Consider the following 445,002-nt stretch of genomic DNA (forward strand, 5'->3'; position numbering starts at 1 on the left):
CGGACGTGTCGGAACTGGGCGGGGTGAAGTCGGGCGGGGCGAAGCCGAGCGCGGCGAAGCCGAGCGGGGTGAAGCCGGACGGGGCGAAGCCGGACGTGTCGGAACTGGGCGGGGTGAAGTCGGGCGGGGCGAAGCCGAGCGCGGCGAAGCCGAGCGGGGTGAAGCCGGACGGGGCGAAGCCGGACGGGGCGAACCAGGGCGCGGCGAAGCCGAACGGGGCGAAGCCGGACGCGTCGGGACTGGGAGGGGTGAAGTCGGGCGGGGCGAAGCCGAGCGGGGCGAAGCCGAACGGGGCGAAGCCGGACCCGGCGAACCCGGGCAGGGCGAAGTCGGACGGCGTGAAGTCAAACGCACCGAAACCGGACGGGCCGGGCGCGTGGCCTGAGGTCGGCACCGGTCGGGCGGCGGACCGGCAACCGGCCGAGGCGGAGCCCGACTTGGTGGAGCCGCAGCCGGTGGGGTGACCGTGGCCGAACCGCGGTCCATCGACCCCCGCGCGCTGGCGATTTGTCGATATGCCCAGCCAGGAAACGGTGTTGGCGATAACGATTGCGATTCGGATCGGTTGCCGGAAGGCGGCTCCAGGGATCGTTGAAGATCATTTCCCTAGGATGCCGAGCGTGACTCCTGGGCTCGTCGGGACCTCTGCGCATCAGGTGCAGCGACGGGTCGGGAGTGCAAGGGCCAGCCGAATCACTGTGGTTGGCGTTGATTCTGCCGGCGGGACACCACCCCCCATGTGACCACCCGTCCCGCCTGAAGGGGAATTACGTGTTTTCTGTGTGCTCACGGACCGCTCGGCGTGGACGAGGCGCAGCCCGTCTCACCGCGGCGGCCCTGATGTCGGGACTCATGGCGACAGGAGCGATATCCGGCGCGGGCGTCGCGCAGGCCGACGACGGGGCGACGGAGCAGAGAGGTGCGAGCGCCACTCTGGCCGGCCTGGAGACGTACGACACGGCCGTGATCCACGAGGCCGGGAAGGACGAGAAGGTGTCGGCGGGCCTGTTCCGGATGGCCGTTGACGACGGCGGGACGCTCCAGACGTACTGCGTCGACATCCACAACCCAACGCAGCCGGACGCCAAGTACCAGGAAACCTCCTGGGCCGGCACGTCGTTGCACGACAACGCGAACGCGGGGCGCATCCGCTGGATCCTGCAGAACTCGTATCCGCAGGTCAACGATCTCGCCGCGCTCGCCCGCAAGGCGCACGCGGGGAGCCTCACCGAGCAGGAGGCCGCGGCCGGCACCCAGGTCGCGATCTGGCGATACTCCGACGAGGCCGGCAAGGTCGATGTGGACGCGGCCAGCCCCGACGCGGAGAAGCTCGCCGACTATCTGCAGCGCAGCGCGCGTGACCTCGCGGAGCCGCAGGCCTCGCTGACGCTGACGCCGCAGGCCGTCTCCGCGCGGCCGGACGACGAGGCGTCCGCCGCTCGTACGGACGCGGAAGCCAGGGACGCGAAAGCCAGGGACGCGAAAGCCGGGAACGCGAAGGCCAGGGACGCGAAAGCCGGGAACGCGAAGGCCAGGGACAGGGTCGGCCCGGTCACGGTGCACACGAACGCCGACAGCGTCACGGTGATGCCGCCCGCGGAAGCGGCCGCGGGCGGGGTGAAGCTCGTCGACGAGAAGGGCGAGCCCGTCACCACCGCGAAGGACGGCAGCCGGCTCTACTTCGCCGTGCCCAAGGGGGCGAAGGCGGGTTCGGCGGAGCTGACCGTGCAGGCATCGACGACGGTTCCGGTCGGCCGGGCCTTCGCCTCCGACACCAGAAGCCAGACGCAGATCCTCGCGGGCTCCAGCGAGTCCACGGTCTCCGCGACCGCGACGGCGACCTGGGCGAGCGAGGGCGCCGTGCCCGCGTTGTCCGCGCGGGAGAACTGCGCGAAGGGCGGAGTCGACATCACGGCCGCCAACAGCGGGGACGCGCCGTACACGTTCACGCTCATGGGCACCCGGCACACGATCCCGGCCGGGCAGACGCGGACGGTGACGATACCGCTGCAGGAGGACCAGGCGTACGACTTCACCATCAAGGGGCCGCACGGCTTCGAGAAGCGGATACGGGGCGTGCTCGACTGCGCGACGACCTCGGCGGCGGGTTCCACGGCGGGCGGCGGTCTGAGAACCCAGGCGACGACGCAGCCGAGCCCCGCATCCGTCGGCGGCACGGGCTCCGACCCGGACACGGACCTGGCCGAGACGGGGAGTTCGAACGCGACGCCGATCATCGCGGGCATCGCGGTGCTGCTGGTCCTGGTCGGCGGGGCGTCGATCGTCCTGGGCCGCAAGAAGAAGTCGCCGGGCGCCGACGACAGCGCACACGAAGGCGGCAGCGGCAGCAGCGGCGCGTAACAACGGGAGCCGTGAGCCGGGGCGCCCCCTGCCACCTGCGCTGTCATCCACATGTCAGCGGGATGTGATCACCGGTCTCTAGCGTCAAGAGCGTTGGTTGACCGGTACGTCCACAACCCAAGGGGGATCGCGCATGTCGACATCGCGCATGTCGAAGAAGAGCAGGGCGGCGAAGGGCAGGGCGGCGAAGAGCGGGGCGACGGGGGCTGTTCGCGCCGTTGCCGTGGCGGCGGTGCTGACCGCCGGTAGCGCCGTCGCGTTCGCGCCGGCCGCGCACGCGGACGGCGCGGAGCACTACTACATCGAGATCGGCGGCACCGGTAAGACGGAGAACAAGGACGGCTGCCCCAACACCAACTCCTCCTACGACGCGGCGAACAACGCGTTCGGCCTCGGCGCCTCCGCGATCAAGGTCTGCTACCCGGCCTCCGCGGGCCCGGTCATCGGCGCCTCCGGCTCACTCATCGAGCCGTCCGGGAAGGTCAACCCGGACGCCCTCACCGCGCCGACCTACGACGCCAGCGTGCAACTGGGCATCGAGAGGGGGCTGAAGGCGGCGCAGGACACCCACAACGCGCACCCCGACGCCCAGCTCACGATCACCGGCTACTCCCAGGGCGCCCAGGCGGCGGACGTGGTGCTCCAGAAGATCGCGAAGGGCGACACCGGTATTCCGCGCTCGCAGGTCGACGGCATGCTCTACGCCGACCCGATGCAGCCCGACACCGGTTTCGGGGCCCGCGTCCCCAAGGGCCTCGGCATCCCCGGCGTGGCCACCGCGCCCGGCGCGGGGCCGGTGAACTTCGACGGGATTCCGGTCAAGCGGTTCTGCATCGTCGGCGACCCGGTGTGCGACTTGAGGGCCGTCACCAACGCGATCGGGTACTTCACCCTGCACGACAAGTACCCGCAGGTCGCCATCCCCAAGAGCCTCACCCAGACCGGCCAGAACGGCGTTCAGTGGCTGAACGCCAACGGGGACCCCGTGTAGGACTTCAAGGCTTCAGGGGCTGAAGGGCTCCTGAGGGAACGGGGGAACGGGGGAGCAGGGACGGGGGAGCAGGGGCGGGGGAGTGGAGACGGGGGAAGTGGTCCGGCCGGTTACCGGCCGGCCGGACCATCCTCGCCCCGCCCCTGTGGCTCGTCCCGCCCCTGTGCCTCGCCCCGCCCCGGTCTTCGCTCGCCGAGGTCGTCCAGTACGCGGGAGATCCGCGCCCGGTTGACGTCGGTGTCGGGGAGGGCGGTGCCGCGTTCGAAGAAGTCGCGGGATCCGGACAGGCCCTCGCCCACGGCCTCGTGCCAGAGCAGCCGGTGCCGTGCCGCGATCTCCGGGGCGGTGTCGGTCGCCTCGTCCAGGACGGTGCGCGCCCGGCGCCGGAGATCGGCGGCCGCCTCCGGGTTGCCCAGGTCCGCCTCGGCCGTGGACAGCCTGTCCAGCGCGGCGGCGTACAGGGGAACGTCCCCGAGACGCCGGGCCAGGCTCTCGGCCTTCCCGAGGGTGCCGACGGCCTCCGTGGGCCGCCCGAGGTCGAGTTGGAGCGCGCCGAGACGGAGCAGGGTCTTGCCGAGGAGCCGGGGACTGCCCGCCTTCTCGGCCAGGGCGATCGCCTTCAGATACCGGTCGTACGCCTTGTCGTGCTCGCCGAGCTGATGGTGCATGTCGCCGGCCCGCGTCATGATCGAGCCCGTGAGCCAGTCATCGTGCGTCAACTCGCCCGCCAGCCGCAGGACTTCGGCGAAGTGCTCCATGGACTCGGCGATCCGGCCCTCCAGATTGGCGAAGGTCCCGAGGCCGGCCGAGGCGCGGGCCTGCTCATGGCGGTCGTCGGCGCGGCGGCTGATGTCCAGCGCTTCGGTGAACCAGGCGCGGGCCTCTCCGTACCGGCCCTGAACCCCGTACAGGATGCCGAAGCCGATACGCAGCGCGGAGTCCATGCGCCGGTCGGTGGCCTGGTCGAGCAGCGGGAGGAGCATCTCCAGCGCCGTGCGGCACTCGTGGAACCGGCCCTGTCTGGTGAGGTAGTCGACCAGGCCCTCGGCGATCCAGCAGGCCTCGTTTATCCGGCCGAAGGACACGGCCTGACCGACCACGTCGACCAGTTCGCCGCCCGCCTCGTCCAGCCAGGCCGTGGCCTCCTCCCAGCCGCTGAAGGGGCCGGTGCCCTGCGGTCCTGTCGGGGTGGACGACGTTCCCCAGTCGCTGGCGCAGCGGGCGGCGGCGACGTACAGCCGGAGGACTCTCTCGCGTGCTGCCGAGGCCTCGTCGGGCGACGCGGCGGCGACGCGCCGGGCGTAGACGGCCACTAGGTCGTGCAGGCGATAGCGGTCGACGGTCACCCGCTGCGCCAGACTCGCGTCGGCCAGGTTCTCCAGAGCGCGCTCGGCGTCGGGCGGCGTCCGGTCGAGCAGGGCGGCCAGCGTCAGCCGGTCGAGACGCACGGTGGGCGAAAGGCCCAGGACGCGGAAGGCGCGCTGCTCGGCGGCCGGAAGCTGGCCGTAGGAGACTCCGAACGCGGCTTCTACGCTGCGGTCCTCCACCGCGAGTTCGTCGAGGCGGCGCTCGTCGTCGGTCAACCGGGCCGCCAGGGCCTCCACCGCCCAGGGCGGGCGGTCCTGGATCCGCGCGCCGACGATCCGCAACGCCAACGGAAGCCGCCCGCACAAGGTGGCCAGCTCGCGCACGGCGGCCCGCTCACGACCGAAGCCACCGCCGCCCTCCCCGTCCTTCTCACCCTCCCTCTCCTCCCCCTCCTTCCCGTCCTTCTCTTCCTCCTCCGCCCCTTCCCCGCGGCCGACGATGCGGGTCAGCAGTTCGGCCGCCTCGTCGATACCGAGTGGGGTCAGCGAGACCCTGCGGTCCACGTCGAGGCCAGTGAGCCGTCGACGGCTCGTCACCATCACCAGCGTGCCGGGGCCCGCGGGCAGCAGGGGGCGCACCTGTTCGGCGCGGGCGGCGTCGTCGAGTACGAGGAGCAGCCGGAGGGAAGCGGTGGCCGTCCGCCATGACGCGGCCAGCTCGTCCAGGTCCTCGGAGTCCTGCCCCTCGCCGGCCCCCACCGCCCGCAAGAGCCGACGCAGAACGTGTTGCCGCCCCACCGTCCCGCGGTCCTCGCGGTGCCCGTGCAGCTCCACGAACAGGCAGCCGTCGGGGTACCGGTGGCGCAGGGCCCGTGCCGCGCGCACGACCAGGGCGGTCTTCCCGACGCCTGCCATGCCGTCGACCGCCCGGACGGTGACCTCCTGGGCGTCGGCGGGCGCGACGAGCAACTGATGCTGGCGCTCCCGGCCGGTGAAGTTGCTTGTGTCGACGGGCAGTTCGTATCGGGCGCGGTACTTGCGGGGCGAGTCGTCGGGGCGCGGCTGCGGCACGGTCGGCGGTCTCGACGCCGACCGTTCCCGTACTGCTGCCACTGCTGTCCCTGCTGCCATTGATGTCATTGCTACCGCGGCCACGTCGCCACGGAGTACCGCCGCGTGCACCCGTCGAAGTTCGGCGCCGGGCTCCACGCCTTGCTCGTCGACCAGGCGGCGGCGCACGGTCGCGTAGACATCCAGCGCGTCGGCCTGCCGGTTGGCGGCGTGCAGGGCCCGCATGAGCAGGGTGGCCAGCGCTTCGTTGTACGGATGGGCCGTGGTCAGCGAGAACAGTTCGGCCAGGGCCTCGGCGTGCCGCCCGGAACGGAGCTGACAGTCGACCTTCTCCTGCACGGCCAGGAGCCGCTGCTCCGCGAGCCGCAGCCGCTCGCCCTCCGCGAAGGGCCCGGGTATCCCGGCCAATGGCTCACCGCGGAACAGTTCCAACGCGCGGGACCACGCGTCCACCGCGCCGTCCGGGTCCCCGGAGTTCTTCGCGGCGTGCCCCTCGGCGACGGACTCCTCCCACCGCGCCACATCCACACACGCGCTGCCGGGAGCGAAGCGGTATCCGCCGCGTACGGTCTCGATCACGGAGCGTGTCTCTGCGTGTACGTCCAGGCGCCTGCGTAACCGATGCACGTACACGGGAATCACCCTGGTCCCCGTCCCGGGCGGCTCCGTCCCCCACACCCCGTCGAGCAACTGCTGCCGGCTGACCGTCCTCCCGGGCCGCGACAGCAGCGCGACCAGGAGCGCTTGCTCCCGCACCGGCCCGAGCTCCAGGCCGTCGTCGCCGCGCCAGGCCTGGGGCGGCCCGAGCAGAGCGAAGTGAAGGCGCGGGTTCTGCGGGTTCACTTCCGTGGACAACTCGCTCGGAATCGGCACGCGGCGAGACTACCCACGCCTTGATCGCCCCTATCCCGTTCCTCCACCGACCCCCACAAGACCTGCACGCCGCCGTCGCGACGCACAGTGACCGATTTGCTACCAGGGCGTGGAGAGAAAGCGCAGTTCAGGGAGAGTCGGCGTCAGGCGGCTTGGGCCGGGCCTGGGCCGCATCCGTGCTCGAGGTCAGGGCTGGCACCTAGCCGCCAGCAGCGTCGTCTCATACAGTGCCGAAGGTATGACGGCACTTTCATCCTTCACCTTCGTGCGCCACACAGACGGGCTTCGCTACCACTTCGAACGCGACGGCGAGCGCAACGGCCGCCCTGCCTACCGCCGAACCGACGGGAACGTGCGGTGCGTCTGGTCGCCGATCGACGGCTGGCGCTGCGAGATTGCTGACGGCCTCGTCACCGCACATCCCCTCACTAGTCACGCTGACGAACCCGAACCCCCGGCCACCGTCTGGCGCAGCTTCAAAGGCGACCGCACCTACCTCTACGACCTCCGGATCCTCGACCCCGAAGCGTGATCCGCCGGACAGTGCCTAGGCCGATCCCCCGCAGACCAGGGGGCCAATACCCCCCAAGACCACCCGAGCTTCCCAAGCTGAGGGCTCGCATTCCCACTGAATGGGAGCGTCAGCCGGTCACCGGCAAAGCCCTTCTACATCGGTGCTGATTGCTTATTCCCTGGGCCCTGTGCAGGACCGATCATGGGGTTCATGGTGTCAAGCATTGTCGTTCAGTACACCGATCTCCTGCGGACCAGCGACTACGACCTGTGGAGCCGGTTGCGGGTGCTCCTGAAGGACCAGGGACTCGATCCGGACCGGACGATCGTCGTCGACCTCTTGCAGGAGGGTCCCGATCACGAGGACGGTCAAGTCATCTCCGCAGACCACAGGGTCTACAGATTCACCCTCTTCTATGACCAAGCAGCAGAACACGGCGCGCGCAGCGCCTACATTAAAGGCTGGACCGACATTACCGATTCTTGGCAGATCGGGTCGCTGGCTACCCGAACAGCAGACGCCTTCGCCTGGATGTCATCGCCCACCGAGTCGAGTTGACCGATGGCGCAAGGGTGGTCAGCTGCTGGCCCGGCTGAGTGTCTAAGACGTCGCGGCAGGCCACGAGGGGGACTGATCGCGTTCAGGGCGAGGAGGTCGCAGTGTCTCCGCCTGCGGTGATTATTCGGCCGACCGTCGCACGCCCGTACAAGCAACCAGAGATTCGCCGTCCGAGGCGAGGAGGAGCATGAAAGTCCACGACCTATCGGCGGCGGTGACCTGCGCGAGACCCACCGGCCGGTCATGCTGGCGAAGGAGTTGCACCGCTCGTTCCAGGCCCAGAGTTTCAGTTCCCTGTCGCCGCGTATGCCGGAGGCGGCGGGCATAGGTGTGGGCCAATGACTCGGATGACGAAGCCCCGTTCCACGCAACGTAGGTAGCGCCGTTACGGAGGGCCGTCAGAGCGGCCACAGACGCTTCGTCGTCACCGGCCAGCAGCCGCATCAAGGTATCCCGTCCCATAGCCCCTCCGGTCGGGATCCTGCTGCACAGCAGTGATGCACTGCAACCGCACCAACCGTTCTTGCCCGTTGAGTACCCCTGGGCTGTGGAGCGACCGGGATGCCCCTCGATGGCCGTGAGTCGACGCCCCGCTGGCCACCGATCCTTGGCCTGCCGTACTCGGCAGCGGAGGAGCCCACATGGATTGTGGACTCCTCTTGGGCAGGCTGGCTGGTGCCGGGCCCGGGACGTACGTCGCCGAACCTCGTCAGCGTGTTCGCGTTGTGCGGTCATCGGCGCGCGAGCGGCCCGACGGGTCTCCGTTCCGTGCGGACATGCGGGCCGTCGGTAAGCAGGGGGACTGGGAGAGTTGCACCGAGGCCAAGGTGTCGGCGCCCGCCGAGATTTCCGGGCGGCTGGGCGTCGCCGAGGGCGATCTGTGCGTTCGGACCGACTACGAGTTCCTCGCCGATGGCAGGCCCGTGCAGCTGTCGACGAGCTGGGAGCCGTACGACCTCACCGGTGGCACGCTCGTCATCCTCCCGGAAGGCGGGCCGCATGCCGGTGCGGGCGTCGTGAACCGTATGGCCGCGATCGGGGTCGTCGTCAGTCACGCCGTGGAGCAGCCCGAGCCGCGACAGGCCACTGCCGACGAGGCGTCTCTGTTGGGTATCCAGAAGAGCGCGCTCGTGACACACATCCGGCGGACGTACTACAGCGACCAGGGGCGGCCCGTGGAGACGGCCGACATCGTCGTGCCCGCTGCCCTCTGCGAGATCGTCTACGAGATCCCCATCAACCGGTAGGGCTGCGGGTGGGCCGAACGGCCGAGCGCGTCAGACCTGTGGATGCGTCGAGGTCCACCAGGCGGTGAGGCGGGCGGCCACGTCATCCGCATCGTGGGGTGCGGGTAGGCCGAAGTGGTCTGTGAGCTCGTGGTGGAGGAAATCCCTCAGCTCTGCCCGGTCAGCTCCGCGCTTCAGGCGGGTCAGGATCGGCGTCAGCATGCAGTCGTACTCGTCCTGGACGAGCTCGGCCACGCCGATCGGGTCCCATTCGTTGAGCAGATCTCGGAGGTCGTCCCGTACGTCCGGTGGTGCCATGGCGCCAGGATGGCATGCCGCCAAGTGATCATCCGGTGACGGTTTCTGGGCCGTCCCTGGGCCGTGCGAGGCCGCCCGACGGCGACAATCGGCGACCGACAGTGACAGCTCGCTACGACGGGGCTCGCAGAACCCCCAGCTCAGGCCCACCCACCGATACCCGTTTCCGCCCAGCGGTGGCCGTACGGCAAGATGGGGTGTATCTGCCCTCACGCGGTGGAGCCGCAGCACGCGGGCCCCTTACTGCGATACACACTTCGACTGCCGGACGGTTTCTCTTGGCTGAGTTCATCTACACCATGCGCAAGGCGCGCAAGGCGCACGGCGACAAGGTGATCCTCGACGACGTCACCCTGAGCATGTACCCCGGGGCGAAGATCGGCGTCGTCGGTCCGAACGGTGCCGGTAAGTCGACCGTGCTGAAGATCATGGCGGGGCTCGAGCAGCCGTCGAACGGTGACGCGTTCATCTCGCCCGGCTACAGCGTCAACATCCTCATGCAGGAGCCGAAGCTCGACGAGTCCAAGACCGTTCTGGAGAACGTGCAGGACGGCGCCGCCGAGGTCATGGGCAAGCTCAAGCGCTTCAACGAGGTGGCCGAGCTCATGGCCACCGATTACAGCGACGCGCTGATGGAGGAGATGGGCAAGCTCCAGGAGGACCTCGACCACGCCGACGCGTGGGACCTCGACGGTCAGCTGGAGCAGGCCATGGACGCCCTGGGCTGCCCGCCCGGCGACTGGCCCGTCAACAACCTCTCCGGTGGTGAGAAGCGCCGCGTCGCGCTCTGCAAGCTGCTCATCGAGGCGCCCGACCTGCTGCTCCTCGACGAGCCCACCAACCACCTCGACGCCGAGTCCGTGAACTGGCTGGAGCAGCACCTCGCCCAGTACAAGGGCACCGTCGTGGCCATTACTCACGACCGGTACTTCCTGGACAACGTCGCCGAGTGGATCCTCGAGCTCGACCGCGGCCGCGCGATTCCGTACGAGGGCAACTACTCCACGTACCTGCAGAAGAAGTCCGAGCGCCTCAAGGTCGAGGGCAAGAAGGACGAGAAGCGGCAGAAGCGGCTCAAGGAAGAGCTGGAGTGGGTGCGGTCCAACGCCAAGGGGCGGCAGACCAAGTCCAAGTCGCGTCTCGCTCGCTACGAGGAGATGGCCGCCGAGGCCGACAAGATGCGGAAGCTGGACTTCGAGGAGATCCAGATCCCGCCGGGCCCGCGTCTGGGCAATGTCGTCGTCGAGGTCGAGAACCTCGGCAAGGCGTTCGGCGACAAGGTGCTCATCGACGATCTGAGCTTCACGCTGCCGCGCAACGGCATCGTCGGTGTCATCGGTCCGAACGGTGCCGGTAAGACCACCCTGTTCAAGATGCTTCAGGGCTTCGAGGAGCCGGACTCCGGTTCCATCAAGGTCGGCGACACCGTCAAGATCAGCTACGTCGACCAGAACCGCGCCAACATCGACCCGAAGAAGACCCTTTGGGCCGTGGTGAGCGACGAGCTCGACTACATCAACGTCGGTCAGGTCGAGATGCCGTCGCGTGCGTACGTGTCGGCGTTCGGGTTCAAGGGGCCTGACCAGCAGAAGCCGGCCGGTGTGCTCTCCGGTGGTGAGCGCAACCGGCTGAACCTCGCGCTCACCCTCAAGCAGGGCGGCAACCTGCTGCTCCTTGACGAGCCGACGAACGACCTGGACGTTGAGACCCTGAGCTCGCTGGAGAACGCGCTTCTTGAGTTCCCGGGCTGCGCTGTGGTCGTGTCTCACGACCGGTGGTTCCTGGACCGAGTGGCCACGCACATCCTCGCTTACGAGGGTGAGTCCAAGTGGTTCTGGTTCGAGGGCAACTTCGAGTCCTACGAGAAGAACAAGATCGAGCGGCTCGGTGCCGACGCGACCCGTCCGCACCGCGCCACCTACAAGAAGCTGACCCGCGGCTGATGGCTCGCCACGTATACGCCTGCCCCCTGCGCTGGGCGGACATGGACGCGTACGGGCACGTCAACAATGTCGTGTTCCTCCGGTACTTGGAGGAGGCCCGTATCGACTTCCTGTTCCGGCCGGACAAGGACTTCCAGCAGGGGTCCGTCGTGGCGCGCCATGAGATCGACTACAAGCGGCAGTTGGTGCACCGGCACCGGCCCGTGGACATCGAGCTGTGGGTGAGCGAGATAAAGGCGGCTTCGTTCACGCTCGCGTATGAGGTGAAGGACGAGGACGTCGTGTACGTGCGCGCCTCGACGGTCGTCGTGCCGTTCGACTTCGAGGCGCAGCGGCCGCGGCGGATCACCGCCGAGGAGCGGGAGTTCCTGGGCGAGTACCGGGACGACGACGCGGACCGTGCGGAGGCGCTCGTCGCATGAGCGCGCCCGTGCTGTTCCTGGCCGACCAGGGGGAGGCGGCGGATCTCGCCGCCTTCCTCGGCCGGCTGCTGCACTACGACAAGGCGGCCGCCGTACGGCTGCGGGCGCAGGCCGGTGGCCAGGCGCTCGCGGTGTTCGGGCGGCCGCCCTCGTTCGAGGTGCTGGCCGTGCGTACGGCGCGGCTGCTCAAGCCGTACGAGCACGGGGTCGAGGACACCCTCGATGTGACCGTGTCCGCGGGGGAGTTGCTCGACTCCTTCGACGAGGGGACCGTCACCGCCACGGTCCCCGCCGCCGTCACAGGGCCGCCCTGGGCCGGGGTGCTGCCGCCGCTCGGCGGGTGGGAGCGGGTGGCCGACTTCCCGGACGCCGACGCGCTGCGTGGACTCGTGAAGGCGGCCGTGGCCGAATTCCGGGCACGCGTCGAGGAGTTGGCGCCCGAGGCGCGCACCCGCGGTGAGCTCGACCGGATCGGCGGCGAGGTCTGGTCGCGGGAGATCGGTTCGAGTGGGGCGCCGGTGCGGATCGTGCACGCGGCGGCCTCCCTCGGTTTCCTGCGGGGGGCCGAGGCGGATCTGTTGGTGGCGGGGGCGTGGGTGCGGTTGCGTACCGCGTACGGGTCCGTGGCTGTGCGGAGGGCGTCCGCCACGTTGGGTGGGCTCTCCGTCAGCCCCTTGTGAGCGGGGGCCGAGGCGGGGTTGACGGCTCGGGGCTCTGCCCCGGACCCCGCGCCTCAATCGCTGGCGGGGCTTGAAAGATCGGGGCTCTGCCCCGGACCCCGCTGCTCAATCGCCGCAGGGGCTTAATAGGGGCTTAATAAGCTGCGTCAGCCCTCCGTGTTCACCATGGAAGCCGCCGCGTACGTCAGGTAGTTCCACAGCGTGCGCTCGTGTTCCTCGGAGAGGGCGAGCTCCTCCACCGCCACCTGCATGTGCTTCAGCCACGCGTCGTGCGCAGCGCGGTCCACCTGGTACGGGGCGTGCCGCATCCGCAGGCGCGGGTGGCCGCGGTTGTCGCTGTACGTGCGGGGGCCGCCCCAGTACTGGATGAGGAACAGCGCGAGGCGCTCCTCGGCCGGGCCCAGGTCCTCCTCCGGGTACATGGGGCGCAGCAGCGGGTCCTGTGCGACGCCCTCATAGAAGCGGTGCACGAGGCGGCGGAACGTCTCCTCGCCACCCACCTGCTCGTAGAACGTCTGCTCCTGAAGCGTGTCGCGCGGGATCTCAGTCACCCCTCCATGGTCTCAGACGCACCGGCCGGGGACCGGAGTCCTAGGACCCCCACGGTCGCGGAGCGGGGGTCGCCGTTTCCCGGTTGGCGCAGGACAGTGGACATATGGGCGCAGAGCACACCCGAGACCTTGAGCAGCTCGCCGTACGGGCGCGGGCCGGGCTCGTGCGCGAGATCGATCACAGTGGTGCCTGGGACGCCGACCCGGTCTGGCGGGAGGCGTTCGCACAGGTGCCGCGCCACCTCTTCGTGCCGTACTACTTCGTCGGTGTGCCCGGAGGCCACGAGCGGCTGTGGGGCGAACACCCCGACCCCGAGCGGCGCGAGCGCTGGCTGCGCGGTGCCTACGCCGACGAGCCGCTGGCCACCCGGCTGCGCGACGGTGAGCTGGTCTCGTCCAGCAGCCAGCCGTCCCTGATGGCGCGGATGCTCGCGGAGCTGCGGGTACGGGACGGGGACCGGGTCCTGGAGATCGGCGCGGGTACCGGATACAACGCGGCGCTGCTGGCGCACCGGGTCGGTGCGGGGAACGTCACGTCCGTCGACCTCGATCCGGAGATCGCCGAGTCCGCCCGGACCCATCTGGCGGCCGCCGGTTACCGGCCGACCGTCGTCGCGGGCGACGGGGCGCGCGGCTGTCCTGAGCGGGCGCCGTACGACCGGGTCATGGCGACGTGTGCGCTGCGTTCGGTGCCGGTGGGGTGGCTCGGCCAGTGCGCGGCCGGCGCGCGGATCATCGCGCCGCTGTCGACCGGGCTCGTGGCCCTCGATGTGCGGGACGGCGCGGAGGGACGGTACGCGGAAGGGCGGTTCCTGCACACCTCCGCGTACTTCATGGCGCTGCGTGGTGGCGCGGACCGGGTACCGGAGCCGCAGCCCGTGCTGCGCGACGAGTTGTTCCGGTTCCTGCTGACGCTGACGTCGGGCCGCATCGACCCGCAGGAGGCGCTCACGCTGTGGGAGCGGGAGGGGCGGCCCGAGCGCGAGCGGTTCGGGGTGACCGTGCGGGGCGGGCGCCAGTGGGGCTGGCTGGATGATCCGGACGGGCCCCACACATGGGAGTTGCCGGGCACCTAGGCGGTACCCGGCAACGTCCTGCGACCGCGTGTGCTCAGCCGCGTCGGATCGTGATCGTCGTCCACGCTCCGACGTGCACCCGGTCACCGTCCTGAAGCGGCACGGGGACGAACGGCTGGATCGGCTCGTCGCCGTTGTTGACGGTCGTGCCGTTCGTCGAGTTCTGGTCGACGACCGCCCACGTGCCGTCCGGCTGCTGCACGAGCACCGCGTGCTGGTGCGAGACGCCCGGGTCCTCCGGCGGCACCGACAGGTCGATGTCGGGGGACTCCCCGGTGGAGTGCCGGCGGCGGCCGATCGACAGCTGGTTCCCGGTGAGCGGACGCTGCTGCTCCGGCGAGTACGCGGGCAGGTTGAGTCCCGAGGCCTCGGGGCCGCTGCGCTGCATCATCGCCATGAAGTAGTCGCGGTCGGGACCGATCGTCACCGACCACGTCAGCGGGGCGTGCTGCTGGTACGGCGGCGGGGTCGTGGAAGGGCCCGCGGGCGCCGAGGGGTCCGACGACGGAGGCGGCAGCATCCAGTCGTCGCCGTTCGTGCCACCGGGACCGCCGTGACCGCCGAACGACGGGTTGGGCGGCGGAGGCGGCGGGCCCTGCGGGTCGTGGGGCTGCTGCGGGAAGCCGGGCGGCGGGGGCTGCATGGGCCCCGGCTGCACGGGCTGCGCCGGTCCCGGCGGCGGACCCGGCTGCGCGGGCGGAGCCGGGGCGGGGGCCGGAGCCTGCTGCTGGAAGCCCTGCGGGGCGCCGCCACCGGTCTCGTACGGGCCGGGGTCGCCGAAGGACGGCGGGGGAGGCGGCGGGGCCTGGCCCGACGGGTCGGTCCCGAACGGGGACGGCGGGATCGGCTCCGCGGGCCGGTTCATCTGCGAGGGCCGCGAGCCCTGGTACTCGTACGAGTCGGGTCCTGGCGGCGGCTGCTGCTGGAAGTGCAGCGCCGGGTTCGGGCCCTGCGGCTCATGGGGCTGCGGGAAGCCGGGCGCACCGGGGCCGCCCTGGCCGCCCGACGTGGGCAGCGGCGGGTTCGGGGCCGCGGGCGTGTACGACGTCGCCGTGTTCGTGAGGAAGTTCCAGCGGCACTCCTCGCAGAACGGCGCGCCGCCCTCACGCGGCGTGCGGCACTGCGGGCACAGCTCGGGCGCGGCGGCCCCGCCCTGCGGCGCGGCCGGCTGCGGGTAGCCGTAACCGGCCGCCGGGGGCGGCGGCGGAGGCGGCGGGGGCACGGCACCGGCCATGCGGTGACCGCAGACCTCGCACCAGTCTTCGGAACCCGACTGGTGTCCGTTCGGGCAGGTCGGCATGTCGGCGCTTCCCCCTCTCCTTCATGTGCAAGCAGGGCTTGCCGTAGTGCGTGGGTGGTTATTTTTTGACGCGAACCGTCTTGGTCGACCGGGTTTCGAGAGTCATCTCGTCGGCCTCCGCGACCTTCGCTTTCAATCGAACAGTACCTTCCGCGGCGTCCACCACGTCCACCACCTTGGAAAGCAGCTTGGCCGTATCCGCGTTCCCCGAGAGGGCGGCGAGCTGCACCGCACGGCCCAGCTTCGCGGTCGCCCCGTCCGCATCGCCCGATTTTCGGGCGTCGAGTCCCTGCTGGATGACTTGTGCCAGTTCGGCCTGCCCTGTGTAGTGGGCGACCTGCGGATTGATCGACGTAGAGGCTGTCATGTCGTCCGTCCACACCGCACGTACGAGCCCTTGCGAGAGGGTCTGCGCCGAGCCGTCCGGCTGCGGGATCACCAGGGAGACACGGGCGGCGAGCATCTCCTGGCCGAGATCGGCGTCCGGGACCCGCACGCACACGTGGTAGTCGCGGGACTCGTCGCCCCAGGAGCCGGTGGGATAGTCGCCGGCCCGCGGGCCCACCTCGGTGCGACGATCCGTCAACTCCTCGACGGTGGGCGCGACTTGCTTCACGAACGTGACCTCGGAGCCGAGCGGGGTCCACAGACGCAGGGCGACGTCCGCGATCTCCTTGCCCATCGCCGTCTCCATCATCTGCGTGAAGTCCTCGGCGAGATGGGCCGGGTCGGCAACGATGTCGGCGGTGCCGAGGAGCGCGGAGGCGATGCCCGTGATCTCTTTCACCTCCCAGTCCGTGCCGACGCCGCGGGCATCACACGTGAAACGGCCCGCGCACGCGTCCAGCGCGGCGCGCAGATCCTCCGGCGACTCGTGCTCGTTGCGCCCGTCGGTGAGCAGGATGCCGTGCCTGATCGACACGTCCGCCGAGGCCAGGAGCCGGTCGGCCAGCTTCAGCCAGGTGCCGATCGCGGTGCCACCGCCCGCGGAGAGCTTGCGCAGCGCCTGCTTGGCCTGCCCGCGGGTGGTCCGGTCCGCGACGGCGAGCCGGCCCGCGCCCGGGTAGATCTCCTTGGCCACATGAGTGCCGGCGATCACCGCGAAGTGCACGCCGTCGCGCAGTGCGTCGATCGCGGCGGCCGAGGCCTCGCGTCCACCGCGCATCTTGGTGGGCGGATAGTCCATCGAGCCGGAGCAGTCCACCATCAGTGCGACCGCGGCGTCCGTGCCCTCGCCCGGGACGCTGTACAGGTGGGGAGCGCTGACCGCGCCGCCCACCGTGCCGCCCCCGGTCGAGGTAACCGTGACGATCGCGTTGACGTCGCGGCCGCCCTCCGGCAGATACTCGTTCTGGTAGACCTCTACGGCGAACTGCGGCCGCCCTGATTTCGAGAAATTTGCCATGGTGTCATGTCCCCCCTGAACAAGACCATTTGTGCGGCTTCCCGCGCTACGCCGATCCTGCCCCCGACTGCGGCACAGGGAACGGCAGCACCGCCACTGTTACGTTGTCGTGGCCCCCGCCGTCGAGGGCGTGGCCGACCAGGACCTGAGCGCTGTGCAGCGGGCTGCGGGCCGCGTCCGTAGGCAGGACGCGGGCCATCTCGTCGGCGGACTCCGCGTAGTTCCACAGCCCGTCGCTGCAGATCACGACCACTCCCGGGCGGTCCGGCTTGAACGACGCGGTGTGCGGCTCCAGTTCGTACGCGTCCGCGCCGAGCCAGCCCGTGATCGCGTGCGCCCGCTCGTCCGCGTACGCCTCCGCCTCGCTCATCAGGCCCGCCGACACCATCTGCGCGGCCCACGAGTCGTCCTCGGTGAGCCGGGCCGCCGGTGCCTCGCGGTCGTCGGGCACCCAGTAGGCGCGCGAGTCGCCGATCCAGCCGACGATGAGCAGCTCCTTGGTGACGACCGAGGCGACGAAGGTGCACGCCGGCGCGTTCTGGTGCGGCTTGTGCTCGCGGGCCGTCTCCGGTTCGTCCGCGAGGGCGTTGACCGCCTCCGCGGCCGCGACGATCGACTCGTGCATGGCCTGCTGCGGGTGGGTGCCGCGCGGCAGCGCCTCGTGCAGCGCCTCGGTGGCGGCGCGGGTCGCGGCGAGCGAGGCGTCGTCGGGCCGGGTCGCCGATGACACCCCGTCGCAGACCACGGCGACGACGGCCGCGGAGCCGTCGGGCAGCGCGGCCGAGGAGATCGCGAAGGAGTCCTCGTTCCTGTGGTGGCGCAGCCCCCGGTCGCTGACCGCGGCGACCGCGTCCAACTCCTGCTCCATGTGGTCGCGTTCGCGGGGCTGGGCGTGGCCGCAGTTCTCGCAGTAGCCGTCCGGGTCGACATGCCCGGCGCGGCAGGCCACGCACAGCTTGGTGCCGGCCGGGGGCGTCTGGGCCCCCAGCTCCTCGGGCGTCGCGGTGCGCGGGTCGGGTGCGGCGATCCTGAACTCCTCATCGGACGGCGGACCGTCGAAGCGAACGGCGGCGGGGAGCTCGGAGCCGCCCGAGTCCGTGCCCTGCAGATCGGTCGGCAGGTGCACCGGGGCGGGCAGGTCCGAACTGTCCAGGTCGGGGGCGGTCGGCCACTCGACGGAAGCGGGTTCTTCGGTGGCGTCCCGGCCGGTGTCCGGCTCGCCCGACCGCGGCGGAAGCCCGGTCGAGGAAAGGTCGTATCCGCATGCCCCGCAGAAGCGATCGGCCTCCTCCAGAGGCTCCTCGCAGCTGGGACACACTGACATAGCGGCCGCCTTGTGCGTCTGCGACATCCTCACACCCACGTCCGGGGGCGGTAGCGGTTGGCCCGCTCCACCAGTTCGATCCTCTCCTCGCCGCGCTGAGCGAGCCTGGCCAGAGTCCGGTACGAGCGTTCAAGACCGAGGCGGAGGCCGCGCTCGTCCAGATCGCTGCCGAGCACCACCGTGCGCACGGGATCCTGCGGCGGACCGGAACCCTGCCTACCGGAGAGTACCCAGTCCAGCGCCGTGCCGAGCACTTCGGTGGACAACTGCTCGCGGCGCACCGCGTCGAGACCGAACGCGTCGAGCGCCTCGACCTGTCCAGCGGCGGCCGTCAGGTCGTGCAGCAACGGGTCCCCGTTCGCCCCCTGCGCCGTCCGGCCCCGCAGCCGCGAGCGCACCGCGGCGACCCGCGCCGCCGTGTAGTGGATCGACGACTCGGGCACCGACTCCAGGGTGCGCACCGCGCCGCCCCGGTCACCGGCGGCGAGCTGCACGCGCGCGAGGCCGAACGCCGCGCTGACGTAGCTCGGGTCGGTCGACCACACCAGGCGGTAGTACTCCGACGCGTTGTCCAGCTGGCCGAGCACCTCCGCGCAGACGCCGAGCGCCAGCTTCGGGGCGGGCTCGCCGGGGAACGCGTCGTAGATCGCGTCGAAGGACAGCGCCGCGTTCGTGTGGTCACCGGTCGCGAGCGCCGCGACGCCCCGGTACCAGACGACCCGCCAGTCGTCGGGATGGTCGGCCTCAAGGGCCGTCAGGCCGCGCGTGGCGGAGTCGAGTTCGGCCATCTCCAGGCGGGCGCGCAGCTCCCGCAGGCGCAGTTCCAGGGAGTCGGCGGGCGCCGCGTGCAGCGCCGCGATCAACTCGGCGGGGGCCGAGGCCATGAGGCCCGCGAGGAACCCCGCGTTCGGATCGCCCGGATCGACGCGCGGCACCGGCAGCGCGAGCGCGGTGCCCTGCGTCTGGAGCGGCTTGACGATCTCGGCGGACGACGGCGGAAGTGCGGGCGCCGCGGGGGGCGGGGGCAGCGAGGCCGCCGCCTTCCGCGAGCCGCGGCCGCCCCGTACGCGCACGGGGGTCTCGCGCGCCCCGAGCGGCGACACCTCGCCTTGGAGCAGGCCGAACAGCTCCGTGTCCGTGACCTTCACCTCGGGCCCGAACAGCGTGGAGAGGGCGGGCCTCGGCCGGTTCGTCTGGAGTGCGACGACCTCGCGCAGGACGCCCGTCAGCTGCTCGGCCATCTCCTGCGCGGAGGCGAAGCGGCGGGCCGGGTCCGGGTCGGTGGCGCGCACGAGGAGCCGGTAGAACGACTCGTACCTGCGGAACACCTCGATGTTGTCGGGGTCGGGCAGGGAGTCCACGAACACGTTCGTATAGCCCTGGAAGTCGAAGGTGAGCAGGGCGAGCGTGCGGGCCACGGTGTAGAGGTCCGAGGCGATGGAGGGCCCCAGCTCGGCGACCTCGGGCGCCTGGAAGCCGACGGTCCCGTAGATCGCGCTCTCGTCGTCGTCCATCCTGCGGACCGCGCCCATGTCGATGAGCTTGAGCTGGTCCTCGGTCTGGATCGCGTTGTCGACCTTGAAGTCGCAGTAGAGCAGATTGCGGCTGTGCAGATGGCCGAGCGCCTCAAGGGCCTCGATGCCGTACGCGCACGCCTGCTCCACCGGCAGCGGGTCCCGCCTGCCCTCGGGGGTGCGCCGCTCGTTGGCGATCTCCTTGAGGGACTTGCCGCCCACGTACTCCATGACGATGTAGCCGTCCAGGGAGCCGGTGCGCTGGTCGAGGTGCTCGACGAAGTTGTAGATGCGGACGATGTTGGAGTGCTCGATCTCCGCGAGGAAGCGGCGCTCCGAGATCGCGGCGGCCATCGCGTCCTGGTCGCCCGTGTCGAGGAGGCCCTTGAGGACCACCCAGCGGTCGGACACGGCGCGGTCGACGGCGAGGTAGACCCAGCCGAGGCCGCCGTGCGCCAGACAGCCCACGACCTCGTACTGACCGTGCACGACGTCGCCCGTGTCGAGCTTCGGCACGAAGGAGTACGGGTGGCCGCACTTGGTGCAGAACCCTTCCGTGCGGCCCGGCCGCTCGCCCCGCGAACGGCCCACCGGGGCCCCGCAGTCGGAGCGCGAACAGAACCGCTTCCGCTCGGGGACCTCGGGGTGCTCCTGCACCATCGCGCGCGGGTCGGGCCGCGGCACGTCCGGCACGTCGACCAGGCCGACGCCGAGCCGCGCCCGCCCCGAACCGCTCGCGCCCGCCCCGGAGCTGCGCACCGACACCGAACGCGAGGTCGAACTCCCCGAGAGGGAGCGGGAGAGCCGGCCCGAGACCGACCTGCGGGACTGCGAGGAGCGCGCCGACGTCCTGGCGGAGGCCCGCGAACTGGAGCCGGAGCTCTGCGAACCCCGATGCCCGCCACCGGCGATCCCCGTCGGCGGCGACGTCACCATCCCGCTCGACGACACGACCGGGGCGAGCCCGCACGTGTCGCAGTACAGCTCGCCGCCGCCCATGTCCTCGTAGGAACCGGTACAGCCGGGCCGCTGGCAGGAGGACGCCGCGGCCGGCGCGGCCACGGGGGAGGCCCCCGGGCGGGCGGCGGGCCGGTGGGTGGGGGCGCTGCCCCCGTAGGCGCCGTTGGCCGCCTGCGGTTTCAGGCCGCACGTGTTGCAGTACAGCTCCCCGCCCATGTCCTCGTACGAGCCCGTGCAACCCGCTCTGCCGCACTTCTGTGCCGCCACGCTCACGACTCCCCCCTGCCCGTTCTGTCGGCGGGCGCGGACAGCGCGTCCGCCGCCGCCCGTTGATACCGCAGCACCGCCGCCTCCGCGGCGCGCAGATTGCACGGCGCGCTCCACAGCATGCGCCGCGCCGCGTCGTACCGCTCCACCAGGAACGGATCCTCGGCGAACCCGAGCCTGGCCACCTTCGCCTTGTACGCGTCGAGCCGTCCGCGCAGCTCCGCGCGGACCGCCAGCGGGGCCGTCACCGCCGTCAACGACTCACGCGCGCGCAGCAGTTCGTCCTCCGCCTTCGTCTCCAGGGACTCCAGGAGCGGCGAGAGCCGGTTCCACTGGCCGTGCCTGCGGTACTCGGCCGCCGTCGCCAACTGCTCCTGCAACACCGTCGGCGGACCCGACACCGCGGGCACGTCCGACCCGGCTATCTTCGCGAGCACCTCGATGCGCGCCGATCTCGCCTCGGCGAGCGTGCGGTCCGCGCGCGAGAGCACGTCCCGCAGCCGGCCGAGCCGCACCTCCGCGTCCTGCCGCACACCGAGCACGGCCTCGATCTCCCGGCGTACGTCCTCCAGGGCGCGGGCCGCACGGTCATACGCCGTCGTGTCGGGGCGTCCGCCGCCCGGAGCCGAACTCCCGGCGGCCTTCCGCCAGTACGTGAGCGGGTCCGACACCACTTCCTCGCGCATCCGGGTCAGCGAGCCGGTGATCCGCTCCAGGTCGTCGCCCGCCGGATGCTCACCCGGACGCACTCCCACGGAGTGCGCGAGCTGCCGGGTGCGGGACAGCTCGGCGGCGAGCATGTCGATGCGGGCGGGCAGCGCCGACCACACCGCGTCGGCGGCCACCACCATGTCGAGGGACGACGCGTACAGCGTGTTCATCCGGTCGACGAGCGCCGCGAGCGTGAACTGCTCGGACAGCTTCGCGGGCCCGGTGATCGAGGGCGAGGTGCCGCCCGCACCCGGACCCGGTGCGATGGTGACGGACTCGCCGCGCAGCAGTTCCGTCAGCTCCGTCAGGTCGCCACGGCTGGGCAGCCTGCGCCGCGAGCGGACCTCCCGCGCCGTGTGCAGCGCGGCCGCGTACGCGTCGAAGTACGCCCACAGCAGCGTGATCTCCTGGTCGGCCGCGGCCCAGCGCTCCTGCGTCGTCCCGGTCAGCCGGGCGCCCTCCAGGAGCCGGCGCCCGGCGTGGTCCTGGAGAGAGAGCAGGGACGTCTCGATCGCTTCGTGCTCCGCGCCGAGCCGGGCCAGGGCACGGTCCACCTCGTCCCGGTCCATCACTGGACCAGCGGGACCCGCGACGCCCATCGATCACCTCTCGCTTTCCCGAATCCTCGTCAAGTCCCTGCCGCGCTGCGCTGCGTGTCCTGCCGGGTGCTACTGGTACTTCGGTGCGGGCGGCCCCGAGGAGGAGCCGAGCGCCGGCTTCAGCCAGTGGTCGTACGACTTCTGCCAGCCGTCCGACTTGCGGTAGTCCACCAGCACCTGGTTGACCCGGCGCACCAGGTCGTCCGCGCCCTTCTTCATGGCGACGCCGTAGAACTCCTTGGTGTACGGCTCGCCCTTGAGCTCCACCGTCGGGTCCTGCGCGGCCTGGCTCGCGGCGAGCGCGCCGTCGGTCACCACCGCGTCGACCTCGCCGAGCTGCAACCGCACCAGGCAGTCCAACTGGTTCGGCACGGTCGTGGAGATGTCGGCGCTCTGCGGGAGGCCGCCGTCGTCCACCGGCTTCTTCTTGCCGTCCTCCAGCGAGGACGCGGCCGTCGAACCGGTCGCCGCGCAGATCCGCTTGCCCGCGAGCGAGGCCCCGTACCCCTTGATGTCCGAGGTCTTCGGGGCGAGCACCTGCTGGCCGGTCTGGAAGTACCCGGTGGAGAACGCGACGTCCTTCAGGCGGTCGCAGCTGATGGTCATCGTGCGGACCACCATGTCGACGTCGCCGCGCTGTATCGCCGGGATGCGTTCGTTGGTGGGGATGGCGCGGAAGCGGACCGCGTCCCGGTCGCCGAGGATCTCGCCCGCGATCTCGTGCGCGAGATCGATGTCGAAGCCCTCCAACTCGCTTGTCCTCGCCGAGCTGTTGGGGTCGCGGTAACCCCAGCGGTAGCTGTTCTGGTCGACGCCGACCGAGAGGTAGCCGCGGTCCTTGACGGCCTGCACCGCGCTGCCGCTCTCGCTGCCCGAGGGGGAGAGGCTGCGCTCCGGCTCCTTGCCCTTCACCGAGGGGTCGCAGTCCTCCGCCCTGGCCTGCGTGCCCTCGGCGACGCCACCGGAGGCGTAGCTCGTCGCGCCGTCGCCCGAGGGGCGCTGTTGCTGGGTCAGCGGGAGCAGCAGCGCGAACACCGCCGTCAGGGCGCAGGCCACCGCCATGGCGGCCACGCCGCCCCAGCCGCGCAGAGTCACCTGCCGCACGGTCCTTCGCTCGTCCATCGCCGCACCCCCTCTCACCGGTACTCCGAAAGCCTGCGTCCGATGCCGAACACCGCGCCACCCGCGGCGAGCACCGCCAACAGGGCGGCGCCCATGGGCAGTCCGGTCATCGCGTCGCGCCCGCCGCCCGCGTCGGCGCTGAACTGACGCTGCTCGTGAACGAGGGCCGTGTCCAGATTCTTGTCCACCAGATCGAAGCATTCACCTGTCGGCTTGTCCTTCTTCGAACCAATGATCTTGTCGAGCGCGCCCTGGTAGTTGCCGGAGTCGTCCTGCTCGCGCGCGTCCTTGTGGCGCGCCAGCCACTCCTTCATGCTGTCGTTCGCCTTGGTCACGGGCCTGCGGCCGACGTCGTCGCCCTCGTCGTCGGCGAGCGCGTACGCGGCGTTCAGCTTGCCGGCGAGCGCGGTCATCTCCTGCTGGAAGTCGACGTCGTACTTGTCCTTGGACTCGCCCTTCACGGACACCGTCTCGGCGCCACGGCTGACCAGCGTCAGGTTCTCGCTGCCCCGCGCCTTCAGGGAGGCGATGCTCGCGTCGTGCAACACGTTCAAGGACCGTACGCCATGGTCATAGGACGAACTGAGCCCGCTGCGCGCCACGGTGTGACCGACGACGAGCCACAACAGCACCACGGTGGACGCCGCGGTGGCGGCGAGCAGCCCCTGGTTGAACACCCGGTTCGTCCGCTGGTAGTTGCGCCGCTGGGCCCACGCGAGGCCCGCGAGGGCGAGCACGCCGAGGGCGATGGCGATCCACGGGTAGGGCGTCGCCGAGTCGTAGTCGTCCCGCAGCCGCTGGTTCTCCGTCTTGTAGAGATCCTCGGCGGCCGGGAGCATCTCGGTCTGCATCTTCTCGTTCGCGTACCGAAGATAGGCGCCGCCCAGCGGGAAGCCCTGCCGGTTGTTGGCCCGGGCCCGCTCGATGAGGCCCTTGTACTGCGGCAGCAGCTTGTTCAGCTCCGCGATCGTCCCCGCCGACCGGGTGCCCGGGTCGGTGCTGGTCGCCGCGGTCACCAGCTTGTCCGCGGCGTTCCTGATGTCCCGCTCGTACCGGTCGCGCGCCGCCGCCGGTTCCTGGCCCCCCGCCAGGAAGCCGCTGGACGCCGCCGTGTTGGCGTCGGCGAGCGAGCGGTAGATGTCGGCGGCGTCGGCGCTCAGCGGCTGGCTGGAGTGCAGTACGTCGTCCGCGGCCGCCGAGCGGTCCGTCATCTGCCAGGCCGTCGTCGCGCCGAACGCCACGACGAGCAGCGCGAGTACGGCCCCGATGATGCGCAGTCGGCCCGGCTCGGTCGTGGCCCCCGCCTTCAGCCGGTCCACACCCTCCGCCCAGGCGGTACGCCGCCGGGGCGCGGGCCCGCCGGGCTGACCGCCGCCCCGCTGCGCCTGCGGTGGCACGCCCGGCATCGACGGCGCGGCGGCGGGACGCTCCGGCGGCGCCACGCTCCCGTTCGACGGGTATGTCACTTCGACCCTCCCCCATGGTCGTACGTCGGTCGCAAGTATCGCTCCCGCGACTGACATCCGCACAGGCATTCCCTGGATCTTGTGCGGATGCGCTCCGCTGGGGAACACGTGGGGGTGGGGGGTTCGGTTCCCTGTTTGTGTGCGCGGCGGCGGGGTTGCGGTCGCGGGGCGCTGCCCCGGACCCCGCGCCTCAATCGCCGGCGGGGCTTGATCAGTAGTGCGACCGTACCCGTGCGTGCACCTCGGGTGGGGCTCCCGTCGCGTCAAGACCCAGTAGCGCCGCTCCCAGAACGGGGCGTTCCGTCACCACGCGGGGGATCGCGTGCGGTGCCTGGGCGGACAGCAATGTGCGTACGCGGTCGTTCAGTTGTGGGTGTTGTGCTGCCAGGACGCTGCCGCCCAGGAGGACCGGGGTCGGCTCCTCCAGGAGGTCGAGGCGGCGCAGGGCCACCGTTGCCATCGCCACCACCTCGTCGGCCATCCGCTCGACCAGGGAGCGGGCCACCGGGTCGCCGTCCGCGGCCGTGGCGAAGAGGACCGGGGTGAGTTCGTGGCGGCGGGCCGCGGGGATGTGGCCCAGGTGCACCGCCTCGATCAGGGCGTACATGGAGTCGAGGCCGAAGTGGGCGGGCAGCGCGCGCATCAGGGCCGTCGGGTCGCCGCGGCCGTCCTCCGCGCGTACGGCGAACCAGATGGCCTCCTCCGCGAGGCCGCCACCGCCGCCCCAGTCACCGGAGAGCCGGCCGATCGCGGGGAACCGGGCCGTGCGGCCGTCGGGCAGCATCCCCGCGCAGTTGACGCCCGCCCCGCACACGACGGCGACGCCGCGCGGCTCGGCGTCCTCCAGGAGCCCGGCGCGCAGCACGGCGAAGGTGTCGTTGCGCACGTCGACCCGCGATCCCCAGCGGCGCGCGGTCAGGGCGTGCGCCAACTCCCGCTCCTCCACCGGGAGATCGGCGTTGGCCAGGCACGCCGACACGTGGTCGACGCAGTCCACGCCCGCCTGCGCGAACGCCCGGCCGACGGCCTCGGCCAGGACGTCCACGGCCGGTTGTACGTTCGCCCGGTGCGGCTGGAACCCGCCCCCGCGGGCCGCGCCGACGACGGTGCCGTCGGCCGCGACCACCGCGACGTCGGTCTTGCTGTTCCCCGCGTCGATGGCGAGGACGGTCATGCCCACGCGAGGTGCTCCCGGTTGTGCGCGATCAGCTGGTCGGTGAGCTGCTCGGCGTACTCGATCTGGCCGATGAGCGGGTGCGCGAGCAGCGCGTTGAAGACGCGGTCCCTGCCGCCCTTCACGGCCGCCTCCAGGGCGAGGTCCTCGTAGGCGGTGACGTTCGCGATGAGGCCCGCGTACAGGGGGTCGAGCTTGCCGACCGGCAGTGGCTTCGCGCCCTTCGCGTCCACCGACGCCTGCACCTCGATGACGGCGTCGTCGGGGAGGAAGGGGAGCGTGCCGTTGTTGTACGTGTTCACCACCTGGTGCGGGGAGCCCCCGCCGCCCAGCAGCGAGGCGGCCAGGTCGACCGCTGCCTCGCTGTAGAAGGCGCCGCCCCGCTTGGCGAGCAGCTCCGGCTTCTCGTCGAGCGTCGGGTCGCCGTACATCTTCAGCAACTCGCGTTCCATTTCCGCCACTTGCGCGGCGCGGGACGGCTTGGTGCGCAGCTCTCGTACGACCGCGTCGTGCTGGTAGTAGTAGCGCAGGTAGTACGACGGGACGACGCCGAGGCGGTCGACGACCGCGCGCGGCATGTGCAGGTCCTCGGCGATCGCGTCGCCCTGCTCGGCGATCAGCCGCGGCAGCAGGTTCTCGCCGTCGGGGCCGCCGAGACGTACGCCCAGCTCCCACGTCAGGTGGTTGAGGCCGACGTGGTCCAGGTGCACCTCCTGCGGCGCCACGTCCAGGAGCCGGGCGAACTTCCGCTGGAAGCCGATCGCGACGTTGCACAGGCCGACGGCCTTGTGGCCGGCCTGGAGCAGCGCGCGGGTCACGATGCCCACCGGGTTGGTGAAGTCGATGATCCAGGCGTTCGGATTGGCGCGGCGCACCCGTTCGGCGATGTCGAGGACGACGGGGACCGTGCGCAGGGCCTTCGCGAGGCCGCCCGCGCCGGTCGTCTCCTGGCCGACGCAGCCGCAGTCCAGCGGCCACGTCTCGTCCTGGTTGCGGGCTGCCTGTCCGCCGACGCGCAGCTGGAGGAGGACGGCGTCGGCGTCAGCGACACCCGCGTCCACGTCCGACGTTGTACGTATGACGCCCGGGTGTCCCTGCTTGGCGAAGATGCGGCGGGCGAGGCCGCCGACCAGTTCGAGGCGGTCCGCGGCCGGGTCGACGAGCACGAGCTCCTCGATCGGCAGCGTGTCCCTCAACCGGGCGAAGCCGTCGATGAGTTCGGGTGTGTAGGTCGATCCTCCGCCGACCACAGCGAGCTTCATAACCGAATAACCGTCCTTAGCCCTTGACTCCGGTGAGGGTGACGCCTTCGACGAAGGCCTTCTGTGCGAAGAAGAAGACGAGGCAGACCGGCGCCATCACCAGGAGCGTGGCCGCCATCGTCAGGTTCCAGTTGACGCTGTGCGCGGACTTGAAGGATTCGAGTCCGTAACTCAGCGTCCAGGAAGCCGGGTTCTGGGCCGCGTAGATCTGCGGCCCGAAGTAGTCGTTCCAGCAGTAGAAGAACTGGAAGAGGGCCACGGCGGCGATGCCCGGCTTCGCCATCGGCACCACGATCTTCAGCAGCGTGCGCAGCTCGCCGCAGCCGTCGACCTTCGCCGACTCGATGTACTCCTTCGGGATCGTCAGCAGGAACTGACGGAGCAGGAAGATCGAGTACGCGTCGCCGAACGCCATCGGGATGATCAGCGGCCACAGCGTCCCCGAGAGGTGGAACTGCTGTGCCCACACCAGGTACATCGGGATCACGATGACCTGCGGCGGCAGCATCATCGTCGAGATGACGAGCATCATCGCCGTGCGCCGCCCGCGGAAGCGGAACTTGGCGAGCGCGTACGCGACGGGTATCGCCGAGCACACCGTGAACAGCGTGCCAAGCCCCGCGTACAGCAGCGAGTTCTTCCACCAGTCGAGAAAGCCGTCGGTCTCCAGGACGGCCTTGTAGTTCTCCCAGTGCCAGGAGTCCGGCCACAGGTCGCCGCTCATCGCCTGCCCGTCGCTCATCACGGACGTCAGGAAGACGAACACGAAGGGGAGGACGAAGAGCAGCGCGACCGCGATCGCGATGCTGTGCACGGCGATCCAGTGCAGCACCCGCTGCCGCCGGGCGCGCCGCGCGGCGGGGCCGCGTTCCGGTTCCGGCCCGGCGGTGACGGCGGGGCCCGGCCTGAGTGTCGTAGTGATGGTCATGTCGATCAGTCCTCCGCCGCGAGCAGACCCGAGCGCTTGCGCATGAGCAGCGTGGTCACGGCCATGGCAATGGCGAACAGGACGAGCGAGAGCACGCACGCCGCGCCGGTGTTGAAGTTCTGGAAGCCCATCGAGTAGACGAGCTGCGGGACGGTGAGCGTCGAGTGGTCCGGGTATCCCGGCTGGATCACGGTCCCCGGCCCGATCGATACACCGGACGCGATCTTTCCGGCGACGAGGGCCTGCGTGTAGTACTGCATGGTCTGCACGACGCCCGTCACCACGGCGAACATGACGATCGGCGTGATCGAGGGCCACGTCACGTAGCGGAACTTGGCGAAGGGCCCCGCGCCGTCCAGCTCGGCGGCCTCGTACTGCTCCTTCGGTACGTCGAGCAGCGCGGCCATGAAGATGACCATGAGGTCGCCGATGCCCCACAGCGAGAGCACCACGAGCGAGGGCTTGGCCCAGGTCGGATCGTTGAACCAGTTGGGCCCGTCGATGCCGACCTTGGCGAGGATGCCGTTGACCGGCCCCGAGCCGGGGTTGAGGAGAAAGACGAAGGCGACGGTCGCGGCGACGGGCGGCGCCAGGTACGGCAGATAGAACGCGGTCCGGAAGAACCCGACCCCGCTCTTGATCTTCGTGACGAGCAGCCCGAGCGAGAGCCCGAACACCACGCGCAGCGCCACCATGACCACGACGAGCCACAGCGTGTTCCACAGGGCGGGCCCGAACAGCGGCATGTCCCGGAACACGTACACCCAGTTCCGCAGTCCCACGAAGGTGGGCGCCTTGATCTGGTTGTAGTGCATGAACGAGAAATAGACGGTGGCGAGCAGGGGATAGGCGAAGAAGGCGCTGAAGCCGATCAGCCAGGGGGAGAGAAACCCCAGGGTGCGCAGTCTGCGGCGCGCGGGGTTGGAAAGGGTGAGTGCCATACGAGAATGTCCCGTTCCTCAGTTCTGCGACTGCAGGGTGTCGGCGTCGATGAGTTTGTCGAGGCGCCGCAGGCCGCCCCTCAGGTCGTGGACCTCGCCGGCCTCCTCGCCGTAACTGAAGTCCTGCAGCTGCACGACGTACATTCCGCCGTTCGTCGAGGGCGGCATCACCTGGCTGTACTTGTTCTTCGCGATTCCGAGGAAGGTGCGGAACGTCGGATCGGCGTCCAGCTTCGATGACTTGAGAGCGGCGAACGTGGACGGCACGTTGTGAATGGCGTTGGCGAAGCTGACGACCTGATCGGTGTCGGAGGTCAGGAACTTCACCAGCTCCCAGGACGCGTTCTGGTGCTTGCTGCTGTGCGAGATGCCGGTGACGGTGCCGGTCAGATAGCCGCGCCCGTACGTCTCGGCCTGGTCGTCCGGGACGGGCAGTGGCGCGACGCCCCAGTCGAACTTCGCCTTCGCGTCCTTCAGCATGAGCCCGCGCCACTCACCGTCGAGGTGCATGCCCAACTTCCCACTGAGAAAGGCGTTCTGGTTCGACATCTCGTCACCGAACGAGGTCCGGAACCTCTCCAGCGCCTTGTATCCGCCCTGCGCGTCCCGCAATTCCCTGGCCGTCTTGAGGAATTCGTACGAGGCGGGTTCCTTGCTGAGCCGCGCATTGCCCTTGGCATCGAAATACTGGGGACCCCACTGGGCGAACAGCCGGTCCGGGCTGTTCTGGTAGAGCCGGAAGTTCGGCATGAAACCGACGCGCTTGTACGAGGAGCCGTCCTTGACGGTGAGCTTCTTGGAGTCGGCGACGAACTCGGACATGGTCCGCGGCGGCCGCTCGATGCCGGCCTCCTTGAAGGCGTCCTTGTTGTAGTACATGCCGAAGGCGTCCGCGAGAAGCGGCAGGGCGCACTGATTGCCGCGATAACTCGTGTAATCGAGCAGCGACTTGGGGAACACCTTGCTCTTGTCGAGCCCGGTCTTCTTCATGAACGGATCGAGGTCGACCCACATACCGGAGTCGCAGTACTGGCCGACGTTGTTCGTGGTGAAGGAGGAGACGACATCGGGGGCCTCGTCGCCACCGGCCCGCAGGGCCTGATTGGTGGTGGCGTCCGAGACGTTGCCGGTGGCCTGCACCTTGATGTTCGGGTGCAGCTTCTCGAAGCGGGCGATCGAGTCGTTGATCGCCTTCACCTCGCCGGGCGCCGACCAGCCGTGCCAGAACTTCAGCGTCACGGGCTTCGTCGGGTCGTCGGCGGCGCTGCCGGTACTCGGATTGGCGCAGCCGGCGAGCAGCAGTCCGGCCGCGGCGAGCCCTACGGGCGCGCGCAGGGGTATGCGCCATCGCGGCATGGCGAACGTCCTTTACGTATAAGGGGTTGGGCTTGGGGGATGTGCTACGCGGGGGTGCTGGTGTCGAAGACGGTGGCGCGGGCCTGGGTGAGGGCGGTGCGCAGGGCGCCGGTGAGGATGGGGTCGCCGGCCAGGTCGCTGATCCGCAACTGGGGGCGGGGCAGGGCGAGTCCGGTGAGCTGTTCCTCGACCCGCTCACGCAGGGCGTCGCCGCCGGCCCGGGCCACCTGCCCCGACAGGACGACGAGTTCGGGGTCGACGACGGCGACGACGGCGGCGAGCCCGGTGGCGAGCCGCCGGGCGACCTCGTCGAGAACGTCCCGCTCGCCGAGCGCCTCACCCAAGTCCTTGACGCCACCGGCGAGTTCGCGGACCGCGGCGGCGGCGACGAGGCTCTGCAACCCGCCACCCCCGTCCGACCGGGCCACGGCGCCGGACCCGCCGCGCGCCAGGGGAGCCCCCGGCAGCGGCATGTACCCGATCTCACCGGCACCACCGGTGGCCCCACGCAACAGTCGGCCCCCGAGCACGATCGCGGCGCCCACGCCCTCGTCGACGTACGCGAGCACGAAGTCGTCGTGGTCCTGGGCGGCGCCCTCGTACTGCTCGGCGATCGCGGCGAGGTTGACGTCGTTCTCGATGGAGACGGGGGTGCCGAGGACCTTGGCGAGGTCGTCGCGCAGGGTGCGGGAGTGCCAGCCCGGCAGGTGCGGGGCGTAGCGGAGCTGCCCGGTGTGCGGGTCGATGGCGCCGGGGGTGCCGATGACGGTGGCGGTCAGGTCGCCGTGCCCGAGCCCCGCCTGGCGCAGCGCCCCTTCGGTGGCCTCGGCGACGAGCTGGGCGGTGCGGTGCCGCACGTCCTCGCTCACGGCGTCGGCCTCGATGCGGCGGCGGCCGCGTTCGGCGCCGGTGATGTCGGCGACGACGGCGGTGATGCCGGTCGGGTCGGCGGAGAGGGCGGCGACGTGCGCGGCGCCGGGATCGATCTCGTACAGCAGGGCGTTGGGCCCCGGGCGGCCGGTCTGGCTGCCGGTGGTCCGTACGAGCCCGGCGGTTTCGAGCCGGCCGAGCAGCTGTGAGGTCGTGGGCTTGGAGAGCCCGGTCAGCTCACCGATCCGGGTGCGGGTGAGCGGGCCGTGGGCGACGAGGAGGTCGAGCGCGGCGCGGTCGTTCATGGCGCGCAGGACGCTGGGGGTGCCGGGGGTGGCAGCCATCGCGGGGACCCGCCTCCTCGTCCTCGTACTGTTAGGAAACTTTCCTATCGGGGTGCGAGGAACGTAAGACGGTGGGGAAGGGGTCGTCAATAGGGGGCGGCTGGCGGGCTACCAAGTTGTTATCTGGCCAACGGGTGCGCGGGGCTGGTCAGTCGGCCTGCTCGGTGGGCTCGCCCGGCTTGGCCAGTCGGTCGAGTCGTGCGCGCTGGTCCGGGGTCAACCGCAAGCGCTCCGCCGCGACGTTCTCCTCAAGGTGACCGATCCGGGCGGTGCCCGGGATCGGGAGGACGACCGGCGAGTGGCCGAGGAGCCAGGCGAGTGCGACCTGGGTCGGCGTGCCGCCGGTCTCGGCCGCCACGGCGGCGACCTCCGCACGCGCCCCCGACTCGCCCCACGCGACCGTGCGCCACGGCAGAAAAGCGATCCCGGCCGCCTCGCACGCGGCGAGCACGGGCTCATGCTCGCGGTCCAGCAGGTTGTAGCGGTTCTGCACACTCGCCACGGCGACAACCTCCCGCGCCTGCGCGAGTTCGGTCACGGTGACCTCGGACAGCCCGATCCGCCCGATCTTCCCCTCGTCCCGGAGGTCCCGCAGCGTCCCGAGCTGCTCGACGAGCGGTGTCCCCGGGTCGATCCGGTGCAGCTGAAGCAGCTCGATCCGCTCGACGCGGAGCCGGCGCAGGGCGTGGTGAACCTGGTCGCGCAGCACTTCCGGCCGCCCGTTGAGCTCCCACTCACCCGACTCGACCGACCGGGCGACGCCGACCTTCGTCGTGACGACCAGCCCGTGCGGGTACGGGTGGAGCGCCTCGGCGAGCAGTTCCTCGTTGGCCCCGCCGCCGTACAGATGGGCGGTGTCGATCAGGGTGACGCCCAGCTCGACGGCGCGCCGGGCCACGGCGACGGCGCCCTCCCGCGCCGAACCGGTCTCGGTCGGCAGATGCATGGCCCCGAACCCGAGCCGCCGCACCTCCAGATCCCCACCGATCCTGAAGCGCCCCACCGCCACCTCCGCCACCTCCGTCACTTGGAGCAGCATCGGGACTGTGACGGCAAACGCCAAGAATGTCGGAGTTGGCCGGCACAGTCCCGATACCGCACACACAAAAACCCGGATCGAAGGTCAGGCTGAGATGCCTTCGATCCGGGCCAGGGCCTCGTCCGCGCCGAACGGCTGCAAGTACGGCAGCCAGCGCGGATCCCTATGCCCGGTCCCGATGATGCGCCAGGCCAGGCCCGACGGCGGAGCCGGCTTGTGGCGCAGGCGCCAGCCGATCTCCACCAGGTGCCGGTCGGCCTTGGTGTGGTTGCAGCGGCGGCACGACGCCACCACGTTCTCCCAGGCGTGCTGACCCCCGCGGCTCTTCGGAATCACGTGGTCGACGCTGGTTGCGACGCCACCGCAGTACATGCACCGGCCGCCGTCACGGGCGAACAGTGCGCGTCGGGTCAGAGGAACGGGCCCCCGGTAGGGAACCCGGACGAACCGCTTGAGCCGGACGACGCTGGGGGCGGCGACAGTACGTTTCGCGCTGTGCATGAAGGCGCCGGACTCCTCGAGGCACGTGGCCTTGTTCTCGAGGACGAGTACGAGCGCGCGGCGGAGCGGTACGACGCCGAGGGGCTCGTACGACGCGTTGAGGACCAGGACATGCGGCACGGATGCCTCCTTGTACGCCGGCGGCGCGTGGCTCGCGCCGGGACGATCTCCTAGCCAGTCTCCCCTCACGGCTGGTCATGGCGCCACCATGTCCGCGTAACGGCCTTGGAGTGTTTTCGACCACACACTCCTTCATTCCCCGCCCGGACCCGGTGGAGACCCATGGCGCGCCGCGCGGCTTCGAGTGAGCACTGTCTCTCCCTCGAACATGACGATGATCCACACACAATGCCCCGTTAGTGTGGTGGTTCTGCCCGCTCCTGTCCCCGAGCATCGCCGCGAGGCGGGCGGATGGCTACGCCTGGAGGTACCTGCCGTGATCTTGTCCGTCCTGTCGGATGCGGGGGCGAGCGACGCCTCGTCCGACCCCGACAAACACACCCTCAAGGACGCCCAGGAGCAGGCTGGACAGGCCGCCAGCTGGGTCGAGCAGAACTGGTCGGCCTGGCTGAGCATCGGCCTGCGGATCCTGCTGATCGTCGTCATCGCCTTCGTGCTGCGCGCCGTGATACGCCGCACGATCACGAAGTTCGTCGACCGGATGAACCGCCGCGGCGAGAGCGGCGCCACGTCCGCGCTCGGTGGTCTTCTTGTGAACACCGAGCGACGCCGCCAGCGTTCGGAGGCCATCGGCAGCGTGCTGCGCTCCGTGGCCTCGTTCGTGATCCTGGGCACCGCGGCCCTCATGGTGCTCGGCGCCTTCAAGATCAACCTCGCACCGCTGCTCGCCTCCGCGGGTGTGGCCGGTGTGGCCATCGGTTTCGGTGCGCGCAACCTGGTCACCGACTTCCTCTCCGGCGTCTTCATGATCCTGGAGGACCAGTACGGCGTCGGGGACACGATCGACGCGGGCGTCGCCTCCGGCGAGGTCATCGAGGTCGGCCTGCGCGTGACGAAGCTGCGGGGCGACGAGGGTGAGATCTGGTACGTGCGCAACGGCGAGGTCAAGCGGATCGGCAACCTCTCCCAGGGCTGGTCGACCGCGACCGTCGACGTCACCGTCCGCGCCGACGAGGACCTCGACAAGGTCAAGGCGACGCTGACCGAGGTCGCCGAGTCCATGAGCAAGGCCGAGCCGTGGAACGAGATGCTGTGGGGCCCGATCGAGGTGCTCGGCCTGGACAGCGTGCTGCTCGACTCCATGGTGGTGGGCGTCTCCGCCAAGACCATGCCCGGCAAGTCCCTGACCATCTCGCGCGAACTGCGCTGGCGCATCAAACGCGCCTTCGACGAGGCGGGCATCCGCATCGTCGGCGGAGTCCCCGTCCAGGTGGCGGGCGAGGCCGCGGACCCGTCGGCCGGAGTATCCGCCCCGTCGGCCTACGCGTCGGCCACGTCACCCCAGTCCCTCGCGGCGTCGCCGATCCCGCCGGCGAATCTTTCGAAGTAGGCGTCGCCGCTACGGGAAGGCGTCAGCCCCGCCCGTCCCCCGCCACCCCGTACGCCCCCACGCTCCACAGCGAGAACCCGTACTGCGTGGCCCTCTTGTCGCCCACGACCCGTACGAAACGCACGTCCTTCGCGTCCATGCGGACCGACTCGTGGCCGCCCTGGCCGTCCCGGACGGTTGCCGCGGTGCGCCAGGTGCGGCCGTCGGGGGAGGTCTGGACGCGGTAGTGCTTGGCGTAGGCGTCCTGCCAGTGGAGGGTGACCAGGCCGAGGCGGGTGGGCTTGGTGAGTTCCACCTGCCACCATTCGCCGTTCTTCACGGGGGAGGACCAACGGGTCGACGGCTTGCCGTCGTTGGCGGCCTTCGCCGGGAAGTCCGGGGTCTCGTCCGCCGAGGAGGAGGCCTTGCCGGAGCGGGCCAGGTCGGGGCCCGACGTGCGGGGGTAGGCGCGCACCGAGAAGGTGCGGGTCTCGTCGCCGAACCGCAAGGCGACCTCGTACGTGCCCGCGGGCGTGTTCGCCGGGACCGTCACCTCGATCGGCACGTCCACCTTTGTGCCGCGCGGGAGTTCGGACTGGTGCGGGAGGTCGACCTTGATGCCGTGCGGGGCCTTCGTCGTCAGGCGGCCGCGTACGTCGCCGGGGCGCTGCGCCGTCAGGTGGGCCGTGAGCCGCTGGGGCGGGCCGCCGATCTCCGCGTCGGTCTCGGTGCGGGACAGGGAGACGGAGGCCGCGGGGGAGTCCGCGTACCAGGGGACCATGTGGGCCACCGTGGCGTGCGGCGCGCCTGTGACGCGTACCGCGTTCGCGTGGGTGTTGTGCGCGTCCAGTTCCGTGAAGCCGCCGGCCGCGAGCGCGCCGATTCGCTTCCAGCCCTCGCCGGGGACGTGCGCCTCGACCGTGCCCGAGGTGCCGGGGTCCGCGAGGACCGTGACGGTGGACAGGGCGCGGGGGCGCGGGAGTTCGGCCTTCGCGCCCTTCGAGGCGTCCGCGCGGTCCGTGCCCGACCAGGAGGCGAACTCCTTCTCGGCGCGCGCCAGGAACGGGGCGAGGACTCCCTTGCCGACCGTGACGCTCGACGTGTCCAGGTCCTCGCGGAGGCCGGCCAGGCGGCGCGCCGCCTTCCACGCCGCCGCCTTGTCGCCCTTGCTCGCCGCCTCCAGCATGTCGACCGCGGCCTCGCCCGCCTGTCCGTAGCGGCCCAACTTGTCGGCCCAGGGCCGGACTTCGGAGCCAAGTTCCGTGTCGTCGAGGGCCGAAGGCGTGCGGCGCATCTGAGTGAACGCCTCGCGCAGAGCCGCCGCCGCCTTCTTGGTGCTGTCCGCGTCCGTCGTCGTGCGCGCCTTCCGGAGCGCCGAGACCAGCGGCTTCAGATACGCCGACTCGTCCGCACCGAGCACCGACGACGCGTCGTTGCCCGCGAGGGCGGCGAGCGCCTCCTCGGTCCGCCTGTCGCCGTCCGCCAGATCGTCGATCGCCGCCCGCCAGGACTCCTGCGCCCGGTAGTCGCGCGGGTTCCAGGCGTAGTCCGCGGTCGTGAACAGCGGGATGCGGGAGGCCGCGGGCTGCTCCATGGCCGTCGCGAGGACCGCCGCCGAGCCGGAGGCGACCGCCGGTTCGCGGCCCATGTACGGGCCCAGGAATATCCGGTCCTGCGCGTAGTCGTTGACCGGGTAGTTGTCCATCGTGAGCAGCTTGTGCCCGCCGCCGAACGCGCTCTGCACGCCCGCCAGTTCACCGCCGGTGATCGTGCGCGGCACCACGCCGACGCCCGTCCACGCGACCTCCACCGCGTCGTCCAGATCGCGGGCGAGCGCCGTCCGGTACTCCGTCGTGCCGTCCTGGTAGAACTCGGTCGGCATCAGGGACAGCGGCCCGCCGCCCGGGTGCCGGGCCGCCAGGTGCTTCGCCACCGCGTTCGCGACCTTCGCCTGCGCCTTCGCCGCGGAATCCGGCCCCGAGCCGAACTCCCGCGCGTCCGACTCGCAGTGCCACTCGCTGTACGACACGTCCTGGAACTGGAGCTGGAAGGCCCGCACCCCGAGCGCCCACATCGCGTCGAGCTTGCGGGTGAGCGTCCTGATGTCGTCCGGCGACGACATGCACATCGCCTGGCCCGGAGCCACCGCCCAGCCGAGTGTCACGTGGTTGGCGCGGGCCCGCTCCGCGAGCCTGCGGAAGTCGGCGCGCTGGGCGGCCGGGTACGTCTCGCGCCAGCGGGCCTGGCGGTACAGGTCGTCGCCGGGCGCGTACAGATAGCGGTTCTGCTTCGTGCGGCCCATGAAGTCGAGCTGCTCCAGGCGCTGCTCCGTCGTCCACGGCGTGCCGTAGAACCCCTCGGTCAGCCCGCGGACCGCCGTGCCCGGCCAGTCCCGTACGACGACGCCCGCGATGCTTCGCCCGTCGATCAGCTGCCGGAACGTCTGCGCCGCGTGGAACAGGCCGTCGTCGCCCACGCCCTCGATGGCGACGGTCGGCGTCCCCGCCGCGCGGCCCACGGCGAGCCGGTAGCCGCCGGACGGCAGATCGCCACGGGCGCTCGCGCCGAGGTCGCGCAGGGTCGCGTCGAGCGGGCCCGCCCTCCCCTTGCTCCTGCCGGAGTCGGGCCGGTAGTCGCCCGCGCCCGACCTGGTCTGCGGGGACTCGGAGGCGAGCCGCACCACGAGCCGCGCGTCGCCGGGCACGTCGTCCTCGGTGTGGACCTGCCGGATGTCCCGCGCCCCCGCGTCCCCGAGCGTCTTGCGCAGCGCGTCCACGGCGTACGGGTCGGAGCCCGGCGGCACCAGGAGCGTCACCTGGTCCGGGATCGTGATCCCGTCCGCTTCGTCCGAAGCCTTGAGGGACTGCGGCCGCGGCCACACCGCGGGCAGCTTCGCGTCCGGCTTCAGGTCGCCCGTGGTCGTCCCCGGCCTCGGGGGAGCGGCCGCGGCCCCCGTGGCCCCGCCCAGCGTCCCGGCGATGACGGCGACCGCGAGGGCGGCCGCCCTCTTCCTGCGCCGGAGCTGCACGGCGTACTCCTCGATGGTTCGAACCTGACTCAAGAGGCACAAGGATAGAAGGGAGACAGCCGTCAAGGGGCGCGAACCGGCCCTACCGACGAGTTGCCTGGTCGGGCGGGACTTTTTTCGGCTGTTCAGGTCTCCTGGAGGAGTTCCTTTCGTTGTACATGCTGTGACCAGTAACACGTTGTTCCGTGAAAAAGGTCTGCGGCTGTAGCTTCTGGGTAGGGCTTTCGACTCCCGACGCCTTACGACGAAGGAGGCCCCCGTGGCCGCATCAGCTCAGCTCCTGCTCTCGGCCCTCTCCAAACAGGCGGACCTCAGCATGATCGACGACGCCGACGTCACCAGCACCTGTTCCTTCGAAGCGCCCCTCACCAGCGAGCCCGCCTTCGCGGACTACGCCCCCCTGACTTCCGAGCCGCCCATGAACGACGAGGCGCCGCTCACCTCCGAGCCCACCGCGAACGGCCTCGCCGCGGGCTGCCCGAGCGGCCTCGCCTGAGCCCATGACCCTGGCCCGGCTCGCCGCGCAGCACGGAGTGGCCACGTCCTACTCCCCGGCGCCGGGCCGCACCGTCCACGCCTCGGAGACGGCGGTGACGGCTGCCCTCACCGCGCTCGGCGTGGACGTGACCACCGACCAGGCAGACCCGCCCGAGCGGCTGCTGCCGCCGACGGTTGTGGTGTGGGCCGACGGAAGCGTCCCGCGCTGGGTGGCGGGCCTGCCCCAAGGGGCCGAGCTGCGGCTGCGGCCGGAGGGCGGGGACCGCTTCGACCCCTGGGACCCGGGCACCGCGCCGCCGCCCGGCGCGCACCGGCTGCGCGTCGCCATGCCCGACGGGCGGGCCGCCGAGGCCCATCTGATCGCCGCGCCGCCCACCGCCCCGGCCCCGCCGCGCACCCACGGCCTGCTGGTCCAGCTCTACTCGCTGCTCTCCACCCGCTCCTGGGGCATGGGCGACCTCGCCGACCTGGCCGACCTGGCGTCCTGGTCGGCCCGCACCCACGGCACCGGGTTCCTCCAGGTCAACCCGCTGCACGCGGCGGTCCCCGCCGGGCCCGACGGCGGCACCGACCCCTCCCCGTACCGCCCCTCATCGCGCCGCTTCCCCGACCCCGTCCATCTGCGGGTCGAGGACATCCCCGAGTACGCGTACGTCCCTCAGCACGCCAGGGAGGCCGCCCGGCTGCGCGAGGGGGTGCTCGCCAAGGGCGAGTTGATCGACCGGGACGCGGTGTGGGCGCTGAAGCGGTCGGCGCTCGAAGCGATCCACGAGGTGCCGCTCACGCCCGGCCGCCGCGCCTCCTACTGCGATTTCCTCGCCGCACAGGGCGCCGCCCTTGAGGACCACGCCACGTACTGCGCGCTCGCCGAGGTGCACGGCCCCGACTGGCACACCTGGCCGGCCGCCCTCCAGGACCCGCGCTCGGCGGCCACCGAGCGCGCCCGCCGGGAGCTGATGGACCGCGTCGACCTCCACTCACACCTCGCCTGGCTCACGGACGGGCAGCTCGCCGCCGCGCAGCGTGCGGCGCGCGAGGCCGGCATGCCGATCGGGCTCGTGCACGACCTCGCCGTCGGCGTGCATCCCGGCGGCGCCGACGCGTGGGCGCAGCGCGACATCTTCGCGCAGGGCATCAGCGTGGGCGCGCCCCCGGACGCGTTCAACGCGCGCGGCCAGGACTGGGGCCTGCCGCCCTGGCGCCCCGACCGCCTCGCCGAGACCGGCTACGCCGCCTTCCGCGACCTGCTCCGCAATCTGATGCGGCACGCGGGTGCCGTCCGCATCGACCACGTGATGGGCCTGTTCCGGCTCTGGTGGATCCCGGAGGGCGAGCCCCCGACCGAGGGCACCTACGTCCACTACGACGCCGAGGCCATGCTCGCCGTGCTGCTCCTGGAGGCGTCGCGCTCGGGCACGTACGTCATCGGGGAGGACCTCGGCACCGTCGAGCCGGGGGTGCGCGGGACGCTGCACGCGCGCGGGGTGCTCGGCACGTCCGTGCTGTGGTTCGAGCGCGACTGGGAGGGCGACGGGCGGCCCGTCCCCGCCGAGGCGTGGCGCACGGACTGTGTCGCCACCGCCACCACCCACGACCTGCCGTCCACCGCCGCCCGCCTGAGCGGCGACGACGTACGGCTGCGCGAGCGGCTCGGTCTGTCGACGGCGAGCGGGGCGGAGGCGGCGGCCGAGATGGCGGAGTGGCTCGCCCTGTTCGCCCGGATGGGCCTGCTCGCGCACGGGACGAACGACGAGGAGGAGGCGGTGCGGGCCGTCCACCGGTTCCTGTTGCGCACGCCCGCCCGGATGACCGGGGTGTGGCTGCCCGACCTGGTGGGTGACAGACGCCCGCAGAACCTGCCGGGCACCTGGACCGAGTACCCGAACTGGCGGCTGCCCGTCGCCGACGCCGGGGGCCGGCCCGTCACCCTGGAGGAACTGGCCGCGTCGCCCCGCGCGCACGCCGTGTTGAGCGTGTTCGGGGAAGCGGATGCGCAAGCGGATGTGCCCCTTACAGGCCCCCCGGACGCGCGGCCCGTTTAGGCGTTCGCTACGTTGGGCTCGTGGACAAGAAGAACGCCCTGCGCGCCGGCGCCCTGGCCTCCGGTACGACGCTGATGATGCTGCTGATGTCGTCCCCCGCGCTCGCGCTCACGCGCGACGACGGCGACGACCCGGGTACCGGCCTGAGCGTGATCGAGACGCTCGGCCTCTACGTGGTGACGCCGATCGTGCTGTTCCTGGTGATCGCCGGTCTGGTCGCGCTGGGCGACAAGTCCCGCAAGCAGCCGAAGCAGGGCTGACACCCGGCTTCCCCAAGGTTTCCCCGTCGAGGGCACCCGTCGCGTTCGGTCGCGGCGGGTGCCCTCGACGCGTCTGTACGGGCAGGATGGGCGGGTCGATCCGGGCGGCACCGCTTCTGGAGGCCTTATGGACAGCACTGGCTCATCGCACGGCACAAGCTCAGTGATCGTGGTCGGCGCGGGCCCGACCGGACTGCTGCTCGCGGGGGACCTCGCCGCGGCGGGTGTTCCCGTCACCCTCGTCGAGCGGCGGCCCCACCAGATCAGCAACCTCTCCCGCGCCTTCGCCGTGCACGCCCGCACGCTGGAACAACTCGACGCGCGGGGCCTCGCCGACGAGCTGGAGACCAAGGGCCAACAGCTGCAAAGGCTGCGCCTGTTCGGCAGCCTGGTCCTCGAACTGGCCGAACTGCCCTCGCGCTTCAACCACCTCCTCGTCGTCCCGCAGTACGAGGTCGAGAAGCTCCTGGAGCGGCGGGCCGTCGACGCCGGGGTCACCTTCGCGTACGAGAACGAGGTGACGGGCCTGGCGCAGGACGCGGACGGCGTCACGCTCCACGTACGCACGCAGGGGGAGTCGAAGGACCTGCGCGCGGCGTACGTCGTCGGCACCGACGGAATGCGCAGCTCCGTGCGGACGGCGGTGGGCCTTCCGTTCCCCGGCAGGTCCGTCATCCGCTCGGTCGTCCTCGCCGACGTACGGCTCGGCGAGCAGCCCGACAACGTACTCACCGTGAACACGGTCGGCGACGCCTTCGCCTTCATCGCCCCGTTCGGTGACGGCTACTACCGGGTGATCGCCTGGAACCGGGCGCACGACGTGTCCGACGACGCACCGCTCGACCTCGAAGAGATCAAGGAAACCGCCCGGCTGGCCCTCGGCCGGGACTACGGCATGCACGACGCCCGCTGGATGTCCCGCTTCCACAGCGACGAACGCCAGGCGCCGAAGTACCGCGTGGGCCGGGTGCTGCTCGCAGGGGACGCCGCCCACGTGCACACCCCGGCGGGCGGCCAGGGCATGAACACAGGACTTCAGGACGCGGCGAACCTCGGCTGGAAACTGGCGGCGGTCGCGAGCGGCCGCGCGTCCGAAGAACTCCTCGACACCTACGAGGCGGAACGCCATCCTGTCGGCAAGGCGGTGCTGCGCAGCAGCGGCGGCCTGGTCCGCCTGGCGATGGCCAAGCGCCCCTGGACGCTCGCGGCGCGCTCGGCCCTCGCCACCGCGGTGACCCGCGCACGGCCCGCCCGCGCCCGCGCCGTCGGCCAGATCACCGGCATCGGCTTCCGCTACCCGGCCCCCAGGGGCGCCCACCCGCTCGTCGGCAGGCGCGTCCCCGACGTCGCGTTGCAGGGCGGCACCCGGCTCTACGAGGCCCTGCGCGCGGGCGAGTTCGTCCTGATCCTGCCTCAGGGGTCCCCGGACAAGCTGGACGGCGTGCGGGTCGCCCACTGGGCGAGCGAGAGGCGCACCGCGCTCCTGGTGCGGCCCGACGGATACGCGGCGTGGGCCCGGGACGCGGGCGACGAGGGCGCGGAAGGGGAAGCGGATGGGGGAGTTAAGTCCACCGACGTCCCCGAGGTGTTCGCCGGATACTCATTGCGGTAACGGCAAGTAGCCGAAGGCGCGGTCGAGTCGGGGGAGCTGGGGACATGAAGCGGGTCGAGGCGGTCAGGCGGTGCCACCAGCTGTGGTGGCTGTCCATGGTGGCGCTGCACTGGTCGACGATGGTGCACATCGCGGTGTGGACACCGGTCCCGGGCCTGCTGCCCTGGGCCGCGGCGGGCACACGCCGCGTCGTGGACCGCGAGCGGGCCCTCGCGGCCGCGTGGTCGGGCATCACCGTCGAGGCGGCGCCCGCGCCGGTGACCGGGAGGGACAAGGAGCGCTTCGGGCCGCTCGCCCGCTACCGCTGGGTGTTCGGGGACGCCCAGCGGTTCCGCGAGTGGCGCTGGACCACGATGTACGCGTTCGTCGGCGGCCTCATCGCCTGCGTTCCCGGGGCGCTCGTCCTCTTCGGACTGTGGGGCCTCTTCCTCGCCGTCTTCGGCTCGTACCTGGCCCAGAACGCGGGCTGGGACGGCCTCTGGTACATGTTCCTGCACGTCCAGGACGTCCCGACGGGCCTGATGGCGGGGCTGCTCGGCCTCGTCATCGGGAAGACCGGACTGTGGCTCGCGCCCGGCACGGTCGACCGCCACGCCCGCTTCGTCCACGCCACGCTCTCCCCGAGCGAGCAGGAGCTGATGGCGGCCCGCATCGCCCACCTGTCCGCGACCCGCACCGACGCCGTGGACACCTCCGCCGCCGAGCTGCGCCGCATCGAGCGGGACCTGCACGACGGGGCGCAGGCCCGCCTCGTCGCGATGGGCATGACCCTGGACGCCGCCGAGCACCGTCTGAACGACGACCCGGAAGCCGTCAGGGCGCTGCTCGCGGAGGCCCGTGCCTCCTCGTCCGCGGCGCTCCAGGAACTGCGCGACCTGGTGCGCGGCATCCACCCGCCGGTTCTCGCCGACCGTGGACTCGCCGACGCCGTACGGTCGTTGGCGCTGCTCAGCCCGCTGGCGGCGGAGGTCACGGCAGACCTTCCGGCCCGTCTTGAGCCTCCGGTCGAATCGGCGGTCTACTTCGCGATCGCCGAGACCGTCACCAACGCGGCCAAGCACGCGGAGGCCGAGCGCCTGTGGATCGACATCGCCTACGACGGGGGGACCTGTGCCCTGCGCGTCGGCGTCACCGACGACGGCCGCGGCGGCGCCGACCCGGCCAGGGGAAGCGGTCTCGCCGGCATCGAGCGGCGGCTCGCCACCTTCGACGGCGTCCTCGCCGTCAACAGTCCGGCCGGTGGTCCGACCCAGATCTCCATGGAGGTGCCGTGCGCGTTGTCGTCGCCGAAGACCACTTCCTGCTGAGGGACGGTCTCGTGCGGCTCCTCGGCGCGTACGACCACGAGGTGGTCGCCGCCGTGGACAACGGCCAGGAGCTGCGCAAGGCCCTCGTCGCCGAGCGTCCCGACGTCGCGATCGTCGACGTACGGCTGCCGCCGGACTTCAGCGACGAGGGCCTGCGCGCGGCCCTCGAAGCCCGCGAACAGGTCCCGGGGCTCCCGGTGTTGCTGCTCTCGCAATACGTGGAACCCCTGTACGCGCGGGAGTTGCTGGCGGACGGCGCGGGGGCGGTCGGCTATGTGCTGAAGGACCGGGTCACGAACGGGTCCGAGTTCCTGCGCACCATCCACCAGGTGGCGGGCGGCGGCACGGTCATGGACCCCGAGGTGGTGTCGAAACTGCTCGCCCGCAAGGTCCGTGACCAGCGGCTCGGCTCCCTGACGGGCCGGGAGCGCGAGGTGCTGGCGCTGCTCGCGCAGGGCAGGTCGAACGCGGGGGTGGCGGAGTCCCTGGTCGTCACGGAGAAGGCCGTCACCAAGCACATCGGCAACATCTTCACGAAGCTCGGCCTGTATCCGGGGGAGAGCGACAACCGGCGGGTGCTGGCGGTACTGGCGTACCTGGAGGGCTAGCCAAACGTTCAGTGGTTCTGAATGTAAGTGGCGAAACTTTTCGATGGACGTGATGGGTGGGGCGCTGCGACGGTGACGGGGCAACCGAACCCGATCGTGCATCGTGAGAGGCCCCCACCCTGATGGCAGTCCTGGACCGTACCCGCAGCCGCACCCGAACCCCGGTGGAGCCGAAAGTGATCGGTGGGCTCGGTGTCGGCCTCGCGCTCGCCGCGCTCGCCACGGTCGTCTGGTCCGGCAGCTTCGTCACCGCGCGCGGACTGCACGACAGTGTGCCGCCGATCCAGCACGCGTTCTGGCGCTGGGTGGTGGCGATCGTGGCGGTGGCGCCGTTCGGGGCGCGGGCGGCGTGGCGCGAACGGGCCGCGCTGCGAAGGCACTTGGGGTTCGTGGCGCTGGCCTCGCTGCTCGGCATCGCGACGTACAACACCCTCGTCAACCAGGCCGGCATGACGACCTCCGCAGGCAACATGGGCATGATCATGGCCGCGTCGCCGGTGCTCATGGCGGTGTACGAGCGGCTCGGCGGGGCGCGGCTCGGGGTGCGCCGGGTGACCGGAACTCTCGTTGCCTGTACGGGAGTTGCCCTCCTGGTGAGCAAGGGCTCCCTCACACCCGACTTCGCGCCCGGCGATCTGTGGGTGGTCGCGGCGGCCTGCTGCTTCGGCTCGTACAGCGCGCTGCTGCGCCGCAAGCCGCGCGAACTCGGCGGCGTCGCCTTTCTGTTCGCGACCTTCGTGCTCGGCGCGCTGATGCTGCTGCCCGTGTACGCGGCGAGCGTGGCGGTGCAGGGCGGCTTCGAGGTGCGGGCCGGCACGGCGCTGCCGCTGCTGTACGTGGGCGTGGTGTCGTCGGCGGTCGCCTTCTTCGCGTGGAACAAGGCGATCGCGCTGGTGGGTGCGGCGCGGGCGGGGGTCGTGTACTACCTGCAGCCGGTGTGCGTGGCGGGGCTGTCGTACGTCGTCCTCGGGGAGTCGATGGGGTGGGCGCAGGTGGGGTGCATGGCGCTGATTCTCGGTGGGGTGGTGCTGGCGTCGGTCGCCTCGCCACGGTTTGCCGGAACGGCAACAAAGCCGGAGGGTGGGCGGTCGTAGCGGCAGGATCGAGGGTGTCGTGAGGTTCCCATGAGCTGGAGGAAGCGATGCCTGACGTGTTGCATGACCTGCCCGAACCGATCCACCGCCTCGTGCCCTCGCCGGCCGGCCGCATCCACCTCGTGGAGCAGGGGGCGGGCCCGCTGGTCCTGCTCCTGCACGGCTTCCCGGAATCCTGGTACTCGTGGCGGCGCCAGCTTCCGGCGCTCGCCGCCGCCGGGTACCGGGCGGTCGCGATCGACGTGCGCGGGTACGGGCGGTCCTCGCGGCCGGACGACATCGCCGCGTACCGGATGCTGGAGCTCGTCGAGGACAACGTCGCCGTGGTGCGGGCCCTCGGTGAGGAGTCGGCGGTCGTGATCGGCCACGACTGGGGTGCGAACATCGCGGCCACGTCGGCGCTTGTCCATCCGGACGTCTTCCGGGCGGTCGGCCTGCTCAGCGTGCCGTACGCGCCGCGGGGCGGGCCGCGGCCCAGTGAGGTGTTCGCGGGGATGGGCGGGGGTGCGGAGGAGTTCTACGTCTCGTACTTCCAGGAGCCGGGGCGCGCGGAGGCGGAGATCGAGCCGGACGTACGGGGGTGGCTGGGCGGGATCTACGCGGCGCTGTCCGGCGACGCAGTGCCGGGGGCGGGTGCTGGTGACCCGCACTTCGTCGTGCGGGGCGGGCGGATGCGGGACCGGTTCCCGGCTGGGCTTCCCGGGTGGCTGAGTGAGGCCGAACTCGACGTGTATGCGGGGGAGTTCGAGCGTACGGGGATGGGGGGTGCGCTTGCCCGGTACCGGAACATGGACCGGGACTGGGAGGACCTGGAGGCGTACGACGGGGCGGCGATCGGGCAGCCGTCGTTGTTCATCGGGGGTGGGCGGGACGCGTCTACGGTGTGGCTGGCCGAGGCGATTGAGGCGTATCCGGTGACGTTGCCGGGGCTTGTCGGGGCGCATGTCCTGGACGGGGCGGGGCATTGGCTTCAGCAGGAACGTGCGGTGGAGGTCAACGGGCTGTTGGTGGAGTGGCTGCGGCAGCTTCGGTAGCGGCCGACCGTCCCCCGGCCACGGGGCTCCGCCCCGGACCCCGCGCCTCAAACGCCGGCGGGGCTGGAAAGCTCGGGGCTCCGCCCGGACCCCGCTGCTCAATCGCCGCAGGGGCTTGAAATGCCCCCGGTGCCGGTGTGGGTAGCGTCGGGGGCGTGAATGTGACGGGTTGGATGGAGCGGCACCAGGTGCCGGTGTACCTGGGGGCCATGGTGGCCGGAGGCATCGTCGGGGGTGTCGCCCCCGGTGCCGGGGGCGGGTTCGAGAGGGCCATCAACCCCGTCCTCGCCGCCCTCCTCTACGTGACCTTTCTCCAGGTCCCCGCCGCGCAACTGCTCCGGTCCCTGCGCGCGGGCCGCTTCCTCGCCGCCGCGCTCACGGTCAACTTCCTCGTCGTCCCGCTCGTCGTCGCCGCCATGTTCACGTTCCTGCCCGACGACCGCGCCGTACGCCTCGGCGTGCTGCTCGTGCTGCTCTGCCCGTGCGTCGACTACGTGATCGTCTTCAGCGGACTCGCGGGCGCCGACAGCCGGCGGCTGCTCGCCGCGACCCCGTTGCTGCTGCTCGCGCAGATGGTGCTGCTGCCGGGGTATCTGTACCTGTTCATGGGGGCCGGTCTTGGCGATGTCGTGGCGGCGGGGCCGTTCGTCGAGGCGTTCCTCACGCTCATCGTCGTGCCGCTCGCCCTCGCCTGGCTCACCCAGGCGTGCCCGGCCGGGCGGCGCGTCTCCGACGCGGTGGGCGTCACGATGGTGCCGCTCATGGCCGCGACCCTGCTCACCGTCGTCGCCTCCCAGATCCCGAAGCTGGACGACAACGTCGGGGACGTGGCGCGCGTGGTGCCGTTCTATGTCGTGTTCCTGCTGGTGATGGCGTTCGCGGGGCGCGCCGTTGCCCGCATCTACCGGCTCGACGTGCCGTCCGGCCGGGCGGTCGTCTTCACCGGCGCCACCCGCAACTCCCTCGTCGTCCTGCCCCTGGCCCTGTCCCTGCCGGACCCGCTGGCCGTCGCCGCGGTGGTGGTCGTCACCCAGACACTGGTCGAGGTGGTCGGCATGGTGATCTACGTACGGGCGGTCCCGCGACTGCTCGCCTGACCTGACCGTCACAGCGACAGTTCCATCAAGGGAAGCGTGCGGCCCGGGATCGAGCCCGACGGGATCACCCCCGCGTGCCGCCCGCCCATCGCCTCGTAGAACGGGACCGCGTTCGGGTCCGCCGCCCAGCTCACCTTCATGAACCCGGCCTCGCGTGCCGTGTCCCGCAGGTGCGCGAAGAGGAGCCGGCCCACCCCGAGGCCGATCGCGTCGGGGTCCACGAACATCAGGCCCAGCTCGCCCACCGGCGGAGCTCCTTCGAGGGTCACCAGGCCGATGAGCCGGCCGTCCCCGTCCTCGGCGACGGTCGTGCGGCGGCGCGTGACCTCGGAAGGGCGCAGCGTCAGCTCGTCCACGCACGCGGCCATGAACGCCTCGTCGTAGCCCCAGTGCGCCTTCGAGCGCAGCGCGAGGGCCGACAGTCGCGCCGCCTCGTCGGGGCGGGCCGGGCGGAGGTGCGCGGAGTGTGCCATGAGGTGAGCGTAGAGCGGGCCCGCGAGCGGATACGTTGTGGCGTATGAGCAGCAGTGAGAAGCGAGTGCCGGGGCCCGACCGGTGGGACGTGAAGAAGCTGGTGATTCTGCGCACCCTGCGGGAGTGCGGCACCGTCACCGCCACCGCGCAGACGCTGCTCATGACGCCGTCCGCCGTCTCGCAGCAGCTCACCAACCTCGCCAAGCAGCTCGGCGTGCCGCTCCTGGAGGCGCAGGGGCGGCGGGTACGCCTTACCGACGCCGCGCAGCTCGTGCTGCGGCACGCGGAGGTCGTTTTCGCCCAACTGGAGCGCGCTGACGCCGAGTTGGCGCAGTGGGTGCACGGTGAGACGGGGACGGTGCGGGTCGCCGCGTTCTCCACCGCCGTGCCCGCTCTCGTGGTGCCCGCCGTGCGGCAGCTGCGCTCGGCGTACCCCGGCATCACCGTGCGGGTGCGGGAGGCGGAGGCCGGGGAGGCGTACGAGCTGCTCGCCTCCGGGGACGTGGATCTCGCCCTGTCGCTGGCCGCGCACGCGCCGACCCCCCGCGACCCCAAGTTCACACGCGTGCCGCTGCTCGCCGACCCGCTGGACGTCGCGCTGCCGGTGGGGCACCCGCTGGCGAACGAGCCGGGGCTCAGGCTCGCCGATCTCGCCGGTGAGCCGTGGATCTTCGGCGGCTCCGGGCCCTGGTCGGAGATCACGACGGCCGCGTGCGAGGCCGCCGGGTTCGTGCCGGAGCAGGCGCACAGCGCGGCCGGGTGGACCGCGATCCTGGCCATGGTCGAGGCCGGGATGGGGGTCGCGCTGGTGCCGCGGATGGCGGCGGCGCGCCGGGACGGCGTCGTGATGTGCCCGCTCGGCGCGGACCGTCCCGTACGGCATGTGGTGGCGGCCGTACGGAAGGGCTCGGAGGAGGGGACCGCGGTGCGGCGCGTGCTGGAAGCCCTGACCGTTCAGTAAAAGACCGTTCAGTAAAAGTGAAAGGCCACCTCGAAAACTTTCGCTGGACCTTCGGCTTGTCGCGCGCGACAGTGGGCCCATGACCCAGACGACACCCGCCCCGGACGCCCAGGACCAGGACCCGCACGCCAACGACGCCGCCCCCTACGGAGGCGGCGACCCGTACGCCGACTACCGCACCTTCGGTGACGCCGACACCTTCACCGACCTCGTCGACCTCGCCGACCGGCGGCTCGGCGGCGGAGTCATCGCCGCGAACGACGAGTTCTTCGCGATGCGCGAGAACCTGCTGCTGCGCCACCGTGCGGTGTTCGACCCGGAGCACTTCGGGCACAAGGGCAAGGTCATGGACGGCTGGGAGACCCGCAGGCGGAGGGGGACTGCGGACTCCCCGTTCCCGGCACCGGAGGAGCACGACTGGGCCATCGTGCGGCTCGGCGCGCCCGGCGTGATCCGCGGCGTGATCGTCGACACCGCCCACTTCCGCGGCAACTACCCGCAGAAGGTGAGCATCCAGGCCACGAACGTGCCGGGTGCCCCCGGCCCCGCGGAGCTGCTCGCCGACGACGTGAAGTGGGAGGAGATCGTCCCGAAGAGCCAGGTCAAGGGCCACGCGGCGAACGCCTTCACGATCACGAGCGAGCGCCGCTACACGCACCTGCGCGTCTGCCAGCACCCCGACGGCGGCATCGCCCGCCTGCGCGTGCACGGCGAGGTCGTCCCGGACCCCGAGTGGCTCGACCTGCTCGGCACGTTCGACCTGGCGTCGGTGCTCAACGGCGGTTCCTACGAGGACGCGTCCGACAAGTTCTACTCCTCGCCGACGCAGATCATCCTGCCGGGCACGTCGCAGAAGATGGACGACGGCTGGGAGAACCGCCGTCGCCGTGTCCGCGGCACCAACGACTGGGTCCGCTTCCGCCTCGCGGCGCAGGGCACGATCCGCGCCGTCGAGATCGACACGGCGTACCTGAAGGGCAACTCCGCCGGCTGGATCGCGCTGAGCGGCCGCGACGGCGAGACCGGCGAGTGGTTCGAGATCATTCCGCGCACCAAGCTGGAGCCCGACACCCTGCACCGCTTCCCGCTCCCCGAGGAGGCCGTGGCCACCCACGTACGCCTCGACGCGTTCCCCGACGGGGGCGTCGCCCGGATGCGTGTGCACGGGTCGCTGACGGAGGCGGGCCGCGAGGCGCTCCGCGACCGCTTCACGCAGTAACCACCCCCGTACGTACGGGACTTCACCGCCCGAGGCGGCGCTCCTGGTCGAACCGGCGCAGCACACGCACGATGTGTGCCACGCCGACGAGGCCGCCGAGCGCCGCCCCGGCGCGTTTCAGCACACTTCCGGTGCCGGCGGACAACTCCCAGATCCAGTACGGCGCGACGACGACGCCGAAGACGGCGCCCGCGAGGACCGCTCCGCTCACCAGCGCGAAGACGATCTCCACCGTCATCGCGTCCTTCTCCACCCGCGACTCCCGCCCGGCCCCCATGCGCCAAGTCTCACTCACAGGCCGGCATTTTGGGGGCGCGGGGAACTGCGCAATCCCCCCACGCGACTGGCAGCCGTCGCAGAGACGCATCGCCAGCGGCGAGAGACGCGCCTTCAGGGGCGCGGGGAACTGCGCAAGACGCGCGCGCAGCGCAAGCGAACGGGGGCGTCGGTCACATGTGACCGACGCCCCCGTTCCCGCCGACTACGCGTCAGCGGCTTGCGCCTTCAGCGCGCGCTCCACGCCCGCCCGCGACTCCGACACGAGCCTGCGCAGCGCCGCGCTCGGCTCCGCGGACGACAGCCACGCGTCCGTCGCGGTCAGCGTCTCCCGCGTGACCTGGATCGACGGGTAGAGGCCGATCGCGATCTGCTGCGCCATCTCGTGGGAGCGGGAGTCCCACACGGACTTCAGCGCCGCGAAGTACTTCTCCGTGTACGGCGCGAGCAGCTCACGCTGGTCGGTCTGGACGAAGCCGCCGATCACCGCTTCCTGCACCGCGTTCGGCAGCTTGTCGGTCTCGACGACCGAGGCCCACGCCTCCGCCTTGGCCTCGGGGGTCGGCCGCGCCGCGCGGGCGCTGGCCGCGTGCCGCTCACCGGCCGCCGTCCTGTCCCGCTCGTACTCCGCGGCGATCTCCGCCTCGTCGTGGCGCCCGACCGCCGCGAGCCGCTGGACGAACGCCCAGCGCAGCTCGGTGTCGACGGCAAGTCCCTCGATCGTCTGGGATCCCTCCAACAGGGCGTCGAGGAGGTCGAGCTGCTCCGGCGTACGGGCGCTGGCCGCGAACGCGCGGGCCCACGCCAGCTGGTGGTCACTGCCCGCCTCCGCCGTCCGCAGGTGGGTGAGCGCCGCCTCGGTCCAGCGGGTGAGCAGCGCGTCCCGGTGGGCGGGCGCCGCGTACAGGTCGACGGCGAGCTTCACCTGACGGTGCAGCGACTGCACGACGCCGATGTCGGACTCCTTGCCGACTCCGCTGAGCACCAGGTCCAGGTACGCGCTGGTCGACAGCTCGGCGTCGCGCGTCATGTCCCAGGCGGAGGCCCAGCACAGCGCGCGCGGCAGCGAGGCCTCGAAGTCGCCGAGGTGCTGCGTGACGAAGGCCAGGGACTCCTCGTCGAGGCGGACCTTCGCGTACGACAGGTCGTCGTCGTTGAGCAGGATCACTGAGGGGCGGCGCTTGCCGACCAGCTGCGGAACCTGCGTCGACTCCGTCGCCGTGACGTCGAGTTCGACGCGCTCGCCGCGCAGCAGCTTCCCGGTCTCCTCGTCGAGGTCGTAGAAGCCGATGGCGATGCGGTGCGGCCGCAGCGTCGCCTCGCCCTTGGCGCCCTCGGGGAGCGCCGGGGCCTCCTGCCGTACGGCGAACGAGGTGATGACGCCAGCGCCATCGGTCTCGATCTCCGGGCGCAGGATGTTGATGCCGGCCGTCTCCAGCCACGCCTTCGACCAGGACTTCAGGTCACGCCCGCTGGTCTCCTCAAGCGCGCCGAGGAGGTCGGAGAGGCGCGTGTTCCCGAACGCGTGCCGCTTGAAGTACGCCTGCACGCCCTGGAAGAACTCGTCCATGCCTACGTACGCGACGAGCTGCTTCAGGACGCTCGCGCCCTTCGCGTACGTGATCCCGTCGAAGTTGACGAGCACGTCGTCGAGGTCGCTGATGTCCGCCATGATCGGGTGCGTGGACGGCAGTTGGTCCTGCCGGTACGCCCACGTCTTCATCTGGTTGGCGAACGTCGTCCACGAGTGCGGCCACTTCGAGCCCGGCGCGTACGCCTGGCAGGCGGCCTCGGCGAACGTGGCGAACGACTCGTTCAGCCACAGGTCGTTCCACCACTCCATGGTGACCAGGTCGCCGAACCACATGTGGGCCAGCTCGTGCAGGATCGTCGCTGCCCGCACCTCGTACGCGGCGTCGGTCACCTTCGACCGGAACACGTACTGGTCGCGAATGGTGACGGCGCCCGCGTTCTCCATGGCCCCGGCGTTGAACTCGGGCACGAACAGCTGGTCGTACTTGGCGAAGGGGTACGCGTAGTCGAACTTCTCCTGGAACCAGTCGAAGCCCTGCCGCGTCACCTCGAAGATCGCGTCCGAGTCGAGGAACTCGGCGAGCGAGGGCCGGCAGTAGATGGCCAGCGGCACGCTCTGGCCGGTCTCCGCGTTCTCGTACGAGGAGTGCACCGAGTGGTACGGGCCGACGATCAGCGCCGTGATGTACGTCGAGATGCGCGGCGTCGGCTCGAAGGCCCAGACGTCGTCCTTCGGCTCCGGCGTCGGGGAGTTGGAGATCACGGTCCAGCCGCTGGGCGCCTTCACCGTGAACCGGAACGTGCCCTTGAGGTCCGGCTGCTCGAAGCTCGCGAACACGCGGCGCGCGTCCGGGACCTCGAACTGCGTGTACAGATACGCCTGTTGGTCGACGGGGTCGACGAACCGGTGCAGCCCCTCGCCCGTGTTCGTGTACGCGCAGTCGGCGACGACCCTCAGCTCGTTCGGCCCCGCCTCCAGGTGCTTCAGCGCGATCCGCGCGTCACGGAAGACGGCGGCGACGTCCAGCGAACGGCCGTTGAGCACCACCTCGTGCACGGCGTCGGCGACGAGATCGATGAACGATTCGGCGCCCGCCTCCGCGCTGTCGAAGCGCACGGTGGTCGCCGACCGGAACGTGCCGCCCTCCTGCGCGCCGGAGAGGTCGAGATCGATCTCGTACGAGTCAACGGTGAGCAGCTTGGCCCGCTGCTGCGCCTCTTCACGGGTCAGATTGGTGCCAGGCACGCGGTCATCTCCTATTAAGCGGTCTACGTTTGCGACGTTTCCGGTCATCCTTCCACGCGGGGTACGCGAAGGCGATGTCCGTTTCCCGCCGGTGAACACGCGCGCCCGGAACGACTCTGGACCCATGACCAGGTACACGGCACTCCCCATCACCCCCACGGCCCTCAAGGAACTCCGAGCCACCGACGACTCGGGCCGCGCCATGCGCCCGTTCACCGCGACGGGGGACGCGTCGGTCGGCTCGCCGCTGCGCTGTTGCCTGCGCCCCATCGCCGAGGGCGAGCGCGTCGCCCTCGTCTCGTACGCGCCGCTGCGCCGCTGGGCGGCCGAGACGGGCGCGACCCCCGGCGCGTACGACGAGCAGGGCCCGGTCTTCATCCACGCCGAGGACTGCGGCGGTTGCGCAGCGGAGGACCGCTACCCCTTCGACCGGCCCGGAGCGCGGCGCACCGTCCGGCGCTACGACGCCCGCGGGCACATCGTCGGCGGCGCGCTCCTGGAGATCCCTCAGGAGACGACGGCCGGCTTCGACGCGGCCTTCGACGAGGCGTTCAGCGACCCGCGTGTGGTGCACGTGCACGTACGGGCGCTGGAGTACGGGTGTTACCACTTCGCGGTGCGGCGGCCCTGACCGGCCGCGTCCGCGAAAGGGGGCGGTCACCTCGAACGGTGACCGCCCCCTTGGGCTGCGTACAGCGGCCTACTTGGCCGACAGCTCCTGCGCGACCAGCTCCGCGATCTGCACCGCGTTCAGCGCGGCGCCCTTGCGGAGGTTGTCGTTGGAGATGAACAGCGCCAGGCCGTTCTCCAGCGTCTCGTCGTTGCGGATGCGGCCCACGTACGACGGGTCCTTGCCGGCGGCCTGAAGCGGCGTCGGAATGTCGGAGAGCTCGACGCCGTCCGCGGCCGCGAGCAGCTCCGTGGCGCGCTCCGGGCTGATCGGGCGGGCGAAGCGGGCGTTGACCTGGAGGGAGTGGCCCGAGAAGACGGGGACACGGACGCAGGTGCCGGAGACCTTCAGCTCCGGGATCTCCAGGATCTTGCGGGACTCGTTGCGGAGCTTCTGCTCCTCGTCCGTCTCGTTCAGACCGTCGTCGACGATCGCGCCGGCCATCGGCAGCACGTTGAACGCGATGGGCCGCTTGTAGACGTCCGGCTCGGGGAAGTCGACCGCCTCGCCGTCGTGCGTCAGCTTGTCGGCCTCCGCGATCACCTTCTGCGCCTGGCCGTGCAGCTCGGCCACGCCCGCGAGACCGGAACCGGACACCGCCTGGTACGTGGCGACGGTCAGGGCCTCAAGACCCGCCTCGTCGTGCAGCGGACGGAGCACCGGCATCGCGGCCATCGTCGTGCAGTTCGGGTTCGCGATGATGCCCTTGGGGCGGTTCGCGATCGCGTGCGGGTTGACCTCGGAGACGACGAGCGGGACCTCGGGGTCCTTGCGCCAGGCCGAGGAGTTGTCGATCACGACGGGGCCCTGGGCGGCGACCTTCTCGGCGAGGGCCTTGGAGGTGGCGCCACCGGCGGAGAACAGCACGATGTCGAGACCGCTGTAGTCGGCCGTCGACGCGTCCTCGATCGTCACGCCGTCCAGCACCTTGCCGGCGCTGCGGGCCGAGGCGAACAGGCGCAGCTCGTCGATCGGGAAGTCCCGCTCGACGAGGATCTTGCGCATGACCGTGCCGACCTGACCGGTGGCTCCGACGATTCCGACCTTCACAGGGTCCTCCGTGCTTTCGTGTGTCCGCGCGACCGGCCGTCCGGCCTCGCGGGTGTGTCCATGATGCGTCTGTCCACGCCCGGCTTGTCCAATCCATTGTCCGGGTTCCGGGACGGTATGGCGCCTGCCACAGTTTCGCGTGAACGTTTCCGGCGCCCGCGGCGTCGTAGGACGTACGCGGGGAGGGGAGGCGCCGAGTGCTGCGCAGAAAACCGAGGGGTCGCCCTGACGACCCCCTGGAAGCGGCCGTCGAGGACCGGGTGCGCGCCGTGCTGTCCCTCGGCGGGGTGCCGTACGCGGATCTGCCGGACGGCGTGCAGCAGGTACGGCTCCGGTTGCTGGAGCGGGCCGCGAAGGGGCAGGAGGCACCCCGCGACGTCTCGGCGTGGGCCGCGGTCGTCGCCTCGAACCTCGCCATGGACTGGCACCGGGCGCGGCGCCGCCAGGAACGCCTCGGGGAGCGGCTCGCCGCGCTGCGCCAGGAGGACACCCGCGACGCGGCCGACACCCGTGTGCTGTCGATGGCCGTGGCCCAGGGCCTCGACCAGCTCCCGGACGAGCAGCGGCAGGTGGTCGTGCTGCGCTTCTACGCGGATCTGCCGGTGCGGGACATCGCGGCGGAACTGGGCGTCCCGGAGGGCACCGTCAAGAGCCGCCTGCACACGGCGGTGCGGATGCTGCGGGTGCGGCTGCGCGAAGGGGAGGTGGTGTGACGTGAACGACGCCGAGTCCGATGACCGGCTGCTGATGCTGGCCGTGACCGGGGAGCCACTGCCGGACGACGACCCCGACGCGGCGGCCGTCGCGTCGGATGTCGCGCTGCTGCGGGAACAGGTACGGGGCCTCGGCGACGCGCTGGCGTCCCGCCCGGAGCCGGTGCGGGTGCCACCGCCTGTGCCGGTACGCCGCCGGCGCCCGCTGCGGCTCGCGTTCGGCGGGCTCGTCGCGGCCTGCGCGGCCTCGCTCTTCGGGGGCCTTGTGTGGCTCGGGGTGAGCGCGCCGGGCGGCGACGGGGACTCCGGAGCGTCCGACAAGTCGGTGGCCGACAGCGGCAAGTCCGCCTCCTCCACCGCGACGCACATCGCGTGTTCGCGGGTCCTGGTGGAGGGCCGGGTGACCAGCGTCACCGCACGCGACGACGGCGACGTCCGCGTCGTCCTCAAGGTCAAGCGCTACTACCGCCCCGAGCGCCCGGTCCGGGACCACCCCACGATCGCGGTGACGCTGGACGGCACGGCCCGGCAGGACCTCAAGCCCGGCACGTACACACTGATCCGCACACCGGTCCACCCCGAGGACCGCCAGGACTGGGAAACCGGCTGGGGCGTCGCCGACGCACGAAAGGACATCCTGCGCGCGCTGCCGGAGGCACGGGGGCTGAAGTGCCCCCAACCAAGCCCCGCCGGCGATTGAGGCGCACGGAGGGGCGGCCACCTACGGGTGACCGCCCCCAAAGACCCGCCCAGCGCCAAACGCTAGGACGTGACCTTCTCGATCTTCACGCTACCGACCCCCGCGACAACCCCCCGCTCATTCAGCAACCGCACCTGACCGAAGAACTCCCGCCCCTCCGGCGCCGCGGCCGCCGCGACGACCTCCGCCGAGACGGAGTCCGACGCCCCGGTCGCCAGCGACACCCGCTTCGACTCGTCGACCTTCACCGTGCCCAGCGAGGGCGCGAAGAAGACGTCGACGTAGTCGTACTCGGTCGAGCCGGACGGCACCGAGTAGCCGTCGACCTGCACCGTGTACGTACCGGCGGCCGGCTTCGCGATGCTCACGGACTCCTCGGAGTCGCCGTCGGCCGAGGAGCCGACGACCTTGCCCGCCGCGTCGAGGACCGTGAGGTCGAGGTCGGCGGCCAGGTCGGAGACCTTGCCGATGCTGACGTCGAGCTTGTCGGCGCCCGCGGGGACGTCGACGGTCGACGTCTGCGAGGCCCCGACCGCGATCGTCGGCCGCGTCGTCTTCGACGAGCCGAGCGCGCCGCCCTCCAGCTTGCCGCCGTTGATGGCCGCGAGCTTGTTCGTGACCTTCCAGTCGACGGCGGCCGGGGTGCCCACCTTCGCCTCCGGCAGCGTCCGCACCGCCGGGTCGAAGTCCGCGCCGAGCACGGCGACGTCCAGCGTGTACGGGTTGTCGAGCAGCGGCGACGTACGGCGCGACTCGACCTCGATCTCCCAGACGCCGGCCTGCGGAGCGTCGTACGAGCGCAGGTCGGGACGGCAGCCGTTGCCCGAGCCGTCCCCGTAGTTCGGGTAGCAGTCCGGCGTCGACGTCGAGTCGACCGGGACGCCGTACGGGTGGATGGAGACGAAGCGGGTCTGGCTCTTCGCGGCGAGCCCGCTCATCCGCGCCTCAAGGGAGGTCGCGCCCTTCGGGACCGTCACGAAGTACGACTTCACGCTGTTGCGCTGCACCGAACCCTTCGCCTGGTACGTGTACTTGAGCGGCGAAGAGACGACGGCCGTCGCCATGATCTGCTGGTCGACGCCCTCCGTCTTCGGGTCGTCGACGCGCAGGATCGCGCTGCGCAGCCCGGCCGATGACGGCTTCGCCCGCACCTTCAGGGTGACCGGCTTGTTCAGCGGCAGGGAGACGGTGCTCGACCCGACGATCGAGAACGTGTCACCGGAGTTGTTCTTCAGCGACAGCTTGTGCGGCACGGGCTTCGACGAGCCCGACGTACGCGTGACGGTGACCTCGTACGTCTTCTTCTGCCCGGCCTTGAGGCCGCTCTCACGGTCGTAGATGCCGGTGCCGAAGCCCGGCGTCTTGAGCTGGCCGTCGAGGGCGGTGTCGACGGGCGCCTTCACCGTGTACGTGTGGGCGCTCGCCTTGTCCTCAATGGAGTCCCACGCGTCGACGATGTCGATCAGGCCCGTGCCCTCCGCGTACGCCTGCTCGCCCGGGATGTGCTTCGCGGTCGAGGTGAGCGCGGTGCGCAGCTTCGCCGGGGTCAGCGACACCTTCTGCTGCTTGGCCGCCGAGATCAGCAGCGCGCTCGCGCCCGCCGCCTGCGGGGAGGCCATCGAGGTGCCCTGGAGCATCGAGTAGCCGGCGGGAAGCGCGTAGCCCGCCTCCGGGGTCGGCGAGCCCGGCAGCCAGGTCTGGGTGGAGTTGATGGCGGCGCCGGGCGCGGTGATGAGCGGCGCGAAGCCGCCGTCCTCACGCGGGCCGCGCGAGGAGAACGGCATCATCGCGTACGACTTCTCCACCTTGGAGCCGTAGTTGGAGGCCCAGGTGTCCTTCGAGATGCTCGCGCCGACGGACAGCACCTTGTCCGCGAGGCCGGGGTCGCCGATGGTGTTCGCGCCGGGGCCCGAGTTGCCCGCCGAGATCACCAGCTGGACGCCGTACTCGTCGATGAGGCGCGTGTAGAGCAGGGCGCGGGCGTTGGCGCCGTCGTTCAGCGCGGGAAGGCCGCCGATCGACATGTTGACGATGTCGACGCCGCGCTTCGTCACGAGGTCGATCATGCCCTCGGTGAGCGCGACGTTGGTGCAGCCACCGGACCATGTGCACGCGCGCGAGGAGACCAGCTTGGCGCCCGGCGCGGCACCGTTCATGTTCTTGTTGCCGAACAGGGAGTTGGCCGCGGTGATGCCCGCGACGTGCGTGCCGTGCTCGGACTCGATGACGCCGATGTTGACGAAGTCGGCGTGTCTGCCGACCCAGTCACCGCCGTACGGGTCCATGGGGACGTCCTTGCGGACCTCGACCACGAACGGCTGCCGCTCGACGACATCGGTGGACGGGTCGTCCTTGCCGAAGTAGCCGATCTGCTTGCCGTCCTTGTACGGCTTCATCGGGGTGTCGTCGGTGAAGTCGCCGTTGTCGTTGAGGTCGACGGTCGCCGTGCCCTTGGCCGCGTCGTACAGCACGCCCCACTTGTCGGTGGTGTCGCCGTCCCGGTTCGCGTCGCCCTTCGCGTCGCCGCCGGCCGTGACGGACTCCGCGAAGGTGCTGATGCCGTACGAGCCCGAGGCCGCCTTCCAGGTGCGGCCGCTGTACGTGAACGTGGGCCCGGTCACCTTGGTGACCATCGGCCGCCACGTCGCGTCGCCGTCCACGATCGGGTCGGTCGCGGTGACCCAGTCGACGATCTTGCGCTCGCCCGTCGTGGTCTTCTGGAGCGCCGGGTGGCCGAGGTCGACACCCGAGTCGAGGATGCCGATGGTGGTGCCGCGGCCGTCCGCCTTCGGGTGCTTCTTCACGAAGTCCACGGCGCCCGTCTCGAAGGACGGGTTGTACGGGTTCTTGGCGGGGGTGTCCTTGCCGGGCCCGCTGTACGAACCGGTGGCCTTCTTGGCCGCGCTCTTCGTGGTGTCGGCGGCCGGCGTCGGGTCGTCGAGCACGATCTCCTGGCGCAGGTCGATGCCGCGCACGGAGCCGAGCTTCTCGGCGGAGCCGATCGCGGCTTCGGCGCGGCCCGTCGGCACGGTCGCCCGGACGTAGCCGAGCTTGTCGTAGGTGCGGCCCACGGAGCCGCCCTTGACGGCGTCGAGCTGGTCCGCGACCTGCTCGGTCTGCCCGGGGGTGGTCGCGACCATCATGGTCACGTTCTTCGTGCCGTCGGCCTTGGCGTCGGCGAGCAGTTCGGCGTCGTGCGCGCCGAGCTTGTCGCTCGCGGACTTGGGGGCCGGGGCCGGGTTCGGGTCCGCGTCCGCCGCGAAGGCCATGGGTATCGGCCCGGTCGCGGTGAGCGCGGCCACGAGTCCCGCGGCCGCCGCGAGCCGGGCCGCGCGTCTCGCGCCGGATATGGGTGCGCGCTGGGGATCGGTGGTCATCAGCATCCCTGTACGTAAATGGAGAAAGGAATCCGGATTTCGGTGCCGGATGACCGCTCAGCTTTACGCAAGTGACCACAGTTTGGGGAGAGTTGCCCGAGCCGGGAACTCGCCATGGCGTACTTCCGCCATGCGCCATCGCGCCCAAACCGTGACGGGTCCGGCAAGGCGCGTATCACCTGCACCGGGGCGCGGATGCCTCTAGCGTCGGGGGATGAACAAAGAGCTGAGGGTGGCGGCCTACGCCGTGTGCGTCAGAGAGGAGCAGGTGTTGCTCGCCCGCTGGGTCGCGGGGGACGGAAGTAAGCGGTGGACCCTGCCGGGCGGGGGCATGGACCACGGTGAGGACCCGTACGACACGGTGATCCGTGAGGTCGACGAGGAGACCGGGTATGTCGTCGACCCGGTCGCGCTGCTCGGCGTGCACTCGGTGCTGCGGCGCTACCCGCGCAAGCTCGGCAAGATGGCCGACTTCCATGGCTTGCGTCTCGTCTACGAAGGGGTGATCACCGGCGGCGCCCTGCGGCACGAGGAGAACGGGTCCACGGATATGGCGGCGTGGCACGATCTCGCGGCGGTCGAGGAGCTTCCTCGGGTGGAACTGGTCGATGTGGGGCTGCACCTGTGGCGCGAGCGTCCGGCCTCCGGCCACGTCTCCGTGTGACGGTCGCCCGTCCGCCGGCCACGGGGCTCCGCCCCGGACCCCGCGCCTCAATCGCCGGCGGGGCTTGATTGGGGCACCCGGGCTTGATGGTGCGCAACGAAGGGGTCCGTTCCCCGGCAGGTGAACACGGAGTGACAGCGCGGGCGCCCCGGGCCCACCCTCTTGTGACGATGCGGCGCACCCGCGACCCGGCCTAGATCCACGTACGGTGATCGGCGCTGCGCGTTGCGTCGCCGTTCACGCGCAGGTCATCCCCGCTGCCAACGATCCAGTACGGAGGGGCGGTTCGACCGGACCGGCCCGGCCGTCACTGTCGACGCGTTCGCACCCGGGGAGACCGCGCCATGCCGCGCATACGCTCTGTCACCACAGCCGCCGCAGAGATCGACCGCCGCGCATTCCTGACCGCGACCGGCGCGGTGACCCTCTCTGCCGGAATCGGATACGCCCTCGGACCCGCGGGGGAGACCCGGGCCGCCGCACACCAGGCCGCCGCCCCGGCACGGGCCGTGTCCCGCAAGGCGCCCGCCGCACCACTCGCCCCCTACACCCGCGGCACCACCCTCGCCGCCGTCGCCACCGCCGCCGCGGGCTCCGGCTACCGGCGCCTCGGCGACGGACCGGCCTGGGAACGCGTCGTCCGCACCGAACTCGGCTCCGCCCGCGGCGGCCGCGAGGCCAAGCGCACGCCACTCGCCGCGTTCGTCCAGTTCACCGACCTCCACCTGGTCGACGTACAACACCCCCTGCGCTACGAGTATCTGCGGGCGCAGACCGCGAGCGCCTGGCGGCCGCAGGAGGCGCTGAGCGTCGCCGGGGCCGTAGCCCTCGTGGAGCGGGTGAACGCACTGCGCGGCGCACCCGTCACCGCCTCGCCGCTGCACTTCGTCATGACGACCGGCGACAACACCGACAACAACGCCCGCTCCGAACTCGACTGGTTCCTCAAGACGATGAGCGGCGGCCGCATCAGCCCCAACACCGGCGACCCCCGCCACTACGAAGGTGTTCAGAACAGCGGGCTTCCCCTCTACTGGCAGCCGGACGCCGCCTTCCGGGACGGCGACAAGCGGGACCACGGCTTCCCCCGCGTCCCCGGCTTCCTGGACGCCGCGATCTCCGAACTGCGCAGCCCAGGACTGAACCTCCCCTGGTACTCCACGGTCGGCAACCACGACTCGCTGCCCGGCGGCTGCTACGCGCCCGCGGACCCGTACTTCACCGAATTCGCGGTGGGCGACCGCAAGTTGATGGACCTGGACACCGCCACCGGCAAGGCGATCTGGGACAACGTGCAGAGCGGCGGGGACCCGAAGGGCAAGGCGTTCAAGGAACTCCTCGTCTCGCACCAGCGCAAGATGCGCCGGGTGACGCCCGACGAGTCACGCGCCCCGTTCACCCCGACCGAGTACGTCGCCGCCCACCTCGACCCCGCCCACGTGGGCCCGGGACCGATCGGCCACGGCTACACCCAGGCCAACCTGGCCGACGCGACACAGCACTACGCATTCCGGATCTCCGACGACGTCCTCGGCATCAGCCTCGACACCACGGACCCGGCAGGCCACTACGAAGGCTCGATCGGCGCGTCCCAACTGGCTTGGCTCAAGCGCGAGTTGAAGGCCGCCGAGCGGCGCGGCGACCACGTGCTCGTCTTCTCCCACCACACCTCCAAGACGATGCGCAACCTCCGCGAGGCCCCGGACCGCCCCGGCGAAGAGCGCCACGGCGGCGAGGAACTGACCGCGCTGCTCGCGGCCCACCGCCCCGTCCTCGCCTGGGTGAACGGTCACAGCCACAAGAACGACATCACGCCCCACGCGGGAGCCGACGACACCACCGGCTTCTGGGAGATCTCGACCGCCTCCCACGTCGACTTCCCGCAGCTCGCCCGCATCATCGAGGTCGCCGACAACCGCGACGGCACGCTGTCCGTCTTCACGACGCTCATCGAATCCTCGGCACCGCACCGCACCGACTTCACGGACCTCACGCAGACGGGCCTGGCCGCCCTCTACCGCGAGCTCTCCTTCAACGCGCCCGGCTCGCGCGCCACCCTCTCCGGCACACCGGGCGACCGCAACACCGAACTCGTCCTGCGAAAGGGCCGGTGACCGCCACGGCGGCGACGAGGGTCTTCAGCGGGGCAGCACCACGACGTACGCCGCCGGGTCCCGGTCACCCGAAGCCATCAACGCGGTCCGCACGATCGCGGCCTGCTGCTCGATCGACTCGCGCAGCTTCTTCGGGGAGATGTGCACGACGGTGACCCCGAGCCGCTCCAGGTGCTCGCGCCTACGGGCGTACTCGCCCCAGAGCGCGTCGCCGTCCTGCGAAAGGCCGTGGCGCGGCGCCCGGGTGTCCAGCTCCAGGGCGACGGCGTGGTCGGGCCAGAAGGCGTCGACGCCGCCGAGGTGCGGGCCGCCGGGCAGCCGCAGATCCACGTTCCACACGGGGTCGGGCAGCGCGTGCTCGCGCACCATCGCGTACAGCCGGTCCTCGGCGATGGTCCGCCCCTCGGCGAGCAGCGAGTCGACGGCGTCGACGACGTGCGGCCTGGTCAGCAGCCGCGCCTGCGACAACTCCCGTACGACGGCGGCAGGTTCGCAGTGTCCGCCCCGCACGGCCTCGGTGAGCAGCCGTCGTACGGCGCCCGCGTCGGACAGCCGGGCCACCGCGTCGGCGAGGGCCCGCGGCACGGGGACGACCGGAACTCCCCGAAGCTGTACGGGAGTCGGCAGTCCAGTGGTCCGGATCAGCCGCGCGAAGGCGGTGGAGCGCAGCCGCCGGGTACGCGGTACCAGCACGTCGATGTGGTCGAGCGAGGACAGCGGGGGAGCGGCGGAGAAGCCGTGCAGCGCGAGGGCCGCGAGCCCGGTGACCATGGTGTCGGAGTACGGCGCGCGGTCGGGGGTGTGCTGCGCGGGCACGCCGTCCGGGCGGCCGCGCCGCTCGGGCGCCCGCCCCGAGTACAGCAGCACGGCGTGCAGCCGCTCCTCGTCGCTGGGCGGGCCGGGGTGCAGCAGATACACACCCGGCAGCAACTGTTGCCAGGACCCGCCGGCCCGGCACTGCTCCGATGTGGCGGCGGCGCCCACGCCGTGCGCCTTCAACTGTGCGGCGCTCATCAACTGCCGCTGGTTCTGGGCGAGGTGACGCAGGGGGCGGGGCGACAGCGGGGCGGGGATGTTGCGGTTCATGACCCGGACGTTCCCGCCCGGAACACCCCCGCTAACCCCTGTTACACCCCCGTAGGAAACTCCGGACATCGTCGCCCTAAAGCCGACACCCCAACCTGCCGAAAGGCGCTGGCGAACGCCGGGTTACGGCCCCGATTGCCAGCATTCAGTAACACCACCACAATTTAAGCCCTGCGGCGCTTGAGCAGCGGGGCCCGGGGCAGAGCCCCGAAACCACGGTGCGGCGCGAGACGACGGGGGAGCCGAGCCCCGGCTACCCGGCCGCAACCCGGTCACACGCCTGCCCCCGCAGGGCCCGCGCCAAATCATCCCTCGCCTCAAGCACAAGCCGCCGCAACGCAGGCGCTGCCTGCCCATGCTCGGAGAGCCACGCATCCGTCGCGTCCAGCGTCGCCCGCGAGTCCTGCAACCCGGGGAACAGCCCCCGCACCACATCCATCCCGATCTGGATCGACCGCTCCCCCCACACCCGCTCGATCACCGCGAAGTACTTCTCCGCGTACCCCGCGGTGAGCGCCCGCTGCGACGGCTGCTGGAACCCCGAAATGGTGGCCTCCACCAGCGCGTTGCTCAGCGCGTCCGACTCCACGACCTGCGCCCAGGCCTGCGCCTTCACGGCCTCCGAGGGACGCGCCGCGAGGCACCGCACCTGGTGCCGCTTGCCGGAGGCGGTGTCGTCCCGCGCCAGCTCCGCCGCCAGTACGCCCTCGTCCGCGGCCCCGTACGTCGCGAGTGTCTCCAGGAACGCCCACCGGAGCTCCTGGTCGACGTCGAGCCCGTCGATCTTCGCGCCACCGGATACGTCCAACAGCCCCCGCAGCAACTGCAGATCGGCCTCGCTGGAGGCGACCGCGCCGAAGAACCGCGCCCACGTCAACTGGTGCTGGCTCCCCGGCTCCGCGATCCGCAGCTCCTTGAGCGCCCCCTCGGCGAGCAGCCGCCCGCCGGTCTCGCGCCACTCGGGCACCGCGTAGTGCACGAGCGCGGAACGCGTCCACGCGTGCAGCGTCTGGAGCACCCCGATGTCGGACTCGCGCCCCGCGAACCGCAGCACGAGATCGATGAAGTCACGCGCGGGCATCAACGCGTCCCGCGTCGCGTTCCACAGCGCCGACCAGCACAGGGCCCGCGCCAGCGGGTCGGAGACGTCCCCGAGGCGCTCGCGCAGCGTCGCAAGGGAGTTCTCGTCGAAGCGGATCTTGCAGTACGTGAGGTCGTCGTCGTTGACCAGCACCAGCTCGGGAGCCTCGGCCCCGGCCAGCTCGCCCACGACCGTCCGCGGCCCGTCCACGTCCACCTCGGCGCGCGCGTACCGCTCGACCGCGCCGCCGGCCGAACGCCGGTACAGGCCCACGGCCACCCGGTGCGGCCGCAGTTCAGGGTGCGACTCGACGGCCTCCTGCACCACGGCCAGCTCGGTGATCCGCCCCTCGGCGTTCAACGTGACCTGCGGGGTGAGGGAGTTGAGGCCCGCGGTCTGCAGCCAGGACCGCGACCAGGTGGCCAGGTCGCGCCCGCTCGTCTCCTCCAGCGCGGAGAGCAGATCGGCAAGCTCGGTGTTCCCGTAGGCGTGCCGCTTGAAGTACCGCCGCGCGCCTTCGAGGAACGCGTCCCGCCCGACGTACGCGACGAGCTGCTTCAGTACGGAGGCGCCCTTCGCGTACGTGATGCCGTCGAAGTTGAGCTTCGCGTCCTCCAGGTCCCGGATGTCGGCCGTGATCGGATGCGTGCTCGGCAGCTGGTCCGCGCGGTACGCCCACGACTTCCGGTTGTTGGCGAAGGTGATCCAGCCGTCCGTGAACCGCGTCGCCTCCACCATCGAGAACGCGCCCATGAAGTCCGCGAAGGACTCCTTCAGCCACAGGTCGTCCCACCAGCGCATGGTGACGAGGTCGCCGAACCACATGTGGGCCATCTCGTGCAGGATCACGTTCGCGCGGCGCTCGTAGGACGCCTGCGTGACCTTCCCGCGGAAGATGAACTCCTCGCGGAAGGTCACCATCCCCGGGTTCTCCATGGCGCCCAGGTTGTACTCCGGCACGAAGGCCTGGTCGTACTTCCCGAATGGGTACGGGTAGTCGAAGTTGTCGTGGAAGAAGTCGAGCCCCTGCTTGGTCACTTCGAACACGTCGTCCGCGTCGAAGTACGGCGCGAGCCCCTTGCGGCACATCGCGCCGAGCGGGACGACGAGCTTCGACCCGTCGTCGAAGGTCCGCTCGTAGAGTTCCGTCACGTAGTGGTACGGCCCGGCGACGACCGCCGTGATGTACGTCGAGATCGGCTTGGTCTCCGCGAACTGCCAGACACCGTCGGCCAGTTCACCCGCGCCGTTCGACCACGCGGTCCAGCCCTCGGGGGCCCGCACGCTGAACCGGTACGGCGCCTTCAGGTCGGGCTGCTCGAAGTTCGCGAACACGCGCCGCGCGTCGGCCGGCTCGTACTGCGTGTAGAGGTAGACCTCGCCGTCCTCGGGGTCGACGAAGCGGTGCATGCCCTCGCCGGTGCGGGAGAAGGCGCACTGGGCGTCGACCACCAGCTCGTTGTCCTCGGCGAGGCTCTCCAGCTGGATGCGGCTGCCGTCGAACACGGCCGCCGGGTCGAGGTCCTCGCCGTTCAGCGACACGGCCGTCACGGACGGCGCGATCAGATCGACGAACGTACCCGCCCCCGCCTCGTTCGACCGGAAACGGATCGTGGTCACGGAGCGGAAGGTGCGGGGCCCCTCGCCGGCGAAGTCGCCGACCGCGGAGCGCAGGTCGAGCGCCACCTCGTACCCGTCGACGGACAGCAGTCCGGCCCGCTCGCGGGCCTCGTCGCGGGACAGATTCTCACCGGGCACGGCGGCACTCCTTCGTGACGTTCTCGACTGGTCGAACCTCTACGATCCTCGCACGCGGCACCGACACCGGACATCCGGGAATGTGCGCGACGCGGGTCGCGTTGCCGCAGGCGAGACCACCCGGTGACTTCTTGAGGAGAGCCATGTCAGCAACGGACGAGAAGACCCCCGTCGACTTCTGGTTCGACCCGCTGTGCCCCTGGGCCTGGATGACGTCGCGCTGGGTCCTGGAGGTCGAGAAGGTCCGCGACATCAAGGTCCGCTGGCACCTGATGAGCCTCGCGGTGCTGAACGAGGACAAGCTCGACGACCTCCCCGAGGAGTACCGCGAGCTTCTGGAGACCAAGGCCTGGGGCCCGGTCCGCGTCGTCATCGCCGCGGAGCAGGAGCACGGAGCGGAGGTCCTCGGTGACCTCTACACGGCGCTCGGCACCCGTATCCACAACCGCGGCGAGGGCCCCACGAAGGAGGCCGTCGCCGCCGCGCTCGACGAGGTAGGACTGCCCGCCTCGCTCCTCGACCACTGGGACGGCACGAAGTACGAGCCGGAACTGCGGGCCTCGCACAAGGAGGGCATCGACAAGGTCGGCCAGGACGTCGGCACGCCGGTCATCGCGGTGCCGGGAGCCGACGGCAACCAGATCGCCTTCTTCGGCCCGGTCGTCACCCCGGCCCCCAAGGGCGAGGAAGCCGCCAAACTCTGGGACGGCACGCTCCTCGTCGCCTCGGTCCCGGGCTTCTACGAGATCAAGCGCACGCGTACGCAGGGCCCGGTCTTCGACTAGCCGTCGATGTCGTCGGGGAGGCTGCCGTGCCACGGCGACAAGTGTCGCCGCAGCGACAGGCACCCGGGGGTGGCGCATCGCCAGGTCTTGTTGATGTCGGCCGAGCTGTCGCCCTTCGAGGCCAGGTGTGCCGCCTCGTGGGGCTTGAGCTGACGGAAGCCGCGCATCCCGTGGCAGGTGGGGCAGTCCCAGTCGTGGTTCTCTGCTTTCAGCATGCGGTTACATTCCACCGGAACCCCCCGTACCAACAGGCCCCCGTGAGTCACATCCTCACGGGGGCCTGTCGTTTCCTCCGCCCGCCGACGTGAAGGTTGAGAAGACGATCACGAGGCGGGACGCATCACGTGCCGGCTACGGCACCAGCAGCAGGTCGTACGCCCGCTCCTTCGCGGCCGCGTACCGCTTGGCCACGTCCTGCCAGTTGACGACCCGCCACATCGCCTCGATGAAGTCGACCTTCTGGTTCTTGTACTGCAGGTAGAACGCGTGCTCCCAGGCGTCGAAGACGAGGACCGGGGTCGAGCCCTGGCCGACGTTGCCCTGGTGGTCGTAGATCTGCTCGACGATGAGCCGCCCGCTCACCGGCTCGTACGCGAGGACGCCCCAGCCGGAGCCCTGCGTGGTGGCCGCGGCCTTCGTCAGCTGCGCCTTGAACCCGGCGAAGGAGCCGAAGGACTCGGTGAGCGCGTCCGCCAACTCGCCCACGCCGTCCGCCGCGAGCGGCTCGCCGCCGCCGTCACCGGTCATGTTGTGCCAGTAGATGCTGTGCAGGATGTGGCCGGAGAGGTGGAAGGCCAGGTTCTTCTCCAGGCCGTTGAGGGAGCCCCACTGTTCCTTGTCGCGGGCCTCGGCCAGCTGCTCCAGGGTGTCGTTCGCGCCCTTCACGTACGCCGCGTGGTGCTTGTCGTGGTGCAGCTCGATGATCTGCGGGTTGATGACCGGCTCAAGCGCCGCGTAGTCGTACGGAAGCTCAGGAAGCGTGTACGTGGCCATGTCTCTCCGTGCCCTCCGACTGCTTATTGCAACTCTATTGCAAGTGCAGGCTAACAGCAGGAGTGTCGGGCGCAACGAACGGGCACAGCGAAAGGGCCCCCGGACCAAGTGGTCCGGGGGCCCTCTGCGTTGAACTCGGTGCGGCTACTTCTTCTCGGCCCTCTTCTGCCGCGCGTACCCGACCACCGCGAGGATGACCGCCAGGCCGCCGGAGAAGTACAGCTGGATCCGCGTGTCGTGCTCGCGGGCCATCAGGACGAAGACGGCGACCATGCCGACGAGCGCGAGGATCGTCAGGTAGGGGTACGCCCACATCTTCACGACCAGCTTCTCCGGCGCCTCGCGCTCCAGCTTGCGGCGCAGCACCAGCTGGGAGACGGCGATGAAGAACCAGACGACGAGGATGATCGCGCCGATGGTGTTGAGCAGCCAGGCGAAGACGTCGTCCGGGCGCCAGTAGCTGAGCAGCACGCACACGAAGCCGAAGACCGCCGACATCATGACGGCGACGCGCGGCACCCCGTTGGTGATCCTGCCGACGGCCTTCGGGCCCATGCCGCGGGCGACCAGCGAACTGGCCATGCGCGAGGCGCCGTAGATGTTGGCGTTCATGGCGGAGAGCAGCGCGACGAGGATGACGATGTTCATGATCTGGCCGGCCGCGGGCACGCCCAGGTGGTCGAGCGTGGCGACGTACGGTCCCTTGGTCGGGATCTCCTTCGCGGTCCAGGGCAGGAGGACCACGACGACCGCCATCGAGCCGACGTAGAACAGCGCGATGCGCCACATCGCGGTGCGGACCGCCTTCGCGACGCCCTGGACCGGGTGCTCCGACTCGGCGGCGGCGATCGTCACCGTCTCCAGACCGCCGTACGCGAAGACCGATGCGAGCAGGCCGACGATCAACCCCTCCGTGCCGTTCGGCATGAAGCCGCCGTGGCCGGTGAGGTTCGACATGCCGGGGGCCTCGGCGTCGGGCAGCACGCCGAGGATGGCCAGGACGCCGATGACGAGGAAGAGCACGATCGCGCCGACCTTGAGCGCGGCGAACCAGAACTCGAACTCGCCGAAGTTCTTCACGGCCGACAGGTTCGTGACCGTGAACAGCAGCATGAACAGGGCGACCCAGGCCCACTCCGGAACCCCGGGCACCCAGCCGTGCACGATGCCGGCCGCGCCGATGCCCTCCAGGCCGACGGCCACGCAGAGCAGGAACCAGAACGACCAGCCTGCGGTGAATCCGGCCCACGGCCCGATGCCCCGCTCGGCGTGCACCGAGAACGATCCGGACGCCGGGTACGCGGCCGCCATCTCGCCCAGCATGCGCATCACGAGCATGACGAGCGCGCCGGATATCGCGTAGGCGAGGATGATCGACGGGCCGGCGGCGGCGATCGCGGTGCCGGAGCCCACGAAGAGGCCGGCGCCGATCACGCCGCCCAGCGCGATCATGGAAAGATGTCGCTGCTTGAGGCCGTGCGACAGCGACGGTTCGGCCGGTGCCTGATCGTCGCCCGGTCGCGCGTCCGCACTCTCTGCAGGGGACTGCGCTGATGTCCGAGACATGGGTGTGCCCTGTTCAGTAGCTGTGACGGTCCTGGCGTAAAGGGAAGCTAAAACTGCCACAGTCTGGGCGGGCGGCCCGCTGATAGGGAATAGCTTTCCGGTATACGGACACGACGCTCACACGCCGCAATGATCAAGTCGACGTTCGGTGAACGTGTGCGTACAGCTCAGGCACGCCGCGCGCGCAACTCCCGTACGCCCGCGACCGCGAGGACGAACAGCGTCGCCCCGGTCGACCACATCAACTGCGGTCGCGCCGCCTCGTCGGTCAGCATCAGGCCGAAGACCGCGGCCATCGCGGCGATCGCCACCCAGGTCAGCCAGGGGAACGCCCACATCTTCAGCACGAGGCGCTCCGGGGCCTCCTGCTCGATGCGCCGCCGCAGCCGCAACTGCGACACGGCGATCAGCGCCCACACGAACAGCAGCACCGCGCCGACCGAGTTGAGCATGTAGAGGAAGATCGTGTCCGGCCACTCCAGGTTGAGCAGGACCGAGATGAAGCCGAAGGCCACCGACGCCAGGACCGCGCGGCGCGGCACCCCGCCACCGCTCACCTTCAGCAGCGACTTCGGCGCCTCGTCGCGCTCGGCCAGCGAGAAGATCATGCGCGACGATCCGTAGAGGTTGGCGTTCAGCGCCGAGAGCAGCGCCACGAACACCACGATGTTCATGATCTGCGCCGCCGACGGGACGCCGATCGAGTCGAGCACGGTGACGTACGGGCTGATCCCCGCCTTCTGCGCCGTCCAGGGCAGCACCGTCACGATCACCAGCATCGACCCGACGTAGAAGAACAGGATCCGGTACACCGCGCTGCGCACCGCGCGCGCCACCGAGCGGGCCGGGTCCTCGGACTCCGCGGCCGCGATCGTGACGACCTCCAGGCCGCCGAACGCGAAGACGACCGCGAGCACTCCGGAGATGACGCCCTCCCAGCCGTGCGGCAGGAACCCGCCGTCACCGGTCAGATGGGTCAGGCCGACCGGATCCGTGTCGGGGAGCAGGCCGAAGATCGCGAGGGCGCCGAGCACCAGGAACGCGACGATCGCGAAGACCTTGAGGGCCGCGAACCAGAACTCGAACTCGCCGAAGTTCTTCACCGCCGTCAGGTTGGCGACGGTGAACACGACCATGAAGAGCAGTACCCACGCCCACTGCGGGACGCCCGGCACCCACCCGTTCGCGATCTGTGCCGCGCCCGTCGCCTCGACGGCGAGCACCACCACGAGCATGAACCAGTAGAGCCAGCCGACGCTGAACCCGGCCCAGCGGCCGAGCGCCCGCTCCGCGTGCACCGAGAAGGAACCGGACGCGGGCATCGCGGCGGACATCTCGCCGAGCATCCGCATCACCAGCATCGCGAGCGAGCCCGCGATCAGGTACGAGACGACGATGCCGGGCCCCGCGACCGCGATACCGGCCCCCGAACCGACGAACAGACCCGCGCCGATGACCCCGCCGAGGCCGAGCATCGTGAGGTGGCGCTGCTTCAGCCCGGCGGAGAGTGGTTCGTCTTGCATGGGGCTTCAGCCGATCTCGGATGTGCGGGTCGCGCGGGCGTGCGCGGTTTGGCGGGAACCTACAGTCTCCCGTTCCAGCGCCTCCACGCGCAAAACGGACTCTCCCAGTGACGAGCATCACCTTGTACGGGGTGTACGCGCCGTTGTTTGTTCAGAGCCCACCAACACGGCGTGGGCGCCTTTGTCGACCGGCGACCGTGATCGGCCCAACTCCCCTGGGATAGCGTCACAAAGTCCCTCCCTGCCCGACCGCAAGGTCCTCTGGACCTTCGACAGACACCGGAGTCCCCATGAGCACCGCCGCTGTCACGACCGCCCGTCCGGGCAAGGTCCTGGCCGACCTCCTCCCCGCCTCCCGCGCGAAGAACATCGCGCTCGTCGTGGGCGGCGCCGCCCTCACCGGCATCGCCGCGCAGATCGCGCTCCCCGTCCCGGGCTCGCCCGTGCCGGTCACCGGACAGACCTTCGCCGCGCTGCTCGTCGGCACCGCGCTCGGCGCCCGCCGCGGCTTCCTCGCGCTCGCCGTCTACGCGCTCGCGGGCATGGCCGGCATGCCGTGGTTCGCGGAGGGCGGCTCGGGCATGTCGATGCCCGCGTTCGGCTACGTCATCGGCCTGATGCTGGCCGCGGCCGCCGTCGGCGCGCTCGCCCGGCGCGGCGCGGACCGCTCGATGCTGCGCACCGCGGGCACGTTCCTGCTCGGCGAGGCCATCGTCTACGCGGTCGGCGTCCCGTACCTGGCCCTGTCCACCGGCATGAGCCTCACGGCCGCGATCGCCGCGGGCCTCACCCCGTTCCTGATCGGCGACGCCCTGAAGGCGGCCCTGGCGATGGGCGCGCTGCCCACCGCCTGGAAGTTCGCCAACAAGTAGCCGTCTAGCGCGTTTCTGACGGGTCTCCGCGGCGGGTCCACCACAGGCCCGCCCCGCCGGCGGCGATCAGCGCCGCGCCGACCGCGCCCAGCGGCAGCGCGGCATCGCCGACACCGGTCGACGGCAGGTTCTCCTGATCGTCGCCACCGTCCCCGTCCCCGCCCTTGTCGCCCGCGGGGGCGGCCGGCTTGTTCTCCGTGCCGAGCAGCAGCGGAGTGACGGGCGCGTTCGGCGAGGGGCTCGTCGTGCCGAACGGCACCGGGCCCTGCTGCCAGAACGTCTTCTTCGTGTCCCCGCTCTGCACCGGAAGACAGATCTTCCCGGTCTTTTCCAGATCGAATGTCGCGGCGACCTTGTACGACTGGGTCTTTCCCGCCCCGAGGTTGTCCATGGCGCAGGAGAATCCGCTGTTGGATCCCTTCGGCAGCTTGTTCTCCGGTATCGCGGTGCAGTTCGGAACGTCCTTCACCACGAGCCCGTCGAACCCCACCACGGCCAGGATTATCCGGCCGCTTCCCTTGCTTCCCTGATTGCTGACGCTCGCGGTCAGATTCTGCGTCCGCCCGGTCGAGTTGTCGGCCGAGATCTTCTTCGGCAGCTCCGTGGTCAACTTCACGCCCGAGGGCGCCGCGTCCACCGGCTTTCCGCCCTCACCGCTGCCGTGACCGGGCCCGTGGTCCGCGAGCGCGGCGCCCGGCAGCACCATGAACGCCGTCACGGTGGCCGCGCACAGCGACCCGGCGATTTTGATCCGACGTCGTGAACTCATGGTCGTCGTCCCCCTAGGTCTTTCAGCTTCCCCCAACCGCGGCTGAATTCGCGGTACTTGAAGAGGTACCACAAGATTTCTCCGCACTATGCTGGGGCGGCGCGAAGTGTCGGCATTGTGTTTCATTGTGTTTCGGGGGTGCAGTCGATTGCCTGGGAATACGAGCGGAGGCGTCCAGGGGTTATTGGTGGCGTCCCGCTACCGCCTGGACGAATCGATAGGCCAGGGCGGAATGGGGCGCGTGTGGCGCGCGGTGGACGAAATGCTCGACCGCCGCGTCGCCGTCAAGGAAATGCGCATCGACGGGCTCGACCCCGAGGACGCCCGCACCCGCCGCGAGCGGACGCTGCGCGAGGCCCGCGCCACCGCCCGCATCGACCACCCGGGCGTGGTGCGCGTCTACGACGTCGTCGACCAGAGCGAACGCCTGTGGATCGTCATGGAGTTGATCGACGGCCGCTCCCTGGAGCAGATCCTCGTCGAGGACGGGCCGCTGTCGGTGGACGAGGTCGCGCGGATCGGACTGAGCCTGGCCGGGGCGCTGCGCCAAGTGCACGCGGGCGGCGTGCTGCACCGGGACATCAAGCCCGGCAACGTACTGATCGAGCGCGTGGGACAGCGCCGCGTCATGCTCACCGACTTCGGCATCGCCGCGATCCAGGACGCCAAGGCGCTCACCATGGTCGGCATGCTGGTCGGCTCGCCCGACTACATGGCGCCGGAGCGGGTCTCGGGCCGCCCGCAGGGCCCGCCGTCCGACCTCTGGTCCCTCGGGGCGACGCTCTGCGCGGCCCTCGGCGGCAGCTCGCCGTTCTCCAGGGAGACGACCCTCGCGACCCTGCACGCCGTCCTCTACGAAGAGCCGCGCCTGCCGCCCGGGACCGGCAGGCTGGCCCCGCTCCTCGCGGGACTGCTGGCGAAGGAACCACAGGACCGCCCCGACGTCGACACGGTGACCGCCGCGCTGACCCCCGCCGAGACCTCCCCGGAACCACCGCAGGCACCGCGCCCCAGGACCCGCACCCTCGACATCGGCCTGCGCCGCCCGGAGCCCACGCCCGTGCGGCCCCGGCGGGCGAACCGCCGCAGGACGGCCCTCGTCGCGACCGGGGGAGCGCTGACCGTGGCCCTCGCGGTGGTCCTCGCCCTCACGCTGCCGGACGGCGACCCGCAGGCGGGCGGCTCGACACCCACGACGTCCCGCCCACCCACGGTCGAGGGCACGTCCCGGCCGCCCACCGAGAGCCTCCCGGCGGGCGCGCGCCGGGAGGCGGGGTACGCGTGGGTGCCGCCGAAGGGCTGGGAGCGGGTGGTGAAGACGGCGTCCGAGGTGCACTACACGTCACCGGACGGCACCCAGGAGCTCGTCGCCCAGTCGGCCCTCGCGAAGGACGACCTCCTGGCCACGTGGCAGAAGTCCGAACGCGCCGCCCACCAGGGCCAGGACTACAAAAAGCTCCGCCTGACCCGCACCACGTTCCGCGGCCGCCCCGCGGTGGTCTGGGAGTACCTCTTCACCCTGAAGGGCGCCCGCTGGCACGCGGAACTCCTCGGCTTCGACCGCGGCAGCCGCTCCTTCCAGGTGGGCACGTGGTACCGCCCGGAGACGGAGAAGCGGGCGAGGGCGACGTACGAAAAGGTGAAGTCAACGTTCACCCCATTCAGCCCCGCCGGCGATTGAGGCGCGGGGTCCGGGGCAGAGCCCCGAGACGTCAACCACGGACCCCGCAACAGTCACGCGTTCCGCCGCTGCACCTTCTCGCGTACGAGCGAGAACCCAACAACGAACGCCGCAACAAGCAGGGAAAGCAGAACCTGCTCCCGCCCCGCGTCATCCGTCAACATGTACACCAGCACGAACGAGATCATCGCGATCGTCGCCCACGTCAGATACGGGAACAGCCACATCTTGACGACAAGCTTCTCCGGCTGGTCCCGCAGGATCATCCCGCGCATCTTCAACTGCGTGAAACAGATGACCAGCCACACGAACAGCGCGACCGCTCCGGAGGAGTTCAGCAGGAAGTTGAAGACGGTGTCCGGCCACTGGTAGTTGAACCAGACCGCGAGGAACCCGAAGACGACGGACCCGAGGATCGCGACCCGCGGCACACCGCGCGACGTGGTCTTCGCGAACGCCTTCGGCGCGTCACCGCGCTGCCCGAGCGAGAAGGCCATACGGGAAGCGGTGTAGAGCCCGGAGTTGAGGCACGACAGCACGGCCGTCAGCACGATGACGTCCATGACCTGCCCGGCGTGCGGGATGCCGATGGCGTTCAGAGCGGCCACGTAGGACCCCTCGTCGACGATCGACGGATCGTTCCACGGCAGCAGCGTCAGGACGACGAAGATCGAGCCCAGGTAGAAGATGCCGATGCGCCAGATCACGGAGTTCGTGGCCTTGGTGACGGCCTTCTGCGGGTTCTCGGACTCACCGGCGGCGAGCGTGACGATCTCGGAGCCCATGAAGGAGAAGACGACCATCAGCACACCGGTGAGGATCGCTCCCGGCCCCTTCGGGAAGAAGCCTCCGGAATCGGTGAGGTGCGCGAGCCCGGACCCCGGGTTGTCGGCGCCCGGCAGCAGCCCGAACACGGCGAGCAGGCCCACGATCACGAACGCCGCGATCGCGACGACCTTGATCCCGGCGAACCAGAACTCGAACTCTCCGTACGAGCCGACGGCCGCCAGGTTCACGACGGTGAGCACGACCATCACGATCAGCGCCCACCCCCACTGCGGGACGCCCGGTATCCAGCCGTTGAGGATCTTCGCGCCGGCCGTCGCCTCCACGGCGAGCACCACGACCCAGAAGAACCAGTAGAGCCAGCCGATGGAGAAACCGGCCCAGCGGCCCAGCGCCTGGTCGGCGTAGGCGGAGAAGGAGCCGGAGGAGGGCCGTGCGGCGGCCATCTCGCCCAGCATCCGCATCACGAAGACGACCATCGCGCCGACGAGGGCGTACGAGACGAGGATGGCGGGTCCCGCGGCCGCGATGCCGGAGCTGGAGCCGACGAACAGACCGGCTCCGATGACACCGCCGATGGCGATCATGGACAGGTGCCGGTTCTTCAGCCCCGCCTTGAGTCCGTCACCGTCGCCGCCGGTGGGCGGCGTACCGGATGATGCCCCGGTGGTGGGGGGCGACTGCGTGGTCATGCACGGATCCTTACGTCGGTCGTAAACGTGCGTCCGCATTCAACGCACCGGGGAGCCCGATCGGAAGCTTTGAGTCCGGATCGTTGTCAAGGCCGCGACCGGCGCCCCCGGCGGGCACCCGGAGGCGGCTACCCGGCGGGCGTCGTGCCACACTCGGACCCATGCGCGTGTACCTCGGCTCGGATCATGCCGGCTACGAACTCAAGAACCACCTGGTCGAATGGCTCAAGGCCCACGGCCACGAGCCCGTCGACTGCGGGCCCCACATCTACGACGCCCAGGACGACTACCCGCCGTTCTGCCTCCGCGCCGCGGAGCGGACGGCGGCGGACCCCGACGCCCTCGGCATCGTGATCGGCGGCTCCGGCAACGGCGAGCAGATCGCCGCGAACAAGGTGAAGGGCGTCCGTGCGGCCCTCGCCTGGAGCGAGCAGACCGCTGCGCTCGGCCGTGAGCACAACAACGCGAACGTGGTCTCCATCGGTGGGCGGATGCACACGGAGGAGGAGGCGACGAAGTTCGTCGAGATCTTCCTGGCGACGCCGTACTCCAACGAGGAGCGTCACCAGCGCCGCATCGACATGCTGTCGGCCTACGAGGCGTCGGGCGTACTCCCGGCCATCCCGGCCCACCACCCGCAGCAGGACTGAACCCCTCCGGGCTTGTCCTCAATCGCCGGCCAGTCAAGCCCCGCCGGCGATTGAGGCGCGGGGTCCGGGGCGGAGCCCCGAGGCGTCAACCACGGCTGGCCGAAAGGAACTCGCGTGCCCGAGGGCCACACCATCCACCGCCTCGCGCAGGACCACGCCGAGAAGTTCGCCGGCCGCCCGGCCACCGTGACCAGCCCCCAGGGCAAGTTCTCCGACGCCGCAGCGCTCCTCGACGGGCAGCCGCTGACCGGGACCGAGGCCCACGGCAAGCACCTCTTCCTCCGGTTCGGCGCGGAGCACTGGGTCCACATCCACCTCGGTCTCTTCGGCAAGTACACCTTCGGCGACGCCCCCGCCCCACCCCCCACGGACACCGTCCGCCTCCGCCTGGCGAACGACGCCCACTACGCGGACCTCCGCGGCCCCACCACCTGCGCGCTCATCACGGACGCCGAGAAGCAGGCGATACACGACCGCCTCGGCCCGGACCCGCTGCGCCAGGGCGAGGACCCCTCCAGGGCGTACGAGCGGATCTCCCGCAGCCGCACCACGATCGCCGCGCTCCTCATGGACCAGAAAGTGATCTCGGGCGTCGGCAACGTCTACCGCGCCGAGGTCCTCTTCCGGCACGGCATCGACCCGTACACCCCCGGCAAGAACCTCCCCGCCCCCCAACTCGCCGCGATCTGGGGCGACTTGGTGGCACTCATGCACGACGGCGTCCGCGCCAACCGCATCGACACCGTCCGCCCCGAGCACACCCCCGAGGCGATGAACCGGCCCCCGCGCGTCGACGACCACGGCGGCGAGGTCTACGTCTACCGGCGCGCGCACCGGCCCTGTCACCTGTGCGGCACCGAGATCCGCACAGCGGAACTGGCCGCCCGCAACCTCTTCTGGTGCCCGACCTGCCAGCCCCCGGGTACGTACTAGAACCCGTGCGGCAGCCACGGCGCGAGCGCCGAGCCGAACGCCACCGACGCCTCCGCGAGCGCCCCCTGTCGCAGCTCCCGCACCCGCCCGGCCCCGGCCAGTTCGAGCAGTGACACGTCACCGAGATAGCCCGCGCCCAACTCCCGTACGGACAGCGCGAGATCGGCCGGCTCCTCGGTCCGCTTGCAGGACGCGCCGCCCTTCGCGTCGCCCGTGAGCCGCCAACGCCCCTCGTTCCAGGGGCAGAAGGCGTCCGCCACCTCGAACACGACGTCCACAGGCTTGAGATACGTACGCGCTTCGAGCGCCTGACCCACATCCACCAGCCGTACGTGCATCGAGTCACGCACCCGTACGTCGCACCGCCGGATGTCGGAGACCAGCGAGAACAGCGGGTCGTCCACCGGCAGGTTGTAGCAGTGCACGGTCTCCGTCAGATCCATGGCGCACAGGAACCGCCACAGCGCCGCGTACGCCGCGGGCTCCACCGCCGTCACCTCCCGCACCAGGACGGTGCTGCGATCCACCCCGTGCTCGGACTCCGGCTTCACATGGAAACGCGCGAACCCCACGGTCTCGCCGTCCAGTTCGGCCACGACGCACTGGAGCGGCGACGTCCCGCTCCGCTCCTGCTCCGGGTCGAGCAGCGGCAACCGCTCCCAGCCGGGCAGCCGGGCGAGCATCCCGGGCCGCGTCCCCACGGTCCGCAGATACACCGACTCGCACCGCTCGGCGCCCTCCGCCACCCCCACGTACCGCAGCCGCACCTGGTCCGCCTCGGCGGGCGCGTCGATCCGTACCTGCCGGGACTCGATGCGCACCGTGGCCTTGCGGGTGCCGGTGCCGTAGCCGAACCGCCCGTAGATCACGGGTTCGGACGCCGTGAGCACCGCGAGGGGCTCGCCCCACCGTCGTACGTCGTCGAGTTGACGGCGCATCATCTCGGTCAGGATGCCGCGCCTGCGGTGCGTCGCGGCGACGCTGACCATGGTCACGCCCGCCGCCGCCACGAACGCCCCGCCGGGCACCGCGACGCGGAACGGGAAGGCGCCCGCCGTGCCCACGCACTCGGCCCCGTCCCACACCCCGAGCGAGCGGTCCAGGTCGGTCAGCTCCCGGTAGAACCCGCGCTCCTCGGGTGACTCGGCCACTCCGCCGAAGGCCCGCTCCAGCTTCCCGTACCAGTCGTCCCACTCGCTGTCCCGCACCGTGCGCAGATCCGTCGCCATACGCCATCCCTACCAGGGCGGGCAGCGGCGGGCGAGGGAATTTACCGCGTGTACCGGGGCTGACGGACGTGCCCGGAAAGGGGGACAAGTGGGACCTCCCGTGCACAGGTCCCGACCCGGTGGATAGGGTCCACGAACAATGGCGGTACGACGAGAGCGGCGCGGGCGCGGACAGCGCGCGGAGGCCGACACGTTTCCGGCCCGGATGAGGATGCGTGTGCACCGGGTCCGCACAGCCGTGCGCAAATCCGGAGTGGACTACTTCCGCGGTGACGGCTCGGACTGGATCGCGCTCGTCGGGCTGCTCATCACCATCCCGGTGATCGCCTTCGCCACCATCCTCAACCCGGTGTGGTGCGCGCCCGCCGTCCTCGTCCTGCCGATCGTCGCGGGCGGCCTGCTGCTGCGCCCGGCCAGCCTGCTCGGTCTCTACGCGGCGGCGGCCGCGGCGCTGATCGTGGAATCGTTCCAGCTCGGCCCCTACACGCAGCGCTCGGCCGGGGTCACGCCCGGCACGGTGCTCACGGTCGCGGCGTGCGGGTTCTTCGGCCTGCTCATCGCCCAGTTCCGCAGCCGGGTCGGCGTGCCCTGGCGGCGTGGCGGAACGATGCTCTTCGACCTGCGCGAGCGGATCCGTACGCAGAGCCGGCTGCCCAAGCTGCCGCTGGGCTGGCACCGCGAGATGGCGCTGCGTCCGGCGGGCGGCCAGTCGTTCTCCGGGGACTTCGTGGTGGCGGCCCGTACGAACAACGGCCGCACGCTGGAGGTCGTCCTCACGGACGTGTCCGGCAAGGGGATGGACGCGGCCTCGCGGGCGCTGCTGCTGGCCGGTGCCTTCAGCGGACTGCTCGGCTCGCTGCCGCCGCACGCCTTCCTGCCCGCGGCCAACGGCTATCTGCTGCGTCAGGACTGGGACGAGGGCTTCGCGACCTCGATCCACCTCGTCCTCGATCTCGAATCAGGGGACTACGAGCTGTACTCCGCGGGCCACCCGCCGGGCCTCCAGCTCAGCGCGGGCACCGGGCGCTGGGAGGAGAAGGCGGCCGAGGGCCCGCTCCTCGGCGTCTACGACGGGGCGGAATTCGACGCCACGAAGGGCACGCTGCGCCCCGGTGACGTGCTGATGCTGTTCACGGACGGCCTCGTCGAGACCTCCGAGCGGGACATCAGCGAGGGCATCGACCGCCTCACCGGGGAAGCCGACCGGTATGTGACCGGCGGCTTCCACGGCGCGGCGTGGCACCTCATCGAGGCGGTCGCCAAGGACGTCAACGACGACCGGGCTCTGCTGCTGATCTGCCGGGACGCGTAAGAGGCAGGACCTACACCCCCGCGCTGACCCGTGGCTCGTCGAGCACCGGCGACTTCTCCTTGATCGGCAGGATCCGGGCCAGCCACTCGGAGCGGCCCGCGGCCATCGGCCCGAGCACCGCGAGCAGCAGGACGTATCCCGCGATGAACGGCGACAGGCGTTCGTCGAGCCCCGCCCCCGCGGCCATCGTGGCGAGGATCAGAGCGAACTCGCCGCGCGCCAGCAGCGTGGTCGAGATGTTCGCCGCGGGCCCGGCCCCGAACCCGTAGATCTTCGCTCCGCCGATCCCCGCGAGGACGTTCATGACGAGCGTCAGCGCGACCGCGGCGAGCACGGGCCACACCACGCTCGGCAGGTCACCGGGGTCGATGGAGAGCCCGAACCCGAAGAAGAAGATCGCTCCGAAGGCGTCCCGCAGCGGGTGCACCAGCGTGCGGATCCGCTCGCCGGAGGCGGTCGAGCCGAGCATCAGGCCGACCATGAACGCCCCGATGGCGTCGGCGACCCCGAACCACTCGGAGACCCCGGCCACGAACACGGCGGTGCCGAGGAAGGAGATGACGAGCAGCTCGTCGTCCTTGGTGTTGAAGAGCTTGCCGATGATCCGCGTCCCGAAGCGCGCCGCGAGCGCGAGCAGCAGCAGGAACCCGAAGGCCTTGCCGCCGTCGAGCACGGCGGCCGACAGGGAGTCGGCGCCGGACAGGATCGGTTGCAGTGCGGCCAGGTACAGGGCGAGGAAGATGTCCTCGACCACGATGATCCCGAGGATCGGCTTGGTCTCGGGGTTCCCGAGCCGGCCGGTGTCCACGAGGACTTTCGTGACGATCGCGGACGACGAGATGCCGAGCACCCCGGCGAGGACCAGAGCTTCGGATGTGCCCCAGCCGAGGGCGAATCCGAAACCGAGGCCGGCGCCGACGTTCAGCGCGAGGTACGTCCCTCCGGCGACGGCCATCTTGCGGCCGCCCGTCTTCAGGTCGTCCATGTGGAACTCGAGGCCGAGATAGAAGAGCAGCAGTACGAGGCCGAGGGCGGAGAGCATCTCCAGGTCGTGCGGGTCGGAGAGCAGCACGACGCCCGGCGTATGGGGGCCGAGCAGGATCCCGGCCAGGATGAACAGGGGAATGGTGGGGAGGCCTATCCGCCCTCCCAGGCGGGCGAGGACGGCTGCCGCGAGAAAGGCGCCGCCCATGGCGATCAAGGTGTCCGCGTGTCCGATGGGCCCGTTCCTCCTTGGTCTTGAAGCCCGGTGGTCAGGACCGACCAGAGGCTTTGGTCAAGAGAGCGTCAAGAAAACGTCAATACTTAGCTTACCAAAGGACCTGAGGGCCGAGCCCGGAGCTCCGTGAGAGGGCCGCCGGCATGCTCACGCCGACGGAGGTCGAGGCCCTTGCGAGGCAGGCCCACGAAGGCCAGAAGGACAAGCGGGCGACGCGATCGAGGACGACGCGCTCACGGAGGAGTGGCTGGACGCGGCCCCGCTCCCGGCAAGGGCGAAGGCGGTCGTCCGCGCGCTGACCAAGCGCGGAGGCGAGCGCCCGGAGACGTACGCGCGCACCATCCTCGCGACCCCAGGCGCCCGCCTGGTCAAGGAGGCCGACCCGGCCCACAACACAGATCCGGGCCGCCTCGCCGTTCTCGACGAGCCGACCCGGAATCGACTGATAAGGAAGAAGTACGCGTCAGGCGCGCTGCCTGGCCCGCGCCGTCTCGGTGGCGTCCCTCTTGAACGCCCACGGCATCTTCGGCTCCATGGCGAAACGGAAGGCCCGCTGCACCGGTGGCGTACACAGCGCGGTGACGACCGCGCCCGCGACGAGCGTGACGGCGACCTCGCCGTACGGCGTGTGGATCCAGTCCGCGTCGAACCAGCCCCAGAACCGCGAACCCTTCGCCAGGAACCCGTGCAGCAGATAGCCGTACAGCGTCCCGGCGCCGAGCACCGTGAACCACGTCCTACGGCCCGGCACCCACGCGAAGAAGCACGCCGTGAGCACGATCGAGCAGCCGAACAGGGCGAGCGTCATGACGACACCGACCCACCACGGAACGCCCAGCTCCTGCGCGCTGTCGCGGTGGTAGAACCACACCGACGTCATGCGCGGAGCCGCCCAGTAGGCGAGCAGGAAGGCGCACGCCGCGATCGGCACGGACAGGATCCGCACCTCACGCCGCCGCACGAGCTGGAAGTGCTCGGGCTTCAGGAACAGCCCGAGTACGAAGAACGGCAGGAACTGCAGTACGCGCTGAAGGTCCAGGTCGTCGCCGATGTCGGGGGAGACCGACGCGAGCACGGCGATCGCGATGGAGAGCGGGATCGGCCAACGGACGATCTTCCACAGCGGCGTGGTGAGCCGCCAGATGAACAGCGCGACGAGGAACCAGGTCAAGAACCACGGGTCGAGCAGGCTGACCGGATGCGTGGGGTCGTCGTCCGCGTACTTCTTGAAGATGCTGTACGCGACCTCGAAGATCACGTACGGCACGGCGACACCGGTGATGAGGCGCCGCAGCCGGTCGGGCCGCATGTCGAAGCTGCGCGAGAAATAGCCGGAGATGATGATGAACGCCGGCATGTGGAACGTGTAGACGATCTCGTACAGCGCTTCGGCGGTACGGCTGCCGCCCGTCAGGGGTTCCCAGGAGTGGCCCATCGCGACGAAGACGATGGCCAGGTATTTGGCGTTGTCGAAGAACGCGTCGCGCTGTTTGGGCTTGGGGGTGTCGGCCGGAGCGGGGGCCGGTTTCTGCTGGGGAGCGACTTCTGCCGCGGGCCGCGCGGCCTGGGGCAGCGGGGTGCGGTGCGAGCCCTGCGGGTGCAGCGAGTTGGTCACAGGCCCTCCCGCCGGGAACTCGGGAAGATCGCGGGGGGCCGCACTGCGCCAGTGGGGATGATGGCAGCGTGGAACATCTGAGGCACCTTAGTGGGGCCGCTGGGATTCCGTAAAACCCCCAACTCGATTCCTCCTTGGCGTTTCCAGGTACCCCGTTTGTGCGGAAGTCGGCATGGAGTTTGTGCGGTTGTGCCCCATCGATTTGCCCGCCCTTGGTGAAATGACCGATTCGTCCGGTAGTGCTTGGCCAGTAATTGGACATTGCATTTCCTTGATTTTCCTGTGTGCAAACCAAGGGGAAACCGAGGGAAAGCCTGCAGGCCGCGCGGGCGGCGGGCGCGCGGGGCGGCCGGGGCGATAGAAACGATCAAGCCGAAACCCGCGGGTACGTGGCCGACGATGCGTCACGCGCCGCATAGAGGTGCCGGGTTGGTGGCACGATGGTTCTGGCGGGGGGTGGGGCTGCACCCCCCGGGCCGGGAGAGCGGGACCGACCTAGGGTGTGATCAGTGTGGCCATTTCGCTGTCAGTGGTGCTGTTGTTGGCGATCGTTCTCGTCGTCCTCATGCGCGGCGGCTCGATCAAGGCGGGACCCGCCATAGTCGCGGTGCTCTTCGGCTTCTTCCTCGCATCGACCGGAATGGCGCCTGCGATCAACAACTTCCTCAACTCGGTCGCGGACAGTGTCAGCGCGATCCATTTCTGAAGCCGCGACCAGGACGCCCGGCGGAGGCCCGCGAAAATGCCTCCGGCCCGGTCCACGAGGAGTGGATCCGGGCCGGAGGCTTTTACCGAGAGCGGGCGACGGGAATCGAACCCGCGTAGCTAGTTTGGAAGACTAGGGCTCTACCATTGAGCTACGCCCGCACAGCCGCACCGCAGGTCGGTGACCGCGGTACGCAGGCATCGTAGCGGGTCGAGGGCGCCGAGTGCACACCCTCTTTCGGTGGCCCGCAGTGCGGGAGCCGCACTGCCTGCGGGCATGTACCCTACGTGTCGCACCGACGGGGTGTGGCGCAGCTTGGTAGCGCGTCCGCTTTGGGAGCGGAAGGCCGTGGGTTCAAATCCCGCCACCCCGACCAGCGTTCGGGCGCAGGTCGCGAGACCGCACCGGAGCTCTCCAAGATCGCATTGTGGGTCCGCAGCGGCGTGCCGTTACTATGCAAGCTGCATGCCCGTGTGTCTCTTTAAGCCGGGCACGATCCCAGAAGTCAGCCCCCAAGGAGACCCACCGTGAAGAGCGCCGTCGAGACCCTGAACCCGACCCGGGTTCGGCTCAGCATTGAGGTGCCCTTCGAGGAGCTCAAGGACAGCCTCGACGCGGCGTACAAGAAGATCAATCAGCAGGTCACGGTGAAGGGCTTCCGCAAGGGCAAGATCCCGGCCCGCGTCATCGACCAGCGGTTCGGTCGCGGCGCGGTGCTCGAGGAGGCCGTCAATGACGCGCTCCCGAAGTTCTACACCGAGGCCGTCAACGAGGCGGAGCTCAACGTCCTCGGCCAGCCCGAGGTCGACATCACGGACCTGAAGGACGGCGAGACGCTGAACTTCACCGCTGAGGTCGATGTGCGCCCGACGATCGAGATCCCGGACTACTCCGGCATCGAGGTCGAGGTCGACGCCACCGAGGTCACCGAAGAGGACATCGACAAGGCGGTCGAGCAGCTGCGCGACCGCTTCGCCTCCACCGCGCCGGTCGAGCGCGCCGCCGAGGACGGCGACGTCGTGACGATCGACCTGGAGGCCAAGGTCGAGGGCGAGGTCCTCGAGGACGGCGTCGCCTCCGGTGTCTCGTACACCATCGGCTCGGGCGAGCTCCTCGACGGCATCGACGACGCCGTCAAGGGCCTGGAGGCCGGTGGCAAGGCCACCTTCACCTCCGAGCTCAAGGGCGGCTCCGCCGAGGGCAAGGACGCCGAGGTCACCGTCAAGGTGAGCCAGGTCGCCAAGCGTGAACTGCCGGAGCTGGACGACGAGTTCGCGCAGCTCGCCTCCGAGTTCGACACCCTCGACGAGCTGAAGGCCGACAGCCGCAAGCGCCTCGAGAACCAGAAGCTGAACGACCAGGCCACGCAGGCCCAGGAGCGCGTCCTGGAGAAGCTGCTCGAGCTGGTCGAGGTCCCCGTCCCGGAGAAGCTGCTCGAGGACGAGGTCCAGACCCGCAAGCACAACCTCGAGAACCACCAGCTCGGCCAGATGGGCCTGAACCTCGAGAAGTTCCTCGAGATCCAGGGCAAGACGGTCGAGGAGTTCGACGCCGAGACGAGCGAGCAGGCCGTCAAGGGCATCAAGACGCAGTTCGTCCTCGACGAGCTCGTCAACAAGGAGAAGCTGAACGTCAGCCAGGAGGAGCTCACCGAGCACCTCATGCGCCGCGCCGCCTCCTCCGGCATGTCCCCCGACCAGTTCGCCCAGGCCGTCGTCGAGGGTGGCCAGGTCCCGATGCTGGTCGGCGAGGTCGCCCGCGGAAAGGCCCTTGCCGTGGTCGTCGAGGCCGCCACCGTCAAGGACACCAACGGCGAGATCGTCGACCTCTCGGACGACGAGGAGGAGACGGAGGAGGCCACCGAGGCCGCCGCCGAGTCCACCGAGGCCGCTGAGGCCGAGGACAAGTAAGCGCTCCGCTCAGGAACGTGACTGAGGCCCCCGGAACCGTGAGGTTCCGGGGGCCTGCTTTTAGGGGCGCGGGGAACTGCGCGCCCAGCCCCGGTGGGGCGCGAGACGCGTTGTCCCTGAGCTTCTGTGGCCGCCTGCGGTCATGTGCGGGGATTGCGCAGTTCCCCGCGCCGCGCCCCTGGGGAGCCGCGCCCAGCCTCCCGGAACAGGAGCGGAGCGAACCTGCGCTCACAGCGAACAGTTCCACTCGCGGGATTCCCCGGAGGGGGCCGCGCGTTAGGGTCCATGAAGAGGAGGGCAGGGGAGTCCGAACACGGCCCCCGGCCCCAGCTAAAGACGCGAGACGGCGCGTAGCCGTCAGAGACGAGCAGGTGGATCCGTGACGAATCTGATGCCTTCCGCCGCAGGCGAGCCGTCCATCGGTGGTGGCCTCGGCGACCATGTCTACAACCGGCTGCTCGGCGAGCGCATCGTCTTCCTCGGCCAGCAGGTCGACGACGACATCGCGAACAAGATCACCGCACAGATGCTGCTCCTTGCCGCCGACCCGGACAAGGACATCTTCCTGTACATCAACAGCCCCGGTGGCTCGGTGACGGCAGGTATGGCGATCTACGACACCATGCAGTACATCCCGAACGACGTCGTCACCATCGGCATGGGCATGGCCGCCTCCATGGGCCAGTTCCTGCTGACCGGCGGCTCGGAGGGCAAGCGCTTCGCGCTGCCGCACACCGACATCCTGATGCACCAGGGCTCCGCCGGTATCGGTGGTACCGCGTCGGACGTGAAGATCCAGGCCGAGTACCTGCTGCGCACGAAGAAGCGCATGGCCGAGATCACCGCGCGGCACTCGGGCCAGAGCGTCGAGACGATCATCCGTGACGGTGACCGTGACCGCTGGTTCACCACCGACGAGGCCAAGGAGTACGGCCTCATCGACGAGATCATCACTGCCGCTACGGGCGTTCCGGGCGGCGGCGGCACCGGCGCCTGATCCTCGCGATCACGCCGGCACAGCCACCCCAGCCCCCCTCACCAGGACGGAACACCGAAGATGAACAACTTCCCCGGCAGCGGCCTGTACACGGGCCCGCAGGTCGACAACCGCTACGTGGTGCCGCGCTTCGTCGAGCGCACCTCGCAGGGCGTGCGTGAGTACGACCCGTACGCGAAGCTCTTCGAGGAGCGCATCATCTTCCTCGGCGTGCAGATCGACGACGCGTCGGCCAACGACGTCATGGCGCAGCTGCTGTGCCTGGAGTCGATGGACCCGGACCGCGACATCTCCATCTACATCAACAGCCCCGGCGGCTCGTTCACGGCCCTCACGGCCATCTACGACACGATGCAGTTCGTGAAGCCGGACATCCAGACGGTCTGCATGGGCCAGGCCGCCTCCGCGGCCGCCGTCCTGCTGGCCGCCGGTACGCCCGGCAAGCGCATGGCGCTTACCAACGCGCGCGTGCTGATCCACCAGCCCTCCGGTGGCACCGGCCGTGAGCAGCTCTCCGACCTGGAGATCGCGGCCAACGAGATCATGCGTATGCGTGCCCAGCTGGAAGACATGCTGGCCAAGCACTCGACGACGCCGATCGAGAAGATCCGTGACGACATCGAGCGCGACAAGATCCTCACGGCCGAGGACGCGCTCGCGTACGGCCTGGTCGACCAGGTCGTCTCGACGCGCAAGATGAACAACGAGGCGATCGCGTAGTAGGCGCTGTATCGTCTGCCGTCCCCTTGGCGCGGTTCACGTCAAAGTGAACCGTGCCAAGGGGGGCCCGAACGGGGGGCCCGGCAAGGTACCGTCGGATACAGGCACCAGGAGCCGCTTACGCGAGCGTCTCCCAGGCGAAGGGGAAGCACCTCGTGGCACGCATCGGTGACGGCGGCGATCTGCTCAAGTGCTCGTTCTGCGGAAAGAGCCAGAAGCAGGTCAAGAAGCTCATCGCAGGCCCCGGTGTGTACATCTGCGACGAGTGCATCGACCTCTGCAACGAGATCATCGAGGAAGAGCTCGCGGAGACGAGCGAAGTGCGCTGGGAGGAACTGCCCAAGCCGCGCGAGATCTACGAGTTCCTCGAGAGCTACGTCGTAGGGCAGGAAGCCGCCAAGAAGGCCCTGTCCGTCGCGGTGTACAACCACTACAAGCGCGTCCAGGCCGGCGAGAACGGCGGGGCGAACGGGCGGGACGACGCGATCGAACTCGCGAAGTCCAACATCCTTCTCCTCGGTCCGACCGGTTCCGGAAAGACGCTCCTCGCGCAGACGCTGGCGCGCATGCTCAACGTCCCGTTCGCCATCGCCGACGCGACGGCGCTTACGGAGGCGGGGTACGTCGGCGAGGACGTCGAGAACATTCTGCTGAAGCTGATCCAGGCGGCCGACTACGACGTCAAGAAGGCCGAGACCGGGATCATCTACATCGACGAGATCGACAAGGTCGCCCGCAAGTCGGAGAACCCGTCGATCACGCGTGATGTGAGCGGTGAGGGTGTACAGCAGGCGCTCCTCAAGATCCTTGAGGGGACCAGCGCCTCGGTTCCGCCGCAGGGCGGCCGCAAGCACCCGCACCAGGAGTTCATCCAGATCGACACGACGAACGTGCTGTTCATCGTGGGCGGCGCGTTCTCCGGTCTGGAGAAGATCATCGAGTCGCGGGCCGGCGCCAAGGGCATCGGCTTCGGAGCGACCCTGCACTCCAAGCGCGAGCTGGAGGAGAAGGACCAGTTCCAGGAGGTCATGCCGGAGGACCTGGTGAAGTTCGGGATGATCCCGGAGTTCATCGGCCGGCTCCCGGTCATCACCGCGGTCCAGAACCTCGACCGTGAGGCGCTGCTCCAGATCCTCGTCGAGCCGAAGAACGCTCTGGTCAAGCAGTACGAGCGGCTCTTCGAACTCGACGGTGTGGAGCTGGACTTCGAGCGCGAGGCGCTGGAGGCCATCGCCGACCAGGCGATCCTGCGTCGCACCGGTGCGCGAGGGCTGCGCGCCATCATGGAGGAGGTCCTCCAGTCGGTGATGTACGAGGTCCCGTCCCGCAAGGACGTGGCCCGCGTCGTCATCACCGCGGAGGCCGTTCACTCGAACGTGAACCCGACGCTCATCCCGCGGGACGCCCGCGGCGGTGGCAGCGGCGAGCAGAAGTCGGCGTAGCCACACACCAGTCGGCATGAGGAGGGCCCCGGTCGGATCTCCGACCGGGGCCCTCCTCATGAAGGTTCTGACCGTCAGGACTTGACGCGCACCTCGTTGCGCAGCTTCGCCGCCGTGTCGGCCGCCTCGCTCAGCGGCTGCTCCTTCTTCGAGATGATGGCGCCGCTGTCGGAGAACACGATGTACGTGACCGTGCTGTGGTCACCCCAGATGCACATCGGCATCTTGAAGCTCGACGGCACGCCCGCGGTGGACGAACTGCCGCCGGGCATCGCGTACTTGGCGTTCTGGCACTTCATGACGCCGTTCTTGAAGCCGGCCGGCGTGAACTCCTGGGGCGAGCCCTCGAAGGAGACCTTGGCGCCGCTCGCGCCGCCTGCCTCTTCCGTGGACTTCTTCTCCATCTCGGTGAACATCGAGTCGACGACCTTCTCCGGGTCCTCGATCTTGCCGTAGACGCCACCGAAGTTGATCGCCTTGACCGAGGTGCCGGAGCCCGCCTTGTAGCTGGCGTTCACCGCCTTGGGGTCGGTCACGCCCCACTTCTTGGCTTCCTGCACGTCGTTCTCGGTGAAGGTGCCGCTGCTGGAGGTGTTCGAGCTGCTCTTCTGGTACTCACCGAGAACCGTGGCCGGCGTCGTCAGCTTGTGCGCGCCGTCGTCCGCCACGGACGAGCCACTGCCGCTGTCACCGCCACCGAAGATGAAGTAGCCCCCCACTCCGAGCGCCGCGACGACGGCGACCGCGCCGATCACGATGCCCAGCACCTTCTTGTTGCCGCCCCCGCCGGTGGGCGGCTGCTGCGGGTACTGGCCGTACGGCGCCTGCGGCGGCTGACCGTAGGGGCCCGGCTGCTGGGGCTGGCCGTAACCGCCGGGCGCCTGCTGCGGCGGCTGTCCGTACGGACCCGGCGGCTGCTGGGGCGGAACGCCCTGGGGCGCCTGCTGCGGCGGCTGCTGCGGGTAACCGTAACCGGGCTGCGGCGCCTGCGGCGGCTGACCGTACGGGCCCGGCTGCTGCGGCTGGCCGTAGGGGCCCGGCGCTTGCGGCTGCTGGCCGTACGGGCCCGGCTGCTGGGGCGGCTGGTTCCCGTACGGGCCCGGCTGGTTGTGGCTCATTACTGTGGTTCCCTCCCGTTGCTTATGTGCTGCCGACATCCTGACGTACGTGGGTGCGATCCGTTCCACCGGATTCGGTTTCAGTACGAGCTTGTAACCCCTCTAAACTGGCCCGGTGACCGAGAACTCTCAGCAGCAGACGCCAGCGCCCACCTCCGAACTGCCGACCCAGTACGCGCCGGCCGAAGTAGAGGGGCCGCTGTACGAGCGCTGGGTGGAGCGGGGTTACTTCGACGCCGATCCCAAGAGCGAGAAGCCTCCGTACACGATCGTCATCCCGCCGCCGAACGTCACGGGTTCCCTGCACCTGGGGCACGCCTTCGAGCACACGCTGATCGACGCCCTCACCCGCCGCAAGCGCATGCAGGGCTACGAGACGCTGTGGCAGCCCGGCATGGACCACGCCGGCATCGCCACGCAGAACGTGGTGGAGCGTGAGCTCGCCAAGGAGGGCCTGTCCCGGCACGACCTGGGCCGTGAGGCGTTCGTCGAGCGGGTCTGGCAGTGGAAGGACGAGTCCGGCGGCCAGATCGCCGGTCAGATGCGCCGCCTGGGCAACGGTGTGGCCTGGAGCCGCGACCGCTTCACGATGGACGAGGGCCTGTCCCGCGCCGTCCAGACCGTCTTCAAGAAGATGTTCGACGACGGCCTGATCTACCGCGCCGAGCGCATCAGCAACTGGTGCCCGCGCTGCCTGACGGCCATCTCGGACATCGAGGTGGACTACCAGGACGACGACGGCGAGCTCGTCTCCATGAAGTACGGCGAGGGCGAGGACACCATCGTCGTCGCGACCACGCGCGCCGAGACGATGCTGGGCGACACCGCGGTCGCCGTGCACCCGGACGACGAGCGGTACGCGCACCTGGTCGGCAAGCGGATCAAACTGCCGCTGACCGGGCGCACGATCCCCGTCGTCGCGGACACGCACGTCGACCCGGAGTTCGGCACGGGCGCCGTCAAGGTGACCCCCGCGCACGACCCGAACGACTTCGCGATCGGCCAGCGCCACGACCTGGAGGCGCTCCAGGTTCTGGACGAGCGCGGCATCATCACCGCCCACGGTCCCTTCGAGGGGCTCGACCGTTTCGAGGCGCGCTCCGCGATCGTCGCCGCCCTGCGGGCCGAGGGCCGTATCGTCGCCGAGAAGCGGCCGTACACGCACTCGGTCGGGCACTGCTCGCGGTGCAAGACGACGCTGGAGCCGCGGCTCTCGCTCCAGTGGTGGGTGAAGGTCGAGACGCTCGCCCAGGCCGCGGGCGACGCGGTCCGCGACGGCCGGGTGAACATCCACCCCGCCGACCTGTCGCAGCGCTACTTCGACTGGGTCGACAATCTCAACGACTGGTGCATCTCGCGCCAGCTGTGGTGGGGCCACCGCATCCCCGTCTGGCACGGTCCGAACGGCGAGACGGTGTGCGTCGGCCCCGACGAGCAGCCGCCGAGCGGCGAGGGCTGGCACCAGGACACCGACGTCCTGGACACCTGGTTCTCGTCCGGCCTGTGGCCCTTCTCCACGCTGGGCTGGCCGGAGCAGACCGAGGACCTGGCCAAGTTCTATCCGAACTCGGCCCTGGTCACCGGCTACGACCTGATGTTCTTCTGGGTCGCCCGGATGATGATGTTCGGCCTGTACGCGATGGACGGCGAGGTCCCCTTCAAGACCATCGCGTTCCACGGCATGGTCCGTGACGAGCACGGCAAGAAGATGTCGAAGTCGTTCGGCAACGCGGTCAACCCGCTGGACTGGATGGACACCTACGGCTCCGACGCCCTGCGGTTCACGCTCGCCCGCGGCGCCAACCCCGGTGTCGACGTCCCGATCGGCGAGGACTGGGTCCAGGCCTCCCGCAACTTCGCCAACAAGATCTGGAACGCGACGCGCTTCGCGCTCATGAACGGCGCGACCGTCGAGGGCCCGCTGCCGGAGCCGTCCGAGATGACGGCGACGGACCGCTGGATCCTGTCCCGGCTGAACAAGACGGTGGCCGAGGTCGACGCGCTCTACGACGACTACCAGTTCGCGAAGCTCTCCGACGCGCTCTACCACTTCGCGTGGGACGAGGTCTTCGACTGGTACGTCGAGCTGTCGAAGACGACGTTCATGGCGGGCGGCGAACCGGCCAAGGTGTCGGGCCGGGTCCTCGGCGAGGTCCTGGACGTCACGCTGCGGCTCCTGCACCCGGTCGTCCCGTTCGTCACGGAGACGCTGTGGACGACGCTCACCGGCGGCGAGTCGATCGTGATCTCCGACTGGCCGAAGGACAGCGCCTTCCGCGACGAGGCCGCCGAGCGGGAGATCGCGACGCTCCAGCAGGTCGTCACCGAGGTCCGCCGCTTCAAGGGCGACCAGGGCCTCAAGGCGGGCCAGCGCGTCCCGGCCCGCCTCACCCTGGACGGCACCACGCTCGCGGCGCACGAGCCGGCGATCCGCCAGCTGCTCAAGCTGCAGCCGGAGGGCGAGGGCTTCACGGCCACCGCCACGCTGCCGGTCGCGGGCGCCGAGGTGGCGCTCGACCTGTCCGGCGCGATCGACGTGGGCGCCGAGCGCAAGCGCCTCGCCAAGGACCTCGCCGCCGCCGAGAAGGACAAGGCGCAGTCCGAGGGCAAGCTGGGCAACGAGGCGTTCCTCGCCAAGGCCCCGGACCACGTGGTCGACAAGATCAAGGCCCGGCTCGCCAAGGCGGACGAGGACATCGCCCGTATCCAGGCCCAGTTGGACCGGCTGCCGCAGGCGTGACCGTACGTACGTGAGGGCCCCCGGAACCGCAGGGTTCCGGGGGCCTTCGTGCGTGCTGGGGCCGATGGCGCGGGCGGGGTCCGCGTGCCGCCGTGGCACCCCCTTCGCGGTGGCACAAGATGCCCGGACGTACCCGGCCAAGGTAAGAAAGGGAACGTACCGGGCGTATCCGCGGGGAGAAGGGGCTCCATGCACGACGAGGCCGACGGGGCCGACGGGGCGGCGACGGGCGGGGCCGCGACGGGCGTCGTGGGCCGTCGCCCCGGGCGCCTCTGGTCGCGCCTGGAGCGCTGGCGCGGCACCCCGCACGCCGTCGACCTCGTCACGGCCGCCGGCTGCTTCGCCCTGATGGGCCTCGACATCCCCGGCCTGGCCAGGGCGGACAACGCGCTCAACGGGACGTCCGCCACGCTCGTGCTCGCCCTCGGCGCCGCGACCCTGCTGCTGCGCCGGCGCGAGCCGTGGGGGCCCTGGCTGTCGTTCGCCGTCGGGATGGTCTTCCTCGGCTGGCTGCACGATGTGACGCTGATCCAGTTCGCCCTGTACTCCGTGGCCCGCTACCGGGGCCGGGCCTCCGGCATCCTCGCCTGTTGCGGCTACCTCGTCTGGGCCTGCGCCGCGTACGCGCTCTTCGACTGGCCCGCGTACCGGGGCGGCGAGCGAGTGAGCCAGTTCCTCGCCCTCGCCGTGCCCATAGGGGTGCTCGCCACCGGTGTCGGCATCGCCGCGCGCCGCATCGACCTCGTCCGCGCCCTGGAGGCCAAGGGCGCCGAGACGGCGCTGCTCCAGGCCGTGCAGCAGGAGCGCGCCGACGTCGCGGGCGACGTGCACGACTTCGTGGGCCGCGAGCTGACGATGCTGTCGGTGCGGGCGGAGGTGCTGTCGCGGCGGGCCCGCGGCGAACGCTGGGAGACCGATTTCGACGAGCTGTCCGAGACGGCGCGGCGGGCGCACCTGCTGCTCAACGAGATCGTCGTGCGCCGCGGCAGCGGAGGCGGCGCCCCCACCCCCGGCCTGGACGCGCTGCCCCGGCTCGCCGAGGAGAGCGCGGCGGCCGGCAACGAGGTCGCCGTCGACGTGGACACCGCCGCCCGGGCCCAGTCCCCGCTGCGCCAGGCCGCGGTCTACCGCGTCGTCCAGGAGTGCCTCACGAACGCCGCGAAGCACGCCCCGGGCCGCCCGGTGACGGTGACCGTGGCGGTGGCGGCGAACCGCCTCCGCGTCACGGTCACCAACCCGCTGCCGACGGACACGCCGACGGTCCCCCCGGTCTCGGCGGGCACCGGCACGGCGGGCATGGCGGAGCGAGTCCTGTCCTTGGGCGGCACGTTCAGCGCGGGCAGGACAGACCAGTCCACCTACGCGGTGGAAGCAACCTTCCCGGCGAGGACGTAGGGGGCTGTTCTGGGGGCGCGGGGAACTGCGCAAACCACAGCGAGACAGAACCCGCCGAACAAACCTGGCCCCAAGAACGACTTACGCCGCAAGCATCCGCTGCAACCCGTCGAAGTCGTCCACACACTTCCCGCACCCCAGCGCCACGCTGTCCAGCGGATCGTCCGCGACGAACACCGGGATCCCCGTGCCGGAGGCGATCCGCAGATCAAGACCCGGCAGCAGCGCGCCCCCGCCCGTCAGCACGATCCCGTGCTCCATGACGTCCCCCGACAGCTCCGGCGGGCACTCCTCCAACGTCGCCTTCACCGCGCTGATGACCGCCTCCACGGGCTCGTCGAGCGCGGCCCGCACCTCGCGCACCGTCAGCTCGACCGTCTTCGGCAGGCCCGCCACCTTCTCCCGTCCCCGTACGGTGAACGCCCGTATCTCGAAGGCGTCCTCGCCCGGCACCGGCCACGCGGAACCGATCGCGACCTTGACGTGCTCGGCCGTGCGCTCGCCGATCAGCAGCCCGTGCTCCTTGCGCACGTAGTCCGTGATCGCCTCGTCGAACCGGTCGCCACCGACCCGCAGCGACTGCGAAGTGACCACGCCGCCCAGCGAGATGACGGCCACCTCGCTCGTGCCGCCGCCGATGTCCACGACCATCGATCCGCGCGGGTCCGCGACCGGGAGCCCCGCCCCGATCGCCGCCGCCATCGGCTCCTCGATCAGGTGCACGGCCTTCGCCCCGGCCCGCTCCGCCGCGTGCACGATGGCCCGCCGCTCCACGGGCGTGACCCCGCTCGGTACGCACACCACCATGCGCGTACGGGGCCGCCGGCCCGGCACCGCCTTCCGTACGAAGTGCCGGATCATCGCCTCGGCCGCCTCGTAGTCGCTGATCACGCCGTCCCGCAGCGGCCGGATCGCGGTGATCGACCCAGGGGTGCGCCCGATGGTCTCCTTCGCCTCGCTGCCCACGGCGAGCACCTCACCGCGCCCGCCCGACTTCACGGCGACGACCGACGGTTCGTTCAGCACGATGCCCTGACCGCGCACGTACAGAAGGGTGTTGGCGGTGCCGAGATCGATACCTATGTCCATGATCAGCAAGTTTGCCGGGCGGAAGGCCGTTCCGGAGGGACCAAGGTCCTGAAACGGACAGGTCGAAGGTCCCGAACCGGGACGCCGGGTGGTGTCGGGCGCGCTGTCGGTGGACCTCCGTAGACTGGCGTGTGTGAGTGACCTCCCCCCGCGCGACAGCAGCGATTACGGCTCCCCCGACAACCCCGACGACGCCGACGAGTTCGAAGAGATCGTCGGCGAAGAGACCACCCGTGACCCCGACCTCGCGGTGATCGAGGCGGGCAGCCGCACCCTGCGCGCCCAGTCGGCCCCGCCGCAGGGTGACGGCATCCCGGCCCGCCCGCAGGACCCCGAGGTGGAGAAGGCGCTGCGGGCGGTGGAGACGGAGCTCGCCACGCGCTGGGGCGAGACGAAGCTCGAGCCCTCCGTCGACCGCATCGCCGCGCTGATGGACGTGCTCGGCGAGCCGCAGCGCGCGTACCCCTCGATCCACATCACGGGCACGAACGGCAAGACGTCCACGGCCCGCATGATCGAGGCCCTGCTCACGGCCTTCGACCTGCGCACCGGCCGGTACACCTCGCCGCACGTCCAGTCGATCACCGAGCGGATCAGCCTGGACGGCGCCCCGATCGACCACGAGCGCTTCATCGAGACGTACGACGACATCAAGCCGTACATCGAGATGGTCGACGCCCAGCAGGAGTACCGCCTCTCGTTCTTCGAGGTGCTGACCGGCATGGCCTACGCGGCCTTCGCCGACGCCCCGGTGGACGTGGCGGTCGTCGAGGTCGGCATGGGCGGCAGCTGGGACGCGACGAACGTGATCGACGGATCGGTCGCGGTCATCACCCCGATCGACCTCGACCACACCGACCGGCTCGGTGAGACGCCCGGCGAGATCGCCGGCGAGAAGTCCGGGATCATCAAGCAGGACGCCTCCGTGATCATGGCTCAGCAGCCGGTGGACGCGGCGCAGGTGATCCTCAAGAAGGCCGTGGAGACGGACGCGACCGTGGCCCGCGAGGGCCTGGAGTTCGGCGTCGTCCGCCGCGAGGTCGCCGTCGGCGGCCAGTTGGTGACGCTGCGCGGGCTCGGCGGCGAGTACGAGGACATCTTCCTGCCGCTGCACGGCGCGCACCAGGCGCACAACGCGGCGGTGGCGCTCACCGCCGTCGAGGCGTTCTTCGGCATCGGCTCGCAAGCCGCGCGCCTGCTCGACATCGACACCATCCGCACCGCGTTCGCCGCGGCCACGTCGCCGGGCCGCCTCGAAGTGATCCGCCGCTCGCCGACGGTCGTGCTCGACGCCGCGCACAATCCGGCGGGCGCCCGTGTCACCGCCGAGGCGATCGGTGAGGTCTTCGACTTCAGCCGCCTCATCGGTGTCGTCGGTGCCAGTGGTGACAAGAACGTACGAGGGCTCCTTGAGGCCTTCGAGCCGATCTTCGCGGAGGTCGTCGTCACGCAGAATTCCAGCCACCGGGCCATGGACGCCGACGAACTGGCGGGCATCGCGGTGGAGGTCTTCGGCGACGAGCGCGTCCAGGTCGAACCGCGCCTCGACGACGCGATCGAGGCCGCCATCACGCTCGCCGAGGAAGAAGGCGAGTACGCGGGCGGGGGAGTGCTCGTCACCGGATCCGTGATCACGGTCGGCGAGGCCCGGCTGCTCCTCGGGAAGGGCTGATCGCCGTGCGTATTCTCTGTTCCTCGACGCTGCTCGCCGAGTTCTTCGTCATCGGCTTCGCCGGGCTCGTGGCCATGAAGGACCCCGGCCTGTCGGCCACAGTGGTGTGGACGGTGAGCGGCATCGCGATGCTGCTCAGCGTGCTGCTGTGCGGCATGGTGACGCGGCCCGGCGGTGTGCAGCTCGGCTGGGCGCTGCAGATCGCCCTGATCATCAGCGGCTTCTTCGTCCCGGTCATGTTCTTCCTCGGCGCCTGCTTCGCGGGCCTGTGGTGGGCCTCGGTCCACTTCGGCCGCAAGGTCGACGAGGCGAAGGCCCGCTGGGCGGCACAGGCCGAGCAGGCCTGAGCCCCCGCCCGGCCCGCCTGCCGCGGCGGTGGTCACGCCCTGTAACCTCGGGCGTCACCGCACACCTAGGCCTACAAGGAGTCCCGCGAATGACCCAGCGCACGCTCGTCCTGCTCAAGCCCGACGCCGTCCGCCGCGGCCTGATCGGCGAGATCATCGGCCGCATCGAGCGCAAGGCCGGCTGGACGATCAGCGCGCTCGAACTGCGCAGCCTGAGCCAGGAGACGCTGGAGGCGCACTACGGCGAGCACAAGGGCAAGCCGTTCTACGAGCCGCTGGTCGACTTCATGTCCTCCGGCCCCGTGGTCGCCCTGGTGGCCGAGGGGGAGCGCGTGATCGAGGGCGTACGCCAGCTGGCCGGTCCGACCGACCCGATCGCCGCCGCACCCGGTTCGATCCGCGGCGACTTCGGCACCATTGTTCGCGAGAACCTGATCCACGCCTCCGACTCCGAGGAGTCCGCGGAGCGCGAGCTGAAGCTTTTCTTCCCCGATTTCGCGTAACAGGAGCGAATGGGCCGCTTGACCGGTGTCCGCTCCATGAGACCGGCGAGTTCGTTTTCTGATGCCGCGTCAGTCACGCAGCGCCACTGACCAGGAGCGGCCCGAGAATTCGGGCCGCTCTTTTGCATATGCGGCCCGATCGGGGGAACGCACTCCTCCGTCGGGACGTCCCCATTAGCGAGGCGGGGACTCTCATGCTGACAATGGCGAAGACCCTCGCGCCGTGATCGTGCAGGCGAGACTACGATGGAGCCTCCACGCCACGCGCGTCCAACTCTCGCCTACCTGACAAGCCATCAAACGCTCCACTTGGGAAGGCCAGACGAATCCTGATGGGGAACTCAATGTCGTTCATCGGCCGTGACATGGCTGTCGACCTCGGGACCGCCAACACGCTGGTGTACGTCAGGGGTCGAGGGATCGTGCTCAATGAGCCGTCCGTGGTCGCGATCAACACCAACACCGGCGGCATCCTCGCGGTCGGCGCCGAAGCCAAGAAGATGATCGGGCGCACGCCGGGCAACATCGTGGCGGTCCGCCCGCTGAAGGACGGCGTGATCGCCGACTTCGAGATCACCGAGCGCATGCTCCGCTACTTCATCCTGAAGGTGCACAAGCGGCGCTACCTCGCCCGGCCCCGCGTCGTCGTCTGCGTGCCGTCCGGCATCACAGGCGTCGAGCGCCGCGCGGTCATTGAGGCCTCTTCGCAGGCCGGTGCCCGCCAGGTGCACATCATCGAGGAGCCCATGGCCGCGGCCATCGGTTCCGGCCTCCCGGTCCACGAGGCCACGGGCAACATGGTGGTGGACATCGGCGGCGGCACCACCGAGGTCGCGGTGATCTCGCTCGGAGGAATCGTCACGGCGCAGTCCATCCGCGTCGCGGGCGACGAGCTGGACAACGCGATCATCCAGCACATCAAGAAGGAGTACTCGCTCCTCCTCGGTGAGCGCACCGCCGAACAGATCAAGATCACGATCGGCTCCGCGTACGACCTCGACTCCGACGAACACACCGAGATCCGCGGCCGCGACCTCGTGTCCGGCCTGCCGAAGACCGTCGTCATCTCGGCGGCGGAAGTCCGCAAGGCGATCGAGGAACCGGTCAACGCGATCGTCGACGCCGTGAAGACCACCCTCGACAAGTGCCCGCCCGAGCTGTCCGGTGACGTAATGGACCGCGGCATCGTTCTCACCGGTGGCGGCGCCCTGCTGCGCGGCCTCGACGAACGGCTGCGCCGCGAGACCGGCATGCCGATCCATATCGCCGAGGACCCGCTCGACAGCGTGGCGCTCGGTTCCGGCAAGTGCGTCGAGGAGTTCGAGGCGCTCCAGCAGGTTCTGGACGCCTCGCCGCGCAGATGATGTGAAGCGAAAACGTCCGCCGTACGAGTGCCTGCCACCTCGTGCGGCGGATCGTTGATATATAGGCAAGGCATAAGAGATCCTCCCCAGCATCGCTCGGCACGGCCGGGCACCGCTCGACGCAACCGACAGAGGAAGGCACGGCCGCCGCACGTGAGGGACACACGAGAGAGCCGGCTGCTCCTGGTGCTGCTGATCGCCATCGCGTTCGCACTGATCACGGTGGACATCCGCGGCGGCGAGGACTCGCCCGTCGACGGTGCCCGGCACGCCGCCGCCACGGTCTTCGGCCCCGTGGAGAACGGGGTAGCAGGTGCGGTCGACCCGGTCGGCAACGCCATAAGCGCGGTCCGCGACTCCGACAAGCGGCACAACCGCATCGGCGAACTGGAGCGCGAGAACGCCGCGTTGAAGGCCAAGCTCGGCAGCGGCGACCGCAACCGCAGCAAGGTCCGCCAGCTCGACGCCATGCTGAAGACGGCGGGCGCAGGACAGTACGGCATCAAGGGCGCCCAGGTCATCGCCATCGGCTCGGCGCAGGGCTTCTCCTGGACCGTGACCATCGACGCCGGCGCCAACGACGGCCTCCAGCGAGACATGACGGTGCTGAACGGCCAGGGACTCGTCGGCCGCGTCACCACCGTCGGCCCGAACACGGCGACGGTGCTGCTCGCCAACGACCCCGACTTCACCGTCGGCACCCGCATGGAGAAGTCCGACGAGCTCGGGTTCGCCTCCGGGCAGGGCGACCGCCCGCTGCGCGTCCAGCTCCTCAACGGCAAGGCCAAGGTGAGCAAGGGCGAACGGCTCGTCACCTTCGGCTCGCAGGCCGACAAGCCGTTCGTGCCCGGCGTCCCGGTCGGCCGCGTCGTCCGCGTCGACCCCTCCGGCGGCGACCTGACCCGCACCGTCTACGTGAAGCCGTACGTCGGCTTCACCAAGCTCGACGTCGTCGGAGTCGTCGTGCAGGCGCCGCGCACCGACCCGAGGGACACGGTGCTGCCGAAGAAACCCGCCAAGCCCAGGCCGACGCCGACGGTGACCGTGACGGCCACCCCGGGCGCGGACGCCGGGGGGAACGGCAACGGCAACGGCAACGGCAACGGCGAGAACGCCGCCGACAACAACGCAGACCAGCAGTAGACAGGGGAGCCAAGAAATCATGCGCTTCAACCGGATGCTGCTCTCCACGGTCCTTGTCGTCGTGGCCCTCGTCCTCCAGGTCTGCGTCCTGGCCCGGCTGCAACTGCCCGGCGCCGTCCCCGACCTGATGCTCCTGACCGTCCTCGGCCTGGCCCTCGTGTACGGGCACGTGGGCGGCGCCTTCGTCGGCTTCGGCGCGGGACTGCTCGCCGACCTCGCCCCGCCCGCCGACCACGCCGCGGGCCGCTACGCCCTCGTCCTCTGCGTCATCGGCTATCTGGCGGGCCTCGCCAAGCCGGAGAACGGGCAGCTGCGTTCGGCGGCGGGCCCGATGCTCGTGGTCGTCGGCGCGGCGATCGGCACGACCCTGCTGTACGCGGGCGTGGGCGCGCTCGTCGGCGACACCGCCGCCCGCGACGTCGGCCTCGGCAGCCTCATCTTCACCGCCGCGCTCTACGACCTGCTGCTCGCCCCGTTCGTCGTACCCGGAGTGATGGCGCTCGCCAGACGCGCGGAGAACGATCCGCTGGGCGATTCCTCCGGCGGTTCCGCCAAGGCCGCCGACGTCTCCTCCGGCTGGCTCTCCGGCGGCGGCACGGGCCTGAGCATCGGCGGTGGCAAGAGCGGCGGCCTGCGCATGCGGACGGTCAAGGCACGCGCCTCCCGGGCGGGCCGCATCAAGGGGGTCAAGCGCCTGTGAGGGCACGGCAGTTGACCGACGACACCGCAGGCACGCACAGCTTCGGCGTGTACACCTACTCGTACTCGTACGCCTACTCGTACACGTCCTCGTACTGAGAGGGGGAGCACGCCACCGTGACCAACATTCCTGAGACGGGCCGCACGCCGCGCGTCCAGATCCGCCTCATCATCCTCCAGATCCTCGTCCTCTCCCTCCTGCTCACCCTCGGCGGCCGTCTCTGGTACCTCCAGATCCGCAACGGCGACGAGTACGCCAAGGAGGCCTCCGGGAACCACGTCCAGCAGGTGGTCACGCCCGCCACCCGCGGCTCCCTCCTCGACGCCCGCGGCATCCCGCTCGCCGACAACGAGACCCGGCTCGTCGTCTCCGCCTCCCGCACCGACCTGATGAAGATGGACGACGAGGGCAAGGCCGTCCTCACCAAACTCGCCAAGGTCCTCGGGATGCAGCCCAAGACCATCCAGGAGAAGGTCCGGCTCTGCGACGCGGAGACGCCGCAGCCCTGCTGGAACGGCTCGCCGTACCAGCCGATCCCGATCACCGACGAGGCCACGCCCAAGCAGGCCCTGCAGATCCGCGAGCGCAGCGAGGACTTCCCCGGCATCACCGCGGAGCCCACCGCCGTGCGCCGCTACGCGGGCCCCGGCGGCTCCAACACCGCGCAGGTCCTCGGCTATCTCTCCCCGGTCACCGACGCGGAGATCGAGAAGGCCAAGAACTCCGACTCGCCGTACCTGCGCTCCGACCAGGTCGGCCGCAGCGGCCTGGAGCGCACGTACGACAAGGACCTGCGCGGCAAGGCCGGAGTCACCCGCTACGAGGTCGACAACCTCGGCCGCGTCATCGGCCGCGCCGAGAGCGACAAGGCCGAGCCCGGCGCGAACGTCGTCACGTCGATAGACGCACGCGTGCAGGCCGTCGCCGAGAAGGAGCTGGACGCGGCGATGAAGGCCGCCCGGCACGAGTTCGACAAGAACACCGGCGAGAACTACAAGGCCGACGCCGGCTCCGTCGTCGTGATGGAGGCCAAGACCGGCCGCGTCGTCGCCATGGCCTCCAACCCGACGTACGACCCGAACGCCTGGGTCGGCGGCATCTCCGGCAAGGACTACGCCAAGCTCACCGGCAAGAAGTCCAACTACCCGCTGCTCAACCGGGCGATCCAGGGGCAGTCGGCGCCCGGCTCGATCTTCAAGGTCATCCCGACCACCGCCGCGGTCAACGCGGGCTACGACTTCAGCAACAGGTACGAGTGCTCCAGCTCGTACTCGATCGGCAGCCAGGTCTTCAAGAACTTCGAGTCCAAGGGGTACGGCTCGATCGACCTCGGCAAGGCGCTCGAGGTCTCCTGCGACACCGTCTTCTACCGCCTCGCCCACCGGGAGTGGCAGAAGCTCGGCGGGATCAACCCGAAGGACGGTGTCAACGTCGACGACGCCTTCTACAAGACGGCGCACCAGTTCGGCCTCGGCAAGACGACCGGCATCGACCTGCCCAACGAGGTGGAGGGCCGGGTCCCCGACCGGAAGTGGAAGCAGCAGTACTGGAAGGCGAACAAGGACGCCTGGTGCAAGGCCGGCAAGAAGGGCGGCTCCTACGTCGAGCAGCTCAACTGGGAGAACTGCCGCCAGGGCAACGTGATGCGCGCCGGTGACGAGGTCAACTACTCCATCGGCCAGGGCGACACGCTCGTCACCCCGATCCAGATGGCCAGGATCTACGGCGCCATCTCCAACGGCGGCACCCTCTACCAGCCCGCCGTCGGCAAGGCCGTGATCAGCCCCGACGGCAAGCAGGTCAACGAGATCGCCCCGAAGCCGCAGGGCAAGCTGCCCATGACGAAGCAGACCCAGCGCCAGATCAACGACGCCCTCGCCGGCGTCGCCACCCGGGGCACCGCCGCCTGGCGCTTCGGCGGCTGGCCGCAGGACAAGATCCCGATGCACGCCAAGACCGGTACGGCCGAGGTCTACGGCAAGCAGACGACCTCGTGGTTCGCCACGTACACGAAGGACTATTCGGTCGTCATGACGATGTCCCAGGGTGGTACGGGTTCCGGAGCCTCGGGCCCCGCCGTCCGCAAGATCTACGACGCGCTCTACGGGGTCGACAGCAAGGGCGGCATCAACAAGAAGAAGGCCCTGCTGCCCGAGCCGGAGAAGAACCTTCCCAAGATCCAGAAGGACGGTTCGATCGACGCCCCGGAGATCAAGCCGTTCCGGCCGGCCGAGGACATGACGCCCGCCCAGCAGGAGTTGGCGGCGACGCTGCCCACCTCCTCGTACGGCAACAGCAGGAGGGACTGACCGGTGACCGGCAACGGCTTCTCCGTCTCCGGCTACGGGCCGCAGCGCTCCACCATGAACCGGCTCATGGCCCGTGACTCGGTGCTGCGCAGGCTCGACTGGCCGATCCTGCTGTCGGCGATCGCGCTGTCGCTCATCGGCGCCGCGCTCGTCTTCTCGGCGACCCGCAACAGGACCGAGCTCAACCAGGGCGACCCCTACTACTTCCTGTTCCGCCACCTGCTGAACACCGGCATCGGCGTCGCGCTGATGGCGGGCACGATCTGGCTCGGGCACCGGACACTGCGCACGGCCGTGCCGATCCTCTACGGGATCTCCGTCTTCCTCGTGCTCCTGGTGCTCACCCCGCTCGGCGCCACCGTGAACGGCGCGCACGCCTGGATCGTCATCGGCGGCGGATTCTCGCTGCAGCCCTCCGAGTTCGTGAAGATCACGATCATCCTGGGCATGGCGATGCTGCTCGCGACCCGCGTCGACGCCGGTGACCGCGAACACCCCGACCACCGCACGGTGCTGCAGGCCCTCGGCCTCGCCGCCGTCCCGATGCTGGTCGTCATGCTGATGCCGGACCTCGGGTCCGTCATGGTGATGGTGATGATCGTGCTCGGCGTGCTGCTCGCGTCGGGCGCCTCGAACCGGTGGGTGCTCGGACTCATCGGCGTCGGCGCGGCGGGCGCGGTCGCGATCTGGAAACTGGGCGTCCTGGACGACTACCAGATCGCCCGCTTCGCGGCCTTCGCCAACCCCGCGCTCGACCCGGCGGGCGTCGGCTACAACACCAACCAGGCGCGCATCGCGATCGGTTCGGGCGGCCTCTCCGGCGAGGGCCTCTTCCAGGGCTCGCAGACCACCGGCCAGTTCGTTCCGGAACAGCAGACCGACTTCGTGTTCACGGTGGCCGGCGAGGAGCTCGGCTTCCTGGGCGCGGGCCTGATCCTGCTGCTGCTCGGCGTGGTGCTGTGGCGGGCGTGCAAGATCGCGCGCGGCACGAGCGAGCTGTACGGCACGATCGTGGCGGCCGGCATCATCGCCTGGTTCGCGTTCCAGGCCTTCGAGAACGTCGGCATGACGCTCGGCATCATGCCGGTGGCGGGCCTCCCGCTCCCGTTCGTGTCGTACGGCGGTTCGTCGATGTTCGCGGTGTGGGTGGCGGTGGGACTGCTGCAATCGATCAAGGTGCAGAGGCCCATGTCGGCGTAAGCGGCCGGGGCGGAGCCCCGAGACCTTGGCCCCGTCGCCGCAGACGCCTAGATTCAGGTCATGGCGGAGACAAAGCGCGAGATCGAGCGAAAGTACGACGCCCCGACCGACCACTTCCGGCTGCCCGACCTGCGCAAGGTCCCGGGCGTATCGACCGTCGTCGACAAGGGCGTCGTCGAACTCGACGCCGTCTACTACGACACCGAGGACCAGCGCCTCGCCACGGACAGCATCACCCTGCGCCACCGCAGCGGCGGCGACGACGCCGGCTGGCACCTGAAGCTGCCGGTCTCGCTGAGCGAGGGCGTCCGCGACGAGGTGCAGGCGCCGCCCTCCGCCACCCTGCCGCGCGCCCTCGCGGGCCTCGTACGCTCCCGGGTCCGCGGCGACGAGCTCATCCCGGTCGTCCGGCTCCGCTCGTCGCGGGACGTGTCGCATCTGACCGGGGCCGACGGCTCGCTGCTCGCCGAGGTGTGCGTCGACGCCGTGCGCGCCGAGCGGGCCGACGGGGAGCGGACCACCGCCTGGACCGAGATCGAGGTCGAACTGGCGGACGGCGCCGACCCGGCCTTCCTCGGCAAGGTCGAGAAGCGGCTGCGCAAGGCCGGCGTCGAGCGGTCCGGCGCCGCGTCGAAGCTGGCCCGCGCCCTGGAGGAGACCGGGGCCGCACGGCGTACGCGGCACAAGGCGCCCGCGAGAGGGGACACCGCGGGCGACCACGTCCTCGCCCACCTGCGCGCCCAGCGCGACGCCCTCGTCGAGCTCGACCCCGCCGTGCGCCGTGATCTGCCGGACTCGGTGCACCAGATGCGCGTGGCCACCCGCCGGCTGCGCAGCGCGTTCAAGTCGTACAAGAAGGTGCTCGACCCGGCCGTCACCGAGCCCGTGGGCGCTGAACTCAAGTGGCTCGCCGCCGAGTTGGGCGTCGACCGGGACCGTGAGGTGCTCACCGAGCGGCTCACCGGGAGGATCGACGCGGTGCCGCGCACCCTGCTGCTCGGCCCCGTCCGGGCCCGGCTGCGGATCTGGGCCGTCGCCCGCCGCCAGGGCTCGCGCCGGCACACCGTCGCCGTGCTCGACGGCAAGCGGTACCTGGCCCTGCTCAACAGTCTGGACGCGCTGCTCGCCGAGCCGCCGCTGCGCCGGCCGGCGGCCGACCGCCCCGCGGCGGACGGCCTCGTCAAGGCCGCCCTCAAGGACCACGCCCGCCTCGCGACCCGCATCGAGCACGCGCTCTCCCTCGAACCGGGCACCGAGCGCGACATCGCCCTGCACGAGGCCCGCAAGGCCGCGAAGCGCGCCCGCTACGCCGGGGAGGCGGCGCGGCCCGTCCTCGGCAAGCAGGCGAAGAAGTTCGCCAAGCGCATGAAGGCCGTGCAGAGCGTGCTGGGCGATCACCAGGACTCGGTGGTCGCCCGGGAGGCCCTGCGAAACCTGGGGATCCAGGCGCACGCGGCGGGGGAGACCGCCTTCACCTGGGGCCTCTTGTACGGCCAGGAGGAGGCGTCCGCGGTGGACCGGGAGCGGGAGCTGCCGGGGGTTTGGGAGCGGGCGGCGGAACCGGGCCTCTCGGCGGGTTAGCCTTGATGGTCACCCCTGTCAGCTCACGAAGGTCAACGGTATGTCTGCCGAAGCCGCCGCCTCGACGGTGGAATCTGTCTTTCCGCAGCTCGAAGCCTTGCTGCCGCATGTGCAGAAGCCGATCCAGTACGTCGGCGGTGAGCTGAACTCCACGGTCAAGCCGTGGGAGGAGTGCGACGTCCGCTGGGCGCTCATGTACCCGGACGCGTACGAGGTCGGTCTGCCCAACCAGGGCGTCATGATCCTGTACGAGGTCCTCAACGAACGCGCGGGCGTCCTCGCCGAGCGCACCTACAGCGTGTGGCCCGACCTTGAGGAACTCATGCGCGAGCACGAGGTCCCGCAGTTCACGGTCGACAGCCACCGCCCGGTCAAGGCCTTCGACGTCTTCGGGCTCAGCTTCTCCACCGAGCTCGGCTACACGAACATGCTGACCGCGCTCGACCTGGCCGGCATCCCGCTGGAGTCCAAGGACCGCACGGTCGAGGACCCGATCGTGCTCGCCGGTGGCCACGCCGCGTTCAACCCCGAGCCGATCGCCGACTTCATCGACGCCGCGATCATCGGCGACGGTGAGCAGGCCGTGCTCGACATGACCGAGATCATCCGCCAGTGGAAGGCCGAGGGCCGACCCGGCGGTCGCGAGGAGGTCCTGCTCCGCCTCGCGAAGACCGGCAGCGTCTACATCCCGGGCTTCTACGACGTCGAGTACCTGCCGGACGGCCGCATCGGCCGCGTCGTGCCGAACAGGTCGGGCGTCCCGTGGCGGGTGTCCAAGCACACCGTCATGGACCTCGACGAGTGGCCGTACCCGAAGCAGCCCCTCGTGCCGCTCGCCGAGACCGTCCACGAGCGGATGTCCGTCGAGATCTTCCGCGGCTGCACCCGCGGCTGCCGTTTCTGCCAGGCCGGCATGATCACGCGCCCCGTGCGGGAGCGAAGCATCACCGGCATCGGCGAGATGGTCGACAAGGGTCTCAAGGCGACCGGCTTCGAAGAGGTCGGCCTCCTCTCGCTGTCCTCGGCGGACCACTCCGAGATCGGCGAGGTCGCCAAGGGCCTGGCGGACCGGTACACGGAGGACAAGATCGGTCTGTCCCTCCCCTCGACCCGCGTGGACGCCTTCAACATCGACCTCGCCAACGAGCTCACGCGCAACGGCCGCCGCTCAGGACTCACCTTCGCCCCCGAGGGCGGCAGTGAGCGCATGCGCAAGGTCATCAACAAGATGGTCTCCGAAGAGGACCTGATCCGTACGGTCGCGACCGCGTACGGCAACGGCTGGCGCCAGGTGAAGCTGTACTTCATGCTCGGCCTGCCCACCGAGACCGACGAGGACGTCCTGCAGATCGCCGACATGGCGGCGAACGTGATCGCCAAGGGCCGCGAGGTCGCGGGCAACGACATCCGCTGCACGGTGTCGATCGGCGGATTCGTCCCGAAGCCGCACACCCCGTTCCAGTGGGCGCCGCAGCTCAGCTCCACGGAGACGGACGAGCGGCTCGCCAAGCTCCGCGACAAGATCCGTGGCGACAAGAAGTACGGCCGCTCCATCGGCTTCCGCTACCACGACGGCAAGCCCGGCATCGTCGAGGGCCTGCTCTCGCGCGGCGACCGCCGCATCGGCTCCGTCATCCGCGCCGTCTACGAGGACGGCGGCCGCTTCGACGGCTGGCGCGAGTACTTCAGCTACGACCGCTGGATGGCCTGCGCCGCGAGGACGCTGCCCGCGTACGGCGTGGACGTCGACTGGTACACGACGCGTGAGCGCACGTACGAGGAGGTCCTGCCCTGGGACCACCTGGACTCCGGTCTCGACAAGGACTGGCTCTGGGAGGACTGGCAGGACTCGCTCGACGAGACCGAGGTCGAGGACTGCCGCTGGACGCCGTGCTTCGACTGCGGTGTCTGCCCGGCGATGGACACGAACATCCAGATCGGCCCGACGGGCAAGCAGCTGCTGCCGCTGACGGTCGTCAAGTAGCGGCATACGTACGCAAGAAGGGGCGGCCGGTTCTCCAACCGGCCGCCCCTTCACGTCACTTGGGCTACTTGCTGGCGGCGAACCGCATCAGGGCGCGCTCGTCACCCTGCTTGACCTTGCCCGGCGTGTTGATGACTTCCAGCTTCCAGGAGCTGCCCACGCGCATGGCCTTGGCGACCGCGCAGCCGTTGTCGCTGGTCATCAGGCTCGGCCAGATGTCGGCGACCTGCTGGGTGCTGCCGCCCGTCGCGTCGTACACCTTGAAGCTGATGTTGCGGGCCTTCTGGAACGAACTGCCCTTCTTGTACGCGGCGGCCACGAACACGACCGCCGTGATCTGCTGGGGAAGGCGCGAGAACTCGACCGTGACCGTCTCGTCGTCGCCGTCGCCCTTGCCGGTCTGGTTGTCGCCGCTGTGGACGAGCGAGCCGTTGCCCATCGGGTCCAGCGAGTCGAGGCCGGCCAGGCGCACCGGATCCCCGCCCTGCATCGCGACGGCGATCAGGTCGAGGTCCGTCCCCTGCTTGCGGCGCAGCGCGCCGAGGACGCCCCCGCTGCTGCCGGCGGTGGGGTCCCAGGACACCCCGATGGACAGATGGGTCACCCCGTCCAGGTCAGCGGGGCCGTCTTCCTTCGTCAGTGTGATCATGTGTGATTCCTCCCCCTACAGGTGGAACTGCGGTTTTGCAGACTGCCCCCGAACATACGGCGTGTGAGCTGGGCAGGCCATGCCGGGCCGCATCCGCGGAGGCGTCGTGAGCGTCTGGAGATACATGGACTTGGAAAAGCGCCCCGATCCGGCCCCCGAGGGCTGCCTTGTCACCGCGATCCGGCTGCCGCTGCGGATCGTGATGGTCGTCCTCGTGGTGCCCCTGCGGCTCCTGTGGGACGCACTCGTCGCGGCCGGGCGCTTCGTGAGCAAATGGCTGCTGCTGCCGCTCGCGCGGGCGATCGGGTGGGTGCTGTACGGGCTGCTGGTCTGGCCGTGCCAGATGCTGTGGCGCTACGTGCTCGCACCCTTCGGCCGTGGACTGCGCTGGCTCGGCCGGGTGTTGCTGGTCGTCCCCGCGGTGTGGCTGTACGTCCATGTCCTCGCGCCCGTCGGAAGGGCGCTGCGGGACTACGTGTTGGCGCCGCTCGGCCGTGGACTCGCCTGGCTGGTACGGGTGTTGGTCGTGGTCCCGCTGCTCGCGCTGTGGGCGTACGTGCTCGCGCCGGTCGGCCGGGCGCTCGCCGTCGTGGGACGGGAGATCTGGGACGCGCTGCGGGTTGCCTGGCGGGTGGCCGGGTACGTGTCCCGTGCCGTCGGCCGGGCGCTGCGGTGGCTGATCGTGGATCCGCTGCGCTGGGTGTACCGCACCGTGCTCACCCCGGTCGGGCACGTCGTGCGCGACTACGTCCTGCGGCCCGTCGGGCGCGTGGCCGCGAGCGTGCGCGCCGCGGCCCGGCAGGCACGGGCCGACGTGCGGCGCCTGCTGTTCGGCCCGGCATCGCGAGCTGAACCGCAGGTCAGCGACCGGAGGGAACCGGGCGGCCCGCGGGGACGTAGTCTTGACGGCAGTACGACCGCACCCACGAAGACCGCATTCATTAAGGACTAGGACACTGGGCAAGCGACAGCCCGTAGGCCCGCCGCCCGCACCCGCGGTGCAGCGCATCCGTCTGCGCTACACCAAGCGCGGCCGCCTCCGGTTCACCAGCCACCGTGACTTCCAGCGCGCTTTCGAGCGTGCGCTGCGCCGTGCCGAGGTGCCCATGGCGTACTCGGCGGGGTTCACGCCGCACCCGAAGGTGTCGTACGCCAATGCCGCACCCACCGGCACGGGCAGCGAGGCCGAGTACCTGGAGATCGCGCTCACCGCGCCGCGCGACCCCGAGAAGCTCAGGGAACTCCTGGACGAGTCGATGCCCACCGGCCTCGACATCGTGGACGCCGTCGAGGCCCGCACCTCGGGCCTCGCCGACCGGCTCGCCGCCTCCGTGTGGGAGCTGCGGCTCGACGGCGTGAGTGTCGATGAGGCCGCGCGCGCCGTGGACGCGTTCCGCGCGGCGGAGAGCGTCGAGGTACAGAGGAAGACAAAGAGCGGGATCCGGACGTTCGACGCCCGCGAGGCGGTCGCCGGCCTGGACGTGCTCGAGGTCTCCGACGTTTCGGCTGGTCCGGCTGATAGGCCCAGCGACACGGCCTGTGCGATACTGCGGCTGGTTGTTCGGCACGTGACGCCTGCCGTTCGACCCGACGACGTCCTGTCCGGTCTTCGCGCCGTGGCCGACCTGGCGCCGCCGGTCCCCGCAGCGGTGACCAGGCTGGCGCAGGGGCCTTTCGACGCAGAGACAGGCACGGTGACCGACCCGCTCGCGCTCGACCGCGAGGCAGACCGGGCCGCCCCACAAAAGGCGGCCGCAGGAACTGCCAACGCGACGGCGCACGCCGTGGAAGGTCCCGCGTAAGGCGGTCGTCGTAGCGCCGCCCTCGTACTCGGGAGCCATCTGGGTCGGGCAGCGCACCCACCCAAGGACTTTCGCGAGGCCGTACGTACATCGCGTACCGGAACCGGCGAGAACAGACAGAGAGCCTCCGTGCGGCGCCCGCGCCCCGGACCGGCGGCACCGCGCTCGTATCGATGCGCGTGAGCCGCAGACGTCACCGGTCACGGATCAGGCGCGGCGCCCGGAGGCCCGACGGGAGATCCACCCGCATGCCCGAGACCGAACCCACCAACTCTGAGCTGGACAGCCCCAGCGACACCCTGCCCCCGCGCCGTCGGCGCCGGGCCGCGTCGCGCCCCGCGGGCCCGCCGGTCGCGGGGACCGCCGCCACCGAGGACGCCGCTGTGGCCGTACCGGCCACTGTCACCAGGACTCCGGCCGCCGCAGAGGCGCCCGTCGAGACCCCCGGGAATTCCCCGGCCGCCGAGGCCCCGGCGCCCGCCGCCCGCCCGCGCCGCCGCGCGACCCGACGCGCCTCCGCGCCCACCGGTGCGCCCGCCGAGCAGGCCGGGACGACGACCGTGGTGGCGGAGCCCGCCGAGCCCGTCGCCGAGCCGGAGCCGGCTGCCGCCGAGGAGCCCGCGGCCCCGCGCCGCAGCCGTCGCCGCGCCACCCGCACCGTGTCGACCCCGGACGCCCAGGCCGCCCCGGCCGCCCCCGTGGAGGAGCCGCGGGCCGAGGCCGCCGCGGAGTCCGCCGTGGAGCCGGAGCCGGTCGCTGATGAGGGCTCGGGCCCGCGTCGTAACCGTCGCCGTGCCACCCGCACCGTGTCGACCCCGGAGGCTCCGGCCGCCGCCATCGTCGAGGAGCCGCAGGCCGAGGCCGCCGCCGAGCCTGAGACGGCCGCCGACGAGGACTCCGGTCCGCGCCGCGGCCGTCGCCGTGCCACCCGTGGCACCACCGCGCCCGCCGGTCCCCCCGAGATCTCCGACGCCATCGCCGCCGAGACGACCGAGGCCGAGACCACGGAGAGCGCCGAGAACGCCGAGAGCGCCGAGGACGAGTCGCCGCGCCGCCGGCGCCGCGCCACCCGTAAGGCCGCAGGCGGTTTCGCCGAGCCGAAGGCGTCCAAGGCCACCAAGGCCGCGAAGTCCGCCAGGTCCGGATCGAAGCCGGCGAGGGCCGGCCGTGACGAGCAGGACGGCGAGTCGCGCTCGAAGCGGCCCTCCATCGCCACGTTCCAGGCGCCCGTCTTCACCGAGCCGATGTTCCAGACGCCGGAGCGGGCCGCCGCCGCTGCCGCGGCCGAGGCCGTCGAGGAGGAGCAGCCCGAGCCCCAGCAGCCCGCCGCCGCTGCTGCCCCCGCGCCCGCCGCCGCCGTCGAGGAGGAGCAGGGGCCGCGCCGTCGTCGCCGCCGTCGCGCCGCCGACGAGCAGCCCGCCGCGGCCGAGGCCGCTCCGGTCACCGAGGCCCCCGCGGCCGAGGCCGAGCCCGAGGCCCAGGACCAGCGGGCCGACGAGGACAACGAGAACGACGAGCAGGACGAGCACGGGGACCGCCCGGCCCGCCGCCGTCGCCGGGGTGGCCGTCGCCGTCGCCGCGGCGAGTCCGGTGACGTCGACAACGACGCCGAGAACGACGGCGAGTCCGACGACGACGCCGAGCCCGCCGCCGGGGAGTCCGACGACGACCGGGCCGAGTCCGAGGAGTCCGCGGGCTCCGGCGGTTCGAGCAGCAGCCGTCGCCGCCGTCGCCGTCGCCGTCGCGCCGGTGACAGCGGCCCCGAGGCGGAGCAGCCGGCCGACGACCCGGAGCGCACGGTCGTCAAGGTCCGCGAGCCGCGCAAGAAGGAAGAGCGGGCCGAGCGGTCGACGTCCTCGGACGAGGTGCAGTCCATCAAGGGCTCCACGCGTCTGGAGGCCAAGAAGCAGCGCCGCCGCGAGGGCCGGGAGCAGGGGCGCCGCCGCGTCCCGATCATCACCGAGGCCGAGTTCCTGGCGCGCCGCGAGGCCGTCGAGCGCGTGATGGTGGTCCGCCAGCACGGCGAGCGCACCCAGATCGGTGTGCTCGAGGACGACATCCTCGTCGAGCACTACGTCAACAAGGAGCAGTCGACCTCGTACGTCGGCAACGTGTACCTGGGCAAGGTCCAGAACGTGCTGCCGTCGATGGAGGCCGCCTTCATCGACATCGGCAAGGGCCGCAACGCGGTGCTCTACGCCGGTGAGGTCAACTTCGAGGCGCTCGGCATGGCCAACGGGCCGCGCCGCATCGAGACCGCCCTCAAGTCCGGCCAGTCCGTGCTCGTGCAGGTCACCAAGGACCCGATCGGCCACAAGGGCGCCCGCCTGACCAGCCAGGTCTCGCTGCCCGGCCGCTACCTGGTCTACGTGCCCGAGGGCTCGATGACCGGCATCAGCCGCAAGCTGCCCGACACCGAGCGCGCGCGCCTGAAGACCATCCTCAAGAAGATCGTCCCCGAGGACGCGGGCGTCATCGTGCGCACCGCCGCCGAGGGCGCGAGCGAGGACGAGCTGCGCCGCGACGTCGAGCGTCTGCAGGAGCAGTGGGAGGACATCCAGAAGAAGTCCAAGCAGATCTCGACGTCCTCGCCGAGCCTGCTGTACGGCGAGCCGGACATGACCGTCCGCGTCGTGCGCGACATCTTCAACGAGGACTTCTCCAAGGTCATCGTCAGCGGTGACGAGGCGTGGGACACCATCCACGGCTACGTCAACCACGTGGCGCCCGACCTGTCGGACCGCCTGTCGCGGTGGACGTCCGAGGTCGACGTCTTCGCGACGTACCGGATCGACGAGCAGCTCGCCAAGGCGCTCGACCGCAAGGTGTGGCTGCCGTCCGGCGGCTCCCTCGTGATCGACAAGACCGAGGCGATGATCGTCGTCGACGTCAACACCGGGAAGTTCACCGGCCAGGGCGGCAACCTCGAAGAGACCGTGACCAGGAACAACCTGGAGGCGGCCGAGGAGATCGTGCGCCAGCTGCGGCTGCGCGACCTGGGCGGCATCGTCGTCATCGACTTCATCGACATGGTCCTGGAGTCCAACCGGGACCTGGTCCTGCGCCGCCTGCTCGAATGCCTGGGCAGGGACCGTACGAAGCACCAGGTCGCCGAGGTGACCTCGCTCGGCCTGGTCCAGATGACCCGTAAGCGTGTCGGTCAGGGCCTCCTGGAGTCCTTCTCCGAGACCTGCGTGCACTGCAACGGCCGCGGCGTCATCGTGCACATGGAGCAGCCCGCGGCAGGCGGTGGCGGCGGCAAGCGCAAGAAGCGCGGCCGTGGCGGCAACGGGGACCACCAGCACGAGACGCACGAGGCCCCGGCCGCGGAGCAGCCCGAGACCGAGGCCGAGGTCGCCGCGGAGGCGGCCGCCCCGGTGGCGCTGCCCGAGCCGCCCGCGGCGGAGCCGCTGACGGATGCCTTCGTCCCGGACGAGGAGCTGTACTCCAGCGCCGCGGAGGCGGAGTCCGCCGCGGGGCGTGGCCGCTCGCGTCGCCGCGCCACGCGCCGTGCGTCGGCCCCGGCCGGTGCCCCGCAGGCGGAGGCCGAGAAGCCGGCGAGGTCCGGCAGGAAGTCGAAGGCCGAGCGGGCCGCCAAGGCGGAGGAGCGGAGGGCCGCGGAGGCTGCGGTCGAGGCCCCGGCGCCCGAGCCGGTTGTCGAGGAGCCGAAGGCCGCAGAGCCGGTCGAGGCCCCCGCGCCCGAGCCCGTGCAGGACGAGGCCCCCGCGCCGCGCCCGCGCCGCCGTGCCACGCGCAAGGCGTCCGCTCCCGCCGGTTCCCCGAAGGCCTCGGAGGAGGCCGCCGCGGTGACCGTCACGGAGCCGGTGAAGGCCGAGCCCGTGGAGGAGCCGAAGGCCGCCGAGCCCGAGGAGCCGAAGGCGGAGGCGACCGAGGCCGCGGCCCCGGCCCGCCCGCGCCGTCGCGCCGTCCGCAAGGCGACCGCCCCGACCGCTGCCGCGGACACGGCCGTCGTGGTCGTCCCGTCCACCGCGGACGAGGCGCCCGCCCAGGACGCCGCGCCGGAGGAGGCCGAGGAGGCGCCCGCCGCCAAGAAGGCCGTCCGTAAGACGGCCAAGAAGGCGCCGGCGAAGAAGGCCGCCACCAAGAAGACGGCCGCTTCCAAGACGGCCGCGAGCAAGGCCGCCGCCGAGACTGCCGAGCCGGCTGAGCCGGCCGCCGAGGCGGACGAGCCCAAGGCGGCTGCCAAGAAGTCGGCAGCCAAGAAGACGACGGCCAAGAAGGCGGCGGCGAAGAAGACCACCGCCAAGAAGACGGCCGCCAAGAAGACGACGGCCAAGAAGACGACCGCGAAGAAGACCGCGGCCGCCGAGGCCTGAGCCTCCGCCCGGACCACCGGGCAGCTACGCCCCCGCACAGCACCGCTGTGCGGGGGCGTCGTCGTGTGCGGTGTACACGGGAGGTCTCGATGAGCACTCGATCCACCCCCGCCTCTTGGTGCTCGGGCAACTGCCTGTAAAACTCATGCAGTCATACAAGTGAAGGACGTGGGTGCGCGTTGGGGAGATGCGTACTCGTGTCAGGGGAGGGAATGCGATGGCGCACGTGCGTCTCAGAGGCACGGGCAGACACCGTGCCACGAAGCCGGTCAAGGTCGGACGGCAGATGGTGGCCCTGGCCACCGTGCTCTCGGCGGCCGGGGTGCAGGCGGGGGTCGCCGCGGGAACCGCGCAGGCGGACGAGGCACGGACCTGGACCGAGGGACCGATCTTCAACGATCCGCTGGGCGCCACCCAGGAGCAGTACGCCATCCGCACCAGGCTCGTCGAGCTGACGGACGCGGCGCTGCCCGGCTCGACCATCAAGGTCGCCGTGTTCCACGTGTGGGAGCAGACGATCGTCGACGCCCTGAAGCGCGCCAGGGACCGCGGCGTGCGCGTGCAGATCCTGCTCGACTCGACGAGCAAGACGGACCGGCCGGACAACACGGTGTACTCGCAGCTGGTCGGGCTGTTCGGCACCAGCCGCGCCAACCCGTCCTTCGTGCAGCTGTGCCCCACGAACAAGTCGTGCCTCGGCGACCCGAAGTTCGGTAAGTCGATCATGCACAACAAGTTCTGGCTGTTCTCGGCCGTCGAGGGCGCCACGAACGTCGTCGTGCAGACCACGGCGAACTCCACGCCGTCCGCGAGCACGAAGTTCTTCAACGACGCGCTCCAGCTGCCCAACAACCCGGTCCTGTACGGCGCGTACGCGGACTATTTCGACGACATGGTCGTCAAGGACTGGGCGAACTGGGACTACCGCACGGTCAGCAACGGCCGCTACAAGGCGTACTTCTTCCCGCGGGCCGGCACCACCAACTCCACGGACACCCTGCACTCGGTGCTCAACAACGTCTCGTGCACCTACAAGGACGCGGCGACCGGCACCACGAAGAAGACGATCGTGCGCGCCGCGATCTTCCAGATCACCCGGCAGGCCATCGCCGACAAGCTGGTCTCGCTGAAGAAGGCGGGCTGCACGGTCCAGATCGAGTACGCGACGTCCGACAGCGGCACCTGGAAGTCGATGCACTCCACGGGCGCACCGCCGCTGCGCTGCTACAACGACCCGCGGACCTCGCCGACGACGCCGTACATCATCCACACCAAGTACGTGGCGATCGACGGCATGTACGACGGCGCGCGCAACAAGATCACGTTCACCGGCTCGCAGAACGCCTCGAACCCGGCGCTGCGCGAGAACGACGAGGCGTACGTCAAGATCGACGACGACTCCGTGCACGACACGTACCGCACACACTTCAACAAGGTGTGGGGCGTCGCGTACCCGGGGGCCTCGGACAACACGAACCTGTGCAAGGGCGTCAAGGCGCTGCCGCAGGACGGTGAGATCAAGACCACGTGAGCCTGTCGGTCAGGGGCCGGTTTGCCCTTCTGTGGGGCGCCCCGTAACCTTGACCGTCGGCGTGTCCATCGATGCGCCGTACTCCCGTAAACCTGTTTCCTCCCGGAGTTCCTCGTGAAATCCGGGAGAGGCCGCTTCACGCGGCTGGACTGCGGGGGTCCCGTTCCGAGCGAAAAGAGAGATCCGTGTACGCCATCGTGCGCAGCGGTGGTCGTCAGCACAAGGTTGCTGTCGACGACATCGTTGAGGTTGACAAGCTTCCCACCGCCAAGGTTGGCGACACCGTAGAGCTCTCTACGCTGCTCGTTGTCGACGGCGACGCCGTGACCAGCGACCCGTGGGTGCTGGCCGGCATCAAGGTCCAGGCCGAGGTCGTGGACCACCACAAAGGCGCGAAGATCGACATCCTTCGCTACAAGAACAAGACCGGCTACCGCCGTCGCCAGGGTCACCGCCAGCAGTACACGGCGATCAAGGTCACCGGTATCCCCACGGCTGCGAAGTAAGGGACTGAGACAAGATGGCACACAAGAAGGGCGCATCGTCCACTCGGAACGGGCGCGATTCCAATGCTCAGCGGCTCGGCGTGAAGCGCTTCGGCGGTCAGGCCGTCAACGCCGGTGAGATCCTGGTCCGCCAGCGCGGCACCCACTTCCACCCGGGCAACTCGGTTGGCCGTGGCAAGGACGACACCCTCTTCGCGCTCGCCGCGGGTGCGGTGGAGTTCGGTACCCACCGTGGCCGTAAGGTCGTGAACATCGTCCCGGTCGTCTGAAACCCCTGAGGGCTTTCTGACCTGGATTTTTTCGCGAGGCGGACCTCACTTCCCGTTCGGGAAGCGGGTCCGCCTTTCGCGCGTTGAAGTAGAGACATTTCCGTACGTTTCTGGAGGCACCAAACCATGACCACCTTCGTGGACCGCGTCGAGCTGCATGTCGCCGCGGGTAGCGGGGGCCACGGCTGTGCCTCCGTTCACCGGGAGAAGTTCAAGCCGCTAGGCGGCCCGGACGGCGGCAACGGCGGCCGTGGCGGTGACGTGATCCTGGTCGTCGACCAGGACGTCACGACGCTGCTCGACTACCACCACTCGCCGCACCGCAAGGCGACCAACGGCGTGCCCGGCGCGGGCGACCACTGCACGGGCAAGGACGGCCAGGACCTGGTCCTGCCGGTGCCCGACGGCACGGTCGTCCTCGACAAGCAGGGCAACGTCCTGGCCGACATGGTCGGCCAGGGCACCACGTTCATCGCCGCGCAGGGCGGTCGCGGAGGCCTCGGCAACGCGGCCCTCGCCTCGGCCCGCCGCAAGGCGCCCGGCTTCGCGCTGCTCGGTGTGCCGGGCGACGAGGGCGATGTCGTCCTGGAGCTGAAGACCGTCGCGGACGTGGCGCTCGTCGGCTACCCCAGCGCGGGCAAGTCCTCGCTGATCTCGGTGCTCTCCGCCGCCAAGCCGAAGATCGCGGACTACCCGTTCACGACGCTGGTCCCGAACCTGGGCGTCGTGACGGCCGGCTCGACGGTCTACACGATCGCGGACGTGCCCGGCCTGATCCCCGGCGCCAGCCAGGGCAAGGGCCTCGGCCTGGAGTTCCTGCGGCACGTGGAGCGCTGCAGCGTCCTCGTGCACGTCCTGGACACGGCGACGCTGGAGTCCGACCGCGACCCGGTGTCCGACCTCGACGTCATCGAGGAGGAGCTGAAGGAGTACGGGGCGGGCCTGGAGAACCGGCCGCGCCTCGTCGTCCTCAACAAGATCGACGTGCCCGACGGTCAGGACCTCGCCGACATGGTCAGGCCCGACCTGGAGGAGCGCGGCTACCAGGTCTTCGAGGTGTCGGCCGTCGCCCACAAGGGCCTCAAGGAACTGTCGTTCGCGCTCGCCGGTCTGGTGGCCGAGGGGCGTGCCGCCAAGCCGAAGGAGGAGGCGACCCGGGTCGTCATCCGGCCCAAGGCCGTGAACGACGCGGGCTTCACCGTCACGCGCGAGGACGCCGAGGGCGAGCCGCTGTACCGCGTCCGCGGCGAGAAGCCCGAGCGCTGGGTGCGCCAGACCGACTTCAACAACGACGAGGCCGTCGGTTACCTCGCCGACCGGCTCAGCCGCCTCGGCGTCGAGGAATCGCTGATGAAGGCGGGCGCCAAGCACGGTGACGGCGTCGCGATCGGCCCCGAGGACAACGCGGTCGTCTTCGACTGGGAGCCCACGATGATGGCGGGCGCCGAGATGCTCGGACGGCGTGGCGAGGACCACCGCCTCGAAGCACCGCGACCGGCCACGCAGCGCCGCCGCGACAAGCAGGCGGAGCGCGACGAGTCGCAGCAGCAGTTCGACGACTTCGAGCCTTTCTAGCCTCTGACAACGGGCGGGCCACACCGAAAGGTGCGGCCCGCTTTTCGCTGCGCCGGGGCATTTCAAGCCCCGCCGGCGTTTGAGGCGCGGGGTCCGGGGCGGAGCCCCGTGGCCGGGGAGCGGGCGGGCGCGCACACGCAAAGGGGCCCGGGAGAACTTCTCCCGGGCCCCAAGCACATACGGCCAAACGCTACGCGGTAACCGTGTCCTCCGGCTCCGACTCGGTCGCCGCCTCCGCGGCCTCCGCCTCGGCCGCCTGCTCCGCCACGGAGTCCTCACGGGTCGGCGGCACCTCGTCGTCGCCGCGGGCCTCCATCCGGGCCCGCCGCTCGTCGGCCTTCGCGCACAGGGCGCGTACGGCGACGTTGAAGCGGTCGATGGACGGCGGGTCCGAGGGGCCGAGGAGGTGCTCCTTCAGGGCCACACGGGCCTCGGCGTGGGCGTCCTCCGCCTCGCCGCGGACGACCGCGAGCAGCTCGGGGACCTCGGTCGCCTCGGGCGAGAGGACCGTCGCGGCGCGCACCGTCGGGAAACCGGTGCGGAAGTCGTCCTCCGAAAGCCCCGACGTGTTGGCCACCGCGTACGGCTTCTCGCTGCTCAGCCAGTCGGAGACGACCGAGGAGACGTCGGAGACGAGGACGTCCGCCGCGTTGAAGCACGTGAAGATCGCGGGCCGCGCCTGGGTGATGATCAGGTGCTCCCACTCGGGGAACGAGGCCCAGTACGCCTCCTCCCACGCCGCGGTCGCCTCGGCCACCGCCGCCGCCCGGTCCCCGTCGGGCCGGCCCTGGAGCAGCATCCGCTCCATCTCGTCCGTGCCCTTGGGGAACTTGGTGGAGGTCAGCTCGTTCAGCGCCTCGAAGCGACGCTCCAGCTCGACGGCGGCCTCGGGGCCCGGACGCGCGCCGGAGCGACGCGTGTTGGCCTCCTCGATCATCGCCATGATGCGCTGGTTGGCCTCACCGGCGGCGGGTACCTGCGAACCGGTCATCGGGTGCGGCTTGTAGATCAGCCGGACCTTGGGGTCGTCGAGCAGGTTCCGGACGATGTTCTCGCCCGCGAGGATGACCGAGGTGTTGCCCGGGTTGCCGTCCCAGCCCTCCCACGTCGGGGCGTACAGCACCGTCGTGTACGCACCCGTGGCCGGGCCGTCCGCCAGCTTGATGGGCGCCAGCTGCGGGCGGCCCACCTCGACGACGTCCCGGTCGTCGACGCCGACGTCGGCGAGCTGGTAGCGGTCGCGCGCCGCGGGACCGGCCACCCACACCTCGTCGTACGCCTTCGCGTACGGGTTGCAGGAGCTCAGCTTGTCGGACTCGCCGTGGTTGGTGAACGCGTGCTTGATCGTGGGGATGCGCAGGACCTGCGAGGTCTTCGCGGCGTTCGCCGGGTGCAGCAGCATCTTCAGCGTCGAATTCTCCAGGGAGAACATCGTGGCGACCTTCGGGAAGCAGATGATCGGCACATCGGTGGCGTCGATCTTGTTCACCATGAAGCGCTCACGCAGCACGATCAGCGGCTTGCCGTCGACCGCGGCGAGCGTGGAGAGCCACATGTTCGCCTGGTACGCGGAGGTGGTGCCGCCGGAGAAGTACATGCCGACGGTCGGCCGGTAGTCGGCCAGCCACGCGTCGAGCCACTCGGTGACCTTGGCGTCGTTCAGCGGACGCTTCTTCGGCAGCAGCCACGTACCGAGGAAGACCGTGCCGAGGAGGAACAGGGCGATCGAGACGCCGATGCCGATGACGCCCCACAGGGCGTTGGTCGTCGCAGCCGTGATCACCAGTCCGAGGGTGGACGGGATCGCGAAGGTGAGCAGGCGGTGGGCCGCACGGCGGGCCAGGAGGCGCGGCGGCGACTTGGTCAGGTTCAGCGCGGACGTGTCGATGTTGCGCGTGACGATCGGCAGCGTGCGGGAACGGCGGACCAGGACCGCGGCCGCCTGGCAGGCGAAGTGCAGCAGGTACATCGCGAGCACCATCACCAGCAGCGGCGCCTGCTCGTCGAGCGGGTTGATACCGCTGATGCGCAGCAGGCCGACGAAGATCAGCATGTCGCGCAGCAGTTGCCGCACCGTGACGTCGAAGCGGATCTTGCCGAGCAGCGAGAGCAGCCCCGGCTGCTTGTACTGCAGGTACGTGTCGAGGGCGAGTCCAGCCGCGCTCGCGGCGACGAAGAGGGGAACATACGGAACGAGCGCGCTGACGAGCTGGGCCACATAGAGCGCGAACATCGTGAACAGCGCTGAAAGCTGCACGAGGCGGCGCGAGGCGCGTCCGGCGGAGGGCACGGGCTGGGCTCCTGGCAGGGGGTCTCGGAGGGTGGGGGGACCGTGGGGGAGGTCCACCTCGCGGAATGCTGACCACTGACCGTATGACTTTCAGTGGCCCCCTAGCAATCCTCCAGGCCCGCAAGCAGCGGAAACAGGGGCAAATGGCGTGAAGGAGCGGGGACCAACTCCCTCTCCTGGTTACCCGGCGTCCACGGCCCTGTCCGTACCTCGAAACCCAAGAGCGGTCGAAGCGGCAGGTCACGTACATTGCCAGGCATGTCAGGGGCAAGAACTGGGGCAGCGTCGGGGACGTCACGGCAGGGCGTGTCGGACGCCCGCCGCATCGTCGTCAAGGTCGGATCGTCGTCACTCACGACGGCGGCGGGAGGCCTCGACGCGGACCGCGTCGACGCGCTCGTCGACGTCCTGGCGAAGCAGCGCGGAGGGGGAGAGAAGGAGATCGTCCTGGTCTCCTCCGGTGCCATCGCCGCGGGACTCGCCCCGCTGGGCCTGACCCGCCGCCCCAAGGACCTCGCCCGCCAGCAGGCCGCGGCGAGCGTCGGGCAGGGCCTCCTCGTCGCCCGCTACACCGCCTCCTTCGCGCGCTACGGAGTCCGCGTCGGCCAGGTCCTTCTGACCAGCGACGACATGGCCCGCCGCGCCCACCACCGCAACGCGTCGCGCACCCTCGACCAGCTACTGGCGATGGGCTCCTTCCCGGTCGTCAACGAGAACGACACGGTGGCCACGGACGAGATCCGCTTCGGCGACAACGACCGGCTCGCGGCCCTCGTCGCCCACCTCGTGCACGCGGACCTGCTGGTGCTCCTCTCCGACATCGACGGCCTCTACGACGGCGACCCCGCCAAGCCCGGCAGCTCCCGCATCGCCGAGGTGCGCGGCCCCGCCGACATCGCGCACGTCAGGATCGGCTCCGCCGGAAAGGCGGGCGTCGGCACCGGCGGCATGGTCACCAAGGTCGAGGCCGCCTCGATCGCCGCGGCCGCCGGCATCCCGGTCGTCCTCACCTCCGCCACGCACGCCGCCGACGCCCTCGCCGCCCGCGACACCGGCACGTACTTCCACCGCACCGGCCGCCGCAGCGCCGACCGCCTGCTGTGGCTGCAGCACGCGTCGACGCCGCAGGGCGCGATCACCCTCGACGACGGCGCCGTACGAGCCGTGGTCGAGCGGCGCAAGTCGCTGCTGCCCGCCGGGATCGCGGCCGTGGAGGGCGAGTTCGGCGCGGGCGACCCGGTCGAGCTGCGCGACGAGCGGGGGCGCGCGGTCGCCCGCGGGCTCGTCAACTTCGACGCCAAGGAGATCCCGCAGCTGATCGGCCGCTCCACGCGCGAGCTGGCCCGCGACCTCGGTCCTGCCTACGAACGGGAAGTCGTACACAGGGACGACTTGGTCATCCTCCAGGCTTGAAACGGCCCGCGCGCCTTCGAAACCCCCTGTGTGAAAGGCCGAAAGCCTGCCACCCGTGGGGGACCTTCCCCAAAACCGCCCCATGAAGCTCCGTGTCCTGCTCAACTCTTGAGGCAGGGAGTTCATCCGGGGAAGGTCCGCACGACCATTGCGCAAAGGAGGCCGTCGTGAGACGAGCGCGCCCGGGGGTCGCGTCCAAGGGGTCCCGAGGGTCGGCGGAGCGGGCGCTGACGAGCGTGGCCGCGGGGGACGCGTACGACGCGTACGACGAGGAGACCGCGGGAGAGGCCGCCGAGGGGAGCGCCGAGCAGGGCCCGCGCCTGTGGCACGTCACGCTCAGCGTCTCCGGCGCCGAGGCGCCGATCGCGGAGGTGCGCCGCGGCCTCGAACAGCTCGCGCACGACCACCCCTTCCTGCTGACGAGCCGCTACGCGGTGGACCACGCCGAGATCCGCTACTGGGAAGAGGCGCGCGACCTGCATGACGCGGCGGCGGTGGCCCTGCGCCTGTGGGGCGAACACCGCCGCACGTCGCAGCTCCCGCCCTGGGAGATCGTCGGCTTGGAGGTCATCGACCGCCAGACCTACCACCAACGCATCGCGGAGGGCTACGGCCCCTTGCCGGCCACTCCGGTGGGCGTCCACCCCTTCTGACCAAGGGGCGCGGGGAACGGCGCGCAGCAGCACTGCGACGTCACGAGGCGGAAACCTCACCCCCTGTGGCCAAGGCCGCATTTCAGCCATGTCTCACCTCCCGAAACACACGGTCGACCTGGACCACACCCCCGATATCCTGCGGAGCATGACGTCGCTGCCGCTGAACCCGTACGACTCGCTGACCCCGGTCACCCAGACCGCGTACCGCGCAAGGTCCGCGGCCCACGACCTCGCCTCCCTGCCGCGCGCCCACAAGGACGACGCCCTCGGCGCCATCGCCGACGCCCTGGAAGTGCGTACCGCCGAGATCGTCGAGGCCAACGCCAGGGACATCGCCAAGGCCCGCGAGGCCGGCACCCCCGAGGCGATCATCGACCGGCTCACGCTCACCCCGGAGCGCGTCCGGGCCATCGCCTCCGACGTACGCGACGTCATCGCCCTGCCCGACCCGGTCGGCACGGTCGTCCGCGGCAACACCCTCCCCAACGGCATCGACCTGCGCCAGATCCGCGTCCCGCTCGGCGTCGTCGGCATCATCTACGAGGCCCGTCCGAACGTCACGGTCGACGCCGCCGCCCTCTGCCTCAAGTCGGGCAACGCGGTCCTGCTGCGCGGCAGTTCATCGGCCTACGAGTCGAACACCGCGCTCGTCCGCGTGCTGCGCGACGCCGTCGGCGGCGCGGGCCTGCCCGCCGACGCGATCCAGCTCGTCCCCGGCGAGAGCCGCGACTCGGTGACCGAGCTGATGCGCGCCCGCGGCCTGGTCGACGTACTGATCCCGCGTGGCGGCGCCTCGCTCATCAAGAACGTCGTCGAAAACTCGACCGTCCCCGTGATCGAGACCGGCACCGGCAACTGCCACGTCTACGTGGACGCCGACGCCGACCTCGACATGGCGGTCGACATCCTCGTCAACTCCAAGGCCCACCGCGTCTCCGTGTGCAACGCGGCCGAGACGCTCCTCGTCCACCAGGACGTCGCCGACGCGTTCGTGCCGCGCGCCCTCGACGCGCTCGCCGAGGCGGGCGTCACCGTGCACGCGGACCCCCGGATCGCGGAATACGCCAAGAGCACGGCCGGGTGCAAGGCCACCGTCGTCGAGGCGACCCCGGACGACTGGGAGACCGAGTACCTCAGCTACGACATCGCGGCCGCGGTCGTCGACGACATGGACGCGGCGGTCGAGCACATCCGCCTGTGGTCCTCCGGGCACACCGAGGCTATCGTCACGACCTCGCAAGCGGCCGCCCGCCGCTTCACGCAGCTCGTCGACTCCACGACCGTCGCGGTCAACGCCTCGACGCGGTTCACCGACGGCGGCCAGTTCGGCTTCGGCGCCGAGATCGGCATCTCCACACAGAAGCTGCACGCCCGCGGCCCCATGGGCCTGCCCGAGCTGACGAGCACGAAGTACATCGTCACAGGCGACGGCCACACCCGATGAATTCCCTTACCGTCTGCCCAAATTGACCCCTTCGGTCTACGCTGGACAGGTGCCGGAGGACGTGGGGGGCTCGCCGTTGCCGGACGGCTGGGAGCCCGACGACGACCACGACCGCGGGGGCTCGGACGAAGAGTTCGCCTCCGTGGTCTTCGACGAGGAATTCGTCAAAGCTGCCGAGGTCCATGAGCCCACCGCGGTCGAGCGGCTGCTCGCCGCCGCGCAGGCGCGCGCCGAGGCCCAGGAGGCCGAGGCCCGCAGGACCCGCATCAGGCCGGCGCCCGACGACGAGTTCTACGACGAGGCGGACGGGTACAGCCGCGGCGAAGACGGCGAATTCGGTTGCTACGGGGACGAGTCGGACGAGCTGTACGAGGAGGAGCTCGACCGCGAGGGCCGACCGGCGGGCAGCATCCGCTGGCGCAGGCCCGTCGCCTGGGCGCTCGCCCTGCTGATGGGCATCGGCATGGTCGCCCTCGCCTTCACGGCCGTCTACCGGGGCGCGTCGTCGGGCAGCCAGGACGAGGTCCCGCCGCCCGCGACGACCGAACTGGAGAAGAACGTCCCGGGCACTCCCTCCGCCTCCGCGGACTACTCCCAGCCCGCGGTTTCGGCCGTCCCGCGGACCCCGTGAGGGGGCGCTCGGGGCGCTCGCGCGGGGGCCGGGGAAGTTGACCGCGCACCAGGGCGTTCACCTGGCGTCGGCGAGACCTACCCTGAAGGTATGAGCGGGCCAGGAGACCCACCGGAGGGGACACCGGACAGCGGTCCCGGTAGTGGCGGCAGCGAGGAAGAGTACCGATCCGTCGTGTTCGACGAATCGTTCGTCAAGGCTGCCCGGCTCCAGGAGTTCTCCGCGCAGGAGCGCGTCGGCGACCACTCACCGGCCGTGCGCCGCCTGCCCGTGCTGCGCCGGGGCCTCACCCGGCAGGCCGTCATACTCGTCGTCCTGATCGTGATCGCCTTCGGCACCGCCGTCTACATGGGCGTACGAAGCCCCTACCGGACCACCCCGGTCGCCCGGAACACCGAACCCCTGCGCATGACCGTCATACCGCTCGCCCCGACGGGCCGCGTCCCCGGATCCGAGTCCGTGCAGGAGCTGTACGAGCACAGCCCCGCCGCCCGGTTCGAGCGCGCCGCCCGCGCCATCGACCTCCCGAGCGACCCCAGGGCCACCGCGCACTTCTCCGACAGCCAGGTCGTCACCGCGCTGACCACGGCCAAGGACTACCTCGTCGACTCCTCGCTCGACCCCGACGTGCTCACGCGCGGCGCCGTGCGCCCGGTGCGGATGCTGATCGACCCGCAGCAGCTCCCGCAGTTCGACCAGAGCGTCAACAGGCCGGTCACCGACGGGCGGCACGCGGCCACCGGCTGGCTCGTCCGCTTCGACCCGTCGCAGGCCGCACTCGCCGATTCGCGCATCCGGGTCCGCGGCGCGATGCATGTGGCCGAGACCGACGCGAACACCCTCGAAGTGACCTCGGACCACACGTTCGTCTACGCGCTGCGGCCCGCCGACAAGGCCGATAAGACGGACAAGGTCGATGAAAAGACGAAGGCGGCCGACGGTGAGAAGGCCAAGGCCTCCCTGTTCACCGTCCGCCGCTCCATGCACTTCCGCTTCGACCGCCAGGACCTGCGCAACCACCAGACCGAGCTGCTCGTCTCGTACGTCCAGGCCGGCCCTCTCGCCTGCTCGTCCGACGCCGCCGGGTATCTGCATCCGCTGCTCGCGGGCCAGAGCGCGAAGCAGGGCGGCCCGGCCGGCACCGACCCGTACGCGACGGACAGTGCGACCGCGCTGTGCGGCGCGCTCGCGCCGGACGCCCAGCCGCACGTGTAGTCCGCGCGGTCCGGGACGGATCAGCGCTCGCCGTTGCCGTTGCTGTCGCCCTTGCCGTCGCCGTTGTCTGTGCCGTGGTTCCCGCTGTTGCCCCCGCCGCCGAAGTTCCCGAAGCCGCGCCGCACCCGGCCGCCGATGTCGCCGGCGCCGCCCGCGATGTCGCTGACCAGCTTCATCAGCGGGTCCTTCGAGGTCTTCACGGAGTCCGTGTAGTGCGAGGCCGACTCGCGCCACGAGTCCGTCACCGAGGTGTCCTTGTCCTCGCTGCGGCGCGGGTAGTGACCGTCCATCAGGCGCTGGTAGTCGCGGCTCTCCGCCCACTTCTTCAGCTCGGCGGCGCGCACCGTGGTGAACGGGTGGGAGCGCGGCATCACGTTGAGGATCTTCAGCACGGAGTCGCGCAGATCGCCCCCGGCCTCGTACTCCTCGGCCTGCTTGAGGAACGCGTCCACGTTCATCTCGTGCAGGTGGTTGCCACCGGCGATCTTCATCAGGCCGCGCATGGACGCCTGAAGGTCCTGGCCGACCAGCAACCCGGCGCGGTCCGCGGAGAGTTCGGACTTGCGGAACCACTCGCGCAGCGCCGTCACGATCGCCATGATCGCGAGGTTGCCGAGCGGGATCCACGCGACGCGCAAGGCGAGGCTGGTCAGGAACAGCAGGATCGTCCTGTACACCGAGTGGCCGGACAGCGCGTGGCCCGCCTCGTGACCGACGACGGCCCGCATCTCCTCCTCGTCGAGGAGCTCCACGAGTCCCGTGGTGACGACGATGATCGGCTCGTCGAGGCCGATGCACATCGCGTTCGGCTGCGGGTCCTGATTGACGTACATCGGCGGGACCTTCTCCAGGTCCAGGATGTAACAGGCGTCCCGCAGCATCGTGTTGAGGTGCGCGAACTGCTCCTCGGACACCCGCACCGAGTCCGACAGGAACAGCAGGCGCAGACTGCGCTCGGGCAGCAGACCGCTCAGGGCCTTGAAGACCGTGTCGAACCCGGTGAGCTTGCGCAGCGCCACGAGCGCCGAGCGGTCCGCGGGGTGCTCGTACGCCCGCGAGGAGATCCCCGGGAAGCGCCGGCGCTGCCTGCTGGGTACGTTCTCGTGCTGCTCGTTCGGTTCGTCGGGCATCCGACTTCCCCCATGTTCCGTGAGATTCGACGTGTCTCGCCAGTGTTCCGGCCGTGCCCCCAAGGTGGGGTCCACACTAGGCGGATATACCGTGACGGGGCAGCACACCGAAGGAGCGAAACCGTCATGGGACACATCGATCACGTCATCGGCGCAGCCGCGGAACAGGGTGCGGGGAACCTGTTGCGCACCGTGCTGATTGTGGGCGTTCTGGGCGCTGCCTTCCTCGCCTGGTTCTTGTTGCGGGGCTACAAGAGCGACGACTGACCCCACCGCTTACGATGGGTCAGAAGTCTTTATCCCGATCCCACACCGGATAGGTCCTGCTGAAGATGAGCCTCCACAGCACCGCTGCCCAGCTCGCCACTCTCGCTGCCGAAGGCGAGAAAGGCGGCAACCACGAAAGCCTCAGCCCCCTCGTGACGGGCGGTGCGGCCTTCATCATCCTGATGCTGCTGCTGTGGGTCACCACCCGGTTCAACCGCGACCGCTGAACCCAGGGCCCGGCGAAACCAGTGGGAACGGGCCAGTAGGCTCTGCACGCATGGGAGCGCAGGACATGCCTACCGGCCCGGTCAACAGCCCGGCCGGCGGCCCGGATCACGAGTGGGTCTCACCGGCCAAGCGACGCCTCGGCGTCATGGGCGGGACGTTCGACCCGATCCACCACGGACACCTGGTGGCGGCCAGTGAGGTCGCCGCGCAGTTCGACCTCGACGAGGTGGTGTTCGTGCCCACCGGGCAGCCCTGGCAGAAGAGCGACAAGAACGTCTCTCCGGCCGAGGACCGCTATCTGATGACGGTCATCGCGACCGCCGAGAACCCGCAGTTCTCGGTGAGCCGCATCGACATCGACCGCGGTGGCCCGACATACACGACGGACACACTGCGCGATCTGCGTCAGCTCAACCCCGAGGCCGACCTCTTCTTCATCACGGGTGCCGACGCTCTCGGCCAGATCCTCACCTGGCGTTACACCGACGAACTCTTCTCCCTGGCACACTTCATCGGAGTCACGCGACCGGGCCACACGCTCGCCGATCCGGGTCTGCCGGAGGGCGGCGTCTCGTTCGTCGAGGTTCCCGCCCTCGCCATCTCGTCCACGGACTGCCGCGACAGGGTCGCCAAGGGTGACCCCATCTGGTACATGGTGCCGGACGGTGTGGTGCGCTATATCGACAAGCGCCAGCTGTACCGAGGCGACTGAACCCTGCACCGCCGAGAGGGGCATCGGTGAACGACCGATACGACGGTTACGACCAGCAGAATTACGAGCTGGTCGGATATGACGAGTCCGGACGGCCGGTCTACCGGCCGGTCCAGCAGGCGCCGTCGTACGAGCAGAACTCCCCGTACGCGTACGGCTACGACCCGTACGCGACCGGGCAGCAGCAGCCGACCGGGCAGCAGTACCAGCAGCCCCAGCAAACCCCTTCGTACGACCCCTACGGTGGAGCGCCGCAGCAGGCGGCCCAGCAGGCCCCGCAAGCGACCGCGTACATCCCGCAGCAGGTCCCGCAGCCCGAGCCGCCGCAGGCTCCGCAAGCTCCGCGGCCCGAGCGTGACTACCGCACCGAGCAGTTCGAGTTCGTCGAGGAGCCGGACGAGACTTCCGAAGACGTCATCGACTGGCTGAAGTTCACCGAGTCGCGCACCGAGCGGCGCGAGGAGGCGCGGCGCCGCAGCCGCAACCGGGGCGTGGCTCTCGTCGTCGTCCTCGCCCTGTGCCTGGTCGGCGGCGCCGGCTACCTCTGGTCCCAGGACAAGCTGCCGTTCCTGTCGAAGGGCGCGGCGAAGGCGGGCGCGGCGGCCGCGGCCGGTCCGCAGAACCGTGACGTCATCGTCGTCCACCTGCACAACACCAAGGGCGGCGGCACGTCCACGGCGCTGCTCGTGAACAACACCACGACGAAGCGGGCCACCAGCGTCCTGCTGCCGAACTCCCTCGCCCTGTCGGACGAGGACGGTACCAACACCTCGCTCGCCAAGTCCGTGGACGCGGACGGCTCCTCCGGCACGAGCGACGGTCTCGACACCCTGCTCGGCACCGACATCCAGGGCACCTGGCGGCTCGACACCCCGTACCTCAACAACCTCGTCGAGCTCGTCGGGAACATCGACGTCACCACGAACGCGAGCGTGCCCGACCCCGCCAAGAAGGGCACCGTGCTCGTCCACAAGGGCGCGGACCAGACCCTCAGCGGCCCGGCGGCCGTGGCGTACGCGACGTACCGGGCCAAGGGCGAGCCGCAGACGGCGCAGCTGGAGCGGTTCGGGCAGGTCATGCAGGGCGTGCTGCGCAAGCTGTCGTCCGACCCGCAGGCCGCGACGACCACGGTGCAGACGCTCGCCCAGATCCTCGACCCGTCGCTGACCGAGAGCGACCTCGGCGCCTTCCTCGCCAAGCTCGCCGACCGGGCCAAGGAGGGCGACTACAAGAGCGAGGTGCTGCCGGTGCAGCGCGGCGGCGCCATCTCCCGGTCCACAGCGGACTCGGTGGTCGAGAACGTGCTCGGCGGCACCGTTAAGTCCCCGTCCAACGGCGAGTCGCCGCGCGTCGGCATCGAGAACGCCACCGGCGACAAGGCCCGCACCGAGAAGGCCCGCGTCGCCCTGGTCAACGGCGGCTACACGTTCGTGTCCGGTGGAACCGGAACGGCGATCGCGACCTCTCGGGTCACGTACGCGGATGCCGCGCACAAGAAGGACGCCGTAGAGGTCGCCAAGACCCTGGGCCTGCCGTCCTCGTCCGTGACGAAGGGCAAGGCGGCGAGGAACGCGGACGTCTCCGTGGTGCTGGGCCAGAACTACACAGGACAGTGAGCACGGTCACGCAGTGAGGGGTGTCGGCGGGCCGTGAGACCCTTGGGTACTGCCCTGAGGGATCTCTCGGGGGATCCAGACCGCCGACGGAAAGCCACGTAGTGACCGCCACTGACCGTTCCATCGAGCTCCTCAACGTCGCCGCACAGGCGGCCGCAGACAAGCTCGCGCACGACATCATCGCCTACGACGTCAGCGATGTGCTGTCCATCACGGATGCCTTCCTGCTCGCGTCGGCGCCCAACGACCGCCAGGTCAAGTCGATCGTCGACGAGATCGAGGAGAAGCTGAACAAGGAGCTCGGCGTCAAGCCGGTGCGCCGCGAGGGCGACCGTGACGCCCGCTGGATCCTGCTCGACTACGTCGACATCGTCGTCCACGTCCAGCACAGCGAGGAGCGCGTCTTCTACGCCCTGGAGCGGCTCTGGAAGGACTGCCCCGAGATCGACCTGCCCGAGGAGGCCAAGGCCACCCGCGGCAAGGGCGAGGAGCACGCCAAGGAGCGGGAGGCCGAGGTCGCAGAGGCGGAGGAGGCGCTGTGACCAGCACCTCTCGGGGGCGGCGCGTCATCCTGTGGCGGCACGGCCAGACCGCCTGGAACCTGGAACGCCGCTTCCAGGGCACCACGGACATCGGGCTGACCGAGGCCGGTGTCGCCCAGGCCCGCCGCGCCGCCCGGCTGCTCGCCTCCCTGAGGCCGGACGCGATCGTCGCGTCCGACCTTGAGCGGGCCTCGTCCACGGCCGCCGAACTGACCGCGCTCACGGGCCTCGACGCCACGTACGACGAGAGCCTGCGCGAGACGTACGCGGGTGAGTGGCAGGGCCTCACGCACGAGGAGATCATCGCCCGCTTCGGTGATCAGTACGCGGCGTGGAAGCGCGGCGAGCCGGTGCGCCGTGGTGGTGGCGAGCTGGAGACCGAGGTGGCCGACCGGGCCGCGCCCGTCGTGCTGCGGCACGCGGACAAGCTGCCCGACGACGGCCTGCTCGTCGTGGTCAGCCACGGCGGCACCATCCGCACCACCATCGGCCGGCTGCTCGGCCTGGAGGCCCACCACTGGGAGGGGCTCGGCGGCCTGTCGAACTGCTGCTGGTCCGTCCTCGGCGAGGGCGCCCGCGGCTGGCGTCTGCTGGAGCACAACGCGGGCACGCTGCCTGAACCGGTCCTCGGCGACGACGACTAGGGCGCTGGGGCCGGATTTCACTTTCCGGCAGGTCGCAGGCTAAAGTTCTTCTTGTTCGGCCCGCCGGGGGAAAGACCGGAGGGGGAAGAACGCGAGGGGCTATAGCTCAGTTGGTAGAGCGCCTGCATGGCATGCAGGAGGTCAGGAGTTCGATTCTCCTTAGCTCCACAGGAATCAAAGATCCCGTCCCGTAAGGGGCGGGATTTTTCGTTGCCGATTTTGCGGCAGGTTTGAGCTGCCGGGGGTGCCCGGGGCGTATACCTCTGCGGACGTCGTGTCCGGACTGGTACGCAGGCGTCGCTGACCGGGCCGCTTCCGCCGTGGCAGAATCGGACGGCCGGAACGGGGCTGTGTCCGACCGACGAAGGCGGCCCGCTGGGGAGGGAGTGCGCGATGCCCTTGAGCATCAACGAGGAAGCCGATCGCTTCCTCGGCATGGCAGTGATACCCGCCGAGCCCCCGGCCGGTTCAGCCAACGGCGGGATCTCGTACGTGTGCACGGCCTGCGGCCACAGCTGGAGCTGAGCGGAACACATGGGTGCACACAGGAGGAAGTGCGACTGGTGCGGCAGCGGCACGCCCATCGTGCGGGACATGGAGCCGCTGAACCCCGACTACCAGTACTGGTGCGAGGAATGCGCGCGGGCGCTGATCATAAAAGGCGACCCGATCGAGACGTATCGGGAGCTGGAGGGCGAGCCGATCTACGGCCGGCTCCTGGACGAGCACTGCACGCTCAAGCGCTTCTATTCGTTCGCCAGAGCCTGAACGCGCAGTACGCCAGGAAGGCGCAGGCCACTCCTACGTAGAGCGCCGAAAGCATCGACTCTCCTACGTTCTGGTGGAGTTCGGGCCTCCCGCCGGTGTGCGGCACCCACCACAGCGCGTACGTGCAGAACGTCAAGGCCAGGGCGAGCGCGGCCTTTTGGCGTCCCGACTCCCACACGAGCAGCGCCAACGGCACACACCAGACCCAGTGGTGGGACCACGAGACCGGGCTGACCAGGAGCGCCGTCGTCGCGCACGCCACCACCGCCTGCGCGTGGCGCCCGCGCAGCGCCGCCGCGACCGCGACCGCGAGCCCGACGAGGACCGTCACGGCGGCGGCGAGGGCCCACCAGGCCCCGGGGTCCCCGGTGTGCAGGAGTCGGGCCAGTACGCCGCGCAGCGACTGGTTGCCGGTCTCCTCGGCGTGGCCGGGGCGGTCCGACTCGAAGATCATCCGCGTCCAGAAGTGCCGGGAGTCGCGCGGCAGGACGACGGCCGTCAGCACGGTCACGCAGACGAACGAACCCACCGCCACGCCGGCTCCGCGCACCCATGGCCGCCAGGCCCCGCCCCGCGCCAACTGCGCGAGCCCCGTGCAGAGCAGGAAGACGGCGAACAATGCGGGCGTCAGTTTGATCGCCGCCGCGATGCCGATCCCCACGCCCGCCCAGCGGTGCCCGGGCCGGCGCGTCAGGTCCCACAGGACGAGCACGGCGATCAGCAGATTGACCTGCCCGTAGCGCAGCGTCGTCCACACCGGCTCGCACCATACGGCGGCGGCCGCCACCCACAAGGCGTGCTCCACGCGCGCGTGGCGTCGCACGAGGCGCAGGGAGAGGTGCACAAGACCGAAGAGGAGGGCGAGGTTCAGGGCGGTCGCGGCGACCTTCATGGTCACCACGTCCAGGAACGTCAGCGGCAGGAACAGCAGTGCGGCGAACGGCGGGTAGGTGGTCGGCAGGTTGGCGTAGGTCGCGCGCAGTGCGTACAGGTCGCCGCCCGTGCGGACCGTCCAGCCCTCCGCCCGGTAGACCATCAGATCGATCATCGAGACGTCGGCCGCGCGTTGGGCGATCACGAAGGCCGTGAACGAGAGCAGGCAGGCTCCCAGCGCTGTTGGTGCGTGGCGGGTGCGAGGCAGGGCGAGCACAGTCACATGAGGGAACACTAGTAGTCGTCAACGGCGACTTTTCCATACAGAAGGGGGCGGAAGGGAAACGATTTGGTGGTGCACCCCGGTGACCGTGTAATGTTGGCGACGCCGCCGGGGAGACCGACAGGGAAGCCCCGGAGGACCAAAGCGCGGGGCTATAGCTCAGTTGGTAGAGCGCCTGCATGGCATGCAGGAGGTCAGGAGTTCGATTCTCCTTAGCTCCACAGGAACGTGAAGGCGGGCCATCCGATTCGGATGGCCCGCCTTCGTGTGTGTCCGGGTATGTGTCCGGCCGGGTGCCCGCTACCTCCGGGCGCGGCTGCGGCCGGGCGGCAGCGCGGGGCGCGCCGGCCTCCGGTCCAGCGGGGCCGCCGAGGCGTCCTCCTCGATCCGCAGCGCCAGCGCGGGGCAGCGGCGCACGGCACGTACCGCGTTCGCCTCCGAGTAGCCGGGCACCGCCGCCTCCGCGACTGTCGGGAAGCCGTCGGGGCCCAGTTGCAGCAGCTCCGGCACGATGTCCGCGCACAGGCCGTGGCCCTGGCACAGCGTCCAGTCGACGGCGAGTCGCCTCCCGCTGGGCGTCGAGCTCGCGGGCGCCTCCGCGTGCAGCGGCAGCACGCCGAGCACCGGGCGACCGCAGCCGGCTCCCAGGACGTGTGCGGCCAGGTCGTCGGTGAACGCCGAGATCGTCGACTCGATGAACGCCGCCGAACCATCCGGGTGTTTGCACGCGCCGCGCCGCTTCACCGCGCGCGTGACCTCGCGCAGCGCCTCCAGGGCGGCCGGGCCGCCTCCGTTCAGTACGTCCTCAAGGCCGCGCGCCGCCGCGGGCAGCCCCAGGTAGCAGGGGCCGCACTGGCCCGCGCTCTCCGAGGCCAGCCACTGCGCCACCTTCAGGGCCTCGCCGAGCGGGCAGGTGTCGGGGCCGATCGGCAGGACCGCCCCGGCGCCCAGGGCGCCGCCCGAGGCCTCCAGGGAGGCGCGGGAGACGATGGCGTCCTGCGCGCCGACCCCGTCCAGCCACTTGCCGTGATAGCCGCCCGTGAGGACGCCCTGGGGGAGCGGGGGAGCGCCCGCGAGCTGGAGTACGTAGCGCAGCGGGACGCCGGACGGCACTTCCAGGACCATCGGGCGGGCGACGGCCCCGGAGAGCGTCAGCAGGATCGTGCCGGGCTCGTCGTGCAGGCCCGTGCGGCAGTAGCGGTCGGCCCCCGTGCGGGCCGCGATGGCGAGCTGGGCGAAGGTCTCCGCGTTCGACAGGAGCGTGGGGGCGCCGCCGACGCCGGAGTCGGAGGCGCGGACCTTGCGGCCCGGCGGCATGGGCGGGCCGCCGTCGGCCGAGCGGATCAGGGCAGAGGACTCCCCGGTGACCATGCGCACCGGATTGCGCTGCACGCGCGCGCGCAACGGTGAGCTCCGACGGTTCGTCAGGCCGCGCTCGGCGAGGGCCGCCTGCATCGACGCCTCGGTGCTGTCGCGGGTCACGCCGATGACGAGCGTGCGCGCGCCGATGGCCTCCGCCACGAGCAGGGCGCCGTCCAGGATCAGGTGCGGGGCCCGGTTGATCAGCACGGTGTCCTTGCGGCAGGCCGGCTCGTCCTCGCTGCCGTTGACGACGACTACCGGGCGCACGCCGCGCCTGATCGCCGACTCCGCGACCGCGCGGAGCTTCTTGGCGAAGGGGAAGCCCGCGCCGCCCCGGCCGCGCAGGGATATCGCCTGGGCCAGCTGCGCGAGCGGTTCGCCCGCCATGGGCTCCAGCGGTCCGTGCACCTTCAGGTGCATGTCGAGGTCGAGCCGCTCCACGAGGTCGAACCCCGAAGTGAGCTGGGGAAGTCCGACGACCCGGACTTCCGGGACGTCGGGCAGTGCGGTGTTCACTGCGTGCCTCCGTAGGGCGTGGTCCAGGGCTCGCCGGAAGCGGGTGCTTGGTAGGGGCCGGGGAGCGGTTCGGTGGGATCGGGCGCCGCCTCGTAGTCGGGCGCTGCCCTGTAGAGGTCTTCGTAGGCGCCGCTGTTCGTGCCGTCTTCGTAGGAGGCGGGGTAGCCGGGCACGCCTCCGTAGGGGGTGTCGTACGTCGGGTCGTACAGGGAGGGCGGGGCTTGGGCCGGTGGTGGCGGGGAGGGGGCGGGCCAGCGCTCGGTGGGTGCGGCCGGCATGGGCTCCACGTACTGCTGCAGATACGGGACCGACTGCGTGGGCCGCTCCGAGCGGGGGACGGCGGACACCGCGCGGTAGGCGGCCGCGAAGCCGATGTCGGTCTGCGTCGGGGGATCGGGGTCGGATGAGGGTTGCGGGGTCGGCTCCATGCGGGGCTGCGGAGCGGCCGGCGCGGGCTCGGTGCGGGGCTGCGGGAGGGGCGAGCCTGCCCGCCTGGTGCCGCTCGAGCGCGGTCCCGCGTCCAGGAATTCGAGGATGCGCAACGCCACCTTGCGCCGCACGGCCTGCGGCGACGCACGAAGGGCGATCGCGCCGGCGACCGCGACCAGGGCCAGGCAGTACAGGACGGTCACGTACGCCTTCGCGGGCCGGCCCGAGTACAGGCCGTGTATGAGGGCGAAGCACCAGGACGGGTAGGCGAGCATGTGGGTCGCGCGCCAGCGGGCGGCGAGCCGGGCGGGGGAGGCCATGGAGCTGCGCAGCGCGCCCGTGACGCCGGTGGTGATCATGAGGAGTCCGGCGGTCACGCCCAGGCCGATGAGGCCCGCGCTGCCGCTGAAGCCTCCGGAGAACGGGATCAGCGCGCCGAGCAGCGTCACGTGCGAGAGCGCGAGTTTCACGCTGATGTGCAGCAGCAGGAAGAGCAGCGAGGCGACCGCGGTGATCCGGTGCACGGCCTGCGCGAGCAGCCGCTGCCGCGAGGTGAGGAAGACCCGGTCGGAGGCGACCAGGCCCCAGACGACGGACGCGGTCAGGGAGACCAGGGAGAGCACACCCGCGCCGAAGTCGAGCGTCGCCCGCACAGCGTCGCTCCCTGTGGACACGAGCACGGGTATCAGGAGGATGACTCCCGCGATGAGCAGCCCTGTTCTCCTGCGACGGCTGACGCCGGGGTTACGTGAACTCCTCGGCATGCGAAGGGAGTTCAGGGGGTGAGGGGTTCGAGGGTTCATGGGGGTGACTCCGAACGGTTCGGCACGGTGGTCCCACGGCCCGCACTCTAGATCGAGGCATACCGGGCAGTACGAGGTTTGAGTTATCTCGCTGTTATCTACGAGATGTTTGGTCTTTACGTTGTCCCGATAGTGGGCGGTACGCCGAGTAACCCCTGGGGTGCGGTGGCCCGCGGGGAAGCCCGTCGCGGGCCGAGCGAGCGCTGCGGTACCCTGACGCCATGCGTGCCGTACGCCTTCTGCTTAGCGAGCCGCGCTGATCAGTCCCGACCCGCCCCCGGGGTGAGTGGTCGGAATCGGCGCGGCGTCCCCTCCTGTGCGAGGGGCTTTTTCATTTCCTAAGCGCTGGGTTGCTGGCAGAGACGATCGATGGAGCTTTGAGGATCATGAGCGAGACGAACACCGCCGCCGCTTCCGAGGCGGCGGTCGCGCCGCACCGCTACACGGCGGGCATGGCCGCCGACATCGAGGCACGCTGGCAGGACTTCTGGGACGCCGAGGGCACGTACGAGGCGCCGAACCCGAGCGGTGACCTGGCGGGGTCCACCGAGGCGGACCGGGCGGTCGCTTCGCGGCCCAAGAAGTTCATCATGGACATGTTCCCGTACCCCTCCGGTGCGGGCCTGCACGTCGGCCACCCGCTGGGCTACATCGCCACGGACGTCTTCGCGCGCTTCCAGCGCATGACGGGCCACAACGTGCTGCACACCCTGGGCTTCGACGCGTTCGGCCTGCCGGCCGAGCAGTACGCCGTGCAGACGGGCACCCACCCGCGCGCGTCGACCGAGGCCAACATGGTCAACATGAAGGTGCAGCTGCGCCGCCTGGGCCTGGGCCACGACAAGCGCCGGTCGTTCGCCACGATCGACCCGGAGTACTACAAGTGGACGCAGTGGATCTTCCTGCAGATCTTCAACTCCTGGTACGACGACGACCTGAAGAAGGCCCGTCCGATCGCCGACCTGGTCAAGCAGTTCGAGACCGGTGAGCGCGCCGTTCCCGGCGGCGGCTCCTGGAGCGGGCTGAACGAGGCCGAGCGCGCCGACATCCTGGGCGATTACCGCCTGGCGTACGCCTCCGACGCGCCCGTGAACTGGGCGCCGGGCCTGGGCACCGTCCTGGCCAACGAGGAGGTCACCGCCGACGGCCGCTCCGAGCGCGGCAACTTCCCCGTCTTCAAGTCGAAGCTGCGCCAGTGGAACATGCGCATCACGGCCTACGCTGACCGCCTGATCGACGACCTGGACGGCCTGGACTGGCCCGAGGCGATCAAGCTGCAGCAGCGCAACTGGATCGGCCGCTCCGAGGGCGCGCGGATCGACTTCGCGGTTCCGGACGCCGATGGCTCCGGCAAGGAGAAGATCACCGTCTTCTCGACCCGCCAGGACACCCTGTTCGGCGCCACCTACATGGTGCTGGCCCCCGAGCACGACCTGGTCGAGAAGATCACCCCGGCGGCCTGGCCCGAGGGCACGCACGACGTGTGGACGGGCGGTCACGCGACCCCCGCCGAGGCCGTCGCCGCCTACCGCAAGCAGGCCGCCTCGAAGTCCGACGTCGAGCGCCAGGCCGAGGCCAAGGACAAGACCGGCGTCTTCACGGGCGCGTTCGCGACCAACCCGGTCAGCGGCGAGCAGGTCCCGGTCTTCATCGCCGACTACGTACTGATGGGCTACGGCACCGGCGCGATCATGGCCGTCCCGGCGCACGACAGCCGCGACTTCGCCTTCGCGCGCGCCTTCGAGCTGCCGATGCGCTGCGTGGTCGAGCCCTCCGACGGCCGTGGCACCGACCCGGCGACGTGGGACGACGCGTTCGTCGCGGGCGACGCGAAGCTGGTCAACTCCAGCGGCGACGACATCTCCCTGGACGGCCAGGGCGTCGCCGAAGCCAAGGCCCGCATGACCGAGTGGCTGGAGCGCAAGGGCATCGGCGCGGGCACGGTCAACTTCCGGCTGCGCGACTGGCTGTTCAGCCGCCAGCGCTACTGGGGCGAGCCCTTCCCGATCGCCTACGACGAGGACGGCATCGCCCACGCGCTGCCCGAGTCGATGCTGCCGCTGGAGCTGCCCGAGGTCGAGGACTACAGCCCGCGCACCTTCGACCCGGACGACGCCGACACGCGGCCCGAGACGCCGCTGTCGCGCAACGAGGACTGGGTCAACGTCACGCTGGACCTGGGCGACGGCCGTGGCCCGCGCAAGTTCCGCCGCGAGACCAACACCATGCCCAACTGGGCGGGTTCGTGCTGGTACGAGCTGCGCTACCTGGACCCGAACAACAGCGAGAAGCTGGTCGACCCGGAGATCGAGCAGTACTGGATGGGCCCCCGCGAGGGCATGCCCACCGGTGGTGTCGACCTGTACGTCGGCGGCGCCGAGCACGCCGTGCTGCACCTGCTGTACGCGCGCTTCTGGTCGAAGGTGCTGTTCGACCTGGGCCACATCTCGTCGGCCGAGCCGTTCCACAAGCTGTACAACCAGGGCATGATCCAGGCGTACGTCTACCGGGACGCGCGCGGGATCGCCGTACCGGCCGCCGAGGTGGAGGAGCGCGACGGCGCGTACTACTACCAGGGCGAGAAGGTCTCCCGCCTGCTGGGCAAGATGGGCAAGTCCCTGAAGAACGCCGTCACGCCGGACGAGATCTGCGCCGAGTACGGCGCGGACACGCTGCGCCTGTACGAGATGGCGATGGGCCCGCTGGACGTCTCCCGGCCGTGGGACACGCGCGCGGTGGTCGGCCAGTTCCGGCTGCTGCAGCGCCTGTGGCGCAACGTCGTCGACGAGGAGACCGGTGAGGTCACCGTCGTGGACGTGCCCGAGGCGGACATCGACGTGGCCACGCTGCGCGCCCTGCACAAGGCGATCGACGGCGTGCGCGGCGACCTGGAGGGCATGCGGTTCAACACCGCCATCGCCAAGGTCACCGAGCTGAACAACCACCTGGTCAAGTCGTACGCGGGCGGCGCCCTGCCGCGCTCCGTCGCCGAGCGCCTGGTGCTGCTGGTCGCGTCGCTGGCCCCGCACGTCGCCGAGGAGCTGTGGCGCAAGCTGGGCCACAGCGACTCCGTCGTCCACCAGGACTTCCCGGTCGCCGACCCCGAGTACGCGGTCGACGAGGCCGTGACCTGCGTCGTTCAGATCAAGGGCAAGGTCAAGGCCCGCCTGGAGGTCTCCCCGGCGATCTCCGACGAGGAGCTGGAGAAGATCGCCCTGGCCGACGAGAAGGTCGTCGCGGCGCTGGACGGCGCCGGTATCCGCAAGGTGATCGTGCGGGCGCCGAAGCTGGTGAACATCGTCCCCGCGTAGTTCGCAGGGGTTGCTCAGGGTTGTTCCCTACGGGCAGGTTGGGGGTTCTGCTGGAACCCTCGGCCTGCCCGCTCCGTTTACGGTGGAGAGAGCGGTTGGGCGGGGCGACCTGAAGGAGAGAGCGCTATGGATGTCGTGCTAGTGATCATGGCGCTGATCTTCGTCGCCTTCCTGGCATTCGGCGGGTACATGACCGTGAAGGCGGTCGGTGCGGCCAAGCGCGGGGTGGACCGCAAGGTCGAGCAGGCCCGGCGGGCGGTGGAGGACACCACGCTGCGCGCCAGGAGTTTTGTGCAGCCCGGCACGGCAGCCGAGTTGGCGCAGCTGCGGCTGCGTCTGCGCACCTCCATGCGGGCCACGCAGGACGCGCTGCACGCGCGCGTGGCGGAGGACTCCTCGCTCAAGGAGTCCCTCGGCCTCTTCGAGCGCCTGAGTGCGCACGGGCACGAGGTGGACGCCGAGCTGAAGCGCCTGGAGAGCGAGCCCGACAAGGGGCAGGTGGCGCGGGTGCTGCCCGAGCTCAGGACGCGTACGGAGCAGATCACGCGGTCCGCCGACGCACTGCGGCACGCGGCCCGCGATCGGGCCGGCCGGTTCGCGAGCGATGACCTGGACGCGCTGAGTTCGCAGATCGACCTGGAGGCCGGGGCGCTGCGGCACTGGACGACCGAGCCGGGATCCGGGGCAGGATCCGAGCCGGGGCCCGTATGGGAGGCGCCGCGGACGGACCGCGGGCAGGGGCGGGGCCGGGAGCAGGATCGGGCCGCGATCACTCCGCCAGGTGTACGCCCCGTGTATCCGTGGGAGAAGAGACCCCGTCCGGAGAGCACGACTTGATCGCCCGCCGGTCCGCGTCGGCGGATGGCCGGGAGGCAGGGGCCGGGCTGCCGCGGGGAGACCGTGGCAGGTAATCTCCGGTGCATGTCCCGCCATGTCGCGATCGTCACCGATTCAACGGCCTACTTGCCGCAGCGGACGATGGAGCGCCACGGCATCACGGCGGTGCCGTTGACCGTGGTCCTGGGTGACCGGGCGCTCGAGGAGGGTACGGAGATCTCCGCCCGCTCGGTCGCGGAGGCGCTGCAGAAGCGCCGGTCGGTGACGACGTCGAGACCCAGCCCAGAGCTGTTCGCCGAGACCTACCGCAAGGTGGCCGAGTCCGGCGCCACCGCCATCGTCTCGCTGCACCTGTCCGCCGAGATCTCCGGGACCTACGACGCCGCGGTGCTGGCCGCGCGCGATGCCCCGGTCCCGGTGCGCGTCGTGGACACCGGGATGGTGGCCATGGCCCTCGGCTTCTGCGCGCTCGCGGCGGCGGAGACGGCCGACGCGGGTGGCACGGTCGACGAGGCGGTGAACGCGGCGGAGAAGCGGGCCTCGGGCACCTCGGCGTACTTCTACGTCGACACGCTGGACTATCTGCGCAGGGGCGGCCGGATCGGCGCCGCGCAGGCGCTGTTCGGGTCCGCGCTCGCGGTCAAGCCGCTGCTCCAGCTCGACGGCGGCCGTATCGAACTCCTGGAGAAGGTCCGTACGTCGTCGAAGGCGATCGCGCGGCTGCAGGAGATCGTGGCCGAGCGGGCGGGCAGCGCGCAGGTGGACGTGGCCGTGCACCACCTGGCGGCGCCCGAGCGGGCGGAGGCGCTGGCGGAGTGGCTGCGCGAGCATGTGCCGGGCCTGGCCGAGCTGCATGTCAGCGAGGTGGGGGCGGTGATCGGGGCGCATACGGGACCGGGATTGCTCGGGGCCGTGGTCTCGCCTCGGACATAGGGCGATGGGCGCTCCGTCGTCCGCGTGGGTGACGGAGTTTTCCACAACTGCCGGGTTGTCCCCGGAAATCGAGCAAGATCCACTTGTTGGTGGGGCGGTGCCTACCGTCTCGTGACATGGAACTTCGATCACGGACACGGACAGCACACGCATCCAGCGGGCCGGGGCGCCGCCCCGCATCGGACGGCCGCGCCCGGCGGCGGCACGTGGTGCGGCGGCGCGCGCGGCGCAGGCGGATCGAGGCGGAGCGGACGAGGCTGCGGGCGGAGGCGCTGTTCGCGCCACCGGGGACGGGGGGTGGGCCTGCTTCGGCAGTGGGGGGTGGGCCCGTGCCGGGCCCGGCGGTTGGGTCTGTTCCGGGCCTGGCGGTTGGGCCTGTTCTGGCTCCGGCGGTTGGGTCTGTTCCGGGCCTGGCGGTTGAGCACGGTCCGGCTCCGGCGGTTGGGTCTGTTCCGGTCTCGGCGGTTGAGCACGGTCCGGCTCCGGCGGTTGGGCCTGCTCCGGTCTCGGCGGTTGAGCACGGTCCGGCAGCGGCGGTTGGGCCTGCTCCGGTCTCGGCGGTTGAGCACGGTCCGGCAGCGGCGGTTGGGCCTGCTCCGGCTCCGGCGGTTGGGCCCGTTCCGGCAGCGGCGGTTGGGTCTGCTCCGGCTCCGGCGATTGGGTCTGCTCCGGGCCTGGCGGTTGAGCACGGTCCGGCTCCGGCGGTTGGGTCTGTTCCGGCGCGGGCGGTTGGGCCCGTTCCGGCTCCGGCGGTTGAGCCTGCTCCGGGCCCGGCGGTTGGGTCTGTTCCGGTCTCAGCGGTTGGGCCCGTTCCGGCAGCGGCGGTTGGGCCCGTTCCGGCTCCGGCGGTCGAGCCTGCTCCAGGCCCGGCGGTTGGGTCTGCTCCAGGCCCGGCGGTTGTGCCTGCTCCAGGCCCGGCGGCCGCGCGGCGGGAGCGTGTGGCGTTTGCTTTGCGGGACCGGTTGCCGCTGTGGGTGCAGACGCGGTGCGGGGTCGAGCGGCGCGGGGCCGTGGCGTTGGCCGTCCTCGTCGGCGTGGTGGGGCTCTTCGCCGTGCAGCACTTCTGGGCGGGGCGTACGCAGCCGGTGCGGGCGCCCGAGACGGTGCGGGCGGCGGCGCCGCGAGCCGTGGAGCCGTCGCCCGGCGGCTCCACGTCCACCGCACCGGGGCCGGTGGCAAGCGGCGCCGCCGGGATCGTCGTGGACGTCAGCGGAAAGGTGCGAAGGCCGGGGATCCACCGGCTGCCCGCCGGGGCCCGCGTCGCGGACGCGTTGCGGGCGGCCGGTGGACTGCGCCCCGGTACGGACACCGCGGGGCTCAACAGGGCACGGTTCCTCGTGGACGGCGAGCAGGTCCTGGTGGGCGCGTCGGCAGCGGCAGCCCCCGCCGCGCCGTCGGGCGGGTCCGCGGGAGCATCGGCCCCGGCGGGTCCGATCGGCCTCAACACGGCCACCCTGGAACAGCTCGACACCTTGCCGGGCGTCGGCCCCGTACTGGCGCAGCACATCGTCGACTACCGCACGGAGCACGGCGGTTTCCGCTCCGTCGACGAACTGCGCGAGGTCAATGGCATCGGTGATCGCCGCTTCGAGGATCTGCAGAATGCCGTACGGCCATGAACCGGCCCGTCATGAATCGACCCGTCATGCGTCGCCCGGCCGTGAGGGGCGGTCGGGAGGCGTCGTCCACGGCGGGGCGGCTCGGCGACGCGCATCCGCGCCAAGAGGGGCCGCTGGACCTGCGGTTGGTGCCGCCCGCGTTGGCGGCGTGGGGCACGGCAGCGCTGATGGTGGCCGGTTCGCCGTGGTGGGCGGGGCTCGTCGCGGTGGTGTGTGCGGTCGGTGGGGCGGGGCTGCTGGTCGCGGGGCGCGGTGGGGCCGGGCGTGCGGTGCGGTCCTGGCGTGGTCCGTCGGCGGCGGCGCTGCTCCTGTGCACCGCAGCGGCCGCGGCCTCCGCCGGTCTGCACGGGGCCGACCTGCGCCGCGGTCCCGTGCCCGAGCTCGGGGCCCGGTTCGCCCGCGTGGACGTCGAGTTGGAGGTGACCTCCGATCCCCGGCTCACCCGGCCGAGGATCCGCGGGAACCACGCGGCGCCGACGTCGGTGCTGGTTGAGGCGGACGTGGTGCGGGTGACGGGGCCGGACGGGGCCACGGCGCGGACACGGACGCCTGTGCTGGCCGTGGTGAGCGGAGGAGGCAAGGGGGACTGGGGAGACGGAAGGGACAGGAGAGACAGAGAAGGCGGGAGGGATGGAGAAGGCGAGAGGGATAGAGGAGACACAGGCTCCGCGTCCCCGCACGCGGCCGACAAGTCGCGGCAACTGCACGGCAGTTCATGGTTGTCGGTGCTGCCGAGTACCCGGGTGCAGGTGCGGGGGAGTCTCGCGCCGCCGATGGTCGCGGGGGACCGGGTCGCGGCGGTGCTGCGGGTCGGGAGCGGGGAGCGGGCACGGGCCGTGGGGGCGCCGAGCCGACCGCAGCGGGCGGCCGGGGTGCTGCGGGCGGGGCTGCGCGAGGCCACCGGCGGGCTCGACGGGGACGCGCGCGCACTGTTGCCCGGGCTCGTCGTCGGCGACACGGCGCGCGTGACACCGGAGCTGTATGCCGCCTTCGCGGAGACGGACCTCTTGCACCTCATGGCGGTCAGTGGGGCCAACTTCACGATTCTGCTGGCCCTGTTGATCGGCCCGCCCGGCACGGCGCAACGTGTCGAGCGGCGCGGCCTGGCGCCCCGGATCGGGCTGCCGTTGCGGACGACCGCGGTGCTCGGCGGGGCCCTCACGCTCGGCTTCGTCGTGGTGTGCCGGCCCGAGCCGAGCGTGCTGCGGGCGGCGTCGTGCGGGCTGATCGCACTGCTCGCCGTGGCCACCGGGCGCCGCAGATCCCTGATCCCCACCCTGGCCACGGCGGTGCTGCTGCTCGTCCTCTACGACCCGTGGCTGGCGCGGAGTTACGGGTTCCTGCTGTCGGTGCTCGCCACGGGCGCGCTCCTGACGCTGGCCCCGCGATGGAGTGCGGCGCTGCGTGGGCGCGGGGTGCCCGCGCGGCTCGCCGAGGCGCTGGGGGCCGCCGCTGCCGCGCAGGCGGTGTGCGCTCCGGTCGTCGCGGTGCTGGCGGCGCGGGTGAGCCTGGTGGCGGTGCCGTGCAATCTGCTCGCGGAGTTCGCGGTCGCGCCCGCGACCGTGCTCGGGTTCGCGGCGCTGGCGACGGCGCCGCTCGCGATGCCGGTGGCGAAGTCCCTTGCCTGGTGCGCGGGTTGGCCCACGGGGTGGATCGCGGACATCGCCAGGACCGGAGCCGCCCTGCCGGGCAGTGGGGTGGACTGGCCGGGTGGCTGGCGCGGCGGAGCGCTGCTCGCGCTCGGCATGGTGGTCCTCGTGTTCGTGGGGCGCAGGGCACTCGCGTCGCCGTGGATCTGCGGGGTCTGCGCGCTGCTGCTCGTCCTGGTGATCACGCGGCCCGCGCCGCTCGTGCGGGGCGTCACCGGCTGGCCGCCGGCCGGTTGGCGCCTGGCCATGTGCGACGTGGGGCAGGGCGACGCACTGGTGCTCGCGGCGGGGACCGGGGCCGGGGTAGTGGTGGACGCGGGCCCGGACCCGCTGCTCGTCGACCGGTGCCTGCGCTCGCTGGGCGTCACCCGGATCCCGGCGGTGGTGCTCACGCACTTCCACGCGGACCATGTGGCCGGGCTCCCGGGGGTGTTGCGGGGGAGGGCCGTCGGGCAGATCGGGACGACCGGGTTCGAGGAGCCGCCGGGCCAGGTGGCCTTCGTGCGGAGGGAGGCCGCCCGGCGTGAGGTCCCGGTGGTGGGCGCGGTGGCGGGGGAGCGGCGCAGAGCGGGCCCGCTCGACTGGCAGGTGCTGTGGCCCCCGCCGGAGCCGGGACCGGGCCAGGCCCCGACCCCGGTCCCGGCACCGGACGGGCCGAACGACGCGAGCGTGACCCTGCTCGTCCGCGTCGCGGGGCTGACCCTGTTGCTGCTCGGGGATCTCGAACCACCGGCGCAGCGCGCCCTGTTGAGGACGCCCGCCGGGGCGCGGCTGCTCCCGGTCGACGTGCTCAAGGTCGCCCATCACGGCTCGGCGTACCAGGATCCGGAACTGTTGCGCAGGGCCGCGCCCCGCGTCGCGCTGATCTCGGTGGGCCGCGACAACCCGTACGGCCACCCGGCGCCCAGCACGCTGGCGGCGCTGCGGGCGCGCGGTTCGGCCGTGCTCAGGACGGACCGGGACGGGGCGGTCGCGGTCGTGGGAGGGGGTGGTGGGGAGCTCCGGGTGTTCCCGTAGGGCGGTCGATGCTGCTCAGGGCGGGTTCTTGCCATGTGGGCGCATGTTGCCTCGAAACTACCCACGATGATCGAATACTTGTCTAATGCCATAGTTCAGGTAGTTGTCCAGGCGTTCTGGGGTGGGTAGGACATGTTCGGCCTCTGGCGGAGAAACCGTACTAACCGGTCAGTAGATTCGAGTTCGCTCGGGAGGAGGGCGGTGCCGCCGGGCGCGGGGGTGCTCAGCGGCCGGATCATCGATGCCGTGGGCGAGCCGGTGCGCGGCGCCGGATTCTCGGTGAAGGACGCGATGGGGCGCAAGGTGGTGAGCGGGGGCGTCGACCCGTTCGGCTCGTTCGTGGCGACCGTGCCCGCGGGGGACTACCGGCTCGCCGTGTCGGCCGAGGGGTACGCGCCGTTCCGCGGCGGGGCCACCGTGGCCGAGGGCGAGCAGGCGGAGCTCGGTGACGTCACGCTCCAGGTGGCCGCGCCTCCGGCGCTGCCGACGCCGGGGGACTGGGAGGTCGAGCCGACGCACTCCTCGGTCGGGTTCACGGCGCGGCACATCGGGATGGCGCGGGTCTACGGCCGGTTCAACACGTTCGCCGGTGTGCTGCGGGTGGGTGAGCGGGTCGAGGACTCCGCGATGCACGTCGTCATCGACGCCTCGTCCATCGACACGAACGTCAAGATGCGCGACGACCACCTCAGGTCGGCCGACTTCCTCGACGTCGAGCGGTTCCCGACGCTGGAGTTCTACAGCGACCGCTTCGTGCACAAGGGCGGCAGCCGTTGGGCGATCACCGGAGCGCTCTCGCTGCACGGTGTGACCCGGACGGTCACGCTGGACGCCGAGTACCTGGGCGTGGGCACCGGCATGGAGGGCGAGACCCGGGCCGCCTGCCGCGCGAGCACGGAGCTGCACCGCGACGACTTCACCGTGAGCTGGCAGACCATGCTGTCGAAGGGCATCGCCGTCGTCGGCTCCAGCGTCCGCATCGACCTCGACATACAGGTCGTGCCCAAGGGCTGACCCGGTGCGGCGGTGCCGTCGCCGTGCCGGAAAATGGTGGGCGTGAGCGATGTGAGACACGTACTGGTGCTGCCCGACCGGGACGCCGCAGAGGAGGCCGCTGAGGCGCTCCGGGAGCGCTTCGGGTTGGCCGAGGAACCCCAGCTCGTACGGGACGCGCTGGCCGGTGAGGACGACGCGGAGGACGCGCAGTGGCTGCTGGTCGTCGAGGACGCGACGGAGCGGCTGTCCGCCGAGGAGCTGGACGGGTTCGCGGGGGAGTGGGACGGGTGGCGCGAGGAGCCGTAGGGCTGGTGCCGCGAGGCCGTCCGGGGTGAGGACGCGGGGCTCTGCCCCGGACCCCGCTGCTCAAGCGCCGCAGGGGCTTGATCGGTCTGCTGCTCAAGTGCCGTGAGGATTGAACGGCCGCTTGGGCGGGGGGCTTGTCAGTGGCGCGTGGGATGCTTGGGCGCGATGGCCAGGAAGACTGCAAACGACGAACCGCTCGCTCCTCTCACCGTCGCGGTGGGGCAGGAGGATCTGCTGCTCGACCGCGCGGTGCAGCAGATCGTGGCGGCCGCGCGCGCCGCGGACGCGGACACCGACATCAGGGACCTCACCCCTGATCAGCTTCAGCCGGGGACGCTGGCCGAGCTGACCAGTCCCTCGCTGTTCGCCGAGCGCAAGGTCGTCGTCGTACGCAATGCGCAGGACCTGTCGGCGGACACGGTCAAGGACGTCAAGGCGTACATCGGCTCGCCCGCCGAGGAGATCACGCTGGTGCTGCTGCACGCCGGTGGCGCCAAGGGGAAGGGCCTGCTGGACGCGGCGCGCAAGGCCGGGGCCAGGGAGGTCGCCTGTCCCAAGATGACGAAGCCGGCGGATCGGCTGGCCTTCGTGCGGAGCGAGTTCCGGGCGATCGGGCGGTCCGCCACCTCCGAGGCGTCCCAGGCGCTCGTCGATGCCATCGGGAGCGATCTGCGGGAGCTGGCGTCCGCGGTGTCGCAGCTCGCCGCCGACGTCGAGGGGACCATCGACGAGGCCGTCGTCGGGCGGTACTACACGGGGCGGGCCGAGGCATCCAGCTTCACCGTCGCCGATCGGGCCGTGGAGGGGCGGGTGGCCGAGGCGCTGGAGGCGCTGCGGTGGTCGCTCTCGACCGGGGTGGCGCCGGTGATGATCACCAGTGCGTTGGCCCAGGGGGTGCGGGCGATCGGGAAGCTGTCGTCCGCGCGCGGGGGCCGGCCGGCGGATCTCGCGCGGGAGCTGGGGATGCCGCCGTGGAAGATCGACCGGGTGCGGCAGCAGATGCGGGGGTGGACGCCGGACGGGGTCGCCGTCGCGCTTCGGGCGGTCGCCGAGGCGGATGCGGGGGTCAAGGGGGCCGGGGACGATCCGGAGTACGCGTTGGAGAAGGCCGTGGTGACCGTGGCCCGGGCCGCGCGGACACGTGGGCGCGGGTAGCGCGCACGTACCTCGGGCGCCGGACGGCTGGAATGCCCGAAGGACGCCGGACCGCTGGAAAGCCCCAAAGACACCGGACCGCCGGAATGCCGAAAGCCCCGCCCTTGGGAAGGGCGGGGCCTCGGGTCAAGCGCTGTGCGAGCCCACACCCGCGTGGCGAACGCAGATCGCGTGCGGGCTCTTGGGTGTCGGTCGGGGGCGGATAGAGAGGGCCCGCCCGGGTCCTACCGACGGCAGATCAGTTCAGGTTCAGGCCTGGATGGACGCGACCTTCGAAGCAAGCGCCGACTTCTTGTTGGCGGCCTGGTTCTTGTGGATGACGCCCTTGGCGACGGCCTTGTCGAGCTGACGCGCGGCAACGCGCTGCGCCTCGACGGCCTTCTGGACGTCACCGGAGGCAGCGGCCTCGCGGGCCTTGCGGATCGAGGTCTTGAGGGAGGACTTCACGGCCTTGTTGCGCAGCCGAGCCTTCTCGTTGGTCTTGATCCGCTTGATCTGGGACTTGATGTTCGCCACGAAATGAGCCTTTTCAGGTTCAGGCACGGAGCCGATCAGGGACCCGTACCGGTGATTGTCACTGAGCCTGTGCCTCCGCTTAGAGGGCATGAGACACAGCTGCCGACGATATCAGGCGCCGTCCGAACGGCCCAAACCGAGCACAGCCCCCCGCTCATGGGACGATAGAGGCTACGTATTGATCCCAACCGAGGCCGACCTGAGGCAGAAGGCCTCAAGAGACAGGACCCTGCGTGCCCGCGATCCCTAAAAATGTGCCCGAGCCGAGCCGCACCGACCCGGCTCTGATTCGCAACTTCTGCATCATCGCGCACATCGACCACGGCAAGTCCACGCTCGCCGACCGGATGCTCCAGCTGACCGGTGTGGTCGAGCAGCGGCAGATGCGTGCTCAGTACCTCGACCGGATGGACATCGAGCGAGAGCGCGGCATCACGATCAAGTCCCAGGCGGTGCGTCTGCCCTGGGCCCCGACCCAGGGGCCCGATCAGGGCAGTACCCACATCCTCAACATGATCGACACGCCGGGCCACGTGGACTTCACGTACGAGGTCTCGCGCTCGCTCGCGGCCTGTGAGGGCACGATCCTCCTCGTCGACGCGGCGCAGGGCATCGAGGCGCAGACTCTCGCCAACCTCTACCTGGCGATGGAGAACGACCTCAAGATCGTTCCGGTGCTCAACAAGATCGACCTTCCGGCCGCCCAGCCGGAGAAGTTCTCGGAGGAGCTCGCCAACCTCATCGGCTGCGACCCCGACGACGTGCTGAAGGTCTCCGCGAAGACCGGCATGGGCGTCGAGGCGCTGCTCGACAAGGTCGTCGCCGAGGTCCCGCCGCCGGTCGGCGTCGCCGACGCGCCCGCCCGCGCGATGATCTTCGACTCGGTGTACGACTCGTACCGCGGCGTCGTGACGTACGTACGAGTCGTCGACGGCCAGCTCAACAAGCGTGAGCGGATCCGGATGATGTCCACCGGGGCCACGCACGAGCTGCTCGAGATCGGTGTGTCGTCCCCCGAGATGACCCCGGCCGACGGCATCGGCGTCGGCGAGGTGGGCTACATCATCACCGGCGTGAAGGACGTGCGTCAGTCCAAGGTCGGTGACACGATCACCTCCCTGCACAAGGGCGCGACCGAGGCCCTGGGCGGCTACAAGGACCCGAAGCCGATGGTCTTCTCGGGCCTCTATCCGCTGGACGGCTCGGAGTACCCCGACCTGCGCGAGGCCCTCGACAAGCTGCAGCTCAACGACGCCGCCCTCGTCTACGAGCCGGAGACCTCGGCCGCGCTCGGCTTCGGCTTCCGCGTGGGCTTCCTGGGGCTGCTGCACCTCGACGTGATCCGTGAGCGCCTGGAGCGCGAGTTCGGGCTGGACCTGATCGCCACCGCCCCCAACGTGGTCTACCGCGTGGACATGGAGGACGGCACCGAGCACACGGTCACCAACCCGAGCGAGTTCCCCGAGGGCAAGATCGACAAGGTCCACGAGCCTGTCGTACGCGCCACGCTCCTCGCGCCGAGCGAGTTCATCGGCTCGATCATGGAGCTCTGCCAGACCCGCCGCGGCACCCTCCTCGGCATGGACTACCTCTCCGAGGACCGGGTGGAGATCCGCTACACCCTCCCCCTCGCCGAGATCGTCTTCGACTTCTTCGACCAGCTGAAGTCCAAGACGCGTGGTTACGCGTCGCTGGACTACGAGCCCACCGGCGAGCAGACCGCCGACCTGGTGAAGGTCGACATCCTGCTGCACGGCGACCGGGTCGACGCGTTCTCCGCCGTCACGCACAAGGACGCCGCGTACGCGTACGGCGTGCGTCTGGTGGCCAAGCTGCGGGAGCTCATCCCGCGGCAGGCCTTCGAGATCCCCGTCCAGGCGGCCATCGGGTCCCGGGTCATCTCCCGCGAGACCATCCGCGCCATCCGCAAGGACGTCCTCGCCAAGTGCTACGGCGGTGACATCTCCCGTAAGCGCAAGCTCCTCGAGAAGCAGAAGGAGGGCAAGAAGCGGATGAAGATGGTCGGCTCCGTCGAGGTGCCGCAGGAAGCCTTCATCGCGGTGCTCTCCAGTGACGACGGCGGCGGCGCCAAGAGCAAGAAGTAGCCGCTGCCGCACACAGGCGCCTGTCCGTTGTACGGGCAGGCGCCGTCGCTTTTGTGTGGGCCCTGTGTGAGGTGAGGACGTTGGGGGAGAGTGCCATGAAGTCGGAGGCCGGAGCCCCTTACGCGGCAGGCGGGTGACCCTTACCCTGATCACTGCCCACTGGTTACTCGCCAGTTAAACAAGCTGCGTATCAAGCCGCGCATCAAGCCGCGTATCAATAAGCCGCACTGTCTGAACAAGCCGCGCTGTCGCGGGCCCCGGAGGACGTCGTGAGCGACACACAGAACCTGATCGAGAACCGTCCGCCCTCCGTGGCGAACCTCTTCCTGGAACGCGTGGCGGCCACACCGGACGCCGAGGCCTACCGCTATCCGGTGCCCTCGGCCACCGGCACGGGCCCCGACGACTGGAAGTCGCTGAGCTGGGCGCAGGCCGCGCAGCGCGTGTACGCCATCGCCGCCGGCCTCGTCGAGCTGGGAGTGGGCCCGCAGGAGCGGGTGGCGCTCGCCTCCTCGACCCGTGTCGAGTGGATCCTGGCCGACCTCGGCATCATGTGCGCGGGCGCGGCGACCACGACCGTGTACCCGCAGACCAACGAGGACGAGTCGGCGTTCATCCTGTCCGACTCCGAGTCCAGGGTGCTGGTCGCGGAGGACGCCGCGCAGCTCGACAAGGCGCGGGCGCGCCGGGCCGAGCTGCCCGAGCTGCGGCACGTCGTCGTGATCGACGCGACCGGCGTCGAGCCCGACGCGGGCGACCCCGACGGCTGGGTGCTCACCCTGGAGGACCTGGAGGCGCGCGGCGCCGCGTACCTGGAGAAGAACCCGGACGTCGTCACCGAGCGGGTCGGGGCGATCGAGAAGGACCAGCTCGCCACGCTCATCTACACCTCCGGCACCACTGGGCGGCCCAAGGGCGTCCGGCTCCCGCACGACAACTGGTCGTACATGGCGAAGGCCATCGCGGCGACCGGCCTCGTGAGCGGCGAGGACGTGCAGTACCTGTGGCTGCCGCTCGCGCACGTCTTCGGCAAGGTGCTGACCAGTGGCCAGATCGAGGTCGGGCACGTCACCGCGGTCGACGGGCGCGTAGACAAGATCATCGAGAATCTGCCGGTCGTGCAGCCGACGTACATGGCCGCCGTGCCGCGCATCTTCGAGAAGGTCTACAACGGCGTCGCCGCGAAGGCGCGGGCCGGCGGCAACGCCAAGTACAAGATCTTCCAGTGGGCGGCAGGCGTCGCGCGCGAGTACGCGAAGGTCAGCCAGGACAACTTCCGGCGTACGGGCGTCGCCTCGGTGCCGTTCAAGCTCGCCTCGAAGCACAAGGCCGCCGACCGGCTTGTCTACGGCAAGCTGCGGGAGGCCTTCGGCGGACGGCTGCGGGCGTGTGTGTCCGGCTCTGCCGCGCTCGCTCCCGACATCGGCTACTTCTTCGCGGGCGCGGGAGTGCACATCCTGGAGGGCTACGGACTGACCGAGTCCAGCGCCGCCTCCTTCGTGAACCCCGGTGAGGCCTACCGCACCGGCACCGTCGGCAAGCCGCTGCCCGGCACCGAGGTGCGGATCGCGGACGACGGGGAGATCCTGCTGCGCGGCCCCGGCATCATGGAGGGCTACCACGGCCTGCCCGACAAGACCGCCGAGGTCCTGGAGTCGGACGGCTGGTTCCACACGGGCGACATCGGCGAGCTGTCCAACGACGGCTACCTGCGGATCACCGACCGCAAGAAGGACCTGATCAAAACCTCGGGCGGCAAGTACATCGCGCCCGCCGAGGTCGAGGGCCAGTTCAAGGCCGTGTGCCCGTACGTCTCCAACATCCTGGTGCACGGCGCGGACCGGAACTTCTGCACGGCGCTCATCTCGCTCGACGAGCCGTCGATCCTGGAGTGGGCCAAGGAGAACGGCCTCAGCGGCTCCTCGTACGCGGAGGTCGTCGCGGCGCCGCAGACGGTGCAGCTCGTCGAGGGCTACGTGAAGGAGCTCAACGAGGGCCTCCAGCGCTGGCAGACCATCAAGAAGTTCAAGCTCCTGCCGCGCGACCTCGACATCGAGCACGGCGAGCTGACGCCCAGCCTGAAGCTGAAGCGCCCGGTCGTCGAGCGCGAGTACAAGGCACTGCTCGACGAGATGTACTCCGGGAACCGCGAGGGCTGACACCCCGAGGAGGCGCCGCGGACCAGGAGCGCCCTAACCCCGGCGCATCATCCGCAGCGTCTCCTTCATCTCCCCGATGTCGTGGCTCAGTTCTCGCACATCGGGGTTCTCGTCCTCGGCCAGGCGGCGCTCCACCGTCGTCAGGCGGGCCGCGAGGCCGTCCAACTGCTGGTGTTCACGCGCCAGGAGGCGCTGCAGCTGGCGGTTCTTGCGGTGCAGGTCGAGGAAGACCGTCACCTTCGCGCGCAGCACCCACGGGTCGAAGGGCTTGGTCAGATAGTCGGCGGCGCCGGTCGCGTAGCCGCGGAAGGCGTAGCCGGTGTCGGCCTCCGTGCCCGTCAGGAAGATGATCGGGACGTCCTTCGTCTGGTCGAGACGCTTGATGTTCGTCGCCGTCTCGAAGCCGTCCATGCCGGGCATCCGGATGTCCAGGAGGACGACGGCGAACTGCCTGCGCAGCAGCGCCTTCATCGCCTCCTCGCCCGAACGGGCCCTGACCAGCGGCTCGTTGAGGGGCCCCAGTACGGCTTCGAGTGCGGTCAGGTTGTCCTCCATGTCGTCGACAAGGAGGATGCTGGCCCGATCCGCTGAAGTGGACTCTGCAGTGGTCATGTTGACGGTGCCTCACTCAGTGGTCGCCGGAGAACCGGAGACCTCGGCGGCGGGCGGTCCCGCCTCCTCGGGGGCCAGCAGCTCGCACACGACGTTCAGCAACTGGTCGACGTCCACCGGTTTCGGTACGTAATCGTTCGCGCCCTTGGCGATCGACTTCTCGCGGTCGCCGGGCATGGCCTTGGCGGTGAGCGCCACGATGGGCAGCCCGGCCCACCTCGGCGTACCGCGTATGACGGAGATCGTCTCGTAGCCGTCCATCTCGGGCATCATGATGTCCATCAGGACGAGTTCGACATCGGGGTGGCTCTCCAGCGTCTCGATGCCCTCGCGGCCGTTCTCCGCGTACAGGACCGGCATGCCGACGCGGCCCAGTACATGGGTGAGCGCGAAGACGTTGCGGATGTCGTCGTCGACGATCAGCACGCGGCGGCCCGGCAGGACCTGCCCCGGCCTGCCCGTCTTCCACTTCTCCAGCTTCGTCGGCGCCGGCCAGTTGTCCTCCTGTTCCGACGGCTGCAACGCCGCGTACGTGTCCATGGAGACGCCCTGTTCGGGCAGGTGGGCCGTCCGCGGCGAGGTGGGCTGCTCCTGCCCGGGGGCCGGCTCATGTCCCGGGCAGCGCACGGGGACGTACAGCGTGAAGGTGGAGCCCTCGCCGGGCTCGCTCTCCGCGACGATGTGGCCGCCGAGCAGCGCCGAGATCTCCCGGCTGATGGACAGGCCGAGGCCTGTGCCGCCGTACTTGCGGTTCGTCGTGCCGTCGGCCTGCTGGAACGCCTCGAAGACGACGGCGAGTTTGTCGCGCGGGATGCCGATCCCCGTGTCGGTGACGGTGAACGCGAGCAGGTCGTCGCTGTCGCCCAGCGGTGTCCCCTCGGGCGCCTTGACGCGGCGGACCCGCAGTTCGACCCGGCCCTGAGCAGTGAACTTGATCGCGTTCGACAGGAGGTTGCGCAGGATCTGCTGGAGCCGCTGCTCGTCGGAGAACATCTCGCGCGGCACGTCCTCGCCCACCGACACCTCGAAGGCGAGGCCGCGGTCGAGGGTGAGGGGCCGGAAGGTCGCGTGGACGTAGTCGAGGACCTTGATGAGGGGGAGCTTCTTGGGGCGTACGTCCATCCGCCCCGCCTCGATCTTCGACAGGTCGAGGATGTCGGTGATGAGCTGGAGCAGATCGGAGCCGGAGCGGTGGATCGTCGTCGCGAACTGGACCTCCTGGTCGTTGAGATGGCCGTCCGGGTTGTCGGAGAGCAGCCGGGCCAGGATGAGCAGGGAGTTCAACGGGGTGCGCAGCTCGTGCGACATGTTCGCCAGGAACTCCGACTTGTACTGCGAGGAGGTCGCCAACAGGGCCGCCTTCTCCTCCAGTTGGGAGTTCGAGCGTTGCAACTCGGCCTGCTGGCGCTGAAGTTCGTTCGAGCGTTCCTGGAGCTGGATGGCCAGGCGCTGGGACTCGCCGAGCAGGGACTCCGTGCGGGAGTTGGCGATGATGGTGTTGATGGCGACGCCGATGGTGTTCACGAACTGGTCGAAGAACGCCAGGTGGACATCGGAGAAGCGGGAGAAGGAGGCGAGCTCGATGACGCCCAGGAGCTTGTCCTCGAAGAGGATCGGGATGATCACGACCGACGCGGGCGCCGCCTCGCCGAGCCCGCTGTTGATGTTGATGTAGTCCGGCGGCACCTCCTCCACCAGGATCCGCTTCTTCTCGAGCGCCGCCTGCCGTACGAGGCCGTGGACCGGCATCCCGCCCGTGTTGATGACCGAGGCGGAGCCCGATCCGTACCCCGCGATGAACGCAAGTCCCTTGGTGGGGACGGTCATTGGCTGCTGCGTGCCGTCGTCGTCCTCCTCGGCGAGGAAGAAGGCGCCGTACTGGGCGTTCACCAGCGGGGTCAGCTCGCGCAGGATCAGATCGGCGACCTCCATCAGGTCGCGGTGGCCCTGCATCAGGGCGGCGAGGCGCGCCAGGTTCGACTCCAGCCAGTCCTTCGCGCGGGTCGTCTCGCGGAGGTTGGCCACCATCAGGTTGATGTTGTCCTTGAGCTCGGCTACCTCGCCCTGCGCGTCGACCGTGATCGAGCGGGACATGTCGCCCGAGGTCACCGCGGAGGCGACCTCGGCGATGGCGCGGACCTGTGTCGTCAGGTTCAGCGCCAGCTCGTTCACGTTCGTCGTCAGGCGCTTCCACGTGCCGTACACGCCCTCGACCCGCGCCTGGCCGCCCAACTGGCCCTGGGAGCCCACCTCGCGGGCCACGCGGGTCACCTCGGAGGAGAACGAGGAGAGCGTGTCGACCATCGTGTTGATCGTCGTCTTCAGTTCGAGGATCTCGCCGCGCGCGTCGACGTCGATCTTCTTGGAGAGATCGCCCTGGGCGACGGCGGTGGCGACCTGCGCGATGTTGCGCACCTGCGACGTCAGGTTGTCCGCCATGTAGTTGACGTTGTCGGTGAGGTCCTTCCAGACGCCCGACACCCCGTGCACCGTCGCCCGCCCGCCGAGCCGGCCGTCGGTGCCGACCTCGCGGGCGACGCGGGTCACCTCGTCGGCGAAGCCGCGCAGCTGCTCCACCATCGTGTTGACGGTGTCCTTCAGCTCCAGGATCTCGCCGCGGGCGTCGACCGAGATCTTCTTGCCGAGGTCGCCCTGGGCGACGGCGGTCGTGACCTGGGCGATGTTGCGGACCTGGGAGGTCAGGTTCGACGCCATGAAGTTGACGTTGTCGGTGAGGTCCTTCCAGACGCCGGATACGCCGCGGACCTGGGCCTGGCCGCCGAGGTTGCCCTCGGTGCCGACCTCGCGGGCGACGCGGGTGACCTCGTCGGCGAAGGCGGAGAGCTGGTCGACCATGGTGTTGATGGTCGACTTGAGTTCGAGGATCTCGCCCTTCGCCTCGACGGTGATCTTCTTGCCGAGGTCGCCCTGCGCCACCGCCGTCGACACGAGCGCGATGTTGCGCACCTGCGACGTCAGGTTGTCGGCCATGAAGTTGACGTTGTCGGTGAGGTCCTTCCAGACGCCGGATACGCCGCGGACCTGGGCGCGGCCGCCGAGCTGGCCCTCGGTGCCGACCTCGCGGGCGACGCGGGTGACCTCGTCGGCGAAGGCGGAGAGCTGGTCGACCATGGTGTTGATGGTCGACTTGAGCTCCAGGATCTCGCCCTGGGCGCCGACCGTGATCTTCTGGCTCAGATCGCCGTTGGCGACGGCGGTCGTGACCTGGGCGATGTTGCGGACCTGGGAGGTCAGGTTCGACGCCATGAAGTTGACGTTGTCGGTGAGGTCCTTCCAGACGCCGGATACGCCGCGGACCTGGGCGCGGCCGCCGAGCTGGCCCTCGGTGCCGACCTCGCGGGCGACGCGGGTGACCTCGTCGGCGAACGCGGAGAGCTGGTCGACCATCGTGTTCACGGTCAGCTTCAGTTCGAGCAGCTCGCCCGTCGCCTCGATCGTCACCGTGCGCGTCAGATCGCCCTGCGCCACCGCCGTCGTCACGAGTGCGATGTCGCGCACCTGCGCCGTGAGGCGTGACGCCATGGTGTTGACCGCCTCGGTCACATCACGCCAACTGCCGGACAGGCCCGTCACCTTGGCGCGCCCGCCGAGCCGGCCCTCGGTGCCCACCTCGCGGGCCACCCGGGTCACCTCGCCGGTGAACAGGGAGAGCTGGTCCACCATCTTGTTGACCGAACGCCCCAACCGCCTCAGGTCTCCCCGGAGTTGACGGGAGCCGTCGTGCAGGTCGACGCGCTGGGTCAGATCACCGCCCGCCACCGCTTCCAGTACCCGCGTGGCGTTCGCGGTCGGCGCGACCAGCGCGTCGACGATGGTGTTCACGTCGCCGACCCGGTTCACCCAGGCACCCTGACCCGGGCTCGCCTCCAGCCGCTCGTCGAGCCGGCCGTGCCGGGTGATCTCCCGGCGTACCCGCGCGAGTTCGGCATTGAAGTGCAGGCTGCGGTCCGCGAGCTGGTTGAAGATCGCGCCGAGTTCGCCGACCATCCCGTCCGCGGTGGTCGCCACATGTGCGAACGTCCCGTCCCGTGCGGCCGTCAGGGCGGCCAACAGTGGCCGCAGTTCACTCGGACGGATGGCTTCGTCACCATGACCCTTCTGAGGTGCACGCATACCACTGTTCTCACTCATAGCGGCCTACTTAGGTAACTCCGCGCTTATGGGCGGGGCCAGTCTGTCACTCTGTCGGTGTCGCCTGAGGCGTCTTTGCCACAACTACTCAGGAGCCGAAACGTGGGTTCCATTCCGATCCAGCGAGAGAGCCTCTTCGGCTCCCCTGACACGCCGGGCCGTCCGGCCGGGGAGCCCGTCGTCGCGCGCACGTCGCTGCCGGGGAACCCGCTCGCGCCCGCTGCCGCCCGCCGTTTCCTGCGGGCCGCGTTCGCCGACTGGATCGAACTGCCCGAGCTGTCGGTGTCCCTGACTCTCGACGGGCGCCTCATGGACGACGCGACCGTCGTGCTCAGCGAACTCGTCACCAACGCCGTCGTCCACGCGGGCACCGGAGTGGATCTCCTGTGCCGCCTGGAGGACGCGGCCCCGGACGGCAGCGTCACCGCCGGACTCGTCGTCGAGGTCACCGACCGGCACCCGGCCCGCGCCGTCCGCAACGACCGGGCCTTCCGCTCGCCGGAGACCCCCGAGTACGGCCGCGGGCTCCAACTCGTCGCCTCCCTCGCAGAGTTGTGGGGCATCACCTACGGGCACGGCACCAAGACCGTCTGGGCCCGCGTCCCCGCCGACGCCCCGCCGGCCGCCGCCGAGATTCCCGACACCCCGGACCGCGTGCGCAGCCTGCAGAGGGGCTTGCGCGCCGCGGAGATCCTGGCGCCCGGGGCCCGGCGCGCCCCCCAGGACCAGGACTGGATCAACCGCGGGGCGCTCTCCTTCCTCGCCGAGGCCTCCGACCTGCTCGCCGGACAGCTCGACGAGGACATGGTCGCCGCACTCGTCGGCCAGCTCCTCGTGCCGCGGCTCGCGGACTGGTGCGCCATCTGGTTCTACGAGGAGGAGGGCCGCGGTCTGCCGGGCGTCGTCGAGCACGACGTGCTGGGCGCGGGCCCGATGCAGCTGCCCCGGCTCGCCCGTGTCTGGCACACCCACGAGCACCGCACCGAGGAGCTCCGCGGGCTCCTGGAGAAGGAACCCCCGCGGCTGCCCGACCGGCTCTCCGGCGCCGTCCCCGTGCCCTGGCCCTTCGACGCGCAGGGCAGCCCGGTCAACCAGGACACGGGCGCGTCGGTCGCCTACCGGCTCTCCGCGGGCGGCCGCGCGCTGGGCATCCTGCTGATCGGGCGGGCCGGGCTGCACCGCTTCCCCGACGAGGTCACCGGGCTCGTCGAGGACTTCAGCCGGCGCGTCGCCCTCGCCGTCAGCGCCGCCCGCCGCTTCACCCGGCAGGCCACCATCAGCCGCATCCTGCAGAACGGTCTGCTGCCCACGGCCATGGCCGAGATCCCCGGCGTCAAGAGCGCCCTCGTGTACGAGCCGAAGGAGGCGGGCGGCCCCGGCGGCGACTTCTACGACGTGTTCCCGGCAGGCGCGGGACGCTGGTGCTTCGCGCTCGGCGACGTCCAGGGCAAGGGCCCCGAGGCCGCCGTCGTCATCGGGCTCGTACGGCCCTGGCTGCGGCTGCTCGCGCGGGAGGAGTACCAGGTCGCGCAGGTCCTCGACCGGCTCAACCGGCTGCTGCTCGACGACGCGACCGAGGCCTCCGACGCCGCGGCCCGCGCGCTCGCCGCGGCCGACGGCCGGGGCGTACCCCCGGAGGGCTCCAGCTCCCGCTTCCTGTCGCTCCTCTACGGCGAGCTGACCCCCACCGAGGACGGCGTGCTCTGCACCCTCGCCTCGGCCGGGCATCCGCTGCCGCTGCTCATGCGGCCCGGAGGGGAGGTCGTCGCCGCGGCCGCGCCACAGGTGCTGCTCGGCGTCGTCGACGACCCGGACTACACGAGTGAGACGTTCCTGATGCGCACCGGGGACACGCTCCTCGGCGTCACCGACGGGGTGACGGAGCGGCGCCGCGGGGCCCTCCAGTTCGACGACGGAGACGGGCTCGCGCAGGCGCTCGCCGGGTGTGCGGGCCTGACGGCGCCGCTGCTCGTGGAGCGGATCCGGCGGCTCGTGCACGCCTTCGCGGACAGCCCGCCGGACGACGACCTGGCGCTGCTGGTGCTCCAGGCGCAGTGACGGGAACGGAGCGATCCGCGGAGGCGGGACAATGGGGTCATGCCTTCCGCACTTCCCGATGGTGAGCCCGTGCCCGACGACGGTTCGCTGCCCGCGTCCGCCCTCGCCGGGGCCGCGTCCCGACCCCTCGGCTTCTATCTGCACGTCCCGTACTGCGCCACGCGCTGCGGCTACTGCGACTTCAACACGTACACGGCCACCGAGCTGCGCGGCACGGGCGGCGTGCTCGCGTCCCGTGACAACTACGCGCAGACGCTCGTCGAGGAGGTGCGGCTCGCGCGCAAGGTCCTCGGCGACGACCCGCGCCCGGTCCGCACGGTGTTCGTCGGGGGCGGTACGCCGACGCTGCTGCCGGCGGCCGACCTCGTACGGATGCTGGCCTCGATCCGCGACGAGTTCGGGCTCGCGGACGACGCGGAGGTCACGACCGAGGCGAACCCGGAGTCGGTGGACCCGGCGTACCTGGCGGAGCTGCGGGCCGGCGGCTTCAACCGGATCTCGTTCGGCATGCAGAGCGCCCGGCAGCACGTGCTGAAGGTGCTCGACCGTACGCATACGCCGGGGCGCCCCGAGGCGTGTGTGGCGGAGGCGCGGGCGGCAGGCTTCGACCACGTCAACCTCGACCTCATCTACGGCACGCCGGGCGAGAGCGACGACGACTGGCGGGCCACGCTGGACGCGGCGCTCGGGGCGGGCCCCGACCATGTGTCGGCGTACGCGCTGATCGTGGAGGAGGGCACGCAGCTCGCGCGGCGGATCCGGCGCGGCGAGGTGCCGATGACCGACGACGACGTGCACGCGGACCGCTATCTGATCGCCGACGAGGTGCTGGGCGCGGCCGGGTTCGACTGGTACGAGGTGTCGAACTGGGCGACGACCGAGGCCGGGCGCTGCCTCCACAACGAGCTGTACTGGCGCGGGGCCGACTGGTGGGGGGCCGGGCCCGGCGCGCACTCGCACGTGGGCGGGGTGCGGTGGTGGAACGTCAAGCACCCGGGGGCGTACGCGGCGGCTCTCGCGGAGGGGCGCTCGCCCGGAGCCGGGCGGGAGATCCTGGCCGACGAGGACCGCCGGGTCGAGCGGATCCTCCTTGAGCTGCGGCTCCGTGATGGCTGCCCGCTGGAGCTGCTGAAGGCGGACGGCCTCGCGGCGGCGCGGGGCGCGCTGCGGGACGGGCTGCTGGAGGCGGAGCCGTTCGCCGCCGGCCGGGCCGTGTTGACGCTGCGCGGCCGACTGCTGGCGGACGGGGTCGTGCGGGACCTGGTCGACTGACTTCACGCCCCCGTTCTTGTTGTGCGGCACCGGGGGCCCAATTGAGCCCCTGCGGCGATTGAGCAGCGGGGTCCGGGGCGGAGCCCCGAGGGCGTGGGGGACGACTACGGGGCCGTCACGAAGTCGATCAGCTCTTCCACCCGGCCCAGGAGCTCCGGCTCCAGGTCCTTGTACGTGCTCACCTGGGACAGGATGTGCTGCCAGGCCTCGCCCGTGTTCGCCACCCGCCAGCCGAGCGCCCGGCACACGCCCGTCTTCCAGTCCTGGCCGCGCGGGACGCGGGGCCACGCCTCGATGCCCACGGACGACGGCTTCACCGCCTCCCAGATGTCGATGTAGGGGTGGCCCACGACCAGCGCGTGCTCGCTCGTCACCGACTGGGCGATACGCCACTCCTTCGAGCCCTGCACCAGGTGGTCCACCAGGACCCCGAGCCGCGCGTCCGGGCCCGGGGCGAAGTCGGAGACGACCGCCGGGAGGTCGTCGACGCCCTCCAGGAACTCCACCGCCACGCCCTCGATGCGCAGGTCGTGGCCCCAGACCCGCTCGATCAGCTCCGCGTCGTGCTTGCCCTCCACGTAGATGCGGCCCGCCCGGGCCACCCGTGCGCGGGCGCCGGGGACCGCCACCGATCCTGACGCGCTCCGGGAGGGGCGAGCAGGGGCGGGACTCGAGGCGCGTACGAGGGTGACGACCTTGCCGTCGATCATGAAGCCGCGCGGCTCCATCGGGAACACCCGGAGCTTGCCGAAGCGGTCCTCCAAAGTCACCGTCGGCCCCTGCGCCGTCTTCTCGACCCGGATCACCGCTCCGCAGAAACCGGTGGTGACCTCCTCGACGACGAGGTCCGGTTCGGCCGGGACCTCGGGGGCCGGCTTGTTCCGCTTCCACGGGGGAGTCAGGTCAGAGGTGTACTGGCGCATCCGCAAGACGATAGGAGAACCGCGCAGGCCAGGACTACGACACGCCGAAACGCGTCGCCAATGTGGCACGTTGCGCGCGGACGAACTCCGCATTCACCGCCGAACCGTGCCCCGGGACGTACACCGCGTCCTCGCCGCCGAGGTCGAGGAGACGACTCAGCGCCGCGGGCCAGTGGCCGGGCGCCGCGTCCGGGCCCGCCTGCGGTTCGCCCGACTCCTCCACCAGGTCGCCGCAGAAGACGATCTCCGGGCTTCCGGGGACGAGCACCGCCATGTCGTGGCCGCTGTGCGCCGGGCCGATGTTCGCGAGCAGCACCGTCAGGCCGCCGCCCAGGTCGAGCGTCCACTCGCCGCACACCCGGTGCGGCGGAGTGACGAGGATGTCGACCGCCTCGGCCGCCGAGTCCGGATCGATCCCGTGCCGCACGGCGTCGGCGCGCAGAGCCTCGGCGCCGCGCTCGAAGAGGGCGTCGATGCCCACCGCCCCGTACACCTCGACCCCCGCGAACGCGGCCGTGCCGAGCACGTGGTCGAAGTGCGGGTGGGTCAGTGCGACATGGGTCACTCTCCGGTGCGCCCCGAGGAGCGCACGGGTGTCCGCGCGCAGCCGGGCGCCTTCATGGAGTGAGGATCCGGTGTCGATCAAGAGCGCCGCGTCTTCACCGACGACGAGGCCGCTCGTGCAGTCGAGCCCTGGCAGCCGCACGCGCCCCACATTCGGCGCGAGCCCCTCCCAACCCGCCGAGACCCAATCAATACGCTGCGCGAACTCCATACCCCGACGCTAGCGCCCTTGCCGGGCCCGTACCCACCGGCCGTACACTGAGCCGGGGACGATTGGCACTCGCCCACAGGGAGTGCCAAAGCAAGACGATCGCAGCGACTGTTTCTGGAGGTGTGTGCGCCGATGCTCAATGAACGCAGGCTCGAAGTGCTGCGCGCCATCGTCCAGGACTACGTCGGCACCGAGGAGCCCGTCGGCTCCAAGGCGCTCACCGAGCGGCACCAGCTCGGGGTCTCGCCGGCGACCGTGCGCAACGACATGGCGGCCCTGGAGGACGAGGGATTCATCGCCCAGCCGCACACCAGTGCCGGGCGCATCCCCACCGACAAGGGCTACCGCCTCTTCGTCGACAAGCTCACCGCCGTGAAGCCGATGGCCGCTCCCGAGCGGCGCGCCATCCAGAACTTCCTGGACGGCGCCGTCGATCTCGACGACGTCGTCGGACGCACCGTGCGGCTGCTCGCGCAGCTGACGCGGCAGGTGGCGATCGTCCAGTACCCGTCCCTGACCCGCTCCACCGTGCGCCATGTCGAGCTGCTGTCGCTCGCGCCCGCCCGTCTGATGCTCGTACTGATCACGGACACCGGGCGCGTGGAGCAGCGGATGATCGACTGCCCGGCGCCGTTCGGCGAGACATCCCTGGCGGATCTGCGGGCCCGGCTGAACAGCCGCGTCGCGGGCCGCAGGTTCGCCGACGTGCCGCAGCTGGTGCAGGACCTGCCGGAGGCCTTCGAGCAGGAGGACCGGGGCACGGTCACCACGGTGCTCTCCACTCTCCTCGAGACACTCGTCGAGGAGACCGAGGAGCGGCTGATGATCGGCGGAACGGCCAACATCACCCGCTTCGGACATGACTTTCCCCTCACCATCCGGCCCGTTCTGGAGGCACTTGAGGAGCAGGTCGTGCTCCTCAAGTTGCTTGGTGAGGTGGGAGATTCGGGCATGGCCGTACGTATCGGTCACGAGAATGCCCATGAGGGACTCAACTCCACATCCGTGGTGTCGGTCGGCTACGGTTCGGGCGGCGAGGCAGTGGCCAAGCTCGGCGTGGTCGGCCCGACCCGCATGGATTACCCGGGAACGATGGGAGCAGTACGCGCAGTGGCACGTTACGTCGGACAGATCCTGGCGGAGTCGTAAGTGGCCACGGACTACTACGCCGTACTAGGCGTGCGCCGAGACGCTTCCCAGGACGAAATCAAGAAGGCCTTCCGAAGGCTGGCGCGTGAGCTTCACCCGGATGTGAATCCGGACCCGAAGACTCAGGAGCGCTTCAAGGAGATCAACGCCGCATACGAGGTGCTCTCCGACCCGCAGAAGAAGCAGGTCTACGACCTGGGGGGCGACCCCCTGTCGCAGTCCGGCGGCGGTGGCGCCGGCGGCTTCGGGCAGGGCGGGTTCGGGAACTTCTCGGACATCATGGATGCCTTCTTCGGCACGGCGTCGCAGCGCGGACCCCGGTCCCGTACGCGCCGTGGCCAGGACGCCATGATCCGCCTCGAGATCGAGCTGGACGAGGCCGCCTTCGGCACCACCAAGGACATCCAGGTCGACACGGCTGTGGTCTGTACGACCTGCAGCGGTGAGGGCGCCGCGCCCGGCACCTCCGCGCAGACCTGCGACATGTGTCGCGGGCGCGGTGAGGTCTCGCAGGTGACGCGGTCCTTCCTCGGCCAGGTCATGACCTCGCGGCCGTGCCCGCAGTGCCAGGGCTTCGGGACCGTCGTCCCGACGCCGTGCCCGGAGTGTGCCGGTGACGGCCGCATCCGGTCGCGTCGCACCCTCACGGTGAAGATCCCGGCCGGTGTGGACAACGGCACGCGGATCCAGCTCGCGGGCGAGGGCGAGGTCGGCCCCGGCGGCGGCCCCGCCGGTGACCTCTACGTGGAGATCCACGAACTCCCGCACCCGACCTTCCAGCGGCGCGGCGACGATCTGCACTGCACGGTCACGATCCCGATGACGGCGGCGGCCCTCGGCACGAAGGTGCCGCTGGAGACGCTCGACGGCACGGAGGAGATCGACATCCGGCCGGGCACGCAGTCCGGCCAGTCGGTTCCGCTGCACGGGCGCGGTATCACCCATCTGCGGGGCGGCGGCCGTGGCGACCTCATCGTGCACGTCGAGGTCCTGACACCGCAGAAGCTCGACGTCGAGCAGGAGCGGGTGCTGCGCGAGCTGGCGAAGCTGCGTGGCGAGGAGCGGCCCACGGGTCAGTTCCAGCCGGGCCAGCAGGGTCTTTTCTCCCGCCTGAAGGACGCGTTCAACGGCCGTTGAGCAGCAGGTGTACGCCGCACCGGCGTTACGGCCTCGGGGCTCCGCCCCGGACCCCGCGCCTCAATCGCCGGCGGGGCTTGAAATATCAAGCCCCGCCGGCGATTGGTCTTTCCAGCCCCTGCGGCGATTGAGCAGCGGCCCGATTCGGCCGGTCGCGGGCGACATGGCACGATGCGGTCATGTCCTCCGCACTGACCGATCTCTGCCCGCTTCCGATCGTGCAGGCCCCCATGGCGGGCGGCGCTTCGCACCCCGCGTTGGTCGCCGCCGTGGCCGAGGCGGGCGGGCTCGGGTTTCTCGCCGCCGGGTACAAAACGGCCGACGGGATGTACCAGGAGATCAAACAGGTGCGGGCGCTGACCGGCAGGCCCATCGGCGTCAACCTCTTCATGCCGCAGACCGAGCACGCGGACCCGGCCACCGTCGAGGTGTACCGCAACCAGCTCGCGGGCGAGGCCGCCTGGTACCGCACGCCGCTCGGCGAGACCGACAGCTGCAGCGACGACGGCTACGAGGCCAAGCTCGCGATCCTCGTCGACGATCCCGTGTCGCTGGTCACCTTCACCTTCGGCTGCCCCCGGCGCGCGGTCGTACAGGCGCTCCAGCGCGTCGGCTCGAAGGTCGGGGTCACCGTCACGACGGTGGAGGAGGCGCAGGCCGCGCAGGAGGCCGGCGCCGACCTGGTGTGCGTACAGGGGATCGAGGCCGGCGGGCACCAGGGCACGCACCGCAACAACCCCGAGGCGGACGGGAGCGGGTTCGGGCTGCTTTCGCTGATCGTGCAGGTGCGCGAGGCCGTGCAGCTGCCGATCATCGCCGCGGGCGGGATCATGCGCGGCGCGCAGATCGCCGCGGTGCTCGCGGCCGGCGCCGACCTCGCGCAGCTCGGTACCGCGTTCCTGGTCACCCCGGAGTCCGGGGCGCCGGAGCCGCACAAGCAGGCCATGACCAGTCCGCTGTTCAACCGGACCGAACTGACGCGTGCCTTCTCCGGGCGGCCGGCGCGCGGGCTCGTCAACCGGTTCATGCGCGAGCACGGTCCTTACGCCCCCGCCGCGTACCCGCAGGTCCACCACATGACGTCGCCGCTGCGCAAGGCCGCCGCCAAGGCCGGTGACCCGCAGGGCATGGCGCTGTGGGCGGGGCAGGGGCACCGGCTCGCGCGGGAGCTCCCGGCCGGGCAGCTCGTGGAGCTCCTCGCCGCCGAACTCGACACCGCCAGGGCCGAGTTGGCGCAGCGGGGTGCCGCATGACCGCGCCGGTCTTCATCGTGGAGGGTGCCGTTCCCGGCGACCGCCCGTATGTGCTCGACGGGCCCGAGGGGCGCCATGCCGTCTCCGTGAAGCGGCTTCGGGCCGGGGAGACGGTGACCCTCACCGACGGGCTCGGCTCGTGGTGCGAGGCCGTCGTCACCGGCAGCGAGGGCAAGGACCGGCTGCTGGTCGACGCGGGGCCCGTGCGGGCGGAGCCGGACGAGCGGCCGCGGATCACCGTCGTACAGGCGCTGCCCAAGGGAGACCGGGGCGAACTCGCCGTGGAGACCATGACCGAGACGGGCGTCGACGCGATCGTGCCGTGGGCCGCCTCCCGGTGCATCACGCAGTGGCGCGGCGACCGGGGGCTCAAGGCGCTCGGCAAGTGGCGGGCCACCGCGCGGGAGGCCGGGAAGCAGTCGCGGCGGGTGCGGTTTCCGGTCGTCGGGGAGGCCGCGACGACGAAGGAGGTCGCCGCGCTGCTCGCCGGGGCGGACTTCGCGGCGGTGCTGCACGAGGACCGGGACGCCCCGAGCGGGGCGCTGGCTTCGGCCGAACTCCCGGACAGCGGCGAGATCGTGCTCGTCGTCGGCCCCGAAGGCGGCGTATCGCCCGAGGAGTTGACGGTGTTCGAGGAGGCCGGGGCGCGGCCGATGCGCCTCGGACGGAGCGTCCTGCGCACGTCGACGGCCGGAACGGCGGCGGTGGCGTTGCTGCTGGGACGTACGGGACGGTGGGGGTAGGCACCCGTCCGCCGGGTGCGCCCACAGTGGCCGCAACCGCACTACCGACGCTGTGCGTCCGCTGGCATTCTGCCGTGCATGCGGGGATCGAGGGGGTTCGGCGGACTGGTCCTCGCCGCTGCCGTCGTCGCCACGGGCGTCGCGTGTCAGCCGGTCGACGACGACCTCAACCCGTCCGCGGTCGCGGCGACCACCGACAAGCAGACCACCGTTGAACTGAACCGGCAGCGCGGCAAGGTCTCCTGGCTCAGCTGCACGGCCGCGTACAGCGGCCCCACACCCTCCCGTCAATCGGCGCCCAGCGAAGTGAAGGTCGACTGCCGGGGGAAGACCAGGGACGGCAAGAACGTCACCGTGAAGGGGTGGGTGTACGGGGTCGTCTCCGGCAAGTGCGTGCGCGGAAAGGTCATCGCGCGCATCGACGGCAAGGTGTGGTTCAGCTACGGCGTACTCGGCAACTGCGCGGCGATGGACGACACTTCGGCCCCGAACAAGCGGAAGCCGGCGCCCGCGCAGGACCCCGAGCCGAAAGAGCCGCGACCGGGCTCCACGAGCACGGTCACCGAGACCGTCACGGTGACGGCGCCCCCGCCCACGTTCCAGGGCAAGTGATCAGAGGGGCTGACGTGGGGCGCGGCCAAATTTAGGCTGGGCCGGGTGACGACTCCTGCATACCTCCGGTTCCCGCACCCGCACGGCGAGTTGGTGGTCTTCACCGCCGAGGACGACGTGTGGGCCGCGCCCCTCGACGGCGGCCGCGCCTGGCGGGTCAGCGCCGACAACATGCCCGTCGGAAACCCCCGGCTCTCCCCGGACGGTGAGACGGTCGCCTGGACCTCGCGCCGCGACGGAGCGCCGGAGGTGCACATCGCCCCGATCGCCGGCGGGCCCGCCAAGCGCCTGACGCACTGGGGGAGTTGGACGACCTCCGTGCGCGGCTGGACGCCCGACGGCCGGGTTCTCGCCACCACCACGCACGGCCAGGCCTCACTGCGCCGCAGCTGGGCGCGGGCCGTACCGCTGGACGGCGGACCCGCCGAGACGCTGCCGTACGGGCCCGTGGGCGGCGTCGCGTTCGGGCCCGAGGGCCGGACCCTGCTGCTGTCCGCGCCGATGGGGCGGGAGGCCGCCTGGTGGAAGCGGTACCGGGGCGGCACGGCGGGCAAGCTGTGGATCGACGCGGGCGGCGAGAACGAGTTCGGGCGCCTGCACGCCGGGCTCGACGGGAACATCGAGTGCCCGATGTGGGTGGGGGACCGGGTCGCCTTCCTCTCCGACCACGAGGGCGTCGGCGCGCTCTACTCCTCCCTCCCCGACGGGACGGAGCTGCGGCGGCACAGCGCCGTGGACGGCTTCTACGCGCGGCACGCCGCCACCGACGGCGAGCGGGTCGTGTACGCGAGCGCCGGTGAACTGTGGGTCGTGGACGGGCTCGACGAGGGCGTGGAGGCGCGGCGGCTCGACATCCGCCTCGGCGGCCAGCGCGTCGATCTGCAGCCGCGGCCCGTCGACGCCGCGAACTGGTTCGGCGCCGCGTCCCCCGACCACACCGGACGCGGCAGCGCCGTCAACGTGCGCGGCGCCGTGCACTGGGTGACCCACCGCGCGGGCCCCGCCCGCGCCCTCGCCTCCGAACCGGGCGTCCGCGCCCGGCTCCCGCACACCTTCCGTGTCGACGGCGAGGAACACGTCGTGTGGGTGACGGACGCCGAGGGCGACGACGCCCTGGAGTTCGCGCCCGCCACCGGAGCCGCGCCGGGCGCCACACCACGCAGGCTCGGGGCGGGACGGCTCGGCCGGGTGCTCGCCCTGACGGTGGCGCCGGACGGCGGCCGGGTCGCCGTGGCCTCGCACGACGGCCGGGTCCTGCTCGTCGAGCGGGACAGCGGCGACGTACGGGAAGTGGACCGCAGCGAAGACGGAAATGCCACCGGCCTCGCGTTCTCCCCGGACTCGGCGTGGCTCGCCTGGTCGCACCCCGGCCCGCACGAGCTGCGCCAGCTCAAGCTCGCCAACGCCACCGACCTGTCCGTCAGCGAGGCGACGCCGCTGCGGTTCCGGGACTACGCGCCCGCGTTCACGCTCGACGGCAAGCACCTGGCGTTCCTGTCGGCGCGCTCCTTCGACCCGGTCTACGACGAGCACGCCTTCGACCTCGCGTTCGTCAGCGGCTCGCGGCCGCACCTGATCACGCTCGCCGCGACGACGCCCTCGCCGTTCGGGCCGCAGCGGCACGGCCGGCCCTTCGAGGCCCCCGACAAGGACGAGACGCCCGACAGCGAGGGCACGCCCGCGACCCGCGTCGACCTGGAGGGCCTCCTCGACCGGATCGTGCCGTTCCCGGTGGAGGCCGCGAGCTACTCCAGGCTGCGCACGGCCAAGGACGGTGTGCTGTGGCTGCGGCACCCGATACGCGGCGTGCTCGGCGACTCCCGTGCCGGTCTCGACGCGCCGGAGCCCAAGACCCGCCTGGAACGGTACGACCTGGCCCAGCAACGTATCGAGGAGATCGGCGCCGACGCCGACCACTTCGAGGTCACGGGCGACGGAAAGCGGGTGCTGCTGTGGACCGGTGAGGTCCTGAAGGTGGTCCCCAGCGACCGGCGGCCCGCGCACGACGACGACAGCGACACGAACATCACCGTCGACCTGTCCCGGATCAGCCAGACCGTCGACCCGGCGGCCGAGTGGCGCCAGATGTACGACGAGGCCGGGCGCCTCATGCGGGACAACTTCTGGCGCGCCGACATGAACGGCGTCGACTGGGACGGCGTGCTGGAGCGGTACCGGCCGGTGCTCGACCGGGTCGCCACGCACGACGACCTCGTCGACCTGCTGTGGGAGGTGCAGGGTGAGCTCGGCACCTCGCACGCGTACGTGACGCCGCGCGGCGGGCGGGGCTCCGGCGCGCGCCGGCAGGGGCTGCTCGGCGCCGACATCTCCCGCCACGAGGACGGCGGTTGGCGGGTCGACCGGGTGCTGCCCTCCGAGACCTCCGACCCGCGCGCCCGCTCCCCGCTGACCGCGCCCGGCGTCGCGGTGCGGGCCGGGGACGCGATCGTGGCGGTGGGCGGCCGGCCGGTCGACCCGGTGACCGGGCCCGCGCCGCTGCTGGTCGGCACCGCCGACAAGCCGGTGGAGCTGACGGTCTCGCCGGCCGGCGGCGGCGACCCGCGCCACGTCGTCGTCGTACCGCTCGACGACGAGGAACCACTGCGCTACCACGCGTGGGTCGCGGACCGGCGGGCGTACGTGCACCGGCAGTCGGAAGGGCGGCTCGGCTATCTGCACGTCCCGGACATGCAGGCGCCGGGGTGGGCCCAGATCCACCGGGACCTGAGCGTGGAGGTCGCACGCGAGGGGCTGGTCGTGGACGTCAGGGAGAACCGGGGCGGGCACACGTCGCAGCTCGTCGTGGAGAAGCTGGCGCGCCGCGTCGTGGGCTGGGACCTGCCGCGCGACAGCCGCCCCTTCACGTACCCGATGGACGCGCCGCGCGGTCCGGTCGTCGCCGTGGCCAACGAGTTCTCCGGCTCGGACGGCGACATCGTCAACGCGGCGATCAAGGCGCTCGGCATCGGTCCCGTCGTGGGCGTACGTACGTGGGGCGGCGTCATCGGCATCGACAGCCGGTACCGGCTGGTGGACGGGACGCTGGTCACGCAGCCGAAGTACGCGACCTGGATGGAGGGTTACGGCTGGGGCCTGGAGAACCATGGGGTGGATCCGGACGTGGAGGTGGTGCCTACTCCGCAGGATGCGGCGGCGGGTCGCGATCCGCAGCTCGACGAGGCGATTCGCATCGCGCTGGCGACACTCGCGGAGAACCCGGCCAAGGTTGCGCCCACGCTGCTGTGAGCTTCCACGGAGTAGTGGTCACGGCCTCGGGGCTCCGCCCCGGACCCCGCTGCTCAATCGCCGCAGGGGCTTAAAAGATCTGCTCAATCGCCGCAGGGGCTTGATTTATCAAGCCCCGCCGGCGATTGAGGCGCGGGGTCCGGGGCGGAGCCCCGTGGCGTCAACCCCGGCGGGGCTGGTCGATACGATGCCGACGTAGCCACACACCACCGCCGAGGGGACCCACATGGACGACTGCCTGTTCTGCAAGATTGTCGCGGGAGACGTCCCCGCCACCCTGGTCCGCGAGACGGAGTCCACCGTCGCGTTCCGGGACATCAACCCCCAGGCCCCCACCCACGTCCTGGTCATCCCCCGCGTCCACCACCCCGACGCCGCCTCCCTCGCTGCCGCCGAACCCGCCATCGCCGCCGACGTGCTGCGCGAGGCCGGCGAGGTCGCCAAGGACGAGAAGCTGGACAGCTACCGGATCGTGTTCAACACCGGCAGCGGCGCGGGCCAGACCGTCTTCCACGCGCACGCCCACGTGCTGGGCGGCCGTGGCATGCAGTGGCCCCCCGGATAACCCGGACAGGATCAACGACCCATGTCCGTACGTGAATTCGTCGTGCTCGGCACCGCGAGCCAGGTGCCGACCCGGCAGCGCAACCACAACGGCTACCTGCTCCGCTGGGACAGCGAAGGCATCCTCTTCGACCCCGGCGAGGGCACCCAGCGGCAGATGCTGCGCGCCGGTGTGGCCGCGCACGACCTCAACCGGATCTGCGTCACGCACTTCCACGGCGACCACTCCCTCGGCCTCGCGGGCGTCATCCAGCGGATCAACCTCGACCGCGTGCCGCACCCGGTGACCGCGCACTACCCGGCGTCCGGGCAGCGGTTCTTCGACCGGCTGCGGTACTCCACCGCGTACCGGGAGACCGTCGACATCGCGGAGGAACCGGTGAGCGGGGACGGCGCGGTGCTCGCCGACACCCCCGCGTACCGCCTTGAGGCCCGACGCCTGTCGCACCCCGTCGAGTCGTACGGATACCGTCTCGTCGAGCCCGACGGGCGCCGCATGCTGCCCGAGCGGCTCGCCGCGCACGGCATCAAGGGGCCCGACGTCGGACGGCTGCACAAGGAGGGCTCGCTGCGGGGCGTCACGCTCGACGAGGTGAGCGAGGTGCGGCACGGACAGCGCGTCGCGTTCGTGATGGACACCCGGCTGTGCGAGGGCGTGGAGGTGCTCGCCGAGGGCTGCGACCTCCTGGTCATCGAGTCGACCTTCCTGGATGATGATGCCCAACTCGCCACCGACCATGGGCACTTGACCGCCTCGCAGGCCGCCCGCGTCGCCCGGGACGCCGGTGTGCGGCACCTCGTCCTCACCCACTTCAGCCAGCGCTACACCGACCCGGGGGAGTTCGCCCGGCAGGCCCGCGCCGCCGGGTTCGACGGAGAGCTGACGGTCGCCCGCGACCTGGACCGCGTACCCGTGCCGAAGCGCCGCTGAGCCCGGCCCCTGCGTACGCTGGGCGGATGTCACTCGCACCACTCGCGCGCATCCCCAAGGCCGAGCTCCACCTGCACATCGAAGGCACCCTCGAACCCGAGCTCGCCTTCGAACTCGCCCGTCGCAACGGCATCACGCTGCCGTACGCCGACACCGAGGCGCTGCGGACGGCGTATCTCTTCGCCGACCTGCAGTCCTTCCTCGATCTCTACTACTCGCTGATGGCGGTCCTCGTCACCGAGGACGACTTCGAGGCGCTCGCCGACGCCTATCTCGCGCGCGCCGCGGAGCAGGGCGTGCGGCACGCCGAGATCTTCTTCGACCCGCAGGCGCACGCGGCGCGGGGCGTGGAGATGGGCACCGTCGTCGAGGGGCTGCACCGGGCGCTCGCCCGCAGCGAGGAGCGGCACGGGATCTCCACCAAGCTCATCATGTGCTTCCTGCGCGACCGGTCCGCCGAGTCCGCGCTGGAGACCCTGGAGGCCTCGAAGCCGTACCTCGACAAGATCGTCGGCATCGGTCTCGACTCCGCCGAGGTCGGTAACCCCGCCTCCAAGTTCCGCGAGGTGTACGAGGCCGCCGGTGCGCTCGGCCTGCGCAAGGTCGCGCACGCGGGCGAGGAAGGCGACCCCAGTTACGTATGGGAGGCCCTGGACATCCTCGGGGTCGAGCGCGTCGACCACGGTCTGCGGTCCCTGGAGGACCCGGAGCTCGTGGCCCGCCTCGTACGGGACCGGATCCCGCTCACGCTGTGCCCGCTGTCGAACGTGCGGCTGCGCGCCATCGACATGCTGGAGGACCACCCGCTGGTCAAGATGATGGACGCGGGCCTGCTGTGCACGGTCAACTCCGACGACCCGTCCTACTTCGGCGGCTACGTCGGCGACACCTTCCACGCCGTCCACGAGGCGCTGGGCCTGGACCACGACCGAGTGCGGGAGCTGGCCCGCAACTCGTTCGTGGCGTCCTTCCTCGACGACGACGAGGACCGGCGGGCGCGCTACATCGCCGAGGTCGAGGCGTACGAACTGGACGACATCTCCGGCTGACGCCGCGGCGCCGACGGCTCGGGCTCCGGCTCGATGCCGTCGGGGCCCGTCGCCGTGAACGTCGTGAACGCGGGCGTCTCGACGGTCGTCTCGATGTCGAACAGCTCGACCACCGGCTGCTCCAGCACACCCGACGGCGGCACGATCGCGCCGACCGGGGCGCCGCTGTGGCGGCGAGCCGCTCCCGCGAACAGCGGGCGGCCCCCGGTGTGCAGGGTCACCGCGGTGAGCGGCACCGCGAGCAGCAGCAGCGCGACGGCGAGCACCACGCCCATCACAGGGAACCCGGTCGCCTGGGCCAGGAGGCTGCCGGCCAGGGGGCCGCACGCGGTGCCGAGCGAGGACGCGGAGCCCATGAGGACCGCCCAGCGGCCGCGCGGGTCGAGCGAGGCCGCGAGCCCGAGAACGTAGGACAGGACCACCGGGTAGAGGGTGTTCCAGGCGATCTCGCCCGCGGCGAAGGACGCGAGGTCGTCGGCGCGGGCGCTGAGCAGGACGCAGCAGGCGATCGCCGCCGTGCCCGCGCCGATGGGCAGCGCGCGGCCCAGGCGGACGCCGACCGCGCCCGCGCCGATCACGCCGAGCAGCCCGACACCGAGCGCCACCGCGAAGACCGAGCCGACCGCGACCTCGGACAGGCCCGCCTGTTCGGTGCCGATGCGGCTGCTGACGCCCCACAGCGCGTTCTGCGCCATCGACCAGCACACCAGCGTCACCGCGAGGATCAGGCCCGAACGGGCGTGAGGGAGCGGGGACTTGGGAGCCGGGGCCGCGCAGTTGTCCGGGGTGGCCGGTTCGGCGAGGCCGCGCGTCGCGGGCCACACGGCCAGCGCGGTGACGGCGAGCGCCGCGAACGGCAGGAAGCTGCCCTCGCTGATCCGCGGAATGGTCAGATAGAGGGCGCACGCGAGCGCGGCCACACTCAGCAGGCCGAGCGTCGAGGCGCGGTGCGGGTCCTTCTGCGCGGCGATCCCGGTGGCCGCGACCGCCGTCGCCGTACCCGAACCGAAGCCGCCGACCATCGCACCCGCGACGACCAGCGGGGTGATGGTGGCGAGGGCCGCGGTGCCGTATCCCACGGCGGCGAGCAGCAGTCCCGCGCGGGCCGCGCGGCGGGCGCCGACCCGTTCGACACGGGCCGCGAGTGTGAACCCCGCGGCGGCCGAACTCAGCAGCAGCGCACTGCCGACGAGGCCGGCCTGAGTGGGGGAGAGGCGCAGGCTGTCGGCGACTCTGCCGACGATGGTGGGCAGGAGATAGGCGGCGAGATAGCCGGCCGTGAAGAGGGCGACGAGCGCGGGCCGGGAGGTGCGCGAGGACACGGGCGTTCCTGAGGACGGGCCCCTCGCCTTGGACGCTGTTTTGGGCAAGGGGGTGGTAAGGCAGGGGAGTTGGGGAGCGCGACGTCTTTGCGAACGGGACCGAACCGGGGACGTGGGCGCCGCCAATTTGTATCAAGTTCATGGGGGGTGCATGGAAGCCGGGGCCCTGTGACGCGTGACACATTCCGTTTGGGGGTGGGGCGGCCGGGTAGCCGACGCGTTTTTTTGCGGGTGGCAGTGGTGCTCAGCGCATGCGCCGATCGTCATCGGGCCGCATCGTGACAGGTTGATGTCGTCCCCGTGGTACGCGACAGGGTCGTGCACACTGACCGGACCCGTACCACCTCAGGGAGCGCGACGTGACCTCCACACGACCCAGAACGGACCCCCTCGCGGCGCTGCGCACACCCGCCGACCCGCCCTACGACGTCTATCTGACCGGCACGGTCTTCCTCGACATCATCTTCACCGGCCTCGACAGCGCGCCCGTGCGGGGGACGGAGTCGTGGGCGCGCGGCATGGGGTCGAGCCCCGGCGGGATCGCGAACATGGCGACGGCGCTCGCGCGGCTCGGCCTGCGCACCTCGCTCGCCGCGGCCTTCGGCGACGACCACTACGGCGAATACTGCTGGGACGCACTCGAACACGGTGAGGGCATCGACCTCAGCTACGCGCGGACCGTACCCGGCTGGCACTCGCCCGTCACCGTGTCCATGGCGTACGAGGGCGAACGCACGATGGTGAGCCACGGCCACGAGCCGCCGCCCGTCGAGCCCGCGCCGGACTGCCCGCCGCACGCCAGGGCCGCCGTCGCCTCGCTCGTGCCCGGCGCGGAGGAGTCGTGGGTCGCGACGGCCGCGCGCTCCGGGACGCAGATCTTCGCCGACGTGGGCTGGGACGACACCGGCCGCTGGGACCTGGCCGCGCTGCCGGGACTGCGGCACTGCGAGGCGTTCCTGCCGAACGCGCAGGAGGCGATGCGCTACACCGGCACGTCCTGCCCGCGGGCCGCCGCGCACGCGCTGACCGAGCACGTACCGGTCGCCGTGGTGACGCTCGGCGCGGAGGGCGCGTACGCGGTGGACGGGCGGACCGGCGAGACCGCGTCCGTACCGGCCATCGAGGTCGAGGCCCTCGACCCGACCGGGGCAGGGGACGTCTTCGTCGCCGGCTTCGTCACCGGAACCCTGGCGGGCTGGCCGCTCGCCGACCGCCTCGCCTTCGCCGGCCTCACGGCGGCCCTCTCGGTCCAGGAATTCGGCGGCTCGCTCTCCGCGCCGGGCTGGTGGGAGCTCGCGGCCTGGTGGAAGGAAGTCCGCTCGAACGACCAACAGAACCACTGCGCCCTGGACCGCTACGCCTTCCTGGCCCCCCTCCTCCCGGACACGTCCCGCGCGTGGCCACTGCGCCGAGCGGTCCCAACGATCGGCTTCGGAAGGTCGGCGTAGCGGCCACGTGCCCCGGCTCCGCTGTCCGGTCCGGCGCCTGCTGTCCGGCCCGGTCCTGCTGTCCGGTGTGGTGCCTGTTGTCCGGTGCGGTGCCTGCTGTCCGGCCCGGTCCTGCTGTCCGGCCCGGTCCCGCTGTCCGGTGCGGTCCTGCTGTCCGGTCCGGTCCGGTCCCGCTGTCCGGTGCGGTGCCTGCTGTCCGGCCCGGTCCCGCTGTCCGGTGCGGTCCTGCTGTCCGGTCCGGCCCGGTCCCGCTGTCCGGTGCGGTCCTGCTGTCCGGTCCGGTCCGGTCCCGCTGTCCGGTGCGGTGCCTGCTGTCCGGTCCGGTGCCTGCTGTCCGGCCCGGCCCCGCCGCCCGGTCCGGTCCCGCCGCCCGGTCCGGGCCCCTCTGCCCGGTGCCCCGCCCCTCTCCCACCCACCCGCCCCCTCCGGGGGCTTGGGCCTCCCGGGGTGCGTTCCACGCCCGACCGAGAGTTACCGCTCGGGCGTGGACCCCGAGGCGTGCGGTGCCGGAGGTCGGGCCGGGACGGTCGGCGCAGCGAGGCGTGGGCGCCCCCTCGGTCCCGGGGACTCACTCCGCGCGGGGCCCTACGCACACGCCACCTGTCAGCTGTGCGCTTCTCTTACGTGAGGGGCCGGGCCGCAAGGGCCCCGGCCGCACACGAAACCCACTCGGCGTTGTCGTACGCGCGCCGTACCCTTGGCGGTGCAGGGCAACACCGCAGGACACACCGCAGAGAAAGTCCCGTACGGGGAGGACGCAAGGGCCACAGGCCCGGCTCATGACGCAGACACCATCCAGCTCCCGCGCACAGTTCACCGTCCCGGCCAAGCACCCCATGGTGGAGGTTCTGGGATCAGGGGACGCGCTGCTGCGAGTGATCGAGCAGGCCTTCCCGGGGGCCGACATCCATGTCCGGGGAAATGAGATCAGCGCGTCGGGGGAGCCGGGGGAAGTCGCCCTCATCCAGCGCCTGTTCGACGAGATGATGCTGGTAGTGAGGACGGGGGCACCGATGACCGAGGACGCCGTTGAGCGCTCCATCGCCATGCTGAAGGCGGACGGGGGCACCGGGCAGGAGACGCCCGCCGAGGTGCTCACGCAGAACATCCTGTCGTCGCGGGGCCGCACGATCCGCCCGAAGACGCTGAACCAGAAGCGCTACGTCGACGCGATCGACAAGAACACGATCGTCTTCGGCATCGGCCCCGCGGGCACGGGCAAGACCTATCTCGCCATGGCGAAGGCGGTCCAGGCCCTCCAGGCCAAGCAGGTCGACCGGATCATCCTGACCCGGCCTGCGGTGGAGGCGGGCGAGCGGCTCGGATTCCTGCCGGGAACGCTCTACGAGAAGATCGACCCCTACCTGCGCCCCCTGTACGACGCGCTGCACGACATGCTCGACCCGGACTCGATCCCGCGTCTGATGGCGGCGGGAACCATCGAGGTGGCGCCGCTGGCGTACATGAGGGGTCGCACCATCAATTCGGCCTTCATCATCCTCGACGAGGCGCAGAACACGACGCCCGAGCAGATGAAGATGTTCCTGACCCGGCTCGGCTTCGACTCGAAAATCGTGATCACCGGTGACGTGACGCAGGTCGACCTGCCGGGCGGCACGAAGAGCGGCCTCAAGCAGGTGCAGGACATCCTGGAGGGCCTCGACGACGTGCACTTCTCGCGGCTCACATCCCAGGATGTCGTGAGGCACAAGCTCGTCGGCCGTATCGTCGACGCGTACGAGAAGTACGACACCGAGCACGGTACGGAGAACGGCACCCACAAGGGCAACGGCCGTCCCAGAGGAAAGTAGAGAACCCACAGCGCCATGTCGATCGACGTCAACAACGAGTCCGGAACCGAGGTCGACGAGCAGGCGATCCTCGACATCGCCCGCTACGCGCTCGCCAGGATGCGGATCCACCCGCTGTCGGAGCTCTCGGTGATCGTCGTCGACGGCGACGCCATGGAGCAGCTGCACGTGCAGTGGATGGACCTGCCGGGGCCGACGGATGTCATGTCGTTCCCGATGGACGAGCTGCGGCCGCCGATGAAGGACGAGGACGAGGCCCCGCAGGGCCTGCTCGGCGACATCGTGCTGTGCCCGGAGGTCGCCAGGAAGCAGGGTGAGGACGCGCCCACGCAGCACTCCATGAACGAGGAACTCCAGCTCCTCACCGTGCACGGGGTGCTGCACCTGCTCGGGTACGACCACGAGGAGGCCGACGAGAAGGCCGAGATGTTCGGCCTCCAGGCGAGCATCGTGGACGGCTGGCGTGCGGAGAAGGGGATGACGGGGCCGTCGCCGGCGCCGACCGTCTCATGAGTCTTTCGCTGATCGCCGGGGCCGTCGCGCTGGTCGTGATCGCCTGGCTCGCCGCCTGCGCCGAGGCCGGCCTCGCGCGGGTGTCGAGCTTCCGTGCCGAGGAGGCCGTGCGGTCCGGGCGGCGCGGCAGCGCCAAGCTCTCCCAGGTGGCCGCCGACCCGACGCGCTATCTGAACGTGGCGCTGCTGGTGCGCGTCGCCTGCGAGATGGCCGCCGCCGCGCTCGTCACGTACGCGTGCCTGGAGGAGTTCCGGGAGACCTGGCAGGCGCTGCTCGTCGCCATCGGCGTGATGGTGCTGTTGTCGTACGTGGCCGTGGGCGTCTCGCCGCGCACCATCGGCCGCCAGCACCCGCTGAACACCGCCACCGCGGCCGCGTACGTGCTGCTGCCGCTCGCCAGGATCATGGGGCCGATCCCGCCGCTGCTGATCCTGATCGGTAACGCGCTGACCCCCGGCAAGGGCTTCAGGCGCGGCCCCTTCGCCTCCGAGGCCGAGCTGCGGGCGCTGGTCGACCTCGCCGAGAAGGAGTCCCTCATCGAGGACGAGGAGCGCCGCATGGTGCACTCCGTCTTCGAGCTGGGCGACACCCTCGTGCGGGAGGTGATGGTGCCGCGCACCGACCTCGTCGTCATCGAGCGGTACAAGACCATCCGGCAGGCCCTCACCCTCGCCCTGCGGTCCGGTTTCTCGCGGATCCCCGTGGTCGGCGAGAGCGAGGACGACGTCGTCGGCGTGGTCTACCTGAAGGACCTCTCGCGCAAGACGCACATCAACCGGGACGCCGAGGCCGAGCTGGTGTCCACCGCCATGCGGCCCGCGACGTTCGTGCCCGACACCAAGAACGCGGGCGATCTGCTGCGCGAGATGCAGCAGTTGCGTACGCACGTCGCCGTCGTGATCGACGAGTACGGCGGCACGGCCGGCATCGTCACGATCGAGGACATCCTTGAGGAGATCGTCGGTGAGATCACCGACGAGTACGACCGCGAGGTGTCCAACGTGGAGGAGCTCGGCGAGGAGCGGTTCCGGGTGACGTCCCGCCTCGACATCGGCGACCTCGGTGAGCTGTACGGCATCGAGGAGTTCGACGACGAGGACGTGGAGACGGTGGGCGGGCTGCTGGCCAAGGCCCTCGGCCGGGTCCCGATCGCCGGGGCCTCGTCCCTGGTCACCCTGCCCGACGGGCGGGAGCTGCGGCTGACGGCGGAGGCCGCCGCGGGCCGCCGGAACAAGATCGTGACCGTGCTCTCGGAGCCGGTCGGCGTCGACCAGGAGGAGAGCGCCGGGTGACGCCTCAGGAGCTGCGTACGTTCTGCCTGTCGTTCAACGCGGCGGTGGAGGACTTCCCGTTCAACCCCGAGACCTCCGTCTTCAAGGTGCTCGGCAAGATGTTCGCGCTCTCGCACCTCGACGGACGCCCGCTCACCGTCAACCTCAAGTGCGACCCCGAGGACGCGCTGCGGCTGCGTGGGGAGCACGAGGGTGTCATCGTGCCCGGCTGGCACATGAACAAGCGGCACTGGAACACGGTGACCGTGCCCGAGCTGTCGGACCGGTTCGTCCGGGAGCTCGTCGAGGACTCGTACGACCTGGTGGTGGCGGGCCTGCCGAAGGCGGAGCGGCTGCGGCTCGACCGGGGCTGAGCGGCGGCGCCCAGCCCGCTGGGTGCTGCCAGCGCGCCCCGAAATGGCCCGACTGCCCCTCCCCAACGAGGAGACGCAGAGGCAGAATGGTGTGGCGGCGCCCTGCGACGCCACCGCTCCGGGCGAACCTGCCAGGGAACTCGGAACGGCAGCGTCTGTCTCGGGTGTCCGCCGCTTTCGGCCCCGGCCCTCGGGTCGGGGCTGACTGCTGTCACGCGTAGGGCAGAATCCACTCTTCGGCGACCTTGTGGATCGCGATGAGGAGATTGACCAGCGGGATGATCAGAGTCACCCGCTCGGCCCAGGTGCGCTTGGTCTTTCGCGGACGGACCTCTCCTTCCCCTCCTTGCATGTCGGCCATGGCGCTCGACCCCTCTCCGGTACCGCTCGGCGTCGCGTCAAGTGCGGCGAACCCCGAACGGGTGCAATCAGCGCGTACCGGGTTCCTGTCCAAGTACCGCCCGGGTGGCGGGGGTTGGGGCTGATGGGTGATCAACTCCTCTGTGGATCTTGGGTGTTGGCGGGATCGCAGTTGTCGAGTCTCCTCATACCGTATAGCCACAGTGCTGAAAGTGACAGGCCCTTACGGATCCTCCCCTATGCGGTCTTTCAATCTGCGACATAGCAGAGTGCGGGGTAAGGTTAGGGTGTGCGCATCACACCCGGTGTGCGGAGTGCGCACACCCCGCTTGAGCGGTATTGAAGTGTCGCTACTAAGAGGTCTCGATGAGTCATGTGTATAACTGCTATGTTGCACAAAGCCGGATGCGGTCGGGGGTGAAGCGTTCATGGCAGTGACAAGTGCGGCGCTGCTGCGACTTCAGCTGCGCACCGAGCTCCGCAAGGCGCGGATCGCGGCAGGTCTGACTCAGCGACAGGTTGCCGACCGGATGGAGTGGAGTCCGTCCAAGCTCATCCGGATCGAGGCGGGCGAGGTCGGCATCTCCGTCAACGACCTGCGTCCGCTCGCGGCGGCCTACGGCATCTCGGACCGGCGCAAGCTGGAGGAGCTGCTCGACATGGCCCGCGGGAGCCGGCGTATGCCGTTCACCGAGTACCGGGACCTGTACAGCAAGGACTTCATGCAGCGTCTCGCGCTGGAGTCGGCGGCGTCCGTCCACCGGCAGTTCGCGCCGCTGCTCCTGCCGGGCCTGCTGCAGACCGAGGAGTACATGCGGGCGGTGATCGGCACGTACGGCAAGGACCTGCCCGAGGACGACGTCGACCGGATCGTCGAATCGCGCCTCGCGCGCCAGGAGGTGCTGGAGGGCGAGGGAGGGCGAGAGTTCTCCTTCGTCCTGGACGAGTCGGTGGTACGCCGAGTGACCGGGGGGCGCGGGGTGATGCGGGCTCAGCTGGAGCACCTGGCCGAGCTGTCCACGCGTGCGCACGTCACGATCCAGATCCTGCCGTTCAGCATCGGTGCGCACCCCGGAATCCAGGGACCTTTCACGCTGTTCGAGTTCCAGGCCGAGGGGATGGCGGACGCTCTGTTCACCGAGGACTCCCGGGGGTTGACCACCGCCTCGACCTCGGCGGAAGAGACCCGGCAGTACCTGGAGCGTTTCTGGGAGCTGGAGGACCTGTCGCTGACGGACGGGGGCGACGTGTTGCTACGACGTCTCGCGGAGCGTGCCGCGGAGGGGGGCGACGAACTGGAGGCGATGCTGCAGCAGAACCCCGCCTGAATGAATCGCGTCGCCAACCTGCCGTTTCTGGCGGTAAGTTGGCGGGAATTGTCATGTCTGCGTGCGTGGTTTCTGCACGTACCATGGGAGTTCTGCCGTGCGACCCACGGCGTTGTACGGGGGACGCCCCCGGCTGGGCGGTCCACAACCGGGGTGGAGGTCGAGGGTGATTCAGGCATGGGCATGGCGCAAGAGCAGCAGGTCCGCGATTGAGGACTGCGTCGAGGTCGCCTGCACGGGCACCGGGATCCGCGTCCGTGACTCGAAGCGCCGACGCGGCCACGTCATCGCCGTCGCGCCTGTCGCATGGGACTCCTTCCTGGAGCTCCTCGTCGAACCCGGCCCGTCGCGGGACGGGCGCCCCGTTGCCGAGCACCCGTAGCCCTCTTCCTTATGCTCACCCCATGACTGAGAGCACCGACCTCGGCCCCGAGGACCGCAAGATCGTCACCCTGGCCCGCTCCACGCGGGCCCGCAACGGTGTGCCCGAGGGCGCGGCCGTGCGTGACGAGACCGGGCGCACCTACGTCGCGGGCACCGTCGCCCTCGACTCCCTGAAGCTGAGCGCGTTGCGGACGGCCGTCGCCATGGCGGTGGCGTCCGGCGCGCAGTCCCTGGAGGCGGCGGCCGTCGTCTCCGCCTCCGACGAGCTCCCGGCCGAGGACCTCGCGGCCGTACGCGACCTGGGCGGGGCCGGTACGCCGGTGTTCCTCGCCGGGGGCGACGGCGCGGTGAAGGAGACGTTGCGGGCGGGCTGAACTCCCTTGCCCACAACGGTTTTGTGAGCACGCTCACGCCCGCCGCCACCCGGGCCCGACGGCCCGGTGCGGCGGGCGTCGTGCGTGCGGACGCGGAGGCCGGGGGAGCGGCCGGTGGGACCGATGGCCCGGGGCGAAGGTCCCGGCGGAGCGGGGTTCGGGGCGGGGACCGAAGGGTCGCCCGGGAGGTCGGGCGGCCCATGGGCCGGGGGCTCGGCGTGGCTCACGGTGGAGTGGTCGCCCGCTGCGGCAGCCGACCGACCGGCCGCCGCACCGGGCGACCCACCACGTCCCCAAACAAAGGTTCTGCTTCGTGTTCTCCGCCGCGCTTCGTCGTCCCACCGCCCGTATGTCCCGTACCCGCCGTATCGGCACCGCCGCGGTGCTGGCGGGCGCCAGCGGGATGCTGGTGCTCGCGGGTACCGGCAGCGCCTCCGCGGCCACCGGGGCGTCGACGTCCCAGTGGCAGGCCGTCGCCCAGTGCGAAGCCAGTGGGAACTGGGCCGCGAACACGGGGAACGGGTTCTCGGGCGGTCTGCAGTTCACTCCGTCGACGTGGGCGGCGTACGGCGGTACGCAGTACGCGTCCGCTGCGAATCAGGCCACTCCGCAGGAGCAGATGGCTGTCGCCAACAAGGTTCTGGCCGAACAGGGGCCGGGGGCGTGGCCGGTCTGCGGCGCCAAGGCGGGCCTCTGACCGGCACCGTCGTTGCGGCCTCGGGGCTCTGCCCCGGACCCCGCTGCTCAATCGCCGCAGGGGCTCAAGTTGAGCCAGATCAAGCCCCGCCGGCGATTGAGGCGCGGGGGCCGGGGCAGAGCCCCGTGCGGTGCCGCGCGCTCAACGGCACGGGGCTGGGAATGGGTCAGATCGCATCCGGGCCGCGTTCGCCCGTGCGGACGCGTACCACCGACTCCACCGGCACCGCCCACACCTTGCCGTCGCCGATCTTCCCGGTCCGTGCGGCCCGCACGATCGCGTCCATCGCGGGCTCCAGGTCCGCGTCCTCGACGACGACCTCGATCCGCGCCTTCGGCACCAGATCGACCTGGTACTCCGCGCCCCGGTACACCTCCGTGTGCCCGCGCTGACGGCCGTAGCCACTGGCCTCGGTCACGGTCAGGCCGTCCACACCCAGCTCGCGCAGCGCGGTCTTCACCTCGTCGAGGCGGAACGGCTTCACGACCGCGGTGATCAACTTCATGACGCGACCTTTCGGGCGACGGGGGCGGCACTCAGGACGCCGTGATCGTACGCACTCTCCGCGTGGGCCGTCTGGTCGAGACCGGTCATCTCCTCCTCGGCCGGGGCCCGGAAGCCCATCAGCTTGTCGATGGCCTTCGCGATCCCGTACGTGACGAGGAAGGTGTAGGCCGCGACCACCAGCACCGCGAGCAGTTGCTTGCCGAGCTGGCCGAATCCGCCGCCGTAGAACAGGCCCTGCTCGGCCGGGGACCCGGTCATCGCGGACGTCGCGAACAGGCCGATGAGGACGGTGCCCACGACGCCGCCGACGAAGTGCACGCCGACCACGTCGAGGGAGTCGTCGTAGTCGAGGCGCAGCTTCCAGGCGACCGCGTACGAGCAGACGACACCGGCCGCGAGCCCGACGACGGCCGCCCCCGGCACGCCGACGACCCCGCAGGCCGGGGTGATCGCGACCAGGCCGGCCACCGCGCCCGAGACCGCGCCGAACGTCGTCGGGTGCCCGTCCCGCCGCTGCTCCACGAACAGCCAGCCCAGCAGCCCCGTGCAGCCCGCGATCAGGGTGTTGAACAGGGAGGCCGCGGCGACGCCGTTCGCGCCGAGCGCCGAGCCGCCGTTGAAGCCCAGCCAGCCGAACCACAGCAGACCCGCGCCCATGACCACCATCGGCAGGTTGTGCGGCCGCATCGCGTCCTTCTTGAAGCCGATGCGCGGGCCGAGCACGAGGCACAGGGCCAGACCCGACGCGCCCGAGGCGATCTCCACGACGAGCCCGCCCGCGAAGTCGAGGGCTCCGAGGCGGTTCGCGATCCAGCCTCCCGGGCCCCACACCCAGTGCGCCACGGGAACGTATACGAGCAGGGCCCAGACGGGCACGAAGACCAGCCACGCCCCGAATTTCGTACGGTCCGCGACCGCCCCGCTGATCAGCGCCGCGGTGAGGATCGCGAAGGTCAGCTGGAAGGTCGTGAAGAGGAAGGTGGGGACCGTGCCGGTCACGTCGGACGGGCCGATGCCGACCATGCCCGCGTGCTCCAGGTTGCCGATCAGGCCCGCGAAGGAGTCGTCGCCGAAGGCGAGCGAGTAGCCCGCGACCAGCCACACCACCGTCACCAGGGCGATCGAGACGAAGCTCATCATCAGCATGTTGAGGACGCTCTTCGTGCGGACCATGCCGCCGTAGAAAAGCGCGAGTCCCGGCGTCATGAGCAGCACGAGGGCGGTGGCGGCGAGCAGCCAGGCGGTGTCGCCGGTATCGAGAGCGGGGGCGGCGAGGGGCACGGTCGTGGCAGGCATGCGGATCAGAGTCACGGGCCCGCGTTTCCGGAACCGCACCTGTGGGTTTCCGCCGTGTTTCTTGTTGCCGGGTGGTTACCGGGGCCTCACTGTGCTGCGGCACCCCCGCCATCGGGGACAATGGGCGCCATGAGCGCTCGTACCCAGCCGTCCCAGTCGTCGAATTCCCCGGAGCCCGCGCACCGCGCCGGCTTCGCCTGCTTCGTCGGCCGCCCCAACGCGGGCAAGTCCACCCTCACGAACGCTCTGGTCGGCAAGAAGGTGGCCATCACCGCCGACCAGCCGCAGACCACGCGGCACACCGTGCGCGGCATCGTGCACCGCGCGGACGCGCAGCTGATCCTGGTGGACACCCCCGGCCTGCACAAGCCGCGTACGTTGCTGGGTGAGCGCCTCAACGACGTGGTGCGCACCACATGGGCCGAGGTCGACGTGATCGGCTTCTGCCTGCCCGCCGACCAGAAGCTCGGCCCCGGTGACAAGTTCATCGCCAAGGAACTCGCGTCGATCAAGAAGACGCCGAAGGTCGCCATCGTCACCAAGACGGACCTCGTCGACAGCAAGACACTCGCCGAGCAGCTCATCGCCATCGACCAGCTCGGCAAGGAGCTGGGCATCGAGTGGGCGCAGATCGTGCCGGTGTCGGCGGTCGGCGAGAAGCAGATCGATCTGCTGGCCGACCTCCTGATCCCGATGCTGCCCGAAGGGCCGATGCTCTACCCCGAGGGCGACCTCACCGACGAGCCCGAGCAGGTCATGGTCGCGGAGCTGATCCGCGAGGCCGCGCTCGAAGGCGTACGGGACGAGCTGCCGCACTCCATCGCCGTCGTCGTGGAGGAGATGCTGCCGCGCGAGGACCGGCCCGCGGACAAGCCGCTCCTCGACATCCACGCGTTCGTCTACATCGAGCGGCCCAGCCAGAAGGGCATCATCATCGGCCCGAAGGGCAAGCGCCTCAAGGACGTCGGCATCAAGTCCCGCAAGCAGATCGAGGCGCTCCTCGGTACGCCGGTCTACCTGGACCTGCACGTCAAGGTCGCCAAGGACTGGCAGCGCGACCCGCGCCAACTGCGCAAGCTGGGCTTCTAGGACCCGTTGCCGCTGGGGGTGAGGTCCTGAAGGCCTATCACCCGCAGCAGCTCCAGGCGCTCGTACGTCTCCGTGCCCGGCCGCGCCGAGTGCACGACGAGCTGCTGGCTGTGCCCGTCGCCGACCAGGACCTCGCAGTCCAGGTCGAGGACGCCGACGACGGGGTGCAGGAACCGCTTCGGTGACGGGCGGCGCACCACCACCTCGTGCGAGGCCCACAGCTCCTCGAACTCCTTCGACGCGGCCCGCAGCTCGGCCACGAGCGCGGCGGGGCCCGGATCCTTCGGGCGGGCCGCGCTGACCGCCCGCAGGCTCGCCACGTGGGCCCGGCTGTGCTGCTCGTGCTTCTCGGGCGGTGCCAGGCTGCGGCCCGCCGGGTCCGTGAACCAGCGGCGAATCAGGTTGGTCCCCGTGTGGTCGCCGGTCAGCGCCACCGACATCGCGTTCTGCGCGAGCATCTCGCCCCAGTCGCTCATCACGCTCGCCGGCAGATCGTGCAGCCTGTCCAGGATCAGCAGCAGCCCCGGCCGCACGTGCACGGAGGAGCCGCCCGGCCGCGGCGGTTCCTCGCCGGCCAGATGGAACAGGTGGTCGCGCTCGGCGTCGGTCAGGCGCAGCGCGCGGGCCAGTGCGGTGAGCATCTGCCGCGACGGGTGCGAGCCCCGGCGCTGTTCGAGCCGCGTGTAGTAGTCCGCGGACATCCCGGCGAGCTGCGCCACCTCCTCGCGGCGCAGTCCGGGCGTGCGGCGGCGCGGGCCCGCGGTCATCCCGACGTCGGACGGGTTCAGCCTGGTGCGGCAGCGGCGCAGGAAGTCGGCGAGCTCGGATCGGTTCACCTCTTCAGGATCGCCCGGCGCCGGGCCGGGATCCAGTGCGTATCCAGGGAGTGCCGGTCCCTGGACAACCGCGTCTCTCCCGCCGTGGCCGTCGTCGGCACAAGCTTCAGGCATGGCTACGACAACGGGCCACGGCAACAAGGAGGCGGCCATGCTGACACTGGTGACGGGTGCGACGGGACAGGTCGGGCGGCGCTTCGTGCCCCGGCTGCTTCAGGGCGCGCCGCAGGGCGACCGGGTGCGGGTGCTCGTACGGGACGAGGCGCGCGGCGAGCGCTTCGCGGAGCTCGGCGCCGAGGTGGTCGTCGGCGATCTGCGGGACGTGGACGCGCTGGGCAAGGCGACCACCGGAGTGGACTTCGTGGTGAATGTGGCCGCGGCCTTCCGCGGAGTGCCGGACGAGGAGGCGCAGGCGGTCAACCGGGACGCCGCGATCGAGCTCGGCCGCGCCGCTGTGGCCTCGGGCGTACGGCGGTTCGTGCAGGTCAGTACGGGTCTCGTGTACGGAGCGGGGCGCGGCAGGCCGCTGGTCGAGGACGACGAGACGCGGCCGGGCGGGCATCTGTGGGGCGCCTACCCGCAGTCCAAGTGGGAGGCGGAGCGGGCGCTCGGCGCCCTGGACGGCCTCGACGATCTGCGGATCGGGCGGTTGCCCTTCGTGTACGGCGACGGCGACCCGCACCTGGACAACGCGCTGGGGTGGGCGCCGTCCTGGCCCGCCATGCAGCGCCTCCACATGGGCCACCACGCCGATGTGGCGCAGGGCCTGCGGCGTCTGCTGTACGCGGCCGGGGCGTCCGGCGTCTACAACATCGCGGACGACGCCCCGGTGACCACGGTCGACCTCTTCCAGCTCGGCGGTCTTCCGGTGCCCCCGGAGGTGTACGAGAAGGAGGCCCCGGACCCGTGGCACTCCGTGATGTCGACCGGCCGCATCCGCCACGAGCTGGGCTTCCGCCCGATCCACCCGTCGGTGTGGACGGCCCGGGACGCCGGGGTGATGTAGGCGCTGCGACGGTGCGGCGTCTTACGCCACCCCCTTGATCCGCCGCACCAGCAGCGCCCCCGCGAGCCCCACCCCCGCCGCCACCAGATACAGCACCCGGTACCCGCCCAGCTGGTTCACCAGCGGAGCGGCGAGCGCGGGGGCGGCGACCTGGGGGAGGGAGTTGGCGATGTTGATGACACCGAGGTCCTTGCCGTGGTCGAGCGCCTTCGGCAGGACGTCGGTCATCAGCGCGAAGTCGACCGAGGTGAACACGCCGAAGCCGACGCCGAGGACGGCCGCCGCGACGACCGCGCCGGTCCAGGTCTGCCAGCCGGCGAGCATCCCGGTCGCCGCCGCCATCAGGACGCCCGACCACAGCACGAACGGCTTGCGCCGCCCCACCCGGTCCGACCAGGCGCCGCCCACCACGACGGTGGCGAGCAGCGTCACCCCGTTCACCGCGGTCAGCACGAGGACCCCCGAATCCGGGTCGTCGAGGTGCAGCCGGTCACGCAGGTAGTAGTAGAGGTAGAGCAGGACCAGCGCGTTGCCCAGGTTGATCAGGAAGCGGGTCAGCCACGCCCAGCCGAGGTCCGGGTAGCGCCGCGGGCTCAGCCAGAACCCCGCGGCGAACCGGCGCCACGACCACGCCGGGCGGTCGGCCGGAGCGAGCCGCAGGTCCGGGTGGCGCAGCACGTACGGGGCCACGCCGAGGAGCGTGAAGGCGGCGCACGCCGCGTACCCGACGCCCACCCCGCCCGCCACCGTCGCGAGCCCCGTGCCGACGACCACGCCCAGGATCTGCGCCGCCCCGAGCCAGCCGCCCACCGCGCCCCGCTGCCGCCGCGGCACCCGGTCGGGGACGGCCGCCGTGACCGCCGCGAACGCCGCGTTCAGGGCCAGCTGCACCAGGCACCAGCCCGCGAACAGCACCCACACGGCGCCCGCGCCCCCGAGCAGCAGCAGCGACAGCGCGCCGCCCGCCGCGCCCGCCACGATCCACGGCGTGCGCCGCCCGTACCGTGACACCGTGCGGTCCGAGAGGGCGCCGAAGAGCGGGTTCGCCGCCAGGGACACCACCGCGCCGACACCCGTCACCCAGGCGAGCAGCGACTCCTTCGACAGGCCCGTGCCCGGCGCGAAGTGCTCGGACTGCCGGGCGAGCAGGATCTGGAGCGGCCCGTACCAGCCGACCCAGATCGCCCCGTTGGCCAGCGAGAGCGCCGCCGTCCAGCCGCGCCCGACCCGCTCGGAGGGCTCCTGAAGGGCGGGGTCCGTCATGCCCGGCGGGCCCGCAGGGCGCCTTGCAGCCAGCCGTACGAGGCCTTCGGGGTGCGCTTCTGCGTCGCGTAGTCGACGTGCACGAGCCCGAAGCGCTTCGTGTAGCCCTCCGCCCATTCGAAGTTGTCGAGCAGCGACCAGACGAAGTAGCCGCGTACGTCGACGCCGGCGGTGACGGCCCGGTGCACCGCCCGGATGTGGCCGTCCAGGTACGCGATGCGCTCCTGGTCGTCGAGGCCCTCGTACGCGCAGCCGTTCTCCGTGATGACGAGCGGCGGCAGCCGGTCGCCGTAGCGCTCGCGGAAGCCCACGAGGAGCTCGGTGAGCGCGTCGGGCACCACGGGCCAGCCGAAGTCCGTCGTCGGGTAGCCCTCGATCTCCCTTACGGAGAAGGGGAGTTCGGCGGGGATGGTGATGCCGGAGAAGTCCACGTCGGCGGCGCCGGGCGCGCCCGCCTTCGTCGGCTGGTAGTAGTTGATCCCGTACCAGTCGAGGGTGTCCTCGGAGATCACCTTCAGGTCGGCGGCCACGTCGGCGCCGGGCATCAGCTCCCCGAACCCGTCCGGGTACCGGCCCAGCAGCAGCGGGTCGGAGAAGAGCCGGTTGAGGATGATGTCGTACAGGTCGGCGGCCCCGGTGTCGGCCGGGTCGGCGGAGGCGGGCCAGGTCGGGCCGTGCGAGTTGGCGATCCCGATGTCGTGGGCGCCCGCCGCGCGCAGCGCCCGCGCCGCGAGGCCGTGGGCGAGGAGCTGGTGGTGGGCCACGGGCAGCGCGTCGAAGAGCAGCTTCTTGCCGGGGGCGTGCTCGCCGAGCGCGTGCCCGAGCAGGGTGTGCTCCGCGGGTTCGTTGAGGGTGATCCACTTGGCTACGCGGTCGCCGAGCCGGGCCGCGACCGTCTCCGCGTACTCGGCGAAGCGGGACGCCGTGTCCCGCTCCAGCCAGCCGCCCGCCTCCTGGAGGGCCAGCGGCAGGTCCCAGTGGAAGAGCGTGGGGACGGGGCGCACACCCTGCGCGCACAGCTCGTCGACGAGCCGGTCGTAGAAGTCCAGGCCGCCCGGGGCGAGCACCCGGGGCCACGAGACGGAGAAGCGGTACGCGTCCACGCCCAGGTCACGGACGAGCGCCACGTCCTCCCGGTAGCGGGCCACGTGGTCGCAGGCCACCTCCGCCGTCGAGCCGTCCTTGATCCGGCCGGGTTCGGCGCCGAACGCGTCCCAGACCGAGGGTGCGCGCCCGTCGACGGCGCCCTCGATCTGGTGGGCCGATGTGGAGACGCCCCACAGGAAACCGGGCGGGAAGGCCGGGAGCGGTGCCGCGGTCGCTGTCATGGGCGCGATCATCCGTACCCGTCGGTAGGAAGTCAACGCCCGTGCGGCCAGGGCTTGTTACGCCCCTTCCTTGAGCACCCGTGAGATCAGCCTGCGCTGTTCCTCCGTCAGGCGGGGGTCCGCGCAGTACACGGTGGTGTCGCCCACCGTGATCGTGTAGCTGAAGCCGTCGGGTACGCCTATCGGCGGCGCGCTCCGGCCGGAGGTCACCGCCTTCTCGGCCAGGGCGTGCCACTCGTGGGCATCGGACCGGCCCGCCGTGTCCACCTCGGCGTGCCGGTCGATGCCGGCGAATCCGCCCGTGCGCGATACGTGAATACGCATGGGGTCCTGTCTACTGCAACGGGCGCCTACTGGGTAGGAACGCCGACCTGTTCCCAGGCCTTGAGCACCGACTGGTACTCCTCGCCCTCGTTGTAACGGGCCTTCGCGGCCTTCAGCGTCGCCTTGGCGAAGTCGACGAAGAGGCAGTCCTGTGCGAGCTCGCCGCCGGTGAGCGTGTCGTACCAGATCTGGCCCGCCCGCTCCCACGCGTGCCCGCCGAGCGCCTCGGCCAGGATGTAGAACGCGTGGTTGGGGATGCCGGAGTTGATGTGCACGCCGCCGTTGTCGCGGCCCGTCTTCACGAAGTGGTCCATGTCGGCGGGCTGCGGGTCCTTGCCGAGCACATCGTCGTCGTACGCCGTGCCGGGCGCCTTCATGGAGCGCAGGGCGACACCCGTGACGCGCGGCGCGAGCAGACCCGCGCCGATCAGCCAGTCGGCCTCGGAGGCGGTCTGGCCCAGCGTGTACTGCTTGATCAGTGAGCCGAAGACGTCGGACATCGACTCGTTGAGGGCGCCCGGCTGACCGAAGTACGTCAGGTTCGCCGTGTACTGCGTGACGCCGTGGGCCAGCTCGTGGCCGATGACGTCGACGGGGATGGTGAAGTCGAGGAAGATCTCGCCGTCACCGTCGCCGAACACCATCTGCTCGCCGTTCCAGAAGGCGTTGTTGTACTCCTCGGAGTAGTGCACCGTCGCGTTCAGCGGCAGACCGTTGCCGTCGATCGAGTGGCGGGAGAACTTCTCCAGGAACAGCTCGAACGTCGCGCCGAGCCCCGCGTACGCGCGGTTGACGGTCGCGTCCTTGCCCGGCTTGTCCCCCTCGCCGCGCACCTTGCGCCCCGGCAGCTCCGTGCGGTGCCGGGCGTCGTAGATGGTGCGGTGCGGCTTCTGGCCCGCGAGGCCCGCGGGCGGGGCGACGGAGGGCGCGCCGATGACGGTCGTCATCCGGCGGTGCGTGCGCTCGAAGGCGTCGCGCTCCAGGGAGCGGCGGGCCCTGGCGGCGATCGCGGAGTCCTCGCTCTGAGCTGCCTTGTCGAGGACGTGGGGCGGCACGATGGTGCAGAACACGGGCTCGAACCCCTGTGGGTTCCCCGTTGGGTTGTCGGTCATGCGAGGCAATGTGGCACCGGGTCATGCCGCTGTCACTACCTGCCACCATGATTAGCGAAATAGAGGTATTGATCACCTCTTACCCGTTACCTGTCCGCGGTCCCGCATACTGATACGGGTCTTCGCGTCCGGCGGTACTCGACTAAGGTGCGGTGCATCATGCGATTCGGGCTGCTTCTCCTTAGCTGCCGCGGCGAGGGCCTGTAGACAAGGCCGGCTCCCTCCCCGCGGAGTTTGGTGTTGCGCCGTCGGCCGCCTTCAAGGCCACCTCCGAGGAGCCCACGCATCATGGCAAACCGCCAGCAGCCCAGCAGCATGCCGATCCACAAGTACGGCCAGTACGACCAGGTCGACATCCCGGACCGCACCTGGCCCGGCAAGCGGATCACCACCGCCCCCCGCTGGCTCTCCACGGACCTGCGCGACGGCAACCAGGCCCTGATCGACCCGATGTCGCCGGCCCGCAAGCGCGCGATGTTCGACCTGTTGGTCAAGATGGGCTTCAAGGAGATCGAGGTCGGCTTCCCCGCGTCGGGGCAGACGGACTTCGACTTCGTACGCTCGATCATCGAGGACCCGGCCGCCATCCCGGACGACGTCACGATCTCCGTACTGACCCAGGCTCGTGAGGACCTGATCGAGCGGACCGTGGAGTCCCTGAAGGGCGCCAAGAACGCCACGGTGCACCTGTACAACGCCACGGCGCCGGTCTTCCGCCGCGTCGTATTCCGCGGCTCCAAGGAAGAGATCAAGCAGATCGCCGTCGACGGCACGCGCCTGGTCATGGAGTACGCGGAGAAGCTGCTGGGCCCGGAGACCACGTTCGGCTACCAGTACAGCCCCGAGATCTTCACGGACACCGAGCTGGACTTCGCCCTGGAGGTCTGCGAGGCCGTCATGGACGTCTACCAGCCGGGCCCGGGCCGCGAGATCATCCTCAACCTGCCCGCCACGGTGGAGCGTTCGACGCCGTCCACGCACGCGGACCGCTTCGAGTGGATGTCCCGCAACCTGTCGCGCCGCGAGTTCGTCTGCCTGTCCATCCACCCGCACAACGACCGCGGCACCGCCGTCGCCGCCGCCGAGCTGGGCGTGATGGCGGGCGGCGACCGCGTCGAGGGCTGCCTGTTCGGACAGGGCGAGCGCACCGGCAACGTCGACCTGGTCACCCTGGGCATGAACCTGTTCTCGCAGGGCGTCGACCCGCAGATCGACTTCTCCGACATCGACGAGACCCGTCGTACGTGGGAGTACTGCAACCAGATGGAGGTCCACCCGCGCCACCCGTACGTGGGCGACCTGGTCTACACGTCCTTCTCCGGCTCCCACCAGGACGCCATCAAGAAGGGCTTCGACGCCATGGAGGCCGACGCCAAGGCCAAGGGCGTCACCGTCGACGACATCGAGTGGGCCGTCCCGTACCTGCCGATCGACCCGAAGGACGTCGGCCGCTCCTACGAGGCCGTCATCCGGGTCAACTCGCAGTCCGGCAAGGGCGGTATCGCGTACGTCCTGAAGGACGGCCACAGCCTGGACCTGCCGCGCCGTATGCAGGTCGAGTTCTCCAAGGTCATCCAGCAGAAGACGGACACCGAGGGCGGCGAGGTCACGCCGAAGGACATCTGGAACGTCTTCCAGGACGAGTACCTGCCGAACCCGGCCAACCCGTGGGGCCGCATCCAGGTCAAGACGGGCCAGACCACCACCGACACGGACGGCATCGACACGCTGACCGTCGAGGCCGAGGTGGACGGCCAGGAGCAGGTCCTGGTGGGCACCGGCAACGGTCCCATCTCCGCCTTCTTCCACGCGCTGCAGGGCATCGGCATCGACGCCCGTCTCCTGGACTACCAGGAGCACACGATGAGCGAGGGCGCCTCCGCCGTCGCCGCCTCGTACATCGAGGTCGCCATCGGGGACAAGGTTCTGTGGGGCATCGGCACCGATGCGAACACGACACGTGCCTCGCTGAAGGCGGTCGTCTCCGCGGTCAACCGCGCGAGCCGCTGAGGTAGTTGAGCTGCGGTTTCCCGGCCCCGTGCACCTTTTGTGGGTGTGCGGGGCCGCGTCGTGTCCCGGCCAGGAACGACAAGTTCCGTGACCTCGGCGTGACCAAGGTACTGACGCCGCATCAACAATGTGGCTAACATCACGCCAACGCCGCGATGGTGCGGCGCCACGACGGGAGGTGTGCGACGTGCTGCCGAATCATGGACGCATGGGACTGACCGGGCTCTCGCGGGTGTTCGGGGTGCACACCATATGGACGACCGTGGGCGACGGTGAGTTCTTCTGTCCGGGCTGCGGCGGCGATCGCAACTACCAACGGCGGACCGGGAAACGCCGCCTTGTGCTGCTCGGCGTCCCCGTCGTGCCGCGCGGCCAGGCGGGCCCGGTCGTCGAATGCGCGGCCTGCGAGGGCCGGTTCGGTACGGACGCGCTCGACCACCCGACCACGCGCCGCTTCTCGGCGATGCTGCGGGACGCCGTGCACACGGTGGTGCTCGCGGTGCTCGCGGGCGGCGGCACGTCGCCTTCGGCCCTCGAATGCGCGGCGAGCACGCTGCGGGACGCCGGGTTCGAGGACACCTCCGAGGTCCAACTCGCCGCCCTCGTCGAGGCGTTGGTGACCGACGCGGGGCGGGTCGCTGAGCAGTGCGGGACCGGGGCCGGGCTCGCCATAGAGCTGCACGAGGCGCTCGATCCGCTGGCGCAGCATCTCGCTCCGGCGGGGCGGGAGTCGATCCTGTTGCAGGGGGCGCGGATCGCGCTCGCCGACGGGATGTATTCGGCGGGAGAGCGGGATGTGCTTGGCACGGTGGGGGCGGCGTTGACCTTGTGCACGGATGAGGTCGGCGAGCTTCTGGTGGTCGCTGCGCGTACGCCGAGCTGAGCCCACGTCCCGGGGCTCCGCCCCGGGCCCCGCTGCTCAATCGCCGCAGGGGCTCCAAAACAACGGGCGACGTATCGGGTCACATGGATATCCGGATGCCCGCCGAACTCCTCGATGCCATACGGACCGTGGCCGCCGGCGATTCGCTGCTGTCGCCGGGGCCCACCGCCCGGCTCATCTCCCGTGTGCTGCGCGCCCCGGTGGTGCTCGCGCTCGTCGCGCGTGGGCTCAACAGCACCGAGATCGCCGAGCCCCTCGGGCTCAGCCCGCTCACCGCGAAGACCCACGTCAGCCGGATCATGGGCCAGCCGGCCGCGCGGGACCGGGCGCAGCTGGTGATCGCCGCGTACGAGTCGGGGCTCGTGGCCCCGTCCCGTGGGGTGCCTAGGAGTGCGCCGTCGGGTGCAGCGGCTCGTACAGGCCCAGCTCGCCGCCGCCCGGCAGCCGCAGCGACGTGAGGCGGCCCCAGCCCTGGTCCTGGACGGGGGACGTGAACTCGACGCCCTTGGCCGTCAGTTCGGTGACCGTGCGGTCCACGTCGTCGCACATCAGCGTCAGCTCGTGCCTGGGCGCGCCCTCCGTCGGATGCACCGCGATCTCGGAGGGCGGCGCCGCGAAGATCAGCCAGCCGCCTCCGGCGTCGACGTGCGGGAAGCCGAGCACGTCCCGGAGGAAGGCCCGGTCGGCGTCCGCGTCGGAGGAGTAGAGGATGGTGTGCGCGCCTGTGATCATGCGGGCGAGCGTATCGACCTTCGGTCGGTTCGCCGGGGTGGCGCTGCCGTGCGCCGTCGGCCGGAAATCCCGGTGTCTGCGCCGCGCCCCGGACCCCGCCGCTCAGGTCGCCGTCCTGGCCCCAGCCACGAACGCGGTCCACGCGGCCGCGCCGATGACGACGACGTCGCCGTCGACGACCTTGGAATCCCGGACGGGCACGACACCGGGGACTCCGTCGGCGACTTCGAGGCAGCTGCCGCCCTCGCCATTGCTGTACGTCGACTTGCGCCAGTGGGCCGCGCCGGTGAAGTCGTACGCGACCTCGACGCAGTCGCCGCCCTCGCCGTTGCTGTAACTGCTCTTGAGCCAGCGGGCGTTGGTCAGGTCGTACTCGCGCATCGTCTGTGGTCCTCCGCCGCCGATTCGATCAGAGCCAGGGACGCCTCCGGCGGTAGCGTGGCGCCCCTGACCAGATCGTCGATGAGCGTTCCCGAGAACGCGGTCTCTGTATAGGCGACCGGCGGCGGGGCGTCGTCGAACTCCATCAGCTGCAGCATCCCGCCCATCAAGGCGTATGACCCCACCTCGGAGGGGGATCACCGCCACCCACACGACGCGCTGCCGCATCAACTCTGCGACATGCTCCAACTGTTCGGCCATCGCGGTTCCGCCGCCCACCGGAGTGCGCAGCACGTTCTCGTGCAGCGCCACCCAATACTCGGGCCTTGTAGCGTCCCGGAGGATGTTCGCCCGCTCCAGGCGAGCGGACACCTTCTCCTCGACGTACTCGTCCGTGACGAACGGGTTCGCCGCGATCGTGACGGCCCGCGCGTACGCGGCCGTCTGCAACAGGCCCGGCATCACCGTCGGTGCGAACTCGCAGATACGTGTGGCGACCCGCTCAAGCTCGACGACCTCCGCGAAATACTCCGCATACCGACGGTCGTCGATCAGGCCCCGCCACATCCGCTCGAAAATACCGCCGGTTTGCAGCGTCTCGTCGATCCTCCGGGCTACATCCAACTGCGGCTTGCGAATTGCCTGTTCGAATTGGCCGATGTAGCCACCGGAAACGAATACCCGTATCCCCAACTCCACTTGGGTAAGTCCCGCGTCCTCGCGGCACCGCTTCAGTTCCACCCCGAAGAACTCCCACGCCGCTTGGCGCGAACCCTTGGCCATGGCCAACCCCCAAGTGAAGCCCCGCAGTTGTAGTGCGCAGACCCCTCCCCACTGTAGGGACAGCGCGCCACCGTGGAAGCGCAAAGCGTGAAATCCAATGAGGCAGGGGAGCCACGTGACGGAACAATCGAAGCACGCCGCGCTGTGCGTGGAGGAAGCCGAGGAAATGGTGGAGACATTGCGAGCCGCACTCGCCGGAGCGGGAATTGTGCTGCCCTCGCTCGGCCTCGATCCCGGGTCAATCGCACGGAGTGCCCCGTGTCCCCTGGTGGAATTGGGGCGTTGTCCGGTTGACGCGGCGGCCCGGCTCGCCGCCGTACTCCTCGCAGGGACGGACGACAGGAGCGCTACGCCATGAAACCGCCGATCGGTTCGTACGCGGTCGACACGAGCACGGGTCAGGTGGGACGAGTGATGGGGCACGAGGGGCCGTACGTACAGTTGCGGCCCTTCGGGGGCGGGCGTGAGTGGGATTGTCCGCCGGAGGTGCTGCGCGTGGCGTCGACGACGGAGCGGGTGCGCGCGGCGACGGCGTACGAGAACAGAAGAAGCCGGGGCGAGGTGCCGTAGAGCGGGAGGTACCCCGTTCCCGCAAACGGGCTCCGCCCGTGAGGGACAATGGGGGCATGAGTCTGTTCCGTGACGACGGGGTCGTGCTGCGCACCCAGAAACTCGGCGAGGCCGACCGCATCATCACGTTGCTCACCCGCAACCACGGACGCGTGCGCGCCGTCGCCCGCGGTGTGCGGCGTACCAAGTCCAAGTTCGGCGCCCGGCTCGAACCCTTCTCCCACGTGGACGTGCAGTTCTTCGCGCGGGGCAGCGAGCTGATCGGGCGCGGTCTCCCGCTCTGTACGCAGAGTGAGACCATCGCCGCGTACGGCGGCGGCATCGTCACCGACTACGCCCGGTACACCGCGGGGACCGCCATGCTGGAGACGGCGGAACGGTTCACCGACCACGAGGGCGAGCCCGCGGTGCAGCAGTACCTGCTCCTGGTCGGCGGCCTGCGTACGCTCTCGCGCGGGGAGCACACGCCGGGCCTCGTGCTCGACGCGTTCCTGCTGCGTTCGCTCGCGGTCAACGGCTACGCGCCCAGCTTCGGCGACTGCGCGAAGTGCGGAATGCCCGGTCCCAACCGGTTCTTCTCCGTCGGGGCGGGCGGCTCGGTTTGCGTCGACTGCCGGGTACCGGGCAGCGTCGTACCCTCACCGCAGGCCCTCGACCTGCTCGGTGCGCTGCTCACCGGAGACTGGGAGGCGGCGGACACGTGCGAGGCACGGTTCGTACGGGAGGGCAACGGGCTGGTGTCGGCGTACCTGCACTGGCACCTGGAGCGCGGACTGCGCTCCCTTCGTTACGTAGAGAAAAGCTAGAGCTGAGCTAGGGGAGAGGCCGGAACATGGCACGTCGCGGAATCCTCGGACGGAACCGCCGTGAGTACACAGCGCCCGAACCGCACCCGTCGGGCGCGCGGCCGCCGAAGATCCCCGGCGAGCTGGTGCCCCAGCACGTGGCGATCGTCATGGACGGCAACGGACGCTGGGCCAAGGACCGCGGCCTGCCGCGCACCGAGGGCCACAAGGTCGGCGCGGAGCGCGTCCTCGACGTCCTCCAGGGCGCCATCGAGCAGGGCGTCGGCGCCATCTCGCTGTACGCCTTCTCCACCGAGAACTGGAAGCGCTCGCCCGACGAGGTCCGCTTCCTCATGAACTTCAACCGGGACTTCATCCGCAGGACCCGCGACCAGCTCGACGAGCTCGGTGTGCGGGTGCGGTGGGTGGGGCGCATGCCCAAGCTGTGGAAGTCGGTCGCCAAGGAGCTGGAGATCTCCCAGGAGCAGACCAAGGACAACGACAAGCTGACCTTGTACTTCTGCATGAACTACGGCGGCCGCGCCGAGATCGCCGACGCCGCGCAGGCGCTCGCCGAGGACGTGAAGGCGGGGCGGCTCGACCCGTCGAAGGTGAGCGAGAAGACCTTCGCCAAGTACCTGTACTACGCGGACATGCCCGACGTGGACCTGTTCCTGCGCCCCAGCGGCGAACAGCGCACGTCCAACTACCTTCTGTGGCAGAGCGCGTACGCCGAGATGGTCTTCCAGGACGTCCTGTGGCCGGACTTCGACCGCCGGGACCTGTGGCGCGCGTGCGTCGAGTACGCGTCGCGGGACCGACGGTTCGGCGGGGCGCTCCCGAACGAGGTGCAGAAGTAGGCACTTCGAGCCCCTGCGGCGATTGAGCAGCGGGGTCCGGGGCGGAGCCCCGAGGCTTTGAGCGCGCGGCGCCGCCGGGGGGGCGCCCCCCCCCCCCCCCCCCCCAACCCCCCCGGGGGGGGGGGGGGGCCGGCCCCCCCCCCCCCCGGGTGGGGGGGGGGGGGGGCGGGGGGGCCCCCCCCCGCACCCCGCGCCTCAATCGCCGGCGGGGCTTGAGTGGCTCAGCCCGCCGCGCATTCGGCGCAGGTGCCGAAGATCTCCACGGTGTGCGCCACATTCACGTACCCGTGCTCGGAGGCAATCGCCTCCGCCCACGTCTCCACGGCCGGACCCTCCACCTCCACGGCCTTGCCGCAGACGCGGCAGACCAGGTGGTGGTGATGGTCGCCGGTGGAGCAGCGGCGGTACACCGCCTCGCCCTCGGACGTACGCAGCACGTCGACCTCGCCGGCGTCGGCGAGGGACTGGAGCGTGCGGTAGACCGTGGTCAGGCCGACCGAGTCACCCTTGTGCTTGAGGACATCGTGCAGCTCCTGAGCGCTGCGGAACTCGTCCACCTGGTCGAGCGCCGCCGCCACGGCCGCGCGCTGGCGGGTCGACCTGCCTCGAACCGGGGCTGCCACGGGTTCCTCCTCACATCCCTGCACGTACATACCGCCGCCATTGTGCCAGGCGGCGCTGTGCGCGGGTCATCCGTGAACGGAAGGAGTCGCCGCCTGCTCCGGGATCGGGCACTCGGAGGGCGCCGCCGGGACGGATCGCGCCCTGTGGCGGGCGAGCGGCTTCGCGAGCAGCGCGAGGACGATGAAGGCCGCGATGGTCAGGAGCACGATCGTCGCTCCGGGCGGCACGTCCTGGTAGTACGACGTGACGGTGCCGCCGAGCGTCACCGCGACGCCGAGCGCCACCGAGATCACGAACGTCGCCTTGAAGCTGCGGGTCAGCTGCTGGGCGGCGGCGACCGGCACCACCATCAGGGCGGAGACCAGAAGCAGGCCCACCACGCGCATCGCCACCGTCACCGTGACCGCCGCCGTGATCGCGATCAGCAGGTTCAGGGCGCGCACCGGCAGGCCCGTGACCCGCGCGAACTCCTCGTCCTGGCTCACCGCGAACAGCTGCTTGCGCAGGCCCACCGTGACAAGCACCACGAAGGCCGCGAGCAGACAGATGGCGAGGACGTCGTCCTGCGACACCGTCGAGAGCGAGCCGAAGAGGTACGAGTTGAGGTTGGCGTTGGAGCCGCCGGGCGCCAGGTTGATGAACATGACGCCGCCCGCCATGCCTCCGTAGAAGAGCATCGCGAGCGCGATGTCGCCGCGCGTCTTCCCGTACCAGCGGATCAACTCCATGATCACGGCGCCGAGTACGGAGACCAGGGTCGCCATCCACACGGGGGAGGTGGAGAGCAGGAAGCCGAGGCCGACGCCCGTCATCGCCACGTGTCCGATGCCGTCGCCCATCAGGGCCTGGCGGCGCTGCACGAGGTAGATGCCGACGGCCGGGGCGGTGATGCCGACGAGGACGGCGGCGAGCAGCGCCCGCTGCATGAAGTCGTAGGAGAGGAGTTCCATGTCAGCTCAGCAGTCCTGTGCGGATCGGTTCGGCGCCCGCGTGCGTGTGCGGGTGTACGTGGTCGTGGCCGGGCAGGGCGTGCTGGCCGAGGGCCTTCGGGGGCGGGCCGTCGTGCAGCACGCAGCCGTCGCGCAGGACGACCGCGCGGTCGATCAGCGGCTCCAGCGGGCCCAGTTCGTGCAGCACGAGGAGGACGGAGGCACCGGCGGCGACCTGGGTGCGCAGCGTCGCCGCGAGGATCTCCTGGCTGGCCAGGTCGACGCCCGCCATCGGCTCGTCCATGATCAGCAGCTCGGGTTCGGCGGCCAGGGCGCGCGCGATGAGCACGCGCTGGTGCTGGCCGCCGGAGAGCGCGTCCACGGAGTCCTTGGCGCGGTCCGCCATCCCGACGAGTTCGAGGGCGCGGGTCACGGCGTCCCGGTCGGCCTTGCGCATCAGCCCGAACCGCGCGCGCGAGAGGCGGCCCGAGGAGACGACCTCGGTCACCGTCGCGGGCACGCCGCCCGCGGCCGTCGTGCGCTGCGGTACGTAGCCCACGCGCGCCCAGTCCTTGAAGCGCCGCCGCGGCGTGCCGAAGATCTCGATGCCGCCGCCGGTGGTCGGGACCTGCCCGATGACGCTGCGGATGGCGGTGGACTTGCCCGACCCGTTCGCCCCGAGCAGGGCGACGACCTCGCCGCGGTGCACGGTGAGGTCGATGCCGCGCAGCACGGGCCGGCCGCCGAGCTCGGCCGTCACCTTGCTCAGCGAGATGACTGCTTCCCGTTCGCCCATGTCGCCCTCCTCCGGGGTCACTTGGCGCCCAGTGCCTTCTGCAGCGCCGCCAGGTTCGACTCCATGACCGCGATGTAGTCGTCGCCCTTGGACTTCTTCGTGATGCCCTCGATCGGGTCGAGCACATCGGTCTTGAGCTTCGCGTCGCCCGCGAGGGTCTTGGCCGTCTTGTCGCTGACGAGCGTCTCGTAGAAGACGGTGTTGACCCCGTCGTGCTTCGCCAGCTTCTGGAGCTGCTTGACGCGGGCGGCGCTGGGCTCGCTCTCCGGGTCCAGGCCGTTGATGGCCTCCTCGGTGAGGCCGTAGCGTTCGGCGAGGTAGCCGAAGGCGGCGTGCGTGGTGATGAAGGTCGAGGACTTGGTGTCCTTGAGGCCCTTCTCGAACTCGGTGTTCAGCTGGTCGAGGTCCCCGACGACGGCCTTGGTGTTCTTCTTGTAGTCGGCCGCGTGGTCCGGGTCGGCCTTCTGGAGTGCCTTGCCGACGCCCTCGGCGACCTCGGCGTACTTCACCGGGTCGAGCCAGATGTGGGGGTCGGCCGCTTCCTCGTCGTGGGTTTCCTCGCCGTGCCCGTGGTCGTGGCCGTCGACCTCGGTGCCGTGCTTCTCGAGGGCGGTCAGGGAGCCCGCGTCGATCTTCGTCTTGATGTCCGACTGGTCGATGGCCTCGTCCACGGAGGGCTGCAGGCCCTTCAGGGAGACGGCGACGTCGGACTCCTCCAGCTGGGCGCGCTGCTGGGCGCTGACCTCCAGGTCGTGCGGCTCCTGGCCGGGCTCCGTCAGGTTCGTGACGTCGACGTGGTCACCGCCGATCCGCTCGGCGAGGTACTGCATCGGATAGAACGACGCGACGACGCTCAGCTTGTCGCCGCTCCCCTTGTCCTCCGCGGCAGAGCTGCCGCACGCGGTCAGGGCGCCGAGACCGAGGGCGGTGGCGGCGGCGACGGGTATCAGGCGGCGGGATCGTCGTACGTTCATGACAGTCATTTTCAACAAAACTGGAAACGGTTGTCAACAAAGCGTCCGTCGAGGTCTTCCGAGGTCTTCGTCACACTCGGTCCCGCTCTGTCCAGAGAACCGATTTGGTTCGGGGGGTGGGCCCGCCGGTAACCTAAAAGCTTCGCTCCCGGAGCGCGTATCCAGCGCGCTCACCGTCGTCGTAATGAAGAGAGCACCGTGGCCGCCGACAAGATCGACACCATCGTCAGCCTCAGCAAGCGCCGTGGCTTCGTCTACCCCTGCAGCGAGATCTACGGTGGTCAGCGCGCCGCCTGGGACTACGGGCCGCTGGGCGTGGAACTGAAGGAGAACCTCAAGCGCCAGTGGTGGCGCTACATGGTCACTTCGCGCGAGGACGTCGTCGGTATCGACTCGTCCGTGATCCTGGCGACCGAGGTCTGGCAGGCCTCCGGCCACGTCGCCACGTTCACCGACCCGCTCACCGAGTGCACCTCCTGCCACAAGCGGTTCCGCGCGGACCACCTGGAAGAGGCGTACGAGGCGAAGAAGGGCCGGCTCCCCGAGAACGGCCTCGCCGACCTCTCCTGCCCCAACTGCGGCAACAAGGGCACGTTCACCGAGCCCAAGCAGTTCTCCGGCCTGCTCTCCACGCACCTCGGCCCGACGCAGGACAGCGGCTCCGTCGCCTACCTGCGCCCCGAGACCGCGCAGGGCATCTTCACCAACTTCAGCCAGGTGCAGACGACTTCGCGCCGCAAGCCGCCCTTCGGCATCGCGCAGACGGGCAAGTCGTTCCGCAACGAGATCACGCCCGGCAACTTCATCTTCCGCACCCGCGAGTTCGAGCAGATGGAGATGGAGTTCTTCGTCAAGCCGGGCGAGGACGAGGCGTGGCAGGAGTACTGGATGGAGCAGCGCTGGAACTGGTACACGGGCCTCGGCATGCGCGAGGAGAACATGCGCTGGTTCGAGCACCCGAAGGAGAAGCTCTCCCACTACTCGAAGCGCACCGCTGACATCGAGTACCGCTTCAGCTTCGGCGGCAGCGAGTGGGGCGAGCTCGAGGGCGTCGCCAACCGCACCGACTACGACCTGTCCGCGCACTCCAAGGCCTCCGGCCAGGACCTCTCCTACTTCGACCAGGAGAAGGGCGAGCGCTACACGCCGTACGTCATCGAGCCCGCGGCCGGTCTCGGCCGCGCGATGCTCGCCTTCATGCTGGACGCGTACGTCGAGGACGAGGCGCCCAACGCCAAGGGCAAGATGGAGAAGCGCACGGTCATGCGCTTCGACCACCGCCTCGCCCCGGTGAAGGTCGCGGTCCTCCCGCTGTCCCGCAACCCGGAGCTCTCGCCGAAGGCGAAGGGCCTCGCGCAGGCGCTGCGGCAGAACTGGAACATCGACTTCGACGACGCCGGCGCGATCGGCCGTCGTTACCGTCGTCAGGACGAGATCGGTACGCCGTTCTGCGTCACGGTCGACTTCGACACGCTCGACGACAACGCGGTGACCGTGCGCGAGCGCGACACCATGAAGCAGGAGCGGGTGTCGCTCGACCAGATCGAGGGGTACCTCGCGGCGCGGCTCGTCGGCTGCTGACCCGAGCGTTTCCGGCCCGGTCCACCTGTGGGTGGGCCGGGCTTTCGCGTTCCGCGGGCGCCGCGGAGCTCACGACCGGGTGGCGGCCTCCGTGATCGCGGCGTCCTCCGCGTCCTCAAGGCGCTCCGCCGTCCGGCGTGCCGTCTCCCGGGCCCAGTGGCCGCTGGTCAGCGCGCCGAGGACGAGGACCGCGAGGCCGCAGCCCGCGATGATCCACCAGCAGGCCCGGCCGGCCTCGACGAAGGACTTCGCGTACGAGGATTCCGCGACGCCCGAGGCGAGTACCGCGCCGATCACCGCGACGCCCAGGGTCTGGCCGATCTGGCGGCTGGTGGAGGCCACCGCCGCCGCGACGCCCGCCTGGGCGCGCGGCATCCCGGAGACCGCGGTGTTGGTGATCGGGGCGTTCACGAAGCCGAAGCCGATGCCGAACAGGACGTAGCCGATGAAGAGCGTGACGTTCGAGGTCTCCGCGTCGAACACCGCGAAGAGGACGCCGCTCGCCGTCATCGTCACGCCCGCGACGAGGAGCGGGAGACGCGGGCCGCGGCTGCCGACGAGCCGCCCGGACAGCGGGGCGCACACCAGCGTCATCGCCGCCATCGGCAGCATCCACAGGCCCGCGTGCAGCGCGTCCAGGCCGCGTACGTCCTGGAGGTAGAGGGTGGAGAGGAACAGGAATCCGCCGAGCGCCGCGAAGCCGCAGATCGCGATCACGGTGGCGCCGCTGAACGGGGCCGAGCGGAAGAACCGCAGGTCGATGAGGGGTTCCTCGCGGCGCGGCTCGTAGAGCAGGATGCCGATCAGGGACGCCGCCGCGATCGCCGCGAAGAGCAGGATCCGCACCGAGGTCCAGCCCGCGTCGGGCGCCTCGATGATCGCGTACGTGAGCGATCCGAGCAGCGCGATGATCAGGACCTGGCCGACCGGGTCGGGGCGGCGGGCCTTCGGGGCGCGGGACTCGGGGACGTAGCGGATGGTGAGCAGGAGCGCGGCGAGGCCGACCGGCAGGTTGATCCAGAAGATCGAGCGCCAGCCGACCGAGTCCACGAGCACCCCGCCGACCAGCGGGCCCGCGGCCATCGAGATGCCGACGACGCCGCCCCACACGCCGATGGCGCGGGCGCGTTCGCGCGGGTCCGTGAAGGTGTTCGTGATGATCGACATCGCGACGGGGTTGAGCATCGAGCCGCCGACGGCCTGCAGCATCCGGAACGCGACCAGGGCCTCCAGGCTCGGCGCGAGCGAGCAGGCCACGGACGCGACCGTGAAGACGGTCAGGCCGATCGTGAAGACCTTGCGCCGCCCGATCCGGTCGGCGGTCGAACCGGCCAGCATCAGCAGCGCCGCGAGGACCAGCGTGTAGGCGTCGATCGTCCACTGCATGCCCGAGAGCGTGGCGTCGAAGTCCTTCGCCATGGAGGGGAGGGCGACGTTCAGGACGGTGTTGTCGAGGCTGACGATCAGCAGGCTCATGCAGCAGATCGCCAGGACGAGCATCCGCCTGCGGTGGGTCAGGTTTTGTCGTGCATCGGGCATGTGTCCGACGGTAGCCGGATCCGCTGTGAGCGGGAACGTGCGGTGGGCCGGGCACATCAAGCCCCGCCGTCGGACGAGAGCCGGCGGGGTCCGGGGCGGAGCCCCGTGCGGTCGGGGCGAGAGGCCTCGGGCGACCTCAGCCAAGCCCCCGCGGCAACCGCAACGCCAGCACCGCCAACCCGGCCAACCCCACCGCCTGCACCGCGAACACCACCACGAGCGCCACCCGCATCCCCGCCCCCGGCACCAACGCCAGGAACAGAGACCCCAGCGTGGCCACGCCCACCGCAAGGCACGCCTGCTGCACCGTCGCCGCAAGCCCACTGCCCGCCCCCGCACGCGCCGCAGGCACCGCGCCGAGGACGATCCGGTAGTAGAGCGGGAGCTGGAGGCCGGTGCCGATGCCGGTGAGGGCGAGCGCCGGCGCGAGCAGCAGCGGAGTGATCCGGTCCCATGGCACCCACAGCGCGGTGAGGGCGAACGCGGCGAGCCCCGCGATATGCGCCACGGCGCTCACCACCAGCGTCCGCGAGCCGAGCCTCGCCGCGAGCCGGGGCGCGAGCGTCGACGCCGCGAACTGCGTCACGCCCATCGGAACCAGCGTCAGCCCCGCCTTCAACGGGCCGTAGCGCAGGCCCTGTTGGAGGGTGACGGCGGTGACGAACATCCAGCTCGCGAACCCGATGAAGACCGGCAGCCCGAGCACGATGCCGCGCCGCACCGCAGGCGCCGCCACCAGCGAGGGCGGCAGCAGCGGGCTCCCGCCGGAGCGCTCGGCGCGCCGCTCCACCGCCACGAACGCCAGGACCAGGAACGGCGTCGCGGCCAGCGAGAGGACCGACCACACCGGCCAGCCCGTCGCCCGCCCCTCCGTCAGCGGCAGCAGCAGCGCGATCAGCGACGCGGCGAGCAGGGCCGTGCCCGCGAGGTCGCCGCGTGCGGGCCGCTCGGCGCGGCTGTCCGGCACGGCGCGTACGGCGAGCAGGAGGGCGAGGACGACGACCGGCACGTTCACGAGGAACACCGCGCGCCAGCCGGTGCCGAACACGTCGGCGGCCACCAGGAGACCGCCCGCCACCTGCCCGAGCACGATGCTGACGCCGCCCACGGACCCGTACAGGGACACCGCCCGGTTCCTGCGCTCCCCGCTCGTCGTGGCGTGGATGGTGGCGAGGACCTGCGGCAGCATCAGCGCGGACGCGGCGCCCTGTGCGACCCGGGCGCCGACCAGGGCCCAGACGTCCGGCGCGAGCCCGCAGGCCAGGGAGGTGAGCCCGAAGGCGGCGACCCCGGCGAGGAACAGCCGCCTGCGCCCGAACGTGTCGCCGAGCCGGCCGCCGAGCACGAGCAGCACGGCGTACGAGACCGCGTAGCCGGCGACGACCATCTCCAGGCCGGCGGCGGAGGCGTTCAGGTCCCGCTCGATGCTGGGGAGGGCGACGTTCACGATGAAGAAGTCGATCATCGGCAGGGCGGCGCCGAGGAGGACGGTGAGCAGGCCGACGCGGCCGAGGTGGGGTGCGGCCGGTACGGGTGGTGCGGTGGGGGTTTCGAGGACGGTCATGGGGCGAGCATCGCCGGGCGCTCAGCCTGGTACCAGAGTCTCTTCATCCTGTTACAGGCTGTACCTGGCAACCGGATGGGCGCCGGGGCATCCTGGTGGCATGTCGACCCGTCCCGTCTCCGACGATCCTCGCCGCACCGAACTCGCCGCGTTCCTGCGCAGCCGCCGCGAGCGGATCCAGCCGGAGCGGGCCGGACTGCCGCGCACCGCGCGCCGCCGCACCCCGGGCCTGCGCCGCGAGGAGGTCGCGCACCTCTCCGCGGTCGGTGTCACCTGGTACACGTGGCTGGAGCAGGGCCGCGCGATCAACGTGTCGCCCGGCGTCCTCGACGCGATCGCCCGCGCCCTCCAGATGGACCCGACCGAGCGCGCCCACGCCTTCGCGCTCGCGGGCACCACCGACCCGCACGCGGAGACCGTCTGCCCGGCCGTCACACCGACGATGCTGCGCCTCATGGAGACCCTGGCCCCCTTCCCGGCGTCCCTGCAGAACGCCCGCTACGACGTGATCGCCGCCAACCGCCACTACGCCGACGTCTTCGGCGACCCCGCCGAACTCGCCCCCGACGAGCGCAACTGCATGTGGCTGCTCGCCATGAGCGACCGGTGGCGCGAGCAGTTCCTCGACCGCGACGAGATGCTGCGCGACCTGGCCGCCAAGTACCGCACGTCGATGGCCGAGCACGTCGCCGAACCCGCCTGGAAGGCGCGGGTGGCCCGGCTCCTGGAGGCGTCGGCGGAGTTCCGCGCCATCTGGGAGCGGCACGAGGTCGCGCCGACGGCCCCGCACGTCAAGCGGTACCGGCACCCCGAGGTGGGGCTGCTGCGCCTGGAGCACCGCAACCTGTGGCTGTCGCCGGAGAACAGCGGGTACCGCCTGGTCGCGTACGTTCCCGCGGACGAGGAGACAGCGGAACGCCTGGAGAAACTGGCGGCCTCGGCAGCCGTGCCGGGCTGAGCGGTCAGTGAGGGGCATCAGTGAGGGACAATGGACGCTTGCCCCCACCCCTCGTCCGTCCCGGAGAGCCCTGAGATGTCCGCTCTGACCATCGGCCCCCACCAGGTGCAGCCCCCCGTGGTGCTCGCACCCATGGCAGGCATCACGAACGCGCCGTTCCGCACCCTGTGCAGGGAGTTCTCCGGCGGCAAGGGCCTGTTCGTGAGCGAGATGATCACGACGCGGGCGCTGGTCGAGCGCAACGAGAAGACCATGCAGCTCATTCACTTCGACGAGAGTGAGAAGCCGCGGTCCATCCAGCTCTACGGGGTCGACCCGGCCACCGTCGGCAAGGCCGTCCGCATGATCGCGGAGGAGGACCTGGCCGACCACATCGACCTGAACTTCGGCTGCCCGGTCCCGAAGGTGACGCGCAAGGGCGGCGGGTCCGCTCTTCCGTACAAGCGTCCTCTGCTGCGCGCGATCCTGAAGGAAGCCGTGTCCGGGGCGGGCGACCTCCCGGTCACGATGAAGATGCGCAAGGGCATCGACGACGACCACATCACGTTCCTCGACGCGGGCCGGATCGCGGTCGAGGAGGGCGTCACGGCGATCGCGCTGCACGGGCGTACGGCGGCCGAGCACTACGGCGGCACGGCGGACTGGGACGCGATCGCGCGCCTGAAGGAGCACGTCCCGGAGATCCCCGTGCTCGGCAACGGCGACATCTGGTCGGCGGACGACGCGCTGCGCATGGTCCGCGAGACCGGGGTCGACGGGGTGGTCGTGGGACGCGGCTGCCTGGGGCGGCCGTGGCTGTTCGCGGACCTGGTGGCGGCGTTCGAGGGCCGCGAGGAGCGGGTCCGGCCGACGCTGCGGGTGGTGGCCGACGCGATGGTGCGGCACGCGTCGCTGCTCGGTGAGTGGATCGGTGACGAGTCGCGCGGCGTCATCGACTTCCGTAAGCACGTGGCCTGGTACCTGAAGGGCTTCGCGGTCGGCTCCGAGATGCGCAAGCGTCTTGCCATCACGTCGTCGCTGGAGGAACTCCGTTCCGGGCTCGACGAGCTGGACCTCGACCAGGGGTGGCCCGCGGGCGCCGACGGGCCGCGCGGGCGTACGTCGGGCAATGGCCGCGTGGTCCTGCCGGACGGGTGGCTGAAGGATCCGTACGACTGCGCGGGTGTCTCGGCGGACGCGGAACTGGACACGTCTGGGGGCTGACCGGTCTCTGTCGACCGGCGCCGTCGTCACGGCCGCGGGGCTCTGCCCCGGACCCCGCTGCTCAATCGCCGCAGGGGCTCAATAGCCCCTGCGGCATGTCCGCATGTTGGTACGGGGGCGTCCGGGAGCCGTTCTGAGCGGCGTGATTCTCGCCACCTCTGATCGGGGTTGCGCTCAGATGAGCAATTGAAGCCTGTCTGCACTTCTCCAAGCCCTGGCACTCAGTGCCACCGTTCGATCATTTACGACCTGAACGCACAAACGAGCAGAGTCCGCTCATGTGAGCGTTGAGCGGGGTCTACGGGGGTAGTGCTTTCAAGTAGTGAATGAGTGGGTGAGAGGGTCTCACCCCCGCCATCGCTTTCGATCTCCTGGCGGACGGGTGGTTACGCCCATATGACAGCTGAGTGGACGTACCCATGGGCCTTGGATCTGGGTATGTTCCTCGCCGTCAGGGCAGCCACCCGAGCCTCGAGGAGTCGAGACCCGTGTCGGAAAACAAAGATCCTCAGGTAGCGAAGTTCGTTTACGACTTCACCGAGGGGAACAAGAACCTCAAGGACCTCCTCGGCGGCAAGGGTGCGAACCTCGCCGAGATGACCAACCTGGGCCTTCCCGTTCCTCCGGGCTTCACGATCACCACCGAGGCCTGCAAGGTCTACCTCGACAGCGGCGAGGAGCCGGTGGCACTCCGTGACGAGGTCAGTTCGCACCTCGACGCGCTCGAGAAGAAGATGGGGAAGAAGCTCGGCCAGGCCGACAACCCCCTTCTGGTGTCGGTCCGTTCGGGCGCGAAGTTCTCCATGCCCGGCATGATGGACACCGTCCTCAACATCGGTCTCTCCGACAAGTCGGTGCAGGGCCTCGCCAAGCAGGCGGGCGACGACCGCTTCGCGTGGGACTCGTACCGCCGCCTCATCCAGATGTTCGGCAAGACCGTCCTGGACGTCGACGGCGAGCTCTTCGAGGACGCGCTGGAGAAGGCCAAGGAGGCGAAGAAGGTCACGGTCGACACCGACCTGGACGCCGCCGACCTCAAGAAGCTCGTCACGCGCTTCAAGAAGATCGTCAAGACCGAGGCCGGGCGCGACTTCCCGCAGGACCCGCGCGAGCAGATGGACCTGGCCATAAACGCGGTCTTCGAGTCGTGGAACACCGACCGCGCCAAGCTGTACCGCCGCCAGGAGCGCATCCCCGGCGACCTCGGCACGGCGGTCAACGTGTGCTCGATGGTCTTCGGCAACCTCGGCCCCGACTCCGGCACGGGCGTCGCGTTCACCCGCGACCCGGCCTCGGGACACCAGGGCGTCTACGGCGACTACCTGCAGAACGCCCAGGGCGAGGACGTCGTCGCCGGCATCCGCAACACCGTGCCGCTCGCCGAGCTGGAGCAGATCGACAAGAAGTCGTACGACCAGCTCATGCAGATCATGGAGACCCTTGAGAACCACTACAAGGATCTCTGTGACATCGAATTCACCATCGAGCGCGGCCAGTTGTGGATGCTCCAGACCCGCGTCGGCAAGCGGACGGCGGGCGCTGCCTTCCGGATCGCGACCCAGCTCGTGGACCAGGGACTCATCGACGAGGCCGAGGCCCTCCAGCGGGTCACCGGCGCGCAGCTCGCGCAGCTGATGTTCCCGCGCTTCGACGACGAGGCGAAGGTGGAGCTGCTCGGCCGCGGCATCGCCGCCTCCCCGGGCGCGGCGGTCGGCAAGGCGGTCTTCGACTCGTACACCGCCATCAAGTGGTCGCGCTCCGGCGAGAAGGTCATCCTGATCCGCCGCGAGACCAACCCCGACGACCTCGACGGCATGATCGCCTGCGAGGGCATCCTCACGTCGCGCGGCGGCAAGACCTCGCACGCGGCCGTCGTCGCCCGCGGCATGGGCAAGACCTGTGTCTGCGGCGCCGAGGACCTCGAAGTCGACACCAAGCGCCGCCGGATGACCATCGGCGAGACCGTCGTCGAGGAGGGCGACGTCGTCTCCATCGACGGCTCCACCGGCAAGGTCTACCTCGGTGAGGTGCCGGTCGTGCCCTCCCCGGTCGTCGAGTACTTCGAGGGCCGGATGCACGCCGGCGCCGACGACGCCGACGAACTCGTGGGCGCCGTGCACCGGATCATGGCCTACGCGGACCGAGTACGCCGCCTGCGCGTACGCGCCAACGCCGACAACGCCGAGGACGCGCTGCGTGCTCGCCGTTTCGGCGCGCAGGGCATCGGCCTGTGCCGCACCGAGCACATGTTCCTCGGCGACCGGCGCGAGCTGGTCGAGAAGCTGATCCTCGCCGACACGGACAGCGAGCGCGAGGAGTCCCTGAAGCTGCTCCTGCCGCTCCAGAAGCAGGACTTCGTCGAGCTGTTCGAGGCGATGGACGGCCTCCCGGTCACCGTCCGCCTGCTCGACCCGCCGCTGCACGAGTTCCTGCCGGACATCACCGAGCTCTCGGTCCGTGTCGCGCTCGCCGAGTCCCGCAAGGACAACAACGAGAACGACCTGCGGCTGCTCCAGGCCGTGCACCGGCTGCACGAGCAGAACCCGATGCTGGGTCTGCGCGGTGTCCGTCTCGGCCTGGTCATCCCCGGCCTGTTCACCATGCAGGTGCGGGCCATCGCCGAGGCCGCCGCCGAGCGCAAGAACGCCAAGGGCGACCCGCGCGCCGAGATCATGATCCCGCTCGTCGGCACCGTCCAGGAGCTGGAGATCGTCCGCGAGGAGGCCGACCAGGTCATCGCGGAGGTCGAGGAGCAGACCGGCGTCAAGCTGAAGCTCGCCATCGGCACCATGATCGAGCTGCCCCGCGCCGCCCTCACGGCCGGGCAGATCGCCGAGGCGGCGCAGTTCTTCTCCTTCGGCACCAACGACCTCACGCAGACGGTCTGGGGCTTCTCCCGGGACGATGTGGAGGCTTCGTTCTTCACCGCGTACCTGGAGAAGGGGATCTTCGGCGTCAGCCCGTTCGAGACGATCGACAAGGACGGCGTCGGCTCGCTCGTGAAGTCCGCCGTCGAGGCGGGACGCGCCACGCGGCCCGACCTCAAGCTCGGCGTCTGCGGCGAGCACGGCGGCGACCCGGAGTCGGTCCACTTCTTCCACGAGGTCGGGCTCGACTACGTCTCCTGCTCCCCGTTCCGCATCCCGGTCGCCCGCCTGGAGGCCGGCCGCGCGGCCAGCACCTCGCAGGGCAGCGACCACCGCTGACCGGGAGCTGATCTCCGGGGCCGCCGCGAGTCCCCGACCTCACCGATTCGCGGCGGCCCCGGTTTCCACCAAAGGGCGGCACCCCTGTGCGGGGGGTGCCGCCCTTTTCCGTGCGTGCGTACCCTCGGTAACCCCCCCCGTAGGCGACACCCCCCGAAGGAGAGCCGATCCATGAGCGGCTGGAGCGCCACCGACATCCCCGATCAGCAGGGCCGCACGGCCGTGGTCACCGGAGCCAATACCGGCATCGGCTACGTCACCGCACGCGAACTGGCCCGCGCGGGCGCCCACGTGGTCCTGGCCTGCCGCAGCGAGCAGCGGGGTACCGCGGCCCTGGACCGGCTGACGACCGAAGTGCCGGGCGCGGACGCCGAGTTCGCCCCGCTCGACCTCGGTGATCTCGCCTCGGTGCGGGCCTTCGCCGAGGCCCGCCAGGACCGCCCGCTCGACCTCCTCGTCAACAACGCGGGCGTGATGGCCCTCCCGTACGGCCGCACCAACGACGGCTTCGAGACCCAGTTCGGCGTCAACCACCTCGGGCACTTCGCGCTGACCGGGCTGCTGCTGCCGGGGCTGCTCGCGGCGCCCGCGCCCCGCGTCGTCACCGTCTCCAGCGGGCTGCACGCCCTGTCCAACATCGACATCGCCGACCTCAACAGCGAGAAGAAGTACGGAAGGTGGGTCGCCTACGGGAGGTCCAAGACGGCCAACCTGCTGTTCGTGCACGAGCTGGCGCGCCGGGCGCGGGCGGCGGGCGCGAGCCTGGTGGCGGCCGCCGCGCACCCCGGCTACGCGGCCACGGAACTCCAGGCGCGCAGCGCGCAGATGGAGGGCCGCAAGGGCATGGAGCGGTTCTTCGAGGTCGGGAACCGGTTCTTCGGGCAGCCCGCCGCGGACGGGGCGCTGCCGACCCTGCGCGCGGCCACGGCCCCGGATGTGCGGCCCGACGACTTCTACGGACCGCGCGTGGCGATGTGGCGGGGCGCTCCGGTCAAGTCCTGGCGCGCGTCGTGGACGGTCAACGACGCGGCGGGGGAGCGGCTTTGGGCCGCGTCGGAGCAGCTGACGGGCGTGGACTTCAAGGCGCTGGACCGGTAAATGGCGCTGGACCGCCAAAGACGCCGGGCCGGCGCCCCCTCCAGCAGGGGCGCCGGCCCGACGTCGGTCAGCGGTGCGAACCTCAGCTGTTGGCGTCGGCCTTGCGGCGGCGCACCACGTACACCGCACCGGCGCCGAGCACGACGGCCGCGCCGCCCGCGAGGCCGAGCGTCGGCAGGGCGGAGGAGGAGCCGGTGGAGGCGAGGGAGCCGTCCGTGTCGGCGGAGCCGTTGCCCGAGCCGGAGTTCGCCACCGGGGAGGAGCTGCCCTGCGGCTTGGGCTTGTTGTCCTTGTCGGCGGGGGTGTCGGAGTTGCCGGCGCCGACCGGGTTGATCGTGAACTCGTAGACGGCGTAGTCGCTTACGCCGCAGCTGGCGTCCCGGTTGAAGTACGCGCCGACGGCGGCGCTGGCGCCGAAGCCGGCCGGTGCCGAGCGGTCGATCGTCAGGCGCAGCGGAAGGTCGACGTGCGCGCTCGCCTTCACGTTGGTGAACTCGCCCGCGTAGCTCTCCTGGTCGACGGTCTTCCAGGTGCCGCCCTGCTTGGACTTGAGGTGCAGCTTGCCGGAGATGTCCTTCCCGTTGGCCTTGTCGTCGGCGCCCACGCTCACGAACGGCAGCACCTCGTCGAGGGTCCGCCCGGTGCCGTTGGTCAGCCGCAGCCGGAAGTCCACCGTGGAGCCGGCGGCGATCTTCGACGGCAGGCCCGAGAGGGCGGCGTCGAGCGCGGCGCCTTCCTTGCACTGGGGGTCCGTAGGCTCGTCAGGGCCGGGCTGCTCGTCCTTCGCGTCGGCGAGGGCCTTCTCGGCGGCCTCCTTGGCGGCGCGGGTGGCCTTGACGTCCTTCTGGGCCTTGTCGAGCTGTCGCAGGAGGTCGATCCGGTTGTCGTCGACGGCCGTCCTGGCCGCGGTGACCTTGTCGTCGGCGGCGGTCTTGGCGGTGGCGGCGGTCGCGGCGGCGTCCTTGGCGGCGGCCAGTTCCTGCTCGGCCGCAGCCTTGTCCGCCTCGGCGGCGTCGGCCAGCTTCTGCTCCGCGGCGACGACGGCCGCGTCGGCGTCATCCTTCGCCTTGGTGGCGGCCTCGGCCGCCTTCTTGGCGTCGGCCACCGCGACCATGAGCGGGTGCTCCGGCGCCGTCGTGGCGTCGACCTTCTCCTCCAGGGCCTGCTCGGCGGCGACAGCCGCTCTGTACGCCTTCCGCGCCTCCTTCGCCGCCTGCCTCAACTCGGCTATGGAGGACTGCTCCTGGGTCTGCACGGCGGAGTTGGTCCCGGCGTACGCCGGAGAGACGGACAGCAGCGCCACCGGAGCGGTCACGGCGGCGACTGCGGCTGTCGCGAGAATCTGACGGATCTGCACGGGACGCCCTCTGTTCGGATCGGAGTAAGGCGCGTGTAAGCGCTGAGGAGCGAGATCCTAGAGCGGTTCGAGGGCGCCCGTGCGGGGCTTTCTGTCCTGGTGTGAGCGGTGTTCAGTGCTTACTGGAGTTGAAATATGGACAGAGTGTGAAAGTTGCTCTCTATCTCTGTGTTTTCGATGTGAGTGATATCACTGCGCCGTGTAGGTCGTGACCGTGACCCCGTCGTCGTCCAGGCACCGCCCCGTCTCCAGGTCGAACCGCTGCTTCAGCAGGGGCGACGCCACGAACGGCCGCCCCTCCGCCGAGCCCAGCAGCCCCCGCGAGAGTACGGACGCCCCGGTGAACGGGTCGGTGTTGTCGATCGCGTACACGCGGCCCGCGCGGTCCATGAAGACCGCGGCCTGCCGGCCGTCCGGCAGCAGGACGGCGACCCCGCGCCCCGCGCTCAGGCGGGACGGTTCGCACACGGCCAACAGCTCGCCGTCCACGTCGAGTCGTACGAGGGCGGTCGTCAGTTCAGGGGCGATGGTCATCGGGCGACCAGTCCTTCCAGGGGGATCAGTGGCAGCTCGGGCTTGATCTGGTCGCGCTCGGGCATGAAGCGGACCGTCGGGTCCGGGGTGTCGGGGGCGTTGACGAAGGACACGAAGCGGGAGAGGCGTTCGGGGTCGTCGATGGTCTCGGCCCACTCGTCGCGGTAGTGCGCGACGTGCGCCCGCATCAGGGCTTCGAGCTCGTCGCAGATGCCGAGCGAATCGTGCACGACGACGTCCCGTACGTGGTCGAGCCCGCCGTCGATCCGCTCCAGCCAGGCCGCCGTGCGCTCCAGGCGGTCGGCGGTGCGGACGTAGAACATCAGGAACCGGTCGATGAGCCGGATCAGTTCGGCGTCGCTCAGGTCCTGGGCGAGGAGGTCGGCGTGGCGCGGTGTCATGCCGCCGTTGCCGCCCACGTACAGGTTCCAGCCGTTCGCCGTGGCGATGACGCCGAAGTCCTTCGACTGGGCCTCCGCGCACTCGCGGGCACACCCGGAGACCGCCGACTTCAGCTTGTGCGGCGCTCGCAGGCCCCGGTAGCGCAGCTCCAGGTCGATCGCCATCTTCACCGAGTCCTGCACCCCGTAGCGGCACCAGGTCTGCCCCACGCACGACTTCACGGTCCGCAGCGCCTTGCCGTACGCGTGCCCGGACTCGAAGCCCGCGTCCACCAACCTGGCCCAGATCATGGGCAGTTGGTCGACACGCGCGCCGAACAGGTCGATGCGCTGGCCGCCCGTGATCTTCGTGTAGAGACCGAAGTCCCGCGCGACCTCCCCGATCACGATCAGCTTCTCCGGCGTGATCTCGCCGCCGGGGATCCGGGGGACGACCGAGTACGAGCCGTTCTTCTGGAGGTTGGCGAGGAAGTGGTCGTTGGTGTCCTGGAGGGCGGCCTGCTCGCCGTCCAGGACATAGCCGTCCGCGCCGATCGACGGGGCGAGCGAGGCGATGATCGAGCCGACGGTCGGTTTGCAGATCTCGCAGCCCTCGCTGCCGCGCGCCCCCTCCCGGCCGTGCTCGTCGAGGAGCTGCGCGTACGTCGTGATCCGCTTGACGCGCACGATCTCGTACAGCTGCTCGCGGGTGTGCTTGAAGCAGCCGCACAGCCCGTCGTCACCGCTCTTCGGCAGCAGCTGGCCGATGAGCTTGACGCAACTCCCGCATCCTGTACCGGCCTTGGTGCACTTCTTCACCTCGGGCAGCGAGGTGTGCTCGCAGATCGCGCCCTTGGTGACGTTGTGGCAGGAGCAGATGACGGCGTCGTCGGGCAGCGCGTCGGGGCCGAGCTGCGCGGGTGCGCCGGCGCCCGCCGGGAGGACCAGCTGCTCCGGAGCGATCGGCGGCACCGAACCGGTGAGCGCGCGCAGCGTCCCGTACGCCTCCGCGTCGCCGACGAGGATGCCGCCGAGCAGCTCGCCCTCGCCGCCGATCACGAGCTTCTTGTACGTGCCCGAGCGCGAGTCCGAGTAGACGACGTCGAGGCAGCCGTCGGTGGCGCCGTGCGCGTCGCCGAACGAGGCGACGTCGACGCCGAGCAACTTGAGCTTGGTGGAGAGGTCGGCGCCGGTGAAGGACGCCCCGGCGGACTCGTCCGCGACGGTGTCGGCGACCGTGAGCGCCATCTCGTAGCCGGGGGCCACAAGGCCGTACACCCGCCCGTCGCAGGCCTGCGCGCACTCGCCGATCGCGAAGACGTCCGGGTCGCTGGTGCGGCACCGCTCGTCGACGGTGATGCCGCCGCGCTCGCCGACGGCAAGGCCCATGTCGCGGGCCAGCTGGTCGCGGGGGCGGACGCCGGCGGAGAAGACGACGAGGTCGGTGGCCAGTTCGCTGCCGTCCGACAGCTTCATGCCGCGCACTGCTCCGGAGTCGCCGTCCGTGACGATCTCCTGGGTGCCGACGCCCGTGTGCACGTCGAGCCCCATGTCCGAGATGGTCCGCAGCAGGGCCGCGCCACCGCCCTCGTCGACCTGCACCGGCATCAGGCGAGGCGCGAACTCGACGATGTGCGTGGCCAGTCCGAGCCCTTGCAGCGCGCCCGCGGCTTCGAGCCCGAGCAGGCCGCCGCCGACCACGGCGCCGACCGTCGCGTTGCTCTTCGCGTACTCCTCGATCGCGTACAGATCCTCGATGGTCCGGTACACGAAACAGCCGGTCGCGTCCTTGCCGGGCACCGGCGGGACGAACGGGTACGAGCCGGTGGCCAGCACGAGCGTGTCGTAGGGGACCTTCAGGCCGGAGCGCGCGTGCACGGTGCGCGCCTCGCGGTCGACGACGACCGCGGGATCGCCGACGTACAGCTCGATGCCGTGCTTCTCGATGAACTCCGGGTCCGTCATGGAGAGTTCCTCGGGGGAGGTGCCCGAGAAGTACGAGGTGAGATGCACGCGGTCGTAGGCGGGGCGCGGCTCCTCGCACAGGACGACCACACGGTGCGACTCCGTGAGCCCGCGCTCGGCGGCGGCCTCCAGGAATCGCTGGCCGACCATGCCGTGGCCGATGAGAACGATGGTGGGCATGTCAGAGGCCTCCGTCGTGAGTGAGCAGGTGCAGCAGAGGCGCGCCAACAGCGTCGTCGGCGGGCAGTGATTCGTCGGACTCCCAGGCGTGCGCCAGCGCGCCGACCGTGGCCAGCTCCCCGACCAGCACCCCGCCGACAAGACGGTCGCCGCGCACGACGACCTTCCGGTACGTGCCGCGGGTGGCGTCGGCGAGCTGTACGACGTCGTCGCCCGGCAGCGCCTCGGTCTCGCCGAACGCGGCGAGGTCCAGCGGCCCTGCCTCGTGCGGGAGGGTGAGACGGGTGAGCGTGCGGGTGCCGGTGTACCCGGGGTGCGAGGCGTCGGCGCCGGTCAGCAGGTCGGCGAGCGCGTCGGCCTGTTCCAGGGCCGGGGTCGCGAGGCCGTAGACGGTGTCGGCGTGCTGGGCGCAGTCGCCGACCGCGCGGATGCGGGGATCGCTGGTGCGCAGCGCGTCGTCGACGACGATCCCCTTGCGGACGTCGAGCCCCGCGGCCTGCGCGAGACCGATGCGCGGGCGAACGCCGCAGGCGAGGACGGTGACGTCGGTGCCGAGCACGTACCCGTCGTGCAGTTCGACGCGGCGTACGTGGCCGTCCGCAACGCCGACACCGCGCACCCGGCACTCGGTGTGGATCTCCACGCCGAGCGCCGTGAGGTGGCGGCGGACGAGCTCGGAGGAGCGCGGGTCGAGCTGGCGCTCCATCAGTCGCTCGGACTGCTGCGTGAGCACCACCTGCGCGCCGCGCCGGGCGAGCGCGCGGGCCGCCGAGACACCGAGGAGGCCGCCGCCGATGACGACGGCGCGGGTGCCTTCGGTGACGGCCTCGGTCAGCGCCAGGCAGTCGTCCATCGTGCGGAACGCGTGGACGCCGCCGGGCAGTTCGGTGGCGCCGGGCGCGAACAGGCCGCGCAGCGGGGGCAGTACAGGATTCGATCCTGTGGCGAGGACGAGGGTGTCGTATCCGACCTCGTCCCCGTTCTCGCACTGCACGAGCCGCCGCTCGCGGTCGATCCGGACGGCGCGGGTGCGCAGGTGCGGCCCGGTGGCGCGGGGCAGCTCGATGACCTCGGGCGCGTACGTCCCGGCCAGCACCTCGGCGAGCAGCACGCGGTTGTACGGGGCGTGCGGTTCCTCGCCGATCAGCGTGGCGCGCTCGCCCAGGCGGTGGGCGACGCGGGTGCCGGCGAGGCCGGTGCCGATCACGACGACGCGGCCGGGGCCGGTCGTGGCGTCGTCGTGCTCGTACGGTGCGGTCATGCTTCGCAGCGTGCGGGGCGGGTGTTACCCGGTGGCGTCCCGATGGTTTCCCGGGGGGAACGGTGCGCTCAGCGGGCCCTCCGGGTGGGTGTGAGGCCGCGCGTCCGTAGAGTCCTGATCATGCCTGACATATCCATGACCACCATCGTCGTCCTGTGCGTCGCCGCGCTCGCCGCGGGCTGGGTCGACGCGGTGGTGGGCGGCGGCGGACTGCTCCTGCTCCCGGCCCTTCTCCTCGGTCTGCCGAACTCCGCCGCGGCGGGCCACGCCCTCGGCACCAACAAGGCCGTCGCCATCGTCGGCACCACGGGCGCCGCCGTCACCTACGCCCGCAAGGCCCCCGTCGACGTACGCCTGGCGACACGCATCGGCGTCGCGGCACTCGCCGGGTCGACGGGCGGGGCGCTGCTCGCGACGGGGATGAGCACGGCGGTCCTCAAACCGGTCGTGATGGTGGTGCTGGTGGCGGTGGGCGCGTTCGTCATCTTCCGCCCGTCGTTCGGCACGGCGCCCGCCGCGGCCCCGGCCTCACCCCGCCGGATCCTCGCGGCCATCGGCTTCGCGGGCCTCGGCATCGGCTTCTACGACGGCCTGATCGGCCCGGGCACCGGCACCTTCCTGGTCCTGGCCCTGACCGCGATCCTCCACCTCGACCTGGTCACCGCCTCCGCCACCGCGAAGATCGTCAACTGCTGCACCAACGCGGGTGCGTTGGCGATGTTCGCCTGGAAGGGCCAGGTGTACTGGCAGCTCGCGGCGCTGATGGCGGTGTTCAACCTGGCGGGCGGCATGGTGGGCGCACACACCGCGCTGAAGCGCGGCGCGGGCTTCGTGCGGGTGGTGCTGCTGACGGTGGTGTGCGCGCTGGTGGTGAAGATGGCGTACGAGCAGTGGGTGGCGTGACGCGATTTCCTACGGAAGGGCCTAGGGCCCTTCTGACGGATCAGGCTGGATCCGGGTGGCCGCCATGTGCGGTGCCGACAAGCGGGGTCTGGTGGGTGCAGCTGCAAGGCGGAGGAGGGCGTCAACGCGGAGCGTTGGCAACCGACGACAACGCCGCAGATGCGCGTGCCAGGGCCCGCGACTCCAGCAAGATCCGTCAGAAGGGCCCTAGCGGCTTCCTGTGAGGTGCGCGAAGACGACGACGTTCCCCTGGTAGCCCGTCTTGCGTGAGTACGGTCCGCCGCAGGTGATCACCCGGAGTTCGGGGCGGCGGGCCGCGCCGTACACCTTCGCGTCGGGGAAGTGCTTCGCGTCGTACACCTCGACCGCGTCCACCGTGAACACCGCGGCCGAACCGTCCCGCCGCTCCACCTCGATCGTGCGGCCGCGCTTCAGCGAGCCCAGGGCGTAGAAGACGGAGGGGCCGCGCGCGTTGTCGACGTGGCCCGCGACCACCGCCGTACCCGTCTCACCGGGCTTGGTGCCCGCCTCGTACCAGCCCGCGAGGTTCTTGCTGTCGGCCGGAGGCACGTCGAGGCTGCCGGAGCGGGTCAGGTCCAGGCCCATCAGCGGGGCGTCGACCTCGATCGACGGGATGCGGACGCGGTCCGGCGGGGACGGGGCCAGGGGAGCGGCGGCGGGCGGTTCGCGGCCGGTGTCGACGTGGGCCTGCGCGGCGGACGGCTGGGGCGGCGGCTGCCGCTCCGCCCCGCCGGCCAGGAGCCAGGCGCCTGCGGCGAGGGCGAGGGCGGTGGCCGCTCCTATGGCGGTGTTGACACGGTTCGTGGCGCGCGGACGCGTGCGCATGGGTGGTGGGTTCCTCGCAGTTCTTCACGGGCCGGGGAGGGAAGGGATGGGACTGACCCGGACTCAGAAACGGTCGCCGCGCGCCCTGCGGTGCAGCAGCCACGTACCGCCCGCGGCGGCCAGCGCCAGCGCCGCCACGCCCGCGGCGGTCCGCGTGGGTTCGGGGCCGAGCGCGCCGCCGACGCCCGTGTTCACGTGGCCCTTGGGAAGCTGGGCCACGGAGGCGCCGGAGCCGGTCACGGAGACGATGAGGTCACCCGTCACCTCGGGACCGCTCGCGCAGCGCGCGACGACCTCGTACGTTCCCGGCTGCGCGGACACCGGGACCCGGAAGTGCCCGGTGGCGTTCGAGGCGGTCGGGGCGCCCGTGTCCGGCGCGAGTGTGAACGTGCCCGCGCCGACCGAGCTGGCGTCACCGGTCGCCGTGTCGCTCGCGCCGCACGCGGTGGTGTCCACCGTGACCCGGTCGCCCGGGGACGCCGTCGCCGGGTAGACCTCCAGGCCGCCCTGGGCGGCGGTCGCGGGGGCGCCGACGGCGAGCACTGCCGTCGTGACCGCGGTGGTGAGGAACGCCGCCGCGGTCAGCGGTCGGCCCATGCCCCTGCGCACGCGCATCGTCCAGCTCCTTCGCGGGCGTCGGACGCGCCCTGCCAAGGACGACGTAAGTGCCAGTCGGGGCGGCCCGCCTCCTGATATGACGTCAGGAGACCTGTCACGGCCGTGCTTCTGACGGCCCGACGGGTACGTTCCAGCAGGTCACCGGCGTGTCTGCCGGAAAGTACCCGTAGCGGGCGGGGAGGCGTGCGACCGGGTGACAGGGGATGGCGCGCGAGTGATGCCCGGTCAGTTCACCGACACCGCGGACCAGGTGGCCGCCACCGCCGCGTACTCCTTGCCGTCCGCCCCGTACAGGTCCTTCGCCGCCTTCAGTGTCGCCGTGCGCGCGCCCTTGTAGTCCGTCGAGGACGTCATGTAGACGGTCAGCGCGCGGTACCAGATCTTGCCGAGCTTCTCCTTGCCGATGCCGGGGAGCTTGGAGTTGTCGCACGTGGGGCCGGTGCTCCGGACGCCGCCGATCGTCTTCGTGCCGCTGCCCTCCGCGAGCAGATACGCGAAGTGGTTCGCGACGCCCGAGGAGTAGTGCACGTCGAGGCTGCGGACATCGGCGTTCCAGCAGTCCGCCGACTTCCCGTCCCGGCTCGGCCTGTCCATGTAGCGCAGGGCCGATGTCTTCGCCCCGGGCTTGACGATCTTCTCGCCGATGAGCCAGTCGCCGGGGTCGGAGGCGTTGTCCGCGTGGAACTCCACCAGCGTGCCGAAGATGTCGGAGGTGGCCTCGTTCAGGCCGCCGGACTCGCCGGAGTAGGTGAGGGCCGCGGTGGAGGAGGTGACGCCGTGGGACATCTCGTGGCCGGTGACGTCGAGGGAGACCAGCGGGCCGAGCGTCTTGCCGTCGCCGTCCCCGTACGTCATGCAGAAGCAGTTGTCGTCCCAGAAGGCGTTGTTGTAGTCCTTGCCGTAGTGGACGCGGTTGTACGAGCCCTTGCCGTCGTCGGCTATGCCGATCCGGCCGTGCGTTTCCTTGTAGTAGTCCCACGTCTGGTCCGTGCCGTACTGGGCGTCGACGGCGGCCGTGCTCCGGTCGGTGGTCTGTCCGGTGCCCCAGTGGTTGTCGGCGTCCGTGTAGACCTTGGCGGGGGCGCGTTCCAGACAGATGCCGAGGACGCAGGTGTCGGTCTTGTCGCCGGCGTCGCCGGTGTAGGTGTTGCCGCGGGTCGAGTCGCTCAGCTGGTAGCCGCCGGAGGAGGCGCGGCTGGTGGTGAGGGGGACGGTGCCGGAGTAGAGGGACCGGCCGTCGCCCGTGGCCGCGCCGGAGGCGGCGGTTTCGAGGCTGTCCCAGGCGTCGATCCCGGCGCCGGTGGTCGCGTCGGTGAGGACCGTACGGGCCATGGGGTTGCCGAGCGAGTCCTTCGCGGCGGCCGTCGTCCGCCAGGCCAGCCGGGGACTGCCGTGCAGCGCGTCCACGACGAGCCGCGGCCTGGCCACGAGGCCGCGGAGCACCGTGCCGGGGTTGGCCTCCCGCAGGAGCGTCGTGGCGAGGTCCGCGGCCTTGGGGGCGGAGAGGCGGGGAGTGGTGGTGGGGACGGAGACGCTGCCGGAGACGGCTCGGTCGGTGCCCTTGTACGTGCCGTCCGCGGCCTGGTGGACGACGAAGTCTCCGCCAAGGACCGGGAGTTGGCCGTACGTGCGGTCGTAGCGGGTGTGCCGGGTCCCGTCGGGGTCGGTGATCACGTCCCGTACGGAGGTGGCCTCGGCGGAGGGGGCGGCGGTCGCCGTGGGGGCGAGGGCGAGGGTGGCGGCGAGGAGGGTGGCCAGGGTGGTGATGCCGGTGCTGATGCCGATGGTGAGGCGCGGTGTGGTCCGTATGTGTCTCATCAGGCGACTCCGGGGGGACGGTGAGATGAGCGGCGGCTTCCTGACGCTGATTCAGTTTTAGGGGTCCATGACAAATGGAGTCCAGGGGTCCGCGGTGTCGGACCTGTGAAGGGAGAGCGGCCGCCGTCCCCACCTACGCCTCGGGGCTCCGCCCCGGACCCCGCGCCTCAAACGCCGGCGGGGCTTGAACCGCCCACCCGTTCCACCCGCGCCGCGCACACCTTGAATTCCGGCATTCGTGACGTGGGATCGAGCGCCGGGTTGGTCAGCGTGTTGGCCCGTCCCGCCCCCGGCCAGTGGAACGGCATGAAGAGTGTGTCCGGGCGGATCGTCGAGGTGACGCGGGCCGGGGCCTCGGCCCGGCCTCGGCGCGACGTCACCGCGACCGCGTCGCCCTGCGCGATCCCAAGCCGCCCCGCCAGCCGCGGATGCAGCTCCACGAACACCCCGGGAGCCGCCTTGTTGAGCTCCGGCACGCGCCGCGTCTGGGCCCCCGACTGGTACTGGGCCACGACCCGCCCCGTCGTCAGATACAGCGGATACTCCGCATCCGGCTCCTCCGCCGAGGGCCGATGCGCCACAGGCACGAACCGCGCCCGCCCGTCCTCCGTGGCGAACCGTTCGAGAAAGAGCCGCGGCGTACCGGGCGTGTCCATACCGGACGCGTCCGCGGGGCACGGCCAGAAGACACCCTCCGCCTTCCCCTCGGCCAACCTGTCGTAACTGATCCCGGAGTAGTCCGCGGGCCCGCCCGCGGACGCCCGCCGCAACTCGTCGAACACCTCCCGCGCGTCCGTCGGAAACCCCTTCTCCAGGTCGGGCGCGAGCCGGGCCGCGAGCTCCCGCAGCACGTACAGATCCGTACGCACCCCCGAAGGGGGTGTCAGTGCGCGCCGCCGCAGCAGCACCCGCCCCTCCAGGTTCGTCACCGTGCCGGTCTCCTCGGCCCACTGCGCCACCGGCAGGACCACGTCGGCCAGTTCCGCGGTCTCGGAGAGGACGACATCGGCGACGGCCAGGAAGTCCAGCGAGCGGATCCGGGACTCGACATGCGCCGCCCGCGGAGCGGAGACCACCGGGTTCGAACCCATGAGCAACAGCGCCCGGATGTCACCGCCCAGCGCGTCCAGCAGCTCGTACGCCGACCGCCCCGGACCGGGCAGCGCCTCCGGTTCCACGCCCCAGACCTCCGCCACATGCGCCCGCGCCGCCGGATCCGTGAGCTTGCGGTAGCCGGGCAACTGGTCCGCCTTCTGGCCGTGTTCGCGACCGCCCTGACCGTTGCCCTGGCCGGTCAGACACCCGTAACCGGAGAACGGGCGACCCGGCCGCCCCGTCGCGAGCGCCAGGTTGATCCACGCGCCCACCGTGTCCGTGCCCTTGGACTGCTGCTCGGGCCCGCGTGCGGTGAGGATCATCGCCCGCTCGGCCGCCGTGAACAGGCCGACCGCCTCGCGCAGTTGGGGCACCGGCACACCCGTGACCCGCTCCACGTGCTCCGGCCAGTGCGCCATCACCGCCGACCGGGCCTCCTCCCAGCCCCGCGTACGGCCCTGTACGTACTCCTCGTCGACCCGGCCGTCCGCCACCACCAGGTGCAGCATCCCGAGCGCGAGCGCCAGGTCCGTGCCGGGGCGGGGTGCCAGGTGCAGGTCCGCCTGGTCCGCGGTGCGGGTGCGGCGGGGGTCTATCACGATCAACGTGCCGCCGTTGGCCTTGAGTTCGGAGAGGTAGCGCAGCGCGGGCGGCATGGTCTCGGCGAGGTTCGAGCCGACCAGGATCAGGCACCCGGTGCGCGGAATGTCCTCCAGGGGGAATGGCAGCCCGCGGTCAAGGCCGAAGGCCTTCTGCCCGGCGGCCGCCGCCGACGACATGCAGAACCGGCCGTTGTAGTCGATCTGCGACGTGCCGAGCACGACGCGGGCGAACTTGCCCAGCGCGTACGCCTTCTCGTTCGTCAGTCCGCCACCGCCGAACACACCGCACGCGTCCGCTCCGTGCCCGGCACGCGCGCGTGCGAGACCGTCCGCGACCCTGTCGAGGGCCTCCTCCCAGGTGGCGGGCGTGAGCCGGCCGGTGGCGGGGCTGCGGACCAGCGGTTCCGTGAGCCGAACCTGGGAGGAGAGCACGGCCGCGGCGCTCTGCCCCTTGCCGCACAGCGCGCCCTGGTTGACCGGGAACTCCGCGCGGCCCTCGACCGCGGGCCCCGGTAGCACGTTCATGCCGCACTGCAGGGCGCAGTACGGGCAGTGGGTGGGCGTCGCCGTGGTGTTGAGCATGCCCTTGAGGGTGCATCGGGTGTGTTGCCGGTCGGCTCGTGCCCGGTTACGTACCCGGTACGGGCACCTCCCGGCCGCCCTATGGACGGCGTGAGGTCTCACCGAGCGCCCGGCGCACCGAGCGTCTCCCGCGGCCTCGCACAGTGCCACCGCGCGCCGCCGTGCGGTACAGCTCGGCCGCCGCGTCGAGCCGGTGCGCCTCGCCGGGGCCGGGCCTGCCGAACCGGCGTTACGCCCTCGGGGCTCCGCCCCGGACCCCGCGACTCAATCGCCGGCGGGGCTTGATTCTGCCCACCCGCCGGAGCGCATCAGTGACGAGGGGCCCGCCACGGTGACCGCTCACCGCACCCCCGTCCGCCAGGTGAACGACCGGCAACCACCCGTCACCGCCCCGCAACAGCCCGGCAACCCCGGACCGGCACGATCTGTCCATGACGGACGAGTCGTACGGCCCCATGGACCACGGCACGACCTACCTGGATCACACAGTCGGCACGGCGGGACTCCTCAGCATGATCAGCGACCAGCTCGGCAGCAGACTCAGCCACGTGTCCCCACTGCGCGGGCACCGGCAGCCGCCCGCCCTGGTGCTCGTGGCGCACGGCAGCCGCGACCCACGGGCCCTGACCACCGTCACCGAACTCGTCGAGCGGATACGTGAGCGGCGCCCCGGACTCACCGTCCGTCTCGGCCACATCGAGCTCAACGAGCCGCTGCTGGACGACACCCTCGCCGACCTGCCCGCGGGCCGCGCCGTCCTCGTGCCGCTGCTCCTCTCCCGCGGCCACCACGTCACGCACGACCTGCCGCGCGCCGCCGACGCCGCCGAACACCTGCGCACCCGCGTCGCGGACCCCCTCGGCCCGCACCCGCTGCTCGTCGAGGCCCTGCACGACCGGCTCGTCGAGGCCGGCCGGCCCGAGCGGCCCACCGACAGGGACCGCCGCCGCGGCGGAGTCGTCCTCGCCGCCGCCGGATCCCGCGATCCGCACGCCGCCGACGACGTCTGCCGCACGGCCGCGCTCCTCGCCCGCCGCCTCGGCGTCCCCGTCGTCCCCGGATACGCCTCCGGCACCGGCCCCGACGTCGCCACGGCCGCCCGGACCCTCGCCGCACGCGGCCGCGACCGGATCGCCGTCGCCTCGTACTTCACCGCCCCCGGCCGCTTCGCCACGGAGGCCGCCGCGGCCGCGCCCGGCATCGCCGCCGCCCCGCTCGGCACCCACCCGGCCCTGGCCCGCCTCGTCCTGCACCGCTACGACCGGGCCCCGGCCACGGCCGCGCACGCCACGGTGGCCAGGACCGCGTCCGTCTGAGCCGTCGTAGGCCCCGGTTGTCAGTACGTGCCCTTACTGTCAGGACATGGAAGGCAGCGACACATACGACGAGGCGGCGGTCGAGCGCTGGGCCCCCGAGCCCGACAAGCGCCCGGGGCGCACGGCGTTCCAGCGCGACCGGGCCAGAGTGCTGCACTCGTCGGCACTGCGCCGCCTCGCGGGCAAGACCCAGGTCGTCACACCCGGCACCCTCGGCCATCACTGGGACGCGAGCCCGCGCACGCGGCTCACGCACTCCCTCGAATGCGCCCAAGTGGGGCGGGAGTTGGGCGCCGCGCTCGGCTGCGACCCCGACCTCGTCGAGACGGCCTGCCTGTCGCACGACATGGGCCACCCGCCCTTCGGGCACAACGGCGAGCAGGCGCTCAACGAGGTGGCGCAGGACTGCGGCGGCTTCGAGGGGAACGCCCAATCGCTGCGCCTGCTCACCCGCATCGAGCCCAAGCGCTTCGCGCGCAGCGAGAGTTCCGGCGAGCTGACCAGCGTGGGACTCAACCTGACGCGGGCCGCGCTGGACGCCGCGACGAAGTACCCGTGGCCGCGCGGCGAGCACCCCAGTGACCCCGAGTCCCTGAAATTCGGGGTCTACGAGGACGACCGGCCGGTCTTCGACTGGATCAGAAAGACGGCACCCGGCCGCCGCACCTGCTTCGAGGCGCAGGTCATGGACTGGTCGGACGACGTGGCGTACTCCGTGCACGACCTCGAAGACGGCCTGCACGCGGGGCACTTGGACCCGAACATGCTGCACGCCGAGCCCGAGCGCGCCGACATCTTCGCGGTCGCCGTCGGACGCTACGTACCCGAGGGCACGGATCCCGCCGAGCTCTCCGCCGCCCTCGACCGCCTCCTCGACCAGGAGTGGTGGCCGCACGGCTACGACGGCACGGCGGTCGCCCAGGCCCGGCTCAAGGACGCGACCAGCCAGTTGATCGGCCGCTTCTGCCTCGCCGCCGAGGGCGCGACACGCGCGAGACACGGCACGGGCCGTTTGACACGCTACGCCGCGGAGCTGGTGGTGCCGCGCGCCGCCCGGTACGAGTGCGCGGTGCTCAAGGCGGTCGCCGACCGGTACGTGATGCAGCGCCCCCAGCAGGAGCGGCTCCGGGCCGACCAGCGCATCGTGGTCGCCGAGTTGGCGCAGGCGCTGACCTCCCGCGCGCCCGACGGCCTGGACCCGCAGTTCCGCGCCCTGTTCGACGCCGCGCCCGACGACCGCGCGAAGAAGCGGGTGATCGTCGACCAGATCGCCTCGCTGACCGACCCCTCGGCCCGTTCCCTGCACGCGCGGCTTACCGTCGGCGGGCATCATCGGGAAGGGGACGCGACCACTGGGCGTGACGAAAAGATGCCCTGATCGGGCCACGCCCCCTTCCCGCATTACGCTGCGTGCGGGACGCTCGCATATGACGGCATGGCAATGAGGAGGCATCAAGTGGTCGACGCGGACCAGACGTTCGTCATCGTCGGGGGAGGGCTCGCCGGAGCCAAGACCGCCGAGACACTTCGCTCGGAGGGCTTCACCGGCCGGGTGATCCTCATCGGTGACGAACGAGACCACCCGTACGAACGACCGCCCTTGTCGAAGGGCTACCTCCAGGGCAAGGAGGAGCGCGACAGCGTCTTCGTCCACGAACCGGCTTGGTACGCGAGCAACGACATCGAGCTGCACCTCGGCCAGACGGTCACCACGATCGACCGCGCGGAGAAGACGGTGCAGCTCGGCGAGGGCACCGTCCTGCGCTACGACAAGCTGCTGCTCGCCACCGGCGCGGAGCCGCGCCGACTCGACGTTCCCGGCACGCACCTCGCGGGCGTCCACCACCTGCGCCGCCTGGCGCACGCCGAGCGCCTGAAGAACGTGCTGGCCTCGCTCGGCAGGGACAACGGGCACCTGGTGATCGCCGGCGCGGGCTGGATCGGCCTGGAGGTCGCGGCGGCCGCCCGTGAGTACGGCGCCGAGGTCACCATCGTCGAACCCGAGGCCACACCGCTGCACTCCGTGCTCGGCCCCGAACTCGGCCAGATCTTCGCCGAGCTGCACGGCGACCACGGCGTCCGCTTCCACTTCGGCGCCCGGCTCACCGAGATCACAGGACAGGACGGCATGGTCCTCGCCGCCCTCACCGACGACGGCGAGGAGCACCCGGCGCACGACGTGCTGGCCGCGATCGGCGCCGCCCCGCGCACCGCGCTCGCCGAGGCCGCGGGCCTCGACCTCGCCGACCGGGCGCACGGCGGCGGCATCGCCGTGGACGCGACGCTGCGCACCTCCGACCCCGACATCTACGCGGCGGGCGACGTGGCGGCGGTCCAGCACCCGCTCTTCGACGACCGGCTGCGCGTCGAGCACTGGGCGAACGCGCTGAACGGCGGACCGGCCGCCGCCCGCGCCATGCTCGGCAAGGACGTCAGTTACGACCGCGTGCCGTACTTCTTCTCCGACCAGTACGACCTGGGCCTGGAGTACTCGGGCTGGGCGCCCCCGGGGTCGTACGACCAGGTGGTGCTGCGCGGGGACGCGGGCAAGCGCGAGTTCATCGCGTTCTGGCTGAAGGACGGACAGGTCCTCGCGGGGATGAACGTGAATGTGTGGGACGTCACGGAGCAGATCCAGCGGCTGATCAGGTCCGGCGCCAGGCCCGGGGTCGAGCGGTTGTCCGACCCGTCGGTCCCGCTCGGTGATCTTCTGGAGCAATGACAGAAGTGTCAGTGGCGACCCGTGCTGTGTCTTCTGGGGGGCAACCCCCAGACCCCCGGCCGGAAGAACCCGCGGGGCGCGGGAGTGTCAGATGTGCACCGTAGACTTGCCGCGTGGCAGGCAGGATCAATGACGAGGACGTGAAGGCGGTTCGGGACGCGGTCCCGATCGACGCCGTGGTGTCCGAGTACCTGCAACTGCGCAACGCGGGCGGCGGAAACCTCAAGGGCCTCTGCCCGTTCCACGACGAGAAGTCACCGTCCTTCCAGGTCAGCCCCAGTAAGGGCCTGTTCCACTGCTTCGGCTGCCAGGAGGGCGGCGACACCATCACCTTCGTGATGAAGGTCGACCACCTCTCCTTCTCCGAGGTGGTGGAGCGCCTCGCCGGTCAGGCGGGCATCACGCTGCGCTACGAGGAGGGCGGGTACAACCCCACCCACCAGCGCGGCGAGCGCATCCGCCTGGTCGAGGCGCACAAGGTCGCCGCGCAGTTCTACGTCGACCAGCTGGAGTCACCGGAAGCCGAGATCGGCCGCAAGTTCCTCGCGGAGCGCGGCTTCGACCAGGCCGCGGCCCAGCACTTCGGCGTCGGCTACAGCCCGGCGGGCTGGGACCACCTCACGCGCTTCCTGCGCGGCAAGGGCTTCAGCGACAAGGAGATCCTGCTCTCCGGCCTCTCCCAGGAAGGCCGCCGCGGCCCCATCGACCGGTTCCGCGGCCGCCTGATGTGGCCGATCCGCGACATCGGCGGCGAGGTCGTCGGCTTCGGCGCCCGCCGCCTGCGCGAGGACGACAACGGACCGAAGTACCTGAACACGCCGGAGACGCCGATCTACCGGAAGTCCCAGGTCCTGTACGGCATCGACCTCGCGAAGAAGGACATCGCCAAGTCCTCCCGCGCCGTCGTCGTCGAGGGGTACACGGACGTGATGGCCTGCCACCTGGCGGGCGTCACCACCGCCATCGCCACGTGCGGCACGGCCTTCGGCGGCGACCACATCAAGATCCTCCGCCGACTCCTCATGGACAACGGCTCGGCCCGCGTGATCTTCACCTTCGACGGCGACGCGGCGGGCCAGAAGGCCGCCCTGCGCGCCTTCGAGGACGACCAGAAGTTCGCCGCGGAGACGTACATCGCGATCGCCCCGGACAATATGGACCCGTGCGACCTGCGCCTCGCCAAGGGCGACGAGGCGGTCGCCGACCTGGTCGAACCCCGCACACCGCTCTTCGAGTTCGCGCTCCGCCAGATCGTGAGCCGCTACGACCTGGAGACCCCGGCGGGCCGCGCCTCCGCGCTCGACGAGGCGGCGCCGGTCGTCGCCCGCATCAAGAACAGCGCCTCGCAGCACGAGGTCGCGGTCCAGCTCGCCGGCATGCTCGGCATCCTGGACACCCAGTTCGTGGTCAAGCGGGTCGGGCAGCTCGCCCGCTGGGCCCGCGAGCGCGGTGGCCGTGGGCCCGCGCCCGCGTCCGGGCGCGGCGGCCCGCAGGCCGCCCCCGCCACCGCTTCCGCCCGCCCCTTCGGCGGACCGGCGCTCACCTTGCGCAACCCCGTGTTCACGACCGAACGCGAACTGCTCAAACTCGCCCTTCAGCACCCGCAGTTGGTCTCCCCGGCCTTCGACGCGTACGGCGTCGACGAGTTCACGGCCGACCCGTACGCAGCGGTCCGCCAGGCCGTCATGGACGCGGGCGGCGCCGAGCAGGGCGTCCACGACCCGCAGCAGTACCTGGTCGCGGTGCGCGAGGCGGCGCCCGACGACGCGGTGCGGGCGATGGTGACCGAGCTGGCCGTCGAGGCCATCCGCCGCAAGACCGTCGACGAGGCGTACGCGGGAGAGCAGCTGGTGACCGTGCGCAAGCGCGCGGTCGACCGCCGCATCCGCGACGTACAAGGCACGCTCACCCGCCTCGGCGCGGGCGACGACCCGCACCGACTGGCAGCGGTGCAGGGCGAGTTGTGGGTGCTTCAGCAGTACGGCCAGGCGCTCCGTGAATGGGGAGCGGAAGCGCTGTAGCTCCCTGTGCGGCTGCGCCCACCCGCTCCCACGCCTCGGGGCTCCGCCCCGGCCCCCGCGCCTCAATCGCCGGCGGGGCTGGAAAGGTCGCGCCGTTTGCCCCCGTTCGGACCGGGGGAAGGCGGGTAACCGTCCAACACGGTAACCGCGCGGTCACGCACCGGACTCAAAAAGTCAACGCACGCCCCTCGTGGCGGCACTGTGTCGTACTCCACACTGGGTGCGGTGCCTGAGTCCTCGGAGCGCGGCCGGAGCCCGGACAACGGGTCCGACACCCCCGCGGTTCCGCTCATCGCGTACGGGACGGACAGCGGCGAGGCCGTCGTTCCCGCCCACCTGCCGCACGCCTCAGATGCGATCACTTTGGAGGTCGCCCCCGTGCAGACCCAGACCCTCACCCAGAGCGACAGCACAGCGCAGGCCCTCGCCGACCCCGAAGCCGCGCCCAAAGGTGCCGTGCCGCAGGGCGACGTACTGGCCTCGGTGCCCGCGCAGAGCCGCGTCGCGCACCATCCCGAGGCCGAGCCGGAGGAACCGGCCGGCCCGCAGGAGTCCGTGGACCCGCCCGAACCGGTGCGCCGCGCCCGTACCGAGAGCGCCAGCCCGTCCTCCGACCTGTTCCGCCAGTATCTGCGCGAGATCGGCCGGATCCCGCTGCTCACCGCGGCCGAGGAAGTGGATCTCGCGCGGCGCGTCGAGGCAGGCCTGTTCGCCGAGGAGAAGCTCGCCCACGCCCCCGACCTCGACTCCCAACTCGCCCTCGACCTCGACAAGTTGGTGGTCATGGGCCGAATGGCCAAGCGTCGCCTCATCGAGGCGAACCTGCGCCTGGTCGTCTCCGTCGCCAAGCGTTACGTGGGCCGCGGGCTGACCATGCTCGACCTGGTCCAGGAGGGCAATCTCGGCCTGATCCGGGCGGTCGAGAAGTTCGACTACGCCCGCGGCTACAAGTTCTCGACGTACGCGACCTGGTGGATCCGCCAGGCCATGAGCCGCGCCCTCGCCGACCAGGCGCGCACCATCCGGGTCCCGGTCCACGTCGTCGAGCTGATCAACCGGGTCGTCCGCGTGCAGCGCCGCATGCTGCAGGAGCGCGGCTACGAGCCGACCCCCGAGGAGGTCGCCGCCCACCTCGACCTGCCGCACGAGCGGGTCAGCGAAGTGCTGCGCCTCGCCCAGGAGCCGGTGTCCCTGCACGCCCCCGTCGGCGAGGAGGACGATGTGGCGCTCGGCGACCTCATCGAGGACGGCGACGCGACGAGTCCCGTGGAATCGGCGGCCTTCCTCCTCCTGCGCGAGCACCTGGAGGCGGTGCTCTCCACGCTCGGCGAGCGCGAGCGCAAGGTCGTCCAGCTCCGCTACGGGCTCGCTGACGGCCGCCCCCGCACGCTGGAGGAGATCGGCCGCATCTTCGGCGTCACGCGCGAGCGCATCCGCCAGATCGAGTCGAAAACCCTCAACAAGCTCCGCGACCACGCGTTCGCGGATCAGCTGCGGGGTTACCTGGACTAGATCAAGCCCCGCCGGCGATTGAGGCGCGGGGCCCGGGGCAGAGCCCCGCGACCCCAACCCCGACGGGGCAACAGAATCAGTCGACCTCGGCGACCGCCTGCGCGAACTGCGCCTCGTACAACCGCTGATACGCCCCACCCGCGGCGACCAGCGCGTCGTGAGACCCCTGCTCCACGATCGCCCCGTCCTCCATCACGAGAATCGTGTCCGCATCACGGATCGTCGACAGCCGATGCGCGATCACGAACGACGTACGGCCGGAGGCCAACCGCGCCATCGCCTTCTGGATCAGCACCTCGGTCCGGGTGTCGACGGAGGAGGTCGCCTCGTCGAGCACGAGGATCACCGGGTCGGACAGGAACGCCCGCGCGATGGTGATCAGCTGCTTCTCACCGGCGCTGACGCCGGTGCCCTCGTCGTCGAGCACGGTGTCGTAGCCGTCGGGCAGCGTCCGGATGAACCGGTCGGCGTGCGCGGCCCTCGCCGCCTCCTCGATCTCCTCGCGGGTGACCTCCTTCGGAGCCCCGTACGCGATGTTCTCCGCGATGGTCCCGCCGAACAGCCAGGTGTCCTGGAGCACCATGCCGATCCCGGCGCGCAGTTCGTCCCGCGACATCTTCGCGATGTCGACGCCGTCGAGCGTGATGCGCCCGCCCGTGACCTCGTAGAACCGCAGGAGCAGATTGACGAGGGTGGTCTTGCCCGCGCCCGTGGGGCCGACGATCGCCACCGTGTGACCGGGGTCCGCCGTCAGCGACAGGTCCTCGATGAGCGGCTTGTCCTTCTCGTAGCGGAAGGCCACGTGCTCGAACTCGACGTGCCCACGCAGGTGATCGGGCTTCTCGCCGGGGACCGGCTCCGCCGACTGCTCGTCCGCGTCGAGCAGTTCGAAGACCCGCTCGGCCGTGGCGACACCCGACTGCACCAGGTTCGCCATCGACGCGACCTGCGTCAGCGGCATCGAGAACTGGCGCGAGTACTGGATGAAGGCCTGGACGTCGCCGATCGACAGGGAGCCGGAGGCCACCCGCAGACCGCCGACCACAGCCACGAGTACGTAGTTCAGGTTCGAGATGAAGAACATCAGCGGCTGCATGATGCCGCTGTTGAACTGCGCCTTGAACGACGCGTCGTACAGGGCGTCGTTCTGCTCGGCGAACAGGTCCGCCGACTCCTTCTGCCGCCCGAACACCTTCACCAGGTTGTGGCCGGTGTACATCTCCTCGATGTGCGCGTTCAGCGCGCCGGTCGCCCGCCACTGCTGCACGAACTGCGGCTGCGACCGCTTGCCGACCTTCGCCGCGACGAACACCGACAGCGGCACCGTCACCAGCGCGACCAGCGCGAGCAGCCAGGAGATCCAGAACATCATCGCGAGCACACCGATGACGGTCAGCAGCGAGTTGAGCATCTGCCCCATCGTCTGCTGAAGCGTCTGCCCGAGGTTGTCCATGTCGTTGGTCGCCCGGCTCAGCACCTCGCCGCGCTTCTGCTTGTCGTAGTACGACAGCGGCAGCCGCGACAGCTTGTCCTGGAGCTCGGCGCGGAGCTGCCCCACGGCCAGGTTGATCGTCCGGTTGGCGAGCCGGGTGCCGACCAGCATCGTCAGTCCGGCGACCGCGAACACGGCGAGCCCGAGCAGCAGCACCTCGCCGATCGCGCCGAAGTCGACGCCCTGGCCCGGAGTGAAGTCGACGCTGCCGAGCATGTCGGCCGTGCCGCCGTCACCCTTGGCGCGCAGGCCCTCGATGACCTGCTCCTTGGTCTGCCCGGCCGGCATCTGCCCGCCGATGACCCCGCCGAACAGCAGGTCGGTGGCGCGACCGAGGATCTTCGGCCCGACCACCGAGAGCCCGACGCTGATCACGACGGAGACGAGCACCCCGGCCACCGCGGCGCGGTGCGCGGTGAGCCGCTTCAGGAGCCGCTTGCCGGACCCCTTGAAGTCCATCGAACGCGAACCGGGCGCACCGGCCGCGACCCGCCCCATGGGCCCACTCATCAGGCGGCCTCCGCTTCCGTCAGCTGGGAGAGAACGATCTCCCGGTATGTCTCGTTGTCGGCCATCAGCTCGTGATGGCGTCCGGTGCCGACGACACGGCCCTCGTCGAGCACGATGATCGTGTCGGCGTCGCGGATCGTCGCGACCCGCTGGGCCACGATCACCACCGTCGCCTCGGCCGTCTCCTCGCCGAGCGCCCGGCGCAGCGCGGCGTCGGTCGCGTAGTCGAGCGCGGAGAACGAGTCGTCGAAGAGGTAGATCTCCGGCCGCTGCACGAGCGTGCGCGCGATGGCGAGGCGCTGGCGCTGACCACCGGATACGTTGGTGCCGCCCTGCGTGATGGGCGCGTCGAGCCCGTTTTCCAGCTCGCCGACGAAGCCCTTGGCCTGGGCCACTTCCAGCGCGTGCCACAGCTCCTCGTCGGTGGCGTCCGGATTGCCGTAGCGAAGGTTCGTGGCGATGGTGCCGGAGAACAGGTACGGCTTCTGCGGCACGAGCCCGACCGTCTTCGCCATCAGCGCCGGATCGATCTCGCGGACGTCCTCGCCGTCCACGTGGACCGTGCCGCCCGTGGTGTCGTACAGCCGCGGTACGAGGCCCAGCAGCGTCGACTTGCCGCTGCCGGTCGAACCGATGATCGCCGTGGTCTCGCCGGGGCGGGCCACGATGTCGATGCCGCGCAGGACGGGCTCCTCGGCGCCCGGGTAGCCGAAGTCGGCGCCCCTCAGCTCCAGATGGCCGTGGCGGCGCAGTTCACGCACCGACGCCTCGGGCCGCGGCGGGACGACACTCGAATCGGTGCCGAGCACTTCCTGGATGCGCTCGGCGCACACCTCGGCGCGCGGCATCATCATGAACATGAACGTGGCCATCATCACGCTCATCACGATCTGCATCAGATACGCGAGGAACGCGGTCAGGTCCCCGATCTGCATGCCGCCGCTGTCGATGCGGTGGGCGCCGAACCAGACGACCGCGATCGACGCGACGTTCACGATCGTCATCACGAACGGGAACATCAGCGCCATGATCCGGCCGGTGGCGACCGACACATCGGTCAGGTCCTGGTTCGCGGCTCCGAACCGGCCCTTCTCGAAGTCGTCGCGGACGAAGGCGCGGATGACGCGGTTGCCGGTGATCTGCTCGCGCAGCACCCGGTTCACCGTGTCCAGCTTGTCCTGCATGGACCGGAACAGCGGCCGCATCTTACGGATGATCAGCGACAGCACGATCGCCATCACGGGCAGCACGGCGAGCAGCACGCCCGACAGCGGCACGTCCAGGCCGAGGGCCATGACGACGCCGCCGACACACATGATCGGCGCCGAGGCCACCAGCGTGAACGTCATCAGGGCCAGCATCTGGACCTGCTGCACGTCGTTCGTGGTCCGGGTGATCAGCGAGGGGGCGCCGAACTGGCCGACCTCGCGGGCCGAGAAGGACTGCACGCGGTCGAAGATCCCCGCCCGCAGGTCCCGGCCGACCGCGGCGGCGGTCCGCGCGCCGAAGTAGACGGCGCCGGTGTTGCAGACGACCTGGACGACGGTGACGCCCAGCATCAGGGCGCCGAACTCCAGGATGTAGCCGGTGTCGCCGTTCACGACACCGTTGTCAATGATGTCGGCGTTCAGGGTGGGCAGATACAGCGAGGCGCAGGTCTGCAGGAACTGAAGCAGCAACAGCAGCCCGATGGGTTTCTTGTACGGGCCGAGATGGGTCCGCAGAAGTCTTATGAGCACGCTCGGTCTCTCGGTGGTCGGCGGTAGTGGGAGGAGCGGTGTTCGGGGAGGGGGATCGATCCGCGCCGTCGTCGGAACGGCGACGCATGGACCCCTATCGTCGAACACTCCACCCGCGTTACCTCAACCGAATTAACCAAGAGCGCCCAAAAATTGGGGGCTCAGGAGAACGCGCCGGGGTGGATCTGGTCCCGAACGGCCCGGTACTGCTGCCGAATCGCCTGGCCCACCGGCAGCTCGTCGCCCGCCTCGAAGACCTGCGCGGCCGCGCCCTGCCACTGCGGCAGCTGCCCGTTCAGCGCCCAAGCGGCCTGTCGCGCCGCGCCGATCGCCGCGTAGTCCGCGGCCTGCGGCACCACGACCTGCGCCCCGAACAGGGCCGGCGCCACGCTCTGTACCGCATGCAGCTCGGAGGCGGCGCCCAGCAGGAACACCCGCCGGATCTCCACGCCCCGGCCACGCAGCACGTCCATGGCGTCGGCGAGCCCGCACAGCATGCCCTCGAAGGCCGCCCGCGCCAGGTGCTCGGGCTTCATGGACTCTCTTCGCAACCCGCTCAGCGTCCCCGCGGTGTGCGGCAGATTCGGCGTCTTCTCACCCTCCAAGTAGGGCAGGAGTACGAGTCCGTGGGCGCCCGGCGTCGACTTCATGGCCAGCTCGGACAGCTCCTCCAGGCCTCCGCCGAGCCCCAGCATGTCGACCGTGCCCCGCAGCGCCCGTACGGCGTTCGACGTATGGACCACGGGCAGGTGCATCCCGGTCGCGTCGGCGAGCGCGGTGATGGAACCGCTGGAGTCCACGAGCGCCTCATGGTGCACGGCCATCACGGAACCCGAGGCCCCGAGCGAGACCACGGCGTCCCCCGCCTGCACGCCGAGCCCGAACGCGGCGGCCATCGTCTCCCCGGTCCCGGCCGAGATGACCAGGCCCTCCGGGGTCCGCCCGGCCGCCTCGCCGGGGCCGATCACCTCCGGCAGCGCCACCTGGTGCCCGAGCGCCAGCTCCACCAGATCGGGCCGCCACGCGGAACTCGCCGTCGACCAGTACCCGGTGCTGGAGGCCCCGCCGCGGTCGGTGGTCCGGCGCGCGGGCCGGCCGAGGAGCTGCCACACCAGCCAGTCGTGCGCCTGCATCAGGGCGGCCACCTGCTCCGCGTTCTCCGGCTCGCTGCGCGCGAGCCAGCGCAGCTTGGTCACCGGCAGCGCCGCCTGCGGCACGCTCCCCACGGCCTCGGCCCACGCCTCGCGCGAGCCGAGCCGGTCGACGAGATCCGCGGCCGCGACCTGCGCCCGCTTGTCCCCGCCGACCAGGGCAGGACGCACGGTGTTGCCCTGCGCGTCCAGCGGCACCACGGTGTTCTGCTGCGCGGAGACCCCGATGGCCTGCACGCCTTCCAGCAGCCCCCCGCCGGCGGCCTCGCCGAGTGAGAGCAGCCACGCCTGGGGATCCACGTCGGACGGCCGGCCGCCGCCTTCCGGTGCCTCCAGCGGGTGCGGGGCATACCCCTGCCGCAGCACGGCCCCGGTATCGGCGTCACAAACGACTATGCGCGTAAATTCGGGCGAACTGTCCAGCCCGGCGACTATCCCCATGACTGAAATACTGCCGTACCGCCGGACGCTTCTGTGCCGTCAGGTGTTGCTGGTGCCCCAGTCGTCGGTCACCGCGTCGTCGGCGGGGCCGCCGCGCTCGCGCAGGTTGCGCACCCGGTCGGCGACCGAGTCCGGCACCTTGCTCTCGACCTTCTCGCTCACCGAGTGGAAGGCCTTGCCCGCGACAGTCCGCGTCTGCTGCGCCGCCGACTCCGCCGTGTTGCGCACGGCCGGGTTCTGGGCGATCTCGCGCGCGGACTTCTTCAGCTTCTCGTAGCGCTCCCGACCGGCCCTGGTGCCCAGTACGTATCCCAGGGCGAGACCGGCGATGAATGTGAGCCGATAGCGCATGCTCGGCCACCTTTCCGTAGCGAGGCTTCGTGGTCGGTGAGGTCGTCGTGGAGCTTGTTGATCACTTGGGGGGTACCGATTGGCGGAGCACCCCCCTCCTTGCGCTAATGTATGTGTCGCAGCGAGCGCGCGCCGCCTGGCAAGTACCCAGGTGGGTTCGTTCGAAGCAACGAGGTCATTCCCCTGTAGCTCAATTGGCAGAGCAGTCGGCTGTTAACCGGCAGGTTACTGGTTCGAGTCCAGTCGGGGGAGCTCGATCTCCCGTAGCTCAATTGGCAGAGCAGCCGACTGTTAATCGGCAGGTTACTGGTTCGAGTCCAGTCGGGAGAGCTGTGAACAAGTCCCTCCGGAGTCCGCTCCGGAGGGCTTTTTCTTGCCTGGTGGAACCGTCCGCGCATGCGGGGAGTCCTCATGGTCGTGCAGAGCCGGACCATCCGAGGCAGGAGATCGTATGAGCGGCTATGCTGCGGCAGACGGCGCGCACAAATGTGCGCGACGCGCCGTTAGGGGCGGTAGCTCAGCCGGTTAGAGCAGCGGACTCATAATCCGTCGGCCGTGGGTTCGAGTCCCACCCGCCCCACCTAGAGCCCCAGCGCAGAAACGATCTGAGCTGGGATTTCCTGTCCCCGCCCTGACGGGCCGACAAAACTGGCCGGGGCTGAACCGGGCATAACGTCCACTCGGATGGCTCCGTTGCCCGAGCGTTGCCCGAGGCGTCAGGGCGTTGCCCGGACCCCTGGCTTGAGGTCCTTCGCCTTCGTCACACGCGGTGACTTCTGGGGGTTGGCGGCGCGAGGGACGACTGCCACCACGGCCTCCGCCTCGGCTGCCAGCAACTGCGGCAGCACATGCGTATAGGTGTCCGAGGTGATCTGCAGCGAGGAGTGGCCCAACCGCTTCGAGACGACCTTCATCTCCACGCCGCCGGCGAGAGCGAGCGTGGCTGACCCGTGCCGCAGGTCGTGCAGACGGATAGGCGGCAGGTCGGCGGCCTCGATCAGCTGCAGGAACCGGCGCGTGATCCATTCCGGCGTCACCGGCTGACCGACCTCGTCGACGAAGACGTGGCCGGAATCCGCCCAGGGCACCCCCAGTTCGGCCAGGTCGTTCTTGGCGGACTCCTGGCGTATCTTCTCGGCCGTCAGGAGCCTGTGCAGTTCCTCGTCCATCGACATGGTGCGCGTGGAGTCGGCCTTGGGCTTGCCCAGGATGACCGTCTTTCCGACGCGCAGGAACTGCTGCACGATGTGGATCTCCCGCGTCTGCAGGTTCACGCCGGTGTCCCATCGCAGTCCGGCGGCTTCGCCGCGGCGCGGTCCCCGGAAGACCAGCAGGTGCCACAGCGGGTAGTGCGGGTCGTCGATGACCGAGTCGAGGAAGCGCCCCGTCAGCTCCGGCGTCCACACCATGACCGGGACGGGCCGTACGCCGGTCTCGCGCCATTTCGCCATCAGGGCCGGTGTCCATACTTCGGCTTTGGGGCGTTCCTGGTCGGGCAGTTCGATCATTGAGGCCCAGTTGCGGGTCACTCCCTCGCCGCGCTTGACGGCCGTGTTCAGTGCGGAGGAGAGGGTGTCGCGGATGCGTCGCATTGTGGCGGGGCCGGTCTTGCGTAGCCGCAGTCCGCGAGCTTCGACGAGGGCGGCCCACGCCTCACTCACGGCCTGGCGTGCTTCGGCGCGGGCGATGCGCTGGGCGTCCCTTTCTTCTCGGCTGCCGGTGAGGGCTTCCGAGGTGCCGAAGCGGTCGACGTGCTCCTGCCAGGCCGCCTTCGCTGCGTCTGCCTTCTCCGCCAGGGCATGGACCTGACCGGTGTTCGCGCCGGCTTTGCGGCCCTGGGTCAGTTCGTCGGTTGCCGTGCGCCAGGCCTTGCGCAGGGTGCGCCGCTCCTCGTCGAGGACGGCGCGGTCCGCACGGCTGCGCCGCTGGGCAGGGGAGGCGTCCAGGAGGGTGCGTCGGTGTGCCTTGGCGGCCTCGTGCGCGGCGCGCAGGCCGGCGACCAATTCCTGGTTTTCGGCGACTTCCTCGTTGCGGGCGATGATCGCGTCAAACATCTGCTCGATGTGCCGCGGGCGCAGGGTCGGCAGCTGGTAGGCGCCGAGGTACGGCTTGAGGTAGTCCTCTATGTGCTCGGAGTAGGCGTGCGCCGTGCTGGGGGCGAGCTTGCGCTTACGCTCCAGCCACTCGTCCAGGTAGTCCGCGACGGTCACACGGGTTTCCACGATGACGCCCTGCTGGGCCCGGTCGTAGACCTTGCGGGCCTCGGTCGCGGCGTCGCCCTTGGTGGCGAAGCCGGAGCGGCGCACCCGCTGCCGCTCGCCCTGGCCGTCTTCCTCCAGCTCCAGGTTGAAGGACCACTTCCCGTGGCGAGGGCTCTTGAGGTCGGGGCACTGCGCGTACAGGCGGCGCTGCTTGGGGCTGCCCTCGTTGTCCAGGACCGGCTGTCCCTTGTCGTCGAGAACTGGAGCCACGCAGCCGCACTGCTTCTTGTAGGTCGGCTCGAACACATTCCCCCCTGGGTGTGTGTACCGGCATTTTGTGATTGATCAGGTGATCCCCTGATATGAGGGGATGTTGGCTAGCTACATCTTCGTGCCGTAGGACGGCTGTGGCTAGGGGTTTCGGCGGTCCGCTGGAGTTCACGTCTGTTCACCGCGGGGGCCGTGTGGCGTAGCATCGCCGGGAGTTGATCGCGCGCGGGGGAGAAGCGTGAGAGCAACCAATGCCCGCCAAGCAGTACGAGATGAGCCGTGACGACCTGTTGGCGCTTCCGCCTCTGCTGAGCGTCGAGGCCGCAGGCCGCGCTCTGGGGCTGGGAAAGACCAAGGCGTACGCCCTCATCCGCAGCGGAGACTTTCCCACCCCGGTGTTGAAGCTGGGGGAGACCACCAAGGTCCCCACGGAACCGCTGCTGCGCCTTTTGGGGCTGGCCCGGGCGTAGCGGCCTGGGGCGGCGGCAGTTCCTGAATTCAGGAAGTGGCCGGGCGGCCGAAGGGCCCCGCCCGGCCGCCGCATCGCGTACCAAGCCAGCGACGTGACGTGCGCTCCCGGCCGGGGTTCTGCTGCTATGCCGGACCGTTTCACCGTGCTTCCCTGACGGCCCTTCCCCCTCCTCAACAACCCCTTTCTGAGCTGCTTGTTAGAAGGCCTTCCGTGTAAGGTGACGCACGTTGGCGTGGGGGAGAAACGCGACAACGAGATGGTTATGAAGAACATGACGGTGACCGAGCAGCGTGGGATGAGCCTGGAGGAAGTCTTGGCGCTTCCTGCGACGGTCAACGTGGTGACCGCGGCCCGTGCTCTGGGCATCGGCCACAACAAGGCATACGAGCTCATCAAGGCCGGACAGTTCCCTGTACGTACGCTGTCGATGGGTAGCACGGTGCGCGTCCCTACAGCAGCTCTGTGGGAGGCGCTGGGGGTTGGCTCGCTGCGAGGGCACCTGTCACCAGCGGCCACTGAGTGAAGTGGGATCGGTGGAATGCCGCGCTTGTTCGGCTTCGATAATCAGGCCCTGACCCGGGTGCGTGCTGACGAGCGTCAGGCCGTGCGCGGGGCTGTCAGCCGTATGCGGGAGGGAAGCAGTCAGGCTGCTGCGGCTGCCTGGATGGCCTCGGAAGGCTTCACGGGCACCATGGGCGGCGCATGGAACTCCATGACGCTGGGCCGCCTCCTGGACAATCCGGCCATCGCCGGTCTAGAGCGTGACCCGGATACGGGGGAACTGGTCGAGACCGGCCGCGAGGCCCTGATCACCCCGGAAGAGTTCCGGTGGCTGCAGCAGCGCCCCGGCAGGGGCGGCAGCGTCCGTACCGGTGAGGTGCGCGAAGACGACTACGACTACCTGTTCACCGGTGGCATGGCCGAGTGCGGCCGTTGTTCGGTCGCTATGACAGGTGGCCGCACCACCGCCGGGTCCCCCTCCTACCGGTGCCAGACCAGTTCCGGCGGCTGCGGAAAGATCCGCATTTCCGCCGGGCCGTTGGAAGATCATGTGGGGGAGAGCGTGCTGGGCGAGCTGGCCCGCCCCGGTGCGCAGGCCGCGCTGGAAAAGGCCCGCGACGAGGCAGAGGCAAACGTCACTGTGCTGCGCGCCGAGATCGCCAAGACGGAGGGCGCTCGCGTCGAGCTGGCCGAGCCGTACGCGAAGGGCGAGCTGTCGCGTGCCGCGTACGTCGCCGCCGACAAGGCCACCAAGCGGCAGTTGAAGGATCTGCGCGCGCAGGTGCGGTGGGCCGAGCAGTTGGCCGCTGTCCCGCTCAGTGGCGTCGAGGACCTGGCGCGCTGGTGGGAGCATGCCCCGGCCCGCTCCAAGCAGAGGCTGACGGCCCTGCTCATCGACAAGATCGTTGTGCTTCCGGCGCGAGCCCGCGGGGTGCGCGACGCCAGTGAGCGGATCCAGCTCGACTGGCGTACGCCGTCCGACGCCTCGTGACAGGCGTGGGCTAGGGCCGCACGTTGTGGTCGGGCGAGTTGGCCCACCAGTAGATCAGGGCGTCTCTGGACTCGGCCCCGACCTTCTTTCTCAGGACGCGGACCTGCTCGTCGAGCCAGGTCTCGCTGATGCCGCATTCCTTGGCCGCGACGCGCCTGGGCCTGCCCAGACACAGCTGGCGCAGGATGGCCCGCTGGGTGGGATTGGTGACCAGGTTCGCCCGCTCGGCGCCGCCGCGGCTGCTCGCCCGGCCGCCGAGCCAGGGGTCGGCGCTCTCCCAGTACAGGTCGAAGATGGAGGCGACGAAGTCGCAGGCCAGTGCGTGGCGGATCATCAGCGACTGGTCGGGGACCGTGGAGCCTGCCTTGTCGCGGACCGCCACGAATGCGGCCTGCATGTCGAACATGATGATGCGGGGGAAGGGGATGCTCAGGGTGCGTATCTCGCCCCCGAGTTCGGCCATCTCGCGCGCCCACCCGCCGACGGTGGACAGCCGGCGCACCGACGAGTGGTACAGCGTGCGCATCGTCAGCCCGCGGCCGAGTGCCTGGGGGTCGCGGGTGCGGGAGCGTTCGAGGTCTTCGGCGGTGCGCGGTCCGGGCTGGGCGGTACGGATGATGCGCTGCGCAGCAAACTGCTGCTCGGCGATCCGCGCGTTGACGAGCTTCTTCCCGACGAGCAATTCCACCGAGTCGGAGGAGCGGGAGTGCGCGTAGTGGTCACGTAGGTGCGCCATGAACTGAGGCAGTTCGCCGAGGTAGTTGGTGGCGGCATTCAGCTGCTGGTACGCGAAGTCGACAAGCTGTCGTTGGCTGTGCTCGGGGTCGACCGCCACGTAGTGGTCGCGATCGTAAGGGTGAGGAACGGCCAGGCCCGCCCGCAGGAGATCTTCCAGCCCAGGGGTGTCGGGCGTGACGCTTTCTCCGCCGAGGACGCTCAGGTACACGCCGATTGTCTGCGGCGACAGATTTGGCAGCTGGGGTAGCTCGGGCAAGTAAACCCCCGGATAAGGCCAGGTGAGCAAAGCATCAGGTTCCAACTGCGACAGGATCGCATAACGTCACTTGCAGTTGATCTCTGGGGGCTACGCGAGTAACTCCCCCCGGATGCCGGGTGTTTCACAAGTCGGCCCGGCGTCTCTTCTCTCATCTGTCGTGTTGAAGGAACCCGTCCATGTCTTTCTTTTCCAAGTCCTTTGCTGTAGCTGCCTCGTGCGCCGCCTTGACGGTCCTCGCTCTCGGTGGTTCAGCCGCAGCGGCGACGGCAACTGTCGCGGCAGACGCCGCAGGTGACGGCGTATCGATCGTGCAGGTCACGCCCGTTGAGTCGGCGCCCGCGCCGACGGCGGACGGGCAGCCCGTCTCCAGTGGTGCCGATGAGGCGCCTGTCCCGTCCGATGGGAGCGGTACCACCTCCGACGGAACCGGTGCGGCCTCGGACGCCTCGTTCGTCACTCCGATGGACACCTCCTGGTAACTCCCAACTCATGAGCACCGGATGCGAAGGCGGGGGCCCTCGCGTCCGGTGCTGAACGCCTGGGGAGGCGTTCGATGCAGGCGCCTGGGGAGGCGCCAGCTGGGGGGAGTGGAGCCAGTGGTGGCAGACGTGCTTTTGCGCGCGAGCCGGTGTGAGGAGTGAGAACAGGGCGCAGGCCGCCCGGGGGAGGAACCACGTGGCAGTCGATCCGGCGCGCATTCGCCGGAACATGCAGGAGGCCGAGCGGTCGCAGCGCGTCGGACTCGGGGAGCAGGACGCGGAGGCCGTATTGAAGGTGCTGGCCGTCGTGATGGATGAAGGGCTGCGCGAGGACGAGCGGAGGGGTGCTGTGGCGCTGCGGGCCGCGGGCTGAACATTGCTCTGTGCGGGGGCGGGCGCCGAGGCGCCCGCCCCTCTTCACGGCTCTGACCTGGGAAAATGCTCAGAAAATTCTTGCCCCCCACCCCAAATGCAGCTAGAATAAGAGCATGAAAGGGAGGGGGATCGGCCCCCTCCCGGACCAGCCTCTTGGGAGATGCTGTGGCCATCCGCACCCTGTCCGTCGAGAAGATCCACCGCAACGAGACCCAGCCCCGCGAGCACTTCGACCAGGAGCGCCTGCAGGAGCTCGCCGCCTCCATCGAGCGGTTCGGCCTGATGCAGCCCATCGAGGTGCGCCGCGACCGCGAGGCGGGCGGCTATCAGATCGTCTCCGGCGAGCGCCGCTGGCGGGCCCACGGCATCGCCGGCCTCACCGAGATCAAGGCGACCATCATCGACGACGACGAGTCCGGTGACGACCTGGAGATGTACAAGCGGTCCATCTCCGAGAACATCAACCGCGCCGACATGACCCCGCTGGAGGAGGCCAAGGCCTTCAAGCGGCTCCTCGATGACGAGGAGGACGCCACCCCGGCCTCCGTCGCCAAGGAGTTCGGCAAGTCCGTCCAGTTCGTGAACCTGCGCCTGGCCCTGCTCAACCTCACCGACGAGATCCGCGAGCACGTCAACTCCGGCGCGATCGGCACCCAGGCCGCCGTCCAGATCGCCGCTTTGACCCCCGGCAATCAGCGGGCCGTCCTCGCCAAGTGGGCTAAGGGCGCCTTCGCGGGGGACAACGAGCTCGTTCACTTCGCGTATGCCCTGCGTCAGCAGCAGGACCAGGTCGTGGCGATGATCGTCGAGGACATGAGCCCCGAGGAGAAGGAGGAGCGCAAGCGCGAGCGGGAGGCCACGCGCAAGCAGCTCGACAAGGTCGAGCAGCTGGCGAACCTGCTCGACGAGCTGACCAGGGCTGACCCGGCCAAGCTCGCCGTCGCGCTGGAGGGTGAGGTCGGCGCCCGCCTGGACCAGGTGGACCGGGTCGCCGAGCTCGTCGGCAAGGCCCGCTTCGTCCTGCGGCAGGCAAAGGCGCACGCCGAGGCCCGCGAGATCGCCGTCAACCCCGAGGCGAACGCCCCCGTCCGGGGCGGCCAGCCGCAGGCCCCCGCCGACCAGGAGCCGCAGGCCGACGCCGAGCAGGCGCCCGCCGACGCCGACCAGGAGCCGCAGGCCGACGCCGGGCCCGAGCGCGACCGCGACGCCGAGGAGGCCTGACCCGCACCACGGCCCGCCCCGACCGGGGCGGGCCCCGCCGCACACGAAGGAGACGCAGTGAACGACCGTGACGAGCGCCCCGACTGGGGGCAGATGAAGCCCGACGAGTTCGGCCGCCCCGTCGCCGCACGCCAGGACGCCCTGTTCCTGGTTGACGCCGCCGACGCGTGCGGCACCGAGGCGCTGGACGGGCTCGGCTTCGGCGCCATCCTGTGGGCCTCCCCGTCGACCCCGACCGGTGCACCCCCCGCACAATAAATGTGCCACAACACTCGTACGTGGTACGTTCGGCGCGTTGATCGGGAACGGCCAGCAGCCGCGGTCCCGGCCCGATCAACGCGCCGTGGCATACGGCATCCCCACGGTGTCTGGCGGGTGGCAACCCCCCCGCGCCCTGCCCGCCAGACGCCGGCCCCGCCCCATGCGGGACCACCGCGGGATGCCCACCACGACTTGCGACCGGACCCGCCCCGCCGACAGGTGAGGCGGGTCCCCGCATCCCCCGGAGGATCAATGGCCCTGCAGTACAAGGCCGATGAGGCCGCCGACCCGCAGCTGTTCGAGCGCCTGATGGTCGAACGCTACGGACCACTCGCCAAGCTCCTGTCCGAACGCCGAGCCAGGCCCCGAACGAGCCGGAACGATCCGATGCCCAGCAACCCTGACCCCGACGCCGAGCGCCACTGCGCCGACCTGCTCGCCGCACTCGACGGCATCGGAGTCGAAGCCGCCATCGCCAAACAGGCCGAGCGGACCCCGCCCTACCCCGGCGCCGTGTGGTGTGAACCGTGCGAAAGCTGGTGCACCCCGCAGGGCATCTGCGGCTGCAACAACCGCTGAGGACCGCACAGTTGCCCAACCAGCCCACCCTTGAGCAGATCCGGCACCTCATCGGCCACGCCGAATACCGGGTGCTCACCCCGGACGAATCCGCCCGCCTGCGCAAGGGGGTTGAGGCCCTGGCGGCCAGCCGCAGCGGACTGGCCGCCAGGGTCGACCAACTCACCAGCATGCTCGCCGCAGGCACCAGCCCCACCCGCGCCACATGCCCCACCTGCCGGGCCGAACCAGGCACGAACTGCCGGGCCCGCGACGAGCGGCCCCTGCGCGGATGGCACCGCTCCCGCATCAAAGCCACCCAGGAGACCGACCCCCAGTGAGAACCGCCACCGCCCTCGCCCTGGCGTTCCTGCTCGCCTCGGGCATGCCGCTCGGCCGGATCGCCTGCCGCCGAGACCCCGGACCGCTGCGCGCCCGCGACGCCGACACCTGTACTTGTCGCGGCGACACCCCGCTCGTCACCGAGGACACGCACTGATGGCCGATCGCACGATCCTGCTGGCCGTCCAGGTCACCGCCGACACCGGCACCTACGCCGACGCCGACGACCTGGCCGCCCACGTCACCGGATGGATCGACACCGCGCTCGACGACCGTGACGGCCTACGCGCCCGCACCCTCACCCGCCTCGACCCCGGCGACCGTGAACCCGCCCAGTACGCCACCGACGAGTACGGGACCCCCTGCTACCGGCACACCGACCCCGATGGCGACCGGCTCCTCGTCGCAGCATCCGACATTCCCCAGCAGGGGCCAGGCATCTACTTCCGCACCACCACCGCCGGGGTGTCCATCCCGCTCGACCAGCTCGGCCCCTTCACCGCCCGGCTGCCCGTCATCGCCGACGTCGCCCGCACCGAGCACGCCCGCAACAGCAGCGGCCAGCAGTAACCAGCAGCAGCCGCAGCACAAGCGAAAGCCAGACAGCAGGAGCGGCAGTGGCACGAGCGCGGCAACAGCAGTTCCCAGCAGCGCAGTTGATGGGGGCGCAGCAGCACACCAGCACTACGGTGAGCGGCACACCCACAACGAAACGGCCCCCGACGGTGCGGACACACCGGCCGGGGGCCTGAGCAGCAGGAGGCGTAACTCCCGTGCCTGTTCCGTACCGTACCGCGCACGCCGGCAGCAGCCCCGGCCCGGTGATCAGACGACTCGTCACCCCCGCCTTCCTGCTGGCGGTCGTGCTATTCGAGTCGGTCGGCTTCCGCCTGTCCTACGAGGCCCTGCACCACATCGCCGTCGAGAACGGCGTCAGCCAGGACTCCGCCTGGATGTTCCCCTTCCTCGTCGACGGCGGAATCGTCCTGGGATCCCTGGGCGTGGTGCGGGCCGTGGTCGGCCGCCGCTCCTCGACCGGTTACTGGGCGGTCGTGGCCATCTTCACGCTCACCAGCTGGGCCTTCAACGTCTCCAACGCCCCCGCAACGCCAGGCGGTTGGGCAGTAGCCACCGTCGCCCCCTTCGCGCAGATGATCGCGCTGGAGCTCGGCATGCAGGAGCTTCGCACCTTGCTGGCACCTCGCTCACCCGCCCCGCCCGCGGCCGCCGCTACGGGCCCGCTGCAGGGCGACGAGCAGCAGCGTCGCGAGCCTGCACAGCAGCAGCACGACGGTGGGCATCAGGACCAGCAGCAGCACGACGGACAGCACCGCGGCGAACAGCAGGACCAGCAGCAGCCCGACGGCGAACAGCAGGACCAGCAGCAGCCCGACGGCGAACAGCAGGAGCAGCAGGAGCAGCAGGAGCAGCAGGAGCAGCAGGAGCAGCAGGAGCAGCAGGGGGACGAGCAAGAGGACGACCAGCAGCAGGACGAGCAACACAAGCCGCCCCGGCAGCAGCCCGCCCCGCTCCCCGACACCAGCAAGCCGTGGCCGGTGCTGTACGCCCAGTGCGCTACCGAAGAAGACCGCCTCGTGCTGACCGCCGAAGCACTCGCTGGCCGCCCCAAGCTGACGGCCCCTCAATGGTCGCTCGACATAGGGAAGTCGGAGACCCGCTGCCGTGATCTCCTGCGCGCCGCCCGCAAGCTGCAGAAGGATCTCGTCCCCGCCAAGTGATCCTCTAAGGTGGCGGGCGTAGGGCGCGGGGGAACGCCTCCTACACGAAGGACGCCCACGTGAGTGCTGCGCCCGCCAACATCCCGCCCTCGCTGGTCGACCTGACGGTGCCGGTCGACGACCTCAACCCGTACCACCGCAACCCGCGCACCGGCGACGTCGCCGCTATCGCGGAATCGCTGCGCGTCAACGGCCAGTACAAGGCCATCGTCGTCAACCGCGGTACCCACACCGGCCGCCCCAACGAGATCTTGGCGGGCAACCACACCTTCACCGCCGCCAAGGAACTCGGCTGGGACGGCATCGCCGCCACCTGGGTCGACGTCGACGACGAAGCCGCGGCCCGCATCGTCATCGTCGACAACCGCACCTCCGACCTTGCCGGATACGACTCGGCGCTGCTCGCCGACATCCTCGCCGACCTGCCCCACCTCGACGGCACGGGCTATGACCAGGACGCCCTGGACGAACTCCTCGACGACGACTCCCTGCCCGAGCCGATCACCCTGCCCTCCGACGGGCAGGGCAGCGGCGAGGTCGCCCAGGTTGAGTACCTGCAGTGGGGCTACCTGCAGTGGTCCACCACCCGCGTACGCATCACCGCCGAAGAGGTCGAAGCCCTCAACGGCATCTACCAGCGGTACGTCGACGAGTCGAACTCCGACCTCGGCTTTGGCTGGCACGTGCTGCAGCAGGAGCACAAGGAGACGCCGGCATGAGCGTGAGCATCCCCACCACCACCTTCCACGAGTCGTATCCGCTCAAGGACCTGCGTCCGGCCGACTACAACCCGCGCCGCCTGTCCCAGGCCGCGTTCGAACGCCTCAAGGTGTCCATCGGGCGTCACGGCATCGTCAAGCCGGTCATCCTCAACGCCAACGGGACACTGGTCGCAGGTCACCAGCGAACCAAGGGCATGACCGCGCTCGGCCTCACCCACACCCCGGCCGTCATGCTCGGCAAGACGGTCCGCCTGCAGGACGAGATCCAGTTCAACCTCCTGCACAACCGCGTGGAGACCGAAGCGTCCGTCGTCTACGCCGAGCCCGGCGAGATCGGCACCTGGTCGTGGGTGCCGTGGCAGTCCATCCGCGTCGAGGAGCGCAAGAACCTCTCCTTCATCAACGCCATCGCGCAGATGGCGGCCGCGCACGGCCCGTGGGGCTCGGTGGTCATGGACGACCAGGGCCGCATCTTCCTCAACGCCGAATACGCGGTCGTCGCCGCCGCCCACCGCTTCGACGTCCTGGCCTGGACGGTGCCCTCCTCGGACGCAGGCCAGCTGTACGGCGACCTCACCGGCGAGTACGGCGTCTACGACTGGTCCGCCATCGAGGAGCAGGCCCCCGTCTACAACCAGCACATCGTGCAACCCAAACGGCTGCGCAAGTTCTCCTCCAAGGCCAAGGCCGGGAAACTCGCCTACGGCTCCGAGACCTGGGACCGCCTCGTCACCCCCTGGCTCACCCCCGAACACCGGGTCGTCGACTTCGGCGCCGGGTACGGCGACTACGCCAAGATGCTGCGCTCCAAGGACTTCCAGGTGTGGGACTACGAGCCCTACCGGTGCGTGCAGGGCTCCTACGCCGTTGACATCAAGGCAGTCGTCGCAGCGATCCGGGGCATCGAGAAGGAGCTGAACGGCCGCGGCCTGTTCGACACCGTCGTCCTGGACTCCGTCATCAACGCCACCACCTCCCTGGACTACCAGCACTGGGTGATGGTCACCGTGAACGCCCTGTGCGCGGCCGACGGCGGCCTCTACCTGGGCACCCGCAACCTGGCCCGCGAAAAGAGCGTCGAACAGCAAAAGCGCGTCACCTCCACCGCCGGCGTCACCCACATGAGCTTCCTCGACGACGACAACGTCGAGATGAACTTCGTGAAGGGCAAGTGGCAGAAGCTGCGCTTCCACACCCCGGACTCGCTGGAGCCGCTGCTGCGCGGCTACTTCGCCGACGTGCGGATCTCCGACCGGTCCGGCGCCAACCTCAAGGCCGTCTGCAAGGGGCCGCTGCCGCTCCCCGAACAGGAATACCGGAAAGCCTTCGACGAAGAATTCAATATGCCGTACCCGAATGGATACCGGCACGACCGACATAGGGAATTGGTCGAAATTTTGATAAAATTGGTAAAGGAAAGGAACTCATCCTTCAAGTATTCCTGAGAATTCCGAGGGGGGAATTACCGAATGCCGCCCAAGCCCGTGCGCATCTACGTCGAGCAGCGCCAGAGACACGCCATCCTCTGGCTCGCAGGCGTCCGCCACATCGACCTCACCCAGCACTGCCTGCGCACCTTCGGCCAGCCCGACCGGCCCCGCATCGACCTCGACCGCCGAGGCCAAACCCTGCACCTGCCCACCGACAACCCGCCACTCGCCTGGTACCTGTGCGCCCTCCCGCACCCCTGGAACTGGCACAAGAACGCCCACCTCGCGTTCGAGCACGTCCCCGGCTACCACTGGGAAGGCGACGCCCTCGTGCCCGGCCTCCATGTCAGCATCCAAGAGGCCCGTCCCATCACCGGCTGGGGCGAACACAACATCCCCGCCGAAGCGCCGCTGCGCTCCTCCACCCGCTACCGAACCTGCCGCAACTGGCAGTTCGCGTGGTGGCTCCGCCACAACCGCAACGCCCCGGACGCGCCACCCATGCCGCCCGACCCGCCCCAAGGAAACCCCGACCAGCTGTCGCTGATCTGAACGCACGTGGGGGCGCGGCCTACGCTGCGCCCCCACGCTCGTCTACCGCTCGCGAGGCGGGAAGACGCGACGCCAGGCGTCCCTCAACTTCCCCAACGCCTCCACCATCGTGGTGGCCTCTCTGGCCAACCGGCCCACCAGCAACACCACCAGCGCCAGGCTCTCTACGAAGAGCAGCACCATCACCATTGGGCTATCCACAGCCGCATCCGTCCTTGTACGGGCAGGATGCACGCTCAGGCCGCGCGGTCGCCTCCCGCAGGCGCCAACGCCGCAGCCTCCACGTCATCCCTGGTCGTCAACTGGCACACGGGAGCCAGCAATCCAGGTGCTCGAGGAACGACGGGCACGGTGAGGCGCCGGATGCCGCAGACCATCGCCAGAGGCGGAGGCGCCTCACGCCGAGATCCGGACAGGTCCACGTCGCCCTGCAGATGACGACGATGCTCTGCGAGCCACTGCTCCAGAGCCGTCGCCGACTCGAACAGGGTGATGGCCTGCCGGAGTGCGGCAGCATCAATGAGGAGGGGTGTCCCCGGGGGCGGATCGCCCCGCAGCGGGGCCGACCCCGGCCGCCTGAGGTGATGGGCCTCGTCGACGATCACGAGAGCAGAGACGAGCGTCTTGCCCCCGCCGGTGATATACAACTCCGTCGTTAAGCGGCGCCCAGTGTCGAGCCAGTCTCCCCAGTCAAGACCGAGTTGAGTCGGAGGCAGCTTGCGGCAATCAGTCCAGCTGACCAGTTGATCGAAGAGTGCAGTCAGGACGTCGGACTCGTACGTCTCCTCCGCAGTCGGCGGAGTGATCTTCAGTGCCGCGTCGAGCGACAAGGCGACGGAATGCGGAGGTACCTGCACCGCATCCGTTGCACCCTGTGCCCAACTGCCGCTCATACGGACAAAGTAGCGGCGCACTGGTGAGCGTGAGGCCGTTTCGCCAACACTGCCAGCGACCATCGCCGGGGCGGGGTCAGACCGATACGGGATCATGGGCGTGGGCGCGGGGGCGCTACGAGGAGGACAGCCCCCGTGGGACGCCCCGACAAGGCCGCCCGCGCCGCGATCGCGCAGCGGCGCGCCGACGCGATCGAACTACGCCTGGCCGGTGTGGACTGGCTCACCGTCGCCCGCAAGCTCGCCGCCGACCCAGCCGTCAACTCCGACCGCATCGCCTACCCGCACGGCTACGGCGTCGACCGCTACCGCAAGGGCCAGGAACCCCCTGCCGACGAGCAGTTGATCAACGCGGCGTGCAAGGACGTCCGCCTTGCCCTCAAGGAGCGCGCCGCCGACCAGGAGGACAAGGCCGACGAGCTGCGCGCCATCGAGAACGCCCGCCTCGACAAGCTGTTCTTCGTCGCCTACCGGCAGGCCGTCAAGGACAACCACCTCCCGGCCATCGACCGAGCCCTGCGGATCATGGAGCGGCGTGCGCGTCTCCTCGGCCTCGACCAGCCCGGCCGCACCGAGCTGACCGGCGCCGGCGGCGCCCCCATCGAGATCGCCACGACCGCCCTCGATGAGCTCGAAGCTCTCATCGCCATCAGCGAGGAGGCCGCTCGTGGCAGCGAATGACCGCGAGCAGCGCCTCCTCGACCTCTACCGCGCCCAACCGCCGGACCAGCGCCGCGACATGGCCGCCCAGGCGTCCCCGCGGCTGCGCGGCCTCCTCGCCCGCATCGAGCGCGACATCGCAATGGACGCGTCGCCGGGCGCACTCGCCGCTGTCCTCACGGAACGCCGCGAGATGCAGGCCCGCCACCTCCACCTCATCGACCAGGCGTGGATCGACATGGCCGAGGGCCGCGCCGACCGCGTCATGCTCACCATGCCGCCCCGACACGGCAAGTCGCGGCGCGCCTCCAGGTGGGCGCCCTTGTGGTTCCTGCGCCGCTTCCCCCACCGCCGCGTCATGATCGCCTCTTACACCGCCTCGCTCGCTGACGAGCACGGCCGGTGGATCCGCGACGCCATCGACACGTGGGGCGACCAGCTCGGCATCCAGCTGCGGCCCGGCTCCAAGGCGGCCAACCGCTTCGATCTCCTCGGTCACGACGGCGGCCTGGCCGCATCCGGCATCGGTGGGTCCCTCACCGGTAAGGGCGCCGACATCGCCCTCGTCGACGACCCCGTCAAGGACATGGCCGACGCCGACTCCCCGACGATGCGCCGCAAGACGTGGGAGTGGTGGCAGTCCGTCCTGCAGACCCGCCTCGAACCCGACGGCGCGATCTGCGTCATCCAGACCCGGTGGAACGAGGACGACCTCGCCGGGCGCATCATCGCCGACGCCGAGGCCAACGAGTGGCGCGTCCTGAACCTGCCCGCCCTCGCTGACTCGCCCGACGACCCGCTCGGCCGCCCCATCGGGCAACCCCTGTGGCCCGAACGCTTCGATGCCGACCACCACGCCAAGACCCGCCGCCGCGTCGGCGAACGCGTCTGGGCCGCCCTCTACCAGCAGCAGCCCCGCCCGCCGGAGGGAGGCGTCTGGTCCCGCGCCTGGATCACCGACAACCGGTGCACCGTCGTCGAGTTCGGCGGCCTCGACATGGCCCGCATCATTGTCTCCGTCGACCCCGCCGGCGGAGAGTCCGCCGTCGGCGACGAAACCGGCATCGTCGCCGCGGCCCGCTCCTACGACGGCCACCTGTACGTCCTCGAAGACCGCTCCGCGTCCATGGGCGCCAACGACTGGGGTCTTGCCGCCTGCCGCCTCGCCCTCTCCCTCAAGGCCGATGCCATCGCCGTGGAGAAGAACTACGGCGGAGACATGGCCCGGCAGGTCATCCACCAGGCGTGGGAGCAGCTGCGCCGCCAGGGCGTCACCGCGGGCCTCCTCATGCCGATGGTCCTCGAAGTCACCGCGAAGCACGGCAAACGCCTCAGAGCGGAACCCATCGCCCAGCTCTACGAACAGGGCCTCGTTCACCACGTCGGCCAATTCCCGCAGTTGGAGGAGCAGATGGTCACCTGGGTCACCGGCATGGACAGCCCCGACCGCATGGACGCAGCGGTCCACGCACTCACCGAACTCGCCGACCCCGACCAGCTCGCCACCGGCCGCAGCCCGCTCGCCGACAACCGCCTCGAAGGGCGCCGATGACCCCGGAAACGGCCTGATAAAGACAACAGCCGCAACGGGCCCACCGCTGCTAACGTCACCGGCCATGACGATCAGGGGGAGATCCACCGGCGTGCTCGCCTGCATAGCTGCCGCCGTGCTGCTGTCCGGCTGCACCGACAGCAGCCCGAAGCCACCCACCAACAAGGAGATCAAAGCGTCGGCGCAGGCCCGCATCGACCGCTCGCTCCTGGACGGCCGCAAGGCCCAACTGGCCATAGTCCAGAACGACATCACACCCTCCGGCGGCTTCTGCCAGAAGCTGTGGGACAAGAAGCCCAAGGCCGACCAGAAGAAGTTCACCAAGGCGGCGTGGCTCTCTGGCTGCGTGGACAGCCCCGAGAGCCCCTAAAGGCCTGTCCCGTAACTGCTGGTCACGGCATATTCTGTGTCCCTTCACCGTGATTGAGGGGCATGCATGAAGCAGCGTCTGACCGCTATGGTCCTCTTCTGTCTCGGTACAGGACTCCTCGCCGGATGCTCCTCGGAGGGGGCGCCCCACGCAGTGAGCCGCTTCGATCTGGTGGGACGCTGGCATGCTGGCGGTTCGTGCGGTTCATCTCTCGAACTGGGAGAGGACGGTTCGGCTGGGTGGAAGCGGTGGGCCACTGGCTACAGCGTGGACAAGGGCCATATCACCGGCAGACAAAGCGGGAACGGGACCTGGACGCTGGAGAGCTATCAAGGTCAGCAGGAGCTCGACGTGAAAAGAGGCGACACTTCTGAGTCGCTGACGATGCTGCAGGATGAGGGCCGACTGACCCTCCTGCAGATACCGGGAGAGGACCCGGACAACAGCATCGGCTGCCGTTTCACGCGGATCGACGATCACAAGGCCAACTGACGGCTCGGCCCGTTCTTCTCGCGCTGCCGTAGCTCGTCCTACTCGTGCGCTTCGGCCGTGACACCCGGTTCACCGGCACACAGAGCGCGTACATCTCGCGGGCGACGACCACGGACGTGTCATGGCCGCGCCGCGCGCCCGCCGAACTGTGCCCCACTGGGGCACGGCTTGAGCCCTCCGCCTCGCAGGGCCGCCCCTGGGCGAGTGCGTATCCTGAACGCGCGGGCGCGGGGCCTGACATTGCCGGAGGGCAACTGTGGGCCTGCGCACCCTCGTTGTGGACGCCTGGAGCTGGTTGAACTACAAGCCGGTCATGGTCGAACCGGACCGGCCGGTCAACCGCCGAGTGTTTCCGGAGCTGGCCAACCAGTGGGTGCCCGACGACGAACTGCGCCGCCTGGCCGCCTACAAGCTGCTCGCCGCCTACGACTCGAACCAGGCCGGGCAGCTCGCCGCCGTCGCCGGTGACGACAAGGCCGCGCAGCGCCGCGAACTCGGCGACCCGGCCAAGCTCATCGACACCGCCCTCGGCTACCTGCTGGGCTCCGAGCAGTCCATCGTCGTTCCCGGCGCCGAGCACGCCGAAGACGACGATCCGACACCGGACGTCCTGCAGGCCGCCGATCTGCAGGAGCGGCTGCGCGAGTGGGCTGACAAGGAGCTGCTGCCGCTGCGCGTGCAGCAAGCCGAACGCTGCGCCGTCCGGGCCGGTGACGGCGTCTACACACTGGCCTGGGACCCGGCCAAGCAGCGGGCTCTGCTGCGCACCTTCGACCCCGGCTTCTACTTCCCCGAGTGGGACGAAGGCGAGCAGGACGCGCAGGAGTACCCGACCCGCGTGCACTTTGCGTGGGAGCTTCCCGAGGACACTCGCCGCGGCCTCAAGCCGCGTGTACGGCGCATCACCTACGAGCTGGCGCCCATCCGGCCGGCCACCACGCCCGCCACCGCACCGGACGGGGCCCCCTACCGCGACATCCTCATCGCCGAGGATGGTTCGTGGCTGCTGACCACGGGCGACAGCATCGACCCGTACAGCGGGCACATCACCCGCACCTACCCGTGGGCGCCCGGCAAACCGTCCACCGTCGCCTGCTACCTCACCGACGGCGAATGGCTCCTCGACGACCTCAAGGGCAGTCACGACGTTTACAACCTGCCCGCCGACAAGGCCCGATACCGGGTTCGCTCCGACGGCGAGGTCCTGCACGGCCTGGACCTCATGGTCGACTTCATCCCCGTCGTCCACGTCCCGAACTCCATCCCGGACGGCGGGGAGCACTGGGGCAAGTCGACGCTGGCGACCGTGCTGCAGCTCCTCGACGAACTCGCCGCCACCGACACCGACTCCGCGTCCGCGTCCGCGACCACCGGCACCCCGATCATCGGCCTCGCCGGTGCCCGCCTGCCCGTCGACCGGGCCACCGGCCAGCCGCTCCCCGTCGCCGTCGAAGCCGGAACGGTGTGGCAGCTCGCCGACGGCGGCAGCATGTCCACCCTCAACACCGCCCCCCAGCTCGCCGAACTCCGCTCCCGAGTCGACCACTTGATCGACCGCATCGCCGGGAACTCCCGCCTCACCACAGCCGGACTCGGCACCCTCGACCCGTCCGCCGTGCCCTCCGGGTACGCGCTGCAGCTCGCCCTCGGCCCCCTCGACGCGCTCGTCGCCTCCATGCGCCTGGCCCGCGACCACAAGTACAAGCTGCTGCTGCGCATGGTGCAGCGAATCCACCAGGCCGGGCAGGTATGGCCCGCCGGCGAGACCCTTCCCGCCCAGCTGGCGTGGGGCCCGCACACCCCTACCGACCGCACCGCCATCCTCGACGAAGCCACCAAGGGCTACACGGCGAACGTGTTCACCCCTGGAGACCGTCGTACGGATGCTGCAGGACGCCGGATACCCCATCGAGGACGTCAACGCCGAGATCGAGGCCATCCAGTCCCGCGCCTTCGACGCCGCAGCCCGCCTCGCCGACGCCACCGGCGACAACGCGGCCGTACGCGACTACCTCGGACTGCCCGCAGCGGACCCCGAGCTCCCGGAAGTACCGCTCGTGCCGACGCCCGGCACCCCGGAGGAGCCCGACGGGGACGACTGAACAGGCAGCGGCCGGTCCTCCTGCAGGGCGTCCATCACCCGCACGAGATGGTTCAGCGAGCGGACACGATTCGGGCGCCGCCACCACGCGGCGAAGTACAGGTTCTGGGCGGCCCCGGCGAGTTCGAGCAGCGCCTTCAGCTTGTCGGCCTCACTCCGCTCGGAGATCCACACCCAGCGGGATGTGACCGCGAACCGGATCGCCACGTCGCGCAGCCTGAACACGAAGGACAGGGGCGCAGTACTGTCGGCCAGCTCCTTGGTGGCCTCGGCCAACTGCTGCCGCCACCGTTCACCCTCACGTTCGAAGCCTTCCCGTACGGGAGCGGTCGCATCCTGCGGGATCACCAGGCTGCTCAGGCGCGAACCGGCAACAAGGAGCGTGAGGATGGCGGTCCCGAACCGCTCGCGGGCCTGATGGCCAGCCTGAATCCGCCGGTTGCGGGCTTCGAGCCGCGGTACCACGGTCAGGCTGGCCACGGTCGTCGTGAGGATGGCGGTGACGACGGCGATGAGGAGAGTGCTGAACCAGTTGGGCATGGGCGGCAGTGTGGCCGCCTCTCCGATGCTGCCGGTCACTTTCGTGAAGCTGCCCCGATCAGCCCGCCCACCCGATCTCACGCACCTCGATCGCGCCCGCGTGCGGCATGTACTGCACCCAGCAGCGCGCGCCGAACGCCTCCCGGATCTCCTCGACCGACCCCGGATCGCGGACGTCCGGGAAGCCGTACGGCGACCGTCGTACGCGCTCGATCAGTGCCAACACTTCGCGCCGCGCCTCCGCTGTCGGCAGCTCCGCCATCACCTCGACGGCCAGATCCTCAAACACCATCCCGTGGCTGTGCATAACGCCCCCTTGTGATCCACAGGGGCGCCACGGTAGGGCCTGCGACACGGGAACGTGTGTGCCTGTGGATAACCTGCCTTCCGGCATCAAGGAGGGGCGCACCTATGCGTGACGAAGGGCCGATCAGTGACCGGGAGCTGCACGACGCACTCTCCCGGTGGGAGTCCATAGTTGAGGCGGAGGCAAAGGTCATCGATGATCTGATCGACGAGCCGCCCTCCGGGGCCCCGCTCCCGGAGGGGCCCATGGGGGAGCAGGTCGCGCTCGGCCGCTTGTTGAAGGAAGTGCTGGGGCCCTCCCCGGTCACCTCGGAGGAGATACAGGCCAGAGATCCCGCACGCATAGAGCGGACCAGGGAAGCCATGCTGCAAGAGGTGCGGCGCCTCCAGGCGGAGCGCGAGCAGGACGTGGACGGTCAGGCCGCCTCGTAGTCGTGGGCACGGCCGCCGCGCCAGGTCACGAACGACGGATCGTCGAGCAGCATCTCCGCATCGGGCAGGCCCGCCCGGCGCAGGAACTCCAGCACGTCCGCGTCGCTGTGGGCCAGGCCCAGGATCTCGCCGCGCACCGTCACCCGCCGGCCGCCCGTACCGAGCGGCGGGTGCACGACGATCGCGGCATCCTGCGCCATGACTCCAGGGTGCGACGGGCCAAGCACTCCAGCCACCCGAGCCGGGTACCGCGCGCGGTGGCCTGTGCTGAGGAGTGCAGGAACGATTAGCCCTGCGGGGTGCCCTTATCCGGCTGCGGATGGCGCACAGCCTGCCGGAGCTGCTTCTCCACCTGGTAGCGGCTCAGGCCTTGCTCCTCGGCGTACGCGGTAACTGAGGCCTGTGCAATGGCCGCCGCGTCGAACCACTTCGTACGCTGCGCGGCGCGCCCTTCGTCGTCGAGGCCCGCTATCTTGCGGCCCTCCTCGTCAGCCTCGCGCTGCAGCCGGATCAGGTCCTCGGGAAGGTCATTCGCCACGAGCGGATCCTAAGCGGCCGACGTAGCCGGCGCGCGGCAAGGAAGCGAGGCGAGCGCGCGGTCAGAGCATGTCCTCGAACGTCAGCTGCGTTCCTTGGGCGTCTGACTTCGTGCAGTCGGCGCACTGGCACGCCTTGCACTGGTCGGGTATTGGCTCCCACTTCCCGTAGGGGCGCAATCGCCCCCCGACGGTGGGAAGGATCCGCGCTGCCTTGGCGGCGTCCATGAGGAATCTCGCACACCCATTGACGGGTAGTCGCACATCAAGGTCAGCGAACGGCCCCAAATCGATTGGTTCTCTGGCCAGGGGTACGAAGGCGGTGTACTTCAGGAACAGCGGGTGGTGCCTGTACCTGAAGGCACCTACCGGATCTCTCAGTAAGGCCCAGCGGGGGCGACTTTGGATGATTTGGAGGTGCAGCTGAGTGATCGTGATGGGCGTCTCGCCCTGGTTCCTCAGGTGCACAGCAACCATGTTTGTCGAGGGGGACGAAAGGGAGGTGCTGAGCTTGTGACGGCACTTCAGTTTGGGCTTCTTGCGGCGATAGGTCGCATACGAGACGGACATGTTGATAGCAGTGAACAACGCACTGCCTGCAGCGATCATCCGTGCGACGTTGTCTGGCTGGGCCACCGTGGTCCCCCTTCCTATCTCAAGTAGCCGTGCCCAAGGCATCGCCAGATGGAATCACAGCTACACCTGACCTGAGGAAACCTTGAGCATCAGATAACGACTGTTGTCCGGCACAGAGTTGGCGATCTGCCGTGTCGTGGCCACAGCTACACTGGTCGTCGGCGCGGGGGCGCTGTGTTGGAGGACACCACCGACATGCCCCGCCCGCTGCCTGACCCGAAGACGCCGCTCGGTTACCGGCGTGACGGCCGCCCGGTCTTTCCAATCCTGGGCGCGGACCCGACCGATCCGTCCAACGCCCAGCTTCCCGCCGCCGGCGAGCCTCCGGTGACGGCCGTCGACCAGGAAACCCTGTCGCGGCTGCTGGCCCGCGAGAAGGACCAGGGCGGGCGTACGGCCGTCAAGAAGCTTTTGGAGACTCTGGGCTTCGACAAGCCCGACGACCTGTCGGCGTTTGTGACGGCGCAGCGGCAGGCCGAGCAGGCCAAGCTGAGCGAGGCCGAGCGGCGCGAGCAGGATGCCGCGCAAGCCATCCTGGTCGCCGAGGCCCGCGAGCGTGCCGCTGCGGCCCGTGAGCGTCAGGCCTCGCGCCGTGCCGCGCTGGTTGCTTTGGGTGCCAGCGGCGACGACCTGGCCGACGCGGAACGCCTCCTGGCCGTCGACGACGAAGCCGACGAGCGGACGGTCTCGGATGCGGCCGCCGCCCTCAAGACCCGCCGCCCCGAGCTGTTCGCGGCCGTGCAGCCGGCCGCTGCGCCGCCCGCGCCGGGAGGCTCCCCGGCCGGCGGCCCGCCGCCGCGCGGCACCAGCCAGCCCAAGCCGGGATCGGCCGGTCTGGACATGGCGCGCAGGCGCGGCCACATCGCCGCCGACTAGCGGCCCCCTCGTGCTTCCCACCGGCGGGACAAGGCCGGATCCAGGGACCACGCCCTGCCCCGCTCGTGGACGACGCCACCTGGTGAGCGTGCGCCGCCATCCGCTGACCCTTGTGGAGCAGGAGCTATGTCCATTCAGCCTGTCTCTCGGTCGAGCACGTACACCGCGAACCGTGACTGGCTCGCGTCGCTGCACGGCACCGACCAGACCGAGACGATCACTCTCGACCTGACCAAGTTCACGTCCGGCACCCACTACGCGCCGTCGACGGATTCCACGCAGCCCTACTCGCGGTTCCTGTCCGGGGTGCCGGTCGGGCGTATCACCGCGTCCGGCCTGTACGGGCTGTGGAACAAGGCGAACACCGACGGCACGCAGGTCCTCGCGGGCTTCGTGTTCGCCGAGACGTTCTTCGCGCCCGGCCAGACGAAGGTTCCGGCCGCCCTGCTGTGGCACGGCTCCGTGTTCGCGGCCAAGGTCACCGGCGGCGCCATCGTCCCGGCCGACGTGGTCCCGTCGTCCTCGTCCGCCCAGATCCGCTTCGTCTAAGGAGGCACCCCATGACCGTTCAGGACCTCCTCAAGGACATCTCCGTCCGGGACCTGACGACGTTCGCCCGCGCCATCCCCACCCCCGAAGACTTCCTGCTGCAGCGCCTGGTGTTCCCGGCGCTGAAGGTCAACGAGGTGAAGTGGCGGATCCGGGACAACGGCCGCTACGTGAACACGGCGAAGTACCGGGCGTACGACGCCAGCGTGCCGATCGCGTCCCGTGAGGCGTGGTCGAACGTGAAGGAAGGCGCGCTCATCGAGATGGGCCAGAAGCTCATCGTCGGAGAGCAGGAGCAGCTGCTCCTCGATGCGGAGCGCGGCGCCGACCAGGACCGGCTGATCGAGCTGCTGTACGACGATGTCGAGCGGCACGTGGAGTCGGTGCAGTCGCGTGTCGAGCTCGCGGCGGGCGACGTCCTCCTCGACGGGAAGCTGTCCATCAACGAGAACCGTCTGATCACCGAGGCCGACTTCGGGATGCCTGCCGGGAACCGGGTCACCGCGGCGGTGCCGTGGACGGACTCGGAGAACTCGGATCCGATCGCGGATGAGCTGGGCTGGCTGCAGTACCTCGACGACCTCGGGGTGCCGGAGCCGGAGTTCGTGATCACGTCGAAGAAGGCGTACGCGACGCTCGCCAACAACGCGGCCTACCGGGCGGCGTTCTACGGGTCGGTGAGCCCGTCGACGACGCCGACGGCCACGCTGAACCCGGCGCAGGTGGAGTCGGTGCGCGCCACCTACAACCTGCCGCCCATCCAGTTCTACAAGGCGCAGGTCCGTGTGGACGGGGTGGCGCAGAAGGTGCTGCCGGACACGGTATGGATCTACGTGCCGCCGCAGCGGGAGAAGTGGGCGCAGATCCAGTGGGGCCGCACCTGGGACTCGCTGAACCTGACGCGGGGCACGAACCCGGAGATCGTGCGGGAGGATGCGCCGGGCCTGATCGTCACCCGCGGAGTGCAGACCGACCCGGGCCAGATCTGGACGAAGGTCGCCGCCGCGGCGATGCCGGTGATGCACACGCCGGACGCGCACCTGGTTGCGACGGTGATCTGACATGCGTCGACTGGCCACCACGGTGCACGTGTACGACCCCGAGAGCCACCAGCGGGTCATCCTCCTGGCAGGCGAGGAGCCGTCTGCCGAGCTGGCGAAGCTGATCACGGCTCCGTTGGTGTGGGAGGACGACAGCGACGACGCCGACGATCTGGTGGAGGAGGCCCCGGCCCCCGAGCCTGCGCCTTCCGCCCCGGAGCCCGCCCCAGAACCGGAGCCGACCCCGGACCCGATGGTGAAGAAGGAGCTGGCGGCCCCAGCGAAGCCCGCCCGCCGCCGCAAGACCGGCGACGAGTAGAACCCCTGGCCCGGCCCGCCCCAGCGGGCCGGGCCAGCCCGTGAACAGGAGACGCCGTGACGCCTGCCGTCCTGGCCTGGCTGCAGTCCACCCTCGGTCCCGGCACCGCCGACGCCGCCGACCTGGAGACCCGCTACACGCGGCTCGGCTCCGCCAAGCAGGTCGCGCTCGAAGTGCTGTCCGAGCGGCGGGCCCGCCTGCTCGCCGACCCGCTGCGCCTGACCGTCGACGGCGTGGTCACCCTCGACAACAGCAATAACCTCACCGGCCTGGAACGGCAGATCGCCGACGTGCAGGACGCGACCGCACCCGACCAGACGGCAGACGATGACGCGCTGCCCGAGCTCGTGGTCGCCCCGCTCGCCCGTGACGACCGCAGGTGCCGGTAGTGGCCCGCGACTTCGGTCCGCTCACCCCCGGTGACGCCGGCGTGGTCGCGGCCCGTGTCTCCGCCGTCCTGGACGACGCCTGGCGGAGGCTCGCCGCCCGGCAGCGGGCCGTGCTCGCCGCGGTCGCCGACCCGCGCCAGGCCCGGCAGATCACCGGCCGTCTCGCCCAATTCCAGGCGGCAATCGACGACTTCCGGCAGCGGGTCGACACGGAGGCCCGCGCGTTCGTCACCGGGCAGCTGCCGCACCTGTACGAGCAGGGCGCACAGAACGCCGCGCATGCGACCGGTGGCCGGTTCACATGGACGCTGCTGCACGCCCAGGCCCTGCAGTCCCTTGCCTCCGACACCTACGCCGATTTCCTGGCCCGCTCGCAGGAGGAGCAGCGGATGGCGTCCGCGTTCTACCGCGCCGTCAGGGCGGCGGCACGCCGCGAGATACCACTGCTGGCGGCGGGGAACATGACGGCACGGCAGGCCGCCCGGCAGCTCGCCCAGCGGCTGGCCGCCGAACACCAACTCAGGCACGTGGTCTACCGGAACGGGACGCGGATGCCCGTGCAGGAGTGGGCGGAGATGGCGACGCTCACCAAGAGCGCCGTGGCCTACAACACGGGCACCCTCAACCGCAGCCGTGAGGCGGGCGTCGAGTGGGTAGAGGTGTTCGACGGGCTGGGCTGCGGGTGGACCACTCACACCGACCCCGACAAGGCGACGGGGACGCTACGGACAGTGGAGGAGGCCGCGTCGTGGCCGATCTCCCACCCTCGATGCCGTCGTGGTTTCGGGCCGAGGCCAGATGTGGACGTTGTTGAGGTGCGCGACCAGTTCAGCCGGTCAAGGACTGCTCGACTTCCATGATTCCGCGCCATGCTCGCAGCGCATGCAGCATGGACTCCAGCTCCTCTTCCAGCTGCTGGACAGCGTGCGGGGCCGTGATGTTGTAGTGGGACTGGTCAATAACGATCTCAACCCGCCCCTGGCCAGGGACCCCGTCCTCATTGCTGCTGGTGCAGAGGGTGGCTGTGAAACCGTCCCACGATGGGGCGCCCAGAGCGAACTCGCGGTCCGGTAGCACATCTGCAGTCTTCGCCATGTGGACGATGTTGCCGATCGTGTCTCCGGTGCTCCGTTCCTCGTCGTCGTGCCAGTCGCACCAGTTCGGGCAGCTGAAGGAGATCTTCTTGAAACGTGCCTTATCTGACATAGATGCAGTATCTGGTGGTAGATCGCTGCAAACACTGATGTGGCCTGGAAGCGTTGTCCGCGTCCCACCGTCGGCGTAACTCGGTTGGGAGGGGGCCTGCCTACAGCGGGCTTGCTACCCTCCGACAGGCTCGGCGCCGTGAGCCTCGGCGATGGCGTCGATGCGGTGCGCCAAGTCGAAGTCGGCGGCGGTGAGTTTGTGTCCGGCGTCGTGGGTGGTGATGCCGAACCGCACGCGTCCCCATCGGAGGTCGATGTCGGCATGATGCCCGATCAGCCGCTCGACGTCGGCAACGTGCACGATCATCGCGACACCGCCGTGATACCGGATCCCGTAGGTGCGTGTGATCTCGTCACCGTCGCGGCGCCAGCCCGGAGCGCCGTCGAGTGCGATCACGATTTCGTCCTCGGTCAGCGGGATCGGGTTGTCTGCCACGCCTTAGCTCTCCTCGGTCACGGTTGCCAGGACGTCGTTGAGTTCCTGGCCGATCGGGGCATCCTGCCACGGGCGCATGGCCCGCTGAAGAGTGCTCAGTTCCCGGCGCATACGTGCGGACCTGGTTTCTACCGCGATGTCGGCGACGTCGCGCGCGATGTGGACGGCTTGATCGGGGTCCTTGGCGACAGCTGCGGCGGTAGCCTGCCGCGCCATGTAGACACCACGGTCCCGGCGGGCTGTCTCCGGCACGATGTCCAGAACCTGCGACCACAGAGCGCCTGCCTCACGGCCGAGGCCGAGCCGCCCGTAGCAGGTGGCCCGCTGCACTTCCAGGTAACCGGGAGTACGTCGGCAGGCGTTTCCCCAGGGCAGGTCGTCATCAACTCGCGAGAGCAGACTGTCCGCGCCATCGATCAACTCGTCGACCGTGTCGCGGTCGTTGGTGAGGCTGGCGCCGTGGGCTTGCTGCTGCATCGCCATGATGCGCACCTTGGGGACCAGGAGCCGCTCGTCTTCGCGCGCGGCCTCGCACAGGTCTATGACCGCGGCGCCGTCTCCGAGATCTGTCCTGACTTGCGCCTGGTTGACGAGGCTGTAGCCGATGAGGTGCGGATCTCTTGACCGCATGGCGATCTCTTGGGTGACGCCACGCCAGAAGCTTGCGCCCTGCATGTCGCCGGCGTCCTGGTAGAGCCAGCCGACGAGTGCCGCGTAGGCCGCGCCTACACGGAGTAGACCGCGCCGGGTCTCGCCTTTGGCGGAGCGCACCAGCTTGTCGATCAACTGGTATTGCGCTGACACGGTGCCGATGAGGTCGTGAGGTCCGAGGAGCATGTCGGCCCGGTAGTGCCCCTCCAACTGCTCTTGGAAGTAGCCGATCAGGGCGGGGTCGACGTGTTGCGGCCTGACGGGCCCGGCCACCAGCGCGGCGGCTGTGACGGACACGAAGGACCTGCGTTTCATGTCTGCCTCTTCGTGGTGCTCGGGACGGATCCAGCCCGGCGGGGTGGTGAATCCGAGATCTTCAGGCCAACTACCGAGGGCGTCGTGGATGACCAACGCCGTGTCTTCGGAGGGCCATCCCGGTCGCTCGCCTTCCCACCGGCGCCAGGTACGTGGCGACACGTTGAAATGGCGGTCGTCGAGGAGCTGTTGGCCGTGCTCGGACAGAGCGGCGGCGGCTCGCTCGACGCTTCGCCAGCCAGCTCGAAGCCGGGCTGCTTTCAGCGCATCGTTGCGGCCCACACGTCCAGTCTGAGGTGTCATGGCGCCCACTCCCGGCCATGGCCGCAACGTGGCCACGCATGGCCACGGCATGGCCTAGTTCCGCTTCACCGTGCGTAGACATCATCCAACTGTGAGCAGTGGACATGTAGCGAACCCGAGAGATTTCCCTGTCAGCCGTGGGACGCGCCTTCTTGCACCGCTCGATGAAGAAGGTGACGCGTCCGTGGCTACCTGCAAACCGACCGCGATGCCCCCGGAGGTGGCCGAGTGGTCCATGCGCTACACGATGGCGCATCAAGTGGTGCCGCTGGTGCGGCTCCACGCTCGACGCCAGCTGGTGATGTGGCGGTGGCCTGGTGACCAGCAGGAGGCCACGCTCATCGTGTCCGAACTCGTCACCAACGCCATCAACCACGGTCGCGTGGTTGGCCACATGATGACCGTCCGTCTCGCGATCCTGGAGGACGGCGGGCTGCTCATCGACGTGTCGGATCCGGTTCCGGGCCTGTCTCCTTCCCGCGAACACCGGGGAGCTGCCGACGAGCGCGAATGCGGAAGAGGACTCGACGTTATCCGTGCCCTGGGCGGCGCCGTGTCCTGGTTCTTGCGTGACGGCGGCGGCAAGACGGTCCGCGTGCACCTGTCCGCGTAGGGCGCTCGCGGTGCGGTGCTCGCGCACCCGGCTGCCCCGCCCCCCGTGGAGGGGCAGCCGGTCGCGGGAGTCCCGCGCTCTCCGCCCGCCGACCGTGCGGGTGTCCATGATCGACCCACGTTGGAGGCACCAGCATGCCTGCACAGACCAGCACGGCACCCCAGGCCGCCCCGGCTCAGCCCCCGGCCGCGAAGGACCTGGCGGAACTCGCGGATGAGTGGCAGCTGTCCGTGACCATCACGGGCGCTCCGCGCATCGTCATCAGCGACTGCGACACCAGCGACGGCTGCAAGTCGACGTGCGCGTCGTCCTGCGCCAGCTGACCGATCCGTACAGCGGTGCGGGGGACAGGGCGCACGTCACCCTGTCCCCCGCACCGGGCGTTGAGCCTGGAGGGCGAGGGGATGGAAAGCACGTACCAACTGCACGATGCCGGGGCGCTTCTGCTGCGGGCGGCCGCACTGCCAGCCGCTGGCAACACCCGGTGGCCCGACCCAGCCGACACCGCGGAGTGCCGCAACTGGCTGACGCAGGTGTGGGCCGACGACCGGTTCGCGCATCCGGTGCAGGCGGCGTCCCCAGAGCTGGCCCGCACCGTCGAGGCGATCCTCGCCGACGAGCACGCGGAGGCGAAACCGGTCCGCAAGGCCACTTTGGCCGTGGCCCGCTACCTGCTGCGCGCCACCGGACGGCCCACCCCGTTCGGCTTGTTCGCCGGCGTCGCCCGCGCCCACCTGGGCGCCGCCCAGGCGTGGGTCGACTCCGCGCATCAGGCGGTCGCCCGCCCCGACATGCTGTGGCTCGACTACGTGCGCCGCGACCTGGAGCAGCGGGCCGACATCCTGCCGTTGCTGAGAGTGCAGGCCAGCAGCCTTGCCGTGCGGCGCGGCGAGATGGTGGAGGTGCCGCGCGAGGGCGGCCGTACGGCCCGCATCACCGTGGTCGCGCCCCTGGAGGCGGTGCTGGCGGCGTCCGAGCACCCGACGCCGTGCACTGCGCTCATCGACATGCTTGCCCGGCTGGGCGGTACCCGCGAGCAGGCCATGCAGCTGATCGGGGCGGCTTTGCGGGAGGACGTCCTGGTCTCCGACCTGTCGGCGCCCATGACCGAGCCCGACCCGCTCAGCCACATCCTGAACCTGCTGCACGCCCACCGTGCCCGTCTCGACGCCGACACCGTGCGTGTCCTCGACGAACTCGCAGAGGCTCACCGGCTGATCGGCGAGCACAACCGGGTGGACCGGCCGGGAGCCGCACGGCTGCTGCGAGGGGACGCCGAGGAGCGCCTGCGCGCCGTCTCGCCACGCGGCCGGTCCCGCCTCAGCATCGACCTGTGCGTGGACGCGGTGGTGAGCGTGCCACCAGCGGTCGTGGACGAGACGGCGCGGGCCGCGACCGCCCTGCTGCGCCTGACCCGCAACCAGGGCCAGCAGCCGGAGTGGGCGGCCTTCCACACCGTGTTCTGGGAGCGGTACGGGGCGGGCAGCCTGGTGCCCGTGCGGGAGGCCGTCGACCTGGCCGCCGGGGTCGGCTGGCCCGCCGACTACCCCGACTCGGTGTGGCCGCTGCCGCACGCCCAGGTGATGGCCCGCGACGAGGCTCTGGCGGCGCGCGCCTGGCAGGCGACCGCTGATGGCAGCAATGAGGTGCGGCTCAGTCACGCCGACCTGGACGCCCTGGCCGGTACCGAGCCGCTGGCTCCGTACGCGCCGCACGTCGACATGGCGGTACGGGTCGCCGCCCCCAGCACGGATGCGGTCAGCGCGGGGGACTTCACACTGCATGTGAGGCCCGCCTGGACGGCCGGAGTCCTCGCCGGCCGGTTCACCCGCCTGCCCGGCGGCGGCCCGGCCGCCACGTACAGGACGCTGCCGACACTGGTGGAGGGTGCGCTTCCCGCCCAGCTGTCGTTCACGCCCCGATACCCGCACGCCCAGAACTTGGCCCGCCTGGCGCCCGCCCTGCAGCACGTGATTTCCGTGGGCGAGCACCGCACCCGCGCCGAGACGGCCGCCCACGTCATCCCCGTCAGCGACCTCGCGGTCATGTCGACGAGCCGCCGTCTGCTGCTGGTGAGCATGTCGCGCCGCCAGGTCGTCGAACCGGTCGTCCTGCATGCGCTCGCGCTGGAGAAGCAGGCTCCGCCGCTGGCCCGATTCATCGCCAACCTGGGGCGCGGCTTCGCGACCGCGTGGACCCGCTTCGACTGGGGGCCGCTCGCCTCCGCGCTGCCCTGCCTGCCCCGCGTCGTCCACGGTCGGAGCGTGCTGTCCCCGGCACGCTGGCGCCTGACGAAGGACGATCTGCCCGGCGGCGTGTTCAGCGCCGACTGGTGTGCCCGGTTGGAGGAGTGGCGGACGCGGTGGCGGTGCCCGCAGGTGGTCGAACTCCACGACGGAGACCGCACGCTGCGACTCGACCTGGGCGCGCCGCTGCACGCCCGGCTACTGCACGCCCACCTCGCCAAGCAAGCCGCCGCCGACCTCACGGAGACGCCGGAGCCTGACGCGTGGGGGTGGCTGGGGCACGCGCACGAGATCGTGATGCCGCTCGCCGCCACGCAAGAGCGGCTGCCGCACCCCGATGTGGACGGCGCCCCGCTCGTCACCAACCGGATGCTGCCTCAACCGGCTGGTGACGGGCAGCCGTGGGTGCAGGCCAAGCTGTTCACCCATCCGGTGGCGATGGACGAGATCCTGACCCGGCACCTTCCACAGCTGACCGACGAACTCGGGCTGCGCGATGTGTGGTTCGTGCGCTACCGCACCGCGCAGGAGGAAGACCACCTGCGGCTGCGCCTCGCCTGCGCGGGGGCGGCAGAGCACGACCGGACGGCACGCGCCCTGTCCGTGTGGGCGGCCCGCCTGCAGCGCCAGGCCCTCGCCTCCCGCCTCGTGTTCGACGGCTACCGGCCCGAGTACGGGCGCTACGGCACCGGGCCCGCGCTGGAGGCTGCCGAGCGGGTGTTCGTCGCCGACAGCGAGGCAGTCACCGCGCTGCTCGGCCAACTCGATGGCCTCGACCGACGGTTGTGGTGTGCGCTCGGCATGATCGATGTGGCGTGCGGGCTCCTCGGCGACCAGGACGGCATCGAGTGGATGGCGACCGCCCGCGCGGGCGGGCAGGGCGTCATGGAGGTGACCAGGGCAGCCCTCCACCATGTGCGGCACGGAGACGCGTGGCCGGTCGCCCTGGACGCGGTACGCAAGGAACGCGCCGCCGCGCTGCGCGCCTACGCCACGATGGTCGCCGACAGCGAGAGGGAGACCGTGCTGGAGTCGCTGCTGCACATGCACCACAACCGGCTGATGGGTCCCGACCGAACCAGTGAGGCCGAGGCCCGGCATGCGGCCCGGCAGGCCTGCCGCTCGATGAGAGTGAGGCGACAGCCGTGAGCGATCTGCACGACCTGGGGCGCGGCAGGACGGGCACCCTCGTCCACGAGGCGATGACGGCCCGCGCGAGCGGACAGTGGGAGGCCGTCCACCAGCTGGCGGTGACGCTGACCGGGCAGGCCGTCGACGCGAACCCGGTGACCGCCAGCCTGTACCGGGGCGCCCCGGCGCTCGCCTACGCCCTGCACAGCGCCCACCACAAGTCCTACAGCACCGCCCTGTCCCGCCTGGATGACGAACTGGCTGCCCTGGTGGGCCGCCGCCTGGCCTCCGCACGGCAGCGCATGGACTTTGGTGTCCCGCCGAGGATGCGCGAGTACGACCTGATCTCCGGGCTGACCGGGCTCGGTGCGCTGCTCCTGTACCGGCGGAACCAACGCCGCGTGCTCCGCGATGTTCTGCACTACACGGTGCGGCTGTTGCGCCGCCCGGTCCGGGTGGGCGGGCGCTCGGTGCCCGGCTGGTGGTGCAGCGACGCCCCGTCGGGACGCCCCGACGCCGGCGAGTGGCCGTACGGACACGGCAACTTCGGGATGGCGCACGGCGTCGCCGGGCCCATCGCCCTGCTCGCCCTGGCGCTGCGGGCCGGTATCGAGGTGCCGGGGCAGAAGGAGGCCCTGCTGTCCGGGATCAACCTGCTGGAACGGTGGGCGCGCCCACTGCCCGGCGGCGGCGCCGTGTGGCCCGAGACGCTGCCCCTGCACGCCTGGGAGGAAGGACCGACGACGACAGGACGCACGGGCCGCCCTTCGTGGTGCTACGGCACTCCGGGCATCGCCCGAGCCCTGCAACTCGCGGCGCTCACCACGCACCAGCTCCGCTCCCAGCTGACCGCCGAGAAGATCGTCGCCTCCTGCCTGGCCGACCCGAGCCAGCTCGCCAAGGTCCAGGAAGCAAGCGTCTGCCACGGCTGGGCGGGCCTGCTGCTGGCCGCCGAACTCACCGCCGCCGACGCCGACCCCGACAGCCGCATCAACCGTCATCTGCACAAGATCCGGGCCCAGTTCGGGCTGCTCCTCGCCCGCGGCCAGATACCCGGCGGCGCCGGACTGCTGACCGGCGCCGACGGCGTACGCCTCGTCGGGCGAACCTTCGACCCGATCCAGCCGGTTGATCCCGGCTGGGCAACCTGCCTCCTCCTGATCTGAAAGGCCCCCGCGTGAACCAGACGCCGACCGCCGACGACCTGCGCCGCGAACTCGTCGACGCGATCGTGACCGCGCAACCCGTGCCCGCCCCCGTGGAAGAAGCCCTGCGCACCGTGCACCGCGAAGCGCACCTGCCGGGCGCGGACCTCGCCGACGCCTACAAGGACCAGGCCGTCGTCATCAAGGACAACCCGGACGGGCCGCTCGCCCTGTCGTGCGCCTCGGTGCCCTCCGTGGTCGCGATGATGCTGGCCCAGCTCGACGTGCAGCCCGGCGACCGCATCCTGGAAGTGGGAGCGGGCACCGGCTACAACGCGGCGCTGCTCGCCGAACTGACCGGCCCCAAAGGGCAAGTGACCACCATCGACGTCGACGACGAGGTGGCGCTTCACGCGCGCACCACCCTCAACAACAGCGGCTACAGCCACGTGCAGGTCATGGCCCGTGACGGGCTGATCGGCGCCCCCGAGTACGCCCCCTACGACCGGATCACCGCGACCGTCGGCGTGTGGGATGTGCCCTCGCCCTGGTGGGACCAGCTCGTCGACGGCGGTCGGCTCGTCCTGCCGCTGCGCTGGCGCGGACAGACCCGCTCGGTAGCCCTCGACCGCGACGGCGATGCGCTGGTCTGCGACGGCATGGAGCTGTGCGGGTTCGTGCCGATGGTCGGGCAGGACGGAGAGCGCACGACCGCCATCGGCGACGGCACCGTGCTCCTCCACCACGACCAGGACCAGCAGGTCGACGCGGCCCGCCTGGACGGCGTGTTCACCGGCGAGCCCGCCGAAGAGTGGTCGCAGACCCGCGTGGGCGGCGAGGAGTCGTTCGACGGAGTGTGGCTGCGGGCCTCCGCCTACGACGACGCGGTGTGCCGCATCGAGGTCACCAAGGAGGCCCTGGAGGCGGGGGTGCGGCGGCCCAGCGTGCCGGTGCGTACCGTCGCGCTCGTCGTCGGCAGCTCGCTCGCCTACCTGATCCACCAGCGTGACGGCGAGGACGCCGACAAGCCGATCCTGCTGGGTGCGGCCGGGTACGGGCGTGACGGCGCCGCGCTGGCCCGCAGCCTCGTCCGGTTCGCGGACGCGTGGGGGCGTGAACGGGATGCCGTGCCGCACCTGTCGATCTATCCGGCGGGCACCGCGGGCGAGGACATGCCCGCTGGCCACATCATCGACAAGACGGACAGCCGTCTCGTGTTGCGGTACGCGCCCAGGGGGTAGCCGGAATCGAAGGACGGGCCGACGTGCACAGGCGTAGCGTGAGCCGCCCCGGCCGCGAGGCCGCCGTCGCCCCATTCGAGGTCTGACCTCGCAACATGCTGCTGCGCCTCCCGGTCCCCCGTCCGGGAGGCGCAGCCCTTTTCGGGCCCAGGAGCAGTCCGAGCACCGCCCTACGCTCGAACGTATGACCACTCCTGTTGAGGGGCTGTCGCTTGACGCCGTTGCCCCCATCGTCGAATCGCGCATCCTCGTGGACACCATCGAGATTTTCCGCCCCGGCCCGGAAGTCCTGGACCCCGACACGGGCGAGTACAAGCCCGGCCCCGACTTCATCGTCTACCGCGGTTCGGGTGCGGTGTTCGGCGCCGGCGGGCCCGGTCTGGTCCTGTCCCTGGAGGGGCAGGCGTACGCGGACGACACCCGCAACCGCTACCGGCTGCTGACCCCGCTGGATGTTCCGCTGGCATCGCGCGACGACCAGGTGCGGGTGGTGGTGGCCAGCCAGGACGGCGGTCTCCTCAACCGGATCTGGCGGGTTCTGGACATCTCCGACGCCAACAGCCTTGCTGTGGTGCGCACTACGTGGATGTCCGAGGTCACGCAGACGACCAGCGGGGCGTGAGGCGTGGCCCTTGATCTGGAGCAGGCGCGCGCCGCCCTCGAAGCCGAACTCGTCGACACCGTCCGCATCACGCGGACGGCTGGGCAGGCCGCCCTCGACCCGGACACCGGGGAGCCCGGCAAGACGCCGACCACCGTGGTGTACGAGGGGCCGGGCGCGGTGCTGTCCACGCACGGGCAGATCGTGATGGCTCAACTCCTGGGCACGGACTGGCTGTCGGAGGGCTCCTCCTGGTACCGGCTCGTCGCCCCGGTGAGTGCATCCGTCGCCCTGCCCGGCGACCTCGTTGAGGTCGTCACCGGCACGGCCGGTCTGACCGGGCGGGAGTGGGTGGCCGAGGATGCCACCGAGGCTTCCACGGTCGAGATCTGCCGCACCACCCGCCTCACCGAGCGGATCACCGCCGCCCCCGTCGGCGTGTGACGGCCGTCGGCGGCCCCGATCGGGGCCGCCGACGCTGTCCGTGGCCCTTCGTACGCTGAAACGCATGGATGATCAGCTCCGCCGTGTGCGGATCGCCGCCCAGCCCCTCGGGGCCACCATCACCCTCGGAGACCACGACATTTCCGGCCTGGTGAGCGGCTACCAGCTCACACAGAGCGCGAAACAGCCGGCGGAACTCGTGCTGCAGCTCGCGCAGTCGGCACGCATCGAGTTCGACGGCCTGGCCCGCGTAGCGGTGGGTGTCGCCCCGGACCCAGGGCCCGCCGCTGCCGCGTTCTTGTCCGCGATCGACGCGGGTGAACTGGAGCGGTCCGCGCTGGCACGCCACGACCTGCTCGACGGCGGCGCGCACGAGTTCACCCGGGCCATGCTCAAGCTGCTCGTCGAATGGGCCAGCGGCCTCTACGACGGTGACAGCCGCATCAAGGAGCTGACGTGAGCGGCCCGCGAGGCAACGCCTCCTCCAACGGGGCCCAGATCGCAGCCCAGTTGGAGGAGCGGGCCGCCGCCCTGCTGCCGCAGGCCATCAACGTGGTGCGCCATCACGCGATGCTGCTGGAGACGCGCATCAAGGCGAACGCGTCCGGGCGGCCCGGCCCGAACGCTCCGACCGGCGACTACCGCAGGTCGTGGACGCACGAGGTGCACAGCACCGGAGACGGGGCGCTCGCCGTCGTCGGCACGAACAAGCCGCAGGCCCGGCGCCTTGAATACGGCTACGTCGGCCCCGACAGTCTGGGACGCGTCTTCAACCAGCCTCCGAACGCGCACGTCGGCCCGGCCGTGCAGACCATTCAGCCGCTGTTCGTGGCCGCTCTGGGGCGGCTGGCCGACGAGGGGAGCGCCCTGTGAGCGGTGTCGCCGACGAGCTGCACCAGGCGGTCGCCGGAGTCCTGCAGGAGCACGGCTACGGCATGACGTCGCGGCTCGTGTTCGTCGTCGAACTCGTCGACGACGACGGCGAGCTGGGACTGATGCGCGGCTCCAGCCCGTGGGACATGCCCACCTGGTCCGAGCTGGGCCTGCACCAGTACGCGATCGCCGACATTCAGGCGGCAGTCACCGCCGCCCGCCAGGTGGGCGGCGACGACGAGGGGAGCGAATAGATGACTGTGTCCGGGCGCCAAGTCGCCTACGGGGTGCAGACGATGCTCGTCGCGGCCACCGGCCGATCCTGCGGGTACGGCACCGCGCCGGCGACGTCCGCGCAGCCGACCGGCACCACGATGCCCTACAGCGTCATCTACGAGCTGGGGCAGACCACCGGGTTCGGGCCGCCGCTGGGAGATCCCAACGCTGATGCCCGTGTGTTGATCCAGGTGTCCTCGGTGGGCACCCAGGCCGAGCAGGCGAGCCTGCAGGCCGACAAGGTGCGCCAAGGGTTCCTGCAACGCGGCGCGGACGGGCGCCAGTTCAAGTGGCCCATCACGATCGATGGCGCCGTGGTGATCGGCCGCGAGCTGGACCGTGAGGACGGAACCACTGTCGTCAACTCGATCTACACTTACGTCCAGCGTTTCGTGCTGACGGTGTCCACACCGAACAGCTGACGGACGCGCACCTCACCGCGGAGGCCCTTTACGCGGACGCCCGGCCGACCCCGGCACGGGCCGACCCCAAGATCGCCATTTGGCGAACTGATGGGGACGGGTCTCCGTGCGTGCTCGCTCGGGGGCAGGGGTCCCCGGAGAGTGAGCACCCACCTTGGGCACCACCCAGCAGCGGTTCATGCGCCGCGGCGTCACCAAGATCTACTTCCTGGACGAGATCGCCGCGGCGACGAACGTCCCGACCCGGCCCGAGATCGTCGGGGGCACCGAACTGTCGGGCGCGGTCTCCGACATCGCGGGCTGGTCGCTCGGCAACAGCCCCATCGACACCCCCGACCTCGGTTCGACGCTGACCACGTCGATCCCCGGTGAGGACAAGGCCGACGCGTCCACCCTCACGTTCTACGAGGACCAGCTCACCGACACCATCGAGGCGCTGCTGTCGAAGGGCGTCGTCGGCTACATCGTGATCCTGCGCAAGGGCGACGTCCCCGCCTCCAAGAGCATGGACATCTTCCCGATCCGGGTCGCCTCCCGCGCCCCGGCCTACTCGACGGGTTCCGACCCGGCGAAGTTCACCGTCACGTTCGCGGTGTCCGACGAACCGGTCCTGGACGCTGCCGTCCCGGCGACCACGTGATCTGGGGGGGGATGCCGTATGACCACAACCACTGACATCACGCCGCCGCCGGCGGCGGTCGCCAAGGACGCCCACTGGGCGGCGAAGATGGCGAAGCTGCGCTCGCGCAAGCTGCCCGAACGGACCCTGTCGATCTGCGACGACCAGGCCGCCAAGACCGCGGTCACCGATGCGGCCATGGTGCTGGCGAAGGCGCGGGCGGCAGCTGTCGCCGAGTGCGCCGAGCAGGGCATCCGCGAGGACCAGCGGGACGCGTGGGTGGCCTCCAACCCGCAGGTGGTGGCCGCCGATTCGGCGCTGACGGCCGCGCAGGACACACTCGCGGACGCCACACTCACCCTGACGTTCAGGGCGCTGCCCCGGCCCGCATGGGAGCAGCTGCTGCGCGAGCACGCGCCGAGCGAGGACCAGGCCGACCAGGGCATGGACTACAACCCGGAGACGTTCCCCGCCGCAGTGATCGCCGCGTGCTCCGTCGACGGGATGAGCGAGGCGGAGGCGCAGGAGCTGCTGGATGCCTGGCCGGACGGTGAGGCGAAGGCACTGTTCACCTCGGCCCTGGTCATCAACCAGACGATCCGCGCGGACCTGGGAAAAGGCTGATCTCCGACCCGCAGCTGCGGGCGGAGCTCGAACTGTGCCACCACTTTGGAATGCCACACAGTCAGTTCCTGGGTGCGGGGGACGGGCGGTGGACGGCCCTGGACCGGGCCAAGGCGCTGGCGTGGCTGGCCTACACGCGGGCGGTGTGCGACGGCTGCGGCACCCGAGCCGACGAGTGGCGGCCCGAGCTGGGAGGCGACCGCTTCGCGTACGTCGCCGACAGCCACACCTGCCCCGGCTGTGAGCTCGTCGAGATGGAGCGGGCGCAGGTCCCCGAAGGACCGGATGGGCGTGGGGTCAAGATCGGGCTCAAGCCCAGACGGGAGCCGTAGGTGAGCACTGGCGCCTACAACCTGTACGTCAACCTGCAGGCGCAGACCGGCGGACTGGCCAGCGGGCTGCGCTCGGGCGCCGCACAGCTGCGCCAGTTCGACGGGCAGCTGCAGCAGACCAACCGGACGCTGAACGAGACCGGGACCGCCACCCAGCGGCTGGCCCGCCTGCAGGCGTCCGCGTCCGCCGACGCGGTCCTCGGCCAGCAGCGGGTGGCCGCCGCAGCCGAGCGCACGCGGGCCGCCCAGAACGCGGCCGGGCGGGCCGGTGAACGCAGCGCCCGAGCCCAGGCCGTGGCCGCGAACACGGCGGCGGCGGCCGAACGCGAGCGGGCCGCAGCGGTCGCCGCAGGCGAGCGGACCCTGCGCTCCCAAGCCCTCGCCCAGAGCATGGCCGCACGCGCGGCGGCCACCACCGGGCGGGGTGCCGCCGCAGCCCAGAACACGGCGAACGCTGCGGCGGCGGCCGCCACCCGAGCTGCCCGCGCCCAAGCCCTGCAGGAGGAACGTGCCGCCTCCCTGCAGGCCGCATCCGCGCGCGCATCCCAGCTGGCCGCACGCGCCTCCACTGCCCGGCAGGCCGCCGACGCGCAGGCGCTGCGGCAGGTCACCGCGCTCACGGACGCGGAAGCGGCGGCAGCGCAGCGGGCCGCCGCGAACTCGGGTGCGGTGCGGCGCGCGCAGGCCGCCGCCGACGCCGAGACCCGCGCGGCCACGCAGGCCCGCATCGACGGCTACCTGCGCACCGGCGCCGTGCTGGGCGCGGTGCTCGGTGTCGGCGTCATGCAGGCCATCGACCTGGAAAAGCGCATGGCGAACGTCCTGACGATCAGCCAGGACTTCACGCAGGCGACCATCGGCGCGGCCACCGACCAGATCGTGGAACTGTCCACCGAGGTCACGCAGTCGGCCAGCGACCTCGCCGACGGCCTGTACCAGATCGTGTCCTCCGGGTTCGACGGCCAGGCCGCCATGAACATCCTGCAGGTGGCCGCAAAGGGCGCCAGCGCGGGCCTGACCACCACGGAGGTGTCCGCCCGCGCCCTGCTCGGTGTCCTCAACGCCTACGGCATCCCCGCCAGCAAGGCCTCCGACGTCATGGACGTCATGTTCCAGACGGTCAACAAGGGTGTCGTCTCCTTCGAGGAACTGGCGCAGCAGCTCGGCGACGTCGTCCCGATGGCCGCCGCCGCCGGCGTCGACTTCGACGACATGTCGGCCGCGTTCGCCGCGATCACCGTGTCCGGCATTCCCGCCGCCGAGTCGGCGACCGCGCTGAACATGATGCTCACGCGGATGATGCAGCCCACCCAAGAGCTGACCGACGCCATGCACGAGCTGGGCTACGAGTCGGCCGCGTCCGCGCTGGAGCAGGACGGCCTGTACGTGGTCGTGCAGAAGCTGACCAACGCCACCCACGGCTCTGCCGAGGAGATCACCAGCCTGTTCCACGACGTGCGGGCCTCCCGCGCGGCGCTGGCGCTCGCGGCGAACGACGGCGAGAACTACGCCGACGCCTACCAGGCGATCACCTTCGAGGTGGAGCGGGCCGGGGCCACGCAGAAGGCGTTCGCCCTGCAGATGGACACCACCTCGGGCCAGTGGCAGATGTTCGTCAACCGGTCCAAGGCCCTGGGCATCGACCTGGGGCGGGCTCTGCTGCCGGTGGTGCAGGCCCTCGGCAACGCCCTGTCGATCTTCGCGGGGGCCCTGCAGGACGCTCCGGGCCCCCTCAAGGACGTCGGTGCGGGCCTGCTCGCCATCACCGCGACCGGCGCCATCACCCTCGCCCTGATCACGAAGCTGACGCAGCAGTGGACGGCGTTCCGTCTCGCGCAGGCCACGGCCCGTGCGGGCGGCTCCGCCATGCCCGCCGTCCTCAAGGGCGCCGGAGTGGCCGTGTCCGGGCTGACCGGGCTGCTCGCCATCGGTGTCCTCGCCTACACCGCTTACTCGGCGTCCAAGCAGAAGGCGAAGCAGGCCACCGATGACCTGGTCGAGGCCCTGCAGCGGGAACGCGAGGGCGAGTCGGGGGCCGGTGTGAAGGCGCTCACGGAGCAGCTGGTCTCCAGTGACTTCGCCGACAAGATGAAGGCCGCCGGTGTCGACATCAACGACGCCATCGACGCGGTCCTCTCCGGCGGGACCAAGCTGGAGGCCCTGCAGGTCCAGCTCGACGCCCGGTACGCGGAGTACGCGCAGAAGGTGAAGGCGGGCAAGGCGCCCGGCAACAGCGACTACACGCGCAAGTGGGACGACGCCGGGGACGCCCTGGACGACGCCCGCTCCCGCTGGTCGAAGGCGTTGAAGAAGGACGCCGAGCTCGCCAACGAGATGGACATCGTCAACGCCAAGGTGGCCAAGGCGAAGGCGGGCCTGGGGGACACCTTCACCCTGGATGCGCTCGTCCCGGTCGGCAAGGACGGGCTGCCCGCCTACACCGACGAGATGAAGGCGATGGCGCAGGCCCTCGGCTCGATCGTCGACCCGGCCAAGGCGTGGCAGGCCGCCCAGGACAAGGTCGCCAAGGCGAACAAGAACGCCAAGGCGTCCCTGTCCGACTACCTCAAGGAGCTGAAGTCCCAACTCAAGGCGCAGCGCAGCTTTCAGGGCAACCTGTCCAAGCTGGCGCTGGCCGGTTACGGGGGCCTCACCGACCACTTCTCGAAGCTGGGCGTCAGTTCGGCGCCGATCCTCGACGAGCTGGTCACGCAGCTCTCCAAGGGCAAGACGAAGGTTGCCGACGAGCTGCAGGACATCATGGGCGAGTCCTCGGCCCGCTCGAAGGAATCGTTCCGTGCCGGGCTGGCGCAACTGCCCGCCATCGCGGCCAAGTACGGCAAGAAGATCGGCAAGGAGTTCGCGAAGGCCGCGGAGACCAACGACGCCGGCAAGTTCGCCAAGGTCCTGCAGGAGATGGCGGTCGTCGACCTGTCGCGGGCCGTCAAGAAGTCCACCGGTTCCGCCAAGAAGGAACTGGAGCGCGGCATGGGCCTGCTCGCCCAGGTCACCGCGAAGAAGGGCAAGGCCGCCGGCGACGTCCTGCAGCAGGCCTTCTTGTCGGGCGACGTGACCTCAGCGATGGACCAGCTGCGCGTGATCTGGGGCGCCAAGCTGCCCATCAGCGAGGCCGATCTGCGCGGCGTGGTCGGGGCGTTCAAGAAGGCGGGCGCGGACTCCACGACCGAGTGGACGGCCATGCTCGACCTGATCGAAACCGTCTCCAAGACCAAGGGCACCGCGGCCGCGCAGGCACTCACGTCCGCCCTGCTGTCCGGGGACATGGCCGCCGTGCAAACCCAGCTCGACGGCATCGGCGCGAGCGTGCGCGCCATCCCCGGCAACAAGGGCATCACCTTCACCGTCGACGCCCCGCCGTCGGTGACGATCCCCGTCTACTTCCGGCAGATGAACAACGCGACCGGGCCGCGCCCGTGGGGCCTGGCGAAGGCCAACGGCGGCATCGTCGACTTCTACGCTGACGGCGGGATCCGCCGCGAAGACCACACGGCGCAGATCGCACCCGCCGGTGCGTGGCGCGTGTGGGCGGAGGACGAGTCCGGCGGGGAGGCTTACCTGCCTTTGGCGCCCTCGAAGCGGGCCCGTTCCAAGCAGATCCTCGACGAGGTCGCCCACCGGTTCGGTGCCTCCGTCGACTACCACGCCGACGGCGGACTGTCGGGATGGTCGTACGAGCCTTTGGGGTCACGGGAGTTGCTGTCGGTGTCGTCGATCCGCTCGGACTCGATGCGCACCGTGACCACGGGCAAGGGCAAGAACAAGAAGGAGACCGACGTCTTCTCCCTGTCCCTGTTCGAGAGGAACCTCGACAGGGCCGTGGCGAAGGCCGTCAAGTGGCGCAAGGACTTGGCGACGGTCGCCCGCAGGGCCGGGCAGGACGTCGCCGACGCGCTTGCCGACATGGGCGAGGACGGCGTCGAGCTCACCCACAAGATGGCCACGGGCAGCTCGAAGTACCTGAGTTCCATGGTCAAGGATCTGGAGAAGCTGGGCGCCGTCGCCAAAGCGTCCCTGTCGGACTACACCTCGCAGCTCAAGAACGTCACCAAGGACACCGCCACGTTCCAGGCGAACCTGGTGAAGCTGGCCTCCTCCGGCTACGGGGCCCTCGCGTCCCGGCTCGCCGACCAGGGCGACGAGGCCGCACAGCAGCTCGCTGCGCAGGCCGTCAAGAGCAAGAAGTCCGCTGCCGCGGCGAACACGGCGTCCAAGGCGGCCGGCGCAACCCTCTCCGATGACGACCTGGCCGACCTGCTGACGGTGATCGGCGCGGTGAAGAACAGCAAGACGGGCCTTCACGACGTCGCCGAGGCCACCGAGATGGACGAGGACCGCATCATCGAGGTCGCCAACGCGGGCCTGACCCAGATGAAGAAGGCGCTCGGCTCGCGAGCCACCCGCTTCCTGGCCGACCTGACCAAGGCCAACAAGGGCGTGGCCTACGAGAACGGCGGCGTGCTCACGCCCGGCCTGTATGCGACGTCGAACGGGCTGGTGCGGTTCGCCGAACCGGCCACCCAGGGCGAGGCGTTCATCCCGCTCGGCGCCGCGAAGCGCAGCCAGGCGACACAAGTTCTGGAGGACGTTGCCCGCCGCTTCGGCTACCAGCTCACCGCGTCCGGCGTCACCGGCCCCATGCCGGTGGTCGCCGCACAGCCGTCGCAGGCGGTGCAGGTCGTAGTCGTCCGCGACGAACGGCCTTCCGCGCTCGTGGGCTCCATGCCCATCACCGTCAACGGCGGCGCGAGCAAGGACGCCGCCCAGACGGTGGCCACTGCGATCAACCGCAAGCTCCGCAATGCCCAGAGAGGAGGCCGGATCTGATGGCTTCACTCACGGACTGGCAGCTCGACTTCGCGGGGGTCGTCATCGGCTCCGGCACCCCGTACAAGGTGGCCGACATCGCGGGCCTCATGGGAACGCCCGAACAGCGCAGCCAGGATATGGACCTGCCGACCGAGGACGGCGCGTTCCCCGGAGTCGACCTCTACTCGCCGCGGACCGTCTCCATCGACGTCGGAGTCCGCACGCCGGGCGATCCGGCGGCGGCCACCGACGCCGTGGCCGCGCTGGAGCGGGCGGTCGACACCCCGGCCATCCGCAAGGACGCCGGAGACCTGGCCGTGCTCCGAGTCCGCTGGCCCGGCCGGAACACTGTCCGCCGCCTCTTCGGGCGGGCCCGCATGGTCGAAACGGCGAGCCTGAGCCAGATCAGATACGGGTGGGTGCCCCTCACCTTGACGTTCGTCGCGACCGACCCCGGATGGTTCGAGGACGTGGAGCAGACGCTGCGGCTGCCCCTGTCGCTGTCGTCGACGGAACTCGGCTTCAAGGCGCCGATCACTCCACCGATCACGACCGGGGTTGTGGACCCTGAGCTGCGCTCGGGCTGGCTGACGAACGGCGGCGACCGGCCCACGTGGCCGACGCTCACCATCCAGGGGCCCGTGGTCAACCCCCGGATCGTGTGCGCGCAGACCGGCCGCGCCCTGGCCCTCAACTACGCGATCAAGAGCGGCGAAAAGCTGGTCATCGAGACGCGGCCCGGCACGCGCTGGGTCCTGCACGACGGCCGCAACGCCTCGACCGCGCTGACCTCCTCCTCCCGCCTGGACCTCTTTCAGCTGCCTGTCGGGCAGTCCGAGATCACGTGGACCGGCTCCGACTACTCCAACTCCACCCGCCTGACGGTCGCCTGGCGCGACGCCTACACCGCCCTGTAAGGAGCCACCCCCGCATGGCACTGATCCAGCCGCCCCTCATGGTCAACGGGGCCACCCACTCCGCCCGCATCATGCGGATGATGGCCCGCAACCTGGCCCGCGCCTCGCAGGGCGTCATCGAGGGCGACGACCTGAAGGTGGCCCAGATGGCCACCCCCGGCGCCGGTATCCGCGTCGTCGACGGCGCCGCCATCATCACCGGCGCCACCTCGAAGTCGCAGGGCTCCTACACCCTGTTCAACGTCGGTGACACCAACGTGCCGGTGTCGGCGACCGGGGCGAACGCTCGTACCGACATGGTGGTGTTGCGTGTCTCCGATCCCGAGTACGAAGGCACCTTGGACCCGGCGAAGGACGCCATCGGGTTCTTCGAGGTGGTCTCCGGGGTGTCCGCGACGGCGACGGCGCCTCCCTCCGGGTACTCGGCGATCCCGCTGGCCCGCCTCCAGATACCGGCGAACACGGCCACGATCACGTCCAGCATGATCACCGACCTGCGGAAGATCGCGAACCCGAGACGCGAACGCGTCCTCTACACGTCGTTTCCGTCGTCGCAGTCGCTGATCGGCTACAGCGACAACAAGTGGCACGCCTGGCCGGCCGCCGCCTCCTGGAACATTCCGATCCCCGCGTGGGCTACCAACTGCAAGGTCATCGTCACGATCGCCGGACTGCGCTACTCCGACGCCGATGTGTGGGCGCGCATGCAGACCGTGTTCGGCTCCGACCTCGGGCAGGACACCTGGATCGACGACGACCAAGGGTCGACGGCGCGCCGCGGCACCGTCGTCATCGCCGACAACATCAGCATCTCCGCCGGGCAGCGCGGCACCACACAGAAGCTGTCGATGCAGACGTACATGTACAAGGCGGCCAGCGGAAACCTGTCGGTGAACACCGGCACGTCGATCATCGCCGACGTGGAGTTCACCGAGGGCCTGCGCTGATGCAGCCCTACCGGTACATCACCGCCCGCGCGCTCACCGGCGACGTCCTCGCCTGGGACCTGCCCATGTCCGATGTCGAGTTCGGGCCCGCACTGAGCGCAGCGGGCGAGTTCACGGGGGCGGTCGCCCCGCGCCTGGCCACCCTCGTACGCACGCAGGTGGATGCCGGGGACACGTGGCTGCTGGTCGAGCGGGCCGGGAAGCTCATGTGGGGCGGCCTGATCTGGCGGGCCACTCCGCAGGGCTCCGCGCTCCAGGTCGAGGCCGCGGGCCCCGGCTCCTACCTGACGCGCCGCCACGACCTGCACGGAAACTTCAACGGCCGCGGCCCCTACGTGTACGCGGACCCGTGCAAGGTGATCCGCGACGTGTGGGCGTACGCACAGGAGCAGCCCGACGGCGACCTCGGCGTGATCGTGGACGGCACCACGTCCAAGGCACAGGTCGGCACCCCCGCCGACCCGTACAAGTCGGACTGGTGGGAAGCTCCCGCGCTCGGCGACGTCATCGACGACATGGTGGCGGTCGCGGGCGGCCCGGAGTGGACCGAGGCCATCGCCTGGAGCGACGACAAACCGCGGCACACGATCCGGGTCGGCTGGCCGCGCCTGGGCACCAGGCGCACGGACATCAGCTTCCAGACCGGCGTCAACATCATCGAGTCCGTGCCGGTCGAGTACGACGCCGACCAGGCAGCCCAGACCGTCATCGCCCTCGGCGCCGGCGACGGCCGCAACCGCCGCCGCGCCATCGACACGGTGCGCGACGGACGACTCCGCCTTGAGTACATCGTGGACGTGGACGGCGAGAAGGCCAACGACCGGCTCGCCGCGCGGGCCCGCACCGAGCGCATCGCCCGCCAAGTCACCGGCGAGGTCACCGAGATCGTCGTCCGCGACCATCCATCCGCCCCGCTCGGGTCGTGGGCAGTCGGCGACGACGTGCGGGTGGTCGTCCACGATCAGTGGACGGACTACGACGCCTGGTCGCGGATTGTCTCCTGGCAGATCCGGCCGGGCTCGGGCGACGAGAGCGAACGCGCCGTCATCCAGGTCCAGCGCGCCGACCGCTTCACGTACGGGGCCGCCACCTGACGTAGCCGCCCCGGCTTCACGAGCACCACCCCATCCATCAGGCGCGGGGGAGCAAGGACGCGCTGATGGCGCACCACTGCGGTCTTCCCCCGGCCGCGCCATGCCTCGCGGATGACCTGCCGCCGTTGGGCGGTGGCGCCCGATGAGCAGCGAGATAGCCCTGCTCGCCGCCAGGGTCGCCGCCCTGGAAAAGCAGCTCGCCCGGACCTCCCGCACCGCCTCCCTCGCCTACTCGTCCATCGACGACGGCGCCCTTGAGGTGTATCAGGACGGTTCGCTGTCCGCCGTCGTCGGCGTCCAGCCCGACGGCACCACCGGGGTCGTCGCCGTCAACGGGGCCCCGCCGCCCACGCCCACGGCGCCCACCGTCACGGCCGGCCTGGGCAGCATCACCGCCACCTGGGACGGAGCGTTCACCGACGCCGACGCGGCACCGCTGGACCTGGCGCGCGTCCAGGTCCATGTTCTGACGGCCGCCGACGCCATTCCGGACGTCCGCAACCCGACCGCGACCATCGAGTCCCCTGCGGGGGCGGCGGTCAGCGTGCTGGTGGACGACTACGCGGCCCGCTGGGTGCGGCTGATCGCTGTGAACACGTCGGGCACCCCGTCGGCTGCCTCCGCCGCGGTGTCCGTGGCGGCCCGGCAGGCGGTGCCCGCCGACGTCGCGGACGGCATCGTCACCGAGCAGAAGTTGGCCGCGCAGGCCGTCACCGAGGCCAAGATCGCACTCGGGGCCGTCACCGACACCCGGCTCGCCGAGGACGCGGTCACCGCACAGAAGATCGCCGACCAGGCCGTCACCGGCGCCAAGCTCGCCGCCAAGGCCGTCACGTCCACAGCCCTCGCCGACGGAGCGGTCCTCGCCGAGAAGCTGGCCGCGCAGGCCGTGACCGGCGCGAAGCTCGCCGACCAGGTCGTCACCGACACCAAGCTGGCGGCGGCCGCGGTCACCGCCGCGAAGGTCGCAGTCGGCGCGATCAACTCGCAGGCCATCGCCGACGGGGCGGTCGGTGCCGCCGAGCTGGCCGCCGGGTCGGTCATCGCCGGGAAGCTGGCCGCCGGAGCGGTCACAGCGGGAACCTTGGCCGCCGGATCCGTCCAGACCGCGGCGCTGGCCGCCGACGCCGTCGCCGCCGGGAAGATCGCCGCCGACGCGATCAGCGGGCGGGAGATCGCCGCAGCTGCGGTTACCGCATCGGAGATCGCGGCAGGTGCGGTCACCACGAGCGCCCTTGCGGCCGGAACGGTCACCACCGACAAGCTCACCGTCGCCTCCGGCGCCAACCTCATCAACGACCCTTCGTTCGAGGGCCCCTACAGCGCCACGATCGCCGCGAAGTTCTCGTCGTACGCGAGCCAGGACCTCACCTTCGGCAACGGCTCCGCCGCCTCGTTCAAGTTCTCCACCGACGGCACGGTGGCGTGGCGGGCCGTGGAACTGGCCCTGCTGACGATCACGGCCGGGGACCAACTGCACATCGGTGTCGACTACTTCGCGTCGGCCACCCTCGCCGGATCCGTCGAGATCAACATCCAGGTCCGGTGGGAGGTCGAGGGCGGCACGATCCTGTCGTACGGCAAGACCGACTCCCGCACGACCGCTCCCGTGCTCGGAGCCTGGACCCGCCTGCAGGGCACGTATACGGCGCCCGCCGGTGCCACCCGCGCCCGCATCCGCCTGGAGACCGGCGGCGTGACCGCCGGCACGGTGTGGTTCGACAACTCGGTGTGCCGCCCGGTCCTGGCCGGGGTGCAGATCGCGGACGGCGCGATCACCACACCGAAGGTCGTCGTCGGGTCGATCCAGGGCGACCGGCTCGCGGCTGGATCGGTGGCCGCCGACCGGCTCGCCGCCAAGTCCATCACCACCGAGCAGCTGTCGGTGACCACCGCATCCTCGATCGTGCAGAAGCTGTACGACGACGGCGGTGAAGCAGCGGCCTGGCGCAGCGGAGGGTCCTCGGTGGCCACCGCCTCGCAGATCGCCAATCTGTCGACGGCCAGCGTGAGCGACGCGCAATCGGGCACGCAGATCATGCGGGCCGTCGGCGCCGTGTCCGGAGCGTGGCGGCCCGACGTTCAAATCCCCTTCGACCCGAATGTCCTCTACCGGGTCTCCGTGACGGTCCGGCAAACCGTGGCCGGAGCGAACACCGCCCAACAGCGCCTGTACGTCGGCGTCGCGGGCATCGCCGCCGACGGGAAGCTCGTCAACACCGACGGCGCCGCCGCGGCTTCTTCGCAGCACTACGTGGCGGCCGCCAGCCTCAACCTGACCGCCGGCGCGGGTTACCAGCGCGTCACCGGCTACCTCAAGGGCTACGCCGCGGCCGGCGCGAAAGGCACGGGGTCCGCCTGCCCGCTGCCTACCGCCCCCGGTTCGCTGCACGCCGCGGCCCGCTTCATCAGCCCCTGCTTCTACGCGAACTACGAGTTCGGTACCGGCACCACCGAAATCGACATGATCACGGTGGAGGTTGTGGAGTCCGGCGCCGTGCAGTCGGTCAACATCGTCGACGGCGCGGTCACTGCCCCCAAGATCGTGGCGGGAGCGGTCACCACCGGGGCCCTGGCCGCACTCGCCGTCACCTCCGACAAGATCGCCGCCGCGTCGGTGATCGCCGGGAAGATCGGCGCGAGTGCCATCACGGCGAACGAGCTCGCCGCCAACGCGGTGACCGCCACGAAGATCGCGGCCGGTTCGGTGGACGCCACCCACATCAAGGCCGGGGCGATCACTGCCGACAAGCTCGACGCCACGGCGATCAACGGCAAGACGATCACAGGCGCCACGATCCGGGCTGTGCGCAGCAACGGCAGCGTGGCGGCGCTCATGGCGCCCGACCTCGGCAGCGGGCAGGCCGGTTTCCAGACGACGTCCCCGGACGGCGGCGCGTACGCACGGCTGGAGTCGGCAATGGTGCGCTTCGGGTCGGGGTCCGTCGCCCAGATCGAGCCGACGGCCATCACCGGATCGGCGCAGGGAGGCACCCTGCAGATCGCATCTGGTCTGATCAGCGGCGGCGCCCAAGCCCACATCATCCTGGGAAGCGGCGACAGCTTCTGGTCCTGGACGGACGGCGCCCCCGTGATCGAACTCGGGGCGGACGGCAACGGCCCCGACATGGTTGTCGACGTGTCCGGCATCCTCAAGCCCCGCAACATGGTGTGGGGTTCGGTCAGCATCACCCCTGTCGCGGACAAGCCGACATCCGTCACCGTCACCGGCCTGTTCGTGCGCGGCGACAAGTTCACCGGCTTCGCGTCGCTGGAGACCACGGTGCCCGGCACGAGCGTGACGGGATGCGGTGTCTCTTCGGTGACGAGGGACTCCCTCACTGTCTGGGTCACACGCACCAACACCGTTAAAACCACCGTCAACTGGGCTGTGTTCGGAGACAAGGCATGAACGGCGAGGAAGAGCAGCCGACCGTCATGAAGGCCGTCTGTCACAGCGAGGGCTGCCCCGTTGCAGAGGTGGAGTTCGTCGCCAACATGTACGCCAACGCCGAGGAGCCGATCTACCGCGCCCAGTGCGGCCAGTGCGGGCAGCCGATCACGGACCTGGCGCCCGCAGGCTGAGGGGTAGGCGGCCCCGCACCGTAGACTCATCTGCGGTGCGGGGGCACCCAGTTGAGGAGCGTCCTCGTGTCCGTGCCGCCGAGCGCAGACCCCACACAGTGGGAGCTGTACCGGGCCCTGGAGCAGCTGCGGCAAGACCAGCACGCGGGCATGGAACAGCTCCGCGACGATCTGCGCGCTGACATCGCCAAGCTGATGGACCGCATCGAGCAAGCCGTCACCAAGGACGTGTACGCGGCCGACCAGCGCGCACTCCAGCTCCAGATCACCACTCTGGCGAACGACTTGGACGAGCTGGCCCGCCAGCGTGAGAACGACGCGGCGAAGGCGGCGGCCACCAGACGCCTGGTGATCTCCTCCTTCGCGGCGCCGCTCCTGCTGTTTGTCCTCGAATTGTGGACGGGTGCCCGCCCGTAGGGCGGCCACCCGTTCGGCACCAACCGTCTGGCGCGGGGGAGAAACGGCACCAGACGTGCCCGTTGAACACGGCACCCTCATCCACCTTTACGACCACCACACCAAGCTGGGCCGCCACCAGGTCCTCGATGCCCGCTCCCTGCCGTGGCTGCACCGCCACGACGGGGCACCCCTCAAGCCCGTCGAGCACAGCCCGCGCATCCCCGTCCTCGACCAGGAGGACCTGCTCGCGCAGGGCATCCGCGTCTCCCGGCTCGTGGCCGGCGCCGAGGACGTCGACGCGCTGGGCAGCTGTACCGGCAACGCGGGCACCGCCGCGGTGTCGCTGCTGCTCGACGACGGCCAAGCCCGCAGCGCAGGCCTCGACCTGAGTAGCGCCAAGGCCGCCGAGGAGTGGGCGATCGGCCTGTACGCGCAGGCCACCGGTGTCGACGAGTTCGCGGGCACGTTCCCGCCGGACGATGCCGGATCGTCCGGGCTGGGCATCGCCAAGACCCTCAAGCGGCGCGGCCTCATCGGCTCCTACCGGCACGCCGCCACCGCCACCGACATCGCCTCCCTGCTGCAGTCCGGGCCGCTGCTGCTGGGCGTGCCCTGGTTCCAGGCCTGGTTCGAGCCCGACGCGTACGGCTTCGTCGACTCCGGCAACTGGGCGTCCTCCGCCCTGGCCGGAGGCCACGAGATCTGTGTGACCGGCCTGGAGCGGGTCGTCCAGGACCACGCGGGCCGCATCGAGCCCGAGTCCACCGTCATCCGCTTCCGCAACTCATGGTCGGCGAGCTGGGGGGATCACGGCGACGGCCTGATGACCCTGGCCACCTACCAGCGGCTGCGCTCCCGCATCGACGCCATCCAGCTCAACAGTGAAGGAGACCGCTCGTGATCAAGGCCATCGACGTCAGCAGCCTGCAGCCCAACCCGGACCTGTCCGGCACCGACATCGTCATCATCAAGGCGTCCGAGGGGCGCACCTACGCCAACCCGAAGCGGTCCAGCCAGGCCAAGGCGGCCCGCGCGGCGGGCAAGCCGGTCGGCTGGTACCACTTCCTGTGGCCGGGCAACATCCAGGCGCAGGCCGAGTACTTCCTGCGCTGTGCCGCGCCGAAGGCGGGCGACATCCTCGCCTGCGACTGGGAGACCACCACCGACCGCACCTGGGCGACGTGCGCGGAGAAGGACGCGTTCCTGCGCGCCGTCAAGAGGCTGCGCCCCGACCTGCGGCTCCTCCTGTACTGCAACGTCGACTTCTGGAAGAACCGGGACGACAGCAGCGGTTGCGCGGACGGCCTGTGGATCGCCGACCCGAGCGCGCCGGCCGGGCATCCGCGCGTCACCCACTCCTGGGTCATCCACCAGTACGGCATCAAGAACCACACCGACGTCAACGTGATCAACATGTCGTCCGTGGCCGCCTGGAAGAAGTGGGCCGGAGCCCCCGAGGACACCGAAGCGCCGTACACACCGCCGGCGTTCCCCGCGGGCCTGGCCCCCGGCAAGTCCCGGCCGTCCGCGAAGAGGCTGCAGAAGGCGCTGCGCGCCGCCGGGTTCATGACGATCAGCGACAAGGACCTGTCCGACCACTACGGGAAGCGCACCGAGTCCGGCGTCGCCGCGTTCCACGACGCGCACCCGCAGTTCAAGGCCGAGGGCAAGACCCGCGATGTGGCGATCGGGCCGCGCGGCTGGGCTTACCTGTTCACCCGCGCCTACGGCGGCTCGCAGTGAGCGCCGCCGACGTCATCCGCCGGTTCACCTTCCACCCCGCCGACACCACCGCCCGCCGCCAGGAGCACGAGGACGTTCGCACCATGTGCCTCGACCTCGGCCTGTACCTGGACGAACAGCTTCCCGCCGGCGCGGAGAAGCAGGCGGCGATGTGCCGTCTCGAAGAGGTCATGTTCTGGGCGAACGCCGCGATCGCCCGCCAGCCGAAGGAGTCATGAGCGTGCTCTACAACTACTTGCTGTCCCTGGTGCGTACCCTCGCCTCGATCGCCGCGGGCTGGCTGGTCACGCAGGCCGTGCGCCTGGGCATCCAGGTCGACAGTGCCCTCGTCGTGTCCGCGCTGACGTCGGCATTCGCCGCCGTCTACTACGCCGTGTTCCGTTTCGCCGAGCTCCACATCAGCTCGCGGTTCGGCTGGCTGCTGGGCTACGCCGAGCCGCCGCAGTACCAGGACGCCCTGGGCTGAGAAAGACCAAGGCCCCCATCGCAGGGATGGGGGCCTCGACCTCTTGGATGGCCCACCCTAATGCCTCGTGGCCTGGGCATCCAAGAGGAGGCCGCCGCCGGCTGCCGGGCCTCACGTGAGACGGTCTGCGACACCCCCGCTGGTTAGAATCTAGTGGCAATCATCGGCGTGGGAGAGGGGTCTGACAGTGGCGAGGAAGCCGTTCCTGGCGGGCAGGCAGGAATTCGGGGCCGCGTACGGGGTGAACCCGACGCAGGTCACCCAGTGGGTGGCGCGCGGTGCGCTCGACTACGAGCGGGCGGTGATCGTGTCCGGATCGCCGTACTGGCTGCTGTCGTTCGTGAAGGACTACGGGCAGAGCAGGCCCCGCCCCAAGCAGGTCGACGAGGGCGTCCTGGATCGGCTGGCCGCTGAGCAGGAGCCCGGCTGGTGGGCGAAGGACGTCGACGAACTGCCGCCGGTGGTGGGCCTGCAGGAGGTCACGCAGCTGTTCGGGATGACCAGCCAGCAGAACATGTCGGCGTTCGTGCGCCAGGACAAGTTCCTGCAGGCGGACTACCAGTTGTCCGGCTCGCCGCTGTGGCTGCTCGACACGGTCGTGGAGGGGGCGCCGCAGCTGCAGGCGAAGGCCCGCACGCTGTCGTGGGCGGTGGACCCGCAGGTCGAGGCGGCGCTGCGCCAGCGCCGCTACGACGGCCCCGGATCCCGCATCGTCGCCCGTGGTCTCGCCGCAAAGAAGGCCGTCTGACCTGCACAAACAGTGGGGCACCCCACGCAAAAGCTAGTAGAATAAGAGCAGTGCTCCCGCCGGGGGTGCTGCTCTTTTCGCGTTGGGAGGTGTGTATGCGCTCGGTCCGAGCTCGTCCGGATTGGCGGAGGTGGCTGTTGATCGTCCGTCACCTATCCGTAAAGATGTGCCACAACATTCGTGAGTGCTTCTTTGCGGGGGTGTGCGTGTCCGCTCAACAGCAACGGCTGCCGGGCCTGGACGACATCGGCCCGGTCCTCCAGCCCGCCCTTGTCCCCGGTCAGTCCATCCAGCAGCGGTTCGAGGAGTTCAACGCCCTCAACCCGTGGGTGCTTCGGCACCTGGAGGCGCTGATCGAGGACTGCGTCGCCCAGGGCTTTCGCCGTGTCGGCATCGGGATGCTCTTCGAGCTCCTGCGCTGGCGCTACGGCCAGGCCACCCACGGCGATGCCTTCCGCCTCAACAACAACTTCCGCAGCCGCTACGTCCGGCTCCTGATCGACCGGCACCCCCAGTGGGCGCCCCTGTTCGAGACCAGGACGCTGCGCGCCGCATGAGACCACGGACCTCTTGGAGAAGCCTCAGTGGCCATCAAGCTCAAGACCCGCAAACCGACTGGCATCGTCCCCTGGCCGCTCATCCTCATCGAAGGTGAGGAGGGCGCCGGAAAGACGTACGCGGCAGCCGAGTTCTCCGCCTCGCCGTGCATCGGCCAGATGTACTGGATCGACCTGGCCGAAGGCAGCGCCGACGAGTACGCGGCGATCCCCGGCGCCGACTACGAGATCATCGACCACGACGGCACCTACCGCGACATCCTCGAACAGACCCGCGCCGTCTACGAGGTGGCCCGGCAGGCCGCCGCGGCCGGGCGGCCGCCCGTCGTCCTGTCCGTCGACTCGGGCACCTCGCTGTGGCGGATGCTCAAGACCTGGACGCACGAGCGGGCCCGGCGCGGACGCAAGAACGCCGACGCGCTGGCCGAGGACCCCGACGCCGCGATCGACGTCGGCATGAACCTGTGGAACGACGCCACCGAACGCTGGCTCGACGTCATCCACCTGCTGCAGACGTTCCCCGGCATCGCCATCATCACCGCACGCGGCAAGCAGATCACCGCCATCGACGACAACGGCCGACCCGTCACCGACAACCGCAACCGCGCACTCAAGGAGTGGAAGGTCCAGGCACAGAAGGACCTGGCGTTCGACTGCTCGGTGTGGGTGCGCATGCGGCGCGGGCGGTCCCCGCAGGTCATCAAGGCCCGCTCTCTGCGGCTGCGCGTGGAGGACCGCAAACCGCTGGAGCTGGCCGACTTCACGATCGAGGACCTGGTCTTCAACCGGCTCGGCTGCTCGGTGGAGTCCCAACCCCGCCAGATGCCTGCGCTCGTCGGAGACCGCGTACAGGCCTGGCTGGACGAGCACGACGTCGGCGAGCTGGAGGACGTCGCCAAGCTACGGCAGCTGTGGTGGGACGCCGCCGAGGACGACGCCGGGCTCACGCGCGGCGAGTGCGTCGCCGTGCGCGCCGCCATCGAACGCAAGGTCTCGGCGATCGAGAACCCGCCCACCGAGATGGGCCAGCACCGCGCCAGCGATGCCGACCGGCTGCGCGCCGCCGCCGAGCGCCGCACCCAGGCCAGCGCCGGCGACAGCGACGACGAGGAGGGGGACGGCGGCCAGGACGCGGAGAAGCCGCCCGCCAAGCCCGCCGCCCGCCCGGCTGCCAAGCCAGCCGCGAAGCGCACGGCCAAGCGCACTGCCAAGCGAACGGCCGCCGCCCGCCGCTGACTTCCGGCGGGGCGGGCACGGCCCGCCCCGCTCTTCGACTTGGAGCATCCATGACCGCACAACCTGTGGAAGCCGTCCCGAGCCTGTGGACGGCTGCGCACGTAGTTGACGCCAGACGCCCGCGCTCGATACAGACGCAGCTCGGCGCCTCCGACACCGTGTGCGAGCGCCGCGCCGCCTACATCCTCACCCAGACCCCGCCCACCGACGACAGCGACAAGCGGGCCGCGATCCTGGGCACCTACATCCACGAAGGGCTGCTGGGTGCCGCCCGCACCGAGTACGGCTGGCTGGTGGAGAAGGCTGTCGCCGACCCCTCGATCCGTGGCCACGTCGACGCCGTACAGCTCGACGCGGACACCGCCCGCCGAGTCCCGGCCCGCCACCGGCCGTTGGTGGCTGCCCCCGACGGGGTGACCGTCGAGGACGTCAAGACGAAGTCGACGTGGCTGTGGGACAAGGTGCGCCGCTACGGGCCCACCGCCGCCGAGCTGCGCCAGGTCTACCTGTACGCCGACCTACTGCGCACGGTCGGCTTCGAGGACAGGCCCGGACAGCGGTACCTGGCCCGGCTGGGCCCGCTCGAGGTGGCCCGCATCCGCTTCCGGTTCGTCAACCGCGACAACGGTGAGGAGCACGTCGAGGAGTTCGACTTCGATCCGGCAGAGGCCACCAGGGCGCGCTGGTGGGTGCAGGGCGTGCGTGAGCTGACCTCGCCCGAGCAGGCCCGCCGCGACTTCGACGGGCCGGGCCTGGACGCGATCTGCGACTACTGCCCGTTCAGGACCGCGTGTTGGGGTCTGCCCGAGCGTCCCGGCGCCCCCGTGCAGACGATCCTCGTCCACGACGACGCCGACCGGGCGCACGCGCTGCAGGAGTACGTGCGTGGCCACGAGCTGGAGACCGAGGGCAAGAAGGTCAAGGCCAAGGCCCGCAAGATGATCGACGGTTCTCCCGCAGGCATCTACGGGCCCAACGAACTGGCGTGGACGGGCGGCAACCCCAAGAGGGTCGCCGACGTGGAGGCCATGGTCGACCTGCACGAGGAAGCCGACCTGGTGGTGCCGATGGTGCCCAACGAGAAGGCGATGGTCGCCAACCTCAAGGCGGCCGGGCTGCCCATCCCGGAGAAGACCACCACGGCGAAGACGCCCACGACCATCAACATCAAGCCCGTGCGGGCCTGAACCGGATCGCGGCCGCCCGCCCGCCAGCAGTGCGGGCGGGCGGCCGTGTGCCCGCAGGAGGGGAATCCGTTGTCCATACACCTGATGGTGGTGGCGGCCTATCTCGGCGACGACGTCGTGAACCAGGGGCAGAAGCTGGCCCTGATGAAGATCTGCGACTCCGCCGACGATGAGACGCGCCTCGCCCGTCCCGGTATCCGTCGGCTGCGCGCGTGGGTCGGGGTGAGCGAGAAGCGGGTCATGACCATCGTCACCGAGCTGGTCGGCAAGGGCTTGGTGGAGCGTGTGGAGGTGGGCCGCTCCGGCCGCCGTGCCACCTACCGGGTCTTCCCGATGGGAGTGCCCGCGATCCCCAGCAACGACGACCTGGACGCTCGTTGCGCGATGACAGCGGCACTGCCGAAGAACCCGCGCAAGGCCCGCCGTGTGCAGCGTGCCGCCCCGTCGAAACCGGCCATGACACATGCCGACGTCGACGCGCGCCAGCGTGCGGCGGGGGAGGGGGGACGCGAGTACGAGACGGAAGGGGAGCCCGCACCCGAACCGGAGGAGGCGCCGGAGCCGGAGGAGGCACCGGCCGATCCGGGAGGGTTTCACGGGTGGAACCCTCCCGAGGCCGAAGACAGGGTTTCACCGGTGGAACCCAGTGGGTTTCACGAGTGGAACCCCGGAGGTTTCACCGGTGAAACCCCTTCTCTTCCTTCTCCTTCCTCTGTCCTTCCTTCCCCCCCCTCCCCCCACGGCTGACGCCACAGGGGAGACACGTGGGGGATGCGCCAAGCACGCTCGTCCCGCTGCGAACTGCCGTGGCTGCGGGACGAGTGCCCGTGCCGTCCAGCAGGCCGCTGCGCGGGCGCAGACGGCGGCCGAGAGGGAGCACGACCGGGAGAAGCTGCTCGCGCACCAGGCCGACCTTGCTGCTGCCGCCCAGGCGGTGCGGGAGCGTCCGGACGAGGTGCAGGCCGCCCGCTCCGAGGTCCGGCAGTTGCTGCGCGAGGGGCGGGCGCGGCTGCGGGAGAGCAGCCAGGCGCCGCAAAAAAGATCCGGCCCTGGTGAGAAAAAAGTGGACCCACCCACTGAATGCAAGTAGAATAAGAATAAGAGAGGGAGGGGCGCCGCCCCTTCCGTCACGCGAAAGGTGAGAACACATGCCCAAGGTGCGCGAGGTAGACGAGTGCGCGATCGTCCTCCTGACCGGCCTGGCCCGCGCTTACCAGCGGGATGCCGGTCAGGTCACGCAGCGGCTGCAGGAGCTCGGCGTGATGATCGAAGCGCGCGAGAAGCACCCGGAGCTCGCCGCCGACGGGCTCGCCCTGGCTATCGGCATCGTGATCGACGAGCTCGCGGGCATCGGTGACCGCAACGCGTGAACCCCGCCGGGAATGGGTGGCGGGACGCCCTGCCACCCATTCCCAGATGTGCCACAACTCTGTACTGTTCCGACCACTTGACCTCTTGGAGATCCACATGAAGCTCGCGCCGCGCCCCGACCACGGCCGCACCAGCCGCCCCGAATGGCAGTCGCTGTGGGCCGAGTTCGAGTCCGTGACCACCCCGTTGCGTGCCGCCGGCCTGGTCTGCGACATCGAGACCTGCGGCGGCAACACCGTCATCACCGTCGACCTGCCGGACGGCTCGCACCTGCTCCTGCACGACGAGGACGGGCTGCCCGACCGCCTCAACGACGTCACCGGTTGGATGGCCAGCCGCGGCCACGGCGACAACCCGACCTTCGACGAGGCGTTCTACGACTCCACCGAGTCCGGCGAGCAGGCCCGCTTCGGCGGCGACGTCGCCCCGCTGCTCGAAGCGATCGCCGCCTACCTGACGGTCAGGCCCGACGACGGCACCAGGGACGCGGGCCGCACCCTGAGCGCCGTCCTGAAGGCGACGGAGCGGGTCCGCCGGGTCACCAGCTTCACCGTCACCCCCCAGCACACGCCGCTGCGGCGGGGGTTGGGCGACTCCATCGACGGCCACACCGAGGCGGTCAAGGAGTACGGCTGGCAGACCTACCTGCTCGGCGAGGCGGGCTGGGAGTGCGTGCACCAGCAGGGCGGCGACCAGTGGCCGATCAGCGTCTGGAAGCGCCGCGAAGCCCTGCAGGTCGTCTTCCTGCAGCGCGCCCGCACCGTCTGACCCCACTCCCCCCGTTCCGTCCTGCCCGGCCGCCGCACCCGGCGGCCGGGCCCCCGACCTCTTGGAGCAACACATGGGCTACGACCTGACCTTCGCCGAGCCCCGCGAGGACGAGCCGCACAACTTCCGCATCGGCTACTTCACGATGCCGTCCCTCATCGACGCCATGACCGAGCTGGGCATGGCCGTGGAGCTGCCCCACCCGGCCTGGCCCAACCCCGACGACATGGGCGTCAGCGTCGAGGAGGCCCGCGCGCTGGTTGCCTCCGGCGCCGAACTGCCGTCCGGCGTGCAACGCCAGGTGGACGGCGAGCGGGCCGCGCGCACCGGAGAGGCCGACGACCCGCAGGGCATCCCCGCCTACAAGCTGCGCACCAACGACGCCTGGCAGGTGACCCCGAACGAGATCACGGCGGCGCTCGCCGCCCTCGGCCGGGCGCCCGAACAGCCGCAGGACGGCCTGTGGCCGCACTGGGTGGACTACCTGCGCCGCGCCCGCGAGCGCGGCGGCTTCCTCGTCCACTGACCCCGCCGCCGGGCCCTGACCGGCCACCCGCAGAACCCTGCTGCCCCCGCCCCGTCCGGCGGGGGCAGCGACCTTGACCTCTTGGAGAACCACTCGTGCTCATCACTCTTCCCCGCATCGAATCGCCGACGTTCAACGACCTGCTCGCCGGAGCGGGCGGCTCCTCCTCCGGCCTGGTGGAGTCCGGCTGGATCGGCAAGCTCGCCATGAACCACTGGCAGAGAGCCATCGACAGCCACACCGCCAACCACCCCGGCATCGAGCACCTGGTCGCCGACGTCACCGGCTACCCGATGCGGTTCCTGCCCAAGGCTCTGCTGCTGTGGGCGTCGATCATCTGCACCGAGATCAGCCCCGCCGGCGGACGCCAGCGCCAGAGCGACCAAATCGACCTGCTCGAACTCCTCAGCGAGGACGAGGCCGAGGACTTCCAGGCACTCACACCCGAGGCCTTCGAGCGCACCCGTGCCACCGCCTGGTGCGTGGTGCGAGCCTGCGAGGCCAAGCGGTTCCCGTACGTCGTCATCGAGAACGTCGTCGAATTCGCCCTGGACTGGATCCTGTTCGCCACCTGGATCAAGGCGATGATGGCGCTCGGCTACGAGAAGCCGCAGGTCCTGTGCACCACCTCCGCGCACGTCGGCGACGACGACAACCTGCGTGCCCCGCAGTGGCGCGACCGCATCTACCTCGAATTCCGTCTCAAGGGGATGCCCAAGCCCGACCTGGAGCCGCGCCCGCAGGCCTACTGCTTCGAGTGCGACAGCGTCGTCGCCGCGAAGAAGTCGTGGTTCGACACCGCGCCGAAGGCGTCGTTCGACGCGCGGGTGCGCATCGGCAAGTACGGCCGCGACTACGAGTTCCGCTGCCCCAACCGGCGCTGCCGTCACGCGGTCGTCGAGCCCTACGTCCGCCCGGCTGCCTCCGTCATCGACTGGCGTGACATCGGCCAGCGGATCGGCGACCGCAAGAAGCCGCTCGTGGACACCACGATGGACCGCATCCGCGCGGGCCTGGCCAAGTTTCCCCACCAGCCCAGCTCCATCTCCATCAACCACGGCAAGGACGGCACCGACCGCGCGTACGCGGTCGCCGAACGCCCCTTCCCGACCCGCACCATCAAGCAGGGCGACGCGCTGCTCGTGCCGACGGGCGGGAGCTGGAACACGGCCTGCAGCGACACCGCCGAGCCGATGCGCACCCGCCTCACCCGCGAGAGCGAGGCCCTGGTCACGGTCGACCCCGAACCGTTCGTCATCACCTACCGCAACCACGCGAAGCCCGCGCTCGCCCGCGACCCGCTGTCCGGGCTCACCGCGCAGGGCAACCACCACGGCCTGGTCGTCCCCGGCGGCCCTGTGCCCGACGAGCTGCGCAACACGCTCGTCATCCCCTACCGCAAGACGGCGGTGAAGACGGCCGCCGAACCGGTGCACACCCTGTCCACCCGCGACTCGGCCGCCGTGCTGCGCAGCGCCCCCGCGGTGGAGGACTGCTACTTCCGGATGCTCAAGCCCCGCGAGCAGCTGCTCGCCCAACGCTTCCACCGGCGCTACATCGTGCTCGGCACCCAGGCCGAACAGACCATGCAGGCCGGTAATGCGGTGTCGGTGAACGTCGCCCGGCACATCGGCGAGCGCATCAAGGCCGTCCTCTAACCCCTCGGTTCACGGCGGGCCGGACCCCCGGCCCGCCCAACATCCCTGCCCCACAGACCTCCTGGAGAGCTGATGAGCACAGACAGCCAAGCCATAGCCGCGCTCCTGCACCACAGCGCCGACACGCTCCAGTACGTCCGCGCCGGCGCGCCGACCGACGCTCATGCACCCGACCCCGCCGGCCCCGTGGCGCTGGCCGATGCCGTGTGGATCGCCTCCTACGTCGGCATCCACCTCGGCTACTACACCAACCCCGACGCCGCCCGCGATCACTGCAACGACGAGGCGCGCACCGTGCAAGGTCTGCCCGACACCCTCACCTGGCGGCCGGACGAGGACGAGCCGGAGAGCCGACAGCACCAGTTCGTCGACCTTGGCGACGTTCCCCCCGTGGACACCGGCTTCCGTATCACCGCCATCGTCCCTGTCCCCTCCTACACGGCCGGGGAGGAGGCGTGAGCGACACCGCGTGGACGCGTCGCGCACCGTGCCGCCTCATGTCCGGCTTCGCGCCCAGCGAGAACGAGTGGCGCAACTCCACGGCGCTCAAGCGGATGTGCCGCCCTCACCTGCAGGTGTGCCGCTTCTGCGACTTCCGCGCCGAGTGCATCGCCCTGGTCAAGCCCCACCAGGCCAAGTTCGACGGCGTCGCCGGCGGACGCCTGTGGTGCGGCGGCGAGGTCATCGCCGTGGTGTCCGGGGCGCGCGACGAGGAGCTGTCCGAGCCGAAGCTGCGCGCCTCGTGCGGCACCAGCGGCGGAGAGCGCGACCACCGACGCAACGGCGAACGGGTCTGCCCCGAATGCGCGTCGGCCGAGCGCGAGGCCACCAAGCGGCGCCGCGAGGAGAAGGCACGCGACGACGGACGGCTCGACCTCGACTTCACCCCCGCGTGACCCCGACGGCCCGCCGCACCCGGCGGCGGGCCCGCCCGCCCCCGCTGGAAGGGAACCGAGTGATCCGCACGAAGAACCGGGCCTGCGCCGGGAAGATCCGCCACCCCACCAGGCCGGACGCCGAGGAGCACAAAGCCCGCCTCATCGAGCAGGGCGCCGTCCGCCTCAACGTCTACCGCTGCCGCCGCCGCTCCTGCCACGGCTGGCACGTGGGCCACCTGCCCAGAAACCGCACCACCCAATGACCTGCGACCTCTTGGAGAACACCGTGGACGAGTACCGCGACCTGATAGCCCGCCTGACCGCCGAGCCCGCCACCACCCGGCAGGAAGACGCCGCCGTGTGGCTGCTGGACACCCACGGGCACTGGCTGCCCCGGCTGGTTGCTGCCGGATTCCTCACCGACAGCGCCGACGGTCCCGGCATCCACTGGCGCAACACCGCCGCCGCATGCCTGGGCGCCTTCGAGGGCCGCATGGACGGCAGCGAGGCCGACTGGCAGATCCTGCGCCTGGCCCTCGCCCTGACCGGACGTCACGTCATGTCGCTGTCCGACCTGGCGCTGCTGGAAGGCACCGCGCGCAAGCAGGCCGTCATCGCGTTCGCGTGGGCCGCCGGAGGCCGCGCCTACGCCGACAACCTGCTGTTCGCCTGAACCGCCCACCGCGGCCGCACCCACCGGGGCGCGGCCGCCCGCACCGCTTCGACACCGAGACGAGGAACCTTCCGATGGACCACTCCCAGCGCGCCGCGGCCACCATGCAGGTGCTGCGGCACACCGTCGACCGTGACGCGGACGCCGCCATGGACCTGATGGCAGAGATCTTCGCGTTCAGCGACCACACGCAGATGTACGGGGTGTGCGTCGGCCTGGCCGAGGCCGCCCACACCGCGCTCAAGAACGTGTACGGGCAGCCGGGCCCCGAGACGGTGTGGGCGCTGGCCGCGCCGGACCCGGGCAGCGGCCCGCAGCACCCCGCGCACGTGTTCTCGCTACGGTTCCTGGCCGCCTACGCCAACGGCGACACGGCCATGTGTCGCGCCCTGTTCGGTACGACGCTGTCCGCCGCACCGCACGACTTCCAGCACTCGGTCATCGCGCTGCTGGGAGACGCCGCCCGCCTCGTGCGCTGGTCGCTGGAGGAGAGGGCCGCCGGGCAGGACGAGCCCGCCCCGCACCCCCACTGACCCGCCCGCACCACCGAACCCCTGGAGGCCGCAGCCGTGACGTCGGCACCTCAACTCGCCCCCGTCTCACCGATGTTCGAGCCCGGCGGACCGCCGCCGCTCGTCATCGGCATCGACCCGTCGCTGACCTGCACGGGCATCGCAGGCGACGGCTGGGCCGACGCGCTGCGCTGCAAGGGGCGCGGCCACCACCGGCTGCGCTGGCTGCGCAGCGAGGTCCGCCAGCGCACCCGCATGGCCGACCTGGTCGTCATCGAGGGCGCCGCGTACGGGCGCGGCGCCCAGGCCGGCCACCACGAACTGGCCGGACTGTGGTGGCAGATCACGCAGGACCTGTGGGAGCGGCGGATCCCGTACGCGGTCGCCAACCCGCACGCGCGCACCATCTACGCGACCGGGCACGCCTACCCGGCCAAGGACGCGCCGAAGGAGAAGCGGGCGCGCATCGCCAAGGGCATGGTGCGCGACGCGGTCGCCGAGCGGTACGGCATCGAGTGCGAGGGGCCGGGCCGCTACGACAAGGCGGACGCGTTCATCCTCGCGGCGATGGGCCTGCACTGGGCGGGATGGCCGCTGACGGTCGTGCCGGACAGCCACCGCCGTGCGCTGGGCGCAGTCGCCTGGCCCGACCTCCCCGGCACCCCGATACCCGCTCTGACCTGGGAAAACTTCGAGAAGAATCTTGCCCCCATCCCTTTGTGCAACTAGAATAAGAACATAAGGGAGGGGGGAGTGGCCCCCCTCCATCCCGACCTCTTGGGGTACGACATGGCCTGGCTTCCTCTCATGGGGCACTTCCAGAGTGAACTGGACGAACACCTCTTTAACGTGGCGCGCGTCGGCGACGTCCGCTACGCCCGCGCCGACGAGAACGACCGGCGCGTGCTGCGCGTCTCGGCGGAGCTCGCCCACCACCAGGTGCGTGTCACACTCGCTGTCGTTCACGACGAGCGCGGCCTCGTCGACTCCGTCACCTGCGCCCACTCCAGCCACGGCGCGATGACCGAGCCGTTCTGCCAGCTCCAGGCCTATCGCGACTTCTGGTTCTGACCCGCACATCCGCCGCCCGCCCCACGCCGGGGCGGGCGGCGGATGTGCCACAACGTTCGACCACTTCCCGACCTCTTGGAGAACGTCATGGGAACGACCCCGAACGGCGACCTGGCCGCCGTCATCAGTGAACACTTCGACCTCGACGCCGAGTCGGCGTCCAGCGCCGCCGCCACCGTCGCCTCCGCCCTCCACCAGGCCTGGCGCCAGACCGGCTACGGCGACCCGTACGCCAGCTGGATGGCCAAGCTGCCCGAGCCGATGCTCGCCTGCCTGCTCGCGATGGCCGCCCGCGCCGAGCTCGACGAGTACAGCGTCCTGCACGAACTGCGCATCGCCCGCATCGCCTTCACCGAGATGGCCCTCGGACTGCGCACCGCCTGACTGCCTTCGGGGCCGCCCGGCCGGGCGGCCCCGCCAACTTGCTGGGGGAGAAACCCATGACCACCTTCCACGCCGTCCGCCTCGACGTCGACGGCACGCTCACCTGCCTCGACCTGCCCACCGACCGCGATGCCCGGCGCACCGCCCTGATGGAGCACGTCGACGGCTTGGCCGAGATCGCCCGCTACGCCGGCCCGACCGGGCTGCGCCTGGGCGTTGTCGTCAACGAGAACGGCATCGCGCTGGAGTTGACCCCGAACCTGTACGCCACCGCGCTGGTCAGCTCGGTACGCCGCGCTCTGCTGCCGTACCCGCTGTGCGGCCCGGTCGTCCTGACCGGCCTGTGCGGCGAGGGCGAGAGCGCGGGCGAGATCACCGCAGTGCCCCACGACATCCACAACGAGCTGCCCGGCTTCGTCGTCGCACTCGCCACCCGCTACAGCCTCGCGGGCTGAACGCCCGCACCGGGCGGCCAGGGACCCACACCCCGGCCGCCCGGCGCAGCCGACCGCACGACCTCTTGGAGACACCCGTGATGGACACCGCCAACGCCCTGTACGTGCTGCCCAACGGCACCCTGCGCCCCCTGGACATCGGCACCAGCGCCGACCGGCAGGCCGCGCACCTGGACGACCTGCTCACCGGCCCCGCGCAGGCGTGGCCGCTGGGCCTGCACCTGATCGCCCACACCGGCACCGCCGCTGCACCCCGCGCCGTCAACGAGCCCGCCCGCATCGCCTGGACCCGCCTGGCGGGCGGTGCCCCCGCCCCCGACCTGCGCGGCCCCGTCGTCATCACCGGCCCCGCCGACCTGGACGACGTGCTGCGCTCCCCGTCGCAGGACGCCGTCACCGAGGTGACCCGCATGGCCGGACTGCTCGCCCAGGCCACCATCCTGACCGGCCCTCAGGTCTCGGCCGTCCAGCTGCAGGGCACCCGTCAGGAGCAGTGCGACATGCACGCCGTCTCCCGCGACCGCGCCAGCGGCCGGTGGGCGTTCGCCCTCCTCGACGGCATCGGTGACAGCGACGACGTGCGCGTTCACGTCCGGCGCTGGGCGCCCGAACTGGCCCGCACCGCCGCCCGCATGGGCCGCCCCGGCAACGCCATCGCCGAGATACGCCACCTCATCAACACCGCGCCGCACCGCTGGGGCGGAATGCAGGCCGAGGCCGTTGCCGTCGTGGCCGTCTTCGAGCCGGGCGCGCCCACGCTGCAGGTGGCGTGGTCGGGGGACGCCCGCGCCTACGCGCTCTCCCCCCGCGGGCGGCTGACCCGGCTGACGCGCGATCACAGCGAGGCGCAGGACAAGCTGAACGTCGGCCTGGTCCCCGATGAGTGGGACCACCGCACCGTCCTGGCCAACCTGGAGTACGGGCGGGTGGGGCAGGTCGAGGTCGAGGCCCGGCAGGTGTCGCGGCTGCTGCTGTGCTCGGACGGCGTCCATCACCCGCTGGAGAGCCGCGCGCCCGGCCTGATCCGGGACCTGATGGCAGTCGCGACCACCGAGCGGGACGCGGCGGCCACGCTGGTGGCCGAGGCCGTGAGCGCGGCGATGGCCCGCGAGGGCGAGGCGGGCAACGCGACGGTGCTCGTGGCCGCGCTGCCGGGCGCCCGCACCCCCTGAAAATCTCCTGTCCAAAATATGAGATTCCCCCAGGGATCTGGACATACACCTCCAATGCACGTAGAATAAGAACAAGAGAGGGAGGGGGACGCCCACCCCCTCCCGGCCATCGGGAGGGACACACCATGCAGCAGCCGGCCACCATCCTGGACAACCTGTTCGCCCAGCTCACCGCCTACGGGCTCTCCGACCAGGAGATCCGCGCCACCGACAACCTCATCTCCGACGTCCTCCACGACGCTCACGAGGCCTCGAACACGGATCACGACTTCACCACCTGGCAGGAACTGCTCCCGGCCGCGCTCGGCCAGGTCCTCGTCGACCTGCTCGCGCCCGTCGCGGACCACCCGCACCGGGCCGCGGACATGGACTTCAGCGCGAACGTCCTCGTGGCTCTGCTCAAGCGCCTGAGCTGAACGCTCAGGCACCAGCGCCCCGCCCCCGCACCAGCCGGGGGCGGGGCGCCGTCCTTCCCCGACCGACGACCTCTTGGAGACACCCATGGACAACACCGAACCCAGACCCCTCGGCCACTACATCGTCGTCTTCCGCGACGAGCCGATCTCGATGCGCATCGTTGCCGTGGAGCCCGCCCCCACCGACTACGACGACGACGCGACCCTGCGCGCCGAGATGTGGGTCGCCGGCCTGGGCGTCTACGACGTCCGCGCCACCGGCGAGCGCCACGCCTGCAACCTCGCCCGCCTGATCCACGACGTCGAGCGCATCCGAGAAGTACGGGCCCGCGCCCGCCGCCCCCGCCGTACACCCCCCTGCACGCCGCTCCCCACCGGCGCCAACAGCGAGCGGGTGCGCACCCTCGTACGCGCCATGCTGCTTGCCGCCTGGCATCACCGGCCCCTCGGCTACGCGGCGCTGACGTTCGATCAGTACCTCCAGGTGCTGCGCCCCCGCACCATCACCGTCCTGACCGAACACGCTGCCCTCTGCGAGGCGGGCCGCCGCCAGCAGGCCGTCGCCCTGGTGGTCCACGCCCTCGACAACGCCGCCTGACCCCTGTCCGCACCCGGGGCCGGGGGACCCGCACCCGCCGGTGTACCGGCCCCCTCATCACCCGGAGCCAGCATGACCACCCGATCCCTCGTCGCCCGGCCCACCACCGACGCCGGGTTCGCCGGACGCTACGTCCACCGCGACGGCGACCCCGACACGCAACTGCAGGCCCTGCGCCACTACGTCACCCACCGCCACGCCGGCGACGTCGACGCCGCCCTCACCGTCCTGATCGACGACCACCCCTTCGGCTGGGTCAGCCTCCCCGACGCCGAAGACGACGGCCAGTGCTTCTGCCACGGCGACAGCACCCTCGACACCGGCACACACACCGAACGCGGCAGCGCCGGAGGCGACTTGGAGTACGCCTACGTCCTGCGCCCGGACGGCATCAGCGTCCTGGTCCCCGGCCCCGGTGACGCCTGGCGGCCGCTCCTGTTCGCCGCCTGGACCGACTGACCCCCTTTCAGCTCACGGCGCCCCGCCGCCCGGCCGCACCCGGCCAGGGCCGCGGGGCGCCCCCACACCCACACACCCGAGGAGCCCTCCGTGGAACAGCTCGACCTGTTCGGCGCCGCCGAAGAAGAGACCGTCCCCGCCACGTTCACCGCCCGGCCCGCCGCCCGCCCGCCCGCGCCGCCTGCCCGCCCTGCACCGGCTCCGGCACGGCCGGTACCCGCGCCGCTGCCGGACCCCGGCGGCCTGTTCGAGCAGCCCGGCCCCGCCCTGCCCGCCCAGCGCACCGCCGTACCCGCACACATCCGCTCGATCGCCGCCCTCGCCCGCAACCCCCGCGACGCCGGACAGAAGCTCGGCGAAGCCGTCGCCGACACCTGGCACGCCACCTCCCTCAGCGGCCACCACATCGACATCCCCGTCAGCATCGTCGCCGCGCTCGCCTTGTTCCCCATCAAGGGCCACACCGCCGACATCACCCGCATCATCACCACCTGCACCGACTGGGAACTCATCCAGGGCTTCCGCGAGGTCTACGCCCACACCTGGGCCCAACGCCCCGACCTGGCCGCCCGCATGGCACCCCTCATGCGATGGCTCACCGAGGACACCGACAAGGACACCGTCTACGCGGCGCGCCGCGTCACCGAGACCGCCATCCGCTACGGCGTACTGGAACTGACCGGCGACCCCGACCCGTGGCACCGCGCCGACACCGACCTCATGTCGTGGACCATCACCTCGCTGCGCTCGCACGGCGCCCGCCAGGGCCTGGGCGAGTATCACACCCCGCCCGAGGTCTGCGACTTCATGGCCGCCATGACCTGCGACGACCCGCAGCCGGGACAGTGGTTCCACGAACCGGCCGGAGGCACCGGAGGCATGTTCCGCTCCCTCGCCCAGCACCTGCGCCACATGGATCGGGACCCGGCCGACTTCGGATGGGCGCTCAACGAGCTCGACCCGATCGCCGCGGCGGGCGCCGCCGTCAACGCGATCGTGTGGGGGTTGGGCACCAGCGTCCTCATCTCGTGCGGTGACACCCTCGCGCACGCGGACTTGCCCGAGCGCACCGCGCGTGAGCGGGTCAAGCTCATCGAGGAGCGCGACGAGCTCGTGGGGCGCCTGACCGTGGCGAGCGCCTACATGGAGGCGATCGCACTCGCTGACCGGCTCATACGCGGAGACGAAAAGGCGGCCTGACCTGCACGAACGCGAAAAATTTGGTTGACCCCTGCCCTTTATGCGCGTAGAATAAGAACAGAAGGGGGGCCCTCCACAGGACAAGGCGACCACGGAACCGTCGTCGCCTACACGCCCGACATCAGCCACCTCGACATCGACTGGGACAGCGGCTCCACCCTCTCGATGCTCCTCAAAGACGGAGACAGCGTCCGCTCCATCTGACCCGTCCCCTCGCGCCGGCCCCGCCCAACCGGGCGGGGCCGACGCGTACCCGCACCCACCAACTCGACCGCACCACGACCTCTTGGAGTCACCGTGCAACTGACCAACAGCGCCCTGTACCAGTGCGCCCGCGGCGTCGCCGAACTGCTCAGAGCCCCCTGGCACACCGACGACACCCTCTCCGCCGTCGGCATCATCGAACTCGTCGGCCCGCACAAGCGCACCATCGGCATGACGATGATCCGCAACGGCAGGACCGTGCAGACCTGGGCCACCGGCGGCACCACCCCGACCCCCACCCCCGACGCCGAGATCCAGCCCCTGCCGAAGGGGCACCGCTGGCACCACGCCGTCAACATCGACAGCCTCGACTCGGACCAAGACCCCACCGCCGCCCTGTACTACGCCATCCACGGCAACCTCGTCCCGGCCTTCGACGCCAAGCCCCTCTTCGTCGGCCACCGCCCCTGGGAGCCCGACCCCGCAGACGACGCCGACCCCCTCGACGTCGAAGCCACCGTCCGCGCGGCCATCGACGAAGGCGTCGACCTGGACGACGAACCCGAGCCGGAGCCGGAGCCGGAGCCGGAGGCGCAGCCCGAGCCGGAGCCGGAGCCGGAGCCGGAGGCGCAGCCCGAGCCGGAGGTGCAGCCCGAGCCGGAGTCGGAGCCCGAGCCGGAGCCGGAGCCCGAGGTGGAGCCCGAGCCCACGACCGAGCCCGAGCCGCAGCCCGACGTAGAGCCCGCGACCGAGCCCGAGCCGCAGCCGAAGGCCAAGGCGCGCCCCGCAGCCAAGCGCACCGCACGGAAGCCGCGCGCCGCCGCCAGCGCCGACAAGGGCGCGTCCAAGTCCCGGCCCGCCCGCAAGCGCGCCACCACCTGAACCCACTAGGCCGCCCGCCCCGCCAGGGCGGGCGGCCCCACACAGAGAGAGGGACAACCCATGCCCAGGCTCGGAGGCCTCACCATCGACCAACTGCTCGACGAGGCAGACAAGGACACGGCGTACCTGGCCAACCGCCTCACCACGCAGGCACGAGACCGCGGCGTCGACCCCGACGACATCGAGGAGGTCATCACCCGCGCACTCACCACGAGCATCCGCAGCCACGTCCTCGTCGCCCGCAACCGCGCCGCCAAACTCCCCAGCAGCCCGGAACCCGCCCGGACCGCCACCGACACCTCCGCCCCGGAGCGCAGCGAACTCCAGGCATGCGATGCGCTCACCGCCGCACTCGTCGCGCTCGGCGTCAACGCCACAACCATCAACACGGGCGGCAACTGCTGGGCCTCCTCGATCCAGCTCACGGAGACCGCCCACCTGCTACTCAACGACTTCTCCGGCAGCTGGTCCTACACCCTCGACGACCGCGGCGACACCATCCTCACCGGCCACTGGGGACCGACCGAGGACCGCACCACCGCGGCCAACATCAAGGCCCTCATCACCGCCATGGGCACCATCACCGGCTGACCGCACCCGACCGAACAGCGGCCCGGCCCCCAGCCGGGCCGCCCCACCCTGGAGACCGCATGTCCGCAATCCCGCTCAACGGCATCCCCTTCGACCGCATCCCCATCGTCACGACCGGCACCAAGCAGGAGCTGTTCGACCTCCTCGCCTCCGGACAGCTCTCCGAAGGACTCGCCGGCGCCCAGCGCCCCAACATCACCCAACTCGCCGAGGCCCACCACACCTTCCACGGCCGCCTGTGGGTCATCGCGCGCCAAGCAGGCATCAAACGCAACACCCGACACCTCCTCACCACCCACCCCACACAGCCCTGGTGGTCGATCCCCATACGGCCCGGAGAGCGCGCCTACCAGTTCAACCCCGACAACGGCGAACCTGCCGACGGCAGCGGACGCCCCTACCCGCACCCCGTACTGCCGCCCGAGATCGCCGACATCGAAGCCGAACGCTGCGGCCCCTACCGCGACGCCTTCGGCCTGTGCAGCGGCTGCGGCCTACGCGGCCACATCCAGCGCCGCTGCAAAGCCGACGACCCTGACCGTGCACCCGAGTCCACGCGCAGACCGCGCGTGCAGCCGTGGAAGTGGGTGCCCTGCCCGCACGGCTGCGGCTACATCGACACTCCGGAGGTGCGACCGAGCAAGTTGTACGGTCTGTTCCCGCTGTTGAGCATCACCCGGTAGCCTTATGGGGAACGGTCGCTGAGCAGGCCGTACGTACGTTCAGGCTCTACCCCGTCAAGGGGTAGGGCCTTTTGTCGTTCGGTAAGACACTCCGACGCGCGAACGGGTTGATCTCGCAAACGGGGCTGATCAGGCTGGTGATTGCTCTACGTGATGGCCCTGTCTGCGGCGATAGGTGCCTCGCCGTTGCCCAGATGTTGCCCGGACCGTCAGGGAACGCACCGGACTGGTGCGGACTGGTGAGGATGAACCAGCATGCTGACCTGCACGATTAGGCATCCGTGGGGACGGGTGGAGACCTGTGCGGAATGAGTTGAGCGGACTCATAATCCGTCGGCCGTGGGTTCGAGTCCCACCCGCCCCACCGTCGGCCCCAGGAAGAATCGTTCTGGCCTGGGGGACGCGGGTATCGCGGGACCGTCAAGCGCGGATCTCGCCAAGGCGGGGGAAGTACCAGCGCAGGATGGAGCGGAGGTTGTCCGCTCCGGCGCGGCCCCAGTCCCGCTGCAGTTCCGCGGTGAGGGAGATGGCGGTGACGGGCTGTGCGCCGGCCTGGACCATGCGCTGCATCGCGTGGTCATGGGCGGCCGGGCTGACCCCGCCGATGGCATCGGCCACCGGGTAGATCTCGTAGCCCTCCCGGAGCATGTCCAGGGTGGGGAAGGCGACGCAGACCTCGGTCCACAGGCCGGTCATGATGACCTTTCTGCGGCCCGTCGCTTCCACCGCGAAACGGAAGTCCGGGTCTTCCCAGGAGTTCAGTGTCGTCCTGTCGATCTCTTCCGTATCCGGAAGAGCCTCGCGGAGTTCCTCGACGGTGCCGCTGTTGGCGCCGAGTCGTACGCCGACGGTCGAGAGCACGACCGGCAGCCGGTAGGCGGTGGCGGCACGGGCGACGGCCGTCACGTTGAGCATCAGTTCGGCGTGCCCGATGGAGGCGACGGTGCCGACCTGCTCCGGCTGGTAGTCGATCAGCACGAGCACGGCGTTGTCCGGTGTCAGCAGATGGTCGTCTTCGCGGACCGGTGTCTCACCCGCCATGGCGTCCTCCGTTTCGTCTGGGCCCGTTTCAGTTCTGTCCGGCGGGCGGGTCGGCCAGGATGCCGTCGAGCAGTCCCGTGGACTGGCCGACCTCGATGAGGTAGCCGTCCGGGTCGCGCATGTAGCAGCGGATCTCCGCCTTCCGGTCGATCGGCGGGGTGAGGAACTCGGCCCCCTTCGCGCTCCATTCGCGGCAGGCGCTCTCGATGTCGGCCACGCGGATGTTCAGGAAGCTTGTCGCCGTGTCGGGATCGGTCGGCGGGTGGAGGGTGACATCGGGCTTGTCCGGGGTCGGGCCGCCGCCCGGGTTCATGATCAGCCAGCTGTTCGCGAGTTTGACGATGCACGGATTCTCGTCGAGGACGACTTCGCCGCCGAGGACATCCGCGTAGAAGGCGCGCGAGCGTGGGACGTCCGCGACGGTGAGGAAGTGAGTGAGGAGCAGCCCCGACGCCGGGGCCGGAAGGTCTTCGCGGCGCATGGTGTGACGCCTCCAGACGCTTGTGGAGTGTCTTCCATGGTGGGCCACGGAGTCGATCCCCGAAAGCCGATCATGACCGGGCTGTGCGGTGGCGTCGGCGGGCGAGGCGGGGGAAGAGTGCTTCGGCGCTGCCGCGGTTGATCGCCTCGGCCTGGCCGGGGGCGAAGTCGGGGTAGGTCTCCAGGAAGTGGTTGTAGTAGCTGCCGGCGTTCTGCGGGGCGAAGGGCCAGTCGCTGCCGTAGAGGACGTGGCCGGGCTCGGCGAAGGCGAGCAGTGAGGGCAGCGCGCTGGGGCTGGCGGCCAGGGCGGTGTCGAAGTAGAACCGCTTGAGGTCGCGCAGGACGTCCTCGTCCGTACGGCCGGTGTCGATGACGGTCGAGGTCAGACCGGAGAACCGGTAGGCGGCGTACGGGAGGAAGCCGCCGCCGTGGGACAGCACGACCTTCACCTTCGGGTGCCGGCTCATGACGCCGTTGAGCACCATGTTCAGGGCGGTGCGGGTGGTGTCGAAGATGTAGTCGGCCAGCGGGGCCGGGGTGCCGGGAAGCAGCGTCATCGGGGGCTGTGCCGGGTGGATGAACACGACCGCCTCGCGCCGGTCCAGCTCGGCCCAGAGCGGCTCGAAGTCCGGGTCGCCGAGGTAGCGGCCCTGGGCGTTGGACATGAGCACCACACCGTCGGCGCCCAGGGTGTCCAGTGCGTACGCGGTCTCCTCCAGTGCGCCGTCCACGTCCGGCAGCGGGATGGAGGCGAAGGAGCCGAAGCGGTCCGGGTGGTCCTTGACCGTCTCGGCCCCGTACTCGTTGACGGCGCGGGCCAGGGCGCGGGCCCCCACCGTGTCGTCGTCGAGGCGGACACCGGGCGCGGTGACGGAGAGGACGCCGGTGGCGATGCCCTGCTCGTCCATCATCGTGATCGCGTCGGCCGCGCTCCAGGCCGGGATGGCCCAGCCGCCGGAGTCGAGGCCGCGGGTGTCCAGGGCCTTCGCCCAGACCGGCGGGACGATGTGCTGGTGGACGTCTATGCGTGCCGGGAAGCTCATTTTTAGCTGCCTTCCTAAATCTTAGCCTGCTAGTGAATTCATTTAGTAGGCTAACAGTCATGGATGGAGCCAACAAGCGAACCCCGAGCGACAGCGCCGAACTGGGCACACGCGCCACGGCGGACGACGAAGTGGAGGAGCTGGCGCAGGCCGCGGACGCGCTCTTCTACGCGATGCGCCGCGCCAGGTCGGTGGCAAGCCAGGCGAGCTCGGGCCTGACCCCCGCTCAACTGGCCCTCCTTGACCCGCTCGCGAAGGAGGGGGAGCTCCCGGTCGGGCGGCTGGCCGCCGCGGCCGAAGTCAGCGTCCCCACCGCGACCCGGATGCTCCAGCAGCTGGAGAACAAGGGCAGCGTGACCCGTCGGCGCTCGCCCACCGACGAGCGCCGGGTCCTGGTCGGTCTCACCGAGGACGGCGTCCACCAGGTCAGCGCCGTACGCGCGGGGCTGCGCGAGCGTCAGACCCGGATCCTCACCCGGATCCCGCCCGCCGAACGCGCCGACCTCACCCGCCATCTGCACCGGCTGGCCGACGTCATCGCGACCCTGGACGACTGAGCAGCACTTGGGCGGCGGGGGCGGTTTCCGTCGATGGGTCGTCGTTCTCGTCGTTCTCCAGCCCGGCAAGGCTCGCGTCCAGTGCGTGCCGGAGCGCGAGGGCGTCGTCGGCGAGGGCCGTGAGGAGCACCGCGGTGTCGGACAGGGGCAGGAGAGCGGCGTCCGTTCGCGCCTCGACGGGCGGGCGCGCGTACCGGCCGGTGCCCCACTCGGGATCGAGGACCAGTACGTTGCCCAGCGCCGGTCGGCCGCCGGTGACGGCGGAACCCTGCCAGCCGGGCGCGCCGGGGCCGACCGCGATCTCCTGGTCGTGCACGGGCCGCCCCTCCACGCAGACGCGCAGCCGCTGGCGCACCGTGCCGGGGGAGCGCGCCTCGCCGTACCGGCCGAGCAGCAGTTCCTCGCGCACGACGAGGCGGGCGCCCCGGCCCAGGTCGATGCGGGTGCTGACGCGGTGGTCGCAGCCGCGTGCCGCGATGACCGGCTCGGGGAGCCAGACCAGGGTGGCGCCGCGCCCCACCCGTACCGTCGTGTCCGCACGGGACATGTCGCCGTGCGGCCCCGGCAGCGCGACGGTCGCCGACACGTCCCGAAGGACGAGGGCCGCCCCGGGGCCGACGTCGACCCGCAGCCGCAGGTCGTCGCCGCCGAGCGGGCCGCCCGCGCCCGCCACCCGCGCCACCCGGGCCGTGCCAGGGCCGTCCAGGGCCCAACGCCGCAGCGGCTCCGCGCCGGTCGCGATGGACGGCCGCAGCAGTACGGGGCCGTCCGACCGCAGCCGTGACACCCGGCTGCGGGTCCGGCCGTCGGCGGCCGGTGCCAGGGCGACGGCGAGTTCGGCGCGGGCGCGCATCAGCGGACGCGCACCGCGAGGAGGTCCCGGATCCAGGCGGCGACCGTCGTGGCGCCAGGGTCCCCGGTCAGCGAGGTGAACAGCACCGGCAGCTCGCCGCGTTGGGCGCGGGCGTCGCGGTCCATCACCCCGAGGTCGGCCCGCACCTGCTCCGCGAGGTCGGTCTTGTTGATGACGAGCAGATCCGCGCGGGTCACTCCGGGGCCGCCCTTGCGCGGGACCTTGTCGCCGCCCGCGACATCGACGACGAAGATCTGCCGGTCGATGAGGCCGCTGCTGAAGGTGGCGGTGAGGTTGTCGCCGCCGCTCTCCACCAGGACGAGGTCCAGCGGGGGCAGGCTGCCCTCCAGGTCCTCGATGGCCTCCAGATTGGCCGAGATGTCGTCGCGGATCGCGGTGTGCGGGCAGCATCCGGTCTCGACCGCCCTGACCCGCTCCGCGGGCAGCACGCCGTGGCGCAGCAGGAAGTCGGCGTCCTCCGTCGTGTAGATGTCGTTGGTCACGACGGCCAGCTCGTACTCGCTGCTCAGCGCACGGCACAGGGCGGCGACGAGCGCGGTCTTGCCGGAGCCGACCGGGCCCCCGATCCCGATCCGCAGCGCCCCGCCGGACCGCTCCGGGGCGCCCGGCGTGTACGGCGTACCCGTGGTGTCCGGGGTGCCGTCCGTGTGGACAGCGACGCTTACGTGGTCATGAGGCAAAGAGACGCACCTCCCAGGTGGCATGGCGTTCGGTGGACACGTCCAGCAACGGCGCTCCCCAGGCGGGCAGTTCACCGGGCGGGACGTGTGTCTGTGCGGCCGCGTCCGCGGCCACCTCGTCGAGCTGTCCGCCGAGGCGGGCCAGCAGCGCGTACACGAGGAACGGGTCGAGGCCGAGCAGCCGGACGGCGGCGGTCGCGGGCCCCACGACCGCGTCGTGCGCCGCCGCCCGTGCGGCGGCCGCCGGTTCGAGCCCGGCGACCGAGGCGACGGCGCCGAGCGCGACCGGCTGATGGGGTCCTTTCGGCAGGGCCGCGGCGAGCTCCTCCAGCGTGCTGTGCGGCCACACCTTGCGTCCCGAGCGCAGGAGTTGACGGCCGAGCCGTCGTGACGCGAGGCGCAGGGCCGGGGACGGGGTGCGCGCCTCCAGCTCGTCGTCGAGCGTGCGCAGCGCCTCCATGCCCGCACCTGCCGCGCAGGCCGCGGCGGTGAAGGCGGCGGCGACGGTCCCGACGGTCGCCAACCGGCCGCGCAGGAAGGCCTCAAGACCGGCGATGTCCCGCACGCCCTCCAGGACGACGGCTGCCTCCAGGCCGCCGGAATGCGCGTGCGATCCGGCGGGGAAGCGTCCGTCGGTGAGCAGGAGCAGCGCGGAGAGCGAGCCGAGGGCGGGCGGCACGCCGGTCATCAGAAGAGGAAGTAGCGCTGCGTGAGCGGCAGCTCGTCGGCGGGTTCGTGCTCGATCAGGTCACCGTCGACGTGCACGGCGTACGTGTCGGGGTCGACCTCGATGCGGGGCAGTGCCGTGTTCTCCGGCAGGTCGGTCTTGCCGCGTCCTCGTACGTTCTCCACGGCCACCAGGGGGCGTGTGACCCGCGTGAGGCGTTCGCTCAGGCCCTCCTCGATCGCGATGGGCGAGACGAACGCGACGCTGGTCGACGCGGCCGACGGGCTCTTCGCGTTGAACCCGAGGCGGGGCAACACCGGATGCGGCGTCGGAACGGACGCGTTGGGGTCGCCGAGCGCGGCGACGGCCGCCATGCCGCCCTTGAACACGATGTTCGGCCGCACCCCGAACAGGGCGGGCTGCCACAGCACCAGGTCCGCCATCTTGCCCGGCTCGACCGAACCGACCTCGCGCTCCAGACCGTGCGCGACGGCCGGGCAGATCGTGTACTTCGCGATGTAGCGGCGGGCCCGGTGGTTGTCCGCCCGGCCGTCGCCGGGCAGGGCGCCGCGCAGCTCCTTCATGCGGTGCGCGGTCTGCCAGGTACGGGGTACGACCTCGGCGATCCGGCCCATCGCCTGCGCGTCCGAGGACATGATCGACAACGCGCCGATGTCCTGGAGCACGTCCTCCGCCGCGATGGTCCCGGCCCGCACGCGGCTCTCCGCGAACGCCAGGTCGTTGGGGACCTGCGGGTTGAGATGGTGGGCGACCATCACCATGTCGAGGTGTTCCGCGATGGTGTTCCGCGTGAACGGCCGCGTCGGGTTGGTGGAGGCGGGCAGGACGTACGGCTCCCCGGCGATACGGATGATGTCAGGCGCGTGACCACCGCCCGCGCCCTCGGTGTGGAACGCGTGGAACGTACGGCCCTTCACTGCGGCCAGCAGGTCCTCGACGAACCCGGCCTCGTTCAGGGTGTCGCTGTGGATGGCGACCTGTACGCCCGCCTCGTCCGCGACGCTCAGCGCCGAGTCGACCGCCGCCGGGGTCGCGCCCCAGTCCTCGTGGACCTTGAACCCGGCCGCTCCGCCCCGCAGTTGCTCCCACAGGGCCTCGCGGGAGACGGTGTTGCCGCGGGCCAGGAACAGGACGTTGACCGGCCACGGCTCGAAGGACTCCAGCATCCGCTCCAGCCACCACGCGCCGGGCGTCGCCAGGGTCGCGAGGGATCCCTGGGTCGGTCCCGTGCCGCCGCCGACGACGGTCGTCGTGCCCGCGGCCAGGGCCTCCTCGAACATGTCGGGGCCCACGAAGTGCACGTGCGTGTCGATGGTTCCGGCGGTCAGGATCATGCCGTTGCCCGCGGCGATCTCGGTCGAGGGGCCGATCACCAGATCGGGGTGGACCCCGTCCATGGTCTCCGGGTTGCCGGCCTTGCCCAGGGCGGTGATCCGGCCGTCCCTGATGCCCACGTCGGCCTTCACGACGCCCCAGTGGTCGAGGACCACGGCGCCGGTGATGACCAGGTCGGGGGTGCCCTCGGCGCGGGTCGCGCGGGACTGCCCCATCGACTCGCGGACCGACTTGCCGCCGCCGAAGACCGCCTCGTCGCCCCCGGCGCAGCGGTCCTCCTCGACCTCGATGAACAGATTGGTGTCCGCGAGCCGGATCCGGTCCCCGGTGGTCGGGCCGAACGCCGCCGCGTACTCGCCGCGCGGTACCTCAGTCATCCAGCGGCCCCCCGCACTCTCCGCGCAGACCGGCGACGATCCGCCGGCCCGCGATCGGTACCAACGCCACTTCCACGACCGCTCCCGGCTCGAACCGCGCCGAGCCGCCGGACAGTACGCCGAGCCGCCTGCCCCAGGCCGCCCGCCGGTCGAACTCCAGCGCCGGGTTCGCCTCGGCGAAGTGGTAGTGGGAGCCGACCTGTACCGGGCGGTCCCCGGTGTTGACGACCCGCAGGGTGAGGACGTCCAGGCCCTCGTTGATCACCACGGGGCCGTCGCCGTACAGGATCTCGCCCGGCACCAACGGCCGGTCCAGGTGCGGACGCGAGCCCGTGTAGTGCTCACGGGGCGCCTGCCGCTCGCCCGTTCCGGCACGCCGGGGTGGGCTCGGCGGGGCCGTGCCGCTGTGCGGGTGCTGGGGCCCGCCGCTCCCGGCCGCCGCACCGGGATCGTCGCTGGGGTGCTCGCCCCGGGTGGTCATGAGACCGGCCCCGTCACGGTGATCAGCTTCGTCCCGTCCGGGAAGGTCGCCTCCACCTGCAACTGGGCGAGCATCTCGGGCACCCCCTCCATGACGTCCTCGCGCCCGAGGACATCGCGCCCGGCCTCCATCAGGTCGGCCACGGTCCTGCCGTCGCGCGCGCCCTCCAGCAGGAATGACGTGATCAGGGCGGTGGCCTCGGGAAGGTTGAGCCGCAGACCGCGGTCCCTGCGTTCGGCCGCGAGCTTGGCGGCCGTATAGATCATCAGACGCTCACGCTCGTGCAAGGACAGCAGCATCGGACCACGCTCCGCTCCGGGGACGAATCGCCCTCACCGAAGCACGCCCCACCCGCCCCGCACCCCCGCCACGCCCTCCGCCCGGACGCAGCACCCCCGGGCGGGTCAGTGTCCGGGGAGTGCATCGCGGTGCCCGGTCAGTCGGCCAGTGGGTTCAGGGCCATCGGCTGGATCCGGCCCTCCAGCATCTCGCCGAGTCCCCGCACCGCGCACACGTCGGGGCGCTCGGCGATGTGTACCGGGACGCCCGTCGCGGACCGCAGCATCTGGTCGAGGCCGGGCAGCAGGGCGGAGCCGCCGACCATCATGATGCCGCGGTCCGTGAGGTCGGCGACCAGGTCGGGCGGGCAGTCGCGCAGCACCCTGCCGATGCCGTCGAGGACGGCGGTCAGCGGGGTGTGGATCGCGCTGCGGACGGCGGCGGTGTCCACGTGGACCGAGCGGGCCAGGCCCGTCGCGACGTCGCGGCCGTGGATCTCGGTCTGCTCCGGGCCCTGCGGGGTGAGGCCGTTGCCGCTCAGGGCGAGCTGCAAGGGGCGTACGGACTGGGACGGCAGCATCAGCGCGTGGTGCTGGCGCAGGTGCTGGACCACGGCGTGGTCGATGGCGTCGCCGCCGACGGGGATGCGGGCCGCCGTCACGATCGAGCCGAGCGAGAGGACCGCGATCTGGGTGGTGGCCGCGCCGCAGACGATGATCATCGTGGCCTCGGGCTGCTCCACCGGGAGGCCGCAGCCGACGGCCGCCGCGATCAGGGTGTCGACCAGTTCCACGCGGCGGGCCCCGAGGCCGACGAGGGTCTCGACGGCGGCGCGCTGGGCCAGCGGGTCCGCGTCGTGCGGCACGGCGGCCGCGGCGCGAAGGCGGGGCTTGCGGCGAAGGGTGCGGCGGAGCTTGTCGCCGAGCAGGTGGCGCAGCATCCGCTGGGCCATCTCGATGTCGACGACCGTGCCGCCGGAGACGGGGCGTACGACGCGGATGTAGTGCGGGGTGCGGCCCGTCATCTTCTCGGCGAACTCGCCGACCGCGATCAGCGCGCCGGTGCGGGTGTTGACCGCCGCCGCGCTCGGTTCATCGACGACGAGGCCGGCGCCCTTCACATACACGCGGGTGCGCGCGGCACCCAGATCGACGGCGAAGTGGCAGCGGCGCAACTGCTCCAGACTGGCGGTCATGGCGGATCCTCCCGAGAGCGCGGACCGGCTCGCCGGGCGGCGACCCTTCTGGCATCCTGCGCTCGCGCGGGGGAGGGCGCTCGCTGAAGTAGGCCGGCCGGGTCCGCACACACCGGGGCGCCGCCTCCCGTGGGACGTGGGAGACGGCGCCGCTTCGGTGTCCGACGGTGCTACACCAGCCAGCCGAGGAAGTGGGCGAGGCCGGCGACGATGTCGGTGATGACGTTCATGTGACGCGTTCTCCTAGCGATGATGCAATGTGCACCGATGATGCAAAGTGCATATGGGACTTGGGACTTGAGATGTGCATCGCGATGCGGTCGCTACGGTCTGCAGCCCGTTGCTTGCGCTCCGTAAGCATCGTTGTTCACCTGGGCCCCATGCAAACTCTTCGGCGACGACCACCTGTTCCAGGGAACAACTGCGCCCCTGTTCGTTTCTTGTGTTCGTATTCCGTATGGGCCTCGCGGGTGAATCTCAGGCCTCGTACCAGCGCTGAAGCAGTCCCCACGTGAACTCCGCCCGCACCTCGCGCGGCGTCCCCGCCTCGTCCGGGGCGCGGAACGCCAGGCCCCAGCGGGTGGGCGCCGAACCTTCGAGGGGGCGGGCGGGGGCGAAGGCGCGGGCCGCCTCGTCCACCGTGCAGGACCAGGGCGTCAGATCGGCGACGGTGCGCAGAGCCGGGCCCGGGGCGCCCGGGGTGCGGATCAGCCACTCGTTCCAGATCCCGCCCGTCGGTGCGAGCAGCACCTCGAAGCGCAGGTCGGGCCAGAGCGGCACCGGCCACAGCAGCGCCTCGCACTCCAGGGCGCCGACCTTGCGGATCAGGGTGCGCTCCGGGGCGCCGAGCACGGACCGGTAGCGGGAGACCGCCGCCCGCGGGTGGCGGGAGTGCAGCTTCGCCTGCCAGCGGCGGTTCGCCTCCCGCATGTCGGCGACGGAGACGCCGAGGTCGGCGCGGGCGCTCTCCACGAGCTCCGGGTTGTGGTCGGCCATGCGGCGCAGCAGGACCAGTTGGAAGTCCAGCGGGGTGAAGGGCTCAGTGGGGCGTCCGGGCATGCGCTCCATGGTGGCGTACGTCGCCGGGGGCCCGCCCGTCCGGCAGGAACAGCACCGAGTTCACGTACCGCGGGCGGTGTCCGGCCGGGGTGAGGGCCCGGCGCAGCAGGCCCTGCGAGGCGATGTGGGCGGTGCCGCGCTGATGGGCCGCCAGATCGTAGGAGGGCAGGGGCAGCCAGTCCGTGTCGGGGCTGGCGGACGGCAGCACCCAGCCCTCGTAGCCCCGGGCGCGCAGATGGTCCACGACCGGGGCGATCGGCTGGATGCGGGTCTCCAGCTCGATGAAGAGTGCTGGCCGGTCGTGGGCGAGCAGGGCGCGGGCGCCGCGCAGCACCGACAGCTCCGCCCCGTCGACGTCGACCTTGATGAAGTCGACGTCGTGCAGGGTGAGTTCGTCGAGCGTGACGCAGGGGACCGTGCGGCCGGTCGGTGCGTGCAGGTCGTCTCGGCGGACGAGCGACGACACCCCGCGTTCGCCGCGCTCGTCGTGCGGCGGCTGCCACAGCGGGGCCGTGCCGGGGCGGTCGCTGGCGGCGGCCCGGACGACCGTTACGTTCGCCGGCGCGGAGGCGGCGAGCACCCGGGCCAGGTGCGGGACCGGTTCCAGGGTGATCACGCGGCGGGCCGGGCCCGCGAGGCGGTGGGTCCACGGGCCGTACCAGCCGCCGACGTCGACCGCGGTGCCGCAGGTCCCCGCGGCGGGCAGCATGTCGGCGAGCCGGGTCAGCTCGGGCTCGAAGCGCGGGTACAGGGCGCGGGCCGTCGCCGCGGTCAGCCGGGCGGGCAGCCAGGGGGCGATCCGGGCGGCGAGCGTCGTCATGGGAGCGTCCGTTTCGCCTGCTCGGCCCGTTGCAGCAGCTGCTCGTGCTCGCCTTCCGGGACCTGTTCGCCGGACGACGGGAGGAGCTGCGGGATGCCGTCGACGATGGGGTAGCGACGGTGCAGCCGGGGGTTGTAGAGGCTGTCGCCGGCGTCCCCTTCCGGTGCGGGCAGCAGGAGCAGGGGGCCCTTGTCGAGGGGGCAGGCGAGGATCTTGAGCAGGGGGTCTTCAGGGTTCATGCGGGAGCAACTCCCTTGGTTCTCGGGCGGGTTCTTGTGGGGCGTCGTGTTTCGGCATCAGGAGGAGTACGGCGACCGCGAGGGCGGTGCCCGTCACGCGCAGCGCCAGGGGCACCGGCTCGTGGGGGAGCGACTCGCCGAACGCGAGCGTGCCGAGGACCGCCGTGAACAGGCAGGTCACCGTGGTGCACACCGGGACGATCAGCGAGGCGCGGCAGCGTTGGAGAGCCGCCTGCGACATGACGAGCCCGAACGCGCCCGTGCACAGCAGCAGGTACGGGTACGGCGAGGCGAACAGGGCCGGGACGTCCGGGAGCACGCCCGACACACCTTTGATGGCGAGCGAGCTGACCCCGTAGAGCAGGCCCACCGCGACCCCGTACTCGACGCCCGTGGTCGGGAGCCGGTGGCGGTGCCGCGCGCGGCGTTCCGCGGAGGCGTACAGGGACAGGCCCGCCGCCAGCGAGGGCACGCACACCAAGAGGATGAGGGGCGCGGGGGAGCTCTGCCCCACCGCGTCGGCGTTCTCCTCGTTCCCCTGGAGCGAGAGCACCACCATGAGCAGCGCCGCCAGGATCGCGGCGATGGCGTAGCGCTCGCGGCCCGAGGTGCGTTCGCCGAGGAGCCGGGCCGACAGGAGCAGGAGCAGGACCAGGCCCGAGACGAAGATCCCTTGCGCGGCGGCGATGGGAAGCGTTCTGTAGACGGCCAGTTGGGCGCCGAAGCCGGAGGCCAGGGCGATCGATCCGGCCAGCCACAGCGGGCTCGTCACCACCTGGCGCAGGAGGTGGGCGGGGCGGCGCACGCTCACTTCGGGCAGCCGGGTGAGGGCCCGCTTCTCCAGGACGAAGCCGACGCTGTAGAGCGTGTTGGCGAGCAGTGCCGCGCCGACTCCCCATGCCACGGCGGGCATCGCCTCTCACGTCCTTCGCGCGTGCAGGAGAAGGATCGAGGCGAGGGACGGGGCCGCGCAGACGAGCCGGTCGAGGGGGCGCAGCGGGCGGGGCACCCCATGGAACGGCGCCCCTGCGAGGCGTACGACATCGAAGCCCGAAGCGGCGACGAACTCCTTCAGGGCGCGCGGAGTGTAGAGGCGCAGATGGCCCACGACCTCGGTGCCGGGCCTGCCGTGGATCGCGCGCAGGCTCACCTCCGAGAAGACGGGCTGCACTCCGGCGACGAGCAGCGCCCGGTTGTACCAGGCGGCCAGGTTCGGGGTGGACAGCATCAGATGGCCGCCCGGACGCAGGACGCGGCGGATCTCGTCGAGCGCCGCGTCGGGGTCGACGAGGTGCTCGACGACCTCGGAGAGGAGGACCGCGTCGGCGGACGCGTCCGCGAACGGCAGGCCGTGGCCCGTGAGTTCGCCGCGTACGACATCGGGGACGCGGCGGGCCGCACGGCGCAGCGCGTCCTGCGACCAGTCGACGCCGATGAGGCGGTGTCCTTCGGGCCCGGGGAGGAGGCGGGCGGTGGTGGCCGCGGCCGTGCCGTCGCCGCAGCCGATGTCCAGGACGGTGGCGTGGCGGGTGCCGGACAGGGCGTCGGCGAGGATGCGGGCCTGGCGGCGGGTGCGGGGAGTGCCGGAGGCCACCGGGACCGCCGGGTTCTCGTAGAAGTCCCTCAAGTCCTTCGGCGGGGCTTCGAGTTCGGGGTGCGTGGTCATGGTGCCTCCTCCTGCGTCGCGTGGAGGTGCTGCTCGAACAGGTCGCGCAGGCGGGCCCCGTCGCCGGGGCCGAGCAGGGTGCGCGACCAGCGCAGGGCCAGGTGGAGCCGGCCCGCCGTGGACGCCGTCGTGAAGGTGAGGCCGCGCGGCATGCGGGCCGGGGCGGAGAACCAGACGGCGCGTGCGCGGCCGCCGTCGCCGAAGTCCAGCGGGTACGGGATGCGGCCGATGTTGCTGAGCAGGGTCGTCGACGTCCACGGGGCCGCCGCCGTGCGCAGGGCGCGGGTGGCGGCGGCGCGCCAGGCCACCGGGGCGTACGGGCTGGTCAACAGGGCGGCGCCGTGGCCGAGTTGGGGGCGTGGCTGGGACTTGAGGGCCGCGGTGCGGGTGGCGGTGAGGCGCAGGAGGTCGGGGGTCGGCGACCTCAACTCGGCGGGGGTCAGGGCCACTTCGACCAGGCGGGTGCCGTTGCCGATGGGCATCGTCGTGTCGCGTGGGCGGTCGTCCACCGGCATGGTGACGCGCAGGGGGCGGCGGGCGTGGTGCGTGCCGTGCTCCTCGTTCCAGTCGGCGATCGTGCGGGCCGTGGCCACCATCAGCTGGTCGTTCACCGTGTACGGGGCGCCCTTCGGGCGGCGGGGCACCGACAGTTCGGTGACCAGGAGACCGTTGCCGGGGCGGGGGTCCGGGGTGCCGGGGGAGACGCGGGCCGGGCGGGACCAGGGGGAGGGCGGGGGCTGCGGGGGGCGGGGGCTCAGGAGCGGGGGCGCGGTGGGCGGCGGGGAGTTGTCGCGGCCGGAGTAGAGCTCGGCCGCGGTGGCGATGACGCGCAGGCAGGCGGGGCCGTCGAGAGCCGTGTGGTTGATCGTGACGAACAGGACGGTGGTGCGGGTCTGTGGGTCCTCCACCGCCTCCAGGCGGATGGGTGGGGAAGCGGTGAGGGGCGGGGCGTCGGCGAGGGAGCGGGTGCGGGCCTCGTGCAGGGCGTTCGGGGTGCGGGCCGGGAAGGAGACGGGTGGGACGTCCGGGGTCGGTGTCAGTTCCCACTCGTAGCGGCTGCTGTACCAGGGGCGGGGGGCCTCGCGCATGAGGATGCGGGGGTGGTGGTGGAGGGCGTCGGTGAAGGCGCGGGTGAGGCGGGTGGGGTCGGGGCGGGCGGTGAGGTGGATCTCTATGTGGACGGTTTCGGGTTCGCGGTCCTGGAGGCAGTGGCGGGAGACCTCGTCGACGGTCGGGAAGGGGATGCGGGTGGTCCGTTTGCCGTCTGCCGGGCGGTCCAGCGTGGTCATGTCGTGGCGCCCTTCCGTGGGGGTTCGGTCGACTCGGTCGAGGTCGCGGGGCTCTGCCCCGGACCCCGCTCCTCAATCGCCGGAGGGGCTTGATTTGGCGGGCCTTGCGCTTCATGGGCCGCAGATGGCGGCGTGAACGTCGCCAGTGCCGCGAACAGGGCGATCAACGCCAGGAGTTGGGCCGCCGTGCCGTACGCGCCCGCGCCCTCCCGTACCGGCTCGCCCGCTCCCGTCGCCGCCATCACGCCCGCCGCCGTCATCGCCACGAACGCGATCGGTACCAGGAGGGCGTGGCGTTTCCAGGCGAGGAGGGCGAGGGCCGGGACCAGGGCCGCCCAGGGGCCCGCGATCACGATGCCGATGGCTGTGAGCAGGGCCGTGCCGATGATCCAGCCGGGGGGCGGCGGGGGCTCGGGGAGTGTCTGTTCCGTGTCCCGGCGGCGCCACAGGCACAGCGCGCCGAGTGCCAGGAGTGCCGCGCCGGACGCGAACAGGCCGATCTCGTACGTGCTGGCCGGCTCGTAGGAGAGCTTGACCGTGCCGCTCGCTCCGCCGGGGATCAGCCACGCCTGCTGCCAGCCGTCGAGGCGCAGCGAGGACAGCTTCTTGCCGTCGAGGGTCGCCTCCCAGCCGTCGTTGGCGTTCTCGTACATGGTCAGGTACGTCGCCTCGCCCGCGTCGACCTGCACCTCGCGGCGGTCGCCGAGCCAGTCGCGGACCGTGAGGCCGCGGACGGTGGGCGCCGCCTCCGTGGAGGCCGTCGTATTCGTGAGGGTGATGTCCGTGAGGGTGAGGGGGCCCGAGGGCGAGGTCTTCAGGGTGTGCGGGCCCGCGGGGAGGTCCAGGGCGTCGCCGCACAGCTTCACCGTGACCGGGCGGCGTTCCGTCAGCGCGCGCAGGGTGCCGCTCGCCGAGGTCCGGTGGCGGGTGCCGTCGATCGTGACGGCCGGGCCCTTGCCGCAGGGGAGGCTGAACTTCCGGTCGGGCGTGGGCTGTTGGACGCGGTAGGCGTCGAGGGTCGGGATGTAGGCCTCGGTGAGGCCCACCGGGAGTTGCAGGCGCTTGTCGGCGACCGGGTTGTGGACCTTGAGCGGGGCCGCCTTCGTGATGGTGATGTCCAGGCGGTTCGTGGTGATGGGGTCGAAGCGGGCCACTCCGTTCTCGTCGACGCCGGCCACCGCCGCGCCGTCCGGGCTGCTGATCTCGATCTTCTCGGGGCGCGTGGTGAGGCCGCCGGCCCCGGCGAGTACGAGCGTGGAGACGGGCTGCTTGTCCGGCCAGCGCAGATGGATCGTGGGGTCGTCGCCCGCGATCCAGGCCGTCGTCAGATCGCCGTCGGTGAGGTTGCGGGGTGTGGTGTTCAGGCCGAGCTCGGCCGTGGAGTCGGCGCTCGCCGTCATCTTGCGGCGCTGGTCGGGGGCCACGTCGTAGAGGAGTTCGTCGAGCGCGGACCCTGGGGCGGGCGCGGCCGTCGCCTCGAAGTCGTACGTGGACTCGCCCGTCGTCGTGAAGACGCGGTTCAGGGAGCGCTCGGTGTCGGTGAGGGTGAGGCCGCCGTCGCTCGTGGCGCGGTGGAAGGAGTACTGGTCGGCCTGCTGGGAGTCGGCCGGGAGGCGCAGCGCGCGTGTCGCCCTGACGCCGGGGACGTCGATGGACGTGAAGCCGGCGCCGGACAGGCCGGGGCGGGCGCGCTGCGTGTCGAGGATCGTCACGCGCAGCCAATTGGCCGTGCCTGTAGGGGCCCTGACCTCTTGGCGTTTGCCGTTCGGCTGGATGGCGGCCGTCGTGGAGCCCTTGTCCGTCTCGATCCGTACGCGGGTCGGGGCCGCCCGCACGTTGTCCTGCGGCAGCGGTGTCAGGTGGATGGTGGCGGGGATCCGCGTCGGCCCGGAGAAGTCGATGCGCGCCCATTCGCCCTTGGCGGAGTCGGGGGAGCCCTCCGCCCACGCCGTGTCGGGGTCCTTGTCGAAGGCGTTCACCGGGTCGAACTGGGGTAGGTGCAGCAGCCAGTTGCCGCTGGAGGACGCCGTGACCGAGCGGGCGCCCTGGATGTCGGCCGTCGTCTGATGGGCCACGCCGTCGCTCGGGAGGATCTGCTTCGGCTGCTCGCCGGGGTTCTCCGCGGCGTTCGGGCTGTTGCGTTCCTTCGGCGTGTACGGGTACGAGGTGTTGGTGTTGACCAGGCCGAAGCGGGTGTCGGCGCGGCGCAGGCCGTCGGCGGCGATCCGCAGGGCGGGGTTGCCGATGCCGGGGTGGTTGTCGCCGGTCAGGACGGCGGGGCGGTTCAGGAAGGACGGATCGGACGAGAGCCGGAGCAGGGCCTCGGGGCCGCCGCTGACCTCCGCCGTATTCCCGACCGGGAGCAGGCCCGCCTGGCCTGGCCGGTCCGCGTTGTCCCGCGGCGCGTAGATCTCGACGGCGCGGCTGCGCGGGTACAGGCCCTCGATCTGGACCGGTGTCTTCTCTGCGATGCGGCCGCCCGTGACCAGCGGGCCGAACCCGGTCACCCGCTCATAGCCCGACTCGGACAGCGTGCGCTTGACCGTGGCCGTGGGGACGTAGCCGAACTGGTCGGGGTCGAGGTCGCCGCGGACCACCACGTAGTGCAGGCCGGCCCGGCTCAAGTAGTCCTGGAGCCCGGGTACTTGGGTTCCGCTCATCAGGGCCTGTTCGACGGCGTCCATGGCGCGCCGGTTGCCGCGTGTGCCGAACGGGACGTAGTCGCGCTGCGCCCAGCGGGAGTCGGCGAGCACGTCGAGCGGCTGGTCGATGGGGGAGCCCCAGGTGTAGACGCCGTGGGCGGTCGCGGGCACGACGAGGGCGCGGGAGTCCGGCGAGTACTTCTTCAGCCAGCCGGCCGTCGTCTCCCAGTACGTGGGGAGCTTCTGGAACGCGCCCGGTTGCAGGATCGAGCCGTTGAGGTACGGCCAGGCGAGGCCCGGCACGATGAGGATCGCCGCGATCAGCGTGGCGTGGCGGCGGGCGCGCACGGGGCGGGCGCCGCGCGGGTTGGCGGCCACGCCCACGAGGTGGACGATGCCGAGCGCGAGGGCCAGTGCCAGGCCGGTCTGGAACTTGTAGACGTTGCGGAACGGGGCGAGGCCCCCGTCGAGCCACGACCGCACCGTGTCGTGGAAGGGCGCGCCGAGCGAACCCCCGTATCCCGCAAGGGTGATGAGGGCCGCCGCCATGACCGTGAGCAGCAGCCAGCGGCGCTCCGGCATGTCGCGGCGCGCCAGGCCCGCGAGACCGACCGCGGCGGCCAGCGCCGAGCAGACGATGACGACCACCGACGTCGCCACGGCCCACCCTGCGGGCAGCCAGGCGTCGCCCAGGTGCAGATACGCCACCCAGTTCCCGGAGCCGCGCAGCGTCTCCGTCGCGGACATCGTCTCCGTCGTGGTCTGCGAACTCTCCACGTACGGGAGGAAGTTCTCGCCGTGGATGCCGAGCAGGATCAGCGGGATCGTCCACCAGGCCGTCGCCAGGACCACCGAGGGGAGCCACCAGGCGATCTGGCGGCGCTTGCGGACGGACGGCGGCCGGGAGAGCAGATACAGGCCCACGGGGAGGAGGGACGCCAGCGTCGAGGACGCGTTCACACCGCCCATGAACGGGATCAGGAGCGCCGACCGGGTCGCCGAAACGCGCGCTGTCGTACGGGGGTTGGTCAGCGGAAGCAGTACCCACGGCAGGAACGCGCCCGGCAGCGCCGCCGCCGACGTCGAGCCGACGACGATCGTGAACGTCGGCCACAGCGCGTACGCCACCGAGCCGAGCAGCCTGCTGCCCGGAGTGCCGATGCCGAGGCGTTCGGCGAGGCGCAGCGCTCCCCAGAAGGCGACGGTCACGACGATCGACATCCACAGCCGCTCGGCCAGCCACACCGGGACCTGCAACAGGTCGGTCAGGCCGTAGTACGGCAGCATCGGGAACGCGTAGCCGATGTACTGGTCGGCGATCCCGCCGAAGCCGGATCTGTCGTGCCACAGCTCCCCGAGGTCACCGAGGAACTTCCAGGGGTCCTGCGAGACGCCGAGCTTCGTCTCGAACGTGGCACGCCCTGGCGCCGCCGCGCAGAACGCGACGAACAACACGGCCCAGAACGCGAACAGCCAGCGGCGCGGACGCGGGCCCGGCTCGGGGTCCGGGTGCGTCGCCGCGGCGGGTGGGGCCTGGACCATGGTCGTCACGGGGGACACCGCCGAAGGATGAGGAGGAGATTCCAGGTGGCGAACTCGCGCACGCCGGGGACCCGCGTGACCGCCTCCGCGAGGAACGGCCAGTAGCGGGAGCGCGCCGCGACGACCGACACGTCGTCGCGGGCGCGCACATGGCGCAGGGTGGGACCGATGTGGTGGGCGAAGAGGTTCTCGCCGAGGGTGTGCTTGGGCGCCCTGCCGGTACGCCGCCGGTAGCGGGCACTCGCGCGGTCGGCGCCCAGGTAGTGCCAGGGCGCCCACTCGTGACCGCCCCACGGGGACAGCCAGTTGGTGAACGCGACGTAGATCAGGCCGCCTGGCTTGGTGACCCGGACCAGCTCGCTCACGAACGTGTCGCGGTCGGCGACGTGCTCCAGGACGTTCGAGGAGAACGTGACGTCGGCCGACGCGTCGGGCAGCGGCAGCAGATAGCCGTCGGCCACCACTGTCGCCTGCGGCGGCGAGGCGCCCAACTCCCGGGTGTCCGGCTCGAACAGGACGGCCTGCGCGCCGCGCGCCCGGAACTCGCGCGTGAAGTGCCCGCTGCCGCCGCCCACGTCCACGACGACCTTCCCCGCCACCTTCCCGTACGCCTCCACCTGGTCGGCGGCGTCCCGGGCGAGCAGCGCGTAACACGTCTCGGGGTCGCGCTGCTCACGCAGGAACGCGCGGAAGAGCGCGAGCGAGCGGGCCGGTGAAGGATCCCGGAAACCGGCGCGCCCCTCGACCCCCGTCGCGGCCGTCATGGCGTCCAGCCCCGCACCGCCTCAGCCGCCACCGCGCCGAACTGCCGCACGGTGTGCGCCCATCGGTAGCCCGAGGCACGCTCCTGGGCTGCCTTGCCCATCAGCTCGCGGCGGTGCCCGGACAGGGCGAGCGTGCACCAGGCCGCCGCGAAGGCCGACTCGCCGCGTGCGAGCAGTCCGGTGGCGCCGTCCTCGACGGAGTCGCGTACGCCGGGCACGTCGAAGCCGACCGCCGGTGTGCCGCGCGCCGCCGCCTCGGTGATGACCAGGCCCCAGCCCTCGACGGCCGAGGGGTGCAGCAGCATCCAGGCCTCGCAGAGCAGACGGTGCTTCTCCGCCTCGGAGACATGGCCGGTGAACTCGACGCCCTCGCCCGCCAGTTGCCGCAGGCGTGGTGCTTCGGGGCCGTCCCCGACGATCACGAGCCGGCCGCCCGTCACGGGACGCACCCGTTCCCACAGGCGCAGCAGCAGATCGATCCGCTTGTACTCGACGAGCCGGCCCATCGCCAGAAACAGCGGGTCCGGGGAGCGGTCCGCGGTCGGGCCCGGCTCCTCGACGCCGTTCGGCACGAGGCGGATCCGGTCCTGGTCCACGCCGATGGCGTGCAGCGCGTCGGCCGTCGACGGCGAGACGGCCACGAGCAGATTGCGGCGCTGGGCGCCGGAGAGCGCCCAGTGCTCAAGTCTTCGGCCGAGGTGGGCGGCGGGCGCGAGCGGTCCGCGCAGCCGCATCCGCCACAGGTCCGTGTGGACGTGGTTGACCAGGCAGAGCGTGGGGCCGCGGTGCCACAGCGGGGCCAGGTACGGCATCCCGTTGCAGACCTCGACCAGGAGATCGCAGTCGCCGACCTGGCGGGCGAAGGCCGAGCGCGCCCGCAGATAGTGGGCGTGCTCCCCGCCGGCGGAGACGACCCGGTAGTCGCGGTAGGCCGCCGGGCCGCCGCACAGCAGCGTCACCTGGTGGCCCTGGCGGGTCAGTCCTTCGGCGAGCCGGTCGACCAGGAGCTCGGAGCCGCCCGCGGCCGGATTGCCGAGGTCGCGGTGGGCGAGGAACACGATGCGGCGCGGGTGTGGGGGGTCGTGTCGCGGATGCCGCGCGCCCGGTGGGGACGTGGCGCGCAGCGGGAGGGGCACGTGCTGGGGCATGTGTGCTCCAACTCGTCGGGCGTACGCGGGTGTTCAGGCGTACTTGGGTGTACTGGGAGGTACGGTGCCGAGGCTGTGCGGAGCTTGTGCACGGGGTGGGGAGGGACAGTTTTCGCCCCGCTGTTCGATGCGGCTACTCACCTGCGTGACAAGTTTCGGTCCGTATTCGCCTGACGTACCGTCACATCGTGGACGTTTCCAGGGTCGTCGGGGACGTATCGGGATCCGGACGCTGTGACCCTTCCGGCTCAGGACCGCCCCTCCTGCCCCGTACGACGAACACCAGACCGGCCGCCACGAGCAGCACACCCAGACCACCCGCCGTCAGCGGCAACGTCGTGCCGAGCAGCGTGAGCCGGTCGTTGTCGTCCTGGGCGAGCGCCACCTGTCCGCGCTGCGTGGCCGGGGTGAAAGCGATCTTCCGGCTGTCCAGGAGCACCGTCGCGTCCTTGTCCGCGCCGGGCGCGCGCAGCGTCTTGCGGGGGCCGACGGCCGCGTACAGGACCCGGCCCGTGCGCTGGTCGGCGACCAGCTCGACGCCGTGGTTGGCGTACCACTCCTCGGCGAGGACCTGGCTCTTCTCGGGCTGCCCCACGATCCGGCCCGGTACGAGCCGGGAGCCGGTCCTGGCGGGGGAGACGGTGCCGGTGAACCGGTAGCCCTCGTAGCCCTGCACCTTGGTCACGCCGCTGAAGCGGAGCGGGACCGTCGCGCCGAGGGTGTTGTCCCACCAGGTGTAGCCGCGCTTTTCCACGTCGAAGGGGAACTTCAGGTAGGCCTCGCCGCTGAAGGCGGGCTGCTCGCCGCAGCAGTGCACGGGAGCGTTCGTCTTGCGGTCGGTGACCCAGCGCTCCAGGGTCCACTGGAGCGCGTCGTGCGGATCGGCCGCCGGAAGTGTCTTCGCGGTGTCGACGGACGTCGTCACGTCCCAGACCGCCCGGCCGCTGCGGTCGCTCTCGGCCACGTCGCCGCGGGCCTGCCGGGTGATGGTGAGCTTGCGATCGCGCACGGTTCTGATCTTCGCGGTGTCGAAATAGTCGCCGGTTCCGGTGAACACGGTCGTCGTGTCGACGTCGATGGGATTGCGCTCGGCGCGCGGCTCCACGTACCAGGCGAGGAGCCCCGCCAGGACGATCAGGAAGGTGCCGAGACCTGTTGCTACCAGTGACGATGGTGAGGCTGTACGGCGCATCCGGCACTCCTGGGAGGAAGGGCATCCGCGTTCTGTTCGCGGTCGGCCGGTGAGGACCCTTCTGACGGATCAGGCTGGGGCGGGTGGCTGGTCATGTGCGGTGCGGGCGAGCGGGGTCTGGTGCGTGCAGGTGCAAGGCGGAGGAGGGCGTCAACGCGGAGCGTTGGCAACCGACGACAACGCCGCAGATGGGCGTGCCAGGGCCCGCGACTCCAGCAGGATCCGTCAGAAGGGTCCTTTGGGCCGGGAACCGTAGACGCACCCTTGACGAAGTGTCAACGTCCTGCGGAGACTGTGGACTTGAGGCGGACGGCTTGCCGTACGTCGCGATCGCACGGGTGGGGAACAACCTCGGGAACACCGACGAGAGGCTGACCCTGCGATGAACCGACTGCTCGCCGCCGCGTTCTCCGCGGCCACGGGAGCCGCGCTCGCCCTCGCGGCCGCCTTCGGCGTGCTCGCGCTGATCAACGCGGTACCGGACCAGCCCAACACCCCCCTGGTGACCTACGAGACGCCCGGCCAAGGGCGCTGACCCGTGCCGGCCACCGCTCGCTCCGCGTGGTGCGACGTGCCACGGCTCCAGGCCAAACAGTTCGTGGCGCTCGCCCTCGACGAGGCGCCCCGGCTCGCCCGGGACATCCTCGACGAGATCCACCGGGAATTCCCCCAACTGCCCGTCGTGCTCGACGAGTCGGGTGAGGCGGTAGCCCTCGTCGGCATCCGCCGCGCCGTCGAGGACTTCGTGCGCGGCTTCGCCGACGGGGCCGCGGACGGCCTCCTGGAGGGCCAGGCCCCGGCCCTCTTCCAGGAGTTCGGGCGCGGCCAGTCCCTGCACGGCCGCACCCTCGACTCGCTCCAGGCGATGTACCGGCTCGGCGTGAAGATGGCCTGGCGCCGCCTCGCCGACATCGGACAGCGCCTGCACATCCCGCCCCCGGCGATGTACGAACTCGCGGAGGCCGGCTACGAGTACCTCGACGGCCTCGTCGACCAGTCGGTCCGCGGCTACGCCGAGGCCGCCGCCCGGCAGGCCGGTGAGCGGCTGCGCCAGCAGCGCAAGCTGATGGACCTGATGCTCGAAGGCCGGACCGGGGTACCCCGCGACCCCGTGCAGGCACTCACCGAACGCGCGGCGCGCGTCGGCTGGCAGGTGCCCGCCCACGTCGCCGTCGGCGTGCTGCTCCGGCCGGCCCGCGACGCGGTCGCCCCCGCCGTCGGGTCCGATGTCCTCCTCGACATGGAGCCGGAGCGGCCCCGGCTCGTCCTGTCCGAGCCCGACGCCGCGGGCCGCGCCGATCTGCTGCGTCGCGCCCTGTCCGGCTGGACCGGGGCGATCGGCCCGCCCGTCCCGCCCGCCGACGCCGCGAAATCGCTGCGCTGGGCCGAGGCCGCGGTCGGCCTCATGGAGCGCGGACTGCTGCCCGACGCCGAAGTGGTGCAGTGCACCCAGCACACCCAGGCCCTCGTCCTGCTCCAGCCCGAGGAACTCGTCGACGATCTCGCGCGGCGCGCCCTCGAACCCCTCACCCGCTGCGGGCCCACGCACGCCCGGCGGCTCGCCGAGACCCTGCTCGCCTGGCTGGAGACCCGCGGCGGCGCCCCCGAGGTCGCGGCCCGGCTCGGCGTCCACCCGCAGACCGTCCGCTACCGGCTGCGCCAGATCCGCGAGCTGTGGGGCGACGAGGTCGACGACCCGGACCGCCGCTTCGAGCTGGAACTGGTGCTGCGGGCCCGGCGTCTTCGCGGGGAACTCGGGCCCGTATAGAGAGTACGAACCGTGCACAGGGCATCGGACCACCCATTGCCCGGCCAACGCCCCTGTGCTTAGCCTATGTTCGCGATACCGACCGTCTGTTGAAATACCGAACATAGGGAGGGGTCGGTTGTGGGACGTCTCGTACCAGCCGTGACCCGCGCTCTGGACATCCTGGAGCTGTTCCTGGACGGGGACGGCACGCTGTCCGCCCCCGACATCGTCCGCAAGCTACAGCTCCCGCGGACCACGGTCCACGAACTGGTCACCACGCTCGCCGCCCGCCAGTACATCGTGCAGGTCCCGGGGCAGCCGGGCCGCTACCGCCTCGGTGTGCGTCCCTACCAGCTCGGCAGCCGGTACGCCGAGCAGCTCGACCTCGCCGCCGAGGGGCAGCACGTCGCCCGGGACGTCGCGGAGACCTGCGACGAGACCGTCCACGTGGCGATCCTGGAGGGCGCCGACGTCATCTACATCGCGAAGGTCGACTCCACGCACGCCGTGCGGATGGTGTCCGCCGCGGGCCGCCGCCTCCCCGCGCACTGCACGTCGGTCGGCAAGATGCTGCTCGCCTCGCTGCCCGAGGCCGAGCTGACCGCGCGGATCCCGGACGACGCGGACCTCGTCGCCATGACCGCGAACTCGATCACCGACCCGGCGGCCCTGCGCGCGCACCTGGACGGGGTGCGCGAGCGCGGCATCGCCATAGAGAGCCGCGAGTCGAACACGGACGTGTCGTGCGTCGCCGCGCCCGTGCGCGACCGCACCAACCGGGTCGTCGCCGCGCTCTCCATCTCCGTACCGATGATCCGGTGGAGCGACGCGCGCGAGGACGAGCTGGCGGGGCTCGCCGCGAAGGGCGCCGCCGACCTCTCCGAGCGCCTCGGCCACCGGGGGGTGACCCGATGACGCGCCGCGTCGAGGAGGCCGTGCGGGCCTCGGCGGAGCTGGGCGAGGGCCCGACCTGGGACCCGGCCACCGGCCGCGTGATCTGGGTGGACATCCTGAACTCCCGCGTACACACCTACGAGCCGGGCAGCGGCCGCCGCACCGTCCTCGCCACCGAACAGCACGTGGGCGCCGCCAAACCGCGCGCCGGTGGCGGCCTGGTCGTCAACCTCCGTGACGGCGTGGGAAGTTACACCGCGGACGGGGCCTTCGCGTGGCTGCACCGCGAGCCCGTCCCCGGCCGCCGCGGCAACGACGCGGCGGTGGCCCCCGACGGCGCGCTGTGGGCGGGTTCCATGACGTACGACGAGACGCCCGGCGGCGGCAACCTGATCCGCGTCGCACCCGACGGCACGGCGGTCGAGGTCCTCGACGACGTCACGATCTCCAACGGCACCGGCTGGAGCCCCGACGGCACGCGCATGTACTACGTCGACACACCGACGGGCCGCATCGACGTCTTCGACGTACACGGTGAACAGATAGCGAACAGGCGTCAGTTGGCGACCGTCGAGCCCGGCGCCGGCTCTCCCGACGGCCTCACCGTCGACGCGGACGGCTGCGTGTGGGTCGCCCTGTGGGACGGGGCCGCCGTCCGCCGCTATACGCCCGAGGGGAAGCTCGACCGGGTGCTCCCGCTGCCGGTGAACCGTCCCACGGCCTGCGCCTTCGGTGGCGCGGATCTGGGGGACCTGTACGTCACGTCGGCGCGGGTCGGCCTCGACCGGCCGGAGCCGCTCGCGGGGTCGCTGCTTGTGGTGCCGGGGATCGGCCGGGGCCTGGCCCAAGCGGCCTTCGGGGGCTGAGAGTTCGGTGCCCTCTTGCGGGGCGCGCGGCATTCGGGCCGTGCGCCCCGCACTCTTTTTTCCCGCGATTCCCGCGCGACCCATTGACGCGGAAGCGCTTCGATTTTACGGTCCCGTTCGAAGTTACGAGCGTCATTCGAAATCTCGGACAAAGGGAGGGGCCGGTTGTGGGACGACCTGGCCTGAACCGCAGGCAACTCCTCGCCGGAGTCAGCGGGTTGACGGTGGCCGGCAGCATGGGGTTCGCGGCCCTGGGCACGGGCGCCGACGCGCTCGTCTCGGGGGCGGACGCCCGGGTGCGCTACTGGAACCTCTTCAGCGGCGGCGACGGGTACAACATGATCTCGATGCTGAACGACTTCCGTCGGGGGCATCCGGACATCGACGTGAAGGACTCCACGCTCCAGTGGGGCAATCCGTACTACTCCAAGCTCGCGATGACCGCCTCGGGCGACCGCGCCCCCGACCTCGCCGTGATGCACCTCGGCAGGATCCCCGGCTTCGCGCCCGGCACCCTCCTCGACGCCTGGGACGTCGGACTGCTCGCCAAGTACGGCGTGCGGGAAGAGGACTTCAACCCGGTCCTGTGGAAGCGCGCGACGGTCGACGGCAAGCTCTACGGCCTGCCGCTCGACATCCACGTACAGCTCTGCTTCTACCGCAAGGACGTGCTGAAGAAGGCGGGGCTGCTCGACGCCGACGGACGGATGGTCCCCGTCACCTCCACCGACGAGTGGTTCGACGTGCTGAAGGAGGCCAAGAAGGCGGCCAGGAAGGGCGTGCAGACCCTCGGCCTGAACGCCGAGGACATGAACATCCAGTGGTGGATGTTCGTCGCCTTCTACTCCCAGCTCGGCGGCACCTGGTTCAACGCCGACCGCACCGAGGTCACCTTCGACACCGACAAGGCCACTCAGGTCCTGGAGTTCCTGCGCAGGCACGTCACCGACGGCTACTCCGTCGAGGGCGCCATCGGCGCCGAACAGTTCGTCAACGGCGCCCCGTTCACCTGGGAGGGCAACTGGTCGGTGCCCGTCTTCGACTCCGCGAAGGTGTCGTACGGGGCGACGCCACTGCCACCGGTCTTCGGCAAGGAAGCCACCCACGCCGAGTCCCACGCCTTCGTCCTGCCGCACCAGGCGGAGCGCGGCGGCGCCGCCAACGAGGGCGCCCACCAGCTGGCCGCGTACGTCGTCAAGCACGCCCGGAAGTGGGCGCTCGGCGGCCACATCCCCGCGTACACACCGACTTTGTCCTCGGCCGCGTACCGGAAGATGGAACCGCAGAGCGAGTACGTGTCCGCGATGAACCACATGGCGACCGAGCCGAAGGCGTGGTTCGCCGGCTCCACCGGACTGCTCGGACAGCGCACCGGGCCGATCGTGATGTCCGCGTCGGCCGGCTCCGCGTCCCCCGAGGCCGCGGCCCGCCGCCTCAACGGCGCCCTCACCCAGCTCCTCGCCTCGAAGAACCCGATGGACGGCAAGACCGCCGCCCAGGGAGGTGCGGTCTCATGACGACGACCACCCCGCAGACCGTCATCGCCCCGGCGGCAGCGAAGGCCGCCACCGGGACCGCCACCGTCCGCCGCAAGCAGGGCTTCCAGCACGGCGGCTGGTTCGTGGCGCCGTTCCTGGTGCTGTTCGGTCTCTTCGTGATCTGGCCGGTGGTGCGCGGCCTGTACCTCTCGTTCACCGACGCCAACATCTCCGGCAAGGGCGCGAGCTTCATCGGCCTCGACAACTACCGCGAGGCCCTCCGGGACGACCTGCTGTGGAGCTCGCTCGGCCACAGCGCGTACTTCACGCTCCTGGTCGTGCCCTGCATCACCGTCATGGCGTTCCTGCTCGCGATGCTGGCCCACCACATCGAGCGCGGGAAGTGGCTGTGGCGGCTCTGCTTCTTCCTGCCGTTCCTGCTGCCCTCGACCGTCGCGGGCAATCTGTGGGAGTGGCTGTTCAACCCCACCGCGGGCATGGTCAACCACGTCTTCGGCCTGAACACGGCGTGGCTCGCCGACTCGTCGTACGCGATGCTCGCCGTCGTCATCTGCACGCTGTGGTGGACGGCCGGCTTCAGCTTCCTGCTCTACCTCGCCGCCCTCCAGGGCATCCCGGCGCACCTCTACGAGGCCGCCAAGCTGGACGGCGCGAACGCCTGGCACCGGATGGTCCACATCACGCTTCCGATGCTGCGCAACATCACCGGACTCGTCATTGCGCTCCAGATCCTGGCCTCGCTCCAGGTCTTCGACCAGGCCGTCGTGATGTTCGACTTCGAGCCCGGCCCCGAGGGCGCCACGCGCACGTACGTGCAGTTCACCCTCGAAGAGGGCTTCACCGCCTACCGCGTGGGCTACGCCTCCGCCGCCTCCATCATCTTCTTCGTGATCATCGCGTCCGTCGCCCTCGCGCGGATGTGGCTGCTGCGCAACCGTGAGGAGGGCGCTCGATGACCACCACCGCCCCGCAGATCCGCGTCAAGACCCGCCGTGGCTGGACCCCGAGCCAGATCGTGCTCACCGCCCTCGGCGTGGCCGTGTCCGCGGTGTTCCTCTCGCCCCTGGCCTGGGCCCTGTTCACGTCCCTCAAGTCGGAGACGGAGGCGGTCGCCTCACCGACGCACTGGCTGCCCGAGAACTGGACCGGGCAGGCCTGGTCCGCCATCTTCGAGACCGGCAACATCACCAACTGGTTCGTCAACTCCGTGGTCGTGTCCGTGTGCGTCACGGCGGTCGTGGTGATGACCAGCGCGCTCGCCGGATACGGGTTCGCGCGTACGGAGTTCAGGGGCAAGGGCGCCCTGATGGGCCTGGTCATGGCGGGCCTGATGGTGTCCCCCGCAGTCCTCGGGGTCCCCCTCTTCACCACGGTCCAGCAGATGGGGATGGTCGACACGTACTGGGGCATGATCCTGCCGCAGTGCGCGCACGCGTCGATGGTCTACATCCTCTACAAGTTCTTCCAGGGCATCCCGCGCGAACTGGAGGAGGCCGCGTCCATCGACGGCGCGGGCCGCTGGCGGATTTTCTTCACCGTCATCCTGCCGCTGTCGCGCCCCTCGCTCGCCGCGGTCGGCATCTTCACCTTCATCAGCTCGTGGAACAACTTCCTGTGGCCGTACATGGTCACCCACAACCCCGATCTGATGACGATGCCCAACGGCATCGCCACGATCATGAACTCCTACGGCATCCAGTGGGCCCAGCTGATGGCCGGCGGCCTGATGGCGGGCCTGCCGCTGATCATCGTCTTCATCTTCTTCCAACGGCAGATCGTGGCGGGCGTGGCCCACACGGGCCTCGCCGGCCAGTGACCTCCTCCGCCGGCCCACCCAGCCCACCCGGCCCACCCGGCCCATCGAAAGGAACACCTTGCGCACCGCACGCTTCACCCTCGACCCCGCCTTCACCGTCGCCCAGGTCAACCCCCGGCTCTTCGGCTCGTTCGTGGAGCACCTCGGCCGCTGCGTCTACACCGGCATCTACGAGCCGGGCCACGAGCACGCGGACGAGGCGGGCCTGCGCACCGATGTACTCGACCTGGTACGGGAGTTGGGGGTCACGACCATCCGCTACCCCGGCGGCAACTTCGTCTCCGGCTACAAGTGGGAGGACTCCGTCGGCCCCGTCGAGGACCGCCCGGCCCGCCTCGACCTGGCCTGGCGCACCACGGAGTCGAACCGTTTCGGCCTGTCCGAGTACATCGCGTTCCTGCGCAAGCTCGGCCCGCAGGCCGAGCCGATGATGGCGCTCAACCTGGGCACCCGCGGCGTCGCCGAGGCGATAGAACTCCAGGAGTACGCCAACCACCCGCAGGGCACGGCCCTCTCGAACCTCCGCATCGCCCACGGCGACAAGGACCCCTTCGGCATCCGCCTGTGGTGCCTCGGCAACGAGCTGGACGGCCCCTGGCAGACCGGGCACAAGACGGCCGAGGAGTACGGCCGGATCGCCGCCGAGACGGCCCGCGCCATGCGCCAGATCGACCCGGACGTGGAACTGGTCGCCTGCGGCAGCTCGAGCCAGGCGATGGAGACCTTCGCCGACTGGGAGGCGAAGGTCCTCGCCGAGACCTACGACCTGGTCGACCACATCTCGCTGCACGCCTACTACCAGGAGCACGACGGCGACCGGGACTCGTTCCTCGCCTCGGCGGTCGACATGGAGTCGTTCATCGAGAACGTCGTCGCGACCTGCGACCACGTCGGCGCGCGCCTCAAGTCGTCGAAGAAGATCAACCTCTCCTTCGACGAGTGGAACGTCTGGTACCAGTCGCGCTCCCAGGCCGAGGTCGCGGCCCTCGACTGGCCCGAGGCCCCGCGCCTCCTTGAGGACGTCTACACGGTGACGGACGCCGTCGTCTTCGGCTCGCTCCTCATCGCGCTGCTGCGCCACGCGGACCGCGTGACGGTGGCGTGCCTCGCCCAGCTGGTCAACGTCATTGCCCCGATCATGACCGAGCCGGGCGGCCCCGCCTGGCGGCAGACGACGTTCTACCCGTTCGCGGCAGCCTCGACGTACGGCCGCGGCGAGGTCCTCGACGTCCGTGTCTCGGGCCCCACGTACGACACGCGGCGCCACGGCACGGCCGACCTCCTGCACGCCACGGCGGTCCGCGCCGAGGACGGCACGCTCACCGTCTTCGCGGTGAACCGCAGCCAGACGGAATCGCTGCCGCTCGAAGTGGCCCTGAACGGGCTGGACCTGGACCACGTGATCGAGCACAGCACGCTCTCCGACACCGACCCGGACGCCCGCAACACGCTCACCGACCCGGAACGGGTGACGCCGCACCCAGCAACGTCGCCCACATCACTGGAGCACGGCACCCTCAAGGCGGCCCTCGCCCCCCTGTCATGGAACGTGATCCGGCTGGCCTGACCGCAAGAACCGGGACTGTGACGTGGAACCACGGAAATATCGTGGTTCCACGTCACAGTCCCCACTCGCGCCCTACGCGCCCTACACCCTGGAGCCCACCTTCGGCTCGGGCGCGGGCGACGAACCCGCCACCACCAGCGAGCGCCGCCGCCCCCGCACCGTGACCGTCACGCCGACCGCCGCGAACGCCGCGCACACCAGCAGCAGCGGCACCCCCGACACGCCCCACATCGCCAGGCCCGAGCCCGCGAGGAGTGTCACCAGGGCCCAGCGCAGGGCCGGGCCCGAGAGGCGGGTGGAGAGCAGGGCGCCGCCCACCACGCCAGGGATCGCGCCGATCAGCAGCGTGCCCGCCATGCCGAACGCGACGTCGCCGAAGATCACGTGGCCGAGGGCCGCCGCCCCGACGACCGGGATGGCCTGTACGAGGTCCGTGCCGACCAGGTGGTTCGCCTTCAGCCGCGGGTGCGCCAGCATCAGCATCACGATGATCAGCGAGCCGGAGCCGACGGACGTCATGCCGACGATGAAGCCGCCGATCAGGCCGATGGCGAGGGTGGCGAGCGGGCGGACCGCCACGTGTGCGTCCTCCGCCTCCTCCGAGCCCGTGCCGCGTCGCGCGTCCAGCCACATGCGGGCCAGCATGCCGACGACCGCGAGGACGAGCGCGCCACCGATGACGTACTTCACGCGCTCCTGGAGCTGCTCTCCGTCACCGAGCAACCCCAGGCAGAGCGCGCCGAGGACCGCCGCGGGCATCGCCGTCGGCAGCAGCCAGCGCACGATGTCCCAGCGCACGGTGCCCGCCCGCTGGTGCACCGCCGCCCCGAACGGCTTCATGAACACCGAGGTCGCGAGGTCGCTGCCGATCGCGGCGGTCGGATTGACGCCGAACAGCATCACCATGATCGGCGTCATCAGCGCGCCGCCGCCCATGCCGGTGAGGCCTACCGCCACACCGACGAGCGCGCCCGCGACGACTATCGCCCAGGAGAAGTCCATGCCGGCGACTGTACGCACCATCCCTATGGGAAAGGTAGGGATGGTGCGTGCGTCCCAGATGCTGGAAGGGTGCGAGGGGATCAGGGGTGGTCCACCGCACCGTGCGCCGCGAACGTCCACCACAATGTGCCCATGAGGATCTCCGCCCGAGCCGACTACGCCGTACGCGCCTGCCTGGAAATCACCGTTCATGCCGAAGGGGACGGCGTGCCCATCAAGGCCGAGGCCGTCGCCGCGGCGCAGGAGATTCCGCACAAGTTCCTGGAGGGGATCCTCAGCGATCTGCGGCGCGGCTGCATCGTCGTGAGCAAGCGGGGCGGGAATGGGGGGTATCTACTGGCCCGGCCGGCCGGCGAGATCACCGTCGCCGACGTCGTGCGGGCGGTCGAGGGACCCATCGTCTCGGTGCGTGGTGAGCGGCCGAACGCGCTCAGTTACACCGGTCCCGCCGAACCGCTGCTCCCGCTGTGGGTGGCGCTGCGGGCCAACGTGCGCAAGATCCTGGAGGGCGTCACGCTCGCCGACCTCGCGCACGACCGGCTGCCGGACCCGGTGAAGGAGCTGGCCGAGGACCCGGCCGCCTGGCGCAACCCCTGAGGCTCAGCCACCAGGCGCAGGACGTCCGGTTGGGGTCGCACCACGAGGCGCGCGTGACGCGGCAACCCGCGCGGCGCCCGCGGCGACTCACCGGTATGAAGCCATTCCCCCGCCGCCACGCCCTGCGCAAGCGCCGTCTGCTCCCGGTGCTCGCCGCCGCCGTGGCCGCCGCGACCGCCTACGCCCTCGTCCCTGGCAGCGCCCACGCCGCCTACCCCGGCTCGGGCGTGCTCACCGGAGACGTCTCGGTGCACGACCCGTCGATGATCAAGACGTCGAGCGGCTACGTCGTCTACTCCACGCACAACGGCGTCGAGGCCCGCACCTCCACCGACCGCACGGCCTTCAAGCGCGCGGGCGCCGCCTTCACGACGCTTCCGTCGTGGTGGTCGACGTACAACCCCGACAAGGACGTGTGGGCACCGGACGTCTCGTACCACGGCGGGAAGTACCTGATGTACTACTCCGTCTCGACCTTCGGCTCGACGCACTCCGCGATCGGCTTCGCGTCCTCGCCGAGCGGGCAGCCGGGCAGCTGGACCGACCACGGCGTCGTGCATGCCACGACCACGTCGTCCGGCTACAACGCCATCGACCCGAACCTCTTCGTGGACGGCGACGGCAAGTGGTGGCTGGCGTTCGGGAGTTGGTCCTCCGGCATCAAGATGATCAGGCTCGACCCGTCGACCGGCAAGCAGTACGCCGCCGACAAGGCCGTCCGCTCGCTGGCCGCGCGGCCGACCGGGACCAAGGCCGTCGAGGGCCCCGCGGTCGTCAAGCACGGCGCGTACTACTACCTCTTCGCCTCGTACGACACCTGCTGCGCCGGCACCTCGTCCACGTACAAGATCAAGGTGGGCAGGGCGAGTTCACCCACGGGGCCCTACGTCGACAAGAACGGCGTACGGATGACGGAGAACGGCGGTACCGAGGTGCTCGCCACGCACGGCAAGTACGTCGGGCCCGGCGGTCAGTCCGTGCTGTCGGACTCCGACGGCGATCTGCTCGTCTATCACTACTACGACGGCACGGACGGCGGGGCGCCCAAGATGGGCGTCAACCTCCTGAACTGGGGGAGTGGCTGGCCGGTCGCCTACTGAACCGGGACGCGCGAACGGCCGGGACCCCGCGGGGTCCCGGCCGTTCGAGTGCGCAGTGTCGTCAGGCGCCGAAGGAGTGCACCGTCGTCGTCCGGTACGTCTCGCCCGGACGCAGCACCGTCGAAGGGAACGACGGCTGGTTCGGCGAGTCCGGGAAGTGCTGGGTCTCCAGGGCCAGGCCGTCGCCCTGCCGGTAGGTGCGCCCCGACTGGCCGACGAGCGTGCCGTCGAGGAAGTTGCCGGAGTAGAACTGGAGGCCCGGCTGGTCCGTGGCGATCTTCAGGGTGCGGCCGGAGGCCGGGTCGCGCAGCGTCGCGACGAGGACGGGTTTCGCCGTGATGCCCTTGTCCATGACCCAGTTGTGGTCGAAGCCCTTCGCGGTGATCAGCTGCGGGTGGTCCGTGCGGATGTCGCGGCCGATGGGCTTCGCCTTGCGGAAGTCGAACGGGGTGCCCGCGACCTTCGCCAGCTCACCGGTCGGGATGAGGCCCGCGTCGGTGGGCGTGTAGCGGGAGGCGGCCAGCGACAGCTCGTGGTCGTAGATCGTGCCGCTGCCCTCGCCCGCGAGGTTGAAGTACGTGTGGTTGGTGAGGTTCACGACGGTCGGCTTGTCGGTGGTGGCCTTGTAGTCGACGCGCCAGTCGCCGCGCGCCGTCAGTGTGTACGTGACCGTCGTCTTCAGCGTGCCGGGGTAGCCCATCTCGCCGTCGACGGACGTGTAGTGCATGTGCAGGCCGACGTCGGAGCCGGAGGTGAAGGGCTCGATGTCCCACACCCGCGTGTTGAAGCCCTTGGCGCCGCCGTGCAGGGAGTTCTCGCCGTCGTTGACCGAGACCTGGTAGGCCTTGCCGTCGAGGGTGAACTTGCCCTTGGCGATGCGGTTGCCGTAGCGGCCGATGGTGGCGCCGAAGAACGTGTCGCCCGCCACGTACTCCTCGACGGTGTCGTAGCCGAGGGAGACGTTCACGTACTTGCCGTGCCGGTCGGGGAGTTCGAGCGACTGGACGATGCCGCCGTAGTTCAGGACCTTCAGGCGCGTGCCGCCGTTCTCCAGCGACCAGCGGTAGATCTTCGTGCCGTCGGCGAGCCTGCCGAACAGCTCCTTCACGGGCTTACCTCTTCCGGCGGTCGTTCCCGAGGCGGCTCCCGACGCGTGCGCCGTACCGCCGAGCGTGGTGGCTGCGACACCGGCCGCCGCGGCGGAGGCCATGACCGTACGTCTGCTCAGTTCCATCTGTGCGGCTCCTGAGGTGAGTTGCGAAACCGTGACTACGAACCGGACTTGCGCTTGTTCCACACGTCGAAGCCGACCGCGGCGAGCAGGGCCAGGCCCTTGATCACCGACTGCCAGTCGGAGCCGACGCCGAGCAGGTTCATGCCGTTGTTCAGCACGCCGAGGACGAGACCGCCGATGATCGCGCCGAGGATGGTGCCGACGCCGCCGCTCATCGACGCGCCGCCGATGAACGACGCGGCGATCGCCTCGAGTTCGAAGTTGAGACCCGCCTTCGGCGAGGCCGCGTTCAGTCGGGCGGCGACGACCAGGCCCGCCAGGGCCGCGAGCACGCCCATGTTCAGGAAGACGTAGAAGGAGACCTTCTTGTCCTTCACGCCGGACAGCTTCGCCGCCGGCAGATTGCCGCCGATCGCGTAGATGTGCCGGCCGAAGATCGAGTTGCGCATCACGTAGCCGTAGCCGACCACCAGGACGCCGAGGATGATCAGGACGATCGGGGTGCCCTTGTAGCTGGCGAGCAGCATGGTCACGACCGCGATCGCCGCGACGATCGCGACCAGCTTCAGCATGAACAGGTTGAAGGGGACCACGTCGAGCGAGAACTCGCGCTGCCTGCGCCGGTCGCGCAGCTCCTGCCAGACCACGGCTGCGGCGAGCAGGACGCCGAGCAGCAGCGTGAGGTTGTGGTAGTTGGTGTTCGGTCCCGCCGCGGGCAGGAAGCCGTTTCCGATCTTCTGCAGGCCGTCGGGGAACGGGCCGAGCGTCTGCCCCTTGAGCAGGATCTCGGTGAGCCCGCGCCACACCAGCATGCCGGCCAGGGTCACGATGAACGACGGTATGCCGCCGTACGCGATGAGCCAGCCCTGGATCGATCCCGCGATGCCGCCCATCACCAGGCAGAGGATCACGGCGACGGGCCAGGACAGGCCGTGGCTGACCGTGAGCACCGCGGCCATCGACCCGACGAACGCCGTCAACGAGCCGACGGACAGGTCGATATGGCCCGCGATGATCACCAGCATCATGCCGATCGCGAGGATCAGGATGTAGCTGTTCTGGAGCACCAGGTTGGAGACGTTGCGCGGCAGGATCAGGTCGCCGTCGGTCCACACGGCGAACACGGCGACCAGCAGACCGAGCGCGATCAGCATCCCGTACTGACGCATGTTGCGGCGCATACCGGCGACGACGAGCTGGAGCAGGCCGCCCCCGGCCGCCCCGCCCTCCTTGCGCGGCGGCGGTGGCGCGTCCGCCGGGACCTTGCTCGTGACGTTCGTGCTCATCGTGCTACCTCTTTGTCCTTCGTCATCAGGCGCATCAGCGATTCCTGCGTCGCCTCGGCGCGCGGCACCTCGCCGGTCAGGCGGCCCGCGGCCATCGTGTAGATGCGGTCGCACATGCCGAGCAGCTCGGGCAGCTCGGAGGAGATGAAGACGACCGCCTTGCCCTCGGCCGCGAGCTTGTCGATGACCGTGTAGATCTCGTACTTGGCGCCGACGTCGATGCCACGCGTCGGCTCGTCGAGAATCAGCACATCGGGCCCCGCGAAGATCCACTTGCTGAGGACGACCTTCTGCTGGTTGCCGCCCGACAGCTTGCCCGCCGGCTCGAACACCGTCGGGGCCTTGATGTTCATCGACTTGCGGTAGCCCTCGGCGACCTGCCGCTCCTCGTGCTCGTCGACGACACCGCGCTTGGCGACCTTGCCCAGCGCGCTCATCGTGATGTTGCGGCCGATGGTGTCGATCAGGTTGAGGCCGTAGTGCTTGCGGTCCTCGGTGACGTACGCGATCCCGTGCCCGACCGCGTCGGAGACCGTCTTCGTACGGATCTCCTCGCCGTCCTTGAGGACGCTGCCGCCCGCATACCTGCCGTACGTACGCCCGAAGACGTTCATCGCCAGCTCGGTGCGGCCCGCGCCCATGAGCCCCGCGATGCCGACGATCTCGCCGCGGCGCACCGTGAGCGAGACGTCGTCGACGACCTTGCGCTCGCGGTCGATGGGGTGGCGCACCGTCCAGTTGCGGATCTCCATGGCCGGCGCCGCGCCCGCCTCCGGCTGGTGCGGGGTGCGGTCGGGGAAGCGGTGGTCCAGGTCGCGGCCGACCATCCCGGAGATGATCCGGTCCTCGGTGGTCTCCTTGGCCCGCACATCGAGGGTCTCGACGGTGCGTCCGTCGCGCAGGATCGTCACCGAGTCGGCGACCTTGCGGATCTCGTTCAGCTTGTGCGAGATGATGATCGAGGTGATGCCCTGATCCTTCAGCTCCAGGATCAGATCGAGGAGCGTGTCCGAGTCCTCGTCGTTCAGGGACGCCGTCGGCTCGTCCAGGATGAGCAGCTTCACTTCCTTGGCGAGCGCCTTGGCGATCTCCACGAGCTGCTGCTTGCCCACACCGATGTCGGTGACACGGGTGTTGGGGTTCTCGTTCAGGCCCACCCGGCGCAGCTGGCGCGTCGCGTGTCCCAGGGTCTCGTGCCAGTTGATGAAGCCGCGGCTCGCGTGCTCGTTGCCGAGGAACATGTTCTCGGCGATCGACAGGAACGGCACGAGCGCCAGCTCCTGGTGGATGATGACGATGCCGCGCGCCTCACTGGCGTTGATGTCCTTGAACTCGCAGTGTTCTCCCTCGAAGAGGATGTCCCCTTCGTAACTTCCGTGCGGGTGGACGCCGGAGAGCACCTTCATGAGGGTGGACTTTCCGGCGCCGTTCTCTCCGCAGATGGCGTGGACCTCGCCGGGGCGGACGCTCAGGGAGACGTCCGACAGCGCCTTGACGCCGGGAAAGGTCTTGACGATCGAGCGCATTTCCAGGACGGGTCCCGCCATGGTCGTGCCCTTCTCTGAGACGTGGCAGGGGTTACTTCAGGCCCAGGTCGGACTTGGTGTAGTAGCCGCTGTCCACCAGCGTCTTCTGGTAGTTGGTCTTGTCGACGCTGACCGGGGTCAGCAGGTACGAGGGGACGACCTTGGCGCCGTTGTCGTACGTCTTCGTGTCGTTGACCTTGGGCTTCTTGTCGTTCAGCACGTCGTCGACCATGTCCACCGAGACCTCGGCGAGCTTGCGGGTGTCCTTGTAGACGGTCGAGTACTGCTGGGACGCGATGATCGACTTCACGGAGGCGACCTCGGCGTCCTGCCCGGAGACCACCGGCAGCGGCTTGGCCTTCGTGCCGTAGTCGTCGGACTTCAGCGCCGAGAGGATGCCGATGGAGATGCCGTCGTACGGCGAGAGCACCGCGTCGACCTTCTCGCTCTTGTACGTGGACGTCAGGATGTCGTCCATGCGCTTCTGGGCGGTGGCGCCGTCCCAGCGCAGCGTGGTGACCTGGTTGAGCTTGGTCTGACCGGACTTGATGACCAGCTGCTTCTTGTCGATGTACGGCTGGAGCACCGACATCGCGCCGTTGAAGAAGTACTTGGTGTTGTTGTCGTCGTTGGAGCCGGCGAACAGCTCCAGGTTGAACGGGCCCTTCTTGCCGCTGTCGAGGCCCAGCTTCTTGACGATGGCGCCGGCCTGCAGCTCGCCGACCTTCTCGTTGTCGAACGTCGCGTAGTAGTCGACGTTCTTCGAGTCCAGGATCAGGCGGTCGTACGCGATCACCGGAATGTTCGCGTCCTTCGCCTCTTGCAGCACGTTGGTGAGGGACTTGTTGTCGATCGAGGCGACGATCAGCGCCGAGACGCCCTGGGTGATCATGTTCTCGATCTGCGAGACCTGCTGGTCGGGGTCGTCCTCACCGAAAGCCAGCTTGGTCTTGTAGCCCTTTGCCTTCAGCGACTTGACAACGTTGTTGCCGTCGGCGATCCACCGCTCGGAGGACTTGGTCGGCATCGCGATGCCGACGGTGGAGCCCTTCGCGCTCTTCTTCTCGTCCTGGCTCCCGCCCTCGCTGTTCTGGCCGCAGGCGGACAGGGTGAGCGCGAGGGAGGCGGAAGCGGCTATCGCGGTGAGAACGGCTCGGCGGTTTCGCATGGTCATCATCCTTGATGTGTGAGTGCACAAATGCGGGCGGTGCGAAGTCCCTTGCGCGGAGAGCGGGTTGAGCGAGGGCTGAGCGGGTGGCGAACGAGTGGAGATGCGTTGGATTCTGCGCGGCCCTGTCCAGTTCTGGGAAGTTGCGTGCCCGGAACGTTATTGGCCCGTGTCGAACCGGCTCAGCTCTCCCGGCATCCGCGAACCCAGCGGCGACATCCCGCCGCCGGCCCCGTGCCGCGCCAGCAGGTCCAGCGCGAGCCGCCCCCGGCGCACCCGCTCGCGGGCGGTGTCCAGGGTGACGTCACGCAGCTGGGCCCCGTACGGGTAGATGGCCGGCGCCTTGGCGAGCCCGAACTTCAGGTACAACGGGGCGCCGCGGCGGACCAGTTCGGCGATCTCGTACATCCGGACATAGCCGCCGAGGTCGTCGGGCGCCTCGACGTACATGTCCATGGGTGCGGCGGAGACCCGGCGGATCTCGGTGAGGTGCGCGAGCGTGAGGTCGCTCGGCACGTTCAGCGAGTCGGCCCCGAGCCGCTCGTACACGGCGTACGAGGCCGGGTTCACCGGTCCGACGAGCGCGGACACCTTGAGGGTCGTGTCGGCGGGAATGACCCCCTGGCTACGCGCCCGGTGCAGCGTCCACAGCACACCTTCATCGGCGACGAGCAGACACTTCACGCCCAGCTCCGTCGCCCGCACGGCGTCCTCGACGCACCCCGCGACGGCGTCGTGCCCGCGGGCGCGCAGCCCCGCGCCGCCCGAGTCGGTCCGCACAGAGGCGCCGGTGTCCCAGCTGCCGCGCGGCCCGGTGAACAGGCAGAGCTCGATGTCGCGTTCGGCGGTCGCCTCGACCATCTCCACGATCTCGGTGTCCCGCAGCATCCAGATGCCGCTGCCCTGGCTGATCCGGTGGATGGGCACGTCGAGCCGCGAGGACTCCTTGAGCACGACGGCGACGGCCTCCGGCCCTTCGACCGACGGGATCTCGGTACGCCAGGTACCCCCGTCGGGGAAGGTGTGCGGCGAGGTGTCGGCGGGGGAGTGGTCGGGGGCGCTGAGCCCGAGGGAGGCGAGGGCGGGTTCGCCGGGTCGGCGGGGTGTGTCGGTCACGGTGATCCTTTTCGGGTTGTTCGACATTTCGGATGAAGTTCGGTCCGTTCCAGCCCCTGCGGGTTGGGCATTTCAAGCCCCGCCGGCGATTGAGGCGCGGGGTGCGGGGCAGAGCCCCGCGAAGCCCCGGTGCCGCCGGACGCTCGTGTGGCTAAGGCCTCAACAACACCTTGCCGACCGCAGGGTCACCCGCCCCCACCCACTCGATCGCCTCGGCAAACCGCTCCAACGGCACCTGATGCGTCACGAGCGGCAACGGATCGAGCAACCCCGCCCCGAACATCCGCACCGCGTGCGCCCACGCGTCCGGCGCGGCCCCGAACACGGTCCGCACCTCCAGCTGCCGCACCACGAGATCCGTCGGGTCGAGCCCCTCCGCCGCCCCGGCCGCCGGAATCCCGGTGAGCACGAGCCGCCCGCCCCGCCGCAGCAAGGACGCGGCCGTACGCGCCGCGGAGGCGGAACCCGCGGTCTCGATGACGACGTCGAGGTCGTCCGGCAGCACGTCCGTCCGCAGCCGGAAGTCGGTGCCGCCGAACTGCCGCGACAACTCCTTCCGTTCGCCCCGCGACCCGACCACCACCAGCTCCGCGGGGGACACGGCCGCGAGGAACTGCACGGCGAACATCCCGAGCGTCCCGGTCCCGACCACCCCCACCCGCTCCCCGGGCCTCGCCTCCGCCTTGAGCGCGGCGGCGGCGATGCACGCGGCCGGTTCGAGCAGCGCGGCGGCGGTGAGATCGGCGTCCTCGGGCAGCGTGTGCAGCAACCGCGCCGGGAGAACCAACGTCGTTGCCATGGCCCCCGGTTGGGTGAACCCGGTCTCCTCGTACCCGTCGGTGCACAGCGTCGTGTCACCGGCGTGGCACCGCTCGCACACCTGGCAGTTGCGGAACCCCTCGCCGACGACCTTGCGCCCGGCCAGGGACGCCGGCACCCCGTCGCCCACCGCGTCGACGACGCCGGACCACTCGTGCCCCGGCGTCAGCGGGTAACGCACGTACCCCTCGGGCCGGTTGCCCTGGTACACCTCGCGGTCGCTGCCGCAGATGCCCACGGCGTGCACCCGCACGCGCGCCTCGCCGGGGCCCGGAGAGACGGGCTCGTGCGGCACGACCCGGTGCTTCCCCGGCGCCTCGACGACGACGGCGGAACCGGCGACGGCGGAACTCACGACGCCGCCTTCGGGTCGCGCTTCTCCCAGCCCTCGGCCCACAGGTCGAACCGGGCCTGCTGCTGCGGGAATTCGGCCGCGGCGTCGACATCGAGCTCGACGCCGAGGCCCGGCTCGTGGGACAGCTCGAAGTAGCCGTCCACGACCTTCGGCGCGCCCTTCACGACCTTCTTGATCTCGGCGTCCGCGAAGTCGTTGAAGTGCTCAAGGATCTTGAAGTTGGGCGAGGTGAAGCCGACCTGGAGCGAAGCGGCGGTGAGAACCGGCCCACCCACATTGTGCGGAGCCACCAGCATGTAGTGCGTCTCCGCGGTGGCGGCCAGCTTCCGCGTCTCCCAGATGCCGCCGATGTGGCCGACGTCCGGCTGCAGAATGTCGACGGCCTGGCTCTCGAACAGCTCCCGGAACTCGATCCGGTCGTGGATCCGCTCGCCGGTCGCCACCGGCATCTCCACCTTCGCGGCCACCTTCTCCAGCGCCTTGAGGTTCTCCGGCGGCACCGGCTCCTCCAGCCACGCCGGGTTGAACGGCGCCAGGTCCTTCGCGAGCCGTATCGCCGTGGCGGGGGAGAACCGCCCGTGCATCTCCAGCATCAGCTCGGCCTCGGGCCCGATGGCGTCGCGCACGGCCTCGATCAACGACACCGCGTACAGGGACTGTTCGTGGTCGAGCTCGAAGTGCCCGGTGCCGAAGGGGTCGATCTTCAGCGCCTTGTACCCGCGCTCCATCACCGTCTGCGCGGCCTTGTGGTACGCCTCCGGCGTGCGCTCGGTGGTGTACCAGCCGTTCGCGTACGCCTTGACCCTGTCGGTCACCTTGCCGCCGAGCAGCTGCCACACCGGTACGCCGAGGGCCTTGCCCTTGATGTCCCAGCAGGCCATCTCGATCACGGCGATGCCGGACATGACGATCTCGCCGGCCCGGCCGTAGTCGCCGTACTTCATCCGCCGTACGAGGTCTTCGACGGCGAACGGGTCGGATCCGACAATGTGGTTGGCCTGGGCCTCGTGCAAGTAACCGATGAGCGCGTCGGTGTGGCCCAGCATCCGGGTCTCGCCGACACCGGTCAGTCCTTCGTCGGTGTGCACCTGTACGTAGGTCAGGTTCCGCCACGGAGTCCCGACCACGTGTGTGCTGATTCCCGTGATACGCAAGGCAGTTGCCCCCTGTGCTGTTCGAAATTTCGTCACACGTTCGAAATGCTGGCGAGACAGTAAGTCGGCTCCGCAGGGGTGTCAATGGGGCTGTGCCGGTCCGCGAGCGATCGGCCCGCGCCACTTTCCGTACAGAAGTTTCACAGGGCGGGCTTTTTCCTCCATCGGCCCGCCGCCTAGCCTCCGTTGGTCATGGACTACTGCCATCCCTGTAGGCGACATCTCAACGGCGCCCTGATGTGCCCGGGTTGCGGCACACCGGCCGATGCCGTGCGTGCGTACGGGGAGTGGATCGCCGCGCAGGACGCGGGGGTTGAGGAGGTGGCGGGTCAGGAGGCCGGCCCCGCGCGGGGCCGGCGCCGCGCGCATCGCTCGACGCGCCGCTCCGCGCGCTCCCGGCGGCGCGGACGCGTCCTCCTCGTCACGGCAGGCATCGCGCTCGTCGCGGGCGGCGCCGGGCTCGGCGTCGCCCAGCTCGGCGAGGACCCCTCCGGGACCGGCTCCCACACCCAGGCGGCCCCCGACATATCCGACGCCTCCACGAAGGACGCCGACACCGTGTCCCCGTCCGTCACGGCCGAGCGCTCCACCCCACCCGCGTCCCGCGCCTCGCGTACGTCACCGGCCCCCGCCTCGACGCGGCCACGCCCGGAGCGCACGCGGGCCTCGGAACCTGTGGACGTCGAGGCCACACACTCGGCGACGCGACCCGCCCCGGCCACGTCCGAGGCCCGCTCCTCCGCGAGCTCCCGGCCGACGCCCTCGGCCTCCCGCTCGCCGTCACCCACGCCCACGGCGGAGCCGAACCCGTCGGCGACGTGTGACCGCTTCCTGTGGTGGTGCACGTAGGGCCCGGCGCTGTATGCGGCGCGGGGGCTCAGCCCGCCGCGACGTCCGCCCCGAGCATCCGCCGCAACATGTCCCGGAACGCCACCCGCTCCTCCTGCGAAAGACCCGCCAGCGGCTCCCGCGCGAAGTCCAGCGACTCGCGCAGGGCCCGCGCGACCCGCCGCCCCTCCGTGGTGGCGGCGGCCACCTTCACCCGGCGGTCGCCCGGCGAGGGCTGCCGCTCCACGAGGTCGCGGGCCTCCAGGCGGTCCACGATCCCCGTCACGTTCGACGGCTCGCACTTCAGCCGCTGCGCCACCTGCCGCATCGGCAGCGGCCCCAGGGAGAGCAGCCCGAGAACCCGCGCCTGCGCCCCGGTGAGCCCGTGCCGCGACGCGGCCTCCTCGTACTCCTGGTGGTAGCGCGCGACGATCTCCCCGATCAGCTCGACGACCTCGAGGGTGAGCAGGTCCGTGCGGGGGGCACTCGTTGCGGTCATGTCCTCCAGCGTACCCAGTTGCTTGACATCATGAAATATTCAGGAGCATTGTTGTTTCAGGTACTGAAGTATTTTTCGCATGCTTCGGCACACGTGCTTCCGCCCCCTCGACAAAGGATCAGCGCATGACCGCCGACACCCCCCAGATCCCCGCCACCGGCCGCGAGTGGGTCCTGCTCAGCCGCCCCGTCGGCTGGCCGAAGCCCGAGGACTTCGAGCTGCGTGAGGCCCCCGTCGCCGAGCCGGGCCCCGGCCAGGTGCTGGTCAAGAACCTGTACGTATCCGTCGACCCGTACATGCGCGGCCGGATGAGCGCCGCGAAGTCGTACGTCGCCCCGTACGAGCTGGGCAAGCCCATGCAGGCCGGCGCCGTCGGCGTCGTCCTGGCCTCGAACGACGAGGGCGTGTCCGTCGGCGACCACGTCCTGCACTTCTTCGGCTGGCGCGAGTACGCGACGTTCGACGCGAAGCAGGCCGTGAAGGTCGACCCGGACGCCGCGCCCCTGTCCACGTACCTCGGTGTCCTCGGCATGACGGGCCTCACCGCCTACGCGGGCCTGCTGCGCACGCTGGACTTCAAGGAGGGCGACAGCGTCTTCGTCTCCGGCGCCGCGGGCGCGGTCGGCGGCCAGGTCGGCCAGATCGCCAAGCTCAAGGGCGCCTCGCGGGTCATCGGCTCGGCCGGCTCGGACGAGAAGGTGAAGCTGCTCCTGGAGGAGTACGGCTTCGACGCGGCCTTCAACTACAAGACGGGCGACGTCCACTCGCTCCTGAAGGAGGCCGCTCCCGACGGTGTCGACGTCTACTTCGACAACGTCGGCGGTGACCACCTGGAGGCCGCCATCGCCCGCCTGAACCGCGACGGCCGCATCGCCATCTGCGGCGCGATCTCCGTCTACAACAGCACGGAGCCGGCCCCCGGCCCGCGCAACCTCTCCCGCCTCATCCAGACCCGCGGCCGCATCGAGGGCTTCCTCGTCGGCGACCACTACGACCTGCAGCCGCAGTTCGTGCAGGAGGTCGGCGCGTGGGTCCGCTCCGGTGAGCTGAAGTACCGCGAGACGGTCGTCGAGGGCGTCGAGAGCAACCTGGAGGCGTTCCTCGGGGTACTGCGCGGCGACAACACCGGAAAGATGATCGTCAAGCTCTGAAGTCCGACTGTCGTCCAGGGTGGGTGACCCCCGCCACATCCATTGATTCCGTGATTCGGTAACCTCGTTCCGCACAACGAAAGAAATCACCCGCGCGAACGAGGGAGCCGGTCATGGCCATCACGCAGTCCGACGTCGTCTACACCGCCACCGCCACCGCGGAGAACGGCCGCGACGGCCGCGTCTCCACCAGCGACGGCAAGCTCGACCTCGTCGTCAACCCGCCCAAGGAGCAGGGTGGTTCGGGCGAGGGCACCAACCCCGAGCAGCTCTTCGCGGCCGGCTACAGCGCCTGCTTCCAGGGCGCGCTCGCCGTCGTCGCCCGCCAGGAGGGCGTCGACGTCTCCGGTTCGACCGTCACCGCCAACGTCGGCATCGGCAAGAACGACGACGGCTTCGGCATCATCGTCGAGATCTCGGCCTCGATCCCGAACGTGGACGCGGCCGCCGCCAAGTCCCTGATCGAGAAGGCCCACCAGGTCTGCCCGTACTCCAAGGCGACCCGCGGCAACATCACGGTCACGCTCTCCGTCTGAGTTTGATGTGCGGTCGGGCCCGTCCCGTAGGGTTGCGCCATGCGTGATCTCGGGGCGGGCTTCGGCTATTTGATGAAGGGGCAACGTTGGGTTGCCCAGCACGGAAAGCAGTACGGCTGGGGCCTGCTGCCAGGGTTGATCACCCTCGTCCTGTACGCGGCGGCGCTGGTCTGCCTCGGCGTCTGGGGCGGCGACTTCATCGCCTGGTCCACCCCGTTCGCCGACGACTGGACGTCCCCGTGGCAGGGCCTGTTCCGCGGCTTCCTCACGGCGGTCCTGTTCGCCCTCGCCCTGCTCCTCTCGGTGCTCACCTTCACCGCGGTGACCCTGCTGGTCGGCCAGCCGTTCTACGAGTCGCTGTCCGAGGAGGTCGACCGGGCCGAGAGCGGTGGCCACGCGCCGGAGTCCGGCCTCTCGCTCATGCGTGAACTGTGGATCTCGGCCCGCGACAGCCTGCGGCTGCTCGTGCGCGCCGTCCTGTGGGGGATCCTCCTCTTCGCGCTCGGGTTCATCCCCTTCGTCGGCCAGACCGTGATCCCGGTCATCGGCTTCTTCGTCACCGGCTACTTCCTCACGGAGGAGCTGACGTCGGTGGCATGGCAGCGCCGGAACCGCGAAGTCCGTGAGCGTCTCGCCGTGTTGCGCTCCAGGCGGGGCCTGGCGTGGGGCTTCGGTACGCCACTGGCCCTGGCGTTCCTGGTCCCGTTCGTCGCGGTGTTCCTGATGCCGGGAGCGGTCGCCGGCGCGACGCTGATGGTCCGCGAACTGGAGGGCGAACCGCAGCAGCCCCAGCCACCGGCACACGCACAGGCCCCCCAGGGCTGGGTCAACTAGCCTTCCGCGGCGAGCAGTTCCAGGAAGTCGCGCACCGCGCCGGGCATGTCCACGGCCTCCGGGTCGAGCAGCCACTGGTACTGCAACCCGTCCATCACCGCGACGAGCAGCGGCGCGGCCCGCTCGGGCGTGAGCCCGCCCGGCAGCCGCTCCCCGTACTCGGCGCGCAGCACCTCGGCCATCGTCCCCCGTACGTCGGTATAGCGCCGCGTGAAGAACTCCCGCGCCGGGTGCCCCTCGGTCACCGACTCGCCGAGCAGCGCCGAGAAGGTCTGCACGATCCCGCGCCGCATCGCGTTGTACTCGACCAGCGTGCCGAGCAGATCGAGCCGCCACTGGCTGCTGGGCACCGAGTCCCACTGGTCGCGCTCCTCAAGGACGGCGACGAGCAGCGCCTCCTTGGTGGGGAAGTGGTGCAGCAGCCCCTGCTGGGTCAGTCCCACGCGCTCGGCCACCGCCGCCAGGCTCGCGCCCCGGTAGCCGCGCTCGGCGATGACGTCGAGCGCGGCCCGCAAGATCTCGGCCCGACGTTCCTGGCTCCTGGCGGTCCTGGTGCTGCTCATGCGGTCACCGTACGACACGGTCAGGACACCCCCTTGAGCCGAAAGTAACGACAAGATAACGAAACCTACCGCTCTACAAGTGGCGGGTGCAGGATGGGGGCGCCCAGACTTCGACGAGGAGGTGCCGGCATGGCGCAGCAGGCGGACGACGGCAGGGAGCGGGCCGACAGGGCCCGCGAGGCGGCGGTCGAGGCCGCGCTCGGCAAGCTCGATCTGGACACCAAGGCCCGGCTGCTCGGCGGCCAGGACATGTGGACGCTGCCCGCGGTCCCCGACATCGGCCTGAAGTCCCTCGTCATGTCCGACGGCCCCATCGGCGTGCGCGGAGTGCGCTGGAGCGCCGACGACCCGTCGATCGCGCTGCCGTCCCCGACCGCGCTCGGCGCCACCTGGGACCCGGAACTCGCCCGCCGCGCCGGTGTCCTGCTCGCCCAGGAGGCCCGCCGCAAGGGCGTCCACGTGCTGCTCGCCCCGACCGTGAACCTGCACCGCTCCCCGCTCGGCGGCCGGCACTTCGAGACGTACAGCGAGGACCCGTACCTCGCCGGGCTCATGGGCACCGGCTACGTCCAGGGCGTGCAGTCCGGCGGCGTCGGCACGACCATGAAGCACTACGTGGCGAACGACGCCGAGACGGACCGCTTCACGGTGAACAACCTGGTCTCCGAATGGGCCCTGCGCGAGCTGTATCTGGCCCCCTTCGAAGCCATCGTCAAGAACGCCCACCCGTGGGGCGTCATGACCGCCTACAACGCGGTCAACGGCACGACCATGACCGAGCACGGCCACCTCGTGAACGACATCCTGCGCGGCGAGTGGGGCTTCGACGGCTTCAACGTCTCCGACTGGATGGCCGCCCGCTCCACCGTCGGAGACATCAAGGGCGGCCTGGACGTCGCGATGCCGGGCCCGCTGACCGTGTACGGCCCGGCGCTCGTGGCGGCCGTCCGCTCCGGCGAGGTCGACGAGTCCGAGGTCGACGGGGCCGTACGCAACGTGCTGCGGCTCGCCGCCCGCGTCGGAGCCCTGGAAGGCGCCGAACCCGTCGTCTCTCCTTCAGGGCTGCCGGCCGAGGTCGACGGCGAGGCGCTGGCCCGCGAGCTCGCCCACCGCGCCTTCGTCCTCGTCCGCAACTCCGGTGTGCTGCCGCTGCGTCCGGACGCCCGGGTCGCCCTCATCGGGGCCGCCGCCCGCGACGCCCGCGTCCTCGGCGGCGGCTCCGCCACCGTCTTCCCCTCCCGGATCGTCTCGCCGCTCGACGGACTGCGCGCCGCGCTGCCGTCCCTGACCTACCGCGTCGGCGCCGACCCGAGCGACGAACTCGCCGTCGCCGACAAGGGGTTCACGCTCCGCGCCGTCTGCCGCGACACCGAAGGCACCGTCCTCGGCGAGGGCTCGCTCCCGAACGGCCAGGTCCAGTGGCTCGGCAGCGACCTGCCGTCCGGCGTCACCCACGAGGCGCTGCACAGCATCGAGATCACGGGCACCTTCACCCCGCGCGAGAGCGGCGACCACGCCTTCGGCACCCGTGGCCTCGGCGCCTTCACCCTCACCGTCGACGGCACCGTCCTGTACGAGGGCGCGCAGGCCATGGGCACGGAATCCGACCCCTTCGAGGCGATCTTCGGGGCCCCTGCGGAACGCGGCACGGTGACCCTGACCGAGGGGCGCCCGGTCGAGGTCTCGCTCCTCCACACCCTCGACAAGTCCCTCGCCATGCCGCTGCCCGCCGTGCTGTTCAGCCTCGTGCACCTCGACCCCCGCCAGGACGAGGACGCGCTGCTCGCCGAGGCCGTCGCCGCCGCGCGCGACGCCGAGGTCGCCGTCGTCGTGGTCGCCACGACGGACCGCGTGGAGTCCGAGGGCTTCGACCGAGCAGACCTGCGACTCCCCGGCCGCCAGGACGAGTTGGTGCGCGCGGTGGCCGCCGCCAACCCGAACACCGTGGTGGTCGTCAACTCCGGTTCCCCGGTGGAACTGCCGTGGCGCGAGGACGTCGCCGCCGTGCTGCTGTCGTGGTTCCCCGGCCAGGAGGGCGGCGTCGCCCTCGCCGACGTACTCACCGGGGCCGAGGAACCGGGCGGCCGCCTCCCCACCACGTGGGGCCCGCTGGCCGACGCCCCGGTCACCCAGGTGACACCGGTGGACGGCGAACTCCCGTACACCGAGGACGTCTTCATCGGCTACCGCGCCTGGGAGAAGTCGGGCGCGACCCCCGCCTACCCCTTCGGCCACGGCCTCGGCTACACCGACTGGACCTACGAGTCGATCGAGGTCCACGGCACCACGGCGACGGTCCGCGTCCGCAACACGGGGGAGCGGGCCGGGCGCGAGGTCGTCCAGGTGTACGTGTCGCCGGCCGAGCGGGACGCACAGCGGCCGACGCGGTGGCTCGCGGGCTTCGCGAGCGTGACGGCGGGCCCGGGCGAGACCGCGGAGGCCGTCATCGATCTCCCGCGCCGCGCCTTCGAAACCTGGGACGAGACGACGCGGGCGTGGTCCTTCGTCGCTGGTCGCTACGAGGTCGTCGCGGGCCGCTCGTTCACGGACACTCGAGCGCGAGTCCGTATTTCAAGCCCCTGCGGCGATTGAGCAGCGGGGTCCGGGGCGGAGCCCCGAGACGTCAACCCCGGTTCCCGAACCGATACACCGTCTCCGACCGGTACACATCCCCCGGCCGGAGCACGGTCGACGGAAACTCCACCCGGTTCGGCGAGTCCGGAAAGTGCTGCGTCTCCAACGCGATCCCCGCCCCCGGCGCGAACGGCAGCGTCTCGTCGAACATGTCCGACGTGTAGAGCTGCACCCCCGGCTCCGTCGTGGCAACGCCCAGCACGCGCCCCGACGCCGGATCGTGCAACTCGGCCACCTCCACGGCCACGTCGCCCACCCCCTTGTCGAGCACATAGTTGTGGTCGTACCCGGCCCCGACCTTCCGGCTCTCCCGGAAGTCGAACCGCGTCCCGGTCACGTCCATCAGCTCACCGGTCGGAATGAGCCCCTCGTCGACGGCCGTCACGCGCCCACCGTCGATCCGCAGCTCATGACCCCCCGCCGCGCTCCCGGAGGCGGCCCCGCCGAGGTTCCAGTACGTGTGGTTGGTCAGGTTCACCGGCGTCGCCGCGTCGGTGACGGCCTCGTACGAGACCCGCAGCACACCGCCCGGCTCCAGCGCGTACGTCACCGAGACCTCGACCCGCCCGGGGAACCCCTCCTCGCCGTGCGGCGACACACGGCTCAGCCGCACCCCGTGCTCCCCGGCGGCCTCCGCGTCCCACACCCGCTTGTCGAAGCCGCGCTCCCCGCCGTGCAGCGCGTTCGGCCCGTTGTTCTGCGCGAGGTGGTAGATCCGCTCGTCCAGCGTGAACCGGCCGCCGGCGATCCGGTTCGCGTACCGCCCGACGACCGCGCCCAGATACGGCTCCGGGTGCGTCAGATACCCGTCCAGATCGGCGAACCCGAGCACCACGTCGGCCACGACGCCGTCCCGGTCGGGCACCTCCACCGACTGGAGGATCCCGCCGTACGTCAGGACGCGTACCCGCACACCGTCCCGCTCCAGGATCCAGCGGTGGACGGGCGTACGGTCGGGATCGGGCAGGGTGCCGAAGAGTTCGCTGCGCATGATCGCGACTTTACGCCCGACCTCTTCCGTGGCTACCTCGCGGTCACCCCGCGGTACGCGAGCGCGGCGAGCCGCGCCTGCCCGTTCACGCTCGGGTGGAACCAGTCCCACTCGCTCAACTGCGCCTGCCCGAACTTGTACCCGAACACGGCCCCGCCGTCGTACCGGCACTTCTTGTCCTTCGCGCAGACCTCGCGCAGCACGTCGTTGTACGCCACCACGCGCGCCTGCACCGAGTTCCGCCGCGCGGTGGCCGCGGAGTCCAGGTCGTCCGGATCGGCCAGCATCGACGCGCAGATGCCGAGCTTCCACACCTGCTTGCCCAGCGGATTCGCCCGCCCCTGCGACCAGAGCCGCTTCAGGTCCGGCACGCTCAGTACGTACACCTGCGCCTTGGGCGCCGTGCGCCGCAACTGCCGCAGGGATTCCTGGAAATCGGCCCGGAAATCCGCGACAGCGGTCATCCCGGCGGCAGATGGCCGGCACGCGTCGTTCGAACCGGCCATGACCGTCACCAGCTCGGGCTTCTCGGCCGCCGCCCGGCTCATCTGCTCGGGCAGATCGGCCATCCGCGCCCCGGTCCGCGCATGGTTCCAACTGTGCGTCCTGGCACGACTCTCACCGAGCAACCGCACGGCCAGACTCTTGACCGACCTGTCCGTCCCCGTCGCCCACGACACCTTGGGGCAGTCGGAGAGCACCGAGCACGCGTCGAAGCCGCGCGTGATCGAGTCACCCACCGCGGCAACCGACCTGGGCCTCGTGTCCCACGTGGGAGTGGGCTTCGGTGACGGCTTCGCCGCGCTCGCGGAGCCGGAAGGGCCGGGGGAGTTGTCACCCGTGGCGTCGCACGCGGCGAGCGAGGCGACACCGCACACGGCCGCCGTCACAGCGGCGACAGCGGCCCGAACGGCGAACGACCGGTCGCTACGCCTGCGCATCAGCCCTCCTGCCCTCTCGCTCGCCCGCACCGGTCCCGGTTGCGTCCCGCCGGGTGAAAGGTCGGTGTTTATGGGCCCCGGGACCGACAGTACGTCACACTCCTCGCGCTGCTGCGCGATAGCCTCGCCCCGGGATCCCCGGTCGACCCACTGGGGGCCCGCTGTACCGGTTCCGCTAAATTACTACACGTCAGATGTGTCCCTTTTTGTCCGGAGCTTTTCGTTCCGGACAACGAGGGAAGAAGGCTCGGCACGGGCGCGAGGCCGCTGGGGAAGGCGAACCTCGACCCACACTGGAGGTCCCGGTGACGACACGTGGAGTTCTGTACGTGCACTCCGCTCCCCGCGCGCTGTGCCCGCACGTCGAATGGGCGGTCGCGGGCGTACTCGGCGCGCGCGTCAGCCTCGACTGGATCAGGCAGCCCGCGGCGCCGGGCACCTGGAGATCCGAGTTCTCCTGGCGGGCCGATGCGGGCACCGCGGCCAAGCTGGCCTCCGCGCTGCGCGGCTGGCAGCTGCTGCGCTTCGAGGTGACGGCCGAACCCTGCGCCACCGCCGAGGGCGAGCGCTACAGCGCCACCCCCGAACTCGGCATCTTCCACGCCATCACCGGCATCCACGGCGACATCCTCATCCCGGAGGACCGCCTGCGCGCCGCACTGGCCCGCTCCAAGGCCGGCGAGACGAACCTGGAAGCCGAACTCGCCGGCCTCCTCGGCAAGCCCTGGGACGACGAACTGGAGCCCTTCCGCTACGCGGGAGAGGGCGCCCCGGTGAGATGGCTGCACCAGGTGGTGTGAGCCCGGCTTTTTCTTGGTGCGCGCTGAGGGGAGAGTCGCCCACGGGGCGCGGGGAACTGCGCAAACCCACAGCGGATCCGCACCCGCAAACACCAGCCATGCCACACACATACGCACGCGAAAACGAAGTGGGCCCGCCCAGTACCCCTGGGCGGGCCCACTCCCACGTTCAGCGGAGCGTCAGATCGTGCGGAAGGCCAACACCACATTGTGCCCACCGAAGCCGAACGAGTCGTTCAGCGCGGCGATCCGGCCGTCGACCGGCAGCTTGCGTGCCTCGCCGCGGACGACGTCGGCGGTGCCCTCTGCCTCCGGGTCGAGGTTCTCGACGTTGATCGTCGGCGGAGCCAGGCGGTTGTACAGCGCGAGCACCGACGCCACGGACTCGACACCACCGGCGCCGCCGAGCAGATGCCCGGTCATCGACTTGGTGCCGGAGACGGCGAAGTGGTCGGCGTCGTCACCGAACACCTTGCGCAGCGCCTTCAGCTCGGCGATGTCACCGGCGGGCGTCGACGTCGCGTGCGCGTTGACGTGAACGATCTCGGTCGGGTTCAGGTCGGTGTTGTCCAGCAGGTTCTGCAGGGCGTGCGCGATGCCGCGGCCCTCCGGCTCCGGCTGCACGATGTCGTGGCTGTCGGCGGAGATGCCCTGGCCGACCGCCTCCGCGTAGACGCGGGCGCCGCGCGCGGCGGCGTGCTCGGCCGACTCCAGGATGATGACACCCGCGCCCTCACCGAGGACGAACCCGTCCCGGGCCGTGTCGTAGGGGCGCGACGCACCCTGCGGGTCGTCGTTGTTCTTGGACATCGCCATCATGTTGCCGAACGCGGCGATCGGCAGCGGGTGGATGGCCGCCTCCGTGCCACCACAGACGACGACGTCGGCGCGGCCGGTGCGGATCATCTCGATGCCGTAGCCGATGGCCTCGGCGCCCGAGGCGCAGGCGGACACCGGCGTGTGCACACCCGCACGGGCGTTCACGGCCAGGCCCACGTTGGCCGAAGGGCCGTTGGGCATCAGCATCGGCACGGTGTGCGGGGAGACGCGGCGTACGCCCTTCTCCTTCAGCACGTCGTACTGGTCGAGGAGCGTGGTCACACCGCCGATACCGGACGCGATGACGGCGCCCAGACGGTCGGGGTCGACACTCGGGTCGTCGCCCGCCTTGTCGGTGAAACCGGCGTCGGCCCACGCTTCCTTGGCCGCGATCAGCGCGAACTGAGCGGAACGGTCCAGCTTGCGGGCCTGCGGGCGGGGAATGACCTCGCCCGGCTCCACGGCGACCGGCGCCGCGATGCGGACCGCCTGGTCGGCGGCCCACTCCTGCTCGAGGGGCTTGACGCCGGAACGTCCGGCGACCAGTCCCTCCCAGGTGGATGTCGCGTCGCCACCCAGCGGTGTGGTTGCGCCGATACCGGTGACGACCACGGTGCGATTGGTCGAGCTCACAGGAATTCTTTCTCCAACGGATCCGAGGGATTCAGCGGCGCCACCGCCGGGTGGCGGAGCGACTGACCTTGGGCTGAGGCTGTGGCTCAGGCCTGGTGGTCGAGGATGTACTTCGTGGCGTCGCCGACGGTCTTGAGGTTCTTGACGTCGTCGTCCGGGATCTTGACGTCGAAGCGCTCTTCGGCGGCGACGACGACCTCGACCATGGACAGCGAGTCGACGTCCAGGTCATCGGTGAAGGACTTGTCCAGCTGGACGTCCTCGGTGGGGATCCCGGCGATCTCGTTCACGATCTCGGCGAGACCGGCGACGATCTCTTCCTGAGTGGCGGCCATTGTGGCGCTCCTTCGGTGTGTATCCAGAGGGTGTGGCGGCAGCTGTACGGATCCGAAGATCCGGACGAGTTGCCTAGGGGAGGGTAACGACCGTGGCGGCGTACACGAGACCCGCCCCGAAGCCGATGACGAGCGCGGTGTCGCCGCTCTTCGCCTCGCCGGTCGCCAGAAGCCGCTCCATCGCGAGCGGAATCGAGGCAGCCGACGTGTTGCCGGTGGTGCGGATGTCACGGGCGACCGTGACATGCTCCGGCAGTTTCAGAGTCTTCACCATCGAGTCGATGATCCGCTCGTTGGCCTGGTGGGGAATGAAGACATCCAGGTCGTCCGGGTTGATCCCGGCCGCGTCCAGCGCCTGCTGGGCGACCTTCGCCATCTCGAACACGGCCCAGCGGAACACCGCCTGGCCCTCCTGCGTGATCGCAGGGAACTTGACGTTGCCCTGGGAGTCCAGCGGCAGCTGCGAGACATCTCCCACGTGGAACTCGTTCCACGGCACGGTCTGCTTGATGGTGCCGGCCTTGTCGCCCTCGGAGCCCCACACGGTCGGGCCGATCTCGGGCTCCTGGGACGGGCCGACGATCACGGCACCGGCACCGTCACCGAACAGGAAGGCCGTCGCACGGTCCTCCAGGTCGGTCAGGTCGGACAGCCGCTCAACGCCGATGACAAGTACGTACTCGGCACTGCCCTCGACGATCATGCCCTTGGCGAGCGTGAGGCCGTAGCCGAAGCCGGCGCAGCCCGCGGAGATGTCGAACGCGGCGGCCTTGTCCGTACCGAGCTTGTCCGCGATCTCCGTTGCGATCGCCGGCGTCTGCGCGAAGTGCGAGACGGTCGACACGACCACGGAGCCGATCTGCTCCGGCCGGATGCCGGCGTTCGCGATGGCCTTGCCGGACGCCTCGACCGACATCATCGCCACGGTCTCCTCGTCACTGGCCCAGTGACGGGTGGCGATGCCGGAGCGCGAGCGGATCCACTCGTCGGACGAGTCGATCGTCTCGAGGATCACCTCGTTCGGCACGACCCGGGTCGGACGGTAGCCACCGACGCCGAGGATGCGCGCGTACGGGGCACCCTTGCTGGGCTTGATCTTCGACATGCTGCTCGGATCTCCTTGTCAGGCCGTGGCTGCTGCGGCTACTTCGGCGATCAGGGCGCGGGCTGCGTCGAGGTCGTCGGGGGTCTTCAGGGCGAGGGTCTTGACGCCGGGGAGCGCGCGCTTGGCGATCCCGGTGAGGGTGCCGCCCGGGCACACCTCGATGAGCGCGGTCACGCCGAGCTCCTGGAACGTCTCCATGCACAGATCCCAGCGGACAGGGTTCGCGACCTGCCCGACCAGACGGGAGACCACCTCGGCGCCCGTCGAGACGGCCTTGCCGTCCTTGTTCGACACGTACGCCACCGTGGGGTCGGCCGGAGCCAGCTCCTTGGCGGCCTCCTCCAGCTTCGTCACGGCCGGGGCCATGTGCCGGGTGTGGAACGCGCCCGCCACCTTCAGCGGCACCACGCGGCGCACCCCCTCGGGCTTGTCGGCCTCAAGGGCGGCCAGCTCCTCCAGCGTGCCGGCGGCCACGATCTGGCCCGCGCCGTTCACGTTCGCCGGCGTCAGGCCCAGCTTCTCCAGATGCTGCACGGTGACCTCGGGGTCGCCGCCGAGCAGCGCCGACATCCCGGTCTCCGTGATCGCCGCGGCCTCCGCCATGGCCAGACCACGCGTGCGCACGAGCTTCAGCGCGGTGGCCTCGTCGAGCACCCCCGCGAACGCCGCGGCGGTGATCTCACCGACGCTGTGCCCCGCCACGGCGCCCGGCGCGACATCGCCGAGCGCGGAGGCCGAGAGCAGCCCGGCCGCGACAAGGAGCGGCTGGGCCACGGCCGTGTCACGGATCGCGTCCGCGTCGGCCTGCGTGCCGTAGTGGGCAAGGTCGAGGCCGATGGCGTCGGACCACGCGGCAACGCGGTCCGCGGCACCGGGGAGTTCGAGCCAGGGAGTCAGGAAGCCGGGCGTCTGGGCGCCTTGGCCGGGAGCGACGAGTACGAGCACTCTCACACTCTCTCTTGGGGACGGGTCGGGCCGCCGGTGGGGACAGGGACGAAGAACCGAAGGGGGAATTGTAGACCCCCGACAAAAGCCTACGACTGGGGATCGGCCTCGGCCAGACGCCCCAGGATGAGGGCGATGCGCAGGGTGAACGCCGAGCGGACATCCGAGGGCGACCACCCGGTGACGTCGGTCACACGTCGAAGCCGGTAGCGGACGGTATTCGGATGCACGAACAGCATCCGGGCCGCGCCCTCCAGACTGCTTGCTTGTTCCAGGTAGACGCTGAGCGTCTCGAGGAGCGCCGAGCCGGCCTCTTCGAGCGGTCTGTAGATCTCCTCCACCAACTGGTCCCGCGCGGCGGGGTCTCCCGCGATCGCGCGCTCCGGAAGCAGATCGTCCGCCAGAACGGGACGCGGAGCGTCCTGCCAAGCGCTGCACGCCTTGAGCCCGGCGGCCGCGGCCTGGGCGGACCGCGTGGCGGCCAACAGGTCCGGCACCACGGGCCCGGCCACCACGGGTCCCGCGGCGAACGGCCCGATCAGCGACTTCGCCACGGCCAGCGGATTGTCGCTGCCACCCGCGATCACCACGAGCCGGTTCCCGAGCACCCCGGTCAGGACCTGCAGCTTGGAGTGGCGCGAGGCCCGCCGGATCGCCTCCACCGTCAGCTCGCTGTCCCCGTCGGGCGCCGTGCCGAGCACCACGCACACGTGCTCGGGGGAGTTCCAGCCGAGCGCCGCGGCCCGGCTGATCGCGCCCTCGTCGGCCTCCCCGGACAGGACGGCGTTCACCACGAGCGACTCGAGCCGCGCGTCCCAGGCGCCCCGCGCCTCCGCGGCCTGCGCGTACACCTGAGCGGTCGCGAACGCGATCTCCCGCGCGTACACGAGCAGCGCCTCCCGCAGCACGCTCTCGTCTCCGGGCGCCGCCACCTCGTCGATGGCGGACTCCATGACCTCGATCGTGGTGCGCACCATCTCCACGGTCTGGCGCAGCGTGATCGCCCGCGTCAACTCCCGGGGCGCGGTGCCGAACACATCCGTCGAGATGGCCTGCGGGGCGTCCGGGTGCCGGAACCACTCGGTGAACGCGGCGATACCCGCCTGCGCCACCAGACCGATCCACGACCGGTTCTCCGGAGGCATCGCCCGGTACCAGGGCAACGTCTCGTCCATGCGCGTAATCGCCTGCGCGGCAAGTGCCCCGGACGACTTCTCCAGGCGCTTCAGGGTCGCCGAGTGCGGGTGAGGCTCCGCGGGGCCGCCTGGACGGTCCGCTGGTTCGTTCGCTGAGGGCTGCTCTGATTCCGATTGGGGCACGGGGACAAGACTGCCTTATCGGGACGCCTCAGCGGAGTGGAGGGTCCGAGGTGAGCCCGTCGAAAGGCCGGAAACGAGGACTACCGTGTACCGCGTGATTGATGTACGCCGCTCCGGCGACCGATACCCCGGCGGTGAACCCGAGGAGGGGATCGAATCCCTCCACGCGTTCTCCTTCGGCCCGCACTACGACCCGGACAACCTGCGCTTCGGTGCCATCCTCGCCTGCAACGAGGAACGCCTCGCGCCGGGCGCCGGCTTCGACGAACACCCCCACAGCCACACGGAGATCGTCACCTGGGTCGTCACCGGTGAACTCACCCACCGCGACTCCACCGGCCACGAGTCCGTGGTCCGCCCCGGCGACGTTCAGCGCCTCAGCTCCGGCGGCGGCGTCCGCCACGTCGAACGCAACGACGGCGTCGAGCCCCTCACCTTCGTACAGATGTGGCTCGCCCCCGTCGACCCGGGAGGCGACCCGGTGTACGAGGTGGTGCACGGCATCGCGGACTCCACCCCCTACGACGTTCCCGCGGCGGGAGCCATGCTGCACGTCCGGCGCCTGGCGGCGGGCGAGCGAGGGGAGGTTCCGGCCGCCCCCCATGTCTACGTCCACGTGGTACAGGGCGAAGTGCGGCTCGGCGACGCGGGGTTGGCAGAGGGGGACGCCGCCCGCATCACCGCGGAGACCGACATCGAGGTGCTGGCGTCGACAGACGCGCAGCTGCTGATCTGGGAGATGGGCGGGTGATTCGGGGCGGGTGAACCGGGGCGGGTGACCCGCCCCGGGTGGCCGGTCCCGGACATCCGGAGCTCGGGGTCAGAGCTCCGCGAGCACCGCGTCGGTGAACGGCGGCCACACCTCGGCCGCCCACGGCCCGAACGCCCGATCCGTCAGCGCCACACAGGCCACCCCGGCATCCGGGTCCACCCACAGGAACGTGCCCGCCTGCCCGAAGTGCCCGAACGTCCGCGGCGACGACGAACTCCCCGTCCAGTGCGGCGACTTGTGGTCCCGGATCTCGAAGCCGAGGCCCCAGTCGTTCGGGTTCTGGTGCCTGTACCCCGGAAGCACGCCCTTCGTACCCGGGTACTGCACCGTCATGGCCTCGGCCACGGTCCGCGGGTCCAGCAGTCGAGGCGCCTGCACCTCGGCGGCGAACCGCACCAGGTCGTCCACCGTCGACACACCGTCCTTGGCGGGTGATCCATCGAGCGCTGTCGACGTCATCCCCAGCGGTTCGAGCACGGCCTGGCGCAGGTACTCCCCGAACGCAATGTCCGTCGCCTTCGCGATGTGGTCCCCGAGCACCTCGAAGCCCGCGTTCGAGTACAGCCGCCGGGTTCCCGGCTCGGACGTCGTCCTGTGCTCGTCGAAGGCGAGACCGCTGGTGTGCGCCAGCAGATGCCGGACCGTAGCGCCCTCGGGGCCCGCCGGCTCGTCGAGCTCGATCGCCCCTTCCTCGTACGCGACCAGTGCCGCGTAGGCCGCGAGCGGCTTGGTGACCGAGGCCAGCGGGAAGCGGTGGGCCGTGGGTCCGTGCGCCCCCAGCACCGTGCCGTCCGCACGGACGACGGCTGCTGCGGCGGTCGGTACCGGCCAGTTCTCGATCAACGCGAGGCTCTGCATGCCTACGAGCCTAATTCCTCGCCGACGGCGTCAGAGAGTCAGCCTCATCGCGGGCGCGGGAGTGCGAGCGAAGCCGAGGGAGGAGTACAGGGGCTCACCCTCGACGGAGGCGTGCAGGTCGATGCGGCGCACGGCCCGCTCCTTGAACCAGGCCAGCAGCGCATCCATGCAGGCCCGTGAGTAGCCGCGGCGTCGGTACGCGGGATCGGTGCAGACATTGAAGACGTGCCCCGACGTGCCCTCGGGGTTTCCGGGACCGCCCAGACTGAGGTTGACCGTGCCGGTCGCACAGGCTGCGAGCGTGCCTGGAACATCCGGCGCCTCGACCACGAACACCGCCAACGGGCCCTCCCCATCGGCCAGATGAGACCGCAGCGCCCGCGCCGTGTACGGCTGCCACTCCAGATCGTCGCTCGGTCTCATCGCGTCCAGCATGATCTTGCGCAGGCGGACCAGTTCCTCGGCGTCAGCAGGCGTGGCGCGGCGTACGGCAGTCATGGCCCGCACCGTAACCGGGCCGTCTTCGAGGTGTCGCTCCGATTTCCCGTGCCGTGCTTGCTTGGAGTGCACTCCAAGGTTCTAGCGTGGGGCCCATGACGGTGATGGAGACCACGCCCCGGTCCCGCGCGGCGACCCGGAAGACCGACAACTGCGCCTCGGCGCCCCCCTCACACCCCCGCCCGGAGGGCCAGGACCGCTACACCATCAGCGAGGTCGTCGCCCTCACCGGACTGACCGCCCACACCTTGCGCTGGTACGAGCGGATCGGCCTGATGCCCGACGTCGACCGCTCGCACACCGGGCAGCGCCGCTACAGCAACCGTGATCTGGACTGGCTGGCGCTCGTCGGCAAGCTCCGGCTCACCGGGATGCCGGTGGCCGACATGGTGCGCTACGCCGAGCTGGTGCGCCGGGGCGAGCAGACCTTCGACGAGCGCAGGGAGCTGCTCGAAGCGACCCGCCGCGACGTCCTGAACCGGGTGGCGGAGCTGCAGGACACCCTGGCCGTACTCGACTACAAGATCGACCATTACGCGGGCGCCCGACCGGCACCGGAGAGGGCGTGAACCGCGTGAGCAGCACGGAGCGGACGCCGCGGGCGGGCGAACAGCGGCGCATTTCCACTGTTGAGTTGGAAAACAACGGGCCCGTGGTGGGCATTCAGAGCGTCGGCCGCATGGGTGAACAAGTTCGCCATCGGATCCGATCCGAGCGCCCCGTACAAACGCGCCATCCGTAACGACCCCGCCTCATCGTGCTCACCGACGAGGAGGCGAGGAACGGACACGCCTCGAACCGATCGCCGCCAAGGTCTCGGGAGACCGGTACGCGGACATGACCTCCACAGCGGCCGGCTGCGAGTAGCCGGGCAGCCCACCGGGGCGATCCCGGCTTGTGGGGCCGGTGTTTCTCACGCCAGCCCCAGCGCGAACACCGCGAACCCGGCGGCGAGCAGCCCCGCCAGCGCTCGGCGCCCCCGGCTCACCCGCTTCCACGGTGACTCGAAGCCCCGCGCATAGCGGCCTATCAGGACGAGCAGAGTCGCGAACAGCGGTAGCCACGCAAGGCGGATCGCTATCCAGGCGAGCGTGTCCGGTGCCGTCGTGAGGCCCGGTATCGCTCCGGCGAAGGAGCCGGGTATCGCCGCCGCGAGCAGCGCCGTCTGGTGCCAGCACAGGATGGTCATCGCCGACAGGTTGATGATCACGACCGGTGCCCACAGCGCCGGGCGGCGCAGCACCTTGGCCAGGCGGTCCCGTACGAGTATCGCCGCGCCACTCTGTGCGGCCGCGAGGGCGAGGACCAGCAGCGACGGCGGGTGCGAGTTCGTCCGCGCCTCGCCCGGCACCCCGACCATCGACGCCGGGTAGTGGAAGAGCAGCAACAAGGCCGCGAACAGAGCCGTCCCACCGATGAGCAGTGCCCAGGCGCCCCGCCTTCCGAGCTTCTTCTCGCCCCAGCAGACGCCGAGTTGATAGGCGAACATCCAGCCCGGAAGGAGATTGAGCAGGCTCAGCCACGACGGCATGTCCGAGGAGAAGGGGCCGTACCGGAGGAAGTCGACGGCGGCGACAGAGCCGATCAGTGGGACCGCGGACCAGGCGCCGAGCCTGTGTGCCGCCTTGATGCACCACGGTGTGAGTGCGGTGATCACGGTGTAGATGCCGACGAACCACAGGGGCTGTATCACCAGGGTGGAGGCTGTACGCAACGTCGCCATGGGCACCCCGAGGACGTACAGCACGGGGGCCATCGCGGCCCACACCGCGGTCACGCCCAGCACGGGCCGGCCCAGACGGGCCAGCCTGCCTCGCAGCCAGCCGCCCGTCGACGTGCCACGCTCCCGCGCCCGCCGGAACGACAGGACCGACGCGTATCCGCCGACGAGGAAGAAGACTCCGAGCATCTGCAACACCCAGCTGAGGGGCGCAAAGAAGCCGAAGCTGCTCAGCGGGCTCGCATTGTGCAGGGCCCCCTGCGGGTTCAGCGTGAATCCTGCGAGCAGCCAGTGGCCGGTGGGTACGGCGAGCAGGGCCAACGCCCGCAGCCCGTCCACTGCCCGATCCCGGTGGCCCGGGGTCTTCGCGTCGATCGAGGCGATGGCCGAGGACACGGACGTGCGAAGAGAGGTGGAGGTCATGACGCGGCTCCGGTGGCGATGTCGGCGAAGGCGCTCAGCGAGTCCGTGCCCGGCGCGAAGTAGCCCGTATGTCCCTGGGCTCGTTCGGCAGGCACCCGCCGGGCCCCGAAGGACGGGTCTGTCGGGTCCGTTCCGTGCCCAAGGCCGAACAGCTCGACGTTCGGCACCTTGCCGATCCAGTCGCCGTCGTCCCGGGCCGCCCACACCCTGGCGCGGGTGTGCAGTTCGGCCACCGAGTCGGCACGCAGTCCGGGGGAACCGAGGGCCACAAGGTCCGCTGCGGGAAGCCGGGACGCGGCGAGCCCGCACACCACCGACCCGTAGCTGTGGCAGAAGACCGTGGGCTTCGGGGCACCCGCCGCGGTGAGGCCCTGCGCGAAGCGGGCCAGCCTGGGGGCTCCCGCCTCGGCGAGTCGGCCTGTGGCCGCATCCGGGCCCAGACCCACCGGAGTGGTGTATCCGGCCCACGCCACCACGGCCGTCTGCCCGCCCGTCGCCCGGTGCAGGGAGCGCGCCATCCCGGCCGGTGTCCCGTACACATCCCTGGCCCGGTCGAACGTGCCCAGGTCGATATCGGAACCCGGCACGATCACGGAGACATGCCGAGCCGCCTCCAGGTCCCCGTAGACCTCGGCGACCTGGCCGCGTCCACGGGGGTCGAAGGCGAGTATCCGGCGGTCATGCGCGAGCAGTTGGGAGCAGCGCTCGGCGAGCGCACGCGCCGAGGTCCGCTGTTTCTCGGTAAGCGTTCGGTCCTTGGCGTCGGCGCGGGCCCGGTCCAGCTCTGCCCGCAGCGACAGCGCGTTCGCCTCGTACCGCAGAGCGATCGGGGCTCCGTCCAGATTGCCGACGACCGACGGGTGTCGCGCGACCAGATCGTGCTGCTCCGCTCCGCTCAACCCGCTGAAAAACGAAGCGACTTGAGAAGGCCGTGCCGTCGCGGGATCAGGCAGTCCGCGACCCAGCGAATCGTCCGCGCGCCACGAAGCGGTGCCCGGGGGAGGGCCGGTGAGCGGGCGCTGTTCCTGGCCCGATGCCCAACCCACCGTGCCGGACACGGCGATTGCCGTGAGCGCGGCGGCTGCCACGGCGCGCCGGCCGCGTTGTTTCCAAGAGCTCAGGCCCATCGCCCATCTCCCCTTCGTCCAGTGGTGTGACGAGGGGAAGGTAGGAGGACGGACGCGGCTGGGACGTCACACTGCGGAGCCAACTAGCCGTTGATACCTGGGTACTCGGCCTGATACCGCAGTAGGGGGTCGGACGCCTCGGGAGCGGCGGGTCACCGGTCGCCGGGTGCGACAAGACCCGATTCATACGCGAAGATCACGGCCTGCGCCCGGTCGCGCAGGTCCAACTTCGCCAGCACACGGCCGATATGGGTCTTCACCGTCTGCTCGGCCAGCACCAGCTTCTGCGCGATCTCCTGGTTGGACAGTCCGCGCGCGATCAGCTCGAGAACCTCGGCCTCACGCGGTGTCAGGCTCTTCAGCAGCGGAGAGTGGCTCTTGCGATGCGCGGAGCGGGTCTTGGCGAAGTCCTCGATGAGACGCTTGGTGACCGTCGGAGCGAGCAGTGCCTCACCGGCCGCGATCACACGCACCGCGGCGATGAGATCGGCCGGTGGCGCGTCCTTGAGCAGAAACCCGGAAGCACCCGCCCGCAGCGCGGCGTACACATAGTCGTCGACGTCGAATGTGGTGAGCATCAGCACCTTCGGCCTGTGCACCACGCCGGGCGGTGGGTCCAACAGTTCCTGGGCCGCGGCCAGCCCGTCCATCTCGGGCATCCGCACGTCCATGAGAACGACATCGGGATGCGTGGAGCGGCTCACCTGGACGCCCTCCCTGCCGTCCGGGGCCTCGCCCACGACGTCGATGTCGCTCTGCGCGTTGAGCAGCGCGGCGAAGCCCGCCCGCACCATGCTCTGGTCGTCGACGATGATCACGCGGATGGTCATGCGTGCCGAATTCCTTTATGCCGTCGGGGAGTCGGGCACGGTCAACGGGAGCCGGGCCGCGACACGGAAACCTCCGTCGGGCAGCGGCCCCACGTCCAGCGTGCCGCCGACCAACCGTACGCGCTCGTTCATCCCTATCAGCCCGTGTCCGGTACCGGCGGTCGATTCGACGGGCGAGACCGGTTCCGCGGCCGGCCCGTTGACCACGACCACCAGCAGGGCGTCGCCGTCGAGGCCGATCGAGACCTGAGTCCGCGCACCCGGAGCGTGCCGCACCACGTTCGACAACGCCTCCTGCACGATGCGGTACGCGGAGAGGTCCACCGCCGGGGGTACCTGGGCCAGTTCCTCGACGAGCGTCAGTTCCGGAGAGGACAGTTCGGCAGGCACCCCGCCTCGTACGGTCGCCGCGACCAGTTGGCGCAGGTGCGCGAGGCCGGGCTGCGGTACCAGGTCGCCCTGCGTCTCCTCGCTGCGCAGGACCGCGAGGAGACGGCGCATCTCGGTCAGTGACGCGCGCGCACCCGTGGCGATCGACTCGAACTCCTCGCGCGCCTCGCCGGGCAGGTCCTGGAGCCTGTAGGGCGCGGAGTCCGCCTGCACGGTGATCACCGACATGTGGTGGGCGACGACGTCGTGCAGCTCGCGCGCGATCCTGGCCCGCTCCTCGAGCAGCGTTCTGCGGGTCCGCTCGGCCTCGCTGATCGTCTCCTGCACGACGAGCTTGCGTCTGGTCTCGCCGCGCTCCCGCAGCAGGGCACCCAGGAGCAGCACACCACCGCTCAGGACGATGAGGAGCACCCCCGTGTCCTGGCTGGTGCTGTCGCGGAAGATGCCGACCGCGATGCTGGCGGCGACTGTGACCAGCCAGATGTTGATGAGAGTGCGACGGCTCTCTCGCAGAGCCAGCGCGATGCACAGCACCAGGTACGCGACGATCACCGTGGGTGTCCACGGCGATGGATGGTGCGCGTCCCCCTGGAAGAGCGGGATCGTGCCCAGCACAGCCGCGGTGATCATGATGTACCAGGCGGCCAGCGGCCGGCTCACCGCGAGGACCAGAGGAGCGGACTGGGCCACGCCGATGGCCGCGGCGAGGCCACCGCCGACCCCGTAGGTGTTCGCCAGAACCTGGGTCGTGACCGGAATCAGCGACGCGGTGAAGCCCAGCGCGATCAGATAGGGCAGCAGCCGCATCCAACGGCGGGGCGCGTGCGCCAGCAGGGGTTCCGACCGGTCGTCGCCCAGAGCCGCGGTCAGCGTCGCCCCGGCCGAGGCCAGCCGGTCGCCCAGCCCACGCACTGTTCCGGCCATGCGCCGAGAGCCCGCCCCGCCGGAACCGTCGTCTGGCGGGCGGGGCGTCTTCTCGGGGGATGAGGGTGCGGTGCTCATGGCCAGATCAGCGTAGACACACGAGCCCGATCGCGCCGTCATACCGGAGTGCTCAACCACACCCCTACCCAGGTATGAGGTCACAGCTCGGCGAGCAGCTCGGCCTTCTTCGACGTGAACTCCGCATCGGTCACCAGACCCGCCTGGTGCAGTTCGCCCAGGTGTCGGATGCGGTCGGCGATGTCAGCGGGATCTCGCCTTCCGGGGCCCGCCGACTCGGTGCACAACGTCCCGCCCTGTGGCGGCGCGGGGCCGGACGCCCGCACGGCCGCCAGCACCGAGGCGGCGAACGGCAGCGACTCGTGCACCGGACCGTAGCCAAGGCCGAAGACGACCGCGGCCGGATCCTGGTCCGCCTGACCGGGCTGCTCCCCGGAGACGTCCCGGGGCAGCAGGCGCAGATGGCCCTCGAAAAGTTCGGGCGAGCGCCATTCGACGCCGCTCAGGTCCGAGATCGGGAACGTCTTGTCCCCGGCCTTCCACTTCGCGGAAGACGCCCCGGTCCAGAACCAGCGGAAGGCCACCGAGTCTCCGTCGAAGGTGGCCTTCCCGTCGTAGGCCTTGAACTGGCGGGGCGCCTCGGGAGGCGCCACCAGATAGCCCTCCGGACGCGTGTCGTCGTGGTCGGAGAGCTTCGCCCGCAGCTCGTCCGCGTAGTACTCGCCGAGCGTCTCCCGCTCGGCGGGCAGCACGAGGCGGTACGGGTCGCTGCCCTCCTTGAGCTGACCCGCGGCAGCGTCCATCAGGGGGTCCGCGCCCGGCCGCGGCACCGCGTGCAGCACGACGGTCCCGCGTTTCCCAGGCGTCAGGGTCACCGCCGCGACCGCTTCCAGAGGGATGCGGCGTTCGCCCAGCGCCTGAAGGAGCTTCGGCGTGCGGATCCCCCGTTCGAAGCGGATGAGCACGGAGTCGGACTCGAACTCCCAGGCGGCATGAAATCCGGCCAGTACGTCACCCATGTGGCTCATCGTAGGCGGAGCGCGCGTCTCCGTCGCCTATCGCGTCAGACCGCTGTTTCAGCACTTTCTACGCGCGTCAGGCGGAGACGTTCCCGGAGAAACCGTCCAGGCAGCCCTGACCTCCGCCGGCACAGTGCACTGTCTTGTACCCGCCGGTGCCGATGTCGGCGAAGTTGGCGAGGCTCTCCGTGCCCGGCACGAAGTAGCCGGTGTGGCCCTTGGAGTCGCCTGCCGCCATGACGCGCGCGCCGAAGGCGGAGGAGACGGGATCCGCTCCGTGGCCGAGCCCGCCCACCTCCATGTAGGGAATGTCCTGGATCCAGTCGTCCCTGTCGCGGGTGGCCCACACGCGCGCGTGCGTGTCCAGGCCCGCTGCGCTCTGGGCGCGCATGCCGGGACTGCCCGCCACCGCGATGTCACTGACCCGGCCCGGCATGCGGTGCGCCGCGACGCCGCACACCACCGAGCCGTAGCTGTGGCAGTACAAGGCGACGGAAGACCGGCCGGGCAGACCGCGAAGCATGGCGTTGAGCCGCACCGCTCCGTCCTCGGCGCGCATCGCCGTGGCGGCGTCCACACCCAGGCCGGCCGGCGCGGTGTAGTCGGCCCACGCGACGACCGCGGTACGCGTGTGCGGGCTGGCGCTGCGCTCGGCGCCGTGCAGGGAGCGCGCCATGCCCACGGGCGCCGAGTACTGGCGGGACGTGCGCTCAAAGGTGAGCACGTTCGTGTCGACACCAGGCACCACCACGGACACCCGCTGGGCCTTGTCGAGGTCACCGAAGACCTCGGCGACCCGGCCGGCGCCCAAGGGGTCGAAGGAGAGGATCTCGCGATCGGGCTTCGCCAGGGACGCGAACCGGTTCATCCGCTTCTTCGCGTCGGCGTGACCGACGGACGACAACCGTTTGTCGTACATGCGTCTGTGCTCGACCTGGCGGGCCTGGTCGAGCGCGAGGCGGTTGGCGCGATAACGCAGCTCTACAGGGGCACCGTTCATGTTGCCGACCGCGAGCGGGTACCGGGAGGCGAGCTCGCCGCGCTGGTGCGCGCTCAGTGAGCCGAAGAAATGCGCGAGGCGGGTGGGGGAGCCGTCGGGCGCGGGCAGTGCATGTCCGTTTATCCGGCCGTGCTCCCAAGCGGTGAGCGCGGTCTGGAGCGGCGATGTGACGCCTCGCTGATGGCGCACCGCGGTCCAGCCGGTGGTGGCCAGCATGACGAACACGACGACCAGCGCAAGCAGTGCGCGCCAGACGTTGAGTTGGGGAGAGGTATCGAAGGAAGTCACTGCGGGACACCCTAGAAGAAGCGCATGCGGCACCGTGAATGAGGTGAGGCGGATCACGTTTCGTCTGGTGTATTTGGGTAAAACCGGACACGGTTGCAATGGTGGCCTCACACTGCGTCATCCCTGGTCGCGGCGCCATTTCCCGGCCAATGAAGGCCTCAAATGATCCAGGTACGACTCGGTGAGCGCGCGGATCGATTCGATGCTCGCATCCTCTCCCGCACCCCACAGGCGTCCGGTCATCCGCATGACGCCACCGAACGCGGCGACGGCCACGCGCGGGCGCGGGTCGCTCTCCACATCGAGGCCCTCGCGTTCGGCGACCACGCGCGCGAGCTCCTCTTCCAGCTCGATGGAGCGACGCAAGTGAACGGCGAGCAGGGAGGGGGTGGACTCGATCATCCGGTAGGTGCGCATGTGGAGTTCGAGCGGGATGAGCTCCTCCACGACGCGGCTCATCGCGTCCCATGTGCCGAGCACGGTCCGCCGCAGCGCCTCGAACGGGCTTTCCTTTAGGGGGCGTTCACGCAGCGCGGCGATGAATCGGGACTCCACCGTCTGCTGCACCGCGAGCGCGACCTCCTCCTTGTTCGCGAAATACCGGAAGAACGTGCGCTGGGACACCTCGCAGGCCTCGGTGATCTCGTCGACCGTCGTCAGGTCGAACCCCTGGGTGGTGAAGAGCTCAAGTGCGGTGCGCAACAAGGAGTTTCGTGTGCGTTGCTTCTTGAGTTCGCGCAGGTTGATTCGATCCGTCATGGTCCTCTTTCTTGCTGTTTGGGCAGCTCACCATAGTGTGAGCGACGTGACAGTTACTGACTTGTTAAATGGTTCGTCAACTGTCAGTAGCTGTCATTAGCCTCGAACGCATGACTAGTCAGACCACTGTCGACAAGGCGGACCGGGTCCCGGAGCCCGAGCACGTCCCGGCACCGGCCAAGGGGCTGCGCGGCCACCCCTGGTTGACACTCTTCTCCGTCGCGATCGGCGTCATGATGGTCGCCCTCGACGGCACCATCGTCGCCATCGCCAACCCGACTATTAAGAATGACCTCGGCGCGACCTTCGCCGACGTTCAGTGGATCACCAACGGCTACTTCCTCGCCCTCGCGGTCACGCTGATCACCGCGGGCAAGCTCGGTGACCGATTCGGCCACCGGCAGACCTTCCTCATCGGCGTCGTCGGCTTCGCCGCCGCGTCGGGGGCCATCGGCCTGTCCGACAGCATCGCCTTCGTCATCACCTTCCGCGTGCTCCAAGGCCTGTTCGGGGCACTGCTCATGCCTGCCGCGCTCGGCCTGCTGCGCGCCACGTTCCCCGCCGAGAAGCTGAACATGGCGATCGGCATCTGGGGCATGGTCATCGGCGCCTCGACCGCCGGCGGCCCGATCGTCGGCGGACTGCTCGTCGAGCACGTCAGCTGGCAGTCGGTCTTCTTCATCAACGTCCCCATCGGCGTCCTCGCCCTTGCCCTGGGGCTCTTCATCCTCTTGGACCACCGGGCAGAGAACGCGCCACGGTCCTTCGACGTCCCCGGCATCGTGCTGCTGTCCGGCGCGATGTTCTGCCTGGTCTGGGCGCTCATCAAGGCGCCGACGTGGGGCTGGGGCGACGGCATGACCTGGTCGTTCATCGCCGGTTCGGTGCTGTGCTTCGTGGTGTTCGCGCTCTGGGAGACCCGCGTCGCCGAACCGCTCATCCCGCTCGCCCTGTTCCGTTCCGTGCCGTTGTCGGCCGGTGTGGTCCTGATGGTGCTCATGGCCATCGCGTTCATGGGCGGTCTGTTCTTCGTGACGTTCTACCTGCAGAACGTGCACGGCATGAGCCCCGTCGAGAGTGGCATGCACCTGCTGCCGCTGACCGGCATGATGATCGTCGGCTCTCCGCTGGCGGGGGCGATGATCACGAAGTTCGGACCTCGCGTCCCGCTCGCCGGCGGCATGACGCTCACCGCGGCCGCCATGTACGGGATGTCCACGCTGGACGCGGGAACGGGCAGCGGGATCATGTCCCTCTGGTTCGCCCTGCTGGGGCTCGGCCTCGCGCCCGTGATGGTCGGAGCCACCGAAGTCATCGTGGGCAACGCCCCGTTGGAGCTCTCTGGCGTGGCCGGCGGACTCCAGCAGGCCGCGATGCAGATCGGCGGCAGCCTCGGCACCGCCGTGCTCGGCGCCGTCATGGCGTCCAAGGTCGACAGCGATCTCGCCGGGAACTGGACGGGTGCCGGGCTCCCGCCGCTCACGCACGACCAGCTGGGTCAGGCGTCCGAGGCGGTCCAGGTCGGTGTCGCGCCGGTGCCCCCGGGCGCCCCGCCGGCACTCGACGAGAAGATCACAGGCGTCGCGCAGGACACCTTCATCGCGGGCATGAGCATGGCCTGCCTGGTCGCCGCGGGCGTCGCCGTCGTCGCCATCCTCGTCGCGCTGCTGACCAAGCGCGGGGAGAACGCGGAGGCGGGTGCGGGCGCAGCGCACATCTGACAGTCGGCCACCGGCTCAGGTCGCGTGAAGCCACTCTTGTATCGCGCGAAACCGCTCGTGTGGGGGAAGCCCCCGGGAACTATCCGGGGGCTTTCGCTTATCAGGGTGACGTCCCTCGGTAGCCCTTCCCGGAACCAGATCTTCCGGGCCAGAGTGTCTGGAACGCGATCAGTCGCGAACGCAACTGGTCGACACGACACGGGGGTTGAATCACATGCGTACTTTCATGACCACGGCTGCCGCCGCGACCGCGCTCGCCGCGGTGGCGCTCTCTCCCGGCCTCGCCACCGCCGCGGCGCCACCGACCTTGGGTGACTGCGCGGCAGGGGAGCTGTGTCTCTGGGGCAAGGGCGGGTTCAAGGGGTCCCGGCATGCCTATGAGCTGGCCGACATCGACATCGAGAGCTGCGTCGCGCTGCCGAAGGGGAGCAGCGCGGCGTCCGTCGCCAACCGCACCGGCCGCCCCGTCACCACCTATCAATCCGCGGTGTGCGCGGAGACCGGGGAGTTCCAGACGTATCCCGGCAGCGGGACGTGGGAGCCCGAATCCCCTTACCGGGTCCGGGCGTTCAAGGTCTGGGAGCAATAGGGGCGCGGCAGGGACAGTGGAGTACCGCGCGCGATAGACCGCGGAAAGCGGGGGTACCCGAAGCATCGCCCGAGTCCGGAAGACCGGAAGAACCGGAGAACCGGAACAACTCAGGGAGTGATGATGGCGGGCTTCGGAAACACCACGCGCAAGCACCCCCGCTCACGTGGCCGCGCATGGTCACGGACCGGGCCGGACCGCGCGTCGCTTGGAATCATCGGCCTCATCTGCGCGATCGCCGGCTTCTTCACCCTGGGGATCGTGCTCGGACCGGTCGCCGTCGTCTGCGGTTGGCTGGCCATGGGCCGACGCTGGACCGGCACACAGTCGGTACCGGCACTCGTCGCGGTCGTGCTCGGTGCGATCGACACTCTCCTCGCGGTGGTCTGGCTCGCCTCTGCGGCCGGGCCGCTCGCGGGAGGAGCGTTCTGAGCGTGCCGCGGGACATGCCGGAGGGCGGCGAGGCCGAAGCTCTCGCCGCCCTCCGCCGACGCACCGATCAGGCACGCACCGATCAGGCACGCACCGATCAGGCACGCATCGTTCAGGCAGACATCGGTCAGGCGTCGCCCCCGGCCGCGCCGGGATCGGCGGCCGAGACATCGAGCAGCTGGTAGCGGTCGATCGCCTGCTTGAGGACCGAGCGGTCGACCTTGCCCTCCCGCGCCAACTCCGTGAGCACCCCGACCACAACAGATTGGGCGTCGATGTGGAAGAAGCGACGCGCGGCGCCCCGTGTGTCCGCGAAACCGAAACCGTCCGCACCCAGCGACTGGTACGTGCCGGGCACCCAGCGCGCGATCTGGTCCGGAACGGAGCGCATCCAGTCGGAGACCGCGACGAACGGCCCTTGAGCGCCGGACAGCTTCTGCGTGACGTAGGGCGTGCGCTGCTCCTCTTCTGGGTGCAGCAGGTTGTGGCGCTCCACTTCCACCGCCTCGCGGCGCAGTTCGTTCCACGACGTCGCGGACCAGACATCCGCCCGTACGTTCCAGTCCTGGGCGAGGATCTGCTGCGCCTCCAGCGCCCACGGGACGCCGACGCCCGACGCCAGGATCTGGGCGGGGATCGAGCCCGAAGTCCCGGTGCTGATGCGGTGGATGCCCTTGAGGATGCCCTCGACGTCGGCATCGGCCGGTTCGGCGGGGTGCTGGATCGGCTCGTTGTAGACGGTGAGGTAGTAGAAGACGTCCTCGCCCGCCTTGCCGTCGGCGGTCGGGCCGTACATCCGGCGCAGGCCCTCCTGGACGATGTACGCGATCTCGTAGGCGTACGCCGGGTCGTAGGCGACGCAGGCGGGGTTGGTCGAAGCGAGCAGCTGCGAGTGCCCGTCCGCGTGCTGGAGTCCTTCACCGGTCAGCGTCGTGCGGCCGGCGGTCGCACCGAGGACGAAGCCGCGCGCCAGCTGGTCGCCCATCTGCCAGAACTGGTCGCCGGTGCGCTGGAAACCGAACATCGAGTAGAAGACATAGACCGGGATCAGCGGCTCGCCGTGGGTCGCGTAGGCGGATCCGGCGGCGATCAGGGAGGCCGTGCAGCCCGCTTCCGAGATGCCGTCGTGCAGCATCTGGCCGGTGGTCGACTCCTTGTAGGCGAGCAGGAGTTCACGGTCGACGGACTCGTACTGCTGGCCGAGCGGGTTGTAGATCTTCGCGCTCGGGAAGAAGGAGTCCATGCCGAAGGTGCGGTACTCGTCGGGAGCGATCAGCACGAAGCGCTTGCCGATCTCCTTGTCCCGCATCAGGTCCTTGAGCAGCCGGACGAAGGCCATCGTGGTGGCGATCGACTGCTGCCCGGAGCCCTTCTTGACGCCCGCGTAGGCCTTGTCGTCCGGGAGCTGAAGGGGCTTCGCGCGCACGACACGGGTCGGGACGTACCCGTCCAGCGCCTTGCGGCGGTCGTGCATGTACTGGATCTCCTCGGAGTCCCGGCCGGGGTGGTAGTACGGCGGGGCGCCGCTCTCCAACTGCGCGTCGGTGATCGGGATGTGCAGCCGGTCGCGGAAGCCCTTGAGGTCGTCGACCGTCAGCTTCTTCATCTGGTGCGTGGCGTTGCGACCCTCGAAGTTCGGGCCGAGGGTCCAGCCCTTGACCGTCTGCGCCAGGATGACCGTCGGCTGACCCTTGTGCTCCCTGGCGGCCGTGAACGCGGCGAAGATCTTCTTGTGGTCGTGACCGCCGCGGCCCAGGTGCTGGATCTCCTTGTCGGTCATGTTCTCGACCATCGTGCGCAGCCGGTGGTCATCGCCGAAGAAGTGCTCGCGGATGTAGTCGCCGGTCTCCGTGGCGTACGTCTGGAACTGGCCGTCGGGCGTCGTGTTCAGCCTGTTGACCAGGACGCCGTCCCGGTCCTGCGCGAGCAGCGGGTCCCAACTGCGGTCCCAGACCAGCTTGATGACGTTCCAGCCGGCGCCGCGGAACTGGGACTCGAGCTCCTGGATGATCTTCCCGTTGCCGCGCACCGGGCCGTCGAGTCGCTGCAGGTTGCAGTTGACGACGAAGGTGAGGTTGTCGAGGCCCTCACGGGCGGCGATGGAGAGCTGGCCGAGGGACTCGGGCTCGTCCATCTCGCCGTCGCCGAGGAAGGCCCACACCTGCGACTTGGAGGTGTCGGCGATGCCGCGGGCCTCCATGTAGCGGTTCATCCGGGCCTGGAAGATCGCGCCGAGCGGGCCGAGGCCCATGGAGACGGTGGGGAACTCCCAGAAGTCCGGCATGAGGCGCGGATGCGGGTACGAGGACAGCCCGTTGGGCGCCTTCGACTTCTCCTGGCGGAAGCCGTCGAGCTGCTGCTCGCTGAGCCGGTCGAGCAGATAGGCGCGGGCGTAGATACCCGGAGAGGCGTGACCCTGGAAGAAGATCTGGTCTCCGCCGTCGCCCTCGTCCTTGCCGCGGAAGAAGTGGTTGAAGCCCACGTCGTACAGGGACGCGGAGGAGGCGAAGGTGGCGATGTGGCCGCCGACGCCGATGCCGGGCCGCTGAGCGCGGGACACCATCACCGCCGCGTTCCACCGCGTCGCGTTGAGGACCTTGCGCTCGATGTCCTCGTTGCCGGGGAAGAAGGGCTCGTCCTTGGTGGCGATCGTGTTGATGTAGTCCGTGCTGCGCATCTCGGGCACGGCCACGCGCTTCTCGCGGGCCCGCTCGATCAGCCGGAGCATCAGGTACCGGGCCCGCTCGCGGCCGCGCTCGTCGATTGCGGCGTCAAGAGAGTCGAGCCACTCCTGGGTCTCCTCGGGATCGAAGTCCGGGACCTGGCTGGGAAGACCGCCAATGATGATCGGGTTGCGATCGGATCCGGAAACCACGCTGTTCCTTCACTGTCGGTGATGCGACTGTTCCACTGTCGGGTGCGCCGTTGTCCATCGTGTACCTCGAATTCGGAATCGTCACCTCTACCGAGAGGTAATTCGAGGTCAGGTCCGCACCCCGTCGGCCGTTGCGCTCAAATCGCCACGATACGCCGATTTCGCTCAAGTGTTCCTTGAGGGGTGGCGGGCCCCGGTCGCACTGGGTGTCCGGGCAGTGACGGGCAAAACTGGCAGATCGATGTGGCATACATCACTGGCCAGCGGGGATCCTTGACAGGAGTTGCGGTGACACAGCCTGGAAAGTCACCGTTTTGGCGGTCTTGACGGCCGGGTACTTGCGCGATTCGTCGCGCACGTGTGGACTACGGCCAACACTTCGCGCGTACGCGAGGCTGTAGACAACTTCGTAAACACGATCAGGAGGCAATCCGTGAGCGCGACCGCGGACCACGCGGAAACGAACCTTGCCGTAAGGCTTGGTTTCCAGCCCGACCAGGTGGTCCAGGAGATCGGCTACGACGACGACGTCGATCAGGAGCTCCGAGAAACCATCGAGGCGGCCATCGGCTCTGAACTCGTCGACGAGGACTACGACGACGTGGCCGACGCCGTGGTGCTCTGGTTCCGTGAGGACGACGGGGACCTTACTGATGCGTTGGTGGATGCCATCGCTTACATGGAGGAAGGCGGCTCCATCCTGCTTCTGACGCCGAAGACCGGGCGCGACGGTTACGTCGTGGCCAGCGAGATCGGCGAAGCCGCCACTACGGCGGGCCTGACCGCGAGCAAGAGCGTCAGCGCGGGTAAGGACTGGACCGCAAGCCGTCTGGCCACGCCGAAGGCGGCCGCCAAGAAGCGATAGCAGACGGAACGAGAACCCTTGTGAGGGCCCCCGCAGGTGCGCCACAGCGCCCGCGGGGGCCCTCACGCATGACCGGACGTATGACCGCACGTCCCGCACCCACCTGCGCGACGACGCCGATACGCGGCCAACTAGGCTGAAGCCACCCGAACAGCTCCACGGAAGGGAAGCTTCACCATGGCGATCGAGGCCGGCACCAAGGCTCCGGAGATCGAGCTCAAGAACCAGCACGGCGAGACCGTGAAGCTCTCGGACTTCCGGGGCGAGAAGAACGTGGTGCTGCTCTTCTACCCGTTCGCCTTCACCGGGGTGTGCACCGGGGAACTGTGTGCGCTGCGGGACGAATTGCCGAAGTTCGTCAACGACGACGTGCAGCTGCTCGCCGTATCGAACGACTCCCCGTTCTCGCTGCGCGTCTTCGCCGAGCAGGAGGGCCTGGAGTACCCGCTGCTGAGCGACTTCTGGCCGCACGGCGAGGCCTCGCGCGCGTACGGCGTCTTCGACGAGGAGAAGGGCTGCGCGGTGCGCGGCACGTTCATCATCGACAAGGAGGGCGTGGTCCGCTGGACCGTCGTCAACGGTCTGCCGGACGCGCGTGACCTGAACGAGTACGTCAAGGCGATCGACGCCCTGTAGGACGGGCTTCCGAGGGACGACACCCTGACGGATCCCTCGCCGGGGCGGGAACCCCTTACTAGGATCCAGACGTTGATCCGATACCAGAGCAGCACGGGGGCTCCCCGCCCCTAGGGACCATAGGGAGGATTTGTGGGAGTCAGCCTCAGCAAGGGCGGCAACGTATCGCTGAGCAAGGAGGCCCCTGGCCTCACGGCCGTGATCGTGGGCCTGGGGTGGGACGTCCGTACCACCACGGGTACGGACTTCGACCTCGACGCCAGCGCCATCCTGACGAACGCCGAGGGCAAGGTCCGTAACGACCAGGACTTCGTGTTCTTCAACAATCTGAAGAGCGCGGACGGCTCGGTCGAGCACACCGGCGACAACACCACCGGTGAGGGCGAGGGCGACGACGAGCAGGTCAAGGTCAACCTCGCGACGGTCCCGGCCGACGTCGACAAGATCGTGTTCCCGGTGTCCATCTACGACGCCGAGAACCGCCAGCAGTCCTTCGGCCAGGTGCGCAACGCGTTCATCCGCGTCGTGAACCAGACGGGCGGAGCCGAGATCGCCCGTTACGACCTCTCCGAGGACGCCTCCACCGAGACCGCGATGGTCTTCGGTGAGCTGTACCGCAGCGGGGCGGAGTGGAAGTTCCGCGCCGTCGGTCAGGGCTACGCGTCGGGTCTGCGCGGCATCGCGCAGGACTTCGGCGTCAACGTCTGAGCCGAAGCACCGCAGCACGTTCAACCCGTCCGGCGCCGCACTCCCAGTGCGGCGCCGGACGCGCTCGACCACAGCACCACCACACCTCGGGGAGGACCACGATCATGGGCGTCACACTCGCCAAGGGAGGCAATGTCTCCCTCTCCAAGGCCGCACCGAACCTCACACAGATCCTGGTCGGGCTCGGATGGGACGCGCGCTCCACCACCGGAGCCGACTTCGACCTCGACGCCAGCGCGCTGCTCTGCAGCAGCGGCCGGGTCAAGGGCGACGAGTGGTTCATCTTCTACAACCAGCTCAAGAGCCCCGACGGTTCGGTGGAGCACACGGGGGACAACCTCACCGGCGAAGGTGACGGCGACGACGAGTCGGTCCTGGTCGACCTCTCCAAGGTGCCGGCCGACTGCGACAAGATCATTTTTCCGGTGTCCATCCATGACGCGGACAACCGGAGCCAGACTTTCGGCCAGGTCAGCAACGCGTTCATCCGTGTCGTGAACCAGGCCGACGGGCAGGAGCTCGCCCGTTATGACCTCTCTGAGGACGCATCCACCGAAACTGCCATGATCTTTGGCGAGGTGTACCGATACGGAGGAGAGTGGAAGTTCCGGGCCGTCGGCCAGGGGTACGCGTCCGGACTCCGGGGCATCGCTCTAGACTTCGGGGTCAACGTTTCTTAAAGCCGTGCGCGGAGCGGGGGAGCCCCGTACAACCAGCACGGGGAAACCCGTTCACATGATGGGGTAGCCAGTGGTTCTGAAAACCTTCGGCTGGTCGTTCGCGATCACCGTGCTCGGCTTGATTGCCGCGGTGTTCTACGGCGGATGGGAGGCCTTCGGGGTCGTCGCGATCCTCGCGATCCTGGAGATCTCGCTGTCCTTCGACAACGCGGTGGTCAACGCCGGAATCCTGAAGAAGATGAGTGCCTTCTGGCAGAAGATCTTCCTCACGATCGGCGTGCTGATCGCGGTCTTCGGTATGCGGCTGGTCTTCCCCGTCGTGATCGTCGCCATCAGCGCCAAGCTGGGCCCGGTCGAGGCGGTCGACCTCGCGTTCAACCAACCCGACCGCTACCAGGAACTGGTCACGGACGCGCACCCGTCCATCGCCGCCTTCGGTGGCATGTTCCTGTTCATGATCTTCCTCGACTTCATCTTCGAGGACCGCGACATCAAGTGGCTCGGCTGGCTGGAGCGCCCGCTGGCCAAGCTCGGCAAGGTCGACATGCTGTCGGTCTGCGTCGCCCTGATCGTGCTGCTCGTCGCTTCCCTGACCGTCGCGCTCAACGCGCACCAGCACGGCGGCGGGCACGCGGACAAGCAGGCCACGGTGCTGCTCGCGGGCGTCGGCGGACTCATTACGTACCTCGTGGTGAACGGTCTCTCCAGCTTCTTCGAGCACCGCATCGAGGCAGAGGAGGAACGCGAGCACGAGGAGGAGGAGAAGGCCAAGCGCGAGGGCAAGACGCAGCCCGCGGTGGTGATGGCCGGCAAGGCCGCGTTCTTCATGTTCCTCTACCTTGAGGTCCTGGACGCGTCGTTCTCCTTCGACGGCGTGATCGGCGCCTTCGCCATCACCAACGACATCGTGATGATGGCCCTCGGCCTCGGTATCGGTGCCATGTACGTCCGTTCGCTCACGGTCTACCTGGTCCGCCAGGGCACCCTGGACGACTACGTGTACCTGGAGCACGGCGCGCACTATGCGATCGGCGCGCTCGCCGTCCTCCTCCTGATCACCATCCAGTACCAGATCAGCGAGCTCATCACGGGCCTGATCGGCGTCGTGCTGATCATCTGGTCGTTCCTGTCGTCGGTGCGGCGCAACAAGCGGGTCGCGGCGGCCGAGGGCGGGTCCGGGAGTGCGGACAAGACTGAGGTTCCATCTGGAGTCTGATTCGCGGGTTTGACCCCTGGGGCATTCCTGGAACGCTGTGAGCGGGGCGGTTGTACGAGGACGAGTCCTCAGCGGCCGCCCCGTCGGCATGTACGGCGGCACTTGGGGGCGGTATGTCCTTCTGGGACAGGGTATGGCGCGGCAACTCCGCGCAGTTCGAGTTCGATTCGGGCAGCGCGGCGACCAACGCCATCGAACTCACCAAGCGACATCCGGTCGTCTCGCTCTCCAAACAGGGCGCGGCCACCGGCAATCTGCGGATCAACCTGTCGTGGCGGATGCGGACTTCGGACATCGGCGGTCCCAAGCGGAACAGTCTGATGCGGCATCCGTTCAGCATGTTCAAGCCCGATGTGGTCCAGGCACACACCCAGTCGATGGTCAATGTGGACCTCGACCTCGGCTGTCTGTACGAGCTGAAGGACGGCTCGAAGGGAGTCGTACAACCGCTCGGCAGCTTCTTCGGGGCGCTCAACGAGGCGCCGTACGTGAAGCTCAGCGGTGACGACCGGTTCGGCTCGGGGTCCGGTGAGACGGTCTACGTCAATCTCGATCACCGCGACTCCATCAAGCGCCTGCTGGTGTTCGTCTACATCTACGACCAGACACCGGCGTTCGACCGTACGCACGCCCACGTGACGCTGTACCCGAGCAACGGGCCACGGATCGAGATCAGCCTCGACGAGCGGGCGCCGCAGGCCCGTTCGTGCGCCGTGGTCTCCATCGAGAACGTCAAGGGAGACCTCGTCGTGCGACGCGAAGTGCGCTTCGTGTACGGGTTCCAGGCCGAGCTCGACCGGCTGTACGGCTGGGGCCTCCAGTGGGGCCGGGGCTACAAGACCGTCACTGGCCGGTGAACTGCGGCCCCTGCGGCGGGAGCTTGAAGGCCGGGTCGGGCCACGCCGACACCGGCTGCGGATATCCGTACGCGGGCGGCTGCTGCTGGGTGGCGGCCGCGGGCGGATATCCGTACGCGGGCGGCTGCTGGGGCGGCAGCGGGAACGATGTCGCCGAGGCCGGTGCGGCCTCGGGCATCGGGCCGGGAGCCGCGAGCGGCGGCGCGGGCTCGACGGCCGGGGCGGGTGCGGCGGGCAGCGGCTCGGGCTCGGCGCCAGGAGCGGCATCGGGTTCGGCGGATTCGTCGACCGAGATACCGAAGTCCGTCGCGAGGCCCACCAGGCCGTCGGAGTAGCCCTCGCCGACCGCGCGCAGCCGCCAGCCGTCACCGCGCCGGTACAGCTCGCCGCAGATCAGCGCGGTCTCGGCGCCGGTCTCCGGCTTGATGTCGAAGTACGCGATCGGCTCGGCGCCCTCGGCCCCGGCGTCGTAGAGGGAGAGGCGCAGCGACCGCACGGTCTCGAAGGGAGTGGCGTCCGGGTCCGTGGAGGCCGTCACGAGGATCCGGGCGATCTCCGCCGGGACGCCCGAGAGGTCCGCCTGGACGGTGTCCGTCATGCCGTCGGCGACGCGCTTGTGACCGAGCCGCCAGACCTTCCCCGAGGGGTGGCGCGGCTGGTTGTAGAAGACGAAGTCCTCGTCGGAGCGGACCTGGCCCTCCGGCGTGAGCAGCAGCGCCGAAGCGTCGACGGCCGACACGCCCTGCCCCGCGGACCAGTGGAGCACGGCGCGCACCGCTGTGGCGTCGAGCGGGACGTTCGCCCCCTTGAGCATCGCGTGCGTCATGCGGTCATCCTGCCTCCCCGCTCCTGGCCGGGACAACGCGGGGTGCAAAGATCGACATCTCTGTGCGCAGGCAATCACCCGCCGCGCGAGGCCGGAAAACAGCGCACGACATGCGCCAGTTACCAGAATTTCATTACGGACAGGAACCTTTGACACGCCCTTGTACGTACTATTACCGGCCACATCATTTCGGGTGCCCGGCAGTACGGGGGAGTCTTATGCGTCATTTCGGGCACATCGCCCCTGAGGTACGGGAGCGTCTGTTCCACGAGGAGCCGCGGGACTTCACCGCGGACTCCCCGCCCCGCATGCTCGCGGCGGCGCTCGGGGCGACGCTCTACAGTCCGGCGACCCGGCCCCGCATCGCGGACGACGTGCTCAAGCAGGCCGGGCGCGGCGTCGTCTCCATGGTGCTGTGCCTTGAGGACTCGATACACGACGGCGAGGTGCCGGGCGCCGAGGAAAATCTGGTGCGGCAGTTCGCCGAGCTCGCGCGCCAGGGCGCCGAAGGGGCCGAGCCGCCCCTGCTCTTCATCCGGGTACGGGCCCCGGAACAGATCACCGACCTCGTGGCGCGGCTCGGCAGCTCCGTGGACATGCTGTCCGGATTCGTGCTGCCGAAGTTCACCGAGGAGCGGGGTGTTCCGTTCCTGGAGGCACTCACCGCCGCCGAGGCGGCCACCGGGCGGCGGCTTTTCGCCATGCCGGTCCTGGAGTCGCCCGACCTGCTGCACCTGGAGACGCGCGGCGACACGCTGGCCGGCATCGCCCGCACCGTCGACAAGTACCGCGACCGCGTCCTCGCGCTGCGCCTCGGCGTCACCGACTTCTGCTCGGCATACGGGCTGCGCAGGCCGGCGGACATGACGGCGTACGACGTCCAGATCGTGGCCTCCGCCATCGGTGACGTCGTCAACGTGCTGGGCAGGGCGGACGGCACCGGGTTCACGGTGACCGGGCCCGTCTGGGAGTACTTCCGCCACCAGGAGCGCATGTTCAAGCCGCAGCTGCGCCGCAGCCCCTTCCTGGAGGGCCGGGCCGACGACCTGCGACAGGCACTCATCCAGCACGACATGGACGGGCTGCTGCGCGAGATCGAGCTCGACCGGGCCAACGGACTGCTGGGCAAGACCTGCATCCACCCCACGCACGTGCTGCCCGTGCACGCGCTCTCCGTCGTCAGCCACGAGGAGTACAGCGACGCCTGCGACATACTGCGGCCCGAGCGGGGCGGCGGCGGTGTGCTCCGGTCGGCGTACACGAACAAGATGAACGAGGTGAAGCCGCACCGCGCGTGGGCCGAGCGGACGCTGCGGCGTGCGGAGGCGTTCGGGGTGGCGCGGGAGGACGTGGGGTTCGTGGAGCTGCTGACGGCTGGGTTGCCGGGATGAGTGACGAGGAGAGTCGGGTTTTCGGGGTGCGTGAATTCGGGGTGCGTGAGGCGAGGGGCAGCGGGAACGTGGTGTGGTCCGGGGAGTGGGTCGCCGAGCGGCTCGGGGTCGAGCTGACAGGCGACCGGGAGCTGCCCGGGCTGCTGGGCCTCGCGCTGCGGCGCAACCCCAAGCGCGCGCACCTGCTGGTGTCGAACGTGCTGGGCAAGCACGTCCCGCAGCGGCCATCGGTGGTGTGGGGTTCGGGGCGCGAACTCGGCGTACGGGTAAGGGAACTGCTCGGCGACGACGCGGCGCGCCGCGCGGTCGTCCTCGGATACGCCGAGACGGCCACGGGGCTCGGGCACTCGGTCGCCGACGGCCTCGCCCTCGCGACCTATCTGCACTCCACACGCAGGCCCGTCGAGGGCGTGGCCAGCGCGGGCGGCTTCGAGGAGTCCCACTCGCACGCCACCTCGCACCTGCTGCTGCCCGAGGACCCGGACCTGCTCGCGGGGGACGGCCCGCTGGTCCTCGTCGACGACGAGTTCTCCACGGGGAACACGGTGCTGAACACCATCCGGGCGCTGCACGAACTGCACGCGCGCGAGCACTACGTCATCGTCGCGCTCGTCGACATGCGCTCGCCGGGCGACCGGGGGCGGATCGAGGAGTTCGCGCGCGAGATGGGCGCGCGGGTCGACCTGGTGGTCGCGGCGCGCGGCGCGGTCGGGCTGCCGGACGGGGTACTCGAGAAGGGGCAGGCGCTCGTCGCCGCGCACGAGGGCGGGCGGCTGCCCGCGCCCCGCAGGCAGCGCGCCGAGCTCGTACGCCTCGACGACCTCGGCTGGCCGCGGGGCCTGCCGGACGGCGGACGGCACGGGTTCACGCCGCAGCACCGCGAACGCCTCGAAGCGGCGCTGCCCGACATGGCCGCCCGCCTCGCTCCGCACCTCGGCGAAGGGCGCGTACTCGTCCTCGGCAACGAGGAGTTGATGTACGCACCGCTGCGCCTCGCCACCGAGCTGGAGGCTGCGGGCGCCGACGTCACGTACTCCACCACGACCCGCTCACCCGTCCTCGCCGTCGACGACCCCGGCTACGCGATCCGCAGCCGCCTCGTCTTCCCGGCGCACGACGCACCGGCGGACGGACCGGGCGAGCGGTTTGCGTACAACGTGGCGGGAGGCGGCTTCGACACGGTCGTCGTCGTGCTCGACTCGGTGGGCGACACCGCCGAACTCGAAGGCCCCGGCGGCCTGTTGGAGCGGGTCGCCGAGCACGCGTCGCGGGTGGTCGTGGCCGTGGTGCCGTCGTACGTCCCTCAGGAAAGGCCCTCCATGCCGTTGCCCGATCCACTGCGCGGTCCCGCGTTCTCCTCGTATGCGCCGGACGAGGTGGGGTGGCTGCTCCAGGACCTGTCGGACGTGCGTCTGGAGGCGCCGACCGAGGAGCGCGAGGAGGCCATCCAGGGCGGTGGCGCGCACTACGCGGAGTCGCTGCCCGTCGAGTACCAGCCCAGCGCCCAGTACCAGGAGTTGTTCCACGCGGCGCTTGAGGCGTCGGCGGGGCGAATAGCCCACGCGGTGGGTGTGGTCACGGAGACGGTGCTCGCCGAGCGGTCGCCGCGCCCGGTGCTCGTGTCGCTCGCGCGCGCGGGGACGCCGGTGGGGGTGCTGATGCGGCGCTGGGCGCTGCGGAGGCACGGCCTCGAACTGCCGCACTACGCGGTGTCGATCGTGCGCGGTCGGGGCATCGACGCGAACGCGCTGCGCTGGCTCGCGGCGCACCACAATCCGGCGGATGTCGTGTTCGTGGACGGGTGGACAGGCAAGGGCGCGATCACGCGGGAACTCGCGGCCGCGGTAGCCGAGTTCGAGGGATTCGACCCGGAGATCGCCGTGCTCGCCGACCCGGGGTCGTGTGTGCGCACGTACGGGACGCGGGAGGACTTCCTCATACCCTCGGCCTGCCTCAACTCCACGGTGTCCGGGCTGATTTCGCGGACGGTGCTGCGGTCCGACCTGGTCGGTCCCGATGACTTCCACGGCGCGAAGTTCTACTCCGAGCTGGCCGGCTCGGATCTCTCCGGGCGGTTCCTCGACGCGGTGGAGGAGCGGTTCGCGGAAGTCATCGATGCGGTCGACGCCGAGGTCAAGGAGTTGCAGGGGGCCGACCGTACGCCCACGTGGGAAGGGTGGGCGGCCGTCGAGCGGATCAGCGAGGAGTACGGGATCCACGACGTGAACCTGGTGAAGCCCGGGGTCGGCGAGACGACCAGGGTGCTGCTGCGGCGGGTGCCGTGGAAGATCCTGGCGCGCGAGGACGCCGGGGCCGATCTCGACCATGTGCGTCTGCTGGCGGAGCAGCGCGGCGTCCCGGTCGAAATGGTCGGCGAACTCCCGTACACCTGCGTCGGATTGATCCACCCGAAGTTCACGCGCGGGGCGACGGGGACGGACGGCAAGGCGGTGGCGGCCAAGTGACCACCACCGTCGTCGCGAGCGATCTCGACCGTACGCTCATCTACTCCGCCGGTGCGCTCGGACTGACCATGCCCGACGCGCAGGCGCCGCGGCTGCTCTGCGTCGAGGTGTACGAGGGCAGACCCCTGTCGTACGTCACCGAGGACGCCGCGGAGCTGCTGGTCGAGCTGGGGCGGCGTGCGGTGTTCGTGCCCACGACCACGCGGACGCGGGAGCAGTACGCGCGGGTGCGGTTGCCGGGGGCGGCGCCGACGTACGCGATCTGTGCGAACGGTGGGCACCTGCTGGTCGACGGGGTGTCGGACCCGGACTGGCGGCGCGGGGTCGGGGAGCGGCTCGACTCGGAGTGTGCGCCGCTCGGGGAGGTGCGGGAGCGGATGGTCGCGGCGGCGGATCCGGCGTGGCTGCTGAAGGAGCGGGTCGCGGAGGATCTGTTCGCGTACCTGGTCGTCGACCGGGCGGCGCTGCCGGAGGGGTGGGTCAAGGAGCTCGGGGAGTGGGCCGACGGGGTCGGCTGGGGTGTGTCGCTCCAGGGGCGGAAGGTGTACGCCGTGCCGAAGCCGTTGACCAAGGGGGCGGCGGTTTCGGAGGTCGCGCGGCGCGTGGGCGCGGGGCTGACGTTGGGGGCGGGGGACTCGTTGCTGGACGCGGATCTGCTCCGCGTGGTGGACCGGGGGTGGCGGCCGGGGCACGGTGAGCTGGCGGATGTGGGCTGGGTGTCACCCGGGGTGACGGTGTTGAGTGAGCGGGGAGTTGCGGCGGGGGAGGCGGTGTTGCGGGGGTTCCTCGGGTCGTTGTGAGGGGCGCGCGGCGGCGGGGTTTCGGGCCTGTGCCGGGGTCGGCGCCTGTGGAGATGGGTGCGCGGCACCGGGGCTCCCGAGCCGTGCCGGGGTCGGCGCCCGTCTCTTCGTTGCGCGGCACCGGGGCGCCGCCTTGCCCACCCTGCCGCCCAAGGCGGCAGATTGCCCAAGGCGGGGGCGCTCAGTGGCAGCCGCCGCCCAAGGCGGCAGGGTGCCCAAGGCGGGGGGCTCAGTGGCAGCCGCCGCCCAAGGCGGCAGGGTGCCCAAGGCGGGGGGCTCAGTGGCAGCCGCCGCCCAAGGCGGCAGGTTGCCCGAGGTGTGGGCTCAGTCGTCAGCCGCAGCAGCCGCCCCCGCAGCAGCCGCCGCCACCTCCGCCTCCGGCGCTCGGGGCCGGTGACGTGGTCGTGCCTGCCACGGACACCGTGGAGAGCAGCTTGACCGTGTCCTCGTGGCCATCGGGGCAGGTGGCCGGGGCCGCGGAGGCGGACATCGGGCGGGACAGTTCGAACGTGGTGGCGCAGCTGCGGCAGCGGTACTCGTAGCGTGGCATGCGCCAAGAGTACGGTCAGGCCCGGTCAGTTGGTGCGTGTCTGGCCTGCCAGTACGGGTTGTCGTGCGGCAGCGAACCGCTGACCCGCCCGTACATCCCGAAGAACATCAGCAGCACACCCACGACAAAGCTGAACAGCACGTTCTGGATGCGGAACGCCAGGAAGTTGAAGCCGGTGTCCAGCAGCGCCAGGTTCACGAAGCCGCTGAGGATGAACAGGATGCCCAGCGTCATGTTGAGCGTCGACGCGAAGTTGCCGCCGATCACCATTCCGACGAAGAGCAGCAAGCCGACGCAGATGGACAGGACGCTCAGCGCGCCGTTCGTACTGAGCCCCGCGACGTTGTCACCGCGGGTGTCGAAGAAGCCGACCTTGTCGATGAGCCCGAGGATCCCGAAGGCGAGCAGAACGAGCCCCATCAGGCCCGCGCCGGTGCGGTACACCTTGCTGAGCCGGTGGTCGAGGGGCAGATGCTCGTCGAGCGTGACATGGCGCCCGGGCCTGGGGTGGAGTACGTGCGTGGACATGATCGCCTCGCCTCCTTGCACGACGCGGCACGTGTGCACCTGACGTACGTACGTGACTCACGTACCTCAAGGGTCCGCCCGTCACCCGGCGAACGCCAACCTCAGACGCCGCCGCCCCGGTCCTCCCGGATCTGCGTGACGACACGGGCCACCGTCCGACGCACGCCCTCCGTCTCGGTCAGGAAGTGCCAGTAGTCGGGGTGGCGCCCCTCCAGGCCCCCGACGGCGCGGTCCAGGCGGGCCACGGACTCGTCGAGGGGGCGGGCGTGCCGCGGGTCGGGCGTGGAGCGGCCCGCCATGGCGAGGCGCTGCGCGTCCCGGATCGCGAAGCGGGTGCGGTCGATCTCCGCCCGCGGGTCCTTCGCCACCGCGTTCAGCCGCTGGAGGCGGTCGGAGGCCGCCGACACCGACTCGTCCGTCGCGTTCAGCAACGCGCGCGCCGTGGACAGCAGTGCCGTCGCGTCCGGCCAGCGCTGGGACTCGCGGGCCACCCGGGCCTCGGCGAGCCGGGACTCGGCCTGCCGCACGTTCTCCTCCGCCGTGTCCGGCACGGACTGCAGGTCCTGCCAGCACGCGGCGGTGAACCGGCGCCGCAGCTCGCTGAGCACCGGCTCGACCTGCCCCGCCCGCGTCTGGAGCGCCTGGGCGCGGGTCCGCAGCGAGACGAGCCTGCGGTCGATCTCGGCCGCCCGCTCGGGCAGCCGCTCGGCCTCGGCCCGTACGCCCTCGGCATTGCGCGCGACCCGCTCCGCGCGCTCCAGCGTCTCCGGTACGCCGTGCTGCCCCGCCCCCTGGTTGAGCCTGGTCAGCTCGGGGCCGAGGGCGGCGAGCCGGGCCGCCAGATCGTCGGCCTTCAGGCCCGCCTGCCGTACGGAGTCGAGCGAGGTCGTCGCCGCCAGCAGGGCCTGCCGCGCGCGCTCCACGGACGGGGCGACCCGAGCCAGCTGGGTCTCCGCCTTGCCGAGCAGCGGTCCGATTCCCTGCGCGAAGCGGTCCAGGTCCTGCTTGACCTGTGTCAACTGCTCCTTCGCCTGCGTCAGTTGGGCATGGGCGCGGGAGGCGGCGGAGGCCTCCAGGTCGTCCCGGTCCAGGTCGTGCGCGTCGACCGCGGTGATGTACTGCCCGCTGACCTCGTCGATGCGGCGGCCGAGCCCCGCGAAGTCGTCGACGGCTCGGCGGGCGGCCGGCGAGTCGTCGACCGCGGTGATGGTCTCTATCGAGATGCGCAGGTCCCGCTGGGCGGTGTCCAGCTCGTAGAAGGCGGCGGCCGCGTCGTCCTTGGCGGCCTGTGCCTGCGCGCGCTGCGATTCGGCGCGGCCCCCGAACCATCGCCGGGTGCCCCCGGGGTTGAACGCGCCCGCGAGCGTGGCCGTGAGGAGGGGGAGTGGGAGGGCGGCGAGGGTCAGGGTGTCCCTCAGTGCGCGCCCGAAGGTCGGTGCGGGGCGCCGGGAATCGGGGGCGGACGACGGACGCGGGTTCCTCGTGGTCGTCGTCGCCGTCACTAACCTCTCCCGCGCTGTCCGTGCTTTCATCAGCCCTGCCCGGTCCATTCTCCCATCGGTTAATGACGAACACACGGGCCTGATAGTTCGCGGTTCGGCGAGTGACTTTCGCCCGGCGGTATGGGTTTACCGAGCATGGGCATCGGCAAGGTAGGCTGTCGACTCGTCCTGGCCACACGCCGGGATCACGGGCGCGTAGCTCAGGGGTAGAGCGTCTGCCTTACAAGCAGAATGTCGGCGGTTCGAAACCGTCCGCGCCCACCGTGATGCGTTCAGCGCGATGAACCACGATGAACGAAGGCCCTCAGGCGATCAAGCCTGGGGGTCTTCGTCGTTCCCTGGCTCGTCGTTCCCTGGCCCGTCGTGCACATGCTTGAGGCGCGCGCGGGCGCGCACCGCGTCGCTGCCCTTCAGCTCGGACCAGTACCGATGGCACGTCACGAAGACGGCCAGTTCCAGCTCGCGCCTGCGGAGCTTCTCGACCTCCGCCTGATCGTCCTCGCTCCAGCCGGGCGACGCCGCGCGCTCCATCCTGCGCCAGCCCTGCGTGTCTATGACGGCGTCGTGGGGCTCGACCGACCAGGGGAGCCGCTTGAGCAGGGCCAGGAGCTCGGCCCTGATCTGATGCAGCTCGACCTGGCCGGCGAGGAGGTCGTCGGGGAAGTCGAAGTCGGAGTCATCGATCGCTGCCACTCGGCAATGGTACGTCTGTTCGAATTCAAGGTGCGAGCAACTTCGGGTAGTTCATGGGGTGGTTCACGCGAACGTGTGGTCGATCGCCAGGTGCGGAGCGGTCGTCGGCGGCAGACTGGAGGCATGTGCCGCAGCATCAAGACCCTTCGCCCGCCCGTGCTCCCCGAAGAGGCCACCGAGGACGAGATCCGGGCCGCCGCCCTGCAGTACGTGCGGAAGGTGTCCGGCTTCCGGGCGCCGGCCGCGCACAATCGCGAGGTGTTCGAACGGGCGGTGGACGACATCGCCCGCGCGACCGCCGAGCTGCTCGACGGTCTTGAGGTGCGCGGGTCCGCGTCGAAAAAGCCCCCGGAGCCCGCTCAGGCCTCCTGAGCCGCCGGTACCGGCCTGCGCATCACGTACGCCGCCACCGCGCCCGCGCCCACCAGGGCGAGGACCGAGACGACGGTGGAGAGCCAGCTCGCGCCGAGCCACTGCGCGCCGAAGTAGCCGAGCGCCACGCTGTACGCGGCCCAGGCCACGCCCGCGAGCGCGGACCACGGCAGGAACTCGCGGACCCGGCGGTGCGCCGTGCCGGCCGCGAAGGAGACGACCGAGCGGCCCGCGGGCGCGAACCGGGCGATGATCACGAGCAGCCCGCCGCTGGAGCGCGCGAGCGCCCCGCCGAGACGTTCCTGCGCGGTGCTCAGGCGCCGGGAGCGGGCCAGGGCGCGGTCCAGGCGCTCGCCGCCGCGCCAGGCGAGCCGGTAGGCGGCGAGGTCGCCGAGGACCGAGGCCGTCGCGGCGCAGAGCGTGAGGGCGAGCAGGTCCGGGAGGTTGGGGTGCGGTACTCCGCCGGTGGCGGCGGCGCCGCCCGCGGTCGCGGTGGCCGCGGCGATCACGAGGAAGCCGCTGGGCAGCACGGGCACGAAGACGTCGAAGACGACGGAGAGCGCCACGATCGCGTAGATCCATGAGCTGTCGGTCAGCGACCCCAGGACACTCTGCAGCACTGCTCGCCTACTCCCGTACGGACCGTTCCGGTGTTTTCCGGCCGTTCCTCCCGACAGGAGCGGCTGACATGACAGCTCTACAGCGTACGCCTCGGAAGTGGCTGAAGTGGCGAAAGGGGCACAGTTGTTCCTGATCTCACGTTCCCGCGTGTTCCTGCCGTGATGGGCCGGTCACGTCCCGTACCAAAAGGCCGTACGAGGACGGGTCTGGTGACCCCAAGTGATCGGAGGAAACGGAAATGAAGGCAAAAATCGTTACAGGTGTCCTGGCGGCGGCCGTGCTCGCCGTGACCACTGGTACCGCCAGTGCGACGACGAGTTACTGGATGCGGGTGTCGGGGCACTTCTCGCCGCCCAACGCGTTCGTCGCGTCGTCGGCGCTGACGTACGACAAGGGCCTCGTGCCCCCGGCGTCGTCGATCCAGGTGGCGCAGCACGGGACCGAGTCCGGGATGACCGTGAGCATGCGGGTGTGGGGGCTCGTCCCAGGCCACAAGTACGGCGCGCACGTGCACCAGAAGTCGTGCGGCGCCGACCCCGAGGCGGCGGGCGGGCACTACCAGAACGTGGTGGACCCGAAGCGGGTGACCGCGGAGAACGAGCTCTGGCTCGACTTCACCGCCGACGCGGACGGCAACGGCAAGGCGAAGGTGCACAAGAAGTGGGGGGTGCGGCCGGGCGGCGCGGGCTCCATCGTGATCCACGACAAGCCGGGCGCGTCGGGGGACCGGGTGGCGTGCTTCTCGGTGCCGTTCACCTCGATCTCCTGAGGCCCTGCGATCTCCTGAGGTTCCGCACGTACGACGGCGGCCCGCCCTCCACGAGTCCACGTGGGGAGCGGGCCGCCGTCGTACGCGCGGGACCTCAGGCCGGGACGGCCTCGCCGGCCCGAGCCGTGTCATCGACCCGCTCGCCGCGTCCGGCGAAGAGGCGGTCGAGGCCCAGCGCGCCGGAGCCGGTGAAGACGAGCAGCAGCATCGTCCAGCAGAACAGCACGGAGGCCTCGCCGCCGTTCTGGAGCGGCCACAGCGCCTCGGGCTGGTGGACCTTGAAGTACGCGTAGGCCATCGAGCCCGACGCGATGAAGGCGGCGAAGCGGGTGCCGAGGCCGAGCAGCACGAGGGCGCCGCCGACGAGCTGGATCACGGCCGCGTACCAGCCGGGCCAGGTGCCGGTCGGGACGGTTCCGCCGCCCGCCGCGCCGCCGAGGACGCCGAAGAGCGAGGCGGCGCCGTGGCAGGTGAAGAGCAGGCCTATGACGATGCGGAAGAGGCCGAGAGCGTAGGGCTGGGCGCTGTTGAGACGTCCAGTCATGGTGGGGCTCCTTCGGTCGGTGGGGACGTAACCGAGAGCACCGGCGCGAGGAGCGCCGTCATCGCCGCTGCCGCCACCGGTGTGGGGCGCCAAAGATTAGGGGAACCTAATTAGTGCTTGCAAGTTCAACATCCGGCCATGATCGCCCTCCGTGCCCGCCTCCGCCTTCGGCCGCCGCGGGGTCCGGTACGGCCGTACGCAGGGCCGCACGGGCCACCGCGTCGGCGTCGGAGAGGGTGACCGAGTCGACGCCCGGACGGGCCCCCGCGGCGGTCACCCAGTGCACCCCCTCGGTGGGCACTCCGAAGGCGAACCGCCGTGCGTGCGCCAGACCTTGACGGTCGATCAGGCGGTACGGGCGGGGCGTGACGTCGAGGCCGCCGGTCTCGTGCCCGTCGACCGTGTGCGGCCGGGCGCCGCCGGTCTTGAGGAGCCGTATCAGCAGGTCGTCGGCGGCCCTGCGGACGTCGGGCTCGGGCAGCCGGGCCTCGACGAGTGTGGTGACCCTCACGGTCGAACCGGGTACGTCGGGCGAGTGCGCGACGAAGTGGCCGTCCCGAGCCGCCACCTCCATGCGCGGCCCCACGACGGTCAGGACGCCGGCCTCGATCAGTGCGGTCAGCTCCTCGATACGTCGCCGGGGCGGCCCGATCGACAGGAACGCGTTGAGCGGGGTGTACCAGCGGTCGAGGTGGTCGCGGCGGGAGGCGCCGGCCAGGCCGCCGTGGTCGACGACGAGCCGCAGTTCGTTGCGCAGGTCGCGCAGCACGTCGAGTGCGGCCTTCACCGGTCCGTCCACGTTGCCGAGTGCGGCGTGCGCGGCGTCCTCGCGAAGATGGCCGAGAAGCCAGGCGCGCCATGAGGCGGGAGAGGTGTAAGTGCGGCCAGAGGCTGGGCGGGAAACGCGGTCCCAGGACCACAGGCGATCCTCGGAAACCCCGAACTCCCGCAGGATCGCGGCTTCTTGGCGGGAGCCGTGAGGTGCGTCGAGGAAGCGCTCGCGGAAGGAGCTGTCGGTGCGTGTGTGGGGTCGGGATTTCCGATGGCCTTCTATGGCCCGCAGGAGCGTCTCGTAGTAGACCGTCTCGACCTCCTTCGCGACCAGCGGCCATATGTCGACGAGGAAGTCGGGAGCGTCGCCCGAGTCGGCCCGCTTGCGGAACATCGCTATCAACTCGGGTGTGAGTACGGCGGGTCGGTGGCGGCCGTACGCGCCTTTGGCGTTGTCCCCGCGCGCCTGGTGCGGGATGCCGCGGCGTGAACCCGCGTACAGGCGGGGCTCGTTGCCCGACGGTATGTAGCGCAGGCCGCCGTCCGCCGCGCGTACGTGGTGGCCACCGCGGCCATGCGTCAACAGGGCCATGTGGTCGAAGAAGTTGAGGCCGAGGCCACGCAGGAGGACGGGTTCGCCGGGGGCCAGGGGACTCAGGTCGAGCTCGGCCGGGTTGGCGGGCGGGAGGTGGCGCAGGCCGTGCCGTCGGGCGTACTCGGTGAGGTCGCGCTCGGCCGGGGTGGCGACGGCGGGCAGGTGGCCCTGGGTGAGGACGACCGCGTGCAGGCCGGTGAGGCGGCGGCCGTCGGCGAGGGTGAGGGCCTGGTGGCCCCCTTCGGTGTCGTCGAGGCGGACGGCGCGGGTGGCGTGCGGGACGACCTCGACGGACGAGGGGGCGGTAGCCACCGTTTCGGCGAACACCCAGCGCAGGTAGCGGCCGTACTGGGCCCGGGTCGGATACGCGTCCGGGCCGAGCGGCGCGTCGTGCCGCAGGGCCCACTCGTACAGGCTCGGGCCCGGGCGGATCGGCCCCGAGCAGTCGACGCTGTCGTCGGTGAACAGGGTGACCTGGGAGGCGACCGTGTTCATGAGGAGTTCCGGTGCCTGGTCCGTGCGCCAGACGGCGCCCGCGCCCGGCGGGTGCGGGTCGATCAGGTGGACGGTGAGCCGGGTCCCGGGTGGCAGGAGCTCGTCCGCCGACGCGGTGAGCCGCTCCAGGACGCTGGTGCCGCGTGGCCCGGCGCCGACGACGGCGATGGCGAACTCGGGGTGGGGGACGGGCAAGGCGGGACTCCCGAGGCATGTGGGGCTGCTGGGAAGCGGACGGCCTCATCATGCCGGGTCCCTGCCGGGAGGGGGTGGGGGTGTGGGCGGGCTCACCTGGGGTGGGTGGGGTCGCGGGTGAGTGGTTGCCCCGCGACGGGGTTGCGGTCACGGGGCTCTGCCCCGGACCCCGCTGCTCAATCGCCGCAGGGGCTTGAAATACGGACTTCCGGCCCTACGTCAGGCTTCGCTCGTCCGTGCGGACCAGGCCGCCCCCGCGTTTGTCCGCCTGGTCGAGGGTCAGGTGGGCGGCGCGAGCTCGGAGGGTCAGTGTCATCAGTTGGTTGCCGAACCAGGGGCCGCCCGTTCGGCGCCAGGCGATGTGGGGTGTGCCCGCGCGGGCGTGGCGGGCGAAGCGGCGGCCGAGGGCCCGGCCGAAGCGGCTCCAGCCGAAGCGGAAGCCGACGCGTATGGAGGCCGGCACCGAGTTGTGGACCGGGGAGCAGGTGAGCTGGAGGACGCGGGCGCTCGGTGCCTCGGCGCCCGCCGGCCAGGTCGGCTCGGCGACGTACGCGTGGTGGACGTCGCCGGAGAGGACCGAGATGGTCGCGGGCGCGGCGTCGCCCGAGCCCGCCTCCGCGATCAGGTCCGCGAGCGCCGCGAACGACTTCGGGAACGCCGCCCAGTGCTCCAGGTCCGCCCTGCGCCGCAGATCCTCCCCGAACCGCGCCCAGCGTGGCCCCCGCTCGCCCCGGCACAGCGCCGCGTTCCACCCCTCGGCGTCGTGGATGAGGTGCGGGAGCAGCCAGGGCAGGGAGGTGCCGATGAGGAGGTGGTCGTACGTGCCGTGGTCCGCGAGGGCCTGTTCGCGCAGCCACTTCGCCTCGCCGGGGGAGAGCATCGCCCGCTGCTGCTCGTCGAGGACGCGGGCCGCCCGTGTGTCCACCATCAGCAGCCGTACGCGGCCGAAGTCGCGGCGGTAGCTCCAGCGGACCGACGCGGGGTCCGCGTCGGCGCGGGCGGCGAACTCCCGCAGCGCGTCCGTGCCGTCGGGCGTCGCGCGCACGGCCGCGTAGACCGGATCCGTGGCGAGGGCGGCGGGCGAGAGGTTGCCTATGTGCTGGTGCACCCAGTACGACATCAGGCCGCTCAGCAGTCGCTCGTGCCACCACGGCACCTCGCGCATGTCCGCGAGCCAGGCGGCGCTGGTGTTCCAATCGTCTATCAGGTCGTGGTCGTCGAAGATCATCGCGCTCGGGACCGTCGACAGCAGCCAGCGGACCTCCGGGTCGAGCCACGACTCGTAGTAGAGGTGCGTGTACTCCTGGTAGTCCGCGACCTCCGTGCCGGGCGGGTCCGAGAGGTCGCGGCGGCGGGCCAGCCACGCCTGCGTCGCCGGTGACGTCTCGTCCGCGTAGACCTGGTCACCGAGGAGTACGAGGACGTCGGGGCGCTCGCCGTCCGGGTCCGCGGCGATGCGGGCGGCCAGGGTGTCGAGGGCGTCGGGCCCGACCGGGTCGTGCTCTTCCCCAAGCTCTCGAACATGCTCGAGCAGGGGAGACCCCATTGCGGGCGGTGCCGCCCAGCGGCAGGAGCCGAAGGTGACGCGGATCGGGGTGTCCGCCGCGTACGCCGGGGTGCGGATGGTGCTCGCCGGGTACGGCGAGTCCGGCAGCGGCCAGACGCCGCCGCCGTCGAGGATCACCTCGTACGTGGTCTCCGTGCCGGGAGTGAGCCCGGTGACGGGGATCAGCGCGTAGTGGTGCCCGTCGACCTGGAACGTGGGCGCGCCGCCCGACGCGCCGTCCGCGCAGCGCACCTCGGCGACGCAGGGTCGGCTCGCCTCGACCCACACCGTCGCCGTCTCCTCGTCCACGTACCGCAGTAGTGGTCCAAGGCGCAGCCTCGCCACGTGATCGCCTCCGCTCGTTCCTCCGACGCTCCGGCCCCGTACGGTACGGAACGTCGGAGGTGGGCGGGACGGTTCCGGCAAGGCCGGAACGTCTGGGCGAAGGTCTCAGCAGCCGCTGAGCCCCGACTGGATCGCCGACTTCTCCGCCGGGTCGACGCTGAGCTTGTAGTGATGCTTCACCTGGACCCACATCCGCAGATACGTGCAGGCGTACTCGGTGCGCGAGGGCATCCACTCGGCGGGGTCCTGGTCGCCCTTGGACTGGTTGACGTTGTCGGTGACCGCGATGAGCTGCGGGCGTGTGAGGTCGTTGGCGAAGCCCTGGCGCTCGTCGTTGGTCCAGGAGCTCGCGCCCGACTTCCACGACTCGGACAGCGGGACGATGTGGTCGATGTCGACGTCGGAGGACGCCGTCCACGTCTCGCCGTCGTACTCCGAGTACCAACTCCCCGACGTCGCCGCGCAGTCGGATCCCGTCTCGACGTTCTTGCCGTCGCGCTTGAGGACTTCCTCGCGGGTGTTGCACGCGCCGGACTGGGTGATCCAGTGCGGGAATTTCTCGCGGCTGTAGCCGTCGGAGGAACCTTCCGCCTTCTCCGTCAGCTCGCCGAGGTACGTACGGGCGGTGGCGCCGCTGATGGGGGTGGGCGGCGCGGCCTGGGCGGACGGGGTGGCGAGCAGCAGGGTGAGGGCGGTGACGCCGGTGGCGGCCGCGGCGAACGAGGATCGACGCGCGTAGAGCGGGCGTATGCGGCGCGAGGCCGGGGTGGGGCGCATGTGAACTCCCTTGGTGTGGGGTGGAGTTACGCAGGACCTGCCGCACTGCGTGCTGTGGGGCGCCAGGTGTGGCAGGGTCGCGTCAATATGGTGGCGGGCCTGGGGTTCGATCACAAGTAGGCCGGGCGAAACGGGAGTTGGCGGGGGCCGGGCGCGAAAAAGAACGAGGGGATTTTCGCCGGGCGCTGATCGGTCCGGGGTTCGTGTCCGTACTCTCCGGTGTCCCTCGTACGCGACTGGAGGCACCATGCGGCTCTCGCGCTCCACGGCCGGAAACTTCTTCGTGATCGGCGCGTTGATCGTGACCGTCTCGGCCCTGGCCTATCCGGCCATGCTCGGTGTGCAGAACACGACCACGACGCAGGCGCGCGTCGTCGGCAGCACCCGCTGGGGCCCGCTCACCGAGGCCGACCGCGACTTCGTGGTCAAGGTCAGATCGGCGGGGCTGTGGGAATTCCCCCTGGGCCAGGAGGTATTGAAGCGGGGGACGACGCCGGAGATGAAGACGGCCGGGGAGCACCTCGTCGTCGGGCACGCGCTGCTCGACGCCAGTTGCCGTCAGATATCCCAGGACCTGGGCATCACCCTGCCCAACCAACCCACGGCGCAGCAGCAGCAGTTCGTGGCGACCGTGCAGTCCAAGCGCGGCAAGGAGTTCGACTCCACGGCGTCGAACATCATGCGCGTGACGCACGGGCAGATCTTCCCGGCCGTCAGCAATATCCGGGCGACCACGCAGAACGCCGAGATACGGCGGCTGGCGAACGAGGCCAACGACGTCGTGCGTGACCATATGGAGGTGCTGGAGAAGACCGGCCTCGTCAACATGGACCAGGCCCTCGCCGAGCAGACCGGGCCGCCGAGGGTCCCGAAGTCGCAGATGACCCCGCCGGTGCCGCAGCCCGGGGCGCCGCAGGTCGCGCTGGTCGCGCCGCCGGGGCTGCCGAATCCGTACACGAAGACGTTCCCGTCCTCGCCGCCGACGACGCGCTGAGCGCTGAGCGCAGGGGGCGATTGGCGATCTTCGGGTGAGTTTTTGTATCGTGGGGAAACAAAGTGGCGCCCGCCCGTTCAACCCTGACCAGCGGGCGGGGCCGCCTTGTTTCTTTTCTGCCTCCGCAGCTCTCGCAGCCCTCCGCAGTCTGGAGCCCGCCGATGTCGGCCACGCCCACTGTTCCCACTGTCCTGAAGGCGCGCGCACTCCTTCTCGACATGGACGGCACCCTCGTCAACTCCGACGCCGTCGTCGAGCGGATCTGGCGCCGCTGGGCAGCGGCCCACGGATTCGACGCCGAGGCCGTCCTCGCCGTCGCGCACGGCCGCCAGGCCCACGCCACGCTGGCCGAGCTGCTCCCCGAGCGGCCGATGGCGGAGAACTACGCCGACAACGCGCGCATGCTCGCCGAGGAGACCGCCGACGTGGAGGGCGTCGTCGCCGTGCCGGGTGCTCCGCGGTTCCTGGAGTCGCTGGTGGCGGGTGGCGTCTCGCACGCCCTCGTGACCTCGGCGGATCTCGCGCTCTCGACGGCGCGGATGGGCGCGGCGGGCCTCGCGTACCCGGCGGTGCGGGTGACCGCGGAGAACGTGGGGGCCAGCAAGCCCGATCCCGAGGGGTTCCTGAAGGGCGCGGCCGAGCTGGGTGTCGACCCGGCGGACTGTGTCGTCTTCGAGGACTCGGGGGCGGGTATCTCGGCGGGGCGCTCCGCGGGGATGCGGGTGGTGGGGGTCGGGCCTCGCGCGGTCGCGCACGGGGCGACCGTCTGTGTGCCGGATCTTTCGGGCGTACGGGTTGAGGTTTTGGCTGGTGGGGGAGTTGCGCTGCACCTGGGGTGACGTTGACGCCCTGGGCCGCAAATAGACACAGCCCCGCGCCCCCTTCTGCCTACCCGTGCCTCGGTCCCCGTTGTCCACCCGTCTCCCGTTCCAAAGCCGTGCGAGTCGGTGGGCCGTACTCGCCCCGCTCGTCGTCCTTGATGCCGCGTGAGAACTGGTAGGTGCCGAGAGCGGTCTCCGTGGGGCTGTCGAAGTCGCCGGAGATGTCGCCCACGTAGAGGTTCAACTGCTTGAGGCGCCACTGGAGTTCGGCTACCTCGTGGCCGCTGTCGCCCCTGCGCAGCGTCGTCGTGTCCGTCCGCGACGACGGTGTGGAGCGGGAGGCCGAAGGGGAGGGGCTCCGGTCGCGCTCTTTTCGTCCCGTGTCGGGCTTCTCGCGGGTCGGTGTGGGTGACGCCGACACCGTCCGTGAGTACGTCGGTGTGGGTGAGGCGGACGGGGAGTGCGTCGCCGACGGGGACGCGGAGCGTGTGGTGGGGGGCGCGGAGCGGGACGGGGCGAGCGTCATCGCCGTCGCCGTCGCGGCCGTGTTGTCGGAGGCCGAGGCCCCGTCCTCGCCGGGCGACGTGATCAGCACGGTCACGAGGGTCGCCACGCTGAGCACGCCGGTGACCGCGGAGAGCAGCAGCATCCGGCCGTGCTTGGCCGGCTCGTCCGGATCCGGCCGGTCGTCGGCGTCGTCGTCCGCGGCGTGCGGAGGCGGCGGCGGATACGCGTACGGGTCGGCGGCCCGCGGCGGGGCCGGCTGCGAGGGCTCCGCGAGCGAGACGTAGGGGCGGACACGGAGCGGAGCGAAGGCTTCCGGCTCGCAGGCGCAGGGCGGTGCGCCGTCGGGACCTTCCCCGGCCCCGCACTCCGGACACGTACGACGTTCCTCGCTCACCGCTGCGAACCCCCCTCCGCGCGCCCCGGCCCCCCGCCAGGTCGCTGAAGCGCATTATGCAGACCCGTGGGCCCCGGCCGCAGCGCAGGTCCCATAAACGCTTGTCAGCACCCATGTGCACGCTGTGAGCGTACGCAGCCGCGAAAAACTACGAGCGCCTCAGGACTCAACAGGCCAAACCTGGTCACACCTACCAGGATGGGAAGTACCAAGCACCCGGCCGTGTCCGTGCCGGGCCGGCTTCGGAGGTGGCCATGAGCAGCCAGGACATCGACACCGTGGGGCCGGGAGACAGTGGTCGCGGAGCGCCCGCCGTGCCCAAGGAGAACGCCAAGACCAGCGGCGTCCTCGTGTCGATCGGCGCGCTGCTGCTCGGGATGCTGCTGGCCTCTCTCGACCAGACGATCGTCTCGACGGCCCTGCCGACCATCGTCAGCGACCTGGGCGGCCTGGAGCATCTGTCCTGGGTCGTCACCGCGTACATGCTCGCCGCGACGGCGGCGACCCCGCTGTGGGGAAAACTCGGTGACCAGTACGGGCGCAAGAAGCTCTTCCAACTCGCCATCCTGATCTTCCTGGTGGGATCGGCGCTCTGCGGACTCTCGCAGAACATGGGCCAGTTGATCGGCTTCCGCGCCTTGCAGGGACTCGGTGGCGGCGGCCTGATGGTGCTGTCCATGGCGATCGTCGGCGACATCGTCTCGCCGCGTGAACGCGGCAAGTACCAGGGCCTGTTCGGCGCCGTCTTCGGCGCGACCAGCGTGCTGGGACCGCTGCTCGGCGGACTGTTCACCGAGCACCTGAGCTGGCGCTGGGTCTTCTACATCAACCTGCCGATCGGCGTCGTCGCGCTCCTCGTGATCGCCGCGGCCCTGCACATCCCGGTCCGCTCCACCAAGCACCGCATCGACTACCTCGGCACGTTCCTCATCGCCTCCGTCGCCACCTGCCTCGTCCTGGTCGCCTCGCTCGGCGGCACCACGTGGGCCTGGGGCTCGCCGCAGATCATCGGCCTCGCGATCCTCGGCGTCGTCCTCGCGGTGGTCTTCGTGTTCGTCGAGTTCAGGGCGCGGGAGCCGGTCCTGCCGATGCACCTGTTCCGGGTCAGGACCTTCACCCTGTCGGCGGTCATCAGCTTCGTCATCGGCTTCGCGATGTTCGGCGCGATGACGTACCTGCCGACGTTCCTCCAGGTCGTGCAGGGTGTCACGCCGACCATGTCGGGCGTGCACATGCTCCCGATGGTCTTCGGCCTTCTGTTGTCGACCACGCTGTCCGGGCAGGTCGTCAGCCGCACCGGGCGCTGGAAGGTGTTCCCGGTCGCCGGCACGGCCATCACCGTGATCGGGCTGCTGCTCCTGCACAACATGGACGAGCACACGGCCACGGGCATCATGAGCCTGTACTTCTTCGTCTTCGGCGCGGGCCTCGGCCTCGTCATGCAGGTCCTGGTCCTGATCGTGCAGAACGCCGTCCCGTACGAGGATCTCGGCGTGGCCACATCGGGTGCCACGTTCTTCCGCTCCATCGGCGCCTCGTTCGGCGTGGCGATCTTCGGCACGATCTTCGCGAACCACCTCGGCAGCAGGCTCGGCGACGCCCTCTCCGGCCGACAGCTGCCGCCGGGCGTCACCCCGGACTCGCTCGGCTCCGACCCGCGCGCCATCGCCACCCTCCCACCGGACCTACAGGCAACGGCCATCCACGCCTACTCCACGTCCATCACCGACGTCTTCCTGTACGCGGTCCCGGTCACCCTGCTCGCCTTCGCGCTCGCGCTGCTGCTGCACGAGGACCCGCTGCGCGGCTCGGTCACCGCGCCCGACGTCACCGAGACGCTCGCCAGCAACCCCGTCCAGCGCTCCTCGTACGACGAGGCGGTACGCGCCCTGTCCACGCTCGGCAGCCGCGAGGGGCGCCGCGAGGTGTACGAGAAGATCACCGCCAAGGCCGGCTACGACCTGCTGCCCGCGGCGAGCTGGCTGATCCTGCGCACCCATCGCAACGGGTGGGCCGAGCCGGGCGTGCTCGCCGAGTACACGGCGATCCCGCTGTCGGTGATCCTCGACGCGGCCCGGCAGGTCGAGGAACGTCACCTCGCCGTGCGCGAGGGCCCCGACCTGATCCTCACCGACGAGGGCCGCGCGGTCGCCGAACGCCTCGCGCGGGCCCGCGAGGAATCCCTCGCGGAACTGCTCGGCGACTGGTGGGGCCCGGACCGCCCCCGCGACCTCGTGAAACTGGTCTCCGACCTCAACGCGGAGATGTGCGGCTCGGACGAGGAGCGTCCGCACGCGAGGGCGGGCACGGCGCCAGCGGCTTCCTGAACCAGTGCTCGGCGTAGATGTCGTCGTTGTGCGCGGCCGTCTCCTCGTAGCCGAGCCGCGCGTAGAGCGCTCGCGCCTCCACCAGGTCGCTGCGGGTGTCGAGGCGGATCGCGGCGGCGCCGAGCGCGCGGGCCACGTCCTCGGCGGCGGCCACCAGGAGCGCCGCGCCGCCCTTGCCGCGCAGGTCCTCGCGTACGTAGACCCGCGTCAGCTCGGCCGTGACCGCGTCCACAAGGCGTACGCCCGCCGTCCCCGCGGGCTCGCCCGCGTACCGGGCGAGCAGCAACTGGCCGTGAGGAGGCGCCAGTTCACTGCCGGACTCGGTGGCGAGCCCGTGTTGGAGCTCGACGGGGTCCGTCGTGTGCCCCTTGTGCAGCAGATACCAGCGGTCGCTCACCTCCGTGTAGTACGCGCGCCAGAGCGCGGCCGCGGCGGGGGAGTCGTACGGCTCGGGAGCGACGGTCCATGGCGTGGTGTTCATGGGACATGGTGAGGCCGGTGGGGAGGGCGGACGCAACCGGGATTCACCGGGATCCCCCGTGGCCGGTACCGATCTGTTTCAGCGCGCCAGCGGGGGCAACCCGGCGTGGAACAGCCACAGTTGAGGGAAGGCAGTCATGTCCACAGGCTTGATCATCGCTCTGGTCGTGGTGGGGGTCGTGATCGTGGTCGCGGCCGGGTTCTTCGCCGCGCGGACCGCGCCCCGTGGCGGGCGCGGGCTGCGGCGCAGGTTCGGGCCCGAGTACGAACGGTCCGTACAGCGGCACGACGGAGACACCAGGGCCGCGGAACGGGAGCTGGCCGAACGCGTGCGGCAGCACGGTGCGCTGCGCGAGCAGCCGCTGGACCCCGCCGCCCGCGAGCGCTATCTGATGCGCTGGGCCGACGCCCAGGAACGCTTCGTCGAGTCCCCGGACGTCGCCGTCGCCGAGGCGGATCTGCTCCTCGCCGACCTGGCGCACGAACGCGGCTTCCCGGACGGCGGCCGCTACGACGAGCAACTCGACGCGCTCTCCGTCCACCACGGCCCGCACGTGCACGGATACCGGCGCGTGCACCGCGCGGCGCACGCCCGCGCGGGCGCGGGCGGGGCCGGTACGGAGGAGCTGCGCGAGGCCATGGTCGAGGCGCGGCCCCTCTTCGACGAACTCGTCGGCCCGGACCGCACGACGGCCCGCGCCCGCATCCCGGACGGCCCCGCCCACCACCACCGAAACAAGCGGCACGGCGTCTTCAAGGGGCGTCTGGCGAAGGGGAGTTGAGAGGCATGGCACACATCGAGCGGGCTCAGGCGGACGGCGTCGACAAGGGGATCGCGGTGGATCCTACGGTGGGGCGTGGGGATCGCGGGGTGGATCGCGAGGCGGGCTACCCGGCGGATCGCGAGGCGGGGCGCGGGATGGGCCGTGAGGCGGACCCCATGGTGGGGCGTGAGGTGGCGCCTGGGGCGGGCCGTGAGGCGGGCTACCCGGTGGACCGCGTGGCGGACCATGACGTCGGGCCCGAGCGCGGCACACGCGCCGGACGGCACTCCGGCCTCGTCCCGGCGGGCGAACACGATGCCCTCGAAGGGCGACTGCGGCACGCACTCACCGGCTTCGTCGACGAGCCGCGCGCCGCCGTGGAGGAGGCCGACCACGTCCTGGAGGACCTGACGGCCCGCCTCACCGAAACCCTCGCGAGCCACCGCCACACACTGCGCACGTCTTGGGAGGACTCGCCGGAGGACACGGAACGGCTCCGCCAGGCACTCCGGGATTACCGGGAGACGGCGGAGCGGTTGCTGAGGCTCTGAGCCCTGGCGCCCCCGAGGCCGACCGGTCGCCCCGTACCCCGGGGCGACCGGTCGGCGTCGCGTTGGGGGCCGGTCTCGCCCCGGTGCCGCGCCCCCCCCCCCCCCCGAAACGCCAGGTCAAGGGCCGGGACGCCGACCGTGCTACGCGGTCTTCGGGGCCGCCTGCTGCACGACCTCGAAGGACCACACCGAGGAGCTGCTGGAGGCCGGCTTGGGCCTGTCGCCGCCGCCCTGGTGGGCCGCCTTCATCGGGCCCTCCATCCAGGCCTGGAACGACTCCTCGTCACGCCACCGCGTGTACACCAGGTAGTCGTCAGTTCCTTCGATGGGACGGAGAAGCTCGAACCATTCGAAGCCGTCGGAGTTCTCGACGGCGCCGGCGCGCGATGCGAAGCGCTTCTCCAGCGTTTCCCGCTGTTCGGCGGGAACGTTCAGCACATTGATCTTTACGATGCTCATGCGCCCATCGTGCCTCAGCGACCTCTCAGGCCGACTCGCGCCCCGGCCGCGACTCCCGTGCCTTCCGCCACTCCCGCCACTCCCGCCACTCCCGCCACTCCCGCCACTCCCGCCACTCCCGCACGATCTCCTCGATCTCGTCCGAGGTGTACGGCTTCAGGCCGAGCGGTGGGCCGGGCGGCGGCTTGAACCGAGGCAAGTGCCCCAGAGCGGATCGGGGCGCCCTAGGCTGCGAGCGACAACGGGCGAGCGAGGCCCGACGGTGGTGAGGGGGAGCGCTGTGCTCGAACTGACCATGGCCACCATGGCCGGTGGCGACGCGGGGGCGACGGCCGCGATGGCCATGGCCGAGGCCCGGAGTGAGCCGGGAGCCGTACTGCGGGTCGGCCGCGACGCGAGCGTGTGCCGGCTCGTGACCCCGGAGGACTGGCTGTTCGTGTCGCGGGTGCATCTGGAGTTCCGGTGCGGGCCGGAGGGCGAGTGGATCGTCTTCTGGTTGCGTGGCTCGCAGGACGATCCCGCCTCCGAGGTGCGGGTGCGGTTCGGGCCGCCGGGGCAGGGGCCTGGACAACCCGTCGCGTACGGAGGGGTGGTGACGCTGCCGCGCGGCTCCTCCGGTGAGGTGCTCGTGGTGGACCGGGGCGGGCCGCGCAGCGTGAACGTCGGCTTCTGTCACGAACTCACGTAGGCCAGCGCGAAGCCGTCGTGTCCCTTCGAGCCGACCGTCTGGATCGCCGTCGCGTCCAACCTCGGGTGGTCCGCGAGGAGTTGAAGGGCGGCGCGGGTGCCGACGACGTCGTCTTCCGTGGAGTCGGGGTTCGTCACGCGGCCGCCGCGCACCACGTTGTCGACGACGATCACGCTGCCCGGGTGCGTCATGCGCAGCGCCCACTCCAGGTAGTGCGGGTTGTTGACCTTGTCCGCGTCGATGAAGACGAGGTCGAAGTCCCGGCCCTCGGAGGCGAGACCGGGCAGCGAGTCGAGCGCCGCGCCCACCCGGACCTCGACCACCTTGTCCAGGCCCGCGCGGGCGATGTTGGCGCGGGCCACGTCGGCGTGCCGGGCGCTGTACTCCAGGGTGATCAGAGTCCCGTCGGCGGGGAGTGCGCGGGCCAGCCAGATGGTGCTGTAGCCGCCGAGCGTGCCGATCTCCAGGATCCGGCGGGCGCCCTGGATTCGGGCGATCAGGTTCAGGAGTTTGCCGTTGGTGGCCGAGACGTTGATGCCGGGCAGGCCCGCCGCTTCGCTGTCGGCGAGGGCCGCGGCCAGGGCTTCGTCGGCGGGGGCGAGGAGGTCTGCGAGGTAGGCGTCGACGGCGGTCGCGGACTCGGGCCGGTCGGCGTGCGAGTGAGTCGTCATGGCCGTCAGCGTAGGCACGGGGAGCGCGAAAGCGGGCGGGTCCGAAGCGATGTTCAGCGCTTCGGACCCGCCCGCTTGAAGGACTTTGAAAGACCTTGAAGGACCTTGAAAGACCTTGAAGGACTACGTGTGCGTCACAGAGCCGGAGGCGAACCCGGCAGCGGCTTGCCCGCGGACTCCTTCATGCGCCACACCGCGATACCGCCGATGACGGCCGCGGCCATCATGTAGTACGCCGGGATCATCAGGTTGCCCGTGGCCGCGATGAGGGAGGCCACGACCAGCGGCGTCGTACCACCGAAGATCGAGACGGACAGGTTGAAGCTGACGGCCAGGGAGCCGTAGCGGACCTTCGTGTCGAAGAGCGCGGGCAGCGTCGAGGGCATCGACGAGGTGAAGGAGACGAGCAGCAGGCCGAGCGCCGCCAGGCCGAACGCGATCGCCCACGTGGAGCCCTGCTGGATCAGCAGCAGCGCCGGGACGGACAGCGCGAGGAAGCCGACGCAGCCGACGCCGATCACCCAGCGGTGACCGAAACGGTCGTTGGCGAGACCCATCGGGAGCTGCACGCACATCATCAGCAGCATCACACCGATGAGGATCAGCGTGCCGTGCGTGGCGTCGTAGTGCAGCTCCTCGCTGAGGAACGTCGGCATGTAGGAGAGCAGCATGTAGTCGGTCACGTTGAAGACCAGGACCAGCGCGATGCACAGGAACATCGGCTGCGCGTTGCCGACGAACATCTCCTTCAGCTTCGGCTTCGGGAAGGACTTCTCCTTCGCCTCGGCCTCGTCCGCCAGCTTCTTGAACGCCGGGGTCTCCTCCAGCTTCATCCGGACGTAGAGACCGACCAGGCCGAGCGGGCCCGCGATCAGGAACGGGAGGCGCCAGCCCCAGCTGTAGAGGTCGTCGGTGGCCATCGTCGTCGTGAGCACCGTCGCGAGGGCGGCACCGGCGACGTAACCGGCGTTCGTGCCGAGCTCCAGGAACGAGCCGAAGAAGCCGCGGCGCTTGTCGGGCGCGTACTCGGCGATGAACGTGCAGGCGCCGCCGTACTCACCACCGGCCGAGAAGCCCTGCACCATGCGCGCCACGATGAGGAGCACCGGAGCCCAGATGCCGATGGCGTCGTGCGACGGGATCAGGCCGATCGCGAAGGTGCCCGCCGACATCATGATCATGGTGATGGCGAGGACGCGCTGACGGCCGATGCGGTCGCCGAGCGGGCCGAAGAAGGCGCCGCCGATGGGGCGCACGAGGAAGGCGGCGGCGAAGGTGCCGAGCGTGGACAGGACCTGTGCGGTGCTGGACGCCGAAGGGAAGAAGACGTGCCCGAGCGTCGCGGTCAGGTAGCCGTAGACGCCGAAGTCGAACCACTCCATCGCGTTGCCGAGGGCTGCCGCCTTGACCGCGCGCTTGACCAGCGCGGGATCGGTGGTGGTGGGCTCGGATGAGGTGCGGTCCTTCGCGGGGGCGGAGGACCGGCCGGTACCGGGGGCGATGGAAGTGGCGCTGGACACGGGTCCTTCGCCTTCCTTTCGTGGGGGACAAGAGCAACGGCCGTTCACGCGGAACGGCCGACTCATCGACCATAGGGGCGCCCGCACCCACAACGGGTAGTGTGCAGTCAACTCCCGTGCGTGAGGAAACCCCCTCCGACCAGGGGGAACGTCAAAGTCTTCGCACGGTGCTGATGCAAATTCTTGTGATCTATGTCGCGGAACCGCACGTGTGAAGGCCTGGACAAAGTGGCCGAAGACACTGCCTACCCGTCAAATTCCGGTGGACAGGCAGGTGAAGGAGCAGTTGCCTGCGTCTTACCGGTTGTGCGGTGAATGTCGTTGAACCGGCCGAGTTGAGCGGGAGGTCCGAAAGGCGTGGCGAACGCGGAGCATGGAGGGGCGGCACCGGGATCCACGGATCCGGTGACGGGGCGGCTCGGCGTGCTGCGCGCCGGCCTGTGGCTGATCGCGGCCGTGCTCGGTGCGCGTCAACTCGTGGCGGTGCTGAGCGCTCCTCCGGGTGAGCGACTCACCGATCTGGAGACCTGGATCGGCCCCGACGGGGTGCTGCATGTCAGCGGCTCGTTGTACGACGCGCCCGACCGGTTCACCGGCCCGCCGTTCGCGGGGCTCGTCCTCAAGCCGCTCGCGCGCGCGGCCGAGCAAGCGCTGGGCTGGGGCTGGACGTTCGGCTCGCTGGCCCTCGTCGTCGCGCTCGGCGTGGTCGCCGCGCGCGCCCTGCCGCCGCCCGTGTCCCGGCGTACGGCGCAGTTCGCGGCGCCGGTCGCGATCAGCCTGCTGATGCTGTCGCTGCCGGTTCGCAACGCGTTCACGCTCGGCCAGACCAGCATCCTCCCGGTCCTGCTCGTGCTGCTCGGCTGCTTCGCGGTGCGCGGGCAGGTGGCGTCCGGCGTGCTGATCGGCGTCGCCGCCGCGCTCCAGCCGACCGTGCTGCTGTTCGCTCCGCTTCTCTGGTTCACCGGACGCAGACGGGCGGCCGCCGCCACGGGGGGCGCCTTCGCCGCGGGCACCGGCGTCGCCTGGCTCGCGATGCCGCAGGACTCGTGGACGTACTGGGTGCATCATGTGGCGGGCGCCGGCCTTGCCGCCGATCCGGCCGCGACCGCCAACCAGTCACTGCACGGCATGCTGCTGCGCCTGGGCCTCGAAGGGCCGCAGGAGATCGCCCTCTTCCTGGCTCTCGGCGCCGCCGTCACCGTCCTCGGCCTGCGCCGCTCCATCGCGTACGCGCGCGACGGGCAGCTGCTGCTCGCCGTCGCGGTCACCGGCTGTGTCGCGGCCGCCGTGTCCCCGACGACCTGGCAGCACCAGCTCCTGTGGGTGCTGCTCGCGGTCGTCGGCCGGGTGGGCGCCAAGACCGCCGACCGGGCGGTGTGGCCGGTCGCCGTCGTCCTGGTGATGACGCTTCCGGCCTCCGCGATACTGCCGAAGCTGCCGGTGCTCGCGCCGCTGCGGGACAACCTCGTCCTGGTCGCCGTGCTCGCCGCGGCCTGCGCCGTCCCCTTCCTCCGGCGCACCGACCCGGCCTTCGGCGCCGTGCGGCCCACCCTCTATACGGAGCCGGCTCCCGCACGCTGGGCGTGGGTGCCGCTGCTGCCGGTGTGGCGGCGCGCGCTCGCCCGCCCCAACCTGCTGCTCGAACTGCTCCTGATCCGCGTCGGATACTCGGCGTATCAGCAGGTCAGGATCGTCGCGGCGGGTGGCAGGGAGCGTGCGGAGGAGCACGGGGCGCAGGTGCACGCGATGGAGCGGTTCCTGCGCATCGACATCGAGCACTGGGCGAACCATGCGGTCGTTTCGGTCGGATGGCTGCGCGATTTCTTCGACTTTTACTACACGTCCTTTCACTTTGTGGTGCCGCTGACCGTCCTCGCGGTCCTCTACGTGCGCCGTCCCGCGGACTACCGCTGGGCGCGCGCCTCCCTCGGCTTCGCGACGGTCCTGGCCCTCGTCGGCTTCTGGCTGTACCCGCTCGCGCCGCCGCGCCTGATGCCGACGCTGGGCTTCATCGACACGGTCCACGGCGTGCAGGACTTCTCCCAGCCGGACTACGGGACGCTCACCGCGGTCACCAACCAGTACGCGGCGATGCCCTCGCTGCACTTCGGCTGGTCCCTGTGGTGCGGCCTCGTCATCGTGGCCCTCGCCCCGAAGTGGTGGATGAAGGCGCTCGGCCTCCTCCACCCCTTGTTCACGGTGGCCGCGATCGTGGCGACGGGGAACCATTGGGTGCTTGATGCGGTGGGGGGTGCGGTGGTCGTGGGTGCCGGGTTTGGCCTTACGTATGTGTTGTCGGGGCCGCGGGCCTCTTTGGCTGCGCCGGTGTTGCGGTCGCGGGGCGCTGCCCCGGACCCCGCTGCTCAATCGCCGCAGGGGCTCTGATCGGGGCTCCTCAGACGCCCACCTGGAGCTCCTTCACTCCGTTCAGCCACGCCGCCCGTAGGCGGCGGGGGTCACCCGCGAGACGGAGATCCGGTACCGCGTCGGCCAGTGCGTTGAAGATCAGGTCGATCTCCAGGATCGCCAGGGACTTGCCGAGGCAGAAGTGCGGGCCGCCGCCGCCGAAGCCGAGGTGCGGATTGGGGTCGCGGGTGATGTCGAAGGTGTCGGGGTCCTCGAAGGCCTCCGGGTCGTGGTTGGCGGAGGAGTAGAAGAGGCCGACCCGGTCGCCCGCCTTGATCTTCTGGCCGCCGAGTTCGGTGTCCTGCGTGGCGGTCCGCTGGAAGGAGACGACCGGGGTCGCCCAGCGCACGATCTCCTCGGCCGCGGTGCTCGGGCGCTCCCGCTTGTAGAGCTCCCACTGGTCGGGGTGGGTGAGGAAGGCGTGCATGCCGTGGGTGATGGCGTTGCGGGTCGTCTCGTTGCCGGCGACGGCGAGCAGGATCACGAAGAAGCCGAACTCGTCGGAGGACAGGTTGCCCTCGTCCTCGGCCGCGACCAGCTGGCTCACGATGTCCTTGGCCGGGCACTTCTTGCGGTCGGCCGCGAGGTTCATCGCGTAGCCGACGATCTCCATGGCGGCCTCGGCGCCGATCTCCTCGGTGATCGCGTACTCCGGGTCGTCGTACGCGACCATCTTGTTGGACCAGTCGAAGACCTTGGAGCGGTCCTTCTGTTCGATGCCGATGAGTTCGGCGATGGCCTGCAGCGGCAGTTCGACGGCGACGTTCGTGACGAAGTCGAACGATCCGTCGGGGCCCGCCTGTTGGACCGCCGTGGCGACGATGTCGCGGGCGCGGTTGCGGAGCTTCTCCTCCAGGGACCGGATGGCGCGCGGAGTGAACCCGCGCTGCACTATCTGGCGCACCCGGGTGTGCTCGGGCGGGTCCATGTTGAGCATGATCATCTTCTGTACGTCGATCTGGTCGCGCTCGATCGAGGAGTTGAAGCGGATCACGGCGGTGTTGATGTTGGACGAGTAGATCTCCGGGTGAGTGGAGACGTATTTGACGTCCGCGTGGCGGGTCACGGCCCAGTAGCCGGAGTCGTCGAAGCCGGAGATGCCGGTCTCCTGCTGGATCCAGCGGACCGGTTCGGCCTGTCGGAGCTGGGCGAACTCCGGGTATGGCACGCGGTGTTGGAGGAGATCGGGGTCGGTGAAGTCGAACCCGTCGGGCAGCGCGGGGCACGGCATGGAGTCACTCCCGTGGTGGTCTGACGAACCGTCAGTTCTGGCAGTGAAGGTAATAACGGGTTCTAGAAGTAGCAAGGCCCCCGGTCGTGTCGGTTCGGTGCGATGTGCGTGCACGCCCCTTGCGTACCGGAGGTAAGGGCCCTGAGACTGCAAGCAGAACTGGTACGCGTTCTAGTTTCGTTCGCACGAGGTCCGCGAGGTCCGAGAGGCCTGCGAAGTTCGTCCAGTTCTGGTCGCGCTGGTCCGGGAATCCTGGAGAGGACGTAGGTCATGGCAGCCGAGCCCGTCATCGTCGAAGCCGTACGCACCCCGATCGGCAAGCGCGGCGGCGCGCTGGCCAATCTCCATCCCGCCTATCTACTGGGGGAGACGTATCGCGAACTCCTCGGCCGCACCGGCATCCAGCCGGACTGCGTCGAGCAGATCGTCGGCGGCACGGTCACGCACGCGGGCGAGCAGTCCATGAACCCGGCGCGCACGGCCTGGCTCACCATGGGCCTGCCGTACGAGACGGCCGCGACGACGGTCGACTGTCAGTGCGGCTCGTCGCAGCAGGCCTCGCACATGACCGCGAACATGATCGCGGCGGGCGTCATCGACGTGGGCATCTCGTGCGGTGTCGAGGCGATGTCGCGGGTGCCGCTGGGCTCCGGCTCCAAGCACGGGCCGGGAAAGCCGTTCCCCGACGAGTGGAACGTGGACCTGCCCAACCAGTTCGAGGCCGCGGAACGCATCGCGCGCCGAAGGGAGTTGACCCGGGAGAACGTCGACTCGCTCGGCCTCATATCCCAGGAGCGGGCCGCCACCGCCTGGGCCGAGGAGCGCTTCAAACGCGAGACGTTCGCGGTGCAGGTGCCCACGTCGGAGCAGGAGCAGGCCGCGGGGCAGGGCATGTGGCGGCTCGTCGACCGCGACGAGGGGCTGCGCGACACGAGCATGGAGGGCCTCGCGAAGCTCAAGCCGGTGATGCCGACGGCCGTGCACACGGCGGGCAACTCCTCGCAGATCTCCGACGGGGCCTCCGCCATCATGTGGGCGTCGAAGCGGATGGCGCGGGCGCTGAAGCTGAAGCCGAGGGCGCGGATCGTCGCGCAGGCGCTGGTCGGGGCGGACCCGCACTTCCACCTGGACGGGCCGGTGGATGCGACGCGGGCGGTGCTCGGCAAGGCGGGGATGTCCTTGAAGGACATCGACATCGTCGAGATCAACGAGGCGTTCGCTTCAGTGGTGTTGAGCTGGGCGCAGGTCTTCGAGCAGGACCTGCAGAAGGTGAACGTGAACGGTGGGGCGATTGCTCTTGGTCACCCGGTGGGGGCGACGGGGGCGCGGCTGATCACGTCGGCGTTGCATGAACTGGAGCGCCGGGACAAGGAGTTCGCGCTCATCACGATGTGTGCGGGTGGGGCGCTGTCGACGGGCACGATCATTCAGCGGCTGTAACCGCTCAAGCCCCCGCGGCGATTGAGCGGTGGGGTCCGGGGCAAAGCCCCGCGGCCGCAACCCACACGGGGCTGAAGTCACGGGGCTCCGCCCCGGACCCCGCTGCTCAATCGCCGCAGGGGCTTAAAGGGCTCAACCGCCGCGGGGGCTTAATGGGGGCACCCGCCGCAGGGATGGGGTCGGCTTAGTACCAGCCGTTGGACTGCCAGTGGCTCCACGCGCCGCAGGCGCTGCCGTAGCGGTCGTTCATGTACTTGACGCCCCAGTCGATCTGGGTCTCCGGGTTCGTCTTCCAGTCGGAGCCGGACGACGCCATCTTGTTGGCCGGAAGCGCCTGGACCAGGCCATACGCGCCGGTGGAGGCGTTCGTCGCGTTCGGGTTCCAGCCGCTCTCGTGGGACACGATCTTGTCGAAGCAGCTGAACTGGGCCGAGTTCGAGATCTTCTGCTGGGCGATGGCCTTCGCCGAGCCCGACGTCGACGCGGCCTGGGCCGGGGCCGATGCGAAGAGGAAACCGGTCGTGGCGGCGGCGAGGGTGACGCCGGCGATGGCCTTCTTCGGAGTGGCGATGCGGCGCAGGAGCGTGGCGGTCAAAACGGAACCTTCCGTGGGAGGCAGGGAGTCGCAGGGCGTGGTGCCTTGCGGTTGCTCCACAGAAACAAAGACCGACAGGTGGATGCAATGTGCCCCTTTACTAAGCAAAGTCGGACTCTGAGCCATGTGAGGCAAATGTCCGTTGTGTGACAAAGGGGAGGCGTACGTAGGGTCTACGGTCCCGCCTAGTACGTGACGTGGGTCATGTGCGTGGCTTCACGCCTGCGGGTCGTCGAATGTGACCTGGGCCTCGAAGGCGGCCCGCCGAGTGGCCCGGCGCAGCGCCTTGAGGACGGCGCCGCCGACGGCCAGCGTCAGGACCACGGTGAGCGCGGCGCGCCCCAGGTCCCAGCCGAGCGAGGTGGCCGCGCAGTAGGCGAGGAAACGGGCCAGGTTCTCGTGCAGCGCCGCGTCCGGCTGGTACGCCACGGAGGAGGCCAGCGCGTTCATGAACGGCCAGCCCGCGAGATTCATGATCGTGCCGTACGCGAACGCGGCGAGGAAACCGTAGGCGGCGAGCATGAGGCGCTCGGCCCGGCCGCGCAGCGACCAGGCGCCCGGCAGCAGCCCCGCGCCCATCGTGAACCAGCCCATCGACAGCATCTGGAACGGCATCCAGGGACCTACGCCCCCGGTCAGCAGCGCCGAGGTGAACATGCTGAGCGAGCCGAGGACGAAGCCGAAGCCGGGACCGAGGACCCGGCCGCTCAGCACCATCAGGAAGAACATCGGCTCCAGGCCGGCCGTCCCCGCGCCGATGGGCCGCAGGGCCGCCCCCGCGGCGGCCAGCACGCCGAGCATCGCCACCGCCTTGGGGCCCATGCCGGACTCCGAGATCGTGGCCGCGACCACGGCGACCAGCAGCACGAGCAGCGCCGCGAACAGCCAGGGCGCGTCCTGCGCGTGCGCGTTCACCTGGGACCCGGGACCGGTGATCAGCGGCCAGCCGATGCCGACCACGCCCACGGCGCTGACCAGGAGCAGGGCGGCGATGGAGCGGGGGCCCAGGCGTACGGGGTTCGCCCTGCCTGTGCTGGGTGGTGGCGTCGTGGTCCCCGTCACGCCAGGGCCGCCTTTACCTCGGAGACCGTGAGCCAGCGCTGCGGCGCCAGGATCTTCGCGACCTGCGGGGCGAAGGACGGGGACGACGTGACGATGTCGGGCGTGGGGCCGTCCGCCACGATCTCGCCGTCCGCGAGGATCGCCACGCGGTGGGTCAGCTCGGCCGCCAGTTCCACGTCGTGCGTCGCCATGACGATGGCGTGGCCCTCGGCCGCGAGCTTCCGCAGGATCGCGACGAGGCGGGACTTGGCCGCGTAGTCCAGGCCGCGGGTCGGCTCGTCGAGGAGGAGGAGCGGCGGGGCCGCCGTCAGCACGATCGCCAGGGCCAGGGTGAGGCGCTGGCCCTCGGAGAGGTCGCGGGGGTGGGTGGCGTCGGAGATGCCGGGGAGCAGGTCGGTGAGCAGGCCGCGGCAGGTGCCGGGTGCGGCGTTCGCGTCCTTGTCCGCCGCGGTGCACTCCGCTGCCACGGTGTCCGCGCAGAGCAGGTCGCGGGGTTCCTGGGGGACGAGGCCCACCTTGCGGATGAGGTCGCGGGGGGTGGTCTTGTGGGGCGTGGCTCCGCCGACCGTGACCGTGCCGGAGGTCGGCTTGATCAGTCCGACCAGGGTCGAGAGCAGGGTGGATTTTCCGGCGCCGTTGCGGCCCATCAGGGCGAGCACCTCGCCGGTGGTGACCTGGAGGGTGATGTGGCGGAGGGCCTCGGTGCGGCCTCTGCGTACGCCCAGGGTCTTCGTTGCGGCCAGAGTGGTTGCGGTCGCGGGGCGCTGCCCCGGACCCCGCGGGCTCTCGTCCCAGAGCGGGGCTGTCCTTTCGCTGAGTTGCGCTCGTAGGCCCCCCGCCGCCCGCCTCGCGTTTCTGACCGTCAAGGGGAGCGGGTCCCAGCCCGCCAAGCGGCCCAGGCCCACCACCGGTGGGTATACCGGTGACACCGCCATGACGTCCGCCGGGGCGCCCACCCGCAACGGCTCGCCCGGGCCCGGCAGCAGCGCCACCTGATCCGCGTACTGGATGACCCGCTCCAGCCTGTGTTCGGCCATCAGGACCGTGGTTCCCAGGTCGTGGACCAGGCGTTGCAGGACCGAGAGGACTTCCTCCGCCGCCGCCGGGTCGAGGGCGGACGTCGGTTCGTCGAGGACGAGGACCTGGGGGTGCGGGGTGAGGACGGAGCCGATCGCGACGCGCTGCTGCTGGCCGCCGGAGAGCGTGGAGATGGGGCGGTCGCGCAGGTCGGCGAGGCCGAGGAGGTCGAGGGCCTCCTCCACGCGACGGCGCATGACCGGTGGGCTCAGGCCCAACGACTCCATGCCGTAAGCGAGTTCGTCCTCGACCGTGTCCGTCACGAAGTGCGCGAGCGGGTCCTGGCCCACCGTGCCGACGACGTCGGCGAGTTCGCGCGGCTTGTGCGTACGGGTGTCCCGTCCCGCCACCGTGACCCGCCCGGCCAGCGTGCCTCCGGTGAAGTGCGGAACGAGCCCGCTCACCGCTCCGAGCAGCGTCGACTTGCCGACCCCGGACGGTCCGGCGAGGAGCATCAACTCGCCCTCGGGTACGTGGAGTTGGATGCCGTGGACGGTGGGCGTCTGCGCGCCGTCGTACGTCACGGAGACGTCTTCGAAGCGGATCATGACGACGACGCCTCCGTCGGCTTGTCGGGAACGGGCTTGTCGGGAACGGGTGCGATGAAGGCCGGGAGCAGGCCGAGCAGGATGCCCGCCGCCGGCCACAGCGGCAGCTCCGGGGCCGCGAGCGGGACCACCGGCGGCTGGAGGGCCGCCGGGTCCTGCGTTCCGGCCCAGATCATCGCCGCCGCGGCTGTCGCCCCCGACGCCGCGACCAGCCAGGCCCGTACACCCCACACATCGGGCCGGTAGCGGGTGCGGACCGTGCGCCGGCCGCCGAGCCAGAGCCCGCCGAGCGCGGCGGCCACCCCCGCGAGCAGCACCGGAAGGCCGTACCCGGAGCCGGAGGCCGCCAGCAGCCCGTACGTTCCCGCGCACACGCCGATGAGGCCGCCCAGCGTGAGCGCGGCCGTGGCGCGGCGGACGGCGGGCGGCACCTCGGCGGTGCGGCCGTAGCCGCGCGCGTCCATCGCGGCGGCAAGCGAGACCGAGCGCTCCAACGCGCCCTCCAGGACCGGGAGGCCGACCTGGAGCAGTCCGCGCAGGCCGCTGTCCGGGCGGCCGCGCAGCCGTCGCGCCGCCCGCAGCCTGCGGACGTCCGCGACCAGGTTCGGGGCGAACGTCATCGCCACGACGACCGCGACCCCGGCCTCGTACAGTGCGCCCGGCAGCGACTTGAGCAGCCGGGACGGGGACGCGAGCGCGTTCGCGGCGCCCACGCAGATGAGGAGCGTGGCCAGCTTCAGGCCGTCGTACAGCGCGAAGACGAGGCCTTCGAGGGTGACCGGGCCGCCGATCCGCACCCCCTGCGCCCAGTCCGGCAGCGGCATTTCGGGCAGCGTGAACAGGAGGTGCGTGCCGGGGATCGCCGAGCCGAGCAGCGTCGCGAAGACAAGCCGGATGCTGAGCACGGCAAGGGCCAGCTTCACGAACGCCCCGTACGAACGCGCCCACGGCGCCTCGGTGCGGCGCGCCGCCACGACGTACCCGGCGACGCCGATCAGCAGCGCGAGCAGCAGCGGGTTCGTGGTGCGGGACGCGGCCGTGCCGAGGCCGAGCGCCCAGATCCACCAGGCGCCCGGGTGCAGGGAGTTGGAGCGGTGCGCGCGAGGGGCGCGGAGCTGGGAGGCGGTCATGCGTCAGTTGCGGCGGCGTCGGGCCTGCACGCCCGCCGCGACACCGAGCACGACGACCACGGCGATGCCCGCGATGAGCCCGACGGAGGGGCCGTCGTCCGAACCGGAGTCGGCCGGCTGTGAGGCTGCCTTGTCGGTCTTCCCCGACACCTGCTCGCCGCAGCCCGACTTCGGGTACCCCGAGATCGCGCACAGCATCGCGCTGCTGTCGTAGCGCAGCGGCTTCGCGACGGCGGCGAGCGCGTCGGCGCTCGTCGCGTCCTCGGCCACCTGCGCGCACGCGGTACGCGGCTTCGGCGGGGTCTCGCCGGACGGGGCGTCGGCCGCCGTGCCGAAGTCGATGACGAGCGCGACGCGCTTCTTGCCGTCCTTGGCGGGGGTGTCCTCGCAGATCCCGTCGAAGTCGGCGGCGCCGCGCGGCTGGGTCGCGTCCTTCGAGTCCGCGCTCACCGCGAACCGGAAGCCTTGCACGTCCCCGTCCGACGGCTTGGCCTGCGAGGGACCCGCCGTCGCGTACGTCCACGTTTCCTTGGAGGCGCTGTCCCGGTCCCAGAACGACCAGTACCGGTACCCGGCCGCCTGCGCGGGGGCGACGGTCATGGCCAGCAGCACGACGAGCAGTCCGAGAACGAGCCCGCCGAGCCCGGCCGACCTGCGCGCGGTCACAGCTGCTGCTTCTTGCGGCCGCTGAGCAGGAAACCGGCGCCCACGGCGGCGATGAACATCACGCCGATGATCCACCAGTTGGCGCCGCCACCGCCGTCGTCCTTCTTCTCGTCCGAGTCCGAAGCGTCCGAAGCGGAGGACTTGGTGGAGGCGGGCTCCGGGCCCGTCTTGTTCAGCGCGCTCACCAGGTCGGTCCCGCCGAAGTCGCGCGGGTCGTTGCCGGTGGCGTGCGCCGCGAAGATCAGCTCGGCGTAGGCGGCGGGCCCGGTCTGTGCGGCCCAGCCCTTCGCGTTCTTCTCCAGCCAGCTGTACGAGTCCTTCGTGGCCTTGATGCCCTCGGCCGCGGCGACGGCGGTGACCGCGTCGGCGGTGTTGCCGTAGTCGGGCTTGTCGGTGGCGCCGGCCAGCTGGGACTTCAGGTAGAGGTGGGTGTCGAGCTGGTTCTGGAGATAGACGGCGCCGTTGTGCGCCACGGCCTCCGTGCTCTTGCCGTCCTCGCAGGTGTACGTGTCCGGGGCCTTGCCCTTGTCCGGCGCGAAGCCGGTGCCGAGGGCGCCGAGCACACCGGCGGCGGTGGCGTCGGCGTTCGCGGCGAGCTCGCCCTTCTTGTCCGGCTGGTAGGCGAGGGCGCCGCCGTCCTTGCCCTTGGAGCAGGGGAGGGCGAGCGAGGCGAGGGCGTCGGCGCCGCTCTTCCCCTTGCCCGACTTCACCTCGGACGGCTTCTCACCGGCCGCGGCCAGCGCGCCGATGGCGACGGACGTCGAGTTCGCGTCGCTGTCCATGCCGAGGCTGTAGCCCCAGCCGCCGTCGGCGTTCTGGCTCTTCTTCAGCCGGTCGACGCCCTTGGCGACCTCGCCGTCCCGGCCGCCGACGGTGGCGAGCGCCTGGACGGCGGCCGCCGTGGCGTTGCTGTCGATCTTGGTTTTGGTGTCGCAGGGCTTGGTGGGCTCGGCGCGGAAGGCGGCGAAGCCGCCGTTCTCGCACTGCTGCCCGGCCAGCCAGTCGACGGCCTTCTGAGCGGGCTTCACGCCCGCCGTGTCCTGCGCGACGAGCGCGAGGGACTGCCGCCAGACTCCGTCGAACGTGGGGTCGCCCTTGCCGTAGAGGCCGGAAGGGACGACCGACTTCGGCGAGGGGGAGGCACTGTCCGCGTCGTCCGCGGCCGCGGCCTGCGCGCCCATGGCGCCGATCGCGACGGTCGCGGCGACGAGCGCGGCGCTTCGGCGAATGTTCATGGTGGGGCGGGTGCCTCTCCCTGCGGGGAGCGGGGCGGCGCGGCACACGGAGGTACCGGGCGGCTCCGGCTCCGTATTCCTCGACGGTCCTGAGCCGAGCAGGTACGTACGAGGCATTCCGGCTGTGACGGTTGCGGGTCAGCGCCGGATTTGCACCGGCTTTCCCTCGTACGTACGTACTGACGACGTCTTTACTGTACCCGGCACGGCGGTTCCGACCGCGGGGGCAGGTCAGGCCCTAGTGCGGGCTCGACTGGTACGTCACCGGGTCGCTGCCCGAGACCTGTTCCACCCGGCCCGTCTTCTGGAGGCGGCGCAGGTGGGCCTCGGCCTCCGACACCGCGATGGTCCGTGATCCGTAGGGGATCTGGGCCCACGGGCGGTTCCACTCCATGCGCTCGGCGAGCTGCCACGGGGTGAGGGGGGAGGCGAGGAGGGTGAGCAGGCCGGTCAGGCGCTCCTCGTGGTGGTCCAGCAGCTCGCCCACGCGCGCCGGGGCGTCGGTGAACGTGTGCTGGTGAGCCGGGAGGACCTCCGCCGGGTCGAGCCGCCCCACGCGCTCCAGCGAGTCGAGGTAGTCGCCGAGCGGGTCCGTGACCGTGGCGTCGTCGGGGTCCTCGTACAGGCCGATGTGCGGGGTGATGCCGGGCAGCATGTGGTCGCCGGAGAACAGCCGGCCGTTGCCCGCGCGGCCCGACGGGTGCTCCTCCTCCAGGTGCAGACATACGTGGCCGGGGGTGTGCCCCGGCGTCCAGATCGCGCGCAGCCTGCGGCCCGGCAGGTCGAGGAGGTCGCCGGGGGTGATCATGCGGTCGGGCAACGCGGGGGCGAAGCCCGGCAGTTGGCGCGGCTTCCCGGAGTCGCGGGCCGCGATCAGCGGGGCGATGTGCTCCTCGGGAGCGCCGGCCGCGACCAGCTTCGCCACCATGAACGCGTACCAGCGCGCCGGCTTGTTCTCCCGGGTGCGCCGGACGACGGCCACGTCCGCCTCGTGCATCGCGAGCCAGGCGCCCGACGCCTCCCGCACCTTCGCCGACAGGCCGTGGTGGTCCGGGTGGTGATGGGTGATCAGGACACCGGTCAGGTCCTCGACGCTCGTTCCGCAGGCGGTCAGCCCTGTGGTCAGCGCGTCCCAGGACGTCGGGTCGTCCCAGCCCGTGTCGATGAGGACGGGTCCCGCGTCGGTGTCGACCAGGTAGACGAGGGTGTAGCCGAGCGGGTTGTCGGGGATCGGCACACGAATGCTGTGCACGCCCCCGCTGTGGTCGGTCACCTGCGTCGCCTCTGTCATCGGACACCCTCCGCCGCTCCAGCCGAACTGCCGCCACTGTACGGGAACTTGTAGAACTCGTTTCAATGGTCGCCCGGGCGAACCGTATCCGCGAGGACGCCACCACCCTTCCGGATCGCAACTAGAACTGGTATCAGTTCTGAAACACCGTCAGAAATGTCGTGCGTGAGGATGCCAGCCATGACCGAGCTCGTGGAATACGGACAGCTGTTCATCGGCGGGGAGTTGACCGACCCCCTCGGCAAGGACGTCATCGAGGTGGTCTCCCCGCACACCGGAGAGGTCTTCGGGCGGGTGCCGCACGCCGCGCCCGCCGATGTCGACCGCGCCGTGGCCGTCGCCCGCCGCGCCTTCGAGGACGGCCCCTGGCCGCGGATGAGCCTCGACGAGCGCATCGAGGTCATCACGAAGATCAAGGACGCTTTCGCGGTCCGGCACGAGGAGATCGCCCGCGTCATCAGCAGCGAGAACGGCACGCCGTACACCTCGGGCGTCATGGTGCAGGCCCTCGCCGCGATGATGGTCTGGGACTCCGCGATCAACGTCGCCCGCGGCTTCACGTACGAGGAGACGCGCGACGGCGCCCTCGGCAAGCTCCTCGTGCGGCGCGAGCCGGTGGGAGTGGTCGCGGCCATCGTTCCGTGGAACGTCCCGCAGTTCACCGCCGCCGCGAAGCTCGCGCCCGCGCTGCTCGCCGGGAACCCGGTGATCCTCAAGACCTCGCCGGAGACACCGCTCGACGCGTATCTGCTCGCCGAGATAGCCACGGAAGCGGGGCTCCCGGAGGGCGTGCTCTCCATCCTCCCCGCCGACCGCGAGGTCAGCGAGTACCTGGTCGGGCACCCCGGTGTCGACAAGGTCTCCTTCACCGGGTCCGTCGCCGCGGGCAAGCGCGTCATGGAGGTCGCCTCGCGCAACCTCACCCGCGTCACCCTCGAGCTCGGCGGCAAGTCCGCGGCCGTCATCCTGGAGGACGCCGACGCGGGCGCCGCGGTCTCCGGCATCGTCCCGTTCGCCTGGATGATCAACGGCCAGGCCTGCGTGGCGCAGACCCGCATCCTCGTCCCGCGCTCACGCTACGACGAGTTCGCCGACGCCTTCTCCACGGCGGCCTCGTCGCTCAAGGTCGGCGACCCGCTCGACCCGGCCACCGAACTCGGCCCGCTCGTCGCGAAGCGCCAGCAGCAACGCTCCCTCGACTACATCCGCATCGGCCAGCAGGAAGGCGCCAAGATCCTCACGGGCGGCGGCGTCCCCAAGGGCTTCGAACAGGGCTGGTACGTCGAGCCGACGCTCTTCGGTGACGTCGACAACTCCATGCGCATCGCCCGCGAGGAGATCTTCGGCCCGGTCATCTGCCTGCTCCCGTACGGCGACGAGGCCGAGGCCATCAAGATCGCCAACGACTCCGACTACGGCCTCAGCGGCAGCGTCTGGACCGCCGACACCGCGCACGGCGTCGACATCGCGCGCCAGGTGCGTACGGGCACGTACAGCGTGAACACGTTCAGCCTCGACATGCTCGGGCCGTTCGGCGGCTACAAGAACTCCGGTCTCGGGCGGGAGTTCGGGCCCGAGGGGTACGGCGAGTACTTCGAGCACAAGATGATCCATCTGCCCGCGGGCTACGAGCCGGAGGCGAACTGAGCATGGGTGACCGGTGGCATGTCGAGGTCGACCGGAGCGTGTGCATCGGCTCTGCGATGTGTGTGAACGCCGCGCCGGACGGGTTCCGGCTCGACACGGCGCGGCAGTCGCATCCGGTGGACCCGGAGTCCGACGCCAACGAGAAGGTGCTGGCGGCGGCGGAGGGCTGCCCCGTCGAGGCGATTACGCTCGCGCTGGCGGACACGGGGGAGGTCGTCTTCCCTCCGGAGGACTGATCCGCGGCCCGCACCGTGGTTGCGCTCCCGGGGCTCCGCCCCGGACCCCGCTGCTCAATCGCCGCAGGGGCTTGAAATACCAAGCCCCGCCAGCGGCGATTGGGCAAATCAAGCCCCGCCGGCGATTGAGGCGCGGGGTCCGGGGCAGAGCCCCGAGGCCGCAACCACGGTGCGGGTCAGGGCTGGCGGGGAGCGGCCAGGTCGATCAATCGGCACACCATCTCGATGTCGATTTTGACCTGGGCGATGGAGGCCCGGCCGGAGAGCCACGTGATCAGCGCGGAGTGCCACGTGTGCTCGATGACCCGCACCGCCGACAACTGCTCCGGAGTCGGATCATCGAGCTCCATCGCGTCAAGAATGATCGCGGTGGTCTGCCGGGACACCTGGTCGACCTCCGGGCTCACACTGCGGTCCGCGAAGGTCAGCGCCCGCACCATCGCGTCCGCGAGATGCGGCTCCCGCTGAAGCGCGCGGAAGGCCCGCATCAGCGTCTCGGCCACCCGCTCGGCCGGGGAGTCGCCGGACGGCGGCCGCTTACGGACCGTCGTGTGCATGTGCTGGAGCTGGTCCTGCATCGTGGCGACCAGGAGGTGCACCTTGCTCGGGAAGTAGCGGTACAGCGTGCCGAGCGCGACCTGGGACGACTCGGCGACCTCCCGCATCTGCACCGCGTCGAAGCCGCCGCGGGAGGCGAGCTGCGCGCTCGCGTGCAGGATCCGGCGGCGCCTGGCCTCCTGACGCTCGGTGAGCGCGGGGGTCGTGCGGGTGGTGGTTCTCGCGTCCGGAGCTGTCATCAGAAAGCTTTCCGTGTCCCGTGGAGCCCGCCGTGGCGTGAATCACCTGATCCACCTCTCACGGTCCGGCTACCAGCCGGTAGATTCGATGCTCTTGAACGATCAAGTCTGAAACTTGTTCTAGATTAGCGTCCCCACGTAGTGTCCACGGGCAAGCAGGAAGAAGGGTGGCCTGGAGTGACCGCGGAGTCGTTGCGTATCGCTCTCCTCACGTACAAAGGCAACCCGTTCTGCGGTGGTCAGGGCGTATATGTCCGACACCTCTCGCGGGAGCTGGTCCGGCTCGGACACCGCGTCGAGGTCATCGGCTCCCAGCCGTACCCCGTGCTCGACGAAAGTGAGGAGCTGGCGGGGCTCTCGCTGACCGAGCTGCCGAGCCTCGACCTGTACCGCAGCCCCGACCCCTTTCGTACACCCAAGCGCGACGAGTACCGCGACTGGGTCGACGCTCTTGAGGTCGGCACCATGTGGACCGGCGGCTTTCCCGAGCCGCTGACGTTCTCGCTGCGCGCCCGCCGCCATCTGCGGGCAAGACGCGGCGAGTTCGACGTCGTGCACGACAACCAGACGCTCGGGTACGGGCTGTTGGGGGATGTCGGCGGCCCGCTCGTCACCACCATCCACCACCCGATCACCGTGGACCGGCAGCTGGAGCTGGACGCCGCCGAGAACTGGCGGCAGCGGATGTCCAAGCGCCGCTGGTACGCGTTCACGCGCATGCAGAAACGGGTCGCGCGCCGGCTGCCGTCCGTGGTCACCGTCTCCGGCACGTCCCGCGACGAGATCGTCCAGCACCTGGGCGTGCGTCCCGGGCGGATCAACGTCGTGCACATCGGCGCCGACACCGACCTGTTCTCGCCGAACCCCGCCGTCCCGGAGGTGCCGGGCCGGATCGTGACGACCTCCAGCGCCGACGTACCGCTCAAGGGCCTCGTCTTCCTCGTCGAGGCGCTCGCCAAGGTGCGGGCCGAGCAGCCGGACGCGCACCTGGTGGTCGTCGGCAAGCGGCCCGAGGAGGGCCCCGTCGCGCAGGCCATCACGCGCTACGGGCTCGAAGGGGCCGTCCAGTTCGTCAAGGGCATCAGCGACCAGGAGCTCGTCGACCTCGTGCGCTCGGCGCAGGTCGCCTGCGTGCCCTCCCTCTACGAGGGTTTCTCGCTGCCCGCCGCCGAGGCCATGGCCACCGGCACCCCGCTCGTCGCCACCACCGGCGGCGCGATCCCCGAGGTCGCGGGCCGCGACGGCGAGACCTGCCTCGCCGTGCCGACCGGCGACCCCGGCGCGCTCGCCGCGGCCATCGGCCGGTTGCTCGGCGACCGTGAACTGCGCGCCCGGCTCGGCGCGGACGGCCGCGCCCGCGTCCTGGAACGCTTCACGTGGGCGCGCGCCGCACAGGGCACCGCCGAGCTCTACCGCGAGGCGATGGGGTCCGCGCCGCGGCCGGACCGCCCCGCACGCACCGAAGTTGTCACCGAAACCCCCCAGGAAAGCAGGGCCACGTGCTGACCGTCGACTTCACCCGTTTCCCGCTCGCCGCGGGCGACCGCGTCCTCGATCTCGGGTGCGGGGCCGGACGGCACGCGTTCGAGTGCTACCGGCGCGGGGCGCGGGTCGTGGCCCTCGACCAGAACAAGGAAGAGATCGCCGAGGTCGCCAAGTGGTTCGCCGCGATGAAGGAGGCCGGCGAGGCCCCCGCGGGCGCCACCGCGACGGCGATGGAGGGTGACGCGCTCCAACTCCCCTTCCCCGACGAGTCGTTCGACGTCGTCATCATCAGTGAGGTCATGGAGCACATCCCCGACGACAAGGGGGTGCTCGCCGAGATGGTGCGCGTGCTGAAGCCGGGCGGCCGGATCGCGGTCACCGTGCCGCGCTACGGCCCCGAGAAGGTCTGCTGGGCGCTCTCCGACGCGTACCACGAGGTCGAGGGCGGTCACATCCGCATCTACAAGGCCGACGAACTCCTCGGCCGGATGCGCGAGGCGGGCCTCAAGCCGTACGGCACGCATCACGCGCACGCGCTGCACGCGCCGTACTGGTGGCTCAAGTGCGCCTTCGGCGTCGACAACGACAAGGCGCTGCCGGTGAAGGCGTACCACAAGCTCCTGGTCTGGGACATCATGAAGAAGCCCGCGCTCACGCGGGTCGCCGAGGGACTCCTCAACCCCGTCGTCGGCAAGAGCTTCGTCGCGTACGCCACGAAGCCGCACCTGCCGAAGGCCGACGGGGCCGCTGAGTGAGCAGCCCCGAGCGGACCGAACTCCTCGTACTCCCCGGTGTGCTGACGGCGGATCAGGCCGCGCAGACCGTCGCCGGGATACTCGCGGTGCAGCGCGCCGACGGGGCCGTCCCGTGGTTCCGCGGCCACCACCTCGACCCGTGGGACCACACCGAGGCCGCCATGGCGCTCGACGTGGCCGGTGAGCACGAGGCCGCCGAGCGCGCCTACGAGTGGCTGGCCAGGAACCAGGGCGAGGACGGCTCCTGGTACGCCGCCTACCGCGACGGCGACCCGGACGACGTGACGGACCGCGGCCGCGAGTCCAACTTCGTCGCGTACATCGCCGTCGGCGTCTGGCACCACTATCTCTCCACCGGCGACGACGCGTTCCTCGACCGCATGTGGCCCGCCGTGCGCGCGGCCGTCGAGTTCGTGCTCCGCCTCCAGCAGCCCGGAGGCCAGATCGGCTGGAAGCGCGAGCCCGACGGCACGCCTGTCAACGACGCGCTCCTCACGGGCAGTTCGTCCATCCACCACGCGCTGCGCTGCGCGCTCGCCATCGCCGACCAGCTCGAAGAGCCGCAGCCCGACTGGGAGTTGGCGCTCGGCGCACTCGGCCACGCCATCCGCAGCCACCCCGAACGGTTCCTCGACAAGGGCCGCTACTCGATGGACTGGTACTACCCGGTCCTCGGCGGCGCCGTGCGCGGAGCCGAGGCGAAGGCCCGCATCCGGGCCAACTGGGACACGTTCGTCGTCCCCGGACTCGGCGTGCGCTGCGTGGTGCCCAACCCCTGGGTGACCGGCGGCGAGAGCGCCGAACTCGCCCTCGCGCTCTGGGTGATGGGCGATTCCGACTGGGCGCTGGAGATCCTCCAGGACATCCAGCACCTGCGCGACCCGAAGACCGGCCTGTACTGGACGGGCTACGTCTTCGACGACAAGGCGATCTGGCCGGAGGAACTGACCACGTGGACCGCGGGCTCCGTGCTGCTCGCGGTCGCGGCCCTCGGCGGCGACGAAGCCACGTGCTCCGTGTTCGGCGGCGACATGCTGCCGACGGGCGTCGAACCGGACTGCTGCTAGTACCGGCGCAGCCGGTTGGCGATCGCGTGGCCCACAAACAGGTACACGACGGCCGCGAGGCTGTAGCCGGCGACGACGCGCCGGCGGGCTGTGCGGGTGTCGAGGCGGACTGTTGCTGGGGATGTCAGGTGCTAGTACCGGCGCAGCCGGTTGGCGATCGCGTGGCCTACAAACAGGTACACGACGGCCGCGAGGCCGTAGCCGGCGACGACGCGGGCCCAGGTCGCATCGAAGGTGAACAGGTCGTGGGACCAGCCGGCCAGCCACGCGGACACGTCGTGGACGATCTGGACCAGGTCGTTGCCGCGGTTCGCGTCCAGTAGGTACATCAGGATCCACAGGCCGAGGATCACGGCCAGTGCATCGGCGACGATCGCCACGGTCCGGGCGGCCTCGTTGGTCCCTCGGTAATGCCGATTCGCAGACATGTCGGTCCGGGTTTCCCCGCCGACCCCGGCGAAACCCGTACGGGCTTCCTCAAGTGGCGCGTGCGCAACGGACGGGTGACGCTGCCACGAGTGCCACTCCAGCCACGGAGGTAGTCGGTGGTAGCCCGTTCCACTCTTCCCGTACGACGCCTGCTCACGGCGCTGATGCTGTGCGGCGCGCTGCTCGCCGGCGCGACCGCGTGCGGCTCCGACAGCGACTCGGCGTCCGCGACCAAGGCGTCGTCGAGCGCCACCACGAAGGCCGAGAAGCAGAAGTACGCCAAGACCCGGTTCGCGGCGAACGCGGGGCTCGCGGCAGGGGCCACGTATCAGTGGATCGTGAAGCCCTACCGCGCGGGCAAGTTCAAGGCCGGCGCGGACGGCCGCAGGTTCGCGCTCGTCAAGGCGGGCCTCGCGGGCGCGTTCACGTACAACAGGCTGAACGCCGCGGTGAAGAACGCCAAGGGCGACCCGACGCTCTCGAAGGCGGTCGGGCCGCTGACGGCCGGCATCGCCTCGCTCAAGGGCCTGTCGACCAAGCTGCGCAAGGGCGAGGGCCTCGGCGACGTGACCTCCTCCTTCGACGAGGTCATCAACGGCGTCAAGGGCGCGGGCAAGGACGCGGGCGCCGAAGTGACGAACAAGGTCCCCTCGGCCTCACAACTCACCAAGGGCTCCTAACGCCACTGGTGGCCTACGAGTTCAGCTCGGCCAGCACGCGCATCGTGTGCGGGTCGGGTGACAGGACCAACAGGTCCGTCACCGGGCCCTTGCGCCACAACTCCAGCCGCTCCGCGATCCGTTCCCGTGGCCCCACGAGCGAGATCTCGTCGGCGAACGCGTCCGGCACGGCCAGCACCGCCTCCTCCCTGCGCCCCTCGGCGAACAGGTCCTGGATGTGCCGGGCCTCGGCCTCGTACCCCATCCGTGCCATGAGATCGGCGTGGAAGTTGCGGGTGGCGTGCCCCATGCCGCCGATGTAGAAGCCGAGCATCGCCTTCACAGGGAGCAGCCCCTCGGCGACGTCGTCACAGACCTTGGCCCGCGCCATCGGGGCGATCGTGAAGTGGTCGGGCAGCTCGGTGAGCGACGCCTCGTACACGTCCGTCCGCGTCGGTGACCAGTACAGCGGCAGCCAGCCGTCCGCGATCCGCGTGGTCTGCGCGATGTTCTTCGGCCCCTCAGCGCCGAGCAGAATCGGCAGATCGGGCCGCAGCGGGTGCGTGATGGGTTTCAGCGCCTTGCCGAGCCCGGTCCCGTCGTCCCCCCGATACGGATGCGAATGGAACCGCCCGTCGACCTCCACCGGTCCCTCGCGCCGAAGGACCTGCCGTACGACGTCCACGTACTCACGTGTGGCCGTGAGCGGGGAGCGGGGGAACGGGCGCCCGTACCAGCCCTCCACGACCTGCGGCCCGGACAGGCCGAGCCCGAGCATCATCCGGCCGCCCGAGAGATGGTCCAGGGTGAGCGCGTGCATCGCGGTCGTGGTGGGGGAGCGGGCGGCCATCTGCGCGATCGCCGTGCCGAGCCGGATCCGCGAGGTGTGCGCCGCGAACCAGGTGAGGGGGGTGAACGCGTCACTTCCCCAGGACTCCGCCGTCCACACCGAGTCGTACCCCAACTCCTCCGCGTCACGCACGAGTTGAAGGTGCTCCGGGTTGGGTCCTCGCCCCCAGTAGCCGAGTGCGATCCCGAGCCGCATGCGCGCCGCCCCCATTCGATGACACATGTGATGACGCATCTGATGAACCGTCAGTTCACTACTACGGTGCGCGACTGTACGCGAAAGGCCCCCCACCCGGAAGACGGGCGAGGGGCCTTGAAGCGCGGGTCAGCCGCGCTGGATCCCCGAGGTGTCCTGGAGCACACCGCGGCGGCCGTCCTGGGTCTGGGCGACGAGGCCGGGGCCCCGCTGCTCGACCGCCAAGTACCAGGTACCGGGCGCCAGTTCCGCGATCTGCGCCTGCGAGCCGTCCTCCGCGAAGAGCGGGCGCGGCACCGGCACGGCGAACCAGAACGGCGAGAAGTCCGCGGCCGGCGGCTGCGCGGCGGCCTGCGGCGCCGGGGCGCCGGCCTGCTGCTGCGGCTGGCCGCCGTACGGCGGCTGCTGGTGGCCCGGGCCCGGCTGCTGCGCGCCGTAGGGCTGCTGCTGGCCGGGGCCGCCGGGCTGCTGCTGAGCGCCGGGGTAGCCGTAGCCCTGCTGCGGCTGGCCGCCGTACGGCTGCGGCTGCTGCGGGCGAGGGGCGCCGAGGAGGGCGCCCTTGAGGGCCGGGACCAGCGGCGTCGCGATCGCGGCGGCGGCCATGACCAGCGTGGCGATGAGGCTGAGGATGAGGCCGATGCCGGCGCTCGGACCGTCGGTGGCACCGTTGCCGACGTTGTCGCCGCCGCCCAGCGGGTCGAAGACGTTGCTGAGCGCCGCCCACGCCGCCAGCACCGTGGCCGCGATGCCGAACTGGCCGAGGTCGATCCCCGCGACCTTGCGGGGCTGCGTCGTACCGCGGCTGAGCACGATGAGCACGGCGCCGATGATGCCCGCGAGCACCACGCTCATGAGAAGCGGGCCGCTCTCCCAGGAGTTCGGGAACTCGACGTCGTCGGGTGCCCCGTCGAGGGAGTAGATATCGAGGAACGAGGCGATCAACAGCAATACCGCTGCTCCGATCACCACGCCGTCGCCTCGAGTGAGGGAGCGGATATTCACTTCAAGTCCTTCGTCGTCGTCCGGTCATCGGTGGAGGCAGCGCAGAGCGCAGGGGTGGCCCCACATCGTACGGAGGACACTATCGCCCGGGTCCGGGGAGTGTCTGCCGAGATCCATAGGGTGACAGTTACCCACCGAGGAAACTCACGATTCCCTCAGAGATGCCCCGCGCCGCCTTCTGCCGCCACGCGTCCGAGGTCAGCCGCTCGACGTCCTGCGAGTCCCGCATGTTGCCACACTCGATGAAGACCTTCGGAACCTTGGAAAGGTTGAGTCCTCCCAGGTCACTGCGGGTGTCGAGGCCCGTGCCGCCGCCGACGTAGTTCGACGGGGCCTGGCCCGTGGCCTTCACGTAGAGGCCCGCGATGCGCTCGCCGAGGTCCCGCGAGGGCTTCACGATCGGGGTGGTGTCCGCGGCTCCCGCGCGCACGGATGCGGGAAGGATCACATGGAAGCCGCGGTTGCCCTCGCCCGAGCCGTCCGCGTGGACGGAGACGACCGCGTCGGCCTTCGCGCTGTTGCCGATCCGGGCCCGCTCGTCGACGCAGGGCCCCCACGCGCGGCTCCCGTCCTGGGTCAACCGGACGGTCGCGCCCTGCCGTTCGAGGTTCGCCTGCATGCGCTTCGCCACGTCCAGCGTGAACCGGGCCTCGGTGTAGCCCGCGTTCGTCGACGTACCGGTGGTGTCGCACTCCTTGGAGCCGTTGCCCACGTTCACGGACCGGTTGATCTCGCTCGCGTGTTGGAAGTTGCCCGGATTGTGCCCGGGATCGATGACGACGAGCTTGCCCTTGAGCGGACCTGAGCCGCCTGCCGGCTTCGGGGACGCCTTGGACGCCTTCGACTTCGACGCGGACGGTGAGCCGGACCGCTCCTTGGACTTCTCCTCGGACTGCGACGGCGCCGGACTCGTCGAGGCTTTCCCGTCCTGCTGAGCGGACGAACCGGTCGACGACTGACCGGGCGCGGGCAGCACCCTCGGCGGTTCACTCTCCTCCGGCCCGCTCACGACCTGCCACACCAGCCACGCCGCGAGCGCCGTCGGCACCAGCGCGGCGAAGGTGACGAGTATGGGACGCCCACCGAAGCGACGGCGTGGCGCCCCGCCCCTGCCGTCCCACCCATCGGGATCGAAGCCATCGGATTCCGGACCTACATACGACACGTTCCTGACCCTAACCGCGAGCTCAGATCCCTGCGCCGCTTCGGCGCAGGACGCGCAGCGAGTCGCACTCAGAGACCTCGGTGAACGCCCCGGACGCGAGTGCCCGCTGGTACACGCGGTACGGCGCCTGCCCCGTCCACTCGTCGTGCTTCACCGGGAAGACGTCGTGGATGACGAGGTAACCGCCGTCGGCGACGTGCGGCGCCCACCCCTCGTAATCGGCGTTCGCATGCTCGTCCGTGTGCCCGCCGTCGATGAAGACGAGCCCGAGCGGCCCGCCCCACACCTTCGCGACCTGCGGCGACTTCCCGACGAGCGCGACCACGTGGTCCTCAAGACCCGCCGCGTGCAGCGTGCGCCGGAACGTGGGGAGGGTGTCCATGAGCCCCACCGCCGGGTCCACCGTCTCCGGGTCGTGGAAGTCCCAGCCCGGCTGCTGCTCCTCGCTGCCCCGGTGGTGGTCGACGGTGAGCGCCGTCACCCCGGCCGTGCGCGCGGCGTCGGCGAGCAGGACGGTGGACCGCCCGCAGTACGTCCCGACCTCAAGGAGCGGCAGCCCGAGCGCCCCGGCCTCGACAGCGGCGCCGTACAGCGCGAGCCCCTCACCGCGCGGCATGAACCCCTTGGCCGCCTCGAAGGCGGCAAGGACGTCCGGGGCGGGGGTGTGGCTGGGGGTGTGGGTGCGGCTTGTGGTGCTCATGGCGGTCACTTTGCCCTACGTGAGGCGGGGTGGGGTGGGAGGGGGTGGCGACCGTGACGCCGTCCCACGGAAATATCGTGGTCCGGCGTCACAGTCCCACTGTCGGCAGCGCGAGCCACTCCTGCCAGGTGATGTCGCGGCCCAGGTACCGGGGGCGTTGGAACGGCCAGTCCGCGGCGATCCACTCGGGGACGAGCGCGTCGAGCGCGCGCTCGTCGGCTCCGCCGGCGAGGTCGTCGACCACCCACCAGGAGATCTCGGCGTCCGCGCCCGTGCGCTCCGGCGGGTCGATGTAGACGCAGCCGAGGAGCGCGGTCTCCTCCTCGTTCAGCAGGGCGTAGTTGAACGACTGGTGCGCCGCGATCTCCTTCTCGTGCCGCAGCAGGTCGACACGGTCCGCCTCGTACGTGATGGTCTCCGCGGGCCAGCCCCAGGCCGGGCCGAAGATCTCCCACAGGCGCTCGCGGGAGCCCATCACGGCGGGGTAGTCGATCGCGGCGTCCGTCTCCCGGATCGGCCGCAGGTGGAGGGCCGTTCCGGGTACGGGGATGTGGGTGGGGTGGACGAAATCCTCGGGTAGCCAGCTCATGAGGGGCGAGCGTACTGGCGGAGCGGGGACCGGAGTACCGAATAAGGAGTACCGAATAAGAGGGCTACCGCGCCGGCTCGGCGATCGCCTCAAGTGCCAGGTCGACCCGTACCGGGCGGTGCTCGCCGTGGTGGGTGGCGGCCGAGGCGCGTGGGGCGTGGCCGGAGGCGGTGGTCGCGAGGACGTAGGAGCCGCCCGACGGGACCGTCAGGGCGTACGCGCCCTCCGTGTCGGTGAGGGCCGAGCCCGCCTGGCGGCCGCGGCGGTCGATCAGGGTGACCTTGGCGCGGGGTACCGGCAGGCCCGCCGGGTCGAGGACGCGGCCGTGGAACTGGGCGGCAAGGGCCTCCTCCACGCGCTCCAGTACCTCGTCCTCCTCGCTGCTGGCGCGGAGCTGAACCGTGGGCTTGGTGCGGCCCGGCAGGCCGAAGGCGAGCAGCACGCCGACCGCGACCGCGGCCGTGGCGATGAGGAAGGAGACACGGAAGCCGTGCATCGTCGGGACGGCGACGCCGCCCACGTTGTTCGCCGTGTTGGCCAGGACCATGCCGATGACCGCGGAGGACACCGACGTACCGATGGAGCGCATCAGGGTGTTGAGGCCGGTGGCGGCGCCCGTCTCGGACGCGTCGACCGCGCCGATGATCAGGGCGGGGAGGGAGGAGTAGGCGAGGCCGATGCCCGCGCCGATCAGGACCGAGATGATGATGGTCTGCCAGGCGGCGCTCATCAGGCCGAGGCCCGCGCCGTAGCCGATCGCGATGATCAGCAGGCCGAGGAGCAGCGTGACCTTCGGGCCGAACTTTGCGGACAGACGGGCGTAGACCGGCGCCGTCAGCATCATCGTCAGGCCGAGCGGCGCCACGCACAGGCCCGCGACGACCATCGACTGGCCGAGGCCGTAGCCCGTCTCCTTCGGGAGCTGGAGCAGCTGGGGGAGGACGAGCGAGATCGCGTAGAAGGCGACGCCGACCATGATCGAGGCGAGGTTCGTGAGCAGGACCTCGCGGCGGGCCGTCGTGCGCAGGTCGACCAGCGGCGCCTTCAGGCGCAGCTCCATCACGCCCCAGGCGAGGAGGACGACGAGCGCCGCGGCGAACAGGCCGAGCGTCGTGCCCGAACTCCAGCCCCAGTCGCTGCCCTTGGTGATGGGCAGGAGGAAGAGGATGAGGCCGAGGGTGAGGCCGATGGCCCCCGCGATGTCGAACGTCCCCCGCGCGCGCAGCGGGCTTTCCGGGACGAAGACGACCGTGAGGACGATCGCTACGACGCCGAGTCCCGCGGCGCCGAAGAACAGTGCGTGCCAGTCGGCGTGCTGGGCGACGAGCGCCGCCGCCGGCAGGGCGAGTCCGCCGCCGACGCCGATGGAGGAGGACATCAGGGCCATCGCCGAGCCGAGCTTCTCGCGCGGCAGCATGTCGCGCATCAGGCCGATGCCGAGCGGGATGGCGCCCATGGCGAAGCCCTGCAGCGCGCGGCCCGCGATCATGACGATCAGGTTGTCCGTGAAGCCGCAGACCAGGGAGCCGAACACCATGATGGCGAGGCTGGTGAGCAGCATCCGGCGCTTGCCGGCCAGGTCGCCGAGCCGGCCCATGATGGGGGTCGCGACGGCGCCCGCGAGAAGGGTCGCGGTCATGACCCAGGTCGCGTTCGAGGGGGCGGTGTTCAGCAGCTTGGGCAGGTCCTTGATCACCGGCACGAGCAGCGTCTGCATGACCGCCACGGTGATGCCGGCGAAGGCGAGGACGGGGACGACGCCGCCTGAGGGGCGGGCTTGAGTCGTCGGCTGGGACATGAAGGAGGGCCTCCGGAAGGCGGTCTGGGGTCAGATATGGGAGGACGGCGAACGCGCGCCGCCGGGGACGGGGCGCGCGTTGTGCGGTCGTTGTGCGGTCAGTGTGCGGGCGGAGTGCGGGCGGGTTGTGTGTATGTCGAACCGGTCTGTTGGGGCGACTATTCCGATGGTCGTCGTACGAGCGGGATCCTTTACCTCTTCATTACGTCACCGCTCGGTGAACGCTTGTTTCTGACTCAGTGTCAGACGTGGTCTTCCGGTCTACTGGAACGTGTTCTACCGTGCGCCGCATGGGCATCGCCATCACGCAGGAACAGCGGGAACTCGCGGACGCCGTGCGCGGTTGGATCACGCGCGCCGTACCGCCCGACGAGGTGCGCAAGTTGCTCGACGCCCCGGCCGCCCCCGGCCACCGCCCCTCCCACTGGGACGGTCTCGCCGGGCAGGGCCTCCTCGGGGTGCACCTCCCAGAGTCGTACGGAGGCGGGGGCGGGGCCCTGCTCGATCTCGCGGTCGTCGTGGAGGAAGCGGGGCGCGCGGCGCTGCCCGGGCCGTTCGTCGGCAGCGTGCTCGCCGCCGAAGTGCTGCGCAGGGCCGGGCGGCGTGAGCTCACCCGCGCTCTCGCCGAAGGGGAGCGGATCGGCGCGGTCGCCTTCGGGCCCGGCGGGCTCAGCGCCGTCGCGGGCCCCGACGGGCTCGTGCTCGACGGGGTCGCGCCACCCGTCCTCACCGGCGCCGACGCCGATCTGCTCGTGCTCGCCGCGGAGAGCGCCGACGGTGTGGTGTGGTTCGCCGTCGACGCCGAGAGCGCCGGGCTCGTCGTCCGCGCGCAGGAGAGCGGGGATCCCACCAGGCCCACCGCGGAAGTCGTGGCGTCCGGTGTCGTCGTGCCCGGCGACCGGGTCCTCGCCGTGGACGGCACCCTCGTGCGCGACCTGGCGGCCGTGCTGCTCGCCGCCGACGCCTGCGGCACCGCCGCCTGGGCGCTGCACGCCGCGGCCGAACACGCCAAGGTGCGCGAGCAGTTCGGGCGGCCCATCGGCCAGTTCCAGGGCGTGAAGCACCTGTGCGCGGACATGCTGGTGCGGGTGGAGCAGGCGGGGGCGCTGGCGTGGGATGCGGCGCGGGCGCTTGAAGAGGACGGTTCCGAGGACGTGCGTGGGCTCGTCGCCGCGCTCGCCGCGGGGGCCGCGCTCGACGCCGCGTACTCCTGCGCCAAGGACTGCATCCAGGTCCTCGGCGGCATCGGCTTCACTTGGGAGCACGACGCCCACCTCTATCTGCGCAGAGCCGTCGTCGCCCGCCAGCTGCTCGGCGCCGGGGACACGCACCGGCTGCGCGCCGTGCGGCTCGCCGAGTCCGGTGTGCGCCGCGAGCTGCGTTTCGCGCTGCCCGCCGAGGCCGACGGGTACCGGGAGGCGGCCCGGGGTGCCATCGAGGAGGCGCGGGGCCTCGACCCGAAGGCCGCGCGCCGGGCCCTCGCGCCCACCGGGTACGCGGCGCCGCACCTTCCGCCCCCGTACGGACTGGGCGCGGGGCCGGTCCAACAACTCGCCGTACAGCAGGAGTTGAAGGCAGCCGGCGTGAAGCTCAGCGACCTCGGCATCGCCACCTGGGTCGTGCCCTCCCTCATCTCGTACGGCACCCAGGAACAGCGCGACCGCCACCTCCCCGCGACCCTGCGCGGCGAGACGCTGTGGTGCCAGCTGTTCTCGGAGCCGGGCGCGGGCTCCGACCTCGCCTCACTGCGTACGAAGGCGGAGCGGCTGCCCGACGGGCGGTGGCGGATCAACGGGCAGAAGGTGTGGACCAGCGCCGCGCAGTGGGCGGACCACGGCATCCTCCTCGCCCGCACCGACCCGGACGCGCCCAAGCACAAGGGCCTCACCTACTTCGTCCTCGACATGAAGAACACCGACGGCATCGACATCCGGCCGCTGCGCGAGATCACCGGCGACGCCCTCTTCAACGAGGTCTATTTCGACGATGTCGTGCTGCCGGCCGATGCCGTGGTCGGTGAGGTCGACGACGGGTGGCGGGTCGCCCGGCACACGCTCGGCAATGAACGGGTACACATGGCCGACCAGTTGACGTTCGACACCGGCCTGGAGGCGCTGCTGGCGCGGGCGGGCGACCTGGACGGGGCGTACCGGGCCCGCATCGGCGCGCTCGCGGCGGAGGCGCACGCGCTCGGCTGCATCGGGTTGCGTACGACCATGCTCCAGGTGGCGGGGGAGGAGCCCGGCGCCGGTGCCTCCGTGCGGAAACTGGTGCAGACGCCGCACCAGCAGAAGGTCGCGGAGCTGGCGCTCGAACTGCTCGGCCCCGCGGGGGCGCTCCGCGAGGGGCCGGGGGAGCGGGCGCTCCACGGGTTCCTGCTGTCGCGCTGTCTGACGATTGCCGGGGGTACGACGCAGGTGCAACTGAATGTGGTGGCGGAGCGGATCCTGGGGCTGCCGAGGGACTAGGTCACCCGGCGGGGCTCCGCCCCTGCACCCCGCTGCTCAATCGCCGCAGGGGCTTGATTTGCGCGCTGCTCCTGTACCAGGCGTACCAGGCGTACCAGGCGTACCGGGCCGATCGACGGCTTGCTGGGCCCCTGGGGCCTTCCGTTGGACGGCTCGTCCTGCCACTATCTGACGAACCGTCAGGTAATGAAGGCAGTGGCAGGAGGGCTCGCAGCCATGAAGTCGTACATCGTCGGCGTCGGCATGACCACATTCGAGAAGCCCGAGACCAGGGACTGGCAGTACTGGGACATGGTGAAGGAGGCGGGCACCGCGGCCCTCGCCGACGCGGGGATCTCCTACGCGGACGTACAACAAGCCCCCGTCGGCTACTGCTTCCAGGCGTCGACGGCGGGCCAACGCGCCGCCTACGAGCTGGGGTTGACCGGCATACCGGTCTACAACGTCAACAACAACTGCGCGACGGGCTCGACCGCGCTGATGATGGCCCGCCAGTTCGTCGAGGGCGGGATCAGCGACTGCGTGCTCGCGCTCGGCTTCGAGAAGATGCAGCGCGGCGCGCTGGGCGGGGGGGCGGACGCGGGTTCGGACTTCAAGACCTCGCCCGTCGCCCGGCACTACGGGATCATGGCGGCCCGCCACGGCTTCGAGATGACGCCGCCCACCGCCCAGATCTTCGGCGACGCCGCGCGCGAGCACATGGAGCGGTACGGCACGAGCGAGGCGCAGTTGGCGGCGGTGGGTGCCAAGAACCACCGGCACTCGGTGAACAACCCGTACGCCCAGTTCCAGGACGCGTACACGGTCGACGAGATCCTCGCCGCCAAGACCATCCACACGCCGCTGACGAAGCTCCAGTGCTCGCCCACCTCGGACGGTGCGGCGGCGGCGGTCGTCGTCTCCGAACGCTTCGTGGAGGAACGGGATTTGGGCGACAAGGCGGTCGAGATCGCCGCCCAGTCGATGACGACGGACACGGAGGAGTCCTTCGCGTCCGGCTCGTGCATCGACGTGGTCGGTCAGCCGATGTCGCGGGAGGCGGGACGGCAGGTGTTCGAGGCGTCGGGCCTCGGCATCGAGGACGTGGACGTCGTCGAGCTGCACGACTGCTTCTCCATCAACGAGCTCCTCACGTACGAGGCGCTCGGCATGTGCGCGGAGGGCGAGTCCGGCAAGCTCGTCGAGTCGGGCGCGACGACGTACGGCGGGAAGTGGGTGGTGAACCCCTCCGGCGGGCTCATCTCCAAGGGACACCCGCTGGGCGCGACCGGCATCGCCCAAGCGGCCGAACTGACCTGGCAGTTGAGGGGCGAGGCGGGCCCGCGGCAGGTGCCGCAGGCGCGGGTCGGCCTCGCGCACAACATCGGACTCGGCGGCGCGGCGGTGGTGACGATGCTGCGGCGCGGGTGAGTCGTAGGGCCGGGGACCTATGTCCGGGGGCCCACGGTGCGTACGGCGAAATCCGGATGTACGGGGTGCCGGGCTCCTGAGACCATGACACCCATGTCCCAGACTCCCCCCGACGCCGCTTCCGAAGCGGCCTCCGACGACGCGATACGTTCCCGTGGCCGGGGGCCGACCGCCCCGCCCGCCTGGCTGGTGGTGGCTGTGGCCTGCGCCGGGCAGTTCCTCGTCGTCCTCGACGTGTCCGTGGTGAACGTGGCGCTGCCGTCGATGCGCACCGACCTCGGGCTCAGCGCGAGCGGGCTCCAGTGGGTGGTGAACGCGTACTCGATCGCGTTCGCGGGCTTCATGCTGCTCGGCGGCCGGGCCGGTGACCTCTTCGGACGCAAGCGGATGTTCCTGGTCGGACTCGGCCTGTTCACGCTCGCGTCGCTCGTGGGCGGGCTCGCGCAGGAGGGTTGGCAACTCCTCGCGGCGCGGGCGGTGCAGGGCCTGGGAGCGGCGGTTTTGGCTCCCTCTACGTTGACGATCCTCACGTCGGCCGTCCCGGAGGGGGCCGCGCGGGCGCGGGCCATCGCGACGTGGACGGCGGTCGGGGCGGGCGGCGGCGCGGCCGGCGGGCTCGTCGGCGGCGTCCTCACCGAGGGGCTGAACTGGCGCTGGGTGCTCCTGATCAACGTTCCGCTGGGCGCGGTCGTCCTCGCGGCGGCGGCCCGCTGGATCCGGGAGTCCCGCGCGGGCGGCGAACGCCGACTCGACCTGCCCGGCGCGGTGCTCGTGACGGCGGGCACGGCGGTCCTCGCGTACGGCATCGTGCAGACGGAGGAGCGGGGCTGGGGCGAAGCCGCGACGCTGGTGCCGCTGGGGATCGCGCTGCTGCTGATCGTCGGGTTCCTGGTGGTGGAGGCGCGTACGAGGGTGCCGCTGATGCCGCTCGGCCTGTTCAAGGTGCGGTCGGTGGCGGTCGCGAACGCGGCGATGTTCGTGTGCGGCATGGGCTCGTTCGCCATGTGGTTCTTCATGACGTTGTACGCGCAGAACGTGCTCGGCTACACGCCCATCGAGGCCGGCCTCGCGCTGGTGCCGAGCTCGCTCGCGGTGGTGTTCGGCTCGAAGTTCGCGCCGCGCCTCATGCCCCGGTACGGCGCGCGGAACGTGGCGGTGGTCGGCGTGCTCGTGACCGCGGCCGGATTCCTGTGGCAGTCGACGATGAGCGCGGACGGCGGATACGTCACCACGATCATGCTCCCCGGAATCGTGATGATGGCGGGCGCCGGCTGCGCGATGACACCGCTGGCCTCGCTGGCGACATCGGGCGCGGCGCCGGGAGACGCGGGCCTGGTCTCGGGGCTCGTCAACACGTCCCGCACACTGGGCGGTTCACTGGGCCTGGCGATCCTGTCGACGGTGGCGACGAGCCGCTCCGCGGGTTCGGTGGACCCGACCGCGTTGACGAGGGGGTACGCGTCCGCGTTCGCGGTGGGGGCGGGAATATTGGTAGTAGCCGCGACGGTGCTGCTGGTGGGCATGCGATCAAGCCCCGCCGGCGATTGAGGCGCGGGGTCCGGGGCAGCGCCCCGCGACCGCAACCCCGTTACAGCCACCCGTTGTCGGCGGCAGCCCGAAGCGCCTCCGTCCGATTCCTCGCCCCCGTCTTCCCGATCGCCGACGACAAATAATTCCGCACGGTCGACTCCGACAAATGCAACTCCCCGGCGATGTCGGAGACGGTCGCCCCGTCCGCCGCCGCCCGCAGCGCGTCCGCCTCACGCGCGGTCAGCGGATTCGGCCCGGCGCCGAGCGCCGCCGCGGCCAGCGCGGGATCGACGACCGTCTCCCCGCGCAGCACCTTGCGGATCGACTCGGCGAGCTCCTCGACCGGCCCGTCCTTGACGAGGAACCCGGCGGCCCCCGCCTCCATGGCCCGCCGCAGATAGCCGGGCCGGCCGAACGTGGTGAGGATCAGGACCCGGCAGTCCGGGACCTGATCGCGCAGCTCGGCCGCGGCGTCCAGCCCGTTGCCGCCGGGGAGTTCGATGTCGAGGAGTGCCACGTCGGGGCGGCATTCGAGCGCCGTGTCGACGATGACGTCACCCGTGGCGATCTGGGCGACGACCTCCAGATCCGGTTCGAGACCGAGCAGCAGCGCGAGCGCGCCCCGCATCATGCCCTGGTCCTCCGCGAGCAGCACGCGGATGCTCTTGGCCGGGCGGTGGTCCTGCGGCATCTCCGTCACGAGGGAGAGGGTACGGTCCGACGCGCGTCGCTGCGCGGCGGCGGGTGGCCGGGGTTGGCGTGGTGGCTGGTTTCGGGGCGGCGCCGTGGTTCGTGCCCGGGTGACCGGTGGGCGGCACCGGGGTTGTGGATCTGTGCCGTGGTGGCGCCTGTGCTGCTCGTTGCGCCGAACCGGTTCACCCCGGCTGCGCCGGCCTCGCTCATCTCCCACCCGCCCGCCCCCTCCGGGGGCTTCGGCCCCAGCGCTTGGCCGCTGTCGGCGCCCCGTGTTTCGTTGCGCGGCACCGGGGGCCGCCTTGCCCACCCTGCCGCCCCAGGCGGCAGATTGCCCAAGGCGGGGGCGGTCGGCCGTGGAGGGTGGGGAGGCCGGCTCTGGTGGGCCTCTCCGGCGATTGCTGAGCGGGGTCCGGGGCGGAGCCTCTGGGGGGGGGTGCTCCTATCTGTTCGGTCAAGGTCTGTGTGCTTGGTCAGGCGGCCTGCTCGTACTTCGGCTGGTAGGGAGTGCGGTGTTTGAGCATGG

At 70.6% G+C, this 445,002-nt stretch carries 410 protein-coding genes, 9 tRNA genes, 4 pseudogenes and 1 riboswitch; of the genes and pseudogenes, 254 read left to right on the forward strand and 169 right to left on the reverse strand.

Annotation, left to right across the window (positions count from 1 at the left end; translation table 11 throughout):
- A pseudogene (locus ACFYWS_RS19305) lies at positions 1-394 on the reverse strand (hypothetical protein); the annotation flags it as partial.
- 458 nt (positions 395-852) lie between these two features.
- On the opposite strand from ACFYWS_RS19305, the gene ACFYWS_RS19310 reads away from it, so the two are divergent.
- Entirely contained in the window at positions 853-2,361 is a 1,509-nt protein-coding gene (locus tag ACFYWS_RS19310) for a Cys-Gln thioester bond-forming surface protein (protein WP_389277673.1), read from the forward strand.
- Positions 2,362-2,494: 133 nt separating this feature from the next.
- On the forward strand, positions 2,495-3,352 hold the full coding sequence (locus ACFYWS_RS19315; protein WP_389277676.1) for a cutinase family protein: 858 nt from the start codon (positions 2,495-2,497) through the stop codon (positions 3,350-3,352).
- Between the two features lie 110 nt (positions 3,353-3,462).
- On the opposite strand, the gene ACFYWS_RS19320 is transcribed toward ACFYWS_RS19315, so the two are convergent.
- Positions 3,463-6,603 (reverse strand): BTAD domain-containing putative transcriptional regulator, encoded by a 3,141-nt coding sequence (locus tag ACFYWS_RS19320; RefSeq protein WP_389277679.1) that lies wholly within the window; start codon positions 6,601-6,603, stop codon positions 3,463-3,465.
- A 238-nt stretch (positions 6,604-6,841) separates the two neighbouring features.
- Here ACFYWS_RS19320 and ACFYWS_RS19325 point away from each other — a divergent pair, with 238 nt between their 5' ends.
- From ACFYWS_RS19325 to ACFYWS_RS19335, 3 genes are all read left to right on the forward strand, one after another.
- Complete coding sequence (locus ACFYWS_RS19325) at positions 6,842-7,135, forward strand: hypothetical protein (RefSeq protein ID WP_389277682.1); 294 nt, start codon at positions 6,842-6,844, stop codon at positions 7,133-7,135.
- Positions 7,136-7,318: 183 nt separating this feature from the next.
- Positions 7,319-7,675 (forward strand): hypothetical protein, encoded by a 357-nt coding sequence (locus ACFYWS_RS19330; RefSeq protein ID WP_389277685.1) that lies wholly within the window; start codon positions 7,319-7,321, stop codon positions 7,673-7,675.
- Positions 7,676-8,316: 641 nt separating this feature from the next.
- Entirely contained in the window at positions 8,317-8,922 is a 606-nt protein-coding gene (locus ACFYWS_RS19335; protein ID WP_389277689.1) for a UTRA domain-containing protein, read from the forward strand.
- Between the two features lie 30 nt (positions 8,923-8,952).
- Here the strand turns inward: ACFYWS_RS19335 and ACFYWS_RS19340 are convergent, their stop codons facing one another.
- Positions 8,953-9,219: a hypothetical protein gene (locus tag ACFYWS_RS19340; RefSeq protein ID WP_267070417.1), complete on the reverse strand. Its 267-nt coding sequence runs from the start codon at positions 9,217-9,219 to the stop codon at positions 8,953-8,955.
- Between the two features lie 278 nt (positions 9,220-9,497).
- Here ACFYWS_RS19340 and ettA point away from each other — a divergent pair, with 278 nt between their 5' ends.
- Genes ettA through ACFYWS_RS19355 form a run of 3 tightly spaced genes read left to right on the forward strand, consistent with a single transcriptional unit; the run spans position 9,498 to position 12,264 of the window.
- A complete protein-coding gene (ettA, locus tag ACFYWS_RS19345) occupies positions 9,498-11,162 on the forward strand; it encodes an energy-dependent translational throttle protein EttA (RefSeq protein ID WP_389277694.1) in 1,665 nt (554 codons plus the stop codon).
- Complete coding sequence (locus tag ACFYWS_RS19350; protein ID WP_389277697.1) at positions 11,162-11,584, forward strand: acyl-CoA thioesterase; 423 nt, start codon at positions 11,162-11,164, stop codon at positions 11,582-11,584. The genes ettA and ACFYWS_RS19350 overlap by 1 nt, the downstream gene beginning before the upstream one ends.
- The gene (locus tag ACFYWS_RS19355; protein ID WP_389277700.1) at positions 11,581-12,264 is read left to right on the forward strand and encodes a hypothetical protein; all 684 of its coding nucleotides are present in this window, start codon (positions 11,581-11,583) and stop codon (positions 12,262-12,264) included. The genes ACFYWS_RS19350 and ACFYWS_RS19355 overlap by 4 nt, the downstream gene beginning before the upstream one ends.
- Positions 12,265-12,410: 146 nt before the next feature.
- Here ACFYWS_RS19355 and ACFYWS_RS19360 read toward each other — a convergent pair whose 3' ends face one another.
- On the reverse strand, positions 12,411-12,815 hold the full coding sequence (locus tag ACFYWS_RS19360; RefSeq protein ID WP_389277703.1) for a globin: 405 nt from the start codon (positions 12,813-12,815) through the stop codon (positions 12,411-12,413).
- A gap of 104 nt (positions 12,816-12,919) precedes the next feature.
- Between ACFYWS_RS19360 and ACFYWS_RS19365 the strand changes: the two genes are divergently transcribed.
- Positions 12,920-13,891: a methyltransferase domain-containing protein gene (locus ACFYWS_RS19365; protein WP_389277706.1), complete on the forward strand. Its 972-nt coding sequence runs from the start codon at positions 12,920-12,922 to the stop codon at positions 13,889-13,891.
- Between the two features lie 34 nt (positions 13,892-13,925).
- Here ACFYWS_RS19365 and ACFYWS_RS19370 read toward each other — a convergent pair whose 3' ends face one another.
- From ACFYWS_RS19370 to ACFYWS_RS19440, 15 genes are all read right to left on the reverse strand, one after another.
- A complete protein-coding gene (locus ACFYWS_RS19370) occupies positions 13,926-15,191 on the reverse strand; it encodes an FHA domain-containing protein (RefSeq protein WP_389277709.1) in 1,266 nt (421 codons plus the stop codon).
- A 58-nt stretch (positions 15,192-15,249) separates the two neighbouring features.
- Complete coding sequence (locus ACFYWS_RS19375; RefSeq protein ID WP_389277712.1) at positions 15,250-16,596, reverse strand: hypothetical protein; 1,347 nt, start codon at positions 16,594-16,596, stop codon at positions 15,250-15,252.
- Positions 16,597-16,642: 46 nt separating this feature from the next.
- The gene (locus ACFYWS_RS19380) at positions 16,643-17,920 is read right to left on the reverse strand and encodes a protein phosphatase 2C domain-containing protein (RefSeq protein ID WP_389277715.1); all 1,278 of its coding nucleotides are present in this window, start codon (positions 17,918-17,920) and stop codon (positions 16,643-16,645) included.
- Positions 17,921-17,949: 29 nt separating this feature from the next.
- The gene (locus ACFYWS_RS19385; RefSeq protein ID WP_389278829.1) at positions 17,950-20,433 is read right to left on the reverse strand and encodes a tetratricopeptide repeat protein; all 2,484 of its coding nucleotides are present in this window, start codon (positions 20,431-20,433) and stop codon (positions 17,950-17,952) included.
- Between the two features lie 230 nt (positions 20,434-20,663).
- Positions 20,664-21,971: a hypothetical protein gene (locus ACFYWS_RS19390; protein ID WP_389277718.1), complete on the reverse strand. Its 1,308-nt coding sequence runs from the start codon at positions 21,969-21,971 to the stop codon at positions 20,664-20,666.
- A 69-nt stretch (positions 21,972-22,040) separates the two neighbouring features.
- On the reverse strand, positions 22,041-23,093 hold the full coding sequence (locus ACFYWS_RS19395) for a glutamate ABC transporter substrate-binding protein (protein WP_389277721.1): 1,053 nt from the start codon (positions 23,091-23,093) through the stop codon (positions 22,041-22,043).
- Between the two features lie 14 nt (positions 23,094-23,107).
- Positions 23,108-24,559 (reverse strand): hypothetical protein, encoded by a 1,452-nt coding sequence (locus ACFYWS_RS19400; protein WP_389277724.1) that lies wholly within the window; start codon positions 24,557-24,559, stop codon positions 23,108-23,110.
- Between the two features lie 211 nt (positions 24,560-24,770).
- Positions 24,771-25,739: an N-acetylglucosamine kinase gene (locus tag ACFYWS_RS19405; RefSeq protein WP_389277727.1), complete on the reverse strand. Its 969-nt coding sequence runs from the start codon at positions 25,737-25,739 to the stop codon at positions 24,771-24,773.
- On the reverse strand, positions 25,730-26,995 hold the full coding sequence (locus ACFYWS_RS19410) for a 6-phospho-beta-glucosidase (RefSeq protein WP_389277730.1): 1,266 nt from the start codon (positions 26,993-26,995) through the stop codon (positions 25,730-25,732). Before ACFYWS_RS19410 ends, ACFYWS_RS19405 begins: the two co-directional genes overlap by 10 nt.
- Before the next feature lie 16 nt (positions 26,996-27,011).
- Entirely contained in the window at positions 27,012-27,923 is a 912-nt protein-coding gene (locus ACFYWS_RS19415; protein ID WP_389277733.1) for a carbohydrate ABC transporter permease, read from the reverse strand.
- A gap of 5 nt (positions 27,924-27,928) precedes the next feature.
- Complete coding sequence (locus ACFYWS_RS19420; RefSeq protein WP_389277736.1) at positions 27,929-28,864, reverse strand: carbohydrate ABC transporter permease; 936 nt, start codon at positions 28,862-28,864, stop codon at positions 27,929-27,931.
- A gap of 18 nt (positions 28,865-28,882) precedes the next feature.
- A complete protein-coding gene (locus ACFYWS_RS19425) occupies positions 28,883-30,220 on the reverse strand; it encodes an ABC transporter substrate-binding protein (RefSeq protein ID WP_389277739.1) in 1,338 nt (445 codons plus the stop codon).
- Positions 30,221-30,264: 44 nt separating this feature from the next.
- The gene (locus ACFYWS_RS19430; protein ID WP_389277741.1) at positions 30,265-31,434 is read right to left on the reverse strand and encodes an ROK family protein; all 1,170 of its coding nucleotides are present in this window, start codon (positions 31,432-31,434) and stop codon (positions 30,265-30,267) included.
- Positions 31,435-31,582: 148 nt separating this feature from the next.
- Complete coding sequence (locus ACFYWS_RS19435) at positions 31,583-32,473, reverse strand: aldo/keto reductase (RefSeq protein ID WP_389277744.1); 891 nt, start codon at positions 32,471-32,473, stop codon at positions 31,583-31,585.
- An 84-nt stretch (positions 32,474-32,557) separates the two neighbouring features.
- Complete coding sequence (locus ACFYWS_RS19440; RefSeq protein ID WP_389277747.1) at positions 32,558-33,094, reverse strand: HNH endonuclease; 537 nt, start codon at positions 33,092-33,094, stop codon at positions 32,558-32,560.
- Between the two features lie 316 nt (positions 33,095-33,410).
- On the opposite strand from ACFYWS_RS19440, the gene ACFYWS_RS19445 reads away from it, so the two are divergent.
- The gene (locus ACFYWS_RS19445; RefSeq protein ID WP_389277750.1) at positions 33,411-34,484 is read left to right on the forward strand and encodes a mechanosensitive ion channel family protein; all 1,074 of its coding nucleotides are present in this window, start codon (positions 33,411-33,413) and stop codon (positions 34,482-34,484) included.
- Between the two features lie 22 nt (positions 34,485-34,506).
- On the opposite strand, the gene ACFYWS_RS19450 is transcribed toward ACFYWS_RS19445, so the two are convergent.
- Complete coding sequence (locus ACFYWS_RS19450; RefSeq protein WP_389278832.1) at positions 34,507-37,491, reverse strand: beta-N-acetylglucosaminidase domain-containing protein; 2,985 nt, start codon at positions 37,489-37,491, stop codon at positions 34,507-34,509.
- A 259-nt stretch (positions 37,492-37,750) separates the two neighbouring features.
- On the opposite strand from ACFYWS_RS19450, the gene ACFYWS_RS19455 reads away from it, so the two are divergent.
- The 9 genes from ACFYWS_RS19455 to ACFYWS_RS19495 all read left to right on the forward strand — a co-directional run bounded on the left by ACFYWS_RS19455 (position 37,751) and on the right by ACFYWS_RS19495 (position 47,043).
- Positions 37,751-37,987 carry a hypothetical protein gene (locus ACFYWS_RS19455; protein ID WP_389277753.1) on the forward strand — a complete coding sequence of 79 codons (237 nt, stop codon included), beginning with the start codon at positions 37,751-37,753 and terminating at the stop codon, positions 37,985-37,987.
- A gap of 4 nt (positions 37,988-37,991) precedes the next feature.
- The gene (malQ, locus tag ACFYWS_RS19460) at positions 37,992-40,031 is read left to right on the forward strand and encodes a 4-alpha-glucanotransferase (protein ID WP_389277756.1); all 2,040 of its coding nucleotides are present in this window, start codon (positions 37,992-37,994) and stop codon (positions 40,029-40,031) included.
- Between the two features lie 20 nt (positions 40,032-40,051).
- On the forward strand, positions 40,052-40,291 hold the full coding sequence (locus ACFYWS_RS19465; protein ID WP_385769334.1) for a hypothetical protein: 240 nt from the start codon (positions 40,052-40,054) through the stop codon (positions 40,289-40,291).
- Between the two features lie 127 nt (positions 40,292-40,418).
- Complete coding sequence (locus ACFYWS_RS19470; RefSeq protein WP_389277760.1) at positions 40,419-41,903, forward strand: FAD-dependent monooxygenase; 1,485 nt, start codon at positions 40,419-40,421, stop codon at positions 41,901-41,903.
- Between the two features lie 44 nt (positions 41,904-41,947).
- Positions 41,948-43,210 carry a histidine kinase gene (locus ACFYWS_RS19475; protein WP_389277763.1) on the forward strand — a complete coding sequence of 421 codons (1,263 nt, stop codon included), beginning with the start codon at positions 41,948-41,950 and terminating at the stop codon, positions 43,208-43,210.
- Positions 43,174-43,818, forward strand: coding sequence for a response regulator (locus tag ACFYWS_RS19480; RefSeq protein ID WP_389277765.1), 645 nt, complete (start codon positions 43,174-43,176; stop codon positions 43,816-43,818). Before ACFYWS_RS19475 ends, ACFYWS_RS19480 begins: the two co-directional genes overlap by 37 nt.
- Positions 43,819-43,940: 122 nt before the next feature.
- On the forward strand, positions 43,941-44,912 hold the full coding sequence (locus ACFYWS_RS19485) for a DMT family transporter (RefSeq protein ID WP_389277768.1): 972 nt from the start codon (positions 43,941-43,943) through the stop codon (positions 44,910-44,912).
- Positions 44,913-44,959: 47 nt separating this feature from the next.
- Entirely contained in the window at positions 44,960-45,946 is a 987-nt protein-coding gene (locus ACFYWS_RS19490; RefSeq protein ID WP_389277771.1) for an alpha/beta hydrolase, read from the forward strand.
- A 173-nt stretch (positions 45,947-46,119) separates the two neighbouring features.
- Positions 46,120-47,043 (forward strand): arsenic resistance protein, encoded by a 924-nt coding sequence (locus ACFYWS_RS19495; protein ID WP_389278835.1) that lies wholly within the window; start codon positions 46,120-46,122, stop codon positions 47,041-47,043.
- 8 nt (positions 47,044-47,051) lie between these two features.
- On the opposite strand, the gene ACFYWS_RS19500 is transcribed toward ACFYWS_RS19495, so the two are convergent.
- Positions 47,052-47,516 (reverse strand): GNAT family N-acetyltransferase, encoded by a 465-nt coding sequence (locus ACFYWS_RS19500; protein ID WP_389277774.1) that lies wholly within the window; start codon positions 47,514-47,516, stop codon positions 47,052-47,054.
- Positions 47,517-47,560: 44 nt separating this feature from the next.
- On the opposite strand from ACFYWS_RS19500, the gene ACFYWS_RS19505 reads away from it, so the two are divergent.
- Both ACFYWS_RS19505 and alc read left to right on the forward strand, forming a co-directional pair.
- Positions 47,561-48,478, forward strand: coding sequence for a LysR family transcriptional regulator (locus ACFYWS_RS19505; RefSeq protein ID WP_389277777.1), 918 nt, complete (start codon positions 47,561-47,563; stop codon positions 48,476-48,478).
- 79 nt (positions 48,479-48,557) lie between these two features.
- Positions 48,558-49,697 carry an allantoicase gene (gene alc, locus ACFYWS_RS19510; protein WP_389277780.1) on the forward strand — a complete coding sequence of 380 codons (1,140 nt, stop codon included), beginning with the start codon at positions 48,558-48,560 and terminating at the stop codon, positions 49,695-49,697.
- Between the two features lie 22 nt (positions 49,698-49,719).
- On the opposite strand, the gene ACFYWS_RS19515 is transcribed toward alc, so the two are convergent.
- Both ACFYWS_RS19515 and pepN (ACFYWS_RS19520) read right to left on the reverse strand, forming a co-directional pair.
- Positions 49,720-49,992, reverse strand: a complete 273-nt coding sequence (locus ACFYWS_RS19515; protein WP_389277783.1) for a DUF6332 family protein — start codon at positions 49,990-49,992, stop codon at positions 49,720-49,722.
- Positions 49,993-50,178: 186 nt separating this feature from the next.
- The gene (gene pepN, locus ACFYWS_RS19520) at positions 50,179-52,752 is read right to left on the reverse strand and encodes an aminopeptidase N (RefSeq protein WP_389277786.1); all 2,574 of its coding nucleotides are present in this window, start codon (positions 52,750-52,752) and stop codon (positions 50,179-50,181) included.
- 124 nt (positions 52,753-52,876) lie between these two features.
- Here pepN (ACFYWS_RS19520) and ACFYWS_RS19525 point away from each other — a divergent pair, with 124 nt between their 5' ends.
- Positions 52,877-53,383 (forward strand): DUF1203 domain-containing protein, encoded by a 507-nt coding sequence (locus ACFYWS_RS19525; protein WP_389277789.1) that lies wholly within the window; start codon positions 52,877-52,879, stop codon positions 53,381-53,383.
- A 69-nt stretch (positions 53,384-53,452) separates the two neighbouring features.
- Here the strand turns inward: ACFYWS_RS19525 and ACFYWS_RS19530 are convergent, their stop codons facing one another.
- Entirely contained in the window at positions 53,453-54,472 is a 1,020-nt protein-coding gene (locus ACFYWS_RS19530) for an aspartate-semialdehyde dehydrogenase (RefSeq protein WP_389277792.1), read from the reverse strand.
- Positions 54,473-54,669: 197 nt separating this feature from the next.
- On the opposite strand from ACFYWS_RS19530, the gene ACFYWS_RS19535 reads away from it, so the two are divergent.
- Together ACFYWS_RS19535 and ACFYWS_RS19540 are read left to right on the forward strand one after the other, a co-directional pair.
- Positions 54,670-55,185: a sigma-70 family RNA polymerase sigma factor gene (locus ACFYWS_RS19535; protein ID WP_389277795.1), complete on the forward strand. Its 516-nt coding sequence runs from the start codon at positions 54,670-54,672 to the stop codon at positions 55,183-55,185.
- 1 nt (position 55,186) lies between these two features.
- On the forward strand, positions 55,187-55,885 hold the full coding sequence (locus tag ACFYWS_RS19540; protein WP_389277798.1) for a hypothetical protein: 699 nt from the start codon (positions 55,187-55,189) through the stop codon (positions 55,883-55,885).
- Positions 55,886-55,947: 62 nt separating this feature from the next.
- Here the strand turns inward: ACFYWS_RS19540 and ACFYWS_RS19545 are convergent, their stop codons facing one another.
- Positions 55,948-59,262: a S8 family serine peptidase gene (locus ACFYWS_RS19545; protein ID WP_389277801.1), complete on the reverse strand. Its 3,315-nt coding sequence runs from the start codon at positions 59,260-59,262 to the stop codon at positions 55,948-55,950.
- Positions 59,263-59,476: 214 nt separating this feature from the next.
- On the opposite strand from ACFYWS_RS19545, the gene ACFYWS_RS19550 reads away from it, so the two are divergent.
- Both ACFYWS_RS19550 and ACFYWS_RS19555 read left to right on the forward strand, forming a co-directional pair.
- On the forward strand, positions 59,477-59,926 hold the full coding sequence (locus tag ACFYWS_RS19550) for an NUDIX hydrolase (RefSeq protein ID WP_389277804.1): 450 nt from the start codon (positions 59,477-59,479) through the stop codon (positions 59,924-59,926).
- A gap of 344 nt (positions 59,927-60,270) precedes the next feature.
- Positions 60,271-62,040, forward strand: coding sequence for a TIGR03767 family metallophosphoesterase (locus tag ACFYWS_RS19555; RefSeq protein ID WP_389277807.1), 1,770 nt, complete (start codon positions 60,271-60,273; stop codon positions 62,038-62,040).
- A 24-nt stretch (positions 62,041-62,064) separates the two neighbouring features.
- Here ACFYWS_RS19555 and ACFYWS_RS19560 read toward each other — a convergent pair whose 3' ends face one another.
- Positions 62,065-63,126: a hypothetical protein gene (locus ACFYWS_RS19560; RefSeq protein ID WP_389277810.1), complete on the reverse strand. Its 1,062-nt coding sequence runs from the start codon at positions 63,124-63,126 to the stop codon at positions 62,065-62,067.
- Between the two features lie 253 nt (positions 63,127-63,379).
- The gene (gene pepN, locus ACFYWS_RS19565) at positions 63,380-65,965 is read right to left on the reverse strand and encodes an aminopeptidase N (RefSeq protein WP_389277813.1); all 2,586 of its coding nucleotides are present in this window, start codon (positions 65,963-65,965) and stop codon (positions 63,380-63,382) included.
- A 143-nt stretch (positions 65,966-66,108) separates the two neighbouring features.
- Here pepN (ACFYWS_RS19565) and ACFYWS_RS19570 point away from each other — a divergent pair, with 143 nt between their 5' ends.
- On the forward strand, positions 66,109-66,750 hold the full coding sequence (locus ACFYWS_RS19570; RefSeq protein ID WP_389277816.1) for a DsbA family protein: 642 nt from the start codon (positions 66,109-66,111) through the stop codon (positions 66,748-66,750).
- Here ACFYWS_RS19570 and ACFYWS_RS19575 read toward each other — a convergent pair.
- The 4 genes from ACFYWS_RS19575 to ACFYWS_RS19590 all read right to left on the reverse strand — a co-directional run bounded on the left by ACFYWS_RS19575 (position 66,747) and on the right by ACFYWS_RS19590 (position 70,832).
- Positions 66,747-66,965, reverse strand: a complete 219-nt coding sequence (locus ACFYWS_RS19575) for a hypothetical protein (RefSeq protein WP_389277819.1) — start codon at positions 66,963-66,965, stop codon at positions 66,747-66,749. The two genes, ACFYWS_RS19570 and ACFYWS_RS19575, sit on opposite strands and share 4 nt — an antisense overlap.
- Positions 66,966-67,101: 136 nt before the next feature.
- The gene (locus ACFYWS_RS19580; protein WP_389277822.1) at positions 67,102-67,743 is read right to left on the reverse strand and encodes a superoxide dismutase; all 642 of its coding nucleotides are present in this window, start codon (positions 67,741-67,743) and stop codon (positions 67,102-67,104) included.
- A gap of 144 nt (positions 67,744-67,887) precedes the next feature.
- Positions 67,888-69,309: an amino acid permease gene (locus ACFYWS_RS19585; protein WP_389277825.1), complete on the reverse strand. Its 1,422-nt coding sequence runs from the start codon at positions 69,307-69,309 to the stop codon at positions 67,888-67,890.
- A 167-nt stretch (positions 69,310-69,476) separates the two neighbouring features.
- Positions 69,477-70,832 (reverse strand): amino acid permease, encoded by a 1,356-nt coding sequence (locus tag ACFYWS_RS19590; RefSeq protein ID WP_389277828.1) that lies wholly within the window; start codon positions 70,830-70,832, stop codon positions 69,477-69,479.
- Positions 70,833-71,122: 290 nt separating this feature from the next.
- Between ACFYWS_RS19590 and ACFYWS_RS19595 the strand changes: the two genes are divergently transcribed.
- Positions 71,123-71,704, forward strand: coding sequence for a biotin transporter BioY (locus tag ACFYWS_RS19595; RefSeq protein ID WP_389277831.1), 582 nt, complete (start codon positions 71,123-71,125; stop codon positions 71,702-71,704).
- Between the two features lie 4 nt (positions 71,705-71,708).
- Here the strand turns inward: ACFYWS_RS19595 and ACFYWS_RS19600 are convergent, their stop codons facing one another.
- Positions 71,709-72,473: an LPXTG cell wall anchor domain-containing protein gene (locus tag ACFYWS_RS19600; RefSeq protein WP_389277834.1), complete on the reverse strand. Its 765-nt coding sequence runs from the start codon at positions 72,471-72,473 to the stop codon at positions 71,709-71,711.
- Positions 72,474-72,657: 184 nt separating this feature from the next.
- Between ACFYWS_RS19600 and ACFYWS_RS19605 the strand changes: the two genes are divergently transcribed.
- Positions 72,658-74,154, forward strand: a complete 1,497-nt coding sequence (locus ACFYWS_RS19605; protein ID WP_389277837.1) for a protein kinase — start codon at positions 72,658-72,660, stop codon at positions 74,152-74,154.
- 53 nt (positions 74,155-74,207) lie between these two features.
- Here the strand turns inward: ACFYWS_RS19605 and ACFYWS_RS19610 are convergent, their stop codons facing one another.
- On the reverse strand, positions 74,208-75,632 hold the full coding sequence (locus ACFYWS_RS19610; RefSeq protein ID WP_389277840.1) for an amino acid permease: 1,425 nt from the start codon (positions 75,630-75,632) through the stop codon (positions 74,208-74,210).
- A gap of 161 nt (positions 75,633-75,793) precedes the next feature.
- Here ACFYWS_RS19610 and ACFYWS_RS19615 point away from each other — a divergent pair, with 161 nt between their 5' ends.
- Together ACFYWS_RS19615 and ACFYWS_RS19620 are read left to right on the forward strand one after the other, a co-directional pair.
- Entirely contained in the window at positions 75,794-76,282 is a 489-nt protein-coding gene (locus ACFYWS_RS19615; RefSeq protein ID WP_389277843.1) for a ribose-5-phosphate isomerase, read from the forward strand.
- Between the two features lie 114 nt (positions 76,283-76,396).
- The gene (locus ACFYWS_RS19620) at positions 76,397-77,215 is read left to right on the forward strand and encodes an Fpg/Nei family DNA glycosylase (protein ID WP_389277846.1); all 819 of its coding nucleotides are present in this window, start codon (positions 76,397-76,399) and stop codon (positions 77,213-77,215) included.
- Here the strand turns inward: ACFYWS_RS19620 and ACFYWS_RS19625 are convergent.
- Positions 77,212-78,444, reverse strand: a complete 1,233-nt coding sequence (locus ACFYWS_RS19625) for a GNAT family N-acetyltransferase (protein WP_389277849.1) — start codon at positions 78,442-78,444, stop codon at positions 77,212-77,214. The genes ACFYWS_RS19620 and ACFYWS_RS19625 overlap by 4 nt on opposite strands.
- Before the next feature lie 139 nt (positions 78,445-78,583).
- Here ACFYWS_RS19625 and ACFYWS_RS19630 point away from each other — a divergent pair, with 139 nt between their 5' ends.
- Positions 78,584-79,756: a PP2C family protein-serine/threonine phosphatase gene (locus ACFYWS_RS19630; RefSeq protein ID WP_389277852.1), complete on the forward strand. Its 1,173-nt coding sequence runs from the start codon at positions 78,584-78,586 to the stop codon at positions 79,754-79,756.
- Positions 79,757-79,766: 10 nt separating this feature from the next.
- Here the strand turns inward: ACFYWS_RS19630 and ACFYWS_RS19635 are convergent, their stop codons facing one another.
- Positions 79,767-80,948: a cation:proton antiporter gene (locus ACFYWS_RS19635; RefSeq protein ID WP_389277855.1), complete on the reverse strand. Its 1,182-nt coding sequence runs from the start codon at positions 80,946-80,948 to the stop codon at positions 79,767-79,769.
- A 170-nt stretch (positions 80,949-81,118) separates the two neighbouring features.
- Between ACFYWS_RS19635 and ACFYWS_RS19640 the strand changes: the two are divergent.
- Positions 81,119-81,456, forward strand: a pseudogene (locus tag ACFYWS_RS19640) (phosphohydrolase); the annotation flags it as partial.
- Here ACFYWS_RS19640 and ACFYWS_RS19645 read toward each other — a convergent pair.
- Positions 81,439-82,590, reverse strand: coding sequence for an acyltransferase family protein (locus ACFYWS_RS19645; RefSeq protein ID WP_389277858.1), 1,152 nt, complete (start codon positions 82,588-82,590; stop codon positions 81,439-81,441). The pseudogene ACFYWS_RS19640 and the gene ACFYWS_RS19645 overlap by 18 nt on opposite strands.
- Before the next feature lie 511 nt (positions 82,591-83,101).
- Here ACFYWS_RS19645 and ACFYWS_RS19650 point away from each other — a divergent pair.
- Positions 83,102-83,296 (forward strand): hypothetical protein, encoded by a 195-nt coding sequence (locus ACFYWS_RS19650; RefSeq protein ID WP_326022563.1) that lies wholly within the window; start codon positions 83,102-83,104, stop codon positions 83,294-83,296.
- Positions 83,297-83,386: 90 nt separating this feature from the next.
- Here ACFYWS_RS19650 and ACFYWS_RS19655 read toward each other — a convergent pair.
- Positions 83,387-83,457 (reverse strand) — tRNA-Gly (locus ACFYWS_RS19655).
- A 138-nt stretch (positions 83,458-83,595) separates the two neighbouring features.
- On the opposite strand from ACFYWS_RS19655, the gene ACFYWS_RS19660 reads away from it, so the two are divergent.
- The 5 genes from ACFYWS_RS19660 (at position 83,596) to clpX (ending at position 88,365) form a co-directional block, all read left to right on the forward strand.
- Positions 83,596-83,672: transfer RNA gene (locus ACFYWS_RS19660), tRNA-Pro, on the forward strand.
- Between the two features lie 151 nt (positions 83,673-83,823).
- Positions 83,824-85,206, forward strand: coding sequence for a trigger factor (gene tig / locus ACFYWS_RS19665; RefSeq protein WP_389277862.1), 1,383 nt, complete (start codon positions 83,824-83,826; stop codon positions 85,204-85,206).
- A gap of 391 nt (positions 85,207-85,597) precedes the next feature.
- Positions 85,598-86,203 carry an ATP-dependent Clp protease proteolytic subunit gene (locus ACFYWS_RS19670; RefSeq protein ID WP_389278838.1) on the forward strand — a complete coding sequence of 202 codons (606 nt, stop codon included), beginning with the start codon at positions 85,598-85,600 and terminating at the stop codon, positions 86,201-86,203.
- A 60-nt stretch (positions 86,204-86,263) separates the two neighbouring features.
- Entirely contained in the window at positions 86,264-86,923 is a 660-nt protein-coding gene (locus ACFYWS_RS19675) for an ATP-dependent Clp protease proteolytic subunit (RefSeq protein WP_326022560.1), read from the forward strand.
- Between the two features lie 155 nt (positions 86,924-87,078).
- Positions 87,079-88,365, forward strand: a complete 1,287-nt coding sequence (gene clpX, locus ACFYWS_RS19680) for an ATP-dependent Clp protease ATP-binding subunit ClpX (protein WP_351341421.1) — start codon at positions 87,079-87,081, stop codon at positions 88,363-88,365.
- Positions 88,366-88,439: 74 nt separating this feature from the next.
- Here clpX and ACFYWS_RS19685 read toward each other — a convergent pair whose 3' ends face one another.
- Positions 88,440-89,483, reverse strand: a complete 1,044-nt coding sequence (locus tag ACFYWS_RS19685) for a hypothetical protein (RefSeq protein WP_389277866.1) — start codon at positions 89,481-89,483, stop codon at positions 88,440-88,442.
- A gap of 115 nt (positions 89,484-89,598) precedes the next feature.
- Between ACFYWS_RS19685 and ACFYWS_RS19690 the strand changes: the two genes are divergently transcribed.
- Positions 89,599-92,223 (forward strand): valine--tRNA ligase, encoded by a 2,625-nt coding sequence (locus tag ACFYWS_RS19690; RefSeq protein ID WP_389277869.1) that lies wholly within the window; start codon positions 89,599-89,601, stop codon positions 92,221-92,223.
- A gap of 189 nt (positions 92,224-92,412) precedes the next feature.
- A complete protein-coding gene (locus ACFYWS_RS19695; RefSeq protein ID WP_389277872.1) occupies positions 92,413-93,618 on the forward strand; it encodes a sensor histidine kinase in 1,206 nt (401 codons plus the stop codon).
- 81 nt (positions 93,619-93,699) lie between these two features.
- On the opposite strand, the gene ACFYWS_RS19700 is transcribed toward ACFYWS_RS19695, so the two are convergent.
- Positions 93,700-94,707, reverse strand: coding sequence for a rod shape-determining protein (locus ACFYWS_RS19700; RefSeq protein WP_389277875.1), 1,008 nt, complete (start codon positions 94,705-94,707; stop codon positions 93,700-93,702).
- Between the two features lie 133 nt (positions 94,708-94,840).
- Between ACFYWS_RS19700 and ACFYWS_RS19705 the strand changes: the two genes are divergently transcribed.
- The 10 genes from ACFYWS_RS19705 to ACFYWS_RS19750 all read left to right on the forward strand — a co-directional run bounded on the left by ACFYWS_RS19705 (position 94,841) and on the right by ACFYWS_RS19750 (position 107,510).
- A complete protein-coding gene (locus ACFYWS_RS19705; RefSeq protein ID WP_389277878.1) occupies positions 94,841-96,379 on the forward strand; it encodes a bifunctional folylpolyglutamate synthase/dihydrofolate synthase in 1,539 nt (512 codons plus the stop codon).
- 5 nt (positions 96,380-96,384) lie between these two features.
- Positions 96,385-96,726, forward strand: a complete 342-nt coding sequence (locus ACFYWS_RS19710) for a DUF4233 domain-containing protein (protein WP_389277881.1) — start codon at positions 96,385-96,387, stop codon at positions 96,724-96,726.
- Between the two features lie 89 nt (positions 96,727-96,815).
- The gene (ndk, locus tag ACFYWS_RS19715) at positions 96,816-97,229 is read left to right on the forward strand and encodes a nucleoside-diphosphate kinase (protein WP_389277884.1); all 414 of its coding nucleotides are present in this window, start codon (positions 96,816-96,818) and stop codon (positions 97,227-97,229) included.
- Between the two features lie 344 nt (positions 97,230-97,573).
- Positions 97,574-98,593, forward strand: a complete 1,020-nt coding sequence (locus ACFYWS_RS19720; protein ID WP_266719674.1) for a rod shape-determining protein — start codon at positions 97,574-97,576, stop codon at positions 98,591-98,593.
- Positions 98,594-98,746: 153 nt separating this feature from the next.
- On the forward strand, positions 98,747-99,736 hold the full coding sequence (gene mreC / locus ACFYWS_RS19725; RefSeq protein ID WP_389277889.1) for a rod shape-determining protein MreC: 990 nt from the start codon (positions 98,747-98,749) through the stop codon (positions 99,734-99,736).
- 19 nt (positions 99,737-99,755) lie between these two features.
- Complete coding sequence (gene mreD / locus ACFYWS_RS19730; RefSeq protein ID WP_389277892.1) at positions 99,756-100,436, forward strand: rod shape-determining protein MreD; 681 nt, start codon at positions 99,756-99,758, stop codon at positions 100,434-100,436.
- Between the two features lie 116 nt (positions 100,437-100,552).
- Positions 100,553-102,745 carry a penicillin-binding protein 2 gene (gene mrdA / locus ACFYWS_RS19735; protein ID WP_389277895.1) on the forward strand — a complete coding sequence of 731 codons (2,193 nt, stop codon included), beginning with the start codon at positions 100,553-100,555 and terminating at the stop codon, positions 102,743-102,745.
- A gap of 3 nt (positions 102,746-102,748) precedes the next feature.
- A complete protein-coding gene (rodA, locus tag ACFYWS_RS19740; RefSeq protein WP_389277898.1) occupies positions 102,749-103,945 on the forward strand; it encodes a rod shape-determining protein RodA in 1,197 nt (398 codons plus the stop codon).
- Between the two features lie 60 nt (positions 103,946-104,005).
- On the forward strand, positions 104,006-105,526 hold the full coding sequence (locus ACFYWS_RS19745; protein WP_389277901.1) for a CHAD domain-containing protein: 1,521 nt from the start codon (positions 104,006-104,008) through the stop codon (positions 105,524-105,526).
- A 40-nt stretch (positions 105,527-105,566) separates the two neighbouring features.
- Entirely contained in the window at positions 105,567-107,510 is a 1,944-nt protein-coding gene (locus ACFYWS_RS19750; RefSeq protein ID WP_389277904.1) for a TIGR03960 family B12-binding radical SAM protein, read from the forward strand.
- A gap of 64 nt (positions 107,511-107,574) precedes the next feature.
- On the opposite strand, the gene ACFYWS_RS19755 is transcribed toward ACFYWS_RS19750, so the two are convergent.
- Positions 107,575-108,159, reverse strand: coding sequence for a TerD family protein (locus ACFYWS_RS19755; RefSeq protein WP_389277907.1), 585 nt, complete (start codon positions 108,157-108,159; stop codon positions 107,575-107,577).
- Positions 108,160-108,283: 124 nt separating this feature from the next.
- Between ACFYWS_RS19755 and ACFYWS_RS19760 the strand changes: the two genes are divergently transcribed.
- The 7 genes from ACFYWS_RS19760 (at position 108,284) to obgE (ending at position 118,179) form a co-directional block, all read left to right on the forward strand.
- Positions 108,284-109,111, forward strand: coding sequence for a hypothetical protein (locus ACFYWS_RS19760; protein ID WP_389278841.1), 828 nt, complete (start codon positions 108,284-108,286; stop codon positions 109,109-109,111).
- A 46-nt stretch (positions 109,112-109,157) separates the two neighbouring features.
- Positions 109,158-109,961, forward strand: coding sequence for a TIGR03936 family radical SAM-associated protein (locus ACFYWS_RS19765; RefSeq protein WP_389277910.1), 804 nt, complete (start codon positions 109,158-109,160; stop codon positions 109,959-109,961).
- Between the two features lie 248 nt (positions 109,962-110,209).
- Positions 110,210-114,298 (forward strand): ribonuclease E/G, encoded by a 4,089-nt coding sequence (locus tag ACFYWS_RS19770; RefSeq protein WP_389277913.1) that lies wholly within the window; start codon positions 110,210-110,212, stop codon positions 114,296-114,298.
- Positions 114,299-114,515: 217 nt separating this feature from the next.
- Positions 114,516-115,829, forward strand: a complete 1,314-nt coding sequence (locus ACFYWS_RS19775) for a phospholipase D-like domain-containing protein (RefSeq protein ID WP_389277916.1) — start codon at positions 114,516-114,518, stop codon at positions 115,827-115,829.
- Between the two features lie 185 nt (positions 115,830-116,014).
- Positions 116,015-116,335, forward strand: a complete 321-nt coding sequence (rplU, locus tag ACFYWS_RS19780; protein ID WP_326024203.1) for a 50S ribosomal protein L21 — start codon at positions 116,015-116,017, stop codon at positions 116,333-116,335.
- 14 nt (positions 116,336-116,349) lie between these two features.
- Positions 116,350-116,604 (forward strand): 50S ribosomal protein L27, encoded by a 255-nt coding sequence (gene rpmA, locus ACFYWS_RS19785; protein WP_326024204.1) that lies wholly within the window; start codon positions 116,350-116,352, stop codon positions 116,602-116,604.
- A 126-nt stretch (positions 116,605-116,730) separates the two neighbouring features.
- Positions 116,731-118,179 carry a GTPase ObgE gene (gene obgE / locus ACFYWS_RS19790; RefSeq protein ID WP_389277920.1) on the forward strand — a complete coding sequence of 483 codons (1,449 nt, stop codon included), beginning with the start codon at positions 116,731-116,733 and terminating at the stop codon, positions 118,177-118,179.
- Positions 118,180-118,369: 190 nt separating this feature from the next.
- On the opposite strand, the gene ACFYWS_RS19795 is transcribed toward obgE, so the two are convergent.
- Complete coding sequence (locus tag ACFYWS_RS19795) at positions 118,370-120,469, reverse strand: hypothetical protein (protein ID WP_389277924.1); 2,100 nt, start codon at positions 120,467-120,469, stop codon at positions 118,370-118,372.
- A 306-nt stretch (positions 120,470-120,775) separates the two neighbouring features.
- On the opposite strand from ACFYWS_RS19795, the gene proB reads away from it, so the two are divergent.
- The 5 genes from proB to ACFYWS_RS19820 all read left to right on the forward strand — a co-directional run bounded on the left by proB (position 120,776) and on the right by ACFYWS_RS19820 (position 125,828).
- The gene (proB, locus tag ACFYWS_RS19800) at positions 120,776-121,882 is read left to right on the forward strand and encodes a glutamate 5-kinase (protein WP_389277927.1); all 1,107 of its coding nucleotides are present in this window, start codon (positions 120,776-120,778) and stop codon (positions 121,880-121,882) included.
- Between the two features lie 167 nt (positions 121,883-122,049).
- Positions 122,050-122,535 carry a hypothetical protein gene (locus tag ACFYWS_RS19805; RefSeq protein ID WP_389277930.1) on the forward strand — a complete coding sequence of 162 codons (486 nt, stop codon included), beginning with the start codon at positions 122,050-122,052 and terminating at the stop codon, positions 122,533-122,535.
- Positions 122,536-122,683: 148 nt separating this feature from the next.
- The gene (locus ACFYWS_RS19810) at positions 122,684-123,982 is read left to right on the forward strand and encodes a glutamate-5-semialdehyde dehydrogenase (RefSeq protein ID WP_389277933.1); all 1,299 of its coding nucleotides are present in this window, start codon (positions 122,684-122,686) and stop codon (positions 123,980-123,982) included.
- A gap of 22 nt (positions 123,983-124,004) precedes the next feature.
- On the forward strand, positions 124,005-124,613 hold the full coding sequence (locus ACFYWS_RS19815; protein ID WP_389277936.1) for a hypothetical protein: 609 nt from the start codon (positions 124,005-124,007) through the stop codon (positions 124,611-124,613).
- A gap of 90 nt (positions 124,614-124,703) precedes the next feature.
- A complete protein-coding gene (locus ACFYWS_RS19820) occupies positions 124,704-125,828 on the forward strand; it encodes a hypothetical protein (RefSeq protein WP_389277939.1) in 1,125 nt (374 codons plus the stop codon).
- A gap of 20 nt (positions 125,829-125,848) precedes the next feature.
- Here the strand turns inward: ACFYWS_RS19820 and ACFYWS_RS19825 are convergent, their stop codons facing one another.
- Complete coding sequence (locus ACFYWS_RS19825; protein ID WP_389277942.1) at positions 125,849-126,958, reverse strand: M48 family metallopeptidase; 1,110 nt, start codon at positions 126,956-126,958, stop codon at positions 125,849-125,851.
- 126 nt (positions 126,959-127,084) lie between these two features.
- On the opposite strand from ACFYWS_RS19825, the gene ACFYWS_RS19830 reads away from it, so the two are divergent.
- The 9 genes from ACFYWS_RS19830 to ACFYWS_RS19870 all read left to right on the forward strand — a co-directional run bounded on the left by ACFYWS_RS19830 (position 127,085) and on the right by ACFYWS_RS19870 (position 131,735).
- Complete coding sequence (locus ACFYWS_RS19830) at positions 127,085-127,225, forward strand: hypothetical protein (protein ID WP_389277945.1); 141 nt, start codon at positions 127,085-127,087, stop codon at positions 127,223-127,225.
- Positions 127,226-127,290: 65 nt separating this feature from the next.
- Positions 127,291-127,452: a hypothetical protein gene (locus ACFYWS_RS19835; RefSeq protein WP_389277947.1), complete on the forward strand. Its 162-nt coding sequence runs from the start codon at positions 127,291-127,293 to the stop codon at positions 127,450-127,452.
- 50 nt (positions 127,453-127,502) lie between these two features.
- Positions 127,503-128,165 carry a nicotinate-nucleotide adenylyltransferase gene (nadD, locus tag ACFYWS_RS19840; RefSeq protein WP_389277950.1) on the forward strand — a complete coding sequence of 221 codons (663 nt, stop codon included), beginning with the start codon at positions 127,503-127,505 and terminating at the stop codon, positions 128,163-128,165.
- Positions 128,166-128,191: 26 nt separating this feature from the next.
- Positions 128,192-129,781: an LCP family protein gene (locus tag ACFYWS_RS19845; protein ID WP_389277953.1), complete on the forward strand. Its 1,590-nt coding sequence runs from the start codon at positions 128,192-128,194 to the stop codon at positions 129,779-129,781.
- A gap of 101 nt (positions 129,782-129,882) precedes the next feature.
- Positions 129,883-130,323, forward strand: coding sequence for a ribosome silencing factor (gene rsfS, locus ACFYWS_RS19850; protein ID WP_389277956.1), 441 nt, complete (start codon positions 129,883-129,885; stop codon positions 130,321-130,323).
- A complete protein-coding gene (locus ACFYWS_RS19855) occupies positions 130,320-130,967 on the forward strand; it encodes a histidine phosphatase family protein (protein ID WP_389277959.1) in 648 nt (215 codons plus the stop codon). Before rsfS ends, ACFYWS_RS19855 begins: the two co-directional genes overlap by 4 nt.
- Before the next feature lie 95 nt (positions 130,968-131,062).
- Positions 131,063-131,135 (forward strand) — tRNA-Ala (locus ACFYWS_RS19860).
- Between the two features lie 225 nt (positions 131,136-131,360).
- Entirely contained in the window at positions 131,361-131,492 is a 132-nt protein-coding gene (locus ACFYWS_RS19865; protein ID WP_389277962.1) for a hypothetical protein, read from the forward strand.
- Positions 131,493-131,501: 9 nt separating this feature from the next.
- On the forward strand, positions 131,502-131,735 hold the full coding sequence (locus tag ACFYWS_RS19870; RefSeq protein ID WP_266719727.1) for a hypothetical protein: 234 nt from the start codon (positions 131,502-131,504) through the stop codon (positions 131,733-131,735).
- Here ACFYWS_RS19870 and ACFYWS_RS19875 read toward each other — a convergent pair.
- Positions 131,704-132,891, reverse strand: a complete 1,188-nt coding sequence (locus ACFYWS_RS19875) for a glycosyltransferase 87 family protein (RefSeq protein ID WP_389277965.1) — start codon at positions 132,889-132,891, stop codon at positions 131,704-131,706. The genes ACFYWS_RS19870 and ACFYWS_RS19875 overlap by 32 nt on opposite strands.
- Positions 132,892-133,039: 148 nt before the next feature.
- Between ACFYWS_RS19875 and ACFYWS_RS19880 the strand changes: the two genes are divergently transcribed.
- Positions 133,040-133,112 (forward strand) — tRNA-Ala (locus tag ACFYWS_RS19880).
- A gap of 79 nt (positions 133,113-133,191) precedes the next feature.
- Here the strand turns inward: ACFYWS_RS19880 and ACFYWS_RS19885 are convergent.
- The gene (locus tag ACFYWS_RS19885; protein WP_389277968.1) at positions 133,192-134,769 is read right to left on the reverse strand and encodes an NADH-ubiquinone oxidoreductase-F iron-sulfur binding region domain-containing protein; all 1,578 of its coding nucleotides are present in this window, start codon (positions 134,767-134,769) and stop codon (positions 133,192-133,194) included.
- Positions 134,766-135,872 (reverse strand): cytochrome b/b6 domain-containing protein, encoded by a 1,107-nt coding sequence (locus ACFYWS_RS19890; RefSeq protein ID WP_389277971.1) that lies wholly within the window; start codon positions 135,870-135,872, stop codon positions 134,766-134,768. Before ACFYWS_RS19890 ends, ACFYWS_RS19885 begins: the two co-directional genes overlap by 4 nt.
- A gap of 515 nt (positions 135,873-136,387) precedes the next feature.
- Here ACFYWS_RS19890 and leuS point away from each other — a divergent pair.
- The 8 genes from leuS (at position 136,388) to holA (ending at position 147,824) form a co-directional block, all read left to right on the forward strand.
- Positions 136,388-139,312: a leucine--tRNA ligase gene (gene leuS, locus ACFYWS_RS19895; protein WP_389277975.1), complete on the forward strand. Its 2,925-nt coding sequence runs from the start codon at positions 136,388-136,390 to the stop codon at positions 139,310-139,312.
- Positions 139,313-139,438: 126 nt separating this feature from the next.
- Positions 139,439-140,149 carry a hypothetical protein gene (locus ACFYWS_RS19900; protein WP_389277978.1) on the forward strand — a complete coding sequence of 237 codons (711 nt, stop codon included), beginning with the start codon at positions 139,439-139,441 and terminating at the stop codon, positions 140,147-140,149.
- An 84-nt stretch (positions 140,150-140,233) separates the two neighbouring features.
- Positions 140,234-141,082, forward strand: a complete 849-nt coding sequence (locus ACFYWS_RS19905) for a DegV family protein (protein WP_389277981.1) — start codon at positions 140,234-140,236, stop codon at positions 141,080-141,082.
- Positions 141,083-142,020: 938 nt separating this feature from the next.
- Positions 142,021-142,701, forward strand: a complete 681-nt coding sequence (locus ACFYWS_RS19910) for a helix-hairpin-helix domain-containing protein (protein ID WP_389277984.1) — start codon at positions 142,021-142,023, stop codon at positions 142,699-142,701.
- A 26-nt stretch (positions 142,702-142,727) separates the two neighbouring features.
- Positions 142,728-145,367: a ComEC/Rec2 family competence protein gene (locus ACFYWS_RS19915; protein ID WP_389278844.1), complete on the forward strand. Its 2,640-nt coding sequence runs from the start codon at positions 142,728-142,730 to the stop codon at positions 145,365-145,367.
- Between the two features lie 132 nt (positions 145,368-145,499).
- Positions 145,500-146,381, forward strand: a complete 882-nt coding sequence (locus tag ACFYWS_RS19920) for a YceI family protein (protein ID WP_389277987.1) — start codon at positions 145,500-145,502, stop codon at positions 146,379-146,381.
- A 42-nt stretch (positions 146,382-146,423) separates the two neighbouring features.
- Positions 146,424-146,669: a hypothetical protein gene (locus tag ACFYWS_RS19925; RefSeq protein WP_389277990.1), complete on the forward strand. Its 246-nt coding sequence runs from the start codon at positions 146,424-146,426 to the stop codon at positions 146,667-146,669.
- A gap of 165 nt (positions 146,670-146,834) precedes the next feature.
- The gene (gene holA, locus ACFYWS_RS19930) at positions 146,835-147,824 is read left to right on the forward strand and encodes a DNA polymerase III subunit delta (protein WP_389277993.1); all 990 of its coding nucleotides are present in this window, start codon (positions 146,835-146,837) and stop codon (positions 147,822-147,824) included.
- Between the two features lie 249 nt (positions 147,825-148,073).
- Here holA and rpsT read toward each other — a convergent pair whose 3' ends face one another.
- Positions 148,074-148,340, reverse strand: a complete 267-nt coding sequence (rpsT, locus tag ACFYWS_RS19935; RefSeq protein WP_389277996.1) for a 30S ribosomal protein S20 — start codon at positions 148,338-148,340, stop codon at positions 148,074-148,076.
- A 233-nt stretch (positions 148,341-148,573) separates the two neighbouring features.
- Here rpsT and lepA point away from each other — a divergent pair, with 233 nt between their 5' ends.
- Complete coding sequence (gene lepA / locus ACFYWS_RS19940) at positions 148,574-150,445, forward strand: translation elongation factor 4 (protein WP_389277999.1); 1,872 nt, start codon at positions 148,574-148,576, stop codon at positions 150,443-150,445.
- Positions 150,446-150,714: 269 nt separating this feature from the next.
- The gene (locus ACFYWS_RS19945; protein WP_389278002.1) at positions 150,715-152,604 is read left to right on the forward strand and encodes an AMP-dependent synthetase/ligase; all 1,890 of its coding nucleotides are present in this window, start codon (positions 150,715-150,717) and stop codon (positions 152,602-152,604) included.
- 33 nt (positions 152,605-152,637) lie between these two features.
- On the opposite strand, the gene ACFYWS_RS19950 is transcribed toward ACFYWS_RS19945, so the two are convergent.
- Together ACFYWS_RS19950 and ACFYWS_RS19955 are read right to left on the reverse strand one after the other, a co-directional pair.
- Positions 152,638-153,216 carry a two-component system response regulator gene (locus ACFYWS_RS19950; protein ID WP_389278006.1) on the reverse strand — a complete coding sequence of 193 codons (579 nt, stop codon included), beginning with the start codon at positions 153,214-153,216 and terminating at the stop codon, positions 152,638-152,640.
- 12 nt (positions 153,217-153,228) lie between these two features.
- Positions 153,229-157,368: a HAMP domain-containing protein gene (locus tag ACFYWS_RS19955; RefSeq protein ID WP_389278009.1), complete on the reverse strand. Its 4,140-nt coding sequence runs from the start codon at positions 157,366-157,368 to the stop codon at positions 153,229-153,231.
- A gap of 102 nt (positions 157,369-157,470) precedes the next feature.
- Between ACFYWS_RS19955 and ACFYWS_RS19960 the strand changes: the two genes are divergently transcribed.
- Both ACFYWS_RS19960 and hemW read left to right on the forward strand, forming a co-directional pair.
- Entirely contained in the window at positions 157,471-159,426 is a 1,956-nt protein-coding gene (locus tag ACFYWS_RS19960) for a SpoIIE family protein phosphatase (RefSeq protein WP_389278012.1), read from the forward strand.
- A gap of 39 nt (positions 159,427-159,465) precedes the next feature.
- Positions 159,466-160,698, forward strand: a complete 1,233-nt coding sequence (gene hemW, locus ACFYWS_RS19965; RefSeq protein ID WP_389278016.1) for a radical SAM family heme chaperone HemW — start codon at positions 159,466-159,468, stop codon at positions 160,696-160,698.
- A gap of 104 nt (positions 160,699-160,802) precedes the next feature.
- On the opposite strand, the gene ACFYWS_RS19970 is transcribed toward hemW, so the two are convergent.
- Together ACFYWS_RS19970 and ACFYWS_RS19975 are read right to left on the reverse strand one after the other, a co-directional pair.
- Positions 160,803-161,621, reverse strand: a complete 819-nt coding sequence (locus tag ACFYWS_RS19970; protein ID WP_389278019.1) for a DUF3097 domain-containing protein — start codon at positions 161,619-161,621, stop codon at positions 160,803-160,805.
- A gap of 34 nt (positions 161,622-161,655) precedes the next feature.
- On the reverse strand, positions 161,656-162,396 hold the full coding sequence (locus tag ACFYWS_RS19975; protein WP_389278022.1) for an MBL fold metallo-hydrolase: 741 nt from the start codon (positions 162,394-162,396) through the stop codon (positions 161,656-161,658).
- A gap of 132 nt (positions 162,397-162,528) precedes the next feature.
- Here ACFYWS_RS19975 and hrcA point away from each other — a divergent pair, with 132 nt between their 5' ends.
- From hrcA to ACFYWS_RS20020, 9 genes are all read left to right on the forward strand, one after another.
- Entirely contained in the window at positions 162,529-163,545 is a 1,017-nt protein-coding gene (hrcA, locus tag ACFYWS_RS19980; RefSeq protein ID WP_389278025.1) for a heat-inducible transcriptional repressor HrcA, read from the forward strand.
- On the forward strand, positions 163,546-164,682 hold the full coding sequence (dnaJ, locus tag ACFYWS_RS19985; RefSeq protein WP_389278028.1) for a molecular chaperone DnaJ: 1,137 nt from the start codon (positions 163,546-163,548) through the stop codon (positions 164,680-164,682).
- 179 nt (positions 164,683-164,861) lie between these two features.
- The gene (locus tag ACFYWS_RS19990; protein ID WP_389278031.1) at positions 164,862-165,935 is read left to right on the forward strand and encodes a nitronate monooxygenase; all 1,074 of its coding nucleotides are present in this window, start codon (positions 164,862-164,864) and stop codon (positions 165,933-165,935) included.
- The gene (locus tag ACFYWS_RS19995; protein WP_389278034.1) at positions 165,932-166,678 is read left to right on the forward strand and encodes a 16S rRNA (uracil(1498)-N(3))-methyltransferase; all 747 of its coding nucleotides are present in this window, start codon (positions 165,932-165,934) and stop codon (positions 166,676-166,678) included. Before ACFYWS_RS19990 ends, ACFYWS_RS19995 begins: the two co-directional genes overlap by 4 nt.
- A 78-nt stretch (positions 166,679-166,756) precedes the next feature.
- The gene (locus ACFYWS_RS20000) at positions 166,757-167,290 is read left to right on the forward strand and encodes a hypothetical protein (RefSeq protein ID WP_389278037.1); all 534 of its coding nucleotides are present in this window, start codon (positions 166,757-166,759) and stop codon (positions 167,288-167,290) included.
- Positions 167,291-167,335: 45 nt separating this feature from the next.
- Positions 167,336-170,536, forward strand: coding sequence for a PDZ domain-containing protein (locus tag ACFYWS_RS20005; protein WP_389278039.1), 3,201 nt, complete (start codon positions 167,336-167,338; stop codon positions 170,534-170,536).
- Between the two features lie 226 nt (positions 170,537-170,762).
- The gene (locus tag ACFYWS_RS20010) at positions 170,763-171,101 is read left to right on the forward strand and encodes a histidine triad nucleotide-binding protein (RefSeq protein ID WP_389278042.1); all 339 of its coding nucleotides are present in this window, start codon (positions 170,763-170,765) and stop codon (positions 171,099-171,101) included.
- Positions 171,102-171,122: 21 nt separating this feature from the next.
- On the forward strand, positions 171,123-172,031 hold the full coding sequence (locus ACFYWS_RS20015; RefSeq protein WP_389278045.1) for a ribonuclease Z: 909 nt from the start codon (positions 171,123-171,125) through the stop codon (positions 172,029-172,031).
- Between the two features lie 26 nt (positions 172,032-172,057).
- On the forward strand, positions 172,058-173,080 hold the full coding sequence (locus tag ACFYWS_RS20020; RefSeq protein ID WP_389278048.1) for an adenosine deaminase: 1,023 nt from the start codon (positions 172,058-172,060) through the stop codon (positions 173,078-173,080).
- Here the strand turns inward: ACFYWS_RS20020 and ACFYWS_RS20025 are convergent.
- On the reverse strand, positions 173,032-174,402 hold the full coding sequence (locus ACFYWS_RS20025; RefSeq protein WP_389278051.1) for an MFS transporter: 1,371 nt from the start codon (positions 174,400-174,402) through the stop codon (positions 173,032-173,034). The two genes, ACFYWS_RS20020 and ACFYWS_RS20025, sit on opposite strands and share 49 nt — an antisense overlap.
- Positions 174,403-174,761: 359 nt before the next feature.
- On the opposite strand from ACFYWS_RS20025, the gene ACFYWS_RS20030 reads away from it, so the two are divergent.
- The 5 genes from ACFYWS_RS20030 (at position 174,762) to ACFYWS_RS20050 (ending at position 179,819) form a co-directional block, all read left to right on the forward strand.
- Positions 174,762-175,850: a carbohydrate kinase family protein gene (locus ACFYWS_RS20030; protein ID WP_389278054.1), complete on the forward strand. Its 1,089-nt coding sequence runs from the start codon at positions 174,762-174,764 to the stop codon at positions 175,848-175,850.
- A gap of 779 nt (positions 175,851-176,629) precedes the next feature.
- The gene (locus ACFYWS_RS20035; protein ID WP_389278056.1) at positions 176,630-177,661 is read left to right on the forward strand and encodes a PhoH family protein; all 1,032 of its coding nucleotides are present in this window, start codon (positions 176,630-176,632) and stop codon (positions 177,659-177,661) included.
- Positions 177,662-177,676: 15 nt separating this feature from the next.
- Positions 177,677-178,174, forward strand: a complete 498-nt coding sequence (gene ybeY, locus ACFYWS_RS20040; protein WP_389278059.1) for an rRNA maturation RNase YbeY — start codon at positions 177,677-177,679, stop codon at positions 178,172-178,174.
- On the forward strand, positions 178,171-179,466 hold the full coding sequence (locus tag ACFYWS_RS20045; protein WP_389278062.1) for a hemolysin family protein: 1,296 nt from the start codon (positions 178,171-178,173) through the stop codon (positions 179,464-179,466). The genes ybeY and ACFYWS_RS20045 overlap by 4 nt, the downstream gene beginning before the upstream one ends.
- Positions 179,463-179,819 (forward strand): MmcQ/YjbR family DNA-binding protein, encoded by a 357-nt coding sequence (locus tag ACFYWS_RS20050; RefSeq protein ID WP_389278065.1) that lies wholly within the window; start codon positions 179,463-179,465, stop codon positions 179,817-179,819. Before ACFYWS_RS20045 ends, ACFYWS_RS20050 begins: the two co-directional genes overlap by 4 nt.
- 211 nt (positions 179,820-180,030) lie before the next feature.
- Here the strand turns inward: ACFYWS_RS20050 and ACFYWS_RS20055 are convergent, their stop codons facing one another.
- Positions 180,031-180,180: a hypothetical protein gene (locus ACFYWS_RS20055; RefSeq protein ID WP_389278068.1), complete on the reverse strand. Its 150-nt coding sequence runs from the start codon at positions 180,178-180,180 to the stop codon at positions 180,031-180,033.
- Positions 180,181-180,607: 427 nt separating this feature from the next.
- Between ACFYWS_RS20055 and ACFYWS_RS20060 the strand changes: the two genes are divergently transcribed.
- From ACFYWS_RS20060 to ACFYWS_RS20075, 4 genes are all read left to right on the forward strand, one after another.
- Entirely contained in the window at positions 180,608-181,507 is a 900-nt protein-coding gene (locus ACFYWS_RS20060) for a helix-turn-helix domain-containing protein (protein WP_389278070.1), read from the forward strand.
- Between the two features lie 166 nt (positions 181,508-181,673).
- Complete coding sequence (locus ACFYWS_RS20065) at positions 181,674-181,889, forward strand: DUF397 domain-containing protein (protein ID WP_389278073.1); 216 nt, start codon at positions 181,674-181,676, stop codon at positions 181,887-181,889.
- Between the two features lie 22 nt (positions 181,890-181,911).
- Entirely contained in the window at positions 181,912-182,265 is a 354-nt protein-coding gene (locus ACFYWS_RS20070; RefSeq protein ID WP_389278075.1) for a cytidine deaminase, read from the forward strand.
- Positions 182,266-182,614: 349 nt separating this feature from the next.
- A complete protein-coding gene (locus ACFYWS_RS20075) occupies positions 182,615-182,962 on the forward strand; it encodes a transglycosylase family protein (RefSeq protein WP_389278078.1) in 348 nt (115 codons plus the stop codon).
- 166 nt (positions 182,963-183,128) lie between these two features.
- Here ACFYWS_RS20075 and ACFYWS_RS20080 read toward each other — a convergent pair whose 3' ends face one another.
- Both ACFYWS_RS20080 and ACFYWS_RS20085 read right to left on the reverse strand, forming a co-directional pair.
- Positions 183,129-183,467, reverse strand: a complete 339-nt coding sequence (locus ACFYWS_RS20080; RefSeq protein WP_389278081.1) for a P-II family nitrogen regulator — start codon at positions 183,465-183,467, stop codon at positions 183,129-183,131.
- Positions 183,464-184,765 carry an ammonium transporter gene (locus ACFYWS_RS20085; protein ID WP_389278084.1) on the reverse strand — a complete coding sequence of 434 codons (1,302 nt, stop codon included), beginning with the start codon at positions 184,763-184,765 and terminating at the stop codon, positions 183,464-183,466. Before ACFYWS_RS20085 ends, ACFYWS_RS20080 begins: the two co-directional genes overlap by 4 nt.
- 120 nt (positions 184,766-184,885) lie before the next feature.
- Here ACFYWS_RS20085 and era point away from each other — a divergent pair, with 120 nt between their 5' ends.
- The gene (gene era / locus ACFYWS_RS20090; RefSeq protein WP_389278087.1) at positions 184,886-185,854 is read left to right on the forward strand and encodes a GTPase Era; all 969 of its coding nucleotides are present in this window, start codon (positions 184,886-184,888) and stop codon (positions 185,852-185,854) included.
- On the opposite strand, the gene ACFYWS_RS20095 is transcribed toward era, so the two are convergent.
- A complete protein-coding gene (locus tag ACFYWS_RS20095; protein WP_389278090.1) occupies positions 185,851-186,690 on the reverse strand; it encodes a helix-turn-helix transcriptional regulator in 840 nt (279 codons plus the stop codon). The genes era and ACFYWS_RS20095 overlap by 4 nt on opposite strands.
- Before the next feature lie 151 nt (positions 186,691-186,841).
- Between ACFYWS_RS20095 and ACFYWS_RS20100 the strand changes: the two genes are divergently transcribed.
- Positions 186,842-187,696 carry an NAD-dependent epimerase/dehydratase family protein gene (locus ACFYWS_RS20100; protein WP_389278847.1) on the forward strand — a complete coding sequence of 285 codons (855 nt, stop codon included), beginning with the start codon at positions 186,842-186,844 and terminating at the stop codon, positions 187,694-187,696.
- Between the two features lie 21 nt (positions 187,697-187,717).
- On the opposite strand, the gene ACFYWS_RS20105 is transcribed toward ACFYWS_RS20100, so the two are convergent.
- Genes ACFYWS_RS20105 through ACFYWS_RS20120 form a run of 4 tightly spaced genes read right to left on the reverse strand, consistent with a single transcriptional unit; the run spans position 187,718 to position 191,723 of the window.
- Positions 187,718-188,959 carry an MFS transporter gene (locus ACFYWS_RS20105; protein ID WP_389278093.1) on the reverse strand — a complete coding sequence of 414 codons (1,242 nt, stop codon included), beginning with the start codon at positions 188,957-188,959 and terminating at the stop codon, positions 187,718-187,720.
- Positions 188,956-190,287, reverse strand: coding sequence for a GH1 family beta-glucosidase (locus tag ACFYWS_RS20110; protein WP_389278096.1), 1,332 nt, complete (start codon positions 190,285-190,287; stop codon positions 188,956-188,958). Before ACFYWS_RS20110 ends, ACFYWS_RS20105 begins: the two co-directional genes overlap by 4 nt.
- Positions 190,288-190,344: 57 nt before the next feature.
- Complete coding sequence (locus ACFYWS_RS20115; protein WP_389278099.1) at positions 190,345-190,611, reverse strand: protealysin inhibitor emfourin; 267 nt, start codon at positions 190,609-190,611, stop codon at positions 190,345-190,347.
- A gap of 26 nt (positions 190,612-190,637) precedes the next feature.
- Positions 190,638-191,723, reverse strand: coding sequence for a M4 family metallopeptidase (locus ACFYWS_RS20120; protein WP_389278102.1), 1,086 nt, complete (start codon positions 191,721-191,723; stop codon positions 190,638-190,640).
- Between the two features lie 288 nt (positions 191,724-192,011).
- On the opposite strand from ACFYWS_RS20120, the gene leuA reads away from it, so the two are divergent.
- The 3 genes and pseudogenes from leuA to ACFYWS_RS20135 form a co-directional block, all read left to right on the forward strand.
- Entirely contained in the window at positions 192,012-193,733 is a 1,722-nt protein-coding gene (gene leuA, locus ACFYWS_RS20125) for a 2-isopropylmalate synthase (RefSeq protein ID WP_389278105.1), read from the forward strand.
- A 187-nt stretch (positions 193,734-193,920) separates the two neighbouring features.
- Positions 193,921-194,616: a TerB family tellurite resistance protein gene (locus ACFYWS_RS20130; protein WP_389278108.1), complete on the forward strand. Its 696-nt coding sequence runs from the start codon at positions 193,921-193,923 to the stop codon at positions 194,614-194,616.
- Between the two features lie 98 nt (positions 194,617-194,714).
- Positions 194,715-194,987, forward strand: a pseudogene (locus ACFYWS_RS20135) (response regulator transcription factor); the annotation flags it as partial.
- A 13-nt stretch (positions 194,988-195,000) separates the two neighbouring features.
- Here the strand turns inward: ACFYWS_RS20135 and ACFYWS_RS20140 are convergent.
- The 3 genes and pseudogenes from ACFYWS_RS20140 to ACFYWS_RS20150 all read right to left on the reverse strand — a co-directional run bounded on the left by ACFYWS_RS20140 (position 195,001) and on the right by ACFYWS_RS20150 (position 196,512).
- The gene (locus ACFYWS_RS20140; protein WP_389278111.1) at positions 195,001-195,348 is read right to left on the reverse strand and encodes a VOC family protein; all 348 of its coding nucleotides are present in this window, start codon (positions 195,346-195,348) and stop codon (positions 195,001-195,003) included.
- Positions 195,349-195,450: 102 nt separating this feature from the next.
- Positions 195,451-195,729 carry a DUF397 domain-containing protein gene (locus tag ACFYWS_RS20145; protein WP_389278114.1) on the reverse strand — a complete coding sequence of 93 codons (279 nt, stop codon included), beginning with the start codon at positions 195,727-195,729 and terminating at the stop codon, positions 195,451-195,453.
- Positions 195,711-196,512: pseudogene (locus ACFYWS_RS20150) on the reverse strand (Scr1 family TA system antitoxin-like transcriptional regulator). The gene ACFYWS_RS20145 and the pseudogene ACFYWS_RS20150 overlap by 19 nt, the downstream one beginning before the upstream one ends.
- A 354-nt stretch (positions 196,513-196,866) precedes the next feature.
- On the opposite strand from ACFYWS_RS20150, the gene ACFYWS_RS20155 reads away from it, so the two are divergent.
- The 3 genes from ACFYWS_RS20155 to ACFYWS_RS20165 are packed head-to-tail and all read left to right on the forward strand — an operon-like array spanning position 196,867 to position 198,727.
- A complete protein-coding gene (locus ACFYWS_RS20155) occupies positions 196,867-197,082 on the forward strand; it encodes a hypothetical protein (protein WP_389278117.1) in 216 nt (71 codons plus the stop codon).
- Positions 197,083-197,138: 56 nt separating this feature from the next.
- Positions 197,139-197,888, forward strand: a complete 750-nt coding sequence (gene recO, locus ACFYWS_RS20160; protein WP_389278120.1) for a DNA repair protein RecO — start codon at positions 197,139-197,141, stop codon at positions 197,886-197,888.
- Positions 197,889-197,914: 26 nt separating this feature from the next.
- Positions 197,915-198,727, forward strand: coding sequence for an isoprenyl transferase (locus ACFYWS_RS20165; protein ID WP_389278123.1), 813 nt, complete (start codon positions 197,915-197,917; stop codon positions 198,725-198,727).
- 221 nt (positions 198,728-198,948) lie between these two features.
- Here ACFYWS_RS20165 and ACFYWS_RS20170 read toward each other — a convergent pair whose 3' ends face one another.
- From ACFYWS_RS20170 to ACFYWS_RS20185, 4 genes are all read right to left on the reverse strand, one after another.
- Entirely contained in the window at positions 198,949-199,350 is a 402-nt protein-coding gene (locus ACFYWS_RS20170) for a Fur family transcriptional regulator (RefSeq protein WP_389278126.1), read from the reverse strand.
- A 66-nt stretch (positions 199,351-199,416) separates the two neighbouring features.
- A complete protein-coding gene (locus ACFYWS_RS20175) occupies positions 199,417-200,301 on the reverse strand; it encodes a metal ABC transporter permease (protein ID WP_389278129.1) in 885 nt (294 codons plus the stop codon).
- Position 200,302: 1 nt separating this feature from the next.
- Positions 200,303-201,076: a metal ABC transporter ATP-binding protein gene (locus ACFYWS_RS20180; RefSeq protein WP_389278132.1), complete on the reverse strand. Its 774-nt coding sequence runs from the start codon at positions 201,074-201,076 to the stop codon at positions 200,303-200,305.
- A gap of 17 nt (positions 201,077-201,093) precedes the next feature.
- Positions 201,094-202,050 carry a metal ABC transporter substrate-binding protein gene (locus tag ACFYWS_RS20185; RefSeq protein ID WP_389278135.1) on the reverse strand — a complete coding sequence of 319 codons (957 nt, stop codon included), beginning with the start codon at positions 202,048-202,050 and terminating at the stop codon, positions 201,094-201,096.
- Positions 202,051-202,248: 198 nt separating this feature from the next.
- On the opposite strand from ACFYWS_RS20185, the gene ACFYWS_RS20190 reads away from it, so the two are divergent.
- Positions 202,249-203,631 carry a glycine--tRNA ligase gene (locus ACFYWS_RS20190; protein WP_389278138.1) on the forward strand — a complete coding sequence of 461 codons (1,383 nt, stop codon included), beginning with the start codon at positions 202,249-202,251 and terminating at the stop codon, positions 203,629-203,631.
- Positions 203,632-203,700: 69 nt separating this feature from the next.
- Here the strand turns inward: ACFYWS_RS20190 and ACFYWS_RS20195 are convergent, their stop codons facing one another.
- Positions 203,701-205,170: an MFS transporter gene (locus tag ACFYWS_RS20195; RefSeq protein ID WP_389278140.1), complete on the reverse strand. Its 1,470-nt coding sequence runs from the start codon at positions 205,168-205,170 to the stop codon at positions 203,701-203,703.
- 136 nt (positions 205,171-205,306) lie between these two features.
- Positions 205,307-206,734, reverse strand: a complete 1,428-nt coding sequence (locus tag ACFYWS_RS20200) for an MFS transporter (protein ID WP_389278143.1) — start codon at positions 206,732-206,734, stop codon at positions 205,307-205,309.
- A gap of 100 nt (positions 206,735-206,834) precedes the next feature.
- Here ACFYWS_RS20200 and ACFYWS_RS20205 point away from each other — a divergent pair, with 100 nt between their 5' ends.
- The 4 genes from ACFYWS_RS20205 (at position 206,835) to ACFYWS_RS20220 (ending at position 213,199) form a co-directional block, all read left to right on the forward strand.
- Positions 206,835-207,692 (forward strand): helix-turn-helix transcriptional regulator, encoded by an 858-nt coding sequence (locus ACFYWS_RS20205; RefSeq protein ID WP_389278146.1) that lies wholly within the window; start codon positions 206,835-206,837, stop codon positions 207,690-207,692.
- Between the two features lie 75 nt (positions 207,693-207,767).
- Positions 207,768-208,895 (forward strand): tRNA dihydrouridine synthase DusB, encoded by a 1,128-nt coding sequence (dusB, locus tag ACFYWS_RS20210; RefSeq protein ID WP_389278150.1) that lies wholly within the window; start codon positions 207,768-207,770, stop codon positions 208,893-208,895.
- Between the two features lie 488 nt (positions 208,896-209,383).
- Positions 209,384-212,101, forward strand: coding sequence for a pyruvate, phosphate dikinase (ppdK, locus tag ACFYWS_RS20215; RefSeq protein WP_389278153.1), 2,718 nt, complete (start codon positions 209,384-209,386; stop codon positions 212,099-212,101).
- 171 nt (positions 212,102-212,272) lie between these two features.
- A complete protein-coding gene (locus tag ACFYWS_RS20220; protein ID WP_389278156.1) occupies positions 212,273-213,199 on the forward strand; it encodes an oxidoreductase in 927 nt (308 codons plus the stop codon).
- A gap of 82 nt (positions 213,200-213,281) precedes the next feature.
- Here the strand turns inward: ACFYWS_RS20220 and ACFYWS_RS20225 are convergent, their stop codons facing one another.
- From ACFYWS_RS20225 to ACFYWS_RS20240, 4 genes are all read right to left on the reverse strand, one after another.
- The gene (locus ACFYWS_RS20225; protein WP_389278159.1) at positions 213,282-214,556 is read right to left on the reverse strand and encodes an LPXTG cell wall anchor domain-containing protein; all 1,275 of its coding nucleotides are present in this window, start codon (positions 214,554-214,556) and stop codon (positions 213,282-213,284) included.
- A 189-nt stretch (positions 214,557-214,745) separates the two neighbouring features.
- Positions 214,746-215,090 carry a nitrite reductase small subunit NirD gene (gene nirD, locus ACFYWS_RS20230; protein ID WP_389278162.1) on the reverse strand — a complete coding sequence of 115 codons (345 nt, stop codon included), beginning with the start codon at positions 215,088-215,090 and terminating at the stop codon, positions 214,746-214,748.
- Complete coding sequence (gene nirB / locus ACFYWS_RS20235; protein WP_389278165.1) at positions 215,087-217,615, reverse strand: nitrite reductase large subunit NirB; 2,529 nt, start codon at positions 217,613-217,615, stop codon at positions 215,087-215,089. The genes nirD and nirB overlap by 4 nt, the downstream gene beginning before the upstream one ends.
- 1 nt (position 217,616) lies before the next feature.
- Positions 217,617-218,876, reverse strand: coding sequence for an NAD(P)/FAD-dependent oxidoreductase (locus tag ACFYWS_RS20240; RefSeq protein WP_389278168.1), 1,260 nt, complete (start codon positions 218,874-218,876; stop codon positions 217,617-217,619).
- Between the two features lie 120 nt (positions 218,877-218,996).
- Here ACFYWS_RS20240 and ACFYWS_RS20245 point away from each other — a divergent pair, with 120 nt between their 5' ends.
- Positions 218,997-219,779: a sulfite exporter TauE/SafE family protein gene (locus ACFYWS_RS20245; protein ID WP_389278171.1), complete on the forward strand. Its 783-nt coding sequence runs from the start codon at positions 218,997-218,999 to the stop codon at positions 219,777-219,779.
- A gap of 207 nt (positions 219,780-219,986) precedes the next feature.
- Here ACFYWS_RS20245 and ACFYWS_RS20250 read toward each other — a convergent pair whose 3' ends face one another.
- The 4 genes from ACFYWS_RS20250 to ACFYWS_RS20265 form a co-directional block, all read right to left on the reverse strand.
- Entirely contained in the window at positions 219,987-220,625 is a 639-nt protein-coding gene (locus tag ACFYWS_RS20250) for a class F sortase (protein ID WP_389278174.1), read from the reverse strand.
- 63 nt (positions 220,626-220,688) lie between these two features.
- Positions 220,689-221,240, reverse strand: coding sequence for a hypothetical protein (locus ACFYWS_RS20255; RefSeq protein WP_389278177.1), 552 nt, complete (start codon positions 221,238-221,240; stop codon positions 220,689-220,691).
- Between the two features lie 228 nt (positions 221,241-221,468).
- Complete coding sequence (locus ACFYWS_RS20260) at positions 221,469-223,061, reverse strand: M4 family metallopeptidase (RefSeq protein WP_389278180.1); 1,593 nt, start codon at positions 223,059-223,061, stop codon at positions 221,469-221,471.
- Between the two features lie 167 nt (positions 223,062-223,228).
- Positions 223,229-225,340 (reverse strand): molybdopterin oxidoreductase family protein, encoded by a 2,112-nt coding sequence (locus ACFYWS_RS20265; RefSeq protein ID WP_389278183.1) that lies wholly within the window; start codon positions 225,338-225,340, stop codon positions 223,229-223,231.
- Between the two features lie 455 nt (positions 225,341-225,795).
- Here ACFYWS_RS20265 and ACFYWS_RS20270 point away from each other — a divergent pair, with 455 nt between their 5' ends.
- From ACFYWS_RS20270 to ACFYWS_RS20290, 5 genes are all read left to right on the forward strand, one after another.
- Positions 225,796-226,656 carry a sirohydrochlorin chelatase gene (locus ACFYWS_RS20270; protein WP_389278850.1) on the forward strand — a complete coding sequence of 287 codons (861 nt, stop codon included), beginning with the start codon at positions 225,796-225,798 and terminating at the stop codon, positions 226,654-226,656.
- A 46-nt stretch (positions 226,657-226,702) separates the two neighbouring features.
- The gene (locus tag ACFYWS_RS20275) at positions 226,703-228,034 is read left to right on the forward strand and encodes a deoxyguanosinetriphosphate triphosphohydrolase (protein ID WP_389278186.1); all 1,332 of its coding nucleotides are present in this window, start codon (positions 226,703-226,705) and stop codon (positions 228,032-228,034) included.
- 78 nt (positions 228,035-228,112) lie between these two features.
- Positions 228,113-229,378 (forward strand): NAD(P)/FAD-dependent oxidoreductase, encoded by a 1,266-nt coding sequence (locus ACFYWS_RS20280; RefSeq protein WP_389278189.1) that lies wholly within the window; start codon positions 228,113-228,115, stop codon positions 229,376-229,378.
- Positions 229,379-229,491: 113 nt separating this feature from the next.
- Positions 229,492-231,399: a DNA primase gene (gene dnaG, locus ACFYWS_RS20285; RefSeq protein ID WP_389278191.1), complete on the forward strand. Its 1,908-nt coding sequence runs from the start codon at positions 229,492-229,494 to the stop codon at positions 231,397-231,399.
- Positions 231,400-231,624: 225 nt separating this feature from the next.
- On the forward strand, positions 231,625-232,911 hold the full coding sequence (locus ACFYWS_RS20290; protein WP_389278194.1) for an RNA polymerase sigma factor: 1,287 nt from the start codon (positions 231,625-231,627) through the stop codon (positions 232,909-232,911).
- Between the two features lie 76 nt (positions 232,912-232,987).
- Here ACFYWS_RS20290 and ACFYWS_RS20295 read toward each other — a convergent pair whose 3' ends face one another.
- From ACFYWS_RS20295 to ACFYWS_RS20310, 4 genes are all read right to left on the reverse strand, one after another.
- Positions 232,988-234,913, reverse strand: coding sequence for an ABC transporter ATP-binding protein (locus ACFYWS_RS20295; RefSeq protein ID WP_389278197.1), 1,926 nt, complete (start codon positions 234,911-234,913; stop codon positions 232,988-232,990).
- Positions 234,913-236,652, reverse strand: a complete 1,740-nt coding sequence (locus tag ACFYWS_RS20300; RefSeq protein WP_389278201.1) for an ABC transporter ATP-binding protein — start codon at positions 236,650-236,652, stop codon at positions 234,913-234,915. The genes ACFYWS_RS20295 and ACFYWS_RS20300 overlap by 1 nt, the downstream gene beginning before the upstream one ends.
- Positions 236,653-236,813: 161 nt before the next feature.
- Positions 236,814-238,244, reverse strand: a complete 1,431-nt coding sequence (locus ACFYWS_RS20305) for an FGGY-family carbohydrate kinase (protein ID WP_389278204.1) — start codon at positions 238,242-238,244, stop codon at positions 236,814-236,816.
- Between the two features lie 39 nt (positions 238,245-238,283).
- Positions 238,284-238,595: a YtxH domain-containing protein gene (locus ACFYWS_RS20310; RefSeq protein WP_389278207.1), complete on the reverse strand. Its 312-nt coding sequence runs from the start codon at positions 238,593-238,595 to the stop codon at positions 238,284-238,286.
- A gap of 179 nt (positions 238,596-238,774) precedes the next feature.
- Between ACFYWS_RS20310 and ACFYWS_RS20315 the strand changes: the two genes are divergently transcribed.
- From ACFYWS_RS20315 to ACFYWS_RS20325, 3 genes are all read left to right on the forward strand, one after another.
- Positions 238,775-238,847, forward strand: a tRNA-Asn gene (locus ACFYWS_RS20315).
- A gap of 5 nt (positions 238,848-238,852) precedes the next feature.
- Positions 238,853-238,925, forward strand: a tRNA-Asn gene (locus ACFYWS_RS20320).
- A 176-nt stretch (positions 238,926-239,101) separates the two neighbouring features.
- A tRNA-Ile gene (locus tag ACFYWS_RS20325) sits at positions 239,102-239,175 on the forward strand.
- A 136-nt stretch (positions 239,176-239,311) separates the two neighbouring features.
- Here ACFYWS_RS20325 and ACFYWS_RS20330 read toward each other — a convergent pair.
- On the reverse strand, positions 239,312-241,102 hold the full coding sequence (locus tag ACFYWS_RS20330) for a tyrosine-type recombinase/integrase (protein WP_389278210.1): 1,791 nt from the start codon (positions 241,100-241,102) through the stop codon (positions 239,312-239,314).
- 215 nt (positions 241,103-241,317) lie between these two features.
- Between ACFYWS_RS20330 and ACFYWS_RS20335 the strand changes: the two genes are divergently transcribed.
- The 3 genes from ACFYWS_RS20335 (at position 241,318) to ACFYWS_RS20345 (ending at position 243,030) form a co-directional block, all read left to right on the forward strand.
- Positions 241,318-241,536 carry a DNA-binding protein gene (locus tag ACFYWS_RS20335; protein WP_389278213.1) on the forward strand — a complete coding sequence of 73 codons (219 nt, stop codon included), beginning with the start codon at positions 241,318-241,320 and terminating at the stop codon, positions 241,534-241,536.
- 234 nt (positions 241,537-241,770) lie between these two features.
- Complete coding sequence (locus tag ACFYWS_RS20340) at positions 241,771-242,061, forward strand: hypothetical protein (RefSeq protein WP_389278216.1); 291 nt, start codon at positions 241,771-241,773, stop codon at positions 242,059-242,061.
- 24 nt (positions 242,062-242,085) lie between these two features.
- A complete protein-coding gene (locus ACFYWS_RS20345) occupies positions 242,086-243,030 on the forward strand; it encodes a recombinase family protein (protein WP_389278219.1) in 945 nt (314 codons plus the stop codon).
- 10 nt (positions 243,031-243,040) lie between these two features.
- On the opposite strand, the gene ACFYWS_RS20350 is transcribed toward ACFYWS_RS20345, so the two are convergent.
- Positions 243,041-243,976, reverse strand: a complete 936-nt coding sequence (locus tag ACFYWS_RS20350) for a hypothetical protein (protein WP_389278222.1) — start codon at positions 243,974-243,976, stop codon at positions 243,041-243,043.
- Between the two features lie 726 nt (positions 243,977-244,702).
- Here ACFYWS_RS20350 and ACFYWS_RS20355 point away from each other — a divergent pair.
- The 11 genes from ACFYWS_RS20355 (at position 244,703) to ACFYWS_RS20405 (ending at position 251,706) form a co-directional block, all read left to right on the forward strand.
- Positions 244,703-244,879, forward strand: coding sequence for a hypothetical protein (locus ACFYWS_RS20355; protein WP_389278225.1), 177 nt, complete (start codon positions 244,703-244,705; stop codon positions 244,877-244,879).
- 167 nt (positions 244,880-245,046) lie between these two features.
- Entirely contained in the window at positions 245,047-246,102 is a 1,056-nt protein-coding gene (locus tag ACFYWS_RS20360; protein ID WP_389278227.1) for a ParB/RepB/Spo0J family partition protein, read from the forward strand.
- A gap of 57 nt (positions 246,103-246,159) precedes the next feature.
- On the forward strand, positions 246,160-246,360 hold the full coding sequence (locus tag ACFYWS_RS20365; protein ID WP_389278230.1) for a hypothetical protein: 201 nt from the start codon (positions 246,160-246,162) through the stop codon (positions 246,358-246,360).
- A gap of 255 nt (positions 246,361-246,615) precedes the next feature.
- Positions 246,616-246,942, forward strand: a complete 327-nt coding sequence (locus ACFYWS_RS20370) for a hypothetical protein (RefSeq protein WP_389278233.1) — start codon at positions 246,616-246,618, stop codon at positions 246,940-246,942.
- 11 nt (positions 246,943-246,953) lie between these two features.
- Positions 246,954-247,262 (forward strand): hypothetical protein, encoded by a 309-nt coding sequence (locus ACFYWS_RS20375; protein WP_389278236.1) that lies wholly within the window; start codon positions 246,954-246,956, stop codon positions 247,260-247,262.
- Entirely contained in the window at positions 247,259-247,420 is a 162-nt protein-coding gene (locus ACFYWS_RS20380; RefSeq protein WP_389278239.1) for a hypothetical protein, read from the forward strand. The genes ACFYWS_RS20375 and ACFYWS_RS20380 overlap by 4 nt, the downstream gene beginning before the upstream one ends.
- On the forward strand, positions 247,420-247,833 hold the full coding sequence (locus tag ACFYWS_RS20385; RefSeq protein ID WP_389278242.1) for a hypothetical protein: 414 nt from the start codon (positions 247,420-247,422) through the stop codon (positions 247,831-247,833). The genes ACFYWS_RS20380 and ACFYWS_RS20385 overlap by 1 nt, the downstream gene beginning before the upstream one ends.
- Positions 247,834-248,036: 203 nt before the next feature.
- Positions 248,037-249,002, forward strand: a complete 966-nt coding sequence (locus ACFYWS_RS20390) for a DUF2637 domain-containing protein (protein WP_389278245.1) — start codon at positions 248,037-248,039, stop codon at positions 249,000-249,002.
- A gap of 59 nt (positions 249,003-249,061) precedes the next feature.
- Positions 249,062-249,721 carry a ParB/RepB/Spo0J family partition protein gene (locus ACFYWS_RS20395; protein WP_389278248.1) on the forward strand — a complete coding sequence of 220 codons (660 nt, stop codon included), beginning with the start codon at positions 249,062-249,064 and terminating at the stop codon, positions 249,719-249,721.
- On the forward strand, positions 249,718-251,169 hold the full coding sequence (locus ACFYWS_RS20400) for a ParB N-terminal domain-containing protein (protein WP_389278251.1): 1,452 nt from the start codon (positions 249,718-249,720) through the stop codon (positions 251,167-251,169). Before ACFYWS_RS20395 ends, ACFYWS_RS20400 begins: the two co-directional genes overlap by 4 nt.
- Before the next feature lie 24 nt (positions 251,170-251,193).
- Entirely contained in the window at positions 251,194-251,706 is a 513-nt protein-coding gene (locus ACFYWS_RS20405; protein WP_389278254.1) for a hypothetical protein, read from the forward strand.
- Positions 251,707-251,748: 42 nt separating this feature from the next.
- On the opposite strand, the gene ACFYWS_RS20410 is transcribed toward ACFYWS_RS20405, so the two are convergent.
- Together ACFYWS_RS20410 and ACFYWS_RS20415 are read right to left on the reverse strand one after the other, a co-directional pair.
- Complete coding sequence (locus ACFYWS_RS20410) at positions 251,749-251,907, reverse strand: hypothetical protein (RefSeq protein ID WP_389278257.1); 159 nt, start codon at positions 251,905-251,907, stop codon at positions 251,749-251,751.
- Positions 251,908-251,942: 35 nt separating this feature from the next.
- Positions 251,943-252,599, reverse strand: a complete 657-nt coding sequence (locus tag ACFYWS_RS20415) for a hypothetical protein (protein ID WP_389278260.1) — start codon at positions 252,597-252,599, stop codon at positions 251,943-251,945.
- 135 nt (positions 252,600-252,734) lie between these two features.
- On the opposite strand from ACFYWS_RS20415, the gene ACFYWS_RS20420 reads away from it, so the two are divergent.
- The 6 genes from ACFYWS_RS20420 (at position 252,735) to ACFYWS_RS20445 (ending at position 259,052) form a co-directional block, all read left to right on the forward strand.
- Positions 252,735-253,280: a hypothetical protein gene (locus ACFYWS_RS20420; RefSeq protein WP_389278263.1), complete on the forward strand. Its 546-nt coding sequence runs from the start codon at positions 252,735-252,737 to the stop codon at positions 253,278-253,280.
- On the forward strand, positions 253,267-254,811 hold the full coding sequence (locus tag ACFYWS_RS20425; RefSeq protein WP_389278267.1) for a terminase large subunit domain-containing protein: 1,545 nt from the start codon (positions 253,267-253,269) through the stop codon (positions 254,809-254,811). The genes ACFYWS_RS20420 and ACFYWS_RS20425 overlap by 14 nt, the downstream gene beginning before the upstream one ends.
- Before the next feature lie 64 nt (positions 254,812-254,875).
- A complete protein-coding gene (locus tag ACFYWS_RS20430; protein ID WP_389278270.1) occupies positions 254,876-255,181 on the forward strand; it encodes a hypothetical protein in 306 nt (101 codons plus the stop codon).
- 66 nt (positions 255,182-255,247) lie between these two features.
- Entirely contained in the window at positions 255,248-255,673 is a 426-nt protein-coding gene (locus ACFYWS_RS20435) for a hypothetical protein (protein ID WP_389278273.1), read from the forward strand.
- A gap of 256 nt (positions 255,674-255,929) precedes the next feature.
- Complete coding sequence (locus ACFYWS_RS20440; protein ID WP_389278276.1) at positions 255,930-258,623, forward strand: hypothetical protein; 2,694 nt, start codon at positions 255,930-255,932, stop codon at positions 258,621-258,623.
- Between the two features lie 102 nt (positions 258,624-258,725).
- A complete protein-coding gene (locus tag ACFYWS_RS20445; protein WP_389278279.1) occupies positions 258,726-259,052 on the forward strand; it encodes a hypothetical protein in 327 nt (108 codons plus the stop codon).
- Here ACFYWS_RS20445 and ACFYWS_RS20450 read toward each other — a convergent pair.
- A complete protein-coding gene (locus ACFYWS_RS20450; protein ID WP_389278282.1) occupies positions 259,037-259,252 on the reverse strand; it encodes a hypothetical protein in 216 nt (71 codons plus the stop codon). The genes ACFYWS_RS20445 and ACFYWS_RS20450 overlap by 16 nt on opposite strands.
- Before the next feature lie 86 nt (positions 259,253-259,338).
- Positions 259,339-259,590, reverse strand: coding sequence for a hypothetical protein (locus ACFYWS_RS20455; RefSeq protein WP_389278285.1), 252 nt, complete (start codon positions 259,588-259,590; stop codon positions 259,339-259,341).
- A gap of 811 nt (positions 259,591-260,401) precedes the next feature.
- On the opposite strand from ACFYWS_RS20455, the gene ACFYWS_RS20460 reads away from it, so the two are divergent.
- The 6 genes from ACFYWS_RS20460 (at position 260,402) to ACFYWS_RS20485 (ending at position 264,257) form a co-directional block, all read left to right on the forward strand.
- Positions 260,402-261,100: a hypothetical protein gene (locus ACFYWS_RS20460; protein ID WP_389278288.1), complete on the forward strand. Its 699-nt coding sequence runs from the start codon at positions 260,402-260,404 to the stop codon at positions 261,098-261,100.
- Between the two features lie 126 nt (positions 261,101-261,226).
- Entirely contained in the window at positions 261,227-261,649 is a 423-nt protein-coding gene (locus ACFYWS_RS20465) for a head decoration protein (protein ID WP_389278291.1), read from the forward strand.
- An 11-nt stretch (positions 261,650-261,660) separates the two neighbouring features.
- Positions 261,661-262,710, forward strand: coding sequence for a major capsid protein (locus ACFYWS_RS20470; protein WP_389278294.1), 1,050 nt, complete (start codon positions 261,661-261,663; stop codon positions 262,708-262,710).
- A 1-nt stretch (position 262,711) separates the two neighbouring features.
- A complete protein-coding gene (locus ACFYWS_RS20475) occupies positions 262,712-263,008 on the forward strand; it encodes a hypothetical protein (protein ID WP_389278297.1) in 297 nt (98 codons plus the stop codon).
- A 56-nt stretch (positions 263,009-263,064) separates the two neighbouring features.
- The gene (locus ACFYWS_RS20480) at positions 263,065-263,397 is read left to right on the forward strand and encodes a hypothetical protein (protein WP_389278300.1); all 333 of its coding nucleotides are present in this window, start codon (positions 263,065-263,067) and stop codon (positions 263,395-263,397) included.
- A complete protein-coding gene (locus ACFYWS_RS20485) occupies positions 263,397-264,257 on the forward strand; it encodes a phage minor capsid protein (RefSeq protein WP_389278302.1) in 861 nt (286 codons plus the stop codon). The genes ACFYWS_RS20480 and ACFYWS_RS20485 overlap by 1 nt, the downstream gene beginning before the upstream one ends.
- Here ACFYWS_RS20485 and ACFYWS_RS20490 read toward each other — a convergent pair.
- From ACFYWS_RS20490 to ACFYWS_RS20500, 3 genes are all read right to left on the reverse strand, one after another.
- On the reverse strand, positions 264,226-264,603 hold the full coding sequence (locus ACFYWS_RS20490) for a hypothetical protein (RefSeq protein WP_389278305.1): 378 nt from the start codon (positions 264,601-264,603) through the stop codon (positions 264,226-264,228). The genes ACFYWS_RS20485 and ACFYWS_RS20490 overlap by 32 nt on opposite strands.
- A 114-nt stretch (positions 264,604-264,717) precedes the next feature.
- Positions 264,718-265,038, reverse strand: coding sequence for a 4a-hydroxytetrahydrobiopterin dehydratase (locus tag ACFYWS_RS20495; protein ID WP_389278308.1), 321 nt, complete (start codon positions 265,036-265,038; stop codon positions 264,718-264,720).
- 3 nt (positions 265,039-265,041) lie between these two features.
- Positions 265,042-266,286 (reverse strand): Twin-arginine translocation pathway signal, encoded by a 1,245-nt coding sequence (locus ACFYWS_RS20500; RefSeq protein WP_389278311.1) that lies wholly within the window; start codon positions 266,284-266,286, stop codon positions 265,042-265,044.
- A 205-nt stretch (positions 266,287-266,491) separates the two neighbouring features.
- Between ACFYWS_RS20500 and ACFYWS_RS20505 the strand changes: the two genes are divergently transcribed.
- The 52 genes from ACFYWS_RS20505 (at position 266,492) to ACFYWS_RS20760 (ending at position 309,445) form a co-directional block, all read left to right on the forward strand.
- Complete coding sequence (locus ACFYWS_RS20505) at positions 266,492-266,920, forward strand: ATP-binding protein (protein WP_389278314.1); 429 nt, start codon at positions 266,492-266,494, stop codon at positions 266,918-266,920.
- 134 nt (positions 266,921-267,054) lie between these two features.
- Positions 267,055-267,243, forward strand: a complete 189-nt coding sequence (fxlA, locus tag ACFYWS_RS20510; RefSeq protein ID WP_389278317.1) for an FxLD family lanthipeptide — start codon at positions 267,055-267,057, stop codon at positions 267,241-267,243.
- A gap of 81 nt (positions 267,244-267,324) precedes the next feature.
- The gene (locus ACFYWS_RS20515; protein WP_389278320.1) at positions 267,325-270,315 is read left to right on the forward strand and encodes a lantibiotic dehydratase; all 2,991 of its coding nucleotides are present in this window, start codon (positions 267,325-267,327) and stop codon (positions 270,313-270,315) included.
- On the forward strand, positions 270,312-271,463 hold the full coding sequence (locus ACFYWS_RS20520; protein WP_389278323.1) for a lanthionine synthetase C family protein: 1,152 nt from the start codon (positions 270,312-270,314) through the stop codon (positions 271,461-271,463). Before ACFYWS_RS20515 ends, ACFYWS_RS20520 begins: the two co-directional genes overlap by 4 nt.
- A gap of 11 nt (positions 271,464-271,474) precedes the next feature.
- Complete coding sequence (gene fxlM, locus ACFYWS_RS20525) at positions 271,475-272,683, forward strand: methyltransferase, FxLD system (protein WP_389278326.1); 1,209 nt, start codon at positions 271,475-271,477, stop codon at positions 272,681-272,683.
- A gap of 184 nt (positions 272,684-272,867) precedes the next feature.
- Positions 272,868-273,305: a DUF6093 family protein gene (locus ACFYWS_RS20530; protein WP_389278329.1), complete on the forward strand. Its 438-nt coding sequence runs from the start codon at positions 272,868-272,870 to the stop codon at positions 273,303-273,305.
- 3 nt (positions 273,306-273,308) lie between these two features.
- Positions 273,309-273,728, forward strand: a complete 420-nt coding sequence (locus ACFYWS_RS20535; RefSeq protein ID WP_389278332.1) for a DUF6093 family protein — start codon at positions 273,309-273,311, stop codon at positions 273,726-273,728.
- Between the two features lie 64 nt (positions 273,729-273,792).
- A complete protein-coding gene (locus ACFYWS_RS20540) occupies positions 273,793-274,188 on the forward strand; it encodes a hypothetical protein (RefSeq protein ID WP_389278335.1) in 396 nt (131 codons plus the stop codon).
- Positions 274,185-274,601, forward strand: coding sequence for an HK97 gp10 family phage protein (locus ACFYWS_RS20545; RefSeq protein WP_389278338.1), 417 nt, complete (start codon positions 274,185-274,187; stop codon positions 274,599-274,601). Before ACFYWS_RS20540 ends, ACFYWS_RS20545 begins: the two co-directional genes overlap by 4 nt.
- The gene (locus ACFYWS_RS20550) at positions 274,598-274,855 is read left to right on the forward strand and encodes a hypothetical protein (protein ID WP_389278341.1); all 258 of its coding nucleotides are present in this window, start codon (positions 274,598-274,600) and stop codon (positions 274,853-274,855) included. Before ACFYWS_RS20545 ends, ACFYWS_RS20550 begins: the two co-directional genes overlap by 4 nt.
- Positions 274,856-275,299, forward strand: a complete 444-nt coding sequence (locus tag ACFYWS_RS20555; RefSeq protein WP_389278344.1) for a hypothetical protein — start codon at positions 274,856-274,858, stop codon at positions 275,297-275,299.
- A 154-nt stretch (positions 275,300-275,453) separates the two neighbouring features.
- Positions 275,454-275,939 carry a hypothetical protein gene (locus ACFYWS_RS20560; protein ID WP_389278347.1) on the forward strand — a complete coding sequence of 162 codons (486 nt, stop codon included), beginning with the start codon at positions 275,454-275,456 and terminating at the stop codon, positions 275,937-275,939.
- 18 nt (positions 275,940-275,957) lie between these two features.
- Entirely contained in the window at positions 275,958-276,542 is a 585-nt protein-coding gene (locus tag ACFYWS_RS20565; RefSeq protein WP_389278350.1) for a hypothetical protein, read from the forward strand.
- 50 nt (positions 276,543-276,592) lie between these two features.
- Positions 276,593-276,874: a hypothetical protein gene (locus tag ACFYWS_RS20570; protein WP_389278353.1), complete on the forward strand. Its 282-nt coding sequence runs from the start codon at positions 276,593-276,595 to the stop codon at positions 276,872-276,874.
- The gene (locus tag ACFYWS_RS20575; protein ID WP_389278356.1) at positions 276,875-281,719 is read left to right on the forward strand and encodes a phage tail tape measure protein; all 4,845 of its coding nucleotides are present in this window, start codon (positions 276,875-276,877) and stop codon (positions 281,717-281,719) included.
- Positions 281,719-282,618 carry a phage distal tail protein gene (locus tag ACFYWS_RS20580; RefSeq protein ID WP_389278359.1) on the forward strand — a complete coding sequence of 300 codons (900 nt, stop codon included), beginning with the start codon at positions 281,719-281,721 and terminating at the stop codon, positions 282,616-282,618. The genes ACFYWS_RS20575 and ACFYWS_RS20580 overlap by 1 nt, the downstream gene beginning before the upstream one ends.
- 14 nt (positions 282,619-282,632) lie before the next feature.
- Positions 282,633-283,565 carry a hypothetical protein gene (locus ACFYWS_RS20585; protein WP_389278361.1) on the forward strand — a complete coding sequence of 311 codons (933 nt, stop codon included), beginning with the start codon at positions 282,633-282,635 and terminating at the stop codon, positions 283,563-283,565.
- The gene (locus ACFYWS_RS20590) at positions 283,565-284,659 is read left to right on the forward strand and encodes a hypothetical protein (RefSeq protein WP_389278364.1); all 1,095 of its coding nucleotides are present in this window, start codon (positions 283,565-283,567) and stop codon (positions 284,657-284,659) included. The genes ACFYWS_RS20585 and ACFYWS_RS20590 overlap by 1 nt, the downstream gene beginning before the upstream one ends.
- Before the next feature lie 142 nt (positions 284,660-284,801).
- Positions 284,802-288,071 carry a hypothetical protein gene (locus tag ACFYWS_RS20595; RefSeq protein WP_389278366.1) on the forward strand — a complete coding sequence of 1,090 codons (3,270 nt, stop codon included), beginning with the start codon at positions 284,802-284,804 and terminating at the stop codon, positions 288,069-288,071.
- Complete coding sequence (locus tag ACFYWS_RS20600) at positions 288,068-288,244, forward strand: hypothetical protein (protein ID WP_389278369.1); 177 nt, start codon at positions 288,068-288,070, stop codon at positions 288,242-288,244. The genes ACFYWS_RS20595 and ACFYWS_RS20600 overlap by 4 nt, the downstream gene beginning before the upstream one ends.
- 66 nt (positions 288,245-288,310) lie before the next feature.
- Positions 288,311-288,661: a hypothetical protein gene (locus ACFYWS_RS20605; RefSeq protein WP_389278372.1), complete on the forward strand. Its 351-nt coding sequence runs from the start codon at positions 288,311-288,313 to the stop codon at positions 288,659-288,661.
- Between the two features lie 55 nt (positions 288,662-288,716).
- On the forward strand, positions 288,717-289,544 hold the full coding sequence (locus ACFYWS_RS20610) for a hypothetical protein (protein WP_389278375.1): 828 nt from the start codon (positions 288,717-288,719) through the stop codon (positions 289,542-289,544).
- Positions 289,541-290,386 (forward strand): GH25 family lysozyme, encoded by an 846-nt coding sequence (locus tag ACFYWS_RS20615; RefSeq protein WP_389278377.1) that lies wholly within the window; start codon positions 289,541-289,543, stop codon positions 290,384-290,386. The genes ACFYWS_RS20610 and ACFYWS_RS20615 overlap by 4 nt, the downstream gene beginning before the upstream one ends.
- Positions 290,383-290,604, forward strand: coding sequence for a hypothetical protein (locus ACFYWS_RS20620; protein WP_389278380.1), 222 nt, complete (start codon positions 290,383-290,385; stop codon positions 290,602-290,604). Before ACFYWS_RS20615 ends, ACFYWS_RS20620 begins: the two co-directional genes overlap by 4 nt.
- Positions 290,601-290,852, forward strand: a complete 252-nt coding sequence (locus ACFYWS_RS20625; protein ID WP_389278383.1) for a hypothetical protein — start codon at positions 290,601-290,603, stop codon at positions 290,850-290,852. The genes ACFYWS_RS20620 and ACFYWS_RS20625 overlap by 4 nt, the downstream gene beginning before the upstream one ends.
- A gap of 187 nt (positions 290,853-291,039) precedes the next feature.
- On the forward strand, positions 291,040-291,600 hold the full coding sequence (locus tag ACFYWS_RS20630) for a hypothetical protein (protein ID WP_389278385.1): 561 nt from the start codon (positions 291,040-291,042) through the stop codon (positions 291,598-291,600).
- Between the two features lie 206 nt (positions 291,601-291,806).
- Positions 291,807-292,157: a hypothetical protein gene (locus ACFYWS_RS20635; protein WP_389278388.1), complete on the forward strand. Its 351-nt coding sequence runs from the start codon at positions 291,807-291,809 to the stop codon at positions 292,155-292,157.
- A gap of 27 nt (positions 292,158-292,184) precedes the next feature.
- Complete coding sequence (locus ACFYWS_RS20640; protein WP_389278391.1) at positions 292,185-293,393, forward strand: AAA family ATPase; 1,209 nt, start codon at positions 292,185-292,187, stop codon at positions 293,391-293,393.
- Positions 293,394-293,443: 50 nt separating this feature from the next.
- The gene (locus tag ACFYWS_RS20645) at positions 293,444-294,580 is read left to right on the forward strand and encodes a PD-(D/E)XK nuclease family protein (RefSeq protein ID WP_389278394.1); all 1,137 of its coding nucleotides are present in this window, start codon (positions 293,444-293,446) and stop codon (positions 294,578-294,580) included.
- A gap of 84 nt (positions 294,581-294,664) precedes the next feature.
- Complete coding sequence (locus ACFYWS_RS20650; protein WP_389278397.1) at positions 294,665-295,327, forward strand: helix-turn-helix domain-containing protein; 663 nt, start codon at positions 294,665-294,667, stop codon at positions 295,325-295,327.
- 401 nt (positions 295,328-295,728) lie between these two features.
- Positions 295,729-295,950, forward strand: a complete 222-nt coding sequence (locus ACFYWS_RS20655; RefSeq protein WP_389278400.1) for a hypothetical protein — start codon at positions 295,729-295,731, stop codon at positions 295,948-295,950.
- 97 nt (positions 295,951-296,047) lie between these two features.
- The gene (locus ACFYWS_RS20660; RefSeq protein WP_389278403.1) at positions 296,048-296,719 is read left to right on the forward strand and encodes a hypothetical protein; all 672 of its coding nucleotides are present in this window, start codon (positions 296,048-296,050) and stop codon (positions 296,717-296,719) included.
- A gap of 73 nt (positions 296,720-296,792) precedes the next feature.
- Positions 296,793-297,245 carry a hypothetical protein gene (locus tag ACFYWS_RS20665; protein WP_389278406.1) on the forward strand — a complete coding sequence of 151 codons (453 nt, stop codon included), beginning with the start codon at positions 296,793-296,795 and terminating at the stop codon, positions 297,243-297,245.
- 95 nt (positions 297,246-297,340) lie between these two features.
- The gene (locus ACFYWS_RS20670) at positions 297,341-298,903 is read left to right on the forward strand and encodes a DNA cytosine methyltransferase (RefSeq protein WP_389278409.1); all 1,563 of its coding nucleotides are present in this window, start codon (positions 297,341-297,343) and stop codon (positions 298,901-298,903) included.
- A gap of 72 nt (positions 298,904-298,975) precedes the next feature.
- The gene (locus ACFYWS_RS20675; protein WP_389278412.1) at positions 298,976-299,362 is read left to right on the forward strand and encodes a hypothetical protein; all 387 of its coding nucleotides are present in this window, start codon (positions 298,976-298,978) and stop codon (positions 299,360-299,362) included.
- Positions 299,359-299,799, forward strand: coding sequence for a hypothetical protein (locus ACFYWS_RS20680; RefSeq protein WP_389278415.1), 441 nt, complete (start codon positions 299,359-299,361; stop codon positions 299,797-299,799). Before ACFYWS_RS20675 ends, ACFYWS_RS20680 begins: the two co-directional genes overlap by 4 nt.
- A 59-nt stretch (positions 299,800-299,858) precedes the next feature.
- Complete coding sequence (locus ACFYWS_RS20685; RefSeq protein WP_389278418.1) at positions 299,859-300,044, forward strand: hypothetical protein; 186 nt, start codon at positions 299,859-299,861, stop codon at positions 300,042-300,044.
- Between the two features lie 23 nt (positions 300,045-300,067).
- Positions 300,068-300,454, forward strand: a complete 387-nt coding sequence (locus tag ACFYWS_RS20690; RefSeq protein WP_389278421.1) for a hypothetical protein — start codon at positions 300,068-300,070, stop codon at positions 300,452-300,454.
- Between the two features lie 74 nt (positions 300,455-300,528).
- Positions 300,529-300,987 carry a hypothetical protein gene (locus ACFYWS_RS20695; protein WP_389278424.1) on the forward strand — a complete coding sequence of 153 codons (459 nt, stop codon included), beginning with the start codon at positions 300,529-300,531 and terminating at the stop codon, positions 300,985-300,987.
- A gap of 36 nt (positions 300,988-301,023) precedes the next feature.
- On the forward strand, positions 301,024-301,695 hold the full coding sequence (locus tag ACFYWS_RS20700) for a hypothetical protein (protein ID WP_389278427.1): 672 nt from the start codon (positions 301,024-301,026) through the stop codon (positions 301,693-301,695).
- Positions 301,696-301,755: 60 nt separating this feature from the next.
- The gene (locus ACFYWS_RS20705; protein WP_389278430.1) at positions 301,756-302,037 is read left to right on the forward strand and encodes a hypothetical protein; all 282 of its coding nucleotides are present in this window, start codon (positions 301,756-301,758) and stop codon (positions 302,035-302,037) included.
- 87 nt (positions 302,038-302,124) lie between these two features.
- Positions 302,125-302,421: a hypothetical protein gene (locus tag ACFYWS_RS20710; protein ID WP_389278433.1), complete on the forward strand. Its 297-nt coding sequence runs from the start codon at positions 302,125-302,127 to the stop codon at positions 302,419-302,421.
- 56 nt (positions 302,422-302,477) lie between these two features.
- The gene (locus ACFYWS_RS20715; protein WP_389278436.1) at positions 302,478-302,876 is read left to right on the forward strand and encodes a hypothetical protein; all 399 of its coding nucleotides are present in this window, start codon (positions 302,478-302,480) and stop codon (positions 302,874-302,876) included.
- Between the two features lie 80 nt (positions 302,877-302,956).
- Positions 302,957-304,048, forward strand: a complete 1,092-nt coding sequence (locus ACFYWS_RS20720) for a PP2C family protein-serine/threonine phosphatase (protein ID WP_389278439.1) — start codon at positions 302,957-302,959, stop codon at positions 304,046-304,048.
- A gap of 125 nt (positions 304,049-304,173) precedes the next feature.
- A complete protein-coding gene (locus ACFYWS_RS20725; protein WP_389278442.1) occupies positions 304,174-304,464 on the forward strand; it encodes a hypothetical protein in 291 nt (96 codons plus the stop codon).
- 85 nt (positions 304,465-304,549) lie between these two features.
- The gene (locus tag ACFYWS_RS20730) at positions 304,550-305,062 is read left to right on the forward strand and encodes a hypothetical protein (protein ID WP_389278444.1); all 513 of its coding nucleotides are present in this window, start codon (positions 304,550-304,552) and stop codon (positions 305,060-305,062) included.
- Positions 305,063-305,134: 72 nt separating this feature from the next.
- The gene (locus ACFYWS_RS20735) at positions 305,135-305,521 is read left to right on the forward strand and encodes a hypothetical protein (RefSeq protein WP_389278447.1); all 387 of its coding nucleotides are present in this window, start codon (positions 305,135-305,137) and stop codon (positions 305,519-305,521) included.
- Positions 305,522-305,611: 90 nt separating this feature from the next.
- Positions 305,612-306,721 carry an N-6 DNA methylase gene (locus tag ACFYWS_RS20740; protein ID WP_389278450.1) on the forward strand — a complete coding sequence of 370 codons (1,110 nt, stop codon included), beginning with the start codon at positions 305,612-305,614 and terminating at the stop codon, positions 306,719-306,721.
- 297 nt (positions 306,722-307,018) lie between these two features.
- The gene (locus tag ACFYWS_RS20745; protein ID WP_389278453.1) at positions 307,019-307,807 is read left to right on the forward strand and encodes a hypothetical protein; all 789 of its coding nucleotides are present in this window, start codon (positions 307,019-307,021) and stop codon (positions 307,805-307,807) included.
- 60 nt (positions 307,808-307,867) lie between these two features.
- A complete protein-coding gene (locus tag ACFYWS_RS20750; RefSeq protein WP_389278456.1) occupies positions 307,868-308,398 on the forward strand; it encodes a hypothetical protein in 531 nt (176 codons plus the stop codon).
- 59 nt (positions 308,399-308,457) lie between these two features.
- Positions 308,458-309,081: a hypothetical protein gene (locus ACFYWS_RS20755; RefSeq protein WP_389278459.1), complete on the forward strand. Its 624-nt coding sequence runs from the start codon at positions 308,458-308,460 to the stop codon at positions 309,079-309,081.
- A 284-nt stretch (positions 309,082-309,365) separates the two neighbouring features.
- Positions 309,366-309,445: transfer RNA gene (locus ACFYWS_RS20760), tRNA-Ser, on the forward strand.
- A 56-nt stretch (positions 309,446-309,501) separates the two neighbouring features.
- Here the strand turns inward: ACFYWS_RS20760 and ACFYWS_RS20765 are convergent.
- The 3 genes from ACFYWS_RS20765 to ACFYWS_RS20775 form a co-directional block, all read right to left on the reverse strand.
- Positions 309,502-310,122 (reverse strand): isochorismatase family protein, encoded by a 621-nt coding sequence (locus ACFYWS_RS20765; RefSeq protein ID WP_389278462.1) that lies wholly within the window; start codon positions 310,120-310,122, stop codon positions 309,502-309,504.
- 28 nt (positions 310,123-310,150) lie between these two features.
- Positions 310,151-310,603 carry a VOC family protein gene (locus ACFYWS_RS20770; protein WP_389278465.1) on the reverse strand — a complete coding sequence of 151 codons (453 nt, stop codon included), beginning with the start codon at positions 310,601-310,603 and terminating at the stop codon, positions 310,151-310,153.
- Between the two features lie 70 nt (positions 310,604-310,673).
- Positions 310,674-311,645 carry an amidohydrolase family protein gene (locus ACFYWS_RS20775; protein WP_389278468.1) on the reverse strand — a complete coding sequence of 324 codons (972 nt, stop codon included), beginning with the start codon at positions 311,643-311,645 and terminating at the stop codon, positions 310,674-310,676.
- A 59-nt stretch (positions 311,646-311,704) separates the two neighbouring features.
- Between ACFYWS_RS20775 and ACFYWS_RS20780 the strand changes: the two genes are divergently transcribed.
- Positions 311,705-312,202 (forward strand): MarR family winged helix-turn-helix transcriptional regulator, encoded by a 498-nt coding sequence (locus tag ACFYWS_RS20780; protein ID WP_389278471.1) that lies wholly within the window; start codon positions 311,705-311,707, stop codon positions 312,200-312,202.
- On the opposite strand, the gene ACFYWS_RS20785 is transcribed toward ACFYWS_RS20780, so the two are convergent.
- The 17 genes from ACFYWS_RS20785 to ACFYWS_RS20865 all read right to left on the reverse strand — a co-directional run bounded on the left by ACFYWS_RS20785 (position 312,180) and on the right by ACFYWS_RS20865 (position 330,472).
- Positions 312,180-313,055, reverse strand: coding sequence for an urease accessory protein UreD (locus ACFYWS_RS20785; RefSeq protein ID WP_389278473.1), 876 nt, complete (start codon positions 313,053-313,055; stop codon positions 312,180-312,182). The two genes, ACFYWS_RS20780 and ACFYWS_RS20785, sit on opposite strands and share 23 nt — an antisense overlap.
- Entirely contained in the window at positions 313,055-313,756 is a 702-nt protein-coding gene (gene ureG, locus ACFYWS_RS20790) for an urease accessory protein UreG (RefSeq protein WP_389278476.1), read from the reverse strand. The genes ACFYWS_RS20785 and ureG overlap by 1 nt, the downstream gene beginning before the upstream one ends.
- Positions 313,746-314,444: an urease accessory protein UreF gene (locus tag ACFYWS_RS20795; RefSeq protein WP_389278479.1), complete on the reverse strand. Its 699-nt coding sequence runs from the start codon at positions 314,442-314,444 to the stop codon at positions 313,746-313,748. The genes ureG and ACFYWS_RS20795 overlap by 11 nt, the downstream gene beginning before the upstream one ends.
- Positions 314,444-316,156, reverse strand: coding sequence for an urease subunit alpha (locus tag ACFYWS_RS20800; RefSeq protein WP_389278481.1), 1,713 nt, complete (start codon positions 316,154-316,156; stop codon positions 314,444-314,446). Before ACFYWS_RS20800 ends, ACFYWS_RS20795 begins: the two co-directional genes overlap by 1 nt.
- A complete protein-coding gene (locus tag ACFYWS_RS20805) occupies positions 316,149-316,460 on the reverse strand; it encodes an urease subunit beta (RefSeq protein ID WP_389278853.1) in 312 nt (103 codons plus the stop codon). Before ACFYWS_RS20805 ends, ACFYWS_RS20800 begins: the two co-directional genes overlap by 8 nt.
- A gap of 173 nt (positions 316,461-316,633) precedes the next feature.
- Positions 316,634-316,936, reverse strand: coding sequence for an urease subunit gamma (locus tag ACFYWS_RS20810; RefSeq protein ID WP_389278484.1), 303 nt, complete (start codon positions 316,934-316,936; stop codon positions 316,634-316,636).
- A 137-nt stretch (positions 316,937-317,073) separates the two neighbouring features.
- Positions 317,074-318,111: a rod shape-determining protein gene (locus ACFYWS_RS20815; RefSeq protein ID WP_389278487.1), complete on the reverse strand. Its 1,038-nt coding sequence runs from the start codon at positions 318,109-318,111 to the stop codon at positions 317,074-317,076.
- A 477-nt stretch (positions 318,112-318,588) separates the two neighbouring features.
- Positions 318,589-319,170, reverse strand: coding sequence for a hypothetical protein (locus tag ACFYWS_RS20820; RefSeq protein WP_389278490.1), 582 nt, complete (start codon positions 319,168-319,170; stop codon positions 318,589-318,591).
- Positions 319,151-319,990, reverse strand: a complete 840-nt coding sequence (locus ACFYWS_RS20825; RefSeq protein ID WP_389278493.1) for an FkbM family methyltransferase — start codon at positions 319,988-319,990, stop codon at positions 319,151-319,153. The genes ACFYWS_RS20820 and ACFYWS_RS20825 overlap by 20 nt, the downstream gene beginning before the upstream one ends.
- Positions 319,987-320,229, reverse strand: coding sequence for a Trm112 family protein (locus ACFYWS_RS20830; RefSeq protein ID WP_389278496.1), 243 nt, complete (start codon positions 320,227-320,229; stop codon positions 319,987-319,989). Before ACFYWS_RS20830 ends, ACFYWS_RS20825 begins: the two co-directional genes overlap by 4 nt.
- The gene (locus ACFYWS_RS20835; protein WP_389278499.1) at positions 320,219-321,142 is read right to left on the reverse strand and encodes a DMT family transporter; all 924 of its coding nucleotides are present in this window, start codon (positions 321,140-321,142) and stop codon (positions 320,219-320,221) included. Before ACFYWS_RS20835 ends, ACFYWS_RS20830 begins: the two co-directional genes overlap by 11 nt.
- A 6-nt stretch (positions 321,143-321,148) precedes the next feature.
- Positions 321,149-321,895, reverse strand: coding sequence for a class I SAM-dependent methyltransferase (locus ACFYWS_RS20840; protein ID WP_389278502.1), 747 nt, complete (start codon positions 321,893-321,895; stop codon positions 321,149-321,151).
- Positions 321,892-323,184, reverse strand: coding sequence for a condensation protein (locus ACFYWS_RS20845; protein ID WP_389278505.1), 1,293 nt, complete (start codon positions 323,182-323,184; stop codon positions 321,892-321,894). The genes ACFYWS_RS20840 and ACFYWS_RS20845 overlap by 4 nt, the downstream gene beginning before the upstream one ends.
- Positions 323,181-327,368: an alpha-(1->3)-arabinofuranosyltransferase family protein gene (locus ACFYWS_RS20850; RefSeq protein WP_389278856.1), complete on the reverse strand. Its 4,188-nt coding sequence runs from the start codon at positions 327,366-327,368 to the stop codon at positions 323,181-323,183. Before ACFYWS_RS20850 ends, ACFYWS_RS20845 begins: the two co-directional genes overlap by 4 nt.
- Before the next feature lie 5 nt (positions 327,369-327,373).
- Positions 327,374-328,132 (reverse strand): class I SAM-dependent methyltransferase, encoded by a 759-nt coding sequence (locus ACFYWS_RS20855; protein WP_389278508.1) that lies wholly within the window; start codon positions 328,130-328,132, stop codon positions 327,374-327,376.
- Positions 328,129-329,280, reverse strand: a complete 1,152-nt coding sequence (locus tag ACFYWS_RS20860) for a glycosyltransferase family 4 protein (protein ID WP_389278511.1) — start codon at positions 329,278-329,280, stop codon at positions 328,129-328,131. The genes ACFYWS_RS20855 and ACFYWS_RS20860 overlap by 4 nt, the downstream gene beginning before the upstream one ends.
- Before the next feature lie 181 nt (positions 329,281-329,461).
- Entirely contained in the window at positions 329,462-330,472 is a 1,011-nt protein-coding gene (locus tag ACFYWS_RS20865) for a DUF3068 domain-containing protein (RefSeq protein WP_389278514.1), read from the reverse strand.
- Between the two features lie 382 nt (positions 330,473-330,854).
- Between ACFYWS_RS20865 and ACFYWS_RS20870 the strand changes: the two genes are divergently transcribed.
- The 8 genes from ACFYWS_RS20870 (at position 330,855) to ACFYWS_RS20905 (ending at position 338,864) form a co-directional block, all read left to right on the forward strand.
- Positions 330,855-331,007: a hypothetical protein gene (locus ACFYWS_RS20870; protein ID WP_389278517.1), complete on the forward strand. Its 153-nt coding sequence runs from the start codon at positions 330,855-330,857 to the stop codon at positions 331,005-331,007.
- A 3-nt stretch (positions 331,008-331,010) separates the two neighbouring features.
- On the forward strand, positions 331,011-332,240 hold the full coding sequence (locus ACFYWS_RS20875) for a helix-turn-helix domain-containing protein (protein ID WP_389278520.1): 1,230 nt from the start codon (positions 331,011-331,013) through the stop codon (positions 332,238-332,240).
- Positions 332,241-332,360: 120 nt separating this feature from the next.
- Entirely contained in the window at positions 332,361-333,137 is a 777-nt protein-coding gene (locus tag ACFYWS_RS20880) for an IclR family transcriptional regulator (protein ID WP_389278523.1), read from the forward strand.
- Positions 333,134-333,982: an SMP-30/gluconolactonase/LRE family protein gene (locus ACFYWS_RS20885; RefSeq protein ID WP_389278526.1), complete on the forward strand. Its 849-nt coding sequence runs from the start codon at positions 333,134-333,136 to the stop codon at positions 333,980-333,982. The genes ACFYWS_RS20880 and ACFYWS_RS20885 overlap by 4 nt, the downstream gene beginning before the upstream one ends.
- A 167-nt stretch (positions 333,983-334,149) precedes the next feature.
- Positions 334,150-335,499: an extracellular solute-binding protein gene (locus ACFYWS_RS20890; RefSeq protein ID WP_389278529.1), complete on the forward strand. Its 1,350-nt coding sequence runs from the start codon at positions 334,150-334,152 to the stop codon at positions 335,497-335,499.
- Positions 335,496-336,437 carry a carbohydrate ABC transporter permease gene (locus ACFYWS_RS20895; protein WP_389278532.1) on the forward strand — a complete coding sequence of 314 codons (942 nt, stop codon included), beginning with the start codon at positions 335,496-335,498 and terminating at the stop codon, positions 336,435-336,437. The genes ACFYWS_RS20890 and ACFYWS_RS20895 overlap by 4 nt, the downstream gene beginning before the upstream one ends.
- The gene (locus tag ACFYWS_RS20900; RefSeq protein WP_389278535.1) at positions 336,434-337,297 is read left to right on the forward strand and encodes a carbohydrate ABC transporter permease; all 864 of its coding nucleotides are present in this window, start codon (positions 336,434-336,436) and stop codon (positions 337,295-337,297) included. Before ACFYWS_RS20895 ends, ACFYWS_RS20900 begins: the two co-directional genes overlap by 4 nt.
- Positions 337,298-337,355: 58 nt before the next feature.
- On the forward strand, positions 337,356-338,864 hold the full coding sequence (locus ACFYWS_RS20905; RefSeq protein WP_389278538.1) for an alpha-N-arabinofuranosidase: 1,509 nt from the start codon (positions 337,356-337,358) through the stop codon (positions 338,862-338,864).
- Positions 338,865-338,945: 81 nt separating this feature from the next.
- Here ACFYWS_RS20905 and ACFYWS_RS20910 read toward each other — a convergent pair whose 3' ends face one another.
- Positions 338,946-339,866 (reverse strand): sulfite exporter TauE/SafE family protein, encoded by a 921-nt coding sequence (locus ACFYWS_RS20910; RefSeq protein ID WP_389278541.1) that lies wholly within the window; start codon positions 339,864-339,866, stop codon positions 338,946-338,948.
- Between the two features lie 132 nt (positions 339,867-339,998).
- Between ACFYWS_RS20910 and ACFYWS_RS20915 the strand changes: the two genes are divergently transcribed.
- Complete coding sequence (locus tag ACFYWS_RS20915; protein WP_389278544.1) at positions 339,999-340,463, forward strand: RrF2 family transcriptional regulator; 465 nt, start codon at positions 339,999-340,001, stop codon at positions 340,461-340,463.
- A gap of 95 nt (positions 340,464-340,558) precedes the next feature.
- Entirely contained in the window at positions 340,559-341,563 is a 1,005-nt protein-coding gene (locus ACFYWS_RS20920) for an arabinan endo-1,5-alpha-L-arabinosidase (protein ID WP_389278547.1), read from the forward strand.
- A gap of 61 nt (positions 341,564-341,624) precedes the next feature.
- Here ACFYWS_RS20920 and ACFYWS_RS20925 read toward each other — a convergent pair whose 3' ends face one another.
- The 7 genes from ACFYWS_RS20925 to ACFYWS_RS20955 all read right to left on the reverse strand — a co-directional run bounded on the left by ACFYWS_RS20925 (position 341,625) and on the right by ACFYWS_RS20955 (position 350,221).
- The gene (locus tag ACFYWS_RS20925) at positions 341,625-342,797 is read right to left on the reverse strand and encodes an aldose epimerase family protein (RefSeq protein ID WP_389278550.1); all 1,173 of its coding nucleotides are present in this window, start codon (positions 342,795-342,797) and stop codon (positions 341,625-341,627) included.
- Between the two features lie 35 nt (positions 342,798-342,832).
- Entirely contained in the window at positions 342,833-344,083 is a 1,251-nt protein-coding gene (mmsB, locus tag ACFYWS_RS20930) for a multiple monosaccharide ABC transporter permease (RefSeq protein WP_389278553.1), read from the reverse strand.
- Positions 344,080-345,630 (reverse strand): multiple monosaccharide ABC transporter ATP-binding protein, encoded by a 1,551-nt coding sequence (gene mmsA, locus ACFYWS_RS20935; RefSeq protein ID WP_389278556.1) that lies wholly within the window; start codon positions 345,628-345,630, stop codon positions 344,080-344,082. Before mmsA ends, mmsB begins: the two co-directional genes overlap by 4 nt.
- Positions 345,631-345,661: 31 nt before the next feature.
- The gene (chvE, locus tag ACFYWS_RS20940) at positions 345,662-346,777 is read right to left on the reverse strand and encodes a multiple monosaccharide ABC transporter substrate-binding protein (RefSeq protein ID WP_389278559.1); all 1,116 of its coding nucleotides are present in this window, start codon (positions 346,775-346,777) and stop codon (positions 345,662-345,664) included.
- Positions 346,778-346,936: 159 nt separating this feature from the next.
- Positions 346,937-347,893 carry a hypothetical protein gene (locus ACFYWS_RS20945; protein ID WP_389278562.1) on the reverse strand — a complete coding sequence of 319 codons (957 nt, stop codon included), beginning with the start codon at positions 347,891-347,893 and terminating at the stop codon, positions 346,937-346,939.
- A gap of 151 nt (positions 347,894-348,044) precedes the next feature.
- Positions 348,045-349,067 (reverse strand): zinc-binding dehydrogenase, encoded by a 1,023-nt coding sequence (locus tag ACFYWS_RS20950; protein ID WP_389278565.1) that lies wholly within the window; start codon positions 349,065-349,067, stop codon positions 348,045-348,047.
- Positions 349,064-350,221, reverse strand: a complete 1,158-nt coding sequence (locus ACFYWS_RS20955) for a mandelate racemase/muconate lactonizing enzyme family protein (protein WP_389278568.1) — start codon at positions 350,219-350,221, stop codon at positions 349,064-349,066. Before ACFYWS_RS20955 ends, ACFYWS_RS20950 begins: the two co-directional genes overlap by 4 nt.
- 270 nt (positions 350,222-350,491) lie before the next feature.
- On the opposite strand from ACFYWS_RS20955, the gene ACFYWS_RS20960 reads away from it, so the two are divergent.
- A complete protein-coding gene (locus tag ACFYWS_RS20960; RefSeq protein ID WP_389278571.1) occupies positions 350,492-351,070 on the forward strand; it encodes a hypothetical protein in 579 nt (192 codons plus the stop codon).
- A gap of 28 nt (positions 351,071-351,098) precedes the next feature.
- On the opposite strand, the gene ACFYWS_RS20965 is transcribed toward ACFYWS_RS20960, so the two are convergent.
- Positions 351,099-351,548, reverse strand: coding sequence for a MarR family winged helix-turn-helix transcriptional regulator (locus tag ACFYWS_RS20965; RefSeq protein WP_389278574.1), 450 nt, complete (start codon positions 351,546-351,548; stop codon positions 351,099-351,101).
- A gap of 125 nt (positions 351,549-351,673) precedes the next feature.
- Here ACFYWS_RS20965 and ACFYWS_RS20970 point away from each other — a divergent pair, with 125 nt between their 5' ends.
- The 3 genes from ACFYWS_RS20970 (at position 351,674) to ACFYWS_RS20980 (ending at position 354,069) form a co-directional block, all read left to right on the forward strand.
- The gene (locus ACFYWS_RS20970; RefSeq protein WP_389278576.1) at positions 351,674-352,699 is read left to right on the forward strand and encodes an NADP-dependent oxidoreductase; all 1,026 of its coding nucleotides are present in this window, start codon (positions 351,674-351,676) and stop codon (positions 352,697-352,699) included.
- Between the two features lie 113 nt (positions 352,700-352,812).
- On the forward strand, positions 352,813-353,235 hold the full coding sequence (locus tag ACFYWS_RS20975) for an organic hydroperoxide resistance protein (RefSeq protein ID WP_389278579.1): 423 nt from the start codon (positions 352,813-352,815) through the stop codon (positions 353,233-353,235).
- 39 nt (positions 353,236-353,274) lie between these two features.
- Positions 353,275-354,069 carry an EI24 domain-containing protein gene (locus ACFYWS_RS20980; protein ID WP_389278582.1) on the forward strand — a complete coding sequence of 265 codons (795 nt, stop codon included), beginning with the start codon at positions 353,275-353,277 and terminating at the stop codon, positions 354,067-354,069.
- On the opposite strand, the gene ACFYWS_RS20985 is transcribed toward ACFYWS_RS20980, so the two are convergent.
- The gene (locus ACFYWS_RS20985) at positions 354,066-354,650 is read right to left on the reverse strand and encodes a TetR/AcrR family transcriptional regulator (protein WP_389278585.1); all 585 of its coding nucleotides are present in this window, start codon (positions 354,648-354,650) and stop codon (positions 354,066-354,068) included. The two genes, ACFYWS_RS20980 and ACFYWS_RS20985, sit on opposite strands and share 4 nt — an antisense overlap.
- A 111-nt stretch (positions 354,651-354,761) precedes the next feature.
- Between ACFYWS_RS20985 and ACFYWS_RS20990 the strand changes: the two genes are divergently transcribed.
- Complete coding sequence (locus ACFYWS_RS20990) at positions 354,762-357,224, forward strand: beta-glucosidase (RefSeq protein WP_389278588.1); 2,463 nt, start codon at positions 354,762-354,764, stop codon at positions 357,222-357,224.
- A gap of 31 nt (positions 357,225-357,255) precedes the next feature.
- Here ACFYWS_RS20990 and ACFYWS_RS20995 read toward each other — a convergent pair whose 3' ends face one another.
- Positions 357,256-358,257: an aldose epimerase family protein gene (locus ACFYWS_RS20995; RefSeq protein WP_389278591.1), complete on the reverse strand. Its 1,002-nt coding sequence runs from the start codon at positions 358,255-358,257 to the stop codon at positions 357,256-357,258.
- A gap of 32 nt (positions 358,258-358,289) precedes the next feature.
- Positions 358,290-359,198: an SGNH/GDSL hydrolase family protein gene (locus ACFYWS_RS21000; protein WP_389278594.1), complete on the reverse strand. Its 909-nt coding sequence runs from the start codon at positions 359,196-359,198 to the stop codon at positions 358,290-358,292.
- Between the two features lie 305 nt (positions 359,199-359,503).
- Here ACFYWS_RS21000 and ACFYWS_RS21005 point away from each other — a divergent pair, with 305 nt between their 5' ends.
- Entirely contained in the window at positions 359,504-359,998 is a 495-nt protein-coding gene (locus tag ACFYWS_RS21005) for a DUF3145 domain-containing protein (protein ID WP_389278597.1), read from the forward strand.
- A 180-nt stretch (positions 359,999-360,178) separates the two neighbouring features.
- Here the strand turns inward: ACFYWS_RS21005 and ACFYWS_RS21010 are convergent, their stop codons facing one another.
- The 5 genes from ACFYWS_RS21010 to ACFYWS_RS21030 all read right to left on the reverse strand — a co-directional run bounded on the left by ACFYWS_RS21010 (position 360,179) and on the right by ACFYWS_RS21030 (position 365,154).
- On the reverse strand, positions 360,179-361,450 hold the full coding sequence (locus ACFYWS_RS21010; protein WP_389278600.1) for a beta-ketoacyl-[acyl-carrier-protein] synthase family protein: 1,272 nt from the start codon (positions 361,448-361,450) through the stop codon (positions 360,179-360,181).
- 86 nt (positions 361,451-361,536) lie between these two features.
- Positions 361,537-361,785, reverse strand: a complete 249-nt coding sequence (locus ACFYWS_RS21015; protein WP_018530896.1) for an acyl carrier protein — start codon at positions 361,783-361,785, stop codon at positions 361,537-361,539.
- 73 nt (positions 361,786-361,858) lie between these two features.
- Positions 361,859-362,890 carry a ketoacyl-ACP synthase III gene (locus ACFYWS_RS21020; RefSeq protein WP_389278603.1) on the reverse strand — a complete coding sequence of 344 codons (1,032 nt, stop codon included), beginning with the start codon at positions 362,888-362,890 and terminating at the stop codon, positions 361,859-361,861.
- Positions 362,891-362,908: 18 nt separating this feature from the next.
- Positions 362,909-363,835, reverse strand: coding sequence for an ACP S-malonyltransferase (locus ACFYWS_RS21025; RefSeq protein WP_389278606.1), 927 nt, complete (start codon positions 363,833-363,835; stop codon positions 362,909-362,911).
- Positions 363,836-363,924: 89 nt separating this feature from the next.
- Positions 363,925-365,154 (reverse strand): PucR family transcriptional regulator, encoded by a 1,230-nt coding sequence (locus ACFYWS_RS21030; RefSeq protein ID WP_389278609.1) that lies wholly within the window; start codon positions 365,152-365,154, stop codon positions 363,925-363,927.
- 85 nt (positions 365,155-365,239) lie between these two features.
- Between ACFYWS_RS21030 and ACFYWS_RS21035 the strand changes: the two genes are divergently transcribed.
- Complete coding sequence (locus ACFYWS_RS21035; protein ID WP_389278612.1) at positions 365,240-365,905, forward strand: pirin family protein; 666 nt, start codon at positions 365,240-365,242, stop codon at positions 365,903-365,905.
- Between the two features lie 69 nt (positions 365,906-365,974).
- Here ACFYWS_RS21035 and ACFYWS_RS21040 read toward each other — a convergent pair whose 3' ends face one another.
- Together ACFYWS_RS21040 and ACFYWS_RS21045 are read right to left on the reverse strand one after the other, a co-directional pair.
- Entirely contained in the window at positions 365,975-366,784 is an 810-nt protein-coding gene (locus ACFYWS_RS21040; protein WP_389278615.1) for a serine hydrolase domain-containing protein, read from the reverse strand.
- Positions 366,785-366,814: 30 nt separating this feature from the next.
- Positions 366,815-367,282: a GNAT family N-acetyltransferase gene (locus tag ACFYWS_RS21045; protein ID WP_389278618.1), complete on the reverse strand. Its 468-nt coding sequence runs from the start codon at positions 367,280-367,282 to the stop codon at positions 366,815-366,817.
- 95 nt (positions 367,283-367,377) lie between these two features.
- Here ACFYWS_RS21045 and ACFYWS_RS21050 point away from each other — a divergent pair, with 95 nt between their 5' ends.
- Complete coding sequence (locus ACFYWS_RS21050; RefSeq protein WP_389278621.1) at positions 367,378-367,851, forward strand: MerR family transcriptional regulator; 474 nt, start codon at positions 367,378-367,380, stop codon at positions 367,849-367,851.
- A gap of 344 nt (positions 367,852-368,195) precedes the next feature.
- Here ACFYWS_RS21050 and ACFYWS_RS21055 read toward each other — a convergent pair whose 3' ends face one another.
- The 7 genes from ACFYWS_RS21055 to ACFYWS_RS21085 all read right to left on the reverse strand — a co-directional run bounded on the left by ACFYWS_RS21055 (position 368,196) and on the right by ACFYWS_RS21085 (position 375,780).
- On the reverse strand, positions 368,196-369,425 hold the full coding sequence (locus tag ACFYWS_RS21055; RefSeq protein ID WP_389278624.1) for an acyltransferase: 1,230 nt from the start codon (positions 369,423-369,425) through the stop codon (positions 368,196-368,198).
- The gene (locus tag ACFYWS_RS21060; protein ID WP_389278627.1) at positions 369,422-370,552 is read right to left on the reverse strand and encodes an alpha/beta hydrolase; all 1,131 of its coding nucleotides are present in this window, start codon (positions 370,550-370,552) and stop codon (positions 369,422-369,424) included. Before ACFYWS_RS21060 ends, ACFYWS_RS21055 begins: the two co-directional genes overlap by 4 nt.
- Positions 370,553-370,704: 152 nt before the next feature.
- Positions 370,705-371,382, reverse strand: a complete 678-nt coding sequence (locus tag ACFYWS_RS21065) for a response regulator (RefSeq protein WP_389278630.1) — start codon at positions 371,380-371,382, stop codon at positions 370,705-370,707.
- A gap of 15 nt (positions 371,383-371,397) precedes the next feature.
- Positions 371,398-372,774: a sensor histidine kinase gene (locus ACFYWS_RS21070; protein ID WP_389278633.1), complete on the reverse strand. Its 1,377-nt coding sequence runs from the start codon at positions 372,772-372,774 to the stop codon at positions 371,398-371,400.
- A gap of 80 nt (positions 372,775-372,854) precedes the next feature.
- Positions 372,855-373,733, reverse strand: coding sequence for a DUF4429 domain-containing protein (locus ACFYWS_RS21075; protein ID WP_389278636.1), 879 nt, complete (start codon positions 373,731-373,733; stop codon positions 372,855-372,857).
- 76 nt (positions 373,734-373,809) lie between these two features.
- Positions 373,810-375,021, reverse strand: coding sequence for an alpha/beta hydrolase (locus ACFYWS_RS21080; protein WP_389278639.1), 1,212 nt, complete (start codon positions 375,019-375,021; stop codon positions 373,810-373,812).
- Positions 375,022-375,138: 117 nt separating this feature from the next.
- Positions 375,139-375,780 carry a TetR/AcrR family transcriptional regulator gene (locus ACFYWS_RS21085; RefSeq protein ID WP_389278641.1) on the reverse strand — a complete coding sequence of 214 codons (642 nt, stop codon included), beginning with the start codon at positions 375,778-375,780 and terminating at the stop codon, positions 375,139-375,141.
- A gap of 110 nt (positions 375,781-375,890) precedes the next feature.
- Here ACFYWS_RS21085 and ACFYWS_RS21090 point away from each other — a divergent pair, with 110 nt between their 5' ends.
- The 3 genes from ACFYWS_RS21090 (at position 375,891) to ACFYWS_RS21100 (ending at position 378,522) form a co-directional block, all read left to right on the forward strand.
- The gene (locus ACFYWS_RS21090; RefSeq protein ID WP_389278644.1) at positions 375,891-377,501 is read left to right on the forward strand and encodes an MFS transporter; all 1,611 of its coding nucleotides are present in this window, start codon (positions 375,891-375,893) and stop codon (positions 377,499-377,501) included.
- A 214-nt stretch (positions 377,502-377,715) separates the two neighbouring features.
- Entirely contained in the window at positions 377,716-378,090 is a 375-nt protein-coding gene (locus tag ACFYWS_RS21095; RefSeq protein ID WP_389278647.1) for a peptidase inhibitor family I36 protein, read from the forward strand.
- A gap of 120 nt (positions 378,091-378,210) precedes the next feature.
- Positions 378,211-378,522, forward strand: a complete 312-nt coding sequence (locus tag ACFYWS_RS21100) for a small hydrophobic protein (protein WP_389278650.1) — start codon at positions 378,211-378,213, stop codon at positions 378,520-378,522.
- A 127-nt stretch (positions 378,523-378,649) separates the two neighbouring features.
- Here the strand turns inward: ACFYWS_RS21100 and aceE are convergent, their stop codons facing one another.
- Positions 378,650-381,397, reverse strand: coding sequence for a pyruvate dehydrogenase (acetyl-transferring), homodimeric type (gene aceE, locus ACFYWS_RS21105; protein ID WP_389278653.1), 2,748 nt, complete (start codon positions 381,395-381,397; stop codon positions 378,650-378,652).
- A gap of 433 nt (positions 381,398-381,830) precedes the next feature.
- On the opposite strand from aceE, the gene ACFYWS_RS21110 reads away from it, so the two are divergent.
- From ACFYWS_RS21110 to ACFYWS_RS21135, 6 genes are all read left to right on the forward strand, one after another.
- Positions 381,831-382,262, forward strand: a complete 432-nt coding sequence (locus ACFYWS_RS21110) for a DUF3052 domain-containing protein (protein WP_389278656.1) — start codon at positions 381,831-381,833, stop codon at positions 382,260-382,262.
- A gap of 177 nt (positions 382,263-382,439) precedes the next feature.
- A complete protein-coding gene (locus ACFYWS_RS21115) occupies positions 382,440-382,898 on the forward strand; it encodes a peroxiredoxin (protein WP_266720040.1) in 459 nt (152 codons plus the stop codon).
- 132 nt (positions 382,899-383,030) lie between these two features.
- Positions 383,031-383,606, forward strand: coding sequence for a TerD family protein (locus ACFYWS_RS21120; RefSeq protein ID WP_389278659.1), 576 nt, complete (start codon positions 383,031-383,033; stop codon positions 383,604-383,606).
- A gap of 104 nt (positions 383,607-383,710) precedes the next feature.
- Complete coding sequence (locus ACFYWS_RS21125; RefSeq protein WP_389278662.1) at positions 383,711-384,286, forward strand: TerD family protein; 576 nt, start codon at positions 383,711-383,713, stop codon at positions 384,284-384,286.
- Between the two features lie 70 nt (positions 384,287-384,356).
- Positions 384,357-385,502, forward strand: coding sequence for a DUF475 domain-containing protein (locus tag ACFYWS_RS21130; protein WP_389278665.1), 1,146 nt, complete (start codon positions 384,357-384,359; stop codon positions 385,500-385,502).
- A gap of 113 nt (positions 385,503-385,615) precedes the next feature.
- Positions 385,616-386,359 (forward strand): Tellurium resistance, encoded by a 744-nt coding sequence (locus ACFYWS_RS21135; RefSeq protein WP_389278668.1) that lies wholly within the window; start codon positions 385,616-385,618, stop codon positions 386,357-386,359.
- Here the strand turns inward: ACFYWS_RS21135 and ACFYWS_RS21140 are convergent.
- Positions 386,346-387,185, reverse strand: coding sequence for a TerD family protein (locus ACFYWS_RS21140; protein WP_389278671.1), 840 nt, complete (start codon positions 387,183-387,185; stop codon positions 386,346-386,348). The genes ACFYWS_RS21135 and ACFYWS_RS21140 overlap by 14 nt on opposite strands.
- A 218-nt stretch (positions 387,186-387,403) precedes the next feature.
- On the opposite strand from ACFYWS_RS21140, the gene ACFYWS_RS21145 reads away from it, so the two are divergent.
- From ACFYWS_RS21145 to ACFYWS_RS21155, 3 genes are all read left to right on the forward strand, one after another.
- Entirely contained in the window at positions 387,404-388,576 is a 1,173-nt protein-coding gene (locus ACFYWS_RS21145) for an HpcH/HpaI aldolase/citrate lyase family protein (RefSeq protein ID WP_389278674.1), read from the forward strand.
- Positions 388,573-391,041: a phosphoribosyltransferase gene (locus ACFYWS_RS21150; protein ID WP_389278677.1), complete on the forward strand. Its 2,469-nt coding sequence runs from the start codon at positions 388,573-388,575 to the stop codon at positions 391,039-391,041. The genes ACFYWS_RS21145 and ACFYWS_RS21150 overlap by 4 nt, the downstream gene beginning before the upstream one ends.
- Before the next feature lie 68 nt (positions 391,042-391,109).
- A complete protein-coding gene (locus tag ACFYWS_RS21155; protein WP_389278858.1) occupies positions 391,110-391,841 on the forward strand; it encodes an HAD family hydrolase in 732 nt (243 codons plus the stop codon).
- Positions 391,842-392,172: 331 nt separating this feature from the next.
- On the opposite strand, the gene ACFYWS_RS21160 is transcribed toward ACFYWS_RS21155, so the two are convergent.
- The 3 genes from ACFYWS_RS21160 to ACFYWS_RS21170 all read right to left on the reverse strand — a co-directional run bounded on the left by ACFYWS_RS21160 (position 392,173) and on the right by ACFYWS_RS21170 (position 394,451).
- The gene (locus ACFYWS_RS21160) at positions 392,173-392,391 is read right to left on the reverse strand and encodes a zinc ribbon domain-containing protein (protein ID WP_389278681.1); all 219 of its coding nucleotides are present in this window, start codon (positions 392,389-392,391) and stop codon (positions 392,173-392,175) included.
- A gap of 15 nt (positions 392,392-392,406) precedes the next feature.
- Positions 392,407-392,919, reverse strand: coding sequence for a DUF4383 domain-containing protein (locus ACFYWS_RS21165; protein ID WP_389278684.1), 513 nt, complete (start codon positions 392,917-392,919; stop codon positions 392,407-392,409).
- 101 nt (positions 392,920-393,020) lie between these two features.
- Positions 393,021-394,451: a hypothetical protein gene (locus ACFYWS_RS21170; protein WP_389278861.1), complete on the reverse strand. Its 1,431-nt coding sequence runs from the start codon at positions 394,449-394,451 to the stop codon at positions 393,021-393,023.
- A gap of 159 nt (positions 394,452-394,610) precedes the next feature.
- Between ACFYWS_RS21170 and ACFYWS_RS21175 the strand changes: the two genes are divergently transcribed.
- A tRNA-Val gene (locus tag ACFYWS_RS21175) sits at positions 394,611-394,682 on the forward strand.
- Positions 394,683-394,733: 51 nt separating this feature from the next.
- Here the strand turns inward: ACFYWS_RS21175 and ACFYWS_RS21180 are convergent.
- A complete protein-coding gene (locus ACFYWS_RS21180) occupies positions 394,734-395,114 on the reverse strand; it encodes a hypothetical protein (protein ID WP_389278687.1) in 381 nt (126 codons plus the stop codon).
- 123 nt (positions 395,115-395,237) lie between these two features.
- On the opposite strand from ACFYWS_RS21180, the gene ACFYWS_RS21185 reads away from it, so the two are divergent.
- Complete coding sequence (locus tag ACFYWS_RS21185) at positions 395,238-395,486, forward strand: DUF2277 domain-containing protein (protein ID WP_389278690.1); 249 nt, start codon at positions 395,238-395,240, stop codon at positions 395,484-395,486.
- Here the strand turns inward: ACFYWS_RS21185 and ACFYWS_RS21190 are convergent.
- On the reverse strand, positions 395,474-396,106 hold the full coding sequence (locus ACFYWS_RS21190; protein WP_389278693.1) for a DedA family protein: 633 nt from the start codon (positions 396,104-396,106) through the stop codon (positions 395,474-395,476). The genes ACFYWS_RS21185 and ACFYWS_RS21190 overlap by 13 nt on opposite strands.
- 239 nt (positions 396,107-396,345) lie before the next feature.
- Here ACFYWS_RS21190 and ACFYWS_RS21195 point away from each other — a divergent pair, with 239 nt between their 5' ends.
- On the forward strand, positions 396,346-396,876 hold the full coding sequence (locus ACFYWS_RS21195; RefSeq protein WP_389278695.1) for a superoxide dismutase family protein: 531 nt from the start codon (positions 396,346-396,348) through the stop codon (positions 396,874-396,876).
- A gap of 94 nt (positions 396,877-396,970) precedes the next feature.
- On the opposite strand, the gene ACFYWS_RS21200 is transcribed toward ACFYWS_RS21195, so the two are convergent.
- From ACFYWS_RS21200 to ACFYWS_RS21215, 4 genes are all read right to left on the reverse strand, one after another.
- Positions 396,971-397,420 (reverse strand): DoxX family protein, encoded by a 450-nt coding sequence (locus tag ACFYWS_RS21200; protein ID WP_389278698.1) that lies wholly within the window; start codon positions 397,418-397,420, stop codon positions 396,971-396,973.
- A gap of 106 nt (positions 397,421-397,526) precedes the next feature.
- Complete coding sequence (locus ACFYWS_RS21205) at positions 397,527-399,476, reverse strand: FAD/NAD(P)-binding protein (protein ID WP_389278701.1); 1,950 nt, start codon at positions 399,474-399,476, stop codon at positions 397,527-397,529.
- 214 nt (positions 399,477-399,690) lie between these two features.
- The gene (locus tag ACFYWS_RS21210; protein WP_389278704.1) at positions 399,691-401,367 is read right to left on the reverse strand and encodes an alkaline phosphatase D family protein; all 1,677 of its coding nucleotides are present in this window, start codon (positions 401,365-401,367) and stop codon (positions 399,691-399,693) included.
- A 105-nt stretch (positions 401,368-401,472) separates the two neighbouring features.
- A complete protein-coding gene (locus ACFYWS_RS21215) occupies positions 401,473-402,117 on the reverse strand; it encodes an HNH endonuclease family protein (protein ID WP_389278864.1) in 645 nt (214 codons plus the stop codon).
- Positions 402,118-402,391: 274 nt separating this feature from the next.
- On the opposite strand from ACFYWS_RS21215, the gene ACFYWS_RS21220 reads away from it, so the two are divergent.
- Positions 402,392-403,138 (forward strand): DUF4142 domain-containing protein, encoded by a 747-nt coding sequence (locus ACFYWS_RS21220; RefSeq protein ID WP_389278706.1) that lies wholly within the window; start codon positions 402,392-402,394, stop codon positions 403,136-403,138.
- A gap of 161 nt (positions 403,139-403,299) precedes the next feature.
- The gene (locus ACFYWS_RS21225) at positions 403,300-403,977 is read left to right on the forward strand and encodes an HAD-IA family hydrolase (RefSeq protein WP_389278709.1); all 678 of its coding nucleotides are present in this window, start codon (positions 403,300-403,302) and stop codon (positions 403,975-403,977) included.
- A 49-nt stretch (positions 403,978-404,026) separates the two neighbouring features.
- Here the strand turns inward: ACFYWS_RS21225 and ACFYWS_RS21230 are convergent, their stop codons facing one another.
- Complete coding sequence (locus ACFYWS_RS21230; RefSeq protein ID WP_389278713.1) at positions 404,027-404,860, reverse strand: peptidoglycan-binding protein; 834 nt, start codon at positions 404,858-404,860, stop codon at positions 404,027-404,029.
- Between the two features lie 254 nt (positions 404,861-405,114).
- On the opposite strand from ACFYWS_RS21230, the gene ACFYWS_RS21235 reads away from it, so the two are divergent.
- Positions 405,115-407,187 (forward strand): DHA2 family efflux MFS transporter permease subunit, encoded by a 2,073-nt coding sequence (locus ACFYWS_RS21235; RefSeq protein ID WP_389278716.1) that lies wholly within the window; start codon positions 405,115-405,117, stop codon positions 407,185-407,187.
- Here ACFYWS_RS21235 and ACFYWS_RS21240 read toward each other — a convergent pair.
- Entirely contained in the window at positions 407,114-407,668 is a 555-nt protein-coding gene (locus ACFYWS_RS21240) for a GNAT family N-acetyltransferase (protein ID WP_389278719.1), read from the reverse strand. The genes ACFYWS_RS21235 and ACFYWS_RS21240 overlap by 74 nt on opposite strands.
- A gap of 136 nt (positions 407,669-407,804) precedes the next feature.
- On the opposite strand from ACFYWS_RS21240, the gene ACFYWS_RS21245 reads away from it, so the two are divergent.
- Both ACFYWS_RS21245 and ACFYWS_RS21250 read left to right on the forward strand, forming a co-directional pair.
- On the forward strand, positions 407,805-408,449 hold the full coding sequence (locus ACFYWS_RS21245; RefSeq protein WP_389278722.1) for a hypothetical protein: 645 nt from the start codon (positions 407,805-407,807) through the stop codon (positions 408,447-408,449).
- Between the two features lie 5 nt (positions 408,450-408,454).
- Entirely contained in the window at positions 408,455-408,982 is a 528-nt protein-coding gene (locus ACFYWS_RS21250; protein ID WP_389278725.1) for a hypothetical protein, read from the forward strand.
- A gap of 141 nt (positions 408,983-409,123) precedes the next feature.
- Here ACFYWS_RS21250 and ACFYWS_RS21255 read toward each other — a convergent pair whose 3' ends face one another.
- Both ACFYWS_RS21255 and ACFYWS_RS21260 read right to left on the reverse strand, forming a co-directional pair.
- Positions 409,124-409,441 (reverse strand): antibiotic biosynthesis monooxygenase family protein, encoded by a 318-nt coding sequence (locus ACFYWS_RS21255; RefSeq protein ID WP_389278728.1) that lies wholly within the window; start codon positions 409,439-409,441, stop codon positions 409,124-409,126.
- A gap of 25 nt (positions 409,442-409,466) precedes the next feature.
- Positions 409,467-409,640 carry a hypothetical protein gene (locus ACFYWS_RS21260; protein WP_389278875.1) on the reverse strand — a complete coding sequence of 58 codons (174 nt, stop codon included), beginning with the start codon at positions 409,638-409,640 and terminating at the stop codon, positions 409,467-409,469.
- Between the two features lie 81 nt (positions 409,641-409,721).
- On the opposite strand from ACFYWS_RS21260, the gene ACFYWS_RS21265 reads away from it, so the two are divergent.
- Positions 409,722-410,129 carry a hypothetical protein gene (locus ACFYWS_RS21265; RefSeq protein ID WP_389278731.1) on the forward strand — a complete coding sequence of 136 codons (408 nt, stop codon included), beginning with the start codon at positions 409,722-409,724 and terminating at the stop codon, positions 410,127-410,129.
- On the opposite strand, the gene ACFYWS_RS21270 is transcribed toward ACFYWS_RS21265, so the two are convergent.
- Positions 410,114-410,800, reverse strand: a complete 687-nt coding sequence (locus ACFYWS_RS21270; RefSeq protein WP_389278734.1) for an O-methyltransferase — start codon at positions 410,798-410,800, stop codon at positions 410,114-410,116. The two genes, ACFYWS_RS21265 and ACFYWS_RS21270, sit on opposite strands and share 16 nt — an antisense overlap.
- A 134-nt stretch (positions 410,801-410,934) precedes the next feature.
- A complete protein-coding gene (locus tag ACFYWS_RS21275; RefSeq protein WP_389278737.1) occupies positions 410,935-412,320 on the reverse strand; it encodes an MFS transporter in 1,386 nt (461 codons plus the stop codon).
- A 357-nt stretch (positions 412,321-412,677) separates the two neighbouring features.
- On the opposite strand from ACFYWS_RS21275, the gene ACFYWS_RS21280 reads away from it, so the two are divergent.
- Complete coding sequence (locus ACFYWS_RS21280; RefSeq protein WP_389278740.1) at positions 412,678-414,705, forward strand: bifunctional glycosyltransferase 87/phosphatase PAP2 family protein; 2,028 nt, start codon at positions 412,678-412,680, stop codon at positions 414,703-414,705.
- A 10-nt stretch (positions 414,706-414,715) separates the two neighbouring features.
- Here the strand turns inward: ACFYWS_RS21280 and ACFYWS_RS21285 are convergent, their stop codons facing one another.
- On the reverse strand, positions 414,716-415,957 hold the full coding sequence (locus tag ACFYWS_RS21285) for a cytochrome P450 (protein ID WP_389278743.1): 1,242 nt from the start codon (positions 415,955-415,957) through the stop codon (positions 414,716-414,718).
- 270 nt (positions 415,958-416,227) lie between these two features.
- On the opposite strand from ACFYWS_RS21285, the gene ACFYWS_RS21290 reads away from it, so the two are divergent.
- Positions 416,228-417,397 carry a steroid 3-ketoacyl-CoA thiolase gene (locus ACFYWS_RS21290; protein WP_389278746.1) on the forward strand — a complete coding sequence of 390 codons (1,170 nt, stop codon included), beginning with the start codon at positions 416,228-416,230 and terminating at the stop codon, positions 417,395-417,397.
- 184 nt (positions 417,398-417,581) lie between these two features.
- Here ACFYWS_RS21290 and ACFYWS_RS21295 read toward each other — a convergent pair whose 3' ends face one another.
- The 7 genes from ACFYWS_RS21295 to ACFYWS_RS21325 form a co-directional block, all read right to left on the reverse strand.
- Complete coding sequence (locus ACFYWS_RS21295) at positions 417,582-417,992, reverse strand: transglycosylase SLT domain-containing protein (protein ID WP_389278749.1); 411 nt, start codon at positions 417,990-417,992, stop codon at positions 417,582-417,584.
- 216 nt (positions 417,993-418,208) lie between these two features.
- On the reverse strand, positions 418,209-419,054 hold the full coding sequence (locus tag ACFYWS_RS21300) for an ECF transporter S component (protein WP_389278752.1): 846 nt from the start codon (positions 419,052-419,054) through the stop codon (positions 418,209-418,211).
- Positions 419,051-420,679, reverse strand: a complete 1,629-nt coding sequence (locus ACFYWS_RS21305; protein WP_389278755.1) for an ABC transporter ATP-binding protein — start codon at positions 420,677-420,679, stop codon at positions 419,051-419,053. The genes ACFYWS_RS21300 and ACFYWS_RS21305 overlap by 4 nt, the downstream gene beginning before the upstream one ends.
- Positions 420,676-421,809, reverse strand: a complete 1,134-nt coding sequence (locus ACFYWS_RS21310; RefSeq protein ID WP_389278758.1) for an energy-coupling factor transporter transmembrane component T — start codon at positions 421,807-421,809, stop codon at positions 420,676-420,678. The genes ACFYWS_RS21305 and ACFYWS_RS21310 overlap by 4 nt, the downstream gene beginning before the upstream one ends.
- Before the next feature lie 3 nt (positions 421,810-421,812).
- Positions 421,813-422,409: an SCO2322 family protein gene (locus ACFYWS_RS21315; RefSeq protein ID WP_389278867.1), complete on the reverse strand. Its 597-nt coding sequence runs from the start codon at positions 422,407-422,409 to the stop codon at positions 421,813-421,815.
- A 62-nt stretch (positions 422,410-422,471) separates the two neighbouring features.
- Entirely contained in the window at positions 422,472-423,710 is a 1,239-nt protein-coding gene (locus ACFYWS_RS21320) for a prenyltransferase/squalene oxidase repeat-containing protein (RefSeq protein WP_389278761.1), read from the reverse strand.
- A 91-nt stretch (positions 423,711-423,801) separates the two neighbouring features.
- A riboswitch (cobalamin riboswitch) is annotated at positions 423,802-423,905 on the reverse strand.
- A gap of 43 nt (positions 423,906-423,948) precedes the next feature.
- Positions 423,949-425,001, reverse strand: coding sequence for an MBL fold metallo-hydrolase (locus tag ACFYWS_RS21325; protein ID WP_389278764.1), 1,053 nt, complete (start codon positions 424,999-425,001; stop codon positions 423,949-423,951).
- A 180-nt stretch (positions 425,002-425,181) separates the two neighbouring features.
- Here ACFYWS_RS21325 and ACFYWS_RS21330 point away from each other — a divergent pair, with 180 nt between their 5' ends.
- Positions 425,182-426,648, forward strand: a complete 1,467-nt coding sequence (locus ACFYWS_RS21330) for an aldehyde dehydrogenase (protein ID WP_389278767.1) — start codon at positions 425,182-425,184, stop codon at positions 426,646-426,648.
- A 2-nt stretch (positions 426,649-426,650) separates the two neighbouring features.
- Positions 426,651-426,884: a ferredoxin gene (locus tag ACFYWS_RS21335; RefSeq protein ID WP_389278770.1), complete on the forward strand. Its 234-nt coding sequence runs from the start codon at positions 426,651-426,653 to the stop codon at positions 426,882-426,884.
- 176 nt (positions 426,885-427,060) lie between these two features.
- On the opposite strand, the gene ACFYWS_RS21340 is transcribed toward ACFYWS_RS21335, so the two are convergent.
- Positions 427,061-427,681, reverse strand: a complete 621-nt coding sequence (locus ACFYWS_RS21340) for a TetR family transcriptional regulator (RefSeq protein ID WP_389278773.1) — start codon at positions 427,679-427,681, stop codon at positions 427,061-427,063.
- Positions 427,682-427,858: 177 nt separating this feature from the next.
- Here ACFYWS_RS21340 and ACFYWS_RS21345 point away from each other — a divergent pair, with 177 nt between their 5' ends.
- The 3 genes from ACFYWS_RS21345 to ACFYWS_RS21355 are packed head-to-tail and all read left to right on the forward strand — an operon-like array spanning position 427,859 to position 430,988.
- Positions 427,859-429,187 carry a glycosyltransferase family 4 protein gene (locus ACFYWS_RS21345; protein ID WP_389278776.1) on the forward strand — a complete coding sequence of 443 codons (1,329 nt, stop codon included), beginning with the start codon at positions 427,859-427,861 and terminating at the stop codon, positions 429,185-429,187.
- Positions 429,181-429,921 (forward strand): methyltransferase domain-containing protein, encoded by a 741-nt coding sequence (locus tag ACFYWS_RS21350; protein ID WP_389278779.1) that lies wholly within the window; start codon positions 429,181-429,183, stop codon positions 429,919-429,921. Before ACFYWS_RS21345 ends, ACFYWS_RS21350 begins: the two co-directional genes overlap by 7 nt.
- Positions 429,918-430,988 carry a prenyltransferase gene (locus tag ACFYWS_RS21355; RefSeq protein WP_389278782.1) on the forward strand — a complete coding sequence of 357 codons (1,071 nt, stop codon included), beginning with the start codon at positions 429,918-429,920 and terminating at the stop codon, positions 430,986-430,988. Before ACFYWS_RS21350 ends, ACFYWS_RS21355 begins: the two co-directional genes overlap by 4 nt.
- A 131-nt stretch (positions 430,989-431,119) precedes the next feature.
- Here ACFYWS_RS21355 and ACFYWS_RS21360 read toward each other — a convergent pair whose 3' ends face one another.
- Positions 431,120-431,416, reverse strand: coding sequence for a hypothetical protein (locus ACFYWS_RS21360; protein WP_389278785.1), 297 nt, complete (start codon positions 431,414-431,416; stop codon positions 431,120-431,122).
- Positions 431,417-431,581: 165 nt separating this feature from the next.
- On the opposite strand from ACFYWS_RS21360, the gene ACFYWS_RS21365 reads away from it, so the two are divergent.
- Positions 431,582-432,097, forward strand: coding sequence for a hypothetical protein (locus ACFYWS_RS21365; RefSeq protein ID WP_389278870.1), 516 nt, complete (start codon positions 431,582-431,584; stop codon positions 432,095-432,097).
- Positions 432,098-432,110: 13 nt separating this feature from the next.
- Here ACFYWS_RS21365 and ACFYWS_RS21370 read toward each other — a convergent pair whose 3' ends face one another.
- The 6 genes from ACFYWS_RS21370 to ACFYWS_RS21395 form a co-directional block, all read right to left on the reverse strand.
- Positions 432,111-433,121 (reverse strand): LLM class F420-dependent oxidoreductase, encoded by a 1,011-nt coding sequence (locus ACFYWS_RS21370; protein ID WP_389278789.1) that lies wholly within the window; start codon positions 433,119-433,121, stop codon positions 432,111-432,113.
- A 129-nt stretch (positions 433,122-433,250) separates the two neighbouring features.
- The gene (locus tag ACFYWS_RS21375; protein ID WP_389278792.1) at positions 433,251-434,123 is read right to left on the reverse strand and encodes a hypothetical protein; all 873 of its coding nucleotides are present in this window, start codon (positions 434,121-434,123) and stop codon (positions 433,251-433,253) included.
- A gap of 127 nt (positions 434,124-434,250) precedes the next feature.
- Positions 434,251-435,288 (reverse strand): N-acetylmuramoyl-L-alanine amidase, encoded by a 1,038-nt coding sequence (locus ACFYWS_RS21380; RefSeq protein ID WP_389278795.1) that lies wholly within the window; start codon positions 435,286-435,288, stop codon positions 434,251-434,253.
- Positions 435,289-435,310: 22 nt separating this feature from the next.
- Positions 435,311-435,988 (reverse strand): class I SAM-dependent methyltransferase, encoded by a 678-nt coding sequence (locus tag ACFYWS_RS21385; RefSeq protein WP_389278798.1) that lies wholly within the window; start codon positions 435,986-435,988, stop codon positions 435,311-435,313.
- A gap of 88 nt (positions 435,989-436,076) precedes the next feature.
- A complete protein-coding gene (locus tag ACFYWS_RS21390; protein ID WP_389278801.1) occupies positions 436,077-436,577 on the reverse strand; it encodes an N-acetyltransferase in 501 nt (166 codons plus the stop codon).
- A gap of 64 nt (positions 436,578-436,641) precedes the next feature.
- Positions 436,642-438,375, reverse strand: a complete 1,734-nt coding sequence (locus tag ACFYWS_RS21395; protein WP_389278804.1) for an MFS transporter — start codon at positions 438,373-438,375, stop codon at positions 436,642-436,644.
- 290 nt (positions 438,376-438,665) lie between these two features.
- Here ACFYWS_RS21395 and ACFYWS_RS21400 point away from each other — a divergent pair, with 290 nt between their 5' ends.
- From ACFYWS_RS21400 to ACFYWS_RS21410, 3 genes are all read left to right on the forward strand, one after another.
- Positions 438,666-440,843, forward strand: coding sequence for an acyl-CoA dehydrogenase (locus ACFYWS_RS21400; protein WP_389278807.1), 2,178 nt, complete (start codon positions 438,666-438,668; stop codon positions 440,841-440,843).
- Between the two features lie 216 nt (positions 440,844-441,059).
- Positions 441,060-442,253, forward strand: coding sequence for a lipid-transfer protein (locus tag ACFYWS_RS21405; RefSeq protein ID WP_389278810.1), 1,194 nt, complete (start codon positions 441,060-441,062; stop codon positions 442,251-442,253).
- Positions 442,254-442,337: 84 nt separating this feature from the next.
- Positions 442,338-443,801 (forward strand): MFS transporter, encoded by a 1,464-nt coding sequence (locus tag ACFYWS_RS21410; RefSeq protein ID WP_389278813.1) that lies wholly within the window; start codon positions 442,338-442,340, stop codon positions 443,799-443,801.
- 40 nt (positions 443,802-443,841) lie between these two features.
- Here ACFYWS_RS21410 and ACFYWS_RS21415 read toward each other — a convergent pair whose 3' ends face one another.
- Positions 443,842-444,474, reverse strand: a complete 633-nt coding sequence (locus tag ACFYWS_RS21415; protein WP_389278872.1) for a response regulator transcription factor — start codon at positions 444,472-444,474, stop codon at positions 443,842-443,844.
- Positions 444,475-445,002 lie beyond the last annotated feature (528 nt).

It is taken from the genome of Streptomyces sp. NPDC002795 (genome assembly GCF_042888725.1).
Taxonomy (GTDB): Bacteria; Actinomycetota; Actinomycetes; order Streptomycetales; family Streptomycetaceae; genus Streptomyces.

What these genes read in the sequence shown, in the direction of transcription:
- ACFYWS_RS20435 (WP_389278273.1), top strand. Translation starts at nt 255,248, where the DNA reads ATGAAGCAGCGTCTGACCGCTATGGTCCTCTTCTGTCTCGGTACAGGA.
- ACFYWS_RS19825 (WP_389277942.1), bottom strand. Translation starts at nt 126,958, where the DNA reads ATGCCCGACGAACCGAACGAGCAGCACGAGAACGTACCCAGCAGGCAG.
- ACFYWS_RS20895 (WP_389278532.1), top strand. Translation starts at nt 335,496, where the DNA reads ATGACGACGACCACCCCGCAGACCGTCATCGCCCCGGCGGCAGCGAAG.
- ACFYWS_RS20815 (WP_389278487.1), bottom strand. Translation starts at nt 318,111, where the DNA reads ATGACCGCCAGTCTGGAGCAGTTGCGCCGCTGCCACTTCGCCGTCGAT.
- ACFYWS_RS21185 (WP_389278690.1), top strand. Translation starts at nt 395,238, where the DNA reads ATGTGCCGCAGCATCAAGACCCTTCGCCCGCCCGTGCTCCCCGAAGAG.
- ACFYWS_RS20555 (WP_389278344.1), top strand. Translation starts at nt 274,856, where the DNA reads ATGACTGTGTCCGGGCGCCAAGTCGCCTACGGGGTGCAGACGATGCTC.
- ACFYWS_RS20840 (WP_389278502.1), bottom strand. Translation starts at nt 321,895, where the DNA reads ATGACCACGCACCCCGAACTCGAAGCCCCGCCGAAGGACTTGAGGGAC.
- ACFYWS_RS20140 (WP_389278111.1), bottom strand. Translation starts at nt 195,348, where the DNA reads ATGATCACAGGCGCGCACACCATCCTCTACTCCTCCGACGCGGACGCC.
- ACFYWS_RS19475 (WP_389277763.1), top strand. Translation starts at nt 41,948, where the DNA reads ATGAAGCGGGTCGAGGCGGTCAGGCGGTGCCACCAGCTGTGGTGGCTG.
- ACFYWS_RS20220 (WP_389278156.1), top strand. Translation starts at nt 212,273, where the DNA reads ATGAGCGGCTGGAGCGCCACCGACATCCCCGATCAGCAGGGCCGCACG.
- ACFYWS_RS21320 (WP_389278761.1), bottom strand. Translation starts at nt 423,710, where the DNA reads ATGAACATTCGCCGAAGCGCCGCGCTCGTCGCCGCGACCGTCGCGATC.
- ACFYWS_RS21135 (WP_389278668.1), top strand. Translation starts at nt 385,616, where the DNA reads ATGTCCTTCTGGGACAGGGTATGGCGCGGCAACTCCGCGCAGTTCGAG.
- ACFYWS_RS21195 (WP_389278695.1), top strand. Translation starts at nt 396,346, where the DNA reads ATGAAGGCAAAAATCGTTACAGGTGTCCTGGCGGCGGCCGTGCTCGCC.
- ACFYWS_RS21095 (WP_389278647.1), top strand. Translation starts at nt 377,716, where the DNA reads ATGCGTACTTTCATGACCACGGCTGCCGCCGCGACCGCGCTCGCCGCG.
- ACFYWS_RS20060 (WP_389278070.1), top strand. Translation starts at nt 180,608, where the DNA reads ATGGCAGTGACAAGTGCGGCGCTGCTGCGACTTCAGCTGCGCACCGAG.
- ACFYWS_RS20870 (WP_389278517.1), top strand. Translation starts at nt 330,855, where the DNA reads ATGAACCGACTGCTCGCCGCCGCGTTCTCCGCGGCCACGGGAGCCGCG.
- ACFYWS_RS21100 (WP_389278650.1), top strand. Translation starts at nt 378,211, where the DNA reads ATGATGGCGGGCTTCGGAAACACCACGCGCAAGCACCCCCGCTCACGT.
- ACFYWS_RS21400 (WP_389278807.1), top strand. Translation starts at nt 438,666, where the DNA reads ATGGGCATCGCCATCACGCAGGAACAGCGGGAACTCGCGGACGCCGTG.
- ACFYWS_RS19595 (WP_389277831.1), top strand. Translation starts at nt 71,123, where the DNA reads ATGAGCACCGCCGCTGTCACGACCGCCCGTCCGGGCAAGGTCCTGGCC.
- ACFYWS_RS19340 (WP_267070417.1), bottom strand. Translation starts at nt 9,219, where the DNA reads ATGGCACCACCGGACGTACGGGACGACCTCCGAGATCTGCTCAACGAA.
- ACFYWS_RS20305 (WP_389278204.1), bottom strand. Translation starts at nt 238,244, where the DNA reads ATGGGGATAGTCGCCGGGCTGGACAGTTCGCCCGAATTTACGCGCATA.
- ACFYWS_RS19635 (WP_389277855.1), bottom strand. Translation starts at nt 80,948, where the DNA reads ATGGGCGGCGCCTTTCTCGCGGCAGCCGTCCTCGCCCGCCTGGGAGGG.
- ACFYWS_RS20045 (WP_389278062.1), top strand. Translation starts at nt 178,171, where the DNA reads ATGAGTCTTTCGCTGATCGCCGGGGCCGTCGCGCTGGTCGTGATCGCC.
- ACFYWS_RS20110 (WP_389278096.1), bottom strand. Translation starts at nt 190,287, where the DNA reads ATGACAGCGACCGCGGCACCGCTCCCGGCCTTCCCGCCCGGTTTCCTG.
- ACFYWS_RS20270 (WP_389278850.1), top strand. Translation starts at nt 225,796, where the DNA reads ATGGACCACGGCACGACCTACCTGGATCACACAGTCGGCACGGCGGGA.
- ACFYWS_RS21325 (WP_389278764.1), bottom strand. Translation starts at nt 425,001, where the DNA reads ATGACAGAGGCGACGCAGGTGACCGACCACAGCGGGGGCGTGCACAGC.
- ACFYWS_RS20370 (WP_389278233.1), top strand. Translation starts at nt 246,616, where the DNA reads ATGGCCCTGCAGTACAAGGCCGATGAGGCCGCCGACCCGCAGCTGTTC.
- ACFYWS_RS19630 (WP_389277852.1), top strand. Translation starts at nt 78,584, where the DNA reads ATGGCGGTACGACGAGAGCGGCGCGGGCGCGGACAGCGCGCGGAGGCC.
- ACFYWS_RS19610 (WP_389277840.1), bottom strand. Translation starts at nt 75,632, where the DNA reads ATGACCACGCAGTCGCCCCCCACCACCGGGGCATCATCCGGTACGCCG.
- ACFYWS_RS20100 (WP_389278847.1), top strand. Translation starts at nt 186,842, where the DNA reads ATGCTGACACTGGTGACGGGTGCGACGGGACAGGTCGGGCGGCGCTTC.
- ACFYWS_RS21395 (WP_389278804.1), bottom strand. Translation starts at nt 438,375, where the DNA reads ATGTCCCAGCCGACGACTCAAGCCCGCCCCTCAGGCGGCGTCGTCCCC.
- ACFYWS_RS21050 (WP_389278621.1), top strand. Translation starts at nt 367,378, where the DNA reads ATGACGGTGATGGAGACCACGCCCCGGTCCCGCGCGGCGACCCGGAAG.
- ACFYWS_RS21270 (WP_389278734.1), bottom strand. Translation starts at nt 410,800, where the DNA reads ATGACGACTCACTCGCACGCCGACCGGCCCGAGTCCGCGACCGCCGTC.
- ACFYWS_RS20470 (WP_389278294.1), top strand. Translation starts at nt 261,661, where the DNA reads ATGACCGTTCAGGACCTCCTCAAGGACATCTCCGTCCGGGACCTGACG.
- ACFYWS_RS19470 (WP_389277760.1), top strand. Translation starts at nt 40,419, where the DNA reads ATGGACAGCACTGGCTCATCGCACGGCACAAGCTCAGTGATCGTGGTC.
- ACFYWS_RS20900 (WP_389278535.1), top strand. Translation starts at nt 336,434, where the DNA reads ATGACCACCACCGCCCCGCAGATCCGCGTCAAGACCCGCCGTGGCTGG.
- ACFYWS_RS19625 (WP_389277849.1), bottom strand. Translation starts at nt 78,444, where the DNA reads ATGGCGACGGATCTGCGCACGGTGCGGGACAGCGAGTGGGACGACTGG.
- ACFYWS_RS19385 (WP_389278829.1), bottom strand. Translation starts at nt 20,433, where the DNA reads ATGGGCGGCGGCGAGCTGTACTGCGACACGTGCGGGCTCGCCCCGGTC.
- ACFYWS_RS20710 (WP_389278433.1), top strand. Translation starts at nt 302,125, where the DNA reads ATGGGAACGACCCCGAACGGCGACCTGGCCGCCGTCATCAGTGAACAC.
- ACFYWS_RS19770 (WP_389277913.1), top strand. Translation starts at nt 110,210, where the DNA reads ATGCCCGAGACCGAACCCACCAACTCTGAGCTGGACAGCCCCAGCGAC.
- ACFYWS_RS20580 (WP_389278359.1), top strand. Translation starts at nt 281,719, where the DNA reads ATGGCTTCACTCACGGACTGGCAGCTCGACTTCGCGGGGGTCGTCATC.
- ACFYWS_RS19835 (WP_389277947.1), top strand. Translation starts at nt 127,291, where the DNA reads ATGAGCCTCCACAGCACCGCTGCCCAGCTCGCCACTCTCGCTGCCGAA.
- ACFYWS_RS19755 (WP_389277907.1), bottom strand. Translation starts at nt 108,159, where the DNA reads ATGATCACACTGACGAAGGAAGACGGCCCCGCTGACCTGGACGGGGTG.
- ACFYWS_RS19315 (WP_389277676.1), top strand. Translation starts at nt 2,495, where the DNA reads ATGTCGACATCGCGCATGTCGAAGAAGAGCAGGGCGGCGAAGGGCAGG.
- ACFYWS_RS20770 (WP_389278465.1), bottom strand. Translation starts at nt 310,603, where the DNA reads ATGCGCCGCGAAGACCTTCCGGCCCCGGCGTCGGGGCTGCTCCTCACT.
- ACFYWS_RS21060 (WP_389278627.1), bottom strand. Translation starts at nt 370,552, where the DNA reads ATGGGCCTGAGCTCTTGGAAACAACGCGGCCGGCGCGCCGTGGCAGCC.
- ACFYWS_RS20195 (WP_389278140.1), bottom strand. Translation starts at nt 205,170, where the DNA reads ATGCCCGATGCACGACAAAACCTGACCCACCGCAGGCGGATGCTCGTC.
- ACFYWS_RS20010 (WP_389278042.1), top strand. Translation starts at nt 170,763, where the DNA reads ATGGACGACTGCCTGTTCTGCAAGATTGTCGCGGGAGACGTCCCCGCC.
- ACFYWS_RS21360 (WP_389278785.1), bottom strand. Translation starts at nt 431,416, where the DNA reads ATGTCTGCGAATCGGCATTACCGAGGGACCAACGAGGCCGCCCGGACC.
- ACFYWS_RS19495 (WP_389278835.1), top strand. Translation starts at nt 46,120, where the DNA reads ATGGAGCGGCACCAGGTGCCGGTGTACCTGGGGGCCATGGTGGCCGGA.
- ACFYWS_RS20085 (WP_389278084.1), bottom strand. Translation starts at nt 184,765, where the DNA reads ATGCCTGCCACGACCGTGCCCCTCGCCGCCCCCGCTCTCGATACCGGC.
- ACFYWS_RS20965 (WP_389278574.1), bottom strand. Translation starts at nt 351,548, where the DNA reads ATGACCGCAACGAGTGCCCCCCGCACGGACCTGCTCACCCTCGAGGTC.
- ACFYWS_RS19675 (WP_326022560.1), top strand. Translation starts at nt 86,264, where the DNA reads ATGAACAACTTCCCCGGCAGCGGCCTGTACACGGGCCCGCAGGTCGAC.
- ACFYWS_RS21305 (WP_389278755.1), bottom strand. Translation starts at nt 420,679, where the DNA reads ATGATCCGCTTCGAAGACGTCTCCGTGACGTACGACGGCGCGCAGACG.
- ACFYWS_RS19685 (WP_389277866.1), bottom strand. Translation starts at nt 89,483, where the DNA reads ATGAGCCACAACCAGCCGGGCCCGTACGGGAACCAGCCGCCCCAGCAG.
- ACFYWS_RS20255 (WP_389278177.1), bottom strand. Translation starts at nt 221,240, where the DNA reads ATGCGCGTGCGCAGGGGCATGGGCCGACCGCTGACCGCGGCGGCGTTC.
- ACFYWS_RS19550 (WP_389277804.1), top strand. Translation starts at nt 59,477, where the DNA reads ATGAACAAAGAGCTGAGGGTGGCGGCCTACGCCGTGTGCGTCAGAGAG.
- ACFYWS_RS20835 (WP_389278499.1), bottom strand. Translation starts at nt 321,142, where the DNA reads ATGCCCGCCGTGGCATGGGGAGTCGGCGCGGCACTGCTCGCCAACACG.
- ACFYWS_RS20400 (WP_389278251.1), top strand. Translation starts at nt 249,718, where the DNA reads ATGAGCGTGAGCATCCCCACCACCACCTTCCACGAGTCGTATCCGCTC.
- hrcA (WP_389278025.1), top strand. Translation starts at nt 162,529, where the DNA reads ATGCTCAATGAACGCAGGCTCGAAGTGCTGCGCGCCATCGTCCAGGAC.
- ACFYWS_RS20490 (WP_389278305.1), bottom strand. Translation starts at nt 264,603, where the DNA reads ATGTCAGATAAGGCACGTTTCAAGAAGATCTCCTTCAGCTGCCCGAAC.
- dusB (WP_389278150.1), top strand. Translation starts at nt 207,768, where the DNA reads ATGTCCGCTCTGACCATCGGCCCCCACCAGGTGCAGCCCCCCGTGGTG.
- ACFYWS_RS21390 (WP_389278801.1), bottom strand. Translation starts at nt 436,577, where the DNA reads ATGAGCTGGCTACCCGAGGATTTCGTCCACCCCACCCACATCCCCGTA.
- ACFYWS_RS21055 (WP_389278624.1), bottom strand. Translation starts at nt 369,425, where the DNA reads ATGACCTCCACCTCTCTTCGCACGTCCGTGTCCTCGGCCATCGCCTCG.
- ACFYWS_RS19585 (WP_389277825.1), bottom strand. Translation starts at nt 69,309, where the DNA reads ATGTCTCGGACATCAGCGCAGTCCCCTGCAGAGAGTGCGGACGCGCGA.
- mmsA (WP_389278556.1), bottom strand. Translation starts at nt 345,630, where the DNA reads ATGGCGGGACCCGTCCTGGAAATGCGCTCGATCGTCAAGACCTTTCCC.
- obgE (WP_389277920.1), top strand. Translation starts at nt 116,731, where the DNA reads ATGACCACCTTCGTGGACCGCGTCGAGCTGCATGTCGCCGCGGGTAGC.
- ACFYWS_RS20800 (WP_389278481.1), bottom strand. Translation starts at nt 316,156, where the DNA reads ATGACTGAGGTACCGCGCGGCGAGTACGCGGCGGCGTTCGGCCCGACC.
- ACFYWS_RS21000 (WP_389278594.1), bottom strand. Translation starts at nt 359,198, where the DNA reads ATGCGCAGGCGTAGCGACCGGTCGTTCGCCGTTCGGGCCGCTGTCGCC.
- rpmA (WP_326024204.1), top strand. Translation starts at nt 116,350, where the DNA reads ATGGCACACAAGAAGGGCGCATCGTCCACTCGGAACGGGCGCGATTCC.
- ACFYWS_RS19525 (WP_389277789.1), top strand. Translation starts at nt 52,877, where the DNA reads ATGACCAGGTACACGGCACTCCCCATCACCCCCACGGCCCTCAAGGAA.
- ACFYWS_RS19395 (WP_389277721.1), bottom strand. Translation starts at nt 23,093, where the DNA reads ATGGACGAGCGAAGGACCGTGCGGCAGGTGACTCTGCGCGGCTGGGGC.
- ACFYWS_RS20450 (WP_389278282.1), bottom strand. Translation starts at nt 259,252, where the DNA reads ATGGCGCAGGATGCCGCGATCGTCGTGCACCCGCCGCTCGGTACGGGC.
- ACFYWS_RS19810 (WP_389277933.1), top strand. Translation starts at nt 122,684, where the DNA reads ATGACGTCGCTGCCGCTGAACCCGTACGACTCGCTGACCCCGGTCACC.
- ACFYWS_RS20020 (WP_389278048.1), top strand. Translation starts at nt 172,058, where the DNA reads ATGTCACTCGCACCACTCGCGCGCATCCCCAAGGCCGAGCTCCACCTG.
- ACFYWS_RS19560 (WP_389277810.1), bottom strand. Translation starts at nt 63,126, where the DNA reads ATGAACCGCAACATCCCCGCCCCGCTGTCGCCCCGCCCCCTGCGTCAC.
- ACFYWS_RS20430 (WP_389278270.1), top strand. Translation starts at nt 254,876, where the DNA reads ATGACGATCAGGGGGAGATCCACCGGCGTGCTCGCCTGCATAGCTGCC.
- ACFYWS_RS20795 (WP_389278479.1), bottom strand. Translation starts at nt 314,444, where the DNA reads ATGACCGGCGTGCCGCCCGCCCTCGGCTCGCTCTCCGCGCTGCTCCTG.
- ACFYWS_RS21020 (WP_389278603.1), bottom strand. Translation starts at nt 362,890, where the DNA reads ATGTCGAAGATCAAGCCCAGCAAGGGTGCCCCGTACGCGCGCATCCTC.
- ACFYWS_RS20990 (WP_389278588.1), top strand. Translation starts at nt 354,762, where the DNA reads ATGGCGCAGCAGGCGGACGACGGCAGGGAGCGGGCCGACAGGGCCCGC.
- ACFYWS_RS20855 (WP_389278508.1), bottom strand. Translation starts at nt 328,132, where the DNA reads ATGACGGCCGCGACGGGGGTCGAGGGGCGCGCCGGTTTCCGGGATCCT.
- ACFYWS_RS20595 (WP_389278366.1), top strand. Translation starts at nt 284,802, where the DNA reads ATGAGCAGCGAGATAGCCCTGCTCGCCGCCAGGGTCGCCGCCCTGGAA.
- ACFYWS_RS20475 (WP_389278297.1), top strand. Translation starts at nt 262,712, where the DNA reads ATGCGTCGACTGGCCACCACGGTGCACGTGTACGACCCCGAGAGCCAC.
- ACFYWS_RS20780 (WP_389278471.1), top strand. Translation starts at nt 311,705, where the DNA reads ATGGATGGAGCCAACAAGCGAACCCCGAGCGACAGCGCCGAACTGGGC.
- ybeY (WP_389278059.1), top strand. Translation starts at nt 177,677, where the DNA reads ATGTCGATCGACGTCAACAACGAGTCCGGAACCGAGGTCGACGAGCAG.
- ACFYWS_RS21310 (WP_389278758.1), bottom strand. Translation starts at nt 421,809, where the DNA reads ATGACCGCCTCCCAGCTCCGCGCCCCTCGCGCGCACCGCTCCAACTCC.
- ACFYWS_RS20865 (WP_389278514.1), bottom strand. Translation starts at nt 330,472, where the DNA reads ATGCGCCGTACAGCCTCACCATCGTCACTGGTAGCAACAGGTCTCGGC.
- nadD (WP_389277950.1), top strand. Translation starts at nt 127,503, where the DNA reads ATGGGAGCGCAGGACATGCCTACCGGCCCGGTCAACAGCCCGGCCGGC.
- ACFYWS_RS20975 (WP_389278579.1), top strand. Translation starts at nt 352,813, where the DNA reads ATGGCCATCACGCAGTCCGACGTCGTCTACACCGCCACCGCCACCGCG.
- ACFYWS_RS20405 (WP_389278254.1), top strand. Translation starts at nt 251,194, where the DNA reads ATGCCGCCCAAGCCCGTGCGCATCTACGTCGAGCAGCGCCAGAGACAC.
- ACFYWS_RS19330 (WP_389277685.1), top strand. Translation starts at nt 7,319, where the DNA reads ATGGGGTTCATGGTGTCAAGCATTGTCGTTCAGTACACCGATCTCCTG.
- ACFYWS_RS19335 (WP_389277689.1), top strand. Translation starts at nt 8,317, where the DNA reads ATGGATTGTGGACTCCTCTTGGGCAGGCTGGCTGGTGCCGGGCCCGGG.
- ACFYWS_RS19415 (WP_389277733.1), bottom strand. Translation starts at nt 27,923, where the DNA reads ATGACCATCACTACGACACTCAGGCCGGGCCCCGCCGTCACCGCCGGG.
- ACFYWS_RS19430 (WP_389277741.1), bottom strand. Translation starts at nt 31,434, where the DNA reads ATGGCTGCCACCCCCGGCACCCCCAGCGTCCTGCGCGCCATGAACGAC.
- ACFYWS_RS20600 (WP_389278369.1), top strand. Translation starts at nt 288,068, where the DNA reads ATGAACGGCGAGGAAGAGCAGCCGACCGTCATGAAGGCCGTCTGTCAC.
- ACFYWS_RS21385 (WP_389278798.1), bottom strand. Translation starts at nt 435,988, where the DNA reads ATGAGCACCACAAGCCGCACCCACACCCCCAGCCACACCCCCGCCCCG.
- ACFYWS_RS20530 (WP_389278329.1), top strand. Translation starts at nt 272,868, where the DNA reads ATGACCACTCCTGTTGAGGGGCTGTCGCTTGACGCCGTTGCCCCCATC.
- ACFYWS_RS20695 (WP_389278424.1), top strand. Translation starts at nt 300,529, where the DNA reads ATGGACCACTCCCAGCGCGCCGCGGCCACCATGCAGGTGCTGCGGCAC.
- ACFYWS_RS20335 (WP_389278213.1), top strand. Translation starts at nt 241,318, where the DNA reads ATGCCCGCCAAGCAGTACGAGATGAGCCGTGACGACCTGTTGGCGCTT.
- ACFYWS_RS20000 (WP_389278037.1), top strand. Translation starts at nt 166,757, where the DNA reads ATGCGGGGATCGAGGGGGTTCGGCGGACTGGTCCTCGCCGCTGCCGTC.
- era (WP_389278087.1), top strand. Translation starts at nt 184,886, where the DNA reads ATGGGCGCCATGAGCGCTCGTACCCAGCCGTCCCAGTCGTCGAATTCC.
- ACFYWS_RS20070 (WP_389278075.1), top strand. Translation starts at nt 181,912, where the DNA reads ATGACTGAGAGCACCGACCTCGGCCCCGAGGACCGCAAGATCGTCACC.
- ACFYWS_RS19905 (WP_389277981.1), top strand. Translation starts at nt 140,234, where the DNA reads ATGTCCCGCCATGTCGCGATCGTCACCGATTCAACGGCCTACTTGCCG.
- ACFYWS_RS20115 (WP_389278099.1), bottom strand. Translation starts at nt 190,611, where the DNA reads ATGCGTATTCACGTATCGCGCACGGGCGGATTCGCCGGCATCGACCGG.
- ACFYWS_RS20910 (WP_389278541.1), bottom strand. Translation starts at nt 339,866, where the DNA reads ATGGACTTCTCCTGGGCGATAGTCGTCGCGGGCGCGCTCGTCGGTGTG.
- ACFYWS_RS21200 (WP_389278698.1), bottom strand. Translation starts at nt 397,420, where the DNA reads ATGACTGGACGTCTCAACAGCGCCCAGCCCTACGCTCTCGGCCTCTTC.
- ACFYWS_RS20850 (WP_389278856.1), bottom strand. Translation starts at nt 327,368, where the DNA reads ATGGTCCAGGCCCCACCCGCCGCGGCGACGCACCCGGACCCCGAGCCG.
- ACFYWS_RS20825 (WP_389278493.1), bottom strand. Translation starts at nt 319,990, where the DNA reads ATGACGACGCTCGCCGCCCGGATCGCCCCCTGGCTGCCCGCCCGGCTG.
- ACFYWS_RS20565 (WP_389278350.1), top strand. Translation starts at nt 275,958, where the DNA reads ATGACCACAACCACTGACATCACGCCGCCGCCGGCGGCGGTCGCCAAG.
- ACFYWS_RS20645 (WP_389278394.1), top strand. Translation starts at nt 293,444, where the DNA reads ATGACCGCACAACCTGTGGAAGCCGTCCCGAGCCTGTGGACGGCTGCG.
- ACFYWS_RS20145 (WP_389278114.1), bottom strand. Translation starts at nt 195,729, where the DNA reads ATGCGCGAGTACGACCTGACCAACGCCCGCTGGCTCAAGAGCAGTTAC.
- ACFYWS_RS19995 (WP_389278034.1), top strand. Translation starts at nt 165,932, where the DNA reads ATGACCGCGCCGGTCTTCATCGTGGAGGGTGCCGTTCCCGGCGACCGC.
- ACFYWS_RS20075 (WP_389278078.1), top strand. Translation starts at nt 182,615, where the DNA reads ATGTCCCGTACCCGCCGTATCGGCACCGCCGCGGTGCTGGCGGGCGCC.
- ACFYWS_RS20590 (WP_389278364.1), top strand. Translation starts at nt 283,565, where the DNA reads ATGCAGCCCTACCGGTACATCACCGCCCGCGCGCTCACCGGCGACGTC.
- ACFYWS_RS19700 (WP_389277875.1), bottom strand. Translation starts at nt 94,707, where the DNA reads ATGGACATAGGTATCGATCTCGGCACCGCCAACACCCTTCTGTACGTG.
- ACFYWS_RS20785 (WP_389278473.1), bottom strand. Translation starts at nt 313,055, where the DNA reads ATGCGCGCCCGCGCCGAACTCGCCGTCGCCCTGGCACCGGCCGCCGAC.
- ACFYWS_RS21075 (WP_389278636.1), bottom strand. Translation starts at nt 373,733, where the DNA reads ATGGGTGACGTACTGGCCGGATTTCATGCCGCCTGGGAGTTCGAGTCC.
- ACFYWS_RS20885 (WP_389278526.1), top strand. Translation starts at nt 333,134, where the DNA reads ATGACGCGCCGCGTCGAGGAGGCCGTGCGGGCCTCGGCGGAGCTGGGC.
- ACFYWS_RS21155 (WP_389278858.1), top strand. Translation starts at nt 391,110, where the DNA reads ATGCCCGACGCGCAGGCGCCGCGGCTGCTCTGCGTCGAGGTGTACGAG.
- ACFYWS_RS19500 (WP_389277774.1), bottom strand. Translation starts at nt 47,516, where the DNA reads ATGGCACACTCCGCGCACCTCCGCCCGGCCCGCCCCGACGAGGCGGCG.
- ACFYWS_RS19425 (WP_389277739.1), bottom strand. Translation starts at nt 30,220, where the DNA reads ATGCCGCGATGGCGCATACCCCTGCGCGCGCCCGTAGGGCTCGCCGCG.
- ACFYWS_RS20830 (WP_389278496.1), bottom strand. Translation starts at nt 320,229, where the DNA reads ATGAACCCTGAAGACCCCCTGCTCAAGATCCTCGCCTGCCCCCTCGAC.
- ACFYWS_RS21045 (WP_389278618.1), bottom strand. Translation starts at nt 367,282, where the DNA reads ATGACTGCCGTACGCCGCGCCACGCCTGCTGACGCCGAGGAACTGGTC.
- ACFYWS_RS20080 (WP_389278081.1), bottom strand. Translation starts at nt 183,467, where the DNA reads ATGAAGTTGATCACCGCGGTCGTGAAGCCGTTCCGCCTCGACGAGGTG.
- ACFYWS_RS21070 (WP_389278633.1), bottom strand. Translation starts at nt 372,774, where the DNA reads ATGAGCACCGCACCCTCATCCCCCGAGAAGACGCCCCGCCCGCCAGAC.
- ACFYWS_RS19555 (WP_389277807.1), top strand. Translation starts at nt 60,271, where the DNA reads ATGCCGCGCATACGCTCTGTCACCACAGCCGCCGCAGAGATCGACCGC.
- ACFYWS_RS20260 (WP_389278180.1), bottom strand. Translation starts at nt 223,061, where the DNA reads ATGAGACACATACGGACCACACCGCGCCTCACCATCGGCATCAGCACC.
- ACFYWS_RS21285 (WP_389278743.1), bottom strand. Translation starts at nt 415,957, where the DNA reads ATGCCGTGCCCCGCGCTGCCCGACGGGTTCGACTTCACCGACCCCGAT.
- ACFYWS_RS20705 (WP_389278430.1), top strand. Translation starts at nt 301,756, where the DNA reads ATGGCCTGGCTTCCTCTCATGGGGCACTTCCAGAGTGAACTGGACGAA.
- ACFYWS_RS19575 (WP_389277819.1), bottom strand. Translation starts at nt 66,965, where the DNA reads ATGCTGAAAGCAGAGAACCACGACTGGGACTGCCCCACCTGCCACGGG.
- ACFYWS_RS19615 (WP_389277843.1), top strand. Translation starts at nt 75,794, where the DNA reads ATGCGCGTGTACCTCGGCTCGGATCATGCCGGCTACGAACTCAAGAAC.
- leuA (WP_389278105.1), top strand. Translation starts at nt 192,012, where the DNA reads ATGGCAAACCGCCAGCAGCCCAGCAGCATGCCGATCCACAAGTACGGC.
- ACFYWS_RS20185 (WP_389278135.1), bottom strand. Translation starts at nt 202,050, where the DNA reads ATGAACGTACGACGATCCCGCCGCCTGATACCCGTCGCCGCCGCCACC.
- ACFYWS_RS20585 (WP_389278361.1), top strand. Translation starts at nt 282,633, where the DNA reads ATGGCACTGATCCAGCCGCCCCTCATGGTCAACGGGGCCACCCACTCC.
- ACFYWS_RS20175 (WP_389278129.1), bottom strand. Translation starts at nt 200,301, where the DNA reads ATGGAACTCCTCTCCTACGACTTCATGCAGCGGGCGCTGCTCGCCGCC.
- ACFYWS_RS20925 (WP_389278550.1), bottom strand. Translation starts at nt 342,797, where the DNA reads ATGGAACTGAGCAGACGTACGGTCATGGCCTCCGCCGCGGCGGCCGGT.
- ACFYWS_RS19580 (WP_389277822.1), bottom strand. Translation starts at nt 67,743, where the DNA reads ATGGCCACGTACACGCTTCCTGAGCTTCCGTACGACTACGCGGCGCTT.
- ACFYWS_RS21115 (WP_266720040.1), top strand. Translation starts at nt 382,440, where the DNA reads ATGGCGATCGAGGCCGGCACCAAGGCTCCGGAGATCGAGCTCAAGAAC.
- ACFYWS_RS20755 (WP_389278459.1), top strand. Translation starts at nt 308,458, where the DNA reads ATGTCCGCAATCCCGCTCAACGGCATCCCCTTCGACCGCATCCCCATC.
- ACFYWS_RS20055 (WP_389278068.1), bottom strand. Translation starts at nt 180,180, where the DNA reads ATGGCCGACATGCAAGGAGGGGAAGGAGAGGTCCGTCCGCGAAAGACC.
- ACFYWS_RS21220 (WP_389278706.1), top strand. Translation starts at nt 402,392, where the DNA reads ATGCGGCTCTCGCGCTCCACGGCCGGAAACTTCTTCGTGATCGGCGCG.
- ACFYWS_RS20295 (WP_389278197.1), bottom strand. Translation starts at nt 234,913, where the DNA reads ATGAGTGGGCCCATGGGGCGGGTCGCGGCCGGTGCGCCCGGTTCGCGT.
- ACFYWS_RS21340 (WP_389278773.1), bottom strand. Translation starts at nt 427,681, where the DNA reads ATGACAGCTCCGGACGCGAGAACCACCACCCGCACGACCCCCGCGCTC.
- ACFYWS_RS20765 (WP_389278462.1), bottom strand. Translation starts at nt 310,122, where the DNA reads ATGGCGGGTGAGACACCGGTCCGCGAAGACGACCATCTGCTGACACCG.
- ACFYWS_RS19870 (WP_266719727.1), top strand. Translation starts at nt 131,502, where the DNA reads ATGGGTGCACACAGGAGGAAGTGCGACTGGTGCGGCAGCGGCACGCCC.
- ACFYWS_RS19410 (WP_389277730.1), bottom strand. Translation starts at nt 26,995, where the DNA reads ATGAAGCTCGCTGTGGTCGGCGGAGGATCGACCTACACACCCGAACTC.
- ACFYWS_RS20820 (WP_389278490.1), bottom strand. Translation starts at nt 319,170, where the DNA reads ATGCCCGGACGCCCCACTGAGCCCTTCACCCCGCTGGACTTCCAACTG.
- ACFYWS_RS20250 (WP_389278174.1), bottom strand. Translation starts at nt 220,625, where the DNA reads ATGCGCACGCGTCCGCGCGCCACGAACCGTGTCAACACCGCCATAGGA.
- ACFYWS_RS21090 (WP_389278644.1), top strand. Translation starts at nt 375,891, where the DNA reads ATGACTAGTCAGACCACTGTCGACAAGGCGGACCGGGTCCCGGAGCCC.
- ACFYWS_RS19900 (WP_389277978.1), top strand. Translation starts at nt 139,439, where the DNA reads ATGGATGTCGTGCTAGTGATCATGGCGCTGATCTTCGTCGCCTTCCTG.
- ACFYWS_RS21040 (WP_389278615.1), bottom strand. Translation starts at nt 366,784, where the DNA reads ATGCAGAGCCTCGCGTTGATCGAGAACTGGCCGGTACCGACCGCCGCA.
- ACFYWS_RS21370 (WP_389278789.1), bottom strand. Translation starts at nt 433,121, where the DNA reads ATGCGGCTCGGGATCGCACTCGGCTACTGGGGGCGAGGACCCAACCCG.
- ACFYWS_RS19380 (WP_389277715.1), bottom strand. Translation starts at nt 17,920, where the DNA reads ATGTCAGTGTGTCCCAGCTGCGAGGAGCCTCTGGAGGAGGCCGATCGC.
- ACFYWS_RS21315 (WP_389278867.1), bottom strand. Translation starts at nt 422,409, where the DNA reads ATGACCGTCGCCCCCGCGCAGGCGGCCGGGTACCGGTACTGGTCGTTC.
- ACFYWS_RS20715 (WP_389278436.1), top strand. Translation starts at nt 302,478, where the DNA reads ATGACCACCTTCCACGCCGTCCGCCTCGACGTCGACGGCACGCTCACC.
- ACFYWS_RS19570 (WP_389277816.1), top strand. Translation starts at nt 66,109, where the DNA reads ATGTCAGCAACGGACGAGAAGACCCCCGTCGACTTCTGGTTCGACCCG.
- ACFYWS_RS19485 (WP_389277768.1), top strand. Translation starts at nt 43,941, where the DNA reads ATGGCAGTCCTGGACCGTACCCGCAGCCGCACCCGAACCCCGGTGGAG.
- ACFYWS_RS20165 (WP_389278123.1), top strand. Translation starts at nt 197,915, where the DNA reads ATGGCACGTCGCGGAATCCTCGGACGGAACCGCCGTGAGTACACAGCG.
- mmsB (WP_389278553.1), bottom strand. Translation starts at nt 344,083, where the DNA reads ATGAGCACGAACGTCACGAGCAAGGTCCCGGCGGACGCGCCACCGCCG.
- recO (WP_389278120.1), top strand. Translation starts at nt 197,139, where the DNA reads ATGAGTCTGTTCCGTGACGACGGGGTCGTGCTGCGCACCCAGAAACTC.
- ACFYWS_RS21235 (WP_389278716.1), top strand. Translation starts at nt 405,115, where the DNA reads ATGAGCAGCCAGGACATCGACACCGTGGGGCCGGGAGACAGTGGTCGC.
- chvE (WP_389278559.1), bottom strand. Translation starts at nt 346,777, where the DNA reads ATGCGAAACCGCCGAGCCGTTCTCACCGCGATAGCCGCTTCCGCCTCC.
- ACFYWS_RS21170 (WP_389278861.1), bottom strand. Translation starts at nt 394,451, where the DNA reads ATGAAAGCACGGACAGCGCGGGAGAGGTTAGTGACGGCGACGACGACC.
- ACFYWS_RS21365 (WP_389278870.1), top strand. Translation starts at nt 431,582, where the DNA reads ATGCTGTGCGGCGCGCTGCTCGCCGGCGCGACCGCGTGCGGCTCCGAC.
- ACFYWS_RS19670 (WP_389278838.1), top strand. Translation starts at nt 85,598, where the DNA reads ATGCCTTCCGCCGCAGGCGAGCCGTCCATCGGTGGTGGCCTCGGCGAC.
- ACFYWS_RS20675 (WP_389278412.1), top strand. Translation starts at nt 298,976, where the DNA reads ATGAGCACAGACAGCCAAGCCATAGCCGCGCTCCTGCACCACAGCGCC.
- nirD (WP_389278162.1), bottom strand. Translation starts at nt 215,090, where the DNA reads ATGACCATCGCCCCTGAACTGACGACCGCCCTCGTACGACTCGACGTG.
- ACFYWS_RS19950 (WP_389278006.1), bottom strand. Translation starts at nt 153,216, where the DNA reads ATGACCACTGCAGAGTCCACTTCAGCGGATCGGGCCAGCATCCTCCTT.
- ACFYWS_RS20240 (WP_389278168.1), bottom strand. Translation starts at nt 218,876, where the DNA reads ATGACCGCACCGTACGAGCACGACGACGCCACGACCGGCCCCGGCCGC.
- ACFYWS_RS20720 (WP_389278439.1), top strand. Translation starts at nt 302,957, where the DNA reads ATGGACACCGCCAACGCCCTGTACGTGCTGCCCAACGGCACCCTGCGC.
- ACFYWS_RS19370 (WP_389277709.1), bottom strand. Translation starts at nt 15,191, where the DNA reads ATGCCGACCTGCCCGAACGGACACCAGTCGGGTTCCGAAGACTGGTGC.
- ACFYWS_RS19490 (WP_389277771.1), top strand. Translation starts at nt 44,960, where the DNA reads ATGCCTGACGTGTTGCATGACCTGCCCGAACCGATCCACCGCCTCGTG.
- ndk (WP_389277884.1), top strand. Translation starts at nt 96,816, where the DNA reads ATGACCCAGCGCACGCTCGTCCTGCTCAAGCCCGACGCCGTCCGCCGC.
- ACFYWS_RS20155 (WP_389278117.1), top strand. Translation starts at nt 196,867, where the DNA reads ATGAAACCGCCGATCGGTTCGTACGCGGTCGACACGAGCACGGGTCAG.
- ACFYWS_RS19505 (WP_389277777.1), top strand. Translation starts at nt 47,561, where the DNA reads ATGAGCAGCAGTGAGAAGCGAGTGCCGGGGCCCGACCGGTGGGACGTG.
- ACFYWS_RS20570 (WP_389278353.1), top strand. Translation starts at nt 276,593, where the DNA reads ATGCCACACAGTCAGTTCCTGGGTGCGGGGGACGGGCGGTGGACGGCC.
- ACFYWS_RS20660 (WP_389278403.1), top strand. Translation starts at nt 296,048, where the DNA reads ATGAAGCTCGCGCCGCGCCCCGACCACGGCCGCACCAGCCGCCCCGAA.
- ACFYWS_RS19420 (WP_389277736.1), bottom strand. Translation starts at nt 28,864, where the DNA reads ATGGCACTCACCCTTTCCAACCCCGCGCGCCGCAGACTGCGCACCCTG.
- ACFYWS_RS20915 (WP_389278544.1), top strand. Translation starts at nt 339,999, where the DNA reads ATGAGGATCTCCGCCCGAGCCGACTACGCCGTACGCGCCTGCCTGGAA.
- ACFYWS_RS20845 (WP_389278505.1), bottom strand. Translation starts at nt 323,184, where the DNA reads ATGACCACGCTGGACCGCCCGGCAGACGGCAAACGGACCACCCGCATC.
- ACFYWS_RS20265 (WP_389278183.1), bottom strand. Translation starts at nt 225,340, where the DNA reads ATGCTCAACACCACGGCGACGCCCACCCACTGCCCGTACTGCGCCCTG.
- ACFYWS_RS19545 (WP_389277801.1), bottom strand. Translation starts at nt 59,262, where the DNA reads ATGACCACCGATCCCCAGCGCGCACCCATATCCGGCGCGAGACGCGCG.
- ACFYWS_RS21125 (WP_389278662.1), top strand. Translation starts at nt 383,711, where the DNA reads ATGGGCGTCACACTCGCCAAGGGAGGCAATGTCTCCCTCTCCAAGGCC.
- ACFYWS_RS19590 (WP_389277828.1), bottom strand. Translation starts at nt 70,832, where the DNA reads ATGCAAGACGAACCACTCTCCGCCGGGCTGAAGCAGCGCCACCTCACG.
- ACFYWS_RS19365 (WP_389277706.1), top strand. Translation starts at nt 12,920, where the DNA reads ATGGGCGCAGAGCACACCCGAGACCTTGAGCAGCTCGCCGTACGGGCG.
- mreD (WP_389277892.1), top strand. Translation starts at nt 99,756, where the DNA reads ATGCGCTTCAACCGGATGCTGCTCTCCACGGTCCTTGTCGTCGTGGCC.
- ACFYWS_RS20105 (WP_389278093.1), bottom strand. Translation starts at nt 188,959, where the DNA reads ATGACGGACCCCGCCCTTCAGGAGCCCTCCGAGCGGGTCGGGCGCGGC.
- ACFYWS_RS21290 (WP_389278746.1), top strand. Translation starts at nt 416,228, where the DNA reads ATGGCAGCCGAGCCCGTCATCGTCGAAGCCGTACGCACCCCGATCGGC.
- ACFYWS_RS19350 (WP_389277697.1), top strand. Translation starts at nt 11,162, where the DNA reads ATGGCTCGCCACGTATACGCCTGCCCCCTGCGCTGGGCGGACATGGAC.
- alc (WP_389277780.1), top strand. Translation starts at nt 48,558, where the DNA reads ATGACCCAGACGACACCCGCCCCGGACGCCCAGGACCAGGACCCGCAC.
- ACFYWS_RS21140 (WP_389278671.1), bottom strand. Translation starts at nt 387,185, where the DNA reads ATGACGCACGCGATGCTCAAGGGGGCGAACGTCCCGCTCGACGCCACA.
- ACFYWS_RS20310 (WP_389278207.1), bottom strand. Translation starts at nt 238,595, where the DNA reads ATGCGCTATCGGCTCACATTCATCGCCGGTCTCGCCCTGGGATACGTA.
- ACFYWS_RS21145 (WP_389278674.1), top strand. Translation starts at nt 387,404, where the DNA reads ATGCGTCATTTCGGGCACATCGCCCCTGAGGTACGGGAGCGTCTGTTC.
- ACFYWS_RS19820 (WP_389277939.1), top strand. Translation starts at nt 124,704, where the DNA reads ATGAGCGGGCCAGGAGACCCACCGGAGGGGACACCGGACAGCGGTCCC.
- ACFYWS_RS20515 (WP_389278320.1), top strand. Translation starts at nt 267,325, where the DNA reads ATGGAAAGCACGTACCAACTGCACGATGCCGGGGCGCTTCTGCTGCGG.
- ACFYWS_RS20180 (WP_389278132.1), bottom strand. Translation starts at nt 201,076, where the DNA reads ATGGGCGAACGGGAAGCAGTCATCTCGCTGAGCAAGGTGACGGCCGAG.
- ACFYWS_RS21225 (WP_389278709.1), top strand. Translation starts at nt 403,300, where the DNA reads ATGTCGGCCACGCCCACTGTTCCCACTGTCCTGAAGGCGCGCGCACTC.
- ACFYWS_RS21015 (WP_018530896.1), bottom strand. Translation starts at nt 361,785, where the DNA reads ATGGCCGCCACTCAGGAAGAGATCGTCGCCGGTCTCGCCGAGATCGTG.
- ACFYWS_RS19600 (WP_389277834.1), bottom strand. Translation starts at nt 72,473, where the DNA reads ATGAGTTCACGACGTCGGATCAAAATCGCCGGGTCGCTGTGCGCGGCC.
- ACFYWS_RS21165 (WP_389278684.1), bottom strand. Translation starts at nt 392,919, where the DNA reads ATGTCCACGCACGTACTCCACCCCAGGCCCGGGCGCCATGTCACGCTC.
- ACFYWS_RS20665 (WP_389278406.1), top strand. Translation starts at nt 296,793, where the DNA reads ATGGGCTACGACCTGACCTTCGCCGAGCCCCGCGAGGACGAGCCGCAC.
- ACFYWS_RS20385 (WP_389278242.1), top strand. Translation starts at nt 247,420, where the DNA reads ATGGCCGATCGCACGATCCTGCTGGCCGTCCAGGTCACCGCCGACACC.
- ACFYWS_RS20120 (WP_389278102.1), bottom strand. Translation starts at nt 191,723, where the DNA reads ATGACCGACAACCCAACGGGGAACCCACAGGGGTTCGAGCCCGTGTTC.
- ACFYWS_RS20810 (WP_389278484.1), bottom strand. Translation starts at nt 316,936, where the DNA reads ATGCTGCTGTCCTTGCACGAGCGTGAGCGTCTGATGATCTATACGGCC.
- ACFYWS_RS20245 (WP_389278171.1), top strand. Translation starts at nt 218,997, where the DNA reads ATGCCTGACATATCCATGACCACCATCGTCGTCCTGTGCGTCGCCGCG.
- ACFYWS_RS20775 (WP_389278468.1), bottom strand. Translation starts at nt 311,645, where the DNA reads ATGAGCTTCCCGGCACGCATAGACGTCCACCAGCACATCGTCCCGCCG.
- malQ (WP_389277756.1), top strand. Translation starts at nt 37,992, where the DNA reads ATGACCCTGGCCCGGCTCGCCGCGCAGCACGGAGTGGCCACGTCCTAC.
- ACFYWS_RS20735 (WP_389278447.1), top strand. Translation starts at nt 305,135, where the DNA reads ATGACCACCCGATCCCTCGTCGCCCGGCCCACCACCGACGCCGGGTTC.
- ACFYWS_RS20205 (WP_389278146.1), top strand. Translation starts at nt 206,835, where the DNA reads ATGTCGACCCGTCCCGTCTCCGACGATCCTCGCCGCACCGAACTCGCC.
- ACFYWS_RS19955 (WP_389278009.1), bottom strand. Translation starts at nt 157,368, where the DNA reads ATGAGTGAGAACAGTGGTATGCGTGCACCTCAGAAGGGTCATGGTGAC.
- ACFYWS_RS20415 (WP_389278260.1), bottom strand. Translation starts at nt 252,599, where the DNA reads ATGAGCGGCAGTTGGGCACAGGGTGCAACGGATGCGGTGCAGGTACCT.
- ACFYWS_RS21085 (WP_389278641.1), bottom strand. Translation starts at nt 375,780, where the DNA reads ATGACGGATCGAATCAACCTGCGCGAACTCAAGAAGCAACGCACACGA.
- ACFYWS_RS19375 (WP_389277712.1), bottom strand. Translation starts at nt 16,596, where the DNA reads ATGGCAAATTTCTCGAAATCAGGGCGGCCGCAGTTCGCCGTAGAGGTC.
- ACFYWS_RS21405 (WP_389278810.1), top strand. Translation starts at nt 441,060, where the DNA reads ATGAAGTCGTACATCGTCGGCGTCGGCATGACCACATTCGAGAAGCCC.
- ACFYWS_RS20445 (WP_389278279.1), top strand. Translation starts at nt 258,726, where the DNA reads ATGCGTGACGAAGGGCCGATCAGTGACCGGGAGCTGCACGACGCACTC.
- ACFYWS_RS21410 (WP_389278813.1), top strand. Translation starts at nt 442,338, where the DNA reads ATGACACCCATGTCCCAGACTCCCCCCGACGCCGCTTCCGAAGCGGCC.
- ACFYWS_RS19310 (WP_389277673.1), top strand. Translation starts at nt 853, where the DNA reads ATGGCGACAGGAGCGATATCCGGCGCGGGCGTCGCGCAGGCCGACGAC.
- ACFYWS_RS20725 (WP_389278442.1), top strand. Translation starts at nt 304,174, where the DNA reads ATGCAGCAGCCGGCCACCATCCTGGACAACCTGTTCGCCCAGCTCACC.
- ACFYWS_RS21150 (WP_389278677.1), top strand. Translation starts at nt 388,573, where the DNA reads ATGAGTGACGAGGAGAGTCGGGTTTTCGGGGTGCGTGAATTCGGGGTG.
- ACFYWS_RS19865 (WP_389277962.1), top strand. Translation starts at nt 131,361, where the DNA reads ATGCCCTTGAGCATCAACGAGGAAGCCGATCGCTTCCTCGGCATGGCA.
- ACFYWS_RS20730 (WP_389278444.1), top strand. Translation starts at nt 304,550, where the DNA reads ATGGACAACACCGAACCCAGACCCCTCGGCCACTACATCGTCGTCTTC.
- ACFYWS_RS20275 (WP_389278186.1), top strand. Translation starts at nt 226,703, where the DNA reads ATGGAAGGCAGCGACACATACGACGAGGCGGCGGTCGAGCGCTGGGCC.
- ACFYWS_RS19830 (WP_389277945.1), top strand. Translation starts at nt 127,085, where the DNA reads ATGGGACACATCGATCACGTCATCGGCGCAGCCGCGGAACAGGGTGCG.
- ACFYWS_RS21245 (WP_389278722.1), top strand. Translation starts at nt 407,805, where the DNA reads ATGTCCACAGGCTTGATCATCGCTCTGGTCGTGGTGGGGGTCGTGATC.
- ACFYWS_RS20980 (WP_389278582.1), top strand. Translation starts at nt 353,275, where the DNA reads ATGCGTGATCTCGGGGCGGGCTTCGGCTATTTGATGAAGGGGCAACGT.
- ACFYWS_RS19435 (WP_389277744.1), bottom strand. Translation starts at nt 32,473, where the DNA reads ATGCTGCTCCAAGTGACGGAGGTGGCGGAGGTGGCGGTGGGGCGCTTC.
- holA (WP_389277993.1), top strand. Translation starts at nt 146,835, where the DNA reads ATGGCCAGGAAGACTGCAAACGACGAACCGCTCGCTCCTCTCACCGTC.
- ACFYWS_RS20625 (WP_389278383.1), top strand. Translation starts at nt 290,601, where the DNA reads ATGAGCGTGCTCTACAACTACTTGCTGTCCCTGGTGCGTACCCTCGCC.
- ACFYWS_RS19355 (WP_389277700.1), top strand. Translation starts at nt 11,581, where the DNA reads ATGAGCGCGCCCGTGCTGTTCCTGGCCGACCAGGGGGAGGCGGCGGAT.
- ACFYWS_RS20200 (WP_389278143.1), bottom strand. Translation starts at nt 206,734, where the DNA reads ATGACCGTCCTCGAAACCCCCACCGCACCACCCGTACCGGCCGCACCC.
- ACFYWS_RS20540 (WP_389278335.1), top strand. Translation starts at nt 273,793, where the DNA reads ATGGATGATCAGCTCCGCCGTGTGCGGATCGCCGCCCAGCCCCTCGGG.
- ACFYWS_RS21250 (WP_389278725.1), top strand. Translation starts at nt 408,455, where the DNA reads ATGGCACACATCGAGCGGGCTCAGGCGGACGGCGTCGACAAGGGGATC.
- ACFYWS_RS19775 (WP_389277916.1), top strand. Translation starts at nt 114,516, where the DNA reads ATGGCGCACGTGCGTCTCAGAGGCACGGGCAGACACCGTGCCACGAAG.
- nirB (WP_389278165.1), bottom strand. Translation starts at nt 217,615, where the DNA reads ATGCCCACCATCGTTCTCATCGGCCACGGCATGGTCGGCCAGCGATTC.
- ACFYWS_RS21335 (WP_389278770.1), top strand. Translation starts at nt 426,651, where the DNA reads ATGGGTGACCGGTGGCATGTCGAGGTCGACCGGAGCGTGTGCATCGGC.
- ACFYWS_RS21065 (WP_389278630.1), bottom strand. Translation starts at nt 371,382, where the DNA reads ATGACCATCCGCGTGATCATCGTCGACGACCAGAGCATGGTGCGGGCG.
- ACFYWS_RS20035 (WP_389278056.1), top strand. Translation starts at nt 176,630, where the DNA reads ATGACGCAGACACCATCCAGCTCCCGCGCACAGTTCACCGTCCCGGCC.
- ACFYWS_RS19915 (WP_389278844.1), top strand. Translation starts at nt 142,728, where the DNA reads ATGCGTCGCCCGGCCGTGAGGGGCGGTCGGGAGGCGTCGTCCACGGCG.
- ACFYWS_RS20015 (WP_389278045.1), top strand. Translation starts at nt 171,123, where the DNA reads ATGTCCGTACGTGAATTCGTCGTGCTCGGCACCGCGAGCCAGGTGCCG.
- ACFYWS_RS19325 (WP_389277682.1), top strand. Translation starts at nt 6,842, where the DNA reads ATGACGGCACTTTCATCCTTCACCTTCGTGCGCCACACAGACGGGCTT.
- leuS (WP_389277975.1), top strand. Translation starts at nt 136,388, where the DNA reads ATGAGCGAGACGAACACCGCCGCCGCTTCCGAGGCGGCGGTCGCGCCG.
- ACFYWS_RS21255 (WP_389278728.1), bottom strand. Translation starts at nt 409,441, where the DNA reads ATGAGCATCGTAAAGATCAATGTGCTGAACGTTCCCGCCGAACAGCGG.
- hemW (WP_389278016.1), top strand. Translation starts at nt 159,466, where the DNA reads ATGCCTTCCGCACTTCCCGATGGTGAGCCCGTGCCCGACGACGGTTCG.
- ACFYWS_RS21160 (WP_389278681.1), bottom strand. Translation starts at nt 392,391, where the DNA reads ATGCCACGCTACGAGTACCGCTGCCGCAGCTGCGCCACCACGTTCGAA.
- fxlA (WP_389278317.1), top strand. Translation starts at nt 267,055, where the DNA reads ATGCCTGCACAGACCAGCACGGCACCCCAGGCCGCCCCGGCTCAGCCC.
- ACFYWS_RS20465 (WP_389278291.1), top strand. Translation starts at nt 261,227, where the DNA reads ATGTCCATTCAGCCTGTCTCTCGGTCGAGCACGTACACCGCGAACCGT.
- ACFYWS_RS19695 (WP_389277872.1), top strand. Translation starts at nt 92,413, where the DNA reads ATGCACGACGAGGCCGACGGGGCCGACGGGGCGGCGACGGGCGGGGCC.
- ACFYWS_RS20920 (WP_389278547.1), top strand. Translation starts at nt 340,559, where the DNA reads ATGAAGCCATTCCCCCGCCGCCACGCCCTGCGCAAGCGCCGTCTGCTC.
- ACFYWS_RS21240 (WP_389278719.1), bottom strand. Translation starts at nt 407,668, where the DNA reads ATGAACACCACGCCATGGACCGTCGCTCCCGAGCCGTACGACTCCCCC.
- ACFYWS_RS19920 (WP_389277987.1), top strand. Translation starts at nt 145,500, where the DNA reads ATGTTCGGCCTCTGGCGGAGAAACCGTACTAACCGGTCAGTAGATTCG.
- ACFYWS_RS19720 (WP_266719674.1), top strand. Translation starts at nt 97,574, where the DNA reads ATGTCGTTCATCGGCCGTGACATGGCTGTCGACCTCGGGACCGCCAAC.
- ACFYWS_RS20650 (WP_389278397.1), top strand. Translation starts at nt 294,665, where the DNA reads ATGGTGGTGGCGGCCTATCTCGGCGACGACGTCGTGAACCAGGGGCAG.
- ACFYWS_RS21330 (WP_389278767.1), top strand. Translation starts at nt 425,182, where the DNA reads ATGACCGAGCTCGTGGAATACGGACAGCTGTTCATCGGCGGGGAGTTG.
- ACFYWS_RS20750 (WP_389278456.1), top strand. Translation starts at nt 307,868, where the DNA reads ATGCCCAGGCTCGGAGGCCTCACCATCGACCAACTGCTCGACGAGGCA.
- ACFYWS_RS21415 (WP_389278872.1), bottom strand. Translation starts at nt 444,474, where the DNA reads ATGCCGCAGGACCACCGCCCGGCCAAGAGCATCCGCGTGCTGCTCGCG.
- ACFYWS_RS20970 (WP_389278576.1), top strand. Translation starts at nt 351,674, where the DNA reads ATGACCGCCGACACCCCCCAGATCCCCGCCACCGGCCGCGAGTGGGTC.
- ACFYWS_RS19990 (WP_389278031.1), top strand. Translation starts at nt 164,862, where the DNA reads ATGTCCTCCGCACTGACCGATCTCTGCCCGCTTCCGATCGTGCAGGCC.
- ACFYWS_RS19760 (WP_389278841.1), top strand. Translation starts at nt 108,284, where the DNA reads ATGGACTTGGAAAAGCGCCCCGATCCGGCCCCCGAGGGCTGCCTTGTC.
- ACFYWS_RS20860 (WP_389278511.1), bottom strand. Translation starts at nt 329,280, where the DNA reads ATGCCCCAGCACGTGCCCCTCCCGCTGCGCGCCACGTCCCCACCGGGC.
- ACFYWS_RS19970 (WP_389278019.1), bottom strand. Translation starts at nt 161,621, where the DNA reads ATGCGCCAGTACACCTCTGACCTGACTCCCCCGTGGAAGCGGAACAAG.
- ACFYWS_RS19975 (WP_389278022.1), bottom strand. Translation starts at nt 162,396, where the DNA reads ATGGAGTTCGCGCAGCGTATTGATTGGGTCTCGGCGGGTTGGGAGGGG.
- ACFYWS_RS20995 (WP_389278591.1), bottom strand. Translation starts at nt 358,257, where the DNA reads ATGCGCAGCGAACTCTTCGGCACCCTGCCCGATCCCGACCGTACGCCC.
- ACFYWS_RS19745 (WP_389277901.1), top strand. Translation starts at nt 104,006, where the DNA reads ATGGCGGAGACAAAGCGCGAGATCGAGCGAAAGTACGACGCCCCGACC.
- ACFYWS_RS19390 (WP_389277718.1), bottom strand. Translation starts at nt 21,971, where the DNA reads ATGGGCGTCGCGGGTCCCGCTGGTCCAGTGATGGACCGGGACGAGGTG.
- ACFYWS_RS20655 (WP_389278400.1), top strand. Translation starts at nt 295,729, where the DNA reads ATGCCCAAGGTGCGCGAGGTAGACGAGTGCGCGATCGTCCTCCTGACC.
- ACFYWS_RS19750 (WP_389277904.1), top strand. Translation starts at nt 105,567, where the DNA reads ATGTCTGCCGAAGCCGCCGCCTCGACGGTGGAATCTGTCTTTCCGCAG.